The sequence below is a fragment of the Undibacterium parvum genome, from assembly GCF_003955735.1.
Lineage (GTDB): Bacteria > Pseudomonadota > Gammaproteobacteria > Burkholderiales > Burkholderiaceae_D > Undibacterium > Undibacterium parvum.
In genome coordinates this window covers 1,153,293-1,614,665 of sequence record NZ_CP034464.1, presented here as the reverse complement: position 1 = coordinate 1,614,665, position 461,373 = coordinate 1,153,293, and the positions used below count along the sequence as shown (strand labels likewise).

The window sequence follows — 461,373 nt, the reverse complement described above, 5'->3', positions numbered from 1 at the left end:
TGCGATGCCGCCAATAATCGCGCCGCCGGCACTACGTTCTGGTTCACGCGTCGGATAACGGGTGGTGTTCTCATATTCGGTACGGCAGTCTTGTCGTGGTACATTAATTTGCTCGACTTGCGGACTGACATTGGTAACACGGGCATAATCTTCAAAATCTGCCGCGCGTGCCTGGCCAGTTAGGGTGCTTAGACTAAATACTGAGGCTAAGGCTGCGACAGTAAGGGCTGTTTTTTTGATCATGGTAAACCTCAATTTCCTGATGTAAGTGAGACATTCACTAGTTAACGCGGCAAGTACACAAAAGGTCTACACACCTTATGTAAAGTATTGTTGCAAATAATTCTTGATAGTTGGACATTCAAGACCATATCTGTAGTTTAGAAGAATATCTGGGGGCGAAATATGCAATTTCTATGGACATCTTGGGTCACAGTCGCAACTTTATGCATGTATTTCTGGATTATCGTCAAAGTTGGCAAGGCCAGAATAAAATATCAGGTGCTGGCACCTTCGGTCGATGGTCCGCCGGAGTTTTTACGCAGCTTACGCGTGCAAATGAATACGGTAGAGCAACTAATCTTCTTTTTTCCTGCCTTATGGTTATGTGCATATTGCCTAAATGATCAATTTGCAGCCTTGCTCGGTGTGGTATGGATAATTGGCCGTATCTGGTATGCCTTAAGCTACTACCGCGAAGCCGCCAAGCGAGCAGCTGGATTTAGTATTGCGACATTTGCCTCGGTCACGCTGTTATTGGGTGCTGTGTATGGTTTGTTACGTTAAGCGCAGGTGAATCTCCCCATGAGTTCAACGATTAAGAATAGCCCTGCAATCCTCGCTTCGTATGTGCTGGCCGCTCTGGCCTTATTGCTGGTACTGAAAGCGGGTTTATTGGTCGCCTTGTATTCCGGTTTGCTGGTGTATTCCCTAGTGCATTTGTTGACCCCGACCATAGAGAAAAAGTTCAACAATAAGCAAGCGCGGATGATTGCCGTGATCCTTTTATCGAGCTTAATCGTTACTAGTATCAGCGTCAGCATCTGGGCTTGCCTGGTGTTTTTTCGCAGTGATGCTGGCAGTATGCAGAGCTTGCTGGAGAAAATGGCGGCCATTATTGAGGCATCTCGCAGTCAATTGCCCAGTGTATTGAGTTCCTACTTGCCGGAGGGGGTAGATCCTTTGAAGGGCGTGCTTTCTAACTGGCTGCGTGAGCACTCTGGCGAGGCGAAGTTGCTCAGTCAAGAGGCGGGGCATCTTATCGTGCATCTTTTGCTAGGGATGATTATCGGCAGTATGGTGGCCTTGCAGGATGTGAATAGTAATAGGCAGTATCGGGTATTCGCCGCAGCCTTGCACCAGCGGATCACTATCTTGGTCGAGATGTTTCAAAAAGTGGTTTTTGCCCAGGTACGTATTTCTTTGATCAATACGCTGTTCACGGGTATTTATCTGGCCATCGTGTTGCCACTGGCAGGAGTGCATTTGCCACTCACCAAGAGCATGATCGCCATCACCTTTTTCGCCGGCTTGATCCCGGTTGCTGGGAATATCATTTCCAATACCGTGATTGTGATTGTCAGTCTGGCGCACTCGCCACAGATGGCGGCCATTTCGCTGGCGTATATGGTGATTATCCATAAGCTAGAATATTTTCTCAATGCGCGCATCATAGGCTCGCAAATCAATGCCAAAGCCTGGGAATTGCTCACTGCTATCCTGGTGATGGAGGCCTTGTTTGGGCTGGCAGGCGTGGCCGCCGCGCCGGTGTTTTATGCCTATATCAAGAAAGAGCTGAGTAATCGGGATTTGGTCTAAAAGATGGCATAATCTCTTATCCCCCAATATTGACATCTTTATTTTAGGAAAATCATGATACTTGAACTCGCAGACATACGCATACACGCTGGCCAGCAAGCCGAATTTGACATCGCGATACAACGCGGCCTGGATGAAGTGATCACCAAGGCGACTGGTTTTTGTGGCTATAAAGTAAATAAGGGCATAGAGTCGCCTGAGCGCTATGTCTTGATGATTTTTTGGGAAACTTTGGAAAACCATACGATAGATTTCCGCGAATCGCCGGCTTTTTTAGAATGGCGTGCGATCGTCGGCCCTTACTTCGCCTCGCCTCCGCTGGTTGAGCATTTCACGCTGTTGGGTAAATCGCTCTAATTGCCAGCGCTGTATCGGGCAGATCCTAGCTTGAAGTTTGCTGATTCATCCCAAGCTAGGAGGGTCTAAACGTCCGTTAGCGTGGCCAGCCTCCTGCCTGTTCTGCGCCACGTGCATGCACAATAATAAAGGCTACTATGGTTCCGCATCTGGTTACCGCCCTCAACGGGCCGCTACTTGATCTTGAAAAAAAGATATTGGAGGCAACGCCAGCAATTGAGCGTTGGTTCCGGCTCGAATGGCAAGAGCACACCCCGCCTTTCTATTGCTCGGTCGATTTACGCAATGCCGGTTTTAAGCTGGCGCCGGTCGATACCAATCTGTTTCCTGGCGGGTTTAATAATCTCGCGCCAGAAATGCTGCCTTTGGCGGTGCAGGCCGCGATGGCTGCCATAGAAAAATATTGCCCGGATGCTAAAAACCTCTTGCTGATACCCGAGGTGCAGACACGCAATGCTTTTTATCTGCAAAACATCGCAAGGCAGATGCAAATTTTCCGCCAAACCGGTCTGAACGTGCGTCTCGGTACCCTGGATGAAAGCATCAAGGAGCCGACTAATATTAATTTACCGGACGGCACGCAGTTGACTCTGGAGCCTTTGCTACGCTCGCCCAATGGCCGTCGTCTAGGTCTGAAGAATTTCGATCCTTGCACGATTTTGCTGAACAATGATTTATCGGCCGGGATACCCTCTATTCTGGAAAATCTGAACGAGCAAACCCTGTTGCCGCCTTTGCACGCGGGTTGGGCCATGCGTCGCAAGAGTAATCACTTTTCGTCTTACGATGATGTGGTAAAAAAGTTTTCCAAGATGGTCGACATCGACCCTTGGTTGCTGAATCCATTTTTTGCCAAATGTAGCGGTGTGAATTTTCATGAGCGCACTGGCGAAGATGCGCTGGTCGCCACCATCGATACTTTGCTGGCGAAGATCCGTAAAAAATATAAAGAATACGGTATCAAAGATAAACCCTTCGTGATCGTCAAGGCCGATGCCGGCACCTACGGCATGGGAATACTCACGGTGCGTGATTCTAAAGAAGTACGCAATCTGACCGAAGAACAACGCGATAAGATGGCCGTCACTAAAGACGGCAAGGCGATCCGCGATGTGATTGTGCAAGAAGGCGTGTACACCTTCGAGCAAATCAATGATGCCGTGGCCGAACCGGTGGTCTACATGATAGACCGCTATGTGGTCGGTGGTTTTTACCGCGTGCATGAAGGCCGCCGTGTCGATGAAAATCTAAATTCGCCTGGCATGCATTTCGTACCCTTGGCGTTCGCGCATCAGCATGCAGTGCCGGACATGCGCGCCAAACCAGGCACTGCGGCACCTAACCGCTTTTATTTATACGGTGTAGTAGCGCGTCTGGCTTTATTGGCCGCCTCACTGGAATTGGAAAAGACCGACCCGAATCCAGAAATTTATTAAAATAATCTCCGCTTACTTTAGATTGTCTTCCTCATGAAAATCGCCTTTCTGACCGACCCGCTGTCGCATTTTAAGATTTACAAAGACACCACTTTTGCCATGATGCGCGAGGCGGTCAAACGCGGCCACAGTATCTATGCTTTTGGGCCTGAGCACATGGCGCTGGAGAGCGGTGTGGTGGTGGCGCAGATTAGCCAGGTGATACTGACTGGTGATAGTCAAGACTGGTATCGGCTGGAGGCCGCCAGTTCGCTGCGTCTGAGCGATTTTGATGCGGTATTGCAGCGCAAAGATCCGCCGTTTGACATGGAATACATCTACGCCACCTATCTGCTGGAACTGGCGGAGCAGCAGGGCGCGCGGGTCTACAACAAGCCAGCGGCGATCCGCAATCACAACGAAAAACTCAGTATCGCCCAGTTTAGCCAATTCACCACGCCGACTCTGGTGACGCGTGATGAGCAACGTATCCGCGCTTTCCATGGTCAGCATCAGGACATCATACTAAAACCTCTGGACGGTATGGGCGGCGCGGGGATATTTCGTATCCGCGAAGATGGCATGAATCTCGGTTCGGTGATTGAGACCCTGACTCTGAACGGCAGCCGTACCATCATGGTGCAGCGTTATATTCCTGAAATCGTCGATGGTGATAAGCGTATCTTGCTGATTGCTGGCAAAGTGGTGCCGTTTGCTTTGGCGCGGATACCGCAAAATGGCGAAGTGCGCGGCAATCTGGCGGCGGGCGGGGTCGGTGTGGCGCAAGAATTAAGCACGCGTGATCTTGAGATTGCACAGACTTTGGCGCCCATCTTGCACCAGCGCGGTCTGTTGCTGGTAGGATTAGATGTAATTGGAAATTGTCTGACCGAAGTGAATGTGACTAGCCCGACTTGTTTCCAGGAGATTAGCCAGCAAACCGGTTTTGACGTGGCTGCTATGTTTATTGATGCACTCGAAGCGGGCTCCGTCTAGTCTGTAATACTGGGGTAGGGTATTTTATTTTACGTAGGTGTTTATTGCGCGAGTGCTAGTGTTTTTACCTATACTCCCTAGGAAATGAAAATATGGTCGGGATATTATTGATGACACACGCGCCTTTGGGGGCGGCTTTTTTGCAAGCGGCGGCGCACGTGTTTCGTGGCATGCCTGAACATTTTGAAGCCATTGATGTCATCGCTGATCAAAATATCGACGAAGTGCACAGCCTGGCGCGTGCCGCAGTAGCGCGCCTCAATCAGGGTTCGGGGGTCTTGGTAATTACCGATGTGATGGGCGGCACACCGTCTAATTGCTGCCGCCAGTTAGGCGAGCCCGATCAGGTGGCGGTGATTGCCGGCATCAGTTTGCCTATGTTATTAAGAGCCATTACCTACCGCCAGGATACGCTGGATGTGGTGGTCGAAATGGCGCTGACGGGTGGCCAGAATGGCGCGATGCGCATCGATAATCGGGTACGCGTGGCGAATTGACTTGAGCGCGCGCCCGCTGAATAAATTTTATAGAAAAGTGAATTAGGTATGATCCAGCAAGACATAGAAATCATCAATAAACTCGGTTTGCACGCGCGCGCCTCGGCCAAACTAACCCAGTTAGGCGGCAAATTTAAATGTGAAGTCTGGCTGACGCGCAATAGTCGTCGCGTCAACGGCAAATCCATCATGGGTGTGATGATGCTGGCGGCAGGCAAGGGCAGTAAAGTGCTGCTCGAGACCAATGGGGTCGACGAACAAGAATGCTTCGACGCGATCTTGGCTCTGATTAATGACCGGTTTGGCGAAGGCGAGTAAGCTCAGTAAGGCTGGCAAGCCGACTGCGTGGTGGGCAGCGCGGCGCTAAGCTGAGGCAATTCTCGCTGTTAGCGACAGACAAGAAAAAGACAAGCAACAGACCAGCAGCACAATTAAAATAAAAACGGCATCAAAATGACCGTGTTAGATGCAAGGCTCGTTTTGCTCGCTTAAAAATACAGGGACACAGCATGGCTTCATTCACACTGCAAGGCATTCCCATCTCGCGCGGCATCGCCATCGGTCGCGCCCATCTGCTGCATCCCGCAGCCTTAGACGTACAGCATTACCTGATTGGACAAGAGCAAGTCGAAGCAGAAGTGCAGCGACTGCAAGAGGCGATCGCCAAGGTTCAAAGGGATTTACAAGCGATCTGGTCGGATTTGCCGCCAGACGCGCCAACTGAATTAGGCGCCTTCCTCGATGTGCATGCCCTGATCTTGTCCGACCCTATGATCTGCGAAGAACCGCTGGATATTATCCGCAGCCGCCATTACAACGCCGAATGGGCGCTGGTGACGCAGATCGATGTGCTGTCGGCGCAGTTTGATGAAATCGAAGACGAATATCTGCGCGAGCGTAAAGCCGATATTCAGCAGGTCGCCGATCGGGTCTTGAAAGTGTTGACTGGCAGTGCGCATGACTTACCGCGCGCCGTCGGGGTCGATGAGAGCAATGCCAATATGATCGTGGTGGCCAGGGATATTTCACCCGCCGACATGATGCAGTTTCGTAACGTCGCCTTCACCGGTTTTGTGACTGATGAAGGCGGGCAAAATTCGCACACGGCGATTGTTTCGCGCAGCCTCGGTATCCCAGCCGTGGTCGGGATGGGCAATGCCTCACGCCTAATTATGCAAGATGACTGGCTGATCATTGATAGCGATGCTGGCGTGGTGATCGTGGCACCATCGGCATTGGTGATTAGTCAATATAGGGATAGACAGGCGATCCTGCTGAAGGCCAGAAAAAAACTCAATCGACTGAAAAAAACCCAGGCGGTGACACTCGATGGCATAGAAATTAGCCTGCTGGCGAATATAGAATTGCCGCAAGATGCACAGGCCGCGCTGGAAGCCGGTGCCAACGGCGTTGGCCTGTTTCGCTCTGAATTTTTATTCATGGGGCGTACCGGTCACGAGCATAAATTGCCGACCGAAGAAGAGCAATTTGTTGCCTATCGCGACGCGGTGGTGGCGATGAAAGGACGTCCGGTGACGATACGTACGCTTGACGTCGGTGCCGATAAACCTCTTGATAGCAGCGAGCAAAATATCCTCAATCCGGCCTTGGGTTTGCGCGCGATACGTTATTGCCTGCAAGAGCCGCAGATTTTCCTAACCCAGCTCAAGGCTATTTTGCGCGCCTCGGCCTTTGGCGAAGTGCATATTTTGCTGCCCATGATCGCTCATTCGTTTGAGATCGATCAGTCGTTGGCGATGATACAGCAAGCCAAGTCTGAGCTGGCGCTGGCAGAGATCGCGTTTGACAGCAAGATCAAGATCGGTGCCATGATAGAGGTGCCGGCGGCTGCGTTGAGTCTGCCTATGTTCGTTAAAAAACTCGATTTTTTGTCGATAGGTACCAATGATTTGATCCAGTACACGCTGGCCATCGACCGCGCCGACCACGAAGTGGCGCATCTGTATAGCGACACCCATCCGGCTATTTTGCAATTGCTGCACATGACGGTTAGTGCCGCCGATAAGGCTGAAATACCGGTGGCGATTTGCGGCGGTATGGCGGGCGATGTACGCCTGACCCGGCTGCTGATAGGCATGGGCTTCCGCGAGTTGTCGATGCCGGCTGCCTTGCTACCAGAGGTGAAGCAGGCGATACTCACGACCAATATAGAAAGCCTGCAAGTGCACATCAAGAAAATCCTACGTAGCTACGACCCGCTAGTGATACAGGAATGTTTGCAGCAATTAGCCAGTGTCGGTAGCACCTTACACTGAATCTGGTAGCGTCGTTTTAGACTAATTTTAAGGCAAGGCCAGCGCGCATATTCCATGCGCCTGTCCAGCCTATCTGCCCGCAAACCCGCATGGATACTGCGCGTTGGGCTTGCACCTATTTTGTTTTTGAACTTTATTGTGTCTGCCTAGATGGCCCCGGCATAAAATTGATACCGGTACGCTCGACTAATTGGGCATAGCTAATCGGCTTGCCCGGTCTGGCTTCATCGGTGTTTTCTAGCCAGTAGGCCCAGGACTTCTGGGTGGCAGGGTCGTACACCATCTTGAACAGATGGCGCGGTACCCAGACCTTGTTGCGGCCTATGCTTTCCGGGTGTTTATCGAACACCGGACCGGTAATCACATACACATCGCCGCTGGCGCGCATCACGTATTTACGCGTGGCTTTTTCTATGCTGGCCCATGCTTTACGATTGTTCTCGGGCGCTTGCGGCACCATGTTGGCGAGCGAAAAACTCTGGGACATGGCGACGCTGGTGGCCATGTCGGCAGCCGGCGCCATGTGGCCGCGATCGTAACCCGAGCCTTTAAAGTCTTCCAGCTCGGCCCGTTCTGAGCGGGGTAGACGCGCATCTGAAAAGAAATGATTGGTGCGTTTATTCTCTTTGGCCTCGGTCAGGGTTTCTTTATTCAGACGCTCAGCCACATACACGGGCGTGCGGCTTTTGCCAGAATGCAGGACGGCAAAAGAGGAGAAGCACAGCGCGCGCAGTTGCAAGTCGGGCGCTGCGGGCATCACTGGCGCGCTACCGTTGACAAACAGGTGGCGGCATTCCGAAAATTCTTGTACTGCGAGGGACAGGGTTGAAAAGAAGAGAAGTAAGCTAGAAACGAGGATTTGTTTGATCATGAGAGGAAGGAGGTAAAGCGGTGCAAGCTACTGCGGTTAACAATGGCAGGTCTGCCAAAAGGGATGCAGAGTCTAGTAATCCGGTCTTCAAGTCAAGTCATGTTTAGAAAAATTTCCTTCTGGAGAGTCTTAGGATTTTGAACTCCAGGCGCATAGGAGTCAGAGTTTGCGCGCGCGGTTTGACGTACTCGATAGAGTTCGCTATCCTTCTAGACTTAAGCGCCGATTTGAAATCAGCTTGCGGGCGCAGTTTTGACGATGTCGAGACAAATAAATACGGCTAAAGCGAGCTTGAATGCCGCAGTTCTCCCCTCATTCAGCCTTTAGCCCCCTAGAACGCATTACAAGAGATCGTCTATCTCACGGGAAGAATGTATGTCATCCATAGGAATCGTCACGCCACAAGCGTATCGCTTCACCGAGCCGCTGGCTTTACAGAGTGGTGCCAATATCTTTGATTACACTCTGATGGTGGAAACCTACGGCACCCTCAACGCCGATAAATCGAATGCGGTACTGGTCTGCCACGCACTCAATGCCTCGCACCATGTGGCAGGTTATTACGCCGATCAGCCTAAAAATATAGGCTGGTGGGACAATATGGTCGGTCCCGGCAAGTCGCTCGATACCGATAAATTTTTCGTCATAGGTGTCAATAATCTGGGGTCCTGCTTTGGTTCTACCGGCCCCATGCACACCAATCCAGCCACCGGCAAGCCCTACGGTGCCGATTTCCCGGTGGTCACGGTAGAAGACTGGGTCAACGCGCAGGCGCGTCTGGCCGATGTAATGGGGATACAGCAGTTCGCAGCCGTCATGGGCGGTTCGCTCGGCGGTATGCAGGCACTGGCCTGGAGCATCATGTATCCGGATCGCTTACGGCATTGCGTAGTGATCGCCTCCACCCCGAAACTCTCGGCACAAAATATTGCGTTTAACGATGTGGCACGTCAGGCGATTTTGACTGATCCGGATTTTCATGGTGGCGATTTTTACGCGCACAATGTGGTGCCGCGCAACGGCTTGCGGGTGGCGCGCATGATAGGCCATATTACCTACCTGTCGAATGACGACATGGCAGAAAAATTCGGCCGTGAACTGAAAACCGGCGAATACCAATTCGGCTTTGGCGTCGATTTTGAGATTGAGTCTTACCTGCGTTATCAGGGCGATAAATTCTCTGACTATTTTGACGCCAATACCTATCTGCTGATCACCAAGGCGCTCGATTACTTTGATCCGGCCCGTGCTTTTGGTGGTGATTTGAGTAAGGCGCTGGCCAATACCAAGGCGAAATTTTTTCTGGCCTCGTTTTCTACCGACTGGCGCTTTTCGCCTGAGCGCAGCCGTGAGATTGTGCAGGCCCTGGTCGAGAATAAACGCACCGTCAGCTATGCCGAAATCGATGCCCCGCATGGACATGATGCCTTCTTGCTCGAGGATGAGCGCTATCTCAATCTAGTCGCTGCCTACTACGCGCGCATCGCCAAGGAGCTGGCATGAACTTTACCGAACTCAATACCCTAAGGCCCGATCTGGCTTTCATCGCGCATTGGATCAAGCCCAATGCGCAGGTGCTCGACGTCGGTTGTGGCGATGGTGTGATGCTCGACTATCTGCAGAGCGACAAGCAATGCACAGGCTATGGCGTAGAGATCGCCGATGACCGAGTACTGGCCTGCGCCCAGCGCGGCGTCAACGTGATCCAGCAAGATATGGAAAACGGTCTGGGTATGTTTGCCGATAATGCCTTCGATACCGTGCTGTGCCTGTCTTCCTTGCAGATGATGAAGCACGTAGAGCCCTTATTGCGTGACATCGCCCGCGTCGGCAAAGAGGCCATCGTCTCCTTCCCCAATTTTGGTTACTGGCCGCATCGTACCGCGCTCTTACGCGGCAAAATGCCAGTCTCCAAGACCTTGCCTTATGAATGGTATGACACGCCCAATGTACGCTGCGCCACCATCTATGATTTTGCCGATCTGGCCGATGATGTCGGGCTAGACGTATTGGAATGCATGGCCTTGCATGAAGGGCAGCCGATCAAATGGCTGCCGAATCTGCGCGGTAGTCTGGCGGTGTTCCGCCTCAGAAAAAAATAGACGTGTAAAGCTCAAACCATGACAAATATAAGCAGCTCCCAGATGACGCAGCCTGCCGCGCCAGGCTGGCGTAGTTACCTCAATCGCCGCATGTTGACCCTGGTGTTCCTGGGCTTTAGCTCAGGCTTACCCTTGTTTATTCTGATTAATCTGGTGCAAGCCTGGCTGTCTAAGGCAGGGCTGGACGTTAAGGCGATCGGTCTGTTTACGCTGGTGATGTTTCCGTATCCGTGGAAATTTTTATGGTCGCCTTTGATGGACCGTTTCAGTTTCGGCAGTCTGGGCCGGCGCCGTGGCTGGATGGCCTTGACGCAGGCCGGTCTGTTCTTTGCGATAGGCAGCATGGGCATGCTCAATCCTCAAACCCAGCTTTCTATCATCATAGGCTGCGCCATCATGGTGGCTTTTTTATCGGCCAGCCAGGATATCGTGATCGATGCCTATACCCGCGAAATTTTGGACGATAACGAGCAGGGCTTGGGGGCCGCCGTCAAGGTCAATGCCTACAAAATTGCCGGTCTGGTGCCGGGCGCCTTGTCCTTGATTTTGGCCGATCATATCGCCTGGAGTTGGGTATTTTGGATCACTGCGGCGTTCATCTTGCCCGGCCTGATCTGTACGCTAGTGGTCAAAGAGCCGCCTTCGTACGGCGCACCACCCAAGAACATTCGAGAAGCGGTGGTCTTGCCGTTTCAAGAGTTTGTCACGCGTGATGGTTGGCTCAATGCCTTTTGGATACTCAGTTTTATTTTCCTGTATCGCCTCGGTGATAGCATGGCGGCGACCTTGGCTACTAAATTTTTTCTCGATCTGGGCTTTCAACTGACGCAAATCGGTGCCGTGGCAAAACTGACGCTGTTCTGGGGCAGTATCGCTGGCGGCGTGGTCGGCGGCATCTGGATGATTAAACTAGGTATCAATCGTGCGCTGTGGATCTTTGGCGTGGCGCAAGCTTTGAGCATTCTCGGCTTTGCGCTACTGGCGCATTCCGGCCCTAATCTGATACTGCTAGGCGTGGTCTTGGCATCGGAAGCCTTTGGCGTCGGCCTCGGTACTTCCGCCTTTATCGCCTTTATCGCCAGATCGACAGATCCACGCTATACCGCGACTCAATTTGCCTTGTTTACCAGCTTGGCCGCAGTACCGCGCACCTTTACTACTTCGCTGATCGGTTTCATCGTGGCAGAAACCGGCTGGTTTCACTTCTTCCTGATCTGCTTCGCTTTGGCTATCCCCGGCATGTTATTACTCTTTAAAGTCGCGCCCTGGAATGAAAAAAAATCGGCATAAAGTGCTGGCCGCACTTTAGTTTGCGGCCAGTGCTACCATCTTGGTCTGTAGCTATTATCGGGACTTATGCAAAATTGTTCCAGCTAGGCGCACCGCCGAAGGCAGTACTTTAGTACGACAAGGCGGATACAACGACGCTGGGGCGATTCTGCGTAAGTCCTATTATTGAAATTCGCAGGAGTATTATCATGAAACACCCGCTTATCCACCTGGCTATCGGCAGTCTGTTTGTCGTGAGTGGTTCCGTCATGGCGCAAAACAATGCGCCGCAAGATGGCGTCAAGGTCGGCGAAATGTCGATTTTCCGTAAACTCGCAGGTAACGGCCAATTAGAAGGGCAAGCGGCCCAGCAATATGCGCAAACCATGCAGCAGGCGCAAGAGCAACATGCCCTAGCGCCGTCGAATAATCCGCAAGTGATACGGCTGCGTGCGATCGCCGCCAAGCTGATCCCGTTTGCAATGCGCTGGAATGAGCGTGCGCTGGATTGGAAGTGGCAAGTCAATCTGTTAGGTTCCAAGCAAATCAATGCCTACTGTATGCCAGGTGGAAAAATTGCCTTTTACACCGGCATCTTAGATACCCTGAAACTCACCGATGATGAAGTCGCCATCGTGATGGGGCACGAGATCGCCCATGCTCTGCGTGAACACGGGGCCGAGCGCGCTGGTAAAACCATGGCCGCCAATCTCGGCGTCAAGGCGCTGGAATTACTTGCCAGCGTCAAAGGCTACGACCCCAATTTAGCGGGTGCGCTAGGCGGTGGCGTTGCCAAAGTCGGTATGTTGAAATTCTCGCGCGATGACGAAACCGAGGCCGATGTGGTTGGCCTCGATATCGCGGCACGGGCCGGCTACGATCCGCGTGCCGGGGTCGCACTCTGGCAAAAAATGGGAATGGCAAGCAAGGGTGCACCGCCGCAATGGCTCTCTACCCATCCTGCCGGTAGCGACAGAATCGCCGAAATACAACGTCATCTTCCAGAGGTCATGCCGCTGTATGCCCATGCCAAAGGCTTGGACCTGAATGCGATCACAGCGTATAAAACCAATGTAAAAGGCATCGCTGCCGTCGATTAATGCAATATTGCGTTGCAGCATAGCTTGCTGCAAATGCGCAATACCCAGGCTCCCATCCTGCCCCACATCAAATCACTAGCGCATTAGCGCGAAATCCTTGTCATCAAAATTTTTGCCGCCGAGCTCAACAAGGCATGGCTTGTTCAGGCTTGTCATCAAGTTTTCATAATTGGCTGGCAAACTTCGGTCTATCGAATTTCTGTGCTGAACTAAGTTTTACACTGTGTTACATTTGTCATAAAGCTAGATCGGTAAGACAGAGTCAAAGGCAGTGAATAATAAGTGAAGTTCGCATGAATATAGGTGTTGTCATAGAGGCGCCTATTTTTTTGAGCTTCAATAGCAATCGTTTGCGTAAATAAGAATATTTTTTTGAAGTAACTAGCAATCGTTTGCGCAAAAAGAGCTAGACATCAAAAAATTTGCAAAAACGCTGGCATTTGAGCGGTTTTGTTGTGAGTACACAACGATTTTATTTCAATGTTACAAAATATTTTCGTCAGAATATGATTTAAGTATGTTTGCTGCACGTGCACATGAGTTCCGATTTTCCAAGCAATTTCCAAGCAATTTCGAAGCAATAAATAGCAGCATTGTCGTCCTAGATTATTTAGTCATTTTTTTAAACATAGTTAACCTCCACTTAATACGGGAATCTAAATGAAGCCATCCAAATCCTCGTCGGGCGCGTTTCCATCGCGCTTATCGATGCTTGCCGTTGCAGCACAACTGACTTGCCTGAGCATGGGCACAGCCTTTGCGCAAACGGCTGAGTCGAATGAACCTGTCAGTTCGCAACAAGTCACTATCACCGGAAAAAAAGTTGGTATGGGTTTGATGGTGCAAGAAAACGCGCCTAAGGCACGCAGCACCATCACTGCAGAAGAATTGGCGAAACAGCGTCCGACCGGTAATGCCTATGAAGCCCTGGAATTAATGCCAGCGGTAAATAGTTATAACTATGATGCCACTGGTTTGTTTGGCGGTGGTTTGACATTGCGCGGATTTAATAGCGATCAGATTGGTGCCACTATCAATGGCGTACCAGTCAATGACTCTGGTAGTTTTGCCGTGTACCCGCAAGAATTTGTGGATCAGGAAAATACCTGTACCCAGTTTGTGACTCAGGGTTCTAGTGACATAGACTCACCGCAAATCGGCGCTACTGGCGGCAATTTCGGTATCACCACTTGCGATCCGTCCAAGGAAAAGAATTTCCGTTTCATGCAAACCATAGGTGAGCTCAATTTAACTAAGACCTTTATTCGTTACGATACAGGTTTGTGGTCGGATGGCCGTTCCCGTTTCTTTATCTCGGCCTCGCATGCGCAGGCCGATAAATGGAAGGGTTTGGGCGGTGCCAAGCGCGATCATATGGATCTGGGATTCCGCACTGACTTTGATAGATTTAATTCTATCAACGGAACAATACTGTACAACCGCGCTATCAACCAAAACATCAGTACCTTTAATCTGGCCGATCTGAACAATCCAAGTAAAGGTTACTACTACGATTACGCAACGACATTCGCTGGTCACAAGACACCCACCCCAGGCAAGGCCGATGTCGATGTGGAGCAAAAAAATGCGGATGCATTTTATAAGTTGACGCAGAACCCATTTGAAAACGTGATCGCATCGGTGACTGGCAAGTTCCGTTTAGGTGAGAACACGGATATTAAAGTGACTCCTTACTACTGGTTTGGTTACGGTACTGGCGGCGTGCAACAACGTCTGCAAAACGAAAACACCTTCTTGAATCGCGCAACAGGTAAAAATACCGCTGGGGTAGATCTCAATGGTGATGGCGATACTTTAGATAAAGTAACCGTCGCCAGCAGCAGTGTGACGCGCACCAATCGTCCAGGTATCACCGCTTCCCTGACTCATACTATCGGTATGCATCAGATACTTGGTGGTTTCTGGTATGAGCGTGCGGTGCATGAACAATTCGCGCCTATGGTGGCAGTGGATGCAGCGGGTAATGCAGCGGATATCTGGATGCAAGAAGGTCGTATCAATCGCCCGGATGGATCGCAATTCCAGGCACGCGATCAAAAAACCATCAGCACCGCATATCAGTTCTTCTTGCAAGACACGATTAGCCTGATGGATGATAAATTGAGTTTCAATCTTGGCTTGCGTGCGCCAACTATGAAGCGTGATTTCACCAACTATGCGAATGAAGGTACCTCGAATACCTCAGCCGGCTCTGCGAATAATGGCTCTGGTGTGAACTATCAAATTAGTAAAACATATTCAGAATTATTGCCGCAATTGGGCGCGCGCTACCAGATTGATAATAACAATCAAGTGTTCGCCAGCCTGGCAAAAAATATGAAGGCGCCGCCAAACTTCATCTACCAGACTTCAGGTAGTGTGGTGATCGTCAATGGCCAGCCAACTATGCCGGTCGATGTCAAAGCCGAAACTTCGTACAATCTTGACGTTGGCTATCGCCTGCAAAGCGACAGACTTACTGCGCAATTAACTGCCTACATGGTTGATTTTTCGGATCGTCAGGCAACTGCCTATGATCCTATCTCCGCCACTAGCAGTCTGTCGAACGTCGGTAAAGTACGCACCCATGGTATTGAAGTTGAGTTGGGAAATACACCAGTGAATGGCTGGTCTTTCTACGGTTCTGCCGGTTATGCACATAGCGAAATCAAGGATAATCTGGTCGTCAGCAAAACTGCAGTGTTACCAACTGCGGGCAAGCAAATGACTTTGACGCCTGAGTGGAAACTGGGTCTAAGCGCGCAGTATGAAACAGCCGTTTGGTACACCCGTCTGAAAGCTAAATACACGGGCGACCAATGGGCGACCATGACCAATGATGAATTGGTTCCTGCATATACTCAGGTGGGCTTTGATGCCGGTTACCAGTTTGCGAATTTCGGTTGGGCGAAAAAGCCAACTTTACGTTTAAGCGTCAGCAATTTGCTTAATACTGAGTACCGTAACCCATCTAGTTTTAACGTCACCAATGCGGTGGCCTATGGTTCAGCAAGTGCAAAAAGCGTGTTCTATAATCTGGGCGCACCACGCTTTACTTCTGTCACTTTATCTGCCGATTTCTAATCGGATAATCGGATAAACGGCTAAGCGCCATCCGCCATAGAGCAGCGGGCGTTTAACATCAAGGTCTGCAATGCGAGTTGCAGACCTTTTTTATTGCTAGCAAGCGAAAGCAACTATGTTCAAAATCAAACTACTTTCTACCATCTGCGCCTTGTCGCTGCTGGCGGCCTGCGCTACGCCCGAGTCGGCGCGACAAGCGGCCAAAACAGGCAGCGCCGAAATTACCATCTTCAGCTTCAACGATTTTCACGGCAATCTGCAAGCCGAGCAGCCGGTGCCCTATATGGCACCCTCGGCTCCCGTGCACGATGGACACGGACATGTAGGTGCGCCAACAGCGGCGGGCGGCTATGCGTATTTCGCCAGCATGCTGAAGCAACGTCGCGCTGCAGTGGGTGCTAGCATTCTGGTCGGCGCCGGTGATTTGATGGGGGCTTCACCGATCGCCTCGGCCATGTTGCGTGACGAGCCTGTGATTGCCGCCTTGAATCAACTCGGGTTGTCGGTCACCGCATTAGGCAATCATGAGTTCGATGCCGGTGGCGCTGCCTTGCAAGCTAAGCTGGCTGGAATCTGTCCGACCGACGGCTGTGCCTTCCCGGGTTTTAGCGGTGCCAAGTACGACTACATCGCCGCCAATGTCAGTAAAAAATCCGATGGCAGCGCTTGGGTGAAGCCCTATGTGATACGCCAGGTCGGCGAATTTAAAGTCGCCTTTATCGGCGCGGTCACCTCGGACACGCCGAATCTGGTGGCCGGCGATGGTGTCAAGGATTTGCATTTTGAAGAAGAGGCCAACGCCATCAACCGCTACGTGCCGGAGATCCAGCGCCAGGGTGTGGCAGCCATCGTGCTCTTGATACATGAAGGCGCTAGCTATCAGGGCGCTGCGAATGACCCAAGTTATGCCTGTGAGGGATTGCAGGGGCCTATCATCGCCATCAGTAAAAAACTCGACAAGGCGATCAGTCTGGTGGTGTCCGGCCATACCCATCAGGGTTACACCTGCAAGATCGATGGCCGTCTGCTGGTGCAGGCGCGCAGCTACGGTGCTTACCTGACCGAAACCACCTTAACCATAGACCGCAGCAGCCAGCAAGTGATCAAGGCAGTGGCGAGTAATCATTTGATAGAGCAAAGCAAGCTCAGCGTCGACCCTGAGGCGCAGCAATTGCTAGCCGAGGTCGCCAGCCTGACCGCCAAGGTGCGCACCCGTCCGGTGACGCGTCTGAGTGTTTCACTGACGCGCGCCAGTGAAGCAGGCAAATTTGACAGCAGCCTGGGCAATGTGATCGCCGATGCCCAACTGACATTTGCAAAAAGCATAGGCAAGGCCGACTTCGCCTTGATGAACGCCGGTGGCATACGCAGCGATCTGGTCTTAGGCAAGCAGGGCCAGCCAACTGAAATCAATTACGGCGACATTTACGCTGTACAGCCTTTTGGCAATACGCTGATTAGTATGCAGTTGACGGGCGAGAAAATCCTCGCTTTACTACAGCAACAATGGCAGGGCGGCAGCAAGGCCAACCCGAAAAAACTGTTTGTCTCTGACGGTTTTAGCTATCGTTGGAAAGCCGGCGCCGAGCCGGCAAACATGCTGCAAGATGTGCGCCTGCACGGACTAGCCTTAGATCCGCTTAAACAATATACGGTGGTGGTGAATAGTTTTCTGGCGGACGGCGGTGATGGCTTCACAGTCTTCAAACAAGGTACTGAGCGCAAAGTGCTAGGGCGTGATCTGGAAGCGTTTGAGCAGTATATGCGGGCCCAGGGCGCAGACTTAACGGGCCTGAAAACCGACCGAGTACAGCGTCTCGATTAAGCGCTGGAATTTGGCAAGGGGAGGCTATCAAATCAGATACTCCCCTTATTTCCAACATAAACACAGGCATTCGCGCAATAAACACATGGGCAAGCAAAATTTACTGGAAGGGAGTATCTTTAATTACAGGCTTTACGCGTAATTAATAATCAAGGGTGCATGATCGCTAAAACGCTGTTCTTTGTAGATAGAGGCAGATTGCGCGGTGCCAGCGATGCCTTTAGTGGCGACATGATAATCGATGCGCCAACCGACATTATTCGCCCATGCCTGGCCGCGATTGCTCCACCAGGTATACGCGTCACCAGTAGTTTCCGGATGCAGCTGGCGATACACATCGACCCAACCGACATCATCAAACAAGGACGTCATCCAGGCGCGTTCTTCCGGCAAGAAGCCAGAGTTTTTCTGATTACTCTTCCAGTTCTTGAGATCGATTTCTTTGTGCGCGATATTCCAGTCGCCACAAATCACCAGCTCGCGCCCCTCGGCAATCAAGCCCGCCAGATGTGGCATGAACAATTCCATAAAACGGAACTTCGCCTCTTGCCGCTCCGGCGAAGAAGAGCCGGAAGGGCAATACACCGAGATCACCGACAAATTACCAAAATCGCAGCGCACATAGCGCCCCTCAGCATCAAACTCAGGGCTACCAAAACCGATATGCACGGCATCCGGTTTACTGCGGCTATACACACCAGCACCCGAGTAACCCTTCTTCTCGGCATAATGAAAATGCCCATGATAGCCATGCGGTGTCAAAAAATCAGGCGTCATATCCGCCGCCTGTGCCTTCAACTCCTGCACACAAACAAAGTCAGCCGCTTCCTTCTCAAACCATTCAAAAAAACCTTTTTTAGCCGCGGAACGTATGCCATTAAGATTGGCGGAGATGATTTTTGTCATAGTGGGAATATGGAAATTAAAATGCAAAAAAAGATATGTTTTGTGGTCGTGTTTTAAATATTAAATTCATCAGCAAATAGCTTGGTTTGTATGTTTAATATTGTGAGCGATAGCTTTCTATCTAAGCTGAAAGTAGGATGCTAATTTTTTATCAAAGATAAGCAGCACTAAGAAAATTGTGCGGGATGCTGGTCTAGGGGAGCCAAGTCGTCGGTTGCCTTGGATTTATCCATCAAGCTAGGATAATTTCCACTGCAAAAGCAACGGCAATACCCACCAGAACGCCGGCAGCAATCTCCACGCGCGAATGGCCCATGCGCTCTCGCAACTCCTGGTGATCTATTGATTCAACCGCCAACTTGTTGATAGCCGCAGCATGTTTTCCAACTTGACGACGCAGGCTGCTCGCATCGAGCATCACGATGAAGGCTAATGTGATCGCCACTCCGAAAGCCGGGTGTCCAAAACCTTCCTTGATCGCAATGAGTGCGGCCATGCTGCTAACGATGGCGCTGTGATTGCTGGGGAGTCCGCCATAGCCAATCAAGCCAAAGGCGAATTGTTTTGCCTTGATGCTATTGATCGAGAACTTCATGATCCCAGCGACGAGCCAGGCCAAGAAAGGCGTAAGTGCATATGATAAATCCATCATAATCCCTGCCCCGGCCACAAAGCCCAACCGCACGCCGCTATCCACAACACAACGGTGAGCAATAACTGCCAATCAGCTATCAGTGCATCGGTTGGTGATTCTCCGCCATCCAATTCCTCGACCACGTACCAATAACGGAACAAACCAAACAGTACCAAAGGGACAGTGATAACCAGTTGAGGCTTAGCCGACATCACGAACATACTGTAGAAAACCAATGCGCCGGTCGCTGACATTTCAGCATAACGGTCTACCAGCGATACTGAGTACTTCGCGAGTACCTTGCGGCCTTCTATGCCATTCTGGCTAAGTTCCTGTCGCCGCTTTACTGCAGCCAGGTAAAGAGCAAGGCAAAGTGTGGTGATAAACATCCATGATGACACAGGTACTCCTAAAGCTACGGCTCCAGCATAAACACGAAGCACGAAACCGATAGCGATGGTGAATATGTCTACTACGGGTTCGTGCTTCAAGATAAACGTATAGGCTAGGTTTAAAATCATATAGGCTGCGATAACCTGCACTACATCAGGTGCAACAAACCAGCCCCAAACTAAGGTGCTATAAAGTACTGCCAATAAAGTTAGGGCCATAGGAATCGTGACAATTCCGGCTGCTAAGGGGCGGGTCTTGGATTTCTTCGGATGACGACGATCATGCTCAATATCGCGCATGTCGTTGACAATATAGGTCGCAGAAGAAGCCAGGCAAAAAAGCAGTGTCGCGAACAATGCATGGCTCACAGCACCAGCGTTCAAAAAATCCCCAGAAAACATCAGCGGAGCAAGGACGAAGCCGTTTTTGACCCATTGTTTTGGCCGCATTAGTTTGAGAAGGCCAGATAGTCGAGCTAGTGTTGTGTAAGTTATTACGGTATCATGCATATTTTAGTCGTTTGTTATTATGAGATGATTTTGTTTGCATGAATTTAACAATCAAATATGCGATTTTCGCACTAATTGCGACAGCGGTAAACATCGGAGCGCAGGATATTGTAATTCGCTATTATATTGGGGCGTTTGACATTCTTGCGTCTATGATCATAGGTACAGGTGCCGGCCTAATCGTTAAATATATCCTAGACAAGCGCTATATTTTCCGCTTCCGCGCTCGTGATGCTGCACACGATGGTAAGACGTTCGTCCTCTACACCGTAATGGGACTGGCGACTACGGTGATTTTCTGGGGCTTTGAGTTCGGCTTCGACCATATCTTCGAGACTAAGGAGATGCGCTATCTAGGAGGCATCATTGGCCTGGCAATCGGCTATCTGACTAAGTATTATCTCGATAAGCGATACGTTTTTCGCATGGAATCCGTATGAGATCTGTGTCCTCCTGGGGACGCCTGAGTGCAAATCAGCACGAAGCCGCGGTGTTGAATGATCCTGCTAAGGTCTCATCTATTGTTTGTGAACGACGCAAACTTGGCATTGCCCACGGCATGGGACGCAGTTACGGGGATGTCTGTTTGAATCCGGAGGGTATGCTTTGGGTCACTACCGGCCTTGATCACTTCATCGCATTCGACGAACAAACTGGCCGCCTTATCTGTGAGGCAGGAGTTCTGCTGCGTGATATCCAGCGATTAGTGATTCCGCGCGGCTGGATTCTGCCAGTGACGCCAGGCACCCAGTTGGTAACCATGGGGGGAGCTATCGCCAACGATGTACATGGTAAGAACCATCACGCCCTAGGATCTTTTGGCGATCATGTTCAACGCATCAGGCTGATTCGTACCGATGGAGAATCCTTCGATTGTGGCCCGTTACTTCGACCAGACTGGTTTGCAGCTACAGTAGGCGGCCTAGGATTGACCGGTGTGATCGCTGAGGCAGAAATTCAACTGCGTCGCGTTCCAGGTCCGTGGCTTGATACCGAAACAGTGCCGTATGGTAATTTGCAGGAATTTTTCCAGTTGGCCGATAACTCGGAAGCAGACTGGCAGCACACAGTTTCCTGGATAGATTGCATCTCGGGCGGTGGTGGACGGGGTTTGTTCATGCGTGCCAATCCGATTGATGTCGGGCAACGTTCCAAGCCGAGAGGGCGCAAACGCATGATGCCGTTTGTGCCGCCAGTCTCGCTGGTAAATCGGTTTTCCCTACGGCCCTTTAACCTTGCCTATTACAATATCAAGAGATGGCAAACTGCGAGGAACATTGTTCATTACGAGTCCTTCTTCTACCCACTAGACAACCTGCTGGAATGGAATCGCATGTACGGCCCGAAAGGCTTCTTCCAATACCAAAGTGTGGTGCCTCGCGAAGGTGGCAAAGACGCTGTTCAGGCCATGTTAAAGGAAATCGCCCGTTCTGGTGATGGCTCTTTCTTGTCCGTCCTAAAAACCTTCGGTAATCGGCAACCAGTCGGTATGCTCAGTTTTCCGAAGCCTGGCGTGACCTTGGCTTTAGACTTCCCGAACCACGGTGAGCGCACGCATACGCTGTTCAAAACTCTCGATGCTATCGTTCGAGAAGCAGGTGGACGCATCTACCTTGCCAAGGATGCGCGCATGCCGCGTGAACTCTTTGAAGCGGGTTACCCGCGCCTAAATGAATTTCTGAAATACCGTGACCCGGGCATCAGTTCGGGCTTGTCACGCCGCTTAATGGGAAGTTGAATTAGCATTGATTTCCTTTGTGTAGCCCAAAAATGTACAAATATAAAATAAACAAAATAATCGCACTTTTGTCATCCGTCATCCTGTTGCTGGCACTAGCTTGGCAGTTGACGGGTGTTGATATCAGGCAATTTCCAGATACGACCACCTATATGGAACTCGCAGGAAAAAAATCGTTTCTTGACAGCTTGTTTGCAATGAGACCATTTTTTTCCATTGTATTGTTCAAAATATTTAGCCAACATTTAAGTGCCTACTCGTATTTTCAAGCGATTTTATATGTAGCATCCTGGACATATCTCTTTTACGTCCTATCCGGTGCAATAAAAGAAAAATTTATTTTAGCTCTAGTGTGTCTTGCACTACTGTATTTTTCGCTTTATCCAGATTTTGTGCTTTGGATAAAAACTGCACTAACGGAGTCGGTAAGCATTTCTCTGTCCGTAATGGCGCTTGCTTTTTTTATAAAATATTTAGATAAAAATAATGGTCGTACACTAATTGCTTTGACGGGCGTATTAGTTCTTAATGCAGGTTTGCGGGATTTTAATGTCTACTATTCAATACTCTATATTCCATTGCTTTTCGCTATTGGACTCATAAGAGGTACAAAAATTAAGCCGGTTGTTCTTACCATTTTCGGTATTGCAATCGCTTGTACTTTTTTCATTTGGTCAGCAAACAATGTAGGCCCAGAATCACATGAAACGCGATGGTTCTTCTCTATGCTGAATAACGTAGGAAAGCGAATTTTACCAAACGAAAATTTCGTCAAATTCTATGAAGCTCATGGGATGCCAAAAAATGAAGCTCTTATGCAAATGACTGATTTCTATGGACATGAAAACGAACATGCTTTTTATACTGATCCGAAATTGAGTGAATTCCGTCACTGGCTTCGAATGGACGGGAAAACCACGTACGTTAAGTTGCTTATTGAGAACCCGCGCTATACATTTGGACAGTTATGGCGCAGTGTCAATGAAATTTTTCAACCGTATAATTATCTGTTTGGAAGTTATGCTCCGGAAAATTTTAAGGGGATTATTAATATACGACTTCCGTATATATCTCTTTATTTCTTGGATTTTTTCTTGCTGTCAGTCATGTTGGGTGTCGCGCTATATGCTGGACATAGAAATGCACGAATAAAATTTGCGATTGGTCTCGGTTTTATTGGTCTTTGCTTTCCACTGGCATTTATTGCTTACCATGCTGACGCAATGGAGGTTGCTCGGCATGCATTGCCCGTCAATCTACATGCTGTATTATCGTTGGCGTTATTCGCGTATATTATTGATGACATTTGGAAATCAAGATGCGTATATTCGAAAGATAAATTGCCGATTTTGATTACGTCATTGGTAAGTTCTTCGGTTTTTCTAGTTATCTTCTGTCTTTTTCTTCTTTCTGTGCCTTCCATTCCATCTAGCAATGGCAAATTTGACACAATTGGGTCTGTTTATAAATGGCGTGGATGTAAGTTATCCACAATTATTGGGAAATATACCAAATCTTGTGAAATCGAAACTACCGCTTTAGCTAAATCCGGTTTTCTTGCCTTTGGGCCCTATGAGCGGCTTAAGAGAGGAAAATATTCGTTTGAGGTTGAGTATGTTAGTTCCAAACTTAAAACAGATACTGCGGGCGAATGGGATGTCGATGTATCCTTGCGCGATGATATTAAGTTTCTCGAAAAAGGAAAAATACTCGGCACAGAAAATGAGTTAGGACTAATCAAAGGCTCTTTTAATATAGATACTGCCTTCGAAAATGAGATGATTCAGATCAGAATTATAGTGGATGCAGATGCAGCGATGAAAGTCAATTATCTTAAAATTAATCGATTGGAATAAAATTGTATTTTTTTGCATCAACTCTAGAAAAAAATTAACTTACAGAGACTGCTTCAAGTTATTGCTTTCATCCGATTAAAAATATCGAGACATTGTTTTTTTGTTTATATAGCGCATCTCATTGCACGATGTTTTTTTGCAATTAGGAAGAATGGGTGTCGATTTCATTTATCTTGTCAACAATGTTCGTATATATCGATACCTGCTTAAAACTGTCGATCAACGACCAATGCATCGTTAATATATTACGCCAAGGTGAGCAAAACCCAATGCTCCTGCATGGCTTTATGGAAAATTAGAATGAAATATAGAGATAAAATTGTTATTGTAGGAGCAACATCTGCTATTGCCGAGAATTGTGCACGACTGTGGATTCAAGACAGGTCAGTAGACATGATACTTGTTGGGCGTGATGCAACCCGTATTGAACGAGTTGCTGCCGACCTTAAGGTTCGTAGTCCGCAATCGGAAATCCAGATATTGCAGGCTGAGTTCCTTGATGAAACTGCCATTCAAGCCACTGTGGACGGTATTGTTGCGCAGGGAAGGGTAGACATTGTCTTGATCGCGCATGGCTCCTTACCAGAGCAAACACAATGTCAAGATGACTTGCAGGCTTGTCGGGAAGCGTTGGAGGTAAATGGATTATCGCCAGTACTCTATGCAGAGGCATTCGCGAAACACATGGCAAAAGCCGACCATGGGACTATTGCTCTGATCGGATCAGTTGCCGGTGACCGGGGACGTAAATCCAACTATGTTTATGGTGCAGCGAAAGGTTTGGTAACTCGTTATGCGCAAGGATTACAGCACCGATTTGCCAGTACTGGAGTCAAGGTAGTACTGATAAAACCCGGGCCAACTGATACCCCTATGACTGCACACCTTAAGGGGCAAGGGGTAAAGCTGGCATCGGTAGAAGACGTGGCAAGGAAGATTGTGGTGGCAATTGAGCGAGGTCAATCTGTTGCATATGTTCCTAGTAAATGGAAGTTCATCATGTTTGTAATTGCCCATATACCATCATTTATTTTTAATAAGATTGATATTTAAATGTCATTATTTAGTATTCGACTTTTTACAGCACCTATTTTTTTAGTTGTCGCAGCAGGATCAATAGTAATTTCATATTTAGCAAAAGACCCAGCCTTAAAAGATCTTTTTAATTCAGATGCCGTTTTCCTACCATTATTATTTCAAAATTTATTTGATTTCGGTGGAAATATAAGAGATTGGTATTTAACGCCAGCACCATATTTTTTTCCAGATTACTTAGTATTTCTGGTGAGTCATTATGTCGGCGAAAATATTTACAGTAGGATTGTTATTTTTGCAATCATTCAGACATCAATTATGTTTGTTTTCACATATCTGATTTCGCGGCAACTCGAAAAAAAAAGTGCTCTTTTTACTTCCACGTTAGTTACTATATTGATGACTTGGCTATCTTTAAATGCTGGTGAGCCTTTCATATTGATGCTTTTTAGCGCTTTTCATTTCGGCGCGTTTATTTCTAGTATGATATTCATCCTACTGCTCTTACTCTACCCAAAATGTAAAACAAATAGTCATAGAGCATTAATTTTATCGATTCAATCAATACTGACATTTTTATCGTCACTTTCAGACACACTATTTGTAGTCCAGACTCTAATACCAGTTTTTTTCTCCGTTTTATTAATAAACATTATTTTCCACGAAAAACAGTTTAGAAATTATCTTCCGGCAACTATTCCATTGCCCTTCGGAATACTTGGGTTAGTTTTGTATCCTAATTTAATTGAACATAATACAAGGTATTCAATTGTAATAGGTATCGAAAAAATCGACGTTAATTTTTCCACTATACTTTCTATATTTAATCAAGTAATTGTAAAAACTCCATTTTTTGGAGTTGCTTTTATTTTTTACCTCGCATTTAGTGTCTTATGTTTTATGTACTTATTAAAAAAGCGCTTTCTTTTTAATATCTCAAAGCAACTTATTCAGATTATTATATTTGTATTTTTTTCAATTTTATCAATGTTATTCGTAGCTTTGCTAGTTACGAACCAAGCACAACTCCCACCTAGATATTATATTGCGACCTTCATATGGCCAATAATTATTGGCACAATTGTTTGTGCTTACATGCTAAAGAATAAATTTTTCTATTTTTATTGTTCAATATCTATCGTAATTTCAGTTTATCTTTGTCTTAACGCTCTTTCTATCGCAAGAAATAATGAGGTTTCAGATGATTTTTATCCGAAAGATATATCATGTCTCGACAGGGCGATCAGTGAAGAAAATTTGAGTAACGGTATTGCACAATACTGGGATGCGAAATACATACAGGCCTTCAGCAAGTCTGGGGTTACGTTGGCGCAGTATTGGGACGATCTTAACGAAATGAGGTGGATTACTTCTAAAACATTCTTTAAAAATAATTATGATTTTGCCATTGTTTCAAAAGATGCCAAATTGTTCAAAAAATCAATTGAGCAAATTAACATAGTAATTGGAGTGCCCCAAAAAACAATTACTTGCGGTAATCGAGACTTACTAATATACGGTAAAAACAATTTTCGAACTCGAAAAATTAATATCCCTGGTGATTCTTATAAATGGTTAGGATGTAACTTACCAACAGTGAGTGGGAACTATACTTCGAAATGTGAAATCGAGAATGAAAGAAATAGTAAGCCAGGGGCACTATCATTTGGCCCGTATGAGAAACTTCCATCTGGAAACTATTTTTTTGAGATTGAATATGTTAGCGATCAACGTAAATCTGACGTAGTTGGTGACTGGGATCTCGCTATCGCTTTGCCCGAGCAAGCAAAAGTACTACAAAACGGAACCTTGTTAGGTACTGATGCTAAGGAGGGAAAAGTTAGCGGTTTTTTCTCAATAGATAGTGTTTTTAATATGGAAAAAATCGAATTTAGAACCTTCGCTCGTACTGGTCAACGAATTAAAATTATTTATTTTGTTCTGAAGCGATTAACATAGAAGCGAGTGGTAATCACACCAAAAAATTCTCAATGCAGGCTATTTCTTCGGGTCCCTATATTGCTCTAGGGCGCTCAAGGCAAACGAGAATATGAATGGTCTGATCCGATAGTTGCTGGCTAAAAAACTGCGCTTCGAAAACATTAGTCCCGCGGATATCGTACAGGCATGCATAATCTAACTTATTGCCCCTGAAAATAGCAGAAGTCCAGTTCGCCACACGATGTATTCATGGATCAGTTGAAATCGTATTAACATGGTATTAGAACTGCAAAGTTGAATCTGATTCGTATTAAATTTTATAGAGCAAAATTGTCAATGGACACTTCACGAAACAACGCTGCATAGGCTTTGCCTAATGCAGGACCGGAAAAAAGTCGCTCGTAACGCTCTCTTGCCGCTTTTCCCAAATTGTTTGCCAATCCTTCATCCGCTAACAGCGTATTCATTGCTTGTGTTAATTGTTCTGTAGATTCCGGAGCGACTACAAAGCCAGTTTCTTCGTGCGAATTCACATACGAAGTACCAGTGCCGATTTCACAAGAAATCATAGGGCGGGAAAACATAGCCGCTTCCACCAATACCATTCCGTAGGCTTCGGAGCGTAAGTGTGACGGCAGTACCAATGCCCGGCAGTTCTTAATTAATGCAACTTTTTCCGCATCGCTAACTTGTCCAGCAAAGACTACATTCTCAGCGCCGATTTGGGTTGCCAGTGATTGCAGAGCCCCGCCTTCGGGACCCGAGCCTGCGATGATCACTTTTGCCTTGAGGTTTTTTGCTGCTTGGATCAGAAAATGCGCACCTTTGTAATAACGCAATACCCCTATAAACAAGAAAAAAACTTCATCTGTCCCAAGTTTTAGACGGTCGAAAATTGCATCGTCACCTTCTTTGGGGTAGGAGTCCTCTTCAATTCCTAAGGGGATAATTCTGACTTTATCGCGAATATCTGGATGAGATAAAATCGGGCTGGTTTTGGCATACGCTGGAGAATTCGCTACAATTACGCGCATTTCACGCATGGTCTTCCACATTAATGGCGCGTACGCTGCGCCTAACCATCGTTGGCGTACCACATCAGAAATGTAGGTCAGGACCGCCGGGCAATCAGGTCTTATGGTGGCATTCAATACGTCAGCGAATGGCCAGGGGAATAGGTAATGTAATACATCAGCTTGTTTTGCCAAGCGAGAAAATGTTGTAAACGCTCCGGTACCACCTAAATCGCAAGACGCAGGCGCGGCCCACGAGCGGCTGCGCACCACGGTTGCCTCTGGTCGTATTAATACACTGGGTTCAGGTTGAGGTGATAACGTAAATATCGTATTCGTGACACCTTGTGCACCAGTTGATAGCGCAATCTGCCGTATTGCCTCCTGCAAACCTCCAGGTGGGTCGGGAAAATAGGTACGGTACACATGTAGTACTGATGTACTCAATTGAACTACTCCTCTTTAATTTCTTTTAATTGTCTGCTCTGCAGTATTATTCCCGCAGTAAGACATGCACCCAGTATTGCTTCAGTTAGTACCGTCATCCATGCGGCGGCCATGATGCCATAAGTTGGAATTAACAGCAGGTTTCCAACAATACTTATTAATGCCGCGATTGATGCTGAAATCGCAAACCATCGCTCTAGTCCTAACGCTAAGGCGGCTTGATTTAACACGCCATTTGGTAAGAGAAAGACAAGTGCCCCACCTAGAACTAAAAGTAAGGTGCCTGCGCCTTGATATGCCGGGCCATAGGTGAGGGCGACAAGTTCATTGCTAAAAAGCCATAGTAGAAATAATAACCCCATGCCAATTAAGGTTGCTACTATCAAAGCAGGCAATATTTCTTTAATGATTTTTGATGGTAAAATGACATTTTGCCGGAAGCGGCGGAATAAAATTAAACCTACTGGAGATGCGAGTAAAAGTGTTGCATCAATTAGACGGTAAGCGACTCCATACTGGCCAACCTCAATTTTTGGTAAATCCAAAAATTGAAAAAGAACCATATCTACTCTTAAATGAAGTGTTGTTGCTAAATCAAGCCAGATAAACGGCAATAACGCTTGGTAAACTTTTGGTGATAAGTTGAATAGAGGGCTAACCCGAAGGTAGCGTACGACTAAAAAACCAAAAGCGCTGGCACCGATAAATTGTGCCATTAATACTTGCCATGGGTGGCTCGCTCCTAGTAATAATGCGAGAGCAGCGCAAACTGCAGTGAAACTGCGATTACCTATTTGCCACGAAGCATCTCGCACCAAACGACCATCGCCTCTTAAGATAGCCAGACCAAATTGATTTAACGCAACAGTACCAAAGAACCAGATGGTGGCTAACGAAGTTAATGCATATGTGGGGGAAAGTATTACCGAAAAAAATGAAAGAGTAAGTATGACCAATAGCGCATGGCCATATGCCAGCCCCGGTAATTTTGGTAATAATTCGGTTAATGTAGCGCTTGATCGTGCACGTTCACGTTGCAATAGCTTAGCAAAACCGCCATCCGCCAAGATGGCGACGATTGCACCGACTGATAAGGCGATCGCATAAAGACCAAACTGATCTGGGCCTAGCATACGGGCGACCAAGACGCTTATGGCAAAAGATACTGCGCCAATAAAACCTACGGCTATCCACTGTGCTCCCAAAAATCGCAATATCATCAGTGAACCGTATTGTTTATTGTAAGTATTTTAGTTGGCAAGACGTATTTTTTGGTACGTATCGATTGTTTGAGTGACACATTGATCCCATGTGAATAATCTGCTTCTAGTTAAAGCCTTTTCAGACAAGTCTTTTCTGGTTTTTGGATCCATTACCATATTCTGAATTGCTTCTGTTAAAGCAGATACGTCATGCGGATCGTCTATTAGCAAACCAGTGTCACCTATTACCTCGGGGATCGATGAGACATTCGCGGCGATGACAGGTACCCCACACGCCATAGCTTCAAGTGGTGGCAGCCCAAAACCTTCATAAACTGAAGGGTAAATCAAGGTTAATGCTCCCGCGATGACTTTGGCAAGATCTTCGCGTGATAGATACCCCAATTGACGTACTTCACCAGATTGTATCATTGGAGCAATTTTTTGTTCCAGTTCTGATGTATGCCAACCTTTCATTCCGACCAATACGAGCGGATAACGTTTGCGTATCGCAGGAGCTAATTGCATGAAGGCCTGTAAAGCCACTTGCAGGTTTTTTCTGGGCTCAATTGTACCTACTGCGAGCAAATACTCTCCATGGATTAAGGAGTGTTGTTGTAGTACTGGCATCGTTGCATCCGCGGTCAGAGGGGTGAACAACGACTCTACGCCTAGTGCAATAGGACGTATCCGCTTAGGGGACACACCAAAAACGTCTATCAGCTCACGTTTTACAAAGTGAGAGTCTGTCAGTATCATCGAAGCACGATTCAGTCCTGACTCAAAATACTTGTCCATTGCCCGTACGCGCTCTGGAGGATGCATCTGAGGAAAGCGTATCCAAGATAAATCATGCACCGTTACAACCGTCAAACCATCAAATGGTAAGGGAAGGATGTTTGGTTCATGGTAAATATCAAAGCGACCACCCCTAGTATGAGATGAAAAGCGCTGGTTCTGGATGACGCGTCTTAGCGCATAAGAAAATGGTACTTTACTGCGTATCCAAGGTAGTAAAGATGCTGCGGCCGGCAGTGGCGCGCTGCGAACTTCTTTGCCCCAGAAAGCGCCATAAAAAAACTCGGGTTCTATATCTTTATGCGCCGCCAATCCCATAGCCAAATGAGCGCTGTATTGTCCTATCCCAGTAAGTGGTGACAGAAGGGCTGTTGCATTGAACGCGACACGCATTATGCACTTTCCGATTGTTCTAGCATCCACTGCAAGGTTTCTCGCAGGGGGCGGTGCGACACTGGACCGATTACATCTATTAATTTTTCAGCGCTGCCACACAAACGATGAATTTCATTATTGCGTACGAAAGCTGGGTTGACGTTGACTTGCAATTGATGGCCAGTGATGTCGCTGAGCAATGTAATGACCGATTTCAGTGTAATGGGAAGCCCTGAACAAATATTGATCGCCATGCCCGGTTTTGCTTTCTCAAGCAATTGTAAATAAGTTTCGCATACAAAACGCACGTCATTAAATTCACGTTCTACATCTAGGTTACCAAGCTCAACCGACTCTGCCCGTTTGGAAAAATGCGCAACCAGTTTTGGAATCACGAATGATGCTGCTTGCCCAGCACCAGTGTAATTGAATGGACGGACAAAAAACAAAGGCAGGCGATCAAGATAAGTGCGAGCCATGTGTTCCATTGCCAGTTTGCTCATGGCATAGTGGTTGACTGGTGCCGGCGGTTGTGATTCTGTAATTGGTGATTGCTCGCAGTTCCCATATATATTGGCACTGCTGGCGAGTAGTACACTGCGCGGTGGTTCTGGCAGCGCAGCTAAAGCATCTAGCAAATTTAATGTGCCGATTACGTTAACGCTATAAAAAGCACTTGCGTCGGCGTGTCCGACAAAGCTGATAGCAGCGAGGTGAACAACAGCCTCTGGTGCCAAGGCAGCAATTTCAGTTTTTACGGCTGTGCTGTCATTGAGGTTGGCGCGCAAAGCGACAACCTCATGGCCGCGGGCAACAGCGGTCGATACAAAGTGGCGACCGGTAAAACCATCAGCTCCTGTGACCAGAATCCTCAAAATGAAAATCCTGCTGTATTGCGACGGATATCGGCCTCTACCATCATCTTGCACAATTGTTCTAGAGTAGTGCTAGGTGCCCAATCTAACTTAGCTTTGGCTTTTGCAGGGTCACCAATCAGCAGCTCAACTTCTGCAGGTCGGTAGAACTTTGGATTGACACGCATGACAGTTTTTCCGGTGACAACATCGATTGCCGTTTCGTCTTCTGCCGAGCCTTTGAAATCAACAACAATGTTCGCAGCCTTAAATGCCATACGAACGAAATCACGCACTGTTTCGGTACGGTTTGTCGCTAATACGAAGGTATCTGGTTCATCCGCTTGCAACATGCGCCACATTCCCTCAACGTACTCTTTGGCAAAACCCCAGTCTCGTTTGGCATCGATATTACCAAGCTCAAGTACATCTAGCTTTCCAAGTTGAATTTTTGCAACTGAATCGGTAATTTTACGAGTAACAAACTCGCGTCCGCGCAGTGGGCTTTCGTGGTTGAATAAAATCCCGCTGGAGCCAAATATCCCGTAACTTTCGCGGTAGTTGACTGTCATCCAATGGGCATACAACTTGGCAACACCATAAGGACTCCGTGGGTAAAAAGGAGTCTCTTCAATCTGAGGAATAGCCTGTACCTTGCCAAACATTTCAGATGTAGATGCTTGGTAGAAACGTATTTTTGGATTGACCAAACGAATCGCTTCTAACAGATTTACTGCGCCAAGTCCGGTAATCTGAGCTGTCGTAGTTGGTTGATCAAAACTGACACCGACAAAACTTTGCGCGGCCAGATTATAAATTTCATCAGGCTGCACTTTTTGAACTAAAGAAATGTTGGATCCCAAATCAGTTAAGTCGTATTCGACCAAATGCAGATTTGGGTGGTTCTGAACACCTAGTTCTTCAAGTCGCCAAAAATTAACTGAACTGGTACGGCGATAAGTGCCATAGACAGTGTAGTTTTTTTCCAGCAGCAGTTGTGCTAAATAGGCGCCATCTTGCCCGGTTATTCCTGTGATGATTGCCGTTTTTTTGGTCATTTTAATTGCACGTTAAGTAATAATATAAATAGAGGATTATAAGCTGTAATGATTTTATTGGCTATTTTGTAGTGGTTACCGTAATTGGGGTACTCACGATTTTCATTCCCATGTTATGAAACCATTCGACCCCATCTTGTACCATGGATACTTGGAATTGGTAATTACCTGGTAGCGATGGGAGTATTGCAAGCAAATCAATTGAAGCACTTGTTTTCGGTGCGATGGTAAGTGCCATATCCTGTCTTGGTTCCCAATTCGCGTTCAGTTCTTGATTTTTTGATTTTTCGTTAATGAAACGCCACGACACCCGTAAAGCGGGACCGTCACTGCGTAATGTATTGAAATCAGCTTCGGAGTTATTTTGAATACTAAGTTTGGTTTTTAAAAAACTCTGATCAAGTGTTATATCGCTTAGAGACAGTTGTATATGTTCTGCTTGCGAAGCTGCGATCTTCCCTGATCCAGCAATAATAGGTTCATGCTCGCAGTTTTCCAGCGCAACAACCATCACACGTGCGGCTAATACGTTTGCCGCGGCAAGTGGCAGCTCTTGGAACTTGGCATAGGCATTGATACGGTTATGGAATGACGTACAAGGCGATGGGTCTAAATAATTCGGCGGTGCATTCCCGGAGTACCCATTTAAGGTGGGGTGCCGCATATCTTGCGCCAAAATCATCCCATCAAGCTCTGTGACAAAACTTGGGTCGGAACTTTTTCCTGAAACATATAAAATTGTATCCGCGGTTAATGGCATCGTTAATTTATTTTTGAGTGCGGTTTGTTGCGCAGCCCAAACTGCGATCGACGTATTGTATATCTTGTATGTGACAACTTCAGCGCCTAGTAAAATTATGATAATAAGGGCGAACACAAGTTTTGCACTCATATTTTTGATGTCTATCTTATTCCAAAGTTGCTGCGTGCCTATCGCTACTAAAATGGAAATAGGCATGAGCATTACGAGCGCAATCCGGGTAACCGCTCTGACTGCACTCAAGCCAGGAAGGTAGGATATTGCACGGTATAAAGAAATGCCTCCTAGGTTCAGCGTAAATAAAAACATGAAAACGAAGGTGAACAGCGCGATTTTTGCAAGTTGCTTCATTTCCGACTTACTCCATGCGACCGCCGCACCATAAATGCTTAGCGCCCATATTCCAGCCCCAAAAAACATTTGATGTTCGTGGCGCATGGGAATATCAGTGACGAAACCACCGATCCAAGAGCTCAGTCTAGAATGATCTGCGAGAAAATAACTGGAGATTCTGGGCAGCGTAGCCATAATTTCGCTCGGAGAGCGTTTAAATCCATACGATGCGCTAATCGACTGGTATCGATAGAGTAAGTAGCTTACAGCAATCGTAGAAATTGCAAGAATGGCTATAAAAGCAATTTTTTTATGGATCGGTTCTCGGACTATTGATACCCGCATTTCTTGAAAAAAATTACTTGCACGACTCCAAAAAAACACCCCGCAAAAACTGGCTATCAATAAATAGATTAAGAAAATCCCTAAATAGATAGAGCAAAAAAACTGGACTGCCGTCCAGAAGGCGACGCGCCAAAACGGAAAGAGTCGCTTGGTTTCCAGCATCTCAAAAAATGCATAATAGGCAAGAGGAATGGCAAAACGATAGGTCAATTGCGCGTGACTTTCTTGCGCCAAAACAGGTAATGCAAACGTAAACGCAAAGGCGCCCGCCGCTGCCGAAAAACCATTTAAGCCTAGTCGTTTTATCACCAGGTAGGAACAAATAATATTTAAGCTTATACCGACGAGAAACCAGCTATCAAAAGCTACTTCGCGTCCCGCCCCCAAGCTACGAAATAAGATATAGGCGAAAGCTGACCCAAAATGATTGTCACTGAATGCCAGTACACCCCTAAACGGATAAAAAAATGTAGGGCTCCATAAAGAAGTTCCTTTTTGCGTCAGCCATTGAAATAGGTGTTCCAGAATGACACTATTAAAACGAGCGTCACCGATATCACCAGGCACTGCCGTAAAGTAATCGACAGCGGGTAAGCCGTAGGCGAAAAATCCTAGGATAAGGAACAATAAGGCAAACCAGTTTGATTGTAAGGCCTTTAACATGTCGATTCTTTTTTCAATTGCGGCGTTATCGTTAAGTTTTTTCATCAATCTTCTATCAGTATTCAATTCCAAAATTCATTGGTAAATTTTCAAGTGTTTTGAGAGTAGTTCCTGTATATGGAATATAGCTATGCCAATACGAATACATTAATATTAAATTAATAGAAATAAAACAGAAAATAAGCGCCCAGGTCCAACGTGCTCCCCATTTTTTTCTAATAGTTACGATGCTGGTTGCTAGAGGTACTGATACTAAGGGCATCAGGTCTACAAACGGTCTGCAAGCAAAACTTGCACCGAAAGACCAAGTCCACCAACTGGAGCAAATATAAATATGAACAGCTAGTACCAAGGTAATCAGTCCAGGAAAAACGTGGTCGCGCTTGAGCAATGACGGTAGCCCTAAAAAGCCTAGTAATGTAACAGGTGACCAAAAAAATAGACCTCGATCGATACTAAACAGAAATTTAAAAATTTCTGGTTTAGTCCAGTTAAATCCTTCTAGCTTGCCGTTTTTTGGCGGGAATGCCGCATAAGAGTTGAATATAAAACTACCACTAGTTCTATACCAGTACGCGAATAGTGGCATTGTGCTTATAAATGCGGCGATTCCAAAAATTGCGAGATGTTGGAATAGATGTATTCTGCTTTCTAATTTCAGATTTTTTTCTACGATTAAACCAAGCGCCAAAATCCCTAAAATTGCGTTGGGTAACCGGATCATGGCGATTAAGCCTATCGCAATCCCTAAGCCAATTAGGTAATAGGTATCGCGGTTTGGGCTGGAGTTTCTATATTGGTCGAGTAATAGTGTATAAATGGAAATAATAGCAAACGAATATATATGCGAAAAAGAACCATCATAAGTTGCGTAATGGAATACATTGGTGGCAAATGTCACTAGTAAGAGAACCATCCCCGCAATTTGCGATGGATATTTTCGTCGCAAAGTAGTGTAAATTGCAAGCATGCCGATACACAGATAAAAAATCCCAGATAATATATTGGCGACTTGATAGGGTGTTGAATATCCGGTCCGCGGGAATTTGTATAATTTAGCAAATACGTCTGCGGCGATAAAAAAAGGTGTTGCAAGTAAAGCCGTTCCAGGGAGGTATTTGGTGAACATTTTACCGGTAGTAGGATGCGGACCAAGTCCATAGGCTTTACTTGCCAAATCATCGTCCGATACTTCCGTTAGAGCGGAGTGAAAAGACAAATCTCCATCGATAAAAATAGAAGAAAGATAAGAGTTGTAACCAAATCCATCGGATCGGATTGGTGGGCCATTTAAGTTGTCTTCGTATATATGAAGACAGCAGGCAGTAGCTAGTAAAATTGTAAAAAAAACCACAAAAATAATATTGAATTTTGCGTTTCCGTATGAAGCAGTGCCCCATATTTTTCTATTGATGCTCACAATGTAAAGCTTTCAGAACCTGTCATAAATTTGGGGGTAAATGTTTGCTTGGGAAATCGATAAAGTCTAAAGGAAATAAAAGAAAACTTTAACGAAAATGGATTTGCAATTGGCTGTCGGTTTTTTTGAGCAATTTAATCAACATACGTTGAAGCCTTAGCTATATTGAATTGCTGTTCTAAGTTTAGTGGGAAAGACAGGTATCGATTAAATTATTCTGGAGTATTGAAATTAAAATACGATGAATTGATTATGCGAAAGAGAATATTGCGATATTGTCCGATACCCTCTCACAACATAAAATGCATAATTTTGAAGTGGTTTAATGACTATTAAGTTGAACCTGTGTATTTATACATTCGTATTCAGAGGCCTTTTCACTATGAAGAAAAGGATTTACTAGATCGTCTGTGTATTTACCCATGAGAAGACGTTGTTTTGGCAAAAGATTGCGTCTGAAAAATCTACTGGCGTTGGCTAATTGTGTACCTCGCTCAGTTAGCATGACGCAACCGTTCTCAATTTTTATAGTGCCAGACGCCTGTTGTTCTGTCAGGCGCACATCGACCAGACGATGTTCTTTAACGTATTCTTTGGTGAATATTTCTTCAAATTTTGCAAACTGTATGCCGCCGCCTCGCTGCTGTATCTTTTCTAATATGTAAAAGGATAAGGATCGGTCTATTACGGTAGGGATAGAAATTGCAAAAATATAACCGCCTAGCAGCCAAATGAAAGATAACTGTAATTTTTCAAAGTGATTAAAAATATTTAATCTCTGCCATAAATATAAGGGCACAGAGACTAAGACTGTTGCCATCAGCGCGTCGGCAAGAGAACTGTATAGCACCACATCGACTTTGAAGTAATTGACGTGCAGCCAATATGTAAGCAGCAATACGCTGATAAATAGTGTCGTGCTGAGTAATGCCCAGAAGATTTTTTTCATTTTTTAAATACCAAAAATTTGTTGCCAATGTAGCTTAGCGATACCTGAAGTGCCGTAGCAAGTAAGAAGCCTATACGATAATCATAGCCCCAAAGATCACTCCAGACGTAGAGGAGTAAGCCGTGAAAACAGGCAATAATCGCATACAGGGCAAGGAACTTGCTCGCTTGCGTTAACAGTGTTTGCTGATGATCTTGAAATACATAGTAGCGACTACCAAGAAAAGAGACCGTAATACCAAAAAATGCGGCGATAAAATTAGCTATGCCGGCAGATGGTATATGCAATAACTTGAGATTGAACTGCAGTACTCCAAAGTGCACCATGGTTGCGACTACACCATTTATTAAATAGCGCATTAACTGCAGTTCTAGCAAAGCCTTAAAGCGTAACACTTGGGTGCGCATGAGTTATGGTATCTACAAAATCCCTGTAGGCAACGTTGGCCACTAGGCCGCCACGCACCACGCCGGTTAGCATGAGTGTCATCAAGGTCAGTGCGCCAGTTTGCAAGAACACCAGCAACAATATGCCTAAGGCAACCGAAAACCAACCTGGGGTTGCTACGCCAAACAGTTTAAGCGCAACCGCGGCGACGCTCGCAAGTACCGATAGTATTGCCACCAATGCGCAAGCAATCCCAACGCGGACTAAAACATCTTCGGCAAATACCATTAGTCCTTTGAAACCATGCAGAGCGAGACCTACAAAATTCATCTTACTTTGTCCTGCATATCTTGAGCCTCGATCGAGTGGGCAGGTCGCCAGGCGTAATTTGGATGTCAATGTACAACCAGCAACGTGTATCCAAAGTTCTTGCATGGCAGATAAACGTTGTACCGCAGCAGGCTTAAGCGCCATAAAGTTACCAAAACTGATGGTTCGACCCGTGAGTAATTGAAACATCCATTTGTAGGCGACATAAAACGCTCGGAAGCGTAAAGTTTCTACGCGGCTCTTACGTTGTGCAACCACGACATCAACTTCCGGTGCTTCTAACGCTAAGATGAGTTGTTTGATGGATTCGGGTAGATCTTCTCCATCCGAATCCATGACGACAACACGTTCTGCGTCAGGTAGCTTATCCGCGACGTAGTTGATACCTATCGCAATTGCTCTTTGGTGCCCGACATTACGTTTCAGTTTGATAATCACGCCATCAAGTCCTGCCGTTTGCAGACTGGCGATATCTACTGGTTGGCGTACTGATCCGTCATCTACAGCAACGACGTATACATCAGACCCAAAGGTTTTGTGCAACTCTTGAAAAAGCTGACTGGATGCTTCGACGTCTTCGTATACCGGCGTCACTATCACCAGTGCTGGTTTGAATGTGTGAGTCATGTTTACGCGTGTTTCCGAAAATATTCTATAGTGTGCCGCAGCCCCTCTTCTAATTCGATAGTCGGTTGCCAATCGAGTTGCTGTTTTGTTGCTGTAAGGTCAGGCTGACGTTGTTTTGGGTCATCCTGAGGTAAAGGTTTAAAGCTTAATTTACTGCTAGTCCCTGTAAGTGCTAGTACTTTTTCTGTAAGTTCTAACATGGTGAATTCACAAGGGTTACCTAAATTGAGCGGACCTGTGATTGCATCATCAGCGTTCATGAAACGGATGAAGCCTTCGATGAGGTCATCAACATAGCAGAAACTGCGTGTTTGTGAACCATCTCCGTAAATGCTTAAGTCTTGTCCACGTAAAGCCTGGATGATGAAGTTACTTACTACGCGACCATCGTTGGGGTCCATGCGTGGGCCATAAGTATTAAAAATGCGCACGACTTTGATACGCACACCATGCTGACGGTGGTAGTCAAAAAATAAAGTCTCTGCGGCACGTTTTCCTTCGTCATAACAACTACGTATGCCTATGGTATTGACGTTGCCCCAATAACTTTCAGGCTGGGGGTGTACTGATGGGTCGCCATACACTTCTGAAGTGGATGCCTGGAAAATTTTAGCGTTTTGCAAACGCGCCATTTCGAGTAGATTGAGTGCTCCCAATACCGACGTTTTCATCGTCTGAATAGGATCGAGTTGATATCGCGGCGGCGATGCTGGGCACGCTAAGTTGTAAATCTCATCAACCTTTATTTCGGGTAATGGCAAAGATACGTCGTGCCGGATTACTTGAAAGCTTGGATTTGAACGTAAGTGTTCAATATTTTCTTCTCTGCCTGTAAAAAAATTATCAAGGCAAATTACCGTATGACCTTGGTTTAAAAGTTTTTCACATAGGTGTGAGCCCAAAAAACCCGCGCCACCTGTTACAAGAATTTTTTTCATATTTATTATTTTTAGCGTGTTTATTGAGTGGGTTTAACGACGACCGACACCGATATATTCAAAATTAAGTTTTTTAAGATCGTTCATCGGTAGGTGATTACGACCATCAAATACGACAGCCGATTTCAGTGAAGCTTTTACCTTAGCAAAATCTGCAGTTTGATATTCTTTCCACTCAGTTACCAATACTAATGCATCAGCATTTGCTAAAGTAGTCATAGGATCGTGTTCAAGTTGTAATTTTCCATCTTGAATTAGATCGGAAAAAATACTGGTAGCCATCTCTTCGGCGACAGGGTCATGTGCAATTACCTTGGCACCAGCTGTAGTCAGCGCGCGAATTAAATCAATCGAAGAAGCTTCACGCATATCATCCGTATCCGGCTTAAAAGCCAAGCCCCATACCGCAAACTGGCGGCCATGTAGATTTGCCCCAAAGCGTGCTGTGATGTTTTGAAATAAATATTGTTTCTGTTTTTTATTTCGCGCCTCAACCGCATTTAACACAAGCGGATCGACACCTACGCTTTGGGCTATTCTTACCAGTGCCTGCACATCTTTAGGGAAGCATGAGCCGCCGTAACCACAGCCCGACTTTAGGAAGGCAGGGCCAATCCGTGAGTCAGCACCAACTCCGCTACGTACTTGTTCTACATCAATGCCAAAGCGATCACATACATTGGCAACTTCATTCATGAATGAGATCCGAGTAGCCAACATTGCATTTGCCGCATATTTTATTAATTCGGCCTCTTTAATCCCGACGATCATCAATTGCTCTGGCTTCGCAACAAACGGTAAATACAAGGCGCTCATTTGTTCTTTGGCTATTGGGTTATCCGTGCCGACGACAATACGATCGGGATTAAAAAAATCATCGAGTGCGACACCTTCCTTGAGAAATTCAGGATTGCTAACTACATCGAAATCAAGAAATATTTTACGTTGAAACAGTTGCCAAGCGATCTCGCCTTTGACCAAATCAGCGGTACCTACTGGTACGGTAGACTTGTTAATGATGATGGCGGGCTGTTGTAACTCTTGTCCAATTTCACGGGCGACAGCCAATACGTATTTAAGATCAGCCGAACCATCTTCACCTTGGGGTGTACCTACCGCAATAAAAATTAATGTGCGCTGATCTGCCGAGGATGGGGCTAGCATTGTGAGTGCCGATTTTACGTTATTCGTAAATGACAGATGTTTTGTTGTTACTGCATCGTGTACTACCTTATCTAAACCGGGTTCATAAATTGGCAAAATACCCTGAGCAAGTTTATCTAGCTTAGTTTGGTCTTTGTCGACGCAAATTACATGATTTCCTTTGGTAGCAAGGCAGGCTCCGGTGACAAGTCCGACATAGCCGGTTCCTACGACGATAATATTCATTACTATTCCTTAAGTTTGTTAATTTTTAATGGGTATCTAATCTTAAACATGTAGTTAGCTGTTCTGCACTTTGTGCCCATGTCAAGTAAGGCATGTCGTCAGATTTTGGATATCCGCCAGTCTTATATAGTGACAACCAATTATTGAGTTCACTCGCTAAATCAGCAGCGTGTAAACCTTGAAAATAATGGGCGTATTCACCGGCGACTTCACGGAAAACTGGGATATCGCGCGCGATAATGGGGAGCTTATGTTGTGCGGCCTCAATAAGTGGGAGACCAAATCCTTCGCCTTCTGATGCAGCAATTAAACATGTGGACGCAGCATAAACCTGCTCCAAATATTCGTCACTGATACCGTCTAGCCAAAATAGTCGCTTTCCGAGCTCTGGATGTCGCTGGATGTGTTTAATCAGGGAGTCTACTAACCAGCCTTGCCTTCCAATTAGTACTAAATTAACATTGACATCTTGATTCCATAGGAGCTCCAATGCCTCAAGCACCTGAGTTTGACGTTTCCGTGGCTCGATAGTACCTACACATATAAATGATGGGCATTGCTTAATCTGTTTCAGTATTCGTACCGCATCAGCGGGGAAGCCGCGTGTTGGGATTGAATTTGCGACATCTGCTCCGAGATGAAACCAATCAATTGCATAGGGACGTAGGCGATTTGGCCCATGAGTTCGTTGCCATATTTTTAATTCGTCTGCCACTGAGCGTGAAATGCATAACGCACCATCGAAGCTCATTAATGTATCAAGCCAAGCTTTATGGTTTGAATCAGTGCCGGCTTGGAAAACATGAGGAAGCAAAATAGGAAGAAGATCATAAACAACAAACAATATCTTTACACCATCCTGACGGAGGGCTGATAAATAGTTTTTTTGAGCGGCAACCACGTGATGTTGCAAGTCGAGGCCTAAGAATATATCACCCGGCTGATGATCGATAACATCATCGTTCATAGTACTTGTTGTACCTAACATCTTAGCGGTGAAATGTCGGGCGTGGCGATATCCTAAATTGCCTTGTGTCGCATATACCGGAGCTACTATATAGCCTTCGGGTGGATTTACTAACAACTCTTTTAAAATACTACGTGTAACACGTTGAATTCCAGTTCCCGCGTCCCTTTGTACCAATTCCGAAATATCAATAAAGAGTTGCGATTGCTTGGGCTCTGTTTGAATATAACTGATGGAATGCGCGATACTGCGCATCTCTTTATTAGATATTTGGGATGGAACGAGTGCGGCAATTTTCTTGATCAGAATATTTTGGTTTGCCTCAATGGCATTTTTTTTCAACGTAACATCGCTATTGACAGGGCTAAATTTTATATTGGTGATCGCCGTCATTGCACGTTTGGCGCTTTCATCCCATGAAAATTTTTTAGCTTGTTGCAAGCCATGTTGCGTTAGCTTGGCATGGAGTGCTGGATTGTAAAGCACCTCAGCCAATTTTTGACTGATAGACACTTCATCATTTGGGTCGAATAACGCATCTTCCCGACCTATGACTTCAGGGATGCTGGTCGTATTTGAACCTATGACCACAGCACCGCATGCCATCGCTTCAAGAGCAGGAAGGCCGAATCCTTCATGTAAAGATGGCAATATAAACAACGCACAGAGATTATAGAGCCACGCTAAATCTTCGTCGGCTATATAGCCAGTAAATAGTAATTCTTCTCTGTCCACGCTCGCCGACTTCGCAGTTTTCCATAAAGCGCTCTCTTCACCTTCAGGCATTTTCCCCGCCAACACCAATTGATGAATTTCACGCAGTGTTTTTGGTAAATGCCCATAAGCCAAAATTAATTTATGCAGATTTTTACGCGCATCGGCCCCACCCGAATATAAGATAAAAGGCTGGGTTATTTTTAGTCGGGTTAAAAAATTTTGTTTCTGAACTTCAGAAATTTCTAAAGGTTGAAATGTACTATTACAGGCCGTCGATATATTGACCGTTGCATTAGATGATAGGCGTGAGATATTCGCACTTTCATTTAGTGCAGATGCAGATATGGCTAACCATTGGTCCGCACGCTGAAGGTGGTCTATTTTTTGTCGATAATATTTCTCGTAAATTGGATTTGTGGCGAGATACGTTTCTGGGTTCAGTAGCGGTATTAAATCGTAAAAAATCACTGCCGTAGGGGGGCTCGAGAAGAACTTACCTACGCTGGTCACTGCATTGTCACCAAAACCTTCAAAAAGACTAGTTATTAAAACAGCATCCGGTTTTAGACTGCCAATAAAGGCTTCGCGTATACATTCTGCGACGTCTCTACGCCAACCATTAGCTGTTTCAAGTTCGCGTACAGGCCCAGGTGCGTACCAAACTTGGATATTTTTTTGTGGTAACAGGTCGTTAAATGCTGCTCTAATTGGCTCAATTGATTCAGGCAGCAAACCATTAAGCAATAGGATAATTTCGTGATCCCCACGATTGCGCACGATGGCCTGCGTAAGTGACAAACTATAGCGACCTATACCCCGAAAACGACTTTCGCTCTGCGCACCCTGCATGTCAATGACAATTCGCATTAGTTTCCCCGCTCTTCCACTGCGGCTTTAAGTTGAATATATAAATTCAGCGATCGAGGTGACATTGGTAAGTCCATGCTATGCAGAGTATCTGATCTACCTTCTGGAAATTGAGTGATCATAGAGGCGTCTGTGATTATTTGTGCATTGATAGCAAAAAAACGTAGATGATGCTTCCATCCTGGATGCTTATTTAATAAATTCAAAGCCCTTCTCTTTAATACATGATTGTTAATCGTGTAGCGTATGGCTGAAGTTAATACAGGCTTTAGTAGTTGTTTTATTGGGTAAACTGTTTTGCGTAATATTCGAGTGATACGAAAGGATTTAATGTCGTTTACGTTCATAACTCCTGCCCCACTAGCAGATGGTTTTCTATTAAACCTCGACATAGTTCCGAGTTGGCTATTTCACTTAAGCGTGAGAGGTTGAATTGGCCATTGAGCCAAATACAACTAATGGAAATTTTTTTTTCTATGGAAAGTCCTAAGCGGCGATCGATGATTTCAGGAAATAATGACCAGTCAAAAGTGTCGGACATCAGATAGCTTACATAAGCATATTGGTTGTCAATGCCAGTTAGTGCTGCTGACAGGGCAAGGGCAAATATCAAAATTTGCGCTAAAGGATTTAAAACCATCCATAAACCGCTTAATTGGCTGCGGACGAGTTTACTCCGTAGTTCGGTTTTAATTGATGAAAATATAAAAGAACGGTAGCGCCATGCGCCAGACAACATGCCAAACATTAGTTACTTTCATTAGGTACGGTACGTATGTTTCTGAACGTATGACTGTTAAAGTCATACGTTCAATTATTATTGCTTATGTGACATTAACTGCCGTGAAGTGGTATTGCGATTAAAGTATGATAATACGGCTATCAAATCCGTCCATAATTATCTTCAAAACGAACAATATCGTCTTCTCCGAGGTATTCGCCGCTCTGTACCTCAATCATGACGAGGTCGAGCACGCCTGGATTTTCCAGGCGGTGTTTATGACCAGCGGGTATATATGTCGATTCATTGGTACTGATAAGTAATTCATTGCTGCCGTTGATTACCTTTGCCATGCCGCTCACTACTATCCAGTGCTCACTGCGGTGGTGATGCATTTGCAGGCTTAAACTGGCACCAGGTTTTACCTCTATGCGCTTGATCTTGAAGTTGCTCGCTTCTTCCAGAACCGTATAGGTACCCCATGGACGGTGGACGGTATTGTGTAATTTGTGAGCTTGGTGGTTTTGCAGTTTCAAGCTGGCGTAGATATGTTTAACGTCTTGGGCCCGACTGCGGTCGGCTACTAATAAGGCATCCGGAGTATCGACAATAATTAAATTGCTGATGCCCACTGCTCCTACGATACGTTCATTGCTCTGTATGTAACAGTTGTCTACATCATGCAATTGAACTTCACCCTCTATCCGATTGCCTTTGCTATCAGGTTTGGTCAGATCACCGATTGCATTCCATGAGCCTATATCGCTCCATCCTATGCTGCACGGGACTACCGCGACGTTGTGCGATTTTTCCATGACAGCGTAGTCAATTGAATCGTCAGGCACCAAGTTGAAAGTGTCAGGAGTCAACTCTACTTGAGAGAAACCTTCTCCGTTGGCTTTAATTGCACGATCCATGCAATTGCGAGCTGCAGCGAGAATTGCTGGGCAGTGTTGTTCCATTTCGCGCAGAATGGTACCTGCGGCGAAGCAAAACATACCCGAATTCCACAGATATCTACCAGTAGCCAAGTACTCTTGAGCTTTCTCTAGATTTGGTTTTTCGACAAACCGTCGAACTGCAGTACCTTCTGTCTCAATGTAGCCATAACCAGTTTCTGCTGCATCCGGCTGGATGCCAAATGTGACCAATTTCCCCTGCTGCGCTATGAGAGTCGCCTGTGCGACTGCAGCAGCGAAAGCATTTTGATCTGCGATTAAGTGATCGGCTGCCAGTACCAGCATCAGTGCATCATCACCGTGTTTGGCCGCCACGTGTAAAGCGGCTGCGGCAATCGCCGGCGCAGTGTTGCGACCAAATGGCTCAAGAATGAAACTATTTGGTAGATTCTTGAATGTGGCTCCAGCAATCTCGCGGTACTCATCTTCTGTTTTGAAGAATAGTTCGCGATTGGTAACTGTTAGCACCTCAGCGACATCCGGCAAAACCGCACCTCTTAGCCAGGCTTTTTGTAGCAGACTTTGTCCGTCAGCCAATCGAATGAACGGTTTTGGATGTAATTCACGAGAAACCGGCCACAAACGGGAGCCAGCACCGCCACATAATATTGTTGGTATTAATTTCAAATGAAGAGCCATAGCTTTGTTTTTTTAGAATATTAAAATATCTATAGACGTGAAATACACGGCAAATTATTGAAAAACACCAAGAGTAGTGATATAGAGTTATCAGTGCTTACTATTCACAACCCGCAATTATACATCGCGGCTCATGATTTTGAAATTTTGTTGCTAAAAAAGTTACACTTGTAACATATAATAAGCTTTGGCATGAAACGACGTCGTTTGATAAAAAAACAATAGGTATTTAGAATTTTTGCTACCTATTTTGCGTTGGCATTGATGGATATACCGAGTCTGATCGATTAAAGTGCAAGGGTCAGTCGAAATATTCTGCATTTGCAAATGGTTTTCCTCTACGGTCTTTCACCGATAAAGTTGGTTCACATGCTAACGGCCATTGAATGCCAATGAACGTATCGTTCCAAGCAATGCAGCGTTCGAATTCTGGTGCCCAATAGTCAGTGGTCTTGTAGAGTAATTCGGCAGTCTCAGACAGTGCCACGAAACCATGCGCGAAACCAGGCGGTATCCAGAGCATGTATTTGTTTTCTGCGGAAAGCTCTACTTCCACATGCTGGCCAAACGTGGCTGAGCTGCGACGTATATCTACTGCCACATCATAGACAGACCCTTGCACCACGCGCACTAGTTTGCCTTGCGGTTGTTGTATTTGGTAGTGCAGTCCTCGCAAGACGTTTTTTGCCGAACGCGAATGATTATCTTGTACGAACTGGACATTGGTCCCGGTTAGTTGATTAAATTGGCGCTGGTTGAAGCTTTCAAAAAAAAAGCCGCGTTCGTCGCCAATTATCTTGGGCGCTATAATGAGTACGTCGGGAATAGTCGTGTTGATAACGTTCACTGTCGCGCCCCCTCTTTTGCCAGCCGTAATAGATAATGACCATAGCTGTTGTTCGCTAGTGCTTGTCCCAGTTTTTCTAGTTGTTTGGTATCGATAAAACCTTTGCGGTAGGCAATTTCCTCAGGGCAGCAGACCTTTAATCCCTGGCGATTTTCTATAGTCTGAATGAAATTACTGGCCTCAATTAAATTCTGATGGGTGCCAGTATCTAGCCAGGCATAGCCACGCCCCATCATTTCTACGTTCAGTTGGCTCTGCTCTAAATAGATGCGATTCAGGTCGGTGATCTCTAGCTCGCCGCGTGCCGATGGCTTCAAGTTTTCCGCCATTTTCACTACTTGATTATCGTAAAAATATAGACCAGTGACGGCGTAATTACTCTTTGGTACCAGCGGCTTTTCTTCCAGGCTGGTAGCGCGCTGTTGTGCATCGAATGCTACTACGCCATAGCGCTCTGGGTCTTGTACGTGGTAAGCGAATACGGTCGCACCCTGCTCACGTTCCATGGCTTGCTGAAGCTGGCCTTGCAGATCGTGGCCGTAAAAAATATTGTCGCCCAAGACCAGTGCACTTGGGGAATCGCCGATAAATTCTTTGCCTATGATGAAGGCTTGCGCTAAACCGTCTGGGCTAGGCTGTACTGCGTATTGCAGATTGAGGCCCCATGCGCTGCCGTCGCCCAGTAATAGCTCAAAGCGTGAAGTATCTTGTGGCGTGGAAATGATTAGGATGTCTTTAATCCCAGCCAGCATCAGGGTGCTGAGCGGATAGTAAATCATCGGTTTATCGTAAATCGGGAGTAGCTGTTTTGAGACTACTTTGGTGACCGGGTAGAGTCGGGTGCCCGAACCGCCAGCTAGGATAATGCCTTTACGTTGTGTCATTGCTAGTCCTTAAATTTTTCTGTCGATAGTTTCGTTCAGCATGCGGCTAACGCCGGTTTGCCAATGCGGCAGATGCAGATTGAAAATCCTTGATAGCTTACTTGTATCCAAGCGCGAATTTTTTGGGCGTGGTGCTGGCAGCGGGAAAGCGCTAGTTGGCACTGGGTTGATCGCTGCGGCGGGCAGTTTGATACTCATGCCAGCCTGCCGGGCAAATTCGATCACGAAATTGGCGTAGCCGTGCCAGGAGGTCGCGCCTGCCGCCACCAAGTGATATATGCCGCTTAGTTGCTGTGCATGTTCTTGCGTCACTGTGCGTATCGCATGGGCGGTGATGTCGGCCAGCAGGTCGGCACCGGTGGGGGCTCCGATCTGATCGTTGATGACATTTAAAGTATCGCGCTCTTGTGCCAGCTTAAGCATGGTTTTGGCAAAATTAGCGCCGCGTGCCGCATACACCCAACTAGTGCGGAAAATCAGATGTTTGCATTCTGATGCACGTATTGCTGTTTCGCCTTCCAGTTTGGTTTTGCCGTAGACGCTCAAGGGGGCAGGCGTATCCGTCTCTAGCCAGGCCTGATCACCGCTGCCGTCAAATACATAATCAGTAGAGTAGTGGATCAGCCAGGCGCCAATGCGTTTGGCTTCTTGCGCCAATACGCCTGGTGCCAGTGCGTTAATAGTGCGCGCCAGTTCGGGTTCACTTTCAGCCTTGTCGACTGCGGTATGTGCAGCTGCATTAACGATAATGTCTGGCATGACGCTACGTATAGTCTGCGCTATGCCTTCCAGGTTGGTAAAGTCACCGCACAGATTCGTGCTGTAGGCATCTAGTGCAATCAGTTCGCCCAAAGGCGCGAGACTGCGTTGCAATTCCCAGCCCACCTGGCCATCCATACCGAATAAGAGGATTTTCATGCCTGGCGTTCCGCGTAATTTTTGGCGACCCAGTCGCGGTAATTGCCGGATAAAACATTGGCTACCCAGGCTTGATTTTCCAGATACCATAAGACTGTCTTGCGTATGCCAGTCTCAAAGGTTTCTGCCGGTTTCCAGCCTAGTTCGCGTTCCAGTTTGCTGGCGTCAATCGCATAACGGCGGTCGTGGCCTGGCCTATCAGTTACGTAACTAATCTGTTCTGCATAGCTTTTGCCATCGGCTCGGCCGCGCAATTCATCGAGTATGCAGCATACAGTGTGGACGATTTCCAGATTTGGTTTTTCGTTCCAGCCGCCGACGTTATACACCTCACCTACCGTGCCTGCGGCTAGTACTCTGCGTATCGCGCTGCAATGGTCTTTGACATACAGCCAGTCGCGGATTTGCTGCCCGTCACCATAGACTGGTAAGGCTTTGCCTGCCAGGGCATTAACGATCATCAAAGGGATGAGTTTTTCCGGGAAATGATAGGGGCCGTAATTATTTGAGCAATTAGTGGTCAGTACCGGCATGCCATAGGTGTGGTGGTAAGCGCGCACCAGATGATCGCTGGCCGCCTTGCTGGCTGAATAAGGGCTATTTGGCTGGTACTGATGGGTTTCGGTAAAGGCTGGCTCATCCTTGCTCAGCGATCCATACACTTCATCGGTCGAGACATGCAGGAAACGGAAATTTCTCTTAGCATCGCCTTTCAAACTACCCCAATAGGCGCGCGTGGCTTCGAGTAATTTAAAGGTGCCAACGATATTGGTCTGGATGAAATCTTCCGGGCCATGGATGGATCGGTCCACATGGCTTTCTGCGGCGAAATTAATGATGGCGCGTGGTTGGTGTTGTGCCAGTAAGGCGCTCACTAACGCAGTATCAGCGATATCGCCATGCACAAAATTATGCTGCTCATTGCCTTCTAAGGAGGCAAGGTTTTCGCGATTGCCAGCGTAAGTCAAGGCATCAAGATTGATGATAGCTTCGTCAGATTGCGCTACCCAGTCGAGTACAAAGTTTGCACCAATAAATCCCGCGCCTCCTGTGACTAAAAGCATTTCATTTCCCTAGAAAAATATCTGTATTTCCTCTTTGAAGTGATCAAAAGAGTACCAGCGCATTTCAATAAAAAGGCGAAATCATTTTTATTGGCGTATCAATGTTGGCGTCGCTATAACGCAATAGCTATGTTCGGCGCAAATGCAAGTCTGAAAGTATACCTTAGCTAAGGCGCGACCTTTAAGGGATGGTCTAAGTGATAATTTTCATACATTTAATTCTAGTTGTTTAATTGTTGTGTTCGTATTGTTTTGATTGTGGTTTGCTAATTAAATCACTTGCGTAGAAGTGGATACCCCCACTCAGTATTTTTAGTTTACGCACTAGGCATAGGCGTAAATAAGAATTTTTTCCGTGATTTGTGGGGAGTATTTAAATTCAAGGCCTTATCATAGGCGCATGCGCTCTCAAAAATCAAAAGGCAAACGTATCGAACTAGGGATGATGTCATGTCTGACTATGCTGCGCGGCTGGTGCTTACCGGATAGAGCATCTGGGCTCCAGATCCCTTGCCAACCGGGCGGCCATGGCAAAGGTATGCCTGCGTATTCAGGCAGGCGTTGCCTTACTGTGATGATGGGTAAATGTGGCGGCAGAGGCAAGTTGGGCTGATCCATGGCTAAGCTATACGCATAGTTGGGTAGCAAAGCATCGCAGACAGTGGCAAACCACAGACTGTGATCTTCATCGCGGCCCAGGGCGTGCGCTAAGCCGACCGGGTCGAATTGCGCCAGGGCATGGATCAATTCTGTGCTGCTGGCGCCGGGCGCATCGCCCCAACCCATAACCGGATTGAAATTATATTCGGCACCGGAGCCATACCAGCCTTCGCGCCACGGCCTTTGCATCCAGTGACGCGGGCCGGTAAATAATTGCCAGCGCCAGTGCAGACCGGAAGGTTTGGGCCAGCTATACAAATATAGTCTTTGATAACCTGCCTGATGCAGCGCGCGCACCATAGCCATCAAACGCGCATGCGGCATGCGTTCTGGTGGCATGCGGCGGAATAGAATTAATTCGCCATCGGCATGCTGCAACTCATCATGCGATAAATCCAGATCCAAGGTGCGCGTTTCATCGCCAAAGCGCGCCGCCACCCAACCGGTGAGTAAATTCACGGCAGTGAGCACGCCATAACCGCGATGACGATGAAAAATGACGGTTCCAGGAGCGATGGGTTTCATGTTGCTATCGTTTAGACCAGGGCGCAATACATCACTATAGCCTACCCGAAGCGCTTCAGTTTGAGAGTGTCGCTGTACGCCTCTGGTCGCTTGATTTTTTCGAAAGCTTCGATATAGGCAAGCGACGTTTTGCCTTTGGGCGCATGCTTGCGCTGCAGCTTGCCTTAGCAAAATCACACAATCGCGCTACAATACTCGCTTCCCCAGCCCCTACTTCAGAGAGCTTTACCATGACTTTACGCATTATCGCTACCGGCGGCACTTTTGATAAACATTATGACGAGATCGCCGGGCGCTTAGGCTTTGGTGATAGCCATTTGCCGGAAGTGCTCAAGCGCGCGCGTCTGACAATGCCGGTGGCGCTGGAAGCGGATCATCTGATGGATTCTCTGGACATGACAGATGAGGATAGACAGCGTATTTTGCAGTCTTGCCAGCAAGCGAGCGAGCAAGCCATTGTCATCATTCATGGCACCGATACCATGCGCGAAACCGCTGAAGTGTTGGGTGCGGCAGACTTGAATAAATCGATCATTTTTACCGGCGCCATGATCCCTTACGAGATCGCCAATTCAGACGCGATGTTTAATCTGGGTTTTGCCTGCGGTGTCGCCAAGCTCTTGCCAGCGGGCGTGTATGTGGCGATGAATGGCCAGGTGTTTACCTGGGATAATGTACAAAAAAATCGTGTGGCTGGCGTATTTGCGACTGTCGAGACGCAGCTTTAAATTGATCTGCTGATCTGGAGGTAAGGCGATGAAACGGCTACTCTGTGCTCTATTATTTCTGCTGTGGGCGACGCTGGCGCAGGCGGCACAACCGCGTTTTGATGAAGTGGTGTTTTTTCAGTCTGAGCAGGCGATGTTGCAAAAAGAAGTGAAGTTTGACGAAGTCGCGCGCTTTTCGCGCAAGCTGCAATCGAATATTTGGAATGCCCTTAAAAAAGCCAAGCTGCCGGTCGGTAATGGCTATGTCGTTATCGCGGTACGCGCCGACGGTCAGGTCGGCGCTTGGCTAGATATGGAGCCGGCGCTGCACGAGTATTACGAGAATGAAGTGCTGCAGGCTGCCATGAAAACGCCACCGTTCTTTGTCGCCGAGGGTAGTGTGGTGTTAGGCCTCAAGATGGCGATCGATACGCCCAAGCACACCAGCAAAGCCAAGCCCGATCCCAAAGAGTGGCAGGCTGCTCGTAGAAAATTAGGCAACACGGCGGATATAGAAACCGTGGTACAGGCCGCTTGGCCAGAATAATTTAGGAATAATTCATGCTCCCGTTTCAAGCAGGTATTTTGCAGGCATTGCCGCAACACGCCAGTTTTTTAAGCTTTTCTGTTAAACCCATTGCTGACAAAGACAGCGTAATCAAGGCCTTGCAGGCGCTTAGTACCTTGGTCGATGGTGAACGCGTGGTACTTGGCCTAGGCGCAAGTTTGTTGCAATTACTGGGTCAGCAGATCGCTGGCTTGCATGATTTTTCTGGCATTCCCGGCAGTTTGGTGCCCTTGCCAGTTACGCCTGCCGCCTTGTGGTGCTGGTGTCGTGAGAGTGAGCGCGGTGAACTGGTGCATCAGGGGCGCCGCATACGCCAGGCTTTGGCTGGTGTATTTCAAGTGCAACAAGCGGTCGATGCGTTTAAATACGCTAGCGGGCGCGATCTCTCGGGTTACGAAGACGGCACCGAAAATCCTGAGGCTGAAGCGGCTTTGACGGCCGCGTTTGTGCAAGGACAGGGCGCTGGCTTGGACGGCGGCAGCTACGTTGCGATTCAGCACTGGTTGCATGATTTCGAGAGTCTGGAGGCGATGTCCGGCGCGCAGCAAGACGATTTGATCGGTCGCCATAAAAGCGACAATGAAGAGTTCGACGAGGCACCCGTTTCGGCCCATGTGAAGCGCACCGCGCAAGAAAGTTTTACGCCCGAGGCCTTTGTTTTGCGCCGTTCTATGCCCTGGTCCGAGCAAAGCAAGGCAGGTTTTCACTTCGTCGCTTTCGCTACCTCGTTTTACGCTTTCGAGGCGCAGTTACGCCGCATGTGCGGTGCCGAAGATGGCATCGTGGATGGCCTATTTAGTTTTACCAAGCCTGTCAGTGGCGCTTACTTCTGGTGCCCAGCGATGCGCGAGGGACGCCCGGATCTTGCTGTAATTGGCCTGTAGGTTTTTATATACTGGTTAGGGGTATGTCAAAAAGTAGCGGAATTCGCGCAATATCTATATGCGCATGAAAATATACTCCCTTTATTTCCCAATTTCTTGGACGTAGCTAGCGCCGCCTTCACGGCATGCAGCTGTGCAACTATTTTAAGCTAACATGCAAAAAATTCTGATCATAGGTTACGTCTGGGCTGAGCCAGGTTCTTCGGCGGCCGGTAGCCGCATGCTGGAATTACTGACACTGTTTCGCGCGCAGGGCTGGCAAGTGCTGTTTGCCAGTGCCGCCGCTTTGTCCGAACACCGTGCCGATCTCTCTGCACTACAGATAGAAGAAAAAAGCATCGCTCTCAATTGCGATAGCTTCGATCAGTTCATCGCCGACTATCAGCCGGATATGGTGTTGTTTGATCGTTTTTTTACCGAGGAGCAGTTTGGCTGGCGGGTAGAAAAAGCCTGGCCGAGCGCCTTGCGGGTGCTCGATACCAGCGACTTGCACAGCCTAAGGCACGCGCGCCACGCCATGCTGAAACAAGCCCAGCAAGCCTGTGCCAACGAGACTGAACGGCAACAACTGGGAGCGGTAGCGACCGACTTCGAGGTCGCCTATCCCTTGATGGCGGACGATGATATGGCGCAGCGTGAGATTGCCGCCATCTATCGCTGCGATCTGACGCTGATGATATCGCCAGCCGAGATGTCGCTGTTGCAGCAACAGTTCGGCATCCCAGCCGTATTACTCCATCATTGCAATCTGATGCTACTGCGTACGCAGACCGAGCAGACCGAGCAGACCGAGCAGACCGAGCAGACGCACGCGCCAAATTTTGCCCAGCGTCAGCATTTTCTGAGCATAGGTAATTTCCGTCATGCACCGAATTGGGATGCCGTGCTGTGGCTGAAACACGCGATTTGGCCGCGCATTCGTCAGCAGCTACCGCAGGTGCAATTACAGGTGGTAGGGGCCTATCCACCACCCAAAGCGACAGCTTTACACAATCCTCAGCAGGGGTTTCAGATGCTAGGCTGGGTGCCGGATGCGCATGCCGTGATGTCGCAAGCGCGGGTTTGTCTGGCACCCTTGCGTTATGGTGCTGGCATCAAAGGTAAGCTGGCCGATGCCATGGCTTGCGGCACGCCCAGCGTCACCACAAAAATTGGCAGCGAAGGCATGTGCGGCGACTTGCCTTGGGGCGGAGCTGTTGCGCAAGATGTCGACGGCATCGTGGCTGCCGCAGTGAACTTGTATCTGGATCAGGCGGTCTGGCAGACGGCGCAACAACAGGGGAATGAGATTTTACGCTTGTGCTTTGATCGCCAGCAGTCGGCGGCAGAGTTAGTGCAGCGCTTACTCGTGGCAAAACAGCAGCAAGCAGAAAATCGCCAACGTAATTTTACCGGTGCCATGCTACGCCATCATCTGCATAAAAGTAGCCACTATATGTCGCAATGGATAGCGGCAAAAAATGCAGCTTCTGCGCCTATTTGAAGCCGCTGGTGTTCCTCTAGCTAGGTCACCAAATCTTGACTGGCACTGACGATAGGCAGGGTTTTATGCATGGCGATCAAGGCTTGAAAGGCTTCTGCCGGTATTGGTTTCGAGAATAAATAACCCTGGAAAGAATAGCAGTGGTTTTCTATCAGAAAACTGCGTTGCGCCGCTGTCTCTACGCCTTCGGCTATCACGTTCAAGCCCAGATTGATGCCCAGCGCAATGATGGCGCGCACGATGGTGGCATCGTTCTCATCGAGATTAATATCGCGCACAAATGACTGGTCTATCTTGAGTTGATTCAGCGGCAGGCGTTGCAGGTAGGCGAGCGAAGAATAACCGGTGCCAAAATCATCCATAGAAAAAGCGATCCCCAGCTTTTTCAGCTGATGCATTTTTTCTGTGGTGGCATCGACATTGTCGAGGATGGTACTTTCTGTGAGTTCAATTTTTAAGCGGCTGGCATCGATCTGATGCTTGTGCACGATATGGCTGATGGTATCGACAAAATCGGCCTGCTTAAACTGTTTGGCACTGACATTCACAGCCAGGCTCAGATGCCGGGTGTCCGCTTGCGCTTCCCATAGTTTGAGTTGGGCGCAGGCAGTATCCATCACCCACAGACCGATAGGCACGATCAGACCGGTTTCTTCTGCCAGCGGGATAAATTCGGCGGGCGAGATAAAGCCGCGATCCGGGTGTATCCAGCGCAGCAGTGCTTCGGCGCCGATCAGCTGTCCGTCGGCATTCACCTGCACCTGGTAATACAGTTGGAATTGATTTAAGGCTAAAGCGATACGCAGATTCGATTCCAGCATCATGCGCACCACCAGCACAGCTTGCATGGCAGGATCAAAGAAGCGCACCGCATTGCGGCCCGAGGTTTTGGCTTCGTACATGGCGGTATCGGCGCGTTTAAACAGATCTTTGACGGTATTGTCAGCGCCCTGAAACAGGCAGATTCCTATGCTGGCCGAGCCGTGATGTTCAAAGTCCATGATCTGGTAAGACTGGCTGAGCATTTCTCGAATTTTTTCACCGACCTTATCGGCCTGGGCGATCGCTTCGTCGCGGATTTCACTGAGTTCTTCCAGCACCACCACGAATTCATCACCACCCAGACGCGCCACCGTATCGCTGTCGCGTACACAGCTTTGCAGGCGGCTGGCCGCTTCTATCAGCAGTAGATCGCCAGCATCGTGGCCGCGTGTGTCGTTCAGGGTTTTAAAGTTATCCAAATCCAAAAATAGTAGTGCGCTGTGGCTGACATTACGCTGGCTGACCGAGATCAAATGCTGCAATCTATCCATCAATAAACGCCGATTCGGCAATTGGGTCAGTGGATCGTAAAAAGCCAGATTGCGGATTTCTTCTTCATAGCCTTTATGCAGACTGATGTCGGTAAATGAGCCTATGTAATTGCTGACCTCGCCCTTGCTATCGGTGATCGCGGTTAGTGTGATCATCTGTGGATAGGTTTCGCCGTTTTTGCGTTTGCTCCAGAGTTCGCCTTGCCAGAATTGTTGGCTACGCAAGCTGGCGTCTATGGCATCAAAAAAACTCTGATCCTGATGCGTGGTGTGCAGGCGCTGCACCGGGATGGCCAGTAATTCATCGGCCGCAAAACCAGTGATGCGGCTAAAGGCCTGATTCACCCTGAGCACTTTCCAATTGCCATCGGCGACAAAAATACCTTCTTGCGATTCAAAAGTGGTGGCCGCGATGCGCAGATCTTGCTCGGCTTGTTTGCGTTCGGTGATGTCGGTTAAAAAACAATGCCAAAGTATGCTGCCTTTGGCTTCTTGCTCGGGCAAGCCATCAATGTACAGCCAGCGCACACTGCTGTCTCTGCGCTGATAGCGAAACTCGCTTTGCCAGATAGATAGCTCCTGGGTGGCTAGGGCCAGAGTCTGCTCGCCTTTCTCTCTATCTTCGGGATTGATGCGCGCAAACAAAGCCTTGGTACTGTCCTTCAATTCTTCCTGAGTAAATTCCAGCATAGCCGTAATCGCACTGCTGGCGTAGGGGATGCTGCTGCTTTGATCGGCATGCACCCGGTATTGCAGTATCAAGCCGGGCAAACGCGATGCCACTTTGTTGATGCGCTCGAATGAATCCTGCAATTCGCTGGTGGCGGCCAGACGCTCGGCTTGCAGGGCTGCGATCAGCAAGGAAGACACCGTCATGGTGCTGGCATACAGCCACAGCAAAAATAGATTAGCTTGCATGTCAGCGGACGAGAACGGGCCTTGGCCTTGGTAGCTAGCCCATCCGGCAATATAGATCGAGGTCAATACCGTAAAAGAGGCCCAGGTAATGGCGAAACGCAAGGCGGCCCAAATCATGACTGCCATCGCAACAAAGCTCAGGTGCATGGTATTTTGGGCAGAAAAAAAGATCAGCCAATGCACCACAACAAAAATCAGAATAAACGTCAGCATTTCGGCACGACGCGCGGCTAATTTCCGTATGCTGGAGTAGCTGACCGAGAGTAATAATGGACCTGCCAATAGCACGCCTACCGTATCGCCTGCCCACCAGCTGAGCCAGACTAAATCCGGGTGTGCAATCAAACCCATTAGCCACAACACCAGAGCGCCGCCGCTGGCCGAAATACTCATGCCCATCACGGCTGCAAGGCAGAACCAGATGACATCTTGGCGGCGTGCAAATTCCGATGAAAATCTCTTGTTTTTTAAGAATAGATAACAGAAGTAGGGCGCAAGCGTATTTCCTATCGCAATACTAGCAGCGGCGAATATAGTCAAACCGCTGGATAGATTGACGAGCAAGGCGGCCAGATAGATCGCTGGCGCCATCTTGGGGCCCCATCGGACCAAAGCCGCTAACGCGATTCCGCTGGGTAGCCAGATCAGGCTGACATTGGGTTTTACGTAAGGGTGGGCGAGGGCGAGGTAGCCAGTGAGGACATACCCTAGTAACACCAATAGCAAGCGCCAACTTAATCTTCCTAAGTGATATTTGCTTCGTGAATTGGGGTTTTCCAGCATGTGCATGAGATGTTTTATATGCCAGTTCAACTGGCTAGAAATATACAATAAATTAGGTCTTGATACTTTTAAAACCACGCCAAAGAGCTGTTATTTTAGGTTAGGACTTACGCAAAATTGTCCCAGCTAGGCGTTTAGTGCGACAAGGCGGCTACAACGACGCTGGGGCGGCTTTGCGTAAGTCCTAAGGGACTATTTTTCGGTATAGCGTAACTCTTTGGCGATTTCTGCTCCCACATGACGCTTGAAAATCTGTTCCAGACTGCCGTCTTCACGCATGGAGATGATGGCTTTTTCGATTAATCGGTATTGATCCTGATCCACCAAAGTACGGGAAAGAATAAGCGAGGCCACCACTTTATCGTTTGGCGACCAGTCTTTCACCAGCACTTTACCCATCAGGTTTTCACGTTTGAGTAAGGGCTGCCAGCCAGTCGGCAAAGCCAGCACCGCATCGACCCGGCGTACTGCAAACAGGCGCATCACACTCTCAAAATCGGGGCCTTCATGTACCCGATTTTGCGCCCTGAGCTTAGCAATCCATTCTTCATACAGCTCACCGTGCCGGAAACTCTTGACGATCGCTATTTGTAATTTGGAGTCGGCTAAAAACCCTTGCATGGTCTGCGCCGATGGCGGTGCATCGGTATGCAGCAAGGCATAGTTTCTACTGACCATGTAGGGAATGAAACGCGAAGCTTTCTCGCGCTCTGGGGTGGCGATGCCCGAGACCGACATGGCCAGCGTGCCGTTATTGAGTTGGGTCCAGATGCGGATGCGTGATTCTAAGACGGTATTAAATTGGCAGCCAGTGCGGCGCGCTACTTCTTCCACCACATCTTTGTCTATGCCAGCGTAACTGCCATCGGCATTGCGATAATACAGAGCGCCATTTTCATAGTAGGCCAATGCGATGCTGCCGCAACCAGCGCGTGCTGGATCGGCCGCAACAGCCTGAGTCGCGAGCAGCAAGCCTAAGAACATAGCGCTGAGGGTTTTCATTCCTAGATCCTAGTGTGGGCAGAACGCAAACTATCTAATTCCGTTTCTAAATCATTTGTGTTTAGGCGACGAGCCGAAGACAGTGCTGTAGCACGGCGAGGCGAAGGCAACAACGACACGAATGATTTAGAAATGGAATAAGCAAGTCAGAACTTGAGCGTAGCTTACCTAGGGCATAAACTCAATAGCAAAAACCACAGGCGATCCGGCGCTGCGCTGCTGACGAAGTGAAAAATTTCAGATGTGATCAGCCCCTAGGCCTGAATATAGCCCCTTGTAGCGCCCGTAATTTGTACTATACTCAGTACAGTATAAGATTTTTGATATACTTTGCGCATACACAATAAGACCAGGAGCCACATCATGTCAGATACTCCCCCCCTCAAGATAGTTTCAGGGACAGCGCTCACAGAGCAGCAAAAGAAGGATTTATTACATCGCTTGGCGCGCGTAGAAGGGCAATTGCGCGGGGTGCAAAAACTGATCGCAAAAGCCACAGAGCCGGGCGATTGCGATGGCATCGCACAGCAAATGTCAGCCGCACGCAAGGCGCTGGATCGCTCTTTCGTGACCTTGCTGACCAGCTCTATGGTGACGCATGCCGAGAAAGCCACCAGCGTGGAAGAAGCCGTTGCCAGTGCCAAGCATCTCAGCAGTTTTTTGGATAAATACGTTTAATTTTAGCGAGTATTTTTCAGCACTTATTTTTCAGTACTTTAAGCCGCCAGATGGCGGCTTTGTCTTTGCGGTGTGGCTTTTGCTGTGGCGGTTTTGGCTGCATTACTGGCCTCGGCAAGTTTAGCGGCCAGGGCTTTTTCTGCGCCTTGTTTGTGCTTGGCGTCGCCCGCGTAGTCGCTGGAGACGATGGCTAGCACTTGGGCTACGCTCATGCCGCGCTCTTCCTGTAGCCATTTACTGACCAGATTGGCCAGTCTATCCAAGGCGATTCTGTGGGTGGCATCGGTCTTGGCGTAAATCCAATCGGATAAGTCCATGAAGTTCTCGAACGGTAACTCGCCTAAGATCGCCGGCAGGGTATGCGTAAAGCGCCCGGAATTCGCCACCAAATCCCAATAGCGCGCAAAACGAATTAACTTTTGCATCTCGGCAAATGGTACGTCCTTGTTGGCCAGGATGGTGTAAGGCGGGTAGGGATCAAACACCAGGCCGTATTCAGCGGTATGGCGGATAATCGGCGTGCCGCGCAAGCGTTTCAGGATACCAAACTGGATTTCGTGCGGTTGTAAGGCATACAGACGATTAAACCCGAGCGCGAAACTCTCTACCGTTTCGCCCGGCAAACCGGCGATCAGATCGACGTGTAAATGGGCGCTAGAATGTTGGCATAGCCAACTGATATTCTCGGCCGCTTTTTCATTGTTTTGTTTGCGGCTGATACGCGCCTGCACTTCGGGATTAAAGCTTTGTATGCCGATCTCAAACTGCAAACTGCCGGACGGGAATTTCTGTATACCTTCTTTCAGCGCATCCGGCAAATGATCTGGCACCACTTCAAAGTGGGCAAATACCGGATCCTCAGGATTGGCTTCTAGTTTATCGAGAAAAAACTGCATGATCTTCAAGCTGGTCTTGATGTTCAGATTAAAGGTGCGATCGACAAATTTAAACAGGCGCGCACCGCGTGCGTGCAAAGCTTCCATTTCAGCCAGAAACCGGTCTATCTCAAACGGCCAGGCGGTTTTATCCAGCGCCGACAAGCAGAACTCACATTTAAACGGGCAGCCACGCGAGGCTTCTACGTACAAGGTGCGGTTTTTGATATCGTCATCGCTGTACAGGCTGTAGGGAAGGGCTAATTCATCGAGCTTGGCTTGCACGCCGGCGTGTATCTTCATCAGTGGCTGCGGGCCGTGGATGATTTGTTTGCAGAGTTCCGGGAAAGTGATTTCACCCCAACCGGTGACGACAAAATCGGCCAAGCGTATGATCTCTTGATCGCTGGTTTCGTGCGAGACCTCGGGGCCGCCGAGTATCACCACCACTTCGGGCGCGACCCGTTTCAATAAGGCCACCAGCCGCGTGCTTTCTTCTACGTTCCAGATATACACACCCAGCCCGATGATGAGTTTTTCGCCCGGTTTTTGCCACGCCAATAGCTTTTCGACCAGATCGGTGGTTTTGGCGCCGATCACAAATTCTTGTAACTGGGTCTGTGCCTGCAATGGGCCCATGTTGGCAAGTAAGTAACGCAAGCCCAGTGAAGCATGGGCGTAGCGGGCATTTAGGGTGCTCAAAATTATGGTCATGGCGCTGCAAAGAAATCAAATAGAGCGCCATTGTACGCTAGCGCTAAGCTGAAAAAAAACCGCTCAGTTTTTGGCTGTAGCGGTTTTTAGTTAAATTACACAGCCGACTACAATCAGAACTCTTCCCAATCATCGGTGGATGCCTTGCTGGCGCTGGCGCCCTTCGCGTTGCCGCCAGCGGCATTAGTATTTGCGCTGGCACTGCTGGCTGGCAAGGCAGGTCGTTTCGCGCTTGCTGTCTTGGTGCTGGCGCGCATGGCTGGTTTGACAGCGGCCTTGCTGCTCTTGGGCGCTGGCAGTGCCGCCCTGGTTTGCTGCTCACCGCTGAGTTTGAAAATACTCACCACCTGAGTCAGATTACCAGCCTGATCTTCTAGCGTTGCGGCGGCGGCGGCGGCTTGCTCGACCAGCGCGGCGTTTTGCTGGGTCACGGTATCCATTTGCGAGATCGCGATATTGATCTGGTCCAGACCCTGAGTTTGCTCATGGCTGGCGGCACTGATCTCGCTCATCACATCGGTCACGCGCCTTACGCTTTCGACGATTTCGTGCATGGTGGCACCAGCCTGATCGACTAGTTTGGTGCCTATCCCTACGTTCTCTACCGATTCATCGATGAGGGTTTTGATCTCTTTGGCGGCTGCCGCCGAGCGTTGTGCCAGATTGCGCACCTCGGAGGCGACCACCGCAAAACCACGGCCCTGCTCACCGGCGCGCGCCGCTTCTACCGCCGCGTTGAGTGCCAGAATATTGGTCTGAAACGCGATGCCATCGATCACGCTGATGATGTCGGTGATCTTCTTGGCCGAAGTATTGATAGCGCCCATGGTCTCGACCACTTGTGCCACTACGGCGCCGCCCTTGCTCGCCACTTCTGAGGCGGTGGCAGCTAATTGATTGGCTTGTCTGGCGTTGTCGGCGTTTTGTTTGACGGTGCCAGTCAGCTCTTCCATAGAGGCGGCGGTTTCCTCCAGCGAACTGGCTTGCTCCTCGGTGCGCGAAGACAGATCCATATTGCCGGAGGCGATTTCGCGCGAGGCGGTGGCGATGCAGTCGCTACCTACTTTAACTTGGCTGCAGACATTGTTCAGGCTTACTTGCATGTCGCTCAGCGCTTGCATCAGTTGTCCCGACTCATCGCTGGATGCGACTGTGATCTGTCCGTCTAAATTACCGGCTGCGATGCTTTGCGCGACCTCTACCGCAGTTTGTAAAGGCTGAGTAATACTACGTGCTACCCACCAGGCAAAGCCCAGACCTATGAGCACCGCCGCTATACTCAAAAAAATCAATTGGTTGCGGGCAGATTGATAGGTTTCGGCGCTATGCGTACCGGTTTCTTCAAAAATTTTTTGCTGGAATTCGTTCATGTCACGCAGATCACCAGCGAAAGCGTGCAATGCCTTATAGGTTTCTCCGTAGGCAAGTTTGCTGGCTTCTTCTCGATTCCCGTCTTTCATCAGAGCGGCTACTTTGCCAAATGAAGTTACGTAGGCAGTTCGACTTTCTTTAATTTTTACCAATATAGCCTTGCCTTCCGGACGCACGATCAAAGGTTCGAGTTTTTCAAGTGCCTCATTAAACGCTAGTGTATTGGCAGCGAGCCTTTCTTGTGCCTTGGCGATATCCGCAGGATCGGTGGCGGCAGTTGATTGCAGTACGCGGGCGATACTGCCACGCACATTGTCGAGTGCTTTTACCACTAGCTTGGTCTTGACCCAGTCAACATTGACTAGCTTGTCTGTGTTGGCATTGAGGCTCGCCATCTTATTCACGCCCATGCTGGCGATGATCACCAGCAGTAGCAACACCAGGCCAAATCCCAAACCCAGGCGCTGGCCAATTTTAAAATTATTGATGTTCATTTGCTTCCTCATCGACTAGTAAGAATGACGTGTTTAGGACGTATTTACTGAGAAACTAAGATGATGCGAACTGAAATACTGAATTGCAGTGCTGCCAATGTGACTTATGCGTTGCTGTGAGCGATGTCTGAGCCGGCCAAATAATTCTGAAACTAATGCTGATACTAAGATTGAAGCAAATGTTGAACTCGCGATTTAAACCGAGTATTTTGTTAAGATCATAGGGTAAGCCTGCCTATTTTGCCAGCTATAAACGCTTAATTTAGCGGTCTGTTGTGTGCGTATTTTGTAAAATTCCCGTGTGGCAATTTTAAAGCGCTAGAGAACGCCCTCAATCTGCAATGGCGCCGGAATTTTCTCTCTTTTTATCTTGTTTTAATTTCCATTTATCCTGCATTTTCGCTGTTTTATATCGCGCTATCCGCCGTTTGTCGCAGAGCCATGGCGGGACTAGTCGCGCTTGTCTACAGTGATGACATCGCCCCATCACAAACTTGTGCCAGCAGGCGCTACACCAGGAGAAAAAGCATGAAAACCGAGTCAAGTTCTAGTCGTCAGAGTCATCGCAAACATGGCAAATTAAGCGTGCTCAGCGTGCTCGCGCTGAGCCTATTGATGGTGGCGGCAGGAGCACAAATAACTAGCGCCAGTTTCAATGAAAAAATTCCTACGGTGCAGATCAGCGCCAAGCGTATGAGTGTCGATGAGAAAATCGCCTACGATACCGCAGGGCTCACTATCCCTACGGTTGTGCTGACAGCGACACGTTTAAGTTCCGAGCAAAAACTGGCGATGGATTTAGCCAACCCGAGCACGCGTCCTAGCCTCGCGCAAAAAATTGCTAAATGGCGTCAGCATGGTTGATCTGAGCTTACTGGGTGGGAGTATAGGTAGAGAGAGTAGTCTTGGCGCATATAGAATAAGCGCAAGCGCGAGGGCGGTAGCCGATACTCCCCTTATTCTGAAAATAGCCGAGACGCTGTAAGAATCTAGATCTAAGCATTTTCTAGCCTGTGCCGGAGAGTACTTTGATCTAGGTTTTGTCCAAATAAGCTAGCTTAGTTAGCTAGCTTAAATATTGATACCGTAACGCTGGCGATACGCCGCCACCGCTGTTTTATGGGCGCTTAGTTCGGTGTCGGCACCGGCGGCGGACAGATAGTCGAACAAGTCGTTCAGATTGCCGATAGAAACCACAGGCATGGCATACGTCTCGCTGATTTCCTGCACTGCCGAGTTGGCAGATAAGGCATCGTCTTTACCCGATTTTTCCATACGGTCGAGCGCGATCAAGACTGCGCAAGGCGTGGCACCGGCGGCGCGTATCATGTCTACCGATTCGCGTACCGAAGTGCCGGCTGAAATCACGTCATCGATGATCACCACTTTACCCTGCAATTTAGCGCCGACGATGGTGCCGCCTTCGCCGTGGTCTTTGGCTTCTTTGCGGTTATACGCAAACGGCACATTGCGGCCTTTGGCAGCCAGCGCCACAGCGGTGGCCGAAGCTAAGGTAATGCCTTTGTAGGCCGGGCCGAACAGCATGTCGAACTCGACGCCGGAATCGATCAGGGTTTGGGCGTAAAAGTCAGCCAGTTTGCCCAGATTAGCGCCGTCGCTAAACAAGCCAGCGTTAAAGAAGTAGGGCGAGTTGCGGCCAGCCTTGGTGACGAAGTCGCCAAAACGAATGACGCCAGCCTCAACTGAAAATTGTATGAATTCTTGTCGTAGATTTTTCAAAATATGCTCACAGATCTATGGATTTTTTAGTTAGTGTTCAGCTCGCTACGAAAATCCTTAAAAACGAAAACCTCTCAAAGGAGAACACAGAGGCACAGAGGAAAAACGGAGAACATGCAAAGCAATTATTGGCACTTCTCTGTGTCTCTGTGCCTCTGTGTTGAGAGGTTTTAAGATTTTTTGATCTTCATAGTCTCTGAATCCTTATTTTTTTATGTCATTGGCGTATCAGCCAGCCAGTTTTTTCTTTAATAATTCATTCACTTGTGCCGGATTGCCCTTGCCCTTGGTGGCTTTCATAGCCTGGCCTACCAGTGAATTAAAGGCTTTCTCTTTACCGGCGCGGTACTCATCTACCGATTGCTGGTTGGCAGCCATGACTTCATCAATAATTTTTTCCAAAGCGCCGACGTCGGAGATTTGCTTGAGACCTTTACTGTCTATGACCTGGTCAGCCAGATTGGCGTCAGGCGAGGGCGCGGCCCACATGGCGGCAAATACTTCTTTGGCGATCTTGTTGGAAATCGTGCCATCAGAAATGCGTTGCAGCAGCACCGCCAATTGCGCAGCACTGACCGGAATCGCGCTGATTTCTATGCCTTCGCGGTTGAGGGTCGATGCCACATCGCCCATCAGCCAGTTCGCTACTTGCTTGGCTTGCGCGGCTTTATCGCCGTCAGGGCTGGCCTTGATGGCAGCCTCAAAATATTCGGCGCTGGCTTTCGATTGCGTGACTATCATGGCGTCGTAATCGGAAATGCCAAATTGTGCGATGAAGCGCTCACGCATGGCTGCTGGCAACTCGGGCATGCTGGCACGGACGCGCTCTACCCAGTCGGCACCGATGCGCAAAGGCGGCAAATCCGGATCCGGGAAGTAGCGATAATCCATCGCGTCTTCCTTGCTGCGCATGGTGCGGGTTTGCTTACGATCAGGATCGTACAGGCGGGTTTCCTGCACCACGGTGCCGCCGTCTTCGATCAGCTCGATCTGACGTCGCACTTCGATGTTGATGGCTTCTTCCAGGAAGCGGAACGAGTTCAGATTCTTAATCTCGCAGCGGGTGCCGAATTCTTTTTGTCCTACCGGACGCACTGAGACGTTGGCATCGCAACGGAACGAGCCTTCCTGCATATTGCCATCGCAAATATCCAACCAGACCACCAGCGCATGCAAGGCCTTGGCGTAGGCCACCGCTTCGGCGGCGCTGCGCATGACTGGTTCAGTGACGATTTCGAGTAACGGGGTGCCAGCGCGATTGAGGTCGATGCCGGTCATGCCTTGATAATCTTCATGCAGCGATTTACCGGCATCTTCTTCCAGATGGGCGCGCGTTAGTTCGATTACCTTGACTTCGGATTTGCCGTCTTTTTCGACTACACAAGTGACGAAGCCGCCTTGCACTACCGGGATTTCAAACTGGCTGATCTGATAGCCCTTAGGTGAATCCGGATAAAAATAATTTTTACGCGCGAAGATCGATTCTGGCGCGATGGTGGCGCCGACGGCCAGGCCAAATTGTATGGCTTTCTCGACTGCGCCCTTGTTCATCACCGGCAAGACACCAGGCAAGGCCAGATCGACCGGACTGGTTTGCGTATTCGGCTCGGCGCCGAACTGGGTGGACGAACCGCTAAAAATTTTAGAGTGAGTCTTGAGTTGCGCATGTGTCTCAAAACCGATCACGACTTCCCATTGCATAATTTTTCCTTTTAATCAGGTATGAATCTGGTACGGCAAACGCGCTCAATACCGGTGTTTAATTTTTCTACTGCTGTGCGCAATATCCATGCGGGTTTCCAGCCTTTTTCGGCCTGCAAGGCGCATGGATACTGCGCAAGGCATTTTGAAAGTTTGCGCTAAAAACCTAAATCACTCGCTACTCATCGTACTGACACACGCCAGTCTTTAAATTGACTGTCAGTGCGCTAAAGTTATTGCGTGATCCGCACAAACTAGGGCAGCTGGGCTTGATACGTAATTGCTCGCCATCGCGCTCTAGTCGTATGCTGCACTGGCTGCCACGTTCGGTATCGTAACCGCGTCGCTGCCGTGCCGCTGGCGCATCTTTAAGGCTAATGCGCCAGCCTTTTTCTGTCACTTCAGCAATCGGCTCATCACTGCTGTCGATACTGCATTCATGCCCATGACTACTTCTGAATAAGCTAGATTCCCACTGCAAGGTCAGGATCTGGGTTCCCGCTAACTGTATCCTTGCCTGATCGGCATACGTCAAGCGCTCGCCATCGCCATCTTCTTGCCGCGTCAGGCTGCAAGAAAATTTCGCATCCAGACTGGCGGCAGTCTGGGCTTGTGCTGCGGCACTCAGCAGACACAAGAGCAGACTTAATCCGGCCAGCAGTGGACGCTTCATTTGATTTAGACCGGCGATTTTTGATGCCAGTCTGTCGCCAACTGATACTGATGGGCGATATTGAGTAGCTTAGCTTCTTCAAAATAATTGCCTATCAATTGCAAGCCCACCGGACGCTGCGCGTTCTTTTCGCCCTGACCGAAACCGCAAGGGATAGACATGCCGGGCAAGCCCGCCAGACTGGTCGACAATGTGAAAATATCGGCCAGATAGTTGGCGACCGGATCGTCGGCCTTGTCGCCCAAGTCCCAAGCGACGGTCGGTGCTACTGGGCCCATGATGACATCGCATTGCTTGAAGGCGGCTTGGAAATCTTGCGCGATCAGACGACGGATTTTTTGCGCTTGCAAATAATACGCATCGTAATAGCCATGCGACAGCACATACGAACCCACCAGGATGCGACGCTTGACCTCTTCGCCAAAACCTTCGGCGCGGGTCTTCTTGTACATCTCGGCCAGGTCTTTGTAATCAGCCGCGCGGTGGCCGTAACGCACGCCATCAAAACGACTTAAATTGGAAGAGGCTTCGGCCGGCGCGATCACGTAATACACGGGGATAGACAACTCGGTCTTAGGCAGAGAAATGTCGACCAGAATCGCGCCGAGTTTTTCGTATTCGGCCAAGGCGGCACGCACCGCTTGCTCTACATCGGGGGCTAAACCTGCACCAAAAAACTCACGCGGCACACCGATGCGCAGACCTTTGACATCTTTATCCAGGTCGCGATTGAAGTCTTCCTGCGCGCGTTCCAGACTGGTTGAGTCTTTATGATCAAAACGTATCATGGCGTTGAGCAGCATGCCGCAATCTTCCGCCGTTTGTGCGATCGGGCCACCTTGATCAAGCGAGGAGGCAAACGCGATCATGCCGTAACGCGAGACGCTGCCGTAAGTCGGCTTGATGCCAGTCACGCCGCAAAAGGCGGCTGGTTGACGGATAGAGCCGCCGGTATCGGTGCCGGTCACGGCAGGACTCAGGCGTGCCGCGATCGCAGCGGCCGATCCGCCGGACGAACCGCCCGGTATCGCACGCAGATCCCAGGGGTTTTTTACTGCACCAAAATACGAGTTTTCATTGCTAGAACCCATCGCGAATTCATCGCAATTGAGCTTGCCTAGCGTGACCATGCCGGCTGTCTTGAAATGCTCAACCACGGTGGCGTCAAAAGGACTGACATAATTTTCCAGCATGCGTGAGCCAGCTGTCGAGCGCCAATCGCGCGTCACAAAAATGTCTTTGTGCGCAATCGGGATGCCAGTCAGGGCACCGGCGTCGCCGCTGGCCAGGCGCTGGTCGGCCAAGCTCGCTTGTTGCAGCGTTAGCGCAGGATCGACATGGGTGAAGGCGTTGAGCGGGCTGGCAGCGATGCGCGCCAGATAATGTTGCGCCAATTCGGTGGCGGACACTTGCTTGTTTTGCAGCAAACTGGAGAGCTGCTTGAGGGTGTGCTTATGCATGTCTGAGCTCTTGAATTATTCTATGACTTGAGGAACTAGATACAGGCCGTCCTGGGTCGCTGGCGCGACTTTCAGATACGCTTCGCGCTGGTTGCTTTCGGTGACCACATCGTCCCGCAGACGCAGGCACAGTTCCGGCATCAAGGCCGCGATAGGATGGCTTAAAGGTGTAATTCCTGTGGTGTCGACCGCTTTGAGCTGCTCAACCAGTGAGAAAATCCCATTGAGCTTGCTCAGCGTGTCGCTGGCCTGGCTGTCCGAGAGTTCTAGTTGCGCCAGATTGGCGATACGTTTCACATCTGTTAGATCTAGTGACATGGTTATTAACGCGCAAACGCGTGCAAAAAATGTTGAATAGAAAGCAAATCTGCCGAGTGGAATCCCGCAAGCAGAAGCGCTTGTTGCGGTATCCAAAAATGGCAAAGAAAGCTGATTTAAACCAAGATGCTAGATTGCCTATTAATCCTAAGATTATAAGGTAGAATATAGGGTTAATGCCTTGAATATTAAGGCTTAAGCAAATACTCTAGCGAGATTTTAATAATTTCCAGGATTTGCGCTACTTGGTGGTGTGGCGGTGTTGCCGTCTAATTGTAGTTAAAAGCATTCTTTTCCATTTAAATTGCACTTAATTTGTTTGGTGATGTCTTAATTATGATAGCTCCGCTTTACCTAGTCGCGCTATTTCTGAGAGTCTCGCTGGATGTTGAGCGGCTATATTTTTCGCGCTGTTTTTGGCGCATGACCACCACACAGAATACACAGGATTTTACATGTTCGGTTTTTTTCGCAGTTACTTTTCAAATGACCTCGCCATCGATCTTGGCACGGCAAACACTCTGATCTACCTACGCGGCCAAGGCATCGTGCTCGATGAACCATCGGTAGTCGCGATCCGCCAAGAAGGCGGCCCCAACGGTAAAAAAACCATACAAGCGGTCGGCAAGGAAGCCAAGCAAATGCTGGGTAAAGTACCTGGCAATATTGAGGCTATCCGCCCTATGAAAGACGGCGTGATTGCCGACTTTACCGTCACCGAGCAAATGCTCAAGCAATTCATACGCATGGTGCACGACACTAAATTTTTCAAACCTTCGCCACGCATCATCATTTGCGTGCCTTGCGGTTCTACTCAGGTAGAGCGCCGTGCGATCCGTGAATCTGCCTTGGGTGCCGGTGCTTCCCAAGTGTATTTGATTGAAGAGCCAATGGCGGCGGCGATCGGTGCTGGTTTGCCAGTATCCGAAGCAACCGGGTCCATGGTGGTCGATATCGGTGGTGGTACTACCGAAGTGGGTATCATCTCGCTGGGTGGTATGGTCTACAAGGGTTCGGTGCGCGTCGGTGGCGATAAGTTTGATGAAGCGATTGTCAATTACATCCGTCGCAATTACGGCATGTTGATCGGTGAGCAAACTGCGGAAGCCATCAAAAAAGGCATAGGTTCAGCCTTCCCAGGTTCCGAAGTGCGCGAAATGGAAGTTAAGGGGCGCAACTTATCCGAAGGCATTCCACGCTCTTTCACTATCTCCAGTAATGAGATCCTGGAAGCGCTGACCGATCCTTTGAATAACATCGTCTCTGCCGTGAAAAACGCGTTGGAACAGACTCCGCCAGAACTTGGTGCCGATATTGCTGAAAAAGGCATGATGCTGACCGGCGGCGGCGCCTTGTTGCGCGATCTGGATCGCTTGCTGATGGAAGAAACTGGCTTGCCAGTGATCGTCGCCGAAGATCCTTTGACTTGCGTAGTGCGCGGTTCTGGCATGGCTTTGGAGCGTATGGATAAATTAGGCTCGATTTTCTCCTACGAATAATCGGCGCATTTATAAATTTAATTAATGGGCGCATAGCGGTGTTGTAAATCCTCACAATACTTAAGTATTGTTCCGGTTTACGCCTTGCTCTGCATCCCATTAATTCAATTTCTAGACGCGCCTTTAAAATATTTAATTAATTTTTTATATTTTTGACCTGGCTGTTATCCGCTACGATTTTGGCATAAACCTATGCAATACAGTCCTCCACCACTTTTCAAGCAAGGCGCGTCGGCTCGTGCCAAAGTGGTGTTTTTTGCGATATTTTCTATCTTCCTGCTGGTGCTCGATTCCCGTCTGCAGTCGCTGGAGCGGGTGCGTCTGGTAGTCGGCACGCTCCTGTATCCGGTGCAAATGGTGGCGGTGGCTCCGCGGGATGCCTTGATGGGAGTGGCAAACTATTTTGTCGCTACCGCTAGCCTGGAAAAAGAAAATGCCAAATTAAAACGTCAGCAAATGACGAATGCCGATGTGTTACAGCAGACCACGCAACTGGCGTTGGAAAATGCGCATTTGCGTCAATTGATGGGCGCCCGTGATCGTTTGGCGGTGAAGTCGATATTAGGCGAAATTCTCTACGACGCGCGCGATCCGTTTACCCGAAAAATTATTCTCGACAAGGGGCTGCAACATGGCGTGGCACTTGGTCAACCTGTGATCGACGATCTGGGCGTAGTCGGACAGGTGACGCGGGTGTTTCCTTTGACTGCTGAAGTCACTTTGCTGACCGATAAAAATCAGGCGATACCAGTGCAAATCGCCCGCAACGGCATACGCAGCGTAGTCAGTGGGCGTGGCCAGTCTAGTTATCTGGACATGCGCATGACCACCAACGCCGATGTGCAAAATGGCGACATGCTGGTCACTTCAGGTCTGGACGGCGTTTATCCTGCTGGTTTGGCGGTAGCCAAAGTAGTGCAGGTGGAAAACAAGGCTTCAACGACTTTTGAAAATGTACTCTGCAGCCCGGCTGCAGGCATAGACCGAAATAGACAATTATTGATATTACTGGTCGAGACTAATCAATTGCCGCCACCGGACACTGAAGAGGTGAAAGCGAAAAAAGAAAAAATCAATCGCAAAGTAACCCGCGATACGATCAAAGAAACCGCGCCAGCTGGCGTCACTGGTGCTGAGATTAGAGCCCCTGCGCCAGTGCCAACTGCTGCTGCCGCCTCGGTGGCGACTACCTCAGCAACCGCCACCACAGCCAAGCCTGCGGCAATCCAACCTGCCCCGGTAATACCAGTTGTGGTACCCGCTGCCACGCAAGCGAGCAAGGTGTTAGCCAAATGAATAGTCCTCACTACATCCTGCTACCGGTCAGCTCACTGTTTATTACTGTGAGCCTGATCTGCGCATTTTTTCTTAATTTCCTGCCGACCGGAGCCTGGGTAGGTATGCCTGATTTTGTGGCACTGGCACTGGTGTTCTGGAGCATACATCAACCGCGTAAAGTGGGTATAGGTGTCGCCTTCGTGATGGGTTTATTGATGGACGTGCATTCCGCTGTGCATCTGGGCGAAAATGCGCTGGCCTATACTTTACTGTCGTATCTGGCGATTACCATTCACAGACGCGTGCTGTGGTTTAAGCCGCTAGCACAATCGTTTTATGTGCTGCCGCTGTTTATGTTCGTGCAGGCGGTGCAGTTAATCGTGCGCTTGATCGTGGCACCGGCCGCGCAATTTCCTGGCTGGTGGTATTTTGTTGCCAGCATCGTGACCACGCTGTTGTGGCCGGTCGCGACCTGGGTCTTGTTGGCGCCACAGCGCCGTGCTGTCGATAAAGACAACACGCGTCCGATTTAATGCTTTATTTAATCGACTATGTTGCGACTATGTTGCGCCTATGCTGTGCCTAAGCTGAGCAAATTTTCCCCATGACTGAACTTAAGAACGCTGAACGTGAGATTTATCTCTTTAAAACACGGCTGATTGTCATCGGTGTGTTTGCTTTCATTTGTTTCTCTCTGTTGGTAAGCCGCTTCGTTTGGTTGCAAATCATTAAGCACAATGTGTATGCTTTACAAGCTGATGAAAACCGTATTTCTATCGTGCCTGTGGTGCCGAATCGTGGCCTGATCATGGATAGAAACGGGGTGGTTCTCGCTCGCAATTTTTCAGCCTACACCCTAGAAATTACACCAGCAAAAATCAAACAGGATCTGGATGTATTGATCGATGAGTTGTCCGCATTGGTGGATATACAGCCTAAACATCGCAAGCGCTTTCGTAAGCTGATCGAGGAATCGAAAAGTTTTGAGAGCCTGCCATTGCGCACCCGTTTGACCGATGAAGAAGTCGCGCGCTTCACGGCGCAACGCTTCCGTTTCCCTGGTGTGGATATTCAGGCTCGACTATTTCGCCAGTATCCGCTCGGTGACGTGGCCTCGCATGTGGTCGGTTATATCGGTCGTATCAGCCAGAAGGATGCCGAGACGATAGACGATATGGAAGACGGCTCCAATTACAATGGCACCGACTATATCGGTAAAGAAGGGCTGGAAAAAAGTTACGAAAGTATCTTGCATGGCACCACAGGTTTTGAAGAGGTTGAAGTCTCGGCTGGCGGTCGTGCGGTGCGTACCTTGTCACGTAGCGCCCCTAGTTCGGGTAAAAATCTGATCTTATCGATCGATATAGAATTACAAAAAGTCGTAGAAGAAGCCTTCGGCGATAGACGCGGCGCCCTGGTGGCGATCGAGCCTGTGACTGGCGATGTGTTGGCCTTTGTTTCTAAACCGACCTATGATCCAAATCTGTTTGTCGAAGGCATCGATCAGCAAAGTTGGAACGAATTAAACACCTCGGAAGATCGGCCGCTGTTAAACCGTCCCTTGACTGGCGCCTATCCACCAGGCTCAACCTACAAACCCTTCATGGCACTGGCCGCGCTGGAATTGGGCAAGCGTACTGCCAGCCAGACGATTGCCGATCAAGGCTTCTTTATGTTTGGTGGGCATCGCTTTAATGATGATATTAAAGGCGGTCACGGCATGGTCGATATGTATAAATCCATCGTCCAGTCTTGCGATCCGTATTACTACATGCTGGCCAATGATATGGGGGTGGATGCCATCCATAATTTCATGAAGCCTTTTGGTTTTGGTCAGATTACGGGTATCGATCTGGAACACGAACGCAAAGGCGTATTACCATCGACCGCCTGGAAGCGCAGTGTGTATCGTAAGGCAGCGCAGCAAAAATGGTATGCGGGTGAAACTATTTCTCTCGGGATTGGCCAGGGTTACAACACCTTTACGCCCTTACAAATGGCGCATGCAGTAGCGACATTGGCGAATAACGGCGTGGTGATGAAGCCGCACTTAGTCAAAATGACTGAAGATCCAACCTCGCGTGTGAAAACCCTGACGGTACCCAAGGAAAGTTATCGTATCCCCTTGAAGCAAGAAAATATCGATGTCATCAAGCACGCCATGGTGGGCGTGACCAAAGAGGGGACAGGCAGAACCGCCTTTGCCAATGCCGAATACGAATCCGGCGGCAAGACTGGTACTGCACAGTTGTTTAGCGTCAAGAAAAACGAAAAATACGATGCCAAGAAGCTGGCTAAAAGTCTGCATGACCATTCCTGGTACACCGCCTTTGCACCGGCCGATAAGCCGCGCATCGCGATTGCTATCATCGTAGAAAATGGCGGTTTTGGTTCTACCGGCGCCGCCCCTATTGTCAGGAAGGCTTTGGATTACTATTTGCTGGGCAAGCGTCCGAATGAAAAAGATAAAACTCCGACGCTCAAGAGTGATGCGCTGGCAACTCGTGCCGAGTCTGAGGCGAAGGCTGATGCTGAATCTGAGGGTGGCCCTAAACCGGGTGGCGAAACTCAGGGCAATAAGGAGTGAAGGAATAAGCTATGCAAAACAAGGGAATTAACTGGCAGCGGGTACGCTCGCACATCATGGTGTTCGATGCGCCTTTGGCGATCTTGATATTTTTGATTATCTCTACCGGCATCATCACCTTGTATTCAGCGGGGATTAATTTCCCGGGACGGGTCGAAGATCAGTTGAGGAATATCCTGATTTCGTTTGTTGTGATGTGGATCATGGCGAATATTCCGCCTCAAACTCTGATGCGTTTTGCCATTCCTATTTATACCTTTGGGATAGCCTTGTTGATCGCGGTGGCGATGTTTGGCATGGTGAAAAAAGGCGCGCGGCGCTGGATCAATGTGGGCCATGTGATACAGCCTTCAGAAATGATGAAAATCGCGACACCTTTGATGCTGGCCTGGTATTTTCAAAAACGTGCCGCTGCTTTACGTTGGAATGACTTTATTATCGCTGCCATCATCTTGCTGATACCGGTAGGCCTAATCGCCAAACAACCTGATTTAGGCACCGCTTTGCTAGTGGTAGCCGCCGGTTTCGCTGTCATTTTTTTGGCAGGTTTATCCTGGCGTGTTTTGCTTACTTTAGTGATACTCGCTGGCGCCAGCATACCGATCGCCTGGCCCATGCTGCATGATTATCAGCGCGACCGCGTCATGACCATGATAGACCCGACCACCGATCCTCTGGGTAAGGGCTTTCATATCATACAGTCGCAAATTGCGGTTGGTTCTGGGGGCTTTAGTGGCAAAGGCTGGCTCAAAGGGACGCAGTCCCATCTGGAATTTATTCCCGAACACACCACAGATTTTATTTTTGCAGTTTTTTCTGAAGAATTTGGTTTCATTGGAAGTTGCATCCTAGTCGCGCTGTATTTTTTGCTGGTAGTGCGTGGCCTGATGATCGCCGCCAATGCGCCTACCTTGTTTGCGCGCTTGATGGCCGGTTCGGTTACCATGATTTTTTTCACCTATGCGTTTGTGAATATGGGAATGGTCAGCGGTATTTTGCCGGTGGTCGGGGTGCCGTTGCCCTTCATGAGTTATGGCGGCACTGCCTTGGTGACGCTGGGCATGGGCGCCGGGATTTTGATGAGTGTGCAGCGACATCGTAAATTGGTGCAGACATGATGCCTACTCTGCGCCCGGCGTATGTCTGTCCCTTGCTGCTGGCTTTGCTTTTATCTGCTTGCGGTAGCGCACCGAAAACCACGACTGAGCACGCCAAGCCAAATGCCGCATCGGCTAGTGCTAAGTCTTCCAGCACGAATCACTCAAATCAGCCAAATCTGCCTAAAGCCAATTCGGGGCGCGGTGCTTATTACAAGGATGATGGACCGGGAGACAACACGCCGCCCGATCTGGAATCGACCGTCGATCCTATTCCCATGGTTGAAGCTTATTCGCGCTCAGGCAATAAGGCCTATGTGGTCTTTGGTAAAACTTATACGCCAATAACCGACACCAGCACCCCGTTTAAACAACGTGGTATTGCCAGCTGGTATGGCAAGAAATTCCACGGCCAAAAGACCTCATCGGGCGAACTGTACGATATGTACAAGATCACCGCGGCCCATCCCACTTTACCTATACCTTCGTACGCGCGGGTCACTAATCTCGATAATGGTAAGCAAATTATCGTGCGCATTAATGATAGAGGCCCGTTTCATTCCAGCCGCATTATCGATCTGTCGTATACCGCTGCGCTGAAATTGGCTTATCTGGGCAAGGGCAGCAGCCAGTTAGAGGTCGAGCGTCTATTGCCCGACGATATAGAAAAAATGGCGGAGAATCGCAAGAACCAGCCGCTGACGGTCGGCGCCTATCCCAGCTCCAGTCCCAGCTCCAGTCCCAGCCCCAGCCCCAGCCCAGTTAGCGCCTTGGCTCTGCCCAGTCCCGCAGCAGTGACCGTAAGCGCAAGCGCCAAGACTGATAGCATGTCTATCGAGAGTTTGCTAGCCAGCCAGGAAGTGAAAGCAGCAGAAAAAATCGACAACGCTGCCGCTAGCGCTACGCCCAATTTTTATATACAACTAGGAGCCTTCGCGATCCGTGCCAATGCCGAAGCCAGCATGGAACGTTTGAAGGCGAAACTGGCGAGTCGGTTGCCCGATTTTGATATTGTCCAGCAAGGTAGTTTATACCGTCTGATCAGCGGGCCGTTCAGCACACGCGCCGAAGCAACGAGCGCGATCGCGCAAAATGGCGATCTGGGTGTTGGCAAGCCGGTAGTGGTGCAGCGCTGAGCTTTTTCTAGGCGCATAGGCCGGCGCGCATAGTCCATGCGGCTTTTCAGATACCCCCCGCCACTGCGCATATTCCATGCGGGTTTCCAGCCTATCTGGCCTGCAGGGCGCATAGGATATGCGCAGTGGCAGGGGTAAGGTTTAAATCTCTTGGATAGCTGGCTTAATCAGGCTGGTCCTGATTCTCTCCCTTCATCTCCAGCGCTAACTGATACAAGGCGTTTTTCTTTTGCCCTGTGAGTTGCGCTGCCAAGCCGGCCGCCTGCTTGACCGAGCATTCCTTGAGTAAAATCGTCAGCACTCGTTTGGCTTCCAGATTATCGTCGGCCGCCGCCTCAGGCGCGGCCTCAATCAGGACCACAAATTCGCCTTTTTCCCGGTGACTATCGGCATTGAGCCAGGCCGCCGCCTCGCCTAAGCTGCAGCGGTGGATTTCTTCAAACAGCTTGGTCAGTTCACGCGCAAACACCACCTGACGTTCTGGGCCAAAGGCGGCCAGCATGGCGGCGGTGGATTCGACAATGCGATGTGGTGCTTCATAAAAAATCAGGCTGGCGGCGGTGCTGGTTAAGCTTTGCAATAGCGTGTCGCGTTGCCCGGCCTTGGACGGCAGAAAGCCGACAAAGAAAAAACGGTCGTGGATTAAGCCACTGGCCGACAGCGCGCTGATTGCGGCCGAAGCACCGGGCAAGGGCGACACCTGCAATCCTGCGCGTTTGACTGCGTCGACGATTTTTGCGCCAGGATCGGATACGCCAGGGGTGCCGGCATCGGACACCAGTGCGATGCGTTCGCCGGCTTGCAAGCGGGAGATGATCTTCTCGGCAACCTCGCGTTCATTGTGCATATGCGCAGCGAGCAAAGGTCGATGCAAGCCATAGCGCGTCATTAGCTGGGCGGTATTGCGTGTATCTTCGCAGGCCACCGCATCGGCGATGGACAGCAAGTGCAAGGCGCGTAGACTGATGTCGCAAACGTTACCAATTGGCGTGGCAACTACATATAATGTGGCAGCCGGATAACTTTGTCTGGACACCGCCTCCATGATGGCGGCGTTCGCTGACAAAGGGGAAATTGCTGTATCTGGCTGGCTCATGGCGCGTTCGCTTCGATTGATCAAAGCAGGATTGTACGACAATGACAGCACAAAGTTGGATAGGAAAACGTTTAGCTAGTCTGCGTACCGCACGCCAACGTATCGGCGACGAGGGCGAGCAGCAAGCTTTGTTGCATTTGCAGCAGGCTGGTCTGCGTCTGATACTGCGCAATTTTCTCTGCAAGGGCGGCGAAATCGATCTGATCATGCAAGATGGCGACAGCCTGGTGTTCGTCGAAGTCAGAAAGCGCGCCAGTGCGCAATTTGGCGGCGCTCTGGCCAGCGTCACGCCCACCAAGCAAAAACGCATGGTGCACGCGGCGCAGGTCTATTTACAAAAAATTCATCCTACCCCGCCCTGTCGTTTTGATGTAGTGGCGATACAAGACGGTGAAATTGTATGGTTGCAGAATGTGATTACCGCTTAGCGTTGTAGTGTGCAGCGCGCATCGATGATGCTATAGCACTTACTTACACTCAATTACCTGTACCTCAGGCTAGCTGCTTTATAATCACATCTATGAAAAATCAACGCATCCTTTCGCACTTCCATGAAAGTGCCGAATTAAAAATTCAGTGCGCCACTGTTTTGGCGCGGCCTATAGAGCAGGCGATTGAACTTCTGTTCACGGCGCTGTCCAACGGTAACAAGATACTGGCTTGCGGTAATGGCGGCTCGGCTGCTGATTGCCAGCATTTTGCGGCCGAACTGGTAGGGCGCTTTGAACGTGAACGTCTGCCGCTGCCGGCTCTGGCACTGACCACGGATACGTCTATCCTGACCGCGGTCTCGAATGATTACAGTTTTAACGAGGTGTATGCCAAACAGGTGCAGGCCTTTGGCCAGGCTGGTGATATCTTGCTGGCCTTGTCTACTTCCGGTAATTCAGCCAGCGTGGTGAATGCCGTGAATATGGCACTGGAGCGTGATATGCGCGTGATTGCCCTGACCGGTAAAGGTGGTGGCGAGTTAAAAAAGGTATTGACCGATGCGGATGTGCATATTTGTGTACCGCATGACAGAACTGCCAGAATTCAGGAAGTTCACTTATTAACCATACACTGTTTATGTGACGGTATTGACACCGCACTATTTGGAGGAGATGCAGATGATTGAGATTTTGTTTAAAAAAATAGCGCGACCCCTGGCCAGCATAGGCCTATGCTGTGCTGCTGCGATTAGTCTGCAAGGCTGTGTAGAGATCATGGTGGGCAGTGCCGTAATGGGCACATTTGCTGCCACCGATAGACGTACCTTTGGTGCACAAACCGAAGATAAATCTATCGTGTTGAAAGGCGAGAGCCGCGTGGCACGGGTAGCTGGTAGTGCTGCCCATATTAATGTCAGTAGCTTTAACCGCCGCGCACTATTGACCGGCGAAGTGCCGGATGAAGCGACTAAGGCGGCGGCCGAACGTGAGATGCGCGCCGTTGAGGGCGTATTGGATGTCGCCAATGAACTGACGGTAGGGCCGGCTACCAGCTTTACCGCACGCTCGAATGATTCTTTACTCACCACCAAGGTCAAGGCCTCATTTGTCGATACCAAGGATTTATACGGCAGTGCTTTTAAGGTCGTGACCGAAGATGGCAGCGTCTATCTGATGGGGCGAGTCACGCAGCGCGAGGGTAATCTGGCCGGTGAAGTGGCACGCGGTGTAAGTGGTGTGCGCAAGGTCGTCAAAGTGTTTGATTACATCAGTGAGGGAGAATTGACTGCGCTGACGGCAGCGGCCAAAGGATCAGCGAATCCAGCAGAAACCACTCCCGCAAATTCAGGCGCGACAACGCAAGAAGTAAAATAAACTTACGATGCGGTGAGTTGGAATATGAAAAAAGGGCTGATTCAGCCCTTTTTTATTTTATTCATTAGTGCCTCGTTGGCCTAGTTGGCGGTATTAGCTGCGCCCGACGATCGCTGCCGTTACCATCAACTCCTCTATCAGAGCCAGTGACATTTTCCCCGACATCCGGTGCGGATTGAGTTCTGGTAAGTCGGAATACTTGAGCATTATCGATGGATTGATCTTGCTTAAGTTGGCCTGACCCATGGTCCAGCCCGAGTAGCGCCGTTCGCTGATCTCTTCGTAGTGCAAGATCACGACATCAGTATGGCGCGGGTCGCGCAGTATCTTGCCGTATAGGGTATTGATGGCCTCGCGTCCGCCTTCCAACACCTGCATGAATACCTGATCGCTGTGGCATAGGATACCGGTAATACCATTTTGAGGATTATGCTCACGTGATTGCTGCATGATGCTTTGCACCATTTCGCATAGCTTGTCGTCGGTGGCGCGGCTGGCGTACAGGAGGCGGACTAGCATAATTCTCTTTCTCTATTCAGCGTTTGATCAAGGATAAAAATTCGCGGCGCAGATTCGGGTCTTTCAGGAATGATCCGTGCATGACGCTATTGATCATCTTGGCGTCAACATCCTTGACACCGCGCCAGTGCATGCAAAAATGATCTGCTTCCATCACCACGGCCAAGCCGTCAGGCTGCATTTTTTCTTGCAAGGTATCGGCCAATTGCACCACTGCTTCTTCTTGAATTTGCGGACGGCTCATGATCCATTCAGCGATTCTGGCGTATTTGGACAGACCAATCAGATTCGAGTGCTCGTTAGGCATCACGCCTATCCAAACCTTGCCCATGATAGGACACAGATGGTGTGAGCAGGCGCTGCGCACCGTGATTGGACCTATGATCATCAGTTCGTTCAAATGCGAGGCATTCGGGAACTCGGTCACCGCGGGCATGGGAACATAGCGCCCCTTGAAGACTTCGTTGATGAACATCTTGGCGACGCGGCGTCCGGTATCCTGGGTGTTGTGGTCGCTGTCGGTGTCTATCACCAGACTTTTTAATACTTCCCGCAACTTAGCTTCGACTTCGCTGAGTAATTCATCGAGTTCGCCCGGTTCTATGAATTGTGCGATATTGTCATTGGCGTGATAGCGCGTCTTGGTCTTGACGATGCGTTCGCGTATCCGTTGCGACATCGGTATCTGGACTGGCTTTAGTTCTGTAGGCATGAAGGGTGTTCCGTCTAAGGTGCACGTATGCAGCAAAAGCGTTATGGTAACTGAATCAGCGCAAACTTGTTTTGCGATACCACTTACTCAGCTGGCTGGATAAAGAGCCCGCTGAGCAAACTCATTTTCTACTCTCTTCATTGCTATCGCTATTCGCACTGCGTAATTTCCGCATGGCCAATCTGAGGGTCTGCATTTGCGTATTAAAGTTGGTACAAGAATCACAGATGCTCAAATGGAGTTTCAGGCGTGCCCGCTCCGTAAGGCTTAGTTCACGATCCAGTCCTTCAGACACCATTTGGTGCGCCTGTTTGCATTTGTAGATGAGTTGCATAAATTTTACAAAATAGATAATGGTTATCGGTGTGTCTAAGCTTTATTTGCAAACCAGTTGAGATCAAGGCATTCACGCAAGCGCAACCTGGCGCGAAACAGCAGCACCCAAAGATTAGACGTGCTCAAATCTAATTCCTTACAAATTTCTTCAGTTTCTAGTTCTAGCCACTCACGCATCATAAAAACACGGGCGGTTTTTGCCGGAAGTTTTTCTAGACAAATTTCTAAAATTCTAAAAAAATCTTTCTGCGAGAGGCTTGCATCCGGCTCGCCCCAAGCCCTTGCGGTCTCTACCGTGTGGCCATTTTTCTTGAATAGGCTATCGATTAAATCGGCTTCTGACTCTTCATCTTCGACCGGTAATTGTTTTTCTTTGCCCGCTGCGCGTAGGCTATCGATGATTTTATATTTGAGTATGCCGGTGACATAAGTGCGTAAAGATGACGCTCCGGCGAAATTGCCAGGTTTCTCTAGTATCGCCAGCAAAGCTTCTTGTACAGCATCTTCAGCCTGAGCTTCATTTCTAAGCTGTAGCATGGCGAAGCGGAATAATGCCGGACGCATGCTTTCAAGTTGCTGGTGGAGCTCGGGTATCGATGTCATAGCGATCTGATTAATTCTGGCGGTAGGCGAAAAAACTGCATCATGCTTAGGCAAGTTCCCTGTAAAATTCTGGAAAGCTCAGTAAAACTGAGTAATTCTAAGCAATTCTCCCTAGGATACCTCCATTATGACTAATGTGACCAATATAGCGCCAGAAACTATTAATCGACTAGCTGGTGTCGCGCCCGAAATTAAAGCGGAAATTCTGGCTGAGGCCCTGCCGTATATTCGCAAGTTCCATGGCAAAACCATCGTGGTTAAATACGGCGGCAACGCCATGACCGAAGAACGTCTCAAGCACGGCTTTGCGCGCGATGTCATTTTGTTGAAATTGGTGGGGATGAATCCGGTGGTTGTGCATGGCGGTGGTCCGCAAATTGATGCCGCGCTCAAAAAGATCGGTAAGCAAGGCAATTTTGTACAAGGCATGCGTATCACCGATGAAGAAACCATGGAAGTGGTGGAATGGGTGTTGGGCGGTGAAGTGCAACAAGATATCGTCATGCTGATCAATCATTATGGTGGTCAGGCGGTGGGTTTGACAGGTAAAGATGGTGGCCTGATACGCGCCCGTAAAATGCTGATGCCGGATAGAGAAACACCGGGAAAATTCATCGATATCGGTTTCGTCGGCGAGATCGATGCGATTAATCCAGCGGTGGTCAAAGCACTGCAAGATGATGCTTTTATCCCGATTATTTCGCCTATCGGTTTTGGTGAAGACGGCCAGGCTTACAATATCAACGCTGACGTGGTGGCTGGCAAAATTGCAGAAATTCTGAAAGCCGAAAAATTGATCATGATGACCAATATCGCCGGTGTTCAGGATAAGCAAGGCAATCTGGTGACGGATCTGTCGGCACGCGAGATCGATGAGATGTTCGCAGATGGCACCATTTCCGGTGGCATGTTGCCAAAAATTTCCTCTGCTCTGGATGCGGCTAAATCTGGCGTGAACACTGTGCATATCATCGATGGTCGTATCGAACATTCATTGCTGTTGGAAGTGCTGACCGAACAGGCTTTCGGCACCATGATACGCAGCCACTAGGCATATCGATAGCCGGCATCGCCTGTACGGGCGACGCCGGAAACTGTATCGCACAACGGACCTAAACTAAAGCATGAGCAGAGCCACGCCGATCTGGCTATTTGATCTCGACAATACCCTGCACGATGCTAGTCACGCGATTTTTCCTGCCATTGCTGGCAATATGAATCGTTATCTGGCCGACTTACTCGGTGACGGTTTACAGCCTGCAGATGAAGCAACCGTGAATGCAGTGCGCCAACAATATTGGGCACGCTACGGTGCCACTTTATTGGGCGTGGTAAAGCACCACGGCGTCAAAGCTGAAGATTTTTTGCGGGAAGCACATCGCTTCGATGACCTGTCTTCTATGATCCGTGCCCAGCGCGGCGTGGCGCATCTGTTAGCTCGCTTACCTGGCCGAAAAATATTACTTACCAATGGTCCGCGCCAGTATTCGCATCAGGTATTGCGTCACCTAGGCTTGCATAGACATTTTTCTCAGCATATCGCGATAGAAGAAATGCAGGTGCATGGAAAATTACAGCCCAAGCCTTCACCACAATTTTTACGTAAATTGCTGGCACAGTTAAAGGTCGATGCGCGTGATTGTATTCTGGTTGAGGATACGCTAGCCAATTTGCGTACTGCCAAGCGCTTGGGCTTGCGCACTGCCTGGGTGACGGGTTACACGCAACGCGCCGCACATAATAATTTTGCCGCTTGTGCTGATGTCACAGTAAAATCCGTACTTCATTTGGCGCGACATGCTCGGCGCCTGTACCACCGCTGATCCTCCGCGTCTCCTTGAGTTCGTTCGATACGATTTAGCGTTTTCTAGCAAAGCAGATTTAACACATGGCCACTACTAAACCTGGCGAGCGCAAGCTACAAATTTTACAAGCTCTGGCAGCGATGCTGGAGAATCCCAAAGGGGAAAAAATCACCACGGCCGCTCTGGCAGCCAAAATAGAAGTGTCAGAGGCTGCGCTGTACCGCCATTTTGCCAGCAAGGCACAGATGTTTGAGGGCTTGATCGAGTTCATCGAAAGCTCGGTATTTGGCTTAATCAATCAGATAAGCCAGCAACAGGAAGAGGGCTTGGCGCAAGTGCAGGCCATGACCTTGATGTTGCTCAATTTTGCCGAGCGGAATCCGGGCATGAGCAAGGTCTTGATCGGTGATGTGCTGATGAATGAAGATGAACGCCTGCAACTACGCATGAATCAATTTATTGATCGTATCGAGTTGGCCTTCAAACAGTCTTTGCGTCTGGCCGTCACTCAGGGACAGATTGCAGAGTCGGAAGTGAGCAGTCGCGCCACTCTGCTGAGCAGTTTTATCCTTGGCCGCTGGCATCGATTCGCCAAATCAGGCTTTAAGATACTGCCGAGCGAACAAGCCAATCTACACTTGTCTTTGTTGCTGCGCTAGGCGTACCGACACCACGTTTTCGTGAGAAAACAGCAGGTAGGCGTTTTTACCGCTGGCCTTGGCATTTTTTAAGGCCAGATCAGTATTATTGAGCAGTAGTCTGATCTCCTTAGCGTGCAAGGGGCAACAGGCTATGCCTATGCTACCGTTGATGACGATTTTTCTGCCGCGCAAGCTCATCGGACGATTTATCGCATGGATCAGCCGTTCGGCTAAGGCCAGCGCCATTTCCGGGCTTTCAATTTGCGGCAAGATGGCGGCAAATTCATCGCCATCGACACGGCATAGCGTATCGGTATTGCGTAGCGTGGCGCTGAGGCGATTGGCAATGGTCGCTAAAATCAAATCTCCGGCTTCATAACCAAATTGCTCGTTGAGTGCTTTAAAATTATCCAGATCGATGAACATCAAGGCGGCAAGTTGTTGCAGTTCGCAAGCTTCCCTGATGCAACTGCCTAGTAATTGCTGAAAATATTTTCGATTCGGTAATTTGGTTAAACTATCGTGATTCGACAAAATATCGAGTCTGCGTTCGGCTTCTTGCCGTTCACGCATTTCACTTTGTCTATCGGTTTCCCACGATTCTATGCCCTCCATGATTTGATTAAATTGTAGATTCAGATGATTTAATTCATGGCCCTCGTGCAGGCGCACCCGCAAACTATAGTCGTTCAGGGTGGCCACTTGATGACTGACGGTATCGAGATCTGACAGCGGTGCTAGTCGGCGTAGTTGTCGCTTACTCAGATAAAACGCGCTAATAAGACTGATGATGCATGCCGCCAATAGCGCGCCCAGCAAGCTGAAAATCGCTTGTAGATACAGCCAGCGTATGCTGCTACTCATCTGTATTTTACCGATGATTTCATCTTCGTAGAACACCGGAATCTCGGTCGTCAACATGGCTATTTGTAGCTTGCTTTGGGCTTGATCAATTAATTCGGATGCGGGGACGCTGCTATTTTTTTCAAATTGCTTGAGGTCATTCCAAGCCACCAGCGCCTGTGCATTTTTATCGTAGACCAGTACGCTTAAGAAATCGGAGCGCTCACTGGCTTTGAGTATGCTTGCCTCCAATCCTTTCACGTCATTCATCTTAAGCTTGTAGGCAAGTTTTCCGGCCAAGACTTCGGCCTGATAATGCGCCGCCAGACGTAGATTTTTTTGGCCTAGATAGACGCTGAATAAAGTGAAAAGCAAGGCCATGCTGAGACTGGCAAGAGCTATGCTGCTCAGATTTTCCCGGCATATTTTGCTTGCCATCGGTAATTTTAGAAATGCGAATTGCATAAATTTTCCAAGATGAGAGGCTGACGGTTGAAAGTTAATTTTAGTTTAACACTCAAATTCAGGTATTAGTGTTGTAAATTACACATACAGATTCGAGCTCATCCTCGTTTTCCTTTTTGTCTGGTGTATGCAAGGATGACGCGCTGCGAGTAAACTGCGGAATATTCTGTTTAATGAGCTGCCTAGTGTTGCCTTCCCACTCCCCTAATCCTGACGCCTTAGCCGCTGCTCAGCCATGTTTCGCTTTGTTAGATGACGCGCATGGTGAGCCCTCTATCTCGCGCCTGTATACCGATTTGTTAGACACCTTAGTGTGTACTGATAGCTTAGCTTGGCCAGATTTTTTAGCGCGCACGCAGAGTGCAGTGGCGCAAGGGCTGCATGCCTTAGCCTTGTTTTCCTATGAAACCGGAGCCGCCTTGCAAGCGATAGCGCCACGTCAGGAAATCGCCCTGCCGTCACGGGTATTCTTGTTTGCGCATTGTGATTTACTCGACAAACAACAAGTCAAAACCTGGCTAGCGCAACAATCGGCACAAGAATCAGCACAAACTAGTGCGCTAGCGGGTATCGCAGCTTTACAGTCTAGTGTCGATCAGCAAGAGTTTTGCGCCGGATTGGCGGCGATCCAAAACTACATCGCCGCCGGCGATACTTATCAGGTGAATTACACCTATCGTCTGCGCTTCCAGACTTACGGCTCGGCACTGGCTTTATATCGACGTCTGCGTGAGCGTCAGCCAGTGCCTTATGGCGCCCTGATTTGCCTGCCGGATGGCGAAGCCGTTTTGTCTTTATCGCCCGAGCTATTTGTGCGGCATCAGCAGGGACGTTTGTCAGCGCGGCCTATGAAAGGCACGGCGGCGGCCACTGGCGAGGCCGTAGAAGATGCGCGGCGCGCCGAAAATTTGGCCAATGACAGTAAAAACCGTGCCGAAAATCTGATGATCGTCGATTTATTGCGCAATGATTTAGGACGTATTGCCGTCACTGGCAGTGTCAAAGTGCCGCATTTGTTTGAAGTGACGCGCTTTTCCAGTGTCTTGCAAATGACCTCCAGTATCGAGGCCAGCTTACGCCCTGATTTAGGTTTGGCCGAGATCATGGCCGCGCTGTATCCCTGTGGCTCGATTACGGGTGCCCCTAAACATCGCACCATGCAAATCATCCGCGAGGTCGAGAACGCCGCGCGCGGCATCTATACCGCTGCGATAGGCTGGTTTGATCCACCGACTCAAGCTCAGCAGGTCGGTGATTTTTGCTTATCTGTACCTATCCGTAGCTTGCATCTGCAAAAGCCAGGCGCGGATGGCTTGCGCCACGGCGAGATGGGGGTTGGGGCCGGTATCGTGTATGACAGCATGGCGACTGAAGAATTTGCCGAGTGTCAGTTGAAGGCGCGTTTTCTGACTGGCTTAGCCGCGCAATTTGAGTTGTTTGAAACCATGCATGCCAGCAAGGATGGTGGCTGCCGTCATCAGACCCGCCATTTGCAGCGTTTGCAAACTTCGGCGGATTATTTTGGTTTTACCTATGATCAGCAAGCGATAGCGCAAGCGCTACGCGGCTTTTGCGAGGATTTGCCGCCACAAGGCGCATACCGCCTGCGTCTAGCTTTACAGACTGACGGTCAGTTTAACTTGCAAAGTGGCGCACTGCAGGAATTAGCCCCGATCGTGAAACTGCTGGTATCACCCAGTCCTAGTCATGCTGAGCCTATCTTCTTAAGGCATAAAACCAGTGTGCGGCAGGAATACGATCAGGCCTGGCAAGAGGCCGAAAAACACGGCGCATTTGATATGTTGTTTTACAATCAGGCCGGTTTTTTGACCGAGGGCGGGCGCAGCAATCTGTTTATCTGTCTGCAGGGACAGTGGCTGACTCCGCCACTGAGCGATGGCGTCTTGCCAGGTGTGATGCGGGCGGTCTTGCTCGAGGATGCTCAGATGCAGGCACGTGAGCAACAACTGACACTGGCCGATCTGTATGCCGCCGAGCAGATCATACTGTGCAATTCCTTACGCGGAAGCCTGAGGGCGGAAATCATCACATTGTGAAAAAGAGAATATATTGGTAATAGTGATTGATTAAACATTAATTTTTGAACTACTATGAGGTGTCTAGCTCGTTCAGGATGCCGTCATGAATTCCACTGATACCAGTAGCAACTGCCACACCGCGCTGCTAGTTCGCACGGCTTTTTCTATGGCCTTGCTGGGGTGTTTTGGATCGCTGGCACATGCCGCGGCTGACGATCTGACCGAGCTCTCGCTCGAGGATCTGATGAAGGTGGTGGTGGTAAGTGCCTCCAAGTTTTCTCAGTCTAGCTCGCAAGCCCCGTCCGCAGTACAAGTCATCAGCTCGGAAGAGATACGTCAGTATGGCTGGCGCACTTTGGCCGAAGCGCTCAATAGTCTGCCCGGTATGTATGCCAGTAGTGACCGTGCTTATGGCTTTCTGGGGGCGCGCGGTTTCAAAATACCAGGCGACTACAATATGCGCTTCTTGTTGTTGCTCAATGGCCAGCCCATGAATGACAACGTGTACGGGCAACCGAATCTGGGCCACGAATTTCAGCTCAATATGGGGCTGATAGACAGAATTGAGTATGTTCCGGGGCCAGGCTCCTCTATCTATGGTTCCAACGCAATGTTTGGTGTGATTAACGTCATTACCGCCAGCGCCGACAAATTAGCCGGTGTTAAGTTGGGCGCGCGCGTGCAGGGCGATGGTTGGCGCGAATTAAATTTGCTGAGCGCACATAAGGCGCAGGGTGGCGGCCCCAATCTGGTATTCGGTTTGAGTCGTGCGAATAAATCCGGGCATGATCTGCGTTATCCGGATGCGATCGGTTTGGTGACGGCTGATGGGAGTCCTTCGATTGATGGGATGACGCACAATCTCGATCAAATGATGGTGACTCGTAGCTTTCTGGAAGTTCGCCAGGATGCCTGGGCGATTTTTGCCTGGGCCGCCAGGCGCGACGTGCAACCCTCTTCGCCCCTGTTTGGGAGTAATTTTAATGATGCACGTTTGCGCCTGGTCGACAGTAGTTACGGGCTTAGCAGCAGCTATCAAGCGCTGCTCAGCGATCAACATACGATGAATTTTCGCCTGGCCTATCAGCGCATGACCTATAGCTCTGATGTGCCAACTACTGATGAGGCCGGCATCGCCAGCGTTAGCCGCGATCAGGCGCTAGGAAATTGGTTGTCGGGCGAGGCCAGATGGCTGTATTCCGGTTGGGATAAGCATAAAATTATTGCTGGCATCGATTTTCAATATGATCTCGAGGCAGTCCAGAAAAATTTCAATCTCGATGACGTGGCTAGCCCGCCCTTTGCCGTGCACACACCACAGCGCAGGTATGGGGTATTCGTTCAGGATGAGTGGAATTTCTTGCCTGATTGGCGCCTGAATGTGGGCCTACGTCATGATGATTACAGCAATCGAAAAACCAGTGTCAGCCCACGCTTGGGCTTGATCTGGAGCGCCACCGAGCGCGCCACCTTTAAGCTCCTGGCAGGGCGCGCCTATCGCGCACCAAACGCCTATGAGGTCAGTTATGCACGCTCCCCCACATTTATTGCCAATCCTAATTTATCCTCGGAAATTATACGCACGGTGGAAGCGGTTGCTGAATATAGGCTAGCCGCGGGGCAGGAAATTGGCGCTTCGCTGTTTGACTATAGACTGACTGACCTGGTGCGTCAGGTCGATCTTGGTGGTGGCCAGTTGCAGTACCAAAATCAGGCTGCCGTGTATGCGCGTGGTGCCGAGATTTTTTACAAGTTGCGTAGCAATCACGGATTGAATTTGACCGGCAGTATTGCCTTTAATCGCAGCCACGATAGTTGGGAGGCATCCTTAAGTAATAGCCCAAGTTGGATCGCTAAATTAAGGTTGGCTCAGCCAGTCTGGCAAGACAAGTTGACGTTGGCAGCCGAGCTTAACGTGCTCGCCCCCAGGTCAGTAGTTTGGCACGATGAAAAACGTGAATTAGCCACGCAGACCCAGATGAATCTGGTGCTTAATTCAAATCGTTTGCTGCCAGGGGTGGACTTGCAATTGCGCCTGGTGAATGTTTTTAACGCCAGGCTTACTTCCCCGGCGTCTACCGATACCAGTGTGGCCACTTTGCCTGCCGATGGTCGGCAATGGCAATTGGGATGTCGTTATGGTTTCTAGGCTGCTGGCCGGCCTGAGCATGGCGCTAGCTTGGCTATTGCCGGCAACTAGCCTGGGTGCGCAAGAAAGCACGAGCAGCAGCGAATATGCGGTCAAGGCGGCCTTTGTGTATAACTTTGCCTTATATACAGAATGGCCAGTGGCACCCGTGACTACATTTAATTTTTGCGTTTTAGGGAAAGATCCATTTGGTGCACGTTTCGATGCGCTGGCTTCAAAAACCTTGCAAGGCAAGCCCATACAAGTTTATAGAATTGCAAACTCGCTAGAGATTAAGAATTGTCACCTTTTGTTCGTCCCGGCGCTGGAAAAGGACAATTATCAACGCGCTGCATCGGCGCTGAGCCAGCAAGCGATACTCACCATTACCGATGCCACGCAAATCGATGAGCGCTGGCCCATGATTATGATTAGTCTGGTGGCAGAAGGTGAGAGGTACACTTTTGATATTAATCAGGCCGCGGCAAAATTAGCAGGATTAAATTTCAGTTCGAAACTTCTGCGGCTGGCACGCAGTGTGAGGTAAGCCGTAAATTTAGCTCAAGAAAGGTGGGGGCATGGAGTCCGGTTTGATCAAGCATACTCTTGAAAAAAAACTGACTATGGTCAATCTGACGGCTTTTAGCTTGGCGTCGGCGTTTGGCTGCGTGCTGATAGTGAGCTATTTTTTCATTACTTTACGAGCTGATCTGCGGAGCAATACAGAAATCACGGCACAAGTTATTTCGCAAAATAGCGCTCCTGCATTTTTATTTATGGATGAAAAAGCGGCCAATGAAGTGATCAAGGCTTTGGCGCAAGACCAAAATGTCAGCGGTGCCGATCTCTATCTGAACAATCAAAAATTGTTTGCTAGTTACCGTCGCAAAGTCAATCCGGATGCCGATTGGAAGGGGCCCACAGTTGGACAAGTGCGTCCAGTGAGCAGCATGCAAGCCCAGTTTTATAGTAAGTATCTGGAAGTCGTGACACCGGTATTGGCGGAGGGAAATCCGGTCGGCACTTTATATCTGTATGTGGATCTCGCTGCCAGCAATCGCCGTCTGATTAATCTGGTCGCGATGGTGTTTTTCGGCGCCTTCGGGGCTGTGTTACTGGCATGGGGACTCTTGCGGCGTTCTTTGCGCGGTATTTTGAATCCGATTAATGAGCTAGTCCTCACTATGCACGATGTCTCTAGTAATGATGACTATACGCAACGCGCCAGTATCAAGAGCGATGATGAAATCGGTGCACTAGTCGAGAAATTCAATTTCATGTTGGAGCAAATCCAGCGCCGCGATACTGCACTAGGCAAGGAATTGGTAGAGCGCAAACGGGCTGAAATTCAACTCGATCATATCGCCCACTACGATAGCGTGACTGGCCTGCCCAACCGACATTTTTTTAATCGTCACACCATGGAGTTGGATAGGCAGCAAGTGGAGAGTGGCCTTAATTTTGCGCTACTCTTCATTGATCTGGATAACTTCAAATACGTCAACGATACCTTTGGGCATAGGGTAGGCGATCTACTTTTGGTGGCGGTGGCAGAACGTTTGCAATCCGCTTTACGGGTGCGTGATCTGGTGGTGCGTCTGGGTGGCGATGAGTTTTCGGTGTTGTTAGATGACCCGCAATATCTGGAGGTAGCGCTGCGTTTGGCAAATAAGATGTTGGCGGTGTTAAGCCTGCCCTTCAATTGTGAAGATCACGAATTTTTAGTCAGTGCCTCAATCGGGGTGGCCCTGATGCCGGAACATGCTGACCGGTTTGATGAGTTACTCAGTTGTGCCGATGCCGCAATGTATGCTGCCAAGGCCATGGGTAAAAACAATGTACAGGTTTGGACTCCGGAAATGTCTCAGCGCACCGCGCAGCGCTTTACCATAGAGTCGGGCTTACGGCATGCCATAGAAAATGGCGAGTTGGAAGTTTATTATCAGCCCATCATGCATCTGGCCACCGATAAAATTGCGGGTATGGAGGCTTTGCTGCGCTGGGAGCATCCGATTTTGGGCTTTGTCTCGCCTGTCGAATTTATTCCTATCGCTGAAGAAAGTAAGCTCATTGTGAGTATCGGTGAGTGGGTATTGCAGCAAGCTTGTCGTCAGGCCAAACTGTGGCAGCCGCGCTTTGGTGAGTTATTTATTGCGGTCAATGTCTCGGCCAGACAATTCCGTGATCCTGGTTTTGCCGATAATGTAGAGCGCATCGTTAAGGAAACCGGCTGTCCTCCGAACGTTCTGGAGTTGGAAGTGACGGAAACCATGCTGATGTCGCAGACCAACGAAACCATGGCGATCTTGAACGACTTGTCGGGGCGTGGTTTTCAACTGTCCTTAGATGATTTTGGCACCGGCTATTCTTCGCTGGCCTATTTGAAACGCTTCCCTATCAATAAACTCAAAATTGACCGCAGTTTTGTCTCTGATTTGCCGCACGATAAAGACGATGCAGCGATCGCGCAAGTGATCGTGTCACTCTCGAATCATATGCAAATGCGGGTGGTGGCCGAAGGCATAGAAACCCTAGAGCAAGCGCACTTCTTGCGCGAATTAGGCTGCACTTATGGACAGGGATTTTTGTTTAGTCAGCCTTTGCCAGTCGGGCGTTTTGAAATCTTCGCCGAAAAAAATCTGGGCTTGCGATCGACCGATCACAGTATCAGCCTCGCCTGATTTTGTGATGCGCAGTATCCATGCGCCTTGCAGCCGCTTTTCATGCCGCAAGGCGCATGGATACTGCGCAAGAGCTTTTAAATTCTATTCAGATTTCAAGCAGCATGCTTCTGACCGCAGACCGGGCAGGCTGGATTGCGCGCCACCTTTATCGTGGTCCATTCCATGTGCTGGGCGTCTAGCAGTAACAGGCGACCGCTCAATGACTGGCCTATTCCCATGATCACTTTGAGTGCCTCGGCTGCCTGCATGCTGCCTATGATGCCCACCAGTGGCGCGAACACGCCCATACTAGAACACATGGTCTCTTCAAATTTGTCGGTAGGTGGAAACAGGCAGGCGTAGCAGGGCGAATTGGCATCGCGCGCATCAAACACACTGATCTGGCCATCGAAAGAGATCGCCGCACCTGAGATCAGAGGCACAGCCTGATTGACGCAGGCCGCATTGATGGCATGTCGGGTAGTGAAGTTGTCGCAGCAATCGAGTACGATAGTGACATCTTGCAGCAGTTCGGTCAGACGTTCCGCATCCACGCGTTCTTGCAGGGCGATTACTTGTATCTCGGGATTAATTTGCTGCAGGGTTTGTTTCGCTGAGCTGACTTTAGGCTGACCCACGCGTTCGGTGGTGTGCAAAATCTGACGCTGTAAATTGGTCAGATCGACTGCATCATCGTCCACCAGGGTGATCTTGCCGACCCCGGCACTGGCCAGATAAAATGCGGCCGGTGAACCTAAGCCACCGGCGCCTATCACCAGCGCGTGCGCAAAATTGATTTTCTCTTGACCCTCTATGCCGATTTGATCGAGCAGAATATGGCGGGAATAGCGCAGCAATTGTTGGTCGTTCATCGCAGTTTTCTACAGAAAAAAGCCGCATGATCTGCGGCTTTTTTGTTGATCGATTATTTTTTCTTTTCGTCTAACTTAGTATCAGATTTGGGTTCAGTTTTGGATTCAGATTTCGCTTCGGCTTTGGGCTCAGACTTGCCGTCAGACGCGGCACTCTCTTTGCTCTCTTCCACTTTGGTGGTCTTGACTGGCAAGCCTTTCAAGTGATTGAGTGCCTGCGCCAACTGGAAATCATCCTTACTGCCATACTCCAATGGCTTGCTTTTTTTCGCTAGTGCAAACAGCCTTTGCTCTTCTTCCAGTTCATCGACTTTCAGTTTGGCCTGCTCCGCTTCCTTGTCATTGCTCAAGTGTTTTTGCAAATCGGATTCACGGGTACGCAAGCCATTGAAGCCGTCGCCATCCGCGGTTTCTTCTACGTTCAGGTCAGGGATGATGCCCTTGGCCTGGATAGAGCGGCCGTTCGGTGTGTAGTAGCGCGCCGTGGTCAACTTGACTGCGGTATCGGCAGAAATCTGGCGTATGGTTTGCACCGAGCCTTTACCGAAACTCTGGGTGCCCAGGATGGTGGCACGTTTGTAGTCTTGCAAAGCGCCTGCCACGATTTCCGAGGCTGAGGCCGATCCGGTATTGATCAACACCACCATAGGCACGTTTTTGATTGCCTCTGGCAATTTAGCCAGCGGATCACCGATCGCACGGGTGCCGTAGAACTCACGTTTGGCATAAAACGTGGCTTTCGAATCGGCCAGCTGGCCATTAGTAGAAACGATCGCCACATCCTTAGGCAAGAAGGCGGCCGAGACTCCGATCGCACCGGGTAAAACGCCGCCCGGATCATTGCGTAAATCAAGTACCAAGCCCTTGATGGCGGGATCCTGGGCATACAGCGCCTGTATCTTTTTCGCCATGTCTTCTACGGTAGGTTCCTGGAACTGAGAAATCCGCAACCAGGCATAACCAGGTTCTATCATCTTGCCCTTGACGCTTTGCTGTTTGATCAGCTCGCGGGTGATGGTGACGACGATAGGTTTGTCTTCGTTTTTACGGGCGATGGTCAGGGTGATCTTGCTGCCAGGATCGCCGCGCATTTTTTTCACTGCTTCGTCCAGCGATAGTCCTTTGATAGGCACGGAATCGAGACGGGTGATCAAATCGCCAGGTTTTAGACCAGCGCGATAGGCGGGGGAATCTTCTATAGGCGAAATGATTTTCACATAGCCGTCTTCCATGCCCACTTCTATACCGAGACCGACAAATTTACCTTGGGTGCCTTCGCGTAATTCTTTAAAGGCTTTTTTATCCAGATAAGCGGAGTGCGGATCGAGCGAGGCGACCATGCCAGTAATCGCTTCAGTCAGCAGTTTATTGTCTTCGACAGCTTCAACGTAATCTGATTTGATCAAGCCGAACACATCGGCCAATTGTCGGAGTTCTTCGATAGGCAGCGGGCCGCTAGTATTTTTTTCCGCCATTGCAGAAAACTGCACGGTGGCAGCGACACCGGCCACCATCCCCAAACTGATTAAACTGAAATTCTTAAATTTGCTACCCATGTCTCACCTTATGTTGCGGGAAGTGCCCGCTGTTTTCTGTATTGCTATCTTGTGAAGGAATAATTTACTTCGTTTTTTCTTTTAGCAGTTATGGGGATTTACCTGTCCACGTCAAAGGGTCAAACACCCGACCTTGATGTCTAAGCTCAAAGTATAAACCTGATTCTTCATTCCCACCGCTATTGCCAGCACTGGCAATCACGTCGCCACTCTTGACGTTGTCGCCAGCATGCTTGAGTACCGCTTGATTGTTGCTGTAAAGACTTAAATACTGACCACCATGATCGACGATGATCATATTTCCAAAGCCGCGCAACCATTCCGCAAATACCACTTTGCCAGCGGCGATCGCCTTAACTTCCGCCCCTTCCACAGCCTTGATGAAGAGTCCTTTCCAGCTCGGACCGTCACCGCGTTTGCTGCCAAATTTTGCGATCAACTCGCCTTTGACGGGCAAACGCAAACTGCCTTTGAGGTTCTTAAATTCAGTGCCATCGTTACTGCTGGCAATCGGTGTCGCTTCAATTCTGGCCGCCACTTTGGCAGGCGCCTCGTCCGCATCGATAGGATTAGGATAGGTAATCTTACCGGCTTTACTACCCGGTTTGGCTTGTTGTGCCGCTAGTTTTTCTCTTTCTTTGCGGATTTTCTCCGCGGCTTGTTTTTCCTGACGCAGTTTTTCCGCCTGCGCTGCCCTGGCTAGCTCCGCCTTGGCCTGCTCTTCCATGATTTGATTCAGGCGTGAGACCAGACTGCTCAATCTTTGTTCATTTTTCTGCAGATTATCGGCTTCTTTTTTTTGCACATGTAGCTTGTCGGCCAGTTGCGCTAAGAGATGCGCGCGGCGTTTTTTTTCGTTCTCCAGCAAGACCTTATTTTCGCGCTCTTCTTTGGCGATCTCATCGAGATCATCTTTAGCCTCTTGCGCTTGCTGGGTATTTTTTTCTATATCGAGTAAGCTCACTTTGAGACTGGCGATCAGCTTGGCTTGGGTCTGCGAGACGTAGCCCATGTATTGCAAGTCGCGATTGATGCGATTCGGGTTGTCGCCCGAGAGCAAGAGTTTGATGCGGTCACTGTCGCCACGCATGTATTGGCGACGTAAAAATTCGGATAATTGGGTCTTTTGTTTATCTACCTTGAGGCTCAGTTGCGCCTGCTGCTGCTTGAGTTGCTGCAGTTTTTCTGTGGTTAGTGTTTGTTCTGATTGCAGATCACGTAAAGATCGATTCGCCTCCGAGATGGCTTGCTCCGAGTCTTCCAGAGCGTCGCTGGCCTTGTCTTTGGCCGTTTCGGTTTTATTGATATCGGTTTTTAAAGCTTTCAGTTTTTGCTGTAATTCGGCCCGTTCAGACTCCAGTTGTTTTTTCTGGGCAGTGCGTGGCGTGCTCGCCGCTTGCGCATAGGAGAACGTCGCTGCCAGTAGCAGAGACGACAGCAGGCGCGCTGCAAACGGAGCGCGCCTCAATTGTTGCAAGCTAAGCTTCAAGGTAATTATTTGGATTTTCCCTGGCTCGCTACCGCGTGCAAGGCGGCTGCGATCGCTGCCTGGTCGCCTAAGTAATAGTGCTTGATTGGCTTCAAATCGGCATCTAGTTCGTAAACTAGCGGCTGGCCATTAGGTATGTTCAGGTTGACGATATCGTCATCGCTGATACCATCCAGCATTTTAATCAGCGCGCGCAGGCTGTTGCCGTGCGCTGAGATGATGATGCGTTTGCCGGCCAGTATGGCGGGCGCTATGCTGTCATTCCAGGCTGGGATCACGCGTTCTACTGTGTCTTTCAGACATTCAGTCAGCGGAATTTGCTCGCGCTTTAAGCTTGCGTAGCGCGGGTCATTGTAAGAAGTGCGGACATCGTCTGCAGCCAATGGATTCGGTGGTGTGTCGTAACTGCGGCGCCATACCAGCACTTGCTCGTCGCCATATTGGGCGGCGGTTTCGGCTTTATTCAGACCCTGCAAGGCGCCGTAATGACGCTCGTTCAGACGCCAGTCATTGATCACAGGCAACCACATCAAATCCATTTCGTCTAAGGTGCCCCAGAGTGTGCGTATGGCACGCTTGAGTACCGAGGTGTAGGCCAGATCAAAGCTAAAACCGGCTTCTTTGAGTAGCTTGCCGGCTTGGGCTGCTTCGGCGACGCCTTTGGCAGTCAGATCGACGTCGGTCCATCCTGTGAAGCGATTATCTAGGTTCCAGGTGGATTCGCCGTGGCGCATTAAAACGATTTTATACATGGTGGGGCAGCTATTCTAAAAAAATAAATGAGAAAATAAGCGAGGAGCTAAGTAAAAAATAAGCCAGAAAATAAGTGAGTCGAATGTAGTTGCGCCATCTATTTTATAATGACAGGCTTCTTTATAACCATACTAACTTCAGGAATCCTGTGAAATTCATTATCGACAACATCTGGCTGATCGCCATTGCCTTGGTTTCTGGCGCTGCTTTACTGCTGCCTAGCTTGCAACGTCGCGGTGCAAAAGTGTCTCAATTGCAAGCTACTCAGATGATGAATCAAGGTAAAACCTTGGTTCTGGATGTGCGCGATGCGGCCGAATTTGCCACTGGGCACTTACAAAATGCTAAACATATTCCTTTAAACGAATTAAGCACACGCCTGAAAGAACTGGAAAAATCCAAGACCAACAACGTCATTACTGTTTGTGAACGTGGTGTGCGCTCGGCCAGCGCTGCTGCTTTATTGAGCAAACAAGGATTTACTCAAGTGTTTAGCCTTGAAGGTGGGGTTGCGGCTTGGAAGTCGCAAGGTTTGCCTACGGTTAAGTGAATAGGAGAAGATTATGAGTGTGCATGTTGTCATGTATAGCACCGCTGTTTGCCCCTATTGCACGATGGCGGAGCGTCTGTTGAAGTCTAAGGGCGTGAATGAAATTGAGAAGATTCGCGTTGATCTCGATCCTCAGGTGCGTGAAGCAATGATGCAAAAAACCGGGCGCCGTACGGTGCCGCAAATTTACATCGGTGATACCCATGTGGGCGGCTTTGACGATTTATCGGCTTTGGATAGAGCCGGTAAGTTGGATGCTTTGCTGGCGTCTGCGTAATTTAGCTTGAGTTGCCGAGCTTGAGTTGCATCAACTTGAGTCCTTAGATTGCTGTTAGTGTAAGCAACTTGTAAAATAGCGCGCTGTGATCTTGAAATGGCCGGAAGCGGCCATATCTTAGTTACCTGCTGTGCTATCGTTGTCCACTATTAATCTCCTAGAATATTTAGAAAGTCTCACATGTCTGACGAAAATCTGCAGCCCGTATTTCAAATTCAACGCGTTTATCTGAAAGATTTGTCGCTTGAACAGCCGAACTCTCCAGCGATTTTCCTGGAGCAAGAAGCCCCAACGATCGAGGTTTCTCTTGATGTGGGCGCAGAGCAGTTAGCCGAAGGCGTGGTTGAATCGACCGTCACCGTCACCGTCACTGCAAAAATCAAAGATAAAGTGGCTTTCCTGGTTGAAGGTAAGCAAGCTGGTATTTTTGAGGCGCGCAATATTCCTGCGGATCAATTGGATCCTTTGCTGGGTATTGGCTGCCCTAATATTTTGTATCCTTACCTGCGTTCGAATATTGCTGATGCAATTACACGTGCTGGTTTCCCACCGATACATTTGACTGAGATTAATTTTGAAGCCTTCTACCAGCAGCGTTTGCAAAATGTCGCTGAGCAACAGGCAAAATTGCAGGCAGAAGCGGGCGTTGAAGCAAGTTCTGCAACCACGCACTAAAAATTAGCTGGCTAAAACTAGCGAGTAAATGATGAAGATCGCGCTATCCTTGAGGTAGTAGCGGTCTTTATTCACAACCGGATGGCTGATGATGCGTGGTCTTTTAACTTTTTTGGCGCTGAGCACTAGCTTGCTGTGCGGACTAGCGCAGGCGCTAGAGTTTAAATCTGTCGGTGCTAATCCTGTCATTTTGTACGATGCGCCCACTCTCAAAGGTGGCAAAGTGTATGTGGCGCCACGCGGTATGCCAGTCGAGTTAATCCTCACTTATGGCGCCTGGAGTAAGGTGCGCGACATGGCGGGCGACTTGAGCTGGGTAGAGTCTAAGGATTTAGTCGCGAGACGCAATGTGATCGTCCGTGTCAGCAATGCCAAGGTGCGCGCTGCTGCCGATGAGACTGCCGCAATGGTGTTTAGCGCAGACAAAAATGTTTTGCTGGAAATGGCAGAACCGGTTGCCGGTGCCTGGATCAAGGTCAAGCATAAAGATGGGCAGCTCGGCTATATCAAGGCATCCGAAGTGTGGGGCAATTAAATAGTGCGTGTTAAATACTGAAAAAAAGGACAGTCTTCTGTCCTTTTTTATATACTCCGCCAAAAACATGCACGCATCAGCTTATTCGCGCAATATTGCTGCGGGTTTCTTAAATATACTGGATGGAGTATGCTCTCTGTCCATCTGGGCAACTCAGGCTAACCATCAACTCTGGTCTTGATATGAAAATTTCTATACTTGGCGCAGGTGCCTGGGGCACCGCGCTGGCGCTGGCACTGGCGAGCAAAAATCAGCTGATCTTGTGGGGTCGCAATCGGCAGATGATGCAGGAGATGCAAAGCACGCGGAATAATCTAAGTTATTTGCCGGGCTTTGTATTGCCACCGACGATACAGGCAACTGCTGATTTTGATGCTGCACTCAAGGGCGCTGACTTAGTGATTATTGCGTCTTCGGTGTCAGGTTTGCGTCCTATTTTGCAGCAATGTCTGCCCTATCAACTCAAGCAAGTGGTGTGGTTGTGTAAGGGTTTCGAAGAGGGCAGTCAATTGTTGCCACATCAGGTGGTACGCCAGGTGCTGGGTGACCAGATCATGGCGGGCGCACTGTCCGGGCCTTCTTTCGCGCAGGAAGTGGCGCGCGGTTTGCCCTGCGCGCTGACCATCGCCTCGACCTCGCCAGCCTTGTGCCAGCAAGTGGTGACGGCGCTGCACGGTAATGCGATGCGGGTGTATTCGAGCAATGATGTGGTTGGCGTGGAAGTAGGTGGTGCGGTTAAAAATATCCTGGCGATCGCCACCGGTGTAGCTGATGGTCTTGGCCTGGGTTTGAATGCGCGCGCCGCGTTGATGACGCGTGGTTTGGCAGAAATCAGTCGACTAAGTTCGGTCTTAGGTGGGCGCAATGAAACCTTAATGGGTTTGACCGGGGTTGGTGATTTGATTTTGACCTGTACCGGTGATCTGTCGCGGAATCGAAAAGTGGGATTGGGTTTGGCGCAAGGTAAATCTCTGGCAACCATAGTGGAAGAACTTGGCCATGTGGCGGAAGGAGTGCGCTGCGCGCAAGCGGTGAAGACTCTGGCACAGAAGTTGGGAGTGGAGATGCCGATTACCGAAGCGGTGGCCGGGGTCTTGTTTGATGGTGTGGCAGCACCGCAAATGATAGAGCGCCTATTGGCACGCGATGCGCGGCAGGAAATTCATTAGATGATCAAGGCCGGGCGCCAAGATGCCTGAGCATAAGCGCTAAGGTTTGCGGCGTTTTTGCGCTCTATGTAAGACCCGTGCAATCACGCTCTCAGAGACATTTTTTACACGTAAAAACAGGGCTGCCTTACTGGCACCTAAAGTGCTAGCATAGTGCACGCCTATATCCACCAGCATGCGGGTAATCTGATCAGCGCGTCTGGATAGTTGGCGTGTCTTATGCTGATATTTTTCTAGATATTGACGCTTGCGGCTTCTGTTACCAGGCACGGTAGCCCCTTTGAGTTAACCAGATGTATGGCTAGAGTTTAATCTGGTTCGACCTCTATTGGGGTTTTTTTGAGCGCACGTTTGCCCGCCTGTCGTAGCGATGAAACGCTTTTCTGATGACTACCGGCGCCGCTCTTTTGCGCCGTGATCGCCACCAGATTCCTAGGCTTGCTAAGAGACGGCGTTAGACGGAAAACCAGTTTTTGGCGCGTGCTTAAAGTCTTTTTTGCCATACTGAGTTTCCGCCCTTGTTGGTTTGATTACAGCACATAGCGCGATAAATCTTCGTCTACCGACAAAGCCTGTAATCTTTGATCGACGTAGCTGGCATCGATCACTATGGTTTTTCCAGTGTTTTGATGGGCATCGAAGGAAATTTCTTCCAAGAGTTTTTCCATCACGGTGTACAGCCGACGCGCACCGATATTCTCTGTGGTTTCATTTACTGAATAAGCGATTCCCGCCAGGCGTTGCACCCCTTCATCGGTAAAATCTATCGTCACATCTTCGGTTGCCAACAGTGCTTGGTATTGCTTGGTTAAACAAGCGTCAGTACCGGTCAAGATGCGTTCAAAGTCGGCGATCGAGAGCGAATCTAGTTCTACCCGTATCGGGAAGCGCCCCTGTAGCTCAGGGATCAGATCAGATGGTTTGGCCAGGTGAAAGGCGCCGGAGGCGATGAATAGTATGTGATCGGTCTTGATCATGCCGTATTTGGTGTTGACCGTAGTGCCCTCAACCAGAGGCAGTAAATCTCGCTGTACGCCAGCACGTGAGACTTCAGCACCACCGCTGTCGGAACGTGAGGCAATCTTGTCTATCTCGTCCAAAAACACGATACCGTTTTGCTCTACGTTGCTGATCGCTTCTTGCTTGAGTTCGTCTTCATTGACTAGTTTGGCAGCTTCCTCTTCTATCAGCAGCTTAAGCGCTTCCTTGATTTTTAGTTTTCGGGCTTTTTTGCGACCATTGCCTATGCCGGAAAACATAGACTTAATTTGCTCAGTCATCTCTTCCATGCCTGGCGGTGCCATGATTTCCATTTGCGGACCGGCTTCGGCAACGTCGATTTCAATTTCCTTATCATCGAGCAGGCCTTCGCGCAGACGTTTGCGGAAAGTCTGGCGCGTGGTATTACCGGAGAGTTCGCTCTCGCTGGCGGCACTGCTAGGCGTGTCGCTGCTGGTGTTCGATGTAAGATCGCGCGCGCTCGGCAGTAAGATGTCTAGGATTCTATCCTCCGCTGCATCTTCGGCGCGGCCGCGCACTTTACGTGTCGCTGCTTCGCGGGTTTGCTTGATACCAATATCGACCAAATCACGGATGATGGTGTCTACATCGCGCCCGACGTAGCCGACTTCGGTAAATTTGGTGGCCTCTATTTTGATGAAAGGCGCGTCGGCCAATTTTGCCAGGCGCCGTGCGATCTCAGTCTTACCGACCCCGGTTGGGCCTATCATCAAGATGTTTTTTGGCGTTATTTCTTGGCGCAATGGCTCGGCCACTTGCTGGCGCCGCCAGCGATTGCGTAGCGCGATGGCGACCGCACGTTTGGCTCTATCTTGACCGACTACATGCTTATCGAGTTCGGAAACGATTTCTTGGGGTGTCATATTCATCTTGTCGTATCTCTATGGGGTCGTGTGGCTTGCGGCAAGGCTAAGCGCGTGCGCTTATTCCAGCGTTTCTATAGTGTGTGATAAGTTGGTGTAGATACAGAGTTGACCTGCGATGGTCAGCGATTTTTTGACGATATCGATGGCGGGTAAGTCGGTATTTTCATACAGGGCAATCGCGGCTGACTGCGCGAATGTGCCGCCTGAGCCTATCGCACCTATGCCGTCATTGGGCTCTAAGACGTCGCCATTACCGGTAATAATCAGGGTGGTGTCGCGGTCAGCCACCAGTAACATCGCTTCTAATCGACGTAACATGCGATCTGTGCGCCAGTCTTTAGCCAGTTCTACCGAGGCCCGCATCAGATTGCCTTGATGCTTTTCTAGTTTGGCTTCAAACCGTTCTATCAAGGTGAAGGCGTCGGCGGTGCCGCCGGCGAAACCTGCCAAGACCTTGTTGTGATACAGCTTGCGCACTTTCCGCGCAGTGCCCTTCATGACGATGTTGCCCAAGGTGACTTGGCCATCTCCGCCCAGCGCCACGAGATTGCCACGTCTTACTGTCAGTATGGTAGTGCCATGAAATTGTTCCATGAATTCCTCAATATGAAAATTTCCTTAGACCAGCGAAAAAACACACGCAGACCAGCGCTTAGTCTGACTAAGGAGTTGTTGCTATTGTAGAGGTGGGGATGTGCATCCCAAATTGCAAGGCTTTAGATTACAGGGATCTAGTGCTTGCGTGGGAAAATTGCTGCGACGTTTTTCAGGCCCATTGCATTGAATAGGCAGGTCACTAAGTAATTTACTTCGTGAAATTGTATGGTGATACCTTTTTTCGCCGCAATCGGCACTAAGCCACTGAGTAATTGTGCAGAGGCGCCAAATTCAACGCGCTCTAGAAGCGAGCAATCAAGCAAAACTGCGCTGTGTGTTTTTGCATGATCAGCAATTTGATTGATTAAGGCATCGGTCCTGCCTTCGATGATGGCGGGCATCATGAAGCGATTACTTACCTCTTCGACTAACTGGATATCTGAAGTGGCTGTGATGACACGGTTTTGTGGTGCCTCGAATGAAGGGGGCGAGACTTCAAAAGTGATGCAATAATCGATACTGGCTTCTTCAAAAGCTTTTTCGAAATGCAATAGTTGTAAAACTTCTAGCAATAAAAGCCAAGGCGCTTCGGTCTCATCGCGTCTGCCAACTTCAAGAATGGCACGAATTTTTTCGGTGAGGTCTTGAGCTCCCACCAAAATTAACTCATGCTTAGTTTTTTTCAGGTTTTTTAAACTGCGTAGTAATAAGCCGCAGCCGATAGGATCGACTTGTTTAACCCGCATAAAGTCGAGTTTTAAGCTTTGACTCTGTTTGCTCAGACTTTGCAGTCTTTCCAGCAATTTGATTATCTCAGCATCAAGAGTTGCCGGAAATGTTAGATTTGGAGTAACTTCTACGGTTTGTGTATTGAGTAACTCACGCGCCTTTGAGGCTGCGCTATCCCAAATTGGTGGAGATGTCTCAAATTTACTGGCGTAGTCCAAAGACAGCTGTTCATAAGCGGCCTGATTATTACTAATTTGGTGCAAATCAAACAACATATACCATGCTGTTTGCATGGCATTACCTAAGTTATCTTCTTCTATGGCTGATTGCAACATCATCTCGGCCACTTCTTTTTGCCCGCTGGCAAACAAAATAGCGGCTTCTTCAAGTACCGGTACCGATTCAGATTGAGTCAGTGTCGAGGCTGCAATATCTGGACTTTGTCCAAGCAGAAAATCGGTGGCTGGCACCGTGCTCGCAAATTCTATGCTTGCCGAATCTTGATCTAACTGTAAACTATTTGGAGCCGCGACTGGACTGAGTGTTGGTGTATCGACAAAAGACGTTTGACTTGGAATGTTTCTTGGCTTACCCATATCGCGCGACATTTCAAATTCTATCGCGTCTATCTTGCGCTCAGTAGCCCTGGCAATGTGTCTTTGCGCCATCACAGATTGTGACAGTGCTTCGTCATCCTGTGCATTAGGAGTGGCGTTATTGAGACTCTTGGATCTTGTTTTTTGGGCAGAAGCTTTCTCCGGAGACTTTTTCTCCAGATCATTATTCTTCTTGCCGAAAAGCGAAAAAATCCCCACGTTGACCTTGAATGTAGATGGAAAATACGGTTTGATTATTGTATAGCCTAGCGAGTCGTAAAAAGTAAATGACTGCTAAATGTTTCTTTCGAAAGTATAGTCTGATTCGGGTGTTTTTTGTTAGTTTTGCTTGAACAGCTTACTATTATTGCTTAGTTAAAACTATTTTTAAAGTAGGGGTATTTGGCGAGTGCTAGAATTCGTTTAAAGTGCATATTGCCGCGTTAAATTCTATTAAAAAATTCTAATTTCGCTTATTTACTCAAAATATACTTTTGGAATCTGACGTCTAAGTCCTACTTTGAGTGTTTCTAATTTTACACAAAATTACAATTTCATCCTAGCTTTTGCCAGAATAGGAATTCGCTAATTGGATTTTCTTGAGAGCTTAATTGGGATCATGTTGTCTGAATTTTCACCTTCAACCCAGATGTACTGAGCTGGCCGCCGAATAAAAGACAGAAGCAGCAACTTCTATTTCGCTCAAAATAAAAAGCGCGCAGCTTAACACTGCGCGCTTTTTATTAATAATCGCGTCCAGCCTACTGTGAACTACTCAGTCGCCATACAGCTTTTGCTTCATCTCACGTCTTTGCTGTGCTTCCAGCGATAAACTCGCTGTCGGACGAGCAACCAAGCGTGGGACGCCTATCGGTTCACCGGTCTCTTCGCACCAGCCATATTCGCCGGCATCAATGCTGGCGATGGATTGCTGCACTTTTTTCAGCAATTTGCGTTCACGATCGCGAGTGCGCAATTCCAGAGAATGCTCTTCTTCTATCGTGGCGCGATCAGCTGGATCGGGTACCAATACGGTTTCACGCAGATGTTCGGTTGTTTCGTCGGCGTTTTTAAGCAAATCTTTTTCAAGCTGTTGCAAACGGGCTTTGAAAAATGCCAATTGGGCATCATTCATATAGTCCTGCTCACCCATAGCAAGAATTTCTGCTTCGGTGAGTAGGGCTGCGGGTGCACTGACTGTAGCAGTCGATTTAGGTGATTTAGTTGCCACTTCGCTTACTTTCGATACAACGGGTTAATACACACAAATAACGGTTTAATAAGATTAAAACTTAATTGAAGAACCATTATCCTCCCCTTGCCAATAAAGTAAATGGTAAATTTCACCATCTCTTTTTTAGCTGGTACTACGGAATTAAACTCCGCCAGTATCCATTAGGGCGCTAGTTTATACCAAACAAAGGCTTAATCCTTGAATAAAAATATCTTTTGGTAGATTTTTGCCAATAAACACCATTTTACTCTCGCGCAATTCGCCATCCGCCCATTTTCCAGCGACATCGGTACCCATAATTTGATGCACACCTTGGAATATGACTTTGCGATCGGCGCCCTCCATGAGCAAGACGCCCTTATAGCGCAACATACGCGGCCCGAATACTTGTACCAAGCCACCTAAGAATTCATCAAGCTTAGCGGTGTTGAATGGCTGTGTACTTTTAAACACAAATGCGCTGATGTCGTCGGAATGATGGGCTTGATGATGATTGTGCTTGTGCTTGTGCTCGTGTGCATGAGTATCGTGAGTGCAGTGCTCATCACACTCTTCGTGTTCGTGCTCATGAGGATGTTGGTGAAGCTCTTCCGCCAGTAAAAAATCCGGATCCAGTTCGAGTTTTGCATTGAGATTGAAACCCTTTAAATCCAGCACTTCGGAAATGGCAATTTTGCCAAAATCTATAGAGCTGATGCTGGCACGTGGGTTCATACGGCTAAGGCGTTGACGCAATACTGACACCTGTGCAGCATCCACTAAATCGGTTTTGGATAGCAAAATTTTATCGGCGAATCCAACTTGTCTTTGCGCTTCTTCGTGCTCATCGAGCGTCTGCATTGCGTGACGCGCATCGACTACGGTCACCACAGCATCTAGCATGTAGTACATGCCGACTTCTTCATCAACAAAAAAGGTTTGCGCAACCGGGCCTGGATTGGCAAGGCCTGTGGTTTCGATAATGACGCGGTCAAAATCGATTTTCCCTTCATTTTTTTGCTGTATCAATTTACCCAAGGCCACGATCAGGTCACCCCGTACTGTGCAACAAATACAGCCATTATTCATTTCTATGATTTGCTCATTACTATCTTGAAGCAAAATTTCATTGTCTATGTTTTCCTGGCCAAACTCATTTTCGATCACGGCGATTTTATGGCCGTGATTTTCTTGCAATATCCGATTGAGGAGGGTAGTTTTTCCTGCACCTAAAAAGCCGGTCAAGATGGTTGTTGGTATCAGTGCCATAGCAGAATGTCGATTTCTAAGAGGGGGGGGGTTATTTGGAGCAATCTGCACACCAGCCTTTGATGGTCAGTTCTATATCGTGATTTTTAAAACCTTTGGCTAGGGTGGTTTGCAAAGTGTCACTTAATTGATCTTTGAGTGAACTAGCGGCTTGTTCCCCATCGAGGCAAAATATTCTGGCGCAAAGACTGCATTTGAAATGTGCATGTTGATGCTGTACGCCGCGCGTCGCATGCTCGCTTTGCGGTTCATTGCCAGTACTGTAACGAAATACTCGGTCGTCGCCAGGGATTTTGTGTGCCAGTCCAACTTCGGTCAGGCAGTCGAGGGCGCGGTACAGGGTCACACGATCTAGCTGCGGTAAGGCGTCCTGTATCTCCAGATGCGATAGCGCACTATGTGTTTCTAGCAATACATTCAAGACCTGTAATCGAGCATCGGTTACCCGTACTTGTGCCTGCCGTAGCAAATTCTGCGCGCGCATTTGGGCTAGTTTGGGAGTGTTGCTTGCTATGAGGCTGATGCGACTGGTTTTCATGATGCTAACAACGTGCGAACAAAACCTTATTATGCATCAAAATGCAATTGAGTTGCAAAAGGTGGTTTCTATCTTGATTTTTTTGCACGCGGATGGGTGGCGTCATACACCTTCGCCAAGTGCTGAAAATCCAATGAGGTGTAGACCTGCGTGGCAGCGATAGAACTATGTCCCAACATTTCCTGTACTGCTCGTAAATCGCCTGATGATTGCAGTACATGCGAGGCGAAAGAATGGCGCAACATATGCGGATGGACATCTGCCGCAATTCCTATGCTTTGGGCATAGGCTTTTAGTCTTAGCTGCACCAGGCGTACTGAAATACGGGTGCCACGCTCACTCAAAAACAGAGGATGGGGATCGGCCTTGAGCAGCGTCGGGCGTAATAGTAACCAATCGCGTACTGCGGCTAATGCAGGCTTTCCTACCGGTACGATGCGTTGCTTATTGCCCTTGCCTGTCACATGTACCTCAGCTTGTTCCAGATCTATCCATCCGCGACTGGTGTGATCGCTTTGCTGAATATCATGCACATCTAAGTCTACGAGTTCTGAGACCCGTAAGCCACTGGAATACAATAATTCATACATGGCGCGATTGGCGCTGGGCGTGGCTTCATTGCAGTGGCTTTGTGAAACCAGGCGCACCGCATCATCCACCCCTAAGGCCTTGGGCAAAGATTTAGTTTTCTTGGGCGACTTAATGCCATCGACAGGATTTGCGGCTAGGCTAACTTGCTCGGCCAACCAGCGATAAAAACCGCGCCAACAGGATAGTCGACGCGCAATACTTCGTGCATTTAGTCCTTCGGCATGGCGCAAGGATGTCAGGCGACGTATGTCGGAATAACCTAGTGAGGCCAAATCGCGGCCATCGGCAAAGTTCACCAGATCGGCTAAATCGAGTTGATAACTACTGATAGTGTGTGGGGACAAGCTACGTTGGGTGCGCAAGACCTTTATATAGGCATCTAGATAGCTCTCTTGCGCAATCTGACTCATCTTAATCTAGCATGCAAGCCAAAGCCGCACTACTGGTGTCAGCGATTTTGGCTAAGAAATCAGTAGCCATTGCTTTAGTAAACCGCGCCTCATCTGGTGAGCCCAAGACCAATAAACCGAAGGTCGGTGCATGTTCTGACAAACGCAAAGGCAGCATCGCAACTGACAATATTTTTTGTTCAGACTCTATCCAGCTTGCGGCTTCGAAATCTTGATTTTTTCCACAAAATGGGGCGCTCAATCCCTTAGCGAACAATTGCACATCTTCAGAGCTGGCCTGTGCGAACCAAGTGTGCGTGACCTCATCTGAGACCTGCCATAAGCGTAGCGTGGCGTAGGGCAAAGAAAAAATCTCTTGCAAGCCCTGGGTTAATACATGTGGTAGGTCGATGTCATTGCGGGCCAATAGCAGTGAGCGGGTCCAGAGTTGAAATTTCGAGGTGATGGCATCATTCTCTTGTGCTAGCCGCATTAGTTCAGAAAGGCGTAATTCTAGTAATTTATGTTTTTCACGTACCACTTCCATTTGGCGCTCTTGCAGAGAAATGGCGCGACCAAGCAGTGGGCTACTGAGTTTGACTTTGGCGAGAAGTTCAGCGTGTTCTTCAAAAAAATGCGGGTTATTGCTTAGATACTCAGCGATGTCATTGGAATTCATTGGGGGTTTCTATGTATTTTTTAATGTTAATTTAAATCTCGATTTCGCCGTCAAAAACAGTCACAGCAGGGCCGCTTAAAAATACAGGGTGATCAGGCCCCTGCCAGTCTATCGACAATTCACCGCCATGCATGGACACACGCACGGGTGATGTTAGTAGACCGCGCAGTATGCCGGTTACGACCGCAGCGCAAGCGCCGGTACCACAGGCCAGCGTTTCGCCAGCGCCACGTTCGAAGACGCGTAGCCGGATATGCTGAGGATTGATCACTTGCATGAAACCCGCATTCACGCGCTTTGGAAAACGTGGATGATGCTCAATTAACGGGCCATCTAGTAAGACTGGGTAAGTTTCACTATCCTCCACGACTTGTACTGCATGTGGATTACCCATAGAAACGGCGGATACGAATACTGTTTTTTCATTGATGCTGAGCGGCCAGGATAAATCATCGGCCTGCGTTTTCGCGTTCAAGCCGAATGTATCAAAAGGCACTTTGCTTGCATCGAGAATAGGGGCGCCCATATTCACGCAAATACTGCCGTCGCTCTGCAGTTGCGGTTCTATGATGCCGGACATGGTTTCTACCCTTATCGCGTTTTTGTTGGTGAGTTTTTTATCCGTGACAAAGCGCACAAATGCACGTGAACCATTGCCACATTGCTCGACTTCACCGCCATCAGCGTTGTAGATGCGGTAGCGAAAATCGACATCTGCACTGACAGGCTGTTCCACCACCAAAATTTGATCCGCACCTATGCCAAATCGCCGGTCTGCTAGGTGCTTCCACTGAGTCGGCGTAAAGTTAATGTTTTGATTGATGGCATCGATGACGATAAAGTCATTCCCAGCACCATGCATTTTAGTGAATTTAAGTTTCATCTCGCCATTATATCCGCTACTTGGTGTTTTTCTTGTGCGTCTGCTATTTGTTGTGCTTACTATGTTGTGCTTACTAATAACTGCGAACTGAGCTTACTTGCGCTCTATGCCGATTTATACACACCGCAACCGACCACGATATCTGCGGAGATCGGTTCCAGATAAGAGGTTTTGGTTTCTATTTTTTTTGTCACAGGATTGACAATGGTGTAATCCACCCAGCCGCCAACGGCACCGAGTGCAAAGGCGTCTTCGACCAGTTTGCGACCGTCAAGCCCACTCACGGTCATGAGGTTTACTTCCAATTTGGCGGCGTTACCGGCAAACGCGAGGTATTGTCCATCACGGTTAAAGGCAAACACATACATATCGCGGTCGGCAAAAACGTGGTCATAATCATCGGTGATTCTTTGCAAGGTCGACATACCGTTGACGTGGAATAGGGCCGTGGCTTTTTTAACTAAGGCATGCGCCTCATCGGCGGTACCTTGGCGCAATCTGAACATCGATACCGCTTCAGTCAGTGCCAGCGCACGTGTTTCCAGGTCGATAGAGGCATGCTTGGCTTCTTCTGCCATTTTGCCATTGCTTTGTGTGATCTCATCCAAATGCCGGATGGCTTCCGAGATCTGCGCTAAACCATTGCTTTGATCGGCTGAAGCGGTGGAAATCGAATTGGTATTGCTCGCCAAATTTCGAATGCCGCTAACGATGTCGGCCAAAGTGAGATTGACCTCATTAATTTGCTCAACACCAGTCTCTACTTTAGACACCGCATCGTCTATCAGTCGCCGGATTTGGCGGGCGGCGTCAGCGGTACGCTGAGCCAATGCTCTTACCTCATTCGCTACCACGGCAAAACCCAGACCGTGGGTGCCCGCATGGGAGGCTTCAACCGCAGCATTGAGCGCCAGGATATCGGTCTGAAACGCGATTCGGTCTATCATGCTGACGATCTCTTGCATCTTGTTAGCGCTAGTATGGATACCCTGCATACTTTCAACTGCGGCATGCATGATGTCACCGCTCGATTCGGCGATTAAGCGTACATTCGAGGCCAGATTGTCCGCCGATTTGGCGCTGTCCGCATTCTTTTTGACAGTCGCAGCGAGATCTTCAACACTGGCCGAAGTTTGTTCCAGACTCGATGCTTGCTGTTCGGTACGTATGGCCATGTCGCTGATACCAACGGCTAAAATTTGTCCGAGTTGCGACACCATGCTGGAGTTAGTACGTACATTTGCCACGAGTGCTGACAAATTTAAATTCATTTTTTCTAGGGCATCACCAGTTTGTGCTAATTCATCTTTACCATCGATGTGAACTTGCTTGGTCAGATCGCCCTTTGCCACCGAGAGCGCGGAAGCGCCAACATCGGCCATTGCCGATATAAAACTCCGATAAAAACCAAATACCAAATAGGCGGTGGCGAACAGCGCAGCTAGCATAATGAAGATAGTCAGATTGCGCTGTAGTGTGAGCGCGCTAATACGCTCGCTGAGTATGCTGTTTAAGCGGTTTTGCAAATGGGTTTGTAGAAGTACGGTTTTTTCTATCGCCAAGCTAGCTTGTGCGAAGTAGGCACTAGCGTCCCCTTCGATATTTTCACCTAACAAATTTTTGCGCACCGTTGCGGCGAAATCGGTACTTGTTTTGAGCGCTAGTTGTTGCTCGGCGCTCATAGTTTCCCCAGCGCGTTTTAAGGCTGCATCCATTTCTGTCGCTGCAGCGATGGCGCTGCGCAAGCCGTCCAGGCGTGAGATTAAGGCGGCTTTTCCGGAAAAATCGATGTTGCCAGATTTAATAAAACCGGCACCCATGCCGCGCAAAATCGCCAGGTTCTCTATCCAGACCGGGATTTTTTGTATCGCAACGTCCATCAATAAATAACTGGACGCTACCGGGTCAAATAAGAGGCCACTGGTTTCATTATTTAAATTCGAAAAGCTGAGAATTTGCGCGATCAGGCGGCTATGTTGTGCCAAATTATCAGCGCTATTGCTAGCGATTTTTCCTGAGGCTAATTGACGTAGTTCATCAGCTGTCGCTTTCCAAGGGTTGGCAAGTGCGAATTCTGAGTAGAGCTCTATGGCGGTATCAAGCTGGTTCAGGCTTTTGTTAAGTTCGCTTCTGAGCGTTTTTAAGCTCGCATCGGTATCCTGTCCTGAAAGTTTAAGATTGACCAAGCCCCTATGTTTTTGGGTCTGTATCAAAACCAGCATGATTTGGCGCGATAGCTCTACGCCTTGCGACTCACTCCGGGCTGTGTTCAAGTCGGTGTTTTGGTTGGAGACAGTATATGCACCAAGCACGATGATGGCGGCGATGAAGGTGCCAAACATGCAGAGCAGTTTGGTGCGCAGACTTAACTTGCTCATCAGGACCGAGCAAGGGTGCATCACGCGGTTTATCAGTTCATCCCGGGATTTGGGCATAGATGAGGCACAAATGCGGGCAATCAGGTCTTTGATATTTGGGGGCATGTTGCGTTCTTCCTTGGGATTTACCTGCGGGAATGCTGAATCTATTTTCTCAGATTTTTGTAAAATTGATATAACTAAATACGAAAAGTGAGGCATTTCTTCAAAAGAAGCGTCCTCTGTTGCAACCAGTACACTTTGCGCAATTGTCAGTCATACTGTACTGGTCTTTTTATTGCTTACTGTCCCTAGCGTTCGGCAATACACAATGTTAATGTGCCAGCCATCCTAAAAGGATATGATTCATTTACAAAGTGATTCAGATCTGTAGCGTACATCCTCGCCACACAATAAAAGCACGGAGACATCATGAATGCACCGAATAAAGTCGAACAGCAGGCGCTGGTCGACAATAATATTTCACTAGACGACAAATTTACCTTAGAGCGCGGCCGCGCTTTTATGACAGGTACTCAGGCGTTGATACGTCTGACCATGCTACAACGTCAAGCCGATGAAAAGGCGGGTTTGAATACCGCTGGCTTTATTAGCGGATATCGTGGCTCACCGCTGGGCAATGTCGATCTGACCGCTGCCAAAGCTAAAAAACATCTGGCCAAACATCATGTGAAATTTCATCCTGGCGTGAATGAAGACTTGGCTGCTACCTCGGTCTGGGGTACGCAGCAAGTGAATATGTTCCCCGGTGCCAAATACGATGGCGTGTTTGCCATGTGGTACGGCAAGGGCCCAGGCGTAGATAGATGCGGCGACGTTTTTAAACACGCCAATCTGGCTGGCACCTCAAAATTCGGCGGTGTCTTAGTGGTGGCAGGCGATGATCATGCCGCAAAATCTTCCACTGCTGCGCATCAAAGTGAACATATTTTGAAAGCTTGCGGTATCCCCGTGCTGTACCCGTCTTCGGTGCAAGAGTATCTCGATTACGGTCTGCATGGGATAGCGATCTCGCGTTACACCGGTCTATGGGTGGCGATGAAATGCGTGACCGATATCGTTGAATCCGGTGCCGTGGTCGAGATCGATCCAGACCGCGTCCAGCCTATCATTCCCACCGACTTCGTACTGCCTAGCGATGGCGTGAATATCCGTACTCCGGATCCGGTGCTGGCGCAAGAAACGCGCATGAATAATTACAAATGGTACGCTGCGCTGGCGTATGCGCGTGCCAACAAGCTCAATCAAATTATCTGGGATAGCCCGGTCGCAAAAATCGGCATTATCACTGCTGGTAAATCCTACCTCGACACCCGTCAGGCGTTGGCGGACCTGGGCATCGACGAGCAAGTCGCCAAAGATATCGGTATCCGCCTCTACAAGATAGGCATGACCTGGCCATTGGAATCGGAAGGCGTGCGCGAATTTGCGACTGGCCTTGACGAGATCTTAGTGGTTGAAGAAAAGCGCCAGATCCTTGAGTATGCGCTGAAAGAAGAGCTGTATAACTGGGAAGATAAAGTACGTCCACGTGTGGTTGGTAAGTTTGACGATAGCGGCGAGTGGAGCAATCTACACGGTTCCGGTCATGGCGAATGGTTATTGCCAGCCACGTACGAGCTGAGCCCGGCACAGATCGCGCGCGCCATCGCCTCCCGCATCAGTCGCTATTTCGCCGGTCATCCGGTCGAGCAGCGCGTCAAAGAGCGGGTCGCTTATCTGGAAGCCAAAGAGGCCATGCTCAATGTGGTGAGTAAGCCAGATCCTAACAAAGATCGTATCCCGCATTTTTGCTCAGGCTGCCCGCACAATACCTCGACTAAAGTACCGCAAGGCAGTCGTGCGCTGGCTGGTATCGGTTGCCATTACATGGTGACCTGGATGGACCGCGAAACCTCGACCTTTACCCACATGGGCGCAGAAGGCGTGACCTGGGTAGGTCAGGCACCGTTTACTACCGAGAACCACGTGTTCTGTAATCTGGGTGATGGTACTTACTACCATTCCGGCTTGCTGGCGATTCGTGCTGCAGTCTCCGGTGACGTGAATATCACTTACAAAATTCTGTTTAATGATGCGGTTGCCATGACCGGCGGTCAACCTTTCGATGGCCCGCTTGATCCTGGCATGATCTCGCGTCAGATCGCCGCCGAAGGCGTGGGCCCGATTATCGTCGTCACCGATGAGCCAGAAAAGTATCCTGCCGATTATCCTTGGGCCGCTGGCGTCACCGTGCGTCATCGTAGCGAACTCGATGCGGTACAACGTGAATTGCGTGTCGCAAAAGGCGTCTCTGCGATGATTTACGATCAGACCTGCGCCTCTGAAAAGCGCCGCCGCAGGAAGCAAATCGACAAGAATGGCAAGCCAGGTTTCCCTGATCCGGCCAAACGTGCGGTCATTAACGAAGCAGTCTGCGAAGGCTGTGGTGATTGCAGTGTGCAGTCGAATTGCCTGTCGGTAGAACCGTTGGAAACTGATTTCGGCCGCAAGCGCCAGATCAATCAATCGTCTTGCAATAAGGATTTTTCTTGCGTTACCGGTTTCTGCCCTAGCTTCGTCACGGTCGAAGGTGGCAAATTGAAGAAGCCTGCAAAGGCCAAAATAGAGAAGGGTCAGTCGCTTGATGTCGCTAGTTTGCCGCAACCGGTATTACCGAGTACGGCGCAACCGTTTGGCGTGCTGGTCACGGGCGTGGGTGGTACCGGTGTGGTTACCATAGGCCAGATCATGGCGATGGCTGCGCATCTGCAAGGCAAGGCTTGTTCGGTCTTGGATATGACCGGGCTGGCACAAAAAGGTGGTGCCGTGATGTCGCACGTCAGGCTTGCGGATAAGGCTGAAGACATACAATCGACACGTGTAGGTACCGGCATGGCCGATCTGGTGATAGGTTGCGATCTGATCGTTACCGCTAGCAAGGATGCCTTGTCACGCATGGGCGAAGGACGCAGTTTTGCCGCAATCAATACCAATGGCACGCCGACTTCAACCTTCATCAAGAATCCTAACTGGCAATTCCCTGCCGACTCGGCCGAAGAGGAAATCCGCAAAGCCTGTGGCAGCGACCGGGTAGATCTGATCGATGCTGGTGCGATTGCCACTGCCTTGATGGGCGACACGATTGCCACCAATATGTTCATCCTTGGTTACTCGTGGCAAAAAGCCTGGGTACCTTTGACCGAAGCGGCATTGATGCGCGCGATAGAACTCAATGGTGTGGCGATCGCATTCAATAAAGAAGCCTTCAACTGGGGTCGTATCGCCGCTAATGACATGGCAGCGATCAAGCGCCTGATCACGCCATCGCAAGTGATAGAGCTCAAGCGCGCGCCTACTCTGGACGATACCATCAGCAAACGCGTGGCCTTCCTGAGCGACTACCAGGATGCGGCTTATGCGCAAGCTTACAGCGACTTTATCAGCCAGGTCAAAGCGGCCGAGAGCAAGATCGCCGACGGTAAGCCTTTGCGCCTGACCGAAGCGGCCGCCAAATATTTGTTCAAGCTGATGGCTTACAAGGACGAATATGAAGTGGCACGCTTATACACCGATGGCAAGTTCAAGAAAAAAATTGCCGACATGTTTGAAGGCGACTACGCGATCAACTTCCATCTGGCACCACCGCTGTTCGCCAAGCGTGATGCACACGGTCATCTGATCAAGCAGCAGTTTGGCCCGTGGATGATGAAAGCCTTCGGCGTGATGGCGAAGATGAAATCCCTGCGCGGTGGTAGCTTGGATATTTTTGGCTATACCGCAGAGCGTAAGATGGAGCGTGCCCTGATCGTCGAGTATCGCCAGACCCTGAATCAGTTGCTGCCGCAGTTAAATGCAGGCAACCTATCCAAGGCGGTGGCGATTGCCAGCATTCCTGAAGATATCCGCGGTTATGGTCATGTTAAAGAAAGAAATTTGAGCGCGGCCAAGACCAAAGGAGCGAGTTTGTTGGCTGAGTTCAAAGCACCGCAGTCGACTCAACAGGCGGCTTGATGGACGCAATGATGGACGCAAGCTAGACTGGTTTTTGAGTAAAAAAATCTGTAAAAAAAGCTGAGTAAAAAATGGCCGGAATTGTTCCGGCCATTTTTTTCGTCCTGTTCTATCCTGATTTACAATGGCGCCATTCACAGGACGCTTTGTCCAACAATAGACACATTTCACCGGAAGCACGCCATGCCAGAACGCCGTTTTATCTTCGCCGCCGCCCTCAATATGCTGATCGCAGTCGCCTGCGGCGCCTTTGGGGCGCATGCGCTGAAGCAAATTCTGAGTAGCGAGATGCTGGCCGTCTGGCAAACTGCGGTGCATTATCAGATGGTGCATGCGCTGGGTTTGCTGGCGGTTGCGCTGTTGATGCCTAGATTAGATTCGCCCTGGTTGCCGCGCGCCGGCTATTGCATGTTGGCAGGAATTGTTATTTTTAGCGGCAGCCTGTACGCGCTGGCGCTGAGTGGCATACGTCTGTTGGGTGCGATCACACCTATCGGTGGTCTGGCATTCCTGGCCGGATGGGCGATGCTGACATGGGCTGCCTGCCGCTCACCTGAAAATTTAAAATAGGCATAGGCTCAGCGCGCATATTCCATGCGGGCTGCAGGCCAGATAGGCTGTAGACCCGCATGAAATATGCGTGTCCGGGCAGGACGCATAAAATAGTAGGCAAGTTTGCTGTCTTGGCACTTGCATTGAAATACTACGTTACAAATCAATTTTTAACTGCTGTCAGCGCAAACGCCTGCGCTTCGTTATAGCTAGCAAGGCGCAACACTGTCGTTACGCTGCTAACTCAAAATACTCAGGAGTCACTATGAAATTGTCACAATTATTAGTTGTATTAGTCGCTAGTCTGGTCGCCAGTGCGAGTTTTGCGCAGACAGTAGCGAGTGAAGTGCAACGTGATGTGAACCAGCAGCAGCGTATAGAAAACGGTCTGAAATCTGGCCAACTCAATACCAAAGAAGCAGCCCGTTTGGAAAAACAAGAACAAAATATCAGCAACGCCGAAGCGAAAGCCTTAAAAGACGGCAAGCTCAGCCAGGCTGAAAAACAGCATATCGATCAGATGCAAAATAAGGTCAGTAAAAACATAGAGGCGGAAAAACACGATGGCCAGTTAGGCAATCCTAATTCGGCATCTAGCCAACGTATGCAAGCCGATGTGCAGCGTAATGTCAATCAACAGCAGCGTATAGAGAATGGTGTGAAAGACGGTAGCCTGACTAATCATGAAGTGGGCAAACTAGAAAAAGGCCAGGCTAAAGTCGATGGCAAAGAATACCGAGCAGGCAAGGACGGTCACGTCGGTCAGCATGAGCAAAAAAATATTCAGCATGCTGAAAACAAACAGTCGCATAAAATCCACAAGAATAAAACAGATGGCCAAAATCGTAGTTAATTAAGATTTTGCTTTGCTCAAACGGCGCAATTTGATTGCGCCATTTTATTTTTTGGAATTCAAATAAGGGCATGCCCAGCGCGCATATTCCATGCGGCTCGCAGGCCAGATAAGCTGTAGACCCGCATGGAATATGCGTGTTAGCAGGGGGGATGCAGCTAGCTCTGCCAAATAATGCGCTTAACGTGTTTCTTTAAGGCGCAGGCGTTTGCCACTTCAGCTCTAATTTCTTGTAGGTGCCGTCAGCACGTATTGCCAATAGACCCTGATCCAATAAGCTCGCATAATGCGCTGACTCTGGTCTGATTTTAGAAAAACTAACAAATAGTTTATCGTCCAGAACGGTGCCGACCTGAAAGATTTTCCCTTTAAATTCCGCCGGATAGCTGGTTTCCAAATAGCTGGCGACACGCGTATAGATCAAGGAATAGTCAGAGCGTCCTATTACAAGTTTGCGCAAATTGGATAAATCCGAAGGTGCCACTTCGCGGATAATTGCTTTGTCATTTTCTATCTGGTCGCCATAGGTGTATTGATGAGTGACACCGATACGATGTCCACGCAGATCAATTTCTTTCAAGGGTTTTTTTGAGTTTTTCGTGCTTGCGTAGATTCCTATCATGGCTCTAAAGAGCGGGACTTCATGGAATAAGAATTCCGGTCCAAGACTAGCGTCGTTTAAGCTGTTAAAGCAGCCTAGCGCATTTCCGGTTTTGGTGAGCATCAGGCAGCGGGAATAAGGTGCGGAAGTAAACTCTACGGTAATGCCGACTTTTGCATAGGCGGCTTGTATGACATCAACTGCGAAGCCGCTGATTTTTCCGTCTTTTAGCGCCGCATACGGGTACCAATTGTCCTCACTGACTAAGCTGATGGTTACTGCAGTTGCAAAACTGAAGGGCGCGCAAAGCAGAAAAAGTGAGAACAATAATTTCAACATGGGAGCGATTTTCTATTTGTCTACTCGGACTTGCTCAGCACTGCATTTTTCATTTATTACTTTAGTCTAACATTGAAAATAGGCGAAAAGTTTGATAAATATTAATCCTCACCATCTTCAATTACGCTGAAATTAGGCGTTATTATCCGAATGGCCTTAAGTTTTTCTTTGGGCATAGGGCGTCGAAATTTTTAGGGACTAATGTGGACTGTATTTTGATACACGGTATGGGGCGCACCTCGGCTTCTATGCTGCTACTGCGGCATAGGTTGCGGTGCGCTGGTCACCATGTACATTTGTTTGGCTACCTGCCTACGCTGGAAACTTTAGACGGTGTCAGCATGCGCCTGCAGCGGCTGTTGGCAACGCGGATCCAGGCCAGACCGTATGTGTTGGTTGGCCATTCTTTGGGTAGCGTGATCATCCGTTATACCGTCGCTCAACTTAGTTCGCAGCGGCCTGCAGCTTGTTTTTTGTTGGCACCACCGATGATCGCTTGTCGCGCTGCGAAATATTTTTCGCAGTTTTTCTTGTTCCGCTGGCTGACCGGTGAAATGGGGCAGTTGCTGGCGCAAGAGGCGTTTATGCGGCAATTAGCCGTGCCGGAAAACACCACGATTTACGCCGGTATCGGCGGCCCCAGAGTCAGCTGGCTACCGTTTGGCAGCGCGCTCAATGATGGCATACTCTTGCTGGAAGAAGCCTGTGGCGATGGAAGTAGCAGTGTGCTCGAGTTCAGCTGCGGCCACACCTTTATCATGAATTCTCGTGCAGTTTGTGAGAATATACTGGCGGCTTTAAACGAACTGGAACCGCCGAACATAGAAATCAGCGCATAGTGACGGCGCTGACTGAAGCACTTTTAAACCTAAAGAAATGAGCCCAACTATCGCAACCCCACATTGCTCCTCCTGCCTGCGTCTAATGCAAAACCGGACGTTTCAACATTGCGCTTGGTGTGGACATGCTGTGCCCGCCACATTGCTGTTTACTGCGGAGGAAATAGCTGAGGTGCATGAACGTGCGCGGGTAGAGAAAAAAAAGGCCGATGCCCTATCCGCCAATGGCAAGAGTAGCGTGGCCTCGGGTGGCATCGATGCGAGCGACGTGGTGGATATCGTGGATGGCATAGCCCAGGCCTTAGATCTGAGCGATCTGTTTTAATCTACGTCGGCTCAAATACATCATCCAACCCGTGACGGCAAGAACCGGCATCAGTAATGCCGCCAGCATCATGATTAGCATACCGGTGCTACCAAAAAAACTTCCTGAATGCAGGGCATATAAACTGGCGCTTAATTTGGCACCCGGGCTTTTGTCGGCATAGCGTTCATGGGTTTGCAAGGCGCCACTGGCGGCATCGAAGACCATGCGATTATTCGCATACGGGTGCGCAGCTTGCTGATCCAGATACAGGATTTGCAGCGTGCTCGCCGAGCCTGAAGGCAGAAGTAAAATCAATTTCTGATAGTGCGGCACTTCGGCTTGAAAATTCTTCCAAACGGCGTCTAGATCTAGCGCCTTGGTGGGGTGCTGGCTAGGCGCCGCACGCGGCGCTTTGGCTATTTTGCTGATCGTCGCACTGTCCTTGCCTAGCAAGGCATTGAGCCCCTTGCGATACCAATCGTAAGACCAGCTCAGGCTAGTTAATGCAAAGATTAAATACGCCAGCATCGCCACAGTGGCGAGTACTGCGTGTAGCCTGCTTAAAAAATCCCTGCCACTTAAACGCCAGTCCAGATTTAACCAAGAACGCCAGTAGAGCGATTTTGCCCTCGGCCAGCGCAGATACATGCCTGAGATTATTAGCAGCAATAAGGCCAGGGTGGCAGCGCCGGTGATTGCCTTGCCGCCTTGATCCAGCGCCAGCTTTCTATGCAGATTGAGTACCCAGCGGAAAAAATCTTCTGAGGCTGGCTTACCCAATAATTCTCCTGTGTAGGGATTCAGATATTGCTGTTCAAATTTTTTGAACTCGCTGCCTGCTTGCGGCCTCATGAAGCCGACACGGGCAGCTTGTGACGGGTCATCGCTGAGGCTCAGTGACGAGACGTCAGGGCTTTGCTGGCTGACTCTTTCCAGCAACAAGGCCGGGCTTAAGGGGGCGGCGTTGCCGGGGCTGACGCGGGTGATTTGCGGATCAATCAACTGTATCAATTCACTGGAAAAGCTATACAGGCCGCCGCTCAAGCCCATGATCGCCAAGACCAGTCCGGCGCTGATGCCGATCAGCCAGTGTAGTTGTAAGCAGGCGTGTTTAAACATCAGATCTCCACAAAAAATACCAGCGCGCACTATAGCCTAGCTAGCCTAGTTTTTGCTGCTCTGGCTCGCGATTAAATGCGCATGCTGCGCGCTATTCATCGTAAAAATAAGTTCAATCTGTGTGTGGACTCAGTAAAAGGTAGCGTAACGCAGTACCAATCGAGGCGTAATCTGCCGCTTCTCAGCTAATTTTGGTGCTTACTGAAAAGCCCAATTAATCTTCGTTCCGAGCTTGTGGCTGGACCAGATTCTGTATCACTCAAGCGCAATTCAGCTTCCATTACACATTAAGGAATACCGAACATGAAATCTCATTTTTTAGCCTTACTTACTTTAAGCAGTGCTTTCTTCGGTTTGCCAGCGATGGCACAAGACAACGGCAACCTGGCATCGGGTCGCGCCAGTCAGCGTTCCAATGAACAAGCCGAGCAAGTGCTAGGCGTCGGTGTTGGTTACGGCACACCTTTATTCAGCGATAAAAAACAATGGGCCGCTGGCTTATTGGGCGAAGCGAATTTTTCTAATGGCGTATTTTTGAGCACGGTAGACGGTATCGGTTATCGCTTCCTGAATAACGCGAATGGTTTCTCGGCTGCCGCCAGCTTGGGTGTCAGCCCTTGGCGTAAAGAGTCTTTCGGCGACAGCGATGGTAAAAACCATTTGACTGGCATGGGCGATGTGAATGCACGTGCTCAGGCGAATTTGTTTTTGAATTACGATATGGGCGCTTTCCACTTCAACACTGCGGTGCATCAAACCATGGGTGACCGTCACGGTACTTCGGTAGATCTGATAGGTCGTTATGATGTGTTGGCGACTAAGACCGATCTGGTTGAGGTATCGGCTGGTGTGAATTTTGGTAGTAGCACGCAGAACCAGACTTTCTTCGGTGTGACCAAGGCGCAGTCAGCTCGCAGCGGCAACGCGGTGTATAAAGCCGATGCCGGTATCACAGGTACGGGTGTGGGCGTGACCTGGCGTCATGCCATCAACCAAAATTGGATCACTTCGGTCAGCGCCGGTGCGGTGCATCTGAGTAATGTGGTGAGCGACAGCCCATTGACCGATAAGCGTACCGTGGCCGGTATCGGAGCTACCGTCGGTTACCGCTTCTAAACGCTCGCTAATGCTATGCCAGTTTCAGAATTGAAATTGGCATAGCCCTGAGGCGTACTGTTTATGCGGGTCTTCAGGCATCGTGTCTGAAGATCCGCATGGCTATTGCGCACTGGCAGGCCATTAGTCCTATCTCTATTAAGAACAATTACGCGCCGTTCTTGGCTACCGCTCTTTGGTAGGCTGGGCGCGCTTCTATCATATCGACGAAACGCGTCAAATTTGGGTAGGCCTCGCGCCCCGCACCTTTCACCGCAATCTGGGCGATGAAGGAGATCTGTACATCCGCACCGCTGAGTGTGCTGCCGACAAAATAATTACGGTCTTCTAATTCACTGTTCAAATAACCCAAATGATTTTTTAGTTCGCTTTGTATGCGAGGCTGTAGCGGTGCACCCGCTTCACCCAGCATACCCACATACAGTTTCAGCATCAAAGGCAGCATGGCCGAGCCTTCGGCATAGTGCAGCATCTGTACGTAGCGGTTGTAATCGCTAGTGCCAACGGCGGGAGAAAAATTTCCCTTGCCATACACGCGCACCAGATACTCGATAATCGCACCCGATTCGATCAAAACCTCGCTACCGTCGCGCACTACCGGTGCCTTACCTAAAGGGTGGATATTCTTTAATTCTGGCGGTGCCAGGCGGGTGTTGGGGTCGCGATCGTAATTGATCACTTCATAGTCCAGCCCCAACTCTTCCAGCATCCAGGTAATGCGGCGCGAACGTGATTCTCTTAAATGGTGAACTTGTATCATGGCGTGCTTTCGTTAGTTTTATGCTTGGAGTGAGGTGGACGGCGCACTCATTATGCCTAGATTTAGCAGAGCGCGCAGACAGGACGATGCCCTAAATTCATCCAAGTGAAAAATCAGGGTATTGCGATCTTCTTTTCTTGGAGCTAAGTTTAGATAGACCTTGTACGTGCTTAGGATTTAAAATAGGCGCTTAAGTAGTTGTTTTTTTGTTTATCCCCAGAGGAAACTTTCGCATGATTAAGTCCGTAAAAATGGCAGTAATTGCCCTCAGTCTGGTGTTGACTGGATGTGCCGCGACGGTTAATAAACCGGGCAGTAGCACTGCCGCTATGCAACTGCCTGCCGGCTCAAGCAAAAAAATTGTGATGACCGTCAAGGCAAGTCCAGCTGTCACAGCGACCGCCGACTGGAAAATTTTTCAAGAACAGTGGCGTGCCGGGATGGCAGCAGCTACTGCCAGCAAGGGCTTGAATTTCAGCTTTCATGATGCAGAGAGCGCCCCAGCCTCCGAGGCAGGTGCTCTGATTGGTGTAAAAATCAATGATTACCGCTATGTCAGCGCTGGTGCAAGAATCGGTTTAGGCGTTATGACCGGCAATGCCTTCCTGGATGCCGAGGTCGCGTTTAGCGATTTACAGACGCAACGCCTAGTCGGTACACGTAAATACCATACTACCTCTAGCGCGTGGGATGGTATTTTTGCGGCTATGACTGACAAGCAAGTGCTGGCAGTCAGCAATGAGATCGTGGCGGAGATCGTCAATTATCGCGCTGCCAATGCTAACGCTACTAACGCCGCGCCTGTTGCTCCGGTTACCACCAACGAAACAGCGACAACTTATGCGGTGCAGCCACAAGCATCGGTAAGTAATGTTGCCGATAGCGTTGCCAGCACCCCAGTCAACACTAGCGCTAGCGTACAAGCGGTAGAATTTCGTGTGGGGTCCTCCTCGGTGACGGTAGAAAAAATGGCGAAACAAGCTGGTTGCGTCGGCGGTAAGGGGGCCGGTTTGGTGACTCCTAAAGGCGCGGTTGAGGTGTATCGTATGGCTTGTGACAATGGTGGTAATTTTGTAGCGAAATGCGAAATGCGCCAATGTAGCGCGATGTAATCGCTCTACAGATTGTGTAAAACAAAAAGCCATCGGCCTCAGTGCAGATGGCTTTTTTTATTTGCCGCATAGACTTCAACAAGAACTGATTTTCTCAGCCTTAGCGCTGACGAAAGCGGTTGCCGCAGCGCTATGGGCACTCTATAATCGCCCACTCTTACCTTTCCAAAAAGTACTATGAAACTTTCTAATTCCTACTCCAAACTTTCCACTCTGGTTTTAACTGCGGCGCTCTCCTTAGGCCTCGTTGCTTGCGGTGGCGGCAGTAGTACTCCTAGCACACCTGCGGTCGATACCTCAGGCTCGGCGGCCGTAGTCGCGCTGAAAAAGATCGATACCGTGGTTGGTGCTGGCCTCTTCGTAAATACCAATAATAAGGTGACGGTGAATTACACCGGTTGGCTATATGACGTGAAAGCGGCAGATTTACGCGGCGCAAAATTTGACAGTGGTAAATATAGCTTTACTCTCGGTGGCAATGTTATTGCTGGTTGGAATCAGGGCATACCTGGCATGCAAGTCGGCGGTAAACGTACCTTAATCATCCCAAGTTCTTTAGCGTATGGCGCACAGGCGAATGGCCCAATTCCGCCGAATGCGGCCTTGGTGTTTGACGTGGAATTAGTCAGCATAGACTAAGCACTAAGCAAAAAGAAGCTGGCGCTAACCGCGTCAGCTTACCGCTTTGCAAGCTCAACTCGGAGCCTTTATGTACATCGGTGAACTCGCAAAATTAAGCGGTGCAACGCCCAAGGCGATACGCCATTACGAGGCGCTGGGCTTGCTAGGCAAGGTGCAGCGTAGTGGCGTGTATCGCTGCTATGGCGCGCCAGAATTGGCGCAGATCAGGCTGATCAAGCAAGCCCAGCTCTTGGGTTTTAAATTGTCCGAGTTGGCCACCAGCTTGGCCGCCGATGCCGGCCAGCCAGATTGGTTAGGGCTGAGTCAGCAGATACAGCAAAAACGCCAGGCGGTGCAGACAGAAATAGCTAGACTGACTAGCTTAGATCTACAATTGGCCGAAATTCATCTAGAGATACTGTCTTGTCTGGGAAGTGAGCCATCAACTGCGCTTACCGAGCTAGCCTGCAGCGCGCCGGAATTCTCTGGCGCTAGCGCTTCCAAAAAATAAGCCAGCAGCGGCTTGACTCTGCCCTTAGGGTCAGACTTATCCTGAGGTTTAGGACTTACGCAAACCGCCCCAAGCTCGTTGCACTCGCCTCGACTTACTAAAGTGCTGTCTTCGGCGGTACGCCTAGCTGGGACAATTTTGCGTAAGTCCTGATTTCTATTCTTCAGGAGTTTTGCGCAATGAGCAAAAAAATACTAGTCATACTCGGTCATCCGGCACGCAGTAGTTTCTGCGCTGCGCTGGCTGATACTTATGTGGCGGCGGCGCAAGCGGCCGGACACCAGCTTAAATTTGTGCGCTTGGCAGATTTGGTCTTCGATCCGATCTTGCATCAGGGCTATCAGGAAATCCAGGCACTGGAGCCTGATTTACTGCAGGCACAGCAAGACATTCTTTGGGCCGAACATCTTTGCCTGATTTATCCGATTTGGTGGGGTGGAATTCCGGCATTGCTTAAAGGCTGGCTAGACCGCATCATGCTGCCTGGTTTTGCCTTCAAATTTAGTCCGGCTTCGTCTTTCCAGCAAAAACTCTTGAAGGGGCGCACTGCCCATATCCTGGTCACGATGGATACGCCGCCCTGGTATTTTAAATGGGTTTATAGGATGTCGCCGGTGGCGCAGATGCAAACCACGACCTTGGAATTTTGTGGCATTAAAGTGCGTAAGTCCTTGCTGTTTGGGCCTATGGTCAATTCTTCGCTGAAACAGCGACAGACTTACTTAGAACTTGCCACGAGGCTTGCGTCCAGGCTGTGAGGGGGGACTGGCAGACTGTGGCTAATTGTTCAAACTAGTCGCAGGAATTAGGCAAATTTCCGAATTTCCCTACAAAGCTTGTTTAGTCGCATCGCTAAATTCAGCGCCTAAAGGTATCATGTTGCCATCAAGTTTTAACTTGCAGGCTAGCCTAGGAATGACTAAGTGGAACAAGGAAAGGTATACCCAATGGCGCAATGTAGTTTATGTGGACAAGCAGCATCTTCACCCGTAGGCGAAAAACAGGGTTCGGTTTTTGTAAAATGTAAAGCATGCAGTCTGATACGGATAGAGCCGCATCCTACCGATAAAGAGCTGGAAGTCTTCTATCAAAATTATGTGTACACCGAACGGGTGGTTAATCCCAGAAAAAAATGGCTGCGTTTTCGTTTGCGGGTTTGGTTGCTACGCTTACTGGCACCGGGCAGAAAATTTCTCGATATCGGTTGTAATGTCGGCAGTATGGTGTCGGCGGCGCACGCCATGGGCTGCGATGCAGTCGGCATCGACGTCGGCCCCAGCGCCATTGCGCATGCCAAAAAACTCTGGCCAGACTGCCGTTTCTATAACGAGACTTTAGAAACCTTTACTGCGCGCGGTGAGAAATTCGATATCGTGTTCTGTACCGAAGTGATAGAGCATGTACGCGATCTGCACGGCTTTATGCAAGCCCTGACCCAGGTCTTGAATCCGCACGCCATCCTGTTTTTTACCACACCCGATTCCGGTCATTTCCGGGTCTCTAAGACAGATCTGATTTCCTGGTCAGAGTTGCGTCCTACCGAGCATCTGGCGATCTTCAACAAGGCGAATATTCAGCAATTATTCAAGCAACATGGATTCGGTAGTTTTTCTTTCGTGCCCATGCACCGCGCCAATTTGCGCTTTTACACGCGCTATCAATCACTGACTAAATAGAGTTCTAAAACCGGCACTGCCAGCGCACATATTCCATGCGCCTGCTGGCGGCATCTGCCCGCAAAGCCGCATGGGATATGCGTGAGCGGGGTGCTGCTGTTTGCATTAGTCGGTAAATTCAAAATTACCGACATAGCGTGCGCGCGGTCGTATCAGCTGGCCATATTCGATTTGTTCTGCCGCATGGGCGATCCAGCCGGCCGAGCGGCCTAAGGCAAAGATAATCTGAGCTGCGCCTAGTGGTAGCGCAAAACAGTATTCCAGCGCTGCCAAGCCAAAATCAAGATTTGGCTGCTGCCCGCTGAGTGCCGATGCGAGCGCTTGCAGTTGTTGAAATCTTGCCTGGTCTTGCTCAGGGAGTAAAGAGAGTAAAAATTTACCACGCGGATCGCCCCCCGGATATAGCGGGTGGCCAAAACCCGGTAACCCACTGGAAAAGCCATGATGCGGCAAGGCTTGCTGCAGGCATAGTTGCAGATAGTCGTGTAGTTGGCTATCGGGTAGTGCCAGTGCCTCACGTAAAAAACGGCCTACGCGCAGGCTTTCGCCGCCGTGCTTGGGCCCCGACAGGGCGGCTAAGCCAGCGCTCAAGGCGGCACTTAATTCGGCTCCGCTTGAGATGACGCAGCGCACCGCAAAGGTGGAGACATTGAGTTCGTGATCGGCGCAGATCACCAGTGCTGCGCGGACCGCCTGCGCCGTCTGTGCCGGCAATTGCCAGGCTTGCGCCAATTGCTGGTGTAGCGCCAGATCAAGTATTGGCGTACCTAGCAAGGCGGAGGCGAGCATGCGCATCAGTTGCGCGCCCGTGCCAGTCGCTTCGGTAGTTGTGCCAGCCTCGCTTGGAGCCAATGCCGCCAGCATGCTCATGGCCCGGTTCAGCGCGCTTTGATTGGCGAGCGCGGTATTTAATGCATTCCAATAGTGGGGCGTGGCAGGAGGCGCGATCTCAAAATAATTGCGCTTGGGCTGATCCCATAAAAGCAGGGCGGCCTGCTCCAGGCTGGCGTTTTGCGCCAGTTGTACGACATCGTGGCCGCGATAGCGTAACTTGCCGTCGGCAATCAGGCTGATGCGTGATTCGAGTATCGGTACTCCCCAGTCTATCGTTGCCTGTGCGGTGTGGCCAGCGCGGCGGCTATCCGCATTGCGCGCAGCTAAGCGCAATACTTCATCTTGAGCATAGGTTTTGCTGCGTTTAACGTCGGCCACCATCGAGACTAACAGGCCATGGCTGACATAGGCGTACAGGGTGGCCAGGCTGACGCCGAGAATTTGCGCCGCTTGCTTGGCGCTGAAAGTTGCTTTGGTCGATGACATTTTATTTTTGTATTGATTGCAGCAATCAAGATTGACGCTCACTGGCGCCAGCACCTAGACTAATCTTCATCCTGTGGCATGACAAATGTCCCTATTGTCTTAGGTTTTATCGCGTTTATGGAGTTTATTTATGTCGGCAACAAGCACACTACATGCGCTCTGGAAATTCGCCGGAGGCCATCCTGATTTTTTACGGCATCTGCAATTTACCGGTGCTAGCGCACAATTACCCTCGGTGTTTCAGGTCGGTGATATTGCCTCTGCCAGTATTGCGGCGCAAGCGCTGATGGCAGCGCAGATCTGGCATCAGCGAGGCGGCGCTGTGCAGCAAGTATGCATAGATCAAAGACATGCGCTGGCGATGTTTCGCAGCGAGCGTTATCTGAGGCTAGACGGCCAGGCTCAGGCGGATCCATGGAGTCCTATCGCCGGTTATTACCAGTGTGGTGACGGCCGCTGGATACAACTACATACCAATTTCCCGCATCATCGCGACGGCGTGCTTAAGCTCTTGCAATGCGCTGATGATAGGGCGGCAGTGGCGCAGGCAATTAGCGGGTGGCAAGCGGCTGAGCTTGAGTCGCAGCTGGCGCAGGCCGGTATGTGTGCATCTATGATACGCACACCGCAAGAGTGGCAGGCGCATGCTCAGGCGAGGGCGATCGCGGCCTTGCCCTTGTTTGAGATCGAACGCATAGGCGATGCTCCGCCACGGCCTTTTTCAGATATTTGTACAACACAAAATGCGCGGCCCCTGAGCGGGCTGAAAGTGCTTGATTTGTCGCGTGTCATCGCGGCTCCGGTGGCTGCGCGTTGTCTGGCGCAACACGGTGCCGATGTGTTGGCGATTAGCGCCGCCCATCTGCCGAATATTATGCCGCTGCTGATCGATACCGGACGCGGTAAACGTTCGGCACAGCTCGATTTGCGTGAGGATAGTGGGCGGGCGCAGTTGCACCATTTACTGCGCGATACTGATGTGTTTTTACAAGCCTATCGTCCCGGCGCTTTGTCGGCACAGGGTTTTTCGGCGCAGGAAATGGCGCAGCAATACCCAGGCATCATTCACGTCAGCCTGTCGGCGTATGGCCATGTGGGGCCGTGGGCAGAGCGGCGTGGCTTCGATAGTCTGGTGCAATCGGCCAGTGGTATCGCTTTTGAAGAAGGGCAGGTCGCTGGTTTGGCCGGACCTGGTAAATTGCCTTGCCAGGCACTCGATCACGCCACCGGCTATCTGGCGGCATTCGCCACCATGCTGGCGCTGCAAAAACGGGCGCAAGAAGGCGGCAGTTGGCAGGTCAGGGTATCGCTGGCGCAAACAGGACACTGGTTGCAGAGTATGGCCAGGCGCGGCTTGCACGAGAATGCGGCAGAACTAAGTCCGGCCGAAATTGCCGCCAGCTTACAAGTGAGCAACAGCGCCTACGGCCAGATCAGCGCGGTAAGCCCGGTCGAGCAGATGAGCGCAACACCAGCATATTTTGATAAGCCGCCAGTGCCTTTAGGCACGCATAGTGCGCAGTGGTAAGGCCGGAATAAGCAGGGTAAAATGCGCATGCAAATTTAGCGATTCAGGCTGCATGCCCATTTTGAAAGCGATTTAAATGAAACCTAGTCTATTTTTTTCTGGCCTCGTCTGCGCTAGCGCCCTCATCGGTACTAGTTTGCAGGCACAAGACATGCCTGCTGCAGTTGCGGTTAGCCCCGCCAGCGCTGTGCTTGCCGAACAGCCGGCCGCACCGAAAAACGTCAGCTCCCTGATCAAGACCGATACCCTGGTTGGCACCGGCACGGAAGCCACTTATGGCGCGAATGTAGAAGTGCATTACACGGGCTGGATCTATAACAATAAGGCTGCCGATTTGCACGGCGCGCAATTCGATAGCTCGCGCAATGGTGGTGCGCCATTTGCCTTTATGTTGGGCGCGCGTCAGGTCATCAAGGGTTGGGATATGGGCGTGCAGGGCATGAAGGTGGGCGGCAAACGCACCCTGATCATTCCTAGCTATCTGGCGTATAGCACCAACGGCTCGAACGGCATCCCACCGAATACCCATCTGGTGTTTGATATAGAACTGCTCAACGTTAAGTAATAGCGACAGTGAGCGATCTCACAGCTTTGCTGCAGCAAGCCCTGGCGCTGCATCAAGCGGGTGACTTGCGGCCGGCGGCGGAACTGTACCGGCAGGTGCTGGAAAAACAGCCGCAGCATTTTGATGCTCTGCATTTATTGGGGGTGATTGCCAGGCAAAACGGTGAGGCGCAGGCCGCCGTTGAGTTAATTCGTCAGGCTCTGGCAATCGATGCCAGCCAGGCAGTGGCGCATTGCAATCTGGGTGCGGCGCTGCAAGACTTGGGCCAGCCCGAGGCCGCGCTGGCCAGTTACGAGCGGGCTATCTGTCTCAAACCCGACTATGCGATGGCCTTGCAAAATCGTGGCAATGCCTTGCGCATCCTGGGCCGCGTAGACGCCGCCTTACTGAGTTACGATGCGGCGCTGGCGATCCTGCCCGACTATCCCGAAGCCTTCTACCATCGCGGTCTCTGCTACCAGGCATTAGGCCAATCTCAAGCGGCGCTGGACGATTATCAGCAGGCCTTGCAACTGCGAGCTCGCTATCCGCAAGCGCTATGTGCCAGCGGTGTCGCCCTGCATAGTTTGCAGCACTACGAAGCTGCCATTGCAGAATATGAGAACGCACTCAGGCTACAGCCAGACTACGCCGAAGCATGGTGTAATCGTGGTAGCGCTCTGCATAAATTGCAAGAGTATGAGGCGGCGCTCGATAGCTATCAGCATGCGCTGGAAATCCGTCCTGATTACGCCAAGGCGCATGAATATTGCGGCAATGTCTGGTGCGCACTGGAACAGCCGCAGCAAGCAATCGCAGCGTATCAGCAAGCCCTGGCCTGCGGTGGCGACGCATCTCAGCTTGATTATTTGTTGGCCACTTTAGGCGTGGGGGCGACGCCAGTCACCGCACCGTCTGCCTACGTCAGGCAATTGTTTGATCAGTACGCAGGACATTTTGATCAGCACCTACAAACTGTGCTCGGCTATCAGCTGCCCGCTTTGCTGGATGCAGCGATCACGCGGCAGCGGCCGGCGCAGCAACTCGCTACTCTGGATGCCGGTTGCGGCACCGGCTTGTGCGGGCCGTATCTGCGGCCTTATTCACACAGTCTCAGCGGTGTCGATTTGTCAGAAAAAATGCTGGAGCAAGCGGCGCAAACTAGCTTGTACGATGAGCTGACGTGCGCCGAGTTGAGTGTCTACTTGATGAAGCAGCCAGCGCGTTTCGATTTGATCATGGCGGCCGATGTGCTGGTGTATATCGGCGACTTAGCTGCGCTGTTCGCAGCTGCCAAACTGGCGCTGCGCAGTGGCGGCTTGTTTGCGTTCTCGGTAGAACAGGGCAGTGCCACGCAGTCTGAAGATTTTTATTTGCAGGCCTCGCATCGCTACGCCCATAGCGGCACTTATGTGCAGCGTCTGGCTCACCAACATGGCTTTAGCATCGCCGAAATGCAAGCAGCAATCGCACGCCAAGATCAGGGTGCGGATATTGATAGTTGGGTAGTGGTGCTGAAAGCCAGCCAGTACTGAGGCGAGTAAGCTCTATCGTCTCTGGAAGAGTAACTATTCAGCTAGCGGGGAACAAGGGTAAATAAACAAGAAAAACGCAAGAACGAAAAATCTTTGCCGCAGAGGCGCGGAGTACGCAGAGTCGCTCTTTCTCTCTTTTCTCTGCGTTCTTTGCGCCTCTGCGGCAAAAGCTTTTTATCATTTATCTAGTAGACTGAACAGTTGCCTGGAAGCAGCTATTTGCTAGAAAACGGCAAGGCACTTTAAATTGAATATATAAATAGTGACCCTGCCGCTGGCGCAGTATCCATGCGGGTTTCCAGCCTGTCTGGCCTGCAGACCGCATGGGATATGCGGCTTGGGCTAGGGTCGTTTTTTTAAGCGTAGGCCAATGCGGCTACGTCTTTTTCTATGCAATTTTCAACGCAGATGTTGGCTGCTTCTGCAGGCATACGCCACTGTAATTTCTCGCGCAGGCGCACTACCTCACCAATGATGATCAGACAGGGCGACTGAAATCCTTCGGTCTTGACCTTGGTCGCGATGTCGCTCAGATTACCGGTGATGACGCGTTGGCGTTGCGTCGTACCGTTTTCTATGACGGCTACCGCCATCGCTGGTGTTTGACCATGCGCGATGAGTTGACGGCTGATTTCTGGCAATGCTCCCAGGCCCATGTAAATGACCACAGTCTGGCGCGGCTGCACCAGCGTATCCCAGGCTAGATTGAGGCTGCCATCTTTCAGGTGGCCGGTGGTAATGACGCAAGACTGTGCATAGTCTCTATGCGTCAGAGGTATCCCGGCATAGGCCGAGGCACCGCTGGCACTGGTGATGCCGGGCACCACCTCAAAGCTGACTTGTTCAGCCACCAGCACTTCAGCTTCTTCGCCGCCACGCCCAAAGATGAAAGGGTCGCCGCCCTTGAGACGCACCACACTTTTACCTTGTTTAGCCAGCCGCACTAGCAAAGCATTGATACCGTCTTGCGGCAGGCTGTGCCGGCTTTCCTGTTTGCCTACATAGATTAGTTCGGCCTCTGGCTTGATCAGGGCCAGGATTTCGCTGCTGACCAGATGGTCGTACACCACGGCATCGGCTTGCCCCAGTAAGCGTGCGGCGCGTACCGTTAATAGCTCGGGGTCACCGGGGCCCGCGCCTACCAGATAGACCCTGCCCATGCTGTGCTTTTTGAGGGGGAGTGATGTTGCGGACGGCTGGCTCATGTGGATGCTCTGCTTGCTGTTCTGGATAAATTGATTCTAAAGCGACATAGCTAGAAAATCGTTGATGCTAGTCAATGAACAAGAATTTCGCTCAGAGTAATCTGATGGCATTCGGCAAGCTTGGCTGGCGTGGTGTAGTGCGCCGCCCTTGCTGAAGCGATTCACCTACCTCATGAGTTCCATTTTTTTGAAAGGAGTGCCCGCATGAAATCACAGCTATCCACGCTCGGTATTCCGGCCAAAGCGCTGCTCTCGCTACTACTGCTGGGCGCCATGTCTTTGCCTAGGGCCGCAACAGCGCTGACTGCAGAGCCCGTGCCAGTGGCGCCAAAAATGGAGCGCCGTGCCGAACTGATTACGCTGGTGCGCCAGGATTGCGGCTCTTGCCACGGCTTGACACTCAAGGGTGGCCTTGGCCCTGCCTTATTGCCGGAGGCGCTCAAAGATAAGCCGGACAGCAGCCTGGTGGCGACTATCTTGCATGGCCGCCCCGGTAGCGCGATGCCACCCTGGCAGCGTTTTTTGAGCGAGGCAGAAGCGCAATGGATAGTGCAGCAGTTACAAAAAGGATTTCCCGATGATAAATAAATTAAGCCGCATGCTGTGCCTAGCTAGCGTGGCCTTGCTCGGCGCGTGTGCCAGCTCAGGCTATAACATGCCATCTGCATTACGTGGCACTGGCGACTTGGGCGTGATCATAGAACGCGCCAGCGGTAGCGTACAGATCGTCGATAGCAGCCAGCTGACATCGATCGCCAGCGTGCCCGGCTTGGGTGACCTGTCGCATGCATCGCTGGTGTATTCTCGTGACGGGCGTTATGCCTACGTGTTCGGGCGCGATGGTGGTTTAACTAAGGTCGATTTGCTCAAAGGCGCAATCGCCTTACGCGTCATGCAAGCCGGTAACAGTATAGGCGGCGCAATCTCGCAAGACGGCCGCTTTGTCGCGGCACAAAATTACACCCCGGGCGGCGTCAAAATTTTTAAGGCCGATACCCTGGAACTGGTGGCCGATATTCCAGCTGCCTATGGCAGTGAAGGCAAATTTTCCAAAGTGGTGGGCTTGGCCGATGCACCGGGTAACCGCTTTGTCTGGAGCCTGTTTGATGCCGGTGAAATTTGGACCGCCGATGTGAGTGACATCAAAACACCGCGCGTGGAAAAATTTAAAAACATAGGTCGTGAACCGTATGACGGCCTGATCACGCCTGACGGTCGCTATTACATGGCCGGCTTGTTCGGCGAAGATGGTATGGCCCTGCTCGATATGTGGCATCCGGAAAAAGGCGTGCGCCGTATCCTCGATGGTTATGGCAAGGGCAGTGAAAAACTTCCTGTGTACAAGATGCCGCACTTGCGCGGCTGGGCGGTGGCAGGGCGTTTCGCTTACGTGCCGGCGATAGGTCGCCATGAAGTGCTGGTGATGGATACCGAAAGCTGGAAAGAAGTGGCGCGCGTCAAGGTCGCGGGGCAACCGGTGTTCGTGATTGCACGCCCAGATGGCCGTCAGATCTGGGTGAATTTTGCCTTTCCTGACAATGGCCAGGTGCAGGTGATCGATGTCGAAACCCGCAACGTGATCAAGCATCTGCAACCAGGTAAAGCGGTACTGCATATGGAATTTACCCCGCGTGGCGAAGCGGTCTGGATTTCGGCGCGCGATGATAATCGTGTGGTGGTCTACGACACTAGTAATTTTGCGGTGCGTAAGGAATTACCGGCACAGGCTCCCAGTGGCATCTTCTTTACGCATCGCGCAGCAAGGATAGGATTTTAAAAAATGAATGCGCCTCTAGCTAGCCTTCGCCAGCCTATGCATGCGTTTGAGTTCAGTTTGCTCAATAGCTTTCAGCGGGATTTTCCTTTGCTCGCCAGACCCTATGCGGCGCTCGCGCAGCAATTGGACAGTGATGAAGCTACGGTCATCGCCAGCTTGCGTGATTTGCAGCAAAGCGGCGCCATTAGCCGGGTCGGCGCGGTATTTCGCCCCAACGCCATCGGTGCCAGTGCCTTGGCGGCGCTGGCGGTGCCCGCCGAACGACTGGCCGAAGTGGCCGCTTTGGTCAGCGCCCGCGCCGAAGTCAATCACAATTATGAACGCGAGCATCACTACAACCTGTGGTTTGTGGCAAGCGCTGCCACCCAGGAATGTCTGCATGCGGCCCTGCATGAGATAGAACTGGCGTGTGATTGTGGCGCGGTCCTGATACTACCTATGCTGGAAGATTTTCATATCGATCTGGGCTTTGATCTGAGCCGCTGCGGTCCACACTATCGCGAACCGCGTGCGTCTGGCCTTAGCGCGCGGTGTACTACACCTGATCAAATAATGCACTTGGATCAGCACGAGAAAATTTTGCTGGAGGCACTGCAAAACGGCTTGCCGCTGGTCGCACAGCCGTTTGGCGAACTGGGGGTGCCGCAAGCATTTGCATTGGAGACGATACAGCGCTGGTGCCAGCAAGGCGTGATCAAACGCTTCGGTGTCATCGTGCGCCATCATGAGCTGGGCTTTAAGGCCAACGCCATGGTGGTCTGGGATGTGCCCGATGCCGAGGTCAATGAAGTCGGGCGCCGGATTGCCGCTTCCGGCCGAGTGACCCTGTGTTATCGAAGGCCAAGGCAGTTGCCGCACTGGCCTTACAATTTGTTTTGTATGATCCATGGCAAAGACCGTGCCGAAGTCGAAGCGCGTATCGTCGCGCTAGCGCAGGCCTGCGGTTTGGATCAGTATCCGCACAATACCCTGTTTAGCCAAACCCGCTACAAGCAGCGCGGCGCGCATTACATCAACGCTAGCGCCAATCAAGAACAAATGAAAGAACTTGCGCATGGATGACTTAGATAAAGCCATCATCAATCATCTACAGGGCGGTTTGCAGGTGTGCGAGCGGCCGTATCTGGTGGCTGCCAATGAACTAGGCATAGTCGAAGACGAGTTAATCACGCGTTTGGCTAGCCTGCTTGAGCGCGGCGTTCTGACACGCATCGGTCCGCTGTTCCAGATCGAACGCGCTGGTGGCGCTTTCACGCTGGCGGCCTTGCATGCCCCCCCGGAAGATTATGATGCGATTGCCGCCAAAGTGAACGCCTTGCCAGAGGTGGCGCATAACTATGAGCGCGAGCATGAACTCAATATGTGGTTTGTGGTCGCTACCGAAACGCCGGAACAAATTTTTGATGTCATCAAACTGATAGAGCAACAGACCGGATGTGCCGTGTTTAATTTTCCTAAGAGTAAGGAATATTTTGTCGAGCTAAAGCTGCGCGCATGAAGAATATGAATACTACCGATCACAGCAATATGGATTACAGCGAGCTCGACCGTTCCATCATCGTCGCCACCCAGGGCGGTTTGCCGCTGGTGGCGCGCCCCTACCATCAGATTGCCGGACAATTGCAGATCAGCCCTGAGTTGCTGATGCAGCGCATGACGCAGATGCAGGGCAGTGGCGTGATACGTCGCATCGGCGTGGTGCCGAATCATTACGCGCTAGGGTTTCGCGCCAATGGCATGTCGGTCTGGGATGTGCCGGACCAGATGATAGACCTGCTCGGCGAGCAGGTCGGTAAGCTGCCTTACGTCAGCCATTGCTACCGACGTCCGCGCCATTTGCCGCAATGGCCGTACAACTTGTTTGCCATGGTGCATGGCAAAACCCGTGAAGAAGTTGAAGTCCAGGTGGCCAGTATCGCCGCTTTGCTGACGCAATTGCAGGGCGAGCCGGTGCGTGCGCACCAGGTCCTGTACAGCACCCGTATTTTGAAAAAAACTGGCTTGAGATTGTCAGAAAAAAATCACGAAAAAAATCACGAAAAAAATCGCATAAAAACTGCGCCAACTGAAGCAATTCAGTCTACTACCGCATAGAGGAAAAAATTATGTTTCGTATCAGCCAATACATGCGTGAAATCGCCGCACCAAGCCCGTTAGGACCTAAGCGCAATCCGCCTGGGCCAGTGGTGATCTGGAATTTAATACGCCGTTGCAACCTCACTTGCAAACACTGCTATTCGATTTCTGCTGACAAGGATTTTGCCGGTGAACTGAGCACGGCCGAAGTCTATACCACCATGGATGACCTGAAGAGTTTCGGGGTGCCGGTGCTGATACTATCGGGCGGTGAGCCGCTATTGCGTCCCGATATTTACCAGATCGCCAGACGCGCCAAACAGATGGGTTTTTATGTCGGCCTGTCGACTAACGGCACCCTGATCGATGAAAGCAATATCGCGCAAATCGCCGAAATCGGTTTTGATTATGTCGGCATTAGCTTAGATGGCATGCGCGAAACCCATGATGAATTCCGCCGCAAGCAAGGCGCGTTTGATGCATCGCTGCATGGCGTGCGCCTGTGTCGCGATGCCGGTATCAAGATCGGTGTGCGCTTCACGCTGACGCAAGACAACGCTCACGATTTGCCCGCCTTGCTCAAATTAGTGGAGGACGAAGGCATAGACAAATTTTACTTGTCGCACCTCAATTACGCGGGACGCGGCAACAAGAACCGTGGCCGTGACGCTTTCCTGCAGACCACCCGTAACGCCATGGATCTGTTGTTTGATACCTGCTGGGATTACCTGCAGCGCGGTCTGGAAAAAGAATTTGTCACCGGTAATAACGATGCCGATGGCGTCTACCTATTGCAATGGGTACGCGCCCGTTTCCCTGAGCGCGAAGCGGCATTGCGTGCCAAGTTGGCGCAGTGGGGTGGCAATTCTTCAGGCGTGAATGTCGCCAATATCGACAATCTGGGAGTGGTACATCCCGATACTTTCTGGTGGCACTATCCGCTGGGTAATGTGCGCGAGCGTAAGTTCTCCGATATCTGGACCGACGTGTCCGATCCTCTGATGGCGGGCCTGAAAGCGGTGCCGCGCCAGATCAAGGGGCGATGCGGTGAGTGCAGCTATTTTGATGTATGCGGCGGCAACACCCGCGTGCGCGCCCTGCAACTGACCGATGATCCATGGCAGGAAGATCCGGCCTGTTATTTGTCCGACGAGGAGATCGGCGTTAGCGGTGAACGCGAGCGTGTGACCCTATCTCCTTATATCCCGATTCGCGGGGTAAAAATAGCATGATATCCAGAATTAGAATTAGACTTAGGCTTAGCGTTAGCCTTAGACCGCACCCTCTGAATACTTTTTTTTTGTGCTTGCTGGCGGCATCCTCGTTTGCGAATGCGGCCGATGTTGCACTCGCGCCAGCGGCCGCAAAAATAGACGGCAATGCCCTGTATCAAGCCAATTGCGCGTCCTGCCACGGCGCGGACAGACTAGGTATCAACGGCCCGGCCTTATTGCCGGGTAACCTAGAGCGCTTACGTCGTCCGGATGCGATCAAAACCATCGCCGAAGGACGCATTGCCACCCAGATGCCTGGTTTTGGCGATAAGCTGAGCAGCGCCGAAGTGACAGCGCTGACCGAATTGATCTACACGCCGCTGGCCACCACGCCAGCCTGGGGCATGCGCGAAATGCGGGCTTCGCGTATCGCGCATCAAACCGGTAAATTGCAAGACAAGCCGGTGTTCAAGGCTGATCCGCTCAATTTGTTTATCGTGGTTGAACTCGGTGATCATCACGCGACTATCCTTGATGGCGATAAGTTTGAGCCGATTACGCGTTTCGCTACCCGTTATGCGCTGCATGGCGGCCCCAAGTTTTCACCGGATGGCCGTTATGTGTACTTTGCCTCGCGCGATGGCTGGGTCGCCAAATACGATATCTGGAACCTGAAACTGATCTCGGAAATTAGGGTCGGCATCAATACCCGCAATCTGGCGATCTCTAGCGACGGTCGTTATGCCATGATCGCCAATTATCTGCCGCATACCATGGTGGTGTTAGATACCAAAAACCTTACTCCGCTCAAGATCGTCGACGTGACCGATGACAGCGGCAAATCCTCACGGGTGTCTGCCGTGTATGACGCTGCGCCGCGCAAGAGTTTTATCGCTGCGTTGAAAGACATTCCTGAAGTCTGGGAATTTAGCTATGACGCAAAAACGGACAGGCTGAACAGCAAAAAAATCGAGGAGCCATCGTTTCAGCCGCGTCGCTTACGACTCGATGATTATCTGGATGATTTTTTCTTTGATGCTAGCTACCAGCATCTGATAGGTTCGTCGCGCGGCGGCGTCGGCCAGGTCATCGATCTCGATGCCGGCAAGAAAATCACCAGTGTTGCCTTACCCGGCATGCCGCATCTGGGTTCCGGCATTACCTGGGAATATCAGGGTAAGCCAGTACTGGCAACGCCCAACCTGAAAGAAGCTGTGGTCACCATCGTCGATATGAACACCTGGCAAACCGAAAAACAAATCCCAACTCTGGGGCCGGGTTTCTTCATGCGCAGCCACGAAAATACGCCTTACGCCTGGGTCGATGTATTTAACGGCACTAAAGACCGCGACGTGATCCAGATCATCGACAAGCAAAAACTTGAAGTGATCGCCCAGCTGCGACCTAGTCCTGGCAAAGTTGCGGCGCATACCGAGTTCACCCGTGATGGTAAATACGCACTGGTCAGCATATGGGAGAACGATGGCGAATTGGTGATTTACGACGCCAAGACCCTGCAGGTAGTGAAACGCCTGCCCATGAAAAAACCTAGTGGCAAGTACAATATTTTCAATAAAATTTCACGTTCGGCCGGCACCAGTCACTAGTTAATAAACGAGGAAACGGCCGCACTTGAGCAAGATCAAGACTTGCCAAATAAAACAGCTTCATACTGAACGATACAAATTAAAGGAGGTTGAGATGAGACTGTTAAGCGAACTTTTTTCTAGCGACTCGGGTCGTGCCAGCATCGCTGGGATCATCTTCATGTTAGGCATGGGCGTGTTTTTTATCCGTTTTTTCTTGCGTAAGATGGAAGAAGAAACCCTAGCTGAGCAGAAAAAAACAAAAAAATAGAAAGAGTTAATACTGTAAATAAGGATCAGGCGTGGCGCGCGCCTGATAGCGGTGATGCTTGCTGGCGAATAGTTGCGAATTTATAGATCCACACTAACAATGATGAATTGGTGTTTTCGCCAATTATGCATGAGCGCTACCTCCGTGATTTCAGTTATGTAAAATAACAATTGGCAATTAATTCCATATGGAAATATAATTTTGACTCTCAAATTTAGTCGAAATTAAACCTGTCATGCAAGCGCAATTAGTGAATACCGCTGTCGATATTCAGGCACCAAAGTCAAGCAGTAAAAAAATATCAGCGCGTATCGCTGGCACAGCAATCGCTGGATTATTCCTTGTTGGCCTTATTTTGTATTTTTGCGTTTTAAATGCCAGTTGGCTTTTTGGTATGCTGCGCGCCAGCCTGGTGTTTTGTGTATTGATCATTGCTCTCCCCTGTGTCGGAATTGTTCTCCGTCATCTCCTTCCAAAAAAAATAAACTAGCAGGATTGGTTTAAGCTTCGTCTCGCTAGTCAAACTATCGATGACATGCAGCCTTTGAGTCGCTGGTTTAGTTTCGACTTACATCTATCTCTAGTAAAAAAAACCATAGGCCCAGCGCGCATATTCCATGCGCCTTTCCGGCCTATCTGCCCTGTAAGCCGCAGCTAGGTTGCGTGTTACGGCCTCATTTTATTTTATGCCCACGCTAGTGCTATCATCAGCCTGGTCGTTACTCTTGCCTAAAAAGCTATCGGCCTCTATTTGAGGTATTCTCTTGCGTGTATCGTTTGTAGCTAGGTGTTAAAAACCTAACAAAAGTGAATTGATTTGATCTCCAATTAATATGCCTAAGGAATACCGCAAGATGAAAAAACTTTACACCCCAATTCCTGCGCTGCTGCTCATTTCCATGCTCTTGCTGAGTAGCGCTTGTACTCGCATAGGCACAGGCGAAGTTGGCTTGCGGATTAATTTTGATAAGACCACCGATCCAGCCGAGCGTTTGCCTGGCACCTTTAATCAAACCGTCATCGGCGATATCCTCACTTTCAAGATCCAGGATGTGGCGGTGGCGGTCGATAATATGACGCCGCTGGCTTCGGATAATTCGACCATCAAGGATTTCGATATGACGGTGGTGTACAACATCAATCCTACGGCGGTATCTGAATTGTGGACCACCAAAAACCGTACTTTTCACGGAATCTCTGAAAAAGACATCTTACTGATGCAAAATTATGTGGCACTAAGTGCGCGCAATGCAGCCTACAAGGTGGCGCGCGGTTATGAGTCGCTCAAGATGGCCGATAATCGCCCCTTGATCGAGCAGCAGATACGCGAAAACATCATCAAAACTTTAACCGAAGAAAAACTGGCCGACAAAATTACGGTTTCGCAGATACAGGTGCGTGCAATCACTCCCGCCGACATCATCGTCAATAGCGCCAATGAATTGGTACGCGCCCAGAATGAACTCAAGACCAAAGAAGTAGAAGTGCAGACGGCTAAAAAAGAAGCGGAGCGGATTGCCGCACTCAATGCCAATGCCGGAGCGATAGGCTACATGAACGCGATGGCCAACCTGAAAATAGCCGAAGGCGTCGCTAACGGAAAAGTCAATACCATCGTGGTGCCTTTCGATTTCCGTGGCATCGTCAACGCCAAGTAATTGAACAATGCGTTGCGCTTGCAGTTTGTGGGGCAACATGTAAATGTTGCTTCAGTTGTTACAAGATTAGATGCTTTATTTACAAAATTTTGTTTGACTAAGGATGTCTGACTAGGGATACTCGGAGCTTATTTTTTTATAATCTTTCCGAAGGCTTTTCATGAAATTGAAATTTGCACTAAGCGCAGCTATGTTGCTGGCAATCGCTGGTAGCGCTGCTGCTCAATCCCATCAATACCGTTTAAATGGCAATCTGAATGACGATTTCGGTGGTCCCGCTTTGATTAGTGCCGGTGGTAGCCTGAGCGCTAACGACTACAGCTTTGCTAAAAACCAGGGTTTGAAGATGGATGTGGCTTTGGGCGGCGTCTACACTTTGGATATGAGCTTCCATTTTAATAATCTGGGTGGTTATCAAAAGATAGTCGATTTCAATAATCTGGTGAGCGATACTGGTATGTATGCTTTGGGTAATAATTTTATTTTTTATCCAGTCAGTGATTCTGTTTCCAATCTGTCTAATGGTGTTGATACACGATTGACCTTGACGCGCGACGCCAGTTCTATCTTCACTATGTATGTGAATGGTGCGAAAGCAGTTAGTTTTAGCGATACGATTGGTCGCGCCAATTTCGGCAGTAATCCCGCGCACTTTTTTATCGATGATCTCGCTACTAGTCAACGTGAAGCTGGTGCTGGCGCAGTCGACTATATCCGCACTTATGACCACGCACTGAACGCCAGCCAAGTGGCCAGCATGACGGCGCCGGTGCCTGAGCCAGAAACCTATGCCATGTTGTTGGCGGGTCTGGGTCTATTTGCCGGCATGGCACGTAAAAGAAAACAAGCGGAATAAGCTAAAAGCTAGAACATAGCTTCATCTTAGAAAAGATCGCGTGATTATTTCACGCGATCTTTTTTGCTCATTTTTTTTAATCAAGATCGCGCGCCTCGCCGCTAGGATCTACCCAATCATCCACGTCGATACTGGCAAACGCCAGCCGCAAAACTTGCGCGGCATCATTGGCCTAGATTCCCATAGATTTGGCCACGCCGCGATTGAGTTCTATCTTCAATTTTTTCTTGGGATCTTGCTCGGGTACTTCGATATCCACGGCACCAGGCACAATTTGTTCATTTAGGCGTCGCCAACGGTAAAGTCAACGACTATCGTCGTGCCTTTCGATTTCCGTGGAACCGTCAACGCCAAGTAATTCAAGAGGTCGCCAGTAAGGCAATCCAGTTGTGGCTGGATTGCACAATCGTGTGCGCTATTCTGTGGCGATTAGGCGAGCGTATCGCAAACAACGCCAACTTCACATTCGGCGATAATTTCTTCTTCAAGCAAGGCTGCTGCTAACCATGTCTTTACGTCCGCGTCGTTCAGTACCATCTGCATATATGTGCTGCAGATCTGGTTCATGACGACGCCATACGTTTTGAAATGTAATACCAGCGGCACATACATGGCGTCGGCAATGGTAAATTCCCCAAACAACCATGGAGATGATTTGGAATGCTGCTGACGCAGACAGCTAGTCCAGATCTCTTCGACTCTACGTATTTCTGCTTGTAACTCGGGGCTGAACATGAGCTTCCGCTTGTTGGCTCTACAGTTCATAGGAATTTGGCTCCGAATAGCTCTAAATCCTGAGTGCATCTCGGCACAGATGGCGCGTGCATGAGCGCGCTGACTGGCATCTAAGGGCCACATCTTAGGATTGCGCTCCGCGATGGTCTCGCAAATAGCAAGACTGTCCCAAATCCTCAGATCTTTCTGAATCAGCACTGGTACCAATCCAGTTGGCCCATATTCCAAAAGTTTCTCCTGGTAGCCATCGACGTACAGTGCTTTCTTGATTTCAGTAAAGATGACGCCTGCCTTACGACAACATAGCCAAGCCCGGAGTGACCATGTGGAATAATTTTTGTTACCTATGAGCAGATATATATTTTGACTGCTGTCGTCCTTGTTAGTCATGCTTTTTCCTATCAGTATCATATGGAGAGTAAAGCTTATCTCACATTAATATCCAAATAAAGGGGCGTATACTTAATAGATAATTCATTAAATCTTAATAATGGTGCGAAGTGGATCAACTTTTTAGCATGGGCGTGTTCTGTCAGATAATCGACTCAGGCAGCATGGCATCCGCCGCCAGAACGCTGGGCATTGCGCCAGCTACGGTGACCGGGGTACTCGCCGCCAGCGAGAAAAGGCTGGGTGTGCGCCTACTCGATCGCACCACACGGCGCTTGAACCCGACCGAAGCGGGGCAGATCTGGTATACCTATGCCAAGCGAATATTGGAAGAGTCAGCCGTAGCCGAAGATGCGGTCAGAGGTTTGTCGTCCGAGCCGCGTGGGCTGTTGCGCCTGAGCTTGCCGCTTGGTGTCGCGACGACTTTCGTCTATCCGCATCTGCAAGAATTTTCTAGGCAATTCCCCTTGATAGAACTAGATCTACAGGTCAGTGACAGAACCGTAGATCTATTGGAACACGGTTTTGATATGGCATTAAGGGTGGGGCGCTTGAAAGACTCTGATCTGGTAGCCAGACCTTTGTTGCAGTATCAAAGAGCTTTATATGCCAGCCCAGCCTATCTGGCGGCGTATGGCCGGCCCGAGCATCCTGATGAGTTAGTCGCACATAGATGCCTGTTGTATCAACACGATAGGCAGCCAGTTTATTGGGAATTTTGCGTAGGTGATAAAACGCAAAAAATCTTGGTGAAGGGAAATTTGCATAGCAACGAAACCAACGCTTTACTGACCTGGGCACGTGCGGGACTAGGTGTGACGAGGCAGCCAACATGGTTGTTAAGACAGGATCTGAAGTCAGGGCAACTGGTGTCGGTACTTGATGATTATATAGTCAAGAGGCCATCAGAGTTGCCTGGTATATATGCGATATTACCCAAGGCGACTCGTTATCCAGTCAAGGTGGAGGCGTTTATTGCATTTTTTAAACAAAAAATTCGGGATCAGCCTAGCTGAACTACTAAATTTAGTGCCGATAAAAAAAGGCCTGCAAGCGCAGGCCCAAAAGCGGAAATCTTTTTTGCCTGGCTGATGCGCCAGGCTGCATTTTTTAGTTTAGTTGTTGACGATCTGCACCGTGGCTAAGGGCTTGCTCTTGTTACGACGTTGGGCGATCATAGTCACAAGTTTTTTCGCAGCGCGATACAGTGCGCGCAGCAGACTCAAGGTCATCAGCGCCTCTAGCATGGTCAGGCAAAATCCGACTAACGGGTTATAACGTTCCATGCGCGACCTCATTTTCTCCATCATGCGATCACGTGCTATTTCTATGCTGTCGTAGAAGGTCGGTACTACCAGCAAGGTCAGGATAGTCGAGGTGATGGTGCCGCCTATGATGGCGATTGCCAGTGGGCGGTAAAACTCACCACCTTCACCCAGGCCTATCGCGACCGGCATCATGCCGGCGATCAGGGCAAAGGTGGTCATCAGAATAGGGCGCAGGCGCATGCGGCCGGCCTGCATTAAGGCATCTTCGCGGCTGGCGCCTTCGGCTTCTTGTTTGCGGGCTGCATCCAATAACAAAATGGCGTTTTTAGCGACCAGACCCATTAGCATAATGATGCCGATGAAGCTCATCAGATTAAGCGTGCTGCCGGTGGCCATCAGCGCCAAGACCACACCGATCAGTGACAGCGGTAAAGACAGCATCACGCCCAGCGGTGCCGTGAAAGAACCAAACTGTATCACCAAGATCAAATACATCAAGCCTATGCCCGACAAGAGCGCGATCAACATGGCACCAAATACTTCTTGCTGATCTTGCCCCGAGCCACCCAGCGACAGGCCGTAACCAGGCGGATAGTTGAAGGACTCGGCCAGTTTCATGGCATCGGCGATCACTTCGCCGTTGGAACGACCTTGGGCATTAGCGGATACCGTGATGGTGCGTTTGCCGTTGGCGTGTTCTATGCCGGACGGGCCCTTGCCCATGCTCAGGCTGGCGATCTGATCTAAGGGCACCATTTGATTGGTACCAGTGACCGCGATCGGCAGACGTTCGATATTTTCTTTGCTGACCCTGTCATCCGGATGCAGGCGTACCGCCACATCACGCGCCTCGCCGGTAGGATCTACCCAATCGCCCACTTCGATACCGGCAAACGCCACGCGCAGGGCTTGTGCCGCATCATTGGCCGAGATCCCCATAGAGTTGGCCAGACCGCGATTAAGTTCTATCTTCAATTCTTTCTTAGGATCTTGCTCCGATAAGCCGATATCCACAGCACCCGGCACCAGGCGCAATTTATCCATGTAGGCGTTGGTGATCTCCAATAGCTTGCGCGAATCGGGTCCGGTAAATTCTATTTGCACCGGTTTGCGGGCACCGTTGTTCAAATCATCGAGTACTACATATTCGGCACCGACCAAGACCTTCACTTTTTCACGCAATTCGACCGCGATTTCCTTGGCGCTGCGTTTTCTTTCATTGCGTTTGCCAATATCGACATAGATGCGGCCGCCGGCGGTCGTGATATTGCTATTGGTGTCCTTGGTTTCTGGCAGGCTGCGGGCGATTTCGGCGGCTCTCTCCATTTTCAAACGGGCATATTCTAGCGACGACGATGATGGTGTGCGCACTTGTATCATTAGATTGCCAGAGTCGGCCACCGGCAAGAAACTGGTGCCGCCAAACTTCACCTGCAAGGCCAGTGCGCTGACGAGGCTGACTAAGGCAATCGCACCCATGGCACGTCGGTGATGCAAGGCCCAGGCGATCAGATTGCCATAGCGATCGGCCTGATGATCAAACCAGTCGTTAAAGCGCGCCAATAGCAGACTGATGCCTTTTTTCGGTGCTTTGTGGTGGTCGGCCGGGTCGCCCCAGTAAGCCGACAACATAGGATCGAGCGTAAAGGAGATTCCCAGGCTGACCAGTACCGAGCAAGTCACGGTTAAGGCAAACGGGCGGAACCACTCGCCCGGCATGCCAGGCATGAAGGCTACCGGGATGAACACGGCGATGATGGAGAAAGTAGTCGAGGCCACTGCCATACCGATTTCTGCCGTACCTTCAAGTGCCGCGGTGCGTCGGTCTGAGCCGCGTTGCATGTGACGCACGATGTTTTCGCGTACCACAATCGCATCATCGATTAGCACACCTATCGCTAAAGACAGTCCCAGCAGAGTCATAAAGTTGAGGGTGAAACCGCACAGCCAGACTGCGATAAAAGCTGCAATCACCGAAGTTGGCAAACTCAGTGCGGTGATCAGGGTAGAACGCCATGAATTTAAAAATGCATACACCACAAAAATCGTTAGCACTGCGCCGAAAATCAGTGATTCGATCACATTGTTCAGACTATTTTGCGCATCTTTACCGCCATCGCGCGTTACTTCCAGCTTGGTGCCTGGCTGGGTTTTCTCCAGATCTTTATTGATTTCTTTGACCATCTCGCGCACTGCAGTGGCGACGCTGACGGTGCTGGCATCGCGTGAACGGGTCACCTGTATGCCTACATTCGGTTTGCCGCTGCGTATGCTCATTCCATTGAGGTCGGCAAAGCCGTCTTGTATGCTAGCCACTTGTGCCAGACGCACGATCTGTTCGCCATTACGCTTGACCACGATATTCTGGAACTCTTCGGGTGACTCTATGCGGCCCACCAGACGTATGCTTTCCTCATCGAGTGCACCGCGTACTTTTCCGACTGGCGCATTGGTATTCTGGTTGCGCAATGCGGTGACCACTTCGCCTACCGAGACATTGTATTCGCGCAGTTTTTCTGCCCGTAACAGTACCGACAGTTCGCGTTTCAGTGCGCCGTTCACCACCACGGTGGCGACCCCGCTGATGCCGCGCAATTTATTGGCAAGTGTGTCTTCGGCCAGACGCGAGATTTCTGCATGGCTCTGGCTGCTGGAAGACAGTGCCATATTCATGATAGGCTGGGTAGACGGATCAAAGCGCGTGAGTACCGGCTCGCGCATTTCGCTAGGCAGTTTATAGCGCACGCTAGAGATCACATTGCGGACCTCGTCACTGGCTTCTATCATGTTTTTCTTGAAGGAAAACAAGACCTCGAAACTGGCGCTACCTTCTTTTGCGCTGGAATACACCTCGGTCACGCCGGAGATACTTTGCAGGGATTTTTCTATGCGGTTGATAATTTCACGCTCTACCGTGTCGGGTGATGCGCCGGGATAGGCGATCGATACTTCCAGACCCGGCACCTCGACATCGGGGTTTTGATTCACGCGCAGTTTTGTCATGGCCAGCAAACCCATCGCCATCAGAGCCAGGATCAGGACGATAGTTGCGGTCGGTCGTTTAATGCTGAAGTCGGAGAGGAACATGATTATTTTCCTTGCGCAGCGGCGTTGTCAGCCAAGGCGAGCTTAGGGATGACTGCTTTAGGCACCGCCATCTCTATGCTCTGGCCGTCTTTAAAACTAGAGCTAGGGCTGCGCATCACGATGTCGCCAGCGCTCAGGCCTTTAAGAATCTCGAAGTTGCCGGTGCGTGGATCGCGTTTGCCGATTTGCAGATCGACGCGTGCCAGACTCTTGCCCTTGATTTGCCAGGCGTAGGATTTATCGCCGGTTTTCACCAATGCAGCTTCTGGCAGGGTCAAGGCATTCACGCTCTGCGCCTCGATATTGCCTTCCGCGTATAGACCGGAAACCTTAGGCTGGGTGGCATCAGCAAACGCCACCAAAACTTCGACCTGGCGCGTGACATCGTTGGCGGCCGGATCTACCCGCGTGACCTTGCCGCGAAACTCTTGTCCTGCATAACCATTAATGCGAAAACTCACCGCCTGGCCAACTTTGACCATGGCAATCTTGTCGGTAGAGACGCGCCCGGCAAAACGCATGCTGGTCGGATCGATCACCTTGACCAGTTCCTTACCGATGGAGGCGGTGTCGCCATTGGATACTTTGCGTTCGCTGACGATGCCGTCAAACGGTGCTCGCACCACAGTGCGCTGCAATTGCTGACGTGCTGCCGAGGCGCGCGCTTTAGATGCTGATAGTTCGCTCTGAGCGGTGTTCTTGCGCACCTCCGCTTCATCTAAAGCCTGTAATGAAGCCATGCCCGAGGCGCGTAAGGTCTTGAGGCGCTGCAAGGCGCGTTCGGCCTGATCCAAGGACATGGCGGCGCTACGCGCATTGTCTTCGGCAGAATTAAGATTGTCGCGGATCGAGGTTTCATCGAGTTTAACCAAGACATCACCGCGCTTGACGCTCTCTCCATTTTCTTTTAATACCTGTAGCACCACGGCCGACACTTCCGAGCGCAGATCAGCCTTGCGCTCAGGCTGTATCGAGCCGGTCACCACCGGGCCAGAGGCGAGCGCATTGCTCTGTACCGTCATGATGTCTTCGGCGGCTATCAGTAATTTCGGTGCGGGTTTTTCTGCCTTGCTTTTGTCATCGCTGGCTTTTTCGGCTACCGCGCTGGCGGAAGCTGAAGCCTCGCCGCTCTTGGGATCTTTTTCCTTTTCATGACTACAGGCTGCCAGAGTGGCAGTGATGGCAAGCGCGATGAGTGTTTTACGTAACATGATAGATCCCTAGAGCTACAGAAAATTGGTCGGAAATGGGGGAATACGGATGCTGGAGTATCACCGCGCAAGCAAGCCGTTTCAAGAGCCAAAGTTTTGAATGGCGATTTTAGAGGGATGAAGCGTCAAATTACGGGGATGAGATGTGTTGGCACTTGGATGCTTGCAGGGCCGGCAATACTGGGAGTGAGCTTTGCTAATGCGGAAAAGTGCCGATTTCTGGGTGCGCTTCGCACTCTTTGCTAACCGTGATATTTATGGTTTTGTGGGGAGTATAGGCATCGCTAAGTAAATTACGCAATGAATACATGCGCAATTCTAAGACGGATTGTTATACACTAGGGAGTATATTGGATGGATGGGATTACTAGAACTGGCTCGCGCCTCAGTGTGAGGTTGCGCCATCAATTAGCTTATTTGCTAACTATCCCAGGCCCCGGTTTGACCTCGGAAAAATCGACTGATTTGCCACCCTTTAAGACTGGGCCGGTTTCGAATACGCTTTTGTTGATAATGCGGCGCAGGCGGATATCGACCAGGGTGGTGCTATTGCGGTGTAGGGCGGATTCCAGCATTTCTGGCGATGCCTTAATTTCGCAGGGCAGATAATGCACGAAGCCCTGATCCGGTCTGGCGATGATCTGAAAGCCCAGCATGCCGGCACCCGGTAGGGCGGGGCGCACCAATTGGCCCTCGGCATCGCGCACTTCCTCGCAACCCTTCATGACATCGCGGTTGAAGTAGTAAGTGATGATCTCGGGGTTGCGTAGATTGCGTTGGCGGTCGACAAAAAAACCCTTGGGTAGATGATTTGGATCGGCATCGGGGCCAGCGGTGAGAATTAAATCGAAATCGCTGATGGGATGGCCTTCGTCATCGCGCACTCGGAAGATCAGCATAGAATATTTGTCGTGAAAAAAATGGGTGTCGGCAACCAGATAATGTTTTTCTACTTCCAGCACTTCGCGTTTTTGCACGGCGGCCGTGGCGCTTGCAAATGCTGCGCACAGCGCGCGGTATTCGGCGGTGCTGTTGAGTTTGATACAGGCTAGCAGCGCCTCTAAGGTGGCGAGGCTGGCGCGGTCGTCAAGCTCGGCAGTGACGCTGCGCATGATGCCCATTTTTTCGCCTGAATGCGATTTTCCAGCTAATACTAACAGCGCTGTTTCTGGCCCTTGCTGATATTTACCCACTTCTAGTCGCTGCGCCAGATACTTGCCAGGCGTAGCGGGATCAGCACTAGCCGCCTCTTGCACCAGGCCCAGATACGTACCTTGCAGATGGGCGGCAGCGGTGCGCACCACACCGTCGGAGCCGGCCTCACCGGTATAGGTGTTGAGGTTGTCGTAAAAGGCGCGGTCTATGCTTTGCCCGGTGAGTACGAAAGGAAAGACGCCGGTTTCAGAGATATGTTGATCGCCCGCGGTGATCCAGTCTGCATTCAGATCCCAAGCCTCGGCGCTTCCCAGTTCTAGCCAATCGAGTACACCTTGGCCGGGTTCTGCTCCGCCCATCCAGGCTTTTAATCTGCCTATGCGCTGCTTGCCCAGTTGGGCTAAGGCCGAGCCGTAATTGGCGGGAGCCAGCATGATTAAATGGCTCATCGGGCAGATGCCTGCCTTGGGCATATTTTGATAATAGCGATGCCACCAGTCGCGCACCACTGGGCCGCCGGTGGAGTGGGTGATGCAGATGAAGCGGCTGCCGTCGGCCAGCACCGCGGCCATTTGATCGCGGACGGCGGCCTCGAAGGCTTGCGCAATATCGCTCAGCCGGACTTCATCATGGAAACTGATGTAGCGTCCCAGAAAAATATCCTGCAATTTCAGCGTGAGCCCGGCGGCCTGAGCATGCGCACGCAAGCGCTCGGGTAAGGCACCGTAAGTGTCGGTATTACTGACACTCCAGCCGTGTACAAATACCACGCATAATTTTCTGGATTGCTCTGGGCTTGTCGTCGTTACTGTCGTGGTGGTCGGCATCTGGTTTCCTGTTGGGCTGAGGCTTTAGGCAAATAGCTTGAGGGCGCGCTGCATATCGATAGGCGTGTTGCCGCTAAGATTTAGAAAGTAGTTGAGCTGCCAGGCTTGCGTGCGCTGCGCCTGCCGGCTGAACGTTTTATCCCATGGCGGATAGACGCGGATGGCGCGTTTGCCACCTTGCCCGTTTTGCGCCACGATATCCTGTTGTAGCAAGCATGTCTTGGGGAAGATAAACAGCCCAAAATTTTCTGCGTGGCGGCATGCGATCAAGGCGTAATCTAGTCTGTCGTCAACATCAAATGGCTGTATCGTGCCTTGTCCTATGCGCTTCCACAGCGTGACAAATTGACCGATCTTGGTCGGCGTAATTTTGGAGAGCCGAAAGCGTATCGCCTTGCCGTTCAGGGTAAAACTGGCAGCTGCGTACTCGGCGCTTTCCGCTTCTTTTTGTGGTGCGCTGTAGCGGAATTTATTTGGATCAAACAAGCTTTGTGTGATCAGCTGTAGATCTGGCATGGCGTGCAGCATAAATATGAGGTGTGAGTTTAAGCTTGATGCAAAGCATTGTATCCTTTATAACTCCTGGTGTCAGTGGCGGCCAGTACCGGCAGTGGCTGCGCGCATAAAAAAAGCTCGCACGCGGCGAGCTTTTTTACGAGTGCAGAGAATTTATCCCAGCTTTTTGACCACCACACAGCCTATCGAATAACCTGCGCCGAATGAGCAGATCACGCCGATTGCGCCGCTGGCCAGATCTTCCTGATGTTTGTGGAAGGCGATGATGGAGCCAGCCGACGAGGTGTTGGCGTAGGTGTCCAAAATCGTTGGCGATTCTTCGGTGGTCGCGTCACGTCCCAGGATCAGGCGGGCGATCAAGAGGTTCATGTTGAGATTAGCCTGATGCAGCCAGAAGCGCTTGATGTCGCTGATCTGGATGTCAGCGGCGGCCGTGGTCGAAGTGATCATGGCGGCAGCCATAGGGCAGACGTCTTTGAAGACTTTACGGCCTTGCTGGCGGAACAGTTTGTCTGGCTTGCCTATGCCGGATTCGTCGGCACGGTTTAAGAAACCAAAATTATTCCGGATGTTGTTGGAGAATTGGGTCTTTAGCTTCACCGCCACCACTTCAAACTGGTGCTGGGAGGTGGCTAGGTCGGCGCGCTCTAACAGGATGGCAGTGCAGGCATCGCCGAAAATAAAATGGCTGTCGCGATCGCGCCAGTTCAGATGGCCGCTGGTGATTTCCGGGCTGACTACCAGCACCGCACGGGCCTGGCCGCTCTGGATCGCACTGACTGCTGCCTGTATCCCAAAGGTGGCTGAAGAGCAAGCCACGTTCATGTCGTAGCCATAACCTTCTATGCCCAGTGCGCCTTGTACTTCTACCGCAATGGCAGGGTAGCCGCGTTGCAGATTGCTGCAGGCAACGATGACGGCATCGACATCGGCGGCAGTTTTACCGGCGCGTTCTAGGGCTTGCAGCGATGCGGCAACTGCCATTTCGCACATGATGGAAGGTTCGTCATCGCTGCGTTCCGGTATCCGTGGCACCATGCGCGTGATGTCCAGGATGCCTGCTTTTTCCATGACAAAACGTGATTTGATGCCCGAGACTTTTTCGACAAATTCTACGCTCGACGCTTCTAAGGCGGTGACCGAGCCATCGGCAATTGCAGCGGCGTTATCGAGATTAAATTGCGCCACGTAAGCATTAAAACTGCTGACCAGTTCGGCGTTGGAGATGGAGTTGGATGGGGTGTACAGACCGGTGCCGCTGATGACTACTTTGCTCATCGTATTACTTTCTTATTGGGGGTGGGCGCGATGCGCGACCATGTCGCTCAATTTTACACAATTTTGCCAAACTGAAAGAATATTTACAGGCTAAATAGAATGCTTATTCGAGTAATGTAAGTGTGTACTGACACTTCGTTTTGGCCAGTGAATGCCGTGATAATGTTAAAAATACAGTAAAATTTCAGGAACTATTTCAGACAAACTTGATCTTGCTCATGTCGCCTGGGGGACTGTTGTAAAAGCAGCCGACCAGCTGCCAAGCCGCTGATGTCGGCTGCTTGGCATGGCAATTAAAACAAGACGACTGAACGTATCGATTCGCCGCTCTTCATCAGATCGAAGCCTTCATTGATGCGTTCCAACGGTAATCGGTGGGTAATCAAATCGTCGATATTCAGTTTGCCTTCCATATACCAGTCGACGATTTTTGGTACATCGGTGCGGCCACGCGCGCCGCCGAAGGCTGAGCCCTTCCATTCGCGCCCGGTGACTAGCTGGAAAGGGCGGGTGCTGATTTCTGCACCGGCTTCCGCCACACCGATGATGAAAGATTGGCCCCAGCCCTTGTGACAGCATTCCAGCGCCTGCCGCATGACCTTGGTATTGCCTATGCATTCAAATGAATAATCGGCACCGCCGTCGGTCAGTTGCACGATATGGTCGACCACGTTGGCAACCTCGTTTGGATTGATGAAATGCGTCATGCCGAATTTGCGCGCCATCGCTTCGCGCCTTGGATTGATATCGACACCGATGATCTTGTCGGCACCGACCATCTTGGCGGCCTGGATCACGTTCAGACCGATACCGCCCAAACCAAACACAACGACATTGGCACCAGCTTCGACCTTGGCGCTAAACACCACGGCACCGACGCCGGTCGTCACGCCGCAGCCGATGTAGCAGATCTTGTCGAAAGGCGCATCGCTGCGCACTTTGGCCACCGCGATTTCGGGTACCACGATGTAGTTGGAAAAGGTCGAAGTGCCCATGTAATGAAACAAAGGTTTGCCATCGAGTGAGAAGCGCGAAGTGGCGTCTGGCATCAAGCCGCGCCCTTGGGTAGAGCGGATCGCCTGACACAGATTGGTCTTGCGCGACAGGCAGTATTTGCACTGGCGGCATTCTGGCGTGTACAGCGGTATCACATGGTCGCCCTGCTGCAAGCTAGTCACGCCGGGGCCGGTATCGACCACGATGCCCGCGCCTTCATGCCCTAAAATTGCCGGAAACAGACCTTCCGGATCAGCACCGGATAGCGTGTAGTAATCGGTATGGCAAATCCCGGTGGCCTTGATCTCGATTAAGACTTCACCGGCTTGCGGTCCTTGCAGATCGACTTCTTCTATGGTTAGAGGTGCGCCAGCTTTCCAGGCGACTGCGGCTTTGGTTTTCATGAGAGCGATACCCGTGGGCAGATAATAAAAATGCCATTATCTTCTATCCGTGCCCGCTCTGCTTAGAATCCTGTTTGCCGTGTGCTCGAGATTAAGACAGCGCCATATAACGGCCCGGCCGGTGATTGAGTGTAATCGCCAGATTCAAGACTACCGCACCGAGTATCGATGCCGCTAAGGCCAGCGGGCTGACCACTAACAGTGAAGCCATCACGATCACCACATCCATGCCCATCTGCAGCTTACCGGCGCGTATGCCGTGCTTGTCTTGCAGATACAGCGCCAGGATATTGATACCACCCAGGCTGGCCTGATGCCGGAACAAGACGATAAAGCCCACCCCCATCATTAAGCCGCCAATGATGGCGACATAAAACGGCGTGATGGCAGAGAGCGTCGCCAGCGACAGCAGCTTAGGATGCAGGCCAGACATGAGCGACACCAGCGCCACCGAGCAAAAGGTTTTGAGCGTAAAGCGCCAACCCATGCGCCGCCAGGCCAGCCAGTAGAACGGCAGATTAATCAAAAAAAACAAGAGACCAAACGACAGGCCAGTGCGGTAGTGCAGCAAAAACGCCAGACCCGCAGTGCCGCCCGTGAGTAAGCCGACCTGATTAAACATTGCCACACCGAGCGAGACAAACAGGGTGCCGGTAAAAATCGCCAGCATATCTTCAAACAAGGTATGCGGTGCGAGCGGGGCAGGGACGGTAGGCGGCGTAACAGTAGACATGGCTTAAGGAGTGACGGTGAAAATTGACATTGAGGATAGAGCTAACGCGCGGATTGTAAGCCCAGCTTGCGCCACAAAACCATAGCCGTCAATTTAGCCGCGCTTTTGTTGACGCGTATCAAATTGGGTTAGGCGGAGTAAGCTGAATTGATAATTAACCAGCACCCTCGCCAACGCGCATATCCCATGCGCCTTGCGGGCATGCATGGCTACAAACCCGCATGGATACTGCGCCTCTGGCCTATGCTGTTTGAAAATCAGGTGATTGCACTGCTTAGGCGCTAACTTGCAAAAAACAAATGAAGATTTGCCTATGCTAGGCTGTGGTTTTTTAAGGAGTTAGCTATGCCTAAACTTAAATTCATCTCGCTCTCGTTGCTGCTCTTTGGGCTGACGCAAGTCGCTGGCTGCAGCAGTATGTCGCCAATGTCGGCTCAACATCCGGCTCAACATCAGGCTGAATCTAAAGCGCAAGTTCAGCCGCAAAATCTGGCACTACTGCAGCAGCAAGTCCGTTCTGCCGAAACAGCTTTTGCTGCCAGCATGGCGCAACGCGATCATGCTGCTTTCAACCAATTTTTATCGGAAGAAGCAGTGTTCTTTTCTGAGGATAAAGTGTTGCGCGGCAAGTCGCAGGTGGCTGAAGGATGGCGGCCGTATTTCCTCAAAAGCCAGGCACCGTTTAGTTGGGCAGCCGATCAGATAGAAGTACTAGCCAGCGGCACGCTGGCACACAGTTCTGGCCCTGTGTACAACGCTAAGGGGAAGCTGATCGCCAGGTTTTCTTCTATCTGGCGGCTAGAGGCGGAGGGTAGCTGGCGCATCATTTTTGATAAGGGTAACGAGGTCTGCGATTGCAGCGACAAGTGATGCCGTCCAAAAAGCAGTAAACTAAGCGCTTGATTGCGTTTTATCTTGTGCTTGATTTTTGCCCGCTTAACGGAAGAAAACCTCGCCTTAGTCAGGCCTCGTTAGAAAGAAAATATGATACATATTGTTGGTATAGATCATCTGGTGTTACGTGTCAGCGATCTCGATCGCATGCTGGATTTTTACTGTGGCGTTTTGGGCTGTAGCGTAGAGCGCAGGCTGGACGATATCGGTCTGGTGCAATTGCGCGCTGGTCAGCATTTAATTGATCTGGTGCCGGTAGACGGCGTGCTGGGCAAGAGTGGCGGTGCCGCTGCTGGCGCTGGCGGGCGCAATCTCGATCATTTTTGTCTGCGCTTAGAGCCCTTCGATGCCGACGCCATCCGCGAATTTTTGCAGGCCAAGGGGATAACGGTCGGTGCGGTGGATACCCGTTATGGTGCCGAAGGCGATGGCCCCTCGCTCTACCTCAATGACCCGGAAGGCAATGTGGTCGAACTCAAGGGGCCGCCTTATGCGCGATCCGATATGCCAGCCCACTCAGCTTAAGCTCGACCATGCTAAAACGCCTGCATCACGCCGCCATCATTTGTTCTGACTACCAGGTCTCGCGCCATTTTTATACCGAGCTGCTCGGCCTGCGCGTCCTGGCTGAACATTATCGTGAGCAAAGACTATCGTATAAGCTCGATCTTGCTTTGCCGGATGGCTCGCAAATCGAGCTATTTTCATTTGCGGATGCACCGCCGCGCCCCTCTTACCCGGAAGCACGCGGCTTGCGGCATCTGGCGTTTGCGGTGGACGATGTAGCACTGTGCAAGGCGACGCTGGAAGCGAAAGGCATCGCGCTCGAAGCAATACGCATCGATGAATACACCGGCCAGCCCTTCGTGTTTTTCGCCGACCCGGACGGCTTGCCTTTAGAGTTGTATCAAAGCTGCGACTGAGTCTGCGCTTGGTTGCGCAGTCATTGCTAACTGTTCAGCGAGCGATGAAAACTCCCTCGCCCGCTGGCGGGAGAGGGCCGGGGGCGTAACAGGGAATTTGGATGGCATGCCATCCACCTGTGTAGCAATATTCGCTCGTAAGCGAATATGCGCCCTGCAAGGGAGGGTGATTGAGTAACGCTTGCCTTCAAATAGCTGATACGCTTAACACTACGAAAAATCGAATATTACGCGTAACTTGAACTACCCTTCTCCCGCGAGCGGGAGAAGGACTTTGTAGAGCGAGTTGAACAGTAACAGTAATTGCGATCGCAACAGGGCATGCCGCCAGCGCGCATATTCCATGCGCCTTGCAGGCCAGCATGGCTGCCAAGCCGCATGGGATATGCGCGTCCGGCCTATGCCTTTTCAAAACGCTTCAAAATACCCACACTCCCCAAAGCATTCCAGCGTAAATCCGCAAAAACGGTGAAAATAGCAGCTTACGTATTTTTAAGCCTGCAGCGACGCCATGATCGATACCGAGCACACCCTTACCTCGCCCTTGTCTACCCTCAGTCAGGATGCCAATCCTTTGCTGGGCTTGACGATAGTCTGGCATCCCGATGCGAGTCGCATAGGCGAGCAATTTATCGCCGGTAGTGGAGCCGGGGTGTTGGAAGTAAGTCGCTACTTGCCGCTGTTTCGCCGCCCTGGTGCTGAGGGCTTAGCGCTTGGGCATGGCGGGATTTCGCGCGATCCGCTTAAGCTGGTGCGCGACGCCGAGAACGGCTTGCAGATCGTACCGTCGGCCAGCCGCATGGTGGTTGAACTGAATGGTGAAGAGCTGCTGGCACCGCATAGCCTGAGTGCCGATCAAATCGAAGGCGGCCAGATACTCGGTCTGGGGCGCAGCATCATCTTGTGCCTGCACTGGATGCGCTGCCTGCCCAAGAATAATCCGGTGACTGGTTTGCTCGGTGTCGGCAGCCATGCCATCGTGGCGCGCGACCAGATTCGTCAGGTCGCCGGCACCGATTTGCCGGTCTTGTTGCTGGGCGAAACCGGCACCGGCAAAGAGATCGCGGCGCGTGCCGTGCATGCCCTAAGCCTGCGCGCCAAGAGTGCTTTAGTTACCGTGAATATGGCGGCCCTGAATGAATCGCTGGCCGCCGCCGATCTGTTCGGCGCGGTTAAGGGTGCCTACACTGGCGCGCAAACCGGCCGCAAAGGTCTGTTTGCCGAAGCCGAAGGCGCCACCCTGTTTCTTGATGAAATCGGCAATACGCCGGACAGCGTGCAGCCCATGCTATTGCGAGTGTTAGAGGGCGGCGATTATCGCCCGCTCGGTGCGCAGCACGATCAGCACTCTAGCGCCCGGCTAATCGCCGCTACCGATCAGGATCTCGATAGCGATCATTTCAATCAAGCCCTGTTGCGTCGTCTGGAAAGTTTTGTGATCCAGCTGCCGCCGCTGCGCGCGCGCCGTGAAGATATCGGCGTCTTGATGCAGCATCTGCTCAAGAGTAATACTCAGATGGCAGAACTGGGCTTGAGTTTGCCGCACTCTTTGATTACCGATTTTGCGCGTTACGATTGGCCCGGGAATATCCGGCAGCTGGCGCATGTACTTAAGCGCGTGATGCTGGCCCTGCAAATGGGAGAGGTGCCTCTGTTCGAGACCTTGGTGAAAATTTCGCCCGAGCGTATCACCAGTAGTTTTCTGTCTAGCGCAACACTCAGTGCGTGTACCGTGCTGGGGGCGAGTGCAGCGCCCGCAACGAGCAACAACACCGCCAGCAGCGCCAACGCCGCGGCCACGCCAGCAGCACCGGTGCGCAAAAAATTGACTGAACTGAGCGAGGCCGAAGTGCTGAGCGCGATGGAAGAAAACGACTGGTACATCCAGGCCGCCGCGCAACAACTGGGGGTCTCGCGTCCCTCTATGTATAAGCTGCTAGAGACGCATAGCCAGATACGCAGGGTAGAACAAATCGCGCTGGAAGAAATGCGCGCGGCACTGGCAAACAGTGGCGGCGACGTAGAACGCTGCGCCGCCTTACTCAAAACCCCGAGCGAAGCCTTGCGGCGTCATCTGCGGGGCTTGGGTTTGCTGGGGTGATGGGGGATTAGTTGGGTTTGATAATGATTACTGGATCAAGGAAATAAGCTTGACCATCGACTACAAATAGCAGCGAGAATGACCAGGCACCAGAAACACTAGGGCGTATCGTCAGTGGTGTCGTAAGTGTGAGCAAATTGATGCAGGTTTGTCCCTTGTAGCCGACAAAGGGCTCCATCACTTCATGCGGGTTACCCGGGGCTTTGATGACCAGCATGGTACAGGCGAAAGGTATGGTTGTTGCACCTGTACTATCTACAAACACAAATTCAATTAAATCGTTATCGTAGATGTCGCCAGCGGGCGCTAGAGTGCACGTGGTATTGGTAACTTGTCCTGCGACGCCCGGCGGGCAGTTGACGGTATAGGTAAACGTGGTCATCGATATATCCTTAAAGTTAACAAGAGGGGTAAAACATAGGGCAAGATTTCTAGCAATAGAAAGCAAGTACTATGCGGCTATTTAGCAATTTTCATGCCAATACGATATGTCTTGTCGATACTAAGGGCGCGAATAGCGCGCATCTCTGCGTAGTGCTAATAGATCCGGCTCGTTTTCTATGAAGCTGATGGGATAACCAAACTTCTTAGCCTTGGCGATAGCCTCTAGCGCTTCCGCCCTGTTTCCCAGTAATTCATATCCTAGTCCAGCGTAGAACAACACAGCGGCGTCTTCCGGAGCCAGGTTGACCGACTTTTGCAATAATTCTAAACCTTTGCTCTTGTCGCCAGTACGTGCCGCATACAAGCCCATACGTGACGTTAAAGTGGCATCATTTTGGCTACGTGCCAGCTTCGGTGCAAGTAAGAGTTTTGCTTTGTCGTAGGCCTTACGTGCCTCTTCCTTGCGCCCGGGTATCCACAGCAGGGTATCGGCTAGATTGGCCCAACCCAGATAGTCTGCCGGGTTGCCTTTGTCGGGTGATACTGCCAGTTCAAAGGCGGCAGCAGCGGCGACATAATCGCCGCGCAAGAATTGGGCATTGCCTAGATTGCCGTACAGCATGGCACTAGGACGTAGTTGCAGACCTTGTTGCAAGACCTCTAGCGCCTCGTCATTGCGGTTCTGGCTCATAAGGGCACCACTCAGATTGGCGTAGGAAAATACTGCATCCGGTTGCAATTGTATGCTGAGCTTGAAGGCGGCTTCGGCCGCCTTGTAGTCGTCTTGCGCGTAGTGGATACTGCCCAGCTGGTCGGCGAAGATTCTCTCTTGCGGGAAGTGCTGCCGCGCTAATTCGGCATTCTTTTTGGCATCGGCATAGCGCCGCAGACTTCTGAGGGCATTGGTTTTTTCATTCCAGGCGAAGAAATTTTTAGGGTCCAGACTCAGCGCCTTCTCTTGCTCGGCCAGACCGAGTTCGGCTTTACCTTGCAGATCCAGTACTAAGCCCTTGGCAACATGACTGAGGGCTAATTGCCCATTGAGTTTGAGCGCTTGCTGGGCGCTGGCATCGGCTTTTTGCAGCCAGACCTCGTCTTGCTCATCGCTACGATAACGAAAGCTATAGAGCAGCGACAGACCCGCCGCTGCCGCCGCATTATTCGGGTTGTGGCTAAGTATGGTATTGAAATTTTTGTCCGCTGCATCCAGGCTGCCGGGTCTATCAAATAGCTTGAGGGCGGCTAGACCTTGCTGCATCTCTAGCGCTTCTGAATACGGGCCGGCTGGCGAGGTGATGACTGCTGCTGGGTTGCCGGTATTCGTCATTGCGGAGCTAACTGCGGGGCTGAGGCGCGGAACAATTTGCCAGACCAGTAGCCCTGTCAGCAGCGTCAGACTGAAGGTCGCGATGCCCCAGCGCAGCGGCTGGCTGAGCGGCTGCTTAGTAGCCGCTGCTGGTGCTGATGTGGTGGCGGCTAAACCTGCAATGCTGAGCGGGGCGCTGAGGGTGACGCTGACCGGATTGCCGGCTGCCGCATTGAGCGTAGTTGCAAACGGATTACTCACGTGCGCTGGTATGCTGGCACTGTGCGGGTTGTCGCTAATGCGCTGGCTAATCGCCTTGATCTGCTCGACTACGGCGGCCATGCTGGACAGCCTTAGCTCGGGCTTACTGGCGGTCATGCTGCGGATCAGCTGGATCACCGGGGTCGGTAAATTGGCGGGGTAATCCCAACCGTCTGAGCTGGCTTGCATATGCGCGGCTGCCAGTGCCAGCCCGCTCAGATGGGCATGCGGGCGGCTACCGTTGAGCAGTTCGTAGCAGATCACACCCAGCGCATAGATGTCGCTCTTGGCATTGGCCAGCGTGCCTAGCATCAGTTCGGGAGCCATGTAGGCGATGGTGCCTTGCGGGTCTAGCTGGCTGACCGAGGCGGTAGCCTGACTATCGGTCTGGGTGGCCAGACCAAAATCGAGGATGCGCAGCTTGCCGCCAGGTTCGAGTATCAGATTCGAGGGTTTTAAATCACCGTGGGTAAGGCCAGCGGCATGCGCTTCTTGCATGGCATCGGCAACCTGGCGTATCAGCTCCAGCACCTGGGCAACCTCTTGCGGCTGGCCATGACCCCAGACTCTGAGGGTGATGCCGGGCACCAGTTCCATCACGATGGCGGTGCTGTCGCCGTCTTCTTCTATCGCAAATATTTTGACAAAGGCGGCGTGTTGTAGCGAAGCCGCCAGCCGCGCTTCTTTCAAGAGGCTAGTTGGCGCATTTGGCACATGCTTCATGCGCTTGATGGCGACGCTGCGACGCAGCTTGCTGTCCCAGGCTTCGTAGACATCGCCAAAGCCGCCTTCGCCAAGCTGAGCGCGGATCTGGTAATGGCTGAGCGTGGGCAGATCAGACGCTGCTGCTGGGTTCGCTACTGTCGCTGAGTCTGAAGCTGAAACTGTCATTGCCGGATTTGCCTGGTTGTCGAAAAAAGTAGTGTTTGTAGAATTTTACTGTGGCGTATTGTCAATGACATGTAAAGGAAAAGCAAGTTGTGTAAAGAGATCGACTATTTACATGTAAAAACACCGACGCAATCGGGGATGGCTAGGGGAGTTGTAGTCGTTTTATTAAGTACTCTGGAGCTGGCACGTAACTTGCGAATGTAGCTGTATCGCAGCAATATCGTGGCAATATCGTGACAATAAGCAGTCTGGCAAGCATCTTAGACTGGCTGAGGAGTGCAAGCAAAAAATGCCGTACTGGTCGCTGGTAGTCGATTATTTCCTTTAATTAGTTTTCTCAGTCCTGAGGTTTTGCAATGAAACAAATCAAGCTTCCAGTACATAGCAGCTACGACCCGGCCAGCAATGATGAGGCGCACGCCTTTGATGCGGCCAACTCCGAGCATCGCTTGGGTGGCTCGCTGTGGCAGGCTTTGACTGAGGCCGGGCGTCATCAACCTAGCGTTTTTTTGTACGCGCTTTATCTGCTGAGCCTGATCTTGTTGAAGTTTGACTATAACGGCCATCAACTGAGTTTTTTGTGGACTAAGCAAGAATGGTCTTTGTACGGCATGCTGGCTTTGATGGTGGGTTTTAGCTGTAGCTGTCTGCTGGTGGCTAGCCATTTTCTGCAATTGCAAAGGCCGCCACTGGCGGTGAGCCAGGTGGTGCAAGTGCTCAGCAATATTGGCTTGAGCATCGTGCTGGTGTACGTGGCCTTGGGGCGCGATAGGGCGGCGGCCAATGTCGGTCTGTTTTTATTGGCGCTGTGGTTGGGTTATCGGGTCTTGATTGCGCTGCGCTGTATCGCCAGCCTGGGGGCGATTGCCCGTTACTTTTTTCTGGCCACGCTGGCCTCCTTCGTGGTGGCTGGGGTGTGTGCGGTAGTGGCACTGAATCACTTGCCTTTAAATGCCGCGACTTATCAGGCGCTGGAGTTAGCCCTGATCGCTGAGCTGACTTTTCTAGGCTTGGCACTGGCGCAGCAAGCGCGCCGCCATCAATTTGCCGGTGCCAGAGCCATGCATCTGGCTTGCCATGATTCTTTGACCGGTCTGCATAACCGCCGCGCCTTTCTGGATATGGCTAAGCCCTTGTGGAGTAATGCCCAGCGCAAGCAGCGCCCGCTCAGCATGATCATGATCGATCTGGATCACTTTAAGCGTATCAACGATCAGCACGGCCATGATGCCGGTGACCGCGCGCTGCAAGCGAGCGCTGAATTAATCGAGCAAGCCTGCCGCGCTGGCGATCTGTTGTCGCGCTGGGGCGGTGAAGAATTTTTGATCTTATTGCCAGAGACCGATATGGATCAGGCTTGCCTGTTCGCTGAACGCGTGCGTGCTTCTTTGGAAGCGCTGGGGCTGCCGGTAGAATCGAAATCTATCATGCTGACTGCCAGTTTCGGGGTGGCCGGTAGCGTCGATAAGGACAGCCTGGAAGACTTGATCAAGGCTGCTGATCTGCGTCTGTACGACGCCAAAACCCAGGGCCGCAACCGCATCTCTAGCGAACACTGCCTGTTCTATAATTCGGTATTGCAAGCATAAAAAAATGGCAGCTGCCCGCAGGCGCATAGCCGATGCGGGTTTGCAGCCATGCCTGCCTGCAGCCCGCATGGGATATGCGCAGTGGGGCAGGTGCTTTTTAAAACCCTAGTAATTCGTCACTGTTCGGCCAGCGATGAAAACTCCCTCGCCCGCTGGCGGGAGAGGGCCGGGGGCGGAACAGGGAATTTGGATGGCATGCCATCCACCTGTGTAGCAATATTCGCTCATAAGCGAATATGCGCCCTGCAAGGGAGGGTGATTGAGCAACGCTTGCCTTCAAATAGTTGATGCGCTTAGCGCTATGAAAAATCAAACATTGTGCAAATTTGAACTACCCTCATCCCAACCCTTCTCCCGCGAGCGGGAGAAGGGCTTAGTATAGCGAGCTGAACAGTTATAGCAATTCGCTAGTTCGCCCCGTACAGCACAGCGAAATCAAAGTTCTCAGCAAGAATTGCCAAAAGCGGTGAAAATGGCGCACTCGTTTTTTCACCGCCCGCAAGACTTCAAGAATCGAACAATATGGCTACCCAGCAAGCGATCGTCGGAAAATTTACCACTGGCTCGACCATGCGTCACGTCGTCACCATGACTGCCACCAGTTCCATAGGCTTGATCGCGGTGTTTCTGGTCGATGTCTTAAATCTGTTTTATATCTCGCAACTAGGCCAACAAGAATTGGCAGCGGCAATCGGCTATGCCAGCACTTTGCTGTTTTTCCACACCTCGATTGCGATCGGTTTGACCATCGCCGCCACCGCCCTGGTGTCGCGCGCGATCGGTGCCGGTGGCCTGGCCGCCGCGAAACAATTAGCCGGCACGGCGCTACTCATCATAGGCGCGCTCAGTTTGCTGCTCACTTTACTCACTTACCCCTTGATGCCTGCTCTGTTGCAGATGCTGGGCGCGCAGGGTGAAACGGCGCGACTGGCGCAGCGCTTTTGCGCCATGGTGTTGCCGTCTATCCCCTTGCTGGCGCTGGGCATGTGCCTGAGCGCCTTGCTGCGCGCAGTCGGTGACGCTAAGCGCGCGATGTATGTGACGCTCGGTGCGGCGGCAGCCACCGCAGTGCTTGACCCCCTGTTTATTTTTGGCTTCGGGCTCGGTCTGGATGGTGCCGCTTACGCCAATATTTGCGCCCGCATGGTCTTGATTAGCATAGGCCTGCATGGCGTATTCACTATCCACCACCTGTATGCCCGGCCAAGTCGCACCGCTTTCATGCAGGGGCTTAAACCGTTTTTTGCGATCGGCATCCCGGCGATTTTGACCCAGGTAGCAACCCCGGTTGGCAATGCCGCGGTGACCGCAGCGATTGCCAAATATGGTGATAACGCGGTGGCTGGCTGGGCGGTGGTGGGGCGTTTGATCCCGGTGGCGTTCGCTGGCCTGTTTGCGCTGTCCGGCGCGGTCGGCCCTATCCTGGGGCAAAATCTGGGCGCGAAACGCTACGATAGATTGCGCTCTACCATGCGCGACAGCCTGAAGTTTACCCTGATCTATGTCTGTGTGATGTGGGCCTTGCTGGCGCTGGCTGGCAGCCACATCGCCAGCGCTTTTGGTGCGCTCGATCTGGGACGCGAGATCATCGTGTTCTTTTGCCTGTTTGTGGCTGGCAGCTTTCTGTTTAACGGCTGTCTGTTCGTGGCCAATGCGGCTTTCAATAATCTCGGCTATCCGCTGTATTCAACCATGCTGAACTGGGGCCGTTCTACCTTGGGCGTGATCCCCTTCGTCTGGTTAGGCAGCCACTGGTATGGCGCCATCGGCGTACTGGCTGGCTACGGCCTGGGCGTAGTGTTTTTTGGCGTAGCCGGCGTCTGGCTCTGTTTTCACGTACTGGGTAAACTGGAACGCGATGCGGCGGCGGCTGCAGCTGCTTAACTGTTGATGTGAACTGGGGGGGGGGGCGCTGCGCCTTCCCTGGCAGCAATGACGCAGCGTATCAAGCCCATCGTGACCGATTGAGCGCCTAACTATTCTGTTTCGTCATACTCCCGACATAATTAATGTTGATAATTCTACAAATGCGAAAGTAGGCGGGCTGTTGCTCGCCTCGTTTTCGTGTCTGAATTTCTCGATTAATCATGCTTAGCGCTCTCTGCTCCGGAATAATAATGAAACAAAAAATGTATTTGTCGGCCTTGGCTATCATCAGCCTGGCCGGATGTGGTAAGACCTCGGAAGACCCGAATGCGGTGCCAGAAGGCACCATCCTGAAGGTGGCTTTGCTGGAAACCACCGACCTCCATCAAAACATCCTGAGTTATGATTATTACGGCTTGAAAGCCGATACCAGCTTAGGTCTGGAACGTACTGCCACCTTGATCAGCGCGGCCCGCGCCGAAAATCCAAATAACGTTTTGCTCGATGACGGCGACGTGATTCAAGGCACTTTGCTGGGCGATTATCAAGCGGTCGCCGCGCCTGTCACTTGCAGCGGCACGCTGGCGGTACACAAGGTCATGAACGCGCTGAAATACGATGGCGCAGGCGTCGGTAACCATGAATTTAATTACGGCTTAAATTTCCTGAGCCAGATCACCAACACCGATTTTGGTGTTGAGGGCGTACAAAAGGGCGCCAATTGTGGCGCACCGAATTTCCCTGTGGTGCTGTCGAACGTGGTCGGTGTCACTAGCCAGAAGCCCATCTTCAATCCTTACTCGATACTGCCTAAGCAATTCACTGCCACTAAGCCGGACGGCACTAGCATGAACGTGCAACTCAATGTCGGCATCATGGGTTTTGTACCGCCGCAAGTGATGGATTGGGATCAAAAACACCTGGCTGGAAAAGTCATGGTGAATGGGGTGCAGGAGTCTGCGCTCAAGTATGTGCCTGAGTTACGCAGCAAAGGTGCCGACTTGATCGTGGCGCTCTCGCATGGCGGTCTGGATGCTTCGCCGTATAGCCCTAAGATGGAAAACGGCAGCCTGCATCTGGCCAGCACCGGCATTGATGCACTGATGCTAGGTCATGCGCATTTGATTTTCCCTAAGGCGAAAGAAACTAACGGCCCAGCACTGGATGGTGCGCTGAGCACGTTGCCGCCCGCTCAGGTAGATCCCATCAACGGCTTCGTCAACGGTGTCCCTGCCGTGATGGCGCAAAGCTGGGGCCGTCGTCTGGGGATTATCCAGATGACGCTGATTTACCAGTCCGGTAAATGGGTGGTGCAAAAAGATAAAACCAAGGTTGAGGCGCGCGGTTTTAAATATACCGATGGCACTAGCATCGTGGCGGCTGATCCTAGTATCGCGCCGCTGGTCGATGCCGAGCATAAGGCAACGCTGGCGTATGCCACGCAAGCCTTAGGCACGACGACAGATTTTGAAATGTCGGCCTTCTTCGCTTTGGTCGGCGATGTCAGCGCGATCCAGATCGTGAATCAGGCGCAGATCGATTACGTAAAAAGTTTTATCGCTGCCTCAACCGACGCCACCATCGCAAGTTATAAATCTATCCCTGTGATCTCTTGCAGCGCACCGTTTAAAGCTGGTCGCAATGGCCCTACAGATTTTACTGATGTGGCCCCTACTGCGACAGTGGCCACGCCATTTGGCTTGCAAGTGCGTAACCCGGGTGACTTGTATTTGTATGGAAATAACAATCTGCAAGCGGTAAAGATCAAAGGTTCGGATTTGAAAAACTGGCTGGAAGCAGCAGCCGGACAATTTGGAAAAATCGACCCCGCTGTGACGACCGAGCAAGACCTGGTACCGTCTTACGCTTTTATTTTTAACTACGATGTGTTCTATGCCGAGAACAATGCATTGAAGTACCAGATTGATGTCACCAAAGCAGTCGGCAGCCGCATCGCCAATTTGAGCTACCTGGGCAAGGCTATCGCTGACAGCGATGACTTCATCGTTGCCACCAATGATTATCGTGCCGGTGGCGGTGGCAAAGTGCCGGGCATAGACGGTAGTAAAACCATCATCAAGTCGCCCGATGCCAGCCAAGCGGTGGTGAGTAATTTCCTAAAAAAACAGGGCAAGATTACTGCTGCGGCGAATGGTACTGCGCAGAGCTGGAGCTTCGTCAAAGTGACGACGCAAGGCCCGGTGATTTTACGTTCTGCGCCGGGTAAATTAAGCGTAGCGCAAAATCTGGGTTTGACGCGCGTGAAGGCAGAAGGCAGTTTGGATGCTAGCGGATTCGCAAAATATTCAATAGATTTGAGTCAGTAAATTCACGATTTTCGCAGAATTTATGTCTTGAATTAATACCTTGATTTGATGCTACTTCCGATGCTGGAAGTAGCATTTTTCTTTAAAGAAGATGAAATTGAACTACCGCAAATTTTTTTTAAGAGCACGTCCATCCTTGATTTTTTCGTTTGTCAGCATGTTGCTGTTAGCTTGCGGTCTGGGCTTTGCCTCAATAACCTATTTCAATGCTAGCCCGACACCAACTTCGGCACAAATTGAAAGCGCGGGAGTACTCGCCATCAATGCCCAGACTCCCGCCTCCATGGCGAGTTTGTCGCAGTGGGCGCAACAAGGTATGCCAGCGGCGCAACGCGAATTGGGCCTGGTATTAGCCAGCGCCGGCACTGATCTGCCACAGGCTGTTAGCTGGCTAAATAAAGCCGCGCTGGCCGGAGATAACGAGGCACAATTTGTCTTGGCCGAGGCGCATTACAAGGCAAAACTAGGCGTGCCGCAAAACTATGCGCTAGCCTGGAAATGGTATGCGGCAGCGGCCATGCAAGAAAACACCAAAGCCAGTTTCATGTTGGCCAGAATGGCTAAGTATGGTGAAGGCGCCCCCCTCGATCTGGCGCTCTCGGTGCACTATTTGCAGCAGGCCAGTGAGGCTGGCAATGCGCAAGCCATGTTTTTATTATCCAATGCCTACGCAGTCGGTGAGGGCGTCGCAAAGAATGCTGACCTGACACAAAAATGGTTGGAAAAATCGGCCGAAGGCGATTATCCGGTGGCGATACACGAGCTGGCCTTAAGCCTGACAGCGAATCAGGATCAAGCGGGCGAAAACGCTCTGGCGGCACGTCATTTAATCAAGGAAGCCAATGACGAAAGAAGTTTGCGCTGGAACCGTTATCAATGAGCCGTTTTATTTTTGTTTGAACTTGCGCTTGGCTGGCAGATGTTTGGTGCTAGGAGTTTGTGTGCGGAATCGCCGCAATTGATGTAACGGGCATATGCGAATTAAAGTTCGAATTGCGACGGCATAAGGATAGAAATACAAAGATTTTACTCGTTACAGGAGTACCTTTGTATTGTTCTTAACCCAAGGAAATCGCAATGGAATTTACTCACCTCAGAGCTAAACAGCGCTCGCAAATTGAACGCCTGCTAGCGTCAAAAACCAGCGTAAGCAAGATTGCCACAGCAGTTGGGGTAGATCGTTCGACCATTTATCGCGAGATCAAGCGAGGCAAAGTAAATCAAAAATACAACGCCCTCGCGTCCAATGAAAGAGCGCTTAAACGCATTGCCAAAAGCGCAGCCAATCATCCAACGAAGTCCAAAGAAATATGGCCACTGGTACGTCATTTATTAAATCAGGAATGGTCTCCAGACGAAATTAGTGCACGTTTGCGGATTGCTGGCAGCGAAGAGAATTGGTCTATCAGTCACCAAACGATCTACAACTGGATCCGGCGTACCAAGAGTGCTTTGAATAAAAAACTACGTCGCTATCAGCTTGCCAAGGTCTGGAAGCCCGCCAAATCTAGCTATCCGGCCGGTCGCAAGAGTATTCGACAGCGTCCCAAAGACGCGCTGGCAAGAGAGATTGCCGGTCACTGGGAGGGCGACACCATCCGCGGACAGTCACATCATCACTGCCTACTCACCTTGGTCGAACGCAAAAGCTTGTACACCAAAATCTCGCCCGTCTTGCAAAAGACGGCCATCCTTGTTGCCGCTGCGGTTGGAAAAGAACTCAATGGATTGCCCGCCCTTTCACTGACCTTAGATAATGGCTGTGAATTTGCGCACTTTAAAGACATGGGCTTACCGGTCTTCTTTGCCGATCCTGGTCGCCCTCGGCAGCGCTCCCGCAATGAAAATACCAATGGTTTGATCCGTCAATACATACCAAAAAGAATGCGTCTGAAGACACTTTCCAGGGCGCGCATTCAACACATTGAAGACCGCCTGAATCATCGCCCCAGAAAAACTTTAGGCTACAAAACGCCACATGAAGTACTATTTAATTTAACACCTAATTCCGTCGCATTTCGAACTTGAATTCGCAGCATAGGCCTAAGGCGCATATTCCATGCGGGTCTTCAGGCTGTGTGCTCGGTAAGGCGCATGGAATATGCGCGTTGGGCTAGTGGCTATTTAAAAACTGTGTGGGCGCGTGTTCCTGGCTCACGATAGGCTGCATTTGGTGATGTACCTTAATGCGCCTTATTCGGTTTTTTTAGAAATTTTTGCACCAGGTCATCGACGTAGGTAAACACCACCGGCACTACCAGTAGCGAGAGGAAGGTGGAGGTGATCAGGCCGCCTATCACCGAGATCGCCATCGGCGCTCTGAAGCTAGGGTCTATGCCTATGCCGAGTGCGATCGGTAGCATACCGGCACCCATGGCGATGGTGGTCATGACTATCGGCCGAGCGCGTTTATGGCCGGCGTCTAGTAAGGCCGCTTTGCGTGACATGCCGCCATGCCTTGCCACGATCGCATATTCGACCAGCAAGATAGAATTTTTGGTGGCTATCCCCATCAACATGATCAGACCGATGAGCGAAGGCATGGAGAAGGCGCTGCCGGTGACCAGTAAGGCGATGAAGGCGCCGCCGATAGAGAGTGGTAGCGCGGCCAAAATCGTGACCGGCTGCATGAAATCATGGAACAGCAACACCAACACCATGTAGATGCATAAGACACCGGTGAACATGGCTAAACCAAAACTGGCGAACAGCGATTTCATCTCTTCGGCATCGCCCACTTCGCGCCGGACGATACCGGCCGGTAGATTTTTCAGGCTGGGCAGGCGGTCGGCGGCGTCGCTCACTTCACCCAGAGTTTTGCCATTCAATTCTATGTCAAAGCTGACGTTGCGCGATCTATCCATGCGACTGATTTGAGTGGGGCCGCTGCCCAGACTAAGATTGGCCACCTGACCCAGCATGACATCGCCGTTTTTTCCGGCGACATTGAGGCGCGCCAATTGCGCCAGATCGCTACGCGCGTTTTCCGCAAATCTGACCACGATAGGGAGTTGCCGTTCCGGTAGATTGAGCTTGGCCAGGCTGGTATCAAAATCGCCTATGCTGGCGATGCGTATGGCGTCGGCAATCGCGCTGGTGCTCACTCCCAGGTCGGCCGCTTTCGCCAGATCGGGTTTGATGATGACTTCGGGGCGCAGCAGACTAGCACTGGAGTTGATCGCGCCTATCCCTGGCAAGGTACGCAGATCGCGTTGCACCGCTTCGGCGGCACTGCTTAAAGTGTCGGGATTTTCGCCGGTCAAGACCAGCTGAAATTTTTCGCCGGCATTGCCTATGCCTATGGTGATACGCACCCCGGGCAAGACTTGCAGAGCTTGTCTTAATTGGTTTTCTATCTCGCTCTTGGTGGCGGCACGCTGCGAACGCGGCAGCAGGGTGAGTGTGAGATTAACTTTATTCACGCTGCTATTTCCACCCGGTGCAAAGGGGTCGGAGCCAGCATTGCCGCTGCCTATGGTGGTGTAAATTTTGCTGATGTCGCTGCGCTGTTTGAGTATCTTACTGGCCTGCTCAGCCATTGCCATACTGTCGTCAAAACGCGCGCCCGGTGCCAGTTCTAATCTGACCACGGTTTGCGAGCGATTGTCGGGCGGGATAAAACCGGTAGGGAGTAGCGGCACCAGCGCTAGTGAGCCAAAGAAAAATAGCCCTGCCAAAATGCTGGTCATCAGTCTGTGCTCCAGACACCATTTGGCTAAACGCATATACTGCTGCATGATCTTGCCGTCGCTAGTCTCATGCAGTATCGGTTTAAGCAAATAGGCCGCCATCATCGGGGTCAGCAAACGCGCTACCACTAATGAGGTCATCACTGCCATGGCCGCAGTCCAACCAAATTGCTTAAAAAATTTACCGACTATGCCGCTCATGAAAGCGGTAGGCAAGAACACTGCCACCAGCGTGAAGGTGGTGGCGATCACCGCCAGCCCGATCTCATCGGCCGCTTCCATCGCTGCCTGATACGGTGTCTTGCCCATGCGCAGATGGCGCACGATGTTTTCGATTTCGACGATGGCGTCATCTACCAAGATCCCAACCACCAGAGCTAGTGCCAACAGGGTAATGGTGTTGAGCGTGAAGTCGAATAGATACATGCCTAAAAAGGTAGGGATCACGGACAGCGGCAGGGCTGCCGCCGAGACCAGCGTGGCGCGCCAGTCGCGTAAAAACCACCAGACCACCAATACTGCCAGCAGCGCACCTTCTATCAACACGTACATGGAGCCGCTGAAGGATTCCTGAACCGGATCGACCATATTGTAGGCTTCATCTAGCTTGACATCGGGATGGCTTAATTGCAGTTTTTTGAGTGCCTGGTGGACGCCGTTGGCGACGGTGATTTCGCTAGAACCACGGCTGCGTGTGAGTTCAAACCCAACCACGGGCTTACCATCGAGCAGGGCAATCGAGCGGCGCTCCGCCACGGTGTCGAGCACCTTGGCAATCTGTCTTAGTTGTAGTCTGCGGCCATCATTGAGCGCTAATTCTAGCTGCCCCAATTGTTCTGCGTCACTGGCGCCTGCCAGTGTGCGTATCGCTTGCTCGGTATTGCCGACAGTGCTGCGCCCGCCGGAGGCATCGCGCTGTATCTGCGGAAGTAAGCGCGAAATTTCGGCGGCCGAGACATTTAAGCCTGCCATTTTTTCGCTATCGAGTTCTACTCGTATCTCGCGATTGACACCACCTACTCTGACGACTTTACCCAAGCCCGGTACCGACATCAAAGCCTTGGTGACTTGATTATCGACTAACCAGGACAGGCCTTCTTCATCGAGTTTACTGGAGGCGACCGTGTAGACCAAAAACGGCACACCGGAAAATTCTATTTTGCTGATGATAGGGTCTTTGGTGTCTCCCGGTAGCTCACCTCTAACGGTGCTGACCGCATTGCGCACGTCTTCCATGGCTTCGTTGACGGGTTTCTCCATGACGAACTCAACGGTGGTAATCGAGAGCCCATCTTGCACCGTGGAATAGATGTGTTTGACGCCTTGCAGCGTGCCAAAGGCATTCTCAAGTTTGCGCGTGATCTCGCTTTCTATCTGGGCCGGTGCCGCGCCGGGTAGCGCAGTGGCCACCGTCACCATGGGCAGATCGATGTCAGGGAAATCCTGCACCTTCATCTTGTGGAAGGCAGTTAAGCCTGCCAGCGACAGCAAGATAAATAACAGCAGGGCGGGGATCGGTGTCTTGATCGACCAGGAAGAAAAATTGATCATGTCATTTTCCTGAGGCCGCCTTAATACTGCCGCTCTTTTCTTTGCCGGAGTTTTGGCTAGTACTAGTTTGGGCGCTGACTAATTTGACGGTATCGCCGTCGCCCAAAAAGCCGGCGCCACTATCGACCACTTTGGCGCTAGTGCTCAGGCCCTTGGTAATTTCTATGCGGCCCTGTTGTATGCGACCTGTGCTGACACGCACTTGTTTTACTTTGTTGGCGTTTTCCAATACGAACACGCTGGCGTAACCGTCGCGCATCAGCACCGCACTACTAGGCACCGACAGCGCCATGCTCTCACCCATAAAAAATTCGCCTTTGACAAACATCCCTGGTCTAAGCTTGCTGTTGGCGGCTGGCTCCAGATCGACGTAGGCCAAAGCCTTGCGGGTGTGCGGATCAAGTGTGGGCGCGAGTATTCTGAGTTTTCCCTTGATAGGCTCAGCATCGCCATTAAAAACGCTGACGGCTTGTCCTGCATTCAGGCGCATGCTCTCATCGGCACTGAGCTCGGGGCGCCATTCCAGTTTGCTCTGGCGTATCAGCCGAAATAATTCCTGACCATATTGCGGTACCGCACCTACCGTGGCGCTGCGCGCCGAGATAATGCCATCGTCGGGAGCCAGTATTCGTGCATGTTGCAGCCTGACTGTGGCCGCTTGCAGGCTGGCTTTGGCCGCTGAAACCCGCGCCGCCGCAGTGTTTCTGGCGGTCGCGTATTGATTGATTTGCTGGTCGCTGAGTGAGCCGCTTTCTTTCAATTGCATGGCGCGTCTGGCGTTGCTATTGGCTTCAGCAAAAATCGCTTCGGCCTCGGCCAGAGCGGCACTTTGCTGTGCCTGCTCGGTGCTGAGTATCTCGTTGGAGAAAGTGGCGAGCAATTGGCCACGTTTCACCTGATCACCGACTTGCACCAATAATTCTTGCAGCCGCACGCCATTGAGTTCGCTACCTATGATGGCCTCTTGCCATGCCGCCACACCGCCGCTGGCAGTCAGGCTGGTATTCCAGCTGCTACTGAGGGGGACTGAGACAGTGACAGTTAAGGCGGCATTGCCTGCCTGAGCTTGGGCTGCATCGGCGGTCTCGGCTTTTTTGCTGGAAAACAGCAAAACGCCTATCAGTGGCAGCGTCGCCAGCAGACCCCAGATGATGCGTTTGTCGAATACGGCTTTCATGATGCTGCTCCACTTCGTTGCGGGCTGCTCTGCCAGGAAATTCTGGCGATCAGCTCAGTGTTGGGTGTATTGCGGCTTTTGATGCGTTCGGTGGATTCGATGGCTCAAGGGCTGGCTATTTTGTTCTCGCTGCCTTCGATAATAGGATCTTGCCAATCACCACCGACCGCCTTATACAACGCGATCCAGGCACTGCCACGCAGGCGTTGCAATTGCCATTGGATACTCTGCGCTGCCAGTTCCTGACGCAGGCTTTCTTCTCGTTCTAGCAGACTGACGCTACCGAATTTCCAACCGGCCTCAGTGCCCTGCAAGGCAAATTTTTTCGCAGCGAGTATCTGTTGCTGTTGCTCTAGTTGATGATTCGCCAGATCCAGTCTGAGCATGGCCACTTCGGTCTCTTGCACTGCCATCAGCGTTTGCCGCCGAAAACCAGCTTGGCTTTCTGTATGGCGCGCCTGTGCCTGCACTACATCGGCTTTGCGGGCGCCGGCATCGAACAGCGGCAGGTTTAGACTAGGCCCAAATGACCAGCCCTTGAGATTGGCAGTTTGCCCAGAAATTTGTATGCCATATAAATTGATAGAGCCGAGTAAGGAAATCGATGGGTAGCGCCGTGCCTGTGCCGCATCGATCTCCGCCGCGCTTGCCATCAAATTTTGCATGGCGGCACGCATGTCGGGGCGCTTGAGCAAAGCCTCGATAGGCAGCTTCGCGACAATAAATTGACCAGCCTGTGGCAATTTGGCATGGCCGGCTGTGAGTTTTTCGCGTAACTCCGGTTCCGGCAGGGCTATCAAGACCACCAGAGATTTGAGTAAAATTGCACACTCGCTTTGCTGCTGTTGCGCTTGCGTGGTCACGCTCGCCAGCATGGCCGCTTGCTGCACCAGCTCATTGGCAGAGCTAAAACCGACCGCAATTTTTTCCTGATACAGGCGCTGAGTGATTTTTTGCGAATTCAAGATTGCTTGCGCGTCTTGCGTCTGCGCCTCGCAACTGCGCAAGGCGAGATAGGTATTGGCGACTTCCGCGGCCAAGCTGATGCGCGCGTCATGCCATTCGTATTCGCGCGCGCTGAGACGTGCCAGCAGACTGTCGTGGGTCGCTGCATTGGCGCCAAATAGATCAATTTCCCAGCGGGCATCCAGACCTGTGCTCAGCACCGTCTGGTCTACCCCCTTAGGCAGCAGCGGATAGTGCCCGCGAATATAACTGGCGTTGAAATCCATGTTTGGCCATAAGCGTGCGCCGGCGGCGCTGGCAGTGACGCGTGCCTGAGTAATGCGGGCACTGGCCTGCGCCATCGTTGGGCTATTTTGCTGCGCCAGGTCTAGCAGTTCGGACAGGCTAGGGTCATTCCAACTAGCCCACCAGTTGCTCAACGTGCTGGCATTTTCTGTCGATGGCAAAGCAGTTTGCCATTCGCTGGCTGCCGTCTCCAGCATGCTGCGCTCGGGATGGCTAGGCTGAGTACGACAGCCGAGCAGTATCCCGCTCAGACAAATAGCAGCGAAAATCGGGGGGCGTAGGCCATTAGACTTGCGTAAAGCCATGGTTTTTTTATAGCGTGTTGTGCATTCATAACAATAGTCCTTATTCTGGCCGCGGTCATGCTTGCGCGTTCATTTTGATGCTAGTTAGCTACATAAATGGCCTGCTTGAGGCAACTTGTTGAGGTATTTTGTAAATGTGGACGCAAGTTACCAAAAATTAGTGGTGTTTAGATAAGCCGTACCGGGTAAGTGGCTGGTGACAGATTGTGACAAATAGGTGTAACTAAGTATTACAAGGAATATCTGATGTTATGATTAAAATATTTTTAAAATGCCGCGAAAAAATATCGCAATGGCAACATCGCTACAGGAATAATCTAGTGCTTATTAAACGTCTACAGCCAGTCCCTACCCATTTGGATTATGCCGAGTCGCGCTTGAAGCTGGTCGCCAATTCAGATCAGCGCCAACTATTTCTGGATAAAAAAAAGACCCAAAGTGCGATTGACGCCACCTATGTGACGGCTGATGACTTCAATGCTATTTTTGAAGATAGGCAGGATGTGGCGGTCTTGCATGACCTGCGTTTTTCTGTAGATGAAGGGCATCTGCATATCGATCATTTGTTTATCACCGATAATTTCCATATATTTATTGTCGAATCGAGAACTGCCGAGCGCAAAATTACGCTCAGTATGGATAGGCATTTCACTAGCACTGACGAGCGTTCCGAGTCCTGCGCCATCCCCTCGCCGATTCAGCAGCTCAAGCGTAATAAAATCACCTTGAAACGCTTGCTCAGATATATGGATCTACCTACCCGTTTTGGCCGTGAGCTGCAGCCAGTGTTTCATAATTATGTGGTACTCGATTCTCAGGCGGTACTCTCGAATCGGCTAGGCAAAGGGTATGAATATTTTCTCAGTCCTGAACAACTCATATCCTTGGTGAATGCGCAAACTGAAAAGAAATCTATCATGCATTTTTTTGAGCGTATGAGTAGTCATACGCTACGCGAAGTAGCACGCCATATCGCCAAAAAACATATGCCGAAACAAGTAAGGTTTTCGAATAAATTTAGACATATAGTGATCCCTAGTTTTGATCGGACTATGGCTTAATTTTGTGTAAAAGCGACGAAAAAAAAGGAGATGAAAAATCTCCTTTTTTTTCGCCCTGCAACACAGCTTAGCCAGTTTAGCCAGCTCAGGCTTTCAAACTTTTCAGTTGTTCTTCCACATCCGTCTTTATTTTTTTTCGTAGTTCAGGTTTGATGCTGAGTGCTTTTTCGTAGGCCAGAATGGCTTTGGCATTGTCCTTACTCGCTTGCCAGCATTGGCCTATCCGATAGTAGGCATACGCACTGTTTTCTATACTGATGGATTTTTCTAGGTAGGAGATGGCTTCTTTGAGTTTGCCTTGTTCTTGCAGCGACTTACCCATGCCATAACTACCTACGGCTTGATGTGGAAAACGCAGGCTCAGGTCGCGAAAAACGCGTTCGCTATCGGCAAATTTTTTCTCTTGTACATAGCTATGCCCCAGGCTCACCAAGACATCTCTTTGCATATCTAAAAACACATCTGATCCGGCCGTATTGGCTTTTAAGGCGAGTGCTTCAGCCTGGGCATTTTTCTCATCGCTGAGATCAAAATTGGCCTGCATCAGCATGCCTGCTGTAGGGTTAAGCTGATTGGTTTCCTTGATCAAAGTCTGCGCTTTGCCTTTGCCACCGCCGACGAAGCTGGGTGCTTGCAAATAGAACTGCAAAAGCGAGGCTCTGGCCTTGTAATTTTGCGCATCCAGCTCTATGGCCTTTTGGAAGGAGTCACGAATCTTTCCGGCATAACTCATGGCCGACATGATGCCCGCAGTAATCGCCTTGGTGCCTAAAACATTGCCTAAGGCTTGATGGCAATCGGAACTTTGAGGATGTGCGCTGATGCAGGTTTCCGCGATTTTGCTCGCCTCGTCCAGACGGCTTTCTTTGCCCTCAAGAATGATCAACTGGGTTTTTGCCACCAGAGCATCAAGGTTGGTGGCATCGACCGCCAGTTTTGCCGCGACCGCTTGCTCTACTTCGGCATATTTTTTTGCCCTCAGTTGTGCCGAATATTCATGCGCCGAAGCGGCATGGCAGAGTGTCAGGCTCAATAGTGCAATACTGATTTTGGACGGATAGATCATTTTTCTCTTTCAAAAAAAGCGTGTTTATGCGGCTTAGCCCCAGCTTTTCTAGGGCATCTTCCGACAACGTCTCAGATCAAAAAGGGATGACATAAAATTATTTTTATTGCGCATTTTGTTTTGATCTTTAGTGCGTCAGTGTGGAACTTTTAGCTTCAGACTTAGGCGGAAAGAAAAAATCTCTGGGGCCAGATAGAAAGCGTCGCCATATCATTCTAGAGATCGTTCTTTCCTGATCCAGGCTGACCCGGCGTGAGCGTAATGCGACCAGCATAGCCAGAGTAAAACTGACGCCCAAATTCACCAGACCTATCAAGAGGATGCCGGTCAATGAAGTCAGCACCACTTGCCAGCTCATCTGATGATCCAGTCCCACTAAGGCAAACGAGAAATTCGCGCTAGAGAAGGTGATGTGACGGATATCGATAGGCAGTCCGAAAAACACACCGAGTTGGCCTATGGTGCCTAACATGATGCCAAAGAACAGGTTACCAGTTAAGGCGCCCAAATTATTTCCTATGTAGGTAGTCATGCTGAGCAGGCGGCGCTCACCGAGCAGACGCTTTAGCCAATTTAATTGGCGCAGGCGCGCTGGGATATTCGCGTAGCTGGCAGTATTGTCGTAGTAGCCCGAAATCAAACCGGACAAAAACAGGCAGACCCCGGCAATTGCCGCATGCGGCAGTGCCAGGCTACTCAGCGGATCTATGTCATGCAATAGATGCGCGGCCTTCTCTGGGTTGGCTAAGTGCGTGCCGTAGATGCCATACCAAGCCCAGGCAATCGCGTAGGCGGTAGGCATGGCAAGTGCGATATTGCCTATGATGGCAATAAATTGTGAGCGCAGTACGCGCACTATCAGCTCTACCAGTTCTTCGAGTTTTTGATTGCCGTCATCGATGGCTTTGGCGATCAGGGCGGCCGTCATGGCGGGCTGTTTGGTGGCTATCGTAAAATGCAATACGTGTACCAAAATGAAGCCGGTAGAATAATTAAGGCTATACAGCAGGGCAAAGCCAAATGGTGCTAAGGCTAGTGTGCCGAAAATAATCTTGATCATCGCCATGAAGCCAACGATGAAGCCGGCGCCCATGGTGGAGTACAGCATGGCTAGCCATTCTGCCCGGTTAGCCGTGACATAGTGCTCACCGCTTTTACCGGCGCGTTCGGTCATTTGCAGCGAGAGTAATTCTGTATTGCTGCGTACTAATTGGCGCAGGCTATGCCGCTGGTTGTCGGCTAGCACCAATTCCTTGAGCAGGTCTACGCTAATTTGCGCAGCTTCACCTGATTGCTGGGCGTCTAGCAGCGTCAGTAAATGCCGCAGCCGGTTAATACTCTGGGTCAGGCGCAGCAGCAACCTGGTCAGGCTGATAGAGACCCCTTGCACTGCAGCGATGCGGCGTATTTTTTGCACTACCTCTTCGCATTGCAGCAACAGCACCTCAATTTGCCCCGCATCTTCTGGCTGCACCGCGCTGTCGACCAGCGAGTTGCTGTAGCGAATCACGTAATTATTCACTTCGTCGTTCTGGCGCAAAAAGGGCGACTCGAAGCGCTCTATGTCAGGATAGTTCCTGACCAACTCTGATTCCAGTCCAATCGCGCTGATGCGATACGATAAGACCTGTACCGCGCTTAAGGTTTCGCCTGTCAGGCTAGCGTAGATAGGGCCAGAGCGTTGTGGAATAAAAGCCAGCAGCTTGATCAAATCCAGCCAGATTTTATCCGCAACCCCGCGCACCCAGAGATGATCCTGTTTGTGCTCAAATAACTGGCCAAAGATATCTTTGATGTAGTCATCATTGATCAAGGGCGGTAAAAATTTATCCATCATGGTTTGCCAGGCGGCGCCCCAGAATCCCTTGTTTTGCGTGATGCCCGTATCGGTCAGCAGGTGCAATAATTTACGCGAGACGCACACTTGCAACAGATACACACGTAGCGCGACTTGGTAGGCCGGCTGTTGTTCTAGCAGATAGCAGAGGGCGCGGATATTGTCGCTCGCTTGCGCCACATCGTCGATTTTTTTTGGCCTTAGGCTGGCCACTAATTCGCGTAACAAGGCGATCTCGCGATACTGTGGGTCTTGCTCGGTGGCCAGGCTGATACGTTGCAGAATAGTGTCTATTGACAAGGGACTCTCCTATTGTTTGCCATCCATCGCTATTCGATTTTCGCACGCGGGCGGGGCACATGGCCGCTTAGTCAGCGCTACTGCGGCATTATCTCGACTTTTTTAAATGGGGGCAAATGCCGTATTTGCAATAGTCCAGCGGCCCGCCTGCGGCATCGGTGACTGGAGCTTTGGCTCATTTTTATGCTAAATGGAAGGCTGATAAGTATGCAATTATGCTGCACTGCGTGCCGATCTAGTCTACAGTAGCGTTTGTTCTCAGAAAAGAAAGTGTACAGTTGGATAATTTATTGCTTGTGATTGCTGCCTTGTTTTTGGTGGTTTTGAATGGTTTTTTTGTGGCGGCCGAGTTCGGTCTGGTGAAGTTGCGGCAGACCCGGGTGCGCAGTATGGCGAAATCCGGTGGTGTGCGCGCGCGTTTGCTGGCGACCGTGCATCAAAAACTCGATGCCTATTTATCCGCCTGCCAATTAGGGATTACGCTGGCATCTTTGGGTCTGGGTTGGATAGGCGAACCGGCCTTTGCCCGCTTGCTCGAACCATTATTGACCGCCTTGGGGGTCACCGCACCAAAATTAGTGCACGGCATTTCCTTCTTTTTCGCTTTCTTCACGATTTCTTTTTTGCATATCGTCATCGGTGAATTAGCCCCGAAATCGATGGCGATACGCCAGCCGGAAAAAATTTCTTTATGGACCGCACCAGCCCTGTATGTGTTTTATTGGGCCATGTATCCGGTCATCTGGGTACTCAATAACAGCGCGAATAAAATATTATCCTGGGCCGGCTTGGATGCCGCACATGGTGGCGATGCCCATTATTCTCCCGAAGAACTCAAGCTCATTTTGCGTGGCAGTCATGTAAGTAAAAATCTGACTCCGGACGAGTGGGGCATCATGGCCCAGATGCTCGATTTTGGAGACCTGGAAATCTCGGATCTGATGCGCCCTATCAATGAAGTAGTGGCGATGCATAAGAACCTGACGCTACAAGAAAACATCGATACCGCGACCCGCAACCGTTTTAGCCGTTATCCGTATTTTGATAAGGACGATGAAACCGTGTTGGGGATGCTGCACTTGAAAGACTTATTTTTCGCGCAGCAAGGTGGTAAAACCCTCAGTGATCTGAGTAAGCATCTGCGCCATGTCGAATATGTGCCGCCGAATATGCCAGCACTGGAATTGTTCCGGCGCTTTCGCAAAGGCGCACCGCATTTCGCCATGGTTGGCTATAAAGGCAGTAAGCCAGTCGGGTTTTTGACGCTGGATAATTTACTCAGTGCCCTGGTCGGCCAGATCCGCGACGAGTTCCGCCAAAACGAAAATGACTGGACTACCTTAGACGATGGCACCCTGATCGGCAAGGGCAGTCTGCCATTGTTTACCTTAGGGATAGCGCTGGGCATTGATCTCGATAGTGAAGAGGTCGAGTCTATCGGCGGACTGATTATGTTGAAGCTGGGCGATCTGCCGGTAGAAGGCCAAAAGATAGGCTTCCCGCAGTTTGATGCGGTAGTTAAAAAGATGAACGGCCCGCGCATCCTGCTGGTACGTATCCACCCTAAGCAATTGGAATAACTGGTCGCTATTCAGTCAGCGATGAAAACTCCCTCGCCCGCTGGCGGGAGAGGGCCGGGGTGAGGGTGATTGAGCAACGCTAGCCTTCAGGTAGCTGATGGGCTTAGCCCTATGAAGTACGTTGTACAAATTTGAACTACCCCCATCGCTATCCATCTCCCACAAGCGGGAGATGGGCTTTGTATAGCGGACTGAACAGTCAAAATAACCCCGAAAATTTTTAATGGCATGGCCGCTCACGCATATTCCATGCGGGTTTGCGAGCATGCTTGCTTGTAGCCCGCATGGAATATGCGCAGTGGCTTGATGGTGTTTTTATTTGCTGTTGCTTGGTCTTGTTTTGACTTCTTTGGTTGTTGTGCTATTGCTGGCCGGTGGTAGACCGGCAACTACATACCTTTTTTGCTTCGCCAAAAAAGGTATGCCAAAAAAGGCGACGCAAAGTCGCTGTCCCTGCGGGATGCCCAATTGTGCAGCTCGTAAAATGGGAAATGAAGCAAACTCGCTGCGCTCAAACAGCTTCACTTCTGATCCATTTTCCGCCCCGCACAATTGGCAGCGCCACATGCGAATTCGATTCAAAAGCAGAGTCAAAAGCCAAGTCAAAAGCCAGGTCAAAAGCCAGGTCAAAAGCAGCACCGGATTGCCGTAACTCGGAGCAAACGTAGGGTGCGCCATGCGCACCGTTTATGTCTCGCCTTACAAATATTTGTGGTATCTGTCTATCCATTGGTGCGCACGGCGCACCCTACTTTAGCTCGGTAGGTGCGATTAGCAAGGCGTAATCGCACGTACCTCGCTATACCGTAACGGTTTTTAAAATCGACCCGGCCATCACGCATATCCCATGCGGGTTTGCGGGCATGCTTGCCTGTAGCCCGCATGGGATATGCGCAGTGGCTTGATGGTGTTTTTATTTGCTGTTGCTTGGTCTTGTTTTGACTTCTTTGGTTGTTGTGCTATTGCTGGCCGGTGGTAGACCGGCAACTACATACCTTTTTTGCTTCGCCAAAAAAGGTATGCCAAAAAAGGCGCCGCAAAGTCGCTGTCCCTGCGGGATGCCCAATTATGCAGGTCGTAAAATGGGAAATGAAGCAAACTCGCTGCGCTCAGACAGCTTCACTTCTGATCCATTTTCCGCCCCGCACAATTGGCAGCGCCACATGCGAATTCTAGTCAAAAGCAGAGTCAAAAGCCAAGTCAAAAGCCAAGTCAAACCCCAGATCAAAAGCAGCAGTTTGCCGTAGCTCGATGTGCTTGAGCATTGCGTGTGCGGAGAGACGAAAGCCGCACTACGGATGTGTTGACTTTCGCTTTCCGCATGTGGCGCTGCCGCTTGTGCGGGGCAGAAAATGGATTAGAAAGGTTCGTGTTTGAGCGTAGCGAGTTTCGAACTTTTCCCATTTTTTGCCCTGCACAGGCGGGAACCCGCAGGGCAGCGACTTTGCGTCGCCTTCTTTTGCTTCCTTTTCTTGGCGAAGCAAGAAAAGGGAGTAGCCGCCGGTCTACCACCGGCCAGCAATCGCCCAACAACGACAGAAATATAAACAAGACCAAGCCACGGCAAACCAAAAACAACATGCCGCCAACGCGCATATTCCATGCGCCCTACAGGCCAATGTGCTTGAAGAAGCGCATGGAATATGCGCAGTGGCGTTGCCTGTATTTGAGATTCTACGCGGCGCAATACGCCTGCGGCGATTGTCGCCCTACGCAAAGATTGCGACCTGCTGAGTTGAGTCGGTGCAATTACATGTCGAATTACTAGCAATACTGCGAACGCATCGCTTACAATCCCCAGTGTGACCGCCACGGAGGCGGTTCAGTCCAACAAGGTTTATCCGCCGCAAGCAGGTAGCGGATTTTATTTTTGCGTTCCGGTGCGGCGGATAAATGCTATTCGTTAGGCATCATGAATGTATCCGACATCGAATTACGTGCGTGGACACAAATTGCGCTTACTTCTCACATCACGCCGAGAGTTCGAAGCATTTCGATTGATACTGATATGCCCTCAAATAATATGCTTTTTCGTGTTTACTCAGACGGTGCTTTACATGAGTCTGCATTAGAAGCATTAAATTGTGCAGTCACTGAAATTCAAGCTGGGTTGGGTTGCAACGTTAAAGAGGAATATATCGACTTGCCAGAGCCAGAGCCAATGAGTTACTTACGTTTAGTTGTTTATGCGCGTTGTGAAGACGCATGGGTAAATCGTGATGCTTAACAGGTCAATCGACAGAGAATCGCCAATGAATATTTCACTTAAATTTATGACCGTCGTGGCGATCTCGTCATCTCGGCGTTAGAGGTACTGCCTTGCCAAACTATCTCCCAATATCGGTGCCCAACAACAGTCGGTTCATGGTATTCGTTGATGGAGAGAATCTCTCTATCCGTTACAAAAACCATCTAGAGAAAAACGGAATTGAAGCCCCAAATCACGTTAAACATGTACAGGATGTATATACATGGACACAATACGCCAATAGGCATACGCATAGTAAATGCTCGTTAGTCAGAAGCTTTTACTATACATGTGCAAAGGGCGACCATGACCGAATTGAAACCCTGCAAGATGAACTCATCGAGTGCGGCATAAGTGATCCAAGGGTGTTCAAGAAAAACACCAGCAACCGCTCAAAGAGAGTAGACATAACGCTTGCGACAGAAATGTTAAGCCACGCATTTCACGACAACTACGATGTAGCTGTTTTGGTCGCTGGAGATGAAGATTATGTGCCATTGGTTCAAGAAGTTAAGCGTTCAGGCAAGCAGGTTGCTCTTTGGTTCTTTGAAGATGGTCTAAGCAAGCACTTAAAGCGCGAATGCGATATTTTCCTGGATATTGAATTTTTCTTATGCCGCGAGTCAGGCGAAATCGTAAAGTACCTCTAATCCAAACGTAATCAGGCGCATGTGCTTGAAATCGCCCCCCCCTGCCAACGCCCAACACCCATGCGCCTCAGCGGGCATGCCGGGCTGCAGGCCGCACTGGATATGCGCGTGCGGCCTGGCACTAGTCAGGACTCTTCATCCCCAAAACTAATCCCCAAATCGCGGGCGGTTTGTAGGGTGTCGCCATCTAAAGGTACGCCTTTCATGCGACCGGCGACTTCTTCCAGTGCTACGTAATTCACATTCGGGAAGGCTAAGGCCACCATGATGCCGGAGTAGCCCTGATCCAGGGCGCGTACTGCGGCGGCGCCGAAGCGTAGTGCCGAGACGCGGTCGAAGGCGGTTGGGCTACCACCGCGTAGCAAATGGCCTAGCACTACCGCTCGGGCTTCCTTGCCGGTCAGTTCTTGCAATTCTTGCGCTACTCTTTCGGCTATGCCGCCTAAACGCTCCACGCTACCGACGCCGGCGGCTTCCTGTAGTGCGTGCGCGCCATGCGCGGCAACTGCACCTTCGGCCACCATGACGATGGAGTAATGCTGTCCCGTGGCATCGCGCTGCATGATTTTTGCCGCGACCTGTTTCAGGTCGTAGTCGATTTCCGGTATCAGGATCGCATGCGCATTGCCAGCGATGCCGCCGTGCAGTGCGATCCAGCCAGCATAGCGTCCCATCACTTCAACCACCATGATGCGCTGATGACTGGCCGCAGTGCTGTGTAGTCTATCGACGCATTCGGTGGCAAAGGCGACTGCCGTGTCGAATCCAAAGGTGGTGAAGGTTTTATCCAGATCGTTGTCAATGGTCTTGGGCACACCGATCACACGTAAACCTTTGAGGTGTAGCGCATGCGCTATCGTCAGGGTGCCGTCGCCACCGACACAGATCAGGGCATCGATGCCTAAGGCTTTGAGGTGACTGACGATCTCGCCGCTTCGGTCTACTTCCTGCATGCTGCCATCGGGCATACGCATCGCATAACGCAGCGGATTGCCGTGATTAGTGGTGCCTAAGATGGTGCCACCCAAATGACTGATGTCGCGCACCATCTCAGTGCTGAGGCGAAACACGCCATCGACCGGGTAGCGATCGGCTTGCAGTATGCCGTTAAAGCCTTCGCGTATGCCGTAGCACTCCCAGCCGCGCTGTGCCGCGGCCACCACCACCGCGCGTATCACGGCGTTTAAACCGGGCGCGTCGCCGCCACCGGTGCTGATGGCGATACGTTGCGGGGCGGCAGTCATGGTGCTACTTCTTGACGCGGCAGGTCGACATGCCAAACGGCAGATAGGCCGGGCAAAAACGGAAAGTGCCGGTGAGTACAGGTACTACGCCTAGCCAACCCCAGGCACCGATATAGCCCCCTAAGGTGGCGCCAATTAAACCCAAACCTACCACGATGCGGATGATGCGATCGGTACTACCTACGTTGAAGTTCATCTTGCTCTCCTGTTGCTGTGAAAAAAATCGAAATTAAGTTTAAAGGGTATTGAGTGGAATCTTCAGATAGCTGATCCCGTTACTTTCGGCCGTAGGAAAAGCGCCGGCACGAATATTTACCTGCACCGCTGGCAAGATCAACTGCGGTACTGCCAGAGTGGCATCGCGCGCTAGCCGCAACTGAATAAATGCGGCTTCGGCTATGCCGTCGTGGACATGGATATTCGCCACTCTTTGTTGGGCCACCGTGCTGAGCATCTGTGGCGAACGCCCGGCAGGTGGATAGTCGTGGCATAAAAATAGCCGGGTCTGGCCAGGTAGGGCGAATATTTTTTGGATAGAACGATACAGCTGCTGCGCATCGCCGCCGGGGAAATCACAGCGTGCGGTGCCAGTGTCGGGCATGAATAAAGTGTCGCCTATGAACACCGCATCGCCGACCTGATACGCCATATCCGCTGGTGTGTGACCGGGTACCAACATGGCTCTGGCCTGCAGCTCGCCGATCTGGAAAACTTCATCATCGTGCAGCAAGACATCGAATTGCGAACCGTCCACTGCAAACTCTGGCTCCAGATTAAATAGCTGCTTAAAGGCGCTTTGCACCTGGCCTATGTGCGCGCCGATAGCGATTTTTCCACCGAACAGACGCTGCAGATATTTGGCCGAAGACAGATGATCGGCATGCGCATGGGTCTCAAGTATCCAGACTAAATGCAATTCTTGCTGGAGTAAAAAATGCGCAATACGGTCGGCGGCCACGGTGCTGGTACGTCCCGATTTAGCATCGAAATCAAGCACAGGATCAATCACGGCAGCATGCCCGCCAGGGTGGTCATACACCACGTGACTGATGGTGTTGGTGACAGGATCGAAAAAGCTTTGTATCTGTGGCTGCATAAGATATCCCGCTAACAATTAGTAATGTGAATACTGTGAATACCGCGAATGCTGTGATGCGCAAATACAATATATTGACTTACATAATATCAAAGAATAGAATGATCGCAAGAGAAATTTAAATTTTGATCATGGAATATCCTACTCCTTTTGATATGGCGCAAATGCGGGCCTCGGCAAAAATTGCCGTTAGCTCTTTGCGCGCCATGGCTAATGAAGACCGCTTACTGCTGCTGTGCCAACTCAGTCTGGGTGAAAAATCGGTCAGCGAACTTGAACAATTGCTCGATATACGCCAGCCCACCTTGTCGCAGCAACTCGGGGTGTTGCGCAGCGAAGGCGTGGTCAATACCCGACGCGATGGCAAACGTATTTATTATTCAGTGGCAGATCCGCGGGTGCTGGATCTATTGACTGCCATGCATATCGCGTATTGTCCGCAAGACTGAAGACTTATCCTATCGTCTGGAGTTCACATGCCAAGTATTCCAACACTACTGCGCCATTTGCTACGGGTCAGCGCGTGATCTGGCTGATGCCTATGCTGATTGGTATCCCGGTCGGCGTGATCATGGGTTTAACCGGTGCTGGCGGCGGTATGCTGGCCTTGTCGGCTCTGGTCTTGCTACTCGATTGGAATATGGCGCAAGCTACGCCGCTGGCCTTGATGGCGGTGACTGCTGGCGCGTATATCGGCGCCATCGATGGCTTACGCAAGAAGCTGGTGCGCTATCGGGCTGCATTGTTGATGGCGACCATGGGCGCGCCCTGTGCGGTACTCGGGGTGCAAGTGGCGCGGGTACTGCCACAAGCATGGCTGATGGGCAGCTTCGCCTTGGTCTTGCTGTGGGTGGGCAGCCGCCTGCTCATGGCCAATCGTCAGGAGCAAACTGCCGCTGAGGCTGCTACTCACAGCACGCATACGATGGCGCGCTTAAATCCGCTTACCGGGCGTTTTGACTGGAGCCAAAAAACCGCGCTGGTGATTGCCAGTATCGGCGGCGTGGCCGGTTTTATGACCGGTTTGTTGGGCGTCGGTGGTGGCTTCGTGATCGTGCCTTTATTGCGCCATTACAGCAATCTCAGCATGCATGGCGCCATCGCTACCTCGTTGCTGACGATAGGCTTAGTGGGCAGCGTGGGTGTTAGCAGCGCCTTGTCGCATGGGGTAGACCTGCCGCACACATTTAGTTTTATCTTCATCGCTGCCACCATTGTGGGCATGTTGCTGGGACGCCGCCTGGTCGCGCATCTGCCCGCCAAAACGGTGCAAAATCTATTCGCTATTTTGCTGCTGCTGGTCGCTGCCAGCATGGCGCTCAAAGTGATGTTCGGTTAAGCCTAGGCTAAGTTTTTCTACACAAAATTGTAAAAGGCATAGGCTGGACGCGCATAGCCCATGCGGGTTTGCGGGCAGGCAGGCTGGCAAGCCGCATAGAATATGCGCGCTGGCGGCATGCTTAAAAAATTTAGCCAAAAAATGTAACTGTTCAGTCAGCGATGAAAACTCCCTCACCCGCTGGCGGGAGAAGGGCTTTGTATAGCGAGCTGAACAGTTGCCAAAAAATTTATAGCTTGGCGTTCTGTTGTCGGAAGCTGGGCGCGCTGTGTTTGACATTGAGTTTGACGGTTGGGGCGGACACCAGGGTTTCATTGACGATGAGCCAGTTGCCATCGATTTTTTCCCAATACAAAATTTTCTCTGAGCCATCCTGATAGCTAGGCGAGCGATAGTCTTGATGAAAACTGATCGTCAGATGTTTAGCGTCTTGTAACTTGACCTCAATATTGCTGAGCTCCAAAGTAATTTTTTCCGCCGAGGCTAAGCGCGCCTGGCGCGCCGCTGTCCACTCGCTACTACTGGTGTAATTTTTTGCATACATACCAAAATAAGTGGCCGGGTCGCGGCTGATCCAGGCGCTGCGCCACTTCGATAAGGCATACAGGGCGGCAGTTCTGGAGGCGGGCAATTCTGCGGCTGGTGCCGCCACTAATTCGGGTTTGCTGCTAGTGCTGCTAGCTGGATTGCTGAGCGAATTGCCAGCAGCGCGATTCGCTAAAGGAATACTGGCTATGACTGGATTTGCCGGGGGCGCAACGGCAAGCGCAGGCGTCGGTACGGCGGCGACTGGCTTAGGTTTCAACGGCAGGCTGACTGTGCTGGCGTTTTCGCTAGCCAGACGCGCCGATTCACTGTGTTTGTTGAGCGTCAGTTCTTTTCCAAACACTAAATCCAATTGCTGCGGATAGGTGTAGGCCGAGCCTAGTGCATGGTCAAAGATGGCACCGATTCCTGCTGTCACGACATTGCCATAAATGCCCGCGTTGACGCTGGAAATTACCCGCGCCGTGGCGTCAGTATAGCCATTCTTTTTACACTCAATTTGCAGGTCGCGATACGACCTGTGCACCTTGACTAGCTCCTGATTATCGAAAGTATTCGATCTGAAATCATTACTCAATTTGCAGCTTGCACCTTTGATCTTGCTGCCGCTTTCATCATAGGTCGTGATGCTTAGGGATTGCTCACTATCGTGTATCAGCGAGGCGCAGCCGGATAGGCTCAAGACAAAAGTGAGGACTAGGCTAGCGTGCAGGAATAATTTCATGATCTGATCTAAGCGTGAGGTCTGCCCGGGATTTTCGGGAGGACATCGAAGGTTTATTTGGAGATAAATTCTTAATAAATTGTAACGTGGATGCGCGCGTCTAGCCTCCGCCACATTAGAGTTTTACCACCAAATATTTCTTAGACTAGCGCTCTAGACGCAGCGTCCATGCGCCTTTGCGGAGCTTGGCCTTAGCCCGTCCTATCCTGCATCAGCTTGCTGTGCTGAAATGAACTGTGGTTTATTTGTCTAATGTTCTGTTACAAAGATCTGTTTGGCGCTGAGTGCCCGCGTGAATATGCTTTGAGCAAGTGTGCATGCTGGTGCGAGTTTTTATCCAGTGATTGCATAATTGCAATATCATGTCGCCTTGCGCGGATTACGCACTCAGCTTCTTGAACGATTTAATTTCACTTCTCTCTATGAAAACAAAACACTGGATACTCGTCGTGCTCGCGGCTTTGTCATTGCTAGGCGCGGCCTATGCAATTTGGTTGCCGAAGTCGGCTAAAGCACTGGCAAGTCCGGTGCTAAGTGCCGAGCCCGCTAGCGCCAACAGCGTAGCTGGCGTCCCCAAAGAATTTGATGAATTGCTGCTCGCTTATCGCAAAATTATTGTGCTGTTCGCCGACGAAAAAAAGCTAAGTGCGAAAGAACTTGAGCAGGCCAATCGCGTAGGTCAGGCGCTATTTCATGAGAATCTGAATCGTCTGGCCAGCTTCGATCTGATCTTGCAAAAGCTGATGGTCGCCAAGCCTGCTGAGCGCGAACAAAGTTTCGATGCCATGCTCACTTACATAGAATCAAACCCTGATCTTTTCGATGCCGATCGTCTGGCTTTTCGCGAAATATTATTGCGCTTGCAAAAAGCCATCGCCACCGAACAAACCCTGCCTGCGATCAAGCTGCATAAGCGCGTTGGTGAAGATCTGGCAGCCTTGAGCGAGATAGAAAAAGAATACGACAAAGAGTTAAAAGAAGTGTTCTCGCGTTTCGAAACGCGCGCCATCGATTTGAAGCGCGAACGCTGGGATGACTACATCGTTAAACTCAAAAAACTGTATAAGCGCGAGCAGATCCTAAAAGACTACGGCTTCATACTGCCGTATCCGGAAAAAACCGAGGCCACTGAAAAAGATATTTTCGGCTATGACTTACCGCCTAAAACGATAGTGCTTACTTTTGACGATGGGCCGCACGCCACCTATACCGAGGAAGTCGCTGCCATCCTTAAACAATACAATGTGCCCGCCATATTCTTTCAGGTAGGCAAAAATGTCGGTGCGGTCGACGCGCAAGGCAAACAGACGCTGAATAAAAACGCCCAGACTAGCAAAAATTTACTCAGTGCTGGCCACATCTTAGCCAATCATAGTTTTAGTCACGCTCTGTTGTCTAAGCAAAGCGGCGACAGTTTGCATGCAGAGATAGAGCAAACCGACCAATTGCTCAAGGCGATTTCACCGCAACGCTCCGCGCTATTTCGCTTTCCTTATGGTGCTAAAAATGCCGAGGGCATGAAGATACTCTCTACGCTTGGCCTGCGCTCGGTGTTGTGGAATATTGATTCCCTCGATTGGGCCGATCCTGTACCTAGCTCTATCGTTACCCGTGTCATGGGCAGTTTAGAAAAAGAAAAGCGCGGCATCGTCTTATTCCATGATATCCATGAGCGTACCGTGAAAGCCTTGCCGGCGATACTGGATAAATTAATCGCTGACGGTTATAAGTTTGCCAGCTGGAACGGTAGCGAATTTAGCGTCAGCAAAAGCGCCAACGCCCAACCGGAAAAAAGTGTGGTTACTAGTGATTATCAAAACTCCTGGGCCATCGTGATCGGCATTAATGATTACGCAAAATGGCCGAAACTGCAGTACGCGGTACAAGACGCCAAAGCGATACGCGAGACCCTGATTAATCGCTTAGGTTTTTCTAACGAGAAGGTACTGACGCTGAGTAATGGTGAAGCGACACGGAATAATATTCTGGCCTTATTTCACGATAAGCTAGGCCATGGGCAATTGAAAAAAGATGACAGAGTGTTCGTTTTCTTTGCCGGCCACGGCGCTACGCGCAAATTAAGCTCTGGCCGCAACCTCGGTTACATCATTCCTGTCGATTCTGATCCGGAACAAGTTTCGGTCGATGCCATCCCTATGACCGATCTGCAAAATATTGCCGAGAATCTGGACGCCAAACATGTGCTGTTTGTAATGGATGCCTGCTACAGCGGTTTAGGCTTAACGCGCGGCGGCGGCAGTTCAAATTTTTTGCGTGAAAACGCCAAACGCATGGGACGCCAGATGTTGACCGCTGGCGGTGCCGATCAATTGGTGGCCGACGGCGGCCCCAATGGGCATTCGGTATTTACCTGGACTTTGCTACAGGCACTCAGCGGCAAGGCGGATTTAAATGGCGATGGCATGATTACCGCGACCGAGCTGGCGGCGTATATCGCACCGGCTGTCTCTAGTGTCTCGCAACAAACGCCAGCCTTTGGCAGCTTGCCCGGCTCGGAAGGGGGCGAGTTTATTTTTGAGATGCGCAAAGAAGGCGAGGGCGAATTTCTTAATGCGGGTACTAATCAACTCTCGGCTGATGCGATCGCTTTAAATAGCAAGCTAGACGACGCCAGTATTAAAGTCGCTAGCGGTGCGCCTATCGTGGTTAAAAACTTAAGTGGGGGTGAACAAAAAATCGCCGTGCCTAAATTAGTCGATGCCTCTTCCCGACAGATGGCACAGCGCGCCAATGACCTGGGCTTACTCAATTACCGCGAAAAACGCTATGCCGAGGCCGAAAGCGCTTTCACCGAGGCGCTTAAACATAAACCCGATTTTGCTTTAGCTGCCAACAATTTAGGCTTTGTGTATCTGAAGCAGAAAAAGTATCCGGAAGCGGCGCGCTGGTTTGAAAACACCGTACAAATCGATCCATCCCGCGCCATCGCCTATGTCAATTTGGGCGATGCACGCCTGGCTTTAAATGAGAATGAGAAAGCCAAAAAAGCCTACCTCAGTTATCTGGAATTAGCCCCGAACGGCGCAAATTCCACCTACGTCAAAGAGAGCTTGAGAAAATTGAATTAGTGAGCATGCAGGCCAGCTGAACACGGCCTTACCCGCACGAAATTTTTTATCAAAATACCTGTAGGACTTACGCAAAACCGACCCAAGCTCGTTGTATCCGCCTTGCCGTACTAAAGTGCTCTCTTCGGCGGCACGCCTAGCTGGGACAATTTTGCGTAAGTCCGAACCGGGATTGAAAAGGGAGTGCGATGCGAAATAATTCGCAATGCAGCTTACTCAGTGAACGCAGATTACACAATCTGCGTTCTAGACCGTGGCGCTTTCGACGCGGCTAAATCTCAGCTTTGAATTTTTGCAAACCGCATGCCCGCCCACGCATAGTCCATGCGGCTTAGCGAGGCGATGCCGCCAGCAGGCGCATGGAATATGCGCGCTGGGTGGTGCGGTTTTAAATTTTTGAAGGGGCAGGCGCTAGATGCTTCTTGCTCACGAAAGAGTGCTCAATCAAGCTCATCCAAATTTCATCTAATTAAGATTAGTACTGAAAATCAGTACCATGCAGCGCGGCTGACGATGCTTATGCTAAATAGTTACTTGTCATAGTTGCTAGATTGTATTCTTGCTAAGTGATTGCGACAGCAGCAATCACATATTCCACCCGAAATTTACTTACTTAATATCAAATCATGACAACAACATTTTTTTCTCGTCTAGGCTTGTTCGCCTCGCCCAAGCTATCCTCAGCCTCGTTACCCTCGCTCTCATCGGCCATGCAGGGCTGGCGTCAGCTAGTGCTCAGAGCGCTGTCGTTTTGCGTGCTGCTGGTGAGCTTTTCGAGCGCCGCTAACGCCCAGTCTTATTCGCAATTTCAAAACCGCTGGAAGCCCGAACAAGTCATCCACAATGAATACGGTTTCGCCCAGGCTGGCCCTGTCCAGCCTGCTTGGGAAAGCGCGATGTGGGTCATAGAGTCGGTACCCGGCGAAGTTGAATATCGTCGTCTACGCAGCGTCTGGAAAGCGGATCATTATCTGCACATAGAAAACGGACGGATACAAGCGGGACCGATAGAGTCTGGCTGGCATAGTGCAATGTGGGAACTCGAAACGGTGAAGGGCAGCTCTTTCGTACGATTGCGCAATCGTTGGCAAGAGAATCAATACCTGCACATAGAGAATGGCAGTTTGCAATCAGGATCGATTAGCCCGGGTTGGCATAGCGCCATGTGGAATATCAAAGCTGTGCGATAGCGCCATAGCAGATGTTTGCACCACCTCCCCGCTCACGCATATCCCATGCGGCTTAGCGAGGCGATGCCGCCAGCAGGCGCATGGAATATGCGCGCTGGGCCATGTCTTTTTTAGATTTTTGAAGGGGCGCTAGAACGCGGATTGATCGCCGCCGCCTGCGCTTCTAGCTGACGCGCAACATTGCCGCAGACCAGATCGCATAGTGCATAGATAGTCGGATCGGCGATGCGGTAATACACCGAAGTGCCGCGCGCTTCTCTGGCTACCAGGCCATGTTTGGCCAGCGTAGATAGATGCCGTGAGACATTCGCTTGTGAGCAAGCGCAATGTTCGGCCAGTTCGCCTACATTTTGTTCGTGGTCGCGTAGACTGTTCAAGATGCGCAAGCGGGTAGGCTCGGCCAGCGCTGAGAAATATTGCGCTACTTGGATTAGCGCTTGGTCAGACAAACCTTCCATGAGGGGGCAGGGCTCCGATGGTAAAAGCATGATGATACCTTGTCAGCTGAGTGTCTGTCGTGTGTGTTTGCGCAAACACTTAAATTCCTATTTGCATGTATGCGCAAATAAGTATATTATCCTTTCATATTCAAAGCAATGAATAAATATCTAACTGAATTATTGTCTCTGGAGAATTTGATCATGCTGACTAGCTCTGTTTACCGCACTGTGGCCTTCACCGCTGCCTTCACTCCTGCGCTTTTGTTGGCTAGCGTTTTAGCCACACCAGTCGCTGCGGCGCGTGCAGATGCACCAGTTCCGGTAACTTCCGCCGCTTCGGCCAAAGCATTGGCGGTGGCGACGGTGCGCTCTAGTAGTGGGGCGCAGTTGACTAGCGCGGATGGGGTGGTCGAGGCGGTACGTCAGAGCGTGATCGCGACGCAGGTATCAGGGGCGATCGTCGATTTGCCAGTCAAGGCCGGTGATAGCGTTAAGGCTGGACAATTGCTGCTACGCATGGATGCGCGTGCCGCCAATCAGGAAGCCAAAGCGAGTAGCGCCCAAGTGGAGGCGGCACGCGCTGCCTTAATTTTGGCAGCCAAAGATTATGAACGTCAGAAGCTCTTATTCAATAAGCAGTACATCAGCGCAGCGCAGCTAGAGCGTGCTGAATCGCAATTTAAATCTGCCAGCGCTCAGGCCAATGCCCAGATCGCCCAAGCCGGCGCGGTGCAGACTCAAACCGGATTTTATGTCTTGAATGCGCCTTACGCCGGTGTGGTATCCGAAGTGCCGGTGATGCTGGGTGATATGGCGATGCCGGGGCGTCCTTTGATGACCGTGTATGACCCTACCAGCTTGCGCGTGACGGCGACTGTGCCTCAGGCAAGAGTAGCAAACCTGGTCGCCGGGCAGGTGGTCAGGATAGAGTTTCCCGGCATGCCAGAAGCGCAGCGCTGGATCACTGCCAGCAAACTGACGGTGTTGCCGGTGGCTGATGCGGCTACCCATACGGTGCAGTTACGCCTGGATTTGCCTGGCGCGACCAGCGGCCTGACACCTGGCATGTTTGCCCGCGTTAATCTGGCATTCAACGATAGTAGCAAGGCCAATGCCGGCACTGACATGGCACGCCTGTATGTGCCAGCCAAAACGGTATTTCGCCGTGCCGAATTGACTGCCGTGTATGTGCTCAATGCGCAAGGTCAGCCTCTGCTCAGGCAGGTTAAGGCAGGTGCAGTGATTGGTACTGAGCAGGAGATATTGAGCGGCGTGTCTAGCGGCGAGCAAGTCGCGCTGGATCCGGTAGCGGCGGCCAAAGTGGGTATCGTCCCAGCTGCCAAAGACAGCTCAAAATAAGCGATGAAGAGTGACTACCAAGCGAGAGACTAGCAGATGACTACGAATAAAAATCAAGAGATGGCAGTAGCAAAACTGGGCATTTCGGGTCGCATCGCCGCTTTTTTCCAGAGCGCGCAGATCACGCCTTTGCTGGCGTTGGTTGCGTTCTTACTCGGCGTGTTTGCTGTGATGGTGACGCCACGCGAGGAAGAGCCGCAGATCAACGTCACGATGGCCAATGTGCTGATTCCATTTCCTGGGGCATCAGTCAAAGACGTAGAGCAGATGGTGGCGATCCCGGCCGAGCAGGTCTTGAGCCAGATCGCCAATGTCGAGCATGTGATGTCGGTGTCGCGTCCGGGTTTGGCAATAGTAACGGTGCAGTTTGAAGTCGGGGTGCCGCAAACGGAAGCCTTGGTGCGTTTGTATAACACCGTGCATAGCAACCGCGACTGGTTGCCAGCTAATCTGGGTACGCTGGAACCTTTGATCAAACCCAAGGGAATTGACGACGTGCCTATCGTTTCGCTGACCTTGTGGAGCAAGAATACCGCCACCGGTGCTTACGATCTGGAACGGGTCGCGCAGAGCATAGAGGCCGATCTGAAACGTGTCAAAGGCACGCGCGAAATCACCACCATCGGTGGCCCGGGCCGCGCCGTAAATATAGAGCTTGATCCTGCACGTTTGGCAGCAACAAGCTTAACCGTGATGGATCTGCAAGGCGCGCTGGCATCGGCCAATCTTGGATTACCATCGGGTGAGCTGACTGCCGGTAATCGTTCGGTAGCGGTAGATGCCGGGCCGTTTTTACGCGATGCGCAAGCGGTAGGTGAGTTGGTCGTCGGCGTCAAAGCGGGTAAGCCAGTGTTCTTGCAAGACGTTGCCAAAATCGAGGATGGTGCTTTGCCGGCTGCCCGTTATGTCTGGCACGGCACTAGTGCTACTAGCGGCAAGCGGGCGGCGGAATATCCTGCCGTCACTATTGCTGTCACTAAAAAGCCGGGACAAAATGCGGTTGATGTCGCTAATGCGGTGGTGGCACGTGCCGAGCTCTTGAAGAACACCGTGATACCAGCCGATGTAGAAATCAGCATCACGCGCAATTATGGGCAGACTGCCGACGATAAGGCGAAGAAACTCATCACCAAATTATTGTTCGCCACCGCCTCCGTGGTAGCGCTGGTGTTTCTGGCCTTGGGCCGGCGCGAGGCGGCGATCGTTGGTACTGCCGTGATTTTAACTTTAACGGTAACCTTGTTTGCTTCGTGGGCATGGGGCTTTACACTCAATCGCGTGTCTCTATTTGCCCTGATTTTTTCTATCGGCATCTTGGTGGATGATGCGATTGTGGTGGTTGAAAATATTCATAGGCATCAGGCCCTTTTTCCCGGGAAAACGCTCAAAGAAATTATTCCTGGCGCAGTTGACGAAGTCGGCGGGCCTACCATACTCGCAACCTTAACCGTGATTGCCGCGTTGTTGCCTATGGCTTTTGTCAGCGGTTTGATGGGGCCGTATATGAGCCCGATTCCTATCAATGCCAGCATGGGCATGTTGCTGTCGTTGGCGATCGCTTTCATCGTTACGCCTTGGTTAGCCGGTATCTGGATGAAGGAAGGTCATCATGCCGAAGGCGGTATGGCAGCCAAGATCGCACCCTTGTTCGGTCGCGTGTTTCGCCCGTTTTTGGATGATAAATCGGGTAGCCGTAACCGCAAAAAACTCGGTCTCGGCGTGATGGCGCTGATCGCCTTGTCGGTCGCCTTGCCGGTGCTGGGGCTGGTGCAATTGAAGATGCTGCCGTTTGATAATAAGTCAGAATTTCAGGTGATCGTGGATATGCCTGCCGGCTCGCCGCTAGAAAAAACCACGGCAGTGTTGCATGAGCTGGGCTCCTATCTGGCGACAGTGCCCGAAGTGAGTGACTACCAGGCCTATGCCGGCACTGCCGCACCGATTAATTTTAATGGTCTGGTACGCCAATACTATTTGCGTGCTGGCGGCGAGGTCGGTGATATTCAGGTCAATCTGGTCGATAAGCATCATAGGTCCGAAAAAAGCCATGTGATCGCCAGCCGCGTGCGCCCGGCCTTGCAGCAGATCGCTAAGCGTTTTGGCGCGAATGTCAAAGTGGTAGAAGTGCCACCGGGACCACCGGTGCTGGCGCCTATCGTCGCAGAAATCTATGGCCCTACTGATGAAGGCCGTAGGCAAGTCGCCAAGGCGGTGCGGGCGGTATTTGAAAAATCCACAGGCGTGGTCGATGCCGATGACAGCAGTATCGTCGATGCGCCGCGCAAGCTGTTGCTGGTCGATAAACGCAAAGCCTCGTTGCTCGGTGTATCGCAGGCTGCCATTGTGGCCACGCTACGCACCGGTTTGGCAGGCGATGCGGTGGCCTATCTGCATGACGAGAGTAAATATCCGGCCTCTGCCAATTTGCATCTGGCAGTTGCCGATCAGGGCAATCTCGATACCTTGCTGGCGCTGGGTGTGAAGAATGCGCAGGGCGGCATAGTGCCAATCCGCGAATTGGTCACTGTCAGCGACAGCTTGCGCGAGCAGCCGCTGTATCACAAGGACGGACTGGCAGTGAATTTTGTGGTGGCCGATATGGCCGGTGCCATCGACAGCCCTCTGTATGGCATGTTCGCGATGCGTTCCGAGATCGCCAGGATCGTCACACCGGAAGGTGGCGCGCTACAGGAATTTTTCATCTCGGCACCACTAGATCCGTATCGTGGTTACAGCATGAAATGGGATGGCGAATGGCAGGTGACTTACGAAACTTTCCGTGACATGGGCGCAGCCTATGCGGTCGGTCTGGTGCTGATTTATCTGCTGGTGGTGGCGCAGTTTGGCTCTTATCTGACGCCTTTGATCATCATGGCACCGATACCGCTAACCATTATCGGTGTGATGCCCGGTCATGCTTTGCTCGGTGCGCAATACACTGCCACCAGCATGATAGGCATGATCGCCCTGGCCGGGATTATCGTGCGTAACTCTATTTTGCTGGTTGATTTTATTCACGTTCAGGTCGCCAGCGGCATGGCGTTTAAAGAGGCGGTAGTGAGCTCGGCGATTACCCGCGCCCAGCCGATTGCCCTGACTGGCTTGGCGGCGATGATGGGGGCATTCTTCATCCTCGATGATCCGATTTTTAACGGTCTGGCGATTTCTCTGATCTTCGGGATATTTGTCTCTACCGTACTGACACTGGTGATTATTCCGGTTTTGTACTACATGGCGTATCACAAGAAATATGCAGCACTGCAGCAAGCAAATGTTTCAGGTGATACCGCAGCGCTTTCAACTTAGTAGCTTCATTTTATTAGTATTATTTTATACGCATCAACGTCGCACTATTAACTTAAACAAAAGGAGTTTCATCATGACTAGCTGGCAAATGGTAAGGATAGTCGCAGGTTTTTTCATCCTGTTAAGTCTGGCCCTGGGTATTCCGGGGAGCCCTATTTTCGTCCATCAGTGGTGGCTGGGTTTCACCGCTTTTGTCGGCATCAATTTGCTGCAAAGTGGCTTTAGCAAGTGGTGTCTGATGGAAAACATCATGCGCAAACTGGGCTTCAAGGCCGGCATCTAACAAGAATGCTATTATCTTTTTTTAGGAGATCGCCATGCGTCTGGTTTGTCCAAAATGTAATGCAACCAACCGTATTCCGGATGAACGTCTGAGCGATGCGCCGGTCTGTGGAAAATGCGCTGCGGCCTTAATGGCAACCCAGCCTGTCGATATCAGCGATGCCGCTTTGCCTAAGTTTATCGCCAATACCGAAGCCCCGGTGTTAATCGATTTCTGGGCCGAATGGTGCGGTCCCTGCCGCATGATGGCTCCGCAGTTTGAAGCCGCCGCCAAGCAGGCGCCTGAGATCCGTTTTATCAAAGTCGATAGCGATGCGGCGCCGCTGGCCAGTCAGCGTTACGGTATACGCAGCATCCCCAGCCTGCTGCTATTTCATGGCGGGCGAGAAATCGGCAGACAAAGCGGCACTATGCCGGCCTCGCAATTACTGGCATGGGCGCGTGCTTTACTGGCGCAAACCCGCTAGTGCCGAAAAAAATATGGACTAGCCCGGCGCGCATATTCCATGCAGGTCTGCAGCCATGCCAGCCCGCAAGGCGCATGCAGTATGCGCGAGCGGGCAGGTACTAAAATAAAAAAGTGTAAGAATAAAAAAGCTAGCAGAGGATTCCGGCTAGCTTTTTTTGCTTGTCTTACTCAGTTTTTAACTTCAGTCTTTAACCTCAGCTTTTAACAGCAGTTGTCGCCCAGTACGGCAATTTGCAGGCCTTCCAGATTGATGCCCTTGATACTGGCCTTGCCGGTCAGTGCCTGCAGATTTTTTTCGCTGGCATCCATAGGGTAAACCGCCTGGGTCAGCGTCGCGAGATTGGCATCGCTGACAACTACGCCGTGGCGCAGTAAAAAGCCGCGATATTCGGCGCGCTGCTTGTCGCTGACGCCATCATCGAGACCCTTGGTGATATCGCCCAGAAATTGCTCAAACAGGATGTCGTCTATCATTTCCTGCATCGTTGGCAATACCTTTAAGACATAGGCATAAGCGTCAAAAGTCTTACGGGCAAAGCCGCCGCACACATGCTGGGTTACAGGCAACCAGCCGGCAGCCTCTTGCGGTGTGGATGATAGTAATACGATGGCGGGGAGTTTTAGATCAGACATGATTTCTCTCTTATTCGGTAAATAATCTGCTTAAGCCTGCAGGCCGCAGGGTTTTACGTATTATAAAGAGTTGCGCTCACACCTAGTGACAACTAGTGACAAAAAAGGCCGCCGCTTACGCAACTTAGGGAGCGGAGGCTTGGCTAATTGCCTGCGTCAGACTGTCGACCATCGTTTGGATTTCATCCGGTTTTAGCCTGCCGTGCGACTTCAGAAAATCAGCCACTTTGCGCCCTTTTGATTTGCCGACCAAGACCCCGTCCTTGATGCTTAGGGATGTGCGGGCAAACCCTGCGCCTGTGCCATGGCAGGTCGCGCACTTATCCGTAAACAGGGCTTGGTTTAGCGCCTGTGCCTGCAGCATTTCCTTTACCGGTAAGACTAGTTCTTCGTTTAGTTCGTCATTGTGCAGATAGTCTGTCGCGGGGGCGGCCAAAACCAGTGCGGGAATGCTGAGCAGCAGCAAGAAAAATTTTTTCATGGCGGATTAAGGGCTCGGCTGCAAAAAACAAATCCTTATTGATGCATCAGCTAAGCAATCTGCTCAGCTCGAAATGCCAAACTGAGTTGATCGACTAGTACAGCCCAATCAGCGTCCTGTAACAAGGCTTCGTGCAAAAAAGCCGACTGCGCGGCATTCCAGAACGGCGCATCCGCCAGACGGATCTCTGCCGATAGCGGCGTATGCTGAAGGATAAACTTATTTATGCCTGCTGCATCGTTGGCTAGGCCTAGTTGTTCAAACAGTTGGTGAAAGTGGCGTTGGGGTTGCTTCATGATAATCCTTAGAAAATAATCCTTAGAAAAAATTCCATTGCCAGGCTTTGCCTGTTTCGCCTTGCAGATCGAATCATGCACGGTTTTTTCGCACTGTGTTGAAAAAGGGGAATTTTCCGAGTGTATCGTTTGCGATCTCGCTCGCTACGCAAAACCTCGGACTGAAAACTATTGTGGGCGCGCTTATGTGCTGGTGGTTTGATCCGTGTCAAAAATATCGGATTTGCAATGCAACTAGTGAGGGGCGAATCGGATGCGCTCGGAAAGATAAGGTGGCATAAAAAAACGGAAGGCAATCTGATTGCCTTCCGTTTTTTTTATTTGTTGCTGAACTTTACTATTCGCCGATACCGTGCGCCTGCTGATCTGCATGATAGCTCGAACGCACCATGGCGCCGACCGCCGCATGGGCGAAACCCATCTTGTAGGCTTCTGCTTCAAACATCTTGAAGACATCCGGATGCACGTAGCGGCGTACTGGTAAATGGTGGCCGCTAGGTGCCAGATATTGGCCTATGGTCAGCATGTCGACATTGTGGGCGCGCAGGTCACGCATGACTTGCAGAATTTCTTCGTCGGTTTCGCCCAGGCCGACCATGATGCCAGACTTGGTCGGGGTGTTCGGGTGCATTTCTTTAAAGCGTTTGAGCAGATTTAAAGAGTATTCATAATCCGATCCAGGGCGCGCTTCTTTGTACAGGCGCGGTGCAGTTTCCAGATTATGGTTCATCACATCCGGTGGTGCCAGGTTCAGAATTTCCAGCGCTCTGTCCATGCGGCCACGGAAATCCGGAGTCAGGATTTCTATGCGCGTCATAGGCGAGAGTTCACGGATCTTGCTGATGCATTCGGCAAAGTGAGCAGCACCGCCATCACGTAAATCGTCGCGATCGACCGAGGTGATCACGACATAGCTGAGTTTCAAGTCGGCGATGGTTTTCGCGAGCTTGTTTGGTTCATCTGCGTCGAGTGGATCAGGGCGGCCATGGCCGACATCGCAGAAAGGGCAGCGACGGGTGCACTTGTCACCCATGATCATGAAGGTGGCAGTACCTTTACCAAAGCATTCGCCGATATTCGGGCAGGAGGCTTCTTCGCATACGGTGACCAGTTTGTTGGCGCGCAGAATATCTTTGATTTCGTAGAAACGCGTGGTTGGCGAGCCGGCCTTGACACGTATCCAGTCAGGCTTAGGCAGACGCTCTGCCGGAATGATCTTGATAGGAATACGTGAAGTCTTGCTGGCGCCTTTTTGCTTCTCGGTGGCGTCGTAAGCGGTCGCTTCAGTGACGGGTAGTGCGCTAGGATCGAGCGGAGTATTTGCGGTGGTCATGGTTTTCGAACAGTTATGCTGCTGTCAATAAATGTTGTAGTCGGTGAGCAAGCGCCAATTGCGCTTCCGGGAGTGCGACTGAGACGCCCAAAGTTTTCATGTCTACGGTGGCAAGGCCGGCATAGCCACAAGGGTTGATCCAGGAGAAGGGCTGTAAATCCATAGCCACATTCAGGGATAGCCCGTGGTAAGTACAGCCATTGCCGCGAATTTTCAAGCCTAATGCGGCAATCTTGGCGCCGCGCCATTCTTGCTGCGGTGCCTGCTCGGAAAGATAGATACCGGGCGCGCCTGCTTTTCTTACTCCGGGCAGATTATACGCCTCTAGGGTTTCTATCAGCGCCTGCTCTATGCGTTGTACGAATTCACGCGCGAACAGTTTGCCTTTGCTATGGCTGCGGCGTAAATCGATCAGCAGGTAAATCACCACCTGGCCGGGGCCATGGTAGGTCACTTCGCCGCCTCTATCGGTTTGGATTAGCGGGATGTCGTGCGCTGCCAACACGTGCGAGCGGTCGGCTCCCAGGCCTAGGGTAAACACCGGCGGGTGTTCGACTAGCCAGAGTTCGTCGGGCGTGTTTTGATCGCGCGCATCGGTGAAGGCGCGCATCGCATCAAAAGTGTGCTGATAGTCTTCGCGCCCGCGCTGTACGATCAGCGGCAGGCTAGGCGGAGTAAGGGAAGTAGCCGACACTGACAATTGCTTAGACCTTGACGACGGTAAGTCGCTGTATCAGGAACTGGCCGTCTATGACTTTGCGAAAAGGCACACCGGCCGCCTCAAAGCCTGGGCCGCCGTGCTCGGCCCACAGCGCTGCTTGCGTATCAAAGGTGGCAATATCCATGCCCAGCATGGGGGCGGACAGTACAAACTTGGCACCGAGTTTTTGTTTGCTGACGATTTCTTCCAAGCTTGCCATAGTGTCCCTAGTCTTTACGAATTGTACGAGTTGTAGCAATTGCCGAGGGCGCTATGATACCGCTTTGTTGACCAAATTTTCTATGCTTGCTCTTCACGCTAGGCGATAGTTTCCTCAGTAAGCGCGAATTTATCTGCGGCAAACGCGCTATTTTGCGGTTTTTGCAGATGCAAGCTACTACCGGCGCGCTCTGCCTCTATCACGATCAGGCGCGCGGCGGGTAAAATCAGGCTAGCGCCAGCCTGTAGCCAATGGTCTCTGGCGTCGCCTTCTATGGTGAGCCAGACCCGGCCTCCCGCTATCTGCAGAAGCTGTGCATGCTTAAGTTGAAAGGAAATGAGCGCGCCAGGCGCCAGTTGATGGACATCCTTTGTGAATTCTATTAACATTTTATTGCTCCTTGTTACGCCCATGAGATGGGTGGTTTGCCTGCTTGATGAATTCATTCTAGAGCAAGGCACAGTGCTTGCAAAACGAGTAATATTCCTTAGTCTTGCTAATATTTTTCACATCACTACTGTTTAAGTAAGGGCTCTCCTATGTCTGATTTTCGCCGTTTGCCTAATCTGGCTGCTCTGCGTGCTTTTGAGGCTGCGGCCAGACATCAGAATTTTTCGCGCGCCGCCGAAGAAATCCATCTGACACATGGGGCTATCAGTCATCAGGTCAGGGCGCTGGAGCAAGAACTGGGATTAGAATTATTTACCCGCAATGGAAAGAGAATCGCGGTCACCGCAGAGGGGTTGCGCTTTGCCGAAGTGATACGCACTTCTTTAAGCCAGATCGCACTAGCAGCGGCGGCGCTGCAAGATGCTCAGCGCCAGACGCGCCTTACCATCAGCACTTTGCCCTCGTTTGCGGCGCGCTGGTTAGCACCGCGCCTGGAGCGTTTTATAGAAATTTTCCCGGAGATGGAGGTGAATTTGCATTCGAGCAATCATAAAGTGGATTTTGCGAAAGAAGGCGTGGACATCGCGATACGCTTTGGCGTCGGTGCGCAAGCGCCCGGTTTGCGTAGTGAGCATTTGATGGATGATGTGTATTACCCAGTGGTAAGTCCGCACTATAACGAAGGGGCATTGCCTAAAACGCCACAAGAGTTGTTGCCATCCCAATTGCTGCGTTGCCATGATGAGCCTTGGCTGGGCTGGTTTCGTCTGGCGGGGCTCGATCTTGCCGAACCTAGCGGTGGTCTGCTGTACCAAGATTCATCGATGCTAGCGCGCGCTGCCCACAATGGGCGCGGCATCGCGCTGGGGCGTCATAGCATAGTGCAAAGCGAGGTGGCGAGCGGCCAGTTGCTGCGCCTGTTTGAGATCGCCTTGCCCAGTCCGTCTTCGTATTATCTGGTGTATCCAGCGCGCGCTTTGGAGCAGCCGCAAGTGCGCGCGTTTCGCGAATGGCTACTGCAGGAAATCGCCAGCGGGCAAGCTCAATGACAATGATTTTTATATATACTCCCCCCATATTTTTAGAAAAGTATGCCATTTGCGCACATATTCATTGCGCATTAAAAATGTACTGGGTGGGAGTATCTGTGGATGGCTAGAATGTGGCGGTGTGAACTTCAGGCTGAAATGGCGCAGGAGATAGCCTGGGTCTGGCGATAAAATAAAGCAGGTGTACACCGTTTGGGTGCCGCCATTGCTGTAGCGGCACCCCGTGGTATTTATAGCACCATTTTCACCATAGGATGGGACGACAGCGCACGATAAAGATTATCGAGTTGCTCGCGATTCACCGCCAGTATCGTCACCGTTAATGACAGATAGTTGCCTTTGCTGGAGGGACGCATTTCCATCTTGCCGGCGTGAAAAGTCGGGTCGTGTAGAGTGACTACCTCGACGATAGTCTGGGCGAAGGATTCTTGCATGATGCCCATAATTTTGATGGGGAAATCACTGGGGTATTCGATCAGACTTTGATCGTGGGGAATGTCTGGCATGTTCATGATGTGCTCGGTCTTTCTAATCGTTCTTTTATTTAATCGTTCTTCATAGGCTAGCCGCTTTTGCATCTTGGTAAGCGGCATACAGTAATTGGTATATGGGGCCGGGAACGCCTTTTCCTATAGTCTGCTCGTCAATTTCTACCACCGCAAGCACTTCCTTGGTGGCCGACGAGAGTAAGACTTCATCTGCGCCAAACACTTCTGCGCGGCTGATACGACGTGCTTTGAAGGGGATTTGATGCGCAGCACACAGTTCTTCTATCAAGCCGTAGCGTATCCCTTCCAGGATTAAATTGTCTTTCGGCGGCCCCATTAGCACGCCATCTTTGACAATCCAGACATTCGATGCCGAGGCCTCGGTCAGATAGCCATCGCGAAATTGTATGCTTTCTATGGCATCGTTTTCGGCGGCGTTTTGCGCTGCCAATACATTGCCGAGTAAAGAAATAGACTTGATATCGCAATGCAACCAACGTTGATCGAGCATAGAGACGCATTTGACCCCTTTGCTGCGCACGCTAGCGGCAATCACAGGTATCGGGCCGGTCATGATGAAGACGGTCGGTATCATCTCGGCCGGGAAGGCATGCGCGCGCTTCGCTACGCCGCGCGTCAGTTGCAAATACACCATCTGATCATCGGCAGTATGCGCATCCATCACCTGTTTAATTAGCCCCAGCCACTGGTCTTTACTATGTGGATTGGGGATGCCTATCGCGGCCATGCTGCGAAACAGGCGCGCCAGATGCTGATCGGCGCGGAACATCTTGCGGCCATACACGGGGATCACTTCATAAATCCCATCGCCAAAGATAAAACCTCTATCCATCACCGGGATATGTGCTTCAGACAAGGGGGTAATTTTGCCGTTCAGGTAGACCAGGGGATCGCTCATGATAGGTGCTGTCAGTAAAGAAGGAGGAGTAGCTATTCTTACACAGTTTGCTGCACAGGCTTATGCAAAAAACACATAAAAAAACGCCAACAAGGGAGCCATTGTGTGCTCTGCTGTTGGCGTTTTTGGACTTTTACTTCATCGCAATTTATCTCATTGAGAAAATGACAGCGGTGCAGTTATTGTAGTTATGTAATTACTTAAACATCAAACGGATAGAATCCCAGGCGCGGCCAAAAATGCTGGCTTGATTGATTTGTTCTAAGGCGAGCACGGGGAACTCTGCAATCGCTTTACCGTCCAGCATCATTTTTACCGTGCCTACTTTGCTGTTCTCGGCAATCGGAGCGACCAGCGGGTCCTTGCGCTCTAAGGCTGGCTTGAGTTTTGCAGCCGCGCCTTTTGGCAGGGTCACGTACAAGTCACTGGTGAAACCTATTTTCACTTGCGCCTGGCTACCTTTCCAGACTTCTGGCGTCGCGATCGCCTGGCCTTTTGCATACAGTTTGACGGTATCAAAATTGAGGTAGCCCCAGTTGAGTAACTTCAGACTTTCTTGCGCACGTACCTGGTCGCTGCTAGTGCCGGTAACTACAGAAATCAGGCGACGCTGGCCGCTGCCGTTAGGGCGACTTGCCGACGAGATCAGACAGTATCCTGCCGCTTCGGTATGACCGGTTTTCATGCCGTCTACGGTTGGGTCTAGCCACAGTAGGCGGTTGCGGTTCGGTTGGGTAATTTTATTGTAAGTGAAGCTCTTGGTTGAGTAGTAAGTCTTGTAAAACTCAGGATGGTCAGTGATCAGACGCAAGGCCAGAGTCGATAAATCCTGAGCCGTAGAATAGTTTTCCGTGCTAGGCAAACCATGCGGATTGCCCCAATGGCTAGATTTGAGACCCATACGCTCGTTTTCACGATTCATTTGCACGACGAAGGCTTCTTCGCTGCCGGCCACCGCTTCTGCCAGCGCGACTGCGGCATCGTTACCTGATTGTACGATCAGGCCGTACAGCAAATCACTGATACTGACCGGTGTAGCTGGGTCGATAAACATTTTAGAGCTGCTGGCATCAACCTTCCAGGCACGGGTTGAGACGTTTACTTTTTGATTCAGATCGAGCTTCTTGTCTTTCAGTGCCGAGAACACCAGATACGCCGTCATGATCTTGGTCAATGAGGCTGGCTCTATGCGTAAGGCTGGATCTTGCGAGGCGATTACTTGATTGCTGGTGGCGTCGAGCAACAACCAGGATTTAGCGGCGATGGTAGGTGCCGGCAGACTTTGTGCGGTCGCCACTGAGATATGGAGCAGCGCAAGTGCTGCCAGCGCGATTTTGAAGATAAATTTTTTCATTAGTAAACTTAAGTAACCATCTGATTGAAAAAGCGATTAGGACGATACGATGGTGGTGATTAAAAAACCTAATCCCACATATTGACCACGAGATTCTTGATATGTTGCAGGCGACGGTGAAAAAAATGATCGGCACCGGGAATCACGACCACAGGAATATCCTGGGGACGCAACCAGTCGAATACGGCTTGCAGGGGGATAGTGTCATCGAGCTCGCCATGAATCAAAATCGTGCTGGCCGGGATCTCGGGCATCGCCCACTTACCGGCTGCGGCACCGACCAGTACCATGCGCTGCACGGTTTCGCCTTGCACCGTCAAACGCTGTTGCAGGCAAGACTGGACAAAGGTGCCGAAAGAAAAACCGGCCAGTACCAGCGGTAAGTCCGGATACTGCTGGCGCATATGCTTGAGTAGGGTATGCATATCATCGGTTTCGCCTATGCCAGTATCGTGGCTGCCTGCCGATTTTCCGACGCCACGGAAATTCATGCGTACCGTGGCGTAGCCCAGAGAGACAAAAGTGCGTGCCAAAGTCTGGGTGACCTTGTTATCCATGGTGCCGCCATACAGCGGATGCGGATGTGCTACCAGTGCCAAGCCACGCGGCGCAGCGACAATTTCAGGATCGGGCAGGTCGAGCGCGCATTCAAGTTGACCAACCGCACCGGGGATTAAAAAATACTCTGTTTGTGCATTCATACTGGTTCAGTTTAAACCTTCAGGCGTTCGACGATACCACCGCCGACCAAGTCGACCTCGATGATTTCGTCTATGTCGGATTGATCGACATAGGTGTACCAGGTTCCTTGTGGATACACCACCAGCACCGGGCCTTCATCGCAACGATCGAGACAGGCCGCTTTGTTGATGCGGATTTTCCCCGGACCATTCAAATCGAGTTGTTTGATGCGTTTTTTGGTATGTTCTTGCGCTGCTTGCGCGCCGCGTTCGGCACAGCAAGGGCGGCCATCTTCGCGTTGGTTCATGCAAAAGAAAACATGCTTTTGAAAATAGGGTGTGTCAGCCATGGTAAATTTTCTGATTGCGGAGTGAGCCCGTATGATACACGCTGAGGCGCGATGAAGCACGATGAGGCACGCCAGGTGCGCCCGTTCTATTGCTGTTTTGTTTGATGTGGTGCCGTTACCGTGTCGTTGTACAGGTCGCCCGCTTGTGGCTCAACTAGTGGCGATGCGGGTATTGGCCGATCAAATAAATACCAAAGTGCGAGCAAAGGCCAGCAGATGGAGAGAAATTGGGCTGCACCGTAAAAATTAAGAAATTTTCCATGCGTTAGATTTTGCATGCTGAGCAAGAAGTAGGGATTGCTAGGGACGAGATTAATCAGGATTAAACTAATCAAGAGCATCAAGATCGCTAGTCGCCTTTGTGCGCGCGAAGGTGCGAAAGAAAAACCATACAGCATGATGGCACTGATCAGTAAGCCGCCACGCGCACCAGGTGTCAGCCAGCCGAAGGCATATTCAGGTTTGAACAGTAAGGCGCTGGCCAAGGCCTTGGTACAGACCGCGGCGACTAGTAATAGGCTAGACAGCCAAAATTTAGGCGCGTGCCGGTTCAGAATGAAGAGACAAATCAAGACGGCGCCGGTGGCGCCGCAAGCCGTGATGATGGTTTCGGAGAGTAGGTATTCAGCGGCATCGAGTTCCAGGCCCTGTAGCAATACTGCACTTAAATCGATATCGATAGCAAAATACTCATCCAGCCAGAATGATATTAAGGGCAAAATCTGGCCGAGACCAAACAGATAGGCTTGCGGGTAGATCTGGGCCAATGGCCATAGGCCTAATATCAGCATTTCACGGCTAGCCTCGTGGTGTAGCCATTGTCTGCGCAATAAACGCAAGCGGCCTTTCTCCAGCACACTGGGTATCAAGAGCGCACCAAGCAGTGCCCCCAAAAGCGTACCGCTACTATTGGTGATCACGTCTAAGATTGAGGTCACGCGGCTAGGTAGGAAATACTGTACACCCTCCATCGTGACCGATAAAAGGGTGCCAGCGATGGTTGCCAGCAATACGGAGACTGGTCGAGAGCATAGCGGATACAGGGCAAAAACCAGTAAGACACCCAAAGGCAGGTAGCCGACCACGTTAATGCTGGCGTCAAAGGCTGTCCAATAGCGTGGCCACTGTCTGGCGACGTCGAGTATCGCCACTAAATTATCTGTTTGCCAGCCTGAGAACGGGTACCAACTGGCGTACATTATCAAAAACAGATAAGCCACTAAAGCGGCGCGCGAAAACGGGGAAGCTTCGGCTACGAGTGGCGGAGTCGTTGGCATGCTTTTGCTCAGTGTGGGGAATGATGCGTGCGAATTAGTTTCCTGAATTAGTTTGCAACCACAGCATGATCTCGCTGATGCTGCTGTCGACCGCGATCTGCATGGCTTTGGCGCCGCCAGGGGCATCGGCGCTGTCTGACTTGGTGGCCAGGCTAAAATAGCGCTGCGCGATCAGTTTATTTCTTTTCACTAGGGTGGCACGCAAGCTGATCTGGGCATGGCTTTGGCTGGCGCTGCTAAAAATCTGGGTAAATTCATCGAGATCAATCTTTAAAATCGGTAAATCGCTGACGCCATCAGCGACAGAAACTACGGTGGCGTCCGCTGTTGCCATTCTTGCTTTGATTCTTTGCGTCATTAGCTGCGCTGGTGGCATGCTCCAACGATGTTGGGCATACGGGCGCAGCATTTGAGCATTGTCGTAGTCCAATCTGTAAAGCATGGCATTACTGTCCAGAGTGGCGGGCGCGCTGACATCGGCCAGACTGATCGCGATTTTTGCATTGCTGGCTAGACTGCTGATCGGTAGCGCACCGAAGTCATAGTTGAAACGCGGCGCGGTGGCGCTGCCAGCGCAGGCCTGTAATAGTGTCGCCATCGAGAGGCTGAGACAAAGTTTGGCTAGACGGGGAGATAGCATCAGATTCTTTCGTTTATTTAGGCGCGACAAAACCAGCTTCACCAGGGCCAGGCTGCGCTGCGTTATTGCCGAATAAGATACTTTGCGGTCTGTCATTGAGGTTTTCTACAGCGCGCGTCAAGGAACGCATAGAGCTGCGGGCCTCACGACTTAAAGAGTTGATGGCAGGCAGGGTTTCTTGCGTTACCCCCTCGCTAATGTGATCGGCGGCCAGATTAAGTTTGGCGACCGTACCATCACTAGCCTGCAGCTTACTCGCCAATAAATTGAAGTTATTACTCATGCGGCTGGCATCGGCAGAAAACACCTTAAAGGCGGCCGCACTGCCTTGCACCTGTTCGATTAAGACCGGGAGTTTATCCAGCGTAGGCTCGAGTTTTCCTGGGACTGTTTGCCAGGCAGCTGCGGCACGACCTATGTTGTCGACTGCAGTGACGAGTGATTTGCGATTATCTGGGTCCAGCAGGCTGTTGAGGCGCTTACTGAGTTCTTCGGTCTGGTTCAAAATCGCCATACCGCGTTGTTCTAGATTTTGCATCATGCCCGGACGCAGTGGTATGCGCTGCATACCGCTGATTTTTTCTAGGGCCGATGCCGGTGATGAAGTGGTGTCTTCATCTAACTGTACATAGGCAATGCCTGTCACACCCTGATAACCTAAAGTCGCAAAGGTCGCAGGCGTGACTGGAGTGTCCGGCAAAACATCAATTCTGAGTAAAATCTGGCCGGGATTGCTATCGTCAAAATCGATGTCGGTGACATTGCCGACCTTAATCCCTTTATAACGCACTGCGGCTTGTAAATTTAAGCCGGCTACCGAGAGTTTAGTGGCGATCAGATACGGCGTTCTTTGTATCCGGTCGCGCCCTAACCACAGCGCAAATACTGTGGCCAAAGCAATCAGGGCGATGGTGAAAAAACCTGCCATTAAGGCGTGAGATCTGCTTTCCATGATACGTGTATTACTCCTTAGCGTAGTGCGCTGGGTCTGGTAGTGGATGACTCTTGGCCGGCATTGCGTTGGCTGGCAATACTTGCATGGCGCGTAGGCCACGTCCACCCTGGAAAAATTTCTCTATAAATTCATGTGGATATTCGACCACGCTAGCGGGTGAACCTATGGTAATGACATGCTTTTCCGCTAATACGGCGATTCTGCTGGATAAGGCAAACAAGGTATCCAAATCATGCGTCACCATGACCACGGTCAGGCCTAATTGCTGATGCAAAGACTTGATCAGACTGACAAAACTGTCGGAGCGATCAGGATCTAGCCCGGCAGTCGGTTCATCTAAGAACAGTAGTTCCGGATCGAGCGCCAAAGCGCGCGCCAGTGCGATGCGTTTGATCATGCCGCCGGATAAATCCGCTGGCATTTTAGCGGCATGCTCAAGATTGATGCCGGACATATGCAGTTTTAAATGAACTAAATCTGTGATCAGGGCTTCCGATAAACTGCCCAGTTCACGCATAGGCTGGGCGACATTTTCAAATACAGTCAGGGCCGAATATAGCGCGCCATGTTGAAACAGCATGCCTGAGCGTTTACGTAAATAGATCAAATGCTCGCGATCCGGGCCGTGTAAATCTTCTCCTAACACTTTAATGCTGCCGCGAGCTGGTCGCTCTAGCCCCAGCATTTGCCGCATCAGTACCGTCTTGCCTGAGCCCGAACCGCCGACTATCGAGAGTATCTCGCCCTGTATGACTTGCAGATTGAGCTGATCGTGGATCACTGCGCGCCCGAACTGGGTGCGCAAATTGCTGATCTCTATGATGCTATTGGCTGCCATTAGTAGCCCGTCTTACTAAAAATAATCGCGAAAATGGCATCGGCGATTATCACTACTGTAATTGAAACAACCACAGAACTGGTGGTGCCTTGTCCCAGGCTTTCGGTATTCGGTTTAATGCGCAGCCCGAAGTGGCAGGCCACCAGTGCAATGAGCACGCCAAATACCGCACCCTTGCCTAAACCTATCCAGTAATTCGCCAATGAAACAGCTTCTGGCAACTTGTGTATGAAAAATCCCGGCGACATCCCCAAGCGCGCTTGCGCCGCCAACATGCCACCGATTAAGGCCATGACATCGGTCCAGATGACGATTAAAGGCATGGCGATCGCCAGTGCCAACACTTTGGGCATGATCAGGCGGTAACCCTGGGGGATGCCCATAACGCGCATGGCATCGAGCTCTTCGGTGACACGCATCACGCCTAGCTGTGCGGTAATTGCCGAGCCTGAGCGACCGGCAATCAGAATCGCCGCCAGCATAGGTCCGAGTTCACGCACTATGCTCATGCCAAGAATATTGACAATAAATAGATCGCCGCCGAAGGTCGCAAGTTGCTGCGCCGACAGATAAGACAGCACCACGCCTATCAACATGCCTACCAGAGCCGTGATCCCCAAGGCCTGAAAGCCGGTACGAAATAAATTGGCGGAGAGTTCTTTCCAAGGCCCCTTGATAGGATGGCGTATAAATAAACCAATATCGAGCATCAATTGGCCGAGTAAAGCGGTAAAGCTGAACAGATGTTCAAAAAAACCTAACATGACCGTTCCCAATTGCATCACCCTGGTCAGGCGTGGCTTGGGGCTGGTCGGTACGCTCAGTGTGCTCACTTGCGCCAAACGCTCGAAGATACCTTCATGCACCGGCAATACCCGCAAATTCTGTGGCCTTTGCTTGCCCCAGGTTTGCCATAACATCTGCGCACCGATATGGTCGAGTGCACTGATGCCGGTTAAGTCCCAACTTAGACTAGTCTGCTTGGCCAGTTCATGCAGTTGCGTGCTCAGGCCTTCCATCACCGCTTTCACCGATACCACATGCACTAGCCATGCGCCCGCGACATGTATGCTGGCGCTGGGGTCTTGATTGAGTGTCAGGGTGGGAGGGGCGTCTCTAAGCATGTCGTTAGTGTAAGGGAGAAATGCTTATCCATCAACGAATCTAGTCCCGATTTCTTGCTTTGGAGTAGTTTTACGCAGGGCGATCGCGCAATCGTCACCTCCGCAAGCTGTCACAATGCGCGGGCTGGGCGCGCATATTCCATGCGGTTCCCCAGCCTGCCTAGCCGGTAAGGCGCATGGAATATGCGTCACAGAGGAGGTCTTATTTTTCCTGACTTAGCGGCGCCTGCTTATCGATTAGTTCGCGGCAATCACCTCTGAAATAGGCGTTGTCGTAATCGGTCCAGCCATAACTGTCGACATAGCGTCGATGTGGACGGTATTCAGCGCTCAGGAAACTCCATTCTAATTTGTCATCAGGGTAGCGTATGTCCGCCATGTTCAGCATAGAGTGAAACACATTCTCGGTAGACAGGCGGGCATCCCGGTGTAGGTGGAGTTGCTTAATTTGCTCAGGATGTCGCTCTTGATAGGCGGATGAAAACCACATGAAGGCGGGGATGTGAAACTCATACTGGGTGTTGTGACCGTGGAAGGCCAGCCTGCAATGGCCATCGTACAAGGTTTGCCCATGATCCGATACATACAGCAGGGCGCTCATTTCCTTGGTGGCCTTCAGTTGCGCGATCACCTGGCTTAGCCACCAGTCGGTATACAACATAGAGTTGTCATAACTGTTATTTAAAGGAAGTTTGTTTTTTAGATCCGTGTAAGCAGGATTGCTCACTCCATATAAAGAAGGTTGCCAATGATCGAATTGCTTGGGGTAACGCTGGCTGTAATTCCAGTGATTCCCTAAGCTATGCAGCACGATCAGCTTCTTCTCTGCGTTGTCGCGTAAGGCGATTTGCAATGGTTCTAGTAAAATTTCGTCATGTGATGAAGTATTGGTAAAGCCGCCTAGATTTAGAAACTGCTTGACCTCGGCCTCATTGGCAAACACCGAAGTCGGGGTATCAAATTCCCCGAAGCTCATTTGATTGGAGAGCCAAAAGGTTTTGAAGCCCGCCTCGCGAAAGGCGCTGATCAGGGAGCTTTCGGAAAAACCTGCCTGCAAACTTTGCCTAGCAGCTTTACGTGAAAGAATAATAGGGATTGATAAGCGTGTCGCCGCTACCGCAGATATCACATCGCTAAAACTCACCAGATTGCTTTCTTGCGCCAATAAAGGCGTGGTGTCGCGCGCATAGCCATTGATGCCCCAGCGATCATAGCGTGATGACTCACCTATCACCAGCACGAAAGTCTGCATGCTTGAAGAGTTATTGCTTTGCTCGCTGTGAAACAGAAAGCTCCGGTTCTGTTTGCGTAGCTGAGACAAGTAAGCCCGCTCCCTGTAAAACTCATGCGCCAGCACCCAGATCCCGAAAGGCCAGGCCTGCGCATAAGTTTGCCAGCGATAGTAAGCGCTTGATTCAGCGCTAGTGTCGGAGGTCGCTGTCGGTTTGAGATAATTGTTCCAGAAAACCTGCAAGCTGGGCGTGGGGGCGCTGCTTTCTGCTGTAAGTTGCTTGATATAGATAAAAAATCCCAAGCCTATCAAGCTACAGGCAAATATCGGCCATCGTCCACGGCGCGGCCAACTTAATAGGCGGTCTTGTCTGGATAGTCTCAAAATGCTGTACCACCAGAGGCAACTGAAAATCAGCGCGAAGCCTAGTCGCCATATTTTATATCCCAAAAATTCCGCAGCCTCTTTGGGACTGGTTTCAAACATCACGCCAAGATGATGGGCGGATATGCCTTGATTGAAATAAAATCGCAAATAAAGTTCGAGTGGGAAAGCCAAAAAAGCCGGTAATAATATTGCGTGAAACACACTGGGACGTAACAGGATCGACCATAAAGCGAACCAGGCTAGTGCTTGAAACAATAGCCGCTCTATGAGGGCGCTTAAGGTTCCGCCTGCAAAGTAGGAGAAAACAGAGCAGGCCGAGATCCCCAAATAACTCAGGACTATATAAATGCGAATAAGCAGATGCTTTGCTTGCATGGGGTGGTGAAAAGAGTGCGCCTGCCCTTATATTACTAGCGAAGTCATCAAGCGCAGAAGCAAATGCCACGCATACTGTAGTTTTCGCCTAAATCAAGGATCTAAGCTTGAACTAAGCCAGTTTGTTTTCTAGACTAAGGAACCCTGCGATATTAAATCTCGCTAAGCTGCGGCAAAGCTTGTTTTGTGGGCAATGACTGGTGCTTGCGATCTTCTTTTGTTGACTTCCTTGGTTTTTTGGGTGTACACTCGCGAGTTCTCGATTTTATATGGTTCATCTCTGCGTTTCCTCTTTTGGGCTTGCTAATTTGATTCTCTGATATCGGGACGCTGTTGATCTAGGTTGATAGCAAATATAGATTTATGTCCCCGGGCAACCGTTTCCGGGTTTGTGTTTAACGTTGTATTTTGTTGGATTAAAAACGATGCCAACCATCAATCAACTGATTCGCCAACCACGTGTTTCTGTACGTGTGAAAAGCAAATCGCCGGCGCTGGAAAACAGCCCGCAAAAACGTGGCGTATGTACCCGCGTTTATACGACAACTCCAAAGAAGCCTAACTCGGCTTTGCGTAAAGTTGCCAAAGTACGTCTGACCAATGGTTTCGAAGTTATTTCGTATATCGGCGGTGAAGGCCATAACTTGCAAGAACATAGCGTAGTTTTGCTGCGCGGTGGTCGTGTAAAGGATTTGCCGGGTGTACGTTACCATATGGTTCGTGGCGCTTTGGATACTCAAGGTGTTAAAGACCGTAAGCAATCTCGTTCCAAATACGGTACGAAGCGCGCTAAAGCTGTTAAGAAGTAATCAGCTTGTAATTTAACCTCTGTAATCTTAATGATTCAGAAAGTGTCGGTCGGAATTTGACCGAGTAAGTGGCTAACTATGATGGTTTGCCGCGAGCGTCGATAAATTTATTATCGGCCCGCTCAACTGAAGATTGAAAGGAATTGAAATGCCACGTCGTCGTGAAGTCCCGAAACGGGATATTTTGCCGGATCCAAAATTCGGTAATGTAGATGTATCAAAATTTGTAAACGTATTGATGTTGTCTGGCAAGAAGTCTGTTGCTGAAGGCATTATCTACGGTGCGTTTGACCATATCCAACAGAAATCCGGTAAGGATCCGTTGGAAGTGTTCGCAGCTGCAATCAGTAATGCTAAGCCATTGGTTGAGGTTAAATCTCGCCGTGTTGGTGGTGCTAACTACCAGGTTCCAGTTGAAGTTCGCCCAGTTCGTCGTATGGCTTTGTCTATGCGTTGGTTGCGTGAAGCGGCTAACAAGCGTAGCGAAAAATCCATGCCGCAGCGTTTGGGTGGTGAATTAATGGAAGCCGCAGAAGGTCGCGGCGGCGCAATGAAGAAGCGTGACGAAGTGCATCGTATGGCGGAAGCCAACAAGGCCTTCTCTCACTTCCGCTTCTAACTCATTTAAAAAATGAGACAGTGAGAGGCTATTGCATGTGTTTTATGCAGTGGTTTCCGTAAGTACTTTGAATCAGACCGGGCGCGATTTTAATTTGAAATTGCGCTCGGTTTTGTCCATTAAAAGATTTAGGATTAGCTATGGCCCGTAAGACCCCCATTGAGCGCTACCGCAACATCGGTATTTCAGCTCACATTGATGCTGGTAAAACAACTACAACTGAACGTGTATTGTTCTACACCGGTGTAAATCATAAAATCGGTGAAGTGCATGATGGCGCGGCTACCATGGACTGGATGGAGCAAGAGCAGGAGCGTGGTATTACCATTACTTCTGCTGCGACCACATGCTTCTGGAAAGGCATGGCGAACAATTTCCCTGAGCATCACATCAATATTATTGATACCCCAGGCCACGTTGACTTCACTATTGAAGTTGAGCGTTCCATGCGCGTTTTGGATGGTGCATGTATGGTTTACTGCGCGGTAGGTGGTGTTCAGCCTCAGTCTGAAACCGTATGGCGTCAGGCAAATAAGTACAAAGTTCCACGTTTGGCTTTCGTCAATAAAATGGATCGTACTGGTGCGAACTTCTTCAAAGTTTACGAGCAAATGCGTACACGTTTGAAGGCGAATCCAATTTTGATGCAAATCCCTATCGGTGCCGAAGAAGATTTCTTGGGTGTTGTGGATTTGGTCAAGATGAAAGCGATTTACTGGGATGAAGCATCTCAGGGTATGAAATTTGACTATCGCGAAATTCCTGCTGAGTTAGTTGAGTCAGCTCAAGAGTGGCGTGAAAAAATGTTGGATGCTGCTGCAGAATCCAGCGAAGAGTTGATGAATAAATACCTTGAAGAAGGTGATTTATCTGAAGAAGAAATTAAAGTTGCGATACGTGCTCGTACCATTGCTGCTGAAATCGTTCCTATGATGTGCGGAACTGCTTTTAAAAACAAAGGCGTTCAAGCGATGTTGGATGCGGTTATTGAATACTTGCCGTCGCCAGTGGATATTCCACCTGTCGCTGGTTTGGATGAGGATGATGTTCCGACTACGCGTAAGCCAGAAGATACAGAGAAATTCTCAGCTTTGGCGTTTAAGATCATGACTGATCCGTTTGTAGGTCAGTTAATTTTCTTCCGCGTGTATTCTGGTATGGTCAAGTCTGGTGATACCGTTTACAACCCGAACAAGAACAAGAAAGAGCGTCTTGGTCGTATTTTGCAGATGCATGCAAATCAACGTGAAGAAATTAAAGAAGTTCACGCTGGTGATATCGCCGCAGCAGTTGGCTTGAAAGATGCAACGACTGGTGAGACTTTGTGTGATCCTAGCTCCATCATTACTCTGGAGCGCATGGTTTTCCCTGAGCCAGTTATTTCTCAGGCGGTAGAGCCTAAGACTAAGCAAGATCAGGAAAAAATGGGCTTGGCCTTGAATCGCTTGGCGCAAGAAGATCCGTCTTTCCGCGTAAAAACAGATGAGGAATCTGGTCAAACAATCATTGGTGGTATGGGTGAGTTGCATTTGGAAATTATCGTTGATCGTATGCGTCGTGAATTTGGCGTCGAAGCGACAGTTGGTAAGCCGCAAGTTGCGTACCGCGAAACTATTCGTAAGACTGCCGTCGATGTTGAAGGTAAGTTTGTTAAGCAATCTGGTGGTCGCGGTCAGTACGGTCACGTTGTATTGACACTGGAGCCTCAAGAGCCAGGTAAAGGTTTTGAATTCGTTGATTCGATCAAAGGCGGTACTGTTCCTCGTGAATATATCCCTGCAGTTGAAAAAGGTGTTATCGAAACTTTGGCATCTGGTGTTTTGGCTGGTTACCCAGTGGTTGACGTTAAAGTTACATTGACTTTCGGTTCTTACCATGACGTCGATTCCAACGAAAATGCTTTCCGTATGGCAGGTTCGATGGCGTTTAAAGATGGTTGCCGTAAAGCCAGTCCAGTCATTCTTGAGCCTATGATGGCCGTTGAAGTTGAGACTCCAGAGGACTACGCTGGTACAGTGATGGGCGATTTGTCCTCACGTCGCGGTATGGTTCAAGGTATGGATGAGATCCCTGGCGGTGGCGGTAAAATCATTAAAGCCGAAGTGCCTTTGTCCGAAATGTTTGGTTACTCGACATCATTGCGTTCAGCAACGCAAGGTCGCGCTACTTACACTATGGAATTCAAGCATTACGCTGAAGCGCCAAAGAACGTCATCGATGCAATCGTGACAGCAAAAACTAAGTAATAAAAACGGAACGCCTACTCTTTTAAAAAGAGTGGGCACATAATCTAATCGTTCTTTTTGAAGGAAGAATAAAATGGCAAAAGGTAAGTTTGAACGCACCAAGCCGCACGTTAACGTCGGCACAATTGGTCACGTGGATCATGGTAAAACTACATTGACTGCAGCGATCGCTACAGTATTGTCGAAGAAATTTGGCGGCGAAGCTAAGGCTTACGACCAAATCGATGCGGCACCAGAAGAAAAAGCGCGCGGTATTACAATTAATACTGCTCACGTAGAATACGAAACAGAAGCGCGTCACTACGCTCACGTTGACTGCCCAGGCCATGCTGATTATGTTAAAAACATGATTACTGGTGCTGCTCAGATGGACGGTGCGATTCTTGTTTGTTCCGCAGCTGACGGTCCTATGCCTCAGACTCGTGAGCACATCTTGTTGGCACGCCAAGTTGGTGTTCCATACATCATCGTGTTCCTGAACAAGTGCGACATGGTTGATGATGCTGAGTTGTTGGAGTTGGTTGAAATGGAAGTTCGTGAGTTGTTGTCTAAGTACGAATTCCCAGGCGATGATTTGCCTATCATTCAAGGTTCAGCAAAGTTGGCATTAGAAGGCGACACTGGTCCTTTGGGCGAGCAAGCTATCATGAAATTGGCTGAAGCTTTGGATACATATATCCCTACGCCAGAGCGTGCTGTTGATGGTTCCTTCTTGTTGCCAGTTGAAGACGTATTCTCGATCTCTGGTCGTGGTACTGTGGTTACTGGCCGTATCGAACGCGGTATTGTTAAAGTTGGTGAAGCTCTGGAAATCATCGGTATCACCGATACAGCAGTGACTACTTGTACTGGTGTTGAAATGTTCCGTAAATTACTGGACCAAGGTCAAGCAGGCGATAACGTTGGTGTCTTGTTGCGTGGTACTAAGCGTGAAGACGTGCAGCGTGGTCAAGTCTTGGCGAAGCCAGGTTCGATCAAGCCGCATGATCATTTCACAGGTGAGATCTATGTTTTGTCTAAAGATGAAGGTGGTCGTCACACTCCATTCTTTAACAACTACCGTCCACAGTTCTACTTCCGTACTACGGATGTGACTGGTTCGATCGAGTTGCCAAAAGACAAAGAAATGGTTATGCCAGGCGATAACGTCTCCATTACTGTTAAGTTGATCAACCCGATTGCGATGGAAGAAGGTCTCCGTTTCGCGATTCGTGAAGGTGGTCGTACTGTTGGTGCTGGTGTTGTTGCTAAGATCATTCCTGCTTAATAGCAGTGAAGTAATTGTAGTTTCGCTCTTTGTTTAAAAAATGCCGCAAGTACTATTGTTAGTATCTGCGGCTCGCTCTTTATAGGAAATATCATGTCTGCAAATCAAAAAATCCGTATCCGTCTGAAGGCCTTCGATTACAAGTTAATCGATCAGTCTGCGCTCGAAATCGTAGAAACAGCAAAGCGCACTGGCGCAGTTGTAAAAGGACCGGTTCCTTTGCCAACGCGTATCCAGCGTTTTGACGTATTGCGTTCGCCGCACGTTAATAAGACTTCACGTGATCAGTTTGAAATCCGTACTCACCAGCGCTTGATGGATATCATTGACCCAACTGATAAGACAGTTGATGCTTTGATGAAGCTCGATTTGCCCGCTGGCGTCGATGTAGAAATCAAACTGCAGTAATCGAAATACGAAGATCTTTTAGTCTAATAAAAGATCTTCGACAATTTATTGAAGTGCGACATACCACAATTTTTTCGCATTTCAAAATAAAATAGTCTTGTAAATAAAAAATTTGCAGGCTATAATCGAAGGCTTAAATGAAGATCGGCTTAGCTGATTTATTTGTTTAAGTCTTTTTTAATGTCAGCCCCGCCCAATCGTAGGTGGGAATGGAGAAAACAATGAGCTTGGGCCTAGTTGGTCGCAAGGTTGGTATGATGCGTATCTTTACTGAGGACGGTGATTCAATTCCAGTCACAGTATTAGATGTATCAAATAACCGCGTGACACAAATCAAAACTCCTGAAACAGATGGTTATTCTGCTGTTCAGGTTACTTTCGGTCAGCGCCGTGCATCCCGTGTAACAAAAGCGGCTGCCGGTCACCTTGCAAAAGCAGGTGTTGAAGCTGGTACTGTCTTAAAAGAATTTCGTGTGGATGCTGCTAAAGCTTCTGAACTGAAAGCTGGCGATGTAGTGCCAGTTGGCTTGTTCGAAGTTGGTCAGAAGGTTGACGTGCAGGGCGTTACTATCGGTAAGGGTTATGCTGGCGTTATCAAACGTTATCACTTCTCTTCTGGTCGCGCTACACACGGTAACTCGCGTTCGCATAACGTTCCAGGTTCTATCGGTATGGCGCAGGATCCAGGTCGTGTTTTTCCTGGTAAGCGTATGACTGGTCATCTGGGTGACGTTAATCGCACTGTGCAAAATCTGGTTATCGCTCGCATTGATGCTGAGCGTCAGTTGTTGCTGGTGAAGGGTGCTATTCCGGGTGCAAAAAATGGTCAGGTAATCGTTTTGCCTGCTATTAAAGTTAAAACTAAGAAGGGAGCTTAATTATGGAACTGAAGCTCCTAAATGCAGAAGGTCAATCTGCGTCTAATGTTGCTGCGCCAGATACAATCTTTGGTCGTGATTACAACGAGGCCTTGATTCATCAAGTTGTCGTTGCTTATCAAGCTAATGCTCGTAGTGGTAATCGTAAGCAATTGGGTCGTGATGATGTGCATCACACTACCAAGAAACCTTGGCGTCAAAAAGGTACTGGCCGCGCACGTGCTGGTATGTCTTCCTCGCCACTGTGGCGCGGAGGCGGACGTGCATTTCCTAACTCGCCTGATGAGAATTTCTCTCACAAGGTTAACAAGAAAATGTATCGCGCTGGTTTGTGCTCGATTCTTTCTCAGTTGGCTCGTGAAGGTCGTTTGAATGTGGTTGATAGCTTGGTTGTCGAAGCTCCAAAGACAAAATTATTGTCTGATAAGCTGAAGGCAATGGGTTGTCTTGAGTCAGTTTTGGTTATCACTGAAGAATTCAATGAAAACCTGATGTTGGCAGCGCGTAATTTGGTCAATGTTTTGGTTGTTGAGCCACGTTATGCTGATCCAGTTTCTTTGGTATTTTACAAGAAAGTGTTGATCACTAAGGCCGCATTGGCAAAGATTGAGGAGATGCTGGCATGAACGCAGTAGTTAAGCATAGCGAAGAGCGCCTGATGAAGGTGCTGCTGGCTCCAGTTATTTCTGAAAAAGCAACTATGGTTGCTGAGAAAAACGAGCAAATCGTTTTCTTGGTCATGCCAGATGCGACTAAGCCAGAAATTAAAGCTGCAGTTGAGCTGTTATTTAAGGTTCAGGTTGAGTCCGTGCAAGTTGCCAATCGCCTGGGTAAGCAAAAACGTACCGGTAAATTTAATGGTCGTCGCAATCATACAAAACGTGCTTTTGTATGCTTGAAAGAAGGTCAGGAAATTAACTTCACCGAGGGGGCATAATAATGGCACTCGTTAAAGTCAAGCCAACCTCGCCTGGTCGTCGTGGTATGGTAAAAGTGGTGACAGAAGGCCTGCATAAAGGTCGTCCGTTCGCTGCTCTGTTGGAAAAGAAATCAAAAACTGCTGGTCGTAATAATAACGGTCATATTACTACTCGCCATATTGGCGGTGGTCATAAGCAGCATTATCGTTTGGTTGACTTCAAGCGCACTAAAGATGGTATTCCAGCTAAAGTAGAGCGTATTGAATACGATCCTAACCGTACAGCGCACATTGCTTTGTTGTGCTATGCGGATGGTGAGCGTCAATACATCATTGCCACTAAAGGTATGGCTGCTGGTGACCAGGTAATGAATGGTTCACATGCTCCTATTAAATCTGGTAATTGCATGCCTATCCGTAATATTCCTGTCGGTACTACGATGCATTGCGTCGAAATGTTGCCAGGTAAGGGTGCGCAAATTGCTCGTACTGCCGGTGCTGGTGTAGTGTTGATGGCACGTGATGGCACTTATGCTCAAGTTCGTTTGCGCTCTGGCGAAGTTCGTCGTATTCATATCGAATGCCGCGCGACTATCGGTGAAGTTGGCAATGGCGAGCACAATCTGCGTAAGATTGGTAAAGCTGGTGCAATGCGTTGGCGTGGTGTTCGCCCTACCGTTCGCGGCGTGGTAATGAATCCGGTCGATCACCCACACGGTGGTGGTGAAGGTAAAACCGCAGCGGGTCGTCATCCAGTTTCTCCATGGGGCCAGCAAACTAAGGGTAAGAAGACGCGTCGCAATAAGCGCACGACTTCCATGATCATCTCACGCCGCGGCAAGAAATAAGGGATAAAACATGACACGCTCAGCAAAAAAAGGGCCGTTTTGCGACGCCCATTTGGTGAAAAAAGTCGAAGCTGCGCAAGCAATTAAAGACAAAAAACCAATTAAAACTTGGTCGCGCCGTTCGACAATTATGCCAGATTTCATTGGTTTGACCATTGCGGTTCATAACGGTAAGCAACACGTACCAGTTTATGTTTCCGAAAACATGGTTGGTCATAAACTTGGCGAATTCGCGTTGACTCGTACTTTCAAGGGTCACGCTGCCGATAAGAAGGCTAAGAGATAGGTGCTATGATGGAAACTAAAGCAATTCTACGCGGTGTGCGTCTGTCCGAGCAAAAAGGTCGGTTAGTCGCTGATCTGATTCGCGGTAAAAAAGTAGATCAGGCATTGAATATTTTAGCATTCAGCCCTAAAAAAGGTGCAACGATCATCAAGAAGGTTTTGGAGTCTGCAATTGCAAACGCCGAACACAATGATGGTGCGGACATCGATGAGTTGAAAGTAAAAGTTATTTATGTCGAAAAGGGCACGATTTTGAAGCGTTTTACAGCGCGTGCAAAAGGTCGTGGCGATCGTATCTCTAAACAATCCTGTCACATCTACGTGACTGTCGGTAACTAAGGAGTCACGATGGGACAGAAGATACATCCAACCGGTTTTCGTCTTGCGGTAACGCGTAACTGGTCTTCACGTTGGTATGCTGGCAATGGTAATTTTGCTACTATGCTGCTTGAGGATTTGCGTGTTCGCGAATATCTGAAGAAGAAACTGAAGAACGCATCTGTAGGTCGTATTACTATTGAGCGTCCGGCAAAAAATGCTCGCATTACTATTTATAGCTCCCGTCCAGGTGTTGTAATTGGTAAAAAAGGCGAAGATATTGAACTGTTGAAAACAGAGCTCGCCAAAATCATGGGCGTTCCTGTGCATGTCAATATCGAAGAAATTCGTAAACCAGAAATCGACGCTCAGCTAATCGCTGATTCTATTTCCCAGCAACTCGAAAAACGTATCATGTTCCGTCGCGCAATGAAGCGCGCGATGCAAAATGCGATGCGTTTGGGTGCTAAGGGCATTAAGATCATGTCTAGTGGTCGTTTGAATGGTATCGAGATCGCACGTAAAGAATGGTATCGTGAAGGCCGCGTGCCTCTGCATACATTGCGTGCTGATATTGATTACGGTTTCAGCGAAGCATCGACAACCTACGGTATTATTGGCGTCAAAGTTTGGGTTTATAAGGGTGATCGTTTGCCAAATGGCGACGCTCCAGTTATTGAATCCACTCCAGAAGATGACAAAAAACGTCGTGGTCCTCGTCGTGATGATGGTAAGCCTAGCAGCCGTCCTCGTGCCAAGCGTCCTGAAGGTCAAACTCCAGCTGGTGTGGCAGCTCCTGCGGCAAAGCGTGTTCACGCTAAACCGGCAGGCGTTGCGACAGCTCCAGCTGAGAAAGCAGGAGAATAATCATGCTGCAACCAGCACGCAGAAAGTACCGTAAAGAGCAAAAAGGCCGTAACAAGGGCATCTCGCATGACCGTGGTACTGCTGTTTCTTTCGGTGAATTTGGATTGAAGGCAATTGGTCGCGGTCGTATTACTGCGCGTCAAATTGAAGCTGCGCGTCGCGCTATGACACGCCACATTAAACGTGGTGGTCGTATCTGGATTCGTATTTTCCCAGATAAGCCAATCTCGCAAAAACCTGCTGAAGTTCGTATGGGTAATGGTAAGGGTAATCCTGAGTACTACGTTGCCGAGATTCAGCCTGGTAAAATGCTGTATGAAATGGATGGCGTCGATGAGACGCTGGCGCGCGAAGCGTTTCGCTTGGCCGCAGCTAAACTGCCGTTATTGACTACGTTCGTCGTGCGTCAAGTCGGCCAATAAGGGAGTTGTAAATGAAAGTATCTGAACTCCAAGGCAAGGATCCAGCAGCTTTGACAAAAGAGCTGAATGACTTGTTGAAGGCTCAATTTAGTCTGCGTATGCAAATCGCTACTCAGCAACTGAATAATACTTCACAGTTGAAAAAAGTGCGTCGTGACATCGCACGTGTAAAAACCGTCATGAATCAGAAGGATGCCAAATAATGAACGATCAAGTAAAAGTCGCACTGAAGCGCACATTGATTGGCAAGGTTGCGTCTGACAAGATGAACAAGACCGTAACAGTGGTCGTTGAGCGTCATGTTAAACATCCTTTGTACGGCAAAATTATCATGCGTTCGGCGAAATACCATGCGCACGATGAAGAAAACCAGGCAAAGATTGGCGACACAGTTGAGATTCAAGAAGGTCGTCCAATTTCCAAGACTAAAGCTTGGACTGTGACACGTGTGGTTCAAGTTGCACAGGTTGTATAAATTTATTGCACAATTAGTTTTTTGATGTAATAATGATGGGCTGTTATTTACAAACTTTGTAAATAACAGCCTAAATGTCTTTTGCAGCACAATCTAGTGTTGTGGAAGTGGTTAAAAATCGTCCACCTAATCAGTAGGCTCGTGCATTGTTGGTTGTGAATTCCGACAACAAGTGAGTTGGCTGGCGGGACCAAAACTGACTGCAGATTTGCTTTGTGCGAGTTGTGCGGATTAAGTTGGGAAAGAGAACATTATGATTCAAACAGAAAGCCGGCTAGAAGTAGCTGACAATACTGGTGCACGCGAAGTTTTGTGTATTAAAGTATTGGGCGGCTCTAAGCGTCGTTATGCAGGTATTGGTGATGTTATCAAAGTCACTGTTAAATCTGCTGCGCCTCGCGGTCGCGTAAAAAAGGGTGAAATTTACAATGCTGTTGTTGTAAGAACTGCTAAGGGTGTTCGTCGTCAAGATGGTTCCCTGGTTAAGTTTGATGGCAATGCTGCAGTGTTGTTGAATGCAAAACTCGAGCCAATCGGAACACGTATTTTCGGCCCAGTAACGCGTGAATTGCGTACTGAGCGTTTTATGAAAATCGTTTCGCTAGCTCCTGAAGTACTGTAAGGAGTCCAGATGAATAAGATTCGTAAAAACGACGAAGTCATCGTCTTGACGGGTAAAGACAAAGGTAAGCGCGGTCAAGTGCAGCAATGCGTTGATGCAAATTACGTTGTTGTTGCAGGTGTTAATGTTGCTAAAAAAGCGACTAAGCCTAACCCAATGACTGGTGCAGTTGGTGGCATTGTTGATAAAGTAATGCCAATACATGTGTCAAATGTTGCATTGTTTAATGCTGCATCTGGTAAAGCAGACCGTGTTGGCTTTAAGGTTGTGGATGGTAGTAAAGTCCGCGTCTATAAGTCAACTGGCGAAGTTGTGAAGGCATAAAGTCATGGCCCGTCTACAAGCATTTTATAAAGAAAAAGTCGTTGGTGACTTGACAGAGAAATTCTCTTACAAGTGTCCAATGGAAGTGCCTCGTCTTCTGAAGATTACCCTGAATATGGGTTTGTCTGAAGCGATTGCCGACAAAAAAATCATCGAGCACGCAGTTGGTGACTTGACGAAAATTGCTGGTCAAAAACCAGTTGTCACCAAAGCGCGTAAAGCGATTGCTGGCTTCAAAATTCGTGAAGGTTATCCGATTGGTTGTATGGTGACTTTGCGTGGCGCTCAGATGTATGAATTCCTGGATCGTTTCGTTACAGTGGCATTGCCACGTGTTCGTGATTTCCGTGGTGTGTCTGGTCGTGCGTTTGACGGTCGTGGTAATTACAATATCGGTATCAAGGAACAAATTATCTTCCCTGAAATCGAGTACGACAAGATCGACGTGTTGCGTGGTATGAATATCAGTATTACTACGACAGCAAAGACCGACGAAGAAGCAAAAGCGCTTCTCGCCGCATTTAAATTTCCGTTCAGAAACTGAGGTCGCCATGGCAAAATTGGCACTGATTAATCGTGAGCAAAAGCGTGCAGATCTAGTGAAGAAATTCGCTGGCAAACGCGCCGAATTGAAGGCCATCATTGATGACCAATCAAAGACTGAAGAGGAGCGTTACTTAGCTCGTCTGAAGTTGCAGGCATTGCCACGTAACTCTAATCCGACACGTCAGCGCAATCGTTGCGCATTGACAGGTCGTCCACGTGGCACATTCCGTAAGTTTGGTTTGGGCCGTATTAAACTCCGTGAATTCGCCATGCGTGGTGAGATTCCGGGTATGACTAAAGCCAGCTGGTAATAGGAGAATATCAATGAGTATGAGCGATCCTATCGCCGATATGCTGACACGCATCCGTAACGCGCAAGTAGTTCACAAAACTGCCGTTGCAATGCCGTCCTCTAAGGTGAAAATTGCAATAGCAGTTGTACTGAAGGACGAAGGCTACATTGAGGATTTCGCAGTGGTTGACGCCGCTGGTAAGTCCGAATTGAAAATCGGTTTGAAGTATTATGCAGGACGTCCTGTTATAGAGCGTTTGGAGCGTGTTTCACGCCCAGGTCTTCGTATTTACAAAGGTAAAGACGAGATTCCAAGTGTTATGAACGGTTTGGGCGTGGCCATTGTGTCCACACCAAAAGGCGTTATGACTGACCGCAAAGCGCGCGCAACCGGTGTCGGTGGCGAAGTAATTTGCTACGTCGCCTAAGGAGTGCAAGATGTCACGAGTAGGTAAAATGCCAATCGCGGTGCCAGCAGGTGCAGAAATTGCAATCTCGGCAGCGCAGATTACAGTAAAAGGCCCAATGGGCGTTCTGACACAAAGCCTGAATGGCTTGGTAGCAGTCGCTAACGATAATGGTACTCTTAACTTTTCCCCGGCTGATGATAGTCGCGAAGCCAATGCTATGACCGGCACCTTGCGTGCTTTGGTTAATAACATGGTGATCGGCGTCACAAAAGGCTACGAAAAGAAATTGAACTTGGTCGGCGTTGGATATAAAGCACAAGCACAAGGCGATAAATTGAATTTGTCGCTAGGCTTCTCGCACCCATGCGTTCACCAGATGCCAGAAGGCATTACGGTTGTAACGGCAACACCTACTGAAATTCTGATCAAAGGAATTAATAAGCAGGTTGTTGGTCAAGTGGCTGCTGAAGTCCGTGCATACCGCAAACCGGAGCCTTATAAAGGCAAAGGCGTTCGATATTCGGACGAAGTGGTTGTGATTAAAGAAACCAAGAAGAAGTAATAGGGGTTGACGATGGATAAGAAACAATCACGTCTGCGCCGCGCGACTCAAACCCGTGCCAAGATCGCAGAACTCAAGGTGACTCGCCTGGCAGTGCATCGTACGAATCAGCACATCTATGCAAGCATTATTGATTCTGATGCCAAAGTTTTGGCTTCAGCATCTACGCTAGAGGCAGAAGTTCGTGCTGAATTGGCAGCAGCGTCAGGTAATGGCGGCAACGCTACTGCCGCTACACTGGTCGGCAAGCGTGTTGCAGAGAAGGCGTTGAAAGCAGGGATTACCGAAGTCGCGTTTGATCGCTCCGGTTTCCGTTACCATGGTCGCGTCAAGGCGTTAGCGGAAGCTGCGCGTGAAGCTGGCCTGAAGTTCTAAGGAAAATTCATCATGGCAAAAATGCAATCGAAAATGGCAGCCGACAAGCCGGATGATGGCATGCGCGAAAAAATGATCGCGATCAACCGTGTAACCAAAGTGGTTAAGGGTGGTCGTATCATGGGCTTCGCAGCATTAACTGTCGTTGGTGACGGTGATGGCCGTATCGGTATGGGTAAAGGGAAGTCGAAAGAAGTTCCTGTAGCTGTACAAAAAGCGATGGAAGAAGCGCGTCGCAAGATGATTAAAGTTACTCTCAAAAACGGCACTTTGCAGCACGCTGTTACTGGTCAGCATGGCGCATCTAAAGTGATGATCATGCCTGCCAAAGAGGGTACTGGCGTTATTGCGGGCGGTCCAATGCGCGCAATTTTTGAAGTTTTAGGCGTAGTGAATGTCGTTGCTAAATCCAACGGCTCTACTAATCCTTATAACATGGTTCGTGCGACTCTGGATGGTTTGTCCAAGATGAGTACGCCATCAGAGATTGCTGCTAAACGTGGCAAATCGCTAGAAGAAATTCTGGGCTAAGGTGAGCGAAATGACAAAGACAGTAAAAGTAACTTTGGTCAAAGGTTTGATCGGGACTCGTGAGTCTCATCGCGCCACCGTTCGCGGTTTGGGTTTGCGTCGTATTAATTCGGTTTCCGAATTGGAAGACACTCCATCCGTACGCGGCATGATCAATAAAGTCTCGTATCTTGTGAAGGTTGTATCGTAAGCCGCAAGGCTTGCGATCGGAGCAAATTATGGAATTGAATACAATTCAACCTGCTGATGGCGCAAAACACTACAAACGTCGTGTTGGTCGCGGTATCGGTTCTGGTTTAGGTAAGACATCGGGCCGTGGTCATAAAGGTCAGAAGTCACGTACAGGCGGTTTTCACAAAGTTGGTTTCGAAGGCGGTCAAATGCCTTTGCAACGTCGCTTGCCTAAGCGTGGTTTTAAATCTTTGGCTACGCCTTACAAGGCTGAAGTTCGTTTGACGGATTTGGAAAATCTTCCAGTTACTGAGATCGATATTCTTGCATTAAAACAAGCGGGCGTAGTGTCGCAATTGGCGCGTGTAGTGCGCGTTATCTTGTCAGGCTCTATCACGAAAAAGGTAACTTTGAACGGTTTGATCGCCTCTAAGGGCGCTAAAGCTGCAATCGAAGCTGCTGGCGGTACAGTGACTGAAGTAGTTATTGCACCAGTGGTTAAGAAATTACCTGCTAAAGCAGTTGCTTGATTCAGTCGAAACAGGAGCAATAATTGGCAACTTCTCCACAACAGACTAAGAGTGCAGCAAATGGATTTCCTTGGGGAAGACTTTGGTTTTTGTTGGCTGCATTAGTTGTTTACCGCATTGGTGCGCATATACCAGTTCCTGGTATTGATCCATCAGCACTAGAGGAATTGTTTAAGCAGAACCAAGGTGGTATTTTGGGTATGTTTAACATGTTCTCTGGTGGGGCATTACAGCGTTTTACAGTTTTTGCTCTAGGTATCATGCCGTATATTTCGGCATCAATTATTATGCAATTGATGTCGATTGTTTCTCCTCAGTTAGAGGCGCTTAAAAAAGAAGGCGAATCTGGCCGTAGAAAAATCACTCAATATACGCGTTATGGTACTTTGTTGTTGGCAACACTGCAGGCGTATTTCATCGCGTTTGGGTTGGAATCTCAGCCTGGCTTGGTGATTGATGCTGGTATGGCGTTTCGCTTTACGACGGTCGTTACTTTGTTAACCGGAACCATGTTTTTGATGTGGTTAGGCGAGCAGATTACTGAACGTGGTTTGGGAAATGGTATATCTATCATTATCTTTGCTGGTATTGCTGCTGGTTTGCCGAATGGATTAGCAAGTTTGTTCGAGTTGGTTCGCACTGGTTCGATGGCACCATTTACAGCGTTGATAGTTTGCTTGATTGTCGCTGCTGTGACCTACGGAGTTGTTTTTGTCGAACGGGGACAGCGTAAGATATTGGTGAATTACGCTAAGCGCCAAGTGGGTAATAAAGTTTACGGTGGGCAAAGTAGTCATTTGCCGTTGAAGTTGAATATGGCTGGAGTAATTCCACCTATTTTCGCCTCTTCAATACTTCTGTTTCCGGCGACGATTATCAGTATGTTCACTAAGGGGGTTGAAAATTCGGATAGTCGAGTAATCAGTTTCCTTAAGGATCTTGCTGCGTCGATGGGGCCAGGGGAGCCGATTCATGCCCTCTTGTATGCTGGCGCAATTATTTTCTTTTGTTTCTTTTACACAGCTCTTGTGTTTAATAGCAAAGAAACAGCCGATAACCTAAAGAAGAGCGGAGCATTCGTGCCGGGTATTCGTCCAGGTGATCAAACGGCGCGTTATATCGATAAGATTTTAATGCGCTTGACACTGGTAGGTGCGTTGTATATTACGGTGGTGTGTTTGGTGCCTGAATTCATGATGTCATATTGGAAAGTTCCATTTTATTTTGGTGGTACTTCACTTTTGATTATCGTTGTAGTGACGATGGACTTCATGGCTCAAGTGCAAAATTATGTAATGTCACAGCAATACGAATCGCTTCTTCGTAAAGCAAATTTCAAGGGCGGAATTCCTTCGCGGTAATCGCCCAGAGGAACAGCAGATCGAATGGCAAAAGACGACGTTATACAGATGCAGGGCGAGATTCTAGAGAATCTTCCGAATGCAACATTTCGAGTTAAGTTGGAAAATGGGCATGTTGTGCTTGGCCATATTTCTGGGAAGATGCGAATGAATTATATTCGTATCCTTCCTGGTGATAAGGTGACAGTAGAATTGACGCCTTATGATTTGAGCCGGGCACGCATTGTGTTCCGAACCAAGTAAATTTAAATGAACTAGAAGGAAAGAGGGCAAAAATGAAAGTTCTCGCATCAGTTAAGCGGATCTGCCGCAATTGCAAGATCATCAAGCGCAAGGGTGTTGTTCGTGTTATATGCACAGAACCACGCCATAAGCAGCGCCAAGGTTAATTAACGTTATTTATCGAGGATAACGAATGGCACGTATAGCAGGGGTTAATATCCCAAATCATCAGCATACCGTAATCGGCTTAACAGCTATCTATGGTATTGGTCGTCCACGCGCAGAGAAAATCTGCCAAGCAACCGGTGTTTTAACGAATAAAAAAGTTAAAGATCTGGATGATAGCGAATTAGAAAGACTTCGCGACGGAATTGCAAAATTCATCGTCGAAGGTGATCTACGTCGTGAAATCTCGATGAACATCAAGCGTTTGATGGACTTAGGTTGCTACCGCGGCCTCCGTCATCGTAAGGGTTTGCCTTGCCGTGGTCAACGTACACGTACGAATGCTCGTACGCGTAAGGGTCCGCGTAAAGCAGCGCAATCATTGAAGAAATAATCCAGCACTGCTGGGTTTAAGGAAACAATTATGGCAAAAGCACAAAATAACGCAAACGCAGCCCGCGCTCGTAAAAAAGTTAAAAAGAATGTCGCTGAAGGTATCGCACACGTTCACGCTTCTTTTAACAATACCATCATCACGATCACTGATCGTCAAGGCAATGCTTTGTCTTGGGCAACTGCTGGTGGCGCTGGTTTTAAAGGTTCGCGTAAGTCGACACCGTTTGCAGCTCAGGTTGCAGCGGAAGCTGCAGGTAAAGTTGCAGTTGAATGCGGTATCAAAAATCTGGAAGTTCGCATCAAGGGTCCAGGCCCAGGACGTGAATCTTCGGTTCGCGCTTTGAACAACTTGGGTATTAAAATATCCTTGATTCAAGACGTTACTCCAGTTCCACATAACGGCTGCCGCCCTCCAAAGCGTCGTCGTATCTAAAACAGTAGCGAAAGCTGCTGGTGTTCTGGTAGATTTAGCGTTAGAATACAGCCCGCCAATTCAATTGGTGGGTTTTCTGTTTTTTCGCAGAATTTAGTAGTTTTTGTAAGACCACCGTCTGTTCGATTGCAGATCAGACTAGCGCAGCAGGATGATGTTCCTGCTTGCGTCATTAATAAAAGGAAAATATCGTGGCACGTTATATTGGACCAAAAGCAAAATTATCCCGTCGCGAAGGCACGGATCTGTTTCTGAAAAGCGCACGTCGTTCTTTAGATTCTAAATGTAAATTAGATGTAAAACCTGGTCAACACGGTGCTAAGTCTGGCGCCCGTACTTCTGACTACGGTAATCAATTACGTGAAAAGCAAAAAGTTAAGCGTATGTACGGTATCTTGGAGCGTCAGTTCCGCCGTTATTTCGCAGAAGCTGATCGTCAAAAAGGCAATACTGGCGAAACTCTGTTGAAATTGCTGGAATCCCGTTTGGATAACGTCGCATATCGTATGGGCTTCGGTTCCACACGTGCAGAAGCGCGTCAATTGGTTAGCCACAAAGCATTTACTGTTAATAACATCGTTGTTAACATCGCTTCCTACCAAGTTAAATCTGGTGATGTAGTTGCTGTTCGTGAAAAATCGAAAAAGCAAGTGCGTATCGTTGAGGCCCTGTCTTTGGCTGAACAAATCGGTATGCCATCTTGGGTTGCTGTTGATTCCAAGAAAATGGAAGGTACTTTCAAGTCCATGCCAGATCGCAGCGATATCTGCCACGATGTCAACGAATCCCTGATCGTCGAATTGTATTCACGTTAATATTCAAGTTTTACCGCCTGCCTGTTTTTCGACAGGCAGGCTTTTTTCTTTGCAGCCATCAGCCTTATCGGTGTAATGAGCCGAGGGTATTGAAAAGGATATTTCATGCAGAACAATCTGTTTAAACCACGTATTATTGATGTTGAAATGCTAGGTGCCGGTCATGCGAAAGTTGTGATGGAGCCGTTCGAACGTGGTTTTGGCCACACTTTGGGCAACTCGCTGCGCCGTGTATTGCTGTCCTCTATGGTGGGTTACGCACCAACAGAAGTTACTATCGCTGGTGTTGTACATGAATATTCGACGCTCGATGGTGTTCAAGAAGACGTCGTCGACATCTTGTTGAACCTGAAAGGTATCGTCTTCAAAGTGCATAACCGCGATGAAGTCACCTTGACATTGAAAAAAGATGGCGAAGGTCCAGTTTTGGCTTCGGATATCGATTTGCCACATGATGTTGAGTTAATCAATCCAGATCACGTGATCGCAAACTTAACCGTTGGCGGCAAGTTGGACATGCAGATCAAGGTCGAAAAAGGCCGTGGTTATGTGCCAGGTAACGTCCGTCGTCTGTCTGAAGATGCGAACAAGACAATTGGTCGTATCATTTTGGATGCGTCTTTCTCACCGATTCGCCGCGTTTCTTACTCGGTTGAATCAGCGCGTGTAGAACAGCGTACTGATCTGGATAAGTTGATCATCAATATCGAAACAAATGGCGTGATTTCACCTGAAGAAGCAATTCGTCAGTCGGCTCGTGTTTTGGTTGATCAATTGAACGTCTTCGCTGCTCTGGAAGGTACTGAAGCCGCTGCAGAAGCGCCATCACGTGCACCTGCGGTTGATCCAGTTCTGTTGCGTCCAGTTGACGATCTAGAATTGACAGTTCGCTCGGCGAATTGTCTGAAAGCAGAAAACATTTACTACATTGGTGACTTGATCCAACGTAGCGAAAACGAACTGCTTAAGACTCCAAACTTGGGTCGTAAGTCTTTGAATGAAATCAAAGAAGTATTGGCTTCCCGTGGTTTGTCTTTAGGTATGAAGTTGGAAAACTGGCCACCTGCAGGCTTAGAAAAGTAATTTGAAATTTGTAGTAAGGGCAGGCTCTGTCTGCCCGGTAATTGTAGTAAAGCATATACCGGTCCGCGCTAAATTGTTAGCGATAGAAGAGCTGGATTTTTTTAAAACACGAAAGGAAATATCATGCGTCATCGTCACGGCTTACGTAAGCTGAATCGTACCTCTTCCCACCGTTTGGCTATGCTGCGCAACATGACAGTATCGTTGCTGCGTCACGAAGCCATCAAAACAACTTTGCCTAAAGCAAAAGAATTGCGCCGCGTTATCGAGCCGATTCTGACTATGGGTAAAACAAACACTTTGGCAAATAAGCGTTTGGCTTTTGCGCGTTTGCGCGATCGTGAAATGGTCTTGAAATTGTTCGCTGAATTCGGTCCACGTTACGCAAATCGTAACGGCGGTTACCTGCGTATCCTGAAAATGGGTTTTCGCGTAGGCGACAACGCTCCTATGGCTTATGTTGAGCTAATGGACAGACCAGAAATCTCTGATGCTGACGACGCGCCAGTAGCAGAATAATTAAACGGCCTTTGGGTCGCTTAAATTGAAAGCCGTTCAGTGTAAGCTGAACGGCTTTTTGCTTTTTTTAAACACCAGAGTTTATTTACTGCGCGTGTAATATTAATCGTATTCGCCAGACTAACGACGAGTGGATTTGATTATTCGCAGAAGCGGATACGAAATTGTCGATATCTGGTTTGCTTACTGGAACATTCTGGCATCATAGCTGTCTCTATAAAAATGTCTGGGTATACTGTTAGACGGGCATTTCAGTCAGTTTCATTTTTTGTTTCGTAACCTGGGAAGCGCATGAAGTTTTTTATGAGTAGCTTTAGTTATATTCAGCGTGGTTTTTTTCGTGCTTCTTTGCCGATCTTTGCCGCGCTATTTTTGTTTGCAACGGCGCAGCCTAGTCTTGCAGACGACTTTCTCGATCCTGAGCAGGCGTTCAAGGTCGAGGCGCACATGGCCCAGCCTGGTATGGCGGAAGTGACCTTCCTGATTGCCGATGGTTATTACCTGTATCGGGACCGCGTGAAGATCGTGGCGGAAGGGGCGAACTTGGGCGAGTTTCAACTGCCTCCTGGCAAAGTCAAATTCGATGAAACTTTTCAAAAAGAAGTCGAGACTTACCGCGGTCGCGTAGTGGTAAATATTCCCGTGCAAGTGAGTGCTGACTTTGTCCTAAAGCTGGGCCGCCAGGGCTGTGCGGATCAAGGTTTGTGTTATCCACCGATGGAAACTAGCGTGAAGCTAAGTGCCGTTGCAAGCACTATCCCGAATGGCAAAGACGCCGCTTTGCTAACCACAGAGCTAGACGCCCAGCCTAAAGCGGTGAGCACCGGCACCAGTGATAGCTATAGCATCAGCAAAGCACTAAAGAGCGGTAAGTTAATCGCGATATTGCCGCTGTTTTTTCTATTAGGCTTAGGCCTGGCTTTTACGCCCTGTGTCTTGCCTATGGTGCCTATATTGTCCTTCATCATTGTGGGCGAAGGCGTAGGCATTAAACGTAGCCGGGGATTTTTTCTTTCGCTCAGTTACGCGCTTGGGATGGCATTGGTGTACACCGCACTCGGGGTTGCCGCTGGATTAATCGGTGAGGGCTTGGCTGCGACTTTGCAAAATCCCTGGGTGCTCGGCGCCTTTGCCGTGCTAATGGCGGGCTTGTCCTTGTCTATGTTCGGGGTCTATCAATTACAGGTTCCTGGCGCTTTGCAAACTAAATTAACTGTGGTCTCTGAGGGGCAACGCAACGGCAAACTCATAGGCGTGTTTCTGATGGGGGCGATCTCGGCGCTCATCGTCGGGCCTTGCGTTGCGGCGCCGCTGGCGGGCGCGCTGGTCTACATTAGTCAAACCCGTGATGTGCTGGTCGGTGGTAGCGCCTTGTTTGCGATGGCGATGGGCATGAGTGTGCCTTTATTATTGATGGGCATTTCGGCCGGTAGCCTGTTGCCGCGTGCGGGCGCGTGGATGGAAGCGATCAAACGTTTCTTCGGTGTCTTAATGTTGGCGATGGCTTTGTGGATGGTGTCGCCCGTCATTCCGGCGTGGGCGCAAATGGTTGGCTGGGCCGCACTGTTGTTGGGCTATGCTGGATATCAATTGTTTATTCACAGAGGAGGCTTGCCGTCGAAAGTTTTCGCAGTGACGCTCGCGCTGCTAGGCCTGAGCCAATTGATAGGGGTAAGTACTGGCGGGCGTGACGTCTATGCGCCAGTTGCGCATCTGTTTGGTGCGCCAGCGCATACGGTGAATTTTAAGCGCATAGGATCACTGAGCGAACTGAATGAGGTTTTACTGCAATCCAAAGCTCAGTTGGTAATGCTCGATTTTTATGCGGATTGGTGTGTGTCCTGCAAAGAAATGGAGAAACTTACTTTCAGTGATGCGCAAGTCAAAGCCAAGCTAGACAAGATCTTGTTGTTGCAGGTCGATGTCACAGCAAATAATGCGCAAGATAAAGAGTTGCTAAAACGTTTTAATTTGTTCGGGCCACCGGGCATCATTTTTTTTGATAAGCAAGGGCAAGAATTAATCGATGCGCGCGTCATCGGTTACCAAAACGTAGAGAAATTTTTGACCTCGCTGCAGGCCTTAGGAAGTATCTAGCTTACAAAAAAACGCTCAGGGGTCAGTTTAGACTCTGAGCGTTTTTTTATATGTGGGACTTACGCAAAACCGCCCCAGCGTCGTTGTATCCTTCTTGCCGTACTAAAGTACTGTCTTCGACGGTACGCCTAGCTGCGACCATTTGGCGTAAGTCCTAATATGAAATTACTTTTTTTATCAATCGAGCTAGCGGACCGGGGTAATTTGCTCGGCGTAATCGTACAGCGCTCCCAGTATTTCTTCAGCTCTCTCGTCTGCGCTTTCTTGCAAGCTGTCGATGCGATCAAAAAACTGCTCTACCGTTAAAGCCTTGGCAGCGCCATCCAGCAATCGTGCTGCGATATGGCGCTGCCATTGCTGTTGTTCCTGGCTGGATAAAGTGGACGGAAAATTCCGTGCGCGATAGCGAAACAGCAGTTCTTTGAGGCGGCCATCTTGAAACTGTGGATGTGTGCTGGCTAACTCCGCCGGCGTCATGGCGCGCAAGTCGGTCAACGTGCGCCTGTCGTTGTTACCAACAAAGCCACCGTATAAATCCTCATCCACATCAACGCCCGTTTCGGTGTTGCGTGAGAATATCTGCTGCCAGATGCTAGACATGTCTGGCGCACCCTCGGCGAGCTTGGCATGACTCTGGACTAACTGCATATCTAGCCCCCAATGGGCGGCACGATCTGCGCTCAGGGTTTTTAGATTACTGATGACGATAGGCGATTTATTCAGATGTATGCTCTTGATCGGCAAACGGCTGACGCCTTCTGGTAGCGCATCGGCCTTGCTGAACATGCGCAGTTTAATGCTGGCGGCATCGAGCGTAAATAATTCGCTAGGGTCGTAATTGAGATCCCAGACGATCACTTCGTTTTTGTTCTGTGGATGCAGCGCGAGTGGCCAAACTGCCGTAATGCAACCACGCTCAGCCGGTATCATGCCCGATACGTGCAGGAAGGCTTTTTTGAGAGGCAAACCGATCTCCGTCGCTACTTTTTCTTTCTTGCGCAAGGACAGGCAAAATTCGAATAATTTGGGTTGATGCTGGCGTATCAGTTTGGCCAAGGCGATGGTGGCACGCACGTCGGATAAGGCATCGTGGGCTGCTTCGTGCGCCAGGCCATTGGCGGCAGCTAAATGCTCGAGGCGAAAACTAGGTTTGCCTTCCGCATTGGTCGGCCAGTATATGCCATCCGGTCTGAGTGCGTAAGTGGTGCGCACCACATCGAGTAGATCCCAGCGCCCGCAGTCATTTTGCCATTCGCGCGCATACGGATCGATCAGATTGCGCCAGAACATGAAGCGCGTGATCTCGTCATCGAAGCGTATGGTGTTGTAGCCTACACCTATGGTCCCTGGCTGTGAAAATGCTTGTTCGATAGTCGCTGCAAATTGGTATTCTGGTACTCCGCGTTCCAGGCATTCTTGCGGCGTAATCCCGGTGATCAGGCAGGATTGCGGATCTGGTAAAAAGTCGGGCGCGGGCTGGCAATACAGCATGATGGGTTCGCCGATTTCGTTCAGATCGGCGTCGGTACGGATGGCGGCAAATTGGGCCGGTCTATCGCGCCTCGCCTGCGCGCCGAAGGTTTCGTAGTCGTGCCAAAGAAAGCTGTAATCGTGCATATATTTTCGAATAGTATTTAAAGAAATAGGGGGGGTATCCATACATTACCTGCAATTGCGCACATATCTATTGCGCAAGCGGCATGTGAATGGCGATACTACTCCCTAGTATCGTGAGGTCTTGAGCTTTGTTGCATGGCGCGTTCTTCGAAATAACTCTTGCTGCGGAAGTAGCCTAGCAGTAGCACCACCAGGCCCAACATCGTACCCATAATGATCCAAAAGCCAGAAGCCATATCGAGCATAGGCATCTTCACGAAATTCATACCGAAGATCCCGGTAATCAAAGTGAGGGGCATAAACAGCGCCGTAATGACGGTCAGGGTGCGCATGATTTCACTGGTGCGGTGGGCCATCGCGGCGAAATGAATTTGCACTGCCGATTCTAGCGAGGCTTCAAGTCGGCGCGCGTGATTCAATACCCTGCCGATATGCTCGATTACATCATTGGTGCGCACTAGTAAAAGGTCTTTACTGCGGCCATTGCCGTTGACTGTGCCGTCATGGGTATCGACAATGTAGTCGCGTAATTCTTGTAGCGCATCGTGCTGCTCTTCGCACAGATGATCTAATTTGCGTAATTCTATCCGTGAATCGAGTAAGGCAAGCCAGTTTTTAAAAGGTTTGCGCGGATCGAGTAGGGCATGTTGCCAGCGGTCTAGTTGCTGCGTCAGTGGCTGGCGCAAATCGAGGTATTGGTCGACCATGGAATTGAGTAGGCGCAGCATCAAATCTTCGGGCGAGGTCGGCAAGCGTGCGGCGTGGGTATTTCCCTCGGGCTTGTATTTGTAGGAAAGTAAGCGCGCGCGCGCTTGTTCTATGCTCTGACTCTTGCTCGATCGCACCGTCACCAATGCCTTATCGATTAAAAAAAACGAGACCGGCAAGGTGAGTAATTTATTCAGTACTGCCGGCACTTTTCTCTTTATGCCGTCAGTGGCTGTGCTGGCATCGGCATGTAGAGCTAATTTACGAAACACCACCATCTCGTATTCTTGGGTAGAGTCAAAATAGGAGGGGTGAGTCAGATTTACCGCGTCTCTCAGATGTAGATCATACAGGCGAACGCCCGTGATTTTTTCGACCGCATCGCGCCATGCCTCGGGATCTGCCGCCACCTCATCATGGGTCGCATCTAGCCAGCGGAACACCGATGCAGTCGCGCCAATCTGGTTAAGTGTGACCTGTTGTTCGCCTATGTAAAAAATATCCATTTACTTTGATTTTTCAAAAAAACGCGATAGCGCGAGTAAGGAGAGTAGCGCGTACAGCGCGATTGCCAATTTTAAATTTAAATCTAAGTCTAAGGTGCTAAACCAGGTCTCACTGAAGATAGGGATGAGCAGGGTCAAACTCAAGCGTGCCTGCTCTAAACGTCGATAAACCGGACGCTGCTCCATCAGCCCGCCCAGAATAAAAAATACCGAAATCAGCCATCCTGCATAGGCCAGCGCAGGCAGCAGGGCGAGACTATCAACACGCAACAAAAAGTGGGTGCCGACTTGTAGGCATAGCGTAAATTGGATTAAGCAATACCATAGCTTGGGCTTGGCCAAAGGCGGATTATATTCGGGACGTGCCATGTCAAATGTTTGTGCTGCAGTTTTGCGCAGCAAGTCGTTGGGTTGCCAACCCGGTGGCATCAGCCAGATGCGCCATTTGTCCCACCAATTTTCTGTCTGCCAGGCGGATTTTGCGACGGCGGCATACACCTCTAAATTAGCCCATATCGGGTTCCAGCTGCGCAGCGGACTGCGCGTGCCAAACAACACAGGATGGGCGTCTTGCTCTTCTATGAAGCTGCCAAAGAGTCGGTCCCAGAGTATCAGTATGCCGCCATAATTTTTATCCAGATACAGGTCATTCACGCCATGATGCACCCTATGGTTGGAGGGCGACACAAAGACCCGGTCAAACCAGCCGAGCTTGCCAATTTGCTGAGTGTGTATCCAAAATTGATAGAGTAAATCGATCAGTGCAATCACGATAAAAACTTCGACCGGATAACCTAGCAATGCCAGCGGCAAATAAAAAATCCAGCCAAATAAAGCTCCGCTACTGGTCTGGCGCAGTGCCGTAGTCAGGTTATAGGCTTCGCTCTGATGATGCACCACGTGCGCCGCCCATAATAGATTGGTTTGATGCCCCATGCGGTGCAACCAGTAATACAGAAAATCATACAGCAGCAAGCCAGAAATCCAAACCCAGACACTGTCTTCAGATAAGTCGAACAGGGCGCTATGTTGATAGACCCAGGCGTACATCCCGACTGACAAAAACTTTAGAAACACACCGGCAATCTGGCTTATCACGCCCAGACTTAAACTATTGATGGCGTCATTGATGCGATACAGATGCTGTTGGCGGCGCTGCGCAATAATAAACTCGCAGGCGATCAGGAGAAAAAACACCGGACTGGCGAAGATGATGATTTTTTCCTGCATGAGACTTGGCTCGCTTAAATGGTCAGGAAGAGGTGTCAGAAAGGCCTGTCAGAAAGACGGGAGCGCTTAATGCTCAGTGAGAGCGGGCCTGTGCGCAGGCTCGCTCTCGTTTACTTTATTAAGCAGTGTGCTTGAGCAGGCGCGCCACGTCGCGTGCAAAGTAAGTGAGGATGCCATCGGCACCGGCGCGTTTAAATGCCAGCATGGATTCCATCATGGTCTTATTGTGATCTAGCCAGCCGTTTTGCGCTGCTGCCTTGATCATCGCATATTCACCGCTGACCTGATAAGCAAAGGTCGGTACCTTGAACTCATCTTTGACACGGCGCACGATATCTAGATAAGGCATACCAGGTTTTACCATGACCATGTCGGCGCCCTCGGCCAGATCAAGCGCCACTTCACGCATGGCTTCATCACTATTGGCCGGATCCATTTGATAATTGGCTTTATCGCTCTTGCCTAAATTAGTTGCAGAACCGACCGCGTCGCGGAAAGGGCCGTAGAAGGCAGATGCATATTTGGCCGAGTAAGCCATGATGCGGGTATGGATGAAGCCGTGCATCTCCAGGGCATGGCGGATCGCACCGATGCGGCCATCCATCATATCGCTAGGGGCGACGATATCGGCACCGGCCTGCGCCTGGGTCAGCGCTTGCTTTACCAGGATGGCGGTGGTTTCATCGTTGAGTACATAGCCATCTGCATTGATCACGCCATCCTGGCCGTGGCTAGTGTAAGGGTCTAAAGCGACATCGGTCAAAATCCCCAGCTCAGGGAAACGCATTTTCAATTCGCGTATGGCACGCGGTATCAAGCCTTGCGGGTTGAGTGCTTCGCTACCATCCGGAGTTTTTAAGCTAGGATTAATTGAAGGGAATAAGGCCATCACAGGAATGCCCAAGGTCACGCAATCTTCTGCAACGCCCATGAGGACATCGATAGAGACCCTATCTACACCTGGCATGGAGGCGACTTTTTCGCATAGATTCTCGCCGTCGATAACAAATACCGGGTAGATCAGATCGGAGGCCGTTACGTGATTCTCGCGCATCAAGGCGCGTGAGAAGGCATCGTGACGCATACGGCGCATGCGGGTGGCAGGGAATTGGCCTGCAGTGTTTGGTTTGTAATCGGACATGGCGATGTAAAAAGAAAATTTAACTTAATTTAAATAGAGATGAAACTTTTTTTTAAAACTAGGCTCAGAGTTACTAGGCATTAGCCTACCGCTTATTCTCCCTGAGCGGGCGCCCATCGACCCTATTCGATATTGGCGTTACTTTCCCCGGTCGTTGTTATGGCCGGGGTTTTTTTTGCTACTTTAAACTGGATCTGATGCAGCGGAACCAGCACCGTCTTCAGCATTTTCAGATTCAATAATGTTTTTCACGTAGGGCTGATCTAAACCAGTCAGTTGTTGGATTTTTGCATCCGCTTCTTCTATCCCTATCCGTTTCAGCGACGAGAATAATTGTGCCGTAAATGGAAACGGTACACCATGCTCATCGGTATAGCTGGCCAGTACCGTGTTGGTCAAACGCAAAGCATTGGTGGCTTCATTGCGATTGAGTTTGTCGGCTTTGGTGAGCAAACAATGCACTGGTCTACCGGTCGGTGCGTACCATTCCAACATCTGTCTATCCAGATCGGTGAAAGGACGTCGCGAATCCATGATCAAGATCAAGGCAGATAATTGATCGCGTTTTTGCACATAATTACCGAGCAATTGATTCCAATGATTTTTAGCTGCACCAGGAACTTCGGCATAACCATATCCAGGTAAATCGACTAACAAGGCGCGGATCTCGTCTACCCTTGTGGCATCTTTGCGATGTTGCGCAACGTGTGCGCCACCGATAGAAAAATAGTTGATATGCTGGGTGCGGCCCGGTGTTTTCGAGGCAAAGCAGAGTTTTTTCTGATTACACAGAATATTAATGGCGGTAGATTTTCCGGCGTTAGAGCGGCCAGCAAAGGCGACTTCAGGTACCTGTAAACCAGGTAAATCGCGTAGATGGTTGACCGTCGTAAAGAAGCGGGCTTGCCAGAGGATAGACATAAGAGGGTGCCAATATGGATAAATGCGTGAAAAAATACGACAGAAATGAGCGGATTCGCTTAAAAATGCTGCCTCATTCTGGTTTCACGCACCCCGAATTAGCCAACATTTCCTTAAAAGCTATTGTACAATAAGGGGTTAGGTATTGGGCAGCCATGAATGCGCTGTCCGGCGAATTAATAATTCGCGTCGCCAATAGGGCAGATTTCCATTATTTAGTCTCAGGGTGTTTGAATGAACCGTGCTTTTTTACCATTTTTAAAATCCGTCAGCATCGCAATCTTAGCGGTGTCTTCTGTTGCCTACGCTAACGAGCATGCAGCTCCCGCCAAAGCAGATGCCGCCAAAGGCGCCACACTGTACGCCAACGGCGATGCAGCACGTGGTATCGTCGCTTGCGCATCTTGCCATGGCGAAGCTGGTAATTCTACCATTAGCATCAATCCTAAATTGGCGGCTCAGCACGAAGCCTACATCAACAAGCAATTGCATGATTTTAAAGGCGCAGACCGCAATAACGCGGTGATGACGACTTTTTCTAAAGCCTTGAGCGAAGACGATGTGAAAAACGTTGCTGCGTATTTGTCGGCGCAAAAATCTAAACCAGGTGCTGCGAAAAACAAAGAAATCGTAGAACTCGGTAAGCAAATTTATCGCGCTGGTATCGCGGAAAAGAATGTCCCAGCTTGTGCTGGTTGCCATAGCCCGAACGGCGTCGGTATTCCTGCGCAATATCCACGTCTGGCGGGTCAGCATCAAGATTACACGATTGCTCAGTTGACCAATTTCCGTACCGGCACACGTAAAAACAGCCCGCAAATGGTCACCATCGCCAAGCGCATGTCTGACGATGAAATGAAAGCCGTGGCTGACTATATGGCAGGTCTGAAGTAAAAAGACTTCGCTGTAAAAAAATAAAAAAATAATAGTAATCATAGGAGGGGGTGGCAAAAGCCATCCCCTTTTTGTTTTTTTGGATAAGCATGAATACCGATATGCACACAGTAGCGCCTGTAGATAGCCCCACTGATAACGATGCGCCAGCTAAAACCCAAGGTTTGAGCTTGAATACTGAAAAGCGCTGGCTTGCGGATTTAGTCGAGTTACTCTCTTCGATGCGCTTCGCGATTAGCTTGCTGACCTTGATCGCGATTACCTCGGTGATAGGCACGGTGCTCAAGCAAAACGAGCCCATGCCAAATTACGTCAACCAGTTTGGTCCTTTCTGGTTCGAAATCTTCCATAAACTGAGCCTATATTCTTTGTATTCGGCCTGGTGGTTTTTGTTGATTATGGCTTTTCTGGTGCTCTCGACTAGTTTGTGCCTGATACGCAACACTCCCAAAATGCTCAAGGATATGCGTAGTTGGCGTGAAAACGTGCGCGAGCAATCCCTGCGTAATTTTCATCATAAAGTCATCTGGACTAGTACCCAGCAGCCTAGCGATTTAGTCAGGGATGTGACGACGCATATTTCCAGAGTCGGATATAAATTCAAAGTCATAGAGAAAGAGCGCGCTACCTTAATCACCGCCAAACAAGGAGCGGCGAATAAGTGGGGTTATATTTTCGCGCATAGTGCGATCGTGATTATTTGCGTTGGCGGTTTGCTCGATTCAGATTTGTCTATCCGTTTCCAGCAATGGTTCATGGGCAAAGTACCTTTTGAAGGTAATGGCATTATCGCCAATATCCCAGCGCAGCATCGCTTAGCGCTGGCGACGCCCACCTTCCGTGGCAATGCCATGATACCGGAAGGTGCCAGCAGTAGCACCGCGATTATTTCGCAACAAACCGGCGTGCTGATACAAGATTTGCCATTCACGATTAAGCTCAATAAGTTCATTATTGATTATTATTCGACTGGTATGCCCAAGTTATTTGCCAGTGAAGTGAGCATCAAAGATCATGAGACTGGTAAGATATTTTCCGCCACGATTAAAGTAAACCATCCTTTGATTTACAAAGGCATCGCCTTGTTTCAATCAAGCTTTGAGGATGGCGGTAGTCATTTAAATCTGTTGGCCTACCCTATGCTTGGCAACAAAAAAAATACGTTTGAGATCAAAGGGGATGTCGGCGGCAACACCCCGCTGCCAGGCGACAAGGGCAGTGACTACAGCATAGAGTGGACAGGTTTCCGCCCGTTTAACGTAGAAAATCTGGCACGTAACGGTCAAGATTTGCGCGCGGTAGACACGCAAAAAAGTTTTAACGAAAAAATCTCGGCCGACCTTGATAAGCATCTAGGTTCCGCCGCTAAAAACGCGAATAATAAGGATCTGAAAAACGTCGGTCCTAGTGTGCAATATAAATTGCGCGATAAGACCGGGCAAGCCAGAGAATTCCATAATTATATGCAGCCAGTCTTGGTAGACGGGGCTTGGGTGTTTTTAGCCGGTACCCGCGAAAATCCGAATGAGGCTTTCCGCTATTTACGCATCCCTGCTGATGACGATGATAGTGTCAAAGAGTGGATGCGGATACGTTCAGCCTTGGCCGATGCTAATTTACGGCAACTTGCAGCACAGAGTTATGCCAAACGAGCACTGCCTGAAAACGGTAAAAACGGAGAGCAATTGCAGTCGCAGTTGGCGGCGTCAGCACAAAAAGGTATGACGATTTTTGCTGGAAATGGTGCCGGCTCGGCGGCTGGTTATCTGGCGATTTCACAATTTTTGGAGCAAATTCCAGCGGCCGAACAAGGCAAAGCGGCCGACGTATTTATGAAAATACTCAATGGCGGCATGTGGGATTTGTGGCAATTGGCGCGGAAGCAAGAGGACTTGCCTACGCTGGAATTAGATGAGAAACATGCGCGCTTCTTGCAAATAGCCACTAGCGCGCTCTCGGATTCTTTCTTTTACGGTGCCCCCGTGTATTTGCAATTGACAGGCTTTGATGAAGTAAAGGCCTCGGTATTGCAGGTAACGCGTTCACCTGGCCAAAATATTGTCTACCTCGGCTGTCTGTTTTTGGTAATCGGCGTGTTTTCTATGTTTTATATCCGTGAACGGCGTTTGTGGATATGGATCAAGGAGGATCATCTTGGCTCGCATGCCTTGATGGCCTTGAGCTCGCAACGTAAGACCTTGGATTTTGAAAAAGAGTTTGAACAATTGAAGTCGCAGTTACTGCAACTGAATCAAGCGAACCGTCAGCTTGAATCGTAAAATTAATATGTAAGAGTAAAAAAACTAGTTGAGCCTTATTCGGCTAAACTAGTAGCCCGAGTAGAGTATTGAATACTGGATAGATGATGGAAATGACACAAAACTACAGCCCCTATCAGGGATTTTTTAAGCGCTTATCGATACTCGATTGGCTGTACGCGGTGCTGCTCTGTATGGGCTCACTGTATAGCTTGCAGCGTTTCGGTAGCTATATGGATGTCTATGAAAAAAGCATCTTATTGCTGGCTGCGCCGACTTTTGCATGGCTAGGCTGGCACTGGAAACCAGTGCGGCCGCTGTTGCTGACGCTGTGTTTGTTGACACTGTTTTCTATTTATCTGTATCAGGGTTCGCTAGATTTTGCGAATAAAAAATTCTTACTCAAGTATTTACTCTCTAGCCAGTCTGCGATTTTGTGGATGGCGACATTATTTTTTCTCTCCACCTTATTTTATTGGGGCGGCTTGATCGCACGTTCCGATTTCGGTTCTTCTGTCGGATCTATTTTGTGCTGGGCTGCCGTGATCATGGGCTTTACTGGCCTTTTGGTGCGTTGGTATGAGTCGTATTTGATCGGTGCCGATGTCGGGCATATCCCGGTATCGAACTTGTATGAAGTATTCATTTTGTTTTCCATGATTACTGCCATGTTTTATCTTTACTACGAACAAGAATACGCGACCAGACAATTAGGCCCTTTTGTCTTGATCGTGATTTCGGCTGCGGTAGGTTTTTTACTCTGGTACACCGTGACTCGCGATGCGGCCGAAATCCAGCCTCTGGTACCTGCTTTACAAAGCTGGTGGATGAAGATCCATGTGCCGGCTAACTTCATCGGTTACGGCACCTTCTCGCTGGCGGCCATGGTGGGTGTAGCGTATTTGCTCAAGGCCAAAGGCTATCTGGCGGATCGTCTCCCTAGCTTGGAGGTGTTGGATGACGTCATGTATAAGGCCATCACGGTAGGCTTTGCCTTCTTCACGATTGCCACGATACTGGGTGCATTGTGGGCGGCCGAAGCTTGGGGCGGTTATTGGTCTTGGGATCCGAAAGAAACCTGGGCCCTGATCGTCTGGCTTAATTACGCAGCATGGTTGCACATGCGCTTGATGAAGGGCCTGCGCGGCCAAGTCGCGGCTTGGTGGGCAGTGGTTGGTTTACTGGTCACGACCTTTGCCTTCCTTGGCGTGAATATGTTCCTGTCGGGCCTGCACTCTTACGGCGCTCTGTAATGTACGAGTCACTAGCAAAGCGCCATGCTTTGCTAGTGAGCTGCTGTGAATTCTAAACTTTAGATGCGAGGCGCATATTCCATGCGCCTCCCAGCCCGAAAAGCTGCCACGAGGCGCATTCTGATTGCGCATAGCTTTTCAGTTCTAGTGCGCTTCTTCCCAATTATTCCCTACGCCCACTTCAGCTAGCAGAGGTACTTTTAGTTCTGCCACCTGTGCCATCATTTCTGGTAACTTGCGCTTGACTAATTCCAGTTCGGCTTCCGGTACTTCGAGCACCAATTCATCGTGCACTTGCATGATCATTTTGCTTTGCAAACCATCGCGCTCTAACCAATTTTGCACTGCCACCATGGCCAGTTTAATCAAGTCGGCGGCGGTGCCTTGCATAGGGGCGTTGATGGCGGCGCGTTCTGCCCCTTGGCGGCGTGGGCCGTTCGGGCTATTGATTTCTGCTAACCACAGGCGGCGGCCGAACACGGTTTCTACATAGCCCTGCGCCTTGGCTTGCGTGCGGGTGTCCGCCATGTATTGCGCCACGCCAGGGTAACGCTGGAAGTATTTATCGATATAGCTTTGCGCGGCGCTGCGTTCTATGCCCAGGTTACCGGCCAGGCCGAAGGCGCTCATGCCGTAGATCAGGCCGAAGTTAATCACCTTGGCGTAGCGTCTTTGTTCGCTGGTCACTTCTGGCAATTCCACCCCAAAAATCTCGGAGGCGGTGGCGCGGTGTACGTCTTCGCCAGCGGCAAAGGCGTTCAGTAAGCTGCTGTCGCCCGAGATATGCGCCATGATGCGCAGCTCGATTTGTGAGTAATCGGCCGAGACGATTTTGCTGCCGGCAGGTGCTACAAAAGCTTCGCGGATACGACGGCCTTCGGCGGTGCGTACCGGAATGTTTTGCAGATTCGGATCATTCGATGCCAGTCGACCGGTGACGGCTACCGCTTGCGCATAATTGGTGTGCACGCGTCCGGTGCTTTGATTCACCATCTTGGGCAGCTTGTCGGTGTAGGTGGACTTGAGCTTTGCCAATCCACGGTATTCCAATAATACTTTCGGCAGCGGGTAATCTTCAGCCAGTTTTTGCAGCACTTCTTCATCCGTTGACGGTGCACCGGACGGGGTTTTTTTAACGACTGGCAAACCGAGTTTGACAAAAAATATCTCGCCCAATTGTTTGGGGGAATTCAGATTGAAAGGTTGCTCAGCCAATTCATAGGCGCTTTGCTCAAGCTGCAGCAAGCGGGTGCCGATTTCATGTGATTGGGTGGCCAGCAGATCTTTGTTAATCAGTACGCCGTTGCGCTCGATTTTTTGTAAGGCGACGGCGGTCGGCAGTTCTATCTCGCGATAGATGCGCAGCAGTTTTGCGTCGTGCTCTATCTGCGGCCACATCGCTTGATGCAGTTGCAGCGTGATGTCGGCGTCTTCCGCAGCGTAGGCGGTAGCGCGTTCTAAATCGACCTGGTCAAAACAGATTTGCGAGGCACCCTTGCCGCAGACTTCTTCAAAGCTGATGGTTTTGTGTCCCAGATGACGCAGTGCCAGGCTATCCATGTCATGCGATTTATGCGATTCAAATACATACGATTGCAGCAGTGTGTCGTGAGCTATCCCTTGTAAACGTACGCCGTGATTGGCAAAGATGTGGCTGTCGTATTTCAGGTTTTGCCCTACCTTAAGTTGGCTGGCATCCTCTAACCATGGCTTGAGTTTAGCCAGCACGAATTCACGCGATAGTTGCGGCTCTGCGTCGGCATAACTATGCGCCACTGGAATGTAGGCGGCGATCCCGGCTTCGCAGCATAGCGAGATGCCGACTAGTTGCGCGGTCATCGGTTCTAAGGAGGTGGTTTCGGTGTCGACTGCGGTCAGGCTCGCCTCAGAAATTTTGGCGATCCAGGCGTCGAGTTTGGCTTCCGTTAATATGCAATCGTAGTGCGTGATCAGTGGTTTTGCCGGCGCCGCCATGTTAACTGCGGCAGTTGGCGCAGCGCCTTCGTTAGCAAATAATCCGCCTTGCGCAGGTCCGGTGAGCAGCGTGGCGCCGGCAGTGGCGTCACCCGTGAGTTCACGCAACCAACTCTTGAAGCCGTAGCGTTGAAAGAAGGCAAGCATGGCTTCCTTGCTTTCTTCTTTGGCGGTCAATGAGTCGTTGATAGAGATGTGGTGCTGGGATAAATCGCAATCGGTTTTGATAGTGATTAAGACCCGTCCTTGCGGCAGCCAATCTAAGGCCTGACGCAGGTTCTCACCGACTACGCCGCTGATTTTGTCTGCGTTTTCCATTACGCCCTCAAGGCTATCGTATTGCGCTAGCCATTTGAGTGCGGTTTTGGGGCCGCATTTCATCACGCCCGGAACGTTGTCGACGGTGTCGCCGATCAGGGTTAGGTAATCGATGATGCGATTTGGCGGTACGCCGAATTTTGCCAGTACCCCGGCTTCATCGAGCTTTTCATTGCTCATGGTGTTGATTAAGCTAACATCGGCATTCACCAGTTGCGCCATGTCTTTGTCGCCGGTAGAGACGATGGTGCGCAAGCCTTGTGCGCTGGCATTGACGGCCAGTGTGCCGATGACGTCGTCGGCTTCGACTCCTTCTACCATCAAGATAGGCCAGCCCATCGCCAGCACTGCGGCGTGAATAGGTTCGATCTGACGACGCAAGTCGTCCGGCATCGGTGCCCGTTGCGCCTTGTATTCTGGGTAGAGCTCATCGCGGAAGGTTTTTCCCTTGGCGTCAAACACGCAAGCCATGTAGGCGGCCGGATAATCGTGGCGTAAGCGGCGCAACATATTGATCATGCCGTAGATCGCGCCGGTGGGCTCACCTTGCGCGTTGCGCAAATCGGGCATAGCATGAAATGCGCGGTACAAATAACTTGAACCATCAACTAATAACAGGGTTTTTTGCATATGGAAGAGAACCGAAAAAGAATATTGAAATTGCGTCAGATTGCTGACGGTGAGCGCGCTACCGCACTCAAGGCTCGCGAATCATGGCATATGTTCACAATTATGGCAGAGTTTATCGAGTCTACCGAGAGGCTGTCGGGGGTTCATCCGGCGGTAACGATTTTTGGCTCGGCGCGTATCGCGCCGGAACATCCGTATTATCAGCAATGCGTGGATGTTTCGCGGCGCTTGTCGGATGCTGGTTTTGCCGTGATTTCGGGCGGCGGCCCAGGCATTATGGAAGCCGCCAACCGCGGCGCGTTTGAAGGGACATCGGCCTCAGTGGGCTTGAATATCGAGTTGCCACATGAGCAAAAGACCAACCCATGGCAAAATATTTCCCTGACCTTCAGGCATTTTTTTGCGCGTAAGGTGGCGTTTGTTAAATATGCCGATGCTTATGTGATCTTTCCAGGTGGCTTTGGCACTATGGATGAATTGAGTGAAGTGCTGACTCTGATACAAACCGGCAAGTCGCGCCATATTCCGGTGATACTGGTCGGTAGTAGCTTCTGGCGCGGTTTGTTAGACTGGATACAGGTGCAGATGGTCGGCAACGGCATGATAGCGCCAGGGGATCTCAATCTGGTGCAGTTAATCGACGAACCAGCCAATATCGTCGAAGCTATTTTTGCATTCTACGAGGCACATGATATCGAGCCTTCTGATGAAGAGCGGCAGCGTATGCTGTACTTGTAATTGAATATGCGGTCGCGAGTGTGGGTTTATAGGCAAAGCTCGGTGTTTGCGGCGGATATCGCTGTGATAGCCTAGGTAGCTTTGTTACAATGTAGCCTAAATTCGCTCTATTTGCTTTCTCATCTGTCTTCTAGTCAAATATCATGAAAATAATCGCAAAAACCTCGTCGGCACTAATGCTATGCCTGTTTGCTGCAGTCTTGCCTGCATCTGTCACTGCGCAGAGCAAGTCTGCACCTATGCCGCCAAATCTGGAAGTGATAGAAGATGTGCCTGATACCGGCATTACTATCGCTAAGCCTGAGGGCAGTAAAAATAAGACGACCGAAACGCGTGTCAACGGTAAGGTCACCGAGATCCAGGTGCAGTCAGGCAAGAGCAAATACGTGGTCAAGCCGGATCAGGAAGTCGGCAATGCCCCTAGAGGTACGGTGCAAGGCGATGCGAATCGCGCCGCGCAATGGAAAATTTTTGAGTTTGGCGGCCCGAAAGAAGGCAAGGCAGTCGAACACGCTGATACCTTGGCTCCGGCACCAGAGCCGCTGAAACCCGCCGCTGCCGCATCCTCCGCTGCTAGCACGCCAACAAAAAAATAAACGAAGCTCTGCATAATATGGCTGTATTTACACCGGTAACACTGGATGATTTGACTCCGTGGATGACGCAATTCCCTTTGGGAAAGGCGCTGGCAATTAAAGGTATCGCTTCTGGAATAGAAAATAGTAATTTTTTCATTCGCACCGAAGCGGGCGAGTTTGTCTTAACAATTTTTGAAAACCTGAGCTTTGAGCAACTTCCGTTTTATCTGAAGTTGATGCGCCGGCTGGCCGATCATGGGGTCTTGGTACCTGCGCCTATCGCCAATGCGAATGGCAACTTGGTGGTGGCTTTGCATGGTAAGCCTGCCGCTATCGTGAGTAAGTTAGAGGGCGAGTCACAGATGAGCCCGCTGCCGATACATTGTGCCGAGGTCGGTAAGATGCTGGCGCAGATGCATTTGGCTGGGCAGGGTTTTGAGATAGTTCAACCGAATCTCCGTGGTCTGGCCTGGTGGCATGCGACCGTGCCACTGGTTCTGCCATTTTTGAACGAGGATAAGCAAGCTTTGTTGCGTGCTGAGATACATCATCAAGATGCCTTTGCCAGCACGGCCAGCTATCAGGCTTTGCCTAGCGGGCCTATTCATGCCGATCTATTCCGTAATAATGTGATGTTCGACGGTGAGCGCTTGACCGGGTTTTTTGATTTTTACTTTGCCGGTTGCGATACCTGGATTTTTGATGTCGCCGTTACTGTCAATGACTGGTGCATCGCTCCCGAGACCGGGGTCTTGGATCTTGCCAGAGTTGAGGCTATGCTGGCTGCGTATCATGCAGTGCGTCCATTTACGGCTGAAGAAGCGATTGCCTGGCGTACTATGCTGAGAGCCGCGGCATTCCGTTTTTGGTTATCTCGTCTGTATGATTATTATTTGCCACGTGATGCAGAAATATTGACCCCACATGATCCTGAACACTTCGAGCGCATCTTGCGCTTAAGAGAAGCGGCGAGTGCGCCAGCTTTGCCACAAAATTAGTCAGAATGAATTTGTACAATCAATGAATACTCCGAATGCAATGACCGGCTGGTTGTGGGTCAAACAAGGTTTTGCTATATTTAGAAAGCAACCTGCTGAGATGTTAACGCTGTTTTTTGCGTACATGTTTTTAAATATGGGAATGGGGCTGATACCCGTTGCGGGGCAAGTCTTGCCTTTGTTGCTGGTGCCGGTATTTGCCATGAGCTTCATGAATGCTTGCCGACAATGCGAAGCTGGTCAGCGTGTCTACCCCAATTTACTGTTGGCGGGCTTTCGCTCTCCAGAGTTGGCTAATCTATTAAAACTAGGTGTGCTGTATGTACTGGCGGCAAGCTGCGCTATCGCGGCTTCTAGTCTGATCGATGACGGGGTATTTTTGGATTTTGTCACGAGCCAAAAGCCGATCGATCCTAAGACTCTGCCTGAGACTGGCATGTTTTGGAGCATGCTGTTTGCCGCCTTAGTGTATTTGCCTGCAATGATGGCATTTTGGTATGCTGCACCGTTAATCGCATGGCAAAAAATGGGAGTGCGTAAGGCGGTTTTTTATAGCTTTTTTGCCGTGCAGCGCGCTGGACGCGCCTTTAGTATTTATGGCTTGGCGTGGACCGCTATCGGTGTGCTGCTGCCTTTGATCGTGAGCTTGATCATTGCAGTCATTGTTGGCAATGCGACCACCGTGATGCTGGTCTTAATGCCGCTGTCGGTAGTGCTGACGGTAGTAATGTATTGTTCTTTTTATCCGACTTACACCGATATTTTTGGTAAGCCGGATACAGAACAAGCAGAACAAGCGCAAAGCGCCACTTAATCTTTAGTCAGGGCGTGCTCACTTGGCATATCAAGATCTTCTATGATCTCAAAAGTGTGGGTCATTTCAGCGGTTTTCTCTAGCATGATGGATGCAGAGCAATATTTTTCATGTGATAGCTTGATGGCACGCTCCACCAGGTTTGGCTTGAGATCGCGACCGCGCACGATAAAGTGAAAATTAATTTTGGTAAACACTTTAGGCTCGACTTCGGCGCGCTCGGCGCTCAACTTAACTTCGCAAGCGCGTATGTCTTGTTTGCTTTTACGTAAAATCAAGACTACGTCATAGGCCGAGCAGCCGCCCGTTCCCAGTAATACCATTTCCATAGGGCGCGGAGCGAGGTTGCGACCGCCGCCATCTGGGGCGCCATCCATTAACACTGCATGGCCAGAACCTGTTTCTGCCAGAAAAGTCATGCCGGACAAGCCGGTCCAACGTACTGTTGCTTCCATGTTTACCTTTATGAGTGAATCGTTTTGTCTATTTGTTCTATTGTAGCGCATAGATATTAAGTCCACTTTGTCACTACTTGTGGGATCGGATTAGGCTACTTCGAAATAGCTGATGGGTAATTTGTGAAATAAGCAATGTTTACCTTGTGCCACCTCTAGGGCTGTTCTATTATTTGATAAATAATTTATTGTTAAATATTAAAGCAATTATGCTATTTGACTCCTCCGCCACCTTCGAGGTGGCTTAGACCCGAAGCAAGTCTTCGGGTTTTTTTTGCCAAAATCGTGGAGATCACCTGCAGAATTTGCCTAAATTTTAAACAGTTCTTGCGCTGCTTCCTTGAAAACACTATAATTGCCGACTCTCTGTTCGCCCAGGGGATATTTTAAAAGGATGCGTCTGTCAGGAAAGTGCTGACAGAACCACCAAACAGGGCGTTTTTAACTTTTACTAGGATTCAACATGAAAACCTTTTCCGCTAAGGGCCATGAGGTTCAGCGCGACTGGTTCGTGGTTGACGCGACAGATAAAATTCTCGGACGTGTTGCCAGCGAAGTGGCACTCCGTTTACGCGGCAAGCACAAACCAGAATTTACACCACACGTTGATACAGGCGATTTCATCGTCGTTATCAATGCAGGTAAACTGCGTGTGACTGGAACTAAAGCACTGAACAAGATTTACTACCGTCATACTGGTTATCCAGGCGGTATCTACGAAACAAACTTCCAGAAAATGCAAGCGCGTTTCCCAGGTCGTGCATTAGAGAAAGCTGTTAAGGGCATGTTGCCTAAAGGCCCACTCGGTTATGCGATGATCAAAAAGCTCAAAGTGTATGCAGAGGCAACTCATCCGCATGCTGCGCAGCAACCACAAGTTCTCGACATCTAAGGAATAGCCATGATCGGTAATTACAACTACGGAACTGGCCGTCGCAAGAGCGCAGTTGCTCGTGTTTTCATCAAGACAGGCAGCGGCAAGATCGTTGTCAACGGTAAGCCAGCGGACCAATATTTTTCCCGTAAAACGGGTTTGATGGTGATCAGCCAGCCTTTGGAATTGACAAATAATCTCGAAACTTTCGACATTATGGTCAACGTACACGGCGGCGGCGAATCCGGTCAATCCGGTGCAGTTCGTCACGGTATCACTCGTGCACTGATCGACTATGATGCAGCATTGAAGCCTGAGCTGTCAAAAGCTGGTTTCGTTACTCGCGATGCTCGTGAAGTTGAACGTAAAAAAGTCGGTCTGCGCAAAGCTCGTCGCGCAAAGCAATTCTCCAAGCGTTAATTCGTTTTTTCGCTGGATCAAAAAAGCCGCCATATTTGGCGGCTTTTTTTATGTCGATATTTGTAGCTCAAAGGAATGTTTTCATGGCTACTGAGATTTATCGAAGAAATGCAAACTACTGTTAAAATACCCGTCAATATTTTCTAAGGATATCAGGCATGATCAAAATTGGCATAGTGGGCGGTACTGGTTACACAGGCGTGGAATTGCTCAGAATCTTAGCGACGCATCCACAAGCCCAATTGACGGCTATCACTTCACGTAAAGAAGATGGCTTGCCAGTCGCCGATATGTATCCCTCATTGCGTGGTCGTGTCGATGTGGCGTTTAGCTCGCCTGAAAAAGCAAAATTGCATGAGTGCGATGTGGTGTTCTTCGCTACTCCGCATGGCGTGGCGATGTCACAAGCGCCTGAGCTGGTGGCCGCAGGTGTCAAGGTGATCGATCTGGCGCCGGATTTTCGTTTGCAAGATGTGGCGCAATTTGAAAAATGGTATGGCATGCCGCATACCTGCACCGATCTCTTAAAAGAAGCCGTCTACGGTTTGCCAGAGTTGAATCGTGAGGCGATTAAAACGGCACGTGTAATTGGCAATCCAGGTTGTTACCCGACCACCATGCAACTCGGTTTTGCCCCCTTGTTGAAAGCGGGTATCGTCGACGCAGCTAATCTGATTGCCGATTGCAAATCGGGCGTATCGGGTGCTGGTCGCAAACTTGATGTTGGCTACCTGTTTGCAGAAGCCAGCGATAGTTTTAAGGCCTACGGCGTTTCGGGTCACCGGCATCTGCCAGAAACTGTAGAGCAGTTGCAGCACCTGACTAAGGACAAGGTCGGCCTGATTTTTACGCCGCATCTAGTGCCTATGATACGCGGCATGCATTCCACCTTGTATGCCAGGTTGACCAAAGAAATCAGTAATGCAGACTTGCAGGCCCTGTTTGAAGATGCCTACAAAGATGAACCTTTTGTCGATGTCATGCCATTCGGAGCACATCCGGAGACCAGATCCACACGCGGCTCGAATATGTTGCGCATCGCTTTGCACCGGCCGGCTGACTGCAATATGCTGGTAGTGCTGGTGGTGCAGGATAATCTGGTAAAAGGTTCGTCCGGCCAGGCAGTGCAATGTATGAACCTAATGTTCGGGCTGGATGAAAGCACCGGCTTGATGCATGTTCCAGTAATGCCTTAAGCGAACATGGCAAAACCGCGCTTCTTGCAACGCCGCATTGCGGCGTCAAAAATGACGATTAGCCACCAGCAACCCTGGCCGATTAAGCTGGCCTTGGTAGCTCTGGTGATAGGCTTGGGCGGCGCGATCGCGATGTGGACTTACGATCTCGGTCGCAGTTTTGCATTTGGCCCTCAGTTTAGCGTTGAACGTCTCGACTTGCTGCAGCGGCAAGTCGAGACGTTGGCCGCCGAGCGGGATAAGTTAGCAGCCACCGCCAGCACCATAGAGAGCCAGCAAAATATAGAAAAATCGACGCAAAAACAATTGGGCGACCAGGTCAAGACCTTGACCTCAGAAAACCTGAAGCTGAAAGATGATCTGGCATTTTTTGAAAGCCTGATGCCAGCAGCGACTGGGCCCGAGGGCATCACGGTGCAAAGGATTAAAGCCGAAATGGCTGCGCCAAATCAGTTGCGCTACCGGGTCTTGGTGATGCAGGGTGGCAAGGGCGGTCGGGATTTTGTTGGTGAGATGCAGTTCAGTCTAAATCTGGTCGTAGCGGGTAAACCTGCTATCATGCAATTCCCTGACGCCAAAGCAGGTGAGGCTGGTAAGCTTAAATTGACATTTCGGCACTATCAAAGGCAAGAGGGCTTGATCACTTTACCGGATAATGCGGTCGTCAAAAGCATACAGGTCAAAATCATGGATAAGGGCGTGCAGCGCGCGCAGCAAAGCATCAATTTGTAAGTTTTTTGATGCAACAACATCATAATAAGCAGTAACGTTTTTCAACAGACTCTGAGGAAATGCTCATGTTTAGTCGCAAAAATAAAAATACCATCGATAGTTTGATCGGCGTATCCACCAGTATAGAAGGCAATCTGCACTTTAAGGGCGGCTTGCGGATAGATGGCCACGTCAAAGGCAATGTGATCGCTGAGCCGGGAGTTTCCAGCATGCTGGTAATTTCTGAGCAGGCCAGAATCGACGGCGAAGTGCGTGCAGCGCATATCGTGGTCAACGGCGAGATTAACGGCCCGGTGTTTTCCACTGAGCTGATCGAGTTACAGGCTAAATCAAAAATTTCTGGTGACGTGCACTATAAAGCCTTGGAAATGATGAGCGGTGCTCTGGTCACAGGTAAGCTGGCGCATGATCAGTTGGTCGAACCCGTCTTGAAGTTAGCCGCGTCCAACTAGGATGTAAATTGTGGTCTATAATGAAGATCTGATTGAATTGTAGGAGCCGATATGAATGCCGTAGCCGAAATGCCAAGTCCGATAGTATTTACCGATAGCGCCGCCGCAAAAGTGGCAGACCTGATTGCCGAAGAAGGTAATCCTGATCTGAAACTGCGTGTATTTGTGCAAGGTGGCGGATGTTCAGGTTTTCAGTATGGTTTCACTTTCGATGAAATTACCAATGAAGACGATACCGTGATGGATAAAAACGGTGTGCAGTTACTGATAGACGCGATGAGCTTCCAATATCTGGTTGGTGCAGAGATTGATTACAAAGATGATTTGGAAGGCGCGCAATTCGTGATCAAGAATCCGAATGCAGAATCAACCTGCGGTTGTGGATCTTCCTTCTCGGCCTAATCTGGCCCTGATTAAAAAAGGACGCTGAGGCGTCCTTTTTTTGTGCCTGAAATAAATTCAATGTTGTAGCCCATAACAATTCATCACAAGTAGTGAAAAGCTCATTACACTGGATAAAAATAAGAAGGAGAAGTGATGGAGCCAAACAAGTCAGAGCAGCATCAGCAAAGACAGCGCCTCGTGGTGGCCGCTTTACGCCGTGTTTTGCCGGCGCAATCGGTGCTATACCACGAAGAAGATACCCGCCCCTATGAATGCGATGGCCTGACCGCTTACCGGCAATTGCCGATGGTGGTGACGCTGCCTGAGAGCGAGGCGCAGGTGATCGCGATTGTTCAAGTCTGCCGCGAAATGCAAGTGGCTATCGTGCCACGTGGCGCTGGCACGGGCTTGTCTGGCGGTGCCATGCCGATTGCCGATGGTCTGGTCCTATCCACGGCCAGATTGAATAAAATTCTGAACGTTGATGCGTATGCCAGAACCGCCAGAGTGCAACCGGGCGTGCGCAATCTTGCAATCTCGGATGCGGTCGGGGTGCATGATTTGTATTACGCACCAGACCCTTCTTCGCAAATCGCCTGCAGCATAGGTGGCAATGTGGCAGAAAATTCGGGCGGTGTGCATTGCCTGAAATATGGTCTGACCGTGCACAATGTCATGGCGGTGCGCGCGGTGAGCATGGAGGGCGAGATCATAGAGCTTGGTGGTGCTGGTCTGGATGCGCCCGGTCTGGATTTGCTGGCAGTCTTCATTGGCTCGGAAGGCATGCTCGGCATCGTCACCGAAGTGACGGTGAGACTCATCCCTAAGCCGCAGACCGCCAGAGTCATCATGGCCTCTTTCGATGACGTGATTAAGGCTGGTAATGCAGTGGCGAATGTGATCGCGGCCGGTATTATTCCGGCCGGCTTAGAGATGATGGATAAGACCTCGTCGCGCATGGTCGAGCCCTATGTTAAAGCTGGTTACGACATCGATGCCGAGGCGATTTTATTATGCGAATCGGATGGCACGCAGGAAGAAGTCGAAGAAGAAATTGGGCGCATGAGCGCGGTCTTGCAACAGGCCGGTGCTACTGCGATCGCGGTTTCGCAAAGCGAAGCGGAGCGTTTGAAATTTTGGTCTGGTCGTAAAAACGCATTTCCGGCGGCGGGCCGTATCTCGCCCGATTACTACTGCATGGATGGCACCATTCCGCGCAAGAATCTGGCGCAAGTCCTACTCGGTATCGCTGCCATGGAGATTAAATATGGCCTGCGCTGTGCCAATGTGTTCCATGCTGGCGACGGTAATCTCCATCCGCTGATTTTGTTTGATGCCAATCAGCCTGGCGAGTTTCATCAAGCCGAAGCCTTCGGTGCCGAGATCCTGGAATTGTGCGTGGCGGTGGGCGGCACCATTACCGGTGAACATGGGGTAGGCATAGAAAAAATCGGCTCTATGTGCGTGCAGTTTTCGCCGGAAGAGTTAGCGGCTTTTTGGGCGGTTAAGCGCGGCTTCGATCCACTGCTCTTGCTCAATCCGGATAAGGCGATTCCTAGCCTGCATCGTTGCGCCGAATATGGCCGTATGCATGTGAAAAAAGGGGCGGTGAAATTCCCTGATTTGCCGCGCTTTTAATCCAGTAAACATCAAGTTGCTAAGACTGCGCGCAATATCCATGCGCCTTCTGGCACGAAAATGGCCTGTAAGCCCCATGGATACTGCGCATACGCTTTTGGGAAATTCTAAAAACCCCATAATCGGGCGCATCGCGGCGGCGCAAATCCTCGCAATACCGACGTATTGCTCCGGTTTGCGCCTTGCGCTGCATCCCGATTAAAGGGTTTTTAGAAGTTCCCTTTTTAGAAGTTCACTTTGAATATTGATAAGCATTATGAACACAGACATGGACCACATACTGCACGCGTATCGCGAACAAATTTTGCGTGCCAGCGCTAATCGCACTGCCTTGTGCTTGCAAGGCAGCGGCAGCAAACAATGGTACGGCCAAGAGCCACAGGGCGAGCTACTCGATACCCGTGTGTATCATGGCATCGTCGCCTATGAACCGACTGAATTGGTGATGACGGCGCGCTGCGGTACTCCGCTGAGCGAGATTACGGCAGCGTTGGATCAAGAAAATCAGATGCTGGCTTTCGAGCCGCCGCAGTTCGGCCCTGGCGCGACCTTAGGCGGGGTGTTTGCTGCTGGTTTGGCGGGGCCACGGCGCGCCACTGCCGGAGCGGTACGCGATTTTGCACTGGGGGCGACGCTGATGGATGGCCGCGGCGAGCTGCTGCGCTTTGGTGGGCAAGTGATGAAGAATGTCGCCGGCTATGATGTCTCGCGCCTGCTGGCTGGCTCTATGGGCTGTCTTGGCTTGGTATTGGATATTTCTTTGAAGGTTTTGCCCAAGCCCTTTGCCGAAACCACACTGGCATTTGCCTTGTCGGAAGCCGATGCGATCACGCGTCTGAATCAATGGGGCGGGCAGGCTTTGCCAATTTCTGGCAGCGCCTGGCAAGTAGGGCGCCTGATGTTGCGCTTGTCGGGGGCCGAGGCCGCTGTGCGTGCCGCCAAACTGAGCTTAGGTGGTGAGGAAATCGCCGATGCTAGCGCGTATTGGGCGTCGCTGCGTGAGCAAGAACATGATTTTTTCTCGCAAGATGCCGAGCACGGCTTGTGGCGTTTATCGCTGCCTGCTACTACTCCGGCACTGGCACTGAGCGGTAAATCCCTGATCGAGTGGGGCGGGGCGCAACGCTGGTTGTTCAGCGATGAGGCACCGCAACGGATACGCGAGCTGGCCAGAGCAGCCGGTGGCCATGTCACGCTGTTTCGTGGTGGCGATAAAAGCGCTGGCGTGTTCACGCCTTTATCAAAGCCGCTAGCGCAGGTACATCGCAATCTGAAAACTAGTTTCGATCCGGCCGGCATCTTCAATCCCGGTCGCATGTATCCCGATTTATAGAGAGCCCTCATGCAAACCAATCTTGCCGATTTTATTAAAGACACGCGCGAAGGCCAGCAGGCTGAAGAGATTTTGCGCAAGTGCGTGCACTGCGGTTTTTGCACCGCCACTTGCCCCACCTATCAATTGCTGGGCGATGAATTAGATGGCCCGCGCGGACGCATCTATCTGATCAAGCAAGTGCTGGAAGGTAAGCCAGCTACAGTAAAAACCCAACAGCATCTGGACCGTTGCCTGACCTGCCGCAATTGCGAAACGACTTGCCCTTCTGGCGTCCAATACGGGCGCTTGCTTGATATCGGTCGTAAGATCGTCGATGAGCAGGTGCCACGGCCGCTGGCGCAGCAGGTGTTGCGCGGCACCCTAAAAAATCTCTTGCCGCGTAAAGCCCTGTTTAATCCCGCCATGAAGCTGGGGCAGGCTTTGCGACCGGTGCTGCCCAAGGCTTTACAAAATAAGATACCGGTGGCGCAGCAGTGTGGGGTCTGGCCGCAGACGCAACACCCACGCAAGATGTTATTGCTCGATGGTTGCGTACAACCGAGCATGTCGCCAAATATTAATTTCGCGACGGCGCGTGTACTCGATGCTTTAGCGGTGCAATTAGTGATCGCGCCTAAGGCGGGTTGCTGCGGCGCGATCCGCTATCACCTGAATGACCAGGACGGCGGGCTAAACGATATGCGCAATAACATCGATGCCTGGTGGCCGTATGTAGAGGCTGGTGCGGAAGCGATCGTCATGACCGCCTCCGGTTGCGGCTCCACCGTCAAGGAGTACGGCCATTTACTGGCGCACGATGCTGCTTACGCTGACAAGGCAAGGCGTATCTCGGAATTGACGCGTGATCTGAGCGAAATTTTGCCCGAATTTGAAGCCGAACTTGTGCAAAAAATCGGTCAGCAACTAGGCCAGCGCGTGGTCTGGCATCCACCTTGCACCCTGCAACATGGCCAGCAAATCCGCGGCAAGGTTGAGGGCCTGTTACGCAGCGTAGGCGTAGACGTTAAACTCTGCGCTGACAGCCATCTGTGCTGTGGTTCGGCCGGTACTTATTCAGTGTTGCAGCCAGAATTGTCTTATCAGCTACGCGACAATAAATTGCGCAATCTGGAGGCCAGCAAACCTGAAGTGATTTTGTCGGCGAATATCGGGTGCCTGACGCATCTGCAATCGGGCACCACGACACCGGTAAAGCATTGGGTAGAGGTACTGGATCAGGCCTTGCTGCAAGCGAAAGACGCGGTGCCTGCGGGGTATCTAGATTGAGGTGATGGATTGCGGTGGGCAATGTCTGCATGAGGGAAACGGCCAGCTTGCGTCTGAGCTAAAGCGGCTTGCTGTGGTCTTAGTCTGAGCGCTGTCAGGCGGAAATGTAGCTAAGCAGGCTTAAACCAAGGAAACTTTAGCTGTTCTGCTTGAATTCCTAGGGTTTTAGTGCGAGCATGAAATAAGTTCCTAAACTGCACCGCAGTTATGCAGAATAAGTATCACGTAAGATAATTAACCTCAGATGGGTGTGACTATGAAAACCAAGCAATCCTCAGGCTTTACCCTGATAGAACTGATCGTTGTGATCGTTATTTTAGGGGTATTGGCGGCCACTGCCCTGCCAAAATTTGCCGATTTCGGTGCCGATGCGCGTAAGGCTAAATTGAATGCGGCAACGGGGTCCTTAGTCTCTACCTCATCCATGATACATGGCAAGGTTCTCGTCACAACACCGGTTCCCGCTCAAGTGGCGGTAGAAGGGGTGACAGTGGATGTTCTGAATGGCTACGCGAATGCAGCGACTATCGCGGCCGCGGCCGGTTTAGGCGCGGCGGATTACACTCTCACCGTAGCAGGGGCGACTCTGACGGTTAGTCCTACTGGTGTCACCACACCGGCAAATTGCCAGGTGGTCTACACCCAGGCTGCGGCTCCTGGCAACGTACCAACGGTGGTCACTACCAGCACTAGTTGCTCTTAATTTGATAGCAGGATGCCTGCGAAAAAAAGCATCAGATCCATGCATCTGGTGCTTTTTTTATGGGCGATTTAGCTTGCCACGATCACGCACTAATTAGTGTAAATTAGTACAAATATTTTCTCACTTAGTTACTCACTTAGTTACTCACTTAGTTACTCACTTAGTTTCTCACTCATTTCAAGGAGTCCCCCATGTCCAAACTCTTTCCCAGCATCGATCCCGATGGCTTGATCGAATACTCGGTGGTGTATACCGACCGCTCGCTCAATCATATGTCGCTAGAATTTCAAGGTGTGATGAAGGATATTTCCAGCACCCTCAAGCAAGTCTATAAGGCGCATGCGGTGGCGATCGTGCCTGGTAGCGGCACCTTTGGTATGGAGGCGGTAGCACGCCAATTGGCCACTCAACAAAAGTGCCTGGTGATACGCAATGGCTGGTTCAGCTATCGCTGGACACAGATACTCGAGATGGGCGATATTCCCGCTTCAGTGCAAGTGTTAAAAGCGCGCCCGCAAACCGCTGGTTCGCAAGCGGCTTTGGCACCGGCACCGATAGACGAAGTAGTCGCCACCATCGCAGCGGAAAAACCACAAGTGGTGTTTGCGCCGCATGTAGAGACCGCCTCCGGCATGTTGTTACCCGATGATTATCTGCGCGCCGTGGCCGATGCCGTGCATGCGGTCGGTGGCTTGTTTGTGCTCGATTGCATCGCCTCCGGTGCCTTGTGGGTGGACATGCAAGCTTGCGGCATCGACGTCTTGATCAGTGCCCCGCAAAAAGGCTGGAGTGCCTCGCCATGCTGTGCCTTGGTGATGCTTAGCGAGCGCGCGCTTGAACGGGTGAATGCCACCCAAAGCAGTAGTTTTGCCTGCGATCTGAAAAAATGGCTGCAGATCATGCAAGCCTACGAACAAGGCGGCCACGCCTATCATGCCACCATGCCTTGCGATGCATTGGCGCGCTTTCGCGATGTGATGCAAGAAACGGCGGTGTATGGTTTCGATAAAATTCGCGCTCAGCAATTAGAATTAGGTCAGCGCGTACGCACGCTGCTGAGCGACCAGGGCTATAAAAGTGTCGCGGCAAGCGGCTTTGAGGCACCGGGCGTGGTGGTTTGTTATACCGAGGATGCCGATTTTAAGAACGGCAAAAAGTTCGCCGCCCAAGGTTTGCAAATTGCTGCCGGAGTGCCACTGCAATGCGATGAACCTGCTGATTTCCAAACCTTCCGCATCGGCCTGTTCGGCTTAGAGAAACTGCAAAATATAGACCGCACCGTGGATACTTTGGCGCAGGCATTGCAGAAGATAGCGGCCGCATAAAACGACTAGAAAACGCCTTGTTGCTAGCATCAAGGCCTTGAGGTCTCAATAATTTTAAACAGGAACTTCTAAAAACCCTTTAATCGGGATGCAGCGCAAGGCGCAAACCGGAGCAATACGTCGGTATTGCGAGGATTTGTAACGCCGCGATGCGTACGATTATGGGGTTTTTAGAAGTTCCAAAAAACGATCACGCATATTCCATGCGCCTTACAGCCTGTTTTTGCTCGCTAAGGCGCATGGAATATGCGTGTTTCGTTTTGAATAATCGATTTCGAGTCGCTGGCAGCTAGGTTTTCCGGTGTTTGTGCATTTTAGGATGCACGGGGATAAACATGAAAACCATCAAAGTCCGCCTTGCCCAATGCTAGGCCTTGCTGGCGCAAAATGGCATACGCGCTGCTCAGATGGAAGATGAAATTCGGCAGCATGTACTGATGTAGGAAGACCATGCCAGGCAAATGCAGTTGTGCCTGACCTGCATCGGCGTGTATCAGACGAGCCTCGCTGCCCTGCATGTGCACCGGTGTCAGCGTTTGTATAAAGCTTAGCCTGCTGGCGATACGCTGGCGCAAGCCTGCTAGAGTGCTATCGAAGTTTCCGTAGGCGGGAATCTCCATTTGCGCCAATGGCGCGCAGCAGCGAAATACGAAATTACAGGCGATCGCCAGTTGATCTGCACACGCGAACATGTCGGGCGCGAGCCTGGCCTGGAGTAGTTCGTCAGGGCTCAGATTCAGACGCGCCGCATCCAGCTCCAGTCTGTCTAACACGATATTCATTTGACTTAGATAGCGACCAAATACCGGCACCGAACTTTGGTACATGAAGTCGCTGCTGTTGAGTGTTTCAATGTCCATCACGCTCTGGCGTCCTTGATTTTCTCAACCTTACGCTGCAAGACAAAAATCGGCTGCGCCCATTCTGTGTCTTTTTTCTTCTTGCTCGTGATCAGTGTCAATTCTGATGGGTCGTAGACGTCAGTGTTGTGCGTCAGCGGGGTGGTCATCAGGTATTGGGCGTCGGTGTTTTTCAAAAATTCACCGACCAGCTGAATATTACGGATATCCAGATGGGCAAACGGTTCATCGATGAAGACGAAGCCACCGGAACCGTCTTCCGATTTGAGTAAGCCTATCAACAAGATCAGTGACTTCATGACCTGTTGGCCGCCGGAGGCTTCGCCGTCGTTCATGCCTATCGGGCCTTTGCCGTCGAACTTAAAGCGTACGTGCAGGCCGGCTTGCGATAATTGGGTATCGTCATTTTCCAGCTTAACCGGATCGGTGTGCACTTCAATACCGGCCAGTTCGCCTAGTTGTTTGATGTTTTTGCTGTAGGCCTTAATCGTGTAACGCAGCCTGTCCATGTAGGCGCTGCGGGCGTTGACGGTGGCTTCCATGGCGCGGTTATTCTGATAGCGGCGCTCGTCGGTTTCTGCCTGGCGGCCTTGTAGTAAGGTGTTTAAGCGCACGTACTGATCGACCACGGTAGAGTCAATTTCCCAGTCATCACGTCCTAAAATATTCCCCAGGCTGCGTAGACGGAGGTCGATCTGATGGACGTTTTCGTGTTCGGCCACCAGCTCTTTGCGGTGTGAGCTACGCTTCCAGTTATGCGGTAGTTTGTGCCAGCTGGCGCGCATCGCCTTGAGCGTCTCGAACTGGGTCTTGCGTTCTTCCGCGTGACGCTTTTCTGATACTCGTAATTGGGCTTCGGCGTCGGCGATGCTGGCCTTGGCTTGCTCCCATTTTAGATGTGCCACGGTGCGTTGTTCGGTGGCGGATTTGAGCAAAGGTGCCAGCTCGCCCAGACGACCACCAACTTCCATGCGTTGCTGTTTCAGCGGTTGGGTGTTGCGTGTGGCTTCTTCAAATTCTGCATGACGGGCGCTGAGTTCTTTGGCCGCATCGACACCGGCTAGTCTGGCTTTGTAAGAGCTAATTTCACCCGCGAGTTTGCTGATTTTAATGGTGAGCTGATCTTCTTGCGATTGCAGGCGCGGCAGCGATTTTTGCAGAGCTTCCAGACGTTGGGTACGACCGGCGCTACCGAAACGATAGCGCGAGGCTTCGACAAATAGCGAGCGGCCGCCACGGCGTTCAAAGTGGTAAGCATCGGGCGTGATCCATTCTTGCGACTTGGCGCTCTTCATGCCCTTGTCGATGGAATCAACGGTCTCGATTCGCTGCAATTGCTCGATCAACCAGCTTGGTGCCTTGGCGGTAAAATTCACCACCGACAGCAGACTATCGTCTTTGACGCTAGGGGCGTTGATACGGTCCGGTACGATGAAGTGGCTGTAGCGTTGCTTTTCGCCGACACGGTAAGCGGCGCTGGCGTCACTGGCTTTGTCGAGCAAAATGACCGAGGTGTAGCCGCGCAAGACACCTTCGACTGCGCCTTGCCATTTTTGGTCGGTTACTTCTACTATCTCAGGCAACATGCAATGAGAAATGCCGGCATCGTTGAGTGCACGGCGCATCAGGCGCACGTTTTCCGGATCGGCTAGCGCGGTCTTGCCTTGCAGGGCGCTAATGGTTTCCATCTCGGCACTGATGCGGCTGCTGAGGGCGTCGCGCTCTTGCTTATTGCGCGACAGCTCGGCTTCTTTTTTCTCCAGATCGTCGGCCACATTGGCGACGTCAGCATCGGCTTCTGCGGCCAGTTTTTGCAAACGGGTTTTTTGCTCCAGCAGACTTTCTTGCGGTTTTAGTTTGGTATTAATCTGTTGCAGTTTTTCGCGCAGACTAGACTCTTCCGCTTCCAGACCGGCTTCGCTCTGTTGCGCTTCTGTGAGTTTTTGTGCCTGTTGTGCCAGTTGCTGGCGCCGTTCAGACAGGCCTTCATCCTGGGTCTTGAGAAAACGCTTACTGCCGCGCAGCGCCTGGCTGGTGGCAGCGGCATGTTCTAGCGCCTCATGGTATTGCAGGGTCGGCAAAACCTCTTCCTGTAAATCGCGTTTTTCTTTGTTCAGCGCTTCCCACTGGTGGTAATTGGCCACGCGCAGGCGCAGACCTTCCAGATTTGTTTTGGCCGCGTCGAATTCGGTTTCGAAATGCTGCAATTCGGTTTCGGTATCGCGTTGATGGCGCTTGGCGTCATCGTAGGCGTCCAACACTTCCTTGTCGCCGAACACCTGAAACACCAGATCGAGCAACTGGCGTGGTGCGTATTCGCACAGCTTATCGGTCTCGCCTTGCTCCAGTGCCAGCACCTTACCCATCGCGCTGGACAGGCCTGCATGCGACAGGCGCTTGCGGTAGTTCTCTACACCCAGCCAGTCATTCGCTTCCTGCACTTCTTCGATCTCGACTTTGCCGCCGCGCATCAGATACAGCCGCTTCCAATCGCCACCGTTTTTTTCGATTTTACAAAACAGCGTGACATCGTCCTCATACAAGCCAGAAAGGCGGAAAGGGCGGTTTGAGATCTGCGGCCCGACCGCGCTGTTGTCGACTACAGCACGTATCCATGAGGTTTGCTGGCCGGAGTGACGCGCATAATGTTTGTAGGAGCGGCCCATCGAGCATTCCAGACCAAACAGAGTGCGCAACGCATCGAGCAAGGTGGTTTTGCCAGAACCGTTTTGGCCAGCAATGGTGATGATCTTGGCGTCTAGCGGGATATTCTTGATGCGCTGCCAGTAATCCCAGTGCACCAGTTCTAAAGATTTAATATGAAACATAGGGCTTATTCTTCTTCTGTTGGTGTGACGGCGGATGCCTGCTCGGCTTGCGCTTGGTGTTCTTGCTGTGGCTCTGGCTCTGCCTCGGCTTCAAGCAGTGGCGCAATCACAGCCGGGGTGCGTTGTATCTGCGCCGGGAAAATATCCGATAGCGCGCCGTTGATGATGCGGTCTTTCAGTGTGTCGGTATCCATCATCAAATCGAGTAAGGCACCTTCCAGCACCAGGTCGCCTTTGCGTTCGATAAAACCCAGACGCGCCAGCTGCCCCAGATTCATGTCCATACGGGTTTTCTTGCCTAGCTTTTCGCCAAAATCGGCCAACAAGGCGCGGTAAGAAATACCGATAGAACTTTCTTCGGCGCGTGGCATAGGTTTTTCTTTACCGAACATATCGTTCTGTTCTTCTTCGGCTTGCTGATGCGCTTCCTGGCGTTCGCGTTTCGGCAAAATAATCAGTGACCACAACACCACCAATAGCGCGACACCATCGCGCGCCAGGCCAAAATTATTGTTCTGCCAGGTCTCTTTGGTGCCGAATACTTTCGATTCGCTGTCGCGCGTGAGTGCCAACGTGACGTAGTCGGCATATACATTGTCGAGAAATTTCATGCCGCAAGCTTTTAGACGCAGATCGACATCGGCTCGGAATATTTCATCCGAGAGGGCGCGTTTTACCAGCTTGTCTTCACGTCTTAAAGTCTGGTGTGCCAGCAGGCGGGCGATCAGTATTTGTGCATCTTCGGTCATGGTGTTTCTCTGGTGATTTCTATTGCGTCAGGCTGTGCTGCTGTTGCAGCGTCAGTGCTAGCGGCCATTTCTGGCATTGCGTGTTCGGTGACACTTTCGGTGACGCTTTCGGCGACGCTTTCGGTCGCGCTGGCGTTGGCCTGAATTGATTTTTCTGACTTATTTTGTTTGACGGATTTACCCGATTTTTTGGGCGTAGTTGATGCCAGTGCAGGCATCTCTACCGCTTCCTGATGTTCTGGTTCAGCGCTCGCCAGGCTCAGACTGGCGATCGACATCGCAGCCACATGCTCAGAGACCACTTTTTGCATCTTGTCTTTGGAATTAAATACCAAGGGCAGTCTGGCCAGTGCGGCGGTCGCGCCTTGCAAGGCAGATTCATTGATGTCGCCAAGCAGCGGCAATAGTGAGGCGCGGTAAGAGGCAATCGCGAAGCTGGCTGGCAATAAAACTTCCTGCAGCGGCACTGCTTTTTCTAGGGGATTGGCGTTGCTGAGTAAGGCCAGCCAATGATCGAGTTCTAGCAAAGCATCGCTATCATCCTTGGCGATTTCCGGCGCATTTTCGCCTTCCGGCAGAGCCCCCGCCACTGCCGAAACGCGGGTGGCGAGCAATTCGCTTTCGGCCACGTCTATCATCTCAGAAGGAGTGATGAAGAGCGGCGTCACCGGATGCGCCAAGGCATTGTCGGCCAGCGAGGCCAGATCGTCTCTTTGCAACAGCCAGGTCTTGATATCGGTAGTCGAAAGACCAGATTGCCCCAGATGGACGCGTTGCCGCTCGATCTGGTTCAGTGCGCGCGAAAACATGCCTTGCATATTCAGCAGTGCGCTCTGAGCGCGACCAATTGCCTGTGCGGCCCTGTGGGTGGCTGAATCAGCGCGGCTGTCGTGCGTGATCGCCTGAATAATCTGCGAGCCTTTTTCTACCCAATCGCAAGCGGTATGCCATTTTTTTTGGGCAGTGCGCAGTTGAAACTCTGAGCCCGAGGCAATCGCATCGGAGAATTCTTCGGTCAACTCGATTAAGCGGCCCAGCAAATGATGCAATTGCTCGACCGAGACACCACCGACCGCCTGTGCACCGGCCACTTGGGTCAGCACATATTCGATTTCGCCTTGTTGTTCCACTTGCAGTAGCGACTCTAGTGCCGCCAGTACATTGCGCGCGGTAGGGCTGACTCTATACACGGCCTGGCTGGCATCCCACACCAATAAGCCGGTAGTGCGCAGCCGCGACAACACGGTTTCCAGGCTGTCGGCCTCTAAATAGCCGAGTTTGGCATTGATGTCGGCGCGCGACAAAGCCGGCGTCTCGACATCGGCGGTCAGCTCGCGCAACACCAGTAGGCGCAACAGGACACCGTTAAAACCGCCATGAAACAAGGCAGTAAACGCTTGCAGCATAGGCTGAGCGCGCTTGAGCGGAAAAACCGCAGCGACGTCGTCAGGAGAAATGCCAGTCTTGAAATAGGTCTGCAGAGCCAGCTCATCGTCGCTCTGGACAGGAGTATCATCACTAAAATTTTGCATGCCGCATTTTACCCGCTTGCAGGCAGATTGAGTATTGTCAGGGTTTTAATAAAAGCGTAGGAGTTTCGATTAAAGCCGCGCATGCTTTTATGTTTTTTGTAACTATTAAGGCCTAGCAAGCAGCTTCGCTACAGATCGATGAAAATACGTGTAAGCAAAATGCGCTGACGTCAGACCAAGCTGAAGTAGCGCGGCACGCGAGTTGGCCAGGGCTTAGTACTCCCACTAATAAATCGAAATACTCGAGACAATCCAGAAAATTCAGATCAAGGACGCAATATGACGCAAAATAATTTAGCATCCAGCGCCGTCGCCACTCTGGGCGGCGGTTGCTTCTGGTGCACCGAGGCGGTATTTCAGCAGATCCGTGGGGTACTCAAAGTGGAGTCAGGTTATACCGGCGGTGCCGTTCATATGCCCACTTATGAGCAGATTTGTACCGGCAAGACTGGCCACGCTGAGGTGGTGCGTCTGAGTTTTGACCCCGCAGTGATCAGTTACCAGGAGCTGCTGGAGATATTTTTTACCATCCACGATCCGACCACGCTCAACCGTCAGGGCAATGACGCCGGCACCCAATACCGTTCGGTTATTTATTTCCATGATGCAGAACAGCAGGCCATTGCGCAGCAGGTGCTACATAAGATGGCAGCGGTATGGGAAGATCCTATCGTCACCGAGCTCAGTACTGCGCCTATGTTTTATATCGCCGAAGACTACCATCAAAATTATTTCCGCCAGCATCCTCAGCAAGGCTATTGCTCGGTAGTGGTAGCGCCTAAGGTGGCCAAGGCGCGCAAGCTGTTTGCCAGTAAATTAATAGGCTGATTTGCTAGGTTGATGCGGTTTTAAAAGTGGCCTGGCCCAGCGCGCATATTCTATGCGGCTTCCAGGCCTACGTGCTTGAAGAAGCGCATGGAATATGCGCGCTGAGCCTGCCGGTTTCGGATTTTGTATTGACTACCTTACTATTCCGCCGACTATGAAGAAAGTCAAAACCCCTCAACACAGAGACACAGAGACACAGAGACTCACTGAGAAAACCAACGTTCTCCGTTTTTTCTCTGTGCCTCCTTTGAGAGGTTTTCGTTTTGTTTTTAATGATTTTCGCAACAGACTGAACTTTACTTGACTACAGCTTCTTCTTATTCTTCTTTTCCTCGTACTGCTCTATATATTCCTTACGTACCAGCGCCTTGAATTGTTGCGGTAGCCATGGCCGAGCTGCCAGCATAAAGCTCATGCGGTGTTTTTCTTCGAACGGTAGTTTGGCGTCTTCCTGATGTTGTTCGGAAAACTCTCTGGCCACTTGCTTGAGGCGATTTAACAGCGCATTGACCGACTGTTTCGATAGCATCACGTTGATCAGGCGCATTAACTCGTGGTCGCCGTTGAAGTCGCAGGATAGATATTCGGCATAGGCTTGATCGCGGAAATCGTTTTGGATAGGGCCGTTCGGTATCCAGCGGAAGGTACGCGAGACCAGCAGCTTGACGCGGTTATTCGGGAGCAGTTCCAGAAAGCCGATCTTATCCAGGCGTAGCAAGTATTTGATGACTTCCACTTCGGTCAGCTCGTAAATCTTGATCATTTGCTCTACCGTCAGCAAATTGAGTGCCGAGACCGCGACCAGAAATTCTTTCGGGTCGTTGATGATTTCTTTTTCTTGCTCAAAGGTCAGCTCTGAGATCAGCGATTCTTCGCCCGAGTTCAGCGCTAAGTCACGTAAGCTGATTTCTGTGGCTTGTAAGATATCGTCTAGTCTTTGTAGGGTAAAATTCTTTTGCGAAAACATGCGTTTGACGCTCGCTTCCGACATAGAGATACGGGTGGCGAGCTCGGCGTAAGTAATATTTCTAGCCTTGAGTTCGCGTTTCAAGGAGTCAACCAGCGTGGTAGCTTTAGGCATGATTTTTTGAAATGTAAAAAAGTATTAAAAAATGATACACCAAGAGCCTAGTCTTGCCACTATTTGTATAAAGATTGCTCATATTTAATGATTACTTGATAATTCAAACTAATAAGTAATTGGTGTGATGCAAGTAAAAATGCGTGTTTTTACTCAGGCATCACCGTATCTGGGAGTGTAAGCATGGCGATCGAGATGGCAACGTTTGGCGGTGGGTGTTTCTGGTGTATAGAAGCAGTGTTTCAGCAATTGCGTGGCGTTAAGGGTGCCGATTCTGGCTTTGCTGGCGGCACTGTGGCACACCCTAATTCTGAGCAAGTGGCAGAAGGCAATACCGGTCACGCCGAAGTGGTAAGGGTCAGTTTTGATAATACCGTGGTCAGTTACCGGACTTTGCTCGAAGTATTTTTTGCCGTGCATGACCCGACTACCTTAAATCGTCAAGGCAGCGATATCGGCAGTCAATATCGTTCGGTGATCTTTACGCATAGTCCTGAGCAAGAGAAGATGGCGGGGAAGGTCATGGACGAACTGGCCTGCGTTTGGGATGCGCCGCTGGTGACTGACTTATTGCCAGTCTCAAGCTTTTATCTGGCCGAAGAATATCATCAGAATTATTACAAGCTCAATGCGCATCAAAGCTATTGCTGCATGGTGATCGCGCCCAAGGTGCAGATCGCCAGAGAGTACGCGAGTCACAGAGTAGCGGGCTCAGTCCGCACAAAAAAGTTTAATTATTCAGGGCATATGAATCGCACCCTGAATTAAAAAAAGCACGCTGATGCGTGCTTTTTTTATGGCGCTACCCAGCTATGGTTGCAAGCGGCTGATGCTCCAGATGCCATCGCTGCCACGCGTGTAGACGATGCGATCATGCAGACGCGAGCTGCGGCCCTGCCAAAATTCTATGCGATCTGGCACCAGACGGTAACCGCCCCAGTGTTGTGGGCGCGGCGGATGATCGCCATGTTCGCTGGTCACTTGTTCCAGACGTTGTTCTAATAAATCGCGATTGGCAATAGGCTGGCTTTGCTGCGAGGCGCAGGCGCTGCGGCGACTGCCTAGCGGGCGGCTATGAAAATAATTGTCGTTGTCTTGCTCTGAGACTTTTTCTATGCGGCCTTCTATGCGTACCTGGCGCTCCAGCGCACTCCAGAAAAATAGCAAGGCAGCCTGTGGGTTAGTCGCCAGATCATGGCCTTTGGCGCTGTCATAGTTGGTGAACCACGAGAAGCCATTTTGGTTAAACTCTTTAATCAGCACGATACGCGACGAAGGCCGGCCCTCGGCATTCACGGTGGCCAGGCTCATGGCATTGGCTTCAGCGGCATCGGCCTTGAGCGCCTGCTCAAACCAGTGCGCAAATTGTAGTATCGGGTCGGCAGCGACGTCGGTTTCTGACAGGCTGGCGAGTTGGTAATCTTTACGGAGATTGGCAATAGACATGATAAATCCTGGTTAAACTTGGGTAGGGATGCCGCGCCGTTCTTGCATGGCGTTGCCTAGTGTAGCCATTTGTGCGTCACTAAATATGCGCTTGGCCATGGGGGCGATCTGAGTTTCTTCGGTGTGCATGTGATCAAAATAAATTTCTTTAAATTGCGCAATATCAGATTCTGCCAATACGGCCGAAACACCGAGAGAAATCGCCTTAAGCTGGCGCTCCAGATTTGCCCACAAAGTGGCCATTTCTGCGTGTTGCTGCAAGATGCGCGGTAATAGCTGCTGCAACAGAGCAGCATCCTCGCCTTGCGCAGTGGCTTCCAGTGTTGGCAGTAGGTCGCATTCTTCATCCTCATGATGCAGTGGTGCCGCATCGGTAAAGTAGCGCAACACCGCAAAGGCGGCTTGTCTGGCTTGCTCGTCGGCACCTTGCTCGGGCAGATGCGCCAGCAATTTGTCTAGCGTAGTCAATTGCTTGCGGATGCGGTCATGGCAATGTTTGAGGACGGCTAGGGGCTGGTCAAAGCCGGGCGCGCTGCTAAATAAATTATCCACAGATCCTCTTGATGTTGGTTAGCTCATGGAGTCGAGGTGAAAATTATGCAGGATTCTGATGAAAGCTGCTTGTCTAAGATCAATCTCCACTCAAGGCTGGGGCCAAGCCAGCGCGAGATTCACTCAGATTGTCAAACGCAGCTGCAATGTGGGCCGCTTGATCTTGTAAAATGGCGGCCTCAGTGTACATCTTTACTAGAAATACCAATTCCATGTATAAGCAACAAGAACCTGTCGATATCGATTTTGAACGGCGTTTTGGCGGCGTCGCCCGTCTGTACGGCGCGGTGGCGCTGGAACATTTCAAGCAAGCCAATGTCTGCATCGTCGGCGTCGGCGGCGTCGGTTCATGGGTGGTGGAGGCGCTGGCGCGTAGTGCGATCGGCCATCTGACCATGATAGACCTGGATAACGTGGCTGAATCGAATGTCAATCGCCAGCTACAAGCAACCAGCGAGACGCTAGGCAAGGCCAAGGTCACAGCGCTGGCCGAGCGCATCTACCAGATCAATCCGTTTTGCCAGGTCACTGAGGTAGAAGATTTTGTGACGCCGGAGAATCTCGATCAGATGATAGGCGCGCATAATTTTGATTATGTGATCGATGCCATCGACAGCGTCAAAGCCAAGACCGCGCTGATCGCGTATTGCCGCCAGCGCGGCATCCCCTTGATCACGATAGGGGCGGCGGGTGGCCAGACTGATCCCTGCAAGATAGAAATACGTGATCTGTCGCGCACCGAGCAAGAGCCTTTGCTGGCGCTGGTACGCAAACGCCTGCGCCAAAATTTCGGCTTTCCGCGCGGTAGCAAAAGCAAATTCGGTATCGATGCCGTGTTTTCTATGGAGGCCTTGGCTATGCCCGAGACGGCCGAAGTCTGCGAAGTCGATGACACCAGCAACGCAGGCGTGACCGGCCTCAATTGCGCCGGTTTTGGCTCCTCCATCGTGGTCACCGCCTCCTTCGGTTTAGCGGCGGCGGCACAAGTCTTACGCAATCTGGCAGCAGCCGCCAAGGCAAAAGCGGCGAGCCAGGAAGCTATCTAGATTTTTAAAACCAGCATGCCGCCACGGCGCATAGTCCATGCGGCTTTGCGGCATGCCTGGCCTGTAAGCCGCATGGGATATGCGTGTTGGGCCAGGGGGCGGTCTTGATTGCCTTCCATTTTGAGTCATGTGCCAGCTATTTCGCCTTGCTGGCTTATATGATGGAAAGCTGCGCAGTATGTGCTGCGGAAATGTAATTTGAAATCGTTGGGATGTTAGAACTCATCCGGTTTTCGACACCGTTTTCCGCTGATAAAGCTCGCTTAATCGCCCGGCACGAAATAAGCGCTTTGTTCGACGAAACGTTCGAAGTCTTTGACGTTCAGGATGTCACTCACCGCCTGCTGCTTGTCGCTGGCCTTTTGGTAGTAGGCCTGCACGATACGGAACCCGATAAAATAGCCAAGATCAGATGGTCGTCCATCGGAACTACTGCCGTTGTATAGCCAGCGCGCCCTATTTTTTTCACGCATGTCGCTTAAGAATTCTTGCTTCAGAGTTGCTTCATTGGCGTAACCGTAGGTGTAAATGTGGGCATTGAAATTACCTTCCGAAATTAGCGAAGCGAGGAAGTCGGCAGCACCTTCTTTGATAGCACTCGATAAAAGATCGCTGCCATTATATTGCTGCTGGAAGTGCATTAATTCATGCACTACCAGATTTGGCAGCAAGTCTATCGACTTAGTACCTGCCTTGAGCCAAGGGCTCAGCTCATCGATAGGCACGGCGTCTGTGCGGGTGATCATTTCGGTGCCTATCAGTAAGCCCTCACTCGTGGCGGTACCACCCGAACTGAGTGCTCCGATCACAAAGTACACGTCGGGAAATAGTGCTTGGGGATACATAGACTTGAACTTGCGCGCAGATTTTCTTATCGTCGATTCGACCGCTGCCACTTGCAGCGTCGCCGGACGTATCGCGGCATAGTATTTCGGGTAGCGTGCAATCGTCTTGGCAAGATTGGCGCCACTGCTGATGCGCGAGATGACAAAGCCGTGCAGGCCGGGCGTGCCTTGATCAAGGTATTCGCGCTCGAAAAGTGCGGCCGGATCGCCGCTGCTGCTTAGCTTATCGTAAGTATTCCAGAATAATGACAGATCGCTGGTGACGAATTTAAAGCTCTCAGGGCTGGCATGCGTAGCGCGGTAGTCGCGCTCATTGTCTTGGGCTTTCTGGAGTTGCGTGGTCCAGCGCGGGTCGGCATGCAGCGGGACGAGGTCAGCATCGTTGCGCATTTCTTCATGCTGGTACCAGCCAGTATTGATGCTCTGCTTGAGCGCGCCGAAGGCCAGTTCCATCTCACCGCGCTGCGCATACAGGCGTGCCTGATTGTAAAACAGCGAGGCGCTGACATAGCCACCTGCTAGCGCTTTGTTATAAGCCTTGATCGCCGTCACAGTCTCATTTTTTGCTGCAGCAACTTCTGCCTTATTCGCCCACTGGCGTGGCGATAGCTGAACTTGGGTTTGTGCGGATACGCAAGCTGCTGCCAGTAATGCTGCAAAGCTCAAGATGAAACGGTATTTCATGGTGTTTTCCAATACGATATGATTATGCTAAACCAAGCGGGCTGCGTATCAGGTGGCAGTTCGCTTTGGCCTTGGGCATGGCATGTGGCTCTTCAATGTTCTTGTGTCGTGCGCCTTTTGGGCGCGCTACGATAGGTCGTTTAGCTGGCGTTACCACAGCAGCACGGACGCACTGCCAGACTGTGCGAGTGGCCAAGTCTGCAGTAAAACATCTCGATCGCTTTGCTCATGCGAGTGCTAAGCTGGGCGTGCTTGCAAGTTTTACCATTGCCGCGGAAACCATCTCTAGCGCTGGCGGGGCGATGGTTTCTACGGCTTCGCTGCAAATGCTTTCGGCAGTCTCGCGTGCCGCATTCAGCAGCGCACGTCCGCTCGGGCGAAGCACGGCCTGACGCAATCCTTGATCACCTTCGCGCAGCACCAGACCTATCTTTTCGAGCACGATCAACTGCCGCAGCAGCGACGATTGGGATAGCCCAAGCGGACGCACGAGTTGCGCAATGCTCAGCCGACCAGCGTCCGCTTGCGCGAGCAAATTGAGTAGCGCAAAATCATTGAAACTGATGCCATGGTGTAAGCCCAACTCGTCGTCAAGCTTGAGTTGCAGGCTAGCGTGGGCGCCGTGTAGCGCCAAACAGAAAGCGAGATTGGTGCTCATTGAGCTTCGCTCCTAGCTTGCTCATAGTCGAGTTCGCCGACACTAGGGATTTCCTGGCGCCACAGGCTAAGCAGCATTTTCAATTCTTGTGCGGCATTGAAGGCCGGATCTACGCTTGGTTTGAGCGTGTCGAGTATGTCAAACAGAAAATTGCTCTCGCCGTGTTCGAGCCAATCCTGCGCCAGCCTCGGATTGCGATGCAAGCCATGCTTGAGTTCAAAACGATGCCGGTTGAGGGTGCCCTGAACGTTCGTGCTTCCCGCAACCAAGGACCGGCCCGTGATCTGGTTACGGATCGCGTAGACGCCTGCCCGGTTGGTGGTCTCCAGATACTGTCGTTTCAGCGTCTTATTATTTGTCATCATCTATCCTTCTTGTTTTAATCGTTCACGGTGCCAGCGATGGCGCTACTGTCAGCGGCTGTGGATATGCCAGGTAGCTGAGGTAATCGCGAACGTCGTCCGGCCAAGCAGCGGTCAGTTGGCGTAACTTTGGCGCGTCGTTTGCAAACAGTGCACGCGAGGCTTCTTCAAAGCCCGCCATATCACCAGCCATGGCCGACATGAAGTGGTAAGCGCATGTACTTGCCTGGCGTTGCTGATCGCGGCCCAGGTTGGCCCGGCGCGCCTCATCCAGCAGTTTGCGCAAAGTCACCGATGCACCGCCTGGCTGTGCAGCCAACCAATCCCAGTGGCGCGGCAGTAGCGTGACTTCGCGCGAGACCACCCCGAGCTTTGGCCGACCTCGGCCACGCGGTTCAGCAGTTTCCGCGGTAGCTATTAGTGTCGATGCGTTTTCTTGGAGCGGCGTCTGCTCTGGCGCTAGGCGGGCGCATATCTCAGCATCGCTGCCGCGCGTGTCGATATCGACAACTTGACCAGTCTGGTCGCAGAAGGTCAGCACGGGATTAGGTGGCTCCAACGCCAGAGCGTGTTTCACAGCCAAGGCATTGACCGTCAAGCGGCCAGATGCGATGCGCTGGTGGCCGTTAAAGCTGGTGTAAGTAGGGGACGCGGTATCAATCATGTTTAGCTTAGTCTTGAATTGGATAGGACTTACGCAAAACCGCCTCAGCGTCCTTGTATCCGCCTTGCCGTACTAAAGTACTGTTTTCGGCGGTACGCCTAGCTGTAACAATTTTGCGTAATTCCTATTGAAAATGTAATTTTACCCGGGTTAAATTAATGCGTCAATAATACCTGGGTAAAATTGCAGGACTGTCTCGTAAAAAGCTGAATCAGGATGACGCTGGCAATCTCAGCTTAGCGAATGCTGACCTTACTCCATAGCAGCTTGAGTCGCGGATAAAAGGTGGACGTCAGCAGTCCAAGAAAAATAAAGACTATGCCCACGGTTTGACCGGAGCTCATCATGGCGCCAAAGATTAGCCAGGAAAAAAGCATGGCGAAAATGGGGACTAGCAGAGCAATCGGGGCAACTTCGGCAGAGCTGTAACGCGCCATCAGCGAGTTCCAGACCCAGTAACCGAACAAAGTTGTTGGGTACACCTGAAACAGGAGCGAGCTCAAAGCGATGCCGTTCAGTTGTTGGGGGAGTTCGGTGAATGCGCTGGCTCCTGTATTGACAGCAGCCAATGCAAACAGAGGTAAGGGCGCAAACAGGCACGACCATGCCACAAACCCCAATATTCCCGCTGCTTTGACGGACGAGCGTTTTACCACCAGGTTGGCGATGCTCAGTGCGAGCGCAGCCGACATCACCAGCACCAAGCCGATTGCTGGCGTAGTGCCGCCAGTTGCGATGACGACCAGAATAAATCCGACTAAAGCGATCGCACTGCCAAGTTTTTGCGCTTTCGATAGCAGCTCACCGAGCCACAATAAGCCCAGAAATGGGGTAATGAACGCGCTCGATTGCAGTAACCAGGCAGCCAATCCCGGTGCCAGTCCTGCTCGTATGGCCAGGGTGACCAGACCCCAAGTGCCGACACCGAAGCTCAAACCGTAAACCACCAACCAGCGCCACGCAACTGCTGGACGAGGTAAAAATAGTACTAAGGGAAAAGCGGTCAGTGCGAAGCGTAATCCTGCCAGCACAAACGGGTCTATATGGGCAACGCCTAGTTTAATAAACGAGAAATTGAGCCCCCAGATCAGCGCAACAGCAACGGCCAGCAAAAAGTCTTTAGTTTTCATGATGTGTGTATTCGGTTAGTCTGCGAATAAGCATTATCATGTGTGCGAATAAGCGCGGAAAGTGCTATTTTTATGTATTTATTGTGCGTATATCGCATAATAGGAAGCTCCTGTCCTCGACTTGTCTATGCCATGCACTCATCTACCTTGCCCTCCTTGTCCGCACTGCAATCCTTTGAGGCGGCGGCACGTTTGGGGAGCTTTAGCAAAGCGGCTTTGGAGCGCAATCTCACCCACAGTGCCGTCAGCCGGCATATCCAGGCGGTGGAGTATTGGTGTGGCGAGATCTTGTTTCAACGCAATGGGCCCAAGGTCGACCTATTGCCTGCCGGGCAGATCCTGAGCCAGCGTTTAGGCACATCATTGCAAGCATTACGCCTTGCACTCAATCTCGATGCACTGTCTGGGGCACAGCAGCCGCTAAAAGTCTACATGCTATCCTCCCTGGCGCACAACTGGTTCATTGGGCAATTGCATGCGTTCAGTACCGCCTGTCCGCAGATCAGCCTATCGCTCGAGACCGGCTATGAGATGGTGAGTTTGCCGCCCCAGTCGCCAGCAGTGGCGATACGCTACGGTCACTTTGGACGGACAGGTTTGCGTTGCCATCGACTCTGGTTTGACCACATGGTGGTGGTCGCGGCACCTGCATGGCTAGAGCAGTACGGTGAACAGTCAGAGCAGTGGCCGGCACATCAGTTTCTACGCCATACGCACGAACCCTGGCCGATTCGCCTGCCCAAGAGCGGCTTGGCTAAAGCCAGCAAACTTCCAGAGGCGTCGGGGCACGAGTTCAATGATGCTTTACTGCTGGTGGAAGCGGCAAGCCAAGGCTGTGGTATCGCCTGGGTGAGAGCATCTTTGGTGCAGCGCTTTGTGAAAGCGGGTCACTTGCGCGTGCTTGTGCAAGCCGAACAAATGTCAGAAAAATCAGTCTGGCTGGTGTGCCGGGAAGACATGGCGGATCTGCCGCAGGTCAGGGACTTTTGCCTATGGGCAGTCATGGCGGCGAAAAAATTTTGTGTCAGCGCTGATTTAGCAAAAGACGAGCACTAAAAATCAAAAAACAATAGTGTGTGAGCAGCACGGGGTCTGAGCAACACTGGGTCCGCAAGCTAGAGCAAGCTGGGGCTAGTTTCAACATTTCAAGATCCATGCATATTAATCAAATTATATGGCGAGACCTCTGACGAGAATGGCTGGCGGTACTTGCTTTTGTGTGCGATCGCTTCGTGACGGGAGGTGATCTAGAATTTAAAACCAGCATGCCGCCACTGCGCATATCCCATGCGGCTTTGCAGCCTGCCTAGCCTGTAAGCCGCATGGAATATGCCTGATAGGCTTGCCCGACCTGCAGAGCGCATGGGATATGCGCGCTGGGCCAGGTGCTTTGAATTAACTCAAATACGTTTGGTTTTAGGATTTACCAAACACTTCATTGAGTTGCTGGGTGACGCGGATGAAGGTGGTGCGCTTGGTGAGTTCCTTGAGCTTGTGCGCGCCGACGTAGGTGCAGGCCGAACGCACCCCGCCGAGGATGTCGAGCAGGCTTGCTTCTACCGGTCCACGGTAAGGTAATAAGACTTCCTTACCTTCCGAGGCGCGGTATTTGGCGACGCCACCGGCGTATTTATCCATGGCGGCGCGACTGCTCATGCCGTAAAAACTCTTGAATTGCTGACCGTCGCGTTCGACCAGGTCGCCAGCACATTCGTCGTGGCCGGCTAGCATGCCACCTAACATGATGAAATCAGCACCGGCACCAAAGGCCTTGGCCAAATCACCCGGTACGACGCAACCGCCATCGGCGCAAATTTGCCCGCCCAGACCGTGGGCGGCATCGGCGCATTCTATCACTGCCGACAATTGCGGATAGCCAACCCCTGTCATCTTGCGGGTGGTGCAGACTGAGCCTGGGCCTATGCCGACTTTGACGATGTCGGCACCGGCCAGTATCAGTTCTTCGGTGATGTCGCCAGTGACCACGTTACCGGCCATGATGGTCAGATGCGGATAGCTAGTGCGTACTTTTTTGACGAAATTGATGAAACCTTCGGTGTAGCCGTTGGCCACGTCGATGCAGACGTATTCGATGGCGTTGTGCGCATGATTCATGACGGCTGAAAATTTGTCGAAATCGGCCTGGGTGATGCCCATGGAATAGAAGGAGGTCGATTTTTTTTGCAGACCGGAAAAGTAGGCGATCAGGCTGGCTTCATCATAATGTTTGTGTAGTGCCACCGACATTTGATGTTTGCCCAGCGCAGCGGCCATTTCCATGGTGCCGGTGCTATCCATATTGGCAGCGATGATGGGGATGCCGTGGTAAGTCTTGCCGGAATGATGGAAGACAAATTCGCGTTGTAGCTCGACTTGCGCGCGTGAGGTGAGGGTGGATCGCTTGGGACGGATCAACACGTCCTTGAAATCAAGCTTAAGTGACTCTTCTATATGCATGACAACTCCGGTAAACGTCGCTAAGACGCGGCAGAGTTCCGGCTATCGGTGTGACAGGGGAATCCTCTGAACCGTCATTCAGTATAGTCAATTTTGGCGCGCATTAGCGCCAGCTTTTGCAATAGCCGGTATCACCGTTACGGTATAGGCAGAATATGGATCAGAATCAGAATCTGAATCTGAAGCAGAGAATTAAGCGGGCGATAATTGCCGCGTATCAATGGCAAACACCATGTCCTGTATCGTTGAAACTCTCGCCAGCAACTGGTACAAATTCCCAATCATAACTATTGGCGTGCAGGCTGAGCTTCAAAACGCCATGCACTGCATTGTTTCTCGCCTCTGTCGTTGGCTTGGCAAAGAACATGGGTGTGAGTTTGGCACCGCCAGTGCCGACCACGAAGCTGCGTATGCCATTTTTATCGTCGCGTTCACCGCTGCCGTTGATAGGACTCATGCGCTCATAATCGTGGTCGTGCGAACTGAGGACGATATCTGCTTTGGCCGCGGCTAGCATCTCCCAGGCTGGCTGCATGGTGTCGTTGTTGCCGTGCCCACCAGAGCTAAATACCGGATGATGCCAGTAGGCCAGAATACAGCTACGTTTGTTGCTGCTTAACTGTTGTTTCAGCCAGCGCAATTGTTCTTGCATGGGCTGCCCTGTACGATTGCTATTGAGTGAGATGATCAGCCAATTGCCCAGGCCTTTGCTGTAATAACCGCGTCTATCCGGGCCCGCCAGTTCTTCAAAATAATTGTAATAACCGAGCGCCGAAGGCATGCCGTAATCGTGATTGCCGGGTGAGGGCAGGGTGCTCTCCTTGAACTTACCCCAGGTCGGCTCATAGCAATTATTGAATTCTTCAGGACGTCCCACAGGATAAGTATTGTCTCCAAGCGTCAATACCAGCGCCTTGCTGTCTTGTAGCAAACCAGCATTGATCAGCTCTGCGGTCTTGGCCGCCATGCTCTCTTCGGGCGGCAATTTTTTGCAGTCGGCGATGTCGCCTGCTGCATACACGGTCAGCGTTTTGATGGCTGCTGGCTTAACGGCTTTAGCTTTGGCCGCACTGGCCAGTTCAGGGTAGACGAGGGCGGCGCAACACAGTAGCGCGCAGCTAGTAAGGGACGCGTAACGCGCAAACAAATCAGACATGGAGAAAATTCAGGTAAGGGCTAGGCGTGGCGCCAAGAGCAGCATTCTACCTGTTTCGCCAGACTAGGGTTAGGCAATCAGGCCAGCCGCCCTAGGCTGGCCTGATGCAACTCTTTCTCAAACGGGAGTTTTGTATCTGAGTTTATTATTTGACTGCGCGCTGCCAGCCGCCTCCCAATGATTTATATAATTCCACGCGGGCATTGATTTGATTACGTTGGGCACTGATCAGGCTGAGTTGGGCATTGAACAGACTGCGTTGGGCATCGAGTGCCTCCAGATAGCTGGAGTAACCGTTTTCATAGCGTAAATTGGCTAGGCGAAGTTGTCTTTGCAGCGCATTCACCTTGGTCTTTTCATTGACTACCTTGTCGCCCAGTACTTGATTGCTGATCAGGCTAGTGCGGGTTTCGCCAAAAGCAATTTGCACTGCCAATTGATAGGCGGCGGCAGCTTGGCGTTCTCTGGCTTTGGCCTGATCGACTTGGGCGGCGCTCATGCCGTTGTCAAACAGCGGCATGCTCAGGTTGCCGACAAAGGAGGAGATGTTGGAACCGGTGCTAAACAACTTGCCCAGATCATTGCTTTCAAAGCCGAGTAAGCCAGTCAAAGAAATTTTCGGGAAATACGCGGCGCGCGCCGCTTCGATTCTGGCACGTGCGGCCAAAAGATTTGCTTCGGCTTGCGCAATATCGGCGCGCCGCAATAATAAGTCTGAGCTTAATTGGGCTGGCACCTGATCGCTGATGCCGAGATCAGGGATGGTTTTGCCGCGTGCTATGCCTTGCTCTATCAAGGCCCGTGGGGCTTGCCCTGAGAGTATGCTGAGAGCAGCTTCCAGTTGCGCGATAGACTGTTTTAGATCCGGCAAGGCCGATAGTGTGCTGGCTAGCTCGACTTCGGCCTGGCGCACGTCTAGTTCTGAGGTGACACCGCCGAGGAAGCGTTTTTTCTGCAAATCATAGGATTCCTGACGCGATTTAACCGTGTCTTCGGCGATCTTGAGTTGCTCATCAAGGGCGCGCAAATTAAAGTAATTTTGCGCCACTTCTGCATGTAAAGAGAGTAAAGCGGCGTCACGGTTGTACTCAGCGGCAAACAGATCTTGTCTGGCTGCATTGCTTGCATTGCGTACCCGCCCCCACAAATCGAGCTCCCAGCTGGCTTGCCCGATTAGTTGATAGTCTTTATTTGGATTGCTCACGGGGCGGCCAAGGTTTTCAGACTGACGGTTAGTACTGCCCGCGGCAGCCAGATCTATGCGTGGCAATTGTGCGGCAGAGTTGATACCAAAAACAGCACGCGCCTCGTCCAACTTGGCGCTTACTTGCGCCAGATTCTGATTCGATTTATCGGCATCGGCGATCAATTGATTTAACACCGTATCGTTAAATTGCTCCCACCACCGGCTTGTTAGTTGGGTTTGATATTCTGTCTTGGTGGCAGCGACTGACACTGGAAGATCGAGTACCGGCATGCTGCTCGATGGGTTAAACGCGCAGCCAGCTAACAGGCTTGCCAGTAGTGGCGCAGCGCACAGCGCCAGTAGCTGCTGGCCGTGTTTCGCATAGGAAGTTTTACGCATGATGATCTCCTTGTGCGGCAGCTGCAGCAACGGGCGTTGTGGCTGCAGTTTTTTTCTTTTCACTCATTTGCATAATCAGTCGGAAGAACAAGGGGATAAAGAAAATCGCGATGAAGGTGGCTGCCAACATACCGCCTATGACAGGCACACCGAGTGCTATCCGGCTGCCAGAGCCCGCGCCGCTAGAGGTTACCAAAGGTACACAACCGAGGATAAAGGCCAGCGAAGTCATCACGATAGGGCGGAAGCGTAAGCGCGCCGCATCGAGTGCAGCTTCCAGTAAAGTGTCGCCCTCTTCGTATTTCATGATGGCAAACTCGACGATCAAGATGGCGTTTTTAGCCGCTAATCCAACCAGAGTAATTAAACCAACCTGGAAGTAAACATTATTCGTGAGACCCGTTAAATACACCGACAGTAGCGCGCCAAACAGGGCAAACGGAACTGCGGTAATCACTGCAAACGGCAGGCTCCAGCGCTCATATTGCGCCGCCAGTATCAGAAATACCATTACGATACCCATTAAGAAAGCCATGGCAGCGGCACTGCCGGATTGTTTCTCCTGAAACGCCGAACCTGTCCACTGCAATTTGTAGTCATTGTTTGCCATGGATTTTTCTACTTCTTCCAGCGCCGCGATGGCCTGGCCGGAGCTGACGCCAGCGGCCGGTGTCGCCATGATCTTGGCCGCCTGGAACACGTTAAAGCGTTCCACCAGCTCAGGCCCCAATGTCGGTTTGACTTTGACCAGGCTGGTCAGCGGTATCATATTGCCCTTGTCCGAGCGCACATAGACATTGCGGATGTCGTCCGGACGGGCGCGGTAGTCCGCTTCCGATTGCAATTGGACTCGGTAGGTACGGCCAAACTGGTTGAAATCATTCACGTACACCTGGCCGAAAGTGGCTGACATGGCATCAAATACCTGATTGATATTGACACCCAGTGCCTTGGCTTTTTCACGGTCGAGGTCTACATAAATTTGCGGCACGTTGGCGCGGAAGGTAGTCGATACGCTGGCAAACTCGGGACGCTTCTTGGCTTCGGTGATGAAGTTATTCAACGCTACCGCGAAGCTGGCGGTATTGCCGGTGCCGCGGTTTTGCAGGTAGGCTTCGATGCCGCCGGTGGTGGACATGCCAGAGATCGGTGGCGGGTTGAAGGTGGCGGCAAAACCGTCTTTCATGCCCATATACGCCATGCCCTGAAAGGTTTTCGCCAGGGCGAATGAGCTGTCCGTCTTAGCGTGACGCTCATCCCAGTTTTTCAGTGTGACGAAAGAGATGCCGCCATTGCTGACCACCGCACCGGACAAGAGATCGAAGCCGGTGAAGCTCACTACGTTGGAGACGTTTTTATTGGCCATCAGCATCTGATCGAATTGCGAACTGCTGACCTCGGTGCGGTTTAGTGAAGAGGCATCGGGCAACATGACGGCGCTCAGCAAATAGCCTTGATCTTCATCCGGTACCAGGGTGCTCGGTACATGCTTCATCATAAATACCATGGCGACTAAAATACCGCCAAAAATCAGGAAGGCGATACCGACGCGGCGGTTCAGGAAGGCCACGCCACCGACATAGCCATTGGTGAGTTTGTCGAAGGCACGATTGAAAGCTACAAAAAAGCGGTTAGGTTGGTGATGGCTGTTCTTGAGCAAAATCGCACACAGGGCAGGCGTCAGCGTCAACGCGACGATGCCGGAAATAATTACCGAGACCGCGATGGTAACGGCAAACTGCTGGTACATCACACCGGTCATCCCGCCCATGAAAGCGACCGGCAAGAATACCGCGCACAATACCAATACGATCGCCACCACCGGGCCTGATACTTCTTCCATCGCCTTGATCGACGCCTCTTTGGCCGAGCATTTGGTTTCGCTCATGATGCGCTCAACGTTCTCCAGAACCACGATGGCGTCATCGACCACGATACCAATGGCCAATACCAAGCCGAACAAAGTCAGCAGGTTGATCGAGAAGCCAAACGCCAGCATTCCGGCAAAGGTACCGATTAAAGAGATCGGTACCGCGATGCAGGGTATTAAGGTGGCACGGAAATTTTGCAGGAATAAATACACCACGATGAACACCAGCACAATCGCTTCTAGCAGCGTATGCAGCACTTCCTCGATAGAGATTTTGACGAAAGTGGTAGTGTCGTAAGGAATCGAATAGGCGATGCCGTCCGGGAAGCGGGATTTCAACTCTTCCATTTTTGCGGTAATCGCACTGGCCACACCGATCGCATTAGCACCCGGCTGCAGGTACAGGCCTATGGCGACGGCAGGCTTGCCGTTGAGCTTGGCTTTCAGGTCATAATCTTTGCCGCCCATCTCGACGCGGGCGACATCTTTGAGGCGCGTCTTGGCGCCGTCGGCCATAGAGCGCACGATGATATTTTCAAATTCTGCCACACTGGTCAGGCGGCCTTGGGCATTCACGGTGTAAGTGAAATCAATCGGGGCGCTAGTGGGTTGGGCGCCTATTTTTCCGGCAGAGAACTGGGCATTTTGCTCGCGGATGGCGCTGATTACATCCGATGGGGTCAGGCTCAGTTGCGCCAAACGGTCAGGGCGCAGCCAGATACGCATGGCGTAATCGGTACCGCCGAACATGGTCAGATCGCCGACGCCGGGAATGCGTTTGAGTTCATCGACGATATTCAATAAGGCATAGTTAGACAGGAAAGTGGTGTCGTAACGGCCATTCGGTGAATCGATCGCCACCAGATTGAGGATAGAGGTCGATTTCTTTTTGACGGTAACGCCCTGGCGCTTCACTTCTTCGGGTAACTGCGCCATGGCGGCCGAGACGCGGTTGTTGACGTTAATCGTGGCTTGATCTGGGTCGGTGCCGATGGCGAAATACACATTCATATTCATCTGGCCGTTGGAGGCGGAGCCAGACTGCACATAAATCATTTTTTCCACACCATTAATCTGTTGCTCTAACGGTGCCGCGACGGTTTGCGCGATCACTTCCGGTGTCGCGCCCGGGAAAAACGCCACCACGGAAACCACGGGCGGCGTGATGCCAGGGTATTGTTCTATCGGTAGGGATTTGATCGCGGCCAGACCGCCCAGCACGATGATGATGGAGATCACGCTGGCAAAGATGGGCCGTTCTATAAAAAATTTTGAAAACATGCTGCCTCCGCTTATTTCGTGCTGGCAGCAGTTGCGCTCGCCGCTTGGCTGGTGGTTGGGGCGCTGGAGGCAGTAGTCGGCTTCACGGTGGAGCCAGGAGGCGCTTTCATTTGCCCTTCTATAATCACGGTTTCGCCGGCCTGTACACCTGATTCGATGATGACCTTACCGTTCACGATACTGCCTAGTTTGACCGGTTTTGGCACCACTTTATTTTCTTTATCTACCGTGAATAGGATGTGATCCGCTTGCGATTGCATGACAGCGCGCTCGGGCACCACCAGCGCATTCTTTCTGACGCCCAGATCGAGCGTGACGCGCACAAATTGGCCAGGCAGCAATTCGCCCTTGGGGTTACTGAAAATGGCACGTGCCCGTATCGTGCCGGTCTTAGGATCCACCCGATTATCCGAGAAATTGATCTTGCCCTTGTGCTGATAAATACTGCCATCCGACAGTTTTAGCGTTGCACTCAGATTCTTTAAATCATTGAGCGAGACTTTATCGCTGCGCACTGCGGCATCGAGTTCTTGCTTATCTTGTTCTGAGTAAGAAAAATTTACATACAGAGGATCAAGCTGGGAGATGGTGGTGAGTTTGCCTGAGTCGCCGCTGGCGCTGATCAAACTACCTTCCGATTGCACCAGTTTGCTGGTGGTGCCAGAAATCGGTGCGATTACCTTGGTATAGCCAAGATTGAGTTCGGCCTGTTTCAGGCTAGCTTGCGCCGTGCTATTGCTGGCTACCGCGGTATTGTAGGCGGCATTGGCATCATCGAAATCTTTACGGCTGACGGCATTCTCTTTATACAGCGGTGCGATACGGTCGCGGTCGGCGCGTGCCTTTTCTAATTTGGCGACCTCTTGCGAGAATACCCCTTTGGCTTGATCCAGCGCCGCTTTATACGGTTCCGGATCGATTTCAAATAAAACTTGCCCGGCCTGTACGATCTGGCCTTCGGTATAGGTTTTTTTGATGAAAATGCCGTTTACCCGCGAGCGCACATCCACATCGCGAAAGCCTGCAGTCTCGCCCACCATTTCTTTACTCAAGGGCGCGTCACCCGCGACCAGGGTGATTACGCTCACCGGTGCCGGCGGGCGTTGCTGCGCCTCGGGGGCTTTGCTACAGCCAGTTAGCGCGCTGATGACGAGTAGGCTGATGGCGCTGAGACGGAAATTGAATGAAGAAGTAGGGGACATTGCTGACACTCCAGAAATTATGAAATTGGCGAATATCCTGGTTCTTGATGCAAGCTTGATACTTATCAAGAAAGCGATATTTTTTTGCATGTTAGCAGAAATTTCCCGCTAGCTATACTAAGCAATTTAATAATTAATCAATTAGTTAGCCGAGTCCCTTGCCCAACTGAAAAATCCCCTGTATGCATTGCTAGCCATACCGGGGCAGTAGCGATCTATAGTTTGCTATGCCGCAGTCGCAAAGCATTGCTGATCACCGAGACTGAGGATAGGCTCATGGCGGCACTGGCCAGCATAGGGCTGAGCAGGATGCCGAACCACGGATATAGAAGACCGGCAGCAATCGGTACGCCGACAAAATTGTAGGCAAAGGCGAAGAAGAGGTTTTGTCGTATGTTACGCATGGCGTGCTGGCTTAAGGCGCGGGCCTTGACGATGCCGCGCAAATCGCCTTTGACCAAGACCACATGGGCACTGTGCATGGCGACATCGGTGCCGGTGCCCATGGCAATCCCGACATCGGCCTGCGCCAGCGCGGGAGCGTCGTTGATGCCATCGCCAGCCATCGCGACTTTGCGCCCGTCTTTTTGCAGTTGTTGGACAAAGCGATATTTATCTTCCGGCAGTAGATCCGCATGTACCTCATCCAAGCCCAGTTGACTGGCGACCGCCTGTGCCGTCATCAGATTGTCGCCAGTCAGTAAGACGATGCGTATCCCAGTAGCTTGTAGGTCTTTGATGGCCGGCATACTGCTAGGCTTGATGCTGTCGGCAACGCTAAACAGGGCGGCGGCCTGGCCCGCGATTGCCATCAGCATGACACTATGTCCTTTGCGTCTTAGCTCTGTGGCTTGCGGCTCTAGTGCAGCGAAGTCGATGGCGTGTTCTTGCATCAAAGCCGCATTACCTATCAGTATGAGGCGGTTATCCGCAGCGTTGGCGCGCACACCTTTACCGGTGATAGAGCTAAAGTCAGTGATCGCAGCCGCAGTGATTTTTTGAGCCTTGGCGTAGTTGACTATAGCCTGCGCCAAGGGATGCTCACTGAGCTTTTCCATTGCCATTGCCAGCGGCAATACCTGCGCTTCGTTATATCCATCCGCGACGACTATTTTTTGCAAACTCGGTTTTCCTTCGGTCAAAGTGCCGGTTTTGTCGATTACCAGAGTGTCGATTTTTTCCAGTCTTTCTAAGGCTTCGGCATCTTTGATTAAAACACCTTCGGTCGCGCCACGTCCTATGCCTACCGTGACAGAAATCGGTGTCGCCAAGCCCAGTGCACAAGGGCAGGCGATGATTAAAACTGAAACCGCAGCCATCAGACCATGCGCTAAAGCGGGGCTAGGGCCTAGCCAGGCCCAGACTAAGAATGCGGCTACAGCAACGGCAATCACACCTGGTACAAACCAGCCTGATACCTGGTCTGCCAGTTTTTGTATCGGTGCGCGTGAGCGCCCAGCCTGGTTCACCATGGCTATGATTTTTGCTAGCAAGGTGTCATGCCCTATGCGTTCGGCGCGCATGCTAAAACTGCCCTGCTGATTCACAGTGCCAGCACTCAGTTTGTCGCCGGCTTGTTTGGTGGCGGGCAAGGGCTCGCCCGTGATCATGGATTCGTCGACGTTAGAGCGGCCATCGACTAAGACGCCATCGACAGGGATATGTGCGCCCGGTTTGACCCGCAATAAATCGCCCAGTTGCACCTGATCGAGTGCGATTTCGCTCTCTTCACCGCTAGTGGTGACACGGATCACGGTGGCGGGTGTCAAGGCTAGCAGCGATTTGATCGCCAGATTGGTTTGTGAGCGAGCGCGTAGTTCCAGCACTTGCCCGAGTAAAACCAGGGTAATGATGACGGCGGCAGCTTCAAAGTATAAGGGTGCCATCCCGTGTATCTTGAACGCCTGCGGCAGTAGATCAGGAAACAGCAGCGCCACCAGACTAAATAAATAGGCGGCGCCAGTACCGACCCCAATCAGGCTAAACATATTCAGATTACCAGTCTTAAATGAGGCGACGGCGCGTTCAAAAAATGGCCAGCCAGCCCACACCACAACCGGTGTCGCCAAGGCAAATTGTAGCCAACTGAATAGGCTCATCCCTAGCCAAGCATGCACGCTGATGCCCGGTAGCATATCGGCCATGGTCATGATCAGCAGCGGCAAACTGAGTGCGAGGCTGTATTTGAAGCGGCGCCGCATATCGTCCAGCTCACTGGTGTCTTCTTCGGCGCTGGCTTCTTTTGGCTCTAGCGCCATGCCGCACAGTGGACAAGTGCCTGGGCCGACTTGTTCTATCTCCAGATGCATGGGGCAAGTGAAGATGGCATCCTTAGCGGCGGCCTTGGGCGCTGGACGTAGTGCTGGGTCCAAGTAGCTTTGCGGATTTTTACGAAATTTTTCCAGACAACTGGCGGCGCAAAAGTAATACGTCTTATCTTGATATTGCGTTTGATGCGGGCTCTCTGCTGTGACATTCATACCACACACAGGGTCTTTTAAACCTGAGTCGCTGTTGGCGTGAGCATGCTTGCCGTCGGCGCCGCCACAACAGCCTGTGCTTACAGCGTTACTCGTGACCGTAGCAACAGACGATGCCGCAGTCTTTGTCACCAGTGGCATCAAAAGTTTTTTGGCCTTCACGTAGGCCAAAGGCTCGGCATTGAATTTACTCACGCATGAGGTACTGCAGAAATAGTAAATACTGCCTTGATAGGATGCCATTTTCTCAGCATTTTTCTTCACATGCATGCCGCATACCGGATCCAGAACTGTTTTCTCTGCTTGTTCGGCAGCCGTGCTGCTAGGTATATTTTGACTCATCGCAAATTCTCCATTCGATTTTTATCTTATGATAGACCCTGTACCCAAGAACGGAGTCAATCATTAAATGCGAAATGATAAAAATCAAACTTCAGAGCAATTGACGATAGGTCAATTGGCAAGCGCTGCCGGAGTGGGGGTGGAGACCGTACGCTATTATCAGCGCCTCGCATTGTTGCCAGTACCCGTGGTGGCGCGCGGCTACCGCACCTATCCCAGGCTGTTGGCGCAGCGCATACGCTTTATCAAGCGCGCTCAAGAGTTGGGATTTAGCCTGGCTGAGATTGCCACTTTGTTGCAGTTGGAGGATGGCGACGATAGGCTAGCCATCCGTAAAGTGGCGGCCGACCGCTTACTACAGGTGGAGCAAAAGCTAGAGGATTTGCAAAAAATGCAGAAGATGTTGACCTCACTGATCCATGAATGCGAGGCGACCGCGCAAACTAAGGCTTGTCCGATTATTCACGCCATAGCAGATAAGGGGAGTATCCCTTAAAAATAGCCTATTGGCGCATATGCCTATTGCGCACTGATTTAATACTGAGTGGGAGTATCTTAATTAAGTCGGTATCCCCAGGGCCTGGCTAAGCATTAGTCTGGACGAAAAAAAACCTGAGTAGGCGCAAGCACCGCTCAGGCTTTAACCGGTTAAGCAGCAATATTAATTGCTGCCATCTTCCTTTGGTTTGAATTGCTTGTCGCTGATGCGGAATTTCGCGCGACGGTCACCCATCAAACCGCGTAAATCCTTGATGCTGACATCGCTGATTTCGTGCATGCGTATCAGTAAAGATGCGCCTACAGGCAAACGACGGTGACGGATTTTACTAATCACTGGTGGTGCAACTTCGAGCGCTCTCGACAGAGCAGCATCGTTTTTTAAATGCAATTGCTTGATCAAAGTATCCAATAAATTATTTGGATCATAGTCGATTTCATCAGATTCAAGCTGGGTCAGATTTGCCATAATTACCTCGCTGTTTATATATGGTTATTGATGCGGAAAGATGTTGCTTCAATAAAAAATTAATCATCCGGTAATATTGTATCTTTAAAATGACTAATTTTTACTTTTGGGAATGATAAAATTTGTTAAATCTATTGACACATCACATTAATCGGTCGTAAATGTATCATTCGATAACATTACTGTAGTATAAGGTATGCAATATAGCAATATTAATCGTAGAAAATTTTGTTTTCTGTGCAAACGCCTGATATACGTGGTTTTTTTATCGGCTTAAGTCAAGCTTTACCCAGATTACCTTCTTACTTAGCTCTTGCCGAAGCGATCACTTTACCCAGATCTATCACCGACATGGCGTAAAAATAACTGCGGTTATACTGAGTAATTGCAAAGAAATTCTCAGTGGCGAGCCAGTATTCCGTGGCTTCTGTGCCATTTTGCAAATCTACCAAGCCGTAAGAAAGTTGCAAAGGCGCGTCAGGACTGGCGGTGCTGGCGATGGATTTCAACTCATCCAGGCGATAACTAGCCTTCAAACCTTGCGCCAATGCCTCGCTCAATTTAGCCGTATCGTTTTCACTATTGACCAGCGTGGCCGGGAATACTGTAGGCAGTCCAGCTTTCCAGCCGTGCTGTGCCAGATAGTTGGCGACGCTACCGATCGCGTCTACCGGTGAGCCGATCAAATCGATTCTGCCATCCGCATCAAAATCCACCGCATAACTGCGTATGCTGCTAGGCATAAACTGCGGCCAACCGATGGCGCCGGCGTAGGAACCTTTGAAACTGAAGGGGTCGATCACCGAGTCGCGCGCGATCAACAGCATGCTCTCTAATTCGCCCCGGAAAAATTTCATGCGGGACTCGCGCGTCGGCGTATCCGGATAGGCAAAGGCAAGCGTGGTGAGGGCATCCATGACCCGGAAATTACCGGTATTTTTGCCAAATACTGTCTCTACCCCGATCAGGCCTACGATGATTTCTGCAGGGACGCCATATTGCTTTTCCGCTCGGGCGAGTGCATCGGCATACTGATCCCAAAAGGCCAGGCCAGCCTCAATCCGATAATTGTCAACGAAGCGGGCGCGGTAGGCTTTCCAGTTTTTTGGCTTACCACTAGGCGCAGGTTTGATCAGTTGTATCGCGCTTTCTACGTAGCGAATTTGATTAAAACTGGCTTCCAACTCGGCCTTGTTCATACCATGTTTGGCCTCCATTTGAGCGATGAATTCGGCGACTTCTTTCCATTGCGTAAACTGGGCGAATTCGCTATTCACGACTGCCGTTTTAGGCGGCGTTTTTTTCGTTGCTTTGGTGGTGGCTAGTGCGCTGGCTGTGAGGCTGATCAAGCTGGCTAGCAGAGTGCTAAGGGCGATGCGTAGTGTGGTATTCAAGATAAAATAAGGGCTAAAATTGAGTAATCGGGTGGCTGATTGCTAGACTTAGCGGCATTGCGCTAGTAGGGCTTTCAGCTGTTTTAGTAAGAGGCTGTCAGTGGCACCATTTTTAGCGTATTTGGCGGTGCTATAGGCCAGAATAAAGGCCGCAATTGCAGCGCTGTCCGGCCGTTGTGCTTGCAACCGATCAGCATAGGTTTGCGGTGCCTCGTGTGCCAATTTGGGGTAGCCCTGGTTTGCCATTTTTTGACATAAGTTTAAGTATAACCTATCAAGCGGCTTCACTTGCGGCCGATTCAGCATGAAGGGTAGGGCCATCGCCGCCATCGCCAGCCCTATCAGCAGAAAGGCAAACAGGCTCAGTTGCGTCCAATCGTAGCCCTCCAGACCTAGCGCACGTATCAAATTAAATTGCTTGCCCTGGTCATAATTGAGTACCCATAAATTCCAGGAATTATTCGCGGCATTCCAGCGCATACGCACAGCGTTCCAACTGCTGGCCAGCCATGAATTTTGGTTCATGCTTAATTGTATGAAACCCGCTAGACCGCGTGCTGGCTGGGTCGCGCCCAGATTTTTTTGTATGCGTTCCGGCGCCACCGCAGCAGTCGGATCAACTCTGAGCCAACCACGCCCGCTGAGCCAGACTTCGGCCCAGGCATGCGCATCTGACTGCCGTACTTCTAACTGGCTGTCGACTTGATTTAAGCTACCGCCCTGATAGCCAGTGACCACTCGCGCCGGTATTCCCATGGCGCGCATCAAGACCACGAAAGCACTAGAGTAATGCTCGCAAAAACCAGCGCGTGAGCCGAACAAGAAATCATCCACGCTATTCACGCCCAGCAAGGGCGGCTCTAAGGTGTAGCTGAAATTCTCATTTCTGAATAAATTGAGTACCGTGACCACGGCTTGTTGCGGACTACTGGCACTCTGCCTCAGGGTGGCGGCGTAGTTGCGGGTCTTGGGATTATAGTTAGGTGGTAGTGTTAAGGAACTCTGTAAGTCGGCTGCACTGAGCTGGGCTTGCAAACGGTAACTGGGATGCGAAACCACAGAATAACGCAGGCGGGTGTTGATCTCGCTGGCAGTATTTAATTCTCGCTGACGATTCAGTCTTACCTGCATCTCGCTGATCTGCGGTGCCGCGGCCGGGATGTCGAGCGCAAATAACCAGGGCTGGCCACTGGCTTCCAAGATGATGTCCTGGACTACTGCCTCGCCAGCTAAGCTTGCCTCTTCTGGCTGGGGCCTAGCTTGCGCATCCTCCGATTCCGGCTGAAGCTGATGTTGAGGCCGGGCTAGACTTGGACGATGCGAACTAGGCTGCTCTGCATGCGTCCAGCTGCGCCCATCAAAGCTGTTGAGCACGATGCCGCGCCAATATAAATCTGATTTACGCGGTAAGGCCCCGGAAAATTTAACTCTGAATGCGATCTCTTCTGATTGCACTAGCTTGCTGATATTTCCCGGTGTCATAGAATTCGATAAACCACTGCGCCCGGTATTGGCGTCGCCAGGCAGGCCCCATAAAGGCCCTTGTATGCGTGGAAATAGAAAGAAGGCAATCACGGTCAGGGGTAACGCCATGCCCAAAATACGCATGGCCAATTTAATGCGTTGCCATAAGCTGGGCATCAGGCCGGTGTATTGAAACGACAGCAGTGCCGTCAGTAGCGCCAAAGTTGCCAGGGTCGCCCAGGCCGCACTGGCGATACTTTGCGAGTCGAAAAAGCTGGTCAGTAACAGAAAAAAACTTAAAAAAATGACGATGAAAATATCACGTTTGGCATGCATTTCTAAGAGTTTGCAGGTCAGTAGTATCGCCAGCATGCAGACGCCCGCTTCGCGCCCGAATAAGGTATGGTAGCTGAGATAAACCGCCGTCATCAAGAGTAGGCATATCGGTGTCAAGATCCACAGTGAGGGCAGTCTGCGGCCACTCACGGTGAGCATGGCGCGCCAGCCCATCAAGATTAAGCAAGCGGCCGTGCTCCACCAGGGTAAGGCTGAACTATGTGGCAGTAATACCAGTAAGCCAGCCAATAGCAGTAACAAAGTGTTTGCCTTGTCGCGTGCCAGTTTCGGCTGCTTGCTCAGAGCTCGCAAGCCGCTGATCCAGGAATTGCCAGGCTGCTTCATGCTGGCTCCCGATTCGTGGGCAACTGATACAGTGCCAGTGCCTGCAGGCATTCGAGTCGGTGTGCTTCGCCGCTGGCCGCTGCCAGGTTCAGCGTGCCTAATTTGAAACCATAGCTGAGGGCTTTGCTGTCGGCTTCCAGCACCCAACTGGTCATGCGTGATAAACGTAATTCCAGATCGAGATGAGTTGCTAACTGCGAGAAATCGAAAAAAATATCGCTGGCAGATCCGCCTGAAAATTGCTTGGAGATCAGCGTGCCACCGGCATCCAGATCGACTCTGGCGATGTGCTTCCAGGCCAGATGCTTGAGCGGGTCGCCGCTTTGATAGGCGCGCACCCCGGAAAAATCTTCATCACCGCTTTGGCCTTGCCCTTCCTTATTGGCCAGACCTGAACTCGGTAGTGGCGGTGGGTTCGCTTCCGGTTGTGGGTAGACCAGCACGTGTACATCGGGCAGCCAGGTGCTCCAGGCGCGCAACAGGCCTAAGGGGAACCAGGTTTGCAGTTTTATTCTAGCGATAGGCTGAATGCCGCGCTGATTGGTGGCCTGGCTTAGTTGCACGGTGATACGACTGTTGGCCGCGATGTCGATGGCTTGTTCAGCGTGGCCTTTGCCTGCAAAACCCAGATGCAGGGCGTAACGTGGATAGTTGCGCCGATTCATTAAATTCAGATTAAATTGTGCTTCTTCGCCAGCAAACACCGGTGCCACCGGCCCTGCAAGTAGATGCAGATAAGCTAAATTGCGAAAAGCCAGAAACGCATTGATCCAGGCACAGGCAGCCAGAATGAAGGTCAGTACAAAGCCGAGATTGAGATTGTAATTAGTCGAGGTGATAAACAGCAGTAGTAAGAGCAGCAAAAAATTCCAGCCGGCCTTACTGGGCAGCGTGAACACCCGGCGTTGCTTGAGGAAGACCTCACCGCTTTCCGGCTGGCGCTCCAGAAATATCCATTGGCGAAATTTCGCCTTGATTGCCTTCAATGCTTGCATGCTGGGCGTATCATCTTATCTGAGTAAATTCGGGTTTTTATTTGAAGGCAGGCCGCTGGCGCATATTCCATGCGGGTTTCCAGCCTGCCTGGCCTGCGAGGCGCATAGGATATGCGGCTCCGGCCTGCCGCTGTTTAAACTGCCACTTTTAACATCAGTTGGCGCAATAACTCGCTGCTTGGGCTGATCTTGCCACTCAGTGATTTAAGCGGTCGCAGTCTATGTGCGATCACCGGTATCAAGACCGCCTGCACGTCTTCCGGTATCACATGGTCGCGACCTTCCAGTGCTGCCCAGGCGCGCGCCGCCTGCAATAGAGCGATCGCCGCACGTGGACTCATGCCTTCGGCAAACAACTCAGCTTGGCGCGTGGTATGCGCCAGCGCCTGTACATAATCGACCAGGGACGGCGAAGTGTGAATTTGTCGCAAAGCCTGTTGCGCCTCTAGCAGTTGATGCGCCTGCATCACCGGCTGCATGCTCTTGAGCAGGCTGCGGCGATCCTCACCGAGCAGCAGAGCGCGCTCGGCGGCGGCGTCCGGGTAGCCCAAAGACAGGCACATCAGAAAGCGATCGAGCTGCGACTCGGGCAAGGCAAAGGTGCCGACTTGATGCGCCGGGTTTTGCGTGGCGATCACAAAAAAAGGCTCAGGCAATTCACGGGTTTTACCTTCGGCCGTGACTTGATGTTCTTCCATCGCTTCCAATAAGGCCGACTGGGTCTTGGGCGTGGCGCGATTAATCTCATCAGCTAGCAAAACCTGAGTGAAAATAGGCCCGGGATGAAAGATAAATTGATTTTTTTCCCGGTCAAAAATCGAGACTCCCACCACATCGGCCGGCAGCAAATCACTGGTAAATTGCAGGCGGTTAAACTGTAAGCCTAAAGAGATCGCCAGTGCATGCGCCAGCGTGGTTTTGCCCACGCCAGGCACATCTTCTATCAATAAGTGACCGCCGGCCAACAGGCAAACCAGGGCCTGGCGAATTTGCTCATCTTTGCCGATGATGATGTGCGCGACCTGCTTGGCAACCGCGTGAACTTTAGAAAACATGGATCTGCCTTGGTAGTGTAGAAAATCTGTGCTCAGTCAATTTGAAAATTGCTAGTGATGTCTATGCATTTTCCTGCGGCAAGTGTAAACCGAAATGCGTCACTGTGTTTTTAGTTTTACAAATATCGGCACTGCATTTGCAAAATTGCCAAAATAGGTTGACACTGGCAGCCAGCCCTCAGCTGCCACTATGGCTGTGCTTAAAGCAAGGGGCTGCTCAATTTTAATTCTGAAATGCTAGCTTCGAGACGACACACTGATTCCATGACGACTGCTTTTTATACTCATACAGACTGCCAACTCCATGAGATGGGGGCATGGCATCCGGAAGCACCATCGCGGCTGCAGGCGATCGCTGATCAGCTCGTTCGCAGTCAGATTCATAGCGCGCTCCAACATAGGCAAGCTGCACCAGCGCCGGAGAGCGCTCTGGCGCTGGTGCATAGCGCCGCCGCGATCGCCAGAGTGCGGGACAATTGCCCGGCACTAAGCGCCTCCCTTGAACCGGGCGACAAAGGCGAGTCCGAGTATTTTATGCTGGACCCCGATACCAAGCTCAATGCGCATAGTTGGCGTGCCGCTCTGGCGGCTGCTGGCGCGGCGCTGGCGGCTACCGACGCAGTGATGGCGGGCGAGGTGGCGAATGCGTTTTGCTCGGTACGACCACCGGGCCATCATGCGACTCCCGCAGCTTCTATGGGATTTTGCATGTTCAATAATGTCGCGATTGCAGCCGAATATGCGATGCAGGTATATGGCCTGCAAAGAGTGGCGATAGTCGATTTCGACGTGCATCATGGCAATGGTACGGAACAGGCTTTCGCGGGCGACCCGCGGGTCTTAATGGTGAGTTTTTTTCAGCATCCGTTTTATCCCTACTCGGGCACAATACAGCCCGCCGGGAATATGCTAAACCTGCCGGTGCCTGCACATACTCAGGGTGATTTGGTGCGCCAGATCGTCACGCAGCAATGGCTGCCGGCACTGCATCTGCATCAACCAGAAATGATCTTTATTTCGGCCGGTTTCGATGCCCATACGGACGATGATATGGGCCAGATGGATTTGATCGAGGAGGACTACCGCTGGATCACCCAGGAAATGATGCAAGTAGCTAAGACCTATGCGCAGGGGCGCATCGTCAGCTGCCTGGAGGGCGGTTATAACTTGCCTGCCTTGGGACTTAGTGTGGTAGCCCATCTTAAAGTACTGGCAGAGCTGGAATAGGCTTAGATTTTTTTTGATGATGTGAGACAATAATTTTCTGTAATAGAAACACAAGTTGGCGTTTTTAGCGCTGAGCAAAAAGGGGATGTGCATGGCAAGGCCAGAAAAAATTCGCTTAGGCGAAATCTTATTGCAACAAAAGCTGATGTCGGAAGAGCAGTTGCAGTTTGCCTTGACTGAACAAAAACGTACTGGGCGCAAACTCGGTCGCTTGTTTGTTGAAAACGGTTTTGTTAGTGAAGATCAAATTTCCGGGGCGCTGGCCAGGCAGCTCAATATCCCTTACCTGAATTTAAAACAGCTCAATATCAATCCGAATGCGGTGCGCTTGCTGCCCGAGATGCAGGCTAGGCGTTTTCGCGCCATCGTACTCGAGCAAAAAGAAGGGGCGCTCCTGGTTGGAATGGCCGACCCTACTGATCTGTTTGCCTACGACGAGATCGGCCGCATACTCAAGAGCGATATATTGCTGGCGGTGGTGAACGAGACTGAATTATTGTCCACCATCGACAACGTGTATCGCCGTACCGAAGATATTACCGATTTCGCCCGCGAACTGGAGCAAGAGTTAGGCGACACCAATGTTGATTTCGGTGCGCTCGGGATTTCGCCGGGGATGGAAGACGCACCTGTGGTTAAATTACTGCAGTCGGTGTTTGATGATGCCACTCAAGTGCGGGCTTCAGATATTCATATTGAGCCGCAAGAAAAACGCCTGCAGATACGCTTTCGCATCGATGGCGTTTTACATCTGCAAACCGAGGCGGATAGTAAAATCGCCAGCTCTTTAGCGCTGCGTTTAAAACTGATGTCGGACATGGACATCTCAGAAAAACGCATGCCCCAGGATGGCCGTTTTGCGATTAAGGTCAGGCAACAAAATATCGACGTGCGTATCTCGACCATGCCGACTCAATATGGCGAATCAGTCGTCATGCGTTTATTGAATCAAGGTGGTGGCACGCTCAATCTGGATAAGATAGGCATGCCTAAGCAGATGCTGGAAAGATTTCGCGCCATCATCAAACGCCCAAATGGTTTGGTGCTGGTCACCGGTCCTACCGGTAGCGGTAAGACGACTACCCTGTATGGCGCTCTGGCTGAACTCAATACCCAGGAGAAAAAACTCATCACGGTCGAAGATCCGGTCGAGTATCGCTTGCCCGGTATTAACCAAGTGCAGGTCAATGAAAAGATAGACTTAAGTTTTTCCAAAGTTCTACGTGCCTCCTTGCGGCAAGATCCTGACGTCTTGCTGCTCGGTGAGATGCGTGATCAGGAGACTGCCCAGATCGGTATGCGCGCCGCCATGACCGGCCATTTGGTGTTATCTACCTTGCATACCAATGATGCAGTGAGTACCCCGATACGCTTGCTCGATATGGGCGTGCCGCGCTATATGATGGGGAGTTCCTTGCAGGCGGTGCTGGCACAAAGGCTGGTACGCGTGATTTGTGAAAGTTGCCGCCAGGTCACACCACTGATCGCCACCGAAAGAGAATGGCTGACGGCTGAATTAGGCGACAGCGTGGATCAGCATCAATATCATGCCGGTCGTGGTTGCGGTCATTGCAATGGCACCGGTTACCGCGGTCGTATCGGTGTCTATGAATTACTCGAGATGACCGCGCCCGTGGTTGAGGCCGCGCATCATGCCGATCCCTCCCATTTTATGAAGGTTGCAAAACAGCAAATGGGTGGGCGCACGCTCAGAAAATATGCGGTCGATCTGGTTGTGTCTGGCGTCTCTACCGTGGCCGAAGCGATGCGTATCAGCAATCAGCTAGAGGAATAGCATGCCTTATTTTGCCTATAAAGCCAGAAATGCGCGCGGCGAAATGGTCGAAGGGGTGCTCGAAAGCACCGATGCAAATGCGCTCGCTAGTCAATTGTTTAATTCCGGAATTACGCCTGTGCAAATCAATAGCACTCGAAAACCCGTTGTGGGGGGAGAGCTCAATTGGTGGCAGCGCTGGACCGAAGAGAAGGTGCTACCGATAGAAGTTCAATTGTTTAGCCGGCAGTTGTATACCTTATTGAAATCGGGTGTGCCTATCATGCGCGGACTGGCGGGCTTACAAGAATCAGCGGTCAGCAAGGCATTCGCCAAATTGATACAGGATTTACGCGAGTCGCTCGACTCTGGACGTGAGTTGTCGGCCGCTTTGCGACGCCACCCCAAGGCTTTTTCTTCGTTTTATATCAGCATGGTGAAGGTCGGTGAGATGACCGGGCAGTTAGAAGATATTTTCTTACGCCTGTACGCCCATCTTGAGTTTGAACGCGACATGCGCGAACGGGTCAAGAGTGCCTTACGCTATCCTATGTTCGTCATGATCGCGATGGTGGTGGCGATGGCCATCATCAATATCTGGGTAATCCCTGCGTTTGCCAAGGTATTCGCCGGCTTTAATGCCGAGTTACCCTTGATGACCAGAATATTGATTGCGACCTCCGATTTCGTGGTCGAGTACTGGCCGCATATTGCGGTAGCGATGATGGCGCTGGTGTTCGGCTTTATGAGCTTCATCGCGACTCCCAAAGGGCGTTATCTATGGGATCGCAGCAAATTGCGCTTCCCCATTGTGGGTCGAATTATTCTCAAGGGCACCCTGGCGCGGTTTGCCCGCAGCTTTGCGCTCTCCAGTAAAAGTGGCGTGCCTATCGTGCAGGCGCTGACCGTGGTGTCGCAAACGGTGGACAACGCCTACATTTGTAGCCGCATCGAACAGATGCGTGATGGGGTAGAGCGGGGCGAGAGTATCTTGCGCACCGCCGCTGTGGCCGGTGTATTTACTCCGGTCGTCTTGCAGATGATCGCAGTCGGTGAAGAAACCGGTGCGATTGATGATCTGATGGATGAAATCGCCGGCATGTATGAGCACGAAGTCGAGTATGAACTGAAAAACCTGTCGGCGAATATCGAACCTATTTTAATTGTTGGCTTGGGTATTCTGGTTTTAATACTCGCGCTGGGGATCTTCTTGCCGATTTGGGATTTAGGTAAAGTTGCCTTGAAAAAATAGGCATCTCTTATAAAATAGAAAAAGTAAAAAGCCAATTTTGTTGCTTTTTGTTACTTCTGTGCATTTCCCTTTGTAATTTGCTAGTATGATTAAAGAGCAGCGGATACCTAGTCTTCTTTACAGCTTAATTTACAGCTTAATTTGCATTACTACCGTGAGTCATTTCATTAAATGCAGGAGCGTGCCATGAACAAAAAACTATCTGGCTTTACTTTAATTGAGTTGATCGTTGTGATTGCAATCTTGGGTATTTTGTCGGCACTGGCTTTGCCGCGATTTGCCAATCTACAAACCGAGGCGCGTATGGCAAAAATGAATGGGGCGCTCGGTTCTATTAAGGCCGCCGCGGTGCTGGCGCATTCCATACAATTGACCCAGCAGTTGGCGGCCGGTACCACCGTTGTTATGGAGGGTTCGAATATCACCATGGCGAATGCCTATCCACAAAGTACGAACGCTTCGATAGGACATGCGGCCGGTTTTGCCGATACCTCGGGCGCGGCTTTTAATGATTACACGCTGGCCAGTACGGCAACGGTATTTACCGTGACACCGGATATCAACCATCCGAATTGCGCGGTCACTTATACAGTCCCCACAGCGGCTGGCTTTGCACCAACTTATAGTAATGCAGGTATCACGGCACTGAACTGCTGAGAATTTATTCACGCACTATTTCGTATTCTTGAAATCAATTTAAATACTTACTAAGGAAAATAAAATGAACAAGCAACAATCTGGTTTTACCCTCATTGAATTGGTCATGGTCATCGTGATCCTGGGTATCTTGGCAGCTACTGCTTTGCCTAAGTTTGTTGATTTGCGGAGTGATGCAAATTCTTCGGTGGCACAGGGCTATGGTGGAGCTTTAAGTTCTGCCGGTGCGATTAATTATTCTGGTTGTGCTGCGAAAAATTTTGTGGTGACAACGGATGTGTGCGTCAAGGTCGCTAAGTGTTCGGATGCCAAGGATTTGATCTCGCCAGTTATTACTATGGCAGTTGGCGCGCTTCCTAGTCCTACGGTCGCGAAGAGTTTTTATATTGTTACCGATACCGCACTGACAGCGGCTGGCAAGACAACTCAATGCGCAGCGGTCTATGGTGACGGCAATGTTGGTGGTGTGCCGTTTACTTACACTGCAACTGGTACTTAATTTAGCGTATTGTAAGAGGCTGCGGTGGGTTTGAAAGTGACTCCGCCGTAGTCTTCTGGTTTTCGTTTACCAATACCGATTTTCTGTTGTAGTTCACTGATCATCGCTGATGTGCTCAGTTAATTTTCATTGGGTGGCACATGGTCAATAAGAATGCCTACTCTGCTTACCGTGGTTTTACCCTGATAGAACTAGTCATGGTGCTGGTGCTGGTCGGCATCCTTTCGATCGCAATTATTCCTCGCTTTGCAAGTAAAAATGCCTTTGATGCCCGCGGCTATTTTGATCAAAGCATTTCCATGGTGCGTTATGCGCAAAAACTCGCTATTGCCCAACGCCGCGATGTCTTCGTCAATGTTACCGGCAATAGCATGTGTCTGACCTATACAATCGAGACCACATGTGGAGGTGCTACGGTGGCCAATCAAGTCATTAATCCTGCGGACCAAGCTTGGTTTGTAAAGACAGCGCCTGCAGGAATGATCTTTACGGTAGCTAGCTCATTCTCATTTAATGCCTTGGGGCAGCCGTCGTCCAGCAAGGTGATTCGTTTTACCGGCGATGGTGTCTCTACTGACATCACGATAGAGAGCGAAACCGGCTATGTGCACTGAGTTGCATTTGCTACGCCCGCGTCAGCAAAAGGGCATCTCTCTGGTCGAGTTGATCATGTTCATCGTAATCGTCAGCCTCGCCATAGTTGGCATACTGTCGGTGATGAATGTCACGACCAAGGCTAGTGCCGATCCTATGCTTCGCAAGCAAGCCTTAGCCGTCGCCGAATCCCTGCTGGAAGAAATTCAATTGCAAGCATTTACCTATTGCTCTCCAGACGATGCCAATGCCACCACTGCCGTGAGCGCGGCTGCTTGCGCCAATGCTGCCAATTCTGAAGATAATTTACCTGGCAGCGCACGCGTCAGTAATGCGCCCAACATTGCCCGTGTTGCGAATAATGTGGCGGACTACCATAAATTAAATTTGCCGGTTATTTACGATGTCAACGGCACCGACGTTGGCGTGACGGGCTTTAGCGCGAAGGTCCTGATCACTCAGGTTGGAACCACTCTCACTATAACCAACACGGACGTCTTGCAAATTGATGTGACGGTGACGGACCCCGGTGCTAATACCTATACCTTGACTGGGTATCGCTTTCGTTACGCCCCCAGAGCGGTGCCTTGATATGAATAATTGGACGCCTAAGCAAGCGGGCTTCACTTTGATCGAAGCGATCATGGTCATGACGATCACCGCGGTATTGGCAGCAGGCGTCGCGGTGTTTTTACGCAAGCCTATCGACGGCTATAGGGATCTGGCGCGCCGTACCGAGCTTAGCGATATTGCCGATACTGCAGTGCGACGGATGTCGCGTGATCTGCATCTAGCTTTACCAAATAGCATACGTCTGCCGTCTAATCGATGCATGGAATTTTTGCCGACCAAAAATGGCGGGCGTTATCGTGCCGATGTCGATGCTAGTGGCGGCGGCAATGTGTTCGATACGGCCGTGGCGCTGGATAAATTTGATGTGTTGGGGCCCCTGAGCGCCGCACCACTAGCCGGAGATTTGATCGTTATCTACAATCTTGGGATAAAAGGTGCTGATGCTTACAACATGGATAACGTGGCTCTAGTCACCAGCGCCACTGCCAGTTTGATTAATATAGCTAGCAAGCAGTTTCTTTTTGCTTCGCCAGGTAATCGCTTTCATGTTGTGTCGGGCACCGAGAAAGCGGTGGCGTATGTTTGCACTGGTACTTTGGGCATCGATGCGACGACTGGTAACGGTACCGGTAGCTTAGTACGCGCCTCGGCCTATGGTCTGAATAGTGCGGATCCGATTCTGTGCCCGGCAACACCAATCGGTACGCCGATACTGGCGCAAAATATCAGCGCCTGTGAGTTCGCCTATAGCAGCGGAGTTACCGAACGCAGTGGTTTGATTTCGATACGCTTGGCAATCAGCAAAAACAATGAGACGGTCAATTTGTATCAAGAGGTGCATGTCAATAATGTGCCCTAAACCATCCATCATCAAATTTAGATTGAAGCAGCGCGCGCGTGGCTTTTCTCTGGTCGCTGCAATTTTCTTGCTGGTAATTATGTCCGCCTTAGGCGTGTTTATGTTGTCGATCTCTACCATGCAACAAACCACATCGACCCAGGATTTACAGGGCAGTAAAGCCTATCAAGCCGCCAAAGCCGGAATAGAGTGGGGCGCTTATCAAACACTGACATCGGCAACTATATATACTTGTATAGGATCTAAAGTGCTGCCCGCCTTGGGCGGAGCGCTGAAGGACTTTACAGTCACCGTGATCTGCTCAAGCTCAGATTTCATAGAGGCGGGAAATACGGTCAGAGTCTACCAACTCACTTCAACTGCAGTTTTTGGGACCTTTCCTAGCCCGAATTTTATCTCGCGCAGTATGAGTGCGAGTATTAATGTTTGTCGTATCGGTATTGCACCAAGTCCCTTGGGCGGAACCTGTTGAATTATGTCGGGTTATTAAATTAAACAATGAAAATTCTTTTGCATAAATTTAAACTTGGCGTTTCGATCTTGCTGCTGTTAATGCTGCAAGTGTTCTCGCTGCAGGTATCTGCGGCTGTGATCGAATTTAACAGCACTGGCGGTAACTCCGCAACGAATGGACTACATTTTTATATCGAAGATACGACACATATGCAGGTCCGGCGTCTAGATAATTCCGGACAGGTCTATCCCTCCGGCACTATTCCTCCTAGCGCCAGTTTGGATAACGGCGTATTTATACGTTCGAATGGCTGGGTGTATGGGCCATCGCATAACGTGGGCAGTGGTTATACTCCTAACGGCGGTATGTTTAGCTCATACACGATCAGCGCCACTAGTCCAGCTAATCCAGTGAGTTCAGGCGTGCAGCAGGTAGCGACCAGCAGCCTTGGCGTGGTCGGTGGCATACAAGTATCGATAGCATGGAAATACACTAGGCCTTTAGATTTTTTGACTGCAGATGTAACGCTCACTATCCCAGCCAGTGTTCCTGTCAGTGCATTTAATCCCATACGTTATTTCCACGTATTTGATACATTTTTGGGTGGGTCTGACAATGGCTGTGGCATCAAGTATGTAGATGCCAATGGTAAATTGGTGGTAGGAACTTACAAACCCACCGGGGCCTCGTGTCCATCCAGTTCGTCCTTGCCTGCTGGTGTGACCGTGGTAGAGTCTTTTCGTGAACGCAGCGGCATGACATTTTCCAGTTATTGTGCGACGGGTTGGCAATCATTTTATGTGGCAGGTGGAGATAATTGCGCAGTGCCCCAATTCGCTCCATTTAGTAATGTCCTGGCAACCACTTATAAAGACACGGGCATAGGCGCGACCTTTGATTTTATCGCACCAGGAACTTACAGTTTTAGCTATGATTTTGTGATCGGTACCACGGTGGTGCCAGCTTATGATCATATAGAAATCGTACATGACGGCAGCGCCAGTTTATGCCCAGAAACAGTCAAGGTAATTGCTTGTACTACGGCAGGCGTACCCTGTGCGCCTGACAATATCGTCAGTACAGGTACAATAACCGGCAACTTGGCTGTGACGCCCGCAGCTCCTGCGGTAACTGTGACACCGGCTAGTTTTTCGATAGGCAGTGCAGGAGCAAGCGCGGATGTTGTTTTGAAGGGTAGTGGCGCTGGTGTGTATACTTTAAGTGCCACGAATATTAGTGGTACCCCGCCGCTCAATGGGACTAAATGCTCGAACGGCAATATTGCCACCAGCTGTATCTTGACGATCACCAATACACCGTGCGTCGCCAATTTTGAATGTCAGGAGACTGCGACTACTTATAATATCCAATCTCCGTCGCCTGCCGTGAATTTGCGCAATCCGCTGTACACAAAACTAGTAGGTACGGACTTTAAATTTGATGTGCTCGCTCTACAATCGACAGGCGCAGTAGCCACCACTTATACCGGATCGAATGTGACGGTAGAGTTGTTCGATGATAGTGCTACGCCAGCCTTAGCTTGTAATGCCCTGTCGTCCCCCGTGTCGACCCAACAGATTAGTTTTGCCGGAACTGATTTGGGCCGCAAGGCCCTGACTACGAATATAAATTTAACCAAGGCATATCGAAAATTACGTTGCCGCGTGACCGATACGAGTATCGTTCCTGCAGTATCGGGCTGCTCTTCCGATGACTTCAGCGTCAGGCCAAAATCTTTTACTGCAATAAGTTCTACCACCGCGAAGGCCGATGGGTTCGGTATTAATCCCAGCGCTACGCCCACACTAAAAGCCGGGCTGCCTTTTGATCTTGTCGCCGACACTAGTATTGTTGGTTATGATGGCCTTCCCAAGATTAATCCAGGTCTAATCGAATGGCTTGCTTCAGGCGTACCCTTAGTCGGCGGACCGCCTTCGAATGGGCGGCCAGCGCCTGGAACTGGCACCATCGCAGGGATTTTTTCAAATGCAGCTGCAGCGATCAACGGTAATGGTGCGACCGGCAATGCTTTTACCTATAACGAAGTCGGATATTTTCGCTTCCAGGCACAAGCTGTGTATGACGATAGTTTTACCACTTCATCCGGTGATTCGATGAATGGTGATTGCACCAATGACGCGTCAAATGTTTTGGTTGGTGGGCGATACGGCTGCAGATTCGGCAATGTGGCAGCGACACCTTACTTTGGTCGCTTTATCCCGCATCACTTCACACTTGCAAGCTCAGGTCTGGCCGCAAGTCCAGCTACTTGTGTTGCCGGAGGTTTTATTTATATGGATCAACCTTTCGCTCTAAACGCCAGCATAGAAGCGCGCGATGCTTCCAATAGTAGAACGCAAAATTACTCGGGTGTTTATGTGAATGGCAGCGTGACTGCCCAGGCAGAGAATGCCAATAGTGGTACTGCGCTCAGTAGTCGCTTGGGTCTGCCAACTACCAGTCCGGTCTGGCTGGGTGGTAGTTATGCTTTTAATGTCAACAATTTTTCCCGTGCTACGCCAACTGATGGCCCCTATGACGCGCTAGCGATAGGCGTGGTGGCCTTAAGTGAAGCTGGGCAAGTGGTACTTGAAAGCCGAGACATGGATGCGAGCAACACAAACTGTATTTCGGATACTTCCGGATCGAATGGGACTTGCCCTGCAAAAATTGTGGCGACTACTAAAATGCGTCACGGTCGATTGAAACTCTCCAGCGCCTATGGCAGTGAACGACTTAAATTGCCTGTTCCTATGAAGTTAGAATACTGGAATGGCACAGCTTGGGCCGTCAATACTTTGGATACCTGCAGTGTCGTCGCTGCCAGCAATTTTTCCTTGAGTTTTCCTGATGGGACGGCCGCTAAGCCGAATAATTTAGCTGCATGTGAAACAGCGCTTAGCCTTACTGGACTAAGTCCTGGTCAGAGCATTAGCTTGAGTGCCCCGGGAACCGGGAATAATGGTTGGACGGATGTGACGCTCAACCTTGCTGCACCTAGCGGCACTCAATGTAGCTCGTTGGGGGTAGCCGGTTCAGCTGCGCTTGGCTTAACTTGGCCATGGCTGCAATATCACTGGACAGGTGCAGGAACGGCCTTGCAAAATCCGACTGCCAGGGCGACTTTTGGTATCTATAAAAAAGCCAATGAATTTATCTATTTACGTGAGTTGTATTGAAGATTTTTAAGGAATAACCGTTTTAGACAACATACGCGCGATCATTGGTTGACAGCAGCGTGATATTAACTTAACGTCAAGCAAGACATATAATTAGGTTCTGTGCATGAGATTTTTCTCGAAAAAAAAGAAACTGACCGGCTTAATGGCGATTAAGCTCAGTACCGAGGGTATCTATGCCGCGACTCTGGCGCACCAAGATACTGGCCGGCCGCTGGTCGAGTTCGTTTCTTTTTATCCCAAGGCCGATAAGTCTTGGTCGGAAAAACTGCTGCGCTTGGCAAAAGAGTCCCCCGCTAAAAATTTTCACTGTAGCTTATTGCTTGCAAGCGAAGAGTATCAATTGTTTTCGCTTGAGGCTTTAAATGTCCCCGCCGAAGAGTTGAAGAGCGCAATGCGTTGGCGCCTCAAGGACTTGCTCGATTACCACATCGATGATGCCACCATCGATGTGCTCAATGTTCCTGGCGATAAAAACGCCGCGGCCCGCACCCACTCACAGTTTGCCGTGGCTGCCAAGAGTACGCTCATCGCGGAGCGCCAAACCTGGTTTGCGGATGCTAAGCTAGGCTTGGCCGTCATCGATATTCCCGAGATGGCGCAAAGAAATATCTCTGCCTTATTAGAGCCTGAAGGACGTGGGGTCGCCTTACTTTCTTTCGATGATCAAGGCGGATTGCTGACACTCACCTTTGGCGCGGAGCTGTATCTCTCGCGCAAACTGGATATTAAATTACTGCAAATTCAGACTGAGGGTGAAGACAAAAAAATGCAGGCTTTTGAGCGCATTACGCTAGAGTTACAGCGCTCGCTGGATAATTTTGATCGGCAACATAGCTTCATCACGACTGCAAAATTGATGCTGGCGCCTATGGGGCCGGTTGCGGCGGACTTGCAAACCTATTTGGCATCGAATATGTATATGCCGGTAGAGCTGCTTAATTTGGCGACGGTGTTTGATTTTTCGAAAATTACCGAGCTTGAGGATGTCGGGCGTCAGCACAGTTATTTTTTGACACTGGGCGCAGCATTAAGGCGTGAAGAGGTCGAATTATGAGCCAGCAAATTAATCTGTATAACCCGATATTTTTAAAAACCAAGAAAGCCTTATCGGCGCTCGCCTTACTTCAGTCTTTTGGCTTAATTACGCTGGGCTCCCTGGGCGTGGCCTTGTATGTTTCTTTGCAAGCGAGTGATTTGCAGCGCAGCGCCGATACGGTCAGTGCACAACTACGCGCTGTCGAAACACAGGTCAGCGTATTGCGCGTTCAAAATTCTGGGCAAGAAAAAAATCCCTCCTTAGAAGCCGCGTTGGCTAAGACCGAGGCTGAGATTAAGGCCAAGCAGCAAATCACCGATGTCTTACAGCACCGTGATTTTGGGAATACGCAAGGCTATTCTTCGTATATGACCGCCTTCGCCCGCCAAATTCCTAGTGGACTATGGTTGACTGGTTTCACTATTCTGGGCGGAGGGAGTGAAATTGCCTTGCAAGGGCGCACTTTAAAACCTGAACTAGTGGCTTTGTATGTGAGCCAGCTCAAACGTGAGAGCGTCATGCAAGGCAAGGGCTTTTCTGCATTGAAGATGGAATTGCCCATTGAGATCAAGGCAAGCGCTGCGGATCAATTAAACCCGGGTAAGGCCAAACATCTACCCGCTTATTTGGAATTCGATTTACGCTCTTCCTTCGCGCAAGACAAAGCGGATCTGGCAGGAGTGAAATTAAAATGAAACAACAATGGGCGCAGATCGCTGCAAAAATTGATGCGCTGAGTTTGCGTGAGCGCGGCATCATGTTGGCGGTGCTTGCGGTCGCAATTATTTTTATTGTGAACACTTTCATCATCGATCCTCAGTTCCGTAAGCAAAAAATGCTGGCAGATCAAATGAAAACGCAGCGCGCGCAAATTGCAGCGATTCAAGCCGAAATTGCGCAAAGAATTGTCATGAAAAACCAAGATCCTGATCTGGAAATTAAACGTATTTTGCAGGATAAACAAACCCAGTTGGCGCAGATGAGCAGTAATCTGCTGGAGCTCCACAAAAATTTGGTGCAGCCAGAAAAAATGGCGGCGCTGCTAGAAAATCTCTTGAAGCGCAATCGCAGTTTGCAGTTGCTTTCCTTAAACAGCATGCCTGCGGTGAATGTGGTCGATGCCCTCGATGAAGTGGCTACAACAGCAGCTCAGATCGATAAGTCCAACCTGACGCCCCAGACTGCGCGGCCTAAGGATGCGCAAGTTCAAGACTTGAATGATACCGGTATCGTGTATAAACACGAGATGGAGTTGGTGGTACAAGGTGGCTACCTAGAGCTCTTGAGTTATTTACGTGAGCTGGAAGCTTTGCCCGAAAGTGTTTATTGGAGCAAGGGGCAGTTGAGCGTCATAGAGTATCCGCAGGCACGTCTGCAACTGAAAATATTTACCTTGAGTCTGGAAAAGAAATGGCTCAATCTATGAATTTGTTTAACAATACCAGCAAGCTTAGCGCCACTGTCATGGCGCTCGCCATGAGTATCCTAACTGATGTGGCTATCGCCCAAAGCTTGGCAGATCCAACTCGCCCACCGCAGTTAGTAATGCCCGAGAGTGCCGCTGAGCAAACGCTTGCTGGTCCGGTTTTACAGTCAATTTTGATTGCCCCGCAACGCCGCGTGGCGATCATCAGCGGGCAGGCGGTGGAATTAAATGGTAAGTATGGCGAATTGACTTTGATACGCATGTCAGAAACCGAAGTAGTATTGCGCAATCCTCAAAATCCTAAAGAGACCCAGACTTTGAAACTTTTTCCTGGTGTTGATAAACGCATGAGCCCGACTACTCCCGGCGTGAGAACGATAACGTCCGCCAATAAAGGCAAAACGCATGAATAAGACCTTCCTATCACTGGCTATATTTCCGATAATGTTGGGCTGTGCGCTGCCTGCTTCACGCCAGGAAACCTATGATCAGATCAAGCTAGAAATGAGTAAGGCCGCGGCGCAGGCTAAAGTTAAACCCGCCGAGGCGGATGTGGTTTCTGCCTCTTTGCTGCCGCCGCTGACGGTGGATCTGCCGCCGGTGCGCAAGCCCTTAGATGAAAGATTTAATCTGAGTTTCAGTAATGCACCAGCAGCCCAATTTTTTATGGGCATCGTTTCCGGTACGCGTTACAACATGCTGGTGCATCCTGATGTGACGGGCAGTATTTCTGCCAACCTAAAAGACGTCACTTTATTTGAAGCGCTCGATGCTATCCGTGAACTGTATGGCTATGAATATAAAGTTGAGGGGAGCCGGATTTATATCAAGCCTCTGAGTTTGCAAACCCGCGTGTTTCAGATTAATTATCTGGCGTCGATACGCAAAGGGACTTCTGATATCCGCGTCAGTTCTGGGTCCGTGTCTGACTCGGTATCGCCCTCTAGCGGTAGTACCGGGCAAGCCGGGCAAAGTAATTCGCAATCGTCGAATACTTCGCCATCTTTGAACTCGAGTAAGATCAGCACGACGACCAATAATGATTTTTGGTCAGAGCTCAAAATGTCACTGGAATTACTGGCAGGTGCCGGTAAAGAAGGCCACCAAGTCGTGATAAGCCCGCAGTCTGGCGTGGTAGTGGTGCGCGCCATGTCGGATGAGATGCGCAATGTCATCGCATATTTGAAGGCAACGCAATTGTCGGTCGACCGTCAGGTAATACTTGAGGCGAAAATACTCGAAGTAGAACTCAATGATCAATTCCAGTCTGGGATTAATTGGGCCTCGTTCGCGCCTATGACTTCCTCTTCGAGCGCGCGTGGCTCAGTCGGATTTGTCTCTCCCGGAACAAATTTGAGTACCACTTCGATTACTGCCAGCGATACCGGAATAACGGCAACTCCCGGTGTGGCTTTGGGTGCCGTCGCCAAAGCGGGGGGCTCGCTGTTTGGTCTGGCTTTTCAAACCGCAAATTTCACAGCGCTCATTTCTTTCCTAGAGTCTCAGGGTAATGTGCATGTCTTGTCGAGTCCGCGCATTGCCACTTTAAATAATCAAAAAGCGGTTTTAAAGGTAGGAACTGATGAGTTTTTTGTCACCAAGTTGACCACCACGCCTGGTACTGTGAGTAGCTCAGGGAATACCGCACCGACGGTGAGTGTCGATGTGCAGCCCTTCTTTTCTGGCGTAGCCTTAGACGTCACGCCGCAAATCGATGAGGCGGGTAATATTATTTTGCATGTCCATCCCACGGTGAGCAAGGTGACTACCGTCAATAAATCGGTAGACGCGGGCAGTGCCGGCGTGATCAGCTTGCCACTGGCATCGAGTGCTGTCTCTGAAACCGATAGCGTAGTGCGTGGCAAAGATGGGCAAATTGTCGCGATTGGTGGCTTGATGCGGCAATCGAATATCAACGATAGATCGCAAATTCCGGGCGCGGGAGAAATGCCTTTGGTGGGCGGATTGTTCCGTAATACCAATCAGATTGCGCAAAAAAGAGAATTGGTGATCTTGATTAAACCGATTATCGTGCAAGGTGACGGCGCCTGGGAGCAGGATGTGCTGGAGAGCCAAAACCGGATACAAAACATGGCTCCACGGAGTCGATTTGAGAAGCAGTGACGATGTACAAGGCACATTTTCGAATACGCGAACTGCCGTTTAGCATTACCCCGGATACCGGCTATTTTTTTTCTTTTCGTAGTTATCAAGAGGCGCTCAATACGCTTTTGGTAGCAGCCAGAAATGGCGAGGGCTTTATTAAAATTACCGGTGAAGTCGGCACCGGAAAAACTCTCTTGTGCAGAAAATTCATGTCCTTACTGGACACTGATTTTGTGACTGCCTATATCCCTAATCCTCTACTGGAAGCGCGCAGCCTGATGCTGGCGCTGGCCGATGAGTTGGGCATACAAGAAGACAGGCAGTTAGATCAGCATCAATTGATTAAGGCAATTAATCTTAAACTTTTGCATATTGCCCGCACGGGTAAGCGCACACTATTGTGCATCGATGAAGCGCAAGCCTTGCCCTTGGAAACTCTGGAAGCTTTGCGCTTGCTAAGTAACCTGGAAACCGAAAAAAGAAAGCTGTTGCAGATTGTCTTATTTGCTCAGCCTGAGCTAGATAGAAAACTTGCGCAGAAAGAGATACGACAATTGACGCAAAGGATAAGTTTTCATTATCAGTTGCAAACTTTGTCATCGCAGGAAATTAAAATCTATATCAATCACCGTCTGCGTGTGGCGGGCTATCAGGGCCCTGCATTATTCAGCACTGCGGCCTTGTTCGTGTTAAGTCGTTGTAGTGGCGGAGTGCCACGGATGTTGAATATTCTGGCGCATAAAGCCATGATGCTCAGTTTTGGCGAAGGGCGGCAAGCGGTCACCGCGCGGCATATTCTGCTGGCTGCTAAAGACACTTTCGCGCTGACGCGTATAAATAGCTATCTCAGGCTGACTGCACTTGCCAGTACTGCTTCCCTGCTGGTGTTGGCGACGATGGCTTACCTGCATTTTCTATGAGAAAAACCAGAACATGAGTTTGATTAATCAGATGCTGCAGGATTTGGATAAGCGCGGTGCGAATCCGACTAGCAGCGATGCCGTCTATGCAGCGCCTGCCGCATTGCCGTTTACCTCGAGCAGAAGTAACTGGCAATGGATACTGGCTTTGCTGTTAGTGCTGAGCTTGGGCTTGGCATGGATGGCATGGCATCAGTTGCGGCCACTTGCCAAAAGCGCGCCTGCGCCATTGCAGCCAACTGCGACTGCGGTCGTCAGCGTGGCCCCGCTTAATTCGGCCCCGCTTCGCTCTGCGCCTAAATTGCCAGCGCAAGAGATGGAGGCAGCGGTTGACGAACTGCCGGCGATTTCAGATCTGCCGGTCTTGCTTAAACTGTCCTCGCAGTTGGATACCCGTCTAGTGAGTCAGGCGCACGAATCCGAGTCGATGGCGTTTACTGAGAAGCTGAACACGCAGACGGTCTCTGCAAAATCAGAAAAGCCCAGCCTGACTGCCAAAGCGATGATTACGCCAATTTTGACCAAGCCGGCTGAGCAAGCGCCGTCTCAGCCCCAGATCAAGTTGCACAAGGAGGCCACCACACTGCAGCAGGCCGAGGGCGAATATCGTCAGGCCACGGTGCTGCAGCAACAGGGTCGCACTGCCGAGGCGGTCGCTATGCTGGAGCAAGCCTTGAAAATCGATGGGCAGCATGCGGCGGCGCGGCAATCTTTGATCTCGCTGTTACTGGAAAGTAAGCGCTATGACGAGGCGATGCGCTATTTGCAGCAAGGCTTAGCTCAGGATCAAAATCAAACTGGTTTGGCGATGATCTTGGCGCGCTTGCAGGTAGAGAAATCGAATCTGCCGGCGGCGCTGGCTACCTTGCAAGCTAGTCTGCCTTATGCCGGCGAGCGTGCCGACTATCTGGCGTTTTTGGCTGCCTTGTTGCAGCGCGAGGCGCGCCATAAAGAGTCTATTGACCTGTACCAAAAAGCCTTAAAGAGAAGTCCACAAAACCCGGTCTGGTGGATGGGCCTGGGGATTTCCTTGCAAGCCGACGGGCGCAGACCCGAGGCTTTGGAGGCTTATCTGCGAGCCAAGTCGCTCACCGGTCTGAGTCCGGATTTAGTGGCTTTCGTAGAGCAAAGAATCGCGGCATTGCAGTAAACTGGAATTTTACAGAATGCATATACTGGGGTGGGTATAGTTTTACTGCGCAATAGATATGCTGGCAAACCACCCTATTTTTCGCCATACTCCCTATAAATGCCGCATGCACTGGTAGTCTAAAAGACAGCGACTAAAACAAATCGGCCAGTTTCTGCACAAGTCCGTAAAATAGCGGTTTGAATTTAGCAAAAAGAAGAATAAGCATGTCAATACAATGGTTCCCTGGTCACATGAATGCCGCCCGCAAAAAAGCGGCGGAAACCATGGAAAACACCGATCTGGTGATAGAAGTGCTGGATGCCCGCATCCCGCAGGCGAGTTGCAACCCTATGGTGGAGCAGCTGCGCGTTTTCCGTCAACGCCCTTGTCTGAAGATTCTCAATAAGAGCGATCTGGCAGATCCGCACGCGACCAAGGCTTGGCTCGATTTTTACAATAGCCAAAAAGGGGTGCGCGCAGTCGCCTTGAGCTGCAAGAAGCCTTCTGATGTACTCAAAGTGCCAGGTTTTGCGCTGGAGCAGGCACCGCATCGCGGCGTGCCGACTAAGCCTTTGCGCATGATGATCATGGGCATACCTAACGTCGGCAAGTCTACCCTGATGAATGCCTTGCTGAAAAAGCGGGTTGCCAATGTCGGTGATGAGCCTGCGGTGACCAAAGTGCAGCAACGCCTGTACTTGGGCAAAAACATGATTTTGACCGATACCCCGGGTATGTTGTGGCCAAAAATTGCCCATCCTACCGATGGTTTGATGCTGGCAGCTAGTCATGCGGTCGGCGTTAACGCGCTGATCGAAGAGGAAGTCGCGACCTTTTTGGCTGAGATTATTTTGCAGCGTTATCCGCAATATCTGACCACCCGTTATAGCATCAATACCGAGGGTATCGATGCGGTCAGCGTGATCGAAGGCGTTGCCAAGAAGCGCGGTTATCGTCTCAAAGGCGGTGATTGGGATTACGAAAAAGCGGCGCATACTTTATTGCTCGATTATCGCAGCGGTGCACTGGGTCGCGTCAGCCTGGAAACCCCGCAAAGCCGTGAACTTTTATTGGCCAGCTATGTGCCACCAGTCTTGCTCGGTTTAGGTAAGAGCGTCGATACCGGCATTCTTCCTGAAGACCAAGACGAAGACGAGCCTGAGCAAGAGTAATCGCGCTGCAGATTCAGTAAGCTCTCGGCTGGCTCTTGGCCTGGCATTATCGGTAGAATATGATTTGAGAGGTTTCTCCATGCGTGTTTTTTCTGTCTTGCTGCTCAGCGTGGCTTTCACTCAGGTATTTGCGGTTAAGGCCCTGGCACAAGCACCGCAAGTTGATGAGCGTCCTTTGCGCACACATCTGGCTTTTCTTGCCGATGATTTGCTGGAAGGTCGCGGCACAGGTCAACGCGGTGGCGCTCTGGCAGTTCGTTATCTGGAAACACAAGCGGCACTTATCGGTCTAACACCGATGAACAATGGCTCGTTTCGGCAAGCAGTGAATATCGTCGGCAGTAAAACCCTCAGTGATAGTAGCCTGCAGTTTGAATTGGGCGGGACTCGGGTTTCTCCCGCTCCTGGTACCGAGATCGTGTTTGGCACCGCGAGCGGCAACAGCAATCTCGTCTTCGATGCGCCACTGGTGTTTGTCGGCTACGGTATCCGGGCGCCGGAAGAGCGCTGGGATGACTATAAAGGCGTCGACCTCAAAGGCAAGCTGTTGCTGATGATGGTGAATGATCCACCAGCAACTGCGCAAGAACCGCAACGCTTTGGTGCTCAGGCACTGACCTATTATGGTCGCTGGACTTATAAGTTTGAAGAAGCGCTAAGGCAGGGCGCTGCCGGCGTGCTCTTGATCCATACGACGGCCTCAGCCACCTATGGCTGGAATGTGCCGCAAACTAGTTTTAGCCATGAACGCTTCGCTCTGGCGGGTTCGGGCAATGCATTGGAAGGCTGGTGGCAAGAAGACAGTGCCCGTGCCGTGTTGAAAGCCGCAGGGCATGATCTGGATGCACTCAGAGCCAGCGCCGAGAGCCGTGACTTTGGTCCGGTCGATTTAAACATTAAAATCCACGCCAACCTGCACAGCGCGATCCGCCAGGTTGAGCAATTTAACGTGATCGGCATGGTCGCCGGTAGCGACACTGAATTAAAAAAACAAGCCGTGATTTATTCTGCCCACTGGGATCATTTGGGCATGGTAGAAGAACCGGGCAAGTCGCCACAGATTTGGAACGGTGCCGTCGACAATGCCTCTGGCGCGGCCGCTTTGCTGGCGATGGCGCAGGCCGCCGTAGCACATCCGGCCAAACGAACGCAGATTTTTTTATGGCCTTGTGCTGAGGAACAGTATTTACTGGGCAGCGCCGCCTATGTCAAAAATCCACTTTGGCCCTTGGAAAAAACTGCAGCTGATCTGAATCTCGATAGTATGAATTTTGTTGGTTTGACGCGCGATATGGGCGTGGCTGGCAGTGAGCGCACTAGCCTGTATCAAAGCGCCGCACAGGTGGCTAAAAATATGGGGATTAAACTGGCACCTGCGGTACCTGATCTGGGTGGCGCGTATTTTCGTGCTGATCATTTTAGTTTTGCCAGAGCAGGAGTGCCTGCTTTTAATGTAGGCTCTGCGGTATTTTCAGGCGATGGGCATTTTGAGTATGTCGCTAATGCCAGCGCATCGACCGCGCAAATGCAGGGCTTTAAGCTGGATTATCACACCGTGCGCGATCAATACCAGCCGTCCTGGGATTTATCTGGCATGCGCCAGCAGGCGCAATTTACACTTAATTTAGGCTATCTGGTAGCCAATGCAGCACGTATGCCGATGTGGAAAAAGGGCGATCAATTTTCTCGCCCTTTAGTGCCAAACTAGCGATTTTGCGCTTTAGCCGTTGATGACTTTGCGTGCAAAAGAATCCAGATAATCCATTAGACTGTCGGCCGCTTTGACCGCCTGTTCTTCGTTACCCTTGGCGATACCTTTGGCCAAGAGCATGTGACAACGGGCGCCTTCTTCGATATCTCCTTCATGCTGAAACGCATACCAGAAGCGACGGCATTTAATGATCAAGGGAATCACTGCCGCCACTGCGGATGGATTGCGGCAGGCTTCATGGATCACGTGGTCCAGGGCCTGGTCGGCCGCCATATACTGGGCCAAATCACCGAGTTTTGCTGCGACCATCATCTTATCGGCGCAGGTGACTATATCTTTGCGGTGTTGTGGGGTGGCACGGCGGGCCGCGCTGCTGGCTATCAGGCGTTCAATCACGCGCCGCGTTTCGATCAAAGTCATGTGTTCAGCGGCCTCGATGTCGCTGATAATCAAGCCGCGTCGGGGCAGTTGAATAATTAGACCATTCGATGACATACGCATCAAGGCTTCGCGCAAGGGAGTACGACCCAAGCCGGTGATCTCAACTAATTCTGACTCGACAATAGGCGTGCCAGGCTTGAGCTGCAGCGTGACGATCATGCTTTCTATGGCGTCGTAGGCAATGTCGGCAGCGCGCAGTTTGGGGGAGGCGGATTTTATCGGTTGAGCGAGCATGAGCTTTTATTTTCTGTATTTATAGGACTCACGCAAAACCGCCCCAGCGTCCTTGTATCCGCCTCGCCGTACTGAAGTACTGTCTTCGGCGGCACGCCTAGCTGGTACAGTTTTGCGTAAGTCCTCATAGACTAAATTTTATTTTGATGCTGCGCAGAATTTTACCTCGTTATTGTTCATTTTATACAGATTAATGCTGTTTCGATTGCAATAATGAGATAAAAGAAAAAAGAGCCAGGTCGAAACCTAGCTCTAGCGCAGGAAAGTGCCAAATTTTTCGAAAAAAAGAGACGCATTCCTAACTGGTATTGCTGCTAGCTATTTGCAGTAGCATCATAACTTTCTACTGGACGGGTATTGCGGCGCTGCCTGCGACAGCTCAGGCTAGATAATGTGTCTTGACACGGGTATAGAATTCCATCGCCATGCCGCCCTGTTCACGCGGACCGAAGCTTGAAGCTTTGCTGCCGCCAAAAGGCACGTGGTAATCCACCCCTGCGGTCGGTGCATTGACCATCACCATGCCGGCCTGCATTTCACGGCGGAATTGCGTTGCATACTTGAGTGAGGTGGTGCAGATACCACCGGATAAGCCGAACGGCGTAGCATTGGCAACTTGTAGTGCTTGTTCAAAATCCTTGACCTTGATCAGGCTAGTGACAGGTCCAAAAATTTCTTCCTGGTTGATGCGCGCCTGTGCATCGTGATTTTCGATCACGGCTGGTGTAAAAAAATAACCCTTACCAGCTTGACGCTGACCGCCTATCAGCAACTTCCCGCCTTCGGCGCGGCCAATCTCGATATAGCTCAGATTTTTTTCTAGTTGGCGCAGATCGACCACTGGTCCTATCTGGTTGGCGGCATCCAAGGCGTCGCCGACTCGCAATTGCGCGGTTCTGGCGATTAAAGCGGCGCTAAATTCAGCATAGATTTTTTCGGTGACAATGGTGCGACTCGATGCGGTACAGCGCTGACCCGTGGAGAAAAATGCACCATTGACAGCGCACTCAACGGCCAGCGGTAGGTCAGCGTCATCGAGCACCACTAGCGGGTTCTTGCCACCCATTTCTAATTGGAATTTTTTCAAATGCAGGGCGCAATGCTGGGCAATGGATTTGCCTGTGCCTATTGATCCGGTAAAGCTAATGGCATCGACCTGAGGATGTTCTACTAAGGCTTTGCCTGCGACGCCAGCACCTAGCACCAGATTAAATGCACCGGCTGGTAAGCCGGATCGACTAATGATGTCCGCTAAGGCCGAGGCGCAGGCGGGTGTCAACTCGGAAGGCTTGAGTATGACCGTATTGCCGCAAGCCAGTGCCGGCGCGGTTTTCCAGGCCGGGATCGCGATCGGGAAATTCCACGGTGTAATCAAGCCGACAACGCCTACCGCTTCGCGCGAGGTAATCACTTCCATGCCTGGCCGTACCGAGGCGATCGCCTGGCCGCCTATGCGCAGGGCTTCACCGGCAAAAAATTTAAACACATAAGCGGCTCGCGTCACTTCACCAATAGCCTCGGCCAGTACTTTACCTTCTTCGCGTGCCAGTAAAGTCCCCAGTTCTTGCTTGCGGGCCAGTATTTCGCTACCTATGAAGTCGAGCACATCAAAGCGTTGTTGCGGCGTTGATCTACTCCATTGCGGTAGAGCTTGCGCGGCTGCCTGCACGGCAAGATTTACTTGGCTGGCATCGGCCTCACTAAATTCGCCTATCAGATCATCGGTATTGGATGGATTGATATTGCTGCGCGTGGTGTTCGAGCTGACGCGCACGCCGGCGATTAAATGGTGGTGAAGTGGCACTGTGATTCCTTAAGTAGGTAAATTAAAGATAGGCTGAAACATCGGGACGTGTGGCCAGCGCCTTGCTCACTATCATAGTAACGAATTCACGTTCTGCACCAACCAGTGGCTGACGCGGACGACGCACGAATTCATTACCGACACCGACTAAAGTTTCCACCAGCTTCAAGTTTTGGACCAATTTATTCGAAACATCCAAATGCATCAAAGGCATAAACCATTGATACAGTTTGAGCGCTTCATCGTAGCGTTTTGCCTGCATCAAATTATACAGGGCGACGGTTTCTTGCGGGAAGGCGACTACTAGTCCCGCCAGCAAACCATCGGCACCGACCGCCAGACCTTCAAACGATAAATCGTCAACGCCCATGAATAGTTGATAACGAGTGCCAACTGCATTGCGTAAATCAGTAATCCGGCGGATGTTGTCGGTCGATTCTTTGATGGCGACGATTTGTTCACAATCGGCCAGATCAATGAAGTCGGCTGGCGTCAAATCAACTTTGTAAGCGACCGGATTGTTGTACACCATGATAGGCAGTTGTGCTGCTTTTGCGATGGTGCGCAGATTGTCTTTGGCTTCGCGGGCATCGGCTGCATATAAGACAGACGGCATGACCATGAAACCTTGTACGCCCATTTTTGCTGCTTGCTCAACAAAGCGCAATGCATTCGCTGTGCGGGTTTCTGAGACATTGACTAAAACCGGCAGACGTTTATCAGCTACATTCAAAGCCGTTTGAGTAACTTCAAGTTTTTCTTCAAACGACAGTGTGCTGGCTTCACCGAGCGAACCGCAAGTAAGCAGGCCATGTACGCCACTACTAATCTGAAACTCGAAATGCTTCTCCATTGCGGCATGGTCGAGATCCTCATTCTCTTTGAATTTAGTCGTTACTGCTGGAAAAATGCCGCGCCATTTTGGATTATTCAATTTGGATCTCCTGAAAATGTGTTTGAAATATTCTTGAAATGTTTTTGATCAGTCTGACTTACGCAAAACTACCAAAGCGTCTTTGTGTCGGCCTGCCTTACCTTGCTAAAGTAAGTTTTTAGGATCCGGCAAGCAGAAAGAGTAGAGTTGAATATTAATACTAATTAAATATATTTGCAATATATGGATATGCTTGTTCTTAATATTTTTAGTTACTTGGAGAAAACTGCTAGAGCGAGGTACAATGATTCTTGTCCTTTGATTAACCACTTATCGGATAGTTATTCTATCTTAGCGCTCTTTTTATTAGCACATGCACACCATCTCCGACGATCTACAAGCCTTTGCTTCAACCCGCGAACAACTCGCCAGCCAAATCTCGGATGTGTTTTTTACCGAAGCCCTGTTTGATGTTATGCAAGATGTGGTCTTTTTCGTCAAAGATAATGCTGGGCGCTATGTCGTCGTGAATCAAACCTTGGTCGAACGCTGCGGCCAAAAGAATAAAGCTGCCTTGCTCGGGCGTACTGCCAGTGAAATGTTCCCCGAAAGCTTAGCCGTCAACTACAGTGAGCAAGATAATTTCGTACTTACTGGCGCGGGAGAATTACGCGATCAGCTTGAGTTACATCTGTATCCAGATCGTGACCCTGGTTGGTGCCTGACACATAAAATGCCGGTGTTCGATGCGCACAGAAAAATCATAGGTCTGACCGGCATTTCGCGTGATTTGGCGATGCCAGATCAGCGCCACCCTGTGTATCATAAAATAGCTGCGGCCCTACGTCATCTGCACACCAATTATGCGGAGGCTATCCATATGGCAGATCTGGCGCACATTACCAATTTATCGGTGGCGCAAATTGAACGTTATTTTCAAAAAATATTTTCACTGACGCCACGTCAAATGATTATTAAGATACGGCTCGATGCCGCTGCCGGCATGTTGGCGGATCCAGATAAGAGTATTACTGATATTGCTGCAGCTTGCGGTTATCAAGATCACAGCGCGTTTTCGCGCGTATTTAAATCCACGGTCGGGGTTACCCCTAGTGAATACCGTCTGATGCTACAAAACCAGGCGGCTCACAAATCATAAGCGTTGATTACATACAGGCGCGATAGACTTCGGCAATCGAGACCTGCTTACTGCGTGCCTGTTCAACCCCGTTGACCGGCAGGCTGATCATGCCATTCTTGAGTGCCAGCTTACGATAGTCTTCGCTAGCGACACCGCTCTTGATTTCCGCGCGTAACTCATCATCCATGATGAGTAATTCATAGATTGCCAAGCGTCCTTTAAATCCAGTGTGTCGGCAACTCTTGCAGCCGCTGCCACGATAAAATTTCTCGGTCTCGTCTATGCCTAAATTTTTACGCATCAGAGGAGCTATCTGTTCTTCCTGTAAACAATCTGGACAATTACGCCGCACTAGCCTCTGTGCCAGTACACCGATCACGGCGGAGCGTATCAGGTAGGGCGCGATCCCTATCTCCATCAGCCGCACTAGGGCACTTGCGGCATCGTTGGTGTGCAGAGTGCTAAACACCAGATGCCCAGTAAGGGCACTCTCCACTGCGATTTTGCAGGTCTCTACATCGCGCATTTCCCCTATCATGATGACGTCGGGATCATGTCTGAGGATGTGCCTTAAAGCTTGTGGGAAACCAAAATTAATAGCTGGGTTAATCTGGATTTGCCGGGTGTTTGCCAATTCGTATTCGATAGGGTCTTCTACCGTGATGACATTGAGTTTATCTTTACCCACTTCTTGCAAGGCCGCATACAGGGTCGTGGATTTTCCTGAGCCGGTAGGGCCAGTGACCAAAATAATCCCGTAACTGCGATGAATTAAATCTAAAAAGCGCTCTTTGTCACTAGTCTTAAATCCTATGTCATCGATGTTGCGCAAGCCCTGGCTCTTATTCAAAATGCGTATGACTATGCTTTCGCCGTACTGAACAGGAATGATAGAAATTCGTAAATCGACAGACTGGCCTTTATCGTTGATCCGTATTCTGCCATCCTGCGCCAGGCGATGCTCGGCAATATTCAGGTTGGAGAGTATTTTGATGCGGCTGACGAAAGCCGGCAGTAAGCTGCTCTTGAACTGACGTATCGATAAAAGGCTGCCATCGACGCGATACAGTAATTCAAAAGTCTTACTACTTGGACGGATATGGATATCCGAGGCACGCTGATTGATTGCATCTAGAATAATCGAGTTGACCAGTTGAACCAAGGGCGCTTCTTTTGCCAATTGTTCGGCATCACGCCAGATTTTTTGTTCGTCGACTAATTCAGGTGTAGGAATATCTAACTCTTGTACCGTTTGAGATTCCTGGTAATTTTGCCGTATCGCCTGATCTATTTCTGTGGCGCTAGTGAGCACAAACTGTATTGCATGCTCTACTGTAAAACGCAATAATTCTAAAGCTTCGGGGCTAGGCAGGCTAGCGCTCGCCAGTATCAAGATATCCTCGCTGAGCATGAGCGGCACCACATGCAACTTCAGGGCGACTTGTACTGGCAATAAGCCGATCAGCTTGGTATCAAAATCAAATTCTTCCAATGCAACTCTAGGTAAATCTAAAGTCTCAAGTATTGATTGATCCAGGGCCTCTTTACTGATCGCTCCTAGTTCTAGCAGTATTTCTCCCAGCCGTCTTTTTGGCGAGATCTTCTGGAGCCCCAAGGCAATGCGCAGGTTTTCGCCGGTGACTAATTGCTCGTCCAGTAGAAATTGGCCAAGTTTTTGATGATGCGCATTCTGCGTGGTTAATAATTGCCGCAATTCACTGGAATTTTTAGCCAAATGCAAGTGGCTCCAGCCTTTGTTTTTTTCAGGCGTGTTCATGCTTGGAATGTTGGCGTGATGAATGTAAATGCGATGTCTTGACTTTGACATGAAAAATCAAATCGTCATTTGCTTAACATCAATATGTCTTTGTATTTAGCAATGAGTCGATTTTAGTAAAGTCGATTACCTACTTGGTGTGGGGTTGACACCCGACAATATAAGAAAAGTGCCAGAAAAAAATCAGATTTTCTGGCAGCTGCAAGTGTTAGCTTAATCGATGGTAAATAATATTTTCACTGTGCCATCGACTGCACTTTTTTCTATGTAGCCAATGGCATCCGGATTGGCTGCAACCATTTTTTTTACTTCCGCGCTGTTGGCAACCTCTTTTGGTGGAGATCCTTTACCTGAAAATACCAAACGAGACCATACTGCTTTTACCTGTGCCGCTGTTTTATCCGTTACCTTGGTATAAAACATTTGGCGTGCCTCAACAGTTTCAACTTGATCAATTAACACTGGAATACCTGCGCCAGGTAATTGCGATGATTTACCAAGAAACAGTGCCGCTGTTTGCTCGCGTGTGAGCACTTTCGCCGGACTGTTAATGCCTGCGACAACGACCATTTGCGCATTGCAGGTATGGGCCACCAGCATGCTGCCTAGTAGTAAAAAAAATTGGAAAATATTTTTCATTTTGATTTACCCCCTCATTAAAATACACGGTCATAACTGATACGAAATAAGGTCGAATTGCCGCCAAAATTATTGGTGACGTCCGTATTTCTATCAATTTGCGCCTTGATCGCACTACTTGACCCAAGGTCATAGCGTAAGGTCAGCGAGCTACGCTTAAATGACTGTGGTGAATATTGTGCAAGATCACTGGATTTTTCTGTGTATTCGGCATAGTTGATAAACGGTGTCCACTGGCCGATCCGCCACCCTGCTCCTATGGTAAATGCTGGTGCGGTTACCGTATATTGATTGGCCTTAAACTCACGTTTCAATTGGGTCACTTCGGACAGCACGAACCAATTTTCGAAATCAAGGTTGATCGCAATACCTACCGCATTTAATGCCGCAGAGCTGTCGAGACCAATCTCTGTGTTTTGATTTCTTACGTCCGCCTGCATATAAATCAGGCGGCTTGTCAGCGGCCCATTGCTGGCTTCAAAGTCGGCACCCATTAAGTTTTTCCAGGAAACCTCGGTTTTTCCAGGGGAGTAAAGCTTTTGATATAGAGAATCTTTTACTTTCTCAGAGCCCATGAAAATGCTGCTACTCACATTCGTATCCCCGACATTGCCGTTGTAACGCAGGCTGGCACCGTTGTAATTAGTCGCTTCCCATCCGTATAACTCAGGTGGTGGGCTGATCCAAGGGTAAGAGACACCGATGTCTTGAAAGTCAGAATAATAGTAAAGCGGAATGCGCTTTCGCCCGACTTGAATTTCCCAGTTCGGATTGAGCTTGTATCCACCATAAGCCCATTGAACGTTAGGCGTACCATCGGTGCCGCGACTGGCAAGCTGCCCAACGAAGGTGGTATTGGTGTTCATTTTGTAGGTGACCTGGATGCCTACGCGCGATTCAGGTGTTAGGGAGGCACTATCCGTATAGACCCCTGCGTTACTCCAATCAGCCGTGTAACAGGGACAATTATTTCCATTTATTTGAGCCGGACCAAGATAATTGCCACTCGTATTTCCATTAAGAATTTTTCCTCCGACTATGGAAAGAAAGCCGGAAATTTTCAGGTCTGAATTCGATTTTTCCTCTTGCGCTGTAGCGGGTGTGATTAGACCGAGGAAAAGACTGGCTGCGGCTAGGCCTAGGAGTTTTTTGGGGACTGTAACACTGACATCCATCATGATTGCTTTCCTTTTTGCGAGGTATACAATGAAAATGATACGACCCTATAAAAACTACGCTACTTTTTTCATCGGGGCAATGTTTATTACCAGCGAGTGAGGTAATTTTTTAGTGCATTGCCTATTGCTGCTATGAGTGAGCTGAGTATTTTTTCTGGGATGATCTGTTGTTTTCGTAGCGCTTGCAATTAATTTCATTGATCTGCGACAAACAAAAAAACAAGGTCTCAATTACTCTTGATGTATCGGTATTTTTATTCACTATGAATTACTTGCGAAGTAGATTTTTTGAATTCTAAATACGCAAGTCATGAAAGCCAGAATCTGCTACCAAGGAATTGCCATGACCGACATGAATACCTATCTAAAGCTGATGGTAGAACGTTCTGCCTCAGACCTGTTTCTCACCACCGGTGCGCCACCTAGTATTAAAGTCGATGGCGAGATTTTCGCCTTGAATGTGCCTAAACTGGTGGTTGGCGAAGTCAAAGAAATCGCTGAACGGATTATGACTGCCGAGCAGCGTAAGCAATTTGCCAGCACCATGGAATGCAATTTTTCATGGTCTTGCAAGGATCTGGGGCGTTATCGTATTAATGTCTACCATCAACGCGGCGAAGTGGCGATGGTGATGCGCATGATTAATTCACAAATAGCGGATTTTGAGGCGCTGGGCTTACCCGCAAAGGTAGCTGAATTAGCCATGCTTAAGCGTGGGCTGGTGCTGGTGGTGGGGGCGGCTGGGGCTGGTAAGAGTACCACTTTGGCTGCCATGATCAAGTATAGATCCACGCATGCCGAAGGGCATATCTTAACCATAGAAGATCCTATCGAATTTCTGTTTCCGCATGCGCGCTCGATGGTGGATCAGCGCGAAGTCGGTATCGATACCCTGACTTTTGGCGAAGCTTTGCGCAATGCACTAAGAGAGGCACCGGATGTCATCATGCTAGGTGAAATTCGCGATAGAGAAACTGCACAGCATTCAATTACCTATGCAGAAACAGGTCATTTATGTATTTCTACCATGCATGCCAACAATGCGAATCAAGCCATAGATAGACTCATTAACTTTTTCCCGGAAGAGGCGCATAAACAAATTTTGCTCGATTTATCGATGAATCTGAAAGGCGTAGTTTCTCAGCGACTGGTGCCGGCAATCAAGCAAAAGCGGGTATTGGCACTAGAAGTGTTGCTGCAAACTTCTTTCATCTCGGAGTTGATGCAACGTGGACGCCTGAGCGAAATTAAAGACGCGATGAGCAAGGGCAATGAGGAGGGCATCGTTACCTTTGATCAATCTCTGTTTGCACTCTATCTGGCTGGAAAAATTTCAGCGGAAACCGCGATACAAAATGCCGATTCTAGTACCGATCTTTCTTTGAGAATACGCTTGTCGGAGCGACATTCAACGAGTGATGCCCCGGCCTTTACTATCGATGCAATGGACAATCAAAAATTTTGAGCCGTCATGCTGCTTAATGTGCGTCTTCTTGTCGTTCACATAGGCTGGTAATCCGCGCATTGGAAAATGGCAGGCGGCCAGCGTCTTTGTCCCAATTAAACAAGGTCTGCGTGGCGGCACCGCAAATGCGTCCTTGACATGCACCCATGCCGCAACGCGTATGCAGCTTGGCGCTGCGCCAGTTGTCATGTGCAAGCAATTGGGCGTATGAAACATCCTCACAACGACATACCAGCGTGTCTGCTGCGCATAGCTGGTGCAGTTCCGGGCGCAAAGAAAAATACCGCGCTAGCTTCTGGCTAAACTTCAAACCAGTTTGTCTTTGTTTAAAATATTGGCGCGCTTTATTTTGATTGCCGGTGGCGGAAAAACCAGCGATAGCTCCTTCAGCCAGCGCCAGATCGACACCGCCTATACCGGTACTTTCACCTGCGGCATACACATTCTCTATGCTAGTGCCTTGCCATTGATCGACCTTTACTTTGGGGTGGCTGGCTGTGAGAGCTAGTGCGCACGTGAGGCTGGCAGCCAACTCGCTATTGGGCAGCAAGCCATAGCCGCAAGCCAGATAATCGCAGGCAATGTTCTGCTGGCGGCCTTGGATGTTGACGCTTACGGTACTGAGTTGTTGATTGACATCGCTATGGGCCGCGCTCACATAACTATTGCTGGAATAGCTAGCCGAGCTTAACTTTTTAGCTAATTGCAAGGCTTGGAATAGCTTGTCTGGCGTCGCCAGTAGTGAGAGCGCGAAACGCCCTAGTTGTGGCAGGCTGGCCTGCTCCAGAATATGGGTGACCAGAGCGCCGCGTTCTATCAGGCTCGCCGCTACGGCTAATAACAAGGGGCCGCTACCAGCCACTACGATGCGTTTGCCCGCGACCGGGTAGCCATTCTTTGCCAGCGCTTGCAAGCCACCTGCGCCAGTTACGCCGGGCAAGGTCCAGCCAGGGAAAGGCAGCAGTAGCTCGCGCGCACCGGTGGCGAGTATCAGCTTCTGGCATTCAAACAGCCGGGCTTTTTGATGGTCTTCGGTCAGGATCTCGTGCGCCGATTTTGCATGTACTACCCGCGTTTGGAAATGGAAGTGAACCTTTTTATTCTCGCTTAAATTTTGCCATAATGCGCGCGCTCTTTGATCTTGATTTGAATCTGCGCCGCCACGCCAAATCTGCCCACCGGATCGAAAATTATCATCGATCACGTCGACTCTGGCACCGCTTTGTGCCGCGCTCTGTGCGGCCGCCAATCCGGCCGGTCCAGCACCGATGATGAGAATATCGGTTTTCATGTCGAGAGCCCACTTACGACAGCCGGCTTGGCTAGCTGTATCTGCATGTTTTCCTGGCACAGAGTCTGGCAAGCTAGTTGTTGCGCACGGCCATTGATACTGACCCGGCATTCCTGGCAGATGCCCATGCCGCAAACCGGCGCGCGCGGCTGTCCGCTCACGGAAATTCTGCTAAAAGAATGTCCTGCCAGCGCGATCGCCGCAGCGACACTGATGCCGTTTGCTACCTGCAGAGGCTGGCCATCGATGCTGATGGAAATAGTGTCGCTCATGTCGTTGGCTGAATGCTTAAGTCAAAACGTGAAGGTAAATAAGGCACAGTATCGATCTGGCTGCTGAGACCGCAGATCTGATTTGTGAGTAGTTCAGCCGTTGCCAGCGCGGTGGTAATTCCCAGCCCCTCATGACCAGTCGCCAGCCACACATGGGGATGCTCTGGATGTTGGCCTATCAGCGGCAGTCCATCAGGGCTGGCGGCCCTAAATCCGGTCCAGCTGCGCAGCGCTTTGAGCTCGTTTAAGCCCGGTACAAATTGCAGTGCATTGTCTAGCATCCTGGCTAGCATAGCGCTTTCCACCGCCTTGTCCCTGACATCAAACTGGCGCGACGAACCGATCATGATTTGCCCGGTAGGGCGCGCTTGTAGGTTGAAGGCAACCGAGTCGCCGTCCGACGCATGCGCACTTTTGATGTAGCCCAGCTCCACTAGTTGATGGTGGATAAAGTCTGGGTAGCGATCAGTAATTAACAGATGCCCTTTTTTGTAGCGCAAGGGGAGTTCGGGTAAAAGCGTGGCCGCTGCAATCCCGTTGGCGATCACAACTTCGGATGCCAGATACGCGCTGCCATCGGCCAGGCGCACGCCGCCCGGGACTAAGGCACTGACTTCACCTTGTACTAATTTTGCGCCATACCCCAGCGCCAGATCGAGCAACAACTGGGCGCTTTTTGGTGGGTACACCAAGGCATCGCCAGCCACCTTTAAGCCTCCCGCCAAGCCAGACCGTAAGCCTGGTTCGGCTTTTGCGAGGGCCTGTGCATCGAGCATCTGACAGGCTATCCCGTGCGCCCGCAAGTTCTCTTGTTTGAGTTTTGCCGCCACCATTTCCTCTTCATCGGTGGCGACCCAGATCGTGCCGCAGGCATGGTATTCGTGGCCAGCTGCATGTTTGGCGACTAGTTTGCGCCATAGCGCTAAGGAGTAACTAGTCAGCGCCAGTTCGGCCGGATTATCGTCCATCACCACCAGATGCCCCATGCCGGCGGCGGTAGCACCGCCACCGATGATGCCCGCTTCTATGAGGGTGACATGCATGCCTTGCCTGGATAAGGCCGCAGCGCAGGCGCAACCTATGATGCCGCCACCGACTACGATCACGCTGTTGGCGGAAGGACTCAATTTCTGATGCCCCAGACGAAGGGATCGCGCTGGTCCAGCAATAAAGTCGCTTCGGCGTTCACAAACGCCTGACCCTTGATACTAGGCAGAATTTTTTGCCTTGGCGTGCTTTCCAATATTTGATAGCTGGCTTCAAACACGCTGCCGATAATGCTTTCCTGACGCCAGATTTGGCGTTCTGCCAGTTTGCCATCGGCCGCCAGACATGCCAGTTTGGCGCTAGTGCCGGTGCCGCAAGGTGAGCGATCGTAGGCATTACCCGGGCAGAGCACGAAGTTTTGGCTATCGTTGGCCGGATTGGTGGGCGCGCCAAATAATTCGATGTGATCGATTTCGGCACCGTCCTGGCCAGTAATCTGCGCTTCTGCCAACGCGGTTTTGACGCGCTGGCCAAAATCACTGAGTGCGTTGACGTTGGCCAGACTCAGGTTCTGGCCATGCTCGGCGATCAGAAAAAACCAATTGCCGCCCCAGGCTACATCACCGCGCACTTCGCCATGCCCAGCCACGCTGATCTTTACATCTTTCCGATGCCGGTAGGCTGGCACATTATGCACCGTCACACTGCCGTCGGCGTGCAGTTCGGTCGCTACCACTCCGACCGGAGTTTCTATCTTGTGATGTCCCAGGCCGATTTTATTTTGATAGGCCAAAGTGGCAATAAAACCTATCATGCCGTGCCCGCACATGCCGAGGTAGCCAACGTTATTGAAAAAGATCACGCCTGCGCTACAAGCAGGATCGTGCGGCACGCAGGCCAGCGCACCGACGATCACGTCGGAGCCGCGTGGCTCGCACACGGTGGCACTGCGCAGATGATCGAACTTTTCTTTAAACAGCGTCAGGCGCTGCGCCAACGGGCCGGAACCAAGCTCAGGGCCGCCTGCTACGATCAGGCGGGTAGGTTCGCCGCCGGTATGGGAGTCGATGATGGATATTTTTTTCATACGGCTAGCTTATAAAAAACCTCAGCCCGTGTCTTGATGTTTCGCTGTCAAATGATGCAGAAATCAGCACATTGCTCAGCTAGCAAACTACTAAGGGTCTGAAGTCGGCTGATCTGACCTCATTCGTCACTCAGAGCGTGCTTGCAAATTTTATATTTACTCTTATACTGGGAAATAATAAAAATGCAATTTACGTATTTATAAAATTTCCCAAGACGGCTATTCATTTTCGTCTGTATTTCGCCTGTATTTCGCTTGTGTTTTGCTTACAACCCCTTGGTTTCGGAAAGAATTCTTAAATGAACAATTCGCTAGCCTACATGCAAACCTCTACCCTGGCAGCGCCATCGGCACTATTTGATGAGAGCGAAAGACGAAAGTTGGCGGAAGCTTCTTTGCGTTCGATTACGCTATCGACCTCGCGTGCGCATGGCGATGAATTTTTTCGGGTACTGGTCAAGGATTTAGCCGCTGCGCTCGACGTGTTTTATGTGATTGCGGGTGAAATTGTCAGCGTCGATGGCGATGAGGCGAATCGTACTCTGGCAGTATGGGCGGGTCAGGACTATATGGATAATCTGACCTACTCCTTGAAAAACACGCCGTGCAGTGAGGTGAACGACCAAAGCATGTGTTTTCATCCTTGTGATATTCAAGCTGCCTATCCCCTGGACACTTTACTGGTCGATATGCAGGCGCAAAGCTATGTTGGCATGCCTATGGTCGGCACCGATGGCACCACACTAGGAATTCTCGTTGCGCTTGATACCAAGCCTATCGATGAAAACAAACGTCTGTTGGCACTGTCCTTGTTATCGATATTTTCTGCCCGCTGCGCTGCTGAATTGCAACATCGGCGGCGTGAACTAGAACTAGAAGAACTGGTGGAGAAGCGCACTAAAGCCTTGGCCAATGCCCGCGATCTATTGCTGCAGCGTGAAAAATTGGCGGCTCTCGGTTCGCTGGTGGCAGGGATTGCGCACGCCATCAATACCCCAGTCGGAAACGCACTGACTACGGTCACCGCTTTGCGTGATTATGCGATCGAGTTGGCACCGCAAATACAGGCAGAAAATATCGATAGAAAACGTCTGCTAGCGGCCAGTAGTCAGTTAGTCAGTGGCGCAGAATTGATAGAGCGTAGCCTGCATAGAGCCAGCGAACTGATTAGTAATTTCCGTATGTTGGCCATTACTCAGGATACGGATGAACTCAGCGACTTGAATTTGTATGACTACTTGACCGGCATCTGTATTGCCCATCAACCAGAAATGAAGAAACGCCAGGTGCAAGTCATTACGGCGCTGGCGAATAATCTTTTGGTGCGTTTGCCAGCGGGAATGCTCTCGCAAATTATTTCGAATTTACTCATGAATTCCTTACTCCATGGTTTTGTGGATAGGAGTAGCGGCACCATCAGCATCGTCGCCCATCTGGAAGGGGAGGCCAACAAAGATTTGTATGTGAGCTTCAGCGACGACGGTGTGGGCGCAACGCCAGAAGTGCTGCGGCGCATGTTCGAGCCGTTTTTTACCACCCGTTTTGGGCAGGGCGGCTCTGGCTTGGGTATGCATGTGGTGTACACGCTGATGCAAAGATTGGGCGGCACGATAGAAGTACTTAGCCCGGCTAGCGGTGGCTTGCAGGTCAATTTACACTTCCCTGCTTGCGTGGTGTAAGTGCCTCAAATGGCTAGCTTTGAATGAGGAAATCCTGCTCTTGAAAATTGCGGGCCCATATTCCATGCGGGCTACAGGCCAGATAGGCTGGAAACCCGCATGGAATATGCGCCTCCGGCCTATAGCTGGCAAATCTGCCTTGCCTGGTAACTGTTCAGCCAGCAATTACCCCCCCCTCGCCCGCTGGCGGGAGAGGGCCGGGGTGAGGGTGATTGAGTAAGGCTTGCCTTCAAATAGCTGATACGCTTAAGACTACAAAAATCGAATATTGCGCTTAACTTGGACCACCCTCATCCCAACCCTTCTCCCGCGAGCGGGAGAAGGGCTTTGCATAACGGGCTGAACAGTAATCTTGTGTAGCAGTTTTGCAGCCTATTCTGAATGTTGTTTCGGCTATTTTTGTTGTGTGGTTTGCAAAAAATGAGCATGAAGCCCTTTATAATCTTCCTCAATCTACACCAGAGCCTGCGTCGCTAGCTTGCTGGCCGCGCCCACCCCAGATCAATCGAGTCTGACTACCTGGAATAAATATGCTTAAAAATTGGATAGGCCTAGTCGCCTTGATCTTTAGCTTACTGCTCAATCTGGCTGCAGTCGCCACTGCCGGTGCTGCCGAGTTCCCGCGTAGCGCGATTCCCGACCCGCTCAAGTCCTGGGTGCCCTGGGTACTCGATAGCGTGCCTGACGCCACTTGTCCTCATCAATTCAATGATGTGAATACGCGCCAGTGTGCCTGGGGCGGCACTTTAGAATTGAAGGCGGGCGCGAGCGGTGCCACTTTCACGCAAGACTGGGTGGTGTATCAAGATAGCTGGTTAATCTTGCCAGGGGATGAGCAGCAATGGCCGCAAGAGTTGAGCGTGGATGGCAAGCTCAGTGCCGTGCTTAGTCGTGACGGTTTACCCTCGATCAAGCTAAGCGTTGGCAGCCATAGACTGAGCGGGCGCTTTTACTGGAGTCGTTTGCCCGAATCTTTAGCCTTGCCGCCGACGGCCGGGATCTTGCGCCTGGAACTGAATGGACAGCTGATCAATCTGCCGGTGCGCGATGAGAGCAATCGGCTCTGGTTGCAGCGCAAGACCGATAGCGAAGGCGAAGAACAAGCTCAGGTAAGGGTATTTAGAAAAATCATCGATGGAGTTCCTTTGCAAGTGGAGACGCGCTTGCGACTGGAAGTCTCGGGCAAAAATCGTGAGCTGATACTCGGGCGGGCGGTGCTGGCCGGTATGATTCCTAAACAAGTGAGCGCATTACTTCCCGTCAGCCTAGAGGCCGACGGCAGTCTCAAAGTGCAAGCGCGCGCCGGGGTCTGGGACATACAAGTGTTAGCGCGTCATCCGGGCCTGGTGCCAGCCTTGAGCTTGCCAGCAGCAACGCCAGCAGCAACGCCCCTAAGTCCAGCCGCTTTGCTGGCGAATGAAGAAGTCTGGGTGTTTCAAGCCGCGCCCTTGTTGCGTAGCGTCAGCGTGTTCGGGCCAGAAGCGGTCGATCCGCAGCAAACCAGTTTGCCGTCTGAGTGGCGCAGTCTGCCCGCGTTTTTGATGCGTGCCGAGAGTAGTTTCGGCCTGAAAGAAATCCGACGTGGCGATAGCGAGCCAGCACCGGATAAGCTGGCGCTGGAGCGGCAGCTATGGATGAGTTTTGACGGTGCCTCTATCACGATCAATGACAGACTGCAGGGCGATATCAGTCTCGCTTCACGTTTGAATATGGGTGGTCTGGCGCAATTAGGACGCGTCGATATCGCAGGTCAGGATCAATTGATTACGCGTGGCAGTGATAATCTGGCTGGGGTAGAAGTCAAGCGTGGCCGTTTGATCATGAGCGCAGACAGTGTGCTACCTAAGGCTAGTCATACTCTGCCCGCTTTGGGTTGGCTGCATGATGTGGATAATCTCAGCATGAATTTATCGCTACCTGCCGGCTGGCGTCTGCTGCATGCAGGCGGTGCCGATCATGCGCAAGGCGCCTGGCTCTCGGCCTGGAACTTGCTCGACTTTTTTGTGGTGCTGATGATCGCCTTGGCGGTCGGCCAGTTATGGGGCCGCAAGTGGGGCGCGCTTGCATTAATCTTGCTGGTCTTGACGTATCAGGAAGTCGATGCGCCACGCTATCTGTGGTTGGTCTTGCTGGCGACGGTGGCATTGATGCGGGTGTTACCGGCAGGGCGCTTTAAAGACGGCATGCTGTGGGCGCAAAGGCTTAGCCTATTTGTTTTGTTCATTAGCAGTCTGGTGTTTGCCACGGCACAAGTGCGTGGTGCTTTGTATCCGGTTTTAGAATATGGCACGAATATGAGTTTTAATCAGCATGCTGCGCCGGCAGCGCTAGCAGTGGCGGCGCCCGTGGCAGCGGCCATCGAAGTGGCCACCGCACCGGAGGTGAGTATCAGTGAAGATAAGGCTATGGTGGAGGAGGGTGAGCAAGGCAAACGGGATGCTTCGGTACGGGTGGCCGGATCGCTGGCCTTGAAGTCCAAGCTCTATGCGGCATCAGCTTCAGCTTCGCCAGCAAAGATACAGAACTATCAAAGCATAGATCCCAACGCCAGAGTGCAAACCGGCCCAGGTTTGCCGGACTGGAGCTGGAATACTTATAGACTGACTTGGGATGGCCCAGTGCGTCAGGATCAGCAACTCGATCTGTGGCTACTCTCGCCATGGATGAATAAGCTGGTGGTGTTGTTGCGCTTGCTGTGTCTGGGTTTATTGCTGTGGTGTGTAGCAGAAATAGGCAAACGCAAAGGTGCGCCGGATGACTCGGATGCCGGGTCTGCGGGTGCGCCAGCACAGCCTCCTACCAGCGGTTTTAAATCGGCGCACTTGATACCTACAATTGCAGTCTTCGTGCCCGTGCTGAGCGTGGTACTGATAGCGCTCGCTAGCGGCCAGGCACAAGCGCAGTCGCCTAGTACCGAGCAACTCGATGAATTGCGCGAGAAGCTCACGCGCCCGGCCGATTGCCTGCCTGAGTGCGTGGATATTTCCCGACTCTCGCTGCAATTAAGTGGCAGCACGCTTAGACTCAGTCTAGAGATCGATGCCGCGATCGACAGCGCAGTGCCCTTGCCGGGCGGCGCCAAGCAATGGTTGCCGCACGAGGCGAGGGTCGATGGCAAAATCGCCTATGTACAAAAGGATGCACAAGGTGGTCTGTGGTTGCTGGCTGCCGCTGGTAAACATAGGCTAGAGCTGATCGGTGAGCTGAGTAATCGCGATACCCTGCAATTACCCTTGCCGCGCAAACCAAGACGCGTCGATATCAATGCCGATGGCTGGGATGTGGCCGGTATCTCGGACGACAACGGTGCCGCCGATACTCTGCAACTGTCGCGCCGCATCAAGGCTGGCAGCATAGGCGAGGCCCAGCCTCTACCGCCTTTGTTGCGGGTGCAAAGACGGCTGGCACTTGATTTACTCTGGAGTGTAGAGACCACGGTGCAAAGAGATTCACCGCTTGGTGTGCCAGCTCTGGTCGAGATCCCCTTATTGCCCGGCGAGGCGGTGACCAGTGCCGGGATCATCGTTAAAGATGGTAAGGTCTTAGTCAATCTCGGTCCACAAGCGACTAGTCTGAGCTGGAGTTCGACGCTAGCGCAAGCGCCTGAGCTCAGTCTCACTGCGACCCCGAATACGGCATGGGTAGAGAGTTGGCTGATCGCCGCCTCTAGCATCTGGCATGTTGCGGCCCATGGCATCGCACCAGTGGCGATGGCGGCTGGCAGCGACGCCGATCTGGCGTTTTACCCATGGCCGGGCGAACTGCTGAAACTGCGCATAGAGCGGCCGCAAGCTATTGCCGGGCAAACCCTGACTATCGATCATTCACGCTTACTGGTGAGCCCAGGCGCGCGTGCTAGCGATTATTTGTTAGCACTGAGTCTGCGCAGTAGCCGCGGTGGCGATCACAGTATCAGCTTGCCGCCAAACGCCGTGCTACAAAGCGTGAGCATCAACGGCCAGGTCAGGCCGATACGCGCTAACGGTCGCCAATTGATCTTGCCCATCCTGCCCGGTAAACAAGAAATCGAAGTGCGCTGGCGTCTCGATCAGGGCATGGCACTGAGCTATACCACGCAAAGCACAGACCTCAATCTGGCCAGCGTGAATAGCCGCCTCAGCCTGCAGATGCCACATGATCGCTGGTTGCTGCTAACGAGCGGCCCGGGTGTCGGTCCTGCCATATTATTTTGGGGCAAACTGCTCATTTTACTGGTCGTGGCAGTGGCGCTCGGGCGCGTTAGCGCACAGTCTGGCTTACCACTGCAAACCCGCCACTGGATACTGTTGGTACTTGGCCTGACCCAGGTGCAATGGTGGGCCGCGAGTATTGTGATCATCTGGTTTTTTGCCTTCGCTGCGCGGGCAGAATCGGGCAGTAGTGCCAACACCAGAACCAGTGCCACCTGGTTATTTAACTGGCGTCAGCTGGCCTTGCTGCTACTCAGTCTGGCGATGCTAAGCATCTTATTCGACGCGGTGCGCGGTGGCTTATTGGGCTACCCAGATATGCAAGTAGCGGGGAATAATTCCAGTTCAAATAATCTCAATTGGTATCTGGATAGAACTGGCAAAGAGCTGCAAGGCGCCTGGGTACTCAGCCTGCCTATCATGCTGTATCGCGCCCTGATGCTGGCCTGGGCCTTGTGGTTAGCCTGGTCTTTACTGGCTTGGCTCAAGTGGGGCTGGAGCGCCTACAGCAGCGATGGTCTGTGGCGGCATAAACCCAAAAAGCTGGTGCCAGAAGCCGATGCTGCCGCAGTGAAAACGCCAGTGCCAAGCGAGTCTGTGCCAATTCAAGATCAGACCGACTAGCTAGCCCTCGATAGGCAGCACCGTCCTCAGCCAATCGTGTAGCGGCTAGCTGAGGACCAGGATCAATAACGTCAAAGGTATTTTTCGCTTATCTAGGGCGTTTTAAAATTTTAAAATGCACCCTGCCAGCGCGCATATTCCATGCGCTTCTCCAGCGTGCCTGGCCTGCAGCCCGCATGGAATATGCGGCTTGGCGGCATGCCATATAAATTTTTAGACTACCCACTGCTTGGCACTGAAGAGCAAACTCGATTGCGTGTAGCGCAAAAATAAACCGGCCAGCAGCAGTAATGTGGCAATCATAGTCAGATTGAATAAGCGCTGTTTGCGTGGATCGTGTAGCAGGCCACGTAGCTCCACCCCGAACCAGGCTCAGATAGAATTGCATGCTAGGCTCACCAGTTAGCCTATTGCCGGCAGCAGCAGCGCCGCATAGCCAGCGCTCATTTTTTAGGGCGCTGACCTGCACGTGGCTAGATCTGGTTCTGGAACTAGGCGATCTTCATGTCTGGGGCTGGGCCATAGGCCGCAAGGGCGTTTCAGCATGATGAGGACCATCGTCATCCCCATCAGCAATTGACGTAAGACTTCGACTTCTATCACTACCTGCCCGAATACATGCAGCTGTATCGGTTCAACCAGGTAGCGCAAAATTTCTGGCAAAGCAGCGAGTAAGATCGCACCCAGGATAACGCCGGGTATATGCCCCATGCCGCCCAGCACCACCATAGACAGTACCGTGATCGATTCGCTCAGCGAAAAAGATTCTGGCGAAATAAAGCCTTGAAACGAGGCAAACATGGCCCCGGCCACGCCGCCAAAAGAGGCCCCCAACGCAAAGGCGAGCAATTTAATATTGCGGGTGTTAATACCCATCGCCATCGCGGCGATTTCATCTTCGCGGATTGCCACAAAGGCTCGCCCCAAGCGCGAGTTTTGTAGACGTATAGAGACGACGGCGATCACTACGCACAAAAATAGAAATAAGAAGTAATAGGCATTCACCGAGGGCATAGAATATCCGGCCAGATTCAGATTGGCGCCCGAGCCTGGTTCGCCCGCCAGCGAGATCCCGAAAATACGGATAGGGTCTATCATATTGATGCCGCGCGGACCATCGGTGAGGTTGATAGGGGCATTGAGGTTGTTGATAAAGATACGGATGATTTCACCAAAGCCCAGCGTCACCACGGCCAGGTAATCACCGCGCAGTTTGAGCGTAGGCGCACCCAGCAAAGCGCCGAAAAATGCCGCTAAGGCGGCGCCTAGCGGAACGATAAAGAATACCGATAAATGGATGCCGTTTTGCGCAATCTCAGGCCCGCATAACCACAGCAAACTCTTCCCTAGCAGCGGATAGTGGTTGACGATGGATTCGAGTACCAGCGCAAATTGGGGTGAGGCCAGCAGTGCCGTCATATACGCGCCCAGTGCATAGAAGGCGATGTAACCGAGGTCGAGCAGGCCGGCGAAACCAACCACGATGTTTAGACCCAGGGCCAGCATGATATACAACAAGGCCAGATCCATGATGCGCACCCATGCATTGCCGAACTGGGCGGCAAAAAAGGGAAACGCTAACATTAGCAGAGCCAGCAGTATCAGGCTGCGGGGGTGAGCCAGCAAGCTTTTGTTGGCGACATAGTGCGGCATAAAATTTCCCTAAAAAATAGCAATATCTTTGCATCTTAGGGAAAGCGAATTATTTGCGCTATCAGGATCTTGCTCGATACCAGCGCCTAGCGCTGCATCCCGATTAAGGGGGGGTTAGAAGTTCCCCTCAGACCCGCATGCGCGTGCGTAAGCGCGAGGGCGTCATGCCAAATACCGAGCGAAAGCTGGCGCTAAAGTGGCTGTGATGAGCAAAGCCGCAATCGAGGGCGATGGTCGTCAGATCCTGATCCTGCGTACGCATAGTTTCTAAAGCCTGGCCTAGCCGGGTGCGTATCAGGTAGCGATGTACAGGTAAGCCGACTTCGGTTCTGAAGATGCGTGCCAGATGGTAGGGTGAAGTTTCGGCCAGGCGCGCTAGCTCAGTGAGTGTCCATTCCTGCATAGGCCGTAGCGAAATCGCTTCTTTTACGACCTCTACTTGTTGGCGTCTGCGCGTTACGCTCTGCACATGTCTGGCGCGCTCGGCAAGCCTGCTATCTTTACTGGCTGTTTGCAGGGCTTTAGTGAGCACGCTCACACTGAGTTCTTCAATCGCCAGTGGCTTGCTGTGGGCTAGCGTTAAATGACGCCAGAGCAGCTCGCGCTCCAGCAATGTGGCTGGCGCTAGCAGGCAATGCCGGTTGAGTGCGGCGGAGCGTAGATCCGGCAGACCCAGGGTTTCAGTGACTAGCTTAGACAGCGCTTCTGGCGAGAATTCAAACAGCAGCGATTCATCGCCGATACCGCCAGGGAAACTGAGCCTATACGCCTGGCCACAGCCAAAGAACAAAGCGTGATTCGGGTTGGCAATGAAATGTTGCCTGGGGCTGTCATGCTTGGCAAACAGTCCGGCAATCGGCAATAAAAAGACGTCGGCGCTGGCATGTCTGAGCTCACTGCAGCGCGTAGATGCGGGGCGTGCGATGGCGTGGCGAATACTTAATAGCTCACTCTCGAACAGGGTTTTTAGTACGAGTAACATGTGCTTATTATCCAGACCGGGAACTAGCTGGCAGAAGAGCAGGAGCTAGTCTGCATAGTCAAATAATTCTACAGTAAGCACCGCCGCTGCTCAAAAGAACTTTTCTTAGGATTTAGCCAGCATCGTCACAGCAGGAAGTTTAGCGTAAAAATAAACCAGCCAGCATCAGCAGGGTCGCACCCATAGTCAGATTGAATACGCGCTGTTTGCGTGGGTCGCGCAGCAAGCCACGTATCGCCACGCCGAACAAGGCCCACATGGAACTACATGGAAAACCTACCAAGGTCCCGACCACCGCGACCAGCAGCGCAGCGCTGCTGGCGCTCAGACCTAGCGGCATGAACACCGAGGCGATGGTGATAGACTTGACCCAGGTCTTGGGATTAAGTGCCTGAAAAAGTGCCGCCTGAGCGAATGATACCGGAGTAGGGGCATGCGCCTCGCCTACCGATGCGCCACTTAATTTCCACGCCAAATACACCAGATAGAGGGCACCGGCAATCCTTAGCACTTGCTGGATTTGTGGATAGGCGATAAACACATTGCCCAGGCCGATACACACCACCAGAGTTTGTACGAAGACGCCGAACTGTATGCCTAGTATCGCCGGCAGCGCACCACGGTAACCGAAATTTGCGCCCGAGCTGGCCAGCATGACGTTGTTTGGCCCGGGGGTACCCGACATCACAAAACAATACGTCATCAAGGGTAGTAGTTCGGTCATGTGGATCTATCGGTGGGTATCAGGTGAGGCTAGTCTAGGAGCGCGGCCAAACAGCGTCAAGATACAGATGGCAGCTTTTATGCGAGCTCTGTATCTGTCCCGCCGCTAGCCCTGCGGTGGCGGACTTGCGCTCATCTCTTTGCGTCTTGTGCAAAGATGGATAAGGACGCCGCAGTGTATAAGGCGAAAAACTATACCGTGGTCTGGAAGGAAAACCGACCGTTGGCAGAAAAAGGGAATGTGTATCGCCCAACACAATCTGTACGCTCTACATGAATCGAAATGCAAGTTGTGTGCGCTCATCGCTCTAGTTCTCTGGCTTGCCCGGTTCTGTGGTTGTTGCGCGGGTTCTCTTTGGGCTCGGCGATGCTGGCGCGGTCGGGGCGGGCTTGGGTGACCGGCCTGACTTCTGGCGTTGGATTTACACGTACCGTTTCTTGCGGCGCTATTGTGGCTCGCGCATTGTGATTGCTCTCCGTCATCGTCCTAGGCGCTTCACTTCTTCTTTGATTTTGTTCGACTTGATAATTGCCAGACGGCTGATTGCGAACTCCATAGGCTTCGCGCTCGTTCTGATTGCGTCGCTCTGTTTGCTGCTCAGCGCGGCGTTCAGCTTGTTGACGTTCCGCATCGCGGGCTCTTTCATTTTCTTGCAAGATGGCTTGGGCTGGATTGTTTTGAGTCCATCCGGCATAGTTTGAAGTGGGGCTGGGCTTCGCTGGCAGGTTTGGCGGTGCCGCATAGGAAGCCGTGTTAGCCGGGTTTTGTATAGGGTTGCGATAATCCACCGCATTGCTGCGGGCGCGCTCAGGCTGGACCGCGGCTGGCGCTGTCATGCTAAGGCTAGGGCTAGGGCGGTTTCTAAGCTCGTTTGGCGGCGCCAAGTTGTCGTTGTATGAGGTTGCTGGAGTGGCTATTCGGTTGCCATAGTGAGGCGCATATCTAGGCTTGTCATGTTCTGCAATTTGCTCCGCATTGCGCTCTTGTATGGCCGAGCGATAGCTGCTGGCGCGCTCTGGGCTTGGTATCACTGCCCGGCGCATCCATGCATCATTGGCCGGTGTGGCAATCCGTTTGGCATTGCCGTAGATGCTCTCGGTGGAGGGCGGCAGTGCTGCGCTCTGGGTGCTGGCCGCTCTGTTATTCACCAGTGTCGCGCCTAGCAGAGCCGGGTTCACGCTACTGGCTTGACCGCGCAGGAATTGATTTTCTGGCATAGAGCTGATGGCATTTGGTAAGGCTTGGTTGCGGTAGGGGCGGTTGGCTTGATTATCGCCAAGCGGGGTATTATGTTGGTTATTATTTTGATTGATGCTGGCGCGATAGTCCTGATGCTGGTTGAGGCGTTCAATATAGGCGCTGCTGCCACGGTAATACGGGCGATAGACCTCGCCAGGCGCCAGTGGTAGCCAGGCTGGATGCGGATGCGATCCAGTGTTGATATTAATATTCAGATGCACGCCAGGCGCAGCACCGACAAAGGCCACCAGCGCTGGTGCATACACCGGCGAAGCGTGATGCAGATAGGGGCCCGGTACCCAGACCCAGCGTGGGCCGATACAGGCCCAGCGTCCATAGTGGAAGGGCGCAAAACCCCAGGGCGCGCGGTCTACCCAAGTCCAGCCCCACGGTGCTACCCAAACCCAATTGCCGTTGCGATACGGCGCCCATCCAACCTCGACAGTGCGCGGGATCCAGATCGCCCCATACTCAACATGGGTCTCCCAGCTGCCATGTTGATCGAGTTGCTGATAACCGATGACTTCGCGCGATACATAGCGCGCCGAGACCGAGTTATCTTCCAGCTTGTCGCGCTCATTCACCCACAAATCAAACTCATCGTAGGGCGGCATTCTAGCGATGCTATTGTGCGCCAGATTATTGCCAGAAAAGTTGACTTGTTCGGCTTCGTGCAGAGTGATGCTATCGCGTTCGCCATAGGCGATTCCAGTACCACGTCTTACCATAATGCTGCTCTGATTCGGTGAAACTGTAAGCTTGTACTCGCCCGCTTCCTGCAATGCAAAGGCTAAATTCGGCGTGTTGAGCTCTATCACCTCCTGGCTACCCAGACTGCGTTGACGGATTATCAGCGTGCCCGTGCTGATGGTGAGCTGCAGCTGATGGTCGCTCAGTTTGACGATAGTGATCCCGGTATTTTCTGCCAGCCGCAAACTGCTGGCACCCAAATGCAGCTCGGCCCTGGCACCAGCGGGCACCCACAGCCGGTCACCGGAAGTCAGTGGCCGGTTAGGATCTGCCACTAGCCATTGCTCAGTACCAGCAGGCGCCAGACTGACGCTGCCCAGGGTGTAACTCAGGCGCGCCACCCGGCTCGGCGGATCTTCCTGAGCCTGCGCCCAGCCACTCGCGAGAAAATTGCACACGAGCAGTACAGCACAGAGTAGGCGAGCAGGGTATTGCTGAAATGCAGGCATTTTGGGCTTTCTGAAAGTGGGCCGGAATCTGGGACGCAGATAGAGATAAGTACTTAACGCAGCTGCCCGCGGTTTGGATGTCACGATTTGGAAAAATCTGCATTTATAGGACTTACGCAAAACCGCCCAGCGTCCTTGTACGCGTTTGCCGTAAATACCGTCTTCGGGCTTACGCCTAGTCGGAATAATTTATAGGTTTTTGTTACTGTTCAGCCAGCGATGAAAACTCCCTCGCCCGCTAGCGGGAGAGGGCCGGGGTGAGGGTGATTGAGCAACGCTTGCCTTCAAATAACTGATGCGCTTAGCAATATGAAAAATCAAACATTGTGCAAATTTAAACTACCCTCATTCCAACCCTTCTCCCGCGAGCGGGAGAAGGGCTTTGTATATTAGGCTGAACAGTTACAGGTTTTTAGAAGTTCCGCAAAGTGCAGGCGCATATTCTATGCGCCTGCTGGCGGCATTTCGGCCTGCAAGCCGCATGCTGATTGCGCCTTGCCAACTCAGCTTAGTGAAAATGCTTTCCCCGCTTCCATTTTAGGCTGTTTTTTTGCTAGCAATGCTCTGCTATTATGCTGGCAGCTAAGCTCGGCTGATAGCGCATGACCAGCTAGCCACCAGTTTCTTCCTCTTAACGTCTATGGATCTCATGATGCAACTCTATTATTCGCCTGGAACCGCCTGTTTGGCCCCGCATTTTTTATTGGAAGAGCTGGGCTTGCCCTACGAACTGGTGCTGGTCGATACCAGTAAGCAAGAACATCAACAAGCGGCCTATCTGAAGCTTAATCCGAACGGCAAGATCCCGCTCTTGATTGATGGCGATTTGCAGTTGACCGAGAGCGCTGCGATTTGCCTGTATCTGGCCGATCAATATGCTGCGCAACACAAGGCGATAAATTTTTCACCTGCGCTTGGCACGCCAGAGCGCGCCCGCTTGTATCAGTGGATGATGTATTTGACTAATACTTTGCAAGCGGAGTTACTGAGTTATTTTTACCCGGAACGTCTGCATGATGATGTCGCAGGTGCGGCTCAGGTTAAGGCCCATGCGGAGCAGCGCGTGGCGCAAATGCTAGGCTATATCGACGATCATCTGGCGCAAGCTCAAGGTGCGTATCTGCTCGGTGAGCAAGTCAGTATCGCTGACCTGTTTTTGTTTATGCTGTGCCGCTGGACCCGTGGCATGCAAAAACCAGCGCGTGACTATGCTCAGTTAGGCCCGTATTTACAGCGGCTATTCGAACGTCGATCTATCATCAAAACTTTCGAGATGGAAGGCATACAGGCACCGTTTTATTGATTCTTTTAGATCAAGTAGGGTGGGCAGTTTTTTTGCCCACGCGGGAACAGATTATTTTGCTTAGGAGTTTCTGTGTCGCATTATCGTCGTTCGTCTGTCGCAGGGGGCACCTATTTTTTTACCGTTGTTACTTACCGTCGACAGACCATTTTATGTGATGAACTTGTCCGCGATACTTTGAGAGGAGCAATTGAATCGGTGCGCTGCTCCCGACCTTTCGTTATTGATGCATGGGTTTTGTTACCAGATCATTTGCATTGTATTTGGACTTTACCCGAAGGAGATGTGGATTTTTCTACGCGCTGGATGATGATTAAAAGAAAGGTATCGTTGGCATGCAAGGCTAGCTATTTTCGCGATGATTGGATCACTCCGTCTAAACAAAAACATCGCGAATCGACCATCTGGCAACGACGTTTTTGGGAGCATCAAATTCGTGATGACGCCGACTATGCTCGTCACATGGATTATTTACATTTCAATCCGGTGAAACACCGCTTGGTTGATCGTGTGCTTGATTGGCCGTATTCGAGCTTTCATCGATATGTGAAAAGTGGAACATATCCACACGATTGGGCCATCGCTTAGAAAATGCAAGCGTCGGTGCTTGCGAGTTTGGCCACTTATCAATCGATACGCGTGGGCACGATGATGCCGTGCCCACCCTACGTTTTAGAAAATCAATTCACCAGCACTTTCGCCCGCTCCAGCATGGCATGCAAGAGCACATTGCAACCGGCTTCCAGATGATCGGCTCTGGCGTCTTCGATCTCGTTGTGGCTGATACCGTCCTTGCAAGGCACGAAAATCATGCCAGCCGGTGCCAGCCTGGCGGCGTAGATTGCGTCGTGGCCTGCGCCTGAGACCACGTCCATATTGCTGTAACCGAGTTTAGCGGTGGCGCTTCTGACCGCATCCACACATTCCGGATGGAAGGGGCAGGGCGGGTAATACGAGACGCGCTCAGTGTGAATTTTCAGGCCAGTCTCGACCGCGATTTTTTCGGCGAAGGCGAGAATTTCCTCATGCATTTTATTGAGTAATTCGTCGTTGATATTGCGTAGGTCTATACTAAATTTGACTTCGCCCGGGATCACGTTGCGGCTGTTCGGAAACACCTGCACCATGCCCACCGTGCCGCGCCCATACGGCGGATAACGGTTGCCGATATTGACTACTTCTTGCATGATTTTTGTCGCCACTTGCAGCGCGTCTTTGCGCAGGTGCATGGGTGTCGGGCCAGCGTGCGCCTCCATGCCGGTGACCACGCAGTCGTACCAGGATAATCCCATGACCGCTGGTACCACACCGATGACCTTGTCGGCGTCTTCCAGCACTGGGCCTTGCTCTATGTGGGCTTCAAAGTAGGCTCCGATAGGATGGTTGCCCGGTACTTGCCTGCCCAGATAGCCTATGCCTTGCAACTCATCCTTGACGTTCTTGCCCTCAGTGTCGCAGGCGGCATACGCAGTGTCCAGGCTGAAGGCACCGCAGAATACGCCTGAGCCCATCATCACCGGCACAAAGCGCGAGCCTTCTTCATTGGTCCAGAACGCTACCTCTATCGGCGCTTCGGTTAGTATCTTGTGATCGTTCAGCGTGCGCACCACTTCCAGCGCAGCCAGCACGCCGTAATTGCCATCGAATTTGCCGCCCGTGGGCTGGGTGTCGATGTGGCTGCCTGAGACTATCGGCGGCAGCGCCGGGTTTGTGCCTTCCCTGCGCATGAAAACATTGCCGATCTGGTCCACCGTGATGCTTAAGCCCGCCTGCTTGCCCCAGCCAACCACCAGATCGCGGCCTTGCTTATCGAGTTCAGTTAAGGCCAGACGTTTCACACCGCCTTTGGCAGTGGCGCCGATCTGCGCCAACTCCATGATGGCTGACCATAGGCGGGAACCATTGATACGTAATGCGTCGGTTTGCATGCTGATGCTTTCTTTGAAAAACAAACTTGAATGCTTGTCATTTACTTTAGCTAGCCCCCTCTCCCACTGGCGGGAGAGGGTGTTAGTAATGACAAGGTATATTAAAAACAAGGCGAGAACTTGGCGATTTTTCTTTTCGATCATCGCACACGTTTGCCATGACCCTCACCCTAACCCTCTCCCGTATGCGGGAGAGGGGACTCTATGAGCGCTGGATTTTATGCGGCGCAGTGACTTTCGCCATCTGCTTTAAGGCATCAAACATAGGCGAGAACGCCGGCCTATCGACATGCTTACCATCCCCCGCCACAGCACGTAGATCGCCCTCTTTAAACACTAGCTTGCCGCCGCTTAGCGTGTGCGTTGGAACGCCGCGCACTGTGCGACCTTCGAACACATTGAAACCACCTTTGGCAAATTGCGTCTTGGCCGAAATTGTCCTTGTCGCGCTTGGATCCCAGACGACGATATCGGCATCGGCACCTACCGCGATGATGCCCTTGCGTGGATAAATATTAAAAATCTGCGCGGCGTTGGTCGATGTCACTTTGACGAATTCTGACGGGGTCAGCCTGCCGCTGTTGACACCTGTATCCCAGATCACCGCCATGCGCTCTTCTACGCCGCCGCAACCATTCGGTATTTTGGTAAAGTCGTTTTTGCCAGCGGCTTTTTGTGTGTCGCAAAAAGTACAGTGGTCGGTCGCGGTGGTATGTAAATTGCCGCTTTGCAGGCCTTGCCACAGGGCGGCCTGATGTTCTTTGGAGCGAAATGGCGGGCTCATCACGTGGCCAGCCGCAATATCAAAATCCGGATTACGGTACACGCTATCGTCTATCGTCAAATGCCCCGCCAACACTTCGCCAAATACGCGCTGGCCCTTGCTGCGCGCGCGCGTGATGGCTTCCAACGATTCCATACACGAGACATGCACGATATACACCGGCGTGTTGAGTACGTTGGCAATCGCGATGGCGCGGTTCGCCGCTTCGCCTTCGACCGCGGGCGGGCGTGAGAGTGGATGGGCTTCCGGCCCTGCCATGCCTTGCGCCAATAACTTTTGTTGAAGAGTAAAAACCAGTTCGCCGTTCTCTGCATGTACGGTAGGCATGGCGCCCAGTTCCAGCGCGCGGGTAAAGCTTTTTACCAGAATTTCGTCATCGGCCATGATGGCGTTTTTATAGGCCATAAAGTGTTTAAAACTATTCACGCCGCAATCACGCACCAGCTTGCCCATGTCGGCGTGCACCGTATCATCCCACCAAGTGATGGCGACATGAAAGCTGTAATCGGCCGCAGATTTTTCGGCCCAGCCGCGCCAGGTTTGGTAGGCTTCCATTAATGACTGCTGCGGGTTAGGGATGACAAAATCGATGATACTGGTAGTGCCGCCTGCCAGACCAGCAGCGGTGCCGGTAAAAAAATCATCGGCAGTGACGGTGCCCATGAAGGGTAGCTGCATATGGGTGTGCGGATCAATCCCGCCCGGCATCACATACTGTCCATGTGCGTCTATGATTTCTGCGCTGGCCGGAGTGCGCAGATTCTCTCCGACCGCGATGATCTTGCCGTCGGCACAGAGCACGTCGGCACTATATTCGCGGTCTGCATTGACTACCGTTCCGCCACGTATCAAGATACTCATCGTGATTCCTAACAATGTCTGATTAATTACATACTAGCGTGTTCACCGCTAGTCGCGTTTTTGAGCGTAAGGCTTTGGCCTTGCATCATGATCATGTACACCAGACTGGAAAGCAGCAGACCAACAAACCAGGCATAGGTGTAAATGGTCTTGAAGGCCACCGATGTTGTGGGGAAGGATGCCGGAAACGCCGCATTTAAAAATCCGGGAATATTCGGTAGCACGCCGATGATGAAGGCAATGATGGCCGCCATGTTCCAGCCTGGTATAGCCGAACCGACGTAGGAGTAATCACCGTCCGCCACGTACAATTGGGCGACATCGAGTCCGGTTTTGCGTATCAGGTAATAGTCAACGATCAAGATCCCAGCGATAGGCCCGAGTAAGGCAGAGTAGCCGATCAACCAGGTAAAAATATAACCCTGAGTCGACTCTAATATTTTCCAAGGCATGATGGCGATTGCAATGAAGGCGGTGATGTAGCCCCCGGTTTTGTAGGAGATCAGCTTAGGGCTGAGTGCCGAAAAATCGTAGGCTGGGCCCACCAGATTGGCAGCCAGATTCACGCTGACGGTGTCGATCAGTAAAACAATCAAGGCGATCAAGACGGCGATGCCGGTCATGCGACTGGCCAGATCGACTGGATCCCAGATCGCCTTGCCGTACAAAACCACGGTGGCCGAAGTGACGATGACTGCCAGCATAGACAGTAGCGCCATCGGTACTGGTAAGCCTATGCTTTGGCCCAAAACCTGATCGCGCTGGGTTTTGGCGAAGCGGGTAAAGTCCGGGATGTTCAAGGCCAGCGTAGCCCAAAAGCCGACCATGGCGGTTAGCGAGGGCCAAAAACTAGACCAGAATTGCCCGGCTTTCTTGCCACCCTCTACGAACTGAGATGGTTGATCGAGGATAGGGCCAAAACCGCCGGCTTTGTTGTAGACCCAGCCCAGCAGAACGAAGCAAATCAGAATTTTCAAGGGGGCGGTATAGGTTTCCAGCTTGCGTATCGAATCCATGCCGTGAAAAATATACCAGAACTGTATCGCCCAAAATATCAGAAAACAGATCAGTTGCGCGCCATTGATACCTAAGCCGGCGATCGCTTCGCCGCCCAGCGCATGGCCCAGCATCACACCGGCCAGGGTATAAATCATCTGCCCGCCAAACCAGGTTTGTATGCCGTACCAACCGCAAGCCACAATGGCACGCATCAGGGCAGGCAATTTGGCGCCGCTGGTGCCGAATGAGGCGCGTGCCAGTACCGCATACGGTATCCCGTATTTAGTCCCAGCGTGGCCTATCAAGAGCATAGGCAGCAGCACAATCGCATTGGCTAGAAACACCGTCAGCACTGCCTGCATGGCCGACATACCGCCTTCTATTAAACTTGCGGCCAAGGTGTAAGCGGGGATGCACATCACCATCCCTACCCAGAGTGCCGCAAAATGAAACCAGCGCCAGGTGCGCTGGCTGGCCGTGGTCGGTGCCAGATCCTCATTCCACAATTCAAAATTAACTGAATGATCTTGGTTCATGCTCGTTTCCTTTGAAAGGGACGTTGTTTAACTATGTAGAAATTAGGACTTACGCAAAATTGTTCCAACTAGGCGTAACGCCGAAGACTTACTTTAGTACAGCAAGGCGAGTACAACGACGCTGGGGCGGTTTTGCGTAAGTGCTAGAAATACCATACTTAATTTAACAGGTTTAATCCTAAGTGACCACCTCGGCACGTGGATTGCGCGGATCTTGTGTCCAATTCATATATGGCTTGCCATTTTCTTGCGCCAGCATCGTAATACAGCCTGCCACCGGGCAAGTGATCTCACACAGATTGCAGCCCACGCATTCTGCTTCGTTGATCTGGTACTTGCGCGCGCCATCGTCTTGTATCAATTGATGGATAGACTGGTGCGAGGTATCTTCGCAGGCGATATAGCATTTGCCGCAGCCTATGCATTTGTCTTGATCAATCTGGGCAATCGCCTGATAGTTCATGTCCAGGTATTTCCAGTCTGTGGTATTGGCGATCGCCTTGCCGCAAAAATCGGCGACGCTGGCGTAGCCTTTTTCATCCATCCAGCGTGACAAGCCATCTTTCATTTCTTCGACGATACGAAAACCATGCAGCATCGCCGCCGTGCAAACCTGTACCGATCCTGCGCCCAGCGCGATAAATTCTGCGGCATCGCGCCAGTTGGAGATGCCGCCTATGCCCGAGATTGGTAACCCTTGCGTGGCTGGGTCACGGGCGATTTCGGCCACCATATTCAAGGCGATAGGTTTCACAGCCGAGCCGCAATAACCGCCATGCGTGCTACGTCCGCCGACTATCGGTCGGGCCACCATACTATCGAGATCGATAGAGGTAATCGAGTTGATGGTATTGATCAGCGAGACCGCATCGGCACCGCCGTTTTTGGCGGCACGCGCCGGCTGGCGGATGTCGGTAATATTCGGTGTCAGCTTGACGATCACTGGTAAGCGCGAATACTGCTTGCACCAGCGCGTGATCTTCTCCACATATTCTGGCACCTGGCCGACTGCCGCGCCCATGCCGCGTTCTGGCATGCCGTGCGGGCAGCCGAAATTAAGTTCTATGCCGTCTGCTCCGGTGGACTCTACCAGTGGCAAGATGCTGCGCCAGGCTGCCTCTTCGCAGGGAAACATCAGGGACACGATCATGGCGCGGTCTGGCCAGTCTTTTTTGACCTGGGTGATTTCACGCAGATTAATTTCCAGCGTACGGTCGGTGATCAGCTCGATATTATTAAAGCCCAAGACCTCGCGATTTTTTCCGTAGTGGGCCGAATAACGCGAGGAGACATTTACCGCAGGCGGATCTTCTCCCAGGGTCTTCCAGACCACGCCACCCCAGCCAACCTCAAAAGCGCGCACCACGTTATACGCCTTATCGGTGGGCGGTGCCGAGGCTAACCAAAAAGGATTGGGGGCCTTGATGCCGGCAAAATTGATGCTCAGATCAGCCATGATGGGCCTCCGTGTTTGAAGTCAAATCAGCATGGATAGCAGCGGCCGCCAGCTTGCCATGCTGTACCGCTTGCACCGTCAGATCTTGTCCCGGGTTGACACAATCACCGCCCGCATACACGCCGCAGAGATTGGTTCTAAACTGCGCATCGACCTGGAGTTTACCTGCATCTTTTTTCAGCGTACGCGCCAAGGGATCGCTGATCGCATGCGTATCGAATACCTGACCTATGGCTTTAAAAATGGCATCTGCAGCGATCACGAAACTGACACCGGTGCCGACTAGGCGACCTGCATCGAGTCGAGTTTTTTCAAAACGCATGCCGCTCAGTTTGCCTGCATCATCAAGTAACACCGCTTGCGGCTGCGCCCAGGTTTTAATTCTGACCTGATGGGCTTTGGCGATTTCTTGCTCGTGTGCTGTGGCCGACATGGATGCCGCATCGCGTCTGTACACCAGCGTGACTTCTTCGGCACCGAGGCGCGCTATCTGCACCGCCATATCGATGGCGGTATTGCCCGCACCTATCACCAGCGCCCGCTTGGGCACCGGCAAGCTGCTTAAATCCTGCGCCTGTCTGAGTTCGGCGATGTAATCGACTGCGGCTAAGATGCCCGGTGCGTCTTCTGCTGCCAGATCCAGACTGCGGCTGGCAGCTAAACCCAGACTAAGAAACACCGCATCAAATTTTTCCTGGAGCTGCTGCAACTGCAGATTCGCGCCCAGCGTTTGGCCGTAATGAATTTGTATGCCGCCTATTTGCAGCAGAAATTCAATTTCGCGTTGCGCGTAGTTATCGGTGAGTTTGTATTTTGCGATACCGTATTCATTCAGACCACCGGCCTTGCTGCGCGCTTCAAATATTTCTACTTGATTACCCAGCATCGCCAGCCGGTGTGCACAGGCCAGACCCGCAGGACCGGCCCCGACGATCGCTATGCTTTTGCCAGTTGCAGGCGCGGCCTGAAACGGATGCTGCTCGAAGTGCATGTGATCAATCGCGTGGCGCTGCAATAGTCCAATTTTTACCGGTAGTGCTTCGGCATCGTGATTGCGCACGCAGGCGTGCTCGCACAAGATCTCGGTAGGGCAAACGCGGGCGCAACTGCCACCGAGAATATTCGATTGCAAAATGACTTTGGCGGCACCATTGATATTTTCATGCGCGATATTGCGGATGAAGCTGGCGACGTCGATCTCGGATGGGCAGATACGGCTACACGGTGCATCGTAACAATACAGACAGCGTTCGCTTTCTATCTGCGCCTGGCGCGCCGTTAAGGGCGGTGCCAGATCGCTAAAGCCAGCGGCCAGCGTGGCATGGCTGGCATGTGCCTGGGGTAAATGTCGTAGAGCATCTATCATGTTCCATCCCTCAAAATGTCTGAATATCGGTCTAGCCAAATACAACAAATTTCGCAGAAACTTTACCAAGTGGTAAAACTATGATGCCATAATAAACAGCAGGTCAAGCATCTTGCTTGATCGCCTTGTAAAGTTTTTATTCTTGCCGCATTCCGCACAATGAGCGCGTCCTGAGTATCGTATTGCAGTAGAAATCATAGAAAAAGTGCTTAAAAAATGCCTGAAAAATTGGTCAAAAAATCAGAACGCAGCGTTGTGAAAAAGCCACGGACGGCTAAAACAGACGGATCTGCAGCCACGGCAGCGACAACAACACTGGCCGCTGACAAGCGCGGTAAGCTTGAGACCGAGATCTTGCGGCACGCCGTCACCATGTTTGCCGAATGCGGTTATGAAGGGACATCGATCGCCAGCATCGCCCAGCAAGCCGGGGTATCGAAACAAAATCTGCTGTATTACTTTGCCAGCAAACCTGCTCTGTATCAGCGCGTGCTGGATGATGTGCTCGATGTCTGGCTAGCTCGTATGGATAGTCTGGCCGATGACAGTCGCGAGCCGCAAGATTTATTGCGCAGCTATATTCAGGAAAAATTACGTTTTTCACGCGAACATCCGAGTGCTTCTAAGGTGTACGCGATGGAAGTGATCGGTGGCGCAAAAATCTACGGCCAACAGATACGCACTAAAGTGATCCCTTATCTGCGCAAGGATATCGCCAGCTTTGAAAAATGGATGAGCGAAGGCAAAATCGCTACCGTCAATCCCACCCATTTGCTGTTTAGCATCTGGGCCATGACGCAATCCTATGCCGACTTTTCTACCCAAATGAATCTGGTGCTGAATCAAAAGAAGCTCAGCGCAAAAGATTTTGAGGCTGCCGAAAAACTGATCGTTGATATGGTGTTGGCGGCGCTGGCAATATCCAATTAAGCTAGCCAATTAAGTTAGCCAATAAGCTCCCCGATTTTTAAAAGTACCAGGCTGGAGAGGCGCATAGTCCATGCGCCTCTCCAGCCTGCCTAGCCGCTAAGCCGCATGGAATATGCGCGCTGGGCCTTCCTTGTTTGGTTGTTGCGAGCTAGGGTAACTGTTCAGTCTGCTACTAAAATTATTAAAAACAAAACAAAAACCTCTCAAAGGAGGCACAGAGACACAGAGAAAAACGGAGAACTGCCTTGCTTTCCTCTGTGAATCTCTGTGTCTCTGTGCCTCTGTGTTGAGGGGTTTTGACTTTCTTCATAGCGGGTTGAACAGTGACGAGCTAGGGGAGGAAATTACGGGTATGATATTTTTCGTTCCCTAGATTTATGCGCTATCAACCACTTCGGACTTAGGAAAAATTATTCGCGCCAGGCGAGTGCAACGACGCTGGCGCGGTTTTGAGTTACTCCTACTTCTTCTACTTCTTTTGATTTGACTTACACCACACTATGCAACTCGATCACTTTGATCTTTCCATCCTGCGTTATTTGCAAGTGAACTGCCGCCACCCCGCCGATGCGATTGGTGTGGAGATAGGCTTATCGGCGACTGCGGTACAAAGACGGATACGCCGTTTGCGTGAGGTTGGTGTGATCCAGGCCGAGGTGGCCGTGATTGCGCCAGATGCGGTTGGCTATCCCCTGGTGCTGCTGGTGGAACTGGTATTTGCCAAGGGACTGGCCGATACCATAGATCAATTTAAACGCCAGATGTTGGCATTGCCTGAGGTACAGCAATGCTATTACGTCGCGGGTGAATATGACTTTATGCTGGTGCTACATGCCGCCAGCATGGCTGACTATGAGGCCTTCACCCGTGCGGTATTTTTTAAGAATAGCAACATCATTAAATTTCGCACCACGGTAGTCATGGATGCAGTCAAGCGCGGCCTGACTTTGCCTATCTAAGTTTTCCTATCTGAGGTCGATCGCGTCCAGATCGAAAGGATCGCGGCAAAGCGTCTGGGGATTTAAGGCGGGATCGTGCAGCAGACGATTGTGGTCACGGCATAGCGGAATATATAAATATTCGTTCTCTAAAGCGCTCAGGGCATCGCGATATGCACTGCCTCTGAGTGTAGCTTCTGGCAGAGTGCGTGCCGCTGCAATTTTCTCAAAAAATGTTGCGTAGTGAACACCAGCTTGTGGCTCGGGTGCTTGTTTTTCGAAGCATCCGAAAAATTGATCTGGATCGTCGAAATCCTGGATCCAGCCGCGCACCACAACATCAAACTCGCCCCTTGCCACCAGCGCATAAACTTCCCCGGCATTCTTGGTCGGTATCAGGGTGTAGGCTAACTGGCATTGCTGCAGCAGCGCGATCAACAGATCCAGACTCTGGGTCAGTACGCCGCGCCCTGCGGCATACAAGATGCGTAGCGGTTGCTGACGAGTTTGCGCTGACCAGCGCTGGCGTATTTGTTCAGTACTCAAAGCGAAAATCGGATTAGTCGGTGGCGCTTGCGGCAGTAAACCCTCAGGCAGAAACTGCGCGCTAAACTCTGCGCCAAATGCATCTTGCGCCGCGCTTTGCAGCTGCGCGTGCAAGGCCTGTCTAAGTGCGCGATCGCCCAAGCCGCCAGCGGCATTGAGTATCAGTAGCCCGACCCAGCGATCGCGTAAGGCGCTGGAGTTTAACTGCTGCGCCTCTAGCAAGCGTAGTTGATGCTTGCGCTCGACTAAGGCCGCATTAACCTCGCCGCTCTCGAGCGCCTGTTTTAATTGGCTGAAGTTGGCATAGCCGTGCAAGCTGAGCTGCTCGGGTACACGGCGGCCGCCCCGATAGGCGGCGAAACGCAGCAACTGCAAACTGTCAGCGTCAGTTTGCGCATTCCCTGCGTTCTTTACTAATTGCATAGGGCCGCTGCCCAGCACTGCCGTCTCTGTATTTTTAGTGATGCCCAGAGCCGGATGCGACAAAATTTCTAGTAAGGGGCAATACGGCTGTATCAGATGCAGATGGAGTAAGGCCTGCGTATCATCGGCGACGATGCCAGCCGGGATCTCGCCTTGAGAACACGTAGCCGCAGCCACGATCAGAGGCCGCAAGATGCCGGACATGATAGCGCTGGAATCCGGCCAAATGTGGCGCGCCAGACTCAACGCCACATCTGATGCCAGTACTACGCTGCCATCATGAAAGTAGGCGGGGCCGAGTGCAAATGTCCAGGTGCGACCATCATCCGAGTGCTGCCAGCTCAACGCCAGATCCGGGCTGAGCGTGTCCTTACTGCGATTTTTGCGTACCAGCGTCTGGTATAACAAGGACAGTGCAGGTAAGACATGCGCCTCGGCGCAGGTCGGGTCCGGGGTCAAATGTTGGTGCAGGGTAGCGAGGCGATACGATGGCATTTGTAAGAAATTCACTTTAAATTGAGCGTAGATTATGCAGCGAAAAATAGCCACGCAATTTTGCCAAATCCCCCGGTGATTTTAACGGCGTTTACGCCTAGTTAAACGCCGCCTGACGGTCTAGTCGTCTAAATAATGAACGGCAAAAAACAAAGGCGCATATTCCATGCGCCTTGCAGCCGGTTTTGGCTCGGCAGGGCGCATGGATGCTGCGTATAGAAAAATTTGGTGACGATAGATGCCAGATATTCTTGCTCTTAAGTATCTTTTTCTAGCTTTTTTGGAACTTGCCTGTATGCTGCGAGGTCTAAATACGCTAGGCTAATTTGCGCTGGAGTTTGCCTGCGCTCCCAGCAAGCTTTTTCTGTTTTTTTCGGCCTTATCTGGCCTATGAAAAATACGTGTTCCACTATCCATAAAGATCACTATGAAATCCTATTTACTCAGTACTCTCAGCTTCTCATTGTTGACAGGTTTGGCGCAAGCTGCTGCGCCTACGGGCTCGGGCATACAAGCTCAGGCTATCGATAAAACCCAGCGTGCCCAGGATAATTTTTTTCGTTATTCGCAAGGCAGCTGGTTAAACAGCACCGAGATTCCAGCCGATAAATCAGACTGGGGTAGTTTCATGAAAGCGCGCGAAGATGTGCAGCAACAATTGCGCGGCATCGTAGAAGAAATCGCTAGCTCAAGCGCGCATGTGCCAGGCTCGGATAGACAAAAAATTGCCGATCTGTACGCTAGTTTTATGGATGTCGCCAAGCTGGAGCAATTGGGGCTGCAGCCTTTACAAACCGAAATGGACAGGATAGCCGCGCTCAGCGATAAGAATCAGATTCCGGCCTTGATCGCGCATTTCAATCAGATTGGTGTGCATGCTCCGTATTCCTTGAATGTGCATCCGGATAATAAGGACGCGACCCGCTATGTGATCGATCTTTCCCAGTCGGGTCTGGGTCTGCCGAACCGCGATTACTACCTCAAACTGGATGATCCCAAGACCAGCGAGATCCGCGCCAAATATCAATTGCATGTAGAAAAAATGCTGGCGCTGGCTGGTAATAAACAGCCTGCTGCCAACGCAACTCTGATACTCGCCTTAGAAACCGCCTTGGCCAAGGCGCAATGGAGCGCGGTAGAAAATCGTGATCCGGTCAAACGCTACAATTTGATGACGATCGCGGCGCTGCAAAGTAGTCATCCTGATTATGATTGGCTGGCATATTTTGCGAAAATGGGCATACAGGACGCAAGCAGCAAACTCAATCTCAGACAGCCTAGCTATCTGGCGGGCTTTGATCAGATTTTGAAGGACACTCCTCTGACGGTCTGGCAGAGTTATTTTGAATGGCAGCTCATCAATGGTTTTGCGCACTATTTGTCTGCTGCTTTAGTGCAAGAAGATTTTGCATTTAAAGGTGAGATCTTAAGCGGAGCCAAAGAAGACCGTAGTCGTCAAAAGCGCGCTATCGCTTTAGTCGACCATACTCTGGGTGAAAGTATAGGCCGCAACTACGTAGAAAAATATTTTCCGCCTGAACGCAAAGCGCAAACTACTGCCATGGTCGGACATTTTTTGACGGCGTTTAAGCAGAGCATAGAAGGTCTGGATTGGATGAGTGCGCAGACCAAGAAAGAAGCGCAAATCAAGCTCTCTAAGATCAAGGTGAAAGTCGGTTATCCAAATCAATGGCGCGATTATTCTGCCCTGACGATTACCAAGGATGATTTACTGGGCAATGTGATGCGGGCGCATCAGTGGGAGACTCAGCGTGAATTGAATAAACTGGGCAAGCCTATCGATCATGAAGAGTGGGGCATGACGCCACAAACTGTGAACGCCTATTACAGCCCGACCATGAATGAGATCGTGTTTCCAGCGGCGCGCATGCAGGCGCCTTTGGTGGATGTGAATGCGGAAGATGCTTTCAATTATGGCGCACTGGGAATTTCTATCGGACATGAAATCAGTCATGCCTTTGACGACTCCGGCTCGCAATACGATGGCGACGGCAATCTGCGTGACTGGTGGACCAAAGAAGACCGGATTCGCTTTGCCGCCAAAACCAAGGTCTTAGTCGATCAATATAATGGCTATAGCCCGGTGCCAGGTCATTTCTTAAATGGCGCACTGACCTTGGGCGAAAACATTGCAGATAATGCCGGTATCGTGATGGCCTTGAAAGCCTATAAAATTTCACTCGCTGGTAAGCCTGCACCAGTGATCGATGGCTGGACTGCCGAGCAAAGATTATTCATGGGACTAGCCCAGGCCAGACGCAGCAAATCACGGGAGCAGAGGGCCTTGGCTTTAATCAAAACCGATCCGCATTCACCGGGCGAATTTCGTGTCAACGGTAGCCTCAAAAATCTACCAGACTTTTATCAAGCCTTTGACGTGAAGGCGGGTGACCAGATGTATCTGACACCTGAGCAACGCGTTAGTATTTGGTAGTTAAGCCGAATAAAGAACAGGTCGCTGTTCGGGTAGACCGGCGGCGCTTGCGGCATAATGATTCATTTATACGCTGAAATTGCTGTGGCATGGAGTGGAAATGAAGATGAGATTGTCAAAATATTTGTATGCGCTGATTGTGCTCAGTGCCGTCTGGCTGAGTGGCTGCGCTTCTTACGGCGGTAGCTCACTAAAGCCCGGTGTTTCCAGTTTGCCTGAGGTGGTCGGCACTATGGGGCCAGCAGCCATGTCGTGGACTAATCCGGATGGTAGCGAGCAACTGGCGTATCCGCGTGGGCCCTTAGGTACCCAGACCTTCATGGTCTACCTCGGTGCTGATCAGAAGCTGCAGCGCATCGACAAGGTGCTGGAGATGGCGGTGTTTGCGCAGATACAGACAGGTATGAGTCAAGAGCAGGTGTTGCGTCTGATCGGGCCGCCGCAGCCGCAAGCGACGCAATATTTTAAGGCGAGAGATGAATTGGCCTGGTCGTGGCTGTTTTGCGATAGCTGGAATACCCAAGCCTTTCTCGATGTGCTGTTTAACGCAAGCAGCGGCACGGTACGCTCGGTCGGGCAACGGCAGAATTTGCTGGGGCGTGATGGGGTTGCTCCCAGTTGCGCTCACTGAGCTCAATGAGCCCTTGAACTCAGTAGCTGCCCTAGCGGGTTTGCACTTACACCGTCGCGAATACGCGGCAGTTATTTTTGATTATTGATGATTGACGTCTCATGCAAAAAATAAAACGCTACTCTTCGGTTTCTATCGTACTGATAGTTTTGTGCGGCATCGTCGCGTTGTTGTCACGCCTGGGCGAGGCGCGTGGCGTATTAGTGCCTCTGTTTATTGCCAATCCGGGCAGCGAGGGGCTGAACGATATTTTGCATGGTCAGATCTGGCGGCTGGTGACGCCTATGTTCATTCATTTCGGCATCATGCATTTTGTGTTTAATATGATGTGGGTCTGGGATTTGGGTAAATTGATACAAGCCAAGAAAGGCGCGGGTTTCTATATCCTCTTCGTGCTGGTGGTGGCTAGTTTGTCGAATCTGGCGCAATATTTATTTACCCATTCGCCGTATTTTGGCGGCATGTCGGGCGTGGTCTACGGCTTGTTTGGCTATATCTGGATACGCGGTCGTTATGACGCTAAGTTCTCTGCTGATTTGCCCAAGACCACGGTGAATATGATGTTGATCTGGTTCCTGCTGTGTTGGACCGGCTTACTCGGCCCTATCGCCAACTGGGCACACACCGTAGGTTTGGTGGTCGGCGCGCTGTGGGCTTTTCTGGGGACACGTGCTTTGCCAGCCATGACAGCAGCCGATCGCGCACCGCAAAATCAGCGTCTGGAATATCTGTCTATGGCCGACATGCTGCTGCTGGAGGAGCAAAGACGTTGGGTGCGCGAGCATTATCTCCCTGAGGCCGAGCACAAATACGAGAGCGTGGAGGGTAAGCTAAGCATCATAGACGCTATCGTGCAACAAAATGCAGGTAGTCAAAAACTGCGGCAACTTAAGCAAATGCTGGCGCTCGATACTGCCCTCGCGGATGCGCTGGTGCAGGATACTGGCGCGCAATGGGCGGTATTGGCAGATGATGACAAGCGCGTGCCAGTACTGATGAAGGAGGGGGCGCGCATGCAGGTGTTGGCAGTCAATGCGATCTCGACTTTATTGCAGCGCGGTGAAGCCATCGTGGTACAGCAACTATTTGAAGATGCCCGACTACGCCTTTTGCAAGAATAGGTGCCTAGCATTGAGTATATTTTGAGCGGGCTTTGAGTCTGTATTGAGTCCGTACAATCAGCTAATTTCCCTTACCCATGAATACGCACAGTCAAACTGGTAGACAATTTTCAGTAGTCTCATCACACTGGCTCTATCAATAGCGGCTCTGCCAGCTTACTTGGCGGGGGCGATATTTTGCTTTCTGTGACGGGCGATCTGGCGCTCGCTATCCCCGTGACTGAACAGCTCAGCTTAGCTCTGCAAGCCGAATTGCCGCTGACAAATCGAGACTATGGAAATTTATACAAACTAGGACTAAACCTCAGTTTGCTCGATGCTAGCAAGGATCAAGTTGATTTGGAACTGCTGCTCAGTTATGCCGATGCCGCCTACGCGCAGACCAATTACGGTGTCACGTTAGTCCAGCATGTGCGTTCTGGCTATCCGCGCTATCTTGGCAAGGCTGGCGTCGCTAGCTGTTAGTCTGGAGTGGAATCATGCCTTTAGCCAGAATTGGGCTTTACTAGCGAATCTGGAAATCAAGCAATTACTCGCTAACTTGGGCGGCAGCCCACTGAGCAAAAACAAAACCAATCTGACGCTCACGGCCGGCATAAATTACAATTTTTGAACTGCCATTCACGTCGCCGCTGGTTAACCATAGGTGGCAGAATACTTTCAAACGAACATACGCAGCTTGAGAAAAAGGGCGAGCTAAGCGATACTCAACCTTTCGCTCGGCAGCGTAGCAGCTGCTGCGCTGTAATTTTTTATTAATTTAAGTTATCTGACAAAAAATGAGTTCTGAAAATACGCCGGCAACTATGTCTACAACTAAGCCTGCAACTAAGGACAGTGACTTGGCTTTTAGCTTTGCCGATATGCGCTTGCGAGTCGGTGATCGTATACAGTTACAACTGCCGGTCTCTTGCGGTGAGGAGCGCGCCTTTGTGAAAGTCATCGGTTATCTGGATAATGTCAGCTTCCTGGTGGGGGCGCCGCTGGTGCTCGGTAATCGACCTTCCTTGCGCGAGAACGATAAAGTGGTGGTGCGGGTGTTTTCGAATCAAAAAGCGTTTGCCTTCGATTGTTATGTGAAGCGCGTCAACAACGCGCCATTTCCGTATATGCACTTGTCCTTCCCCGAAAAAATTCAGGGATCGGTGGTGCGCAAAGACCCGCGCATCAAGTCGCGTATCATCGCCTCGGTAAAAATTGCGGGGAGCGCCAATCCTGATGAGAAATTTTCAGTCTTGATCACCAATCTGAGCGCTGCTGGTGCTTTGGTGACGACCAATCGACCAATGTTTGAAAAGAATCAAAAAATTCTGATGTCGTTTCAAATTAAATTGCATCACATAGAAAGTTTGATGATGGTCAGCGCCATCATCCGAAATATCAGTGAAGATGAACGCAGCGACCCCAACACAGCGCTCAGCATCAGCCACGGCTTACAGTTTGTCGATGTAGATCCAAATAGCACCATGCTATTGCACAGCCTGATCTACCAGCAAATGATAGAGCAACCGCATACGGTGGTGTAGGTCTAATTTGGTATCTATTCAGCCTGCTACTAAAATTATTAAACAAAACGAAAACCTCTCAAAGGAGACACAGAGAAAAACGGAGAACTGCCTTGCTTTCCTCTGTGAATCTCTGTGTCTCTGTGCCTCTGTGTTGAGTGGTTTTGACTTTCACCATAGTCGGCTGAACAGTAACTAATTTGATGGGTTTTAATTGTGCCCCCCGCCAACACGCATATTCCATGCGCCTCTCCAAGCATATAGGCCTGAAAGGCGCATGGAATATGCGCGCTGGCCGGGGCTGTTTTGAATTTTTACACCAATGGGGTTGTTGCACTGCTCCGCGTAGCTAAGATTTAGGCAGTCTCAGCTGAGGCTAGGCAAGCCTAACTGGCTGCAGCGCTCATCACTGGTAAGGCTGTGGTGTCCTTGATTTGCTGTAAGGCAAAGCTAGATTTCACATCCAGCACGGCGGTGTGGCGCAGCAGCGTTTCCATCATGAAGCGCGAAAAATGATCCATGTCTTCTACGTGGACGCGCAGTAAATAATCCATTTCTCCTGTCATCGCATAACAAGCCACTACTTCCGGCCATTGCTCTACCGAGGCAGAAAAATCGCTGCGTGGGGAACGTGATGCGCCTTTGCCGGGGGCCTCGTTATGCTTCTCCAGTCGCACGTTAACGTAGGCGAGTAAGCCCAGGCCTATCTTGGCAGGTTCCAGCAAAGCCACGTATTTACGGATGACGCCGGTTTCTTCCAGTCGCTTGATGCGGCGCAGGCAAGGCGAGGGCGATAGGTTAACCCTTTCGGCCACCTCCTGATTGGTAAGTCTGCCGTCGGCCTGCAAAATCGCCAGAATTTTACGGTCTATCTTGTCTAGTGGAATTTCTGTCATGATCTGCTAATTTCGTGAATAATATTAGCATATTATTGCGCAAATTTTAGTATCTTTGGGGTATTTTGCAATTTTATGCCGCGTGCTGCGTACTATACTGAGAGCTTGATCTATATCAAAATTAGCTGCAATTTATGATGTAGTGAAGTAAAAATCAACCTACCCACAAAGTAAAAAGAAGGAGACACGCATGGAAATCCAGACCTGGGACAACCCTATGGGCACCGATGGCTTTGAGTTTATCGAGTACGCCGCCCCCGATCCTAAAGAGTTGGCCGAGTTGTTCGGTCGCATGGGTTTTATTGCGATTGCTAAACACAGAACCAAGAACGTCACTCTGTATCGTCAGGGCGATGTGAACTTCATCATCAATGCCGAACCCGATTCATTCGCGCAGCGTTTCGCGCGTAAGCATGGCCCTTCAGTGTGCGCTTTTGCGCTGCGCGTCAAGGATGCCAATCTGGCCTATAAGCGCGCTTTGGAATTGGGTGCCTGGGGTTTTGATAATCAGACCGGCCCTATGGAATTAAATATTCCTGCGATTAAGGGTATCGGTGATTCACTGATCTATTTCGTCGATCGTTGGCAGGGTAAAGATGGCGGCGAGCCTGGCGCTATCGGCAATATCAGTATTTATGACGCCGATTTCGTGGCGATTCCTGGTGCCGATGCAAACCATAAGGGCAATGGCCTAACCTACATCGATCACCTGACTCACAACGTACACCGCGGCCGCATGAAAGAATGGTCGGATTTCTACGAGAGCTTATTTAATTTCCGCGAAGTGCGTTACTTCGATATCGCGGGTAAGCACACGGGCTTGAAATCAAAAGCCATGACTTCACCTTGTGGCAAGATTCGTATTCCTATCAACGAATCTTCCGACGATAAATCACAAATTTCCGAATATCTGGATCTGTATCACGGCGAAGGCGTACAGCATATCGCCATGGGTACCGATAATGTGTATCAGACCGTCACCGATATGAAGGCCTCTGGCGTCGATTTCCAGGACACCATAGAAACTTACTACGATTTAATCGACCGTCGTCTGCCTGGCCATGGCGAAAATGTAGATGAATTGCGTAAATTGCGTATTTTGATGGATGGCAAGAGCACAGAAACTTCACGTGAATTGTTGTTGCAGATATTTACCACCACTGTGATCGGTCCTATCTTCTTTGAAGTGATACAACGCAAGGGCGATCAGGGTTTTGGTGAGGGTAATTTCCGTGCGCTGTTTGAATCGATAGAACTCGATCAAATCCGTCGCGGAGTATTGAAAGACGAGAAAGCCAGCGCTTAGATATTATCAGGCTGGCTGTCGTGATCTCTGCGCTGCCAGCCTTTTTTGATCTTATTCCATTTCTAAATCATGCGTGTCGTTGTTGCCTTCGCCTCGCCGTGCTAAAGCACTGTCTTCGGCTTGTCGCCTAAACACAAATGATTTAGAAACGGAATTGGCCGGCTAGACGTACTCATTTCGAGAGAAAATTATGCAAACCGCAGTCGTTTCAAATGCCGATTTTTTAGCCACCGTCGCTGAAAAATCCGATGGTGCGGCCTTACGTGGCGATTACACCCACGCCGATGATCAATACGTAGTACAGCAGGAGTGGAGCGCTTACACCGAAGCTGAGCATGCGCTGTGGCGTAAGCTGTATCAACGCCAAGCCGCCTTGTTGCCGGGGCGAGCCTGCGATGAGTTTATTGAGGCCCTGCAACAGATGCAAGCGGCCGACGGTATCCCCGAATTAGAGCGCACCTCGGAAGAGTTATTTAAGGCTACCGGCTGGCACATCGTGGCAGTGCCAGGCTTGATCCCCGAGCTGGCATTCTTTAATCATCTGGCGAATCGTCGCTTCCCGGTGACGGTATGGTTGCGCACTCCAGAAGAATTCGATTACATCGTCGAGCCGGATATTTTCCATGATTTTTTTGGCCATGTACCTTTGCTGTTTAATCCTGTGTTTGCCGATTATATGCAAAGGTATGGTCAGGGCGGCTTGAAAGCGATGTCGCTCGGCGGTCTCGACCAGCTGGCGCGCCTGTACTGGTACACGGTAGAGTTCGGCCTGATTAATACGCCACAGGGCTTGCGCATTTATGGCGCGGGTATTTTGTCTTCAGGCGGCGAAGTTGAGTATTGCCTCAAGCAGGGAACTGGATCGCGCCACATCCATCTCAATATAGAGCGTTGCCTGCGCACCCTGTACAAGATAGATTCGTATCAAGAAACTTATTTTGCCATCGATAGCTATCAGGAACTCTTCGACGGGACAGCCGCCGATTTCACTCCCTTGTACGAAAAACTCAAACATCTCGATACCTTGCCTGCGAATACTTTGTTGGCGGGTGAAGTTGAATTGCTCGGGTAAGCTTTGCCGATCAATCGGACTAGAGAAATTGCTTAAAAACGCCAGGCCATGCCTATACCAGCCTGGCGTTCTATAGAGTTTTTGTGTCGCAGATATTTGATGCCTAAATCCAGGTCGAGATTGTCGGTAACTGCGAAAATGCAGCCTGCCACTAGGTGCTGATCTCCATAGGTTTCAGACTTGAGATCGGCTTGGTACACGCCCATATCGAGCAGTACTTGTATCTTTGGCGTGACTGCGTATAGCGTCGCAAATGAGGCGCGCCATAGCGTCGCACGCTGCTCTATGCTGGACTGTTCCTGGTTAAAATTTCTTTGCGTCAGGCTTAGATTACTGTGCATGGTCCATGCCTCGTTTTTATGGCTATGTACCAGCGTAAGCGCTAAGTCATGGCTTTCCTTGCTCAATTGTTTTTGCGTCGATCCGCTAGGGAAAAACAATTCTGTTTTTAGTGCCCAGCTATTCCCATCTTTTTCTGAAAACAGGTATTTTGTTCCTAGGGAGGCATCGCCCATTCCGGCCGTGGCCGACCATCTCATGGGGAGGGCAATAAACAGGTCGAGTTGATCATTTGCGCCGTAGGTATAGGTCGCGCTGGCGCTCTGACTGTGGCGGTTTGGCTCGCTGTTGTGATCGCTACTAAATTCGATTTGTTGCATACCTGTACTTTGTACGCCACTATCTTCAGTCACCAGCGGGTGGGCAGCATAGGCATAATCGGCGCTGAGCAAAAAGAGCAAAGTCAGATTTCGTAAAAACGATAGGGGCAGTTTTATTAACATCAGTGTTATTTCTAGGTATTACGGCGAGTTTATTCGAACTTCATATTTTAATGAGGAATTGTGACAGGCGATAACTTGAGCGGGATTTTCTTTTTTAACTTTAACTAAAAAGGCATAGATATTCACTAAGGAGTATCTATGCCTTGTTGACTTGACGCTGGACTGGCGAATGCCGAAATGCCAGATTTTTACCTCAATGTCGCCTTGCTCAATACACGCTGGCTTCGCCTTCCGGACGGGTTTTAAAGCGGCGGTGTGCCCAGAAGTATTCGGCTGGCGCTTTCATGATTTCTTTTTCTATGAAGCTATTCATGAAGCGGGTCGCATCTACCATATCTTCGCCCGGATAATTCTCCCATGGCGGATGAAACACCACTTTCCAGCCCTGATAATTCGGCAGTATGGTGGCGATCACCGGTATCACCTTGGCCTTGGTGGCGGCGGCGATGCGTGGCGCGGCCGTCAGTGTGGCCGCCTTGATACCAAAGAAGGGGACGAACTCGGCATCCTTAGGACCAAAATCCATGTCAGGCAGCATGAAGAAAGGCGTAGGTTCGCGCATGGCGCGGATGATGGGTTTGATGCCTTCGGCGCGCGAGAATAATTTGATTTTATTAAAGCGCAGACGACCTTTGCGTAGCGCCTCATCAAATACTTTATTTCTTTGTTCGGTATAGATCGAGCACACCGGTGACTCCAGAGAAAGCGCGATGCCCGCCACATCAAGACTGACAAAATGTGGACATAGTAAGATCGTGGGGCCGGCCGTGATGATATCCATAGGTACAGCGGGCTCTACCTGTATGAGTTTGCGCAGGCGGCGCTCGGAGGCCCACCAGAGTATGCTGCGCTCTAACACGCTACGCACATAGACTTGAAAATGCCGTTTTGCGATGGCCACTCTTTCTTCTTCACTTAACTGCGGCATGCATAAGCGTAAGTTGGTGAGGGTGATATGGCGGCGCGACTTGATTAGCTTGAATAATAGGCTACCGACCGCTTCGCCCAATCGACCTAAAATGGAGAGTGGTAGCCAATGCAGCAGCCACATTAAGGCAAGTACGAGTTTCATGCAGTTTCCTGTTCTGGACCATTGATACCATCGGGTGTCTTGTAGCGGTTGTAGCTCCAAAAATATTGGGCTGGGCTGCGTGCGATTAATTGTTGCATGGCTAGATTGATAGTGGCCGCTTGTCGCGTTGGATCGCCTTCAAGAATGGCATCGAAAGGCACGAAACGTACCACAAAACCGCGGCCATGCGGCAAGCGCTCGGCGTAGGTGAGTATGATGGGTGCGCCTGTCATTGCATGCATTTTGGCTGGCAGTGTCATGGTGTAGGCCGGTTTGCCAAAAAAGTTTGCCCACACGCCTTCACCTTGTTGCGGCACCTGGTCAGGCAACAAGCCTATCAGCTCACCTTTTTTGAGTGCCTTCAACATCAGGCGCACGCCGGATAAATTTGCCGGTGCCAACATCAAGCCATCTCTGGCACGCGCACCTTCTATCAGGGGTTTGAGGGCAGCTTTACGCGGCGGTCGATACAGTACCGTGAGCGGCGTCTTGGCGGCGATGGTCTGCGCCACGATTTCAAAACAACCCAGATGTGGCGTCAAAAAAATCACGCCCTTCTTGGCATCTAAGGCGTCTTGTACCAGTTCCCAATTTTCTACACTGGCAGTACGTAATACGCGCGCTGGATTGGCGCACCAGATGAAAGGCAATTCCATCAGATTCTTGCCGGCCTCCTTGATGGCCTCACCTAGACTTTTGATAAAACCGGCGCGTGCCATGTTTTCTTGCATGCGACGCCGGTAGCCGGCTGAGAGTAAATACACCAGCCAGCCCAGCGCGCTGCCTAAGGCGTGTAAGGCCGGCAAGGGAAAAATGGATAAGAAACGAAAAAGAATAACAAGCATGACGCCGCTCAATAAATTAGGGAAAAAGCTAAGAAAAATTAGGGGTATTCGACAAGGCGTGAATAAGAGGCGTAAAATATCACATATTGGCAGCGCGTTGAGAACAACGAGAGCTGCCCCCGCCGAGTTAATACAGACAACTTGCGAGACGGGTAATAAATTTCGCTAAAGCGTCGCAGGTTCTTTACCTGACTGCGGCATTGTCAATACGGTCATTTAATTTTAGGAGCTTGCGATGGCTAATGATTTTCTTTTTACCTCAGAATCGGTTTCTGAAGGTCACCCCGATAAAGTAGCGGATCAGATTTCTGATGCGATTCTTGACGCCATTTTTGAGCAAGACCCACGTTCACGGGTCGCTGCCGAAACTCTGGTCAACACCGGTTTAGTGGTATTGGCTGGTGAGATCACCACCAACGCCAACGTCGATTACATCCAGGTTGCGCGCGATACCATCAAGCGTATTGGCTACGACAATACCGAATTCGGTATCGATTACAAAGGCTGTGCGGTGCTGGTTGCTTACGACAAGCAATCGAATGATATCGCCCAGGGCGTTGATCACGCACATGACGACCATCTGAATATCGGTGCCGGTGACCAGGGTCTGATGTTTGGTTACGCCTGTGATGAAACGCCAGAATTGATGCCTGCGCCGATTTACTACGCGCACAGACTGGTGGAGCGTCAGGCGCAGTTGCGCAAGGATGGCCGTTTGCCTTTCTTGCGTCCGGATGCCAAGAGTCAGGTCACTATGCGTTATGTCGACGGTAAGCCGCACAGTATCGATACTGTGGTGCTGTCGACTCAGCATAGCCCGGAACAAAGCGATGGTCAGAAGATGAAGCCGTCTTTCATTGAGGCGGTGATTGAAGAAATCATCCGTCCGGTGTTGCCAGCCGAATGGTTAAAAGATACCAAGTTCCTCATCAACCCTACCGGTCGCTTTGTGATCGGTGGCCCGCAAGGCGATTGTGGTCTGACTGGTCGTAAAATTATTGTCGATACTTACGGTGGCGCTTGCCCTCACGGCGGCGGAGCTTTTTCCGGTAAAGATCCTACTAAGGTCGATCGTTCTGCCGCCTACGCGGCGCGTTATGTGGCGAAAAATATTGTTGCAGCTGGTCTGGCCAAGCAGTGTCAGATTCAGGTGGCGTATGCGATCGGTGTCGCCCGTCCTATGAACGTTACCGTGTACACCGAAGGCACAGGCGTTATTCCGGATGAGCAACTGGCAGCACTGGTCAATGAATATTTTGACCTGCGACCAAAAGGCATTATCCAGATGCTCGATTTGCTGCGTCCGATTTACACCAAGACGGCTGCCTATGGCCACTTCGGTCGCGAAGAGCCAGAGTTCACTTGGGAGCGTACGGATAAAGTGACTTTGTTACGTGCTGCTGCAGGACTTTAATTTTTGGAAAATCTAGATGCAATGGTGTGAAGTAAGCAGTAAGCCCATTGCAGTCTTGCAGGTGGCAGTGTTAAGCATCAGTTTGACACTGCCCTTGCAACTCTTTGCTGTGCCAGTTGCAGCGCTTGAGAGTAAGCCAGTTGCCTTGACAGACTGGTGCGCTACACTGGTGGCACGTTTGCCTAAGGTCAGTGCCAATGAATGTCGCGCCACTAAATTGCAGGCATCCGGTAGTTCCTCCCTCAATGGCTTTCCTATCCTGACTAAAGACGTCGCTGCCGACCCGGGTCGCAAGCAGGCGCTCAAAGTTTTGCTGTTGGGTGGCATCCATGGCGACGAGCAAACAGCCTCTTCGGTGGTATTCAAATGGCTGGAGCTGCAAGGAAAAAGTAATACGCAAGAGTTTCAATGGAAGGTCGCCCCGATCGTCAATCCCGATGGTCTGCTGGCGGCCAAGCCTAAGCGCGTGAATGCCCGCGGGGTGGACTTGAATCGCAATTTTCCTACGCCTAACTGGCAGCAAGATGCGCCCAAATATTGGGCCAATACGACCCGCAGCGATCCGCGCCGCTATCCGGGCAAGATGCCAATATCCGAGCCTGAGAGCCTCTGGGTGTATGACACCATAGAAAAATATAGACCGGACGTGATCATTTCGGTGCATGCACCGTTTGGTGTGCTCGATCTGGATGGCCCAGCCAAGCCGCCTAAAAGTTTCGGTCGGCTCTGGTATAACCGGGTTGGCGTCTATCCAGGTTCGCTGGGAAATTACAGCGGCTTACACAAAAATATCCCGGTAGTCACCATAGAGTTGCCCAACGCAGTGATGATGCCGCCCGATGCCGAGGTGCAGCGCATTTGGCTCGATATGCAGAGCTGGATACGGCGTAATGTGCCAATCAGACATAAATTGGCACAGCCCCATTGAAACCTAAGTCAGCCCTATTTGATCCAGTCCGGGAAATACCCAAGTAGCTTTTGCACCTGACTATCATGCGCCGGAACGATCACGGTGGCTGGATAGTCTTGCATCACGGTTCTGACCCGCTGTATGCTTTTTTGCGTTTCATGTGCATGCTGATCGACGATCATGCCGGCCGCCCAAAATTTAGCCGCGCCCGCTTTCAAGGCATCGACCGTCCACGCCACGTCCCCGATGAAAAAATAACATACGCCACTGTCGAGTGTGACAAACATGCCGATAGAGCCTGCCGTATGCCCGGCCATAGGTACTAGCACTATGCTGCCATCCTGATATAAGTCCAGACTTTTTTCGTATCCTTTATACGGACGGGCCTGAAATACGATGCTATTCCAGCGTATGTCTTTGGCGCTCACCTGAGATGCCCAGGTGCCACCAGCACCTGTGGTGGGCTTAGTTATATTCGCCATCTCATCGGCTGACACACTAATTATTGCTTCCGGGAAGTCGCCTAAAGCACCCGCATGATCCCAGTGGCTATGGCTAAGAATGACATGCTTAATACTTGGGTAGGCGGCAGCTCTGAGTTGTTCACTTGCCGGAATAATCGTTTTATCGTAGCTGAAAAACGGGCGCTGCCAGTAGGGCATTTCTTGATCATACTGCGCATCTATTTGGCTTCCCAGACCTGTGTCGAACAGCAAATAGTCGTCATGGTGCTTGATTAAAAATGCAGAGAAATTGGTATCTATCTTGTGTAAAAAACTTCCGCCTGGCTTCAATAAACCTTCAAGCACCGATATTTTTCCGGTCTTGATGATGGAAAAACCGATATCTGGCTTACTCTGCGCTGGCGTTAGCGACTCTTGTGCTGTCGCGAAAAGACTGAAACTGAAAAGAATAATCGAAATAAAGATGCGCATGATAGGCCTTTGCATGGTTGAGTGAGTAGTATCCACGGACCGCTAAAAACCGCAGATCCATGATTAAGAAATAGGGCTTACGCAAAATTGTCCCAGCTAGGCGTGCCGCCGAAGGCAGTACTTCAGTACGGCAAGGCGGATACAACGACGCTGGGGCGGTTTTGCGTAAGTCCTAAGAAACTAGCTTAAAGCTTGGGCTATACTCCAAGGTCAAGCGATAAAATCATCTCGGGTTTCAAACATAAAAAAGGTAGCCTATGAATATCAGTGAGTTAGCGCTGGCAGCCCAGGTTAGTACCGATACTTTGCGTTACTATGAAAAACAGGGCTTGATCGCGCCACCGCAGCGGCAGCAAAATGGCTATCGCTCGTATACCTTGGCGCAACTTGATCATGTGCGTTTTATCCGAGGGGCGCAAAGTCTGGGTTTCTCTTTGGCTGAAATACGCGAGATACTCCCGCAGTTAGCCGAAGGAAAATTCGGTCGTACACAAATCGAGGCGCAGTTGGCTGCCAAGATGGCGCAGATAGACGCCCACATAAGACAGTTAAAGGACTTGAAAAAAGAGTTGGCGAGAACTTTCTCTTCGTTGAAATGCAGCGCTGATCTGCCAGTTTCTACTCAAGATGGAACTCCGGCCGATGTCAGTCGCGGTCCAGACGCTGTTTTGGTGAAAAAATCATTTACTAGCCTGAAATAAATAGTTTATTTTTCTGTTGTTCTGGATGCTACAAATACAAAGATTATTTTTTAAATGGCGGCATTTCCGAAGATAGATAGTCGAATTGCGCGATCTACTATACTTACTATTTTTCACACTCTTTATCGGAATTTTTGCGGCGATAAATGATTCTGGCATCCGGAACTAAGGCACAATTTTGCCTGTCCATTGCAAGCGTGAATTGACTATCCGTCAGATTGCCAGCTTTCAATCACGACTAACTCTAAAAAATAAGGAAAAAATGAGACCACAATTAAAACTGGGCGCGGCATTGATGTTGCTTGCTGTCAGCCAACTAGCCAACGCACAGGAAGCTAAGCCACAAGCCGTAATAGCTGCATCCCCAGATGATAAATTCGTCTGGCTGGAAGATGTCGCTGGTGAAAAGTCGCTGGCTTGGGTCAAGGCGCGCAATCAGGTGACGCGCGGCAAGCTCGATGGCGATGCTGGCTTCAATAAGTTACGCGATGATTTGAAAGTGGTGCTTGATTCTAAAGATCGTATTCCCGGCATACGCAAGATGGGTAAGTCTTACTACAACTTCTGGACCGATGCTGAACATCCGCGCGGTGTCTGGCGCAAGACTAGCCTGGAAGAATATCGCAAGGCACAGCCTAAATGGGAAACCGTACTCGATATCGACGCGCTGGCCAAAGCTGAAAAAGAAAACTGGGTATTTAAAAACAGCGTCTGCCGTGAACCGGCTTTCGACCGCTGTCTGATAGAGTTGTCACGCGGCGGTGCCGACGCGGTCAGTCTGCGTGAGTTTGATCTGGCCAACAAGAGTTTCGTCAAGGACGGTTTTAGCTTGCCGGAAGCGAAGATGACGGTAGAGTGGCGCGATAAAGATCATCTGTTTGTTGCCACCGATTTTGGCGCCGGTAGCATGACTGATTCTGGTTATGCGCGCATCGTCAAGGAGTGGAAGCGTGGCACGGCCTTAAGCACGGCCCGTATTTTGCTGCAAGGTGAACAAAGCGATATGGGTGTCTCTGCCCAAAGCAGTGATCATGGCGGCGTACATCATGAATTAGTGCGCCGTGGCATCACTTTTTATACTGCCGAAAATTTTCTACGGGTAGGCGATCAACTCACTAAACTCGACGTGCCAGCGCAGACCGGTATCGATTTTTTTGGTACGCAATTTATCGTGACGCCGAACGAAGCCTGGACTACCGGTGGCAAAACCTTTAGCTCTGGCAGCGTACTGGCGATCGATTTTGCGGCTTTTCAAAAAGGCGATCGTAATTTTACGGTCTTGTTTGAGCCTTCAGCCAGTACTTCCTTCACCGGCAGTACCAGCACGCGAAATTATTTGCTCTTGCAATCGCTGGATAATGTCAAAAGTAGTTTGACCGAATGGCAATTCAAAGACGCTAAATGGAGTTCGCGGCAGGTGAATCTGCCTACCATGGGTACGCTTAGCGTTAGCGCGCTGGACCCCGATCACAATGATGATTATTTACTCAGTTATTCCGATTACCTGACGCCTAGCGTGTATCAATTGGCGCATGCTGGTAGCGATCAACGCGAACTATTGAAATCAGCACCGAGTTTTTTTGACGCGACACCGTATGAAATTTTGCAAAAATTTGCCAACTCCAAGGACGGTACCAAGGTGCCTTACTTCATGGTGCGCCGCAAAGACGTGAAATTCGACGCTAGCAACCCTACGCTCCTGTACGGCTATGGTGGTTTTCAAATTTCCCTGACACCATCTTATTCGGGTGGTTTGGGTAAATCCTGGCTGGAAAAAGGTGGCGTGTATGTCGTGGCAAATATCCGAGGCGGTGGCGAATTCGGTCCGCGCTGGCATCAGGCGGCACTCAAAGAAAAGCGTCAGCGTGCCTATGATGATTTTGCCGCAGTGGCAGAAGATCTGATCGCGAGCAAAATCACCAGTCCGCAACATCTGGGCGCGATGGGTGGTAGTAACGGCGGCTTGTTGGCGGGCGTGGCGCTGACTCAGCGTCCGGAATTGTTTAACGCCGTGGTGAGCCAAGTGCCTTTGCTCGACATGCAGCGCTTTAATAAACTACTGGCGGGCGCCTCCTGGATGGGTGAATATGGTAATCCGGAAGTGCCGGCAGAATGGGACTACATCCAGCGCTATTCACCTTACCAGAACCTCAAAGCCGAGGTGAAATATCCTAATGTTTTGTTCATTACCTCTACCCGCGACGATAGGGTGCATCCCGGCCATGCGCGTAAAATGGCAGCGAAAATGATGGATCAGGGCCATGCGAACGTCTGGTACTACGAGAACATAGAAGGCGGACATGGTGGCGCAGCCAACAATGCACAAAAAGCCGATATGAGCGCAATTACCTATAGCTTCCTGTGGAACATGCTGAAGTGGGATAATGCAGCTCATGTAGTACGCTAGTGCGCTGAGCTTTTTCTCTTCGTTCGAAAATCCACTACAATCCGCTCACTCGCAAGGGTGAGCGGATTGTCTGTTTTTAAAAGTGGGAAACATGAGCGCTGGCATGGCATTCACAATTATTGAAGGTAAGGCATGACCCTGTATCAACTCTTAAATCAATTTATACGTCGCCATCTGCGCCATTATCTGGCGGCAGCGGCCATGCTACTGACAGTGGCGATACTCACGGTGCTGATACCACGCAAGGTGGGTGCGGTGATCGATGGCATGGTCGCGCATAGTCTGGATAGCCAAGGCCTGTTGCTGGAACTAGCCACTCTGGTCTTGATGGGGGCGGCGATTTACTTTTTGCGGGTGGGTTGGCGCATGCAATTGTTTGCCGCATCTTACCAACTCGGGGTCGAGTTGCGCACCCGCTTGTATCAAAGGCTGAGTTTGCAAAGTCCAGGTTTTTTTCAGACTCAACGCACTGGCGATTTAATGGCCTTAGGCACTAACGATGCCGATGCCATAGAACTGGCCGCGGGCGAGGCCGCGCTGGCGGGCTTTGATGGCTCGATGACCTTTGTGCTGGTGATAGGCATGATGTTGTTAGGTGTGGATTGGCGTCTGGCGCTGGTGGCCTTATTGCCGTTTCCTTTTATGGGCTGGGCCTTTAAGAAGATCACGCATCACGTGCATGATGCCTCACGCGATTCGCTCGATCGCTTTAGTCAACTCAATGATCAGGTGCAAGAGACCTTGTCTGGAGTCCGTACCTTGCGTGCTTTGGGTCTGGAGCAGCGCAGTGCGTCCCAATTTGCCGAGTTGGCCGAGCAAGCTTCACAAGCCAGCCTGAAATCGCAAAGCTGGGAGGCGGCCTATGAGCCAGCGGTAGGCGGTGCGCTGACGGCGGCCGGCGCCCTCACTTTAGGCGTCGGTGGTTATCTGGTCTGGAACGGTGAAATGACGATAGGGGTACTGACCAGTTTCAGTATGTATCTGGGTCAGTTGATCTGGCCTATGTTCGCGGCTGGCTGGGTCTTGTCGCTGCTAGAGCGTGGCAAGGCCGCTTGGGCGCGCCTGCAACCAGTGCTCGATGAGGAGCTGACGGTGCAAGATAAGGGCCAGCACGAGACGGCACCGTTCGGCACGCTCAGTTTGCAGCATGTCATTTTTGCTTACCCTGGCCAACAACAGCCTGCGCTCAATGACGTCAGCATTAGTCTGGCAGCTGGGCAGACGCTGGGTATAGTCGGCCCTACCGGTTCCGGTAAATCTAGCGTCGTGAGATTGATCCTGCGGCAGTTCGAAGCGCAGCAAGGGCGACTGGAATGGGGTGCTCATGCGCTGGCCGACTACCGTTTGCATAGTTTGCGCAGTGCGGTCAATTGGGTGGCGCAAGAGCCATTTCTGTTTTCGGCCTCGATTGCCAGCAATATCGCCCTGAGTAATCCTGATGCGACGCGTGCGCAGATCATGCATGCGGCCGAACTGGCGGCAGTGCATGAGGATATTTTGCGTTTCCCAGAGGATTACGACACGGCGGTCGGTGAGCGTGGCGTGACCTTGTCGGGCGGTCAAAGGCAGCGGGTAGCGATCGCGCGCGCATTGCTAACTGATAGCCCTTTGCTGCTGCTCGATGACGCCTTATCGGCGGTCGATACCGATACCGAAACCCGTATCCTGCAACATCTGGCGCAACTGCGTCAGCAGCATAGCCAACGCAGCGCCATCATCGTCAGCCATAGGCTCAGTGCGGTGGCAGATGCCGATCACATCGTGGTGCTGCGCGAAGGGAAAATTTTTGAACAAGGCAGGCATACCGAACTGCTAGCTGCGGATGGTTGGTATGCCAGTCAGTGGCGCTACCAACAATTGGAGGCCAGCCTTGATGCCGCCTAAAGATGATGCAGTGATGAAAAAAGAAAAAATAAACAATGCCGATAGCGGCCATAGCGCTGTCTCAGAAAAAAAACTGGCAGTGCAATTGCTACTGCGCTCGGCGCAGCCAGAAAAACGCCATGTCTGGCTGGGGATTTTGTTTCTGGTGCTGGCTGCAGGTCTGGAGGCGATCGGTCCGCTATTGGGCAAGGCCTTCATCGATAACTATTTATTGCCGCATCAGATGGACATTTTCCAGGTGGTGGCACTACTGTTTAGTTTTGTCATCACTGGATGGATTGCGACCTGGCTGCGCTATCTGCAGTTGGTACGACTGGCAGGGGTGGCGATGCGCTCAGTGCGGCGCTTGCGCGAGCAAGTGTATGCCCATGTGTTGCGCTTGCCCATGGCGTTTTTCGACAAGGCGATTACCGGGCAATTGGTGAGCCGCGTTACTAATGATACTGAGGCGGTAAAAAATCTTTACGTACAGGTTTTATTCGTGATGCTAGACAGCTCTATCGTGGTACTCGGCGCGCTGGTGGCGATGGCTTGGCTGGATTGGCGCCTGATGCTGATTGTTACCATGCTGATCCCTGCGGTCGTGATCATAGTCTGGTTTTATCAGCGCTGGAGCGCGCCTGCCGTAACGCGTGCCCGGCAATTGCGCAGCGAGATTAATGCTCAGGTGGCCGAGAGTATCAATGGCATGAGTGCGCTGCAGGCTTGCAATGCCGAGGCAGGTTTTGGTAAACGCTTTCATAACACTAATCAGCAACACTATGCGGCACGCCTGGACGAGTTGCGCGCCAATGCCTGGCTGTTGCGTCCGGCACTCGATTTGCTCAATACCGTCTTGTTAGTAGTGGTGATTTTTGTGTTCAGTCAACGCAGTTTTTCTGGTGTTGAGGTCGGCATCTTATACGCATTTGTCAGCTATATCGCACGGGTCGTCGACCCCCTGATACAGATCACCTTGCAGTTTGGTCAGATTCAGCAAGCCGTGGTATCGGCGGCGCGGGTGAATACCTTGCTCGATGAGGCCGTGGCTTTGTCGCCTGTCAGCGATGCCAAGATTACGCAAGGCGCACTGTGTTTGCAGCACCTGAGTTTTGGCTATGACGCATCGCAACCAGTGCTGCATGATATTAATCTGGAGATACCGGCCGGCAGTTTTTATGGCATCGTCGGCCATACCGGCAGCGGTAAATCGACCTTGCTCAGTTTGCTACTACGTTTTTATATGGCGCAGTCTGGACGTATCGATGTCGATGGCATGCCGCTGGCTAGTTACAACGATGCGCACTTTCGCGCCAGTGTCGGGTTGGTGCCGCAAGAGCCGTTTTTGCTGGCGGCTAATGCGCGTGAAAATATCTCTATGGGACGCTCTATCAGCGAAGCCGATATCATTAGCGCGGCCAAGGCGGCGCGGGTACATGAGTTTATTTTGCAACTGGAGCATGGTTACGATACCCCGCTAGGCGAGGGCGGAGCCAGACTCTCGACCGGGCAAAAACAGTTGATCGCGATTGCCCGCGCCCTGGCCGGCCAGCCGCGCATCCTGTTTCTCGATGAGGCCACTTCGCATATCGATAGCGAGACTGAGCAAGTGGTGCAACTGGCACTGACTGATTTACGCGGCAAGGTGACCATCGTCGCGATCGCCCACCGACTCTCGACTATCCGTGATGCCGACAACATCATCGTCTTAAATCACGGAAAACTCAGCGAGCAGGGCAGCCACGCGGAACTAATGGTACTGGATCAAGGTATCTATCAAAAACTTTACTTGCTACAGGCGCTGGAAGAATAGAGTTCCACGTAAGCGGTAATCGCATTAAAAAAGTTATCAAATATTTTTAGGTAAATAAATACAATGAAATGGCTACTTAGTCTCGCCGCCCTGATTACCTTCGTTGCTGCTGCCCTGCTCGCTTTTGCGCTGCTGGTGCTGGCGCCTGATTTACCTTCACTCGATGCGGTCACCGATTACAAACCCAAGATACCGCTACGTATTTACACTGCAGACAATGCTCTGATCGGCGAGTTTGGCGAAGAACACAGAGACTTTGTACCGATCAAAGAGATCCCTGATGTGCTAAAAAACGCCTTGTTGTCGATAGAAGACTCGCGTTTTTACGAGCACGGTGGCATTGATTTTATTGGCGTGACCCGGGCTGTCTTGTCGGATGTCACGGGCGGCGTGAAGCAAGGCGCATCGACTATTACCATGCAGGTGGCGCGTAATTTTTTCCTGACCCGGGAAAGAACTTTGGCGCGTAAGCTCAAGGAAATTATGCTCTCTTACCGGATAGAGACGGCACTGAGTAAGGATCAGATCCTTGAACTGTATATGAACCAGATTTATCTAGGCCAGCGTACCCACGGTTTTTCGAGTGCGGCACGGACTTATTTTGGTAAGTCACTCAAAGAACTGAGTATCGCCGAAGCGGCGATGTTGGGAGGCATACCGCAAAATCCGGCCAGACATAATCCGGCAGTCAATCCGCAAAGGGCTAAGCAGCGCCAGATCCTGGTGCTGAAAAGCATGCGCAGGCTGGGGCACATCACGGATGCGCAATTTGAGCAAGCCAGCAATGAGCAATTGCATATCAACAGCAGCCTGCAATTTGAGTCACACGCCGCCTATGTGGCTGAGACCGTCAGACAAAGCATTTACGAGCAATACAAGGAAGACACCTACACCATGGGGATGAAGGTCTACACCACTATCAATAAGGCCGAGCAAGAGGCTGCCTATGAATCCTTGCGTCGCAATGTTATGGCTTACGATCAGCGCCACGGTTATCGTGGCCCCGAGGCATTCATAGAATTACCTGCCGATGAAGATGCGCGTGATGACGCCATCGATGAGGTTTTGCTCAAGCACCCCGCCAGTGATCTTTTATTTGCGGCAGTCGTGACTCAGGTCGACGCCAAACTGGTGCAAGCTGAATTGGCCACGGGTGAGTCTATTCAGATTTCCGGCGATGGTCTGCGCTTTGCCAGCGCCGCCTTGCAAACGAAAGCCAAGCGTGACCTGAAGCTGCGTCCCGGTGCCGTGATACGCGTGATGCAAGACAATAAGGCCAAGGACAAAGCGCGCTGGCAGATCAGTCAATTACCTGAAGTTGATGCCGCCTATGTCTCACTGAACGCCCAGGATGGTTCGTACAGGTCGCTGGTCGGTGGCTTTGATTTCAATCGTAAGAAGTTCAACCATGTCAGCAGCGCCTGGCGCCAACCCGGCTCATCCATGAAGCCCTTCATCTATTCGGCCGCGCTGGAAAAAGGTTTTTTTGGCGGCAGCATGATTAACGATGCGCCCTTATCGGCCGACACCAACGAAAGCCTGCGCTGGGATCCGCGCAATGACGATGGTAAATACGACGGCCCCATCAGCATGCAGACGGCACTGGCGCAATCGAAAAACGTGGTCTCGGTCAAGATCTTAAAAGCTATAGGTGCAACTTACGCTCGTGATTACTTGCCGCGCTTCGGCTTCGAGGCCGCCAAGCACCCTGTCAATCTGACGCTGGCATTAGGTACCGGAGCCGTCACACCGGTGCAATTGGCTGCGGCGTATGCGGTGTTTGCCAATGGTGGTTATCAGGTTAGCCCGTGGCTGATACAAAGGGTCACCGATGGCCGCGGCAAAATAATGTTTGAAGCCAAAGTGCCGGCGGTCGCGCCAGAAGAATCCAGAGTCATCGATGCCCGTAATGCCTACATCATGGACAGCATGCTGCGCGAGGTGACCCGCTCCGGCACTGGTGCCGCCGCCTCGCAAAGACTGGGCAGGCATGATCTGGCCGGCAAGACCGGTACCACTAGCGACGCAATGGACGGATGGTTTGCCGGTTATGCCAGCAATATCGTGGCGGTGGCCTGGATGGGCTACGACGATCCAAAATCTCTGGGCGGACGTGAATTCGGCGCCACTCTGGCACTGCCGATCTGGATAGACAGCATGCGCACGGCGCTGGCTGGCAAGTCGGAAGTGCTCCGCGCCACCCCTGAGAATGTGGTGAGCGTCGATGGCAAATGGAGTTATGCCGAATACCAAACCGAGGGCGGTAACGGCGTGAAAGCCCTGGACATAGAAGATAGCCTGGGCGATCGACTACTTAAACTGTTCAAGCCATAAAAAAAGCCCACATTGGCCAATAGCGTAGCGGGCGAAATCCTCTCCTGTAGGGGAAACTTAGGCGGATATGCCGAGTATAAGAGTGCGATGTGACGTGGATGTGACTTTGACGTGGCTGGCTAGGGAAGGCGAATAGCTGGCTAACTCTGTAATCGCAGCCATACCGCGTCACGCAGCAACTGAAATCTTAAAACAGGCACTGCCACAGCGCATATTCCATGCGCTTCTTCAAGCATGTTGGCCTGAAAGGCACATGGAATATGCGCGCTGGCGTGGATGGTGGTACCGAATTGCGCTGCGTTCCGTTAGCTGTGTTGTTGAAATGACTGGTAAAAAGAACACCGCATCAGATGGGGGATTTCCAACCTATCGCTCTTTAGAAGTTTCAGGCGAATGCTCTTTTTATCCAAGAAAATGTAAGGATCAGCAGACCTGCCCGACTCATGAGAAACTAAGCGCCATATTTGCTGTCCTACACGCTGATATTGCCGAATTCCCATCGCCTTGCCCACGGAGTCATCATGCTGATCCAACGTAATCCTAATGGTATCGATTTACCATTTTCCTCAGAAATCACACCGCGTGCGGTGTTTGAATCGCGTCGTGACTTTATTCGACAAATCGCAGTGGGTTCTATTGCCAGTGCGTCCTTGCTGGAGATAGCTAACCGGGAGGCTTTTGCGCAGTCGCCGACGGCACAGAAATTAGCAGCTGCCGTCAATCCAGCCTATGCCTTGATGGAGAAAAAAACCTCGTATAAAGACGCCACGACCTACAATAATTTTTATGAGTTTGGCACTGACAAGGCTGATCCGGCGATGACTGCCGGCAGTTTAAAGCCGCGCCCATGGAGTATTTCTATCGAGGGCGAAATCAAGAAACCGATGACGCTGGATCTGGATAGTTTGCTGAAATTAGCACCGCTGGAAGAACGTATTTATCGGCTGCGCTGTGTGGAAGGCTGGTCTATGGTGATCCCTTGGGTGGGCTATTCTTTGTCGCAGCTCATCAAGAAGGTCGAACCGAATAGCAATGCGCGTTTCGTTGAGTTCATCACGCTTGAAGACAAAAAACAAATGCCAGGCTTACGTAGTCCGGTGCTTGAGTGGCCGTATGTGGAAGGTCTGCGCCTGGACGAGGCGATGCATCCTCTGGCCTTGCTCACTTTCGGCATGTACGGAGAAGTACTGCCAAATCAAAATGGTGCGCCAGTGCGTATCGTCCTGCCTTGGAAGTATGGCTTTAAATCGGCCAAGTCCATCGTCAAGATACGCTTTACCAAAGAGCAGCCGCGCACCGCATGGAATATCGCTGCACCTAGTGAATATGGGTTCTACTCGAATGTGAACCCAGAAGTAAATCATCCGCGCTGGTCGCAAGCGAGCGAGCGTCGCATTGGTGAAGATGGACTGCTCAGCCGCAAACGCAAGACCTTGATGTTCAATGGTTACAGCGACGTTGCTGCTTTGTACGCAGGCATGGATTTGAAGAAATTTTTCTAATATGAACGTGACGAATCAGCAGTTGGCGCGCATTAAGTGGATCTTGTTTGCCTTGGCATTACTCCCTTTTTTGCGCTTGGTTGCTTACACCTATCTCGACAAACTGGGTGCCAATCCGGTTGAATTTATTACCCGAAATACCGGTGACTGGACCCTGTATTTTTTGTGCATCACATTGGCAATGACACCCTTGCGTAAGCTATTGCAATGGCATTGGATCATCCGTATGCGGCGCATGCTGGGCTTGTATGTGTTCTTTTATGCCTTCCTGCATTTCATGACTTTTCTGTGGTTCGATCATTTTTTTGAATTCGAAGAAATGTGGACCGATGTCTTGAAGCGTCCCTTTATCACAGTAGGATTTTCTGCCTTCGTCTTGCTGATACCACTGGCACTGACCAGTAGCAATGGCATGATTAAACGTCTCGGTGGCAAGCGCTGGCAGCTCTTGCATAGATTGGTGTATGTGATTGCGCCGCTAGCTGTGCTGCACTATTTTTGGATGAAAGCAGGCAAGCACGATTTCGCGCAGCCTTTGCTGTTCGCGGTGATCGTGTTTAGCTTGCTGGGGATCAGGGTTTTTTGGCGCTGGCGCGCCCACCTCACGCACAATGCCAAAGCGTTCTGAAGTGTTTTAAAGCGTTTACTTTTGCGGCGCTGCTAGCGCATCGCTTTTTTCTTCAAGCGCGCTGGCTGAGGCAGCTGCCGCCTTAGGTGCCTCTGCTGGTGCTGTTGGCTTGGGGGCGCTGACGGCAGCTGGCCTGACTGGTAGATATAGCGGGCCTTTTTGCCCGCAGCCACCGAGGGCAGCGATCCCGCTGCAGATGCTCAGGGCCAGAATTAGAGTAGGTTTTTTCAAAATGTTCAACAGCGTATAGAATGGCGGTTTATCGATGCGCTGGAGTGTAACATGACCGAAACAGAATTTTTGAAAATGGCCGATGAGTGTCTGCAACAAGTAGAGCAAATTTTCGAGCGCGCTTTTGATAATGATGAGCTTGATGTGGATTGCAAGCGAAGTGGCAATGTCTTAGAAATTGAGTTCGTTAACAACGGATCAAAAATTATTGTCAATAGCCAGGCTGCGATGCAAGAGATGTGGCTGGCAGCAAGGTCTGGCGGTTTTCATTATAAACATGATGGTCAGGTGTGGCGCAATACGCGCGATGACTCAGAATTTTTCAGCAGCTTGTCGACTATCGCTAGTGAACAAGCTGCGGCCTGATAGTCTGTCGAGCTACTCTTCAATAATCGCCTGCTCGGTTTCGCCTAAGTTACGAATTGCCGAACCGGGCGGATTTTCTGCGTAGAAGTAATCGCCTTCTGCCTGGATAATTCCCTTAGGTATCGCGCGTTCTTCTATCGGAATCTCTTTCAAACCCCTTTGCATATACGATATCCAGATCGGCAAAGCCAAACCGCCGCCGGTTTCCTTATTGCCCAAGTTTTTCGGCTGATCAAAACCTATCCAGGCTATCCCAACCAATTTCGCTTGATAGCCGGCAAACCATGCGTCGATAGAATCATTGGTTGTGCCAGTTTTGCCGGCTAGATCAGGGCGCTTCAAAACCATCGCTTTGGTGGCAGTACCATATTTGACGACGTCTTTAAGCATGCTATCCATCAAGAACGCATTGCGTTCATCAATGACACGATTCGCTTCATCGCCAGCCAGGTCCGGCATGGCCTGAGATAAAACTTTGCCACTGGTGTCGGTAATTTTCGAAATCAGGTAGGGATTAATTTTATAGCCGCCATTCGCGAATACCGCATACGCGCCTGCCATTTGCAATGGAGTCACCGCACCCGCACCCAACGCCAAGGTTAGATATGGTGGATTCTTCTCTGGCAGAAAGCCGAAACGACTAGTGTATTCCTGCCCGTATTTTGCACCGACTTTTTGCAATATGCGAATGGAAATCATGTTTTTTGATTTGGTCAAGCCCTTACGCATGCTCATTGGACCTTCATACTTGCCATCATAATTTTTCGGCTCCCAGGCTTGACCACCGGTTTGGGTTGCGTCAAAACTGATAGGTGCATCATTAATGATGGTTGAGGGGGATAAGCCCTTTTCCAACGAGGAGGAATAGATGAACGGTTTAAAACTGGAGCCTGGTTGACGCCACGCCTGTGTCACGTGATTAAACTTGTTAATGTTATAGTCAAAGCCACCGACCAAAGCTTTAATTGATCCATCAGTGGTACTGGCTGCGACAAACGCGGATTGCACTTCCGGCATCTGTGTAATGCTCCAGTTGGCACCTTCCTGGACTACGCGTATCACCGCGCCGCGTTGTATGCGCTTATTGGCGGGGGCCGTGGCAAGTAGGCCGCTCGCAGCAAAGCTTAGACCTGCGCCGCTAATTTGTATCTCTTCGCCCGATGACAGTACTGCTTTGACTAACTTGGTATCGGCGCTAAGTACCATGGCTGGTACCAGATCATCGCTATCGTGATGATCTGCGAGTTCTGATTCAATTTCGCTTTCGGCTTCCTCTTTATTCGCCGGTATATCTATGATTGCTTCCGGACCACGGTAGCCGTGGCGTCGCTCATAATCCATTACACCGCGGCGTAGCGCCAGATAAGCGGCATCCTGGTCGGCTTTGGTGATGGTGGTGTACACATTTAAGCCTCGAGTATAGGTTTCTTCTTTGTACTGTTCATACACGAGTTGTCTGGCCATTTCAGCGACGTATTCAGCATGAATACCAAATTCAGCGCTATCAGTTTTGATTTGTAATTGCTCGATTTTGGCAGATTCGTATTGTGCTTCTGTGATGTAGCCCAACTGCTTCATCCTTTGCAAGATGTACTGCTGACGCACTGCTGCACGCTTGGGGTTGGCGACCGGATTGTAGGACGAAGGTGCTTTCGGCAATCCTGCCAACATCGCCGCTTCCGCGATACTAATTTCCTTTAAACTTTTGCCGAAGTAGATTTGTGCCGCAGACGAAAAACCATACGAGCGCTGCCCCAAATAAATTTGATTCATGTAAATTTCAAGAATCTGATCTTTGCTCAGATTTTGCTCAATTTTCCATGCGAGCAAGACCTCGTAAATCTTGCGCTTAAACGTCTGCTCACTGGAAAGGAAAAAATTTCTAGCGACTTGCTGAGTGATGGTCGAGGCACCTTGTTTGGGGCCGCCTGCCATATTATGGACGGAGGCGCGCAAAATACCTAGATAGTCAACACCACCGTGTTCGTAGAATCTATCGTCTTCAATCGCCAGTACCGCCTTTTTCATGAGTTCTGGAATCTCGGCAAAGCGAACCACATTGCGCCTTTCCTCACCAAATTCAGCAATCAACATATTATCTGCAGAAAATACCCGCAAAGGCATTTTGGGTTTGTAGCTGGTGATCGCGTCTAACTCAGGCAGATTTGGATAGGCCATGGTCAAGGCAAAGCCGATTAACAGTAAGACGGCGACAACTCCGCCCATGATTATCCCGACTAAGCCGAATAAAATACGTAATGCCAAGCTACGATGCTTGGTTTTTGTTGTTGCATGTTCTATTGTTTGATGAGGGCTAGTGACTGGCATAGATGAATAGTGTTGGTGTGAAGTAGCAATGGCTATTATAGCCTTAGCAGATGCCTTGGTAAAAAATGCAAGTCCTTATGCTTTGCCGTGGATATTTGGCAACGCATATGTGTGATGCTTTGTGGAAAACCCTTTACATAAGTACAGGCTTATTGCTAGGATTTCATGTAGGTTCAGATAATTGTATGTTAATTCGCGATTTTCAAAAGAATTTACACCCTTTGTGCCTTTGGTAAAATTGTCTTGAGTAATAATTTGTTACCAAATAGTTTCTTGCACAATACTATTAAGAATAGAATGATGTTTTTTTGAGGGGATATCCTTGGCTTTAGATCTGGCATCATTTCTGGGAAGAAAAAATCCGCCCTTGGTCGGTTTGGATATCAGCACGTCTGACGTCAAACTTGTTGAGCTCTCGCGTAGTGGCGAGCAAGGATTTCGACTGGAACGGTGTGGCTCAGAGCCATTGCCGAAGGGTGCGGTTGTGGATGGAAACATAGAAAATATAGAACAAGTTTCTGACGCGATACGCAAATTGATTAAAACCAGTGGCTGCAGCGTAAAAAATGCAGCGCTCGCGATGCCCGCTTCGGCAGTCATTACCAAAAAAATTATACTCTCTGGAAATTTGAGCGAGCAGGCCTTGGAAGTGCAGGTTGAGTCGGAGGCGAATCAATATATTCCTTTCGCTATGGATGAGGTTAGTCTGGACTTTTGCGTCATAGGACCCGCTGCCAATGCAGAAGAAGACGTTGAGGTTATGCTGGCGGCGTCACGCAAAGAGAAAATAGAAGACCGCGTCGCGGTGATTGAATCTGCGGGTTTGCAAGCGAAAATCATGGATATCGAGTCTTACGCTGCGCGTTCTGCAATTAATCGATTGATAGAGGCGCAGTCAAATGGCGGGCGCGATCAAATCTATGCGCTATTTCAAATCGGTGCAAAAGTAACCTATATCTCTATCCTGCTAAATGGCGAAGTAATTTACGAGCGCGACCAGCAATTTGGCGGGAATCAACTCACCCAGGACATTATTCGTAATTACGGCCTTTCTTTTGAAGAGGCTGAAGCGAAGAAAAAACAGGGCGATCTACCGGATAGTTATGAGATGGAATTGTTGGAGCCATTTCTAGAAAGTGCCTCGTTAGAAGTGACAAGAGCAATACAATTTTTCTTTACCTCAACCCCCTTTACCCGTGTGGACCAGATATATCTTGCCGGTGGGTGCGCTGTTATACCCGGTTTGGTTGATCTTATTGCTGAGCGTACAAAAATTTCTGCTTCCGTTGTGAGCCCATTTAAGGGTATGGATCTATCGAATAATGTAAGTGAAAAGATGCTGCGCAGTGACGCCCCTTCTTACTTGGTAGCTTGTGGCTTGGCGATGCGGAGATTTGGATAATGATAAAAATCAATCTACTTCCTCATCGAGAAGAGAAACGCAAACAACTAAAGAGTAATTTTTACTCCTTATTATTGTTTGCTGCCGTGATAGGTGCTGTGGTTGTGCTGGTAGTCGGTGCTGTTTTTGCGAGGCAAATTACGGCTCAATCGGATAGAAATAATTACATTAAGGCGGAAAACCTTAAATTAGACGAGAAAATCAAGGAAGTTGCCACCCTGCGTCAGGAAATCGATGGTTTGAAGGCTAGACAGCAGGCTGTGGAAGATTTGCAGGGTGATAGAAATCAACCGGTCTTCATGCTCGATGAGTTCGTGAAACTGACGCCAGAAGGTGTTTACCTGAAAACACTTAAACAAGAGGGGCAACGTGTTCTTGTTACCGGATATGCGCAATCGAATCAGCGCGTTTCAGACTTTATTCGCAATTTAGGAAATAAGTCGATATGGGTTTATAAGCCAGAATTGCTTGAAATTAAGTCGGTAAACTTAGGGCAGGGGCGTGATGCAAAGAGAGTTGTGGAGTTTTCCATGAATGTTGGCATCAAACGCCCGCGTGAACAAGAATCTGCTGCCGCGAGCACTGTGGCCGTAAGCGGTGCAGCACAAACCTCCCCGACTAAGACGCCTTGAATGCGCATGAAAGTTAAAATATGCAAAATCTGAAAGAAATGGGCGATTCAATCAACGCGCAGTTTCGTGATCTGAGTGGCTTGCATCCTGGTTTGTGGCCAATACTACCGCGTGCTTTGCTTGCTGTAGCCTCCTTGTTCTTTGTTGTCGTCCTGGGCTGGTTTTTTTATTGGAGCGGGCAGCTTGAAGAGCAAGAAGCGGGGCAGGTCGAGGAAGAAAAATTAAAAGAAACTTTCAAACAAAAAATCCAGCAGGCAATTAGCCTAGACGCATTGAGGGAACAAAGGAAATTGGTACTTCAATATGTGGCGACTATGGAAAAACAATTGCCTAGCAAAGCTGAAATGGATGCCTTACTTTCGGATATAAATCAATCCGGATTAGGTCGAGGTTTGCAATTTGAATTGTTTAAACCTGGGCAGGTGGTGGCCAAAGATTATTATGCTGAGTTGCCTATCGATCTGAAATTGACAGGCAATTATCACGATATGGGCGAATTTGTTAGCGATATTGCCAAGTTGCCGCGAATTGTGACATTAAATAATTTAAGTTTGAGCACTGATAAAGACGCTAAGCTGGTGCTTGATGTGGTTGCAAAGACTTTTCGATATTTGGATCCTGAAGAAATCTCTGCGCAGGCTGAGTTAAAAAAAGCCGCCAAAAAGGGGGATAAAAAGTGAGCAAATTTTGGTGTGTCAAGATAATGGCAATAGTCGCACTTTTGACTCTGACGGGTTGTGGTGATAATGGCGTGACTGAATTGCAGCAATGGATGGAATCGGTAAAGAAAGAAACGCGGGTTGTTGTGGCAAAAGTGAGTGAGCCGAAAGTGTATGTTCCTGTAATCTACGCGGGGAAGGTCGATTTAGATCCTTTTAATTCCGCCAAACTTTTGGTTGCCTTGGCAAGGATGAAAGCCGAGTCTAATAATGGTCTTCGACCCGATATGGAACGGCGCAAGGAAGTGCTGGAAGCATATTCACTTGATGAGTTAAAAATGGTTGGAGTTATCGAGCGCTCTACTGCGCGGCATGCTTTGATACAGGTTGATAAATCAGTTTTTCAAGCGAAAGTTGGAAATTACATAGGTCCAAATTTCGGATTGATAACCAAAATAACTGATTCAAATTTGGAACTGAAAGAAATCGTCCAGGATGCTGCAGGAGAATGGATAGAACGTAAAGCCACCCTAGAGTTGCAGGAGACAAAAAAATGATTACCTTGATAAATGCTAGTAAAAGGAGCGCTGTGTTTCTTAAATTATGTTTGACAGGCTTGTTAAGCCTAAGCGCGATTGCGAATGCACAATCAAATAGTATCGAGTCTATCACTGCAAATCAGCAGGGCATCAATATTATTATTAAGATCGCATTGAAAAATCCTGTCGGTAAATCACCAATTGGGTTTTCAGTTTCTAATCCAGCTCGGATCGCTTTGGATTTCGCGGATACCTCGAATGCGACCGGTAAAAGCTCGATCGATATGGGGATGGGCGATTTGCGCAACGTGAACGTTGTCGAAGCGACTGGGCGTTCCCGCTTGGTCTTTAACTTGAATAAGCCTTTGAATTATGCCACTACCGTAGAGGGTAATGTTGTGGTCATGACGATAGATGGCTCTGGTGGGATTGCCACTGCGGTCAATTCTATAGGATTACCTGTCGCGCCAGCGGCAGTCGTACAAGTTAAGCAAAATTTGAAAGATATCGATTTCCGTCGTGGTGTGCAGGGGGAAGGTCGGGTCGTGATCGATTTGCCTAGCAATCAAGTTGCTGTTGATGTGCGTCAGCAAGGGCAAAAGATCGTGGTTGATTTTATGAAAGTTGGCCTGCCTTCCGTGCTTAGTCGACGCCTGGATGTGGCTGACTTCGGGTCGCCAGTACAAACAGTAACTACTACGCAGCAGGGTGAAAATGTCCGCATGTTGATAGAGCCGAAGGGGCTTTGGGAGCATAGCGCTTATCAGAGTGATACCCAGTTGGTGATAGAAGTTAAGCCAATTAAAGAAGATCCAAATAAACTCACGCAAGGTACCCAAGGTTATCGCGGCGAGCGCTTGTCGTTTAATTTTCAAAATATTGAAGTGCGTGCCCTATTGCAGATTATTGCTGAATTTAGTGGTTTGAACATTATTGCAAGCGATACGGTCACTGGTAATTCCACTCTGCGTCTTAAAGATGTTCCTTGGGATCAAGCGCTCGATGTACTCATGCAAACCAAGGGTTTGGACATGCGCAAAAATGGCTCCGTCATGTGGATAGCGCCAAAAGACGAGTTATTGACGAAAGAGAAATTAGAGTTGGAACAAAAAGCGCAAATAGCGGAACTTGAGCCTATGCGTACCGAATCGTTTCAGTTGAATTATCAAAAGGCTGAGGCGTTTAAGCTGGTGTTTGGCGTGGATGGCGCTTCCACCAATCGTATATTGTCCAAACGTGGCAGTACAGTTATTGAGCCTCGCACCAATCAATTGTTTGTGACTGACATACCATCTAAATTAGAAGAGATTCGAAAGTTGATACAGAAAACGGATATAGCATCTAAGCAAGTGCTGATTGAAGCGCGTATCGTCGAGGCGGATGATCAATTTAATCGCAATTTGGGTGCGAAACTTGGTTTCCTCGATTTGCGAAATTCTCGCGGTGGCGATGCTGGTTATCAAATTTCAGGGAATCAACGTGGCGCGGTAACGGGTAATTATCTTGGCGTTGGGGAGCAAACCGGCCAGGCTAAAGTTACTGATGGTAGTTACGCGCCGAATACCCAATTTGTTAACTTGCCAGCGGCAGGTCTGAATGGTCTAAATCCCGGTAGTTTGGCGGTAAGTTTGTTTTCAGCTGCAGCAAATCGCTTTCTTAACCTGGAGTTGTCGGCATTGGAAGCCGATGGAACCGGTAAAATTATATCTAGCCCAAGGATAGTGACGGCGGATCAATTGCCCGCACATATTGAGCAGGGTACTGAGATCCCTTATCAAGTATCAACCAGCAGCGGAGCGACATCTATTTCTTTCCGTAAGGCGACTTTGAGTCTGGATGTCACGCCACAAATCACGCCAGACGGCAATATCATTCTGAATGTCGATGTACATAAAGATAGTCGTGGTGAAGATACGCGTGGCGGCCCAGTGATTAACACCAAACAAGTCAAAACCATGGTCTTGGTGGAAAATGGTGGCACCGTTGTGTTAGGTGGTATCTACACTCAGGAAGAGCGTGATGACATCGCCAAAGTTCCATTTTTCGGCGATCTACCCTTGGTCGGTTATTTGTTTAAAACAACGGCTAAGAAAAACAATAAAACAGAATTATTAGTGTTTATTACTCCAAAAGTACTGACGGATAAACTCACGGCTAAATAGAGCTTTGAGGTATATTATGAATATTAATGATCAATTTGGTAAGAGGTTTGCTGTGGGTAAATTATTTCGTATAGCGTTGGCTGCTGTTGTCTTGTCTGTTCTTAGCGCCTGTGGCGGTGGCGGTGGTTCGGCAGGAAGTAGTGGCAGTACTGGCGATTCTGGTGGTACCGGTACTACGAACAATGGATCAATACAGCTCAGTTTAGTGGATCAGGCAGGTACTCCTAGCAATCTTCTTTCTGGATCTGCTGGTTTACTTGCTAAAGCTGTCGTTACCAATAGCTCAGGTGGATCGGTAGGCCCTGGCGTTTTGGTAACTTTTAGCTTGGACGGAACAATCGCGGCATTATCTGCAACTTCTGGTACCGCATTAACTGGTAGTGATGGCGTTGCAACGATGGGCTTGAAAGCTGCGACCGGTACAGGTGCAGGTACTTTAACAGCATCGGCTGTGGCTGTTGGTACTACGGCAATAACTAAGAGTGTAACGTTTGAGGTGAAGGCGCCAGCTAACGCTACTCCCACTTCAATAAAATTTATCTCTGCCGTTCCAGCTGATACTTCTATTGTCATCAAGGGGGCGGGTGGTAACGGAAGATCAGAAGTTGCTATATTGACATTTTCCGTGGTTGATAAAACAGATTTAGGAATTTCTAATGTTAAAGTGAATTTTTCAATACCTGCAAACACTCCGGTAGTTTTAGGTGCAAACTCTGGGTTCACAGATCCTGCTGGTAAAATAACGGTAGCCGTAAATTCTGGCGACACGCCAGTTTCGGTCGCCGTTACCGCCACAGTTGATGGCACTGCTATATTTACAAAATCTGATACGGTTGCGGTGACAACGGGTTTGCCTAGTGCATCACGCTTTTCCATAGGTCCAGAAAAAACTGGTGTCGAGGGCAGGAATCATATTGGTGTGCTGGATAAAGTTTCCGCCTATCTGGCGGATGCGGATGGCGGTGTAGTCGCAGATGGTATTCCTATCGTATTTACGACGGATGGTGGTGCAATTATTGGCGACGAGGGTACAAAAGCTACCGCGCGATGTCTCACTAAAAATGGTTCGTGCTCGGTTACCTGGGTTAGTCAGGCTCCATTTCGTTCATTGGTCACTATCATTGCAACAACTACAAACGGCACAGAATCTTTACAACAATCAACACAAATTGTTAATAGCGCTTCTTATGGAACAATTACGGGTCTACTTTCACCGTGGACTTTTTCCTCTTGTGTGGCGAAAACGTTTGATGTAACAGTTGCTGATGATTTTGGTTATCCTATGCCTCCAGATACAGCTATAACTGTGACTGGAACGAATGTCACGGGAGTTGCATTGCCGGCAAAAGTGTCAGCACCAGCAACAGTGAGTCAAACGGGGACTTCGCATTCGATTACACTTACTCCAGTGACCGGATGTGCAACTGGTACCGGTAGGGCAATTATTGAATTGAAAACACCATTAGGTAACACAACTACTTTTGCCGTTAATGTTATTTATCCATAAAAAAACAGTTTTACTATTTTATGCTGAACGACGATTTATAAGGTTTTAGATGCAAGGCAGCATTTTTCTAGTAGGTCTCATGGGCTCGGGCAAAACTACGGTTGGCCGGGCTCTGGCGAAAAAACTCAACAAACGCTTTATTGATACTGATCATGAAATTGAGGCCCGTACCGGGGTCTCGATTCCTGTGATTTTTGAAGTCGAGGGTGAGGCGAGTTTTCGCCAACGTGAAGCAGAAGTGGTTAAAGATCTGACTGCGCAAGACGGCGTGGTTTTGGCAACAGGCGGCGGTGCTATCCTCGATGAGGCTAGTCGCCGCTTTTTGCATGAGCGCGGTACCGTTATCTACTTACGTGCTGGCATCAACAGTATTTTGCAGCGCACCCGTCACGATAAAAATCGACCGCTGTTACGCACCGCTGATCCGCGCAAAAAGCTAGAAGAACTTGAAGCGCAACGCGAACCTCTGTATCAGCAAATTGCCCATTTGGTGATAGAGACCGGTAGACCCAATGTACAATTTCTTGTGCAATCCATTTTGACGCAACTGGCATTCATACCGGGTGCGCTCTCTTCAGAAAACGTTTTACTCATGCAGCAACAAGCTTCTTTCCAAACCCTTAGAGTCGAACTCGGCGAACGCAGTTATCCGATCGCGATCGGTGCTTCATTACTGGCCTCTAGCGATGTATTGCGTCAGCATATCAAGGGTCAGCGGGTGGCGGTTGTGACTAATACCGTGGTCGCACCTTTATATTTGGCTGCGCTGGAAGAACGCTTGCGTGACTTGGGTAAGCAAGTCATCAGCATTATCTTGCCGGATGGCGAGGAGCATAAAACCTGGGCTAGCCTGATGTTGATTTTTGATGCCTTGCTGGAGGCTAAATGCGATAGAAAAATCACCTTACTCGCCTTAGGCGGTGGGGTGATCGGTGATATGACGGGTTTTGCGGCAGCCTCGTATATGCGCGGTGTGCCCTTCGTGCAAATCCCGACGACCTTACTGTCACAGGTGGATTCTTCGGTCGGTGGTAAGACCGGCATCAATCACCCGCTCGGCAAAAATATGATAGGCGCGTTTTATCAGCCGCAGGCAGTGATTGCCGACACCGCCACGCTCAATACCTTACCCGATCGTGAATTATCAGCCGGCTTAGCTGAAGTAATCAAACACGGTGCAATTATCGATGCCGCGTTTTTTGAGTGGATAGAGTCGCATATTCTTCAGTTACGCAGTAAAGACCCGGAGTCTCTGGCGTATGCGATTTCGCGCTCTTGCGAGATCAAAGCCGATGTGGTGCGCCAGGATGAGCGCGAAGGCGGTTTGCGTGCCATACTCAATTTTGGGCACACCTTTGCGCACGCGATTGAATCTGGTTTGGGCTATGGTAAATGGCTGCACGGTGAAGCGGTCGGTTGTGGCATGGTGATGGCGGCTGATTTATCTTGCCGTATGGGGTATATCGATTACGTCAGTAAGATCAGAGTGCAAAAATTGGTTGAAGCTGCTGGTTTGCCTAGCATCGCACCTGATTTGGGTGAGAGTCGCTGGCTGGAACTGATGGAAGTCGATAAGAAAAATGAGAATGGGCAAATCAAGTTTATTTTACTCAAGCCCTTAGGTGCGCCGATTATTACAGGCGTGCCAAAAGAGACCTTACTCGCTTGCTTGCGAGCCAGTATTTAGAAACTGTTTTTAGATTGCCACCTATGTTCTCCGATGCCCGACTTGCTCCCTACGCGGCCCAATCGGGCACTTCACGCGGTCGGCTTCACGCTGAACCCAAGCCTGGCTCGCGCTCTGAATTTCAACGTGACCGCGATAGAATCATACACAGCAGTGCTTTTCGGCGTCTGGAGTATAAAACCCAGGTGTTCGTGAATCATGAAGGTGACCTGTTTCGCACGCGCTTGACGCATAGCTTGGAAGTAGCGCAGATAGGCCGTTCTATCGCTCGCAATCTTAGTTTGAACGAAGATTTGGTCGAGGCAATTTCTTTAGCCCATGACCTTGGTCACACGCCGTTTGGACATGCCGGGCAAGATGCCTTAAACGCCTGTATGCAAGAGTACGACGGTTTTGAACACAACCTGCAGAGCTTACGCGTAGTCGATGCCTTGGAAGAACGTTATGGCGCTTTTGACGGCTTAAATCTTAGTTTCGAAACGCGCGAAGGCATACTTAAACATTGCTCCTTACCGCACGCTAAAACTCTTGGTGAGGTAGGGCAGCGATTTATCGATAAGACTCAGCCTACCTTAGAGGCCCAGTTAACCAATTTGGCTGACGAAATTGCCTACAATAATCATGATATAGACGATGGTTTGCGTTCAGGTTTGTTGCAAGAGACACAATTGATGGAGTTGGATTTTTATGCTAGCCATAGGCATGCGGTCGATTTGGCCTATCCCGGTATCAATGGCCGGCGTGCAATATCCGAAACGATACGCAGGATGATAGATAGACTGATCGTTGATTTGATTCAGACTTCAGAGCAGCGTATTGCGGATTATGCCCCGACTTCGGTAGATCAGGTTAGGGCGCAGCCCAAGATGATTGCATTTTCCGATAGTATGTTTCAAGAGGCGCTACTCTTAAAACAGTTTTTGCGCGAGAATCTGTATAGGCATTATCTGGTGAACCGCATGACCAGCAAAAGCCGCACTATAGTCCGCGAATTGTTTAACCTGCTGATGGCAGAACCTATACTACTGCCGCCCGACTATCAGATTAAATCTGGCATGACGAACGGCAATGCCCTGCAGGCCCGTAAAATTGCGGACTATATCGCCGGCATGACTGACCGTTATGCGATCAGAGAACATAGACGCCTGTTTTCTATTGAAGAAATTTAACTACTCGTACATTCCTTTGATTTTTTTAGATTCGGATCTCACATGCAACTTGCTTCTTTCTTTTTCGTAAAAAGCTCAAAATTTTTGCTGACAACTGCCGCGCTCGGTATCACCGTGTCAGCCTGGGCTTTCTCGCTGGATGAGTTAAGTAATCAAGATGCCAGTGCTGGATTAAAGGCTGCCTTGAATAAAGGTTCGGAACTGGCGGTAAGCAAGTTGGGTGTCGAAAACGGCTTTTATAATAACGACAAAGTCAGAATTCCTTTGCCCTCAGTGCTAGAGCAGGCACTACCAATTTTAAGAATGACTGGGCAAGGCAAGCAACTCGATGAATTGCTGGTATCCATGAATCGCGCCGCTGAGGCTGCAGTACCCATGGCGAAACCCTTGTTGCTCGATGCCGTCAAATCTATGTCGGTCACGGATGCCAAAAATATACTCACTGGCGGTGACACTTCGGTTACCGATTTTTTTAAGCAAAAGACAGCCGCGCCTTTAGCGGTGAAGTTTTTACCCATGGTCAAAGGGGTTACCGATAAGGCTGGGCTCTCTCCCCAGTACAATGCGGTGATGGGGCAAGCGCATAAATTTGGCGTGGTTCCGGCGCAGCAAGCCAGTGTCGAAACCTATGTGACGCAACGCGCTTTAGATGGTTTGTATCTGATGATCGCTGAAGAAGAAAAAGCGATACGCCAGGACCCTATCGGTGCTGGCAGTAAAATTATTGGTAAGGTATTTGGCTTGTTAAAGTGAGTTGTGTCACGAATTTGGCGGCAGAGTTTACATTACTCTTGCTGCTAGTCTGAAACGCTAAGTGCCTGGCAAACCCAGCACTTAGCGATCAAAAATTTGGCTACAGCAGATCGCGTAAAGGGTGGGCGTAATCCGGCCAGACTGGTTCGAAAAAGCTGAGTATTAAGGCTTCGTCGATTAGCTCTAAGCTGGCTGGTGACCAGCGCGGCGCATAGTCTTTGTCCACCACCAAGGCCCTCACGCCCTCTAAGACCTCACCGTGTTTGAAGCAATGGCGCACCATAGTACGTTCCATGCGCAAACATTCTGCCACGCTCATCTTTGCACCGCGCCGCAATTGCTCGAGTGTGACGGCCATCAACAAAGGCGAACGTTTCTGCATCAGGATGCTGGTCTGCCTGGCAAATTCGGTCTGATCCTGCGCTAGTGAAGCCAAGACTTTCCCTGTATCTTTCCCAGCAAAATGTAAGTCTATCGCGGCGCGATTTTTGGCCAGTGTACTTTCTTCAGGAATAGCTTGTTCGGCATACGGAGCGGCAAACGCACGGATCAGATCACGAATATCCGTTGCGCTGCTAGTGCGCAACAAGTCCATCAAGGCGGGTAAGGCCGCTGTAGGAATATACACGTCTGCCAAATCAGCATACAGTGCATCCGCAGCATTGATGATTTCACCCGTCATTCCTAGGTAGGTACCAATTTCTCCCGGGCTACGCGCCAGAAAATAGCTGCCGCCCACATCTGGGAATAGCCCAATATTTACTTCAGGCATGGCCATCTTAGTGCGTTCTGTGACTATTCTGAGACGACAAGCTGGGCCCGCTTGGGCGATGCCCATGCCGCCACCCATGACTACGCCGTTTAGCAGGGCCACATAGGGCTTAGGGTAAAAATGGATTAAATGATTTAAGGCGTATTCTTCGCTAAAAAAATCTTCCAGCAAGGCACTGTCGCCCTTAGGTGTGGCGGTGCCTACATCGTAAAAAAAGCGTATGTCGCCGCCGGCGCAAAATGCCTTTTCGCTGCTGCTGTGGATAAAGACCGCAGTAACTTCCTCACTATCTTTCCATTGTAAAAGTAGGGCGGTGATGCTGCGCACCATCTCTAAGGAGAGCGAGTTGAGGGCTTTTGGCCTATCTAAGGTGATGAAACCGATACGATTTTGTATAACGCTCTGTACGTGATTATTCATAGAATTTGGCTTGCCACGAAGGTGATGGAAATAAGAAAGTCCAAGAGTGCCTGCCTGGTCGCGCAATCTGCATGCGGCTTACCGGCTAGATAGGCTGGAAACCCGCATAAACAGTGTGCGACAGGCATGCCTACTTTTGAAACACAAAAAACTCGACTTGCCGTATGCTTTCGCAGTGATTTTTAACTTAATTGAGACTGTCATTTTATCCATTTTTTAGCTGGATAGACAATGAATCTGGGGGCGATTGGAAAAGGGCGATGCTGCGCAGCTTGCCAAGGAAGCGTACAAACCAGTCTTGTCGTGGAGGTGGATTCTAGACGGAAACAAAAAAGGACGCTGATGAGCGTCCTAGTTTTGGATTCCCTTTGCGGGTTGCTAGTCTTACACTGAGGCTGGATCAGGAATATGTTTGATCGCTTGATGCGGATGTTCCTGAATTTTGTCTTTGTGTTTAATGACCTGTCTATCTAGTTTGTCTACCAGAGTGTCGATGGCTGCATACAGATCATGCGCCAGACTTTCTACGTGGATATCTTTACCGCTGATGTGCAGATTAATATCTGCCTTATGACGTTTGTCCTTTTCTCGGAGCTTGTCGACCGTCAGGGTGACGGCGATATCAATGACTTGATCGAAGTGTCGCCTGATACGTTCTAGCTTATTTTGTACATGTTCACGAATTGCAGGAGTTACTTCAAGGTGATGACCACTGATGGTGAGATTCATAAAACGCTCCTATGGTGATGTTACTTGATGACACTATCGCTATTACTATGGGCCCAATCTGAAAAACCTGTTTGAGCTAAATCATATATAGCAATTTAAGGCAAAATTTCAAGAACAATATTTACAAAGATTTTCGCAAGCTGACTGGTGGAATTTTAAGGGCTTCGCGGTACTTGGCGACTGTGCGGCGCGCAATGACCATCCCTTGTTCACCCAGCATGTCTGCAATCTTGCTATCAGAGAGTGGGCTTTTCTGGTTTTCTGCTCCTATCAATTGTTTGATGAGTGCTCGTATCGCCGTTGATGATGCTTCTCCCCCGGTTTCAGTGGCGACGTGGCTACCGAAAAAATACTTCAGCTCAAACATACCATGTGGGGTCAGCATGTATTTCTGAGTGGTCACACGAGAAATTGTACTCTCATGTAAACCCAGTGTATCAGCAATTTCGCGCAAAACAAGAGGGCGCATCGCGACCGCTCCATGTGTGAAAAAGTTACGTTGTCTTTCAACTATCGCTTGCGAAACACGCAAGATAGTCTCGAAACGTTGTCGCATATTTTTGATCAGCCAACGTGCTTCCTGTAACTGCGGGGTAAGGCTGCCATCGCCACGATTTTGCTTCATGATATTGGCATACATGCTATTCACGCGCAGCTTAGGCATGATGTCTTGGTTCAATACCACTTGCCAGCCGTCAGCCGATTTGCTGACGATCACATCTGGCACCACATAATCAGAACTGCTGGCGGCAAACTCGGCGCCAGGTTTGGGTTTGCACAAACGTATCACCACCTGCGCTTCACGCAAATCTTCATCGTCGCAATTAAAAATTTTCTTTAAGCGAGCAAAATCGCGTTGCGCAAATAAGCCTATTTGCGTTTCTACTATGGCAAGTGCGAGGCGGCGGGTGACGAAAGGGATTTTGGGCAGACGTTTGATCTGCAGCGCCAGGCACTCAGCGCAGTTGCGAGCGCCCACTCCTGGCGGGTCAAAACTTTGCACCATAAACAAGGCAAAATTGAGTTCTTCAGGTTCGACCAAGAGTTCTAGCGGAATGCTGGAATGAATATCTTCCAGACTCTCGATCAGATAGCCGCTGTCATCGAGAGCATCGATCACCAATTCCACCAAGGCCAGATCGCGTGGTTCACGCAGATTCAGGCGCATCTGCTCTAGCAAATGTTCTTTTAGGGAAATATGCGCCGCTTCTAATTGCGGTCTTCCCTCATCTTCTTCTGAGGATTTACTGCCTTGCGGAGCGTCATCAAAACTCCAGTCGGTTTCGCTAGGACTGGTACTGTCGCTAGGATTACTGACTTCAGAGACTTCGCCCGAATCGCTACTTGCATTATTCTGATCATCAACGGGGCTGACCCCGAACTCCGTTTCTGAGCGTGATTCTGTACTGCCAATAGCGCCGTCCGCCAACAAGCGTACCGCGCTATCGAGAGGATTATCAACCCGCTCCAGCATGGGATTTTCTATCAGCAAGTTTTCTAGCTCTTGATGCAGTTCTAGCGTAGACAATTGCAGTAGCCGTATCGATTGCTGCAATTGTGGCGTGAGCGCCAGATGTTGCGAGGTGCGTAGCTGTAGGCTTTGCTTCATGCCGATAATGATTTCCGCTACATGCGGAAATGCTCTCCCAAATAGACGCGCCTGACCGATTCATTGCTGATGATTTCTTGCGGACTACCACTGGCTAATACCGCACCCTGATTAATGATGCAGGCGTGGTCGCAAATGCCTAAGGTTTCACGCACATTGTGATCGGTGATCAAGACGCCTATGCCGCGTTTTTTCAGGAAAGCCACGATGCGTTGTATCTCTATGACCGCAATCGGATCGACCCCGGCAAACGGTTCATCGAGCAGAACGAAGCGCGGATTGGTTGCCAGTGCACGGGCAATTTCTACCCGTCTGCGTTCACCGCCAGACAAAGAGAGCGCTGGATTTTCTCGCAAGCCTTCGATTTGCAAGTCATTGAGCAAGGCATCGAGACGCTGTTCGATGGCGGCTTTACTTAAAGATTTTCCGTGTTCATCGGTTTGTAATTCGAGTACCGCACGGATATTGTCTTCCACCGACAACTTGCGAAATACCGACGCCTCCTGTGGCAAGTAAGATAGGCCAAGTTTGGCGCGCTGGTGTATCGGTAGGCGCGAGATATCAACGCCGTCGATATCGATTTTCCCCGCATCTGAGGGGACTAAGCCGACGATCATATAGAAGGAGGTGGTCTTACCCGCGCCATTGGGGCCGAGTAAGCCGACTACTTCGCCACTTTTCACTTCTAAAGAAACATCGCGCACCACCTGGCGCGCCCCATAGCGTTTTTGCAAACCCTGAATGACGAGTGTACTAGTCATATTATTTGATCGGAGTAACAAGATTGACTGGTTTTGCCAGCTTGGGTTGCAGCGTCAATTTCACGCGACCAGCACCTGGCACATGAGTGCCGTTTATGCTGTTTGTCGCAACAAACACGTCATTGAGGCTATCGTAAGAAAGAAACTCTCCTTCTTGCTCTTGCGTGACTTTTTTGCCTTCTAGATACTTGACACGTGCCTTCGAGATAAACCTGACTAATTCAGTTTTATCGTCGTATTCGATGCGATCGGCCACGCCCTCTACCCATAAATCATCGCCACCATCGCGTTTTTGCCGGAAGAAATTTTGCTTTCCCGGTTTACTGGTGAGCACCACATTCATGTGCTCGTCGGCAGTTTGGGTAATCACGGCGCGATCCGATTTGACTATCAGCGTGCCGCGCGTCAATACCACGTCGCCGGTAAGGGTAGTGACGTTTTTCTTGCCATCAGAATTGGAAAGTTCAGCTTCAATATTGGTTTCTTTTTGACTGTCGGCTTTCTCGGCATGAGCACAAGCTACAGGCGCCAGAAAACACAGCGATATCGTTAATTGGCCGAGATAACTCAGGCCTGAATTGCGGATGGCATACATAGAAAATTTTTCCTGATTTACTTTAAGACTGGGGTTTTGGGGACGTGCCGGCGCGACTGAAACGCGCTCTTACTTTGCTAAGTAACTCCACTTGCTGGGTATTGTTGTCGGCTGTCATGCCAACCGCGTGCACTTCCGATGTGCTTGTCGTCATCGTCACCGCGGTGTCGGTTTTCATGGTGTTTTCATCTGGTAAAACCAATAGATAGTCGGTGTTCAATTGCATGAAGCTCGAGGTGCTGGTGGCCGGTCTATCGACCTGTACATCGCCGAGTAAATGAATTTGATCATGCTCGCGTATGGGCGATGTTAGTGTCGATTTTTGCTCGATTACTGCGCGCAAGGCACGGATATACATCGGTGATTTATCCGCGGAAAAACTGGTGATGCGCGCTTGTTGGATTTCCAGATCATCGCTGCGTGGATAATGAGTGAGCTTGTCGCCGACTATGCTGACATTGGCCTGCCCATTATTTGGCAAACGTATGAAATTAAATCTTTCAACATAGTAGTCAGGCTCACTACGCACGCTGCGGCGCGCATTCGCCTCGTCACCATTTTGACGCAAAGTTTTGAGTATCCAAAAACTACCCAGGGTAACTAAGGCTAGCAAGACGACGCCTAGCCAAATGCGAAATCGATCGGCAGTAAGATGATATTTCATGCCAGAAAATTAGCTAAGACACTATCGTAACGGCCTTGAGCCTGCAAAATAAAATCGCAAACTTCCCGTGCCGCACCATTGCCGCCTTGCGCCTGAGTGAGGTAATGCACCCGTGACTTTACTTCGGCATGTGCATTCGGTACGCTGGCAGAAAAGCCAACCCGGGATAAAACTGGTAAGTCGATCACATCATCACCGATGTAGCCGCAGTGCTCGGCTTTGATACCCAAAATGGAGATTAGCTCCAGGAACGCCGCTTTTTTTTCGTGTATGCCTTGCATGACATGGGTAATTCCCAGGTCGGCAGCGCGTTTGGTCACGATGGCTGATTGGCGCGCGCTGATGATGGCGGTGATCACGCCAGACTGTTGCAATAGTTTGATGCCTTGGCCATCGAGCACATTGAAGCTCTTCATCATTTCACCCTCAGGGCCAAAATGCAGGCAGCCATCGGTCAAGATACCGTCGACGTCAAAAATCATCAATTTTACCTGGGCAGCTTTTTTCAGGGCAGCGAGTGTCATTAAATCACCTTAGCGCGAGTCAGATCGTGAATGTGCAGAGCACCGACCAGCTTACCGCTGTCATCGGCCACTAATAATTGGTTGATACGATGGGTTTCCATGACTTCAACCGCTTCTACCGCGAGTTGCTCTGGCCGTATGCTGCGGGGATTTTTACGCATCACGTCGACGATGCGTACTTGTGAAAAATCCTGAGTTTTTTCCATTAAGCGGCGTAAGTCACCATCGGTAAAAACGCCTATGATGCGTTGTTCGGGATCGACCACGGCCGTCATCGCCATGCCTTTTTGCGTGATTTCCAGCAGCGCCGCGCTTAACTTAGTCTCGGGCGCAACTTGTGGAATTGCCTCGCCAGTACGCATGACATCACGCACATGAGTGAGCAGGCGGCGGCCAAGAGTGCCGCCCGGATGTGAGCGCGCAAAATCTTCTTCGCGAAAACCGCGTGCGTCGAGGACTGCAACAGCCAGTGCATCGCCTAAGGCCAGAGTCACCGTGGTGCTGGCGGTCGGTGCCAGATTCAAGGGGCAAGCTTCTTTATCTACGAATACGTTCAAATGCACATCGGACAATTTGGCCAGACTAGATTCAGGCTTGCCAGTCATGGCGATCAGTTTCACGCCCAGACGTTTGATGGTCGGTAAGATCGACATCAATTCCGATGCCTCGCCAGAATACGAGATCGCGATAAACACATCTTGGCGCGTCACCATTCCCAGATCGCCGTGTGCCGCTTCAGCCGGATGCACAAAAAATGCGGGGGTGCCAGTTGAGGCAAAGGTGGCGGCAATCTTGCGCGCGATATGGCCGGATTTGCCTATGCCAGAAACCACCACGCGACCTTCGCAATGCAGTAGTAAGGACATCGCTTGCGTGAATGCGCTTGCGTCAGCGCCACTCAGTCTTTGTCTCAGCGCGAGTACCGCATCGGCTTCTATCTGTAAAGTCTCGCAGGCTAGTTGCAAGGCGTGCGCAGTCGCATCGGCCTCGGCTGCGGCGCTGCTGGTGAGGGTGGGGGGGGCTAGTGGACTCATGCCCTTAGTATAAACCAAAATGTCTAAGCAAGAACTCTGCCAGTTACAGAGAAATGAATATTGTTCGTCATTTGTTGGTCTGGGCACACTCTAAATCGGCAATAATAAGAAATATGACTGCTCTAGACACCACACTCCTACTTCTAAGCGCCGCCGTCCTCGGTGTCGTGGCTTTTCGCATGCTGCAATTGCCGCCTATGTTGGGGTATCTGGTGGTCGGTATTCTGGTCGGGCCGCATGGCTTGGGCTTGGCGCAAGACAGCTCTGCCACCCATGAATTGGCCGAGTTTGGGGTGGTGTTCTTGATGTTCTCTATCGGCTTAGAGTTTTCTTTGCCCAAGTTGATGTCTATGCGGCGCGCCGTGTTTGGCCTTGGGATGGCGCAGGTTATACTCACTATCGTGATGGCGATGTCGTGTGGTTTGGCAGCTGCATATTACTTACCAGGGCAATTCAAAATAGGCTGGGAGGCTGCGTTTGCCTTAGGAGGCGCGCTGGCAATGTCGTCCACCGCGATTGTCTCTAAGATGCTCACCGAGAAGATGGAGCTGGAAAGCCCGCACGGTAAACAGATTATTAGCGTGCTCTTGTTTCAGGATTTAGCCGTGGTGCCGCTGTTAATTTTGGTGCCAGCGTTGGCGGCGCATAGTGGCAACCTGTTTGAAACTTTGGCATGGGCAGGTGGCAAGGCCGCCTTGGTCTTGTTTTTGTTGTTGTTTTTGGGGCAGAAATTAGTCCGTGGCTGGTTCGGCATCGTGGTCAAGCGGCGTTCGCAAGAGTTGTTCATGTTAAACCTGCTACTCATTACCTTGGGTGCTGCCTGGTTGACCGAGCGCGCTGGCTTGTCGCTAGCACTGGGCGCATTCGTTGCCGGCATGTTGATTTCTGAAACCGAATACAAGCATCAGGTGGAAGAGGACATCAAATCTTTTCGCGATGTGTTGCTAGGCTTGTTTTTTATCACGGTCGGGATGTTACTCAATTTGCGATTGGTGATCGAGCACGGCTGGCTGGTGTTGCTGTTGTTGGTGGTGCCCGTGTTGTTGAAATTCGGTTTGATCGCTGCTTTGGCCCGGCTTTTCGGCAATACCACCAGCGTTGCCTTGCGTACTGGTTTAGGTTTGGCACAGGCTGGCGAGTTTGGTTTTGTCTTACTCAATCAGGCGGGCGCATTGCAATTGTTAGATCCGCTACTATTGCAATTGATACTCGCATCCATGGTGTTGTCGATGTTGATCTCTCCGTTTATTCTGGCAAAATCGGATGCGATCGTGATGAAACTCTCGGCTAACGAATGGATGATGCAATCGCTGGCGTTGACGCAAATTGCGGCACGCAGCATGAGTGCGAAAAAGCATGTGATTATTGCCGGCTTTGGACGTAGCGGCCAAAGTCTGGCGCGTTTGCTGGCGGAAGAAAATATTGAATACCACGCACTCGATCTCGATCCGGATCGTATCCGTGAGGCGCAAATTGCCGGTGCCAATGTCTCGTATGGCGATGCGGCGCGGCGCGAGAGTTTGCTGGCGGCCGGTATCAATCGCGCCGCGGCTTTGGTGGTGACGTATACCAATACCCAATCGGCACTGAAAATTTTACATCTGGTGCATGAGTTGCATCCCAGTTTGCCGGTCATTGTGCGTAGTCACGATGATACTGATCTGGATAAGCTGCGTGCCGCCGGTGCCACCGAGGTGGTGCCCGAATTGATGGAAGGTAGTCTGATGCTGGCCTCGCATGCGCTGGTCTTGTTGGGCGTGCCTTTGCGGCGGGTGGTACATAAGGTGCAAGCTGCGCGCGATGAACGTTATGAATCCTTGCGCGGATTTTTTCATGGCGCCAGCGATATGAGTGACGGCCCAGAAAACCTGCAATTGCGTCTGCATACGGTGGTACTCGGTGGCCGTGCTAAATGCTTGGGCAAGAGTTTGGAAGAGCTCAATCTGGCTGAACTGGAAGTCGATGTAACGGCGATACGCAGAGGTAAAAATCGCTTATCGCCAGAGTTAAGCCTGATCTTGCAGGAGTCCGATGTGGTGGTACTGCGCGGCAGCGCCGAAAGCGTCGCTAGAGCCGAGCTGCGACTGGTAAAATAGCGGCTTATTTTTTAATTCCATTAAGACTTACGCAAAATTGTTCCAGCTAAGAGTAACGCCGAAGACAGTACTCCAGTACGGCAAGGCGGATACGAGGACGCTGGAGCTGTTTTGCGTAGGTCGCATACATGAAGAAACCAGACACTATGCAAAACCCATCCGACTACATTAAAGAGCATATACGCACGGTGGAAAACTGGCCGCAACAAGGCATCATGTTCCGTGATATTACCCCTTTACTGCAAAACCCCAAGGTCTTCCGAGTCTTAATCGATATGTTTGTGCATCGCTATATGGATGCCAAGCTCGACATGATCGCCGGTCTGGATGCGCGTGGTTTCATCATCGGTTCGGTGGTGGCGTACGAACTTAATCTCGGTTTCGTGCCTATCCGTAAAAAAGGTAAATTGCCGTTTACCACAGTGTCTGAGCAATACGAACTTGAATACGGTAGCGCCACGGTAGAGTTGCATACCGATGCCTGCAAAGCCGGTGATCGCGTGGTTTTGATTGACGATTTGATCGCCACTGGCGGCACTATGATGGCGGGTCGTAAATTATTGGAGCGACTCGGTGCCACCGTGGTCGAGGGGGCGGTGATCGTCGATCTGCCTGAGTTGGGCGGCTCAGAATTAATTAAGGCGAGTGGCTTGCCGCTGTACACGGTGTGCAATTTCGACGGTCATTAAGCTCTTTAAGCTTTAAATATACTACCGTGGGGTATATTTTACTGCCCTTTAGCTATATGCGCGATTGCCAGTTTTTTTAGGCATACTCCCATTATTTCTTATATTTGTTGGGGGGCTGCGGGGAATCTGCCAGCTTAGCCACGATTTGCGCAAGCGGTTTGCTGCCGCGCTGATTCACTAAGCATTGTCGATTCAGGCAAGGCGCTTAGCGCGACGCTGGCGGCGTTTTTAACTTGGCCGCTGCAACATTGCGCGCTTGGTCCTGCATTTGCGTTATACTTCAGGTCTTCCAAGGAGCGCTGCGACAAAATCTTGCTATTTTGCCAGGCTTGGAATCAGAAAACCGCGCTCACGTTACTTTTTTCAATCGAAAGGAGGGCGTGATGAACGCCACCACAATGACTACTCAAAATACCACGCAAGACTACTTAGTTGCCGATCTCAGCCTGGCTGATTGGGGCCGCAAAGAAATCAGTATCGCCGAAACCGAAATGCCTGGTCTGATGGCAATCCGCGAAGAATTCGCTGCTACTCAGCCTTTGCGCGGCGCCCGTATTACCGGCTCTTTGCACATGACGATACAGACTGCGGTCTTGATCGAAACCCTGAAAGCACTGGGCGCGCAAGTGCGTTGGGCTTCCTGCAATATTTACTCGACCCAAGATCATGCCGCTGCGGCGATTGCCGACGGCGGCACACCAGTGTTCGCTTTCAAGGGCGAAAATCTGGACGAATACTGGGATTTTACCCATCGCATCTTTGAATGGCCAAACGATGAAAACGGCTCTGTCGTTTTCTCGAATATGATTTTGGATGACGGCGGCGACGCCACGTTGCTGCTGCATCTGGGTAGCCGCGCCGAGAAAGATATTTCGGTATTGGCCAATCCTGGTTCAGAAGAAGAAATCTGCTTGTTCAATGCGATTAAGTCGCACCTGAAAGCGGAGCCAGATTGGTACTCCAAGCGTCTGCCGCACATCATGGGCGTGACCGAAGAAACCACGACTGGTGTGCATCGCCTGTATCAGATGCATAAAGAAGGCAAACTGGCCTTCCCAGCGATCAACGTGAATGATTCTGTGACGAAGTCGAAGTTCGACAATCTGTATGGCTGCCGTGAATCGCTGGTCGATGGTATCAAGCGCGCTACCGACGTCATGATCGCCGGTAAAGTAGCCGTGATCGCCGGTTACGGTGATGTCGGTAAGGGCTGCTGCCAAGCGATGCGTGCCTTGTCGGCACAGGTATGGGTGACCGAAATCGATCCTATCTGCGCACTGCAGGCAGCGATGGAAGGTTACCGTGTTGTGACTATGGAATATGCGGCTGAATTCGGCGATATTTTTGTCACTACGACCGGTAACTACCATGTCATCAGCCACGATCATATGCTGAAGATGAAGAACAATGCCATCGTCTGCAATATCGGTCACTTCGACAATGAAATCGACGTCGCTTCCATCAAGAAGTATCAGTGGGATAACATCAAGCCACAAGTTGATCACGTGATTTTCCCTGACGGAAAACGGATCATTTTGTTGGCCGAAGGCCGTTTGGTCAATCTCGGTTGCGGTACCGGTCACCCATCGTATGTGATGAGTTCCTCGTTCGCTAATCAGACCATTGCTCAGATCGAGTTGTTCGTCAACACCAAGCAGTATCCGGTCGGCGTCTACACTCTGCCTAAGCATCTCGATGAAAAAGTCGCGCGTCTGCAATTGAAGACACTCAATGCCCAATTGAGCGTACTGACTGACGAGCAAGCCAACTATATCGGTGTTGCCAAATCTGGCCCTTACAAGCCGGAACACTATCGTTATTAATCGTCTGTAATACTGGCTACGGCTCCGCGTCCTATTAGACCGGAGCTGGTAGCCAACTTGATTTAATTTTGGAGACTTCATGCCGCTGTTAGCAACCTGGTTGATCAATGCGCTGGCCTTGCTGGCCTTACCCTACCTGATGCATTCCGTAAAAATCGATAGTTTTATGACGGCCTTGCTGGTGGCCGTGGTACTCGGTTTTGTCAACACTATCCTGCGGCCTATCTTGCTGTTACTGACCCTGCCGGTCACCTTGCTGAGCATGGGCTTGTTCATCTTTGTGATTAACGGGCTGATGTTTTGGATGGTGGCCAATATGATAGACGGCTTTCATGTCGCGGGATTCTGGTCTGCGGTCGGTGCTGCGCTGTTGTATAGCGTGATCTCCTGGACACTCACTACTTTACTCCTGAAAAAATAATGACTGCGCATAATTTCAGCATAGAATTTTTCCCGCCCAAGACGGCGGAAGGCACAGAAAAACTGAGTATCACGCGCGCCAAACTGGCCGCTTTGCAGCCTAAGTATTTCTCAGTCACTTTCGGTGCCGGCGGCACTACGCAACAAGGTACGCTAGACACCGTGGTGGAAATTCGCAAGGAGGGCTATGACGCCGCACCGCATCTTTCCTGTGTCGGTGGTACTCGCGAATCGATACGTGAAATTTTGCAGCAATATAAGGCGCACGATATCCGTAGATTGGTGGCCTTGCGGGGCGATTTGCCTAGCGGTTACGGCATGGGCGGTGAATTCCGCTATGCCAATGAACTGGTAGAGTTTATTCGTGCCGAGACCGGTGACTGGTTTCATATCGAAGTGGCAGCCTATCCAGAAATGCATCCGCAAGCGCGTTCACCGCAAGATGATCTGAATAGCTTTGTGCGCAAGATGCAGGCCGGCGCGAATGCCGCGATTACCCAATATTTTTATAACGCTGATGCGTATTTTCAATTCGTAGAACTGGCCCAAAAGGCAGGTGTGACTGCACCTATCGTGGCGGGCATCATGCCGATCACGAACAGTAATCAGTTGCTGCGTTTCTCAGAAATGTGCGGCGCGGAAATCCCGCGCTGGGTACGCTTAAAACTAGCCAGTTACGGTGACGACACTGCGTCGATTAAGGCCTTCGGTCTAGATGTGGTAACCCATCTGTGCGAACGGCTGTTAGCCGGTGGCGCACCGGGCTTACATTTTTATTCGCTGAATCAAGCTGCGGCGACTACTGCGATCTGGCAACGTTTAGTGTGAGACCCTGATTGACGAAAAAAAGCGCATGGCTCATGCGCTTTTTTTTATTTGAAGTTCCCCAAAAGCTAGATGCAAGCTGTATGCGGCCTGCAGCATCAAAAATGCTGTAAACCCGCATACAGATTGCGCATACGGTTCTGGGAACTCTAAAAACCCTATACTCGGGCGCATCGCGGCGTCGATTGTTCAATGCGATCCTCGCAATACCGACGTATTGCTCCGGTTCGCGCCTTGCGCTGCATCCCGATTAACGGGATTTTTGAAGTTCCCTTCTGGGAACTTCAAAAATCGCTTACGCTCCCCACTTAGATAGCTGCTTCTGGTCTGTCGTATTGTTTGAGTGATGCCGATTTCAGTTTACAGTCTAGTGCTGCAGTTAGCAGTTCTCGTGGTTGTACCGTTTGTTGGCCGCGGCTTAGTAGCAGCGCTTGACCCGGTCTGACCTGTGGCGTGAAACCGCGCTGACACAGGCAGGCGGTAGTCCATTCTTCGAGAATTTCCAAGACATGATTACGTTTGCCTAGACGGGATAAAAAGCTGACGCCTTCGGGGCGCAATTTTTCCCATAACTGCTCGGCTTGTTGCGCCATGCCGACTAATTCGCTGAAGGCTAGTTTGTCTGGTGCCATCCAGCTATTGGCGAAGCGCTCTTGGATTTGTGTCTGCAAGATCTGGCTGCCATATTGATCCCAGTCGCTGCTGATCAGTTGTTCGTGCTCGAACATACTGTACCAGGCGGTTTCTGCGGCTAATTCACCACCGACTAATTGCAGACAATCGGCTAAGGGTGGGAAGGCCGGCGTCGCACCAGGCTGTATCGCGGCAATTCTGTCGGCGAGCGTAGGGTGGCTGTCGCCGTGGCTGCTAGGGCGCGCTTCGGATTGGACGATGCTCGCTTGTACTTCTGGACGTTTTTGGCTGGGCTTGCAAAAGCGTCGAAATCCCTCAAACACAGGCAGTCGTGCACCGCGCGTGATGGCTGGGCACAGTTCGTGATCCAGATAGGCGCTCCACATAGGCTCGATTAAATGAATTTTTTCTAGTGCTGCGCGGCTCGCTTTGACACCGAAACATTGGACTGCAAACGCATCTGCCGCAAACTCCTGGGCGCGCGATATGCTGCTCGATAAGCGCAGCACCCACTGGCCATAGTAGCGAAAAATAAGATCGAGAAAAAACAGTGAATCATCCAGATTGTTCACCGTCGTCGTCAGGGATTTACGGGTGCGGTAGACCCACGGCCCCAAGGCCAGATCGCCGGCCACATAATGCCCGAATTCATGCGCCAGCACAGAACCTAGTTCTGCATTTGAGAGGTTGCCTAGTAGCGGCAAGCCTATGCCTACTCGCAATCTGAGTAGCTTGCCATACCAATTGCGTTCGCAACTGATAAAGGCGCTGGCGGCGCCGATCAGATGGATCTCGATAGGCGCCTCAATTTTTAATTTACTGGCGATGTGCTCAAGCATCGCATACAAGGGTTCTGCCTTGGCTCGGTCTAAGGGCGGTAAGCTGGTTTTGACGCGCGCGGAGAAGCGCCAACGTGGCCTGAGTGCATACGCCAGACAGAGTGCGGCGAAAGCGGCGACGTAGCCAGATATTTCTAGCGACGATCGATAGTACAGCTGCGCGAACGGCAAGGACATCAGCAGCACGATCAAGCCCAGCGCTAACAGCCAAAATCCCAACCATAAACCTAATACCAAAATCGCGCGTGGCTGTATCTTGTTATTCCTGTTGCTATTGGTATTGAGGTAGGCTTGCGCCTTATCTGGCGCTGTCCTAGTTGTATTATTTGATGTCGTCATTCCTAGTTCCTCGCTGGCCATTGGGTGAGCGCGGTAGTCACTGGGCCACGCATAAAGTCAGTTCTTGCGGCTAGACTGCGTAAGCCCGCTCTTTCGGCATCGCTTAACTGCGGATTGCGCGAGCGTATCAAATACGCGGCCGGCTGCATTTCTAGCGCCAGATCGAATTGATCCAGATCGACGGCCTCACCCTGCATGAAGTTGGACAGTAAGCCGCTTTCCTCTTTGGATAAATGCAGCGCGTTTTGTAGCCGTTTAATCAGACTTGCATCCTCGATTTTGAGTGCTTCGCCGAACAATAAAAGCATTTGATCACTGGCCAGACTGCTCAATTGATAGGGATCCAAAGCGCGCGCCAGTTGTACCGCCAGACTGGGATTATTCCTTAGTGCCAGGGCTAGTTGTACATAGTTGTCTTGGTTTTTAGCGGCCTGCTTCGGTGCTAAACCGGCACGGATGCGGTAAAAATCAATACTGCTGGCGTTGTCTACGCTAGGCGGCAATTGCTTGAACCAAAACTCAGGATCGGCGTTGGCTTGCCGCGCCACCAAGGCAAAATCAGCGGCACGGGCGGCGCGCGCGCTGGCTCGCTTATCACGGGCGGCAGCGTTCAAGAGGTTTAATGCATCCAATTTACGACCCTGCGCCAGTAGGGTTCTGACCTCGGTATCAAACAGCGTATCGGCATGTTTTGGCGAGAGTTGTCGTAGTTTGAGGATATCTTGATAGGCGCCGGAATAATCGGCATGGATAGCCTTACGCCACGCCAGAGCACTTAAGATGGAGGCGTCTTGCGGGAAGCTTAGATGTGCCGCCTGCATCGCGGCTAAGCCAGGTAAGCCCGCCAAGAGTGAGGCGTGTAAATACTGCGCCGTCGCTGATTCTGGATGTTGCTGCGCCTTGGCCGCGTATTGACTGAGTAGTTGCTGGTATTGACCGGCTTCTATCATCACGTCCTGATAGCGTCTTTCGTAATCGACATTGTCAGGTTGCGCTTGCAAGGCCAGCGTCGCGATCCGTATTGCTTCTGCATTCGAGACTTGTTGCGCGGCGCTGATGGCAGCCTGAGCGTGTTTCGCATCCCAGTCGTGTAGCTTGGCCAAAACCTCCAACGCAGCTGCCATAGATTTTTCTTGAGAATGGCGAAATGCATACTCAACACACAGCGTGACACCGGCTGGTGTCGGCAATTCGTCCGATTTTTCTATCATCAGTTGCCGCACAGCCTGGCCTTCTTTCAACTTGTTAAAACTACTGATAGCGGGCAGTTCGACAAAGGCATAATCGATGTTCGGCAATTCTATATAGCGGCTGCCGCAATACACCGTTTGTTGGGCGGGTGGCTTAGTTGGCGTGGTCTGGTCGGATGAATAGTTGCTGGTATTGAGCAGTAGTGGGGCGGCGCCAGCGATATTCCAGATATTGTAATGGGTACCGCTATGCACGGTTTGTTTGAAATTATCAATTACGCCGATTTTGTCTATCTCGGCGCTGCCTGTTACCAGACCGTGTTTGACGTTGATGTTGACACGCCCTTGCGCTGGCAGCTTAATTTTATTGCCGTTTAGTTTGATGTCTAAGGCGACGTCAAAGCCATTGATCACCATCACATCTTGCGTGCTGTATTGATGATAGTTATGCACAGCGCCAAAAATAATCAGGGTCACTAAGCTCAAAGCCAGAGCGCGGGTGTATAGCCATATGCCTACGCCCAAGGGCGCCTTTGCATAAATATGCCATTGCCGCTCACCGCTACTTTTGACGACGTAACAACCGAGAGGGATTAGCGGTATCAGCGCGCCCAGCGTCAATGCATGCAGGGCGATGTGGCTGTCGTCACTGTCACTTTCGGCCGCGCCCAGAAATCCAAAGCCAAAATATTTCAGGCCGCCAAAATACGGTTTGTTTTTATATGCCTTGGCAAATAAGCGACGTTCGCTGGTCAGCATTTGCAGCAGTTCACGATGCTCGGGCAGGCGCCGGAACAGGCGCGCCAAGATGAGCACTCGATACACCTTGAAGGCATCACCAGTCTCTATCGCGCGACGAATAGCTGGCACATCGACGAGTTGCAGTAACTCCGGAATACGTTGCAATAATTGGGAGGGATCAGAAATAGACATCAGGAATATTTTTTTGAAATCAGAGGTATGTCTATGGTTAAGTCAAATGTGCTGGCCTCTAGCCGCATTCGCCAAGTCGCTATAAAACTGTCAGCGCTGTCAGCACGCTTAGCCCCCGAACTATCTCGTGAAGTGCCTGCTGAGTCAACTAAGACTGTCGCTTTATGTTGTGAAAATTAGTAACAATGCGCCGTATTTGCCTCTTAGTACAAAAATCCATCCTTTCTATCAGTTCGGGCCGCAAGAATGCGCAATTCAATTGAAATTGTAAGCATGCTTACAATTTCAATTGTTGCTGAAAGGAAATTGAAAGTTTAAGCCTATATCTTTGAGCAAAATTTATTGGGGTATATTTATGCGTGCTGTTAGTAAGATGGTGTTGAGTTCGGCTGTGGGTTTGTTGTTGACTAGTGTGGTGCTGCCAGCTTTAGCCGAAAAAATTGTGGTTGGGCAATCGGTAGAACTGTCGGGGCAAGCCACCGGTAAAGAAGGGATGCAAGGGGCGCAGTTATTCTTTAACTGGATCAATAGCAATCAGGGCGGGGTCAATGGCCGCAAGATAGAATTGATCACTTACGATGATCAGCGCGATCCGCAAAAAACCAAGGAGAATACGCTTAAGCTGATCAAAGAAGATCGTGCGGTAGCACTACTCGGTTACCGCAGTACTCCCACCGTGCAAGCGGTATTGCCTTTACTTGAAAAAAATAAAATACCCTTGGTTGCACCGTTTTCCGGTTCGCAATCGCTATATAAACCCATGCATCCTTATGTCTTCAACTTGCGCGCCAGTTACCAGGATGAGGCAGCCAAGATGGTGGAGTCGCTGGCGCTGATGCAGATCAAAAATATCGCCATCTTGTATCAGGATGATGCCTTTGGTAAGGATGGTCTGGCCGGATTTGAGATGCATCTTGCGGCGCGCAAGCTCAATGCCAGCGTGATCGCTAAATACGACCGTAAAGACCTCAATGTCGACGCCGCGGTGGCCTCGATTATGGCCGCTAATCCAGCAGCCGTCTTGATGGCATGCACGCCCAGTGCCTGTGCTGATTTCATCAAGAAAGTAAAGACGGCGGGCCGCCTGCCGCAATTTATGATGCTCTCCAATGTCAATTCGGAAGAGTTTTTTACTTCGCTAGGCAAACACGGGCGCGGTGTCGGCGTGGTCCAGGTGATGCCGGCTCCGCGCAATATCGGTGTGCCGGTGGTGCGAGAATTTCAGCATGCCTTGAAGGCCGCTAGTAATCCGCCACCAGTGACTTCGGCGGTGCTGGAAGGCTTCATTGCGGCGAAACTATTGACAGAAGGGCTGCGTCGCAGCGGTGCTAATCTAAGTTCACAGAGATTGGTGACTGCGCTAGAAACTATGAGCGATTTTGATCTGGGCGGTATCACGCTGCAGTATGGCAGCGGCCAGCATATGGGCTCAAATTTTGTCGAGATGAGTATCGTCGATCAAAACGGCAAGATGATGCGCTAGCGCGTTTGGCTCTTGGCCTGTGGTGCTGTCGTCGGGCTCAGCATACAATGCGAATAGACATCTATAACATCTATATCAAGGATAAATCTATGAGCCAGACGACACCACTGCGTAGCGAATATCTGCATTTTCAGACTATTGCGACGCGCTGGCATGATAATGATATTTACGGCCACGTGAATAATGTGGTGTATTACAGTTATTTCGATAGCGCGGTGAATACTTATTTAATCGAGGTCGGTGGCTTAGATATCCAGCACGGTGAAGTGGTGGCTTTTGTGGTCAGTTCCAGTTGTGATTATTTTTCTGCGATTGCTTTTCCGGAAAAACTAGAGGTGGCCTTGCGTGTCGCCAAGCTGGGGAATAGTTCGGTCACGTATGAGTTGGCGATCTTTAAGCTCGGTGAAGCCAGCGCTTGCGCTGCCGGACGTTTTGTCCATGTGTTCGTGGCGCGTGAGAGTCAAAGGCCGCAGCCGATTCCTGCGCTGCTGCGCTCGGCTTTGGCACTATTACAGCTACCCGTCGCCACATAGACCTCGAGCCTGAGCTATCAAGGCGATCCTAGAATTACACAGGAACAGAGCCGGAAAAAGCATTTTTAATTTTTACCGGCCTGTTCAGTGGGCGTCGTGCTTAGGCTAAATGGATTTTGAACCAGGCCAGGCAGCGTTGCCAGGCGTCTTTGGCATCTGCCTCTACATAACTAGGACGGTAGTCGGCGTGGAAGGCATGCCCTGAATTAGCAAAGATCATCAGTTCTGACGCACTTTTCCCTTTGCTGAGCGCCTCTTTCATTTGTGCTACGCTTTCTAGCGAAATGCCAGCATCTTTGGCGCCGTACAAACCGAGTATCGGTGCTTTGATGTTGGCAGCGATATCCAGCGGATTTTGCGGAGCCAGCGGGCTAGTTGCGCCGGTCAGACGGCCATACCAGGCAGCCCCAGTTTTGACTTGCGGATTATGTGCAGCGTACAACCAGGTGATGCGACCACCCCAGCAAAAACCAGTGATTGCCAGTTTGTCGGTATTGCCACCATGTGCTTTGGCCCACGCTACGGTGGCGTCCAGATCCTGCATGACTTGCGCATCAGCTACTTTGGAGATGACCTCTTTCATCAGCTCGGCCATATTGGCGTATTTGCCAGCATCGCCCTGACGCACAAACAACTCGGGCGCTAAGGCTAGATAGCCTTGTTTGGCGAAGCGGCGTGCCACATCGGCTATGTGTTCATGCACCCCAAAAATCTCCGAGACCACCAGTACGATAGGCAGATTAGTTTTTCCTTCCGGTTGCGCTCTATACACAGGCACCTGCTGACCATTGACTTCTAGCATGATCACGCCCGCAGTGAGCCCCGCAGTATCGGTCTTAACGACAGTCTGAGCACAGATGGGCAGGGCGGCAGCGGCAAAGCCGGCACCGATGGCAGTCTGGATAAAAGTGCGACGACGATTGCCCTCGTCAAAAAGGGATGATCCTAGCAAACTATCGAAATCCTGTTGGTGCAGCATATAGCTCTCCTCTATGAGTGATCATGAATTGCCGGTTAGTACATTGTCGTTTTCTACAATATATATTGCAGCAATAGAGTAAGGGAAAACAGCAATCTCTGCTGATCGATTGCTGTTGCATTTCAGGTTTTGACTAGCGCTTACTCTGTGGGCTTGAGGTAAAACGCATCGGGCAATTGCGCAGCTGCTGTGGTTTTTTTGATGTCGCCCTTTAAATTACTCAAGATGACTTCTAACTCAGGGCCGCCCAATTCCAGCATCACCTGGCGGCAAGCACCGCAGGGGGCGATAGGCTCATCGGTGGCACCGACCACGGCCATGCTGGCAAAGTCACCAGGGCGGTAACCGCTGGCCACGGCACTAAACAAGGCGGTACGTTCGGCGCAATTGCACAGACCGTAGGAGGCGTTTTCTACGTTGCAACCTTGAAATACTTTGCCGTCTTTAGTCAGTACTGCGGCGCCGACTTTAAATTGTGAATACGGGGCATAGGCCGCCTGGCGTGCGCTTAAGGCCGCTTGTACGAGTTGTTCTTGATTCATGTGATTTACTTCCTGGATGAGGGTGAGGCGCATTATTTCATGAGCCGCGCCATGTGTGCTGGCTTTTGTTCATACATTAGCTCAATACTTAGCTAACATGCGCCCGCATCAAAATTTAAGCGCGCGCACATTTTGATTTTTTAGGCTGCCATAGTTCGATTTCTTTTTTTAATTTTTTATGTTCTTTGGCGCTAATTTTTTTATTTGAGACGAGTGTCGCATCTGGCTTTGTAGCACCGTTTTTATGCGCGAGTAAGGCCCACTTGAGTGCTGTTACCTGGTCTGTTTTTACTCCCAGGCCATGTTGGTACATACCGCTTAAGCTGTATTGTGCCCGTGCGTGGCCCTGATCGGCTGCGCGTTGTAACCATATTAGAGCGCGTGGCAAGTCTTTGCTGGCGCATGTGCCGCTCTTATACAAAATCGCCAATTCATATTGCGCGTTGATGTTGCAGTGCTGTGCGGCTTTTCGGTACCATCCCAGCGCTGGCTCGCAGTCGGCTGTTTGCCCTTTATTGCTGGCGTATAAACGGGCCAATTCTAGTTGCGCATCGGTATCGCCCTGATTTGCGGCGAGCAGAAATAGGTCTTTGGCTTGCTTCAGGTCTTGCGGCCCGCCTTGTGCATTTTTATACAAAATGCCAGCGCGGTATTGTGCCTTGGGGTCGCCTTGCTGTGCCGCCTTGTTCAACCATTCTGCGGCTTTCAGATAGCTTTGTGTGACGCCAAAACCATCGTAATAATGTAAGCCTAGTTGATACTGCGCACCGGGCAGGCCTTGCTCGGCGGCTTTTAGATACCACTCCACCGCCATTTCGTCGTTTGGGCTCACGCCCTGGCCTTGCTGATACATACTAGCTAGTTGGTATTGAGCCGAGGCATCGCCCAAGGTCGCCGCTTTGCGATACCATTCTGCCGCTTGCTTGGGATTACTTTTAACTCCTAAACCGCGCAAATAAATCTCTGCTACGCCGACGCAAGCGCGCGTGTCTCCGTACAGCGCATCCTGAGTCCAGCCATTTAAGGCGCTGGCGTAATCCTTAGCTTGAAAAGCCAGTAAGCCTTGCTGGTAATCAGCCTGCGCCGCATAGGCATTGAGCGTTAGCAATAGTGCGAAGTAGATTTTTCTATACTTCATCGAGTTTTATTATCTTTGTATGAAAAAAGCGTATCAAGCGAATTCGCATCATAAGCATATTTTTAAACTGCATTTAATGCAAATTAATCTTTAAGCGTAGGCATCCACGCTAAAAAAGCTAAAATGCGCGGAAAGCAAAAAATTTTCTACTATTTATCCTTCAATGAATTTTCAAAAAATGGCAAGGCCAGCGCGCATATTCCATGCGGGCTGCAGGCCAGATAGGCTGGAAACCCGCATGGAATATGCGCGCTGGCGTGGTGCCCTTTTAAGTTCGGAGTAATGCATGGCAATGAATACAGCAGCGAATCCGGTAGTGAATACGGCAGCACAAGCTAAGGGCAGCTTTTGGCGTGATCCCAGCTTGCCGTTTATAGAAACCCGGGCGGTCTCGGGTAGCCGTGCCTGTTACGATCCGCACACTCACGCCACGTTTTCCATAGGCACGGTCTTAAACGGCCAGGCGCAGTATTTGAATCGCGGCCGCCGCGTCTCGGCTGGCGCTGGCAGTGTCGTGATTATCAATCCGGGTGATGTACATGCCTGTAATCCGCGCGATGACAGTGTCTGGGCGTATCGCATGTTGTTCATCGATAGCGCTTGGTTGGCTGGGGTGCAGCGCGAAATCGGTGTGAGCCTGCATCAAGATTTACAGATGTTTTCGCAAAGCTTGAGCCTGGATAGTCGGGTGTTCCAAAGTTTGAATTATCTGTTGGCGGGCTTGTGGCAGCCGGCTGAGCGACTCGCCAAAGAGAGCGCGATGCTCGAGTTCTTAATTCGCCTGCATCAAGAGTTTGATACCGTCAAGCTTGACCTAAAAAGCAATCACAGACTCAATCGTGCCGCCGACTACATTGCCGCCCATTGTGTCGAGGATATCGCCTTGCAAGATATTTGCGCGGCTAGCCAGCTCTCGCGCTCGTATTTGATACGCGCCTTTAAGCAGCAATATGGGATGACACCGCATGCCTTTTTACTTAATCAAAGAGTGCAGCGCGCACAAGGCCTGTTGAAAAAAGGGCGGGCCATCGTCGATGTCGCCGCCGATTGTGGCTTCGCCGATCAAGCCCATTTTCAACGCGTCTTCAAGCGCCACGTTGCCGCCACCCCAGGGCAGTATTTCAAGAAATGAATCTCAGGACATGAGCAGATAGACGGCACTGGCCAGCAATAGCGCTGCCATGCTCAGGTTAAATGCACGCAGATACCGCGGCTGGCGCAGATAAATACTCAAAAAAATGCCAGCCACAGCCCAACACGCCAACGATAAAAAACACACTACAAAATAAATCAGCGCAAACCACCACAGGGTTTGCGTCGCACCCTCAGCCGTAAATGCGGCCACCCCTGAAATACAGGCGATCCAGGCTTTAGGATTAAGCCACTGCAATAATGCCCCGGACAAAAAACTAGGTGCTGGCGCATTCTGCTGACGCTCGATGTGACTCTGTGAGCTAGCCAGGCGGAGTGCCAGATAAACCAGGAAAGCCACGCCCACCCAATGCAAGGCCAGACTTAATTGCGGCAGAAAATGCAAAACCGCATGCACGCTCACGCCCAGCAAAACCAACAAGAAGGTAAAACCCAGGGTGGCACCCCAGACATGGCGCAACGCCACCCGCCAACCGAAGTTGACCGCTGCGGACAAGGTGATGAGATTAACCGGACCGGGCGTAATCGAAGAAACCAGAGCGAACGCCGCCATAGAAAGAATAAGAGAGAGCTGCATGTTGTTAGCCACTTGTTGATCATAGCCCCAGCATATACAGCGCAAGAGCCTGCGTATTGAAGAAAAGAACCCTGATCCAATTCAGTCTGGAGAACGCCAGACTTGATCAGCGCTGACGTGAGGAGTGGGTTACCAGGGAAAAAATATTTTTTCCGCCTTGTTCGAATTCGTAGATTTGTTAGTGCTTACTTACACTGTGGCAAGCAGTCTTTGAAGCTCTAAAAAAGTCAATGAAATAAATAATATATTTGTTGGTAAAAAATCCTCTTTTTTAACAAAATAGCGGTTGCGCGTATCGGCTTGTGCCACTAGAATTAGTGTAAATAAAAAAATGTGCACTACATCTAGTGGTTTTGTTTATTTCTCGCTTAGCCCAATTTAGGCTTCCATTATTTGAGAAAATCAAGTAGGGAGAGATGAAATGGCAGTAAAAGCAGCAGTGAAAACTTAAAAAAAGCAGTACTAGAATTAAAAAAACAGTGGCTAACACGCCCTGGAAATATCGATCAATTTTGAATTTGGAGTTCAAATGCACTCTCCCCTGGAATCATCTTCGTCTGGCCTGTCTGATTTGGCCGCCATGCAATCTGGCCTTACTGCGCATACATTAAGTTCTAGCGCGGTGAATTACAGCGACTACAGAATTATTCGCCGTAACGGTGCCGTGGTCGGTTTTGAACCGTCTAAAATCGCCATCGCCGTGACTAAGGCTTTTCTTGCTGTAAACGGTGGGCAGGGTGCCGCATCGGCACGTATCCGTGAATTGGTTGAGCAGTTAACCGCCGTCGCGGTGGCGGCGCTGATGCGCAGGCAGCCAGCTGGCGGAACTTTTCACATTGAAGATGTGCAGGATCAGGTAGAGCTGGCGCTGATGCGTTCTGGCGAACACGACGTAGCACGTGCCTACGTTTTGTACCGTGCCAAGCATATGGAAGAGCGTCGTTTGCAATTGGAGGCGCAACAATTATCCAATACTAAGGCCAGTGAACTGCAAATACGCGTGATGGTTGATGGTCAACCGCAGGTGCTGGATGTGACGCAAGTGCGCGCTTTAATTACCGCTGCCTGCGTTGGCCTCGATAAGTTGGCCGATCCTGAGGCCATCCTGTTAGAGACGCTGAAAAATCTGTACGACGGCGTACCGGTCGAAGAATTGCATAAGTCAGCAATTCTGGCGGCACGTGCGTTGATGGAAAAAGAGCCGGCGTATAGCCAGGTTACTTCTCGTTTGCTGTTGCATACGATCCGTAAAGAAGTTTTTGGTAAGGAAGTGGCGCAAAAAGATGCTGCTGCTGAATACCTGACTTATTTCCCAGCCTTTATCCAAAAAGGTATAGACGCCGAGTTGCTCGATGTGAAGCTAGGCCAGTTCGATTTGGCTAGACTAGCGCAAGCCTTGGTCTCTGACCGCGACCTGCAATTTTCTTATATCGGTTTGCAAACTCTGTATGACCGTTACTTCTTGCACATACGCGGCAGCCGCATAGAAATGCCTCAGGCTTTCTACATGCGCGTGGCGATGGGGCTGGCCTTAAATGAGTCTGACCGTGAAGCGCGGGCTATAGAGTTTTACAACCTGTTGTCGTCGTTCGATTTCATGAGCTCGACCCCAACTCTGTTTAACTCAGGTACTTTGCGCTCGCAACTGTCATCCTGTTACCTGACCACGGTCGCTGATGATCTGGGTGGAATTTATGATGCCATCAAAGAAAACGCATTATTGGCTAAATACGCTGGCGGTTTGGGCAACGACTGGACGCCAGTGCGCTCACTGGGTGCGCATATTAAAGGTACCAACGGTAAGTCACAGGGCGTGGTGCCTTTCCTGAAAGTCGTCAACGACACAGCCGTGGCGGTGAATCAGGGCGGTAAACGTAAGGGCGCGGTATGTGCCTACCTCGAAACCTGGCACATGGACGTCGAAGAATTTCTTGATTTGCGTAAAAATACCGGTGACGACAGACGCCGTACGCATGATATGAATACCGCCAACTGGATTCCGGATCTGTTCATGAAGCGCGTCATGGAAAAAGGCGATTGGACTTTGTTCTCGCCATCCGATGTCCCCGATCTGCATGATAAGTTTGGTAAAGCATTCGAACTGGCTTACACCGCTTATGAAGCGAAGGCCGCCAGCGGCGAGTTGGGTTTATCCAAGAAAATCCCGGCACTCGATTTGTGGCGCAAGATGTTGTCTATGCTGTTTGAGACAGGCCATCCTTGGATTACATTTAAAGATCCTTGCAACATCCGTTCACCGCAACAGCATGTAGGCGTGGTGCATAGCTCGAATCTGTGTACAGAAATTACGCTCAATACCAATGAAAGCGAGATCGCGGTTTGTAATCTGGGCTCGGTGAATATGCCTGCCCACATGAAGGATGGCAAGCTCGATCACGTTAAATTGAAAAAAACCATCAGTATTGCGATGCGCATGCTGGATAACGTGATCGACATCAACTACTATGCAGTGGATAAGGCGCGTGAATCAAATATGCGTCATCGTCCGGTCGGTCTGGGTATTATGGGTTTTCAGGATTGCTTACATATGATGCGGGTGCCTTACGCAAGTATGGATGCGGTGGCTTTTGCCGATACCTCGATGGAAGCGGTGTGTTACTACGCTTATCTTGCATCGAGCGAATTGGCGGAAGAGCGCGGTACCTATAGTTCTTACCGTGGATCTTTATGGGATAGAGGCATCCTGCCGCAAGACTCAGTCAAGTTATTGGCCGAGGAGCGCGGTGGATATCTGGAAGTCGATGAGTCGTCGGCGATGGATTGGACGGTCGTGCGTGAGCGTATCAAGCAACACGGTATGCGCAATTCTAATTGTGTGGCGATCGCGCCGACTGCAACGATCTCTAATATTATTGGCGTCTCAGCTTGTATAGAACCGACTTATCAAAATCTGTACGTGAAGTCGAATCTGTCCGGCGAGTTCACCGAGATCAATGAGCACTTGGTACGCGATTTGAAACAGCGTGGTTTGTGGGATGAAGTCATGATTTCTGATCTGAAATATTTTGACGGTAGCCTGGCAAAGATAGATCGTATTCCTGAAGAATTACGTGAGCTATACGCCACCGCATTTGAAGTGAGCCCTAGCTGGTTGGTGGAAGCGGCGTCACGTCGCCAGAAATGGATAGACCAGGCGCAATCGCTGAACATTTATATGGCAGGTGCATCAGGCAAAAAACTCGATGAGACCTATAAACTGGCGTGGTTGCGTGGTTTGAAAACGACTTACTACCTGCGTACCATGGGCGCGACACATACCGAGAAATCAACGAGTAAGACGGGGGCCTTGAATGCGGTCGCGGTTGACGGTGGCAATAGCGGCATGGCGGCAAGTGCGCCTGAAGCTGACGGTGCTGCTTGCTACCTACGTCCGGGTGACGCTGGCTTTGAGGAATGTGAAGCCTGTCAGTAATTAATTCGCGGGAAATTGTGTGGAGTCGGTCTATCGATGTCAGTGCCGGCACCGCACAATTTGAACTTCGCAATGTGAACAATTGTAATAATCAGTAAATAAATATTTAGGACAAAAATGCTTTCTTGGGATGATGAAGCTGTATCTGCAGCACCAATAGCGCGACCTGCGCAAGCCCCATTACCAGCGATGGATGCTGGACTCAATCCTGTGCAGGCTGCCGATAAGTTTGTTCCTAGCGCTGAAGATTTGGCGCGGCGTGTCAATGCCAGTGACAAACGTATCATTAACGGTAAGACAGACGTCAATCAATTGGTGCCATTTAAATATAAATGGGCTTGGGATAAATATCTGGCTGGTTGTGCCAATCACTGGATGCCACAAGAAATCAATATGCAGCGCGATATTGAACTTTGGAAAAGCCCCAATGGTCTGACCGATGATGAGCGCAGATTGGTCACGCGTAATTTAGGTTTCTTCGTGACGGCCGATTCACTGGCTGCCAACAATATTGTACTGGGAACATATCGTCATATTACCGCGCCGGAGTGCCGCCAGTATCTATTGCGTCAGGCTTTTGAAGAGGCGATCCATACGCATGCCTATCAATACATCGTTGAATCACTCGGTTTGGATGAGGGCGAAGTTTTTAATGCCTATAATGAAGTCGAGTCGATTCGTGATAAAGATCAGTTCCTGATTCCTTTCATTGATGTACTGACCAATCCTGAATTTAAGACCGGAACGACTGAGGATGATCAGACATTATTGCGCTCATTAATTGTGTTTGCATGCTTGATGGAAGGTCTGTTTTTCTATGTCGGCTTCACGCAGATTTTAGCACTAGGTCGTCAGAATAAAATGATGGGTGCGGCCGAACAGTATCAATACATTTTGCGTGACGAATCGATGCACTGCAATTTTGGAATCGATTTAATCAACACCATCAAGATGGAAAATCCGCATTTGTGGACGCCAGCATTTCGCGATGAAATTAAAGCGTTGTTTTTACGTGCGGTAGAGTTGGAATATCGTTACGCAGAGGATACAATGCCGCGAGGAGTACTAGGCTTGAATGCGCCAATGTTTAAAGGCTATTTGCGATTCATTGCAAATCGTCGCGCACAGCAAATCGGTCTCGACGCATTGTTCCCACACGAAGAAAATCCTTTCCCGTGGATGAGCGAAATGATCGATCTAAAAAAAGAACGGAATTTTTTTGAGACGCGTGTGATTGAGTATCAAACTGGTGGAGCATTAAACTGGGAATAAATTATTTCCGGTGAATCTCAACAGATTTTACTCACGATACACTTTCGTAAAAAACGAGAGGTTTCACCAAACTGAATGAACAGTTATAGACCGATAGGTTCTGAACTATTTGTAGCGCAATACCCGGCGAGGCTGGGTATTGCGCGTTTGTGTTTTGGAGAAAGATTTTCGTCACAGAATACCGACGCCGGCGTTTTTATGCGCGCGTTTTTTTTGGTTGTTACTAACGTTCATTGAAGCTTATCCCTTGATGCATCTGAAATGCTTGTTATTTGCTTCAAGGAACTGAACAACCATATGGCTCAAGCGCTGCATCAATAGAGGGGATGCAGCAGTTCAGCCGGTGCCAAATTCACTGGCATAAACAGATCTTGTGTTTGTGCCGATGAATAATCCGCTAGTCGGATTTTTTAGCGGATTTTAATTTTTTATTTAATTTTTTCCATCTAACATGAAGGAGAAACATAATGGCAACAGCACCAAAACCATCCGTGGACAAGAAAGCGGCAGCAGCTAAGCCAGCGGTAAAAGCAGCAGCTAAGCCAGCGGTAAAAGCAGCAGCCAAGCCCGCAGCAAAAGCAGCAGCCAAGCCAGCAGCAAAAGCAGCAGCCAAGCCAGCAGCAAAAGCAGCAGCTAAGCCAGCAGCAAAAGCAGCCGCTAAGCCAGCAGCAAAAGCAGCCGCTAAGCCAGCAGCGAAAAAAGCAGCAGCTAAGCCAGCAGCAAAAGCAGCAGCGAAAAAAGCAGCAGCTAAGCCAGCAGCAAAAGCAGCAGCCAAGCCAGTAGCGAAAAAAGCAGCAGCTAAGCCAGCAGCTAAGCCAGCAGCGAAAAAAGCAGCAGCTAAGCCAGCAGCAAAAGCAGCAGCTAAGCCAGCAGCAAAAGCAGCAGCTAAGCCAGCAGCAAAAGCAGCAGCTAAGCCAGTAGCGAAAAAAGCAGCAGCCAAGCCAGCAGCAAAAGCAGCAGCCAAGCCAGCGGCGAAAGCAGCAGCCAAGCCAGCAGCAAAAGCAGCAGCTAAGCCAGCAGCAAAAGCAGCAGTCAAGCCAGCAGCAAAAGCAGCAGCTAAACCAGTAGCGAAAAAAGCAGCAGCCAAGCCAGCAGCAAAAGCAGCAGCTAAGCCAGTAGCGAAAAAAGCAGCAGCCAAGCCAGCAGCAAAAGCAGCAGCCAAGCCAGTGGCAAAAGCAGTAGCCAAGCCAGCGGCAAAAGCAGCAGCTAAGCCAGCAGCAAAAGCAGCAGCCAAGCCAGCAGCTAAAGCAGTAGCCAAGCCAGCAGCTAAAGCAGTAGCCAAGCCAGCGGCGAAAGCAGCAGCCAAGCCAGCGGCGAAAGCAGCAGCCAAGCCAGCGGCAAAAGCAGCAGCTAAGCCAGCGGCAAAAGCAGCAGCTAAGCCAGCAGCAAAAGCAGTAGCTAAGCCAGCGGCAAAAGCAGCAGCCAAGCCAGCAGCAGCTCCAGCGGCTCCGGCAGCAGTTGCGGCTAAACCGGCTACGCCAGATGCAAAAACGGTGGTTAGCCCAACCGCTGCTTGGCCTTTCCCTACTGGTAGTCGTCCATCATAATTTGACATGCTTGGATGCCTGGCGGTATTAAGGCACAATACCCACTGTGTGATTTCACTCAGTGGGTTTTTTTATGGGGAGTAGCTTCGTGTTGTATGGAATTTTTAGCTTTATTACCGATACCGTCGCCGGCTTATTTGCCGGGTTTTTGTTGTTGCGGTTTTGGATGCAGGCGCAGCGCGTGCGGCCTCCAGCTGGTTTGGCGCAATCAATTTTTCAGATCACTGACTGGTTAGTGCGTCCAATCCGGCGCCTGATACCGGGCTTTGCCGGATATGATTGGGCTAGTTTGATCGCAGCATTTTTGGTGGCGCTGCTGGCGGTGTTGCTTAATTTTTGGTTGTTGTCGCAGCTCTCATTTGTCGCGATCATATTACTGGCAGCATTCAAGATGGCGCAATGGATACTGTATGGTTTTATGGCCTTGTTGATACTGGAGGCCGTGTTTAGCTGGGTCAATCCACATGCACCATTCGCACCATTTATCCGTGCCTTGAATGAGCCTATCCTATCGCCCCTGCGCAGATTAATCCCGGCTTTGGGCGGCATCGATTTTTCACCGCTGATAGCTTTGATTGCGATACAAGTTTTGAATCGACTGCTATCGGAATTATTACCCGTGGCAATTGGGTTTTAAGCTTTAAAGGCGGCGGTCGACTGGCGTATCATCAGCTTGGTTTCCAGCTTCTCTCTTTGCAATTCTGATGCGGCATTGCGGATACGCTGCACCATCACTTGTGCGGTCAAGACACCGATTTCGTATTTTGGCTGGGCAATGGTGGTCAGCGGTGGCGTGCTAAACGAAGCTAGCGCAATATCGTCATAACCGATGACGGACAGTTGCTCTGGAATTTTCATGCCAGCCTGATGCGCTGCGCATAGGCCGCCTATGGCCATCAAGTCATTGCTGGCGAAGATTGCGCTTGGCCGTCTTTCCAATGCCAACAATTGCTGAAATGCGGTAAATCCACCCTGACTGGTAAAGTCGCTATGTGCCAGATATTCTTCACGTCTGGCGATGCCAGCTTCTTTTAGTGCGCGCCAATAGCCCTGTACCCGGTCGCCACTAGGTAGTAAGGTCTTGGGGCCAGAGACGCAGGCTATATCGGTATGTCCCAGATCGATCAAATACTTGGTTGCCAGATAGCCACCTTGCTCATGATCGGCCTCGATGAAATCGGCCGCCAAACCTGGCACTTCTCTATCAACCAAGACTTTAGGTATGCCTTCGTCGGCCAGTAGTTGATTAAGCTCTTCGTCGGAACCGGATGAAACGATTATCAAACCATCGATGCGTTTCTCCATCAAGACTCTGGTGTACGCCGCCTGTTTTTTTGGGTCGTCGTAGGAATTGCACAAAATGATGTTGTATCCGAGCTTAAAAGACTCCGCCTCTATGCCTTGTATCACTTCCGCAAAATAGGGATTCGAATTATTTGGAATAATCATGCCCAAGGTATGCGTCTTATCATTCTTTAAGCTGCGTGCAACCGCGCTCGGGATGTAACGCATTTGCTTGATAACGGACAGCACACGCTCTCTCGCATCTTCGCTAACGACTCGGGTATTATTGATGACGTGAGACACCGTGGTGGTTGAGACCCTAGCCTTCTCCGCGACCTGCTTCATAGTTGCCATATGATCCTGCCTTTCTTAGCTGCGATTATGACGCATACTCTGTACGAAACCAAAATTATTCAACGAGTGATGCGCTAGGTTTACACTTTTTAATGCTCAGTTAAAGATAGGACGACCGCAATGGATCTCATCATACGTAATGCCAATTTGCCTGATGGTCGCACTGGGATGGATATCGGGGTAATCGGTGGCCGTATCGTTGCACTAGAACCGGCGCTGCCGCTGCAGGCACTCAGCGAGATCAAGGCCAATGGCAATCTGGTGAGTCCGCCTTTTGTCGATGCGCATTTTCATATGGACGCTACGCTCAGTTATGGCTTGCCGCGGGTTAATCAGTCTGGCACTTTGCTGGAGGGCATCGCATTGTGGGGTGAACTTAAAGCGACGCTGACGCAGGACGCCATCGTCGAGCGGGCTTTGCAATATTGCGATTGGGCGGTAGCGCGTGGCTTACTGGCGATACGCAGTCACGTGGATATTTGCGATGATAGATTGCTGGCGGTCGAAGCTTTACTCCAGGTCAAACAGCAAGTGGCGCCGTATCTGGATCTGCAACTGGTGGCGTTTCCGCAAGATGGTCTATTGCGTAGCGCCAGCGCGTTTGCCAATCTGAAGCGCGCAATTGCCATGGGTGTGGACGTGGTGGGGGGTATTCCACATTTTGAACGCACTATGGCTGACGGTGCCGAATCGGTGCGCTTGTTGTGCGAGTTCGCCGCCGACCAAGGTCTGCGAGTCGATATGCACTGCGATGAGTCGGACGATCCTATGTCGCGGCATATCGAAACTCTGGCCTATCACAGTCAGCGACTGGGTCTGCAGGGCAGGGTGGCTGGCTCACATTTAACCTCCATGCATTCCATGGATAATTATTACGTCAGTAAATTACTGCCCTTGATACGCGAAGCGGGGGTGGCAGCAATCGCCAATCCGCTCATCAATATTACGCTACAAGGGCGGCACGACACTTACCCCAAACGACGTGGCATGACCCGCGTGCCAGAATTAATGGCCGCTGGCATAGACGTCGCCTTCGGTCAGGATTGTGTCATGGATCCCTGGTATAGCCTAGGGTCGGGCGATATGCTGGAAGTAGCTCACATGGGCTTGCATGTAGCGCAGATGACGGGGCAAGAGGCGATGCGATCTTGCTTCAATGCAGTCACCGAGGCGCCTGCCAAGATTTTGGGCTTGCAGGGCTATGGCCTGCAAGTGGGCTGTCATGCCGATCTGCTGATACTCGACGCCAGCAGTACTGTCGAGGCGCTACGCCTGCGTGCGGCGCGATTATGCGTAATCCGGCGCGGCCAAGTGCTGAGCCAGATGCCAGCCGCGCACGCGCAATTACAATTGCCAGGCCGCCCAACTCAGCTCAATTTTAGATTGGCATGAGGCGGGCTCAATTAGCAAATTAAAAAATCTCAATAGCCATACCCATATTCCATGCGGCTGCTGGCAGCAAAAGCAGCCAACAGCCGCACCTGGATTGCGCATAGGCCAGGCATTTTCGTCTGACGCCAGGTGATAACCTAGCTGGCTTTGAATTTGAAGCGACACACATTGCCACCGGTCGCCATGCACTCTTGATGTTCTACCGCGCTATCGGTGAAAGCCGAGAGTAGTGCGACATCGAATTTACAAATGTGCGGATTCGCCACCGCCAGAGTATGGAAGACGCAATTACTTGCTTCGATTTTTTCCGCATTGTCGCTCAACATAGCATTCGCGCTGTAGCCCAATTGCTCCATGATTTCGGCTAGTTTTTTTACTTTGTCGGCGCGCACGCTTAGTTCTGGATGTTGGCTGCTCAATTGCTTACCTATGCGCGTACCCATCAAAGTGAAACGTTCGCCGACCTCATCGGCTCCACTCTCTTGTTGCAGCGACTCGACTAGCAATTGAGCAAACCAGGCGTAATGCCGGGTAAAGCATTCATTGCCTTTGTCGGTGAGTAAGTAAAGCTGCTCTGGTCGGCCACCCGAGGCGCGGGTTTGCCCTTTTTTTAAAAGCCCATCATTCTCCAAAGATGCCAAATGCTGGCGTACCGCATTGCGGGTGATGCTCAGTTGCGCCGATAATTCATCGGCGGTCATCCCTGTCTTATTTTTTAACAGCAGCTTGAGTAATTCTTTCTGCCGCATTCCCAATATTTCTAGCACGTGTCCTCCCTAGGGGTAATCGCTCCATCGCCAGCAAGCAGGCTAGCTTTTTCTATAAGCGTATTTTACTGCAATTTCCTAATAAAACACTTTAAACATATTTTACTGTACAAAGTATTTTTACTGAATTAAGATGCGGTTTTGCGTAAGTCCTAAGAAAATTGAAATCAGGAAATTCACATGTCAGTCCAAGCATCGCAACTCAACACGACTTATCGCAGTCGCGGTCTCACGAATAATTTAGCTGAAACACCGATGTTACATGCGCCGCACGTCCGTTTGAAGAATGGCCGTAGCTGCATCCCTCAGCATTATCTGGAATATCAGCAAAGTCTTGCTAGCGTGCAGGAAACCCTTGCTCACATACGGCTAGACCAGCATAGCCTCTTGTTCGCTGATCAGGATCTTAATGGCTTGTATTTACAAGTTGGTATGATAGGACGGGAAAATTACGAGCGCGGCAATCTCATCCGGGCGCGCAAACTGGTGTATGGCAGAAAATGGCGCATAGAGAGCTATACACCGACTTCAGAAGTGATACAAACCGCATTTCTGGCAGTGAAAAAAGCGCGTGAACACGAAATACGCGAACTACTCACGCTGCGCGAGCCTGTTTCTGGTCGCGCTAGTGCCGCGTTTAGTTGCCATCAGGATTTGCCTTTAATGGCGAATAATCGCGACTTATGCAATCCCGCCAGACACGATGTGCCGCTGACTGTGGCTGAAATACAGGCGTGCTTGAGTTCGCTTAGAGTCGGGCAAAGACGCATCACTCTGCTTGAACAGCAGCAGCAAAAAGGTATGCTGTTACTCGATTTACAGCTTGGGCTAGCGCCTTTGGCCAGAATGATAGAGGGTGATTTTCCAGAGTTAGATCATCACCGGTTTTTTATCCTGCTCAAATACGCCAGTGTCGGCGACTTATTACACGAAATTATGGATAGCCTGATACAAGACAGCGATCGCCGGGTTGCCGAAAATTTTTTGTATCAAGGCTATGCCCGGTTTAGTCGCAAGCTAGATCCATTTGCGATTGCGGCGCTATCGCTGGCCAGCAGACCGTATACGCGAGACTTGGCCAACGGGCGCTTCGACCCTGTCTTTAAAAAGAGTAATTATCAAGTCGATACCCTGCGAGTACCCGCTCTGGGCAAAGGAAGACTGGCGCGCTGGAATGCGAAAAAATTAGCGCAATTTCCTAAACTGGATGGACATATGCCAGCAGGCTATGTGACGGAAAGCGCTAGAAGGAAAGCCTGAACCGGCGTTGTGATCATCATTCAATCAATCAACTATCGAACTGATCTTTGGCAATAAAAGAATCAGTAATATCGGCAGCGATCTGGGTAAGGCTGTCCAAGGATTTAAGACGGGAGTGAACGCAGGGAGCGATGAATCATGAAAACGCAGCAATAATCCAGAATAAAACCCCAATAAAACCAGAATATGCGGAAGATCTGTGTGGGATGAGCAAAAAATCTACCGGGTCGGTATCGCTATGCGGGACTGAAGATCAGCATCGCATAGCGACATTTTCCGCGTAACTAAAAAACTCCCTGTAAGGAAATAGAGATTAACTTTGAGTCACCAAAAAATGGATAAGAATAATGTGACTTATCCTTGCTGACATCGTACTGCAGTTTAAGTGCGGTATTTTTTCTAAAATCCCAACGCAAAGACAGATAGTGCGTGTTACGTCCTTCAGTCGGCTCATTGACTGTGGTGTACTGTGAATAGGTGTACATCGGAGTCCACTCTTTATATTGATAGCCTACCGCAAACAAGGCATATTTATAAATGTTGTTGAGCCCTTTCGCCGCATCGACTTGTTCATAGCGATCCACCTCGGTTTTGATCAGCCAATTTTTATAATCCATATTGGCGGAGATTCCCATGATCTTGGTCGATTGATCCTGAACAAAATACAGACGGCTGCCATCAGGATTATCTTGCCAGGTACTGTCTTTATATCCCATGAACATGGCACGAACGTCAAAAATACCGTTGTTCACCGCTACAGACGTACCCAGAATACTTTTCCAGGATTCGTGCGTCGGCGTGGTGTAATAAATCAGGGTATCGTATGCGTTCTCTTTTTGTGTATAGCCGCCGGTCCATGCGGCGATGGTGGCGGCCCAATCGCTATTTCCCACTTGAGTGCGATAACTGACATTCGCGCCGTTGTAGGCATAGATAGGCCAGCCATATACGTCCGGTGCTGGTCGCACCCAAGGATAGGCGTAGCCTATGTACAGATAATCGCTGTAATAGTACAAGGGGATGCGCATCTTACCGGCCTGGAAAGTCCAGGCAGAATCGGCTGAAGGCGTCCAGGTCGCATAGGCCCAGTCTACTGTCGGACGTGAGCCATCGTTGGGATTGTTTGCGCGACTAATGAGTTGTGCGGTCGCCGAAAAAGTAGGTGTGAAATCCTTCTTGATCTGAACCCCAAGCAGTGACTCCTGATCGACCTGGAAGCCTTTGCTCTTTTGGTAGACGCTGGCATATTCCCAGCCCTGTATCGTGCATGGACATTTCCATTGCTGGTAGGTCCATGGGTCGCTGCTGCCAAGTGCAGAACCACTTAATACCTTGGCGCCGGTCAGATTGTAAAATCCAGTCAGTTTCCAGCTACCGTCTTCCGTTAAGTCGATCGCGGATGCTGTCATTGGAATAAGGCTGGCCAGGCTCAAAGCTAATAATGTGTGTTTCATCGCATAGTCTCCTAAAAGAGTAATCAATATGGCAGGCTTCAAGGTATGGTCGCGATGACTTTAACGCTGTCATCTACTGCCGATTTTTCTATATACCCGATGGCGTTCACATTCTCGCTTATCGCTTTTTTGACTTCTACACTCGACTTATATTCTTTGGGCGGCTTGCCCTTGCCCGTGAAGACAATTTTTGCCCAGATTGCCTGCACCTGTGACGGTTCTTTTTCTAAGACTTTTTTATAAAATTCGCTACGGATCGCTGAACCGTCCGCTTGCTCAAGAGGAGTAAACATGACCGAGCCGCCAAGGAAAAATTGTGAGGCTTGCGCCGACGTCATGCGCGAGGCTTGGTTTTGAGGATTAACGACGATGACAAGTTCGGCTAAGGCGGGCAGCGTAATCATTGATAAAACAGTGGCGATTACTGTGGGGAAAAGAGCGTTTTTCATTATTATTTTCCTAACTGTTGATATGCGTGACCAACATCGAAATATAAATACTCAACAACCCAGTGAGTCTACGCCTGTATGCCGAGAGTGGACGTTTTGTCGTGAAATCGCAACGATGCTTGTTCAGTCGGTACTTGAAGTGCGTCGAAAAATGAATCGATGAGGCCCGCTGGGAAAGACCGGAGATCGCTTTCTCACTTTAGCAATAATCATTTTATCGCGCCATTTAAACACTTAAGACATATTTAACTGTACAAACTATTTTTATGTGTTTATGATGATCTCACTCCAGCCAATTACCATGGGTGTAAATGGCGATGGAGGATAAATGGAGAGTAAAAATGATCAAGAATTTAATCGAGCAAAGCAATACCCGACGTGGTTTTTTGCGTGGCAGTAGTGTCGCAATGTTGTCCGGTGGTGCCGTTCTCCTATTGGCGGGACAAGAGGCGAATGCGGCAGGCAGTAAGGGCGACATCGCCAATGATGTCGGCATTTTGAACGTCGCTTTAGGATTGGAGCATCAGGGGATTAACGCCTACACCTTGGGGGCCAAGAGTGGCTTGCTGCAAAAACCGGTGCTCGATATTGCGCTGCGCTTTCAGGACGATCACAAAATCCATAGAGATTTGCTGATAGGCGCCATCGTCAAACTGGGTGGAAAAGCGGTAGAGGAAAAATCTCTGGAGGTGTATGCCAAAGCACTCAATGCAGCCGAATTGAAGAGTCAGGAAGATATTTTGAAATTGGCCTTGTCCTTGGAACTAGGGGCGACCAATGCTTATCTGAGCGTGATCCCAGCGTTTAAAGATAGTGCATTTGCCAAAATCGCCGCCAGATTGGCCGCCGATGAAGTGGCGCATTGGGCCATTCTAAATAATGCCCTGGGTTTGCCCTTGCCAAAAGCCATGTTGTTCGGTGCCTGATTGCAGTTTTGTGTTGGCCGCTTTGCGCACGCAAAAGCGGCTAGCGCGCCTACCTGGATGGGGAGCTTTGATGAAAATTATTCTAACTACAGTCACGCTGTTGAGCGCCTTGCTCGCGCCACTGGCGCAGGCTGAAGGCGATTTAAAAAACGGTCAGCTTTTGTACGGTGCGCAGTGTATCGCCTGTCACTCCATCGCTGCGAGTATGGCCGGGCCAGCGCATAAGGGCGTGTTTGGTCGAAAAGCCGGTAGCGTTGCTGATTTTGAGTACAGCCCCGCCCTCAAAAAGTCTAAGCTGCTGTGGACAGAAAAGAACCTGGATCTGTGGTTGAGTAATCCAGAAAAATTCATCCCTGGGCAAAAAATGGGCTATGCCGTGGCCAGCGCCAAAGACCGCGAAGATTTGATCGCCTATCTCAAAAGCCAGCCTTAATCTAAATCTTTTTTCAACGATAGAAAGTAGTTCAGTATGAAAACATATCAATGCGCCATTTGCGGTTTTATTTACGATGAAAGCTTAGGTCTGCCAGAGGAGGGGATCGCCGCCGGTACACGATGGACAGACATCGATGAAGCTTGGAAATGCCCTGATTGCGGCGTTGCCAAAGCCGACTTTGATATGCAAGAAGTATAGGCGGCACAGCTCAGTGACTGGCACCGCCAGCACCTGAGTCCAGACCAAATTAAGGAGTAAGCATGCATGAAATATTGATCGCGAGCGCAGTCGCCAGCGCCATTGCCTTGGGCGCGATGAGCCCAGGCCCTAGCTTTGTGATGGTGGCGCGAATCGCGGTGAGCCGCAGTCGTCAGCAAGGCTTAGCGGCCGCCTTCGGCATGGGTGTCGGTGGTAGTGTGTTTGCCGCCGCCGCGCTGTTGGGCTTGCAGGCTTTATTGACAGCTGTGCCGTGGCTATACTTAGGATTAAAACTAGCGGGTGGCGCGTATCTGCTGCTGATGGCATATCGCATCTGGAGTGCCGCCCCTGATAGCTTAAGTGTAGTGACTGAGACGCCGCAGGCGCGAGGATCGCAAGTGGGCAGCGTGCGTCGGGCATTTGTCTTGGGCTTGGGGACGCAATTGAGCAACCCGAAAACCGCCATCGTGATCGCCAGTATCTTCGCCTCTTTGGTGCCGCAGCAAGCCTCGTCCCGGCTCTTGATCGCTTTACCGTTACTGGTGTTTGCGATTGAGGTGCTGTGGTATAGCACGGTGGCTTTGCTACTCTCAGCCGTAGCGCCACGCGAAGCCTACTTGCGCTACAAGGCCGGATTAGATCGTGTGGCTAGTAGCGTCATGGCCTTACTGGGTTTACGTTTGATTTTGAGCGTTGGCAAGATCTGAATTCGCAGCGTTGCCATGCTAGGGAATGAAAGGTACTTCAAATTATTTCGGGAACTTCTAAAAACCCTTTAATCGGGATGCAGCGCAAGGCGCAAACCGGAGCAATACGTCGGTATTGCGAGGATTTGCAACGCAGCGATGCGCCCGAGTATGGGGTTTTTAGAAGTTACCATCTCAGTGATACGCAATCTGGATGCGCCTTCCAGGCCATAATGCTGCCAGCAGGCGCATCTAGCTTGCGCCTGCTGTTGGGCGGCTCTGCCTGATCGGTGCTCAGTGTTTATTGCGCTGGTGGCGCGGCCGGTGTTGCCAGGGCTTGGCCTTTTTCTATAACGTAGACGCCGACTAATTTGACGCTGGTGCTGCCAATATTTTTGGCGCCGTGCACGATGCCGGCCGGTATGATAAATCCCTCGCCTGCCTTGAGGATGCGAGTCGGCTGGCCGGCCACCATCAGCTCGGTTTCGCCTTCCTGGATATAGCTGATCTCGTCGCCGGGATGGGTGTGCCAGCCGACTACGACACCTGGTGCAATCTCTACTTTTGCCACGACCGCTTCGCGTCCTGGCACCGAGACATCGGCACGCGTGACGATAGTACGGGTCAAACCAGCGGTTTGAGCGTGTGCGGTATCAGGGGTTAGGGTGACGATGGCTAAAGTACTGAGGGCGAGCGCGGCAAGGCTGGCGTTAACGAGCTTGATTTTTAAGGTAGTGGTCAAAATGCCTCCTGATGATAGACGCGAGAAAAATCCGGGAGAATACAGCCGCCCCTAGATTGAACTTAGGGCGCGCACTGATTTGACGCCTGATCGTCTTTCTTGTCAAGAATTCAAACAAAAAAGACGCATGGCTATGCGTCTCTGGACTAGGTCAGCGGCATTTCACGCATCAGCAATCAGGCCGCTGTTTTGTGGCTTGTCGTGTTGATCGGCATAGTCATCGTCGCTTGCTTTACTTGCATCGTGCGTAAGACATCGAAGCCACACTCCAGATCGCTGATCAAATCCTGTACGCCTTCCAAGCCTACATGCAGGCGCATCATCGGCGCTTGCCAGTGCTCAGCGTTGATACTGCGGCAGTGGCGCGGCGCGGTGGGAAGTATCAGACTTTCAAAACCGCCCCAGCTAAAGCCTATGCCGAACAGCTCAGTACGGTCGATTAACGCGGCCACTTGCTCCTCGCTAATATCCGCACGGAATACCGCGCCCATCAGGCCGCAGGCATATTCAGGGCGGAAATCGCGTTTCCAAATGGCATGGCCGGCGCTGCCTTCCATAGGCGGGTAGAGCACCTCGGCAATTTCAGGCTGCGCTTTCAACCAGGTGGCGATCTGGTGCGCGCTGCTTCTGTGCATCGCCAGACGCGCCGACAGCGTGCGCAAACCGCGTAGCGCCAGTGCCGCATCGTCGCCGCTGATGGTTAAGCCGAGTTGCTTGTAAGTGCAGCGCAGGCGCTCGGCCAAGGCCGCAGTGGTGAGGATGATACCCATCAGCGCATCGGAATGGCCGACGATGTATTTGGTGGCGGCGTGTAGCGAGACATCGATGCCCAGCTCAAAGCTAGACCAGCCTATCGGTGTGGCCCAGGTGCTGTCGGACACCACCAAAGCGCCTTGCGCATGCGCGATCTTGGCGATGGCGGGAATATCTTGCACTTCAAAAGTGAGCGAGCCAGGTGATTCTACGAACACCACTTTGGTATTGGGCTGCATCAGTGCGCTGATGCCGGCGCCTATCAATGGATCGTAATAGGTGGTGCTGACACCGATTTGCTTGAGCATGCCTTCGCAAAATAAACGGGTAGGATCGTAGGTGGTGTCGACCATCAACAAATGGTCGCCCGGCTGCAGCAAAGCGAGCAGGGTGGTGGTGATGGCGGACAGGCCGGATGGCGTCAACAGACAGGCGGCCGCACCTTCGGCGGCGCACAGTGCATGTTCTAGCGCGTGCGTGGTTTCGTTGCCGTGGCGACCGTAGATGCCACGGGTGCCGCTGGCTTTATTTAAGGCAGCGACATTTGGGAACAACATGGTGGATGCGCGTATCACTGGCGGATTGACTGGGCCGCTATGCGCTTTGCCCTTGCGGCCAGCGTGGGTCAGCAGGGTATCCATTTGCCATTGTGGGGTGGGCTTGTGCATGTTGTGTCCTTGTAGTGGCAGCGCGGCTTAAATGAAAAGTGCAGCTGCTGCAATTGAGTATAGGCGCTATCCTAACAATGTTGACGGGGAATTATTTTCCAAAAATCACTCTAATTTTCATGAATTAGAGAATAATTTTCTATAAAGTAGAGTTTATGGATAAAAAAGATCTCGAAATACTCGCTATATTGCAAAAGGACGCCTCGGTAGCGCTGGCCGATCTGGCTCAGGCCGTGCATTTGTCGGTAACACCTTGCTGGCGCCGCGTGCAAAAACTGCAAGAAGAGGGCGTGATCCGCCAGCAGGTCGTCTTGTGTGATCCGACTAAGCTTAATCTGGGGCTGACGGTGATGGTGGCTTTAAAGGCGGCGCAACATAATGAGGCCTGGATGCAGCGCTTTATCGCGGGGGTGCGCGACATTCCTGAGATCGTCGAGATTTTTCGCATGAGCGGCGAGATCGATTATCTGCTAAAAATGCATGTGCCAGACATGGCCGGTTTTGATGTCGCCTACAAGAAGCTGATACGGGTCGCTGATCTGCAGGATGTCAGTTCCAGCTTCGTCATGGAAGTGATTAAAAGCACCACCGCCCTGCCTTTAGACTACGCTATCTTAAAAACCGTAAAATAGGATACTGGGGGTGGGTATTTTTATTTCGCGCAATGAATATATGCGCAAGTAGCAGATATTATTAAAAAAATGAGGGAGTATATGCCTTCTAACGCTAAAGACAGAGAGTAAAGCTTGGATATTTTTAACCGCATCATTGCCATTATTTTGCCGGTATTTATTATCATCGGTCTCGGTTACGCGTATGCCCGCTACAAGGGCGAGGGGCTCAAAGACGATATGCTGGCGGTGAATCGGGTCAGCATGGATGTGCTGTGCCCGCTACTGGTATTTACCGCCTTAGCCGCCAAGGATTTTGATGTGGCGCACAATGCCTGGCTGATCCTGGCGGGCTGCCTGATTGCACTCGGTTCCGGCTTATTGGCCTGGCCGGTGGCGCGCCTGTTTGGCTACGATGTGCGCAGTTTTGTGCCGCCCATGATGTACAACAATTGCGGGAATATGGGCTTGCCACTGGCAGCCTTGGCGTTTGGTGCCAGCGGTTTGTCGGCTGCGGTGGCGCTGTTCATGGCCTGCAACCTAGTGTATTTCACGGTCGGTATCATGATTATTCAGCGCGGCCACCCTGATCATAAAGCTTCGCCGTTTAAGTTTTTACTCAGCCCCATGATGCTGGCGATGATGGCGGGTATGCTGTTTGCCCTGCTGCAATGGCGTTTGCCGATATTCTTATTTACCGCACTCAAGATGTTGGGCGATGCCTGCATCCCTATCATGTTGTTTGCGCTGGGCGTGCGCATGCTCGATATTAATTTCTCTAGCTGGCGCATAGGCATGGTCGGCGCCATCGTCTGCCCGCTCGCAGGCATCCTCATGGCGCTCTTGCTAGAGCAGGTGTTGCCACTGAGCGCGACCCAGCGCGGCCAGATGTATCTGTTTGCCGCCTTGCCGCCCGCCGTATTTTGCTTCATGGTGGCCGAGCAATATCAGCAAGAACCGGATAAAGTCGCCTCGATAGTCTTATTAGGCAATCTGGCCGCGCTGGTGTTTGTGCCCCTAGGTCTATGGCTAGGTTTGCGCTGAAGCTGACTACATTTTGTGGTAAGAAAAAGACGCGCTGTGAGGATATACACATTAGCCTAAGCGAAGGATGCAGGATAGTTTCGCCATCTTGCGTAATCTTGAGTGTTGTTGTGTTTGTGATAAATTCTATCGATAATATTTTGATACTCTAGACGTCTATGAGTATCGAATATTCACCCTCCATGACGACTAGGTCTTCGTTTAGAAGCGACATCAATGGCCTGCGCGCCTGGGCGGTCGCCGTGGTGATTCTCTATCATTTCGGGGTGCCTGGTTTTGGCGGTGGCTTTGTCGGGGTCGACATCTTTTTTGTGATCTCTGGATTTTTGATGACGGGCATCGTCATCAAAGGTTTGCAGCAGGGACATTTTTCCATCCCGGATTTTTATCTGGCCAGAGCCAGACGGATCTTGCCAGCGCTGCTGGTTTTATGTGCCATCTTGCTCGGGTTCGGCTGGTTTTTGTTGATGCCCCCCGATTACCTGATGCTGGGCACGCATGTCATCGCCAGTCTGCTGTTTGTGTCGAATCTCAAGTACTGGGATGAGGCCGGATATTTTGATCTGGCATCCCACGATAAATGGTTGCTGCACACCTGGTCACTTTCTGTGGAGTGGCAATTCTATTTAATTTTGCCGCTACTGCTGTGGGGCGCATGGCGACTCTGGCCGGGCCGGCGCATGCAAATAGCCGTGCTACTGGGTGCGCTATTGCTGTCATTTTCAGCCTCGCTCTGGGTCACAGCTTTCCTGCCTAGTATGGCGTTTTATTTACTGCACACGCGAGCCTGGGAAATGTTGGCGGGTGGCTTGGTGTTTATGGCCAGTGCGCGGCCCAAGCTAGCGCCCGCAATGGCGCGCTGGCTGCAGGCACTGGCCTTTGGGTTGATACTGGCGTCGGTCGCGCTGTTTGATAAGACGACTGCCTGGCCGGGATATCGCGCCGCCTTGCCGGTGCTGGCTGCGATGTTGATTTTGTGGCTAAATCGGGCCTCTGTTTGGACTGCTAGCCGCGCTGCACAATGGCTGGGAGACCGCTCGTATTCACTGTATCTATGGCATTGGCCCGTGTGCGTGGCCTTAGTGTATGCCGAGTTGAATACGCATTATCTGGCGACGTTTGCCGGAATTTTACTCACGCTGCTACTGGGACATTTATCGTTTTTGTTGGTAGAAAACCCTAGCCGTAAAGTATTAGCGATTAAGCGCGCAATGCCAGCGATGCTGGGATTAGCACTGGCCGCTAGCTGCGTGTTGTTGCCAGCAATGCTGGTACGTATGCAGAGCGGCTTAGCGGGGCGTTTTGCCAGCGCGATAGAATTGGCGGCGGCCGAGGCAAATAATACCAATCCGCGCCGAGAACAGTGTCATGCACACCAGGGGATAGAATCACCCTCCTGCCTATACGGTGGCCAGAAGTGGAAGCTGATCCTGGCCGGCGATAGTCATGCGGGGGCGATCGTCACGGCATTGGCGCAAGCTCAGCCGGAGGTTGGTGCGGGTGTGGTGCAATGGACCTACAGTGGTTGCGCTTTTGTGCCGGGAATGCAGCTCATTTCCGACGCCGGCAGCATCCGTAAAGATTACCAATGCAGCGGATTTATTAATTGGGCCAGTGCGCGTATGCAGAGTTTGCCGCCCAGCGTACCTCTGTTGATTGTGAATCGCTATCCGGAATATTCGCGTGAGACGCAGCTAAAGCAAGAAGCGCCACCTATGTTTTTTTCAAAAACCTACGCCAGTATGACGAATGAATTTTTTAAGGAATTCGCCGATGCCATACGCAAATCGTCTTGTCAATTGGCGCAGGGTCGGCAGGTCTACCTGATGCGCCCCATCCCCGAGATGGGCGTGGATGTGCCGCGCCTGCAGTCGCGTCGTATGGCTTTTGGGCTGGAGACGGATATTTCGATATCTCTGAAAGACTATCATGCGCGCAATGAATGGGTATGGGCCGCGCAAGACGCAGCGCATGCGCAATGTGGCGTGCAAATACTCGATCCGCTGCCTTATTTGTGCCACGACGGTCGCTGTTACGGTAGTAAGGATGGCAGGCCTTTGTATCACGATGATAATCATCTCAGCGAATACGGCAATAAGCTCTTGCTACCTATGTTTGCCCAGGTGTTTCGGGCGCAATAGGCTGGCGCTGATTAAGTGCGCGACTGCAAGCGGAAGCGGTAATGTTCCTGGGTAAATAGATCGACACCGCATTGCAAATTTTCTATCCAGTCTAAGAACGCGGGAATCGCCTCGCCAACCAGGTAGCGGCCATGTTGCGGCACTAGCATCTGCACCTCCATTTGGCGCACCATATTTACCCAGAACCTGCAGACCTTATTCGACACCATATAGCGCTTATGGAAGCCGCTCATACTGTGTAGCTGCGCATAGAACTCGTCTTTTGTTTTGATCGGCTCGCTAATTTCGTGCGCATCGACCATAGAGGCGCCCATGTCGCCGGAGAATAGAATTTTTGATTTACTGTCGTAAAACTGAAAATTGCCTTCTGCGTGTAAAAAATGCGCCGGTACCGCGTACACCGTGGTGTCGCGCAAATGGATAGCCATACCTTCATCGGGAATGCCGGTGATACGGCCATCGGCGCGATTGAGATTGCAAAAATGGGGAACAAAGCGCGACCACAGAGACGAGACGTAGAGCTGACATTCTGTGCTGAATAACCACTTATCGAGTGCGCCGATAATATCGGGATCCTGATGGGAGGCAAATAGATATTTCAGCTGTTTTTTTGGGATATGTTTTTGTAGCTCCAGCACCAGGTTATTGTAGGTGAGATTGCCGCTAGGGTCGATCAGTGCACCTTCGCCATCTGAGACGATCAGAAATTGATTGGCTTGCACCGCTTCATCACTGCCACCTTTGCCGAGGTCGTTAAACATCAGACAAATGTGTTTGCCGTCATTGAATAATTCTATTGCCACTTGCTACTCCCGTGTCGCGCCCGGCTAGGTCTAGCCAAACTGTGTTAGCGCCTGATTTTAGGGGAGTTAAATTTTAGAAACTTGATTTGGATCAGGTAATTGCACTGGAGATATGAAAAAAAAGCCTGGAACTTGAACCAGGCTTTTTTCTAATCGTTGATTTGTAAGTCGCGGCTGAGCGAAATTATTAATACCCCAAGGTCTTGCCATCCGGATTGCGCGGGTCTGAGTAGCCCTCAAAACCCACGGGTGTAATTTGTATGGTCTGGGTGCGCCCCATAGGTCTAGCGATGATAATTTTTTGCCCTTTTTGCTCTAACAGGCGTTGGGTATCTGCTCCTATACCTTTTTCTATGCGTAATTGATCGGGCTCCCACTGTTGATGGATGCGCGGGGTGACCGTTGCTTCTGCCACATTCATGCCGTGATCGATCACGTTCAATATCATTTGTAGCGTGGTGGTGATGATGCGACTTCCACCCGGGCTGCCAGTGGCCAGGAAGGGTTTGCCATCTTTCAGAATAATGGTGGGGGACATAGAGCTGAGTGGACGCTTATTTGCCTCGACTGCGTTGGCGGCACCGCCGATTAGACCGAAGGCATTGGGTACTCCGGCTTTGACAGAAAAATCATCCATCTCATTATTTAAAGTGATGCCTGTACCTGCTGCCACGATGCCGCTACCGAATAAGAGGTTCAGCGTGTAGGTGGTGGCGACCACATTACCATGTTGATCCGCCACCGAATAGTGAGTGGTTTGATCGCTTTCGTAGGGCGCTAATTTACCTGGCTTAATTTGGCTAGACGGGGTCGCCAGTTCGGGATTGATATTTTTGATGAGTTCTTTGGCGTAAGCGGGCGAGGTAAGCGCTTTTACCGGCACTTTGCTAAAATCCGGATCACCCAGGTATTCGGATCTATCAGCGTATGCGAGCTTCATGACTTCGCTCATCAGATGCAGATTTTGCGCGCTGTTGACGCCTTGTTGACGCAACGGGTAATTTTCTAGCATATTGAGCATCTGTACGATGTGCACACCACCAGAGCTAGGTGGCGGCATAGACAGCACCTGATAACCGCGGTAATTACCGGTGACCGGCTGGCGTTCTATCGCCTTATAATTTTTCATGTCGGCGCTAGTAATCAAGCCTTGATGTGCCGCCATCTCCGCGACGATTTTTTTGGCTATCTCGCCTTCATAAAAAACCTTGGGGCCTTGCTCTCCTATCAGTCGCAGCGACCGTGCCAGATCTTTTTGAACCAGTAGTTCCCCGGCCTTGAGCGGGCGTTCACCCTTGAAGAAAATTGCGCGGCTTGCTGGCCATTTACCCAGATGCTGCTGGCTATAGCTGAGCATTTCTGCCAGATGCGGGCTGACTTCAAAACCTTGTTCGGCGAGTTTGATGGCGGGTGCAATCAGGTCCTTGAGTTTCATGCTGCCGTATTTGCTCAGGGCCAGATCTAGGCCCGCTACTGTGCCTGGCACGCCAACGGCCAGATGACTAAAGGTAGAACTGCGCGGTATTACTTTGCCGCTTGCGTCCAGATACATATTCCGACTGGCAGCCGACGGTGCCATTTCTCTAAAATCGAGGGCAATGTCTTTGCCGCTCTTGGCATCATGTATCAGCATAAAACCGCCGCCACCGATATTCCCGGCATTTGGTAGTACCACCGCTAAAGCGAAGCCGACTGCAACACTGGCATCGACCGCATTGCCACCGCGCTTGAGAATATCCAGTCCGACCTGGCTAGCCAGCGCCTGTTCGCTAGCAACCATGCCATGGCGCGCCGTGACCGGGCTGAAAATGCTGTAACTGGTGTCGTAAACTGGAAGAGTGGCGGCGGACTGAGCAATCGCCAGTGGCGCGCACAGAGTAAATGCGATGGTGAGTGTGAGTGGCAGGCGGAGATGTATCGATCTTGGTGTGGTAGTAGGCAAAATACGTCCTTGGCTAAGGCGGGATAAGAGTTTAATTATGCAGGCAATTTTAGTGCGGTCGAAACAATTGTATAGGAAATATTCCTTGCGCATGTTTAGGGGCGTCAAATTCCAGGCGAAAAAAAACCACCATCGCTGGTGGTTTTTTTCTGATTTATCCAGCTTGCGCTGGATAAAAAGCGGGAATTACTTCGCTGGAACTTCAGCAACAATCGCACCGCGTGGTACAACTGCGATAGCAACAGTAGCATCGTCACCGTGAACAACGGCAGTAACGCCTTTAGGTAATGTCAGGCTAGAAACGTGCAGTGATTGACCGGCTTCCAGATTAGTCAGATCAACTGTGATGAATTCTGGCAAGTCAGCAGGCAAGCAAGTAATGTCCAGATCAACCAATACGTGGCTGATGACAGCTGCGGACAATTTCACGGCAGGAGAAACGTCTGCGTTGATGAAGTGCAAAGGCACTTTAACGTGTACGTTTTTAGTTGGATCTACGCGTTGGAAATCAGCGTGCAATACCAATTGTTTGTATGCGTGGATTTGGAAATCGCGCAACAGAACTTTTTCAACTTTACCATCCAGATCCATATCCAGAATGGATGCGTGGAAGGCTTCTTTTTTCAATGCGTGGTACAAAGCATTGTGATCCAGAGTGATCGATACTGGTGCAGCAGTGCCACCGTAAATGATACCAGGAGTTTGACCAGCGATACGCAGGCGGCGGCTCGCTCCGGTGCCCTGTAATGTGCGTGTAGATGCGATAACTTTCATTTTGTTGCTCCAAAAATTGCAAATCCAAACTAAGTGTTTGTCATTGCGGTGTTGAATCCCCGCGACCAGGAATTCAAAAAAGCCCCGCTGTTTAAAAACAGCAGGGCAGAAAATTTAGGCTAAGAATTAGTCAGTAAATAAAGAAATGACTGATTCGCCTTTAGTAATGCGGCGGAAAGTTTCTGCCAGCAGGCTGTCGCAAGACAATTGACGTATCTTGCCGCAGGCACGTGCTGCTTCCGATAATGGAATGGTGTCGGTGACGACCAGTTCATCGAGCGGTGACTGGATGATGCGCGCAATCGCAGGGCCAGACAAGACCGGATGCGTACAGTAAGCCAGCACTTTTTTAGCGCCGCGTTCTTTCAATACTTCTGCTGCTTTGGTGAGTGTGCCTGCAGTGTCGACCATGTCATCCATGATCACGCAATTGCGGCCTTCGACTTCACCGATGATGTTCATGACTTCTGAGACATTCGCTTTCGGACGGCGCTTGTCGATGATCGCTAAATCACAACCCAGGCGTTTCGCCAAGGCACGGGCGCGAACTACGCCGCCTACGTCTGGCGATACGACTAACAGGTCATCATAATTTTTTGAGACCAGATCGCCCAGCAAAATAGGTGAAGCGTAGATGTTATCAACCGGAATATCGAAGAAACCTTGAATTTGGTCGGCATGCAGATCCATGATCAGGACGCGGTCAACGCCGGCTTCTTCCAGCATATTCGCAACCACCTTGGCCGAGATCGCTACGCGCGCTGAACGCGGGCGGCGATCTTGTCGGGCGTAACCAAAATACGGGATGGCGGCTGTGATGCGACCGGCTGAGGCGCGCTTGAGAGCGTCGACCATCAACATGATTTCCATCAGATTGTCATTGGTCGGAGCGCAAGTCGATTGCAATACAAAAACATCTTTACCGCGTACGTTTTCGTTAATCTCGACCATCACTTCGCCATCCGAGAACTTGGAGACGTCTGCTTTGCCGAGAGGGATACCGAGTTGCTTCGCTACACCTGCAGCCAATGCGGGATTGGCGTTACCGGTAAAGACCATCATGTTGTCGTTTATGCGTGGCATGAGATCACCTATTGGCTAAAGGTTAATGGATGCGAGAAATTAAAAAAGCCGCCGCATCATGTATATGCGGCGGCTCTGTATTTAATGGCAGGGGAGGAAGGATTCGAACCTTCGCATGCCGGAATCAAAATCCGGTGCCTTAACCAGCTTGGCGACTCCCCTACACAACTGTGTTGCCCGATGCGTTTTAAATTCTGCGCTATTTTAGCGTTAACTTCGCATCAAACCAAATCTTTTTATGCCTGCACCAGATGCGCCATCGGATGCTGACTCAGTGCTCTTGCTTTCCAAGATATCCAGCGATCCGGTACTTGTTTTAGAACTTCATCGGCTGAAATTTCATCAGCGAAGTCGCAAAAAACACATGCTCCAGATCCTGTCATCTTCGCATTTCCAAATTTACTTAGCCAATCAATGACTTCAGCGACTTCCGGAAACAGCGTGCAGGCTACTGCTTGTAAATCATTTCTCAAGTGCTTATCTGCGCTACCAGAGAAGTCCGTTATTCTGAAGGTCTTTGTGTCCCTTGTCAATTCTTTTGACGAAAATATTGCAGGGGTTGGTACTTGGACACCCGGTTCTATCACCAGATACCAGCAATCCGGGGTAGTGATTTCTTGTAAAACTTCGCCCACACCTTCGGCAAAGGCATTGCGACCGAACAAAAAAAACGGCACATCGGCACCTAGTTGCAAGCCCAAATTCATTAATTCCTGCCTGCGCAAACCGCATTGCCACAGACGGTTGAGTGCAATCAGTGTGGTGGCGGCATCCGAGGAGCCGCCACCCAAGCCGCCGCCCATGGGTAAAATTTTGTGCAAAGTGAGCTCGGCGCCATACGGACTGGCGGTGTGCGCCTTGAGTAAGCGGGCGGCGCGAACGATCAGATCGCTGTCTTCCGGAACGCCCGCAATCTCATTAGTGCGGTGTATCAAGCCATCTTCGCGCCGCACAATATCAAGCGTGTCGCCATGATCGATTAATTGAAACGCGGTTTGTAGTAAATGGTAGCCATCGGCGCGCCGCCCGGTGACATGCAAAAACAGATTGAGTTTGGCCGGCGCCGGACATTGCAGCATGGACTGATCCAAAAGCGCATCCATTTTGTGAGGGGAATTCATGGTGTATTCCATTGATCAATAATTATCTTCAGGCTCACTGCGCCAGCTTGTGGCGTGTAGCGTTGCAGATCGAGTCGTTTGGGGCGGATTTCGCCAGCCTCTTGTATCCAAGTGACGTAGCGCAATTGCCAGCCATCGGCCGTTAGCATGAGATTGTCTTCAGTTGGCAGGGCGCTAGGCGTTTGCCTGGCGTTGCGGCTATAGCCTTGCAGCCAGTCTTTTAGCCCGGCCACTGGCAATGGCCAGCCTAGGGCCTCGTCCAACAATTGATCCAGATTGGCGGCGCTGCGCATGTCCTGATTGGCTTGCTGCAGGCGCGCGCCGTGTGCGTCTTGCTCTATGCTGGCGATCGTTTGCCCGAGTGGATTGAGCAAGTTGATGTGTAGCTTTTCATGGTCTTGTGACCATTCAAAACTGCCGGGTAAACTTTGCGCTTTGTCGTTGTGCTGATACTGGACGTGGATGCGCCCGCTGAGATTGATCTGTTCACGGTAGTGGCGGGTCTGCGGCTGGGCTGCTTGATTGCTTTCAGTCGCACGAGGCATTCCTGGGGGCGTCGCACAAGCACTCAATAACAAGCCCAGTGAAATGCTCAGGGAAAACGATAAATAACGGGAGTATCTAGACTTGTGTCGCAATTGCGCAATATTCATGAGGGCTTTTGATGATTTCCACTCTATACATGGGGGAGTATAGAGTGGCGGAATGGTTAGGGTTTGACGTTGAGGCGCAGCAAAGTGCTCTTCAGGCTTTCGTTGTCAGCATCTTTGCTCTTGGCATCACGCCAAAATGCCCTAGCATCTTCATGTTTTCCTGCGATCCATAAAACTTCGCCTAAATGAATGGCGATTTCAGGATCTGCTCGCAATTGGTAGGCGCGGCGCAAAGCTTGCTCGGCTTCTTCGTGCTGCCCAAGACGAAATTTAACCCAGCCCAAGCTATCGAGAATGAAGGGATCTTCCGGCGCTATTTGCAAAGCTTTTTCGATTAAGGACAAGGCCTCAGGAAGATGAATATTTCTATCTGCGTAGGAATAGCCCAAAGCGTTGTAGGCATGCTGACTATTCGGCGCTAGTTCTATGACACGCTTAAGTTGAGCTTCCATCAGCGGGATATTTTTCTGAGACTCGGCCAGCATGGCGTAATCGTAAAGCAGATCTGGATTGTTTGGAAAACGTAGGGCTGCGTTTTCCATGACCGTCATCGCTTCCGCAGCGCGTTTGGCATTTCTGAGTAATTGTGATTGCGCCTGCAAAATTTGGATCTCTTCGCCATCGTTGGCGGCTTTCAGGTTTTTCAGAAACTCGAGTGCTTCTTTGAGTTTGCCGTCTTTCGCCATGATTTGAGCACGGCGAAACTGTATGTTTAGCCAGGCTGCGTTTTTACCTTCATACGAATCAACCTTGCTCAGCCAGTTGAGTGCCGCTGCATTGTCTTTGCGTTCCAGGGCTAGTTGCGCCAAATTCACCAGGCTAGGAGTAGGATCGCGTTCCTCTTCGGGATGTGCTTCCAGGATCGCCAGATACGAGAGAAAATATTTTTCGGCTAATTTAAACTGACCGCTATCCATGGCTAAAGCGCCTAAGGTGTAAATGCTGGCCACATCATCGGGCTTGTCGCGTAATAGACGTTCAAACTCATGACTGGCCTTGTCTAGTTGCTTCATTTCTATCAGCATGCTGGCATAGGCAAGTCTGACATCGCGCGAGTCCGGATTTTTTTCAACAAAAGCGGCGATTTCTCTGAGTGCATCCGGTTTTGATGAGGCCTGAGCGATCGTTAATATCGCCAATTGTGAATCTGGTTTGAGTGCCAAAGCGGTTTTTGCTTCGCTAATGGCGCGCAGATTGTCGTTATTGTTATACGCTCCTTGGGCTAAAGCTAGATGCGCCTCCATGCTTGCCTTGTAGGGCGAAAGTATTTCTTCTAAGGTGTCGAACGCGGCTTTTTTGTCGCGCGCACGTGCCAGCAGGCGCTGGGCTTGCAGCATGATCAGGCCGTATTGTTGTGGTGTCGCACTCTGCAGTTTTTCGCTATAGATTTTCTGTATCTCCGCCAGATTGCCATTGACGATCATAAAGCCCAGATAATATTGACTGGCTTCGCTAGACTCGGGCGCTAATTCACGCCAAAGCCGAATGGCAGTCAGCGCTTCGGCGGGTTGCTTGACGGCTAAGGCCATTTCTGCGGCGCGTTTGGCGAGCCTAGGGTCACGGGTTTGTTGCGCTGCACCTAAAATCGTGACATAGGCCGATTGCCAATTGCCGCGTTGATAGGCGATTTCTGAAGTGAGTATCTTGTATAAAAGCTCTTCGTTTAAGGCAACATCAGGAAGTTTGTCGTTGGCGCTAGCTTTTTCACTTAAGACGGCGAGCTTGTCGTGTGGCCCGTTGCTGGGTTCGGCTAAATCCGGCGCTGTCGGCATTTGTTCCGGTGCATGCTGGGCAAATGTGCCAAAGTTGGCGCAGCCGCTTAAGCTGGCTGCGACACTGATCATTCCTACACAGAAAATATGTCTGATGGGGCTTGCTATTACAATAGTCGCAAAAATGTTTTTCAAAACAGCGTCCTGAATTGATCGATGATGCCTGATTTTACGCTGAAGCGTCGCTTGCGTGGTGCGCTCTGCACTGGTTCTGTGTGTCAAATTGTAAATATTTTATAGATAAATATGCCTGAATTACCTGAAGTTGAAGTGACGCGACGTGGTGTGACGCCGCACTTACAAGCCAAAACCGTGAGCGAGGTGGTGCTGCGTCGCAGCGGTTTACGTTGGCCGTTTCCGTCAAATCTGCCTGACTTATTGAAAGGCGAGACCATCTTAAGTACCGGTCGGCGCGGCAAATATCTGTTGCTCAATTTTGCGCATGGCACGCTCTTGATTCATTTAGGGATGTCTGGCCATCTGCGGATTTTGCCGGCCCTAACCCCTGCTGCCAAACACGATCATATCGATATCGTCGTTGGTGCCGAGCTCTTGCGCATGCATGATCCGCGCCGTTTCGGCGCAGTGTTGTGGCATGCGGCGATTGATGGTGATGTAGCAACACATCCACTATTGCGTGGCTTAGGGGTGGAACCACTGGAGGCTCAATTCAATGCACAACTGTTGTATCGGCAATCTCGCCAGCGTCATGCCGCGATCAAGCAAGTCTTGTTAGCCGGCGATATTGTGGTGGGAGTAGGGAATATTTATGCCTCAGAGAGTCTGTTTAAAGCCAGGATAAATCCGAAAGTCGCCGCCGATCGTATCAGCTTAGCGCGCTATACCTTGCTGGTGGCGGCGATCCAAGATACTTTAGCCGCCGCGATAGAGAAGGGTGGCAGTACTCTGCGCGACTTTGTCGGAGTGGACGGGAAATCGGGTTATTTCCAACAGTCGTATTTCGTTTATGATCGCTGTGGCGAGCCTTGTCGTATTTGCGGCACCACGATCAGGCAGATTAAACAGGGACAACGTAGCAGTTTTTACTGTGTAAATTGCCAAAAATAAGACAGAATGTTAAATTCCGATGTAATGCGTAAAATTGATTGAGGGCAATATGAGTAATCTGGTTCAAAAATTCCAGGAATACAGCGATTGGCGTAAGGGCGTGTTGAGCGCACTCGAGCAATATCGCTCGTGGCTCAGTGGTTCAGAGTTAGCCGATGCGGCTATCGATCAAAGAATGGCACGATTGCAAGAAAGATTGATCGATGACAAATTGACCATCGCTTTTGTTGCAGAATTTTCACGCGGCAAGTCAGAACTCATCAACGCCATCTTTTTTGCCGATTATGGTCAGCGTATTTTGCCATCCTCGGCCGGCCGCACTACCATGTGTCCAACCGAGTTATTGTATGACGAGTCGATGCCGCCGTGTATTCGCCTGCTGCCTATCGAGACGCGCGGTGAGGCCTTGTCGACCAGCGATTACAAAGGGCAACACCATGTCTGGACAGTTTTGCCGCTCAACATTAGTTCTGGCGATGGCATGCTGGAAGCGTTCAAGCAGGTTAGCCTGACCAAGACGGTGAGTATAGAAACGGCCAAGTCTTACGGTCTTTATGATGAGAGCGACCCTGATGCCGCTTTAGAGCTAGATGAAAATGGGTGCGTAGAAATTTCGCAATGGCGTCATGCCATCGTCAACTTTCCGCATCCGCTGTTAAAAGAAGGTTTGATTATCGTCGATACCCCAGGTTTGAATGCGATTGGTACCGAACCTGAATTGACACTCAATCTGATACCGAACGCGCATGCCGTCTTATTTATTTTGGCTGCCGATACTGGCGTTACCAAGAGTGATATTGATGTCTGGCGTAATCATATTGGCAGCGGACCTGGGCGTATGGTGGTCTTGAATAAGATCGATAGCATGTGGGATGAATTAAGATCTCCAGAAGAAATTGAACGACAAATTGCACATCAGGTCAGTACCGTTTCGCATATTCTGGCGCTCGACGAACATCAGGTTTTCCCTGTGTCGGCACAAAAAGGTCTGGTCGCTAAGATACACAAAGATGCACCTTTGTTAGCGAAGAGCCGCTTGCCGGCCTTGGAATATGCGCTTTCTAAAGAGTTGATCCCGTCCAAACAAGAAATTATTCGCGCACAACTAGCCTCTGATCTGCATGAAATTATTAATGGTCAGCGTTCTGTGATCGCCGCTCGTGGTCGCAATATCGTAGACCAGATGCTGGAATTGAAAAGCTTGCGCGGCAAAAATAATACCGTGATCGAACACATGATGAAGCGTGTCGATGTAGAGAAAAAAGAATTCGATACTAGCTTAATCAAGATGCAGGGTACGCGTGCGGTCTTCACTAAGTTGTCGACTGAAGTGTATACCAGTCTGGGTATGGAAATACTGCGCGAGGAAATTAGAAAATCTCGCGAAGATATGGAAAGCAGTAAATTCTCTGCCGGCTTAAAAGACGCCATTCGAACTTTCTTTGCGCAAATCAAAGAAAATCTGATGACCTCGAATAAAAAAATCGATGAAATCTCAGAGATGATGGGTGTCATGTACCGTAAATTTTCGACTGAGCATGGCCTGGCCTTGACGGCACCTATGGCTTTCTCTTTGGATAAATACGTACAAGAAATCTCGAAAATTGAGGCTGTATTTCAAAAGCAATTTAGCACCATGACTTTATTGACGACTTCGCATAAAGTTTTGATACAAAAGTTTTTTGATTCGGTCGCAGCAAGGGTTAAACAAAGCTTTTTGCAAGCCAATCGCGATGTCGAAGCATGGCAAAAAGTGGTGATGGCGCCCTTGGAAGCACAGATACGCGAACATAAAAATCAGTTGAAAAACCGTATGCAGTCGATACAGCGTATCCACGTCGCGACCGATAGCCTGGAAGATAAGATTGCTTCTTTTGATGCTATGCAGGCAGAAATTGAAGCCTTAAAAGCGGCTATGGAGAAATTTGAGTCTAGCTTGAAAGGCGCCTTGGCAAGCGAGTTAACCGGTTTGAAAAACGCTGCTTAAATAGTGGCGCAGAAGAAAAAAGCACCGTAAGGTGCTTTTTTTTTGGGCTTATTTTTTAACACTGACAGCTGTCGCGATGCCCATGAGCCAGCTGGCAAATTCGACATCCATACTGTCACCCCAACTACGTATCAAGGATTGGTAGCGGGGAAAATCTCCGTTACGCGTGAAATTCAACATCTGTTCGATTTTGTCTCTATGTTTCTCCATCATGAAGCGTACCGCGAGATAACCCCAGCTATATACCCGTGCCGTTCCATTGTTACTTTCATAGCCAGTCTCGAATAATTGACTCAAGGCATAAGTTTTAGCGCCAGCTAATTCGCTTGCAGGCAAATTGCTTGTTCCTTTTGCGATGTACTCTGCCACGCCTTCGGTCCACCAGACTAAGTACGGCGCCATCGGAGCTGGCTTTGCACAATTTTCTGGCGCTGAATGTGAGTCATGTAAATTCGTGCAAAAATCTCCATAAAGGTTAAACCGGCCATCCAGATAGTGCACATATTCGTGGCCCAGATTGTGTATGCTGCCATCCTTTTTTTGATTGGCGACAAATTCTGCCTGATTGCCGGGTTGTTCCGGCAGCCCTTCCAGATACATGCCACCATTGTCGGTCGGCATGTCGAAATGAGTCCCAGCGTATTTTACGAAATCATCGCGCGACTGATAAATATTAGCTCTTAGTGCGACATTCGAGTCATGCTTGACGGGTTTTCCTGCGCTGCTAAAAGTAGTATGAAATTTCTGCTCTATCTCGCCCAACATCTTGCAGGTAGTTTGCTCTTGTTCTGGCGTGAGCGCTTGTGAACGCAATACCAGGGTCGGGCCGCAAGCATAGGAGCGCGACAATACTTTTTGTATTTCTATATCTAGGGCTTTGACTTGCATTTGCGGGCTAGCTTCATGCTTGATAGGCGCCAAACTACATGCCGTCATCGCAACGGTGCTGATTAAAACGAATAGACGTAATTTCAAAAGGATCTCCAAGCGTTTGAATTATTTACTTAGCCTTTAAGCTATTAATTCAATTATAAATATATTTCATGTATATTTGTTGATTTGTGGTGTATATTTGTTCTTTTTGTGGTCGATATGATGGCAGAACTTAGTTGCTGAATATCGCTTTGTGTAGGTTTAATACGTCTGAAAAAGCAATGAATAAGAATCTCTTTGCAAATTGGGAAGCTCCGGCTTCATGGCATAAAATGACCACTCTGGAGTGTCATACCGGTGGCGAGCCTTTGCGCATTATTACTTCAGGATTTCCCTTGCTGAAAGGTGAAACCATATTGGAAATGCGCAGAGATTGCCAGCAAAACCATGATCATCTGCGTACCGCGCTCATGTTCGAGCCTAGAGGTCATGCCGACATGTATGGTTGTGTTATTACTCCACCAGAGCGCCCTGATAGCGATTTTGGGGTCTTGTTCCTGCACAATGAAGGCTATAGCACCATGTGCGGCCACGCCATCATCGCGCTGACGCGGGTAGCCGTAGAGGCAGGTGTTGTGCGCGCACTAGAGCCAGTCACGAGCTTGCGTATCGACGCGCCTTGTGGGCAAATTAAGGCATACGCAGAAATTAAAAAAGGGCAAATCCGTCGCATCTATTTCGATAACGTACCCTCATTTGTGTTTGATGCTGATGCCGAAGTCGCGGTGCCAGGCTTGGGAACTGTCAGTTATACGCTCGCCTACGGTGGTGCCTTCTATGCTTATGTGGATGCATCCTCCTTAGGTCTTTCTTTGCGCGCGGAAAATCACAGTCAAATCATTGATGCTGGCCGCCGCATTAAGCAAGCGCTGCATTCATCCAGAGCCATAACGCATCCGTTGCACGCGGACCTCGGATTTTTATACGGAACAATTTTTTCGGCTCCGTCCGAGACAGCGGGAGTGCATAGTAGAAACGTCTGCATCTTTGCTGACGGTGAATTGGACCGAAGCCCGACTGGCAGCGGTGTGGCCGGGCAAGCCGCTATTTTGCATGCCAAAGGCGTATTGCCCTTAGGGGAAAAAATCGTTATTGAGAGTATTCTGGGGTCACAGTTCCAGGTTTCAGCCCTGAACACCTTAGCCTATGGACCGCACAATGCGATCATCCCGCGCGTGGAAGGAAGTGCGCATATCGTGGGGAAAGCGAGTTTTTACATCGATCCGTCCGACCCACTACAAAATGGATTTATTTTCAGATGACACCGCAATTTGAACAAAGGCTGGCGATACTGAGAGAAAGCCTGTCCAAGGCAGGACAAGACGCCTTGCTGATTTTCTCTTTGGACAACTTACGCTATCTGCTCAATTACAGCGGTGAAGCGGCGTACGGAATCGTGACTCAGAATGCTCTTTATCTGATTACAGACTATCGATTTATCGAGCAGGCGCAACACGAGTGTGTCAATGAACAAATTGACTGTCAGGTGATATGCCGTGACCGGGATCGCCAGACTTTAGGCGCCGCGATTAATATTGTTTTGAAGCGCGAGCAGGCGCATCGTATTTTGTTTGAATCCGAGCATATTTCGGTATCAATGTGGCAGGCTATCTGTTTTGATAACCAAGAGATGGAATTTACTTGCGCGCCGGCGATGCTGGAGTCTCAAAGAAAAATCAAGGATGAATGGGAAGTGGCGCAAATTCGCCAGGCTGCCGCAATTTCCGATCGTGCGCTGGCTCTGTTATTGCCGCAACTGAAGCTCGGTGTGAGTGAGCGGGAGATGGCACTGGAACTCGATTATCAAATGCAGCGTCTCGGTTCTGAAGGGATTTCATTTACGACTATTTTGGGATTTGGAGCGCGTTCGGCACTTCCGCATTGCATACCCTCTGCGCGACAATTACAGGCTGGTGATTTGATCGTGATCGATTTTGGCGCCGTCATTAATGGCTATCGCTCAGATATGACGCGCAGTTTTGTTGCGGGCAAGGCGGATGTAAGGCAACAGGCGATGTTTGACACCGTATATGCAGCACAATGTGCAGCCCTCGCCAGTTTGCATGCCGGCTTGGCCGCACATGAGGCAGATGCCGCCGCCAGCGCGATACTCAAAGCGTCAGAATTTGCAGGCTATGCCGGTCTAGGTTTGGGGCATGGAGTGGGCATCAAGCTGCATGAGCAGCCATTCATGGGGCCGCATTGCCGGGATGTTCTACAGGAAAACTATGTAGTGACGATAGAACCTGGGATTTATATCCCAGGTTATGGAGGAATACGGCTAGAGGATGATGTGCAAATTACTCAAGAGGGATATCTCTCTCTAAGCCATGCACCAAAACAATTTGAGGTGGCAATATGAAGTTAATCGATGCAGATCAGGTCAATCGTAGCCTGCAATTTCCCGCTTTGATCGCGGCATTGGATCAGGGCTTCCAACAAGAGTTTGGTATGCCGCAAAGGCAGGTGTTTGCCTTATCGCAAGACCCGCTTAAACATGATGGATTCGCGGTTTTACCCGCCCGGAATCAGGATGTGATCGGTGTCAAAGCCTTCACCTATTTTCCTGAAAATGCCCAACAGGACTATGCGTCCTTGTACTCTAAAATACTCTTGTTTAGCCGTGAACACGGTGTGCCGCTGGCCATGGTCGATGGCACCTCGGTCACTTACTGGCGCACCGCGGCGGTCTCAGCGCTGGCGTCTCGCTATCTGTCCCGCGCCAATTCCCAGCGCTTGCTTTTGCTCGGCACCGGCAAGCTGGCGATACCTTTGGTGATTGCGCATCTGACGGTACGTGAATTGACACATGTGTTTTTATGGGGACGTAATGCGGCCAAACGCACTGAATTAAAACAACATCTGGAACTCATTTTTCCGCATGTTGAATTTATGGAAGTGCAGGATCTGGCGGCAAGCACCGCGCTGGCCGATATCATCGTCAGTGCCACTGGCTCGTCCGCGCCTCTGATTTTGGGTGCTAGCGTCAGAGCCGGATCACATGTCGATTTGCTAGGCAATCACAGCCCCGCTGGTCGTGAGTGTGATAGTGCTTTAATTCAGAAGGCAGCAGTGTTTGTCGACAGCCGGCAAAATGTCTTGAATGAAGCAGGTGAGTTGTTGATACCGATTCAGGAGGGGCTGTTTCAGGCAGCAGACATCAAAGGCGAGCTGGCGGATCTGTGTAGTAAAAAATGCGCAGGGCGAGAACGTGATGATGAGATCACGCTGTTTAAGTCTGTGGGGACTGCTTTAAGTGATTTGATCGCCGCACATCTGGTGCTGAAATCTCAGTAATCGTGGCGATCGCTCGTTGCTCCAGTTTGACATCACTAAGGCAAAGCGATTTCGTTTAGCCTATTCGCAGTAGGGAATAAAAAGAGCGACTCAAGTTCGCTCTGTTTATCTTCAGTCTCGCCTATTCTGTTTTGGTTTTGACAGGGACGGGCACATTGCAAAGATCAATGTAATTGGCCGCTGTCTTATACCACTTCCCCGAACGATTGCGCGGCGCTTCGGTGATGGCTTGAAACAGCGGTGTATCGGTGCGCAGGATTTCTAGTTTGCTACGCTCAGCTGCTGGCAAGTCTTGCGCGATACGCATGGACTTGATGAGCACTGCTTGTTCCGGTCTGTCATAAAACCCCATGGCCGCCGTCCCGCGTGGCAAGGCTGATAGCAATTCCATGCCGTGTATGACGCGTCCAAGCAGCGTGATATTGCGATCCAGATGGCGAGGCGCATGGCCGATTACGGCATACAGGAGTGCGCCTAAGCTGAATCTCACAAGGCGATTGGATGAAGGCATGATTTTTATTTTTTTGGGGAGAAAAAATGGCGGGCGATGCAGCGTGGATATTGTATCGTTGATCGCTGTCAATATAAAAACGGTGCGCTTTCCTTTTAGTAGAAAGGGCACCGCTTTGGACGCGCTCACTTCATTCGCTGAAAATCAACTTAAAATTTCATCGAACCTGTCATGTAGAAAGTACGACCCATCGCATCGGCATAGCGACCATCGTAGCCAACCTGATCGCCGTTGCCGTCTTTCAGTGACAGCGGTGGATTTCGATCAAACAGGTTCTTGATGCCGAAGGTAAGCGTGATATTTTTCTTCAGTTGGGCACGCGTCTGCCAGTCGAAGGTAGTGTAGGAAGAAACGTCACGATCCAGATCGACGAAATTACCAAATGACCCATCGGTATTGACTTCACGCACACTGGCCTGATGATCGTGGTAACCGGATTTATAGTTGATCATCATCGTGTGTGAAAACATATCCGACGTCGTCAAGGTCGTCGCCAGTCGTGTGATGACGCGGAACGCGACGTTGTTGAACTCATCGTAACGTCCTACGCTTTGTACCGTAGGATTACCAGGAAGATCATAATCGGACTTGAGCAGGTAGGTACCGGTCCAGTTCAGGCTTAACTTACCGATTGGTGTCGCGGTTTTGTAGCTGGTATCCCAATCTATCCCTTGATACTGCGCGTTGGCGATATTAAAAGAAGGCAGGGTGGCGACCAAAATATTACCGCCTTGACCAGGTTCGTAAAAAGTAGAGAATAGATTGTCATATTTAGCCGGGTTTCCAAATACCACAGCTTCCGGCAGCGAGGCAATCTGATTACTCATTTTTACATCCCACCAGTCAATTCCCACCGACAAGCTAGAGATAGGTTCCACGCGGAAGCCTAAAGTGGCTTGCTTGGATTCTTCCGGCTTTAAGCCGTTTTCGCCGGACAGACGATTACCGCCCGATAAAATATCGTACTGGGTTTTTCCCATGCAATTGACTGCGCGTGGATCTGGTGCTTTGACCGGACAGTCATATTGGCCGCCGGTATTGCCACTGTGGGTGAGTGGCGAGGTGATGGTGGACATGTCAGCCATTTTAAAGCCGGTGCCATAGGAGCCACGCAGCAGCAAACTATCGATAGGTCGGAAAGCGGCTGACAGTTTATAGGTCAGTTTATCAGCTTTGTTACCCTGAGTCTCAGAGGCGATCGGTGTGCCGGCTGCGTCGAAGTTTGCGGTGTTTTTAATTGCGGTATAGCTGTCGTAACGTAGTGCCGCAGTGATGTCGAAGCGTTTGCTGATAGGCATCAGTAGTTCGGCAAATGCACCCCAGTTATTTCTGCTGGCGGCAATTGGCAAGTCGCCTGGTGAGTCACCCAAAGGCGCATCGGTGTAATTAGGTTGCAAGGCGTTTGCGCCCATACCGATCGGTGTCGCCTTGTAGTCGTAACCCTGTCTGGTGAAGTCGGTGCCGACACCTAGCTGTGCTTTACCGCCAGGTAAAGTAAATAACTCGCGTGACCCCCTCAAACTGAGCACATCCAGAGTATTTTGTGAGCTTGACCAGTTTTCATGCAATATCGCTGGTGCCAGGATTGCCGTTGATGATCCGGCTGGTGCAAATGGATCGTAGCTTAATGCGGGAGGCGCGGCGTCGACGATCTCATAGAATTTATTTTTACTCAAAAAGCCGCCGGCAAAATCTCTGCTACGCTTGGATACCGAATGGGTAAACGACGCGTTGTAGTCCATGCCAAAGGCATTGCCATCCACCCCCAAGACCAAATGCTGCGCCTCAGTGCCATAGGCGACATTGCGACCACCAGCATCTGAAATGCGTAATTTCATAAGCGCGCTCGCAACATTGGCGGGATCGACTCCTAATTGTGCCAAATAAGGGGTGACATATTTGCTGTACAGCGGGCTAGATAAAGGAAGCGCCAGGGGCTGAGCTGGCGGTGCATAGCGACCGGTTTGGGTAAATTTTGAGACTACTGCTTCAGCGAATAAATTCGTGTCGCTATTGAGCTTGTAATTGACGGAACCAAAGAAGCTATCGCGTTTCGATTCTGGCATTAACTGAACTGTGGACGCGTAATCATAGCGGCAGCGACTGTCGACCTGAAACGTATTCGGGCCACATTTGCCGTTTTTCAGCAAATCGGGGGAAAACATCACAGGATCAGAACCGTCTTTCATCTTCAGTTGGGCGATTGCCGGACTGGAGTTGTCAGACAGTGACCAGGTCGCATAGTTTTTTCCCTTACTGGAAAATTTCCTGACACCGGTATCTGCGAACGGACGTTGCGATGCATTGAGCTCTTTTTGCTCATCATGGCTGTAAGCGAGCAAAACGTTGTAACCGTCTTTTTCCAGATCGCCAAACCCTTTAGAGATACCGAAGTTATATGATTTACCGCCGCTGTGCTGGGGCTGGTTATACGTCAGGTCGACCGAAAAATCTGTTTGGTTCTTACGTAGGATGAAATTGACCACGCCAGCGATAGCGTCAGAGCCATACAACGTGGAGGCGCCATCGGTCAGGATCTCTACCCGCTCTACCGCAGACATAGGAATGCTGGACAAGTTCACTGCACTACCAGAGCCATAAGAAGCAAGTCTATGGCCATTCAGTAGAACCAGGGTGTAAGCGGCGCCGATATTGTGGATGGAGGCTGTCTGGATACCGCCGCCACCGCCATTAATGCTTTGGTTGGCTGTGGCGAAGCCCTGCATGCTTGGTAAGGCGGCGACCAGATCCGCAACGCTATTGGCGCCACTTTTTTCTATGTCGGCACGGCTCAAGGTTTGCACTGGGAGAGCGGTTTCCTGATTGATGCGTTTAATTGAAGACCCGGTGATTTCTACACGTTGAACGCTAGTAGCTGCAGCCTCTTGCGCTAGCGCATGCGGTGCCGAAATACTCATTGCCAGACCGAGACTGCCGGCGAACATCATTCTTACAGAACGGGATAAAACGGTTTCTTTTAACATTGTCTACTCCAGAATTATTATGGGTGTTCTTAACGTGTCGCGTTCTCATGGAATTGAGGCCATTTTTAGTCGCCTTTACTCTTCGCCGCGCGCCGTTATCAACGCCCTTATCCAGAGGAGAAAAATCAATTAAAAATATACTTCAAATATTCCTTCGATATTCTTACAATATATTAAGAGTTCGTATGAAATCATTCTGTGTAAGGATTGTCAAGAGTGTTCAATGCAGTATGGTGAGAATGCAACAAGCCAAAATTCAGGTTTTTTACGTACTGGCCGCGTCTTACCCATCTCTAAAAAATCAGAGGTTTTGGCTCTATGAGTGATTGCTTTTTGTAGTGCTGTCCTGTTGTGATTGCCAGGCTTTTTGCATATGGGCGGTATTGCCAACAGAAAACGAAAATGATTTGCGTCCCGAATTTGGTGCAATCAATTTGCGAGGATTTTTTTGGAGATTCCCTTGACGCTAGTCATAGGAAGTGTCAGGCTCTGTGCGCGTTTTTAGCTCGCCCTAGGGTTGCATGCGTAAGACTATTTTTGAATGCTGTGGGGTATGACCCCTTACTGAAAAACACTTAATGACTTCAAGCCGCACTCCCTCACAATCAACTGACGCGATTTCAGAATCGCAGCCGCGGTATCGCGACCCCGAATTTTCTGCCGCTCTGATTGCCTGGCAAAAGCAGCATGGACGGCATGCCTTGCCGTGGCAGCAAAGCGATGATGCCTACCGTGTCTGGTTGTCTGAGATCATGTTGCAGCAGACCCAGGTGACGGCGGTGCTCCCGTATTACCAGCGTTTTTTGCAGAGTTTCCCTAGCGTGTTTGCGCTGGCAGAGGCTAGCTCCGAGCAGGTGATGGAACACTGGAGTGGCCTCGGTTACTACACGCGGGCGCGCAATCTGCACCAGTGTGCCAAGCTGGTGGTGGCGCAGTATCAGGGACAATTTCCGTCTGACCCAGTGTTACTGCAAGAATTACCGGGCATAGGTCGTTCTACCGCCGCTGCAATTTCGGCTTTTTCGTATGGCACGATCGCGGCTATTTTGGATGGCAATGTCAAGCGGGTCTTGGCCCGCGTGTTTGCGGTCGATGGCTACCCCGGCTCTAAACCGATAGAAGACGCGTTGTGGTTACGTGCCCAGGCGCTCTTACCGCAGCAGGACATACAAGCCTACACCCAGGGTTTGATGGATTTAGGCGCCACTCTGTGTACCCGCAACAGCCCCTCCTGTGAGCGCTGCCCTATGCAGACGCGCTGTCTGGCCTATGCGCAGGGGCGCACCGCCGAGCTGCCGGTACGTAAGCCTAAGAAGCTACAAAAACACAAACAGGCATTGATGCTGGTGTTGATCCATGAGGGCCAAGTCTTGCTGGAACAACGCCCTGATAGCGGGATTTGGGGCGGCTTGCTATCCTTGCCCGAGATCGGCGGTATGCGTGATTTTCAGGCGACCGAGGTGTTGGCGATGAGCGAGCAGTTACCGGCAGCGCGCCAGTTGTTTGGGCAATTTGGCGAGTTGACTGAGATGCTTGCCTTGCCTGATTTTAGCCATGTGTTTACCCATTTTAAATTGCATGTAACCCCGCTTCGAGCGAGCATTTCCAAACGACATGCGATGGTGGCTGAGGCGCGTTATGTTTGGACTGATATGGCAAAAATTTCATCGGCAGCCTTACCTGCGCCGATTAAAACTTTATTGCTGACGCTGGCGTAGTGATGACTATCGCCACTAATGGCAGCGGTGCTTAGCGCGGCTGAGGAAAAACCAAAATAGCTGGTTCGGCTTCATCTCGCGCTATCGGGCTTTCGTCCCTGCCTATGCGATTTCGTCACTTTTCTTTCCTGTCGCGAGAACTCGATTTACACTGTGCTCTCACTCACAGGTTTTTGAATCAAGCTTGTGGTGCTTCACATTTCAGGAGCGTATTTTGCTAAATCCAATTTTTTATCAAGGCATGTCACAACTCAGGTTTCGACTTATCTTGTTATGTCTGTTGCCGTTGCTGTTAGTTAATGTTGCAGAGGCCGCCACCAAGGCTTGTCGTCATCCTGACTTTCCTCAGGAAGTGCAATGTGGTGAGATCTTGCGGCCACTCAATCCAGCCCAGCCCGAGGGTAAAAAAATCAGCATTCATTATGTGGTGCTGCCCTCACAAGATAGAAATAAATTGCCTGATGCGGTGTTTCTGTTGGCCGGTGGTCCCGGTCAGAGTGCCATCAATGTGGCGGGCTTTGGGCAGGCGGTATTAAGCCGTCTGAACCGCAGGCGCGATCTGGTGTTTGTCGATCAACGTGGCACTGGCCGTAGTGCTCCTCTGCATTGTCCTGAACTGGAAGATGCTAGCGAGGTGATGGACAACCAGACCATGCATAAGCTGGCAGAGCATTGCATGAAAAATCTGCAGGCCTTGCCGTATGGTGATTTGCAGTATTTCAGCACCAGTATTGCGGTACAAGATCTGGAGGCGGTTCGTCTGGCGCAAGCCTATGGCCCTATCAACTTGGTGGGGGCCTCGTATGGAACCCGTGCCGGTTTGGAATATCTGCGCCAGTATCCTAAGGCTGTGCGACGTCTGGTGCTCGATGGGGTGACTCCGCCCGATATGCGCCTGCCATCGCTTGATGCCCAAACTGCACTAGAGGGC

419 protein-coding genes, 1 tRNA gene, 1 pseudogene and 1 riboswitch (2 of these 422 running past the window's edge) are annotated in these 461,373 nt (G+C 50.6%); of the genes and pseudogenes, 233 read left to right on the top strand and 188 right to left on the bottom strand.

Annotation, left to right across the window (positions count from 1 at the left end):
• On the bottom strand, positions 1-243 hold the start of the coding sequence (locus EJN92_RS06960; RefSeq protein ID WP_126127142.1) for a glycine zipper 2TM domain-containing protein. It extends 306 nt beyond the left edge of the window; 243 of the gene's 549 nt are visible here — the first part of the coding sequence; the start codon lies at positions 241-243; its stop codon lies off the left edge, out of view.
• A gap of 162 nt (positions 244-405) precedes the next feature.
• On the opposite strand from EJN92_RS06960, the gene EJN92_RS06955 reads away from it, so the two are divergent.
• From EJN92_RS06955 to ptsP, 8 genes are all read left to right on the top strand, one after another.
• On the top strand, positions 406-786 hold the full coding sequence (locus tag EJN92_RS06955) for an MAPEG family protein (protein WP_126127141.1): 381 nt from the start codon (positions 406-408) through the stop codon (positions 784-786).
• An 18-nt stretch (positions 787-804) separates the two neighbouring features.
• Positions 805-1,818, top strand: a complete 1,014-nt coding sequence (locus EJN92_RS06950; protein ID WP_126127140.1) for an AI-2E family transporter — start codon at positions 805-807, stop codon at positions 1,816-1,818.
• Positions 1,819-1,872: 54 nt separating this feature from the next.
• Positions 1,873-2,175 (top strand): antibiotic biosynthesis monooxygenase family protein, encoded by a 303-nt coding sequence (locus tag EJN92_RS06945; protein WP_126127139.1) that lies wholly within the window; start codon positions 1,873-1,875, stop codon positions 2,173-2,175.
• 137 nt (positions 2,176-2,312) lie between these two features.
• The gene (gshA, locus tag EJN92_RS06940) at positions 2,313-3,611 is read left to right on the top strand and encodes a glutamate--cysteine ligase (RefSeq protein WP_126127138.1); all 1,299 of its coding nucleotides are present in this window, start codon (positions 2,313-2,315) and stop codon (positions 3,609-3,611) included.
• 33 nt (positions 3,612-3,644) lie between these two features.
• Positions 3,645-4,586: a glutathione synthase gene (gene gshB / locus EJN92_RS06935; RefSeq protein ID WP_126127137.1), complete on the top strand. Its 942-nt coding sequence runs from the start codon at positions 3,645-3,647 to the stop codon at positions 4,584-4,586.
• Positions 4,587-4,678: 92 nt separating this feature from the next.
• Positions 4,679-5,083 (top strand): PTS sugar transporter subunit IIA, encoded by a 405-nt coding sequence (locus EJN92_RS06930; RefSeq protein WP_126127136.1) that lies wholly within the window; start codon positions 4,679-4,681, stop codon positions 5,081-5,083.
• A 48-nt stretch (positions 5,084-5,131) separates the two neighbouring features.
• Positions 5,132-5,401, top strand: coding sequence for an HPr family phosphocarrier protein (locus EJN92_RS06925; protein ID WP_126127135.1), 270 nt, complete (start codon positions 5,132-5,134; stop codon positions 5,399-5,401).
• 191 nt (positions 5,402-5,592) lie between these two features.
• A complete protein-coding gene (gene ptsP / locus EJN92_RS06920; RefSeq protein WP_126127134.1) occupies positions 5,593-7,359 on the top strand; it encodes a phosphoenolpyruvate--protein phosphotransferase in 1,767 nt (588 codons plus the stop codon).
• A 133-nt stretch (positions 7,360-7,492) separates the two neighbouring features.
• Here the strand turns inward: ptsP and EJN92_RS06915 are convergent, their stop codons facing one another.
• Complete coding sequence (locus tag EJN92_RS06915; protein WP_126127133.1) at positions 7,493-8,230, bottom strand: DNA/RNA non-specific endonuclease; 738 nt, start codon at positions 8,228-8,230, stop codon at positions 7,493-7,495.
• Positions 8,231-8,605: 375 nt separating this feature from the next.
• Here EJN92_RS06915 and metX point away from each other — a divergent pair, with 375 nt between their 5' ends.
• The 6 genes from metX to EJN92_RS06885 all read left to right on the top strand — a co-directional run bounded on the left by metX (position 8,606) and on the right by EJN92_RS06885 (position 17,610).
• The gene (metX, locus tag EJN92_RS06910) at positions 8,606-9,733 is read left to right on the top strand and encodes a homoserine O-succinyltransferase MetX (RefSeq protein WP_126127132.1); all 1,128 of its coding nucleotides are present in this window, start codon (positions 8,606-8,608) and stop codon (positions 9,731-9,733) included.
• A complete protein-coding gene (gene metW / locus EJN92_RS06905) occupies positions 9,730-10,332 on the top strand; it encodes a methionine biosynthesis protein MetW (RefSeq protein ID WP_126127131.1) in 603 nt (200 codons plus the stop codon). The genes metX and metW overlap by 4 nt, the downstream gene beginning before the upstream one ends.
• A gap of 42 nt (positions 10,333-10,374) precedes the next feature.
• A complete protein-coding gene (locus EJN92_RS06900; protein WP_126129823.1) occupies positions 10,375-11,622 on the top strand; it encodes an AmpG family muropeptide MFS transporter in 1,248 nt (415 codons plus the stop codon).
• A 188-nt stretch (positions 11,623-11,810) separates the two neighbouring features.
• On the top strand, positions 11,811-12,701 hold the full coding sequence (locus tag EJN92_RS06895) for a M48 family metallopeptidase (RefSeq protein ID WP_126127130.1): 891 nt from the start codon (positions 11,811-11,813) through the stop codon (positions 12,699-12,701).
• Positions 12,702-13,361: 660 nt separating this feature from the next.
• Entirely contained in the window at positions 13,362-15,785 is a 2,424-nt protein-coding gene (locus EJN92_RS06890) for a TonB-dependent receptor (protein WP_126127129.1), read from the top strand.
• Positions 15,786-15,900: 115 nt separating this feature from the next.
• Positions 15,901-17,610 (top strand): bifunctional metallophosphatase/5'-nucleotidase, encoded by a 1,710-nt coding sequence (locus tag EJN92_RS06885; protein ID WP_126127128.1) that lies wholly within the window; start codon positions 15,901-15,903, stop codon positions 17,608-17,610.
• 132 nt (positions 17,611-17,742) lie between these two features.
• On the opposite strand, the gene EJN92_RS06880 is transcribed toward EJN92_RS06885, so the two are convergent.
• The 3 genes from EJN92_RS06880 to EJN92_RS06870 form a co-directional block, all read right to left on the bottom strand.
• On the bottom strand, positions 17,743-18,516 hold the full coding sequence (locus EJN92_RS06880; protein WP_126127127.1) for an exodeoxyribonuclease III: 774 nt from the start codon (positions 18,514-18,516) through the stop codon (positions 17,743-17,745).
• A gap of 232 nt (positions 18,517-18,748) precedes the next feature.
• Positions 18,749-19,165: a divergent PAP2 family protein gene (locus tag EJN92_RS06875; RefSeq protein WP_126129822.1), complete on the bottom strand. Its 417-nt coding sequence runs from the start codon at positions 19,163-19,165 to the stop codon at positions 18,749-18,751.
• Complete coding sequence (locus EJN92_RS06870) at positions 19,165-20,052, bottom strand: decaprenyl-phosphate phosphoribosyltransferase (protein WP_126127126.1); 888 nt, start codon at positions 20,050-20,052, stop codon at positions 19,165-19,167. Before EJN92_RS06870 ends, EJN92_RS06875 begins: the two co-directional genes overlap by 1 nt.
• Positions 20,053-20,090: 38 nt before the next feature.
• Here EJN92_RS06870 and EJN92_RS06865 point away from each other — a divergent pair, with 38 nt between their 5' ends.
• The 5 genes from EJN92_RS06865 to EJN92_RS06845 all read left to right on the top strand — a co-directional run bounded on the left by EJN92_RS06865 (position 20,091) and on the right by EJN92_RS06845 (position 26,640).
• Positions 20,091-20,492 (top strand): GtrA family protein, encoded by a 402-nt coding sequence (locus EJN92_RS06865; protein WP_126127125.1) that lies wholly within the window; start codon positions 20,091-20,093, stop codon positions 20,490-20,492.
• Positions 20,489-21,790 (top strand): FAD-binding protein, encoded by a 1,302-nt coding sequence (locus tag EJN92_RS06860; protein ID WP_126127124.1) that lies wholly within the window; start codon positions 20,489-20,491, stop codon positions 21,788-21,790. Before EJN92_RS06865 ends, EJN92_RS06860 begins: the two co-directional genes overlap by 4 nt.
• A gap of 68 nt (positions 21,791-21,858) precedes the next feature.
• Positions 21,859-23,646, top strand: a complete 1,788-nt coding sequence (locus EJN92_RS06855) for a hypothetical protein (protein WP_126127123.1) — start codon at positions 21,859-21,861, stop codon at positions 23,644-23,646.
• Positions 23,647-23,946: 300 nt separating this feature from the next.
• Positions 23,947-24,699 (top strand): SDR family NAD(P)-dependent oxidoreductase, encoded by a 753-nt coding sequence (locus tag EJN92_RS06850; RefSeq protein ID WP_126127122.1) that lies wholly within the window; start codon positions 23,947-23,949, stop codon positions 24,697-24,699.
• Entirely contained in the window at positions 24,700-26,640 is a 1,941-nt protein-coding gene (locus EJN92_RS06845) for a hypothetical protein (RefSeq protein WP_126127121.1), read from the top strand. It begins immediately after the preceding gene.
• Between the two features lie 299 nt (positions 26,641-26,939).
• Here EJN92_RS06845 and EJN92_RS06840 read toward each other — a convergent pair whose 3' ends face one another.
• From EJN92_RS06840 to EJN92_RS06745, 20 genes are all read right to left on the bottom strand, one after another.
• Entirely contained in the window at positions 26,940-28,082 is a 1,143-nt protein-coding gene (locus EJN92_RS06840) for a glycosyltransferase (protein WP_126127120.1), read from the bottom strand.
• A gap of 5 nt (positions 28,083-28,087) precedes the next feature.
• A complete protein-coding gene (locus EJN92_RS06835) occupies positions 28,088-29,302 on the bottom strand; it encodes an oligosaccharide flippase family protein (protein ID WP_126127119.1) in 1,215 nt (404 codons plus the stop codon).
• 30 nt (positions 29,303-29,332) lie between these two features.
• Positions 29,333-30,475: a glycosyltransferase family 4 protein gene (locus EJN92_RS06830; protein WP_227869746.1), complete on the bottom strand. Its 1,143-nt coding sequence runs from the start codon at positions 30,473-30,475 to the stop codon at positions 29,333-29,335.
• The gene (locus EJN92_RS06825) at positions 30,475-31,332 is read right to left on the bottom strand and encodes a GDP-mannose 4,6-dehydratase (protein ID WP_126127118.1); all 858 of its coding nucleotides are present in this window, start codon (positions 31,330-31,332) and stop codon (positions 30,475-30,477) included. The genes EJN92_RS06830 and EJN92_RS06825 overlap by 1 nt, the downstream gene beginning before the upstream one ends.
• Entirely contained in the window at positions 31,329-32,369 is a 1,041-nt protein-coding gene (gmd, locus tag EJN92_RS06820; protein ID WP_126127117.1) for a GDP-mannose 4,6-dehydratase, read from the bottom strand. Before gmd ends, EJN92_RS06825 begins: the two co-directional genes overlap by 4 nt.
• A 61-nt stretch (positions 32,370-32,430) precedes the next feature.
• The gene (locus EJN92_RS06815) at positions 32,431-34,515 is read right to left on the bottom strand and encodes a hypothetical protein (protein WP_126127116.1); all 2,085 of its coding nucleotides are present in this window, start codon (positions 34,513-34,515) and stop codon (positions 32,431-32,433) included.
• 10 nt (positions 34,516-34,525) lie between these two features.
• A complete protein-coding gene (locus EJN92_RS06810) occupies positions 34,526-35,890 on the bottom strand; it encodes a hypothetical protein (protein ID WP_126127115.1) in 1,365 nt (454 codons plus the stop codon).
• A gap of 322 nt (positions 35,891-36,212) precedes the next feature.
• On the bottom strand, positions 36,213-36,839 hold the full coding sequence (locus tag EJN92_RS06805; RefSeq protein ID WP_227869745.1) for a hypothetical protein: 627 nt from the start codon (positions 36,837-36,839) through the stop codon (positions 36,213-36,215).
• Positions 36,836-37,246: a GtrA family protein gene (locus EJN92_RS06800; protein WP_126127114.1), complete on the bottom strand. Its 411-nt coding sequence runs from the start codon at positions 37,244-37,246 to the stop codon at positions 36,836-36,838. The genes EJN92_RS06805 and EJN92_RS06800 overlap by 4 nt, the downstream gene beginning before the upstream one ends.
• A complete protein-coding gene (locus EJN92_RS06795) occupies positions 37,221-38,183 on the bottom strand; it encodes a glycosyltransferase (RefSeq protein WP_126127113.1) in 963 nt (320 codons plus the stop codon). Before EJN92_RS06795 ends, EJN92_RS06800 begins: the two co-directional genes overlap by 26 nt.
• A 2-nt stretch (positions 38,184-38,185) precedes the next feature.
• Complete coding sequence (locus tag EJN92_RS06790) at positions 38,186-39,121, bottom strand: UDP-glucuronic acid decarboxylase family protein (protein ID WP_126127112.1); 936 nt, start codon at positions 39,119-39,121, stop codon at positions 38,186-38,188.
• A 33-nt stretch (positions 39,122-39,154) separates the two neighbouring features.
• The gene (locus EJN92_RS06785; protein WP_126127111.1) at positions 39,155-40,510 is read right to left on the bottom strand and encodes a UDP-glucose dehydrogenase family protein; all 1,356 of its coding nucleotides are present in this window, start codon (positions 40,508-40,510) and stop codon (positions 39,155-39,157) included.
• Between the two features lie 25 nt (positions 40,511-40,535).
• Positions 40,536-43,061 (bottom strand): glycosyltransferase family 4 protein, encoded by a 2,526-nt coding sequence (locus tag EJN92_RS06780; RefSeq protein ID WP_126127110.1) that lies wholly within the window; start codon positions 43,059-43,061, stop codon positions 40,536-40,538.
• A 343-nt stretch (positions 43,062-43,404) separates the two neighbouring features.
• Positions 43,405-43,809 (bottom strand): hypothetical protein, encoded by a 405-nt coding sequence (locus tag EJN92_RS06775; RefSeq protein WP_126127109.1) that lies wholly within the window; start codon positions 43,807-43,809, stop codon positions 43,405-43,407.
• Positions 43,810-43,943: 134 nt separating this feature from the next.
• Positions 43,944-45,380 (bottom strand): mannose-1-phosphate guanylyltransferase/mannose-6-phosphate isomerase, encoded by a 1,437-nt coding sequence (locus EJN92_RS06770; protein ID WP_407701538.1) that lies wholly within the window; start codon positions 45,378-45,380, stop codon positions 43,944-43,946.
• 301 nt (positions 45,381-45,681) lie between these two features.
• Positions 45,682-46,227, bottom strand: coding sequence for a dTDP-4-dehydrorhamnose 3,5-epimerase (gene rfbC / locus EJN92_RS06765; protein WP_126127108.1), 546 nt, complete (start codon positions 46,225-46,227; stop codon positions 45,682-45,684).
• Positions 46,224-47,111 (bottom strand): glucose-1-phosphate thymidylyltransferase RfbA, encoded by an 888-nt coding sequence (gene rfbA / locus EJN92_RS06760; RefSeq protein WP_126127107.1) that lies wholly within the window; start codon positions 47,109-47,111, stop codon positions 46,224-46,226. The genes rfbC and rfbA overlap by 4 nt, the downstream gene beginning before the upstream one ends.
• A 9-nt stretch (positions 47,112-47,120) precedes the next feature.
• Positions 47,121-48,029, bottom strand: a complete 909-nt coding sequence (rfbD, locus tag EJN92_RS06755) for a dTDP-4-dehydrorhamnose reductase (protein ID WP_126127106.1) — start codon at positions 48,027-48,029, stop codon at positions 47,121-47,123.
• Positions 48,026-49,093 carry a dTDP-glucose 4,6-dehydratase gene (rfbB, locus tag EJN92_RS06750; RefSeq protein ID WP_126127105.1) on the bottom strand — a complete coding sequence of 356 codons (1,068 nt, stop codon included), beginning with the start codon at positions 49,091-49,093 and terminating at the stop codon, positions 48,026-48,028. Before rfbB ends, rfbD begins: the two co-directional genes overlap by 4 nt.
• A 408-nt stretch (positions 49,094-49,501) precedes the next feature.
• The gene (locus EJN92_RS06745; RefSeq protein WP_227869744.1) at positions 49,502-50,278 is read right to left on the bottom strand and encodes an L-asparaginase; all 777 of its coding nucleotides are present in this window, start codon (positions 50,276-50,278) and stop codon (positions 49,502-49,504) included.
• A gap of 230 nt (positions 50,279-50,508) precedes the next feature.
• On the opposite strand from EJN92_RS06745, the gene EJN92_RS06740 reads away from it, so the two are divergent.
• The 4 genes from EJN92_RS06740 (at position 50,509) to EJN92_RS06725 (ending at position 53,920) form a co-directional block, all read left to right on the top strand.
• A complete protein-coding gene (locus EJN92_RS06740) occupies positions 50,509-51,006 on the top strand; it encodes an asparaginase domain-containing protein (RefSeq protein WP_126127104.1) in 498 nt (165 codons plus the stop codon).
• A 28-nt stretch (positions 51,007-51,034) separates the two neighbouring features.
• Positions 51,035-51,532: a hypothetical protein gene (locus EJN92_RS06735; protein WP_126127103.1), complete on the top strand. Its 498-nt coding sequence runs from the start codon at positions 51,035-51,037 to the stop codon at positions 51,530-51,532.
• A gap of 14 nt (positions 51,533-51,546) precedes the next feature.
• Positions 51,547-52,437, top strand: a complete 891-nt coding sequence (locus EJN92_RS06730; RefSeq protein WP_126127102.1) for a Dyp-type peroxidase — start codon at positions 51,547-51,549, stop codon at positions 52,435-52,437.
• A gap of 154 nt (positions 52,438-52,591) precedes the next feature.
• Positions 52,592-53,920, top strand: a complete 1,329-nt coding sequence (locus EJN92_RS06725; RefSeq protein WP_126127101.1) for a glycosyltransferase — start codon at positions 52,592-52,594, stop codon at positions 53,918-53,920.
• A 20-nt stretch (positions 53,921-53,940) separates the two neighbouring features.
• Here EJN92_RS06725 and EJN92_RS06720 read toward each other — a convergent pair whose 3' ends face one another.
• The gene (locus EJN92_RS06720; RefSeq protein ID WP_170174884.1) at positions 53,941-56,934 is read right to left on the bottom strand and encodes a bifunctional diguanylate cyclase/phosphodiesterase; all 2,994 of its coding nucleotides are present in this window, start codon (positions 56,932-56,934) and stop codon (positions 53,941-53,943) included.
• 192 nt (positions 56,935-57,126) lie between these two features.
• Entirely contained in the window at positions 57,127-57,936 is an 810-nt protein-coding gene (locus EJN92_RS06715) for a substrate-binding periplasmic protein (RefSeq protein WP_126127099.1), read from the bottom strand.
• Between the two features lie 363 nt (positions 57,937-58,299).
• Between EJN92_RS06715 and EJN92_RS06710 the strand changes: the two genes are divergently transcribed.
• Positions 58,300-58,614 (top strand): metal-sensitive transcriptional regulator, encoded by a 315-nt coding sequence (locus tag EJN92_RS06710; RefSeq protein WP_126127098.1) that lies wholly within the window; start codon positions 58,300-58,302, stop codon positions 58,612-58,614.
• A 38-nt stretch (positions 58,615-58,652) separates the two neighbouring features.
• Here EJN92_RS06710 and EJN92_RS06705 read toward each other — a convergent pair whose 3' ends face one another.
• Positions 58,653-60,203: a B12-binding domain-containing radical SAM protein gene (locus tag EJN92_RS06705; RefSeq protein WP_126127097.1), complete on the bottom strand. Its 1,551-nt coding sequence runs from the start codon at positions 60,201-60,203 to the stop codon at positions 58,653-58,655.
• 113 nt (positions 60,204-60,316) lie between these two features.
• Positions 60,317-62,068 (bottom strand): methyl-accepting chemotaxis protein, encoded by a 1,752-nt coding sequence (locus EJN92_RS06700; RefSeq protein ID WP_126127096.1) that lies wholly within the window; start codon positions 62,066-62,068, stop codon positions 60,317-60,319.
• Positions 62,069-62,596: 528 nt separating this feature from the next.
• Here EJN92_RS06700 and EJN92_RS06695 point away from each other — a divergent pair.
• The gene (locus tag EJN92_RS06695) at positions 62,597-62,932 is read left to right on the top strand and encodes a hypothetical protein (protein ID WP_126127095.1); all 336 of its coding nucleotides are present in this window, start codon (positions 62,597-62,599) and stop codon (positions 62,930-62,932) included.
• A gap of 207 nt (positions 62,933-63,139) precedes the next feature.
• Here EJN92_RS06695 and pyrE read toward each other — a convergent pair whose 3' ends face one another.
• The 5 genes from pyrE to gatC all read right to left on the bottom strand — a co-directional run bounded on the left by pyrE (position 63,140) and on the right by gatC (position 67,960).
• Positions 63,140-63,808, bottom strand: a complete 669-nt coding sequence (gene pyrE, locus EJN92_RS06690) for an orotate phosphoribosyltransferase (protein WP_126127094.1) — start codon at positions 63,806-63,808, stop codon at positions 63,140-63,142.
• Positions 63,809-64,036: 228 nt separating this feature from the next.
• Positions 64,037-65,509 (bottom strand): Asp-tRNA(Asn)/Glu-tRNA(Gln) amidotransferase subunit GatB, encoded by a 1,473-nt coding sequence (gene gatB / locus EJN92_RS06685; protein ID WP_126127093.1) that lies wholly within the window; start codon positions 65,507-65,509, stop codon positions 64,037-64,039.
• Positions 65,510-65,687: 178 nt separating this feature from the next.
• Positions 65,688-66,182 carry a hypothetical protein gene (locus tag EJN92_RS06680; RefSeq protein WP_126127092.1) on the bottom strand — a complete coding sequence of 165 codons (495 nt, stop codon included), beginning with the start codon at positions 66,180-66,182 and terminating at the stop codon, positions 65,688-65,690.
• Positions 66,183-66,187: 5 nt separating this feature from the next.
• Positions 66,188-67,642 (bottom strand): Asp-tRNA(Asn)/Glu-tRNA(Gln) amidotransferase subunit GatA, encoded by a 1,455-nt coding sequence (gene gatA, locus EJN92_RS06675; protein WP_126127091.1) that lies wholly within the window; start codon positions 67,640-67,642, stop codon positions 66,188-66,190.
• A gap of 15 nt (positions 67,643-67,657) precedes the next feature.
• Positions 67,658-67,960: an Asp-tRNA(Asn)/Glu-tRNA(Gln) amidotransferase subunit GatC gene (gene gatC / locus EJN92_RS06670; RefSeq protein ID WP_126127090.1), complete on the bottom strand. Its 303-nt coding sequence runs from the start codon at positions 67,958-67,960 to the stop codon at positions 67,658-67,660.
• Between the two features lie 455 nt (positions 67,961-68,415).
• Between gatC and EJN92_RS06665 the strand changes: the two genes are divergently transcribed.
• The 6 genes from EJN92_RS06665 to EJN92_RS06640 all read left to right on the top strand — a co-directional run bounded on the left by EJN92_RS06665 (position 68,416) and on the right by EJN92_RS06640 (position 75,557).
• On the top strand, positions 68,416-69,459 hold the full coding sequence (locus EJN92_RS06665) for a rod shape-determining protein (protein ID WP_126127089.1): 1,044 nt from the start codon (positions 68,416-68,418) through the stop codon (positions 69,457-69,459).
• Positions 69,460-69,651: 192 nt separating this feature from the next.
• Positions 69,652-70,755: a rod shape-determining protein MreC gene (gene mreC, locus EJN92_RS06660; protein ID WP_126127088.1), complete on the top strand. Its 1,104-nt coding sequence runs from the start codon at positions 69,652-69,654 to the stop codon at positions 70,753-70,755.
• Complete coding sequence (gene mreD / locus EJN92_RS06655) at positions 70,752-71,270, top strand: rod shape-determining protein MreD (RefSeq protein ID WP_126127087.1); 519 nt, start codon at positions 70,752-70,754, stop codon at positions 71,268-71,270. The genes mreC and mreD overlap by 4 nt, the downstream gene beginning before the upstream one ends.
• Before the next feature lie 71 nt (positions 71,271-71,341).
• Positions 71,342-73,324: a penicillin-binding protein 2 gene (gene mrdA / locus EJN92_RS06650; RefSeq protein WP_126127086.1), complete on the top strand. Its 1,983-nt coding sequence runs from the start codon at positions 71,342-71,344 to the stop codon at positions 73,322-73,324.
• An 11-nt stretch (positions 73,325-73,335) separates the two neighbouring features.
• The gene (gene rodA / locus EJN92_RS06645) at positions 73,336-74,442 is read left to right on the top strand and encodes a rod shape-determining protein RodA (RefSeq protein ID WP_126127085.1); all 1,107 of its coding nucleotides are present in this window, start codon (positions 73,336-73,338) and stop codon (positions 74,440-74,442) included.
• Positions 74,439-75,557: a septal ring lytic transglycosylase RlpA family protein gene (locus EJN92_RS06640; protein WP_227869743.1), complete on the top strand. Its 1,119-nt coding sequence runs from the start codon at positions 74,439-74,441 to the stop codon at positions 75,555-75,557. The genes rodA and EJN92_RS06640 overlap by 4 nt, the downstream gene beginning before the upstream one ends.
• Before the next feature lie 163 nt (positions 75,558-75,720).
• On the opposite strand, the gene rsmI is transcribed toward EJN92_RS06640, so the two are convergent.
• Positions 75,721-76,653 (bottom strand): 16S rRNA (cytidine(1402)-2'-O)-methyltransferase, encoded by a 933-nt coding sequence (gene rsmI / locus EJN92_RS06635; protein ID WP_126127084.1) that lies wholly within the window; start codon positions 76,651-76,653, stop codon positions 75,721-75,723.
• Between the two features lie 41 nt (positions 76,654-76,694).
• Here rsmI and EJN92_RS06630 point away from each other — a divergent pair, with 41 nt between their 5' ends.
• The 3 genes from EJN92_RS06630 to EJN92_RS06620 all read left to right on the top strand — a co-directional run bounded on the left by EJN92_RS06630 (position 76,695) and on the right by EJN92_RS06620 (position 78,458).
• On the top strand, positions 76,695-77,081 hold the full coding sequence (locus tag EJN92_RS06630) for a YraN family protein (RefSeq protein WP_126127083.1): 387 nt from the start codon (positions 76,695-76,697) through the stop codon (positions 77,079-77,081).
• Positions 77,082-77,173: 92 nt separating this feature from the next.
• Entirely contained in the window at positions 77,174-77,770 is a 597-nt protein-coding gene (locus EJN92_RS06625; protein WP_126127082.1) for a phosphoheptose isomerase, read from the top strand.
• The gene (locus tag EJN92_RS06620; RefSeq protein WP_407701552.1) at positions 77,757-78,458 is read left to right on the top strand and encodes a BON domain-containing protein; all 702 of its coding nucleotides are present in this window, start codon (positions 77,757-77,759) and stop codon (positions 78,456-78,458) included. The genes EJN92_RS06625 and EJN92_RS06620 overlap by 14 nt, the downstream gene beginning before the upstream one ends.
• Before the next feature lie 93 nt (positions 78,459-78,551).
• On the opposite strand, the gene EJN92_RS06615 is transcribed toward EJN92_RS06620, so the two are convergent.
• From EJN92_RS06615 to EJN92_RS06600, 4 genes are all read right to left on the bottom strand, one after another.
• Positions 78,552-78,977, bottom strand: coding sequence for a BLUF domain-containing protein (locus EJN92_RS06615; RefSeq protein ID WP_126127080.1), 426 nt, complete (start codon positions 78,975-78,977; stop codon positions 78,552-78,554).
• Between the two features lie 16 nt (positions 78,978-78,993).
• A complete protein-coding gene (folE, locus tag EJN92_RS06610; RefSeq protein ID WP_126127079.1) occupies positions 78,994-79,689 on the bottom strand; it encodes a GTP cyclohydrolase I in 696 nt (231 codons plus the stop codon).
• A 121-nt stretch (positions 79,690-79,810) separates the two neighbouring features.
• Complete coding sequence (locus EJN92_RS06605) at positions 79,811-80,023, bottom strand: zf-HC2 domain-containing protein (protein WP_227869742.1); 213 nt, start codon at positions 80,021-80,023, stop codon at positions 79,811-79,813.
• 35 nt (positions 80,024-80,058) lie between these two features.
• Complete coding sequence (locus EJN92_RS06600; RefSeq protein WP_126127078.1) at positions 80,059-80,628, bottom strand: sigma-70 family RNA polymerase sigma factor; 570 nt, start codon at positions 80,626-80,628, stop codon at positions 80,059-80,061.
• 127 nt (positions 80,629-80,755) lie between these two features.
• On the opposite strand from EJN92_RS06600, the gene argB reads away from it, so the two are divergent.
• The 3 genes from argB to slmA all read left to right on the top strand — a co-directional run bounded on the left by argB (position 80,756) and on the right by slmA (position 83,092).
• Positions 80,756-81,679, top strand: coding sequence for an acetylglutamate kinase (gene argB, locus EJN92_RS06595; RefSeq protein WP_126127077.1), 924 nt, complete (start codon positions 80,756-80,758; stop codon positions 81,677-81,679).
• A gap of 73 nt (positions 81,680-81,752) precedes the next feature.
• Positions 81,753-82,451 (top strand): pyrimidine 5'-nucleotidase, encoded by a 699-nt coding sequence (locus EJN92_RS06590; RefSeq protein WP_126127076.1) that lies wholly within the window; start codon positions 81,753-81,755, stop codon positions 82,449-82,451.
• Between the two features lie 65 nt (positions 82,452-82,516).
• Complete coding sequence (gene slmA, locus EJN92_RS06585; protein WP_126127075.1) at positions 82,517-83,092, top strand: nucleoid occlusion factor SlmA; 576 nt, start codon at positions 82,517-82,519, stop codon at positions 83,090-83,092.
• Here slmA and EJN92_RS06580 read toward each other — a convergent pair.
• Positions 83,066-84,382, bottom strand: coding sequence for a sensor domain-containing diguanylate cyclase (locus EJN92_RS06580; protein WP_126127074.1), 1,317 nt, complete (start codon positions 84,380-84,382; stop codon positions 83,066-83,068). The genes slmA and EJN92_RS06580 overlap by 27 nt on opposite strands.
• A gap of 173 nt (positions 84,383-84,555) precedes the next feature.
• Between EJN92_RS06580 and pabB the strand changes: the two genes are divergently transcribed.
• The 4 genes from pabB to EJN92_RS06560 all read left to right on the top strand — a co-directional run bounded on the left by pabB (position 84,556) and on the right by EJN92_RS06560 (position 91,230).
• Complete coding sequence (gene pabB / locus EJN92_RS06575; protein WP_126127073.1) at positions 84,556-86,439, top strand: aminodeoxychorismate synthase component I; 1,884 nt, start codon at positions 84,556-84,558, stop codon at positions 86,437-86,439.
• A gap of 85 nt (positions 86,440-86,524) precedes the next feature.
• A complete protein-coding gene (locus EJN92_RS06570; protein WP_126127072.1) occupies positions 86,525-88,570 on the top strand; it encodes a TonB-dependent receptor plug domain-containing protein in 2,046 nt (681 codons plus the stop codon).
• On the top strand, positions 88,560-89,096 hold the full coding sequence (locus EJN92_RS06565; protein ID WP_170174883.1) for a YfiR family protein: 537 nt from the start codon (positions 88,560-88,562) through the stop codon (positions 89,094-89,096). The genes EJN92_RS06570 and EJN92_RS06565 overlap by 11 nt, the downstream gene beginning before the upstream one ends.
• Before the next feature lie 31 nt (positions 89,097-89,127).
• Complete coding sequence (locus EJN92_RS06560; protein ID WP_126127070.1) at positions 89,128-91,230, top strand: bifunctional diguanylate cyclase/phosphodiesterase; 2,103 nt, start codon at positions 89,128-89,130, stop codon at positions 91,228-91,230.
• A gap of 95 nt (positions 91,231-91,325) precedes the next feature.
• On the opposite strand, the gene EJN92_RS06555 is transcribed toward EJN92_RS06560, so the two are convergent.
• The 4 genes from EJN92_RS06555 to gpmA all read right to left on the bottom strand — a co-directional run bounded on the left by EJN92_RS06555 (position 91,326) and on the right by gpmA (position 95,881).
• Positions 91,326-92,084 (bottom strand): HesA/MoeB/ThiF family protein, encoded by a 759-nt coding sequence (locus EJN92_RS06555; protein WP_126127069.1) that lies wholly within the window; start codon positions 92,082-92,084, stop codon positions 91,326-91,328.
• Positions 92,085-92,137: 53 nt separating this feature from the next.
• The gene (locus EJN92_RS06550; protein ID WP_126127068.1) at positions 92,138-93,640 is read right to left on the bottom strand and encodes a S41 family peptidase; all 1,503 of its coding nucleotides are present in this window, start codon (positions 93,638-93,640) and stop codon (positions 92,138-92,140) included.
• 88 nt (positions 93,641-93,728) lie between these two features.
• On the bottom strand, positions 93,729-95,129 hold the full coding sequence (locus EJN92_RS06545) for a murein hydrolase activator EnvC family protein (protein WP_407701537.1): 1,401 nt from the start codon (positions 95,127-95,129) through the stop codon (positions 93,729-93,731).
• 5 nt (positions 95,130-95,134) lie between these two features.
• A complete protein-coding gene (gene gpmA, locus EJN92_RS06540) occupies positions 95,135-95,881 on the bottom strand; it encodes a 2,3-diphosphoglycerate-dependent phosphoglycerate mutase (protein WP_126127067.1) in 747 nt (248 codons plus the stop codon).
• A gap of 149 nt (positions 95,882-96,030) precedes the next feature.
• Between gpmA and EJN92_RS06535 the strand changes: the two genes are divergently transcribed.
• The 5 genes from EJN92_RS06535 to EJN92_RS06515 all read left to right on the top strand — a co-directional run bounded on the left by EJN92_RS06535 (position 96,031) and on the right by EJN92_RS06515 (position 99,088).
• Complete coding sequence (locus EJN92_RS06535) at positions 96,031-96,432, top strand: rhodanese-like domain-containing protein (RefSeq protein ID WP_126127066.1); 402 nt, start codon at positions 96,031-96,033, stop codon at positions 96,430-96,432.
• Positions 96,433-96,445: 13 nt separating this feature from the next.
• Positions 96,446-96,709 carry a glutaredoxin 3 gene (gene grxC / locus EJN92_RS06530; RefSeq protein ID WP_126127065.1) on the top strand — a complete coding sequence of 88 codons (264 nt, stop codon included), beginning with the start codon at positions 96,446-96,448 and terminating at the stop codon, positions 96,707-96,709.
• A gap of 180 nt (positions 96,710-96,889) precedes the next feature.
• The gene (gene secB / locus EJN92_RS06525; RefSeq protein WP_126127064.1) at positions 96,890-97,384 is read left to right on the top strand and encodes a protein-export chaperone SecB; all 495 of its coding nucleotides are present in this window, start codon (positions 96,890-96,892) and stop codon (positions 97,382-97,384) included.
• 91 nt (positions 97,385-97,475) lie between these two features.
• The gene (locus tag EJN92_RS06520; RefSeq protein ID WP_227869819.1) at positions 97,476-97,919 is read left to right on the top strand and encodes an SH3 domain-containing protein; all 444 of its coding nucleotides are present in this window, start codon (positions 97,476-97,478) and stop codon (positions 97,917-97,919) included.
• Positions 97,920-98,101: 182 nt separating this feature from the next.
• Positions 98,102-99,088 (top strand): NAD(P)H-dependent glycerol-3-phosphate dehydrogenase, encoded by a 987-nt coding sequence (locus tag EJN92_RS06515; RefSeq protein ID WP_126127062.1) that lies wholly within the window; start codon positions 98,102-98,104, stop codon positions 99,086-99,088.
• 39 nt (positions 99,089-99,127) lie between these two features.
• Here EJN92_RS06515 and EJN92_RS06510 read toward each other — a convergent pair whose 3' ends face one another.
• The 12 genes from EJN92_RS06510 to EJN92_RS06455 form a co-directional block, all read right to left on the bottom strand.
• Entirely contained in the window at positions 99,128-99,358 is a 231-nt protein-coding gene (locus EJN92_RS06510; RefSeq protein ID WP_126127061.1) for a hypothetical protein, read from the bottom strand.
• Positions 99,359-99,396: 38 nt separating this feature from the next.
• On the bottom strand, positions 99,397-99,591 hold the full coding sequence (locus EJN92_RS06505; RefSeq protein WP_126127060.1) for a hypothetical protein: 195 nt from the start codon (positions 99,589-99,591) through the stop codon (positions 99,397-99,399).
• A 27-nt stretch (positions 99,592-99,618) separates the two neighbouring features.
• Positions 99,619-100,977 (bottom strand): ATP-dependent protease ATPase subunit HslU, encoded by a 1,359-nt coding sequence (gene hslU, locus EJN92_RS06500; protein WP_126127059.1) that lies wholly within the window; start codon positions 100,975-100,977, stop codon positions 99,619-99,621.
• Positions 100,978-101,031: 54 nt separating this feature from the next.
• Positions 101,032-101,568 carry an ATP-dependent protease subunit HslV gene (gene hslV, locus EJN92_RS06495; RefSeq protein ID WP_126127058.1) on the bottom strand — a complete coding sequence of 179 codons (537 nt, stop codon included), beginning with the start codon at positions 101,566-101,568 and terminating at the stop codon, positions 101,032-101,034.
• 137 nt (positions 101,569-101,705) lie between these two features.
• Positions 101,706-103,115 carry an STAS domain-containing protein gene (locus tag EJN92_RS06490; protein ID WP_126127057.1) on the bottom strand — a complete coding sequence of 470 codons (1,410 nt, stop codon included), beginning with the start codon at positions 103,113-103,115 and terminating at the stop codon, positions 101,706-101,708.
• 556 nt (positions 103,116-103,671) lie between these two features.
• The gene (gene dksA / locus EJN92_RS06485; RefSeq protein ID WP_170174882.1) at positions 103,672-104,127 is read right to left on the bottom strand and encodes an RNA polymerase-binding protein DksA; all 456 of its coding nucleotides are present in this window, start codon (positions 104,125-104,127) and stop codon (positions 103,672-103,674) included.
• Between the two features lie 177 nt (positions 104,128-104,304).
• Positions 104,305-105,378 carry a CobW family GTP-binding protein gene (locus EJN92_RS06480; protein WP_126127056.1) on the bottom strand — a complete coding sequence of 358 codons (1,074 nt, stop codon included), beginning with the start codon at positions 105,376-105,378 and terminating at the stop codon, positions 104,305-104,307.
• A 31-nt stretch (positions 105,379-105,409) separates the two neighbouring features.
• Positions 105,410-105,916, bottom strand: coding sequence for a Fur family transcriptional regulator (locus EJN92_RS06475; RefSeq protein WP_126127055.1), 507 nt, complete (start codon positions 105,914-105,916; stop codon positions 105,410-105,412).
• Between the two features lie 68 nt (positions 105,917-105,984).
• Positions 105,985-106,917 (bottom strand): tyrosine recombinase XerC, encoded by a 933-nt coding sequence (locus EJN92_RS06470; RefSeq protein ID WP_126127054.1) that lies wholly within the window; start codon positions 106,915-106,917, stop codon positions 105,985-105,987.
• 1 nt (position 106,918) lies between these two features.
• Positions 106,919-107,575, bottom strand: a complete 657-nt coding sequence (locus tag EJN92_RS06465) for a DUF484 family protein (protein ID WP_126127053.1) — start codon at positions 107,573-107,575, stop codon at positions 106,919-106,921.
• 31 nt (positions 107,576-107,606) lie between these two features.
• Complete coding sequence (dapF, locus tag EJN92_RS06460; protein ID WP_126127052.1) at positions 107,607-108,458, bottom strand: diaminopimelate epimerase; 852 nt, start codon at positions 108,456-108,458, stop codon at positions 107,607-107,609.
• Between the two features lie 104 nt (positions 108,459-108,562).
• Positions 108,563-110,941: a methyl-accepting chemotaxis protein gene (locus EJN92_RS06455; protein WP_170174881.1), complete on the bottom strand. Its 2,379-nt coding sequence runs from the start codon at positions 110,939-110,941 to the stop codon at positions 108,563-108,565.
• Positions 110,942-111,247: 306 nt separating this feature from the next.
• On the opposite strand from EJN92_RS06455, the gene EJN92_RS06450 reads away from it, so the two are divergent.
• The 3 genes from EJN92_RS06450 to EJN92_RS06440 all read left to right on the top strand — a co-directional run bounded on the left by EJN92_RS06450 (position 111,248) and on the right by EJN92_RS06440 (position 116,234).
• Positions 111,248-114,829: an indolepyruvate ferredoxin oxidoreductase family protein gene (locus EJN92_RS06450; protein WP_126127050.1), complete on the top strand. Its 3,582-nt coding sequence runs from the start codon at positions 111,248-111,250 to the stop codon at positions 114,827-114,829.
• 183 nt (positions 114,830-115,012) lie between these two features.
• Positions 115,013-115,399 carry a DUF423 domain-containing protein gene (locus EJN92_RS06445; RefSeq protein ID WP_126127049.1) on the top strand — a complete coding sequence of 129 codons (387 nt, stop codon included), beginning with the start codon at positions 115,013-115,015 and terminating at the stop codon, positions 115,397-115,399.
• A gap of 247 nt (positions 115,400-115,646) precedes the next feature.
• Positions 115,647-116,234, top strand: a complete 588-nt coding sequence (locus EJN92_RS06440; protein WP_126127048.1) for a hypothetical protein — start codon at positions 115,647-115,649, stop codon at positions 116,232-116,234.
• Between the two features lie 193 nt (positions 116,235-116,427).
• Here EJN92_RS06440 and EJN92_RS06435 read toward each other — a convergent pair whose 3' ends face one another.
• Positions 116,428-117,174: a substrate-binding periplasmic protein gene (locus EJN92_RS06435; protein WP_126127047.1), complete on the bottom strand. Its 747-nt coding sequence runs from the start codon at positions 117,172-117,174 to the stop codon at positions 116,428-116,430.
• A 203-nt stretch (positions 117,175-117,377) separates the two neighbouring features.
• On the opposite strand from EJN92_RS06435, the gene EJN92_RS06430 reads away from it, so the two are divergent.
• A complete protein-coding gene (locus EJN92_RS06430; protein WP_227869740.1) occupies positions 117,378-118,013 on the top strand; it encodes an esterase/lipase family protein in 636 nt (211 codons plus the stop codon).
• Between the two features lie 37 nt (positions 118,014-118,050).
• Positions 118,051-118,338: a hypothetical protein gene (locus EJN92_RS06425; protein WP_126127046.1), complete on the top strand. Its 288-nt coding sequence runs from the start codon at positions 118,051-118,053 to the stop codon at positions 118,336-118,338.
• On the opposite strand, the gene EJN92_RS06420 is transcribed toward EJN92_RS06425, so the two are convergent.
• A complete protein-coding gene (locus tag EJN92_RS06420) occupies positions 118,315-119,439 on the bottom strand; it encodes a PepSY-associated TM helix domain-containing protein (protein WP_126127045.1) in 1,125 nt (374 codons plus the stop codon). The genes EJN92_RS06425 and EJN92_RS06420 overlap by 24 nt on opposite strands.
• A gap of 303 nt (positions 119,440-119,742) precedes the next feature.
• Here EJN92_RS06420 and EJN92_RS06415 point away from each other — a divergent pair, with 303 nt between their 5' ends.
• Positions 119,743-120,555, top strand: a complete 813-nt coding sequence (locus tag EJN92_RS06415; protein ID WP_126127044.1) for a MipA/OmpV family protein — start codon at positions 119,743-119,745, stop codon at positions 120,553-120,555.
• Positions 120,556-120,703: 148 nt separating this feature from the next.
• Here EJN92_RS06415 and EJN92_RS06410 read toward each other — a convergent pair whose 3' ends face one another.
• On the bottom strand, positions 120,704-121,315 hold the full coding sequence (locus tag EJN92_RS06410; protein WP_126127043.1) for a glutathione S-transferase family protein: 612 nt from the start codon (positions 121,313-121,315) through the stop codon (positions 120,704-120,706).
• 233 nt (positions 121,316-121,548) lie between these two features.
• On the opposite strand from EJN92_RS06410, the gene EJN92_RS06405 reads away from it, so the two are divergent.
• The 5 genes from EJN92_RS06405 to EJN92_RS06385 all read left to right on the top strand — a co-directional run bounded on the left by EJN92_RS06405 (position 121,549) and on the right by EJN92_RS06385 (position 125,235).
• Positions 121,549-122,427 (top strand): DUF4410 domain-containing protein, encoded by an 879-nt coding sequence (locus tag EJN92_RS06405; RefSeq protein WP_126127042.1) that lies wholly within the window; start codon positions 121,549-121,551, stop codon positions 122,425-122,427.
• A gap of 177 nt (positions 122,428-122,604) precedes the next feature.
• A complete protein-coding gene (locus tag EJN92_RS06400) occupies positions 122,605-123,066 on the top strand; it encodes an FKBP-type peptidyl-prolyl cis-trans isomerase (protein WP_126127041.1) in 462 nt (153 codons plus the stop codon).
• A gap of 70 nt (positions 123,067-123,136) precedes the next feature.
• Positions 123,137-123,559 (top strand): MerR family transcriptional regulator, encoded by a 423-nt coding sequence (locus EJN92_RS06395; RefSeq protein WP_126127040.1) that lies wholly within the window; start codon positions 123,137-123,139, stop codon positions 123,557-123,559.
• A 179-nt stretch (positions 123,560-123,738) separates the two neighbouring features.
• On the top strand, positions 123,739-124,317 hold the full coding sequence (locus EJN92_RS06390; protein ID WP_126127039.1) for an NAD(P)H-dependent oxidoreductase: 579 nt from the start codon (positions 123,739-123,741) through the stop codon (positions 124,315-124,317).
• 189 nt (positions 124,318-124,506) lie between these two features.
• On the top strand, positions 124,507-125,235 hold the full coding sequence (locus EJN92_RS06385) for a class I SAM-dependent methyltransferase (RefSeq protein WP_126127038.1): 729 nt from the start codon (positions 124,507-124,509) through the stop codon (positions 125,233-125,235).
• Positions 125,236-125,340: 105 nt separating this feature from the next.
• On the opposite strand, the gene EJN92_RS06380 is transcribed toward EJN92_RS06385, so the two are convergent.
• Positions 125,341-126,555 carry a citrate synthase family protein gene (locus tag EJN92_RS06380; RefSeq protein ID WP_126127037.1) on the bottom strand — a complete coding sequence of 405 codons (1,215 nt, stop codon included), beginning with the start codon at positions 126,553-126,555 and terminating at the stop codon, positions 125,341-125,343.
• A 130-nt stretch (positions 126,556-126,685) separates the two neighbouring features.
• Between EJN92_RS06380 and EJN92_RS06375 the strand changes: the two genes are divergently transcribed.
• The 3 genes from EJN92_RS06375 to EJN92_RS06365 all read left to right on the top strand — a co-directional run bounded on the left by EJN92_RS06375 (position 126,686) and on the right by EJN92_RS06365 (position 130,162).
• Complete coding sequence (locus tag EJN92_RS06375; protein WP_126127036.1) at positions 126,686-128,083, top strand: CoA transferase; 1,398 nt, start codon at positions 126,686-126,688, stop codon at positions 128,081-128,083.
• Positions 128,084-128,159: 76 nt separating this feature from the next.
• Positions 128,160-128,648: an FKBP-type peptidyl-prolyl cis-trans isomerase gene (locus EJN92_RS06370; RefSeq protein ID WP_170174880.1), complete on the top strand. Its 489-nt coding sequence runs from the start codon at positions 128,160-128,162 to the stop codon at positions 128,646-128,648.
• An 8-nt stretch (positions 128,649-128,656) separates the two neighbouring features.
• Positions 128,657-130,162, top strand: coding sequence for a tetratricopeptide repeat protein (locus EJN92_RS06365; RefSeq protein WP_126127035.1), 1,506 nt, complete (start codon positions 128,657-128,659; stop codon positions 130,160-130,162).
• Between the two features lie 356 nt (positions 130,163-130,518).
• Here the strand turns inward: EJN92_RS06365 and cobA are convergent, their stop codons facing one another.
• Positions 130,519-131,367 (bottom strand): uroporphyrinogen-III C-methyltransferase, encoded by an 849-nt coding sequence (gene cobA, locus EJN92_RS06360; protein WP_126127034.1) that lies wholly within the window; start codon positions 131,365-131,367, stop codon positions 130,519-130,521.
• Between the two features lie 204 nt (positions 131,368-131,571).
• Between cobA and EJN92_RS06355 the strand changes: the two genes are divergently transcribed.
• The 11 genes from EJN92_RS06355 to EJN92_RS21800 all read left to right on the top strand — a co-directional run bounded on the left by EJN92_RS06355 (position 131,572) and on the right by EJN92_RS21800 (position 140,805).
• Entirely contained in the window at positions 131,572-131,955 is a 384-nt protein-coding gene (locus tag EJN92_RS06355; RefSeq protein WP_322348678.1) for a c-type cytochrome, read from the top strand.
• A complete protein-coding gene (locus tag EJN92_RS06350; RefSeq protein WP_126127033.1) occupies positions 131,945-133,144 on the top strand; it encodes a cytochrome D1 domain-containing protein in 1,200 nt (399 codons plus the stop codon). The genes EJN92_RS06355 and EJN92_RS06350 overlap by 11 nt, the downstream gene beginning before the upstream one ends.
• 3 nt (positions 133,145-133,147) lie before the next feature.
• The gene (gene ahbB, locus EJN92_RS06345; protein WP_227869739.1) at positions 133,148-134,206 is read left to right on the top strand and encodes a siroheme decarboxylase subunit beta; all 1,059 of its coding nucleotides are present in this window, start codon (positions 133,148-133,150) and stop codon (positions 134,204-134,206) included.
• On the top strand, positions 134,199-134,642 hold the full coding sequence (locus EJN92_RS06340; protein ID WP_126127032.1) for an Lrp/AsnC family transcriptional regulator: 444 nt from the start codon (positions 134,199-134,201) through the stop codon (positions 134,640-134,642). Before ahbB (EJN92_RS06345) ends, EJN92_RS06340 begins: the two co-directional genes overlap by 8 nt.
• A gap of 29 nt (positions 134,643-134,671) precedes the next feature.
• On the top strand, positions 134,672-135,238 hold the full coding sequence (gene ahbB, locus EJN92_RS06335; RefSeq protein WP_157984418.1) for a siroheme decarboxylase subunit beta: 567 nt from the start codon (positions 134,672-134,674) through the stop codon (positions 135,236-135,238).
• An 11-nt stretch (positions 135,239-135,249) separates the two neighbouring features.
• Positions 135,250-136,452, top strand: coding sequence for a heme d1 biosynthesis radical SAM protein NirJ (nirJ, locus tag EJN92_RS06330; RefSeq protein ID WP_126127031.1), 1,203 nt, complete (start codon positions 135,250-135,252; stop codon positions 136,450-136,452).
• Between the two features lie 74 nt (positions 136,453-136,526).
• Positions 136,527-138,041: a nitrite reductase gene (locus EJN92_RS06325; RefSeq protein WP_227869737.1), complete on the top strand. Its 1,515-nt coding sequence runs from the start codon at positions 136,527-136,529 to the stop codon at positions 138,039-138,041.
• 94 nt (positions 138,042-138,135) lie between these two features.
• Positions 138,136-138,291 carry a DUF3149 domain-containing protein gene (locus EJN92_RS06320; protein ID WP_126127029.1) on the top strand — a complete coding sequence of 52 codons (156 nt, stop codon included), beginning with the start codon at positions 138,136-138,138 and terminating at the stop codon, positions 138,289-138,291.
• A gap of 235 nt (positions 138,292-138,526) precedes the next feature.
• Positions 138,527-138,781 carry a hypothetical protein gene (locus tag EJN92_RS06315; protein ID WP_126127028.1) on the top strand — a complete coding sequence of 85 codons (255 nt, stop codon included), beginning with the start codon at positions 138,527-138,529 and terminating at the stop codon, positions 138,779-138,781.
• A gap of 364 nt (positions 138,782-139,145) precedes the next feature.
• Entirely contained in the window at positions 139,146-139,949 is an 804-nt protein-coding gene (locus EJN92_RS06310; protein WP_227869736.1) for an SPFH domain-containing protein, read from the top strand.
• 160 nt (positions 139,950-140,109) lie between these two features.
• Positions 140,110-140,805: a PEP-CTERM sorting domain-containing protein gene (locus EJN92_RS21800; protein WP_227869735.1), complete on the top strand. Its 696-nt coding sequence runs from the start codon at positions 140,110-140,112 to the stop codon at positions 140,803-140,805.
• A 429-nt stretch (positions 140,806-141,234) separates the two neighbouring features.
• Here the strand turns inward: EJN92_RS21800 and EJN92_RS06300 are convergent, their stop codons facing one another.
• Positions 141,235-141,930: a glutathione S-transferase family protein gene (locus EJN92_RS06300; RefSeq protein ID WP_126127026.1), complete on the bottom strand. Its 696-nt coding sequence runs from the start codon at positions 141,928-141,930 to the stop codon at positions 141,235-141,237.
• Between the two features lie 110 nt (positions 141,931-142,040).
• On the opposite strand from EJN92_RS06300, the gene EJN92_RS06295 reads away from it, so the two are divergent.
• The gene (locus EJN92_RS06295; RefSeq protein WP_227869734.1) at positions 142,041-142,946 is read left to right on the top strand and encodes a LysR family transcriptional regulator; all 906 of its coding nucleotides are present in this window, start codon (positions 142,041-142,043) and stop codon (positions 142,944-142,946) included.
• Positions 142,947-143,045: 99 nt separating this feature from the next.
• Here the strand turns inward: EJN92_RS06295 and EJN92_RS06290 are convergent, their stop codons facing one another.
• The 7 genes from EJN92_RS06290 to EJN92_RS06260 all read right to left on the bottom strand — a co-directional run bounded on the left by EJN92_RS06290 (position 143,046) and on the right by EJN92_RS06260 (position 153,405).
• Positions 143,046-146,285 (bottom strand): efflux RND transporter permease subunit, encoded by a 3,240-nt coding sequence (locus EJN92_RS06290; protein ID WP_126127025.1) that lies wholly within the window; start codon positions 146,283-146,285, stop codon positions 143,046-143,048.
• A 2-nt stretch (positions 146,286-146,287) separates the two neighbouring features.
• Complete coding sequence (locus tag EJN92_RS06285) at positions 146,288-147,496, bottom strand: efflux RND transporter periplasmic adaptor subunit (protein ID WP_126127024.1); 1,209 nt, start codon at positions 147,494-147,496, stop codon at positions 146,288-146,290.
• A gap of 413 nt (positions 147,497-147,909) precedes the next feature.
• The gene (locus EJN92_RS06280; protein ID WP_126127023.1) at positions 147,910-149,478 is read right to left on the bottom strand and encodes an esterase/lipase family protein; all 1,569 of its coding nucleotides are present in this window, start codon (positions 149,476-149,478) and stop codon (positions 147,910-147,912) included.
• Positions 149,479-149,502: 24 nt separating this feature from the next.
• The gene (locus EJN92_RS06275) at positions 149,503-150,006 is read right to left on the bottom strand and encodes a MepB family protein (RefSeq protein WP_126127022.1); all 504 of its coding nucleotides are present in this window, start codon (positions 150,004-150,006) and stop codon (positions 149,503-149,505) included.
• A gap of 141 nt (positions 150,007-150,147) precedes the next feature.
• On the bottom strand, positions 150,148-151,272 hold the full coding sequence (locus tag EJN92_RS06270) for a beta-ketoacyl-ACP synthase III (protein ID WP_126127021.1): 1,125 nt from the start codon (positions 151,270-151,272) through the stop codon (positions 150,148-150,150).
• Positions 151,273-151,565: 293 nt separating this feature from the next.
• Complete coding sequence (locus EJN92_RS06265) at positions 151,566-152,672, bottom strand: S-(hydroxymethyl)glutathione dehydrogenase/class III alcohol dehydrogenase (RefSeq protein WP_126127020.1); 1,107 nt, start codon at positions 152,670-152,672, stop codon at positions 151,566-151,568.
• A 91-nt stretch (positions 152,673-152,763) separates the two neighbouring features.
• Positions 152,764-153,405, bottom strand: coding sequence for a YitT family protein (locus tag EJN92_RS06260; protein ID WP_126127019.1), 642 nt, complete (start codon positions 153,403-153,405; stop codon positions 152,764-152,766).
• A gap of 345 nt (positions 153,406-153,750) precedes the next feature.
• Here EJN92_RS06260 and EJN92_RS06255 point away from each other — a divergent pair, with 345 nt between their 5' ends.
• From EJN92_RS06255 to EJN92_RS06240, 4 genes are all read left to right on the top strand, one after another.
• The gene (locus EJN92_RS06255; RefSeq protein ID WP_227869733.1) at positions 153,751-154,275 is read left to right on the top strand and encodes a YybH family protein; all 525 of its coding nucleotides are present in this window, start codon (positions 153,751-153,753) and stop codon (positions 154,273-154,275) included.
• 114 nt (positions 154,276-154,389) lie between these two features.
• Positions 154,390-154,824, top strand: a complete 435-nt coding sequence (locus EJN92_RS06250) for a VOC family protein (protein WP_126127018.1) — start codon at positions 154,390-154,392, stop codon at positions 154,822-154,824.
• A gap of 8 nt (positions 154,825-154,832) precedes the next feature.
• The gene (gene gloA2 / locus EJN92_RS06245) at positions 154,833-155,222 is read left to right on the top strand and encodes an SMU1112c/YaeR family gloxylase I-like metalloprotein (protein WP_126127017.1); all 390 of its coding nucleotides are present in this window, start codon (positions 154,833-154,835) and stop codon (positions 155,220-155,222) included.
• A gap of 511 nt (positions 155,223-155,733) precedes the next feature.
• Entirely contained in the window at positions 155,734-157,323 is a 1,590-nt protein-coding gene (locus EJN92_RS06240) for a sigma 54-interacting transcriptional regulator (protein ID WP_126127016.1), read from the top strand.
• A 7-nt stretch (positions 157,324-157,330) separates the two neighbouring features.
• On the opposite strand, the gene EJN92_RS06235 is transcribed toward EJN92_RS06240, so the two are convergent.
• Complete coding sequence (locus EJN92_RS06235) at positions 157,331-157,705, bottom strand: hypothetical protein (RefSeq protein ID WP_126127015.1); 375 nt, start codon at positions 157,703-157,705, stop codon at positions 157,331-157,333.
• A 120-nt stretch (positions 157,706-157,825) separates the two neighbouring features.
• Positions 157,826-160,165, bottom strand: a complete 2,340-nt coding sequence (locus tag EJN92_RS06230) for a protein kinase domain-containing protein (RefSeq protein ID WP_126127014.1) — start codon at positions 160,163-160,165, stop codon at positions 157,826-157,828.
• A gap of 356 nt (positions 160,166-160,521) precedes the next feature.
• Here EJN92_RS06230 and EJN92_RS06225 point away from each other — a divergent pair, with 356 nt between their 5' ends.
• The 5 genes from EJN92_RS06225 to EJN92_RS06205 all read left to right on the top strand — a co-directional run bounded on the left by EJN92_RS06225 (position 160,522) and on the right by EJN92_RS06205 (position 167,975).
• Entirely contained in the window at positions 160,522-161,754 is a 1,233-nt protein-coding gene (locus EJN92_RS06225) for a GGDEF domain-containing protein (RefSeq protein WP_126127013.1), read from the top strand.
• 522 nt (positions 161,755-162,276) lie between these two features.
• Complete coding sequence (locus tag EJN92_RS06220) at positions 162,277-163,638, top strand: MATE family efflux transporter (RefSeq protein WP_227869732.1); 1,362 nt, start codon at positions 162,277-162,279, stop codon at positions 163,636-163,638.
• A gap of 233 nt (positions 163,639-163,871) precedes the next feature.
• Positions 163,872-165,947, top strand: coding sequence for a bifunctional 2',3'-cyclic-nucleotide 2'-phosphodiesterase/3'-nucleotidase (locus tag EJN92_RS06215; protein WP_126127012.1), 2,076 nt, complete (start codon positions 163,872-163,874; stop codon positions 165,945-165,947).
• A gap of 97 nt (positions 165,948-166,044) precedes the next feature.
• On the top strand, positions 166,045-166,827 hold the full coding sequence (locus EJN92_RS06210) for a tetratricopeptide repeat protein (RefSeq protein WP_170174879.1): 783 nt from the start codon (positions 166,045-166,047) through the stop codon (positions 166,825-166,827).
• A 197-nt stretch (positions 166,828-167,024) separates the two neighbouring features.
• Positions 167,025-167,975 (top strand): IS30 family transposase, encoded by a 951-nt coding sequence (locus tag EJN92_RS06205; RefSeq protein WP_126127010.1) that lies wholly within the window; start codon positions 167,025-167,027, stop codon positions 167,973-167,975.
• 155 nt (positions 167,976-168,130) lie between these two features.
• Here EJN92_RS06205 and EJN92_RS06200 read toward each other — a convergent pair whose 3' ends face one another.
• From EJN92_RS06200 to EJN92_RS06190, 3 genes are all read right to left on the bottom strand, one after another.
• A complete protein-coding gene (locus EJN92_RS06200) occupies positions 168,131-171,187 on the bottom strand; it encodes an efflux RND transporter permease subunit (protein ID WP_227869731.1) in 3,057 nt (1,018 codons plus the stop codon).
• Position 171,188: 1 nt separating this feature from the next.
• The gene (locus tag EJN92_RS06195; protein ID WP_126127009.1) at positions 171,189-172,364 is read right to left on the bottom strand and encodes an efflux RND transporter periplasmic adaptor subunit; all 1,176 of its coding nucleotides are present in this window, start codon (positions 172,362-172,364) and stop codon (positions 171,189-171,191) included.
• Between the two features lie 104 nt (positions 172,365-172,468).
• The gene (locus tag EJN92_RS06190) at positions 172,469-173,920 is read right to left on the bottom strand and encodes an efflux transporter outer membrane subunit (protein WP_126127008.1); all 1,452 of its coding nucleotides are present in this window, start codon (positions 173,918-173,920) and stop codon (positions 172,469-172,471) included.
• Positions 173,921-174,240: 320 nt separating this feature from the next.
• Between EJN92_RS06190 and EJN92_RS06185 the strand changes: the two genes are divergently transcribed.
• A complete protein-coding gene (locus EJN92_RS06185) occupies positions 174,241-174,981 on the top strand; it encodes a nuclease-related domain-containing protein (RefSeq protein WP_157984317.1) in 741 nt (246 codons plus the stop codon).
• Positions 174,982-175,066: 85 nt separating this feature from the next.
• On the opposite strand, the gene EJN92_RS06180 is transcribed toward EJN92_RS06185, so the two are convergent.
• Positions 175,067-176,047 (bottom strand): tetratricopeptide repeat protein, encoded by a 981-nt coding sequence (locus tag EJN92_RS06180; RefSeq protein WP_126127006.1) that lies wholly within the window; start codon positions 176,045-176,047, stop codon positions 175,067-175,069.
• 127 nt (positions 176,048-176,174) lie between these two features.
• On the bottom strand, positions 176,175-178,184 hold the full coding sequence (locus tag EJN92_RS06175) for a site-specific recombinase (protein WP_227869730.1): 2,010 nt from the start codon (positions 178,182-178,184) through the stop codon (positions 176,175-176,177).
• 278 nt (positions 178,185-178,462) lie between these two features.
• On the opposite strand from EJN92_RS06175, the gene EJN92_RS06170 reads away from it, so the two are divergent.
• Positions 178,463-179,764 (top strand): hemolysin family protein, encoded by a 1,302-nt coding sequence (locus tag EJN92_RS06170; protein WP_126127005.1) that lies wholly within the window; start codon positions 178,463-178,465, stop codon positions 179,762-179,764.
• Positions 179,765-180,079: 315 nt separating this feature from the next.
• Here EJN92_RS06170 and EJN92_RS06165 read toward each other — a convergent pair whose 3' ends face one another.
• A complete protein-coding gene (locus EJN92_RS06165; RefSeq protein WP_126127004.1) occupies positions 180,080-180,442 on the bottom strand; it encodes a hypothetical protein in 363 nt (120 codons plus the stop codon).
• A gap of 1,234 nt (positions 180,443-181,676) precedes the next feature.
• On the opposite strand from EJN92_RS06165, the gene EJN92_RS06160 reads away from it, so the two are divergent.
• Positions 181,677-181,991 (top strand): hypothetical protein, encoded by a 315-nt coding sequence (locus tag EJN92_RS06160; RefSeq protein WP_126127003.1) that lies wholly within the window; start codon positions 181,677-181,679, stop codon positions 181,989-181,991.
• 137 nt (positions 181,992-182,128) lie between these two features.
• Positions 182,129-182,662: an NYN domain-containing protein gene (locus EJN92_RS06155; RefSeq protein ID WP_126127002.1), complete on the top strand. Its 534-nt coding sequence runs from the start codon at positions 182,129-182,131 to the stop codon at positions 182,660-182,662.
• A 125-nt stretch (positions 182,663-182,787) separates the two neighbouring features.
• Here the strand turns inward: EJN92_RS06155 and EJN92_RS06150 are convergent, their stop codons facing one another.
• Genes EJN92_RS06150 through EJN92_RS06140 form a run of 3 tightly spaced genes read right to left on the bottom strand, consistent with a single transcriptional unit; the run spans position 182,788 to position 185,002 of the window.
• Entirely contained in the window at positions 182,788-183,906 is a 1,119-nt protein-coding gene (locus EJN92_RS06150) for a 6-phosphofructokinase (RefSeq protein ID WP_126127001.1), read from the bottom strand.
• A 4-nt stretch (positions 183,907-183,910) separates the two neighbouring features.
• Positions 183,911-184,102, bottom strand: a complete 192-nt coding sequence (locus EJN92_RS06145; RefSeq protein WP_126127000.1) for a YgaP family membrane protein — start codon at positions 184,100-184,102, stop codon at positions 183,911-183,913.
• A gap of 39 nt (positions 184,103-184,141) precedes the next feature.
• Positions 184,142-185,002 carry an MBL fold metallo-hydrolase gene (locus EJN92_RS06140; protein ID WP_126126999.1) on the bottom strand — a complete coding sequence of 287 codons (861 nt, stop codon included), beginning with the start codon at positions 185,000-185,002 and terminating at the stop codon, positions 184,142-184,144.
• Positions 185,003-185,133: 131 nt separating this feature from the next.
• Between EJN92_RS06140 and EJN92_RS06135 the strand changes: the two genes are divergently transcribed.
• Both EJN92_RS06135 and EJN92_RS06130 read left to right on the top strand, forming a co-directional pair.
• Entirely contained in the window at positions 185,134-185,451 is a 318-nt protein-coding gene (locus EJN92_RS06135) for an ArsR/SmtB family transcription factor (RefSeq protein WP_227869729.1), read from the top strand.
• On the top strand, positions 185,436-186,341 hold the full coding sequence (locus tag EJN92_RS06130; RefSeq protein ID WP_227869728.1) for a sulfite exporter TauE/SafE family protein: 906 nt from the start codon (positions 185,436-185,438) through the stop codon (positions 186,339-186,341). Before EJN92_RS06135 ends, EJN92_RS06130 begins: the two co-directional genes overlap by 16 nt.
• 229 nt (positions 186,342-186,570) lie before the next feature.
• Here the strand turns inward: EJN92_RS06130 and EJN92_RS06125 are convergent, their stop codons facing one another.
• Complete coding sequence (locus tag EJN92_RS06125) at positions 186,571-187,611, bottom strand: L,D-transpeptidase Cds6 family protein (protein WP_126126998.1); 1,041 nt, start codon at positions 187,609-187,611, stop codon at positions 186,571-186,573.
• A 422-nt stretch (positions 187,612-188,033) separates the two neighbouring features.
• On the opposite strand from EJN92_RS06125, the gene EJN92_RS06120 reads away from it, so the two are divergent.
• Positions 188,034-190,700, top strand: coding sequence for a polysaccharide deacetylase family protein (locus tag EJN92_RS06120; protein ID WP_126126997.1), 2,667 nt, complete (start codon positions 188,034-188,036; stop codon positions 190,698-190,700).
• A 626-nt stretch (positions 190,701-191,326) separates the two neighbouring features.
• The gene (locus tag EJN92_RS06115; RefSeq protein ID WP_126126996.1) at positions 191,327-191,890 is read left to right on the top strand and encodes an RICIN domain-containing protein; all 564 of its coding nucleotides are present in this window, start codon (positions 191,327-191,329) and stop codon (positions 191,888-191,890) included.
• A 110-nt stretch (positions 191,891-192,000) separates the two neighbouring features.
• Here the strand turns inward: EJN92_RS06115 and EJN92_RS06110 are convergent, their stop codons facing one another.
• Complete coding sequence (locus EJN92_RS06110) at positions 192,001-192,348, bottom strand: ArsR/SmtB family transcription factor (protein ID WP_126129804.1); 348 nt, start codon at positions 192,346-192,348, stop codon at positions 192,001-192,003.
• 138 nt (positions 192,349-192,486) lie between these two features.
• Between EJN92_RS06110 and EJN92_RS06105 the strand changes: the two genes are divergently transcribed.
• The 4 genes from EJN92_RS06105 (at position 192,487) to trxC (ending at position 197,744) form a co-directional block, all read left to right on the top strand.
• Positions 192,487-193,689: an efflux RND transporter periplasmic adaptor subunit gene (locus EJN92_RS06105; RefSeq protein WP_227869727.1), complete on the top strand. Its 1,203-nt coding sequence runs from the start codon at positions 192,487-192,489 to the stop codon at positions 193,687-193,689.
• A gap of 36 nt (positions 193,690-193,725) precedes the next feature.
• Entirely contained in the window at positions 193,726-196,995 is a 3,270-nt protein-coding gene (locus EJN92_RS06100) for an efflux RND transporter permease subunit (RefSeq protein WP_227869726.1), read from the top strand.
• 73 nt (positions 196,996-197,068) lie between these two features.
• A complete protein-coding gene (locus EJN92_RS06095) occupies positions 197,069-197,278 on the top strand; it encodes a YgaP family membrane protein (RefSeq protein ID WP_126126995.1) in 210 nt (69 codons plus the stop codon).
• Positions 197,279-197,312: 34 nt separating this feature from the next.
• Entirely contained in the window at positions 197,313-197,744 is a 432-nt protein-coding gene (trxC, locus tag EJN92_RS06090) for a thioredoxin TrxC (protein ID WP_126126994.1), read from the top strand.
• A 203-nt stretch (positions 197,745-197,947) separates the two neighbouring features.
• On the opposite strand, the gene EJN92_RS06085 is transcribed toward trxC, so the two are convergent.
• From EJN92_RS06085 to EJN92_RS06055, 7 genes are all read right to left on the bottom strand, one after another.
• Positions 197,948-198,379 (bottom strand): hypothetical protein, encoded by a 432-nt coding sequence (locus EJN92_RS06085; protein ID WP_126126993.1) that lies wholly within the window; start codon positions 198,377-198,379, stop codon positions 197,948-197,950.
• 124 nt (positions 198,380-198,503) lie between these two features.
• Positions 198,504-198,860 carry a cytochrome c family protein gene (locus EJN92_RS06080; protein ID WP_126126992.1) on the bottom strand — a complete coding sequence of 119 codons (357 nt, stop codon included), beginning with the start codon at positions 198,858-198,860 and terminating at the stop codon, positions 198,504-198,506.
• Positions 198,861-198,910: 50 nt separating this feature from the next.
• The gene (locus EJN92_RS06075; protein ID WP_126126991.1) at positions 198,911-199,156 is read right to left on the bottom strand and encodes a DUF2789 family protein; all 246 of its coding nucleotides are present in this window, start codon (positions 199,154-199,156) and stop codon (positions 198,911-198,913) included.
• 337 nt (positions 199,157-199,493) lie between these two features.
• A complete protein-coding gene (gene lipA / locus EJN92_RS06070) occupies positions 199,494-200,489 on the bottom strand; it encodes a lipoyl synthase (protein WP_126126990.1) in 996 nt (331 codons plus the stop codon).
• Positions 200,490-200,502: 13 nt separating this feature from the next.
• A complete protein-coding gene (lipB, locus tag EJN92_RS06065; protein WP_227869725.1) occupies positions 200,503-201,183 on the bottom strand; it encodes a lipoyl(octanoyl) transferase LipB in 681 nt (226 codons plus the stop codon).
• Between the two features lie 10 nt (positions 201,184-201,193).
• Complete coding sequence (locus EJN92_RS06060) at positions 201,194-201,409, bottom strand: hypothetical protein (RefSeq protein WP_126126988.1); 216 nt, start codon at positions 201,407-201,409, stop codon at positions 201,194-201,196.
• A gap of 98 nt (positions 201,410-201,507) precedes the next feature.
• Positions 201,508-201,798, bottom strand: a complete 291-nt coding sequence (locus tag EJN92_RS06055) for a DUF2917 domain-containing protein (RefSeq protein ID WP_157984316.1) — start codon at positions 201,796-201,798, stop codon at positions 201,508-201,510.
• Between the two features lie 150 nt (positions 201,799-201,948).
• Here EJN92_RS06055 and gcvA point away from each other — a divergent pair, with 150 nt between their 5' ends.
• Complete coding sequence (gcvA, locus tag EJN92_RS06050; protein WP_126126986.1) at positions 201,949-202,848, top strand: transcriptional regulator GcvA; 900 nt, start codon at positions 201,949-201,951, stop codon at positions 202,846-202,848.
• A gap of 230 nt (positions 202,849-203,078) precedes the next feature.
• Here gcvA and EJN92_RS06045 read toward each other — a convergent pair whose 3' ends face one another.
• The 11 genes from EJN92_RS06045 to EJN92_RS05995 form a co-directional block, all read right to left on the bottom strand.
• A complete protein-coding gene (locus tag EJN92_RS06045; RefSeq protein ID WP_126129801.1) occupies positions 203,079-203,354 on the bottom strand; it encodes an HP0495 family protein in 276 nt (91 codons plus the stop codon).
• Between the two features lie 49 nt (positions 203,355-203,403).
• Positions 203,404-204,255 (bottom strand): D-amino acid aminotransferase, encoded by an 852-nt coding sequence (locus EJN92_RS06040; RefSeq protein WP_126126985.1) that lies wholly within the window; start codon positions 204,253-204,255, stop codon positions 203,404-203,406.
• Positions 204,256-204,451: 196 nt separating this feature from the next.
• Complete coding sequence (locus EJN92_RS06035; protein WP_126126984.1) at positions 204,452-205,609, bottom strand: D-alanyl-D-alanine carboxypeptidase family protein; 1,158 nt, start codon at positions 205,607-205,609, stop codon at positions 204,452-204,454.
• 68 nt (positions 205,610-205,677) lie between these two features.
• Positions 205,678-206,310, bottom strand: a complete 633-nt coding sequence (locus tag EJN92_RS06030) for an alpha/beta hydrolase (protein WP_126126983.1) — start codon at positions 206,308-206,310, stop codon at positions 205,678-205,680.
• Between the two features lie 11 nt (positions 206,311-206,321).
• A complete protein-coding gene (locus tag EJN92_RS06025; protein WP_126126982.1) occupies positions 206,322-206,639 on the bottom strand; it encodes a (2Fe-2S) ferredoxin domain-containing protein in 318 nt (105 codons plus the stop codon).
• An 86-nt stretch (positions 206,640-206,725) separates the two neighbouring features.
• Positions 206,726-207,916, bottom strand: a complete 1,191-nt coding sequence (locus tag EJN92_RS06020) for a VanZ family protein (RefSeq protein WP_126126981.1) — start codon at positions 207,914-207,916, stop codon at positions 206,726-206,728.
• Positions 207,917-207,950: 34 nt separating this feature from the next.
• Complete coding sequence (locus EJN92_RS06015) at positions 207,951-208,514, bottom strand: ABC-type transport auxiliary lipoprotein family protein (protein ID WP_170174877.1); 564 nt, start codon at positions 208,512-208,514, stop codon at positions 207,951-207,953.
• A 55-nt stretch (positions 208,515-208,569) separates the two neighbouring features.
• Complete coding sequence (locus EJN92_RS06010; RefSeq protein WP_126126979.1) at positions 208,570-209,508, bottom strand: MlaD family protein; 939 nt, start codon at positions 209,506-209,508, stop codon at positions 208,570-208,572.
• A 10-nt stretch (positions 209,509-209,518) separates the two neighbouring features.
• The gene (locus tag EJN92_RS06005; protein ID WP_126126978.1) at positions 209,519-210,349 is read right to left on the bottom strand and encodes an ABC transporter ATP-binding protein; all 831 of its coding nucleotides are present in this window, start codon (positions 210,347-210,349) and stop codon (positions 209,519-209,521) included.
• Positions 210,349-211,473, bottom strand: coding sequence for an MlaE family ABC transporter permease (locus EJN92_RS06000; RefSeq protein ID WP_126126977.1), 1,125 nt, complete (start codon positions 211,471-211,473; stop codon positions 210,349-210,351). Before EJN92_RS06000 ends, EJN92_RS06005 begins: the two co-directional genes overlap by 1 nt.
• A 202-nt stretch (positions 211,474-211,675) precedes the next feature.
• Complete coding sequence (locus EJN92_RS05995) at positions 211,676-213,088, bottom strand: phosphoethanolamine transferase (protein ID WP_227869724.1); 1,413 nt, start codon at positions 213,086-213,088, stop codon at positions 211,676-211,678.
• Between the two features lie 803 nt (positions 213,089-213,891).
• Between EJN92_RS05995 and rpsL the strand changes: the two genes are divergently transcribed.
• The 34 genes from rpsL (at position 213,892) to dsbD (ending at position 235,281) form a co-directional block, all read left to right on the top strand.
• A complete protein-coding gene (gene rpsL, locus EJN92_RS05990; RefSeq protein WP_126126975.1) occupies positions 213,892-214,275 on the top strand; it encodes a 30S ribosomal protein S12 in 384 nt (127 codons plus the stop codon).
• Positions 214,276-214,423: 148 nt separating this feature from the next.
• Positions 214,424-214,894, top strand: coding sequence for a 30S ribosomal protein S7 (gene rpsG / locus EJN92_RS05985; RefSeq protein WP_126126974.1), 471 nt, complete (start codon positions 214,424-214,426; stop codon positions 214,892-214,894).
• Positions 214,895-215,034: 140 nt separating this feature from the next.
• Positions 215,035-217,140, top strand: a complete 2,106-nt coding sequence (fusA, locus tag EJN92_RS05980; protein WP_126126973.1) for an elongation factor G — start codon at positions 215,035-215,037, stop codon at positions 217,138-217,140.
• Between the two features lie 73 nt (positions 217,141-217,213).
• Positions 217,214-218,407, top strand: a complete 1,194-nt coding sequence (gene tuf / locus EJN92_RS05975; RefSeq protein WP_126126972.1) for an elongation factor Tu — start codon at positions 217,214-217,216, stop codon at positions 218,405-218,407.
• A 93-nt stretch (positions 218,408-218,500) separates the two neighbouring features.
• Positions 218,501-218,815 (top strand): 30S ribosomal protein S10, encoded by a 315-nt coding sequence (gene rpsJ, locus EJN92_RS05970; RefSeq protein ID WP_126126971.1) that lies wholly within the window; start codon positions 218,501-218,503, stop codon positions 218,813-218,815.
• Between the two features lie 221 nt (positions 218,816-219,036).
• Positions 219,037-219,693, top strand: coding sequence for a 50S ribosomal protein L3 (rplC, locus tag EJN92_RS05965; protein ID WP_126126970.1), 657 nt, complete (start codon positions 219,037-219,039; stop codon positions 219,691-219,693).
• A 2-nt stretch (positions 219,694-219,695) separates the two neighbouring features.
• Complete coding sequence (gene rplD, locus EJN92_RS05960; RefSeq protein WP_126126969.1) at positions 219,696-220,319, top strand: 50S ribosomal protein L4; 624 nt, start codon at positions 219,696-219,698, stop codon at positions 220,317-220,319.
• Positions 220,316-220,630 carry a 50S ribosomal protein L23 gene (rplW, locus tag EJN92_RS05955; RefSeq protein ID WP_126126968.1) on the top strand — a complete coding sequence of 105 codons (315 nt, stop codon included), beginning with the start codon at positions 220,316-220,318 and terminating at the stop codon, positions 220,628-220,630. The genes rplD and rplW overlap by 4 nt, the downstream gene beginning before the upstream one ends.
• Before the next feature lie 2 nt (positions 220,631-220,632).
• Complete coding sequence (rplB, locus tag EJN92_RS05950; protein ID WP_126126967.1) at positions 220,633-221,460, top strand: 50S ribosomal protein L2; 828 nt, start codon at positions 220,633-220,635, stop codon at positions 221,458-221,460.
• 10 nt (positions 221,461-221,470) lie between these two features.
• Positions 221,471-221,746, top strand: a complete 276-nt coding sequence (gene rpsS, locus EJN92_RS05945; protein ID WP_126126966.1) for a 30S ribosomal protein S19 — start codon at positions 221,471-221,473, stop codon at positions 221,744-221,746.
• Between the two features lie 5 nt (positions 221,747-221,751).
• Positions 221,752-222,084, top strand: a complete 333-nt coding sequence (rplV, locus tag EJN92_RS05940) for a 50S ribosomal protein L22 (protein ID WP_194074971.1) — start codon at positions 221,752-221,754, stop codon at positions 222,082-222,084.
• A gap of 9 nt (positions 222,085-222,093) precedes the next feature.
• Positions 222,094-222,930, top strand: coding sequence for a 30S ribosomal protein S3 (gene rpsC / locus EJN92_RS05935; RefSeq protein WP_126126965.1), 837 nt, complete (start codon positions 222,094-222,096; stop codon positions 222,928-222,930).
• Between the two features lie 2 nt (positions 222,931-222,932).
• Positions 222,933-223,352: a 50S ribosomal protein L16 gene (gene rplP, locus EJN92_RS05930; RefSeq protein WP_126126964.1), complete on the top strand. Its 420-nt coding sequence runs from the start codon at positions 222,933-222,935 to the stop codon at positions 223,350-223,352.
• 11 nt (positions 223,353-223,363) lie between these two features.
• Entirely contained in the window at positions 223,364-223,555 is a 192-nt protein-coding gene (rpmC, locus tag EJN92_RS05925; protein ID WP_126126963.1) for a 50S ribosomal protein L29, read from the top strand.
• On the top strand, positions 223,555-223,827 hold the full coding sequence (gene rpsQ, locus EJN92_RS05920) for a 30S ribosomal protein S17 (protein ID WP_126126962.1): 273 nt from the start codon (positions 223,555-223,557) through the stop codon (positions 223,825-223,827). Before rpmC ends, rpsQ begins: the two co-directional genes overlap by 1 nt.
• Positions 223,828-224,080: 253 nt before the next feature.
• Positions 224,081-224,449, top strand: coding sequence for a 50S ribosomal protein L14 (gene rplN, locus EJN92_RS05915; protein ID WP_006464924.1), 369 nt, complete (start codon positions 224,081-224,083; stop codon positions 224,447-224,449).
• A 9-nt stretch (positions 224,450-224,458) separates the two neighbouring features.
• A complete protein-coding gene (gene rplX, locus EJN92_RS05910) occupies positions 224,459-224,773 on the top strand; it encodes a 50S ribosomal protein L24 (protein WP_126126961.1) in 315 nt (104 codons plus the stop codon).
• Between the two features lie 4 nt (positions 224,774-224,777).
• Entirely contained in the window at positions 224,778-225,317 is a 540-nt protein-coding gene (rplE, locus tag EJN92_RS05905; RefSeq protein WP_126126960.1) for a 50S ribosomal protein L5, read from the top strand.
• A 7-nt stretch (positions 225,318-225,324) separates the two neighbouring features.
• Entirely contained in the window at positions 225,325-225,630 is a 306-nt protein-coding gene (rpsN, locus tag EJN92_RS05900) for a 30S ribosomal protein S14 (RefSeq protein ID WP_126126959.1), read from the top strand.
• A gap of 13 nt (positions 225,631-225,643) precedes the next feature.
• Entirely contained in the window at positions 225,644-226,039 is a 396-nt protein-coding gene (gene rpsH, locus EJN92_RS05895) for a 30S ribosomal protein S8 (protein ID WP_126126958.1), read from the top strand.
• A gap of 10 nt (positions 226,040-226,049) precedes the next feature.
• Positions 226,050-226,583 carry a 50S ribosomal protein L6 gene (rplF, locus tag EJN92_RS05890; RefSeq protein WP_126126957.1) on the top strand — a complete coding sequence of 178 codons (534 nt, stop codon included), beginning with the start codon at positions 226,050-226,052 and terminating at the stop codon, positions 226,581-226,583.
• A gap of 12 nt (positions 226,584-226,595) precedes the next feature.
• On the top strand, positions 226,596-226,958 hold the full coding sequence (gene rplR / locus EJN92_RS05885) for a 50S ribosomal protein L18 (protein ID WP_126126956.1): 363 nt from the start codon (positions 226,596-226,598) through the stop codon (positions 226,956-226,958).
• A gap of 12 nt (positions 226,959-226,970) precedes the next feature.
• Positions 226,971-227,489, top strand: a complete 519-nt coding sequence (gene rpsE, locus EJN92_RS05880; RefSeq protein ID WP_126126955.1) for a 30S ribosomal protein S5 — start codon at positions 226,971-226,973, stop codon at positions 227,487-227,489.
• A gap of 10 nt (positions 227,490-227,499) precedes the next feature.
• Positions 227,500-227,679, top strand: coding sequence for a 50S ribosomal protein L30 (rpmD, locus tag EJN92_RS05875; RefSeq protein ID WP_126126954.1), 180 nt, complete (start codon positions 227,500-227,502; stop codon positions 227,677-227,679).
• 28 nt (positions 227,680-227,707) lie between these two features.
• Positions 227,708-228,190, top strand: coding sequence for a 50S ribosomal protein L15 (gene rplO / locus EJN92_RS05870; RefSeq protein WP_126126953.1), 483 nt, complete (start codon positions 227,708-227,710; stop codon positions 228,188-228,190).
• Positions 228,191-228,213: 23 nt separating this feature from the next.
• Positions 228,214-229,551 carry a preprotein translocase subunit SecY gene (gene secY, locus EJN92_RS05865; RefSeq protein ID WP_126126952.1) on the top strand — a complete coding sequence of 446 codons (1,338 nt, stop codon included), beginning with the start codon at positions 228,214-228,216 and terminating at the stop codon, positions 229,549-229,551.
• A gap of 24 nt (positions 229,552-229,575) precedes the next feature.
• On the top strand, positions 229,576-229,794 hold the full coding sequence (infA, locus tag EJN92_RS05860) for a translation initiation factor IF-1 (protein WP_005663428.1): 219 nt from the start codon (positions 229,576-229,578) through the stop codon (positions 229,792-229,794).
• A 32-nt stretch (positions 229,795-229,826) separates the two neighbouring features.
• Complete coding sequence (gene rpmJ / locus EJN92_RS05855) at positions 229,827-229,940, top strand: 50S ribosomal protein L36 (RefSeq protein ID WP_014004415.1); 114 nt, start codon at positions 229,827-229,829, stop codon at positions 229,938-229,940.
• Between the two features lie 26 nt (positions 229,941-229,966).
• Positions 229,967-230,332, top strand: a complete 366-nt coding sequence (gene rpsM / locus EJN92_RS05850) for a 30S ribosomal protein S13 (protein ID WP_126126951.1) — start codon at positions 229,967-229,969, stop codon at positions 230,330-230,332.
• Positions 230,333-230,362: 30 nt separating this feature from the next.
• Complete coding sequence (rpsK, locus tag EJN92_RS05845; RefSeq protein ID WP_126126950.1) at positions 230,363-230,767, top strand: 30S ribosomal protein S11; 405 nt, start codon at positions 230,363-230,365, stop codon at positions 230,765-230,767.
• Between the two features lie 191 nt (positions 230,768-230,958).
• Entirely contained in the window at positions 230,959-231,582 is a 624-nt protein-coding gene (gene rpsD, locus EJN92_RS05840; RefSeq protein WP_126126949.1) for a 30S ribosomal protein S4, read from the top strand.
• A gap of 105 nt (positions 231,583-231,687) precedes the next feature.
• Positions 231,688-232,665 (top strand): DNA-directed RNA polymerase subunit alpha, encoded by a 978-nt coding sequence (locus EJN92_RS05835; protein ID WP_126126948.1) that lies wholly within the window; start codon positions 231,688-231,690, stop codon positions 232,663-232,665.
• Positions 232,666-232,788: 123 nt separating this feature from the next.
• A complete protein-coding gene (rplQ, locus tag EJN92_RS05830) occupies positions 232,789-233,184 on the top strand; it encodes a 50S ribosomal protein L17 (RefSeq protein WP_126126947.1) in 396 nt (131 codons plus the stop codon).
• A gap of 291 nt (positions 233,185-233,475) precedes the next feature.
• A complete protein-coding gene (dsbD, locus tag EJN92_RS05825) occupies positions 233,476-235,281 on the top strand; it encodes a protein-disulfide reductase DsbD (RefSeq protein WP_126126946.1) in 1,806 nt (601 codons plus the stop codon).
• Between the two features lie 186 nt (positions 235,282-235,467).
• Here the strand turns inward: dsbD and sbcB are convergent, their stop codons facing one another.
• From sbcB to yihA, 5 genes are all read right to left on the bottom strand, one after another.
• A complete protein-coding gene (sbcB, locus tag EJN92_RS05820) occupies positions 235,468-236,898 on the bottom strand; it encodes an exodeoxyribonuclease I (RefSeq protein WP_126129799.1) in 1,431 nt (476 codons plus the stop codon).
• Between the two features lie 98 nt (positions 236,899-236,996).
• Positions 236,997-238,112, bottom strand: a complete 1,116-nt coding sequence (locus tag EJN92_RS05815; RefSeq protein WP_126126945.1) for a magnesium transporter CorA family protein — start codon at positions 238,110-238,112, stop codon at positions 236,997-236,999.
• A complete protein-coding gene (locus tag EJN92_RS05810) occupies positions 238,113-239,342 on the bottom strand; it encodes a sterol desaturase family protein (RefSeq protein ID WP_126126944.1) in 1,230 nt (409 codons plus the stop codon). It abuts the gene before it with no gap.
• A 118-nt stretch (positions 239,343-239,460) separates the two neighbouring features.
• Positions 239,461-240,483, bottom strand: a complete 1,023-nt coding sequence (hemB, locus tag EJN92_RS05805; protein ID WP_126126943.1) for a porphobilinogen synthase — start codon at positions 240,481-240,483, stop codon at positions 239,461-239,463.
• 183 nt (positions 240,484-240,666) lie between these two features.
• Entirely contained in the window at positions 240,667-241,404 is a 738-nt protein-coding gene (gene yihA, locus EJN92_RS05800; protein WP_126126942.1) for a ribosome biogenesis GTP-binding protein YihA/YsxC, read from the bottom strand.
• A 234-nt stretch (positions 241,405-241,638) separates the two neighbouring features.
• Here yihA and EJN92_RS05795 point away from each other — a divergent pair, with 234 nt between their 5' ends.
• From EJN92_RS05795 to ccsB, 3 genes are all read left to right on the top strand, one after another.
• On the top strand, positions 241,639-242,298 hold the full coding sequence (locus EJN92_RS05795; RefSeq protein WP_126126941.1) for a c-type cytochrome: 660 nt from the start codon (positions 241,639-241,641) through the stop codon (positions 242,296-242,298).
• 101 nt (positions 242,299-242,399) lie between these two features.
• Entirely contained in the window at positions 242,400-244,577 is a 2,178-nt protein-coding gene (locus EJN92_RS05790) for a cytochrome c biogenesis protein ResB (RefSeq protein ID WP_126129798.1), read from the top strand.
• 83 nt (positions 244,578-244,660) lie between these two features.
• On the top strand, positions 244,661-245,809 hold the full coding sequence (gene ccsB, locus EJN92_RS05785; RefSeq protein WP_407701536.1) for a c-type cytochrome biogenesis protein CcsB: 1,149 nt from the start codon (positions 244,661-244,663) through the stop codon (positions 245,807-245,809).
• A 144-nt stretch (positions 245,810-245,953) separates the two neighbouring features.
• Here the strand turns inward: ccsB and polA are convergent, their stop codons facing one another.
• Positions 245,954-248,731, bottom strand: a complete 2,778-nt coding sequence (gene polA / locus EJN92_RS05780; protein ID WP_126126939.1) for a DNA polymerase I — start codon at positions 248,729-248,731, stop codon at positions 245,954-245,956.
• Here polA and EJN92_RS05775 point away from each other — a divergent pair, their 5' ends adjacent.
• The 4 genes from EJN92_RS05775 (at position 248,732) to EJN92_RS05760 (ending at position 251,859) form a co-directional block, all read left to right on the top strand.
• Positions 248,732-249,469 (top strand): LOG family protein, encoded by a 738-nt coding sequence (locus EJN92_RS05775; protein ID WP_126126938.1) that lies wholly within the window; start codon positions 248,732-248,734, stop codon positions 249,467-249,469.
• Positions 249,470-249,612: 143 nt separating this feature from the next.
• Positions 249,613-250,065, top strand: a complete 453-nt coding sequence (locus EJN92_RS05770; protein ID WP_126126937.1) for a DUF2782 domain-containing protein — start codon at positions 249,613-249,615, stop codon at positions 250,063-250,065.
• 17 nt (positions 250,066-250,082) lie between these two features.
• Positions 250,083-251,045 (top strand): homoserine kinase, encoded by a 963-nt coding sequence (locus EJN92_RS05765; protein ID WP_126126936.1) that lies wholly within the window; start codon positions 250,083-250,085, stop codon positions 251,043-251,045.
• 22 nt (positions 251,046-251,067) lie between these two features.
• Positions 251,068-251,859 (top strand): BPSS1780 family membrane protein, encoded by a 792-nt coding sequence (locus tag EJN92_RS05760; RefSeq protein WP_126126935.1) that lies wholly within the window; start codon positions 251,068-251,070, stop codon positions 251,857-251,859.
• On the opposite strand, the gene EJN92_RS05755 is transcribed toward EJN92_RS05760, so the two are convergent.
• The gene (locus EJN92_RS05755; protein ID WP_126126934.1) at positions 251,856-252,314 is read right to left on the bottom strand and encodes an OsmC family protein; all 459 of its coding nucleotides are present in this window, start codon (positions 252,312-252,314) and stop codon (positions 251,856-251,858) included. The two genes, EJN92_RS05760 and EJN92_RS05755, sit on opposite strands and share 4 nt — an antisense overlap.
• A 463-nt stretch (positions 252,315-252,777) precedes the next feature.
• Between EJN92_RS05755 and rplM the strand changes: the two genes are divergently transcribed.
• The 11 genes from rplM (at position 252,778) to EJN92_RS05700 (ending at position 262,640) form a co-directional block, all read left to right on the top strand.
• Positions 252,778-253,206, top strand: coding sequence for a 50S ribosomal protein L13 (gene rplM / locus EJN92_RS05750; RefSeq protein ID WP_126126933.1), 429 nt, complete (start codon positions 252,778-252,780; stop codon positions 253,204-253,206).
• Between the two features lie 9 nt (positions 253,207-253,215).
• Positions 253,216-253,608: a 30S ribosomal protein S9 gene (gene rpsI / locus EJN92_RS05745; protein ID WP_126126932.1), complete on the top strand. Its 393-nt coding sequence runs from the start codon at positions 253,216-253,218 to the stop codon at positions 253,606-253,608.
• Positions 253,609-253,766: 158 nt separating this feature from the next.
• Entirely contained in the window at positions 253,767-254,804 is a 1,038-nt protein-coding gene (gene argC / locus EJN92_RS05740) for an N-acetyl-gamma-glutamyl-phosphate reductase (RefSeq protein ID WP_126126931.1), read from the top strand.
• A 6-nt stretch (positions 254,805-254,810) separates the two neighbouring features.
• Positions 254,811-255,536, top strand: coding sequence for a DUF6776 family protein (locus EJN92_RS05735; protein WP_126126930.1), 726 nt, complete (start codon positions 254,811-254,813; stop codon positions 255,534-255,536).
• Positions 255,537-255,601: 65 nt separating this feature from the next.
• Positions 255,602-255,988, top strand: a complete 387-nt coding sequence (locus EJN92_RS05730) for a bactofilin family protein (RefSeq protein WP_126126929.1) — start codon at positions 255,602-255,604, stop codon at positions 255,986-255,988.
• Between the two features lie 51 nt (positions 255,989-256,039).
• Positions 256,040-256,390, top strand: coding sequence for an iron-sulfur cluster insertion protein ErpA (gene erpA, locus EJN92_RS05725; RefSeq protein WP_126126928.1), 351 nt, complete (start codon positions 256,040-256,042; stop codon positions 256,388-256,390).
• Between the two features lie 135 nt (positions 256,391-256,525).
• Entirely contained in the window at positions 256,526-258,010 is a 1,485-nt protein-coding gene (locus tag EJN92_RS05720) for an FAD-linked oxidase C-terminal domain-containing protein (RefSeq protein ID WP_126126927.1), read from the top strand.
• Between the two features lie 256 nt (positions 258,011-258,266).
• On the top strand, positions 258,267-259,343 hold the full coding sequence (gene glcE / locus EJN92_RS05715; RefSeq protein ID WP_227869723.1) for a glycolate oxidase subunit GlcE: 1,077 nt from the start codon (positions 258,267-258,269) through the stop codon (positions 259,341-259,343).
• 9 nt (positions 259,344-259,352) lie between these two features.
• Positions 259,353-260,612, top strand: coding sequence for a glycolate oxidase subunit GlcF (glcF, locus tag EJN92_RS05710; protein ID WP_126126926.1), 1,260 nt, complete (start codon positions 259,353-259,355; stop codon positions 260,610-260,612).
• Positions 260,613-260,868: 256 nt separating this feature from the next.
• Positions 260,869-261,315 carry a type II secretion system protein gene (locus tag EJN92_RS05705; protein WP_227869722.1) on the top strand — a complete coding sequence of 149 codons (447 nt, stop codon included), beginning with the start codon at positions 260,869-260,871 and terminating at the stop codon, positions 261,313-261,315.
• 191 nt (positions 261,316-261,506) lie between these two features.
• Positions 261,507-262,640, top strand: a complete 1,134-nt coding sequence (locus EJN92_RS05700) for an aminotransferase class V-fold PLP-dependent enzyme (RefSeq protein WP_126126924.1) — start codon at positions 261,507-261,509, stop codon at positions 262,638-262,640.
• Between the two features lie 314 nt (positions 262,641-262,954).
• Here the strand turns inward: EJN92_RS05700 and EJN92_RS05695 are convergent, their stop codons facing one another.
• From EJN92_RS05695 to EJN92_RS05680, 4 genes are read right to left on the bottom strand one after another with little or no spacing between them, the layout of a single operon-like run.
• Positions 262,955-263,500 carry a DUF1993 domain-containing protein gene (locus tag EJN92_RS05695; RefSeq protein ID WP_227869816.1) on the bottom strand — a complete coding sequence of 182 codons (546 nt, stop codon included), beginning with the start codon at positions 263,498-263,500 and terminating at the stop codon, positions 262,955-262,957.
• Entirely contained in the window at positions 263,500-266,328 is a 2,829-nt protein-coding gene (locus EJN92_RS05690; protein WP_126126922.1) for an ATP-binding protein, read from the bottom strand. The genes EJN92_RS05695 and EJN92_RS05690 overlap by 1 nt, the downstream gene beginning before the upstream one ends.
• A 5-nt stretch (positions 266,329-266,333) precedes the next feature.
• Positions 266,334-267,077 (bottom strand): hypothetical protein, encoded by a 744-nt coding sequence (locus tag EJN92_RS05685; RefSeq protein ID WP_227869721.1) that lies wholly within the window; start codon positions 267,075-267,077, stop codon positions 266,334-266,336.
• Positions 267,074-268,609 (bottom strand): hypothetical protein, encoded by a 1,536-nt coding sequence (locus tag EJN92_RS05680; RefSeq protein ID WP_227869720.1) that lies wholly within the window; start codon positions 268,607-268,609, stop codon positions 267,074-267,076. The genes EJN92_RS05685 and EJN92_RS05680 overlap by 4 nt, the downstream gene beginning before the upstream one ends.
• 279 nt (positions 268,610-268,888) lie before the next feature.
• Between EJN92_RS05680 and msrA (EJN92_RS05675) the strand changes: the two genes are divergently transcribed.
• Positions 268,889-269,437, top strand: a complete 549-nt coding sequence (gene msrA / locus EJN92_RS05675) for a peptide-methionine (S)-S-oxide reductase MsrA (RefSeq protein ID WP_126126921.1) — start codon at positions 268,889-268,891, stop codon at positions 269,435-269,437.
• A gap of 304 nt (positions 269,438-269,741) precedes the next feature.
• Here msrA (EJN92_RS05675) and EJN92_RS05670 read toward each other — a convergent pair whose 3' ends face one another.
• Complete coding sequence (locus EJN92_RS05670) at positions 269,742-270,518, bottom strand: helix-turn-helix domain-containing protein (protein WP_126126920.1); 777 nt, start codon at positions 270,516-270,518, stop codon at positions 269,742-269,744.
• A gap of 183 nt (positions 270,519-270,701) precedes the next feature.
• Between EJN92_RS05670 and msrA (EJN92_RS05665) the strand changes: the two genes are divergently transcribed.
• Positions 270,702-271,286, top strand: coding sequence for a peptide-methionine (S)-S-oxide reductase MsrA (msrA, locus tag EJN92_RS05665; RefSeq protein WP_126126919.1), 585 nt, complete (start codon positions 270,702-270,704; stop codon positions 271,284-271,286).
• Between the two features lie 42 nt (positions 271,287-271,328).
• On the opposite strand, the gene pdxH is transcribed toward msrA (EJN92_RS05665), so the two are convergent.
• Both pdxH and EJN92_RS05655 read right to left on the bottom strand, forming a co-directional pair.
• A complete protein-coding gene (gene pdxH / locus EJN92_RS05660) occupies positions 271,329-271,964 on the bottom strand; it encodes a pyridoxamine 5'-phosphate oxidase (RefSeq protein WP_126126918.1) in 636 nt (211 codons plus the stop codon).
• A 12-nt stretch (positions 271,965-271,976) separates the two neighbouring features.
• Entirely contained in the window at positions 271,977-272,516 is a 540-nt protein-coding gene (locus EJN92_RS05655; protein ID WP_126126917.1) for a hemerythrin domain-containing protein, read from the bottom strand.
• Between the two features lie 212 nt (positions 272,517-272,728).
• On the opposite strand from EJN92_RS05655, the gene tcdA reads away from it, so the two are divergent.
• The gene (gene tcdA, locus EJN92_RS05650) at positions 272,729-273,562 is read left to right on the top strand and encodes a tRNA cyclic N6-threonylcarbamoyladenosine(37) synthase TcdA (protein ID WP_126126916.1); all 834 of its coding nucleotides are present in this window, start codon (positions 272,729-272,731) and stop codon (positions 273,560-273,562) included.
• 263 nt (positions 273,563-273,825) lie between these two features.
• On the opposite strand, the gene EJN92_RS05645 is transcribed toward tcdA, so the two are convergent.
• The 5 genes from EJN92_RS05645 to EJN92_RS05625 all read right to left on the bottom strand — a co-directional run bounded on the left by EJN92_RS05645 (position 273,826) and on the right by EJN92_RS05625 (position 277,905).
• Entirely contained in the window at positions 273,826-275,091 is a 1,266-nt protein-coding gene (locus tag EJN92_RS05645; protein WP_126126915.1) for a gliding motility protein GldB-related protein, read from the bottom strand.
• 226 nt (positions 275,092-275,317) lie between these two features.
• The gene (locus EJN92_RS05640) at positions 275,318-275,749 is read right to left on the bottom strand and encodes a MarR family winged helix-turn-helix transcriptional regulator (RefSeq protein WP_126126914.1); all 432 of its coding nucleotides are present in this window, start codon (positions 275,747-275,749) and stop codon (positions 275,318-275,320) included.
• Positions 275,746-276,111, bottom strand: a complete 366-nt coding sequence (locus tag EJN92_RS05635) for a GIY-YIG nuclease family protein (RefSeq protein ID WP_126126913.1) — start codon at positions 276,109-276,111, stop codon at positions 275,746-275,748. Before EJN92_RS05635 ends, EJN92_RS05640 begins: the two co-directional genes overlap by 4 nt.
• Positions 276,112-276,136: 25 nt before the next feature.
• Positions 276,137-276,775, bottom strand: a complete 639-nt coding sequence (locus EJN92_RS05630) for a DUF2239 family protein (protein WP_126126912.1) — start codon at positions 276,773-276,775, stop codon at positions 276,137-276,139.
• Between the two features lie 236 nt (positions 276,776-277,011).
• Complete coding sequence (locus EJN92_RS05625; protein WP_126126911.1) at positions 277,012-277,905, bottom strand: EamA family transporter; 894 nt, start codon at positions 277,903-277,905, stop codon at positions 277,012-277,014.
• 132 nt (positions 277,906-278,037) lie between these two features.
• Between EJN92_RS05625 and EJN92_RS05620 the strand changes: the two genes are divergently transcribed.
• Entirely contained in the window at positions 278,038-278,961 is a 924-nt protein-coding gene (locus EJN92_RS05620) for a LysR substrate-binding domain-containing protein (protein ID WP_170174876.1), read from the top strand.
• A 360-nt stretch (positions 278,962-279,321) separates the two neighbouring features.
• Here EJN92_RS05620 and EJN92_RS05615 read toward each other — a convergent pair whose 3' ends face one another.
• From EJN92_RS05615 to EJN92_RS05590, 6 genes are all read right to left on the bottom strand, one after another.
• The gene (locus EJN92_RS05615; RefSeq protein ID WP_126126909.1) at positions 279,322-280,362 is read right to left on the bottom strand and encodes a GMP reductase; all 1,041 of its coding nucleotides are present in this window, start codon (positions 280,360-280,362) and stop codon (positions 279,322-279,324) included.
• 217 nt (positions 280,363-280,579) lie between these two features.
• A complete protein-coding gene (locus tag EJN92_RS05610; protein ID WP_126126908.1) occupies positions 280,580-281,518 on the bottom strand; it encodes a metallophosphoesterase family protein in 939 nt (312 codons plus the stop codon).
• A 145-nt stretch (positions 281,519-281,663) separates the two neighbouring features.
• Positions 281,664-283,103 carry an efflux transporter outer membrane subunit gene (locus tag EJN92_RS05605; RefSeq protein ID WP_126126907.1) on the bottom strand — a complete coding sequence of 480 codons (1,440 nt, stop codon included), beginning with the start codon at positions 283,101-283,103 and terminating at the stop codon, positions 281,664-281,666.
• Positions 283,096-286,254, bottom strand: a complete 3,159-nt coding sequence (locus EJN92_RS05600; protein ID WP_126126906.1) for an efflux RND transporter permease subunit — start codon at positions 286,252-286,254, stop codon at positions 283,096-283,098. Before EJN92_RS05600 ends, EJN92_RS05605 begins: the two co-directional genes overlap by 8 nt.
• 11 nt (positions 286,255-286,265) lie before the next feature.
• Positions 286,266-287,456 carry an efflux RND transporter periplasmic adaptor subunit gene (locus EJN92_RS05595; protein WP_126126905.1) on the bottom strand — a complete coding sequence of 397 codons (1,191 nt, stop codon included), beginning with the start codon at positions 287,454-287,456 and terminating at the stop codon, positions 286,266-286,268.
• Positions 287,457-287,671: 215 nt separating this feature from the next.
• Positions 287,672-290,278, bottom strand: coding sequence for a heavy metal translocating P-type ATPase (locus tag EJN92_RS05590; protein WP_170174875.1), 2,607 nt, complete (start codon positions 290,276-290,278; stop codon positions 287,672-287,674).
• A gap of 67 nt (positions 290,279-290,345) precedes the next feature.
• Here EJN92_RS05590 and EJN92_RS05585 point away from each other — a divergent pair, with 67 nt between their 5' ends.
• Entirely contained in the window at positions 290,346-290,774 is a 429-nt protein-coding gene (locus tag EJN92_RS05585) for a MerR family transcriptional regulator (protein WP_126126904.1), read from the top strand.
• 165 nt (positions 290,775-290,939) lie between these two features.
• On the opposite strand, the gene EJN92_RS05580 is transcribed toward EJN92_RS05585, so the two are convergent.
• The 5 genes from EJN92_RS05580 to EJN92_RS05560 form a co-directional block, all read right to left on the bottom strand.
• Positions 290,940-291,245, bottom strand: a complete 306-nt coding sequence (locus tag EJN92_RS05580) for a hypothetical protein (protein WP_126126903.1) — start codon at positions 291,243-291,245, stop codon at positions 290,940-290,942.
• A 302-nt stretch (positions 291,246-291,547) separates the two neighbouring features.
• Positions 291,548-292,639 carry a lytic murein transglycosylase B gene (gene mltB, locus EJN92_RS05575; RefSeq protein WP_126126902.1) on the bottom strand — a complete coding sequence of 364 codons (1,092 nt, stop codon included), beginning with the start codon at positions 292,637-292,639 and terminating at the stop codon, positions 291,548-291,550.
• A gap of 48 nt (positions 292,640-292,687) precedes the next feature.
• Positions 292,688-294,784 carry a transglutaminase TgpA family protein gene (locus EJN92_RS05570; RefSeq protein ID WP_126126901.1) on the bottom strand — a complete coding sequence of 699 codons (2,097 nt, stop codon included), beginning with the start codon at positions 294,782-294,784 and terminating at the stop codon, positions 292,688-292,690.
• Positions 294,781-295,779: a DUF58 domain-containing protein gene (locus EJN92_RS05565; RefSeq protein ID WP_126126900.1), complete on the bottom strand. Its 999-nt coding sequence runs from the start codon at positions 295,777-295,779 to the stop codon at positions 294,781-294,783. Before EJN92_RS05565 ends, EJN92_RS05570 begins: the two co-directional genes overlap by 4 nt.
• A 134-nt stretch (positions 295,780-295,913) precedes the next feature.
• Positions 295,914-296,834: an AAA family ATPase gene (locus EJN92_RS05560; protein WP_126126899.1), complete on the bottom strand. Its 921-nt coding sequence runs from the start codon at positions 296,832-296,834 to the stop codon at positions 295,914-295,916.
• A 264-nt stretch (positions 296,835-297,098) separates the two neighbouring features.
• Here EJN92_RS05560 and EJN92_RS05555 point away from each other — a divergent pair, with 264 nt between their 5' ends.
• The 19 genes from EJN92_RS05555 to EJN92_RS05465 all read left to right on the top strand — a co-directional run bounded on the left by EJN92_RS05555 (position 297,099) and on the right by EJN92_RS05465 (position 317,405).
• A complete protein-coding gene (locus tag EJN92_RS05555; protein ID WP_126126898.1) occupies positions 297,099-298,061 on the top strand; it encodes a histone deacetylase family protein in 963 nt (320 codons plus the stop codon).
• 91 nt (positions 298,062-298,152) lie between these two features.
• Positions 298,153-299,856: a GspE/PulE family protein gene (locus tag EJN92_RS05550; RefSeq protein ID WP_126126897.1), complete on the top strand. Its 1,704-nt coding sequence runs from the start codon at positions 298,153-298,155 to the stop codon at positions 299,854-299,856.
• Position 299,857: 1 nt separating this feature from the next.
• Positions 299,858-301,087, top strand: a complete 1,230-nt coding sequence (locus tag EJN92_RS05545; protein ID WP_126126896.1) for a type II secretion system F family protein — start codon at positions 299,858-299,860, stop codon at positions 301,085-301,087.
• Positions 301,088-301,273: 186 nt separating this feature from the next.
• Positions 301,274-301,744: a pilin gene (locus tag EJN92_RS21985; protein ID WP_126126895.1), complete on the top strand. Its 471-nt coding sequence runs from the start codon at positions 301,274-301,276 to the stop codon at positions 301,742-301,744.
• A gap of 64 nt (positions 301,745-301,808) precedes the next feature.
• Positions 301,809-302,243, top strand: a complete 435-nt coding sequence (locus EJN92_RS22065; protein WP_126126894.1) for a type II secretion system protein — start codon at positions 301,809-301,811, stop codon at positions 302,241-302,243.
• A gap of 140 nt (positions 302,244-302,383) precedes the next feature.
• Entirely contained in the window at positions 302,384-302,857 is a 474-nt protein-coding gene (locus EJN92_RS05530; RefSeq protein WP_126126893.1) for a prepilin-type N-terminal cleavage/methylation domain-containing protein, read from the top strand.
• Positions 302,847-303,428, top strand: a complete 582-nt coding sequence (locus tag EJN92_RS05525; RefSeq protein WP_126126892.1) for a type II secretion system protein — start codon at positions 302,847-302,849, stop codon at positions 303,426-303,428. Before EJN92_RS05530 ends, EJN92_RS05525 begins: the two co-directional genes overlap by 11 nt.
• 1 nt (position 303,429) lies before the next feature.
• A complete protein-coding gene (locus tag EJN92_RS05520) occupies positions 303,430-304,269 on the top strand; it encodes a PulJ/GspJ family protein (protein ID WP_126126891.1) in 840 nt (279 codons plus the stop codon).
• Complete coding sequence (locus EJN92_RS05515) at positions 304,250-304,741, top strand: pilus assembly PilX family protein (RefSeq protein ID WP_194074970.1); 492 nt, start codon at positions 304,250-304,252, stop codon at positions 304,739-304,741. Before EJN92_RS05520 ends, EJN92_RS05515 begins: the two co-directional genes overlap by 20 nt.
• Before the next feature lie 26 nt (positions 304,742-304,767).
• Positions 304,768-307,902: a DUF6701 domain-containing protein gene (locus EJN92_RS05510; protein WP_126126890.1), complete on the top strand. Its 3,135-nt coding sequence runs from the start codon at positions 304,768-304,770 to the stop codon at positions 307,900-307,902.
• A 106-nt stretch (positions 307,903-308,008) separates the two neighbouring features.
• Positions 308,009-308,959, top strand: coding sequence for a type IV pilus biogenesis protein PilM (locus tag EJN92_RS05505; protein WP_126126889.1), 951 nt, complete (start codon positions 308,009-308,011; stop codon positions 308,957-308,959).
• On the top strand, positions 308,956-309,636 hold the full coding sequence (locus EJN92_RS05500) for a PilN domain-containing protein (RefSeq protein ID WP_126126888.1): 681 nt from the start codon (positions 308,956-308,958) through the stop codon (positions 309,634-309,636). The genes EJN92_RS05505 and EJN92_RS05500 overlap by 4 nt, the downstream gene beginning before the upstream one ends.
• The gene (locus tag EJN92_RS05495) at positions 309,633-310,367 is read left to right on the top strand and encodes an MSHA biogenesis protein MshJ (protein ID WP_126126887.1); all 735 of its coding nucleotides are present in this window, start codon (positions 309,633-309,635) and stop codon (positions 310,365-310,367) included. The genes EJN92_RS05500 and EJN92_RS05495 overlap by 4 nt, the downstream gene beginning before the upstream one ends.
• Positions 310,364-310,780 carry an MSHA biogenesis protein MshK gene (locus tag EJN92_RS05490; RefSeq protein ID WP_194074969.1) on the top strand — a complete coding sequence of 139 codons (417 nt, stop codon included), beginning with the start codon at positions 310,364-310,366 and terminating at the stop codon, positions 310,778-310,780. The genes EJN92_RS05495 and EJN92_RS05490 overlap by 4 nt, the downstream gene beginning before the upstream one ends.
• Positions 310,773-312,491, top strand: coding sequence for a pilus (MSHA type) biogenesis protein MshL (gene mshL / locus EJN92_RS05485; RefSeq protein WP_126126886.1), 1,719 nt, complete (start codon positions 310,773-310,775; stop codon positions 312,489-312,491). The genes EJN92_RS05490 and mshL overlap by 8 nt, the downstream gene beginning before the upstream one ends.
• Positions 312,492-312,493: 2 nt before the next feature.
• A complete protein-coding gene (locus EJN92_RS05480; RefSeq protein WP_126126885.1) occupies positions 312,494-313,393 on the top strand; it encodes an ExeA family protein in 900 nt (299 codons plus the stop codon).
• A 13-nt stretch (positions 313,394-313,406) separates the two neighbouring features.
• Entirely contained in the window at positions 313,407-314,543 is a 1,137-nt protein-coding gene (locus EJN92_RS05475; RefSeq protein ID WP_126126884.1) for a tetratricopeptide repeat protein, read from the top strand.
• Positions 314,544-314,749: 206 nt separating this feature from the next.
• A complete protein-coding gene (gene ylqF / locus EJN92_RS05470; RefSeq protein ID WP_126126883.1) occupies positions 314,750-315,697 on the top strand; it encodes a ribosome biogenesis GTPase YlqF in 948 nt (315 codons plus the stop codon).
• 79 nt (positions 315,698-315,776) lie between these two features.
• A complete protein-coding gene (locus EJN92_RS05465) occupies positions 315,777-317,405 on the top strand; it encodes a M28 family peptidase (protein WP_126126882.1) in 1,629 nt (542 codons plus the stop codon).
• Between the two features lie 12 nt (positions 317,406-317,417).
• On the opposite strand, the gene EJN92_RS05460 is transcribed toward EJN92_RS05465, so the two are convergent.
• The 3 genes from EJN92_RS05460 to EJN92_RS05450 form a co-directional block, all read right to left on the bottom strand.
• Positions 317,418-318,083: a GntR family transcriptional regulator gene (locus EJN92_RS05460; protein WP_227869719.1), complete on the bottom strand. Its 666-nt coding sequence runs from the start codon at positions 318,081-318,083 to the stop codon at positions 317,418-317,420.
• Between the two features lie 379 nt (positions 318,084-318,462).
• Positions 318,463-319,893 carry an aldehyde dehydrogenase family protein gene (locus tag EJN92_RS05455; RefSeq protein WP_407701551.1) on the bottom strand — a complete coding sequence of 477 codons (1,431 nt, stop codon included), beginning with the start codon at positions 319,891-319,893 and terminating at the stop codon, positions 318,463-318,465.
• A gap of 16 nt (positions 319,894-319,909) precedes the next feature.
• The gene (locus EJN92_RS05450) at positions 319,910-320,821 is read right to left on the bottom strand and encodes a dihydrodipicolinate synthase family protein (RefSeq protein WP_126126880.1); all 912 of its coding nucleotides are present in this window, start codon (positions 320,819-320,821) and stop codon (positions 319,910-319,912) included.
• 313 nt (positions 320,822-321,134) lie between these two features.
• Between EJN92_RS05450 and EJN92_RS05445 the strand changes: the two genes are divergently transcribed.
• Positions 321,135-321,920 (top strand): AraC family transcriptional regulator, encoded by a 786-nt coding sequence (locus EJN92_RS05445; RefSeq protein ID WP_126126879.1) that lies wholly within the window; start codon positions 321,135-321,137, stop codon positions 321,918-321,920.
• A gap of 7 nt (positions 321,921-321,927) precedes the next feature.
• Here EJN92_RS05445 and EJN92_RS05440 read toward each other — a convergent pair whose 3' ends face one another.
• From EJN92_RS05440 to EJN92_RS05430, 3 genes are all read right to left on the bottom strand, one after another.
• A complete protein-coding gene (locus EJN92_RS05440; protein ID WP_170174874.1) occupies positions 321,928-323,679 on the bottom strand; it encodes a GspE/PulE family protein in 1,752 nt (583 codons plus the stop codon).
• A gap of 213 nt (positions 323,680-323,892) precedes the next feature.
• Complete coding sequence (locus tag EJN92_RS05435) at positions 323,893-324,318, bottom strand: type 2 periplasmic-binding domain-containing protein (protein WP_227869718.1); 426 nt, start codon at positions 324,316-324,318, stop codon at positions 323,893-323,895.
• 17 nt (positions 324,319-324,335) lie between these two features.
• Positions 324,336-325,496, bottom strand: a complete 1,161-nt coding sequence (locus EJN92_RS05430) for a hypothetical protein (protein WP_126126877.1) — start codon at positions 325,494-325,496, stop codon at positions 324,336-324,338.
• Positions 325,497-325,806: 310 nt separating this feature from the next.
• Here EJN92_RS05430 and EJN92_RS05425 point away from each other — a divergent pair, with 310 nt between their 5' ends.
• Entirely contained in the window at positions 325,807-326,961 is a 1,155-nt protein-coding gene (locus EJN92_RS05425; protein WP_227869717.1) for a PilT/PilU family type 4a pilus ATPase, read from the top strand.
• A 13-nt stretch (positions 326,962-326,974) separates the two neighbouring features.
• Here EJN92_RS05425 and EJN92_RS05420 read toward each other — a convergent pair whose 3' ends face one another.
• The 4 genes from EJN92_RS05420 to EJN92_RS05405 are packed head-to-tail and all read right to left on the bottom strand — an operon-like array spanning position 326,975 to position 330,598.
• Positions 326,975-328,252 carry an NAD(P)/FAD-dependent oxidoreductase gene (locus EJN92_RS05420; RefSeq protein WP_126126875.1) on the bottom strand — a complete coding sequence of 426 codons (1,278 nt, stop codon included), beginning with the start codon at positions 328,250-328,252 and terminating at the stop codon, positions 326,975-326,977.
• Positions 328,249-328,512, bottom strand: coding sequence for a (2Fe-2S)-binding protein (locus EJN92_RS05415; protein ID WP_407701550.1), 264 nt, complete (start codon positions 328,510-328,512; stop codon positions 328,249-328,251). The genes EJN92_RS05420 and EJN92_RS05415 overlap by 4 nt, the downstream gene beginning before the upstream one ends.
• An 8-nt stretch (positions 328,513-328,520) precedes the next feature.
• Positions 328,521-329,651, bottom strand: a complete 1,131-nt coding sequence (locus EJN92_RS05410) for an NAD(P)/FAD-dependent oxidoreductase (RefSeq protein ID WP_126126873.1) — start codon at positions 329,649-329,651, stop codon at positions 328,521-328,523.
• The gene (locus EJN92_RS05405) at positions 329,648-330,598 is read right to left on the bottom strand and encodes a 4-hydroxyproline epimerase (protein WP_126126872.1); all 951 of its coding nucleotides are present in this window, start codon (positions 330,596-330,598) and stop codon (positions 329,648-329,650) included. The genes EJN92_RS05410 and EJN92_RS05405 overlap by 4 nt, the downstream gene beginning before the upstream one ends.
• A gap of 299 nt (positions 330,599-330,897) precedes the next feature.
• Here EJN92_RS05405 and EJN92_RS05400 point away from each other — a divergent pair, with 299 nt between their 5' ends.
• Both EJN92_RS05400 and EJN92_RS05395 read left to right on the top strand, forming a co-directional pair.
• Entirely contained in the window at positions 330,898-332,277 is a 1,380-nt protein-coding gene (locus EJN92_RS05400; protein ID WP_227869716.1) for a sensor histidine kinase, read from the top strand.
• A gap of 530 nt (positions 332,278-332,807) precedes the next feature.
• On the top strand, positions 332,808-337,091 hold the full coding sequence (locus EJN92_RS05395; RefSeq protein ID WP_126126871.1) for a hypothetical protein: 4,284 nt from the start codon (positions 332,808-332,810) through the stop codon (positions 337,089-337,091).
• Positions 337,092-337,541: 450 nt separating this feature from the next.
• On the opposite strand, the gene EJN92_RS05390 is transcribed toward EJN92_RS05395, so the two are convergent.
• From EJN92_RS05390 to EJN92_RS05375, 4 genes are all read right to left on the bottom strand, one after another.
• A complete protein-coding gene (locus tag EJN92_RS05390; protein WP_126126870.1) occupies positions 337,542-338,744 on the bottom strand; it encodes an ABC transporter permease subunit in 1,203 nt (400 codons plus the stop codon).
• Between the two features lie 127 nt (positions 338,745-338,871).
• Complete coding sequence (locus EJN92_RS05385; RefSeq protein ID WP_126126869.1) at positions 338,872-339,726, bottom strand: helix-turn-helix transcriptional regulator; 855 nt, start codon at positions 339,724-339,726, stop codon at positions 338,872-338,874.
• Positions 339,727-339,865: 139 nt separating this feature from the next.
• Positions 339,866-340,450 (bottom strand): LysE family translocator, encoded by a 585-nt coding sequence (locus EJN92_RS05380; RefSeq protein WP_126126868.1) that lies wholly within the window; start codon positions 340,448-340,450, stop codon positions 339,866-339,868.
• Positions 340,451-340,749: 299 nt separating this feature from the next.
• Positions 340,750-342,837: a DUF6600 domain-containing protein gene (locus EJN92_RS05375; RefSeq protein ID WP_126126867.1), complete on the bottom strand. Its 2,088-nt coding sequence runs from the start codon at positions 342,835-342,837 to the stop codon at positions 340,750-340,752.
• Positions 342,838-343,540: 703 nt separating this feature from the next.
• On the opposite strand from EJN92_RS05375, the gene EJN92_RS05370 reads away from it, so the two are divergent.
• Positions 343,541-344,191, top strand: coding sequence for a glutathione S-transferase family protein (locus EJN92_RS05370; RefSeq protein ID WP_322348676.1), 651 nt, complete (start codon positions 343,541-343,543; stop codon positions 344,189-344,191).
• 72 nt (positions 344,192-344,263) lie between these two features.
• The gene (locus EJN92_RS05365; protein ID WP_126126866.1) at positions 344,264-344,779 is read left to right on the top strand and encodes an REP-associated tyrosine transposase; all 516 of its coding nucleotides are present in this window, start codon (positions 344,264-344,266) and stop codon (positions 344,777-344,779) included.
• Positions 344,780-344,871: 92 nt separating this feature from the next.
• Here the strand turns inward: EJN92_RS05365 and EJN92_RS05360 are convergent, their stop codons facing one another.
• From EJN92_RS05360 to EJN92_RS05340, 5 genes are all read right to left on the bottom strand, one after another.
• The gene (locus EJN92_RS05360) at positions 344,872-346,119 is read right to left on the bottom strand and encodes a Zn-dependent hydrolase (RefSeq protein ID WP_126126865.1); all 1,248 of its coding nucleotides are present in this window, start codon (positions 346,117-346,119) and stop codon (positions 344,872-344,874) included.
• Positions 346,120-346,321: 202 nt separating this feature from the next.
• A complete protein-coding gene (hydA, locus tag EJN92_RS05355; protein ID WP_126126864.1) occupies positions 346,322-347,764 on the bottom strand; it encodes a dihydropyrimidinase in 1,443 nt (480 codons plus the stop codon).
• A gap of 26 nt (positions 347,765-347,790) precedes the next feature.
• Entirely contained in the window at positions 347,791-349,299 is a 1,509-nt protein-coding gene (locus EJN92_RS05350; RefSeq protein ID WP_126126863.1) for an NCS1 family nucleobase:cation symporter-1, read from the bottom strand.
• 178 nt (positions 349,300-349,477) lie between these two features.
• Positions 349,478-350,755 carry an NAD-dependent dihydropyrimidine dehydrogenase subunit PreA gene (gene preA, locus EJN92_RS05345; protein ID WP_126126862.1) on the bottom strand — a complete coding sequence of 426 codons (1,278 nt, stop codon included), beginning with the start codon at positions 350,753-350,755 and terminating at the stop codon, positions 349,478-349,480.
• Entirely contained in the window at positions 350,748-352,121 is a 1,374-nt protein-coding gene (locus EJN92_RS05340; RefSeq protein WP_126126861.1) for an NAD(P)-dependent oxidoreductase, read from the bottom strand. The genes preA and EJN92_RS05340 overlap by 8 nt, the downstream gene beginning before the upstream one ends.
• Positions 352,122-352,337: 216 nt before the next feature.
• Here EJN92_RS05340 and EJN92_RS05335 point away from each other — a divergent pair, with 216 nt between their 5' ends.
• Together EJN92_RS05335 and EJN92_RS05330 are read left to right on the top strand one after the other, a co-directional pair.
• Positions 352,338-353,051: a TetR/AcrR family transcriptional regulator gene (locus EJN92_RS05335; RefSeq protein WP_126126860.1), complete on the top strand. Its 714-nt coding sequence runs from the start codon at positions 352,338-352,340 to the stop codon at positions 353,049-353,051.
• A gap of 500 nt (positions 353,052-353,551) precedes the next feature.
• A complete protein-coding gene (locus tag EJN92_RS05330) occupies positions 353,552-354,010 on the top strand; it encodes an Lrp/AsnC family transcriptional regulator (RefSeq protein WP_126126859.1) in 459 nt (152 codons plus the stop codon).
• Between the two features lie 6 nt (positions 354,011-354,016).
• On the opposite strand, the gene EJN92_RS05325 is transcribed toward EJN92_RS05330, so the two are convergent.
• Positions 354,017-355,468: an ABC transporter substrate-binding protein gene (locus EJN92_RS05325; RefSeq protein ID WP_126126858.1), complete on the bottom strand. Its 1,452-nt coding sequence runs from the start codon at positions 355,466-355,468 to the stop codon at positions 354,017-354,019.
• Between the two features lie 412 nt (positions 355,469-355,880).
• Between EJN92_RS05325 and EJN92_RS05320 the strand changes: the two genes are divergently transcribed.
• From EJN92_RS05320 to EJN92_RS05295, 5 genes and pseudogenes are all read left to right on the top strand, one after another.
• On the top strand, positions 355,881-357,908 hold the full coding sequence (locus tag EJN92_RS05320; RefSeq protein WP_126126857.1) for a M13 family metallopeptidase: 2,028 nt from the start codon (positions 355,881-355,883) through the stop codon (positions 357,906-357,908).
• A gap of 106 nt (positions 357,909-358,014) precedes the next feature.
• Positions 358,015-358,539, top strand: a complete 525-nt coding sequence (locus EJN92_RS05315; protein ID WP_227869715.1) for an outer membrane protein assembly factor BamE — start codon at positions 358,015-358,017, stop codon at positions 358,537-358,539.
• A 101-nt stretch (positions 358,540-358,640) separates the two neighbouring features.
• Positions 358,641-359,660, top strand: coding sequence for a rhomboid family intramembrane serine protease (locus EJN92_RS05310; protein ID WP_126126855.1), 1,020 nt, complete (start codon positions 358,641-358,643; stop codon positions 359,658-359,660).
• Positions 359,661-359,846: 186 nt separating this feature from the next.
• Positions 359,847-360,273: pseudogene (locus EJN92_RS21785) on the top strand (MipA/OmpV family protein).
• 166 nt (positions 360,274-360,439) lie between these two features.
• A complete protein-coding gene (locus EJN92_RS05295; RefSeq protein ID WP_126126852.1) occupies positions 360,440-361,186 on the top strand; it encodes a flagellar brake protein in 747 nt (248 codons plus the stop codon).
• Positions 361,187-361,551: 365 nt separating this feature from the next.
• On the opposite strand, the gene EJN92_RS05290 is transcribed toward EJN92_RS05295, so the two are convergent.
• Positions 361,552-362,061, bottom strand: coding sequence for an Lrp/AsnC family transcriptional regulator (locus EJN92_RS05290; protein ID WP_126126851.1), 510 nt, complete (start codon positions 362,059-362,061; stop codon positions 361,552-361,554).
• Between the two features lie 190 nt (positions 362,062-362,251).
• Here EJN92_RS05290 and hppD point away from each other — a divergent pair, with 190 nt between their 5' ends.
• On the top strand, positions 362,252-363,367 hold the full coding sequence (gene hppD, locus EJN92_RS05285; RefSeq protein ID WP_126126850.1) for a 4-hydroxyphenylpyruvate dioxygenase: 1,116 nt from the start codon (positions 362,252-362,254) through the stop codon (positions 363,365-363,367).
• A 190-nt stretch (positions 363,368-363,557) separates the two neighbouring features.
• A complete protein-coding gene (gene phhA, locus EJN92_RS05280; protein WP_126126849.1) occupies positions 363,558-364,439 on the top strand; it encodes a phenylalanine 4-monooxygenase in 882 nt (293 codons plus the stop codon).
• 32 nt (positions 364,440-364,471) lie between these two features.
• On the opposite strand, the gene EJN92_RS05275 is transcribed toward phhA, so the two are convergent.
• The 3 genes from EJN92_RS05275 to EJN92_RS05265 all read right to left on the bottom strand — a co-directional run bounded on the left by EJN92_RS05275 (position 364,472) and on the right by EJN92_RS05265 (position 367,138).
• A complete protein-coding gene (locus tag EJN92_RS05275) occupies positions 364,472-365,221 on the bottom strand; it encodes a transporter (protein WP_126126848.1) in 750 nt (249 codons plus the stop codon).
• Positions 365,222-365,429: 208 nt separating this feature from the next.
• Complete coding sequence (locus tag EJN92_RS05270; RefSeq protein ID WP_126126847.1) at positions 365,430-366,293, bottom strand: LpxL/LpxP family acyltransferase; 864 nt, start codon at positions 366,291-366,293, stop codon at positions 365,430-365,432.
• The gene (locus EJN92_RS05265) at positions 366,290-367,138 is read right to left on the bottom strand and encodes a lysophospholipid acyltransferase family protein (protein WP_126126846.1); all 849 of its coding nucleotides are present in this window, start codon (positions 367,136-367,138) and stop codon (positions 366,290-366,292) included. The genes EJN92_RS05270 and EJN92_RS05265 overlap by 4 nt, the downstream gene beginning before the upstream one ends.
• Before the next feature lie 235 nt (positions 367,139-367,373).
• Here EJN92_RS05265 and metK point away from each other — a divergent pair, with 235 nt between their 5' ends.
• Together metK and EJN92_RS05255 are read left to right on the top strand one after the other, a co-directional pair.
• Positions 367,374-368,552, top strand: coding sequence for a methionine adenosyltransferase (gene metK / locus EJN92_RS05260; protein ID WP_126126845.1), 1,179 nt, complete (start codon positions 367,374-367,376; stop codon positions 368,550-368,552).
• Positions 368,553-368,568: 16 nt separating this feature from the next.
• Positions 368,569-369,480 (top strand): M14 family zinc carboxypeptidase, encoded by a 912-nt coding sequence (locus EJN92_RS05255; protein WP_126126844.1) that lies wholly within the window; start codon positions 368,569-368,571, stop codon positions 369,478-369,480.
• 14 nt (positions 369,481-369,494) lie between these two features.
• On the opposite strand, the gene EJN92_RS05250 is transcribed toward EJN92_RS05255, so the two are convergent.
• Positions 369,495-370,412 (bottom strand): MBL fold metallo-hydrolase, encoded by a 918-nt coding sequence (locus EJN92_RS05250; protein ID WP_126126843.1) that lies wholly within the window; start codon positions 370,410-370,412, stop codon positions 369,495-369,497.
• A gap of 242 nt (positions 370,413-370,654) precedes the next feature.
• Between EJN92_RS05250 and EJN92_RS05245 the strand changes: the two genes are divergently transcribed.
• From EJN92_RS05245 to EJN92_RS05215, 7 genes are all read left to right on the top strand, one after another.
• Complete coding sequence (locus EJN92_RS05245; RefSeq protein WP_126126842.1) at positions 370,655-371,098, top strand: MerR family transcriptional regulator; 444 nt, start codon at positions 370,655-370,657, stop codon at positions 371,096-371,098.
• A 262-nt stretch (positions 371,099-371,360) separates the two neighbouring features.
• Entirely contained in the window at positions 371,361-373,505 is a 2,145-nt protein-coding gene (locus EJN92_RS05240; RefSeq protein WP_126126841.1) for a prolyl oligopeptidase family serine peptidase, read from the top strand.
• Positions 373,506-373,637: 132 nt separating this feature from the next.
• Entirely contained in the window at positions 373,638-375,389 is a 1,752-nt protein-coding gene (locus EJN92_RS05235) for an ABC transporter transmembrane domain-containing protein (protein WP_126126840.1), read from the top strand.
• Between the two features lie 13 nt (positions 375,390-375,402).
• Positions 375,403-377,181 (top strand): ABC transporter ATP-binding protein, encoded by a 1,779-nt coding sequence (locus EJN92_RS05230; protein ID WP_126129791.1) that lies wholly within the window; start codon positions 375,403-375,405, stop codon positions 377,179-377,181.
• 63 nt (positions 377,182-377,244) lie between these two features.
• Positions 377,245-379,515, top strand: coding sequence for a penicillin-binding protein 1A (locus EJN92_RS05225; protein WP_126126839.1), 2,271 nt, complete (start codon positions 377,245-377,247; stop codon positions 379,513-379,515).
• Positions 379,516-380,036: 521 nt separating this feature from the next.
• Positions 380,037-381,017 carry a protein-methionine-sulfoxide reductase catalytic subunit MsrP gene (msrP, locus tag EJN92_RS05220; RefSeq protein ID WP_126126838.1) on the top strand — a complete coding sequence of 327 codons (981 nt, stop codon included), beginning with the start codon at positions 380,037-380,039 and terminating at the stop codon, positions 381,015-381,017.
• 1 nt (position 381,018) lies between these two features.
• Positions 381,019-381,645: a protein-methionine-sulfoxide reductase heme-binding subunit MsrQ gene (locus EJN92_RS05215; protein ID WP_126126837.1), complete on the top strand. Its 627-nt coding sequence runs from the start codon at positions 381,019-381,021 to the stop codon at positions 381,643-381,645.
• Between the two features lie 15 nt (positions 381,646-381,660).
• Here the strand turns inward: EJN92_RS05215 and lptM are convergent, their stop codons facing one another.
• Entirely contained in the window at positions 381,661-381,876 is a 216-nt protein-coding gene (lptM, locus tag EJN92_RS05210; RefSeq protein WP_126126836.1) for an LPS translocon maturation chaperone LptM, read from the bottom strand.
• A gap of 51 nt (positions 381,877-381,927) precedes the next feature.
• Here lptM and cyaY point away from each other — a divergent pair, with 51 nt between their 5' ends.
• Complete coding sequence (gene cyaY / locus EJN92_RS05205) at positions 381,928-382,242, top strand: iron donor protein CyaY (RefSeq protein WP_126126835.1); 315 nt, start codon at positions 381,928-381,930, stop codon at positions 382,240-382,242.
• 12 nt (positions 382,243-382,254) lie between these two features.
• Here the strand turns inward: cyaY and EJN92_RS05200 are convergent, their stop codons facing one another.
• Positions 382,255-384,468, bottom strand: a complete 2,214-nt coding sequence (locus EJN92_RS05200; protein WP_227869814.1) for a penicillin-binding protein 1A — start codon at positions 384,466-384,468, stop codon at positions 382,255-382,257.
• 424 nt (positions 384,469-384,892) lie between these two features.
• On the opposite strand from EJN92_RS05200, the gene EJN92_RS05195 reads away from it, so the two are divergent.
• From EJN92_RS05195 to EJN92_RS05155, 9 genes are read left to right on the top strand one after another with little or no spacing between them, the layout of a single operon-like run.
• Positions 384,893-385,972 (top strand): pilus assembly protein PilM, encoded by a 1,080-nt coding sequence (locus tag EJN92_RS05195; protein WP_126126833.1) that lies wholly within the window; start codon positions 384,893-384,895, stop codon positions 385,970-385,972.
• On the top strand, positions 385,972-386,604 hold the full coding sequence (locus EJN92_RS05190; RefSeq protein ID WP_126126832.1) for a PilN domain-containing protein: 633 nt from the start codon (positions 385,972-385,974) through the stop codon (positions 386,602-386,604). The genes EJN92_RS05195 and EJN92_RS05190 overlap by 1 nt, the downstream gene beginning before the upstream one ends.
• Before the next feature lie 20 nt (positions 386,605-386,624).
• The gene (locus tag EJN92_RS05185) at positions 386,625-387,284 is read left to right on the top strand and encodes a type IV pilus inner membrane component PilO (RefSeq protein WP_126126831.1); all 660 of its coding nucleotides are present in this window, start codon (positions 386,625-386,627) and stop codon (positions 387,282-387,284) included.
• 23 nt (positions 387,285-387,307) lie between these two features.
• Entirely contained in the window at positions 387,308-387,820 is a 513-nt protein-coding gene (locus EJN92_RS05180; protein WP_126129790.1) for a pilus assembly protein PilP, read from the top strand.
• Positions 387,817-389,964, top strand: coding sequence for a type IV pilus secretin PilQ (gene pilQ, locus EJN92_RS05175; protein WP_126126830.1), 2,148 nt, complete (start codon positions 387,817-387,819; stop codon positions 389,962-389,964). The genes EJN92_RS05180 and pilQ overlap by 4 nt, the downstream gene beginning before the upstream one ends.
• A 16-nt stretch (positions 389,965-389,980) precedes the next feature.
• Positions 389,981-391,471: a hypothetical protein gene (locus EJN92_RS05170; protein WP_126126829.1), complete on the top strand. Its 1,491-nt coding sequence runs from the start codon at positions 389,981-389,983 to the stop codon at positions 391,469-391,471.
• 49 nt (positions 391,472-391,520) lie between these two features.
• A complete protein-coding gene (aroKB, locus tag EJN92_RS05165; RefSeq protein WP_126126828.1) occupies positions 391,521-393,158 on the top strand; it encodes a bifunctional shikimate kinase/3-dehydroquinate synthase AroKB in 1,638 nt (545 codons plus the stop codon).
• A gap of 23 nt (positions 393,159-393,181) precedes the next feature.
• Complete coding sequence (locus EJN92_RS05160; protein ID WP_126126827.1) at positions 393,182-394,327, top strand: deoxyguanosinetriphosphate triphosphohydrolase; 1,146 nt, start codon at positions 393,182-393,184, stop codon at positions 394,325-394,327.
• A gap of 42 nt (positions 394,328-394,369) precedes the next feature.
• Complete coding sequence (locus EJN92_RS05155; RefSeq protein ID WP_126126826.1) at positions 394,370-395,080, top strand: DUF4197 domain-containing protein; 711 nt, start codon at positions 394,370-394,372, stop codon at positions 395,078-395,080.
• Positions 395,081-395,180: 100 nt separating this feature from the next.
• Here EJN92_RS05155 and EJN92_RS05150 read toward each other — a convergent pair whose 3' ends face one another.
• The 8 genes from EJN92_RS05150 to EJN92_RS05115 form a co-directional block, all read right to left on the bottom strand.
• Entirely contained in the window at positions 395,181-396,272 is a 1,092-nt protein-coding gene (locus tag EJN92_RS05150) for an enoyl-CoA hydratase/isomerase family protein (protein ID WP_126126825.1), read from the bottom strand.
• Between the two features lie 384 nt (positions 396,273-396,656).
• Positions 396,657-397,001, bottom strand: a complete 345-nt coding sequence (gene hpf / locus EJN92_RS05145) for a ribosome hibernation-promoting factor, HPF/YfiA family (protein WP_126126824.1) — start codon at positions 396,999-397,001, stop codon at positions 396,657-396,659.
• A gap of 121 nt (positions 397,002-397,122) precedes the next feature.
• On the bottom strand, positions 397,123-398,610 hold the full coding sequence (locus tag EJN92_RS05140) for an RNA polymerase factor sigma-54 (RefSeq protein ID WP_126126823.1): 1,488 nt from the start codon (positions 398,608-398,610) through the stop codon (positions 397,123-397,125).
• Positions 398,611-398,627: 17 nt separating this feature from the next.
• Positions 398,628-399,371, bottom strand: a complete 744-nt coding sequence (gene lptB / locus EJN92_RS05135) for an LPS export ABC transporter ATP-binding protein (protein ID WP_126126822.1) — start codon at positions 399,369-399,371, stop codon at positions 398,628-398,630.
• 1 nt (position 399,372) lies between these two features.
• Positions 399,373-399,966 carry a lipopolysaccharide transport periplasmic protein LptA gene (lptA, locus tag EJN92_RS05130; protein ID WP_126126821.1) on the bottom strand — a complete coding sequence of 198 codons (594 nt, stop codon included), beginning with the start codon at positions 399,964-399,966 and terminating at the stop codon, positions 399,373-399,375.
• A 22-nt stretch (positions 399,967-399,988) separates the two neighbouring features.
• On the bottom strand, positions 399,989-400,630 hold the full coding sequence (lptC, locus tag EJN92_RS05125; protein ID WP_126126820.1) for an LPS export ABC transporter periplasmic protein LptC: 642 nt from the start codon (positions 400,628-400,630) through the stop codon (positions 399,989-399,991).
• Positions 400,627-401,154, bottom strand: coding sequence for a KdsC family phosphatase (locus EJN92_RS05120; protein ID WP_126126819.1), 528 nt, complete (start codon positions 401,152-401,154; stop codon positions 400,627-400,629). The genes lptC and EJN92_RS05120 overlap by 4 nt, the downstream gene beginning before the upstream one ends.
• The gene (locus tag EJN92_RS05115) at positions 401,154-402,188 is read right to left on the bottom strand and encodes a KpsF/GutQ family sugar-phosphate isomerase (RefSeq protein ID WP_126126818.1); all 1,035 of its coding nucleotides are present in this window, start codon (positions 402,186-402,188) and stop codon (positions 401,154-401,156) included. The genes EJN92_RS05120 and EJN92_RS05115 overlap by 1 nt, the downstream gene beginning before the upstream one ends.
• A 113-nt stretch (positions 402,189-402,301) precedes the next feature.
• Between EJN92_RS05115 and EJN92_RS05110 the strand changes: the two genes are divergently transcribed.
• The 5 genes from EJN92_RS05110 (at position 402,302) to metF (ending at position 408,044) form a co-directional block, all read left to right on the top strand.
• Positions 402,302-404,284, top strand: coding sequence for a monovalent cation:proton antiporter family protein (locus EJN92_RS05110; RefSeq protein WP_126126817.1), 1,983 nt, complete (start codon positions 402,302-402,304; stop codon positions 404,282-404,284).
• A 146-nt stretch (positions 404,285-404,430) separates the two neighbouring features.
• Positions 404,431-404,973 carry an adenine phosphoribosyltransferase gene (locus tag EJN92_RS05105; RefSeq protein WP_295760094.1) on the top strand — a complete coding sequence of 181 codons (543 nt, stop codon included), beginning with the start codon at positions 404,431-404,433 and terminating at the stop codon, positions 404,971-404,973.
• A gap of 285 nt (positions 404,974-405,258) precedes the next feature.
• Positions 405,259-405,331, top strand: a riboswitch (S-adenosyl-L-homocysteine riboswitch).
• Between the two features lie 25 nt (positions 405,332-405,356).
• Entirely contained in the window at positions 405,357-406,796 is a 1,440-nt protein-coding gene (gene ahcY, locus EJN92_RS05100) for an adenosylhomocysteinase (protein WP_194074968.1), read from the top strand.
• 79 nt (positions 406,797-406,875) lie between these two features.
• Positions 406,876-407,217: a phage holin family protein gene (locus EJN92_RS05095; RefSeq protein ID WP_126126815.1), complete on the top strand. Its 342-nt coding sequence runs from the start codon at positions 406,876-406,878 to the stop codon at positions 407,215-407,217.
• A complete protein-coding gene (gene metF, locus EJN92_RS05090) occupies positions 407,217-408,044 on the top strand; it encodes a methylenetetrahydrofolate reductase [NAD(P)H] (RefSeq protein ID WP_126126814.1) in 828 nt (275 codons plus the stop codon). The genes EJN92_RS05095 and metF overlap by 1 nt, the downstream gene beginning before the upstream one ends.
• A 305-nt stretch (positions 408,045-408,349) precedes the next feature.
• Here the strand turns inward: metF and EJN92_RS05085 are convergent, their stop codons facing one another.
• Together EJN92_RS05085 and EJN92_RS05080 are read right to left on the bottom strand one after the other, a co-directional pair.
• Positions 408,350-409,852, bottom strand: a complete 1,503-nt coding sequence (locus EJN92_RS05085) for a M48 family metallopeptidase (protein ID WP_157984311.1) — start codon at positions 409,850-409,852, stop codon at positions 408,350-408,352.
• A 2-nt stretch (positions 409,853-409,854) separates the two neighbouring features.
• On the bottom strand, positions 409,855-411,975 hold the full coding sequence (locus EJN92_RS05080; protein ID WP_126126812.1) for a tetratricopeptide repeat protein: 2,121 nt from the start codon (positions 411,973-411,975) through the stop codon (positions 409,855-409,857).
• Between the two features lie 355 nt (positions 411,976-412,330).
• On the opposite strand from EJN92_RS05080, the gene EJN92_RS05075 reads away from it, so the two are divergent.
• Entirely contained in the window at positions 412,331-413,458 is a 1,128-nt protein-coding gene (locus EJN92_RS05075) for an ABC transporter substrate-binding protein (RefSeq protein ID WP_126126811.1), read from the top strand.
• 89 nt (positions 413,459-413,547) lie between these two features.
• On the top strand, positions 413,548-413,991 hold the full coding sequence (locus tag EJN92_RS05070) for an acyl-CoA thioesterase (RefSeq protein WP_126126810.1): 444 nt from the start codon (positions 413,548-413,550) through the stop codon (positions 413,989-413,991).
• A 100-nt stretch (positions 413,992-414,091) separates the two neighbouring features.
• Here the strand turns inward: EJN92_RS05070 and EJN92_RS05065 are convergent, their stop codons facing one another.
• The 3 genes from EJN92_RS05065 to EJN92_RS05055 form a co-directional block, all read right to left on the bottom strand.
• Positions 414,092-414,970: a dienelactone hydrolase family protein gene (locus EJN92_RS05065; protein WP_194074967.1), complete on the bottom strand. Its 879-nt coding sequence runs from the start codon at positions 414,968-414,970 to the stop codon at positions 414,092-414,094.
• A gap of 140 nt (positions 414,971-415,110) precedes the next feature.
• Complete coding sequence (locus tag EJN92_RS05060; RefSeq protein ID WP_126126809.1) at positions 415,111-415,545, bottom strand: cytidine deaminase; 435 nt, start codon at positions 415,543-415,545, stop codon at positions 415,111-415,113.
• 82 nt (positions 415,546-415,627) lie between these two features.
• Positions 415,628-416,650 (bottom strand): SEL1-like repeat protein, encoded by a 1,023-nt coding sequence (locus tag EJN92_RS05055; RefSeq protein WP_126126808.1) that lies wholly within the window; start codon positions 416,648-416,650, stop codon positions 415,628-415,630.
• 286 nt (positions 416,651-416,936) lie between these two features.
• On the opposite strand from EJN92_RS05055, the gene EJN92_RS05050 reads away from it, so the two are divergent.
• Positions 416,937-417,782 carry an AraC family transcriptional regulator gene (locus EJN92_RS05050; protein ID WP_227869714.1) on the top strand — a complete coding sequence of 282 codons (846 nt, stop codon included), beginning with the start codon at positions 416,937-416,939 and terminating at the stop codon, positions 417,780-417,782.
• Positions 417,783-417,785: 3 nt separating this feature from the next.
• Here EJN92_RS05050 and EJN92_RS05045 read toward each other — a convergent pair whose 3' ends face one another.
• The gene (locus EJN92_RS05045) at positions 417,786-418,379 is read right to left on the bottom strand and encodes a LysE family translocator (protein WP_126126807.1); all 594 of its coding nucleotides are present in this window, start codon (positions 418,377-418,379) and stop codon (positions 417,786-417,788) included.
• A 580-nt stretch (positions 418,380-418,959) separates the two neighbouring features.
• On the opposite strand from EJN92_RS05045, the gene EJN92_RS05040 reads away from it, so the two are divergent.
• The 4 genes from EJN92_RS05040 to EJN92_RS05025 all read left to right on the top strand — a co-directional run bounded on the left by EJN92_RS05040 (position 418,960) and on the right by EJN92_RS05025 (position 425,268).
• The gene (locus EJN92_RS05040; protein WP_126129786.1) at positions 418,960-421,812 is read left to right on the top strand and encodes a ribonucleoside-diphosphate reductase subunit alpha; all 2,853 of its coding nucleotides are present in this window, start codon (positions 418,960-418,962) and stop codon (positions 421,810-421,812) included.
• Positions 421,813-421,929: 117 nt separating this feature from the next.
• Positions 421,930-423,084: a ribonucleotide-diphosphate reductase subunit beta gene (locus tag EJN92_RS05035; RefSeq protein WP_126126806.1), complete on the top strand. Its 1,155-nt coding sequence runs from the start codon at positions 421,930-421,932 to the stop codon at positions 423,082-423,084.
• Between the two features lie 467 nt (positions 423,085-423,551).
• Complete coding sequence (locus tag EJN92_RS05030) at positions 423,552-424,631, top strand: transcriptional regulator (protein ID WP_126126805.1); 1,080 nt, start codon at positions 423,552-423,554, stop codon at positions 424,629-424,631.
• 73 nt (positions 424,632-424,704) lie between these two features.
• Positions 424,705-425,268, top strand: a complete 564-nt coding sequence (locus EJN92_RS05025; RefSeq protein WP_227869713.1) for a YggT family protein — start codon at positions 424,705-424,707, stop codon at positions 425,266-425,268.
• Here EJN92_RS05025 and EJN92_RS05020 read toward each other — a convergent pair.
• Positions 425,265-426,269 (bottom strand): LacI family DNA-binding transcriptional regulator, encoded by a 1,005-nt coding sequence (locus EJN92_RS05020; RefSeq protein WP_170174873.1) that lies wholly within the window; start codon positions 426,267-426,269, stop codon positions 425,265-425,267. The genes EJN92_RS05025 and EJN92_RS05020 overlap by 4 nt on opposite strands.
• 120 nt (positions 426,270-426,389) lie before the next feature.
• Here EJN92_RS05020 and EJN92_RS05015 point away from each other — a divergent pair, with 120 nt between their 5' ends.
• Positions 426,390-427,661, top strand: coding sequence for an amidohydrolase family protein (locus EJN92_RS05015; protein WP_126126804.1), 1,272 nt, complete (start codon positions 426,390-426,392; stop codon positions 427,659-427,661).
• Between the two features lie 137 nt (positions 427,662-427,798).
• On the opposite strand, the gene EJN92_RS05010 is transcribed toward EJN92_RS05015, so the two are convergent.
• Entirely contained in the window at positions 427,799-428,428 is a 630-nt protein-coding gene (locus tag EJN92_RS05010) for a helix-turn-helix transcriptional regulator (protein ID WP_126126803.1), read from the bottom strand.
• Between the two features lie 180 nt (positions 428,429-428,608).
• On the opposite strand from EJN92_RS05010, the gene EJN92_RS05005 reads away from it, so the two are divergent.
• Together EJN92_RS05005 and EJN92_RS22115 are read left to right on the top strand one after the other, a co-directional pair.
• Positions 428,609-429,688: a hypothetical protein gene (locus tag EJN92_RS05005; protein WP_126126802.1), complete on the top strand. Its 1,080-nt coding sequence runs from the start codon at positions 428,609-428,611 to the stop codon at positions 429,686-429,688.
• 34 nt (positions 429,689-429,722) lie between these two features.
• Positions 429,723-429,830: a twin-arginine translocase TatA/TatE family subunit gene (locus EJN92_RS22115; protein ID WP_126129783.1), complete on the top strand. Its 108-nt coding sequence runs from the start codon at positions 429,723-429,725 to the stop codon at positions 429,828-429,830.
• 142 nt (positions 429,831-429,972) lie between these two features.
• On the opposite strand, the gene EJN92_RS04995 is transcribed toward EJN92_RS22115, so the two are convergent.
• On the bottom strand, positions 429,973-431,142 hold the full coding sequence (locus tag EJN92_RS04995) for a hypothetical protein (protein ID WP_126126801.1): 1,170 nt from the start codon (positions 431,140-431,142) through the stop codon (positions 429,973-429,975).
• A 38-nt stretch (positions 431,143-431,180) separates the two neighbouring features.
• A complete protein-coding gene (locus EJN92_RS04990) occupies positions 431,181-431,591 on the bottom strand; it encodes a type 2 periplasmic-binding domain-containing protein (protein WP_170174872.1) in 411 nt (136 codons plus the stop codon).
• A 341-nt stretch (positions 431,592-431,932) separates the two neighbouring features.
• Here EJN92_RS04990 and EJN92_RS04985 point away from each other — a divergent pair, with 341 nt between their 5' ends.
• From EJN92_RS04985 to EJN92_RS04970, 4 genes are all read left to right on the top strand, one after another.
• Positions 431,933-432,517, top strand: coding sequence for a ferritin-like domain-containing protein (locus EJN92_RS04985; RefSeq protein WP_126126800.1), 585 nt, complete (start codon positions 431,933-431,935; stop codon positions 432,515-432,517).
• 70 nt (positions 432,518-432,587) lie between these two features.
• Positions 432,588-432,950, top strand: a complete 363-nt coding sequence (locus EJN92_RS04980) for a c-type cytochrome (protein ID WP_126126799.1) — start codon at positions 432,588-432,590, stop codon at positions 432,948-432,950.
• 36 nt (positions 432,951-432,986) lie between these two features.
• Positions 432,987-433,151 (top strand): rubredoxin, encoded by a 165-nt coding sequence (locus tag EJN92_RS04975; protein ID WP_126126798.1) that lies wholly within the window; start codon positions 432,987-432,989, stop codon positions 433,149-433,151.
• A 62-nt stretch (positions 433,152-433,213) separates the two neighbouring features.
• The gene (locus tag EJN92_RS04970; protein WP_126126797.1) at positions 433,214-433,858 is read left to right on the top strand and encodes a LysE family translocator; all 645 of its coding nucleotides are present in this window, start codon (positions 433,214-433,216) and stop codon (positions 433,856-433,858) included.
• A gap of 280 nt (positions 433,859-434,138) precedes the next feature.
• Here the strand turns inward: EJN92_RS04970 and EJN92_RS04965 are convergent, their stop codons facing one another.
• Both EJN92_RS04965 and metC read right to left on the bottom strand, forming a co-directional pair.
• Positions 434,139-434,510, bottom strand: a complete 372-nt coding sequence (locus tag EJN92_RS04965) for a cupin domain-containing protein (RefSeq protein WP_126129781.1) — start codon at positions 434,508-434,510, stop codon at positions 434,139-434,141.
• A gap of 245 nt (positions 434,511-434,755) precedes the next feature.
• A complete protein-coding gene (gene metC, locus EJN92_RS04960) occupies positions 434,756-436,000 on the bottom strand; it encodes a cystathionine beta-lyase (protein ID WP_126126796.1) in 1,245 nt (414 codons plus the stop codon).
• Between the two features lie 155 nt (positions 436,001-436,155).
• On the opposite strand from metC, the gene EJN92_RS04955 reads away from it, so the two are divergent.
• From EJN92_RS04955 to EJN92_RS04945, 3 genes are all read left to right on the top strand, one after another.
• A complete protein-coding gene (locus EJN92_RS04955; RefSeq protein WP_126126795.1) occupies positions 436,156-436,632 on the top strand; it encodes an Lrp/AsnC family transcriptional regulator in 477 nt (158 codons plus the stop codon).
• Positions 436,633-436,746: 114 nt separating this feature from the next.
• Positions 436,747-437,655, top strand: coding sequence for an AEC family transporter (locus EJN92_RS04950; RefSeq protein ID WP_126126794.1), 909 nt, complete (start codon positions 436,747-436,749; stop codon positions 437,653-437,655).
• A gap of 182 nt (positions 437,656-437,837) precedes the next feature.
• Positions 437,838-439,796 carry an acyltransferase family protein gene (locus EJN92_RS04945; RefSeq protein WP_170174871.1) on the top strand — a complete coding sequence of 653 codons (1,959 nt, stop codon included), beginning with the start codon at positions 437,838-437,840 and terminating at the stop codon, positions 439,794-439,796.
• 11 nt (positions 439,797-439,807) lie between these two features.
• Here EJN92_RS04945 and EJN92_RS04940 read toward each other — a convergent pair whose 3' ends face one another.
• The 8 genes from EJN92_RS04940 to EJN92_RS04905 form a co-directional block, all read right to left on the bottom strand.
• Positions 439,808-440,599 carry an oxygen-binding di-iron domain-containing protein gene (locus EJN92_RS04940; RefSeq protein WP_126126792.1) on the bottom strand — a complete coding sequence of 264 codons (792 nt, stop codon included), beginning with the start codon at positions 440,597-440,599 and terminating at the stop codon, positions 439,808-439,810.
• Positions 440,600-440,786: 187 nt separating this feature from the next.
• Positions 440,787-442,505 (bottom strand): gamma-glutamyltransferase, encoded by a 1,719-nt coding sequence (ggt, locus tag EJN92_RS04935; protein WP_407701549.1) that lies wholly within the window; start codon positions 442,503-442,505, stop codon positions 440,787-440,789.
• A 222-nt stretch (positions 442,506-442,727) separates the two neighbouring features.
• Positions 442,728-443,315, bottom strand: coding sequence for a 50S ribosomal protein L25/general stress protein Ctc (locus tag EJN92_RS04930; protein WP_126126790.1), 588 nt, complete (start codon positions 443,313-443,315; stop codon positions 442,728-442,730).
• A gap of 126 nt (positions 443,316-443,441) precedes the next feature.
• The gene (locus EJN92_RS04925) at positions 443,442-444,398 is read right to left on the bottom strand and encodes a ribose-phosphate pyrophosphokinase (RefSeq protein WP_126126789.1); all 957 of its coding nucleotides are present in this window, start codon (positions 444,396-444,398) and stop codon (positions 443,442-443,444) included.
• Positions 444,399-444,483: 85 nt separating this feature from the next.
• Positions 444,484-444,560: transfer RNA gene (locus tag EJN92_RS04920), tRNA-Gln, on the bottom strand.
• A gap of 74 nt (positions 444,561-444,634) precedes the next feature.
• Entirely contained in the window at positions 444,635-445,519 is an 885-nt protein-coding gene (ispE, locus tag EJN92_RS04915) for a 4-(cytidine 5'-diphospho)-2-C-methyl-D-erythritol kinase (RefSeq protein ID WP_227869712.1), read from the bottom strand.
• Positions 445,516-446,172: a lipoprotein insertase outer membrane protein LolB gene (gene lolB / locus EJN92_RS04910; RefSeq protein ID WP_126126788.1), complete on the bottom strand. Its 657-nt coding sequence runs from the start codon at positions 446,170-446,172 to the stop codon at positions 445,516-445,518. The genes ispE and lolB overlap by 4 nt, the downstream gene beginning before the upstream one ends.
• 56 nt (positions 446,173-446,228) lie before the next feature.
• Positions 446,229-448,016, bottom strand: coding sequence for a tetratricopeptide repeat protein (locus tag EJN92_RS04905; RefSeq protein WP_126126787.1), 1,788 nt, complete (start codon positions 448,014-448,016; stop codon positions 446,229-446,231).
• 174 nt (positions 448,017-448,190) lie between these two features.
• Here EJN92_RS04905 and mutM point away from each other — a divergent pair, with 174 nt between their 5' ends.
• Positions 448,191-449,012: a bifunctional DNA-formamidopyrimidine glycosylase/DNA-(apurinic or apyrimidinic site) lyase gene (gene mutM, locus EJN92_RS04900; RefSeq protein WP_126126786.1), complete on the top strand. Its 822-nt coding sequence runs from the start codon at positions 448,191-448,193 to the stop codon at positions 449,010-449,012.
• Between the two features lie 49 nt (positions 449,013-449,061).
• Positions 449,062-450,999 (top strand): dynamin family protein, encoded by a 1,938-nt coding sequence (locus tag EJN92_RS04895; RefSeq protein WP_194074965.1) that lies wholly within the window; start codon positions 449,062-449,064, stop codon positions 450,997-450,999.
• Between the two features lie 48 nt (positions 451,000-451,047).
• On the opposite strand, the gene EJN92_RS04890 is transcribed toward EJN92_RS04895, so the two are convergent.
• The gene (locus EJN92_RS04890) at positions 451,048-451,974 is read right to left on the bottom strand and encodes a collagenase (RefSeq protein WP_227869711.1); all 927 of its coding nucleotides are present in this window, start codon (positions 451,972-451,974) and stop codon (positions 451,048-451,050) included.
• A gap of 179 nt (positions 451,975-452,153) precedes the next feature.
• Here EJN92_RS04890 and EJN92_RS04885 point away from each other — a divergent pair, with 179 nt between their 5' ends.
• The 3 genes from EJN92_RS04885 to lhpI are packed head-to-tail and all read left to right on the top strand — an operon-like array spanning position 452,154 to position 455,229.
• Complete coding sequence (locus EJN92_RS04885; RefSeq protein WP_126126785.1) at positions 452,154-453,194, top strand: proline racemase family protein; 1,041 nt, start codon at positions 452,154-452,156, stop codon at positions 453,192-453,194.
• On the top strand, positions 453,191-454,294 hold the full coding sequence (locus tag EJN92_RS04880) for a M24 family metallopeptidase (protein WP_126126784.1): 1,104 nt from the start codon (positions 453,191-453,193) through the stop codon (positions 454,292-454,294). The genes EJN92_RS04885 and EJN92_RS04880 overlap by 4 nt, the downstream gene beginning before the upstream one ends.
• Positions 454,291-455,229 carry a bifunctional Delta(1)-pyrroline-2-carboxylate/Delta(1)-piperideine-2-carboxylate reductase gene (gene lhpI / locus EJN92_RS04875; RefSeq protein ID WP_126126783.1) on the top strand — a complete coding sequence of 313 codons (939 nt, stop codon included), beginning with the start codon at positions 454,291-454,293 and terminating at the stop codon, positions 455,227-455,229. The genes EJN92_RS04880 and lhpI overlap by 4 nt, the downstream gene beginning before the upstream one ends.
• Positions 455,230-455,350: 121 nt before the next feature.
• Here the strand turns inward: lhpI and EJN92_RS04870 are convergent, their stop codons facing one another.
• The gene (locus EJN92_RS04870; RefSeq protein WP_126126782.1) at positions 455,351-455,740 is read right to left on the bottom strand and encodes a peptidylprolyl isomerase; all 390 of its coding nucleotides are present in this window, start codon (positions 455,738-455,740) and stop codon (positions 455,351-455,353) included.
• A 149-nt stretch (positions 455,741-455,889) separates the two neighbouring features.
• Positions 455,890-458,724, bottom strand: coding sequence for a TonB-dependent receptor (locus EJN92_RS04865; RefSeq protein ID WP_126126781.1), 2,835 nt, complete (start codon positions 458,722-458,724; stop codon positions 455,890-455,892).
• A 578-nt stretch (positions 458,725-459,302) separates the two neighbouring features.
• Between EJN92_RS04865 and mutY the strand changes: the two genes are divergently transcribed.
• Both mutY and EJN92_RS04855 read left to right on the top strand, forming a co-directional pair.
• Positions 459,303-460,442: an A/G-specific adenine glycosylase gene (mutY, locus tag EJN92_RS04860; RefSeq protein WP_126126780.1), complete on the top strand. Its 1,140-nt coding sequence runs from the start codon at positions 459,303-459,305 to the stop codon at positions 460,440-460,442.
• 214 nt (positions 460,443-460,656) lie between these two features.
• Positions 460,657-461,373: the 5' end (the start) of an alpha/beta hydrolase gene (locus EJN92_RS04855; protein WP_126126779.1), read on the top strand. The gene runs 843 nt beyond the window's last position; only the first 717 of its 1,560 coding nucleotides appear in the window; the start codon lies at positions 460,657-460,659; its stop codon lies beyond the right edge, outside the window.

What these genes read in the sequence shown, in the direction of transcription:
- EJN92_RS06955 (WP_126127141.1), top strand. Translation starts at nt 406, where the DNA reads ATGCAATTTCTATGGACATCTTGGGTCACAGTCGCAACTTTATGCATG.
- EJN92_RS06950 (WP_126127140.1), top strand. Translation starts at nt 805, where the DNA reads ATGAGTTCAACGATTAAGAATAGCCCTGCAATCCTCGCTTCGTATGTG.
- EJN92_RS06945 (WP_126127139.1), top strand. Translation starts at nt 1,873, where the DNA reads ATGATACTTGAACTCGCAGACATACGCATACACGCTGGCCAGCAAGCC.
- gshA (WP_126127138.1), top strand. Translation starts at nt 2,313, where the DNA reads ATGGTTCCGCATCTGGTTACCGCCCTCAACGGGCCGCTACTTGATCTT.
- gshB (WP_126127137.1), top strand. Translation starts at nt 3,645, where the DNA reads ATGAAAATCGCCTTTCTGACCGACCCGCTGTCGCATTTTAAGATTTAC.
- EJN92_RS06930 (WP_126127136.1), top strand. Translation starts at nt 4,679, where the DNA reads ATGGTCGGGATATTATTGATGACACACGCGCCTTTGGGGGCGGCTTTT.
- EJN92_RS06925 (WP_126127135.1), top strand. Translation starts at nt 5,132, where the DNA reads ATGATCCAGCAAGACATAGAAATCATCAATAAACTCGGTTTGCACGCG.
- ptsP (WP_126127134.1), top strand. Translation starts at nt 5,593, where the DNA reads ATGGCTTCATTCACACTGCAAGGCATTCCCATCTCGCGCGGCATCGCC.
- EJN92_RS06915 (WP_126127133.1), bottom strand. Translation starts at nt 8,230, where the DNA reads ATGATCAAACAAATCCTCGTTTCTAGCTTACTTCTCTTCTTTTCAACC.
- metX (WP_126127132.1), top strand. Translation starts at nt 8,606, where the DNA reads ATGTCATCCATAGGAATCGTCACGCCACAAGCGTATCGCTTCACCGAG.
- metW (WP_126127131.1), top strand. Translation starts at nt 9,730, where the DNA reads ATGAACTTTACCGAACTCAATACCCTAAGGCCCGATCTGGCTTTCATC.
- EJN92_RS06900 (WP_126129823.1), top strand. Translation starts at nt 10,375, where the DNA reads ATGACGCAGCCTGCCGCGCCAGGCTGGCGTAGTTACCTCAATCGCCGC.
- EJN92_RS06895 (WP_126127130.1), top strand. Translation starts at nt 11,811, where the DNA reads ATGAAACACCCGCTTATCCACCTGGCTATCGGCAGTCTGTTTGTCGTG.
- EJN92_RS06890 (WP_126127129.1), top strand. Translation starts at nt 13,362, where the DNA reads ATGAAGCCATCCAAATCCTCGTCGGGCGCGTTTCCATCGCGCTTATCG.
- EJN92_RS06885 (WP_126127128.1), top strand. Translation starts at nt 15,901, where the DNA reads ATGTTCAAAATCAAACTACTTTCTACCATCTGCGCCTTGTCGCTGCTG.
- EJN92_RS06880 (WP_126127127.1), bottom strand. Translation starts at nt 18,516, where the DNA reads ATGACAAAAATCATCTCCGCCAATCTTAATGGCATACGTTCCGCGGCT.
- EJN92_RS06875 (WP_126129822.1), bottom strand. Translation starts at nt 19,165, where the DNA reads ATGGATTTATCATATGCACTTACGCCTTTCTTGGCCTGGCTCGTCGCT.
- EJN92_RS06870 (WP_126127126.1), bottom strand. Translation starts at nt 20,052, where the DNA reads ATGCATGATACCGTAATAACTTACACAACACTAGCTCGACTATCTGGC.
- EJN92_RS06865 (WP_126127125.1), top strand. Translation starts at nt 20,091, where the DNA reads ATGAATTTAACAATCAAATATGCGATTTTCGCACTAATTGCGACAGCG.
- EJN92_RS06860 (WP_126127124.1), top strand. Translation starts at nt 20,489, where the DNA reads ATGAGATCTGTGTCCTCCTGGGGACGCCTGAGTGCAAATCAGCACGAA.
- EJN92_RS06850 (WP_126127122.1), top strand. Translation starts at nt 23,947, where the DNA reads ATGAAATATAGAGATAAAATTGTTATTGTAGGAGCAACATCTGCTATT.
- EJN92_RS06845 (WP_126127121.1), top strand. Translation starts at nt 24,700, where the DNA reads ATGTCATTATTTAGTATTCGACTTTTTACAGCACCTATTTTTTTAGTT.
- EJN92_RS06835 (WP_126127119.1), bottom strand. Translation starts at nt 29,302, where the DNA reads ATGATATTGCGATTTTTGGGAGCACAGTGGATAGCCGTAGGTTTTATT.
- EJN92_RS06830 (WP_227869746.1), bottom strand. Translation starts at nt 30,475, where the DNA reads ATGCGTGTCGCGTTCAATGCAACAGCCCTTCTGTCACCACTTACTGGG.
- gmd (WP_126127117.1), bottom strand. Translation starts at nt 32,369, where the DNA reads ATGACCAAAAAAACGGCAATCATCACAGGAATAACCGGGCAAGATGGC.
- EJN92_RS06815 (WP_126127116.1), bottom strand. Translation starts at nt 34,515, where the DNA reads ATGAAAAAACTTAACGATAACGCCGCAATTGAAAAAAGAATCGACATG.
- EJN92_RS06805 (WP_227869745.1), bottom strand. Translation starts at nt 36,839, where the DNA reads ATGAAAAAAATCTTCTGGGCATTACTCAGCACGACACTATTTATCAGC.
- EJN92_RS06800 (WP_126127114.1), bottom strand. Translation starts at nt 37,246, where the DNA reads ATGCGCACCCAAGTGTTACGCTTTAAGGCTTTGCTAGAACTGCAGTTA.
- EJN92_RS06795 (WP_126127113.1), bottom strand. Translation starts at nt 38,183, where the DNA reads ATGACTCACACATTCAAACCAGCACTGGTGATAGTGACGCCGGTATAC.
- EJN92_RS06790 (WP_126127112.1), bottom strand. Translation starts at nt 39,121, where the DNA reads ATGAAAAAAATTCTTGTAACAGGTGGCGCGGGTTTTTTGGGCTCACAC.
- EJN92_RS06785 (WP_126127111.1), bottom strand. Translation starts at nt 40,510, where the DNA reads ATGAATATTATCGTCGTAGGAACCGGCTATGTCGGACTTGTCACCGGA.
- EJN92_RS06780 (WP_126127110.1), bottom strand. Translation starts at nt 43,061, where the DNA reads ATGCGAATTGTCATTGACATGCAGGGTGCGCAGAGCGAAAGTCGTTTT.
- EJN92_RS06775 (WP_126127109.1), bottom strand. Translation starts at nt 43,809, where the DNA reads ATGTTTGGCATGTTGTCTGGCGCATGGCGCTACCGTTCTTTTATATTT.
- EJN92_RS06770 (WP_407701538.1), bottom strand. Translation starts at nt 45,380, where the DNA reads ATGGCTCTTCATTTGAAATTAATACCAACAATATTATGTGGCGGTGCT.
- rfbA (WP_126127107.1), bottom strand. Translation starts at nt 47,111, where the DNA reads ATGACACAACGTAAAGGCATTATCCTAGCTGGCGGTTCGGGCACCCGA.
- rfbD (WP_126127106.1), bottom strand. Translation starts at nt 48,029, where the DNA reads ATGAAAATCCTCTTATTCGGTATGGATGGCCAGGTGGGCTGGGAATTG.
- rfbB (WP_126127105.1), bottom strand. Translation starts at nt 49,093, where the DNA reads ATGCTTTTAGTCACAGGAGGCGCGGGATTTATTGGTGCAAACTTTGTA.
- EJN92_RS06745 (WP_227869744.1), bottom strand. Translation starts at nt 50,278, where the DNA reads ATGAAACCCATCGCTCCTGGAACCGTCATTTTTCATCGTCATCGCGGT.
- EJN92_RS06740 (WP_126127104.1), top strand. Translation starts at nt 50,509, where the DNA reads ATGACTTTACGCATTATCGCTACCGGCGGCACTTTTGATAAACATTAT.
- EJN92_RS06735 (WP_126127103.1), top strand. Translation starts at nt 51,035, where the DNA reads ATGAAACGGCTACTCTGTGCTCTATTATTTCTGCTGTGGGCGACGCTG.
- EJN92_RS06730 (WP_126127102.1), top strand. Translation starts at nt 51,547, where the DNA reads ATGCTCCCGTTTCAAGCAGGTATTTTGCAGGCATTGCCGCAACACGCC.
- EJN92_RS06725 (WP_126127101.1), top strand. Translation starts at nt 52,592, where the DNA reads ATGCAAAAAATTCTGATCATAGGTTACGTCTGGGCTGAGCCAGGTTCT.
- EJN92_RS06720 (WP_170174884.1), bottom strand. Translation starts at nt 56,934, where the DNA reads ATGCTGGAAAACCCCAATTCACGAAGCAAATATCACTTAGGAAGATTA.
- EJN92_RS06715 (WP_126127099.1), bottom strand. Translation starts at nt 57,936, where the DNA reads ATGAAAACCCTCAGCGCTATGTTCTTAGGCTTGCTGCTCGCGACTCAG.
- EJN92_RS06710 (WP_126127098.1), top strand. Translation starts at nt 58,300, where the DNA reads ATGTCAGATACTCCCCCCCTCAAGATAGTTTCAGGGACAGCGCTCACA.
- EJN92_RS06705 (WP_126127097.1), bottom strand. Translation starts at nt 60,203, where the DNA reads ATGACCATAATTTTGAGCACCCTAAATGCCCGCTACGCCCATGCTTCA.
- EJN92_RS06700 (WP_126127096.1), bottom strand. Translation starts at nt 62,068, where the DNA reads ATGAACATCAATAATTTTAAAATTGGCCAGCGCCTGGGTTTGGGATTT.
- EJN92_RS06695 (WP_126127095.1), top strand. Translation starts at nt 62,597, where the DNA reads ATGAAAACCGAGTCAAGTTCTAGTCGTCAGAGTCATCGCAAACATGGC.
- gatB (WP_126127093.1), bottom strand. Translation starts at nt 65,509, where the DNA reads ATGCAATGGGAAGTCGTGATCGGTTTTGAGACACATGCGCAACTCAAG.
- EJN92_RS06680 (WP_126127092.1), bottom strand. Translation starts at nt 66,182, where the DNA reads ATGAAGCGTCCACTGCTGGCCGGATTAAGTCTGCTCTTGTGTCTGCTG.
- gatA (WP_126127091.1), bottom strand. Translation starts at nt 67,642, where the DNA reads ATGCATAAGCACACCCTCAAGCAGCTCTCCAGTTTGCTGCAAAACAAG.
- gatC (WP_126127090.1), bottom strand. Translation starts at nt 67,960, where the DNA reads ATGTCACTAGATCTAACAGATGTGAAACGTATCGCCAATCTGGCGCAA.
- EJN92_RS06665 (WP_126127089.1), top strand. Translation starts at nt 68,416, where the DNA reads ATGTTCGGTTTTTTTCGCAGTTACTTTTCAAATGACCTCGCCATCGAT.
- mreC (WP_126127088.1), top strand. Translation starts at nt 69,652, where the DNA reads ATGCAATACAGTCCTCCACCACTTTTCAAGCAAGGCGCGTCGGCTCGT.
- mreD (WP_126127087.1), top strand. Translation starts at nt 70,752, where the DNA reads ATGAATAGTCCTCACTACATCCTGCTACCGGTCAGCTCACTGTTTATT.
- mrdA (WP_126127086.1), top strand. Translation starts at nt 71,342, where the DNA reads ATGACTGAACTTAAGAACGCTGAACGTGAGATTTATCTCTTTAAAACA.
- rodA (WP_126127085.1), top strand. Translation starts at nt 73,336, where the DNA reads ATGCAAAACAAGGGAATTAACTGGCAGCGGGTACGCTCGCACATCATG.
- EJN92_RS06640 (WP_227869743.1), top strand. Translation starts at nt 74,439, where the DNA reads ATGATGCCTACTCTGCGCCCGGCGTATGTCTGTCCCTTGCTGCTGGCT.
- rsmI (WP_126127084.1), bottom strand. Translation starts at nt 76,653, where the DNA reads ATGAGCCAGCCAGATACAGCAATTTCCCCTTTGTCAGCGAACGCCGCC.
- EJN92_RS06630 (WP_126127083.1), top strand. Translation starts at nt 76,695, where the DNA reads ATGACAGCACAAAGTTGGATAGGAAAACGTTTAGCTAGTCTGCGTACC.
- EJN92_RS06625 (WP_126127082.1), top strand. Translation starts at nt 77,174, where the DNA reads ATGAAAAATCAACGCATCCTTTCGCACTTCCATGAAAGTGCCGAATTA.
- EJN92_RS06620 (WP_407701552.1), top strand. Translation starts at nt 77,757, where the DNA reads ATGCAGATGATTGAGATTTTGTTTAAAAAAATAGCGCGACCCCTGGCC.
- EJN92_RS06615 (WP_126127080.1), bottom strand. Translation starts at nt 78,977, where the DNA reads ATGCTAGTCCGCCTCCTGTACGCCAGCCGCGCCACCGACGACAAGCTA.
- folE (WP_126127079.1), bottom strand. Translation starts at nt 79,689, where the DNA reads ATGCCTACAGAACTAAAGCCAGTCCAGATACCGATGTCGCAACGGATA.
- EJN92_RS06605 (WP_227869742.1), bottom strand. Translation starts at nt 80,023, where the DNA reads ATGCAACTCATCTACAAATGCAAACAGGCGCACCAAATGGTGTCTGAA.
- EJN92_RS06600 (WP_126127078.1), bottom strand. Translation starts at nt 80,628, where the DNA reads ATGACATCGATACCCGAGCTCCACCAGCAACTTGAAAGCATGCGTCCG.
- argB (WP_126127077.1), top strand. Translation starts at nt 80,756, where the DNA reads ATGACTAATGTGACCAATATAGCGCCAGAAACTATTAATCGACTAGCT.
- EJN92_RS06590 (WP_126127076.1), top strand. Translation starts at nt 81,753, where the DNA reads ATGAGCAGAGCCACGCCGATCTGGCTATTTGATCTCGACAATACCCTG.
- slmA (WP_126127075.1), top strand. Translation starts at nt 82,517, where the DNA reads ATGGCCACTACTAAACCTGGCGAGCGCAAGCTACAAATTTTACAAGCT.
- EJN92_RS06580 (WP_126127074.1), bottom strand. Translation starts at nt 84,382, where the DNA reads ATGCAATTCGCATTTCTAAAATTACCGATGGCAAGCAAAATATGCCGG.
- pabB (WP_126127073.1), top strand. Translation starts at nt 84,556, where the DNA reads ATGAGCTGCCTAGTGTTGCCTTCCCACTCCCCTAATCCTGACGCCTTA.
- EJN92_RS06570 (WP_126127072.1), top strand. Translation starts at nt 86,525, where the DNA reads ATGAATTCCACTGATACCAGTAGCAACTGCCACACCGCGCTGCTAGTT.
- EJN92_RS06565 (WP_170174883.1), top strand. Translation starts at nt 88,560, where the DNA reads ATGGTTTCTAGGCTGCTGGCCGGCCTGAGCATGGCGCTAGCTTGGCTA.
- EJN92_RS06560 (WP_126127070.1), top strand. Translation starts at nt 89,128, where the DNA reads ATGGAGTCCGGTTTGATCAAGCATACTCTTGAAAAAAAACTGACTATG.
- EJN92_RS06555 (WP_126127069.1), bottom strand. Translation starts at nt 92,084, where the DNA reads ATGAACGACCAACAATTGCTGCGCTATTCCCGCCATATTCTGCTCGAT.
- EJN92_RS06550 (WP_126127068.1), bottom strand. Translation starts at nt 93,640, where the DNA reads ATGGGTAGCAAATTTAAGAATTTCAGTTTAATCAGTTTGGGGATGGTG.
- gpmA (WP_126127067.1), bottom strand. Translation starts at nt 95,881, where the DNA reads ATGTATAAAATCGTTTTAATGCGCCACGGCGAATCCACCTGGAACCTA.
- grxC (WP_126127065.1), top strand. Translation starts at nt 96,446, where the DNA reads ATGAGTGTGCATGTTGTCATGTATAGCACCGCTGTTTGCCCCTATTGC.
- secB (WP_126127064.1), top strand. Translation starts at nt 96,890, where the DNA reads ATGTCTGACGAAAATCTGCAGCCCGTATTTCAAATTCAACGCGTTTAT.
- EJN92_RS06520 (WP_227869819.1), top strand. Translation starts at nt 97,476, where the DNA reads ATGCGTGGTCTTTTAACTTTTTTGGCGCTGAGCACTAGCTTGCTGTGC.
- EJN92_RS06515 (WP_126127062.1), top strand. Translation starts at nt 98,102, where the DNA reads ATGAAAATTTCTATACTTGGCGCAGGTGCCTGGGGCACCGCGCTGGCG.
- EJN92_RS06505 (WP_126127060.1), bottom strand. Translation starts at nt 99,591, where the DNA reads ATGGCAAAAAAGACTTTAAGCACGCGCCAAAAACTGGTTTTCCGTCTA.
- hslU (WP_126127059.1), bottom strand. Translation starts at nt 100,977, where the DNA reads ATGAATATGACACCCCAAGAAATCGTTTCCGAACTCGATAAGCATGTA.
- hslV (WP_126127058.1), bottom strand. Translation starts at nt 101,568, where the DNA reads ATGGAACAATTTCATGGCACTACCATACTGACAGTAAGACGTGGCAAT.
- EJN92_RS06480 (WP_126127056.1), bottom strand. Translation starts at nt 105,378, where the DNA reads ATGGCACTGATACCAACAACCATCTTGACCGGCTTTTTAGGTGCAGGA.
- EJN92_RS06475 (WP_126127055.1), bottom strand. Translation starts at nt 105,916, where the DNA reads ATGAAAACCAGTCGCATCAGCCTCATAGCAAGCAACACTCCCAAACTA.
- EJN92_RS06470 (WP_126127054.1), bottom strand. Translation starts at nt 106,917, where the DNA reads ATGAGTCAGATTGCGCAAGAGAGCTATCTAGATGCCTATATAAAGGTC.
- EJN92_RS06465 (WP_126127053.1), bottom strand. Translation starts at nt 107,575, where the DNA reads ATGAATTCCAATGACATCGCTGAGTATCTAAGCAATAACCCGCATTTT.
- dapF (WP_126127052.1), bottom strand. Translation starts at nt 108,458, where the DNA reads ATGAAACTTAAATTCACTAAAATGCATGGTGCTGGGAATGACTTTATC.
- EJN92_RS06455 (WP_170174881.1), bottom strand. Translation starts at nt 110,941, where the DNA reads ATGCCCCCAAATATCAAAGACCTGATTGCCCGCATTTGTGCCTCATCT.
- EJN92_RS06450 (WP_126127050.1), top strand. Translation starts at nt 111,248, where the DNA reads ATGAATGCACCGAATAAAGTCGAACAGCAGGCGCTGGTCGACAATAAT.
- EJN92_RS06445 (WP_126127049.1), top strand. Translation starts at nt 115,013, where the DNA reads ATGCCAGAACGCCGTTTTATCTTCGCCGCCGCCCTCAATATGCTGATC.
- EJN92_RS06440 (WP_126127048.1), top strand. Translation starts at nt 115,647, where the DNA reads ATGAAATTGTCACAATTATTAGTTGTATTAGTCGCTAGTCTGGTCGCC.
- EJN92_RS06435 (WP_126127047.1), bottom strand. Translation starts at nt 117,174, where the DNA reads ATGTTGAAATTATTGTTCTCACTTTTTCTGCTTTGCGCGCCCTTCAGT.
- EJN92_RS06425 (WP_126127046.1), top strand. Translation starts at nt 118,051, where the DNA reads ATGAGCCCAACTATCGCAACCCCACATTGCTCCTCCTGCCTGCGTCTA.
- EJN92_RS06420 (WP_126127045.1), bottom strand. Translation starts at nt 119,439, where the DNA reads ATGTTTAAACACGCCTGCTTACAACTACACTGGCTGATCGGCATCAGC.
- EJN92_RS06415 (WP_126127044.1), top strand. Translation starts at nt 119,743, where the DNA reads ATGAAATCTCATTTTTTAGCCTTACTTACTTTAAGCAGTGCTTTCTTC.
- EJN92_RS06410 (WP_126127043.1), bottom strand. Translation starts at nt 121,315, where the DNA reads ATGATACAAGTTCACCATTTAAGAGAATCACGTTCGCGCCGCATTACC.
- EJN92_RS06405 (WP_126127042.1), top strand. Translation starts at nt 121,549, where the DNA reads ATGATTAAGTCCGTAAAAATGGCAGTAATTGCCCTCAGTCTGGTGTTG.
- EJN92_RS06400 (WP_126127041.1), top strand. Translation starts at nt 122,605, where the DNA reads ATGAAACTTTCTAATTCCTACTCCAAACTTTCCACTCTGGTTTTAACT.
- EJN92_RS06395 (WP_126127040.1), top strand. Translation starts at nt 123,137, where the DNA reads ATGTACATCGGTGAACTCGCAAAATTAAGCGGTGCAACGCCCAAGGCG.
- EJN92_RS06390 (WP_126127039.1), top strand. Translation starts at nt 123,739, where the DNA reads ATGAGCAAAAAAATACTAGTCATACTCGGTCATCCGGCACGCAGTAGT.
- EJN92_RS06385 (WP_126127038.1), top strand. Translation starts at nt 124,507, where the DNA reads ATGGCGCAATGTAGTTTATGTGGACAAGCAGCATCTTCACCCGTAGGC.
- EJN92_RS06380 (WP_126127037.1), bottom strand. Translation starts at nt 126,555, where the DNA reads ATGTCATCGACCAAAGCAACTTTCAGCGCCAAGCAAGCGGCGCAAATT.
- EJN92_RS06375 (WP_126127036.1), top strand. Translation starts at nt 126,686, where the DNA reads ATGTCGGCAACAAGCACACTACATGCGCTCTGGAAATTCGCCGGAGGC.
- EJN92_RS06370 (WP_170174880.1), top strand. Translation starts at nt 128,160, where the DNA reads ATGAAACCTAGTCTATTTTTTTCTGGCCTCGTCTGCGCTAGCGCCCTC.
- cobA (WP_126127034.1), bottom strand. Translation starts at nt 131,367, where the DNA reads ATGAGCCAGCCGTCCGCAACATCACTCCCCCTCAAAAAGCACAGCATG.
- EJN92_RS06355 (WP_322348678.1), top strand. Translation starts at nt 131,572, where the DNA reads ATGAAATCACAGCTATCCACGCTCGGTATTCCGGCCAAAGCGCTGCTC.
- EJN92_RS06350 (WP_126127033.1), top strand. Translation starts at nt 131,945, where the DNA reads ATGATAAATAAATTAAGCCGCATGCTGTGCCTAGCTAGCGTGGCCTTG.
- ahbB (WP_227869739.1), top strand. Translation starts at nt 133,148, where the DNA reads ATGAATGCGCCTCTAGCTAGCCTTCGCCAGCCTATGCATGCGTTTGAG.
- EJN92_RS06340 (WP_126127032.1), top strand. Translation starts at nt 134,199, where the DNA reads ATGGATGACTTAGATAAAGCCATCATCAATCATCTACAGGGCGGTTTG.
- ahbB (WP_157984418.1), top strand. Translation starts at nt 134,672, where the DNA reads ATGGATTACAGCGAGCTCGACCGTTCCATCATCGTCGCCACCCAGGGC.
- nirJ (WP_126127031.1), top strand. Translation starts at nt 135,250, where the DNA reads ATGTTTCGTATCAGCCAATACATGCGTGAAATCGCCGCACCAAGCCCG.
- EJN92_RS06320 (WP_126127029.1), top strand. Translation starts at nt 138,136, where the DNA reads ATGAGACTGTTAAGCGAACTTTTTTCTAGCGACTCGGGTCGTGCCAGC.
- EJN92_RS06315 (WP_126127028.1), top strand. Translation starts at nt 138,527, where the DNA reads ATGCAAGCGCAATTAGTGAATACCGCTGTCGATATTCAGGCACCAAAG.
- EJN92_RS06310 (WP_227869736.1), top strand. Translation starts at nt 139,146, where the DNA reads ATGAAAAAACTTTACACCCCAATTCCTGCGCTGCTGCTCATTTCCATG.
- EJN92_RS21800 (WP_227869735.1), top strand. Translation starts at nt 140,110, where the DNA reads ATGAAATTGAAATTTGCACTAAGCGCAGCTATGTTGCTGGCAATCGCT.
- EJN92_RS06300 (WP_126127026.1), bottom strand. Translation starts at nt 141,930, where the DNA reads ATGACTAACAAGGACGACAGCAGTCAAAATATATATCTGCTCATAGGT.
- EJN92_RS06290 (WP_126127025.1), bottom strand. Translation starts at nt 146,285, where the DNA reads ATGTTCCTCTCCGACTTCAGCATTAAACGACCGACCGCAACTATCGTC.
- EJN92_RS06285 (WP_126127024.1), bottom strand. Translation starts at nt 147,496, where the DNA reads ATGTTACGTAAAACACTCATCGCGCTTGCCATCACTGCCACTCTGGCA.
- EJN92_RS06280 (WP_126127023.1), bottom strand. Translation starts at nt 149,478, where the DNA reads ATGCCGACCACCACGACAGTAACGACGACAAGCCCAGAGCAATCCAGA.
- EJN92_RS06275 (WP_126127022.1), bottom strand. Translation starts at nt 150,006, where the DNA reads ATGCTGCACGCCATGCCAGATCTACAGCTGATCACACAAAGCTTGTTT.
- EJN92_RS06270 (WP_126127021.1), bottom strand. Translation starts at nt 151,272, where the DNA reads ATGAGCAAAGTAGTCATCAGCGGCACCGGTCTGTACACCCCATCCAAC.
- EJN92_RS06265 (WP_126127020.1), bottom strand. Translation starts at nt 152,672, where the DNA reads ATGAAAACCAAAGCCGCAGTCGCCTGGAAAGCTGGCGCACCTCTAACC.
- EJN92_RS06260 (WP_126127019.1), bottom strand. Translation starts at nt 153,405, where the DNA reads ATGTCTACTGTTACGCCGCCTACCGTCCCTGCCCCGCTCGCACCGCAT.
- EJN92_RS06255 (WP_227869733.1), top strand. Translation starts at nt 153,751, where the DNA reads ATGCCTAAACTTAAATTCATCTCGCTCTCGTTGCTGCTCTTTGGGCTG.
- EJN92_RS06250 (WP_126127018.1), top strand. Translation starts at nt 154,390, where the DNA reads ATGATACATATTGTTGGTATAGATCATCTGGTGTTACGTGTCAGCGAT.
- gloA2 (WP_126127017.1), top strand. Translation starts at nt 154,833, where the DNA reads ATGCTAAAACGCCTGCATCACGCCGCCATCATTTGTTCTGACTACCAG.
- EJN92_RS06240 (WP_126127016.1), top strand. Translation starts at nt 155,734, where the DNA reads ATGATCGATACCGAGCACACCCTTACCTCGCCCTTGTCTACCCTCAGT.
- EJN92_RS06235 (WP_126127015.1), bottom strand. Translation starts at nt 157,705, where the DNA reads ATGACCACGTTTACCTATACCGTCAACTGCCCGCCGGGCGTCGCAGGA.
- EJN92_RS06230 (WP_126127014.1), bottom strand. Translation starts at nt 160,165, where the DNA reads ATGACAGTTTCAGCTTCAGACTCAGCGACAGTAGCGAACCCAGCAGCA.
- EJN92_RS06225 (WP_126127013.1), top strand. Translation starts at nt 160,522, where the DNA reads ATGAAACAAATCAAGCTTCCAGTACATAGCAGCTACGACCCGGCCAGC.
- EJN92_RS06220 (WP_227869732.1), top strand. Translation starts at nt 162,277, where the DNA reads ATGGCTACCCAGCAAGCGATCGTCGGAAAATTTACCACTGGCTCGACC.
- EJN92_RS06215 (WP_126127012.1), top strand. Translation starts at nt 163,872, where the DNA reads ATGAAACAAAAAATGTATTTGTCGGCCTTGGCTATCATCAGCCTGGCC.
- EJN92_RS06205 (WP_126127010.1), top strand. Translation starts at nt 167,025, where the DNA reads ATGGAATTTACTCACCTCAGAGCTAAACAGCGCTCGCAAATTGAACGC.
- EJN92_RS06200 (WP_227869731.1), bottom strand. Translation starts at nt 171,187, where the DNA reads ATGATCAATTTTTCTTCCTGGTCGATCAAGACACCGATCCCCGCCCTG.
- EJN92_RS06195 (WP_126127009.1), bottom strand. Translation starts at nt 172,364, where the DNA reads ATGAAAGCCGTATTCGACAAACGCATCATCTGGGGTCTGCTGGCGACG.
- EJN92_RS06190 (WP_126127008.1), bottom strand. Translation starts at nt 173,920, where the DNA reads ATGGCTTTACGCAAGTCTAATGGCCTACGCCCCCCGATTTTCGCTGCT.
- EJN92_RS06180 (WP_126127006.1), bottom strand. Translation starts at nt 176,047, where the DNA reads ATGATCTATCCGTCCAAAATCAGTATTGCACTATTGAGCCTGACACTC.
- EJN92_RS06165 (WP_126127004.1), bottom strand. Translation starts at nt 180,442, where the DNA reads ATGGCGCACCCTACGTTTGCTCCGAGTTACGGCAATCCGGTGCTGCTT.
- EJN92_RS06160 (WP_126127003.1), top strand. Translation starts at nt 181,677, where the DNA reads ATGAATGTATCCGACATCGAATTACGTGCGTGGACACAAATTGCGCTT.
- EJN92_RS06155 (WP_126127002.1), top strand. Translation starts at nt 182,129, where the DNA reads ATGGTATTCGTTGATGGAGAGAATCTCTCTATCCGTTACAAAAACCAT.
- EJN92_RS06150 (WP_126127001.1), bottom strand. Translation starts at nt 183,906, where the DNA reads ATGACTGCCGCCCCGCAACGTATCGCCATCAGCACCGGTGGCGGCGAC.
- EJN92_RS06145 (WP_126127000.1), bottom strand. Translation starts at nt 184,102, where the DNA reads ATGAACTTCAACGTAGGTAGTACCGATCGCATCATCCGCATCGTGGTA.
- EJN92_RS06140 (WP_126126999.1), bottom strand. Translation starts at nt 185,002, where the DNA reads ATGCAGCCACAGATACAAAGCTTTTTCGATCCTGTCACCAACACCATC.
- EJN92_RS06135 (WP_227869729.1), top strand. Translation starts at nt 185,134, where the DNA reads ATGGAATATCCTACTCCTTTTGATATGGCGCAAATGCGGGCCTCGGCA.
- EJN92_RS06125 (WP_126126998.1), bottom strand. Translation starts at nt 187,611, where the DNA reads ATGAAATTATTCCTGCACGCTAGCCTAGTCCTCACTTTTGTCTTGAGC.
- EJN92_RS06120 (WP_126126997.1), top strand. Translation starts at nt 188,034, where the DNA reads ATGAAAACAAAACACTGGATACTCGTCGTGCTCGCGGCTTTGTCATTG.
- EJN92_RS06115 (WP_126126996.1), top strand. Translation starts at nt 191,327, where the DNA reads ATGACAACAACATTTTTTTCTCGTCTAGGCTTGTTCGCCTCGCCCAAG.
- EJN92_RS06110 (WP_126129804.1), bottom strand. Translation starts at nt 192,348, where the DNA reads ATGGAAGGTTTGTCTGACCAAGCGCTAATCCAAGTAGCGCAATATTTC.
- EJN92_RS06105 (WP_227869727.1), top strand. Translation starts at nt 192,487, where the DNA reads ATGAATAAATATCTAACTGAATTATTGTCTCTGGAGAATTTGATCATG.
- EJN92_RS06100 (WP_227869726.1), top strand. Translation starts at nt 193,726, where the DNA reads ATGACTACGAATAAAAATCAAGAGATGGCAGTAGCAAAACTGGGCATT.
- EJN92_RS06095 (WP_126126995.1), top strand. Translation starts at nt 197,069, where the DNA reads ATGACTAGCTGGCAAATGGTAAGGATAGTCGCAGGTTTTTTCATCCTG.
- trxC (WP_126126994.1), top strand. Translation starts at nt 197,313, where the DNA reads ATGCGTCTGGTTTGTCCAAAATGTAATGCAACCAACCGTATTCCGGAT.
- EJN92_RS06085 (WP_126126993.1), bottom strand. Translation starts at nt 198,379, where the DNA reads ATGTCTGATCTAAAACTCCCCGCCATCGTATTACTATCATCCACACCG.
- EJN92_RS06080 (WP_126126992.1), bottom strand. Translation starts at nt 198,860, where the DNA reads ATGAAAAAATTTTTCTTGCTGCTGCTCAGCATTCCCGCACTGGTTTTG.
- EJN92_RS06075 (WP_126126991.1), bottom strand. Translation starts at nt 199,156, where the DNA reads ATGAAGCAACCCCAACGCCACTTTCACCAACTGTTTGAACAACTAGGC.
- lipA (WP_126126990.1), bottom strand. Translation starts at nt 200,489, where the DNA reads ATGACCACCGCAAATACTCCGCTCGATCCTAGCGCACTACCCGTCACT.
- EJN92_RS06060 (WP_126126988.1), bottom strand. Translation starts at nt 201,409, where the DNA reads ATGGCAAGCTTGGAAGAAATCGTCAGCAAACAAAAACTCGGTGCCAAG.
- EJN92_RS06055 (WP_157984316.1), bottom strand. Translation starts at nt 201,798, where the DNA reads ATGTTAATAGAATTCACAAAGGATGTCCATCAACTGGCGCCTGGCGCG.
- gcvA (WP_126126986.1), top strand. Translation starts at nt 201,949, where the DNA reads ATGTCTGATTTTCGCCGTTTGCCTAATCTGGCTGCTCTGCGTGCTTTT.
- EJN92_RS06045 (WP_126129801.1), bottom strand. Translation starts at nt 203,354, where the DNA reads ATGCCAGACATTCCCCACGATCAAAGTCTGATCGAATACCCCAGTGAT.
- EJN92_RS06040 (WP_126126985.1), bottom strand. Translation starts at nt 204,255, where the DNA reads ATGAGCGATCCCCTGGTCTACCTGAACGGCAAAATTACCCCCTTGTCT.
- EJN92_RS06035 (WP_126126984.1), bottom strand. Translation starts at nt 205,609, where the DNA reads ATGAAAAAATTTATCTTCAAAATCGCGCTGGCAGCACTTGCGCTGCTC.
- EJN92_RS06030 (WP_126126983.1), bottom strand. Translation starts at nt 206,310, where the DNA reads ATGAATGCACAAACAGAGTATTTTTTAATCCCCGGTGCGGTTGGTCAA.
- EJN92_RS06025 (WP_126126982.1), bottom strand. Translation starts at nt 206,639, where the DNA reads ATGGCTGACACACCCTATTTTCAAAAGCATGTTTTCTTTTGCATGAAC.
- EJN92_RS06020 (WP_126126981.1), bottom strand. Translation starts at nt 207,916, where the DNA reads ATGCCAACGACTCCGCCACTCGTAGCCGAAGCTTCCCCGTTTTCGCGC.
- EJN92_RS06015 (WP_170174877.1), bottom strand. Translation starts at nt 208,514, where the DNA reads ATGGCGACACTATTACAGGCCTGCGCTGGCAGCGCCACCGCGCCGCGT.
- EJN92_RS06010 (WP_126126979.1), bottom strand. Translation starts at nt 209,508, where the DNA reads ATGGAAAGCAGATCTCACGCCTTAATGGCAGGTTTTTTCACCATCGCC.
- EJN92_RS06005 (WP_126126978.1), bottom strand. Translation starts at nt 210,349, where the DNA reads ATGGCAGCCAATAGCATCATAGAGATCAGCAATTTGCGCACCCAGTTC.
- EJN92_RS06000 (WP_126126977.1), bottom strand. Translation starts at nt 211,473, where the DNA reads ATGCTTAGAGACGCCCCTCCCACCCTGACACTCAATCAAGACCCCAGC.
- rpsL (WP_126126975.1), top strand. Translation starts at nt 213,892, where the DNA reads ATGCCAACCATCAATCAACTGATTCGCCAACCACGTGTTTCTGTACGT.
- rpsG (WP_126126974.1), top strand. Translation starts at nt 214,424, where the DNA reads ATGCCACGTCGTCGTGAAGTCCCGAAACGGGATATTTTGCCGGATCCA.
- fusA (WP_126126973.1), top strand. Translation starts at nt 215,035, where the DNA reads ATGGCCCGTAAGACCCCCATTGAGCGCTACCGCAACATCGGTATTTCA.
- tuf (WP_126126972.1), top strand. Translation starts at nt 217,214, where the DNA reads ATGGCAAAAGGTAAGTTTGAACGCACCAAGCCGCACGTTAACGTCGGC.
- rpsJ (WP_126126971.1), top strand. Translation starts at nt 218,501, where the DNA reads ATGTCTGCAAATCAAAAAATCCGTATCCGTCTGAAGGCCTTCGATTAC.
- rplC (WP_126126970.1), top strand. Translation starts at nt 219,037, where the DNA reads ATGAGCTTGGGCCTAGTTGGTCGCAAGGTTGGTATGATGCGTATCTTT.
- rplD (WP_126126969.1), top strand. Translation starts at nt 219,696, where the DNA reads ATGGAACTGAAGCTCCTAAATGCAGAAGGTCAATCTGCGTCTAATGTT.
- rplW (WP_126126968.1), top strand. Translation starts at nt 220,316, where the DNA reads ATGAACGCAGTAGTTAAGCATAGCGAAGAGCGCCTGATGAAGGTGCTG.
- rplB (WP_126126967.1), top strand. Translation starts at nt 220,633, where the DNA reads ATGGCACTCGTTAAAGTCAAGCCAACCTCGCCTGGTCGTCGTGGTATG.
- rpsS (WP_126126966.1), top strand. Translation starts at nt 221,471, where the DNA reads ATGACACGCTCAGCAAAAAAAGGGCCGTTTTGCGACGCCCATTTGGTG.
- rplV (WP_194074971.1), top strand. Translation starts at nt 221,752, where the DNA reads ATGATGGAAACTAAAGCAATTCTACGCGGTGTGCGTCTGTCCGAGCAA.
- rpsC (WP_126126965.1), top strand. Translation starts at nt 222,094, where the DNA reads ATGGGACAGAAGATACATCCAACCGGTTTTCGTCTTGCGGTAACGCGT.
- rplP (WP_126126964.1), top strand. Translation starts at nt 222,933, where the DNA reads ATGCTGCAACCAGCACGCAGAAAGTACCGTAAAGAGCAAAAAGGCCGT.
- rpmC (WP_126126963.1), top strand. Translation starts at nt 223,364, where the DNA reads ATGAAAGTATCTGAACTCCAAGGCAAGGATCCAGCAGCTTTGACAAAA.
- rpsQ (WP_126126962.1), top strand. Translation starts at nt 223,555, where the DNA reads ATGAACGATCAAGTAAAAGTCGCACTGAAGCGCACATTGATTGGCAAG.
- rplN (WP_006464924.1), top strand. Translation starts at nt 224,081, where the DNA reads ATGATTCAAACAGAAAGCCGGCTAGAAGTAGCTGACAATACTGGTGCA.
- rplX (WP_126126961.1), top strand. Translation starts at nt 224,459, where the DNA reads ATGAATAAGATTCGTAAAAACGACGAAGTCATCGTCTTGACGGGTAAA.
- rplE (WP_126126960.1), top strand. Translation starts at nt 224,778, where the DNA reads ATGGCCCGTCTACAAGCATTTTATAAAGAAAAAGTCGTTGGTGACTTG.
- rpsN (WP_126126959.1), top strand. Translation starts at nt 225,325, where the DNA reads ATGGCAAAATTGGCACTGATTAATCGTGAGCAAAAGCGTGCAGATCTA.
- rpsH (WP_126126958.1), top strand. Translation starts at nt 225,644, where the DNA reads ATGAGTATGAGCGATCCTATCGCCGATATGCTGACACGCATCCGTAAC.
- rplF (WP_126126957.1), top strand. Translation starts at nt 226,050, where the DNA reads ATGTCACGAGTAGGTAAAATGCCAATCGCGGTGCCAGCAGGTGCAGAA.
- rplR (WP_126126956.1), top strand. Translation starts at nt 226,596, where the DNA reads ATGGATAAGAAACAATCACGTCTGCGCCGCGCGACTCAAACCCGTGCC.
- rpsE (WP_126126955.1), top strand. Translation starts at nt 226,971, where the DNA reads ATGGCAAAAATGCAATCGAAAATGGCAGCCGACAAGCCGGATGATGGC.
- rpmD (WP_126126954.1), top strand. Translation starts at nt 227,500, where the DNA reads ATGACAAAGACAGTAAAAGTAACTTTGGTCAAAGGTTTGATCGGGACT.
- rplO (WP_126126953.1), top strand. Translation starts at nt 227,708, where the DNA reads ATGGAATTGAATACAATTCAACCTGCTGATGGCGCAAAACACTACAAA.
- infA (WP_005663428.1), top strand. Translation starts at nt 229,576, where the DNA reads ATGGCAAAAGACGACGTTATACAGATGCAGGGCGAGATTCTAGAGAAT.
- rpmJ (WP_014004415.1), top strand. Translation starts at nt 229,827, where the DNA reads ATGAAAGTTCTCGCATCAGTTAAGCGGATCTGCCGCAATTGCAAGATC.
- rpsM (WP_126126951.1), top strand. Translation starts at nt 229,967, where the DNA reads ATGGCACGTATAGCAGGGGTTAATATCCCAAATCATCAGCATACCGTA.
- rpsK (WP_126126950.1), top strand. Translation starts at nt 230,363, where the DNA reads ATGGCAAAAGCACAAAATAACGCAAACGCAGCCCGCGCTCGTAAAAAA.
- EJN92_RS05835 (WP_126126948.1), top strand. Translation starts at nt 231,688, where the DNA reads ATGCAGAACAATCTGTTTAAACCACGTATTATTGATGTTGAAATGCTA.
- rplQ (WP_126126947.1), top strand. Translation starts at nt 232,789, where the DNA reads ATGCGTCATCGTCACGGCTTACGTAAGCTGAATCGTACCTCTTCCCAC.
- dsbD (WP_126126946.1), top strand. Translation starts at nt 233,476, where the DNA reads ATGAAGTTTTTTATGAGTAGCTTTAGTTATATTCAGCGTGGTTTTTTT.
- sbcB (WP_126129799.1), bottom strand. Translation starts at nt 236,898, where the DNA reads ATGCACGATTACAGCTTTCTTTGGCACGACTACGAAACCTTCGGCGCG.
- EJN92_RS05815 (WP_126126945.1), bottom strand. Translation starts at nt 238,112, where the DNA reads ATGGATATTTTTTACATAGGCGAACAACAGGTCACACTTAACCAGATT.
- EJN92_RS05810 (WP_126126944.1), bottom strand. Translation starts at nt 239,342, where the DNA reads ATGCAGGAAAAAATCATCATCTTCGCCAGTCCGGTGTTTTTTCTCCTG.
- hemB (WP_126126943.1), bottom strand. Translation starts at nt 240,483, where the DNA reads ATGTCCGATTACAAACCAAACACTGCAGGCCAATTCCCTGCCACCCGC.
- yihA (WP_126126942.1), bottom strand. Translation starts at nt 241,404, where the DNA reads ATGTCTATCCTCTGGCAAGCCCGCTTCTTTACGACGGTCAACCATCTA.
- EJN92_RS05795 (WP_126126941.1), top strand. Translation starts at nt 241,639, where the DNA reads ATGAACCGTGCTTTTTTACCATTTTTAAAATCCGTCAGCATCGCAATC.
- EJN92_RS05790 (WP_126129798.1), top strand. Translation starts at nt 242,400, where the DNA reads ATGCACACAGTAGCGCCTGTAGATAGCCCCACTGATAACGATGCGCCA.
- ccsB (WP_407701536.1), top strand. Translation starts at nt 244,661, where the DNA reads ATGATGGAAATGACACAAAACTACAGCCCCTATCAGGGATTTTTTAAG.
- polA (WP_126126939.1), bottom strand. Translation starts at nt 248,731, where the DNA reads ATGCAAAAAACCCTGTTATTAGTTGATGGTTCAAGTTATTTGTACCGC.
- EJN92_RS05775 (WP_126126938.1), top strand. Translation starts at nt 248,732, where the DNA reads ATGGAAGAGAACCGAAAAAGAATATTGAAATTGCGTCAGATTGCTGAC.
- EJN92_RS05770 (WP_126126937.1), top strand. Translation starts at nt 249,613, where the DNA reads ATGAAAATAATCGCAAAAACCTCGTCGGCACTAATGCTATGCCTGTTT.
- EJN92_RS05765 (WP_126126936.1), top strand. Translation starts at nt 250,083, where the DNA reads ATGGCTGTATTTACACCGGTAACACTGGATGATTTGACTCCGTGGATG.
- EJN92_RS05760 (WP_126126935.1), top strand. Translation starts at nt 251,068, where the DNA reads ATGAATACTCCGAATGCAATGACCGGCTGGTTGTGGGTCAAACAAGGT.
- EJN92_RS05755 (WP_126126934.1), bottom strand. Translation starts at nt 252,314, where the DNA reads ATGGAAGCAACAGTACGTTGGACCGGCTTGTCCGGCATGACTTTTCTG.
- rplM (WP_126126933.1), top strand. Translation starts at nt 252,778, where the DNA reads ATGAAAACCTTTTCCGCTAAGGGCCATGAGGTTCAGCGCGACTGGTTC.
- rpsI (WP_126126932.1), top strand. Translation starts at nt 253,216, where the DNA reads ATGATCGGTAATTACAACTACGGAACTGGCCGTCGCAAGAGCGCAGTT.
- argC (WP_126126931.1), top strand. Translation starts at nt 253,767, where the DNA reads ATGATCAAAATTGGCATAGTGGGCGGTACTGGTTACACAGGCGTGGAA.
- EJN92_RS05735 (WP_126126930.1), top strand. Translation starts at nt 254,811, where the DNA reads ATGGCAAAACCGCGCTTCTTGCAACGCCGCATTGCGGCGTCAAAAATG.
- EJN92_RS05730 (WP_126126929.1), top strand. Translation starts at nt 255,602, where the DNA reads ATGTTTAGTCGCAAAAATAAAAATACCATCGATAGTTTGATCGGCGTA.
- erpA (WP_126126928.1), top strand. Translation starts at nt 256,040, where the DNA reads ATGAATGCCGTAGCCGAAATGCCAAGTCCGATAGTATTTACCGATAGC.
- EJN92_RS05720 (WP_126126927.1), top strand. Translation starts at nt 256,526, where the DNA reads ATGGAGCCAAACAAGTCAGAGCAGCATCAGCAAAGACAGCGCCTCGTG.
- glcE (WP_227869723.1), top strand. Translation starts at nt 258,267, where the DNA reads ATGAACACAGACATGGACCACATACTGCACGCGTATCGCGAACAAATT.
- glcF (WP_126126926.1), top strand. Translation starts at nt 259,353, where the DNA reads ATGCAAACCAATCTTGCCGATTTTATTAAAGACACGCGCGAAGGCCAG.
- EJN92_RS05705 (WP_227869722.1), top strand. Translation starts at nt 260,869, where the DNA reads ATGAAAACCAAGCAATCCTCAGGCTTTACCCTGATAGAACTGATCGTT.
- EJN92_RS05700 (WP_126126924.1), top strand. Translation starts at nt 261,507, where the DNA reads ATGTCCAAACTCTTTCCCAGCATCGATCCCGATGGCTTGATCGAATAC.
- EJN92_RS05695 (WP_227869816.1), bottom strand. Translation starts at nt 263,500, where the DNA reads ATGGACATTGAAACACTCAACAGCAGCGACTTCATGTACCAAAGTTCG.
- EJN92_RS05690 (WP_126126922.1), bottom strand. Translation starts at nt 266,328, where the DNA reads ATGTTTCATATTAAATCTTTAGAACTGGTGCACTGGGATTACTGGCAG.
- EJN92_RS05685 (WP_227869721.1), bottom strand. Translation starts at nt 267,077, where the DNA reads ATGACCGAAGATGCACAAATACTGATCGCCCGCCTGCTGGCACACCAG.
- EJN92_RS05680 (WP_227869720.1), bottom strand. Translation starts at nt 268,609, where the DNA reads ATGCAAAATTTTAGTGATGATACTCCTGTCCAGAGCGACGATGAGCTG.
- msrA (WP_126126921.1), top strand. Translation starts at nt 268,889, where the DNA reads ATGACGCAAAATAATTTAGCATCCAGCGCCGTCGCCACTCTGGGCGGC.
- EJN92_RS05670 (WP_126126920.1), bottom strand. Translation starts at nt 270,518, where the DNA reads ATGCCTAAAGCTACCACGCTGGTTGACTCCTTGAAACGCGAACTCAAG.
- msrA (WP_126126919.1), top strand. Translation starts at nt 270,702, where the DNA reads ATGGCGATCGAGATGGCAACGTTTGGCGGTGGGTGTTTCTGGTGTATA.
- pdxH (WP_126126918.1), bottom strand. Translation starts at nt 271,964, where the DNA reads ATGTCTATTGCCAATCTCCGTAAAGATTACCAACTCGCCAGCCTGTCA.
- tcdA (WP_126126916.1), top strand. Translation starts at nt 272,729, where the DNA reads ATGTATAAGCAACAAGAACCTGTCGATATCGATTTTGAACGGCGTTTT.
- EJN92_RS05645 (WP_126126915.1), bottom strand. Translation starts at nt 275,091, where the DNA reads ATGAAATACCGTTTCATCTTGAGCTTTGCAGCATTACTGGCAGCAGCT.
- EJN92_RS05640 (WP_126126914.1), bottom strand. Translation starts at nt 275,749, where the DNA reads ATGAGCACCAATCTCGCTTTCTGTTTGGCGCTACACGGCGCCCACGCT.
- EJN92_RS05635 (WP_126126913.1), bottom strand. Translation starts at nt 276,111, where the DNA reads ATGACAAATAATAAGACGCTGAAACGACAGTATCTGGAGACCACCAAC.
- EJN92_RS05630 (WP_126126912.1), bottom strand. Translation starts at nt 276,775, where the DNA reads ATGATTGATACCGCGTCCCCTACTTACACCAGCTTTAACGGCCACCAG.
- EJN92_RS05625 (WP_126126911.1), bottom strand. Translation starts at nt 277,905, where the DNA reads ATGAAAACTAAAGACTTTTTGCTGGCCGTTGCTGTTGCGCTGATCTGG.
- EJN92_RS05620 (WP_170174876.1), top strand. Translation starts at nt 278,038, where the DNA reads ATGCACTCATCTACCTTGCCCTCCTTGTCCGCACTGCAATCCTTTGAG.
- EJN92_RS05615 (WP_126126909.1), bottom strand. Translation starts at nt 280,362, where the DNA reads ATGCATATAGAAGAGTCACTTAAGCTTGATTTCAAGGACGTGTTGATC.
- EJN92_RS05610 (WP_126126908.1), bottom strand. Translation starts at nt 281,518, where the DNA reads ATGTCTGATTTGTTTGCGCGTTACGCGTCCCTTACTAGCTGCGCGCTA.
- EJN92_RS05605 (WP_126126907.1), bottom strand. Translation starts at nt 283,103, where the DNA reads ATGCGTAAAACTTCCTATGCGAAACACGGCCAGCAGCTACTGGCGCTG.
- EJN92_RS05600 (WP_126126906.1), bottom strand. Translation starts at nt 286,254, where the DNA reads ATGTTTTCAAAATTTTTTATAGAACGGCCCATCTTTGCCAGCGTGATC.
- EJN92_RS05595 (WP_126126905.1), bottom strand. Translation starts at nt 287,456, where the DNA reads ATGTCCCCTACTTCTTCATTCAATTTCCGTCTCAGCGCCATCAGCCTA.
- EJN92_RS05590 (WP_170174875.1), bottom strand. Translation starts at nt 290,278, where the DNA reads ATGAGTCAAAATATACCTAGCAGCACGGCTGCCGAACAAGCAGAGAAA.
- EJN92_RS05585 (WP_126126904.1), top strand. Translation starts at nt 290,346, where the DNA reads ATGCGAAATGATAAAAATCAAACTTCAGAGCAATTGACGATAGGTCAA.
- EJN92_RS05580 (WP_126126903.1), bottom strand. Translation starts at nt 291,245, where the DNA reads ATGGCAAATCTGACCCAGCTTGAATCTGATGAAATCGACTATGATCCA.
- EJN92_RS05570 (WP_126126901.1), bottom strand. Translation starts at nt 294,784, where the DNA reads ATGAAGCAGCCTGGCAATTCCTGGATCAGCGGCTTGCGAGCTCTGAGC.
- EJN92_RS05565 (WP_126126900.1), bottom strand. Translation starts at nt 295,779, where the DNA reads ATGCAAGCATTGAAGGCAATCAAGGCGAAATTTCGCCAATGGATATTT.
- EJN92_RS05560 (WP_126126899.1), bottom strand. Translation starts at nt 296,834, where the DNA reads ATGTTTTCTAAAGTTCACGCGGTTGCCAAGCAGGTCGCGCACATCATC.
- EJN92_RS05555 (WP_126126898.1), top strand. Translation starts at nt 297,099, where the DNA reads ATGACGACTGCTTTTTATACTCATACAGACTGCCAACTCCATGAGATG.
- EJN92_RS05550 (WP_126126897.1), top strand. Translation starts at nt 298,153, where the DNA reads ATGGCAAGGCCAGAAAAAATTCGCTTAGGCGAAATCTTATTGCAACAA.
- EJN92_RS05545 (WP_126126896.1), top strand. Translation starts at nt 299,858, where the DNA reads ATGCCTTATTTTGCCTATAAAGCCAGAAATGCGCGCGGCGAAATGGTC.
- EJN92_RS21985 (WP_126126895.1), top strand. Translation starts at nt 301,274, where the DNA reads ATGAACAAAAAACTATCTGGCTTTACTTTAATTGAGTTGATCGTTGTG.
- EJN92_RS22065 (WP_126126894.1), top strand. Translation starts at nt 301,809, where the DNA reads ATGAACAAGCAACAATCTGGTTTTACCCTCATTGAATTGGTCATGGTC.
- EJN92_RS05530 (WP_126126893.1), top strand. Translation starts at nt 302,384, where the DNA reads ATGGTCAATAAGAATGCCTACTCTGCTTACCGTGGTTTTACCCTGATA.
- EJN92_RS05525 (WP_126126892.1), top strand. Translation starts at nt 302,847, where the DNA reads ATGTGCACTGAGTTGCATTTGCTACGCCCGCGTCAGCAAAAGGGCATC.
- EJN92_RS05520 (WP_126126891.1), top strand. Translation starts at nt 303,430, where the DNA reads ATGAATAATTGGACGCCTAAGCAAGCGGGCTTCACTTTGATCGAAGCG.
- EJN92_RS05515 (WP_194074970.1), top strand. Translation starts at nt 304,250, where the DNA reads ATGTCAATAATGTGCCCTAAACCATCCATCATCAAATTTAGATTGAAG.
- EJN92_RS05510 (WP_126126890.1), top strand. Translation starts at nt 304,768, where the DNA reads ATGAAAATTCTTTTGCATAAATTTAAACTTGGCGTTTCGATCTTGCTG.
- EJN92_RS05505 (WP_126126889.1), top strand. Translation starts at nt 308,009, where the DNA reads ATGAGATTTTTCTCGAAAAAAAAGAAACTGACCGGCTTAATGGCGATT.
- EJN92_RS05500 (WP_126126888.1), top strand. Translation starts at nt 308,956, where the DNA reads ATGAGCCAGCAAATTAATCTGTATAACCCGATATTTTTAAAAACCAAG.
- EJN92_RS05495 (WP_126126887.1), top strand. Translation starts at nt 309,633, where the DNA reads ATGAAACAACAATGGGCGCAGATCGCTGCAAAAATTGATGCGCTGAGT.
- EJN92_RS05490 (WP_194074969.1), top strand. Translation starts at nt 310,364, where the DNA reads ATGAATTTGTTTAACAATACCAGCAAGCTTAGCGCCACTGTCATGGCG.
- mshL (WP_126126886.1), top strand. Translation starts at nt 310,773, where the DNA reads ATGAATAAGACCTTCCTATCACTGGCTATATTTCCGATAATGTTGGGC.
- EJN92_RS05480 (WP_126126885.1), top strand. Translation starts at nt 312,494, where the DNA reads ATGTACAAGGCACATTTTCGAATACGCGAACTGCCGTTTAGCATTACC.
- EJN92_RS05475 (WP_126126884.1), top strand. Translation starts at nt 313,407, where the DNA reads ATGAGTTTGATTAATCAGATGCTGCAGGATTTGGATAAGCGCGGTGCG.
- ylqF (WP_126126883.1), top strand. Translation starts at nt 314,750, where the DNA reads ATGTCAATACAATGGTTCCCTGGTCACATGAATGCCGCCCGCAAAAAA.
- EJN92_RS05465 (WP_126126882.1), top strand. Translation starts at nt 315,777, where the DNA reads ATGCGTGTTTTTTCTGTCTTGCTGCTCAGCGTGGCTTTCACTCAGGTA.
- EJN92_RS05460 (WP_227869719.1), bottom strand. Translation starts at nt 318,083, where the DNA reads ATGCTCGCTCAACCGATAAAATCCGCCTCCCCCAAACTGCGCGCTGCC.
- EJN92_RS05445 (WP_126126879.1), top strand. Translation starts at nt 321,135, where the DNA reads ATGCACACCATCTCCGACGATCTACAAGCCTTTGCTTCAACCCGCGAA.
- EJN92_RS05440 (WP_170174874.1), bottom strand. Translation starts at nt 323,679, where the DNA reads ATGAACACGCCTGAAAAAAACAAAGGCTGGAGCCACTTGCATTTGGCT.
- EJN92_RS05435 (WP_227869718.1), bottom strand. Translation starts at nt 324,318, where the DNA reads ATGAAAAATATTTTCCAATTTTTTTTACTACTAGGCAGCATGCTGGTG.
- EJN92_RS05430 (WP_126126877.1), bottom strand. Translation starts at nt 325,496, where the DNA reads ATGATGGATGTCAGTGTTACAGTCCCCAAAAAACTCCTAGGCCTAGCC.
- EJN92_RS05425 (WP_227869717.1), top strand. Translation starts at nt 325,807, where the DNA reads ATGAAAGCCAGAATCTGCTACCAAGGAATTGCCATGACCGACATGAAT.
- EJN92_RS05420 (WP_126126875.1), bottom strand. Translation starts at nt 328,252, where the DNA reads ATGAAAACCGATATTCTCATCATCGGTGCTGGACCGGCCGGATTGGCG.
- EJN92_RS05405 (WP_126126872.1), bottom strand. Translation starts at nt 330,598, where the DNA reads ATGAAAAAAATATCCATCATCGACTCCCATACCGGCGGCGAACCTACC.
- EJN92_RS05400 (WP_227869716.1), top strand. Translation starts at nt 330,898, where the DNA reads ATGAACAATTCGCTAGCCTACATGCAAACCTCTACCCTGGCAGCGCCA.
- EJN92_RS05395 (WP_126126871.1), top strand. Translation starts at nt 332,808, where the DNA reads ATGCTTAAAAATTGGATAGGCCTAGTCGCCTTGATCTTTAGCTTACTG.
- EJN92_RS05390 (WP_126126870.1), bottom strand. Translation starts at nt 338,744, where the DNA reads ATGCCGCACTATGTCGCCAACAAAAGCTTGCTGGCTCACCCCCGCAGC.
- EJN92_RS05385 (WP_126126869.1), bottom strand. Translation starts at nt 339,726, where the DNA reads ATGTTACTCGTACTAAAAACCCTGTTCGAGAGTGAGCTATTAAGTATT.
- EJN92_RS05380 (WP_126126868.1), bottom strand. Translation starts at nt 340,450, where the DNA reads ATGACCGAACTACTACCCTTGATGACGTATTGTTTTGTGATGTCGGGT.
- EJN92_RS05370 (WP_322348676.1), top strand. Translation starts at nt 343,541, where the DNA reads ATGCAACTCTATTATTCGCCTGGAACCGCCTGTTTGGCCCCGCATTTT.
- EJN92_RS05360 (WP_126126865.1), bottom strand. Translation starts at nt 346,119, where the DNA reads ATGCAAACCGACGCATTACGTATCAATGGTTCCCGCCTATGGTCAGCC.
- hydA (WP_126126864.1), bottom strand. Translation starts at nt 347,764, where the DNA reads ATGAGTATCTTGATACGTGGCGGAACGGTAGTCAATGCAGACCGCGAA.
- EJN92_RS05350 (WP_126126863.1), bottom strand. Translation starts at nt 349,299, where the DNA reads ATGAACCAAGATCATTCAGTTAATTTTGAATTGTGGAATGAGGATCTG.
- preA (WP_126126862.1), bottom strand. Translation starts at nt 350,755, where the DNA reads ATGGCTGATCTGAGCATCAATTTTGCCGGCATCAAGGCCCCCAATCCT.
- EJN92_RS05340 (WP_126126861.1), bottom strand. Translation starts at nt 352,121, where the DNA reads ATGATAGATGCTCTACGACATTTACCCCAGGCACATGCCAGCCATGCC.
- EJN92_RS05335 (WP_126126860.1), top strand. Translation starts at nt 352,338, where the DNA reads ATGCCTGAAAAATTGGTCAAAAAATCAGAACGCAGCGTTGTGAAAAAG.
- EJN92_RS05330 (WP_126126859.1), top strand. Translation starts at nt 353,552, where the DNA reads ATGCAACTCGATCACTTTGATCTTTCCATCCTGCGTTATTTGCAAGTG.
- EJN92_RS05320 (WP_126126857.1), top strand. Translation starts at nt 355,881, where the DNA reads ATGAAATCCTATTTACTCAGTACTCTCAGCTTCTCATTGTTGACAGGT.
- EJN92_RS05315 (WP_227869715.1), top strand. Translation starts at nt 358,015, where the DNA reads ATGAGATTGTCAAAATATTTGTATGCGCTGATTGTGCTCAGTGCCGTC.
- EJN92_RS05310 (WP_126126855.1), top strand. Translation starts at nt 358,641, where the DNA reads ATGCAAAAAATAAAACGCTACTCTTCGGTTTCTATCGTACTGATAGTT.
- EJN92_RS05295 (WP_126126852.1), top strand. Translation starts at nt 360,440, where the DNA reads ATGAGTTCTGAAAATACGCCGGCAACTATGTCTACAACTAAGCCTGCA.
- EJN92_RS05290 (WP_126126851.1), bottom strand. Translation starts at nt 362,061, where the DNA reads ATGACAGAAATTCCACTAGACAAGATAGACCGTAAAATTCTGGCGATT.
- hppD (WP_126126850.1), top strand. Translation starts at nt 362,252, where the DNA reads ATGGAAATCCAGACCTGGGACAACCCTATGGGCACCGATGGCTTTGAG.
- phhA (WP_126126849.1), top strand. Translation starts at nt 363,558, where the DNA reads ATGCAAACCGCAGTCGTTTCAAATGCCGATTTTTTAGCCACCGTCGCT.
- EJN92_RS05275 (WP_126126848.1), bottom strand. Translation starts at nt 365,221, where the DNA reads ATGTTAATAAAACTGCCCCTATCGTTTTTACGAAATCTGACTTTGCTC.
- EJN92_RS05270 (WP_126126847.1), bottom strand. Translation starts at nt 366,293, where the DNA reads ATGAAACTCGTACTTGCCTTAATGTGGCTGCTGCATTGGCTACCACTC.
- EJN92_RS05265 (WP_126126846.1), bottom strand. Translation starts at nt 367,138, where the DNA reads ATGCTTGTTATTCTTTTTCGTTTCTTATCCATTTTTCCCTTGCCGGCC.
- metK (WP_126126845.1), top strand. Translation starts at nt 367,374, where the DNA reads ATGGCTAATGATTTTCTTTTTACCTCAGAATCGGTTTCTGAAGGTCAC.
- EJN92_RS05255 (WP_126126844.1), top strand. Translation starts at nt 368,569, where the DNA reads ATGCAATGGTGTGAAGTAAGCAGTAAGCCCATTGCAGTCTTGCAGGTG.
- EJN92_RS05250 (WP_126126843.1), bottom strand. Translation starts at nt 370,412, where the DNA reads ATGCAAAGGCCTATCATGCGCATCTTTATTTCGATTATTCTTTTCAGT.
- EJN92_RS05245 (WP_126126842.1), top strand. Translation starts at nt 370,655, where the DNA reads ATGAATATCAGTGAGTTAGCGCTGGCAGCCCAGGTTAGTACCGATACT.
- EJN92_RS05240 (WP_126126841.1), top strand. Translation starts at nt 371,361, where the DNA reads ATGAGACCACAATTAAAACTGGGCGCGGCATTGATGTTGCTTGCTGTC.
- EJN92_RS05235 (WP_126126840.1), top strand. Translation starts at nt 373,638, where the DNA reads ATGACCCTGTATCAACTCTTAAATCAATTTATACGTCGCCATCTGCGC.
- EJN92_RS05230 (WP_126129791.1), top strand. Translation starts at nt 375,403, where the DNA reads ATGAAAAAAGAAAAAATAAACAATGCCGATAGCGGCCATAGCGCTGTC.
- EJN92_RS05225 (WP_126126839.1), top strand. Translation starts at nt 377,245, where the DNA reads ATGAAATGGCTACTTAGTCTCGCCGCCCTGATTACCTTCGTTGCTGCT.
- msrP (WP_126126838.1), top strand. Translation starts at nt 380,037, where the DNA reads ATGCTGATCCAACGTAATCCTAATGGTATCGATTTACCATTTTCCTCA.
- EJN92_RS05215 (WP_126126837.1), top strand. Translation starts at nt 381,019, where the DNA reads ATGAACGTGACGAATCAGCAGTTGGCGCGCATTAAGTGGATCTTGTTT.
- cyaY (WP_126126835.1), top strand. Translation starts at nt 381,928, where the DNA reads ATGACCGAAACAGAATTTTTGAAAATGGCCGATGAGTGTCTGCAACAA.
- EJN92_RS05200 (WP_227869814.1), bottom strand. Translation starts at nt 384,468, where the DNA reads ATGGGCGGAGTTGTCGCCGTCTTACTGTTAATCGGCTTTGCCTTGACC.
- EJN92_RS05190 (WP_126126832.1), top strand. Translation starts at nt 385,972, where the DNA reads ATGATAAAAATCAATCTACTTCCTCATCGAGAAGAGAAACGCAAACAA.
- EJN92_RS05185 (WP_126126831.1), top strand. Translation starts at nt 386,625, where the DNA reads ATGCAAAATCTGAAAGAAATGGGCGATTCAATCAACGCGCAGTTTCGT.
- EJN92_RS05180 (WP_126129790.1), top strand. Translation starts at nt 387,308, where the DNA reads ATGGCAATAGTCGCACTTTTGACTCTGACGGGTTGTGGTGATAATGGC.
- pilQ (WP_126126830.1), top strand. Translation starts at nt 387,817, where the DNA reads ATGATTACCTTGATAAATGCTAGTAAAAGGAGCGCTGTGTTTCTTAAA.
- EJN92_RS05170 (WP_126126829.1), top strand. Translation starts at nt 389,981, where the DNA reads ATGAATATTAATGATCAATTTGGTAAGAGGTTTGCTGTGGGTAAATTA.
- aroKB (WP_126126828.1), top strand. Translation starts at nt 391,521, where the DNA reads ATGCAAGGCAGCATTTTTCTAGTAGGTCTCATGGGCTCGGGCAAAACT.
- EJN92_RS05160 (WP_126126827.1), top strand. Translation starts at nt 393,182, where the DNA reads ATGTTCTCCGATGCCCGACTTGCTCCCTACGCGGCCCAATCGGGCACT.
- EJN92_RS05155 (WP_126126826.1), top strand. Translation starts at nt 394,370, where the DNA reads ATGCAACTTGCTTCTTTCTTTTTCGTAAAAAGCTCAAAATTTTTGCTG.
- EJN92_RS05150 (WP_126126825.1), bottom strand. Translation starts at nt 396,272, where the DNA reads ATGAATAATCACGTACAGAGCGTTATACAAAATCGTATCGGTTTCATC.
- hpf (WP_126126824.1), bottom strand. Translation starts at nt 397,001, where the DNA reads ATGAATCTCACCATCAGTGGTCATCACCTTGAAGTAACTCCTGCAATT.
- EJN92_RS05140 (WP_126126823.1), bottom strand. Translation starts at nt 398,610, where the DNA reads ATGAAGCAAAGCCTACAGCTACGCACCTCGCAACATCTGGCGCTCACG.
- lptB (WP_126126822.1), bottom strand. Translation starts at nt 399,371, where the DNA reads ATGACTAGTACACTCGTCATTCAGGGTTTGCAAAAACGCTATGGGGCG.
- lptA (WP_126126821.1), bottom strand. Translation starts at nt 399,966, where the DNA reads ATGTATGCCATCCGCAATTCAGGCCTGAGTTATCTCGGCCAATTAACG.
- lptC (WP_126126820.1), bottom strand. Translation starts at nt 400,630, where the DNA reads ATGAAATATCATCTTACTGCCGATCGATTTCGCATTTGGCTAGGCGTC.
- EJN92_RS05120 (WP_126126819.1), bottom strand. Translation starts at nt 401,154, where the DNA reads ATGACACTCGCTGCCCTGAAAAAAGCTGCCCAGGTAAAATTGATGATT.
- EJN92_RS05115 (WP_126126818.1), bottom strand. Translation starts at nt 402,188, where the DNA reads ATGAGTCCACTAGCCCCCCCCACCCTCACCAGCAGCGCCGCAGCCGAG.
- EJN92_RS05110 (WP_126126817.1), top strand. Translation starts at nt 402,302, where the DNA reads ATGACTGCTCTAGACACCACACTCCTACTTCTAAGCGCCGCCGTCCTC.
- EJN92_RS05105 (WP_295760094.1), top strand. Translation starts at nt 404,431, where the DNA reads ATGCAAAACCCATCCGACTACATTAAAGAGCATATACGCACGGTGGAA.
- ahcY (WP_194074968.1), top strand. Translation starts at nt 405,357, where the DNA reads ATGAACGCCACCACAATGACTACTCAAAATACCACGCAAGACTACTTA.
- EJN92_RS05095 (WP_126126815.1), top strand. Translation starts at nt 406,876, where the DNA reads ATGCCGCTGTTAGCAACCTGGTTGATCAATGCGCTGGCCTTGCTGGCC.
- metF (WP_126126814.1), top strand. Translation starts at nt 407,217, where the DNA reads ATGACTGCGCATAATTTCAGCATAGAATTTTTCCCGCCCAAGACGGCG.
- EJN92_RS05085 (WP_157984311.1), bottom strand. Translation starts at nt 409,852, where the DNA reads ATGACGACATCAAATAATACAACTAGGACAGCGCCAGATAAGGCGCAA.
- EJN92_RS05080 (WP_126126812.1), bottom strand. Translation starts at nt 411,975, where the DNA reads ATGTCTATTTCTGATCCCTCCCAATTATTGCAACGTATTCCGGAGTTA.
- EJN92_RS05075 (WP_126126811.1), top strand. Translation starts at nt 412,331, where the DNA reads ATGCGTGCTGTTAGTAAGATGGTGTTGAGTTCGGCTGTGGGTTTGTTG.
- EJN92_RS05070 (WP_126126810.1), top strand. Translation starts at nt 413,548, where the DNA reads ATGAGCCAGACGACACCACTGCGTAGCGAATATCTGCATTTTCAGACT.
- EJN92_RS05065 (WP_194074967.1), bottom strand. Translation starts at nt 414,970, where the DNA reads ATGCTGCACCAACAGGATTTCGATAGTTTGCTAGGATCATCCCTTTTT.
- EJN92_RS05060 (WP_126126809.1), bottom strand. Translation starts at nt 415,545, where the DNA reads ATGCGCCTCACCCTCATCCAGGAAGTAAATCACATGAATCAAGAACAA.
- EJN92_RS05055 (WP_126126808.1), bottom strand. Translation starts at nt 416,650, where the DNA reads ATGAAGTATAGAAAAATCTACTTCGCACTATTGCTAACGCTCAATGCC.
- EJN92_RS05050 (WP_227869714.1), top strand. Translation starts at nt 416,937, where the DNA reads ATGGCAATGAATACAGCAGCGAATCCGGTAGTGAATACGGCAGCACAA.
- EJN92_RS05045 (WP_126126807.1), bottom strand. Translation starts at nt 418,379, where the DNA reads ATGCAGCTCTCTCTTATTCTTTCTATGGCGGCGTTCGCTCTGGTTTCT.
- EJN92_RS05040 (WP_126129786.1), top strand. Translation starts at nt 418,960, where the DNA reads ATGCAATCTGGCCTTACTGCGCATACATTAAGTTCTAGCGCGGTGAAT.
- EJN92_RS05035 (WP_126126806.1), top strand. Translation starts at nt 421,930, where the DNA reads ATGCTTTCTTGGGATGATGAAGCTGTATCTGCAGCACCAATAGCGCGA.
- EJN92_RS05030 (WP_126126805.1), top strand. Translation starts at nt 423,552, where the DNA reads ATGGCAACAGCACCAAAACCATCCGTGGACAAGAAAGCGGCAGCAGCT.
- EJN92_RS05025 (WP_227869713.1), top strand. Translation starts at nt 424,705, where the DNA reads ATGGGGAGTAGCTTCGTGTTGTATGGAATTTTTAGCTTTATTACCGAT.
- EJN92_RS05020 (WP_170174873.1), bottom strand. Translation starts at nt 426,269, where the DNA reads ATGGCAACTATGAAGCAGGTCGCGGAGAAGGCTAGGGTCTCAACCACC.
- EJN92_RS05015 (WP_126126804.1), top strand. Translation starts at nt 426,390, where the DNA reads ATGGATCTCATCATACGTAATGCCAATTTGCCTGATGGTCGCACTGGG.
- EJN92_RS05005 (WP_126126802.1), top strand. Translation starts at nt 428,609, where the DNA reads ATGTCAGTCCAAGCATCGCAACTCAACACGACTTATCGCAGTCGCGGT.
- EJN92_RS04995 (WP_126126801.1), bottom strand. Translation starts at nt 431,142, where the DNA reads ATGAAACACACATTATTAGCTTTGAGCCTGGCCAGCCTTATTCCAATG.
- EJN92_RS04990 (WP_170174872.1), bottom strand. Translation starts at nt 431,591, where the DNA reads ATGAAAAACGCTCTTTTCCCCACAGTAATCGCCACTGTTTTATCAATG.
- EJN92_RS04985 (WP_126126800.1), top strand. Translation starts at nt 431,933, where the DNA reads ATGATCAAGAATTTAATCGAGCAAAGCAATACCCGACGTGGTTTTTTG.
- EJN92_RS04980 (WP_126126799.1), top strand. Translation starts at nt 432,588, where the DNA reads ATGAAAATTATTCTAACTACAGTCACGCTGTTGAGCGCCTTGCTCGCG.
- EJN92_RS04975 (WP_126126798.1), top strand. Translation starts at nt 432,987, where the DNA reads ATGAAAACATATCAATGCGCCATTTGCGGTTTTATTTACGATGAAAGC.
- EJN92_RS04970 (WP_126126797.1), top strand. Translation starts at nt 433,214, where the DNA reads ATGCATGAAATATTGATCGCGAGCGCAGTCGCCAGCGCCATTGCCTTG.
- metC (WP_126126796.1), bottom strand. Translation starts at nt 436,000, where the DNA reads ATGCACAAGCCCACCCCACAATGGCAAATGGATACCCTGCTGACCCAC.
- EJN92_RS04955 (WP_126126795.1), top strand. Translation starts at nt 436,156, where the DNA reads ATGGATAAAAAAGATCTCGAAATACTCGCTATATTGCAAAAGGACGCC.
- EJN92_RS04945 (WP_170174871.1), top strand. Translation starts at nt 437,838, where the DNA reads ATGACGACTAGGTCTTCGTTTAGAAGCGACATCAATGGCCTGCGCGCC.
- EJN92_RS04930 (WP_126126790.1), bottom strand. Translation starts at nt 443,315, where the DNA reads ATGAAAGTTATCGCATCTACACGCACATTACAGGGCACCGGAGCGAGC.
- EJN92_RS04925 (WP_126126789.1), bottom strand. Translation starts at nt 444,398, where the DNA reads ATGCCACGCATAAACGACAACATGATGGTCTTTACCGGTAACGCCAAT.
- ispE (WP_227869712.1), bottom strand. Translation starts at nt 445,519, where the DNA reads ATGAATTCCCCTCACAAAATGGATGCGCTTTTGGATCAGTCCATGCTG.
- lolB (WP_126126788.1), bottom strand. Translation starts at nt 446,172, where the DNA reads ATGAATATTGCGCAATTGCGACACAAGTCTAGATACTCCCGTTATTTA.
- EJN92_RS04905 (WP_126126787.1), bottom strand. Translation starts at nt 448,016, where the DNA reads ATGATCAGTGTCGCAGCCAGCTTAAGCGGCTGCGCCAACTTTGGCACA.
- mutM (WP_126126786.1), top strand. Translation starts at nt 448,191, where the DNA reads ATGCCTGAATTACCTGAAGTTGAAGTGACGCGACGTGGTGTGACGCCG.
- EJN92_RS04895 (WP_194074965.1), top strand. Translation starts at nt 449,062, where the DNA reads ATGAGTAATCTGGTTCAAAAATTCCAGGAATACAGCGATTGGCGTAAG.
- EJN92_RS04885 (WP_126126785.1), top strand. Translation starts at nt 452,154, where the DNA reads ATGAATAAGAATCTCTTTGCAAATTGGGAAGCTCCGGCTTCATGGCAT.
- EJN92_RS04880 (WP_126126784.1), top strand. Translation starts at nt 453,191, where the DNA reads ATGACACCGCAATTTGAACAAAGGCTGGCGATACTGAGAGAAAGCCTG.
- lhpI (WP_126126783.1), top strand. Translation starts at nt 454,291, where the DNA reads ATGAAGTTAATCGATGCAGATCAGGTCAATCGTAGCCTGCAATTTCCC.
- EJN92_RS04870 (WP_126126782.1), bottom strand. Translation starts at nt 455,740, where the DNA reads ATGCCTTCATCCAATCGCCTTGTGAGATTCAGCTTAGGCGCACTCCTG.
- EJN92_RS04865 (WP_126126781.1), bottom strand. Translation starts at nt 458,724, where the DNA reads ATGTTAAAAGAAACCGTTTTATCCCGTTCTGTAAGAATGATGTTCGCC.
- mutY (WP_126126780.1), top strand. Translation starts at nt 459,303, where the DNA reads ATGACTTCAAGCCGCACTCCCTCACAATCAACTGACGCGATTTCAGAA.